A 359,287-nucleotide genomic window follows, 5' to 3' on the forward strand; every position below is an offset into this window, starting at 1 on the left:
GGATAACGATTGCTAAACCAGGAATTTTTAATTCCTCGAATTATGCAAGATTAATTAAAGATAAAATTAAACCAACATTTGAAGAACTAGAGATACCTTTAACGGTATCAACAACCAATTTAAATAGAGGTACAACTGAGTATTTTCATGAAGGTGAGTTATTAAAACCAGTTTTAGCTTCATGCGCATTACCAGGTTTATTCAATCCTGTGAAAATAAATGACATGCTTTATTCTGATGGAGGGATAATAGATAATTTTCCAACCAATCCATTCAAAGATTCCGAATACCCAATTGTAGGTAGCTATGTTGTATATCCTTCTGAAAAAACAAGTGAAGAATTAAATACAACTCTAAAAGTTTTAGCACACACATCTAAGCTTTTGATGTTGTCTTCAGAAGAACATAAGTTTTTTAAAACATATGCCACTATTTGTTTTCCTTTAGGTGAATTTAGTGGATTCAGTACTAAAGAAGTAGATGCTATTTATAAAACAGCCAAGGAGTATATAAATGGAAAACTAAAATAAAGATGTAAAAAACTCTTTATGAATTATAAAACTGTAAACTTTCTTTGATTAATTCATCAGAAGCTTTACTATTTATTTTAAAATCTTCATAATCATTTAGTAGTACAAAGTTAATTTCTCCTCCTATATTCTTTTTATCGTGTTTCATTAACTCAAGAATAGGCTGAAAATCTTCTTTTGATAACGCTACTTTACCATATATTTTAATAATAGCATTTTTTATTTCAGAGACTTTATCTTCAGAAAACCCTAAAACTTTTGATGATAAATAAGCCTCACAAACCATTCCAATAGCAATAGCTTCACCATGTGTTAAGGCTTCTTTTTTCGGGTTCTCTAAAAAATAAGACTCTATACCATGTCCAATAGTATGTCCCCAATTTAAAACCTTACGAACTCCTTGTTCTTTAGGATCTTCCAAAACAACTTCATTCTTAATTTCTATTGAGCGATGAATTAAATCAACAATATTTAGTTTGTCGTTATCTTTAATTTCATTGAACAAACGAATATCATGAGTCATTCCATACTTAATGATTTCTGCAGTACCAGAACGAATTTCTCTAGGAGTTACTGTATGCAAATATTCAGGGTCAATAATAATTAACTCAGGATTAGCAAATACACCAATTTGATTTTTTAACACACCTAAATCAACACCTGTTTTACCACCAACAGAAGCATCTACCATACTTAACAAAGTAGTAGGAATGTTTACAAAATCAATTCCACGCTTAAAAGTAGAAGCTACAAAACCACCTAAATCAGTAATAACACCGCCACCTAAAGTTATTAACAAGCTTTTTCTGTCAGCACCTAATTCAGTCATTACATTCCAAACGCCCATACAAGTTTCTATATTCTTATGAACCTCACCAGCATCAATTTGAATAACTTCAATCGGCTTATCTGTAGCAAATAATTGCATAAATCGAGGGTAACAACAATCTAAAGTGTTGTCATCCACTAAAATAAAAACTGAAGAATAATCTTTTTCAGAAACTAAAGAAGTTAATTCATTATAGCCTTTTTCTTCAAAATGAATAGGGTATGTTGCTGCGTTAATTGTGGTCATAATAACAAAAAAATATAAGGCGAAATTAAATAGAAAAAATTAAAATATATCAGTCTACTCAATTATATTTGTCTCTATAAATTAAGATATAATATTACCTCGATAATGAGACTTTTTGACAATACAGAAACTGCTTTTAAATTAAAATCTGACTCAGAGTTAGAACGCGCATATTTTTTGTTTAAAATGATTCAGAGCCAGCCAATGGTTAGAATAGGTACTGCGGTAACAAATTTTGCTTTAAAAGCACACTTACCAGTTGAGGGGTTAATCCGTTCAACAGTTTTCGATCATTTTTGTGGAGGAGTAAGTGAAGATGATTGCTTACCGAATATCGAAAAAATGTACGAACAAGGTAATGTACATAGTATTTTAGACTACTCAGTTGAAGGAAAAGAAGACGAAGCTCAGTTTGATGATGCTTTAAAAATGACTTTAAAAACGATTGATTTTGCTGAAGAAAAACAATCTATACCTTACGCAGTTTTTAAACCAACAGGTTTTGGGCGTTTCGCTTTATATCAAAAGTTAACTGAAGGAAAAGAATTAACTTCAGAGGAAAAAGTAGAGTGGGATAGAGTTGTAGAACGTTTTCATACTGTATGTAAAGCAGCAAAAGCTAAAGATGTTCCGTTATTGATAGATGCTGAAGAAAGTTGGATGCAAGATGCTGCTGATGATTTAATTGAAGAGTTAATGGAAATTTACAATAAAGAAAAGGCTATTGTTTTTAATACGCTACAAATGTATCGTCACGATCGTATGGAGTATTTACGAAACTTACACCAAAGAGCACATCAAAAAGGATATCATATTGGAATGAAAGTTGTTCGTGGAGCTTATATGGAAAAAGAGCGTGAAAGAGCCAAAGAAAAAGGTTATGAATCTCCTATTTGTGTAGATAAACAAGCAACTGATGACAATTATAACGAAGCAGTTCGTTATATGATGGATCACAAAAATATGGCAATTTTTGCTGGAACTCATAATGAAGATAGTTCATATTTATTGATGGACTTAGCAAAAGAACATAATATTGCGGCTAATGATAAACGTATGTGGTTTGGTCAATTATATGGAATGAGTGACCATATTAGTTTTAATTTAGCTAAAGAAGGATATAATGTGGCGAAGTATGTTCCTTTTGGGCCTGTTCGTGACGTTATGCCGTATTTAATACGTAGGGCAGAGGAAAATACTTCCGTAGCTGGACAAACTTCGAGAGAATTGAATTTACTTAAAACAGAAAAAGCACGTAGAAAGCTTTAATGAATACAGTTGATGAAATAAAAGTAGCTATCAATAAAAACAAAAAAAGATTAGCTAAAGAGCTCCAAGAAAGTAAGGAGCTTATCTTTCTTGTTAGAAAGTCACTAACAACTTCATTAACAGACGAAGAAAAGGCAAAAGTAAAAGAACAAACACTTGATATTTGCAAAGCAATTCCTGCATTTACAGTGTTTATGCTACCAGGAGGAGCATTACTTTTGCCTTTACTTATAAAATTAATTCCAGACATTCTACCAAGCGCTTTTAAGGCAGATGATGAAGAGTTGGAAGACCCTAAGTTAGAATAACTTCCCTATAAATTATGCTTTTTATCTAAGTAAGATAAAAAATAAAATCACTTAAAACTCTTTAAAAACAAGAGAAAAGCATATAAAAAGACGCTTTTATAAGGCTTTAAATGAAACATTACGAATTCATAAATAAAATTTCGTAATTCATAAACAATAAAACACTACTTTTGCAGCTTCAAAATAAGCACGAATGCAATCAATAAGAAACATTGCTATTATAGCACACGTTGACCACGGAAAGACAACCTTGGTAGACAAAATTATAGATCAAGCTAAAATTTTAGACGAACGTAAAGAGCGTACTGATTTATTATTAGATAACAACGACTTAGAGCGTGAACGCGGTATTACCATTTTATCTAAAAATGTATCAGTAAACTATAAAGGAGTTAAAATTAATGTAATTGATACTCCTGGTCACGCCGACTTTGGTGGAGAAGTAGAGCGTGTATTAAAAATGGCAGATGGAGTTTTATTATTGGTTGATGCTTTTGAAGGGCCAATGCCTCAAACACGTTTTGTATTAGGAAAAGCTATCGAATTAGGATTAACTCCTATAGTAGTAGTAAATAAAGTAGACAAAGAAAACTGTACACCAGATTTAGTACACGAAAAAGTATTTGATTTAATGTTTGCTTTAGAAGCAAATGAAGATCAATTAGACTTTACAACTATTTATGGTTCAGCTAAAAATGGTTGGATGAGTACAGATTGGCAAGATCCAAAGGAAGATATCATTGATTTATTAGATGCTGTTATCGAGACAATTCCTGAAGCACCTTATCGCGAAGGATCACCACAAATGCAAATTACATCATTAGATTATTCTTCATTTAAAGGAAGAATAGCTATTGGACGTGTATACCGTGGAGATTTAGAAAAAAATAAAGATTACATGCTTTGTAAAGCAGATGGAACTACTAAAAAAGTCCGCATTAAAGAATTACACGTTTTTGAAGGAATGGGTAAAGCTGAAGCAGATAAAGTTCGTAGTGGAGATATTTGTGCAGTAACAGGTTTAGATGATTTTGAAATTGGTGATACCATTGCAGATGTAGATAACCCAGAAGCATTACCAAGAATTGAAGTAGATCAACCTACTATGAGTATGTTATTTACTATTAACAACTCTCCATTCTTTGGTAAAGAAGGTAAGTTTGTAACTTCTCGTCACTTACGTGATCGCTTATTTAAGGAGATGGAGAAAAACTTAGCTTTACGTGTCGATGAAACTGATACAGAAGATAAATTCAACGTTTTTGGACGTGGTGTATTACACTTATCAGTATTAATTGAAACTATGCGTCGTGAAGGATATGAATTACAAGTAGGTCGTCCTCAAGTAATTTTAAAAGATATTGACGGAGTTAAGAGTGAACCATACGAAACATTATCAATTGATGTTCCAGAAGATGTTGCTTCTAAAGCGATTAACTTAGTTTCTTTACGTAAAGGAGACTTATTAGTAATGGAGCCAAAAGGTGATTTACAACACTTAGAGTTTACAATTCCATCAAGAGGATTAATTGGTTTACGTAATAAAATATTAACAGCAACAGCTGGTCAAGCAATTATAAATCACCGATTCAGCGAATACGGACCTTATAAAGGAGAATTTGCTGAAGAGTTAAAAGGTGCTATTGTTTCTTCTGAAACAGGAAAAGCAACCGCTTATGCAATTGACCGTTTACAAGATAGAGGACGTTTCTTTATTGATCCTAACCAAGAAATTTACAAAGGTCAGGTTGTTGGAGAAAACGCCAAAGCAGATGATATGGCAGTTAACTTAATCAAAGGGAAGAAGTTAACAAACGTACGTGCTTCTGGTTCTGATGATGGTGTTAAAATTGCTCCAAAAATTGATTTTTCTTTAGAAGAGTGTATGGAGTATATTAGACCAGATGAGTACTTAGAAGTTACTCCAGAGAGTTTACGTATGCGTAAAATTAATTTCGTAAAATAATACAACCTACTTTAGGTATAAACATAAAAACCACCTGTAATTCAGGTGGTTTTATTTTTTATTAAAAATAATTTGCATAATTCAATTTTTATTACAGATATTTGTAACAACAAAAACAAAGAAATGAATTTTATTCAATTACATCATCATCATTTTCATACTTGCACTCAAGCGAGCTGAAAATGTATTGAATAAAATCAAGATATATTTTAAACCCGTTTGAGTAAATCAAACGGGTTTTTTATTTCCAAGGCGCCAGGAAACAAGCTTCTCAAAACGATTTACTCAAACCTATTCAAAACCAGAAATGAGTAAATTAAAAATAGCCATACAAAAATCAGGAAGACTTAATCAAGACTCCCTACAAATTTTAAAAGATTGTGGAGTTTCTATTGATAACGGTAAAGATCAATTAAAAGCTTCAGCAAGTAACTTCTCATTAGAGATATTCTATTTAAGAAATGGAGATATTCCACAGTATTTAAAAGATGGAGTAGTTGACATAGCTATTATCGGAGAAAACTTGTTAATAGAAAAAGGAGAAGGAATTCAATTCATAGAAAAACTAGGTTTTTCAAAATGTAAAGTGTCCTTAGCAATTCCTAAAAATGAGGAATATACAGGAATGAGCTACTTTCAGAATAAAAAAATAGCAACTTCATATCCAAACACAGTTTTAAAATTTCTAGAAAAGAAGAACATAAAATCACAATTACATATCATTAACGGTTCTGTAGAAATAGCTCCAAATATAGGTTTAGCAGACGGAATATGTGATATTGTATCTAGTGGTTCAACTTTATTTAAAAACAACTTAAAAGAAGTAGAAGTTCTATTAAAATCGGAAGCTGTATTGGCAGTTTCACCTAAGATTCAAGAAAAACAACAAGCAATACTTAACAAATTACAATTTAGGCTTCAATCAGTATTAAAAGCAAGACAATCAAGATATGTGTTGCTAAATGCTCCGAATGAAAAACTAGACAAAATCATTGATATTTTACCAGGAATGCGCAGTCCAACAGTACTTCCTTTAGCAGAAGAAGGTTGGAGCTCTGTACATTCTGTATTAAATAAAAATCAGTTTTGGGAAATTATAGACGAGTTAAAAAACAATGGAGCAGAAGGAATTTTGGTGTGTCCAATAGAAAAAATGGTTGTTTAATCACAGGGAGATAGACAAGGGTTTAATTCCTCGCACTTTAAGAACTATAGTCGAGGTATGACAGTTAAAAACAATAAAAATAAACAGATGAAAATTATAAAAAATCCAATAGCACAAACTTGGAGTTCACTTTGCAAAAGGGCTACGATAAATGAAAACAGCTTGCAAGAAACTGTGAAAACCATACTTAATGATGTAAAACTAAATAAAGATAAAGCCTTAAAAAAGTATACTCAATTATTTGATGGAGTCTCTCTAAACTCTTTAAAAGTATCTGAAAAAGAGCTAGAAGAAGCAGAAAAACTAGTTTCAGACGAGTTAAAATCTGCTATACAATTAGCAAAATCTAATATTGAAAAATTTCACACTTCTCAAAAAGAAGAAACTAAAAAAGTAACAACAACAAAAGGAGTTACTTGTTGGAGGAAGAACGTTGCTATCGAAAAAGTAGGTTTATATATTCCAGGAGGGTCAGCCCCTTTATTTTCTTCAATTCTAATGTTGGGAGTTCCAGCAAAAATAGCAGGTTGTAAAGAAATAATATTATGCACACCAACGAATAAAGAAGGTAAAGTGAATGCAGCTATTTTATATACTGCATCTTTAGTAGGAGTAACTAAAATTTTTAAAGTAGGTGGTGCACAGGCAATTGGAGCCATGGCATACGGAACAGAAACAATTCCTCAAGTATATAAAATTTTAGGTCCTGGAAATCAATTTGTAACCAAAGCTAAAGAATTAGTACAGCAACAAGGTGTTGCAATCGATATGCCAGCGGGTCCTAGTGAAGTACTTGTAATTGCAGATGAAACTAGCAATCCGGTATTTGTAGCAGCTGATTTGTTGTCGCAAGCAGAACACGGAGCAGACAGTCAATCAGTATTGGTAACTACTAACGAAGAAGTTGCTAAAAATGTGGAAGTAGAGTTAAAGAAACAGTTAGAAGATTTACCTAGAAAAGAACTTGCAAAAAAAGCAATAGAAAATAGTTTTACAGTGGTTTTTAACTCTAAAGAAGAATGTATAAACTTTAGTAACGAATATGCTCCAGAACACTTAATTATAGCTTCAGAAAAAGCTTCTGAATATATTGATGGAATTATGAATGCAGGTTCAGTATTTTTAGGAAATTACAGTTGTGAAAGCGCTGGGGATTATGCTAGTGGAACCAATCACACATTGCCTACAAACGGTTATGCAAAAAACTATAGTGGTGTTTCGTTAGATAGTTTTGTAAAGAAAATAACCTTTCAAGAAGTAACTAAAGAAGGTATAGATAACCTAGGTGAAGCTATAGAATTGATGGCAGAAGCTGAAGGTTTACAAGCACATAAAAATGCCATTACTGTAAGATTACAAGAATTAAATAGTTAGGTGTCATTTCGAACGTATGTGAGAAATCTTAAACAAGTAAATAATGAAAAAACTAGACTTAAAAAATATAGTACGTCGAAACATTCAGCAATTAAAAGCCTATTCTTCTGCTAGAGATGAATTCAAAGGAGTTGCTGAAGTGTATTTAGACGCCAATGAGAATCCATTTGGTACCTTGAATCGCTACCCAGACCCACAACAAATAGCAATTAAAAAACGATTGTCTGAAATTAAAGGTGTAAATGAGAATCAAATCTTTATAGGAAATGGAAGTGATGAAGTAATTGATTTAGCATTTAGAATATTTTGTAATCCAGGGAAAGACAAAGCACTAACTTTTACACCCTCTTATGGAATGTATAATGTTTCCGCAGCCATTAATGATATTGAATTGATTGAATTAGCCCTAAATAAAGATTTTCAGATAAATACAGGTGTTTTAGAACGTTATTTAGAAGATGAAAATTTAAAATTAATATTCATTTGCTCACCAAATAACCCAACAGGAAATTGTTTTAAAAATGAAACAATTGAGTTTGTTCTTAGTAAATTCAAAGGAATTGTAATTATTGATGAAGCCTATATTGATTTTAGCACTAAAGAATCTTTTATAAATCAATTAAAAAACTATCCAAATCTAATTATTAGCCAAACCTTTAGTAAAGCATGGGGATTAGCAGGTGTTAGAGTTGGAGTAGCGTATGCTAATCAAGAAATTATTGATCTATACAACAAGGTAAAACCTCCTTATAATATTAGTGTTTTAAATCAAGAAGCTGTGCTTAATAAGCTAGATAATTTAGCTCAGTTTGAAATTGAAAAAAATATAATTCTTAATGAAAAGGAAAAATTAGAAAAGCAGCTAGGGGAAGTTGAACTGGTTAAAAAAGTATATCCTTCAGATGCTAATTTTATACTAATAGAGGTTACAAATTCGAATGAATTGTATACCAAATTAGTAGAGCAAAAAATTATAACGAGAAACAGGAATAGCTTGGTAAATAATTGCATACGAATTACAATAGGAAGTGAGAAAGAAAACAAAAAATTAATGACAGCATTAAAAGAATTAAATGTTACATCTGATAAAGTTGAAAATTCACTTTAAATTTTAAAAGGACGATGAAAAAAATATTATTTATAGATAGAGATGGTACCTTAATCAAAGAACCAGCAGATGAACAAACAGATTCATTTGAGAAATTACAATTCTATCCGAAAGTTTTTCAAGGATTGAGTAAAATAGCCAAAGAACTCGACTTTGAATTAGTGTTAGTCACGAACCAAGATGGATTAGGAACGGAAGCATATCCAGAAAACACGTTTTGGCCAGTACACAACTTTGTGATGAACACCTTAAAAGAAGAAGGTATTGAGTTCACAGAAGAAATTATTGATAGAACATTTGCTAAAGACAATCAACCTACAAGAAAACCAAATACTGGCTTATTAACAAAATACTTCTCTAAAGAGTATGATTTGAAAAATTCTTTTGTGATAGGTGATCGTTTAACCGATGTAGAACTCTCTAAAAACCTAGGAAGCAAAGCTATCTATATCAATGATGAAACGAATTTAGGAACTGATGAAATTACTGTAAAAAGAGAAGAATTAGACGGTTTTATAGCTTTAGAGAGTAACGATTGGAACACGATTTATGAATTTTTAAAGTTGGAAGAACGTTCTGCCTCTATTGAAAGAAACACCAATGAAACTCAAATAAAAGTAGAAGTAAATTTAGATGGAACAGGGAAAAGTATGATTGATACGGGTATTGCTTTTTTCGATCATATGTTAGATCAAATAGCGCGTCATGGTCAAATGGATCTGAATATACAAGTAAAAGGGGATTTAGAAGTAGATGAGCATCATACTATTGAAGATACAGCTATAGCATTAGGAGAAGTGTTTTATAAAGCACTTGGGAATAAACTAGGGATTGAACGTTATGGATTCTGTTTACCAATGGATGATTGCTTAGCTCAAGTAGCTATTGACTTTGGTGGAAGAAACTGGTTGGTTTGGGAAGCTGATTTTAAACGAGAAATGATAGGTAAAATGCCTACGGAAATGTTTTATCACTTCTTTAAGTCGTTTACAGATGGTGCTAAATGTAACTTAAATATCAAAGCAGAAGGTACTAACGAACATCACAAAATAGAAGCTATTTTCAAAGCTTTTGCAAAAGCGATAAAAGTAGCTGTAAAAAGAGATGTAGAGAAGATGATTTTACCATCAACAAAAGGAGTTCTGTAATCAATTACGAATTAAAAACTATGAATTACTCAATAGTACGAGAAAATAATTTGTAATTAAAAATTCATCATTCATAATTAAAATATGATAGCTATTATAAAATATAATGCAGGAAATATACGATCGGTACAAAATGCTCTAACTCGCTTGGGGTACGAAAGTATTATTACCGATAGTCCAGAAGAAATACAATTGGCAGATAAAGTAATATTTCCAGGGGTTGGAGAAGCTAGTTCAGCAATGCAATACTTAAAAGAAAGAAATCTTGATGAATTAATTGTTTCCCTAAAACAGCCTGTACTAGGAATTTGTCTGGGACTACAACTAATGTGTACATATTCAGAAGAAGGAGATACCAAATGTTTGGGCATTTTTGATGCGCGTACAAAACAGTTCCCACCAAAAGAAAAAGTACCACATATGGGGTGGAATAATTTTTCTGAATTAAAATCATCTAAACTGTTTACAAACATAGCTCTAGAAGATGATGTATACTACGTTCATGGGTATTATGCAGAAGTATCTAAAAATACACTGGCAACTTGCGATTATACTCTTCCTTTCAGTACTGTTATGAAGCAAGATAATTTTTATGCAATGCAATTTCATCCAGAAAAATCAGCAGATGTTGGAGAGCAATTATTGAATAATTTTTTAGAGTTATAAAAAGAGATTAAAAATGAGAATTATACCTGCAATAGATATTATAGAAGGAAAATGTGTCCGCTTAACTAAAGGCGATTATGACACAAAAAAAATATACAATGAAAATCCGTTAGAAGTAGCTAAAGAATTTGAGGCAAACGGAATAGAATATTTACATGTTGTTGATTTAGATGGCGCAAAATCTAACCGAATTATAAATCACAAAGTATTAGAACAAATAGCAACAAAAACCAATTTAAAAATTGATTTTGGAGGAGGTTTAAAGTCAGATGAAGATGCTCGAATCGCATTTGAAAGTGGCGCAAATCAAATAACAGGAGGAAGTATAGCGGTAAAGGATCCAGATGTTTTTATTGGGTGGTTGACTAAATATGGTATGGATAAAATAATCTTGGGAGCAGATTGTAAAGACAGAAAAATTGCGACCAATGGTTGGTTGCAAACCTCAGAAGTTGATGTTGTTGAATTTATAAGTGAATATCAAGAAATAGGTATTACAAATACTATTTGTACAGATGTAGCTAAAGATGGAATGTTACAAGGTGCTTCTTTAGATTTATATTTAGAAATTTTAAGTAAAACCTCAGTAAACTTAATAGCGAGTGGAGGAGTAGCCAATATCAATGATTTACATCGATTAAAAGAAATTGGTTGTGAAGGAGCCATTGTAGGTAAAGCTATTTATGAAGGAAACATAAGTTTAAAAGAATTACAAGAATTTATAAGCTAAGAGATGTTAAAGAAAAGAATTATCCCATGTTTGGATATAAAAAACGGACGAACTGTAAAGGGAGTTAATTTTATTGATATTAAGGATGCTGGAGATCCAGTAGAATTAGCAAAACAATATGTAAAACAAGGAGCAGATGAATTAGTATTTTTAGATATTACAGCTACTTTAGAGAATAGAAAAACCTTGGTTGAATTGGTAAAAACAATTGCGCAAGAAATTAATATTCCATTTACTGTTGGTGGAGGAATCAGCACTGTAGAAGATGCTATAGCCTTAATACAAGCCGGAGCAGATAAAGTAAGTATCAATTCTTCCGCAGTTAAAAATCCGCAATTAATTACTGATTTAAAAAATCGATTCGGAAGTCAGTTTGTTGTGGTTGCCATTGATACTAAAAATGTAAACGGAGAATGGAAAGTATTCACTAAAGGAGGCACTTTTGAAACCGAATTAGAGACTGTGAATTGGGCAAAAGAGGTAGAAAAATTAGGTGCTGGTGAAATATTATTAACTTCTATGAATAGTGATGGTACCAAAAACGGATTTGACATTGAAGTAACCAATGCAGTGAGTAAAACGGTAAATATTCCTGTAATAGCTTCAGGAGGAGCAGGAAAGGTAGAGCATTTTATAGAAGTTTTTACAAAAACAGAAGCCAGTGCAGGATTGGCTGCTAGTATCTTTCACTTTGGTGAAATACCGGTACCCGTACTAAAAAACGAATTAAAAAAACAAAACATAGCTATACGATGAATATAGATTTTTCAAAAGGAAATGGATTGGTTCCAGTAGTAATACAAAATAATACCACATTACAAGTACTAATGTTAGGATACATGAATGAAGAAGCCTTTACTAAAACGAAAAAAGAGGGAAAAGTTACTTTTTATAGCCGAAGTAAAAATAGACTTTGGACAAAAGGTGAGGAATCAGGAAACTTTTTATGGGTAAAAGATATTCAGGTAGATTGTGATAATGATACTTTGTTGATTAAAGCTACTCCTGAAGGACCTACTTGTCATAAAGGAACAACTTCTTGTTTTGGAGGAGAAACTTCTAAAGGTTTTATGTACTCGTTAGAAAGTATTATTTCTGATAGAATAGATAATAATGTAGAAACATCGTATACTAATAAACTTTATAAAAGAGGAATTAACAAAGTGGCTCAAAAAGTAGGAGAGGAGGCTGTAGAAGTAGTCATCGAGGCGAAAGACAACAATGATGAATTATTTAAAAACGAAGCCGCCGATTTGTTATATCACTATTTAATCTTACTAAAAGCTAAAGGTTTTACGATTACTGATATAGAAGGTGTTTTAAAAAGTAGAAATTAACAAGCTTAGTTAATTATGTTACAATCCAAATAGAAAGCTTTATAAAGCTTTCTATTTGGATTGTAATATTGTATATTGTTGATTATAGAGCTATAAACTCTTCCTATTTTTCCATTGAAATTTTTCTTTATGAGTATCATTCCATTTGGCTACTTTTAAAAGCATAGTATCGATTTTAGTTTTATCAAGCCATTTTCCATCAACGAAGACACCAGATATTGTACGTGTGTTATTAATATTTTCTAATGGGTTTTTATCTAGTAAAATTAAATCAGCAAACTTCCCTGTTTCAACAGTCCCTAATTTATTACCAATTTCTAACCATTCAGCAGGTAACCTAGTTGCAGAAGCTAAGGCTTCTTTAGTTGTTAATCCAGCTTCTACTAATAGTTCCAATTCATCATGAAGAGAAAATCCCCAAACAATTCCAGAAATACCAGCATCTGTTCCTGCGAGCATAGGCACACCTTCTTCTTTAAAAGCTTTTACAATCTGTGCATGAAAATCTTTTTGTTTATTGTAGAATTCAATTAATTTGGGAGAAGCTCCATAATAACGATTCGAGTTTAACCACTTACTTTTCATAAGAGGATGTACATACTTTAAACTTGGTAAGTTTTGAATACTTTCTAATGATTCAGCCTGTTTTGAAATCCAGTCCATGTTTAATAAGTTCGGAATTAACCAAGTATTATTATCTTTGGCTAAACGAGCAAATTCTTGCGCTTTTTCATAACTATAATCATTCGTCTGTTTCGATAATTCTTCGGCATGTGCTATGAGTCCGAAATGAGGTACAAATAAATCTTCAGCAGGTTTATCTTCAAAGGCTGTAGGAATGTGTCCAACAACTTTCATATTTTGTTTTTCAGCTTCATCAATAACAGCTTTAAAAGTTTCTTCGTTTAACCAGGTATAAACTTTTATAAACCTATAACCTAAACCTTTAGCATTTCTAACCGATTGTCTTCCTTCTATAGGAGTGGTAGCCTTTATTTCATTGCCTTTACCATCAATTACAGCAGCTATTGCCATACGAGGCCCAATAACACTTTTTTCCATTATTTTATCTCTTTGCGAAAAGTGTCCAAGCCTTCCACTTAACTCAAATACTGTAGTAACTCCATTAGCAACGTATGGAGTCATTAAGTTCTGTGTGTTAAAGTTTACTGTAGAACCTCTAGTTGCATATCCTTGAGAAAAACTACCATTGCTCAGCGTATGTACGTGCATATCAATTAGTCCAGGAATAAGCCATTTATCTTTTCCATCAATAATTGTTGCTTTAGAAGGGATAGAATCATTAATAGACTTTATTTTGTTATTGTGAATTACCACTAAAGCATTTTCAATGACGTTACTATTCTTCGTCATTGGTATTACATTGACGTTTTTTATAACATAAACATTACTTTCTTTTTCAGTTTTAGTTTTATTACTTTTTGTACAATTAAGTAGTAAAAAAGATATTGATAGGAGTAATAATAAATTACTAATTTTTAGATATTTCATACAGTTTAGTTTTCTTGAAGACGTTTTAGAATAAAAAATGTTACAAGAAACCAATATTTAAAAAAATGACTGAATTTTTAAATACTAAATTCAGCCATTGATTTACTTATATGTTTATTATGTTATTTTTTAATTCTGCAATTTTGTTTTTCATTTGCTCATTATAATTCCATTCATTGCTTTCATTGAGTAGAATTGCTTTTTTATAGTTTTTAATTGCCTTAAGACTATCATTTTTCATTTCATAAGCTTCAGCTAAACTCGCTTTTGATACCCACCAATTAGGATTAACTTCGGCGTTAAACTTAAATACATCAATAGCATTTTCAATGTTATTTTTACTATAAACATAAGAATTACCTATACTGTTAACATTCCATTTTAAGTTATCAAAGTCTGAATTTGGATTTTCTTCTTTTAACTTTTTGAATGATTGAATAGCTTCGTTAAGTTGATGACGAATAACAAAACTCATAACATCTTCCTCTTTTGTTAACTTTTTTACTTTAAGTTCAGGGATTGAAATTCTTGCTATATCATTAATAATAATATCATAAGCTGGTATTTTATAACCGTTAGACAATAAAATAATCGTTGTATTATTATCTGTGAATTTTCTAAATGCAGCTAAATTTCCACCCGAAAATCCATAAGAATTTAATCCGTTTACTTGAATGCTATTCCAACCATGTAAAAAATGGTCTTTTTGATTCGTAAAACTGAAAGGTTCCCACATTTCTGTTTTCATCTTATCACTTAACAAGATATCGTCGTCCAATTTCTTGTTCCATTCAATGAATTTTTTAAGAGTGATGTTTAGCCCGTTTCCTGAATGTCCTCTTACACCACTATTATTTGTGTCTTTTTCAAATTCTTTTGTCTTTTCATTATAAAAATATCTTGTAGCACGATTTGGAATATTTTCTAGCGAGTTAGAAGAAAATAAAACTCCATTTGTAGAATTATCAAACTGATTTTTAAGAATATAATCATCAAAAGACATTTTTGTAACTTTCTCTATAATTTGAGCGAGTAACCAATAGTTTGTTTGATTGTATTGAAACTGATTTCCAATAGCAAAATTCATTCTGCCATTAAATAGTTTTTTCATTAATTCCTCGTCAGTTAATGTACTTTTATATCTTATAATATCAGGTAAACCAGAAGAATGACTTAGTAAATTTTCAATTTTTATCTCTTGCCATTGTTGTGGTAAATCATTTATGTATTTTGAAATTTTATCTTCTAAACTTAGCTGTTTGTCTTGTATAAGCTGAAATATTCCTGTGGAAGTTATAAGCTTTGTCGCTGAAAAAACTCTGAATAATGTATTTTCATTAACCGGTTTGTTATTTTCTAAAGATGATTCGCCAAAATAATTTTTATAAACTATTTCATCATCTTTAATTACTGCTAAAGCTAATCCAGGAATATTATGTAGCTCCATAGCTTTTGTTAAATAAGAGTCAATTTCATTTTTAATGGTAGCAGTATTGTTTTCCTTCTTTTGGTTAGAGCAAGAAAAACTAAATAATAATAGTAAAAGGGAAGAAAGTGTGATTAATTTTTTCATAGTATTTCGTTATTTGTTTTAATAGAAACGATAACTTTTATTTAGCGTTGCAGTTTTAATGGAAATGATAGCACTTTTTATTTGTTACTAAACAAATTTGATTGTCTATTTTTGTAATATGAAAGAAGCCTTACATCAACTGTTTACTGAGTTTCAAAATAGCATACAAAAAAATAATTTTGTAAAATTAACTTTAAGTAAACCAATTCGTAAAAGTGATGAATTATCGAATGTATACGTTCGCCAGATAACGTTGAAAGGAGACGTTTGTTTTCAGTTTTTATATCGATATAAAACAAATGATCAAACAAAAAACTATTCGTTTGAAGAAAGTATTGAAGAACTAACTCATTTACTTTCAGAAAAGTTTAGAGCGGCGACATTATTTACATTAGAAAATGATTTGCTAGTCTTTATTTCTAAAAAGAAAAAAGTAAGTTATAAAACTACACAGCCTAGTTTTAAAAACAAGTTACCAGAAACTCATGATAAGCCCAAAGAAAAAAGAGCTGAAAACAGCGAATATTTATATCATTTGGGGGTAACGGATAAAGAAGGAAAAGTAATTCCTAAAATGGCAGATAAATACCGCCAAATTAATAAGTATTTAGAGATTATTGAAGCGCAAATACAATCAGTTAAATTACCTAAGCATATCAATATTGTAGATATGGGCTCAGGAAAAGGCTATTTAACTTTTGCATTGTACGATTACTTGGTCAATCAAAAAGGATATACTGCCAGTGTAACAGGTATTGAGTTACGCCAGAGTTTAGTTGATTATTGTAATGATATTGCCAAAAAGTGTGATTTTAAAGGATTACTTTTTGTAGCACAACCAATTCAGGAATACGATAACAATAAAATAGATATTTTAATCGCTTTACACGCATGTGATACGGCGACCGATGATGCTATTTACAAAGGTTTGGTTTCCAAAGCAGAATTGATTGTTTGTGCTCCGTGCTGTCATAAACAAATCCGTCAGCAAGTGAAAGGAAAAGAGCAGGAGAGCCCTTTATTAAAATATGGAATTTTTAAGGAACGTCAGTTTGAAATGATTACCGATACTATTCGTGCTTTAATTTTAGAGAAAAACAATTATACTACCAAGGTTTTTGAGTTTATAAGCAATGAGCACACGCGTAAAAATGTAATGCTAATTGGTGCTAAATCATCTAAAAAAGTAGATAAAAAACGTATTGAAGCTAAAATTTCAGATTTAAAAGAAGCTTATCAAATTGAGCAACACTATTTAGAAGGATTGCTATAATGTTTTTATAATGAGTACATCTGTTAGTAATGTATTTAAAAATCTTCAGCTAAAAAATGAAGAGTTAAAAGTAGTTGAGAGTATTTTTTCGGAGGTAACGTATAAAAAAGGCGATACCATATTACAAACGAATGAAAAAGTATACTACCAATATTATGTGATAAAAGGTTGTTTACGAACGTTTTTTATGGATGCTAAAGGAAAAGAGCATACGATACAATTTGCTATTAACGACTGGTGGATTAGTGATTATATAGGTTATTTTTCTGAATCAGAATCCGTACTTTCTATTGAGTGTATTACAGATGCTACTGTGTTAAAAGTAGCCAAGAGAGACTTGGATAATATCTATGAAAAAGTACCCAAAATAGAACATTTTTTTAGAAAAAAGTTAGAACGTTCAACGGTAAGATTTCAAAAAAGAATTTTAAATAATTTAGTGTTATCTGCAAAAGAAAGATATCATCTATTTTTACAAACGTACCCAAATATAGAGCAGCAAATTAAAAATTATCATTTAGCATCTTACCTAGGAATAACAACAGAAAGTTTAAGTAGAATACGAAAAGAAACTTTATAAAGGCCTTTATTACCATACATCAATTTTTTTTCAACTTTCATATACTAATTTTGAGGTAACTTAAAAAATATAAATAATATGAAAAAAGTAGTATTTGTACTTACTAGTCATGAAAAACTAGGAGATACAGGAGAAAAAACAGGATTTTGGATTGAAGAATTTGCAGCACCTTATTATTTATTAAAAGATAAAGGAGTAGAAGTAACTTTAGCATCTCCAAAAGGAGGACAACCGCCAATTGATCCAAAAAGTAACGAACCAGATTTTCAAACACCTGCTACACATCGTTTTAATAAAGATGAAGAACTTCAAGCTGTATTAGCAAACACAATGAAATTGAGTGAAGTTAAAGAAGGTGATTATGATGCAATTTTTTACCCTGGAGGACATGGACCTTTATGGGATTTAGCTGAAAATAAAGACTCTGTAGCTTTAATAGAAACTTTTTATACAAACAATAAACCAGTAGGAGCAGTTTGTCATGCACCTATTGTGTTAAAAGACGCTAAAGTAAATGGAGATCCTTTAGTTAAAGATAAAAAAGTAACTGGTTTTTCTAATACAGAAGAAGATGCAGTGCAATTAACTTCAATTGTACCGTTTTTAGTAGAAGATGAATTAAAAAATAATGGTGGTATTTATAGCAAAGCAGGAGACTGGCAAGAGTATGTGATTGAAGACGGAAACTTAATCACCGGACAAAATCCAGCATCATCAGAATTAGTTGCAGAAAAATTATTTGCAAAATTATAACTATTAAATAGTGAGTGTTTAAGAAAAAAATCGTTTGAAAATATTTTCAAACGATTTTTTCTTTTTCAAGAACAAGCAAAAAGGTTTTATCGTACTTTTAGCGCATTAGAATATAGATAAAATGAAAGAATCTAAACCGCTTGTTATAGCTGCTTTTATAGCTATTTATGTTATTTGGGGATCAACCTATTTGCTGAATAAAATTGTTGTTACTGAAGTTTCACCATTGTTATTAGCAGCTATTCGTTTTTCTATATCGGGAGCGCTAATCATGCTAATAGCTAAACTTTTAAAAAGAGAAATAAAAGTGACTAAAAAGCAACTTTTAAATTCTGCGATAGCTGGTTTTCTTTTTTTAGTGTATGGAAATGGGATGTTTGTGTGGGCATTAAAATTTGTAGATAGTGGTTTTGGTGCTTTATTAGCGGCAACACAACCATTATTTGTATTGTTACTCCTACGTTTAATTGATGGAAAGAAGATGCAAAGACAATCTATTATTGGAGTTGTTTTAGGAATTATAGGAATGTATTTGTTAGTAAGTCAAAATGAAATTACGACTTCAAAAGATATGCTAATAGGAATCTTTATGATTTTTTCATGCGTATTAAGTTGGAGTTACGGTAGTGTTTTTGTGGCAAAAGCTACGCTTCCTAAAAACTTCTTTGTAAGTACAGGTTATCAAATGCTATTTGCAGGATTTTTTCTTTTTATAGGTTCTTTTTTATTAAAAGAAACTTGGTCTTCTCCTTTAGATTGGTCTTTTAAAGCGCAAGGAGCTATGTTTTTGTTAATTGTCTTTGGAAGTATTGTTGCATTTACATCTTTTAATTATTTATTAAAAATTGTTCCAACGGAAAAAGTATCGACATCAGCGTATGTAAATCCAGTTGTAGCCTTATTCTTAGGGTGGTATTTTTTAGATGAAACCTTAACAACACAATCGGTAATAGCATCTATTGTATTATTATCAGGAGTTTATTTTATTACTTCAAGAAAACGAATATCAAAATTGAAAGTAACTTCGAAACCACAAAAAGTATAAGCAGTTTAACTTTATATTCTTAAAGAAAGAGTTGTTCTCTAATATTAAAAAATTAAAGTTTTTAGTGTGGACTTTGAAGTTGTACTTCTTTTATTAAAGCTGAAGTAACGTCATAAATAGGTTGTTGTGTCATTTTACTTTTTAACCAAGCATAGAAACTCATTACAAAAATATCTTCTTGTTTAGCTCCAACAAAAACAAATGAATTCTCTACTAAGTTGAAAAAATCAGAAGTAGTTACTATGTCTGGGTTTTTATAATACTGTTCAACTAATTTTAAAAATGTGATTACTCTTTCTTGATTAATCTCTAATAAAAATTGAATATGTTTTCGTTTAAAACTTAATAATCTAGATTCAAATAAATCTATATTTTGTAATTCTAAATGTAATAGAATTTCAATTAAATTCTTTTTTATAGTCCATTCAATTCCAGCTTTATCAATATACCATTGATCTGAATGATAAAACGTATTATATAATTGCAAAGCTTTCCTAAACTCATTACTCTGAAAATAAAATGTAATTAGGCTTAATTTTATTTCTAAAATAGTTTTTATATCAGAATGCTTTTTTTTCAAAACAGTTTCTAATAATTTAATAGCAATTTCTTGATTATTAGTGTAATTATAATTTAGAGCTAATAATAGGGTATAGTTCAAATAAAAACTATTAAAATACTTTTTTTTATTATGTAACATATAAGAGTGCATACTATTTAAATACTCTAATGATTCTTTGAATTTTTTATTTCTAAAAAGAGTATTAGCAATTAAATACAAAACCCTAATATGATAGAATACCTGTTTTTCTTTTCCTTTTTTTTCATTCAGTAGGCGATAAGTCTCGGTTAAAAAGATTTCCGTTTTTAAATAATCTTTATGTATAAAAGCTGAAATGTTAACGATGGAAATCAGTTGATAAAGAGATTTAAAAGATAAATCTTGTTGTACATTAATTTGATGTTCTTCAAAAAGTGTATTAATTAATGAATGAAAATCTAAGCTCTTTTTATGTGGACTTACTTTTAATGTGTTTCTAACTTTTGCGTATACAATATTTAATTCTTCTTCTAAAAAAAGGTTTCTTTGATTTTCTTTGAAGTATGTAATAGTTTCATTTAAGTTTATATTGGGATTGGTATGTGCATACTGAATTTTGGTATGATATATTTCATTTAAAATAGAAAATAGTTGATATTCCTTTGCAATTACTTCGGCTTTATCTAAAATTTTATAAGCTGCTTTGTTGTTTTTATGAAGTAAAAAATCTCTAGCAGCTAAAATATACTTTATCAAAAGCATGTCTACAGAGTTTTCTCCTTGGATTTTATTATTGGCTATAAAATCAATTAACGATTCATACAAACGTTGCTTGAGCGTATAAAAAGCTTCTTTTTTTTGAGTACCGTATAATTCTTCACAAATAAGTTTTGTAGAAGTTTCTCCTTTTTGAGCTATTTTAAACAATTGAATGTTTTTGGTATCTACTCTTTTGTTCCTCTTTTCTAAAAATAACATAAAACGTTGCTGTTCTTCTATAGAAAAAGAAGAGATTATACTATGAAGTTGATTCATTTAATCGTTATATATAATTGTATTTTCATTAGTAAATATAGCGATTATTAAGTTTAATTTGTGAATTATATCGTTAGGTTTTTATTAATAATGTTTTTATGAATCTTTCAAAATGAAGCATTTTTGAGCATAATTAAAAACTAAAAGTTATGAATAATCAATCAGAATGGTCGTTAGATCAAAACAAGAAAACAAAGAAAGAAAAAAAGAAAACATTAAAAGTATACAATCAAAAACCAACTTCAGCCTATATTGGTGCGTCATGGGTAGCATTACTAATAGGAATTTCTTCTTATTGTATTGGTTTATGGAACGTAGAGATGGAACTTAATGAAAAAGGTTATTATTTTACGGTTTTATTGTTCGCGTTATTCTCAGTAATATCTGTTCAAAAATCTGTTAGAGATAGGTTAGAAGGAATAAAAGTAACAGAGATTTACTATAGTATTAGCTGGTTTACAACCGTTGCTTCTATAGTTTTACTCGTAGTTGGACTATGGAATGCAAACTTATTATTAAGTGAAAAAGGATTTTATGCAATGTCTTTTTCTTTAAGTGTTTATGCAGCCATTTCTGTACAAAAAAACACTAGAGATTTAGAGTATATAAATAAAATAGAAGAAAAAGAAGGTAGTGAATAGTCTTAATTTATAATAAATAGAACGCTTAGAAAATCATTTCTAAGCGTTTTTTATTATTAAAAGTTATATTCCTTCACCTGATAAGTTAACTACTAATTCACCCGCTTCGTGCCTTATTATAATGATTCCTTTTCTAGTTCCCAATTGTGTAGGGGTAAAAACAATATTAAAGTAAGTAGCTGTTGTTATACTTGTACCTATTGATAGACTTTCAACCTGAAAATCTTCACGGTGTTGACCTTCAACCTTTATTCCAGTAACCTTTATATCCAAGTTACATTCATTTATTAGGTTAACTTCTATATACTTACTTGAATAAACTTCAGCTTCTAATTTGTAATAATCATCTTGAAAAGTTATATCAGTATTAATACAAGAAGGAGTGTCTTCTTCTACTTCAAAACAAGATGTGAATGTGATTAAAGTGAATAGAAGTAAAAAAGAGAGTTTGAAATATTTCATAGATTTTTTAGTGGGCAAATTTAATAAGTAATTTGAAATACACTAATTACCCCACCAAACCACAAAAAACTTAAAAAGTTCACCATTTGGTTTCTTTAGCCAACAAAGAGGAGCATTTTCTTCGTTTAAAAATTGATGAAGTTTATTTTGAAAAGCTTCATAAGTTAACCAGTTAATATTTGAATGTGGATTTACTAACCAATTATGTTTAGTTGGAATATAGAATTTACAATCGGAAAATTGTTGTAGCTCTTTCGGATAGATATAAAACCCATAAATACACTCATTATTTAGTTGTTTAAAGTTTTTTCCGAAATCCTTTAAAGGAACAAACAATTGTGCTTTAAAATATACTTGTTGTATTATTTTATCTACACTCAATTTTAATTCATCTAAATAAGTTTTAGTATGATTGGAGTAGAGTAGTGGTAATTGTTTTTCTTGAAGCTTTGTTAGCTTTTGAATAAGAGAATCCTTTCGATTTGGTCCAATCCAATGCTCAACTTCAGAATTACCAACAGAAGCATCATATAAGTAGAACTTATATATAATTTCTAAATGAATTGGTTTCTTATCCTTTAACAATAAACAATCTAATTCTCCTACAGTAATTTTTTCTTTTTGAATTTGAATGTTCTCAGCAAGGATTGATATAGAAGTATCTTGATTTAATTCAAATGAAACAAAGCGTTCAACCAACTTACCTAAACGTAGTTTTTGTGTGACTTCTTGATTAAACGAAGTTGTTCGAGTTATTGAAATATGAAATTGTTCTAAATTAAAAACACCTTTTCCATGCCATAGAAAAGGTGTTTTTAAAAATCCTTCGTATTGTAATTGTAAATCTTTTTGTTTTTGATACATAAAGAATTACTCTTTAATTCCTAACTTATCTAGTACCAATTGAGTAATGTCAAAACGCTCATCAATGTATCCAAACTCATTTCCTGTAGTCGTTAAAATTTGCGTATATCCGTTTGCTTTTGCTACTTCTGCAATTACTTCGCTCAACTTTTTATATAAAGGACGTAAGCTTTGCTCTTTTTGTATTTGCATCATTGCTGATCCATTTTGACGAAACTTACCCATTTCTTGTTCAAGCGTTCTTAGTTCTTGGAATCTTGTTTTCTTATCGTCTTCCGTCATAATTTTTTCTTCTGCTTTAAAAGAATCTACTTTTGCTTTATATTCTTTAGCTTTTATTTGAAAACTAGAATCTAGTTTTTTACCATAATTTTCTACTCGTTGTAAAACTCCTTTCATTTGTGGCATTTTACTAATAATTAATTCGCTGTTTACCGTTCCAACTTTAGTTTGAGCATTTGAAAATCCGATAAAAAATAAGGCTAGTATAAAAGTGATTTTTTGTTTCATGTATTTCTGTTTTTTGACAAATATAAAAAAGTGATTTTTTTAGTGTTCTTAAAAAGCGTTAAAGTTTATTTTCAATAGTTTTTATAATATTTTGAACATCTTTTTGAAAATCAAACCATAAAATGTTTGAATCTTTGCGAAACCATGTTCCTTGTCGTTTGGCAAACCTTCTTGAGTTCTTCTTAATTTCATCAATAGCAAATTCTTTAGTAAAGTTACCTTCAAAATATTCAAATAACTCTCTATATCCTACTGTTTGTAGTGCGTTTAGGTTTTTATGAGGATGTAGCTTTTTAGCTTCTTCTATCAAACCTTTTTCAATCATAATATCTACACGACGATTAATACGGTCGTACATAATTTCTCTATCGGCTGTCAATCCAATTTTTATAGATTGAAAATTACGAGGAGTTTTTGGTTTGTTTTTAAAAGAACTATATGTTTTTCCTGTTCCTATACAAATCTCTAAGGCACGGATTAATCGATGTGGGTTGTCAATAGCAATCGTATTGTAAGCTTCAATATCAAGTTCTTTTAATTTTTTTTGAAGATATTCTATTCCTTTATTCTCTAATTCGATAGTTAAATCTATTCTTATTTGTGGATCTACATCAGGAAAATAGTCTAATCCTTTTAAAACAGCATCTACATACAAACCACTTCCGCCTACCATAATTTGAATAGGTTTTTGGGAAAATAACTTATCTAACTTAGCTAAAGCATCTTTTTCAAACTGACCTACTGAATAATCTTCAAAAACACTTCTGTTTTGGATAAAATGATGTGGAGCAGCAGCTAATTCTTCAGGTTCAGGAACCGCTGTTCCTATGGTCATTTCCTTATAAAATTGACGAGAGTCACACGAAATAATATCACAATTAAAATGTTGAGCTAGTTTAATGCTTAGTGCTGTTTTACCAATAGCCGTAGCTCCAACAATTGTAATTAACGTGTTTTTTTGTAACATTTAGTTCAGTTTTGTTCCGCAATGATAACAAAATTCTGCATCATCTTTATGCCCATCATAAGAACAATTTGGGCAAGATTGTGTATTTAGATGCACCTTCTTTTTAGTCATTTCAGAACTTACTATCCCTGTAGGAATTGCAATAATAGCATAACCAATAATTACAGTAATACTCGCAATAAACTGTCCTAGAGCGGTTTGAGGAGCAATATCTCCATAACCAACAGTTGTAAGTGTTACTATTGACCAATAAATACTTCTAGGAATACTTGTAAAACCATTTTCTGCCCCTTCAATAAAATACATCACAGAACCTAAAATGATACAAATAATCAATACAAAATAAAGAAATACCCCAATCTTAGCTTTACTCGCGTTCAATGCTTTGATTAATTGATTTGATTCTCCAATGTATCTAGATACTTTTAAAATTCTAAAAACTCTTAATAGGCGTAATGCTCTCAAAGCTATTAAACTACTATGTGTCCCCACAAAAAAGAACGTTAGGTACATAGGAATGGTAGAAAGTAAATCTATAATACCATAAAAGCTAAAAATATATTTTGTTGGTTTTTTTATTGAAATAATTCGAAGAATATATTCAATTGAAAAAAAGAAAGTAATAATCCATTCAGAAATATATAAGAAATCATGATGCTTATTATCAAAGCTTTCTATACTTTCAAGCATTACTAGTATAATACTTGCTAAAATTGCAAATAATAAAACAATATCAAATAGTCTACCAGCAGGCGTGTCAGCTTCGTAGATTACTTCATGTAATTTATCTCTCCAATTAAGTGTTTTTTTATCCAAAAGATTAGTTTTTTTGAATGCTTTATAGCAATATTACAAATTATTTTCAACTTGTAATCGTACTATTTTAGACACTTTATTTTTTAGTAAATAATTTTTAATTATTGTTTTTGCTAGCTCCTTGTGTTCAATAGGAGTGAGCATTGATTTTAGAATAGACAACTGGTTTTCTTGAAATGCAAGATTGGTATATGTATATCCTACAACTTCGTTTTTTTCAATTAAAATTACAGCGTGTTCTTCTGGAGCTCTGCCTTTATCGATAATAAGCATATTATCGTGATTAAAGCTTTTATCTGTAATCTTTCTTTTTCGTATGATATTGTACTTAGGTCGTAGTTTTTCGAGCTCTAAATGGTATTTTAAACGCGTAAAAAGTATATTTCCTGTTTCTTCGTAAGAAACCCTAGCTACCCTTTTTATTACTTTTAAAGCTTTTCTAGTTTCTTTTAAAAAGAGTTTGTTGGTTTCTTGTTTTATGTTTTTACCTCTACCAACAAAAATGATAGTTCCTTCATGATTATGAACATAAAAAACACCTTCTTTTTCAGGTAAACTATCTAATATTCTTTGAATGCGAAACTTTTCGTGTCTATTATCAAAGTATTTTATAGATTGTTGAATAATATTCTTTTCAACATCTTTATCTATTAATAATTTGAATAATTGTACAGTGGCTAAAGCGTCACCTGTAGCTCTGTGACGATCTGACATAGGAATTCCTAAAAACTTACATAGTTTTCCAAGGCTATGTGATGGAGATTCAGGTATAAGTTTCTTACTTAAAGTAACTGTACAAAGTGTATTGCGTTTGTATTTATAACCTAACCTATCAAATTCAGTACGAAGAATGCGGTAATCAAAATTAGCATTGTGTGCTACAATGAAACAATCTTGGGTTATTTCAACAATTCTTTTCGCTACTTCATAAAACTTAGGTGCATTTCGTAGCATTTTATTATTAATTCCTGTAAGTTTTACAACAAACTCTTGAATATCTCTTTCTGGATTTACAAGGCTAATGAATTGATCTACAATTTGATGTCCGTCATATTTATAGATGGCAATTTCTGTAATTCCTTCTTCGTTGTATTTTCCTCCAGTAGTTTCAATGTCTAAAATAGCGTACAAATCTCTCCCTTTTTTAAGCTGATTTATGTAAATCTAAGCAATATAATTTCTAACTCCAAAAATAGAGCTTCCTATTCGTACCATAGTACTGCCATTTTGTATGGCTAACTCATAATCACCACTCATACCCATTGAAAGAATTGATAAATCGGGGTATTTTTCCTGATTTTTATTGAAGAAATTAGCTAATGATGAAAACTCCTCTTGTAATTGTTCTTGGTTGTCTGTAAAAGTGGCCATTCCCATTAAGCCTACTATTTTTACATTTTTTAACTCTTTGAATTCTTCTGAAGCTAAAATATCTTCAATATCAGTAAATGGTAGGCCAAATTTGGTGTCTTCTTTAGCAATTCGAGCTTGTAGTAAACAATTAATAACTCTATTATGTTTTTTGGCTTGCTTATCTATTTCTTTTAATGTTTTAAAGCTATCTACACCATGAATTAAATCAACAAAATGTGCCATATACTTAACCTTATTACGTTGTAAATGGCCAATCATGTGCCATTTTATGTCTTTAGGTAATTCATCGTATTTAGCTACCATTTCTTGTATTTTATTTTCACCAAAAATACGCTGACCAGCATCATAAGCTTCTTGTAAATCAGCAATAGGTTTGGTTTTAGAAACAGCAACTAACGTTACATTTTCTGGTAGTGTTGATTTTATTTTTTGAAGATTTTCTTTAATTCCTGTAATCATAATAGTTGTTTGTCAGGTCTTATAACCTAAAATTCGTAAATAGTTAAAGCACTTCTTAATTTTGGTTCTATATAGGTTGTTTTCGGTGGCATCATTAAACCAGCATCAACAATAGTTTTTAGTTCTTGAATGTTAGTGGGTAACATTCCAAAAGAAACTTTAAACTCACCACTATCTACTTTTGTTTTTAGCTCTAATCCGTCAGATTTATCTTGTGAGTATACAATTTTAGAAGCGTTTCTTATATCCTCAATTCCTAAAATAGGTTCTAATACAGTTGTGTATAAAATATAAGCATCTAATTCGCTTAAACAATCGGTAAAATTATAAGCTGATTTACGTAAATACAATGCATAAAACTCACCATTTAAGTACATACTAAAATGATGTTTTTCTTTAGGTCTATAAAGTTCTTGTCCACGGTTTTCAATTCTAAAATGGGTGTCAAGTTCCATTAAAAGTTCTTCAGGAGTTAATCCGTTTAAATCTCTTATAAATCTATTGAATTCATAAATTTTTACCTGACTTTCAGGTAATAGGTAGCTCATGAAAAAGTTATAGTCTTCTTTTCCTGTGTGCTTAGGATTGTTCTCAGCTAAATTTTGTGCTAATAAACACGAAGATGTTGAACGATGATGTCCATCTGCAATATATAAGGTGTTAACATCATTAAACGCTTTAGCTATTTCTTCAACATCTTTCTCATCACTTATCACCCATAAAAAATGTAAATCCTTATCAGATGTAGAAAACTCATACTCAGCTCTTTTTTTCTGATATTTTTTTACAATAGAATTAATTACAGTATTATCAGGATAGGTGAGTAGTACAGGTTCTGCATTAAAACCTGTATTTTTTAGATAGTTTTCAAACAGTAATTCACGTTCTTTTAAAGTGTCTTCATGCTTTTTAATAACTTCATTATGATAATCTTCAACTGAAGTTGCTGCGATTATTCCACAGAAATTATCATTTGGAGTTATTTTTTGATATACATAATATGCTGGGACTTCATCTTGCTTAAAGACTTCATTTTCTTTAAACTCTAAATAACGATTGTGTACCAATTTAAAGCGTTGCTCTCCTGTTACATCTTGTTTATGATATTTATAACCTGGGTTAATTACATGTAAAAAAGTGTATGGATTAAAATCGAGTTTCGCTCCAATTTCCGCAGGGGTATAAATTTCGTATGATTTAGAAGATACTAAAGCGACTTTGTCTCGAGTGGCTCTAACAGCTTTAAATGGTTTTACAATTGCCATAGATTATTCGCTTAGTAATTCGATGATTTTATTAGCAAGTTCAATTCCAGCTCTATCTTTTGCTTCAACAGTTGAAGCACCGATATGAGGTGTCATCGATATTTCAGGATTCATTAATAGTTGAATTTCTGGCCTCGGTTGACTTTCAAAAACGTCTAATCCTGCATATTTAACTTTTCCGCTTTCTATGGCTTTAACTAAATCAACTTCATTTAAAACACCTCCATGAGAAGTATTTATAATTCCTACACCGTCTTTCATTTTATTTAATAAAGATGTTTCGATAACATATCCTTCTTGTGCAGGAAGGTGTAAGGTTATAAAGTCTGACTTTGATAATAGGTTATCTATAGTTTCTGTTTCAATAAAGAAATCTACTGATTGACCATCGAAAAAAGGAATTGTGATAGTTGCATTATCTACTTCAGCATCACTAGCTATTACTTCCATACCCAAAGCTAATGCAGTTTTTGCAACTTCCTGTCCTATGGTATCAAACCCAATAATTCCTAATGTTTTACCTCTTAATTCAGTTCCTTGTGAGTATTGCTTTTTTAAAGCATTAAAACGCATGTCTCCTTCTAAAGGCATTTCACGGTTCGATTGATGTAAAAAACGAACCATTCCGAATAAATGCGCAAATACTAGTTCCGCAATTGAAGTAGCAGAAGCATCTTCGCTATTCACAACGTGAACTCCATTATCAATAGCATAATCAACATCAATATTATCCATTTCGGTTCCTAAACAAGCAATAAGTTTAATGCTTGGGCAAGCATCAATTAACTCTTGTCGTACTTGTGTAGTATTACCTACTGTAATAGCATCAATAGTATGGTCGTTTATATAGTTTTCTAATTGCTCTTGTGCAACTTTAGTGTTTATTACTTCAAAGCCTTTGTCTTCTAAAGCTTGTATTCCGCTAGCGGAAATTCCATCGGTCACTAATATCTTCATCGTTCTTTATATTAAAAATGCCATTATAAAAAATGACGTTGTATCTAACTTATTCTTTCTAATTCTTGCATTACATCTACTAAGGCCTGGACACTGTATAAAGGTAAGGCGTTGTACATGCTTGCACGGTAACCACCAACACTTCTATGACCACTTAATCCATTGATATTGGCTTCTTGCCACATTTTATCAAACTTAGCTTGTAAGTTTTTATCAGCTAAGGTAAAAGTAGCATTCATATGGCTTCGGTCTTCTACAGCAGCGATTCCTTTAAATAAAGGGTTTCTGTCTATTTCACTATATAACAGCGCTGATTTTTTCTCATTCACTTTTTCAATGAATTCGATACCTCCTAAATCTTTTAACCATTCCAAAGTTAACATGGAAGTATATACTGCAAAGACAGGAGGTGTATTAAACATACTTTCTTTATCAATAATTATTTGATAATTTAACATAGAAGGAATTTGACGTTCTACTTTTCCTAAAATGTCTTCTTTTATTACAACAAGTGTAGTACCAGCTGGTCCCATATTTTTTTGAGCCCCTGCATAAATCAAATCAAACTTTGAAAAATCCAATTCACGAGAAAAAATATCAGAACTCATATCACATATCATTGGAACAGAAGTCTCTGGAAAACTCTTCATTTGTGTTCCATAAATAGTGTTATTACTAGTACAGTGGAAATAATCTACATCAGTAGGAATTTCATATGCTTTAGGTATATAACTGAAGTTTTTATCTTTTGAAGAAGCTACTTCTACTAATTCGCCAAATAGTTTAGCTTCTTTAATTGCTTTGTCACTCCAAGTTCCTGTATTTAAGTAAGCTGCTTTCTTGTTTAATAGGTTATAAGCAACCATTAAAAATTGCATACTAGCTCCACCTTGTAAAAACAATGCTTTATAACCTTTATTTTCTAGTCCTAATAATTCTAATGCTAAATTTCTCGCTTTTTCAATTACATCAACAAAAGGTTGACTTCTGTGTGATATTTCGATTAAAGATAAATTGTCATTATTAAAATTAATAATAGCGTCAGATGCTTTTTTTAGCACTTCTTCAGGTAAAATACAAGGTCCTGCACTAAAGTTATGTTTTTTCATTTGTATTGTTGTGTTTTGCTACACAAAGGTGCAAATTTATATAGAGACTCTTTTAAATTTTAGCTAAAAATTCTAGTGTGTTTACACCATCGGCATAGTCCCATAACTTTGGATGTTGTGTTTGTCCAAACGCTATTTCATTTTCAATAAAATTATTGGCTACAATACACTGAATTTGATCTCTGTCTTCCCACAGTTTAATTTTTAAATCATCTGCATTTTCATAATACTCATAAAAAACAGAAGCAATAGGAGAGGCGTAGCTTTTATCTTCTTTAATCATTAAAAAACCATTCTCTAGAATGTCAAATTCACTCATTAAATACACTGCTTTGTTGTAATCATAATTATTAGCATATTTAGTATTATTAATGATTTCATGTTGTTGATACATTCCGTTGAAAAAAGCATCAAAATTATAATCTTTTGGGATGAATACTTTAGAAACTGAGCGACAACCTAATCCAAAGTAACGAAAAACATCTTCGCTTAAGTTTTGCAGTTGTTCTTCAGACTCGTTTCCTGTTAGAACAGCCACAGAGTTTCTATTTTTTCTTATGATACTAGGTTTATCTTTAAAATAATATTCAAAATAACGTGCTGTATTATTACTACCAGTGGCAATAACAGCATCAAATCCTGTTAGTTTTTCTTCAGTAAACGTAATTTTTCCTTTTAACTCAGGCTCAACATACTCTAAATACTTTGCCAAAAAAGGAAGTAAGTGCTTATCGTTAGAAGATTGTTTAACTAATACGGAGTGTCCTGAAATTAAAACTGATAAAAAATCATGAAAGCCAACTAAAGGAATATTTCCAGCCATAATAACAGCTACTAATTTAGTTTTATTTTTACCTAAACCTTCGTTAGCTACCCATTGAGTTAAATTATTAGAAGTGAGTGCTTTTGCCCAATTTTTAATAGAAAACAATAGGTTTTCTCTAGTAAACCATGTGTTATTTTCTCCTGCTATTTTTAGTTGATGCTTAAATCCATCAAAAAACAATTCGTTATGTTCTATACCTTCTTTTTTCTCTATTTTCTCTTGAGAAAACTGGCTTAAAAATTCTCCTAGTTTATGAAAAGCGTTAATTCTACTTTTTATACTATCCATTTATTTGGTTCTAAATTAAATTGGAACTATTTTTGCGAATGCAAAGTTACAAAACTGAAAGAGATTAATTATGGCAATTATAATAACTGATGAATGTATAAACTGTGGGGCTTGCGAACCTGAATGTCCAAATACAGCTATTTACGAAGGTGCAGATGACTGGAAGTACGCTGACGGAACTGATTTAACAGGAAATATAGTTTTACCAAACGGTAAATCTGCTAATGCGGATGAAGATCAAGAGCCAATTTCGGATGAAATTTATTACATCGTTGTAGATAAATGTACAGAATGTAAAGGTTTTCATGAAGAACCTCAGTGTGCTGCTGTTTGTCCTGTTGATTGTTGTGTTCCTGATGAAGATAATGTAGAAACAGAAGAAGAGTTATTAGCGAAACAACGTTTTATGCATAATGAATAATAAAGTCTTGGCTTTTAGAGTTAAGAAATAAAAAAATCTATTAAAGTTTAAATCCTAACCGAGTAAAGAAATAAGCGCCATCTGATCCCATTTGTACAGAATCAGCTAATCCTCCCTGATCAGTCCATCCATCAAATTGTGGAGTAGGATACACGTTAAAAATATTATTCCCTCCAATTGTAAGCGTAATTTTATCAGTGAAAGCATAACTTAAACTTAAATCGGTTGTTATAGCTGATTTATACATATCATTTCCTGCTTTATATAAATTAGTATCGCCAATACCATCCTCATCAGTATCAAAATTTAAAGCTTCACTTTCATTGGCAGGAGAGTACTGTACCCATTGAAAATCAAATAACTCAACATCACTGAATTTAGTTAGATTTAGAGATACATCAAACTTCTTATATCCATACCCTAGGTTTAAACCGAATTTGTGATCTGGAGCTGCTGCTTTTAAATAAGCTTCAGAAAAAGGACTAAAGAAAGTAAATTTGTTTAAGTTTCCATTCTTAATTTTTTCAATTTTAGTATCGTTAAAGTTTCCTACTAAACCTACATCAATTCTATGGTCTTCAAAAGATTTTTTATAGTTTAAAACAATATCTAATCCTTGTGTTTTTGTATCAACACCATTAGCAAAGAATTGTGCTGCATCAACCCCTAAGTTTAATCCTGATGCATCAAAGTTATCTGTTAAAATAATACGATCATCAACAGTTATAGAGTATGCATCAATGGTAGCGGTAAATCCACCTATTTTATAAGTAAATCCTAAACTAGCATTGAATGCTGTTTCTTCTTTTAACTGTTCTATTCCGAAAGCTCTAGTTACGGTGCTGTTATTAGCAGATAATAATGAAGGAAGTGATTCTCCATTAACAATATTGGTAAATTTTAAATTATAATATAATTGAGCTAAAGATGGTGCTCTAAAACCAGAAGAAATAGAACCTCTTAGAGTTAAATTATCACTTGCTTTAAATCTTGAAGCCAATTTAAAATTGAACGTACTACCAAAATCACTGTAATCTTCAAAACGAACAGCAGCTCCTACTAAGAATTTTTCTGTAAAGTTAAACTCAGAATCAAAATAGACACCTACATTACTTCTTGAACGGTCTACTTCATTATCTGGTCCATAGCCAGGGAAACCTTGAGATCCCCCAAGTAGTTCATCTCCATTGCTGTCAACAGCTACTGGTTGAACAGCAGGATTTGTCATTAATACTCCGTTATCATCATACAATCCATAAGAAGCTTCTTCTCCAGCAAAAATGATAAAGTTTTCTGTTCTATATTCTAAACCAAAAGCTAGGTTAACTCCACTCATTAAATCTTCTAAGTACTTACTAAAATCTAATCCAGTAGTATTTTGTGATAAACTATGTCCTCCTGCATTAAAATCGGTAGGTGAAGCATCTTTTAAAGAAGCGTTGTTTGAGTCTTTGATGAAATAATGGAATTTATTTTCTCCGTAAGTATTATTAAAATCAATTTCCCAACCATTTTCTAATTTATGTTTAATTCCTGCGGAAACTGAAATATCAGTAATGTTAGAAGTTATTCTTGGTGTAAAACCATTTGGATGTATACTAGGAACACTTCTATTGTCACCTTCATCAAAACTATCTCTAGAAAAAGCATAGGCGTCGGTATCTCTAAAGTTTCTGCCTCCAAAAGCATATACTTCAGTGTTGTCGTTTATAGGTAAACTTGCATTTACCATAAAGTTAAACCCATCAATAGCTGCACTACCATATCCTTTTCGCCAAGAAAATCCTGGTCTCAACGTTCGTTCTTTAGATAACAATTCAGTGGTGAAATTTACAAAACCTCCTTTATCATTCAGTTTTGCTCCGTAGTTTAAATCTAATTTAAAAGTTCCTCCATCAAAACTTTTGTCTTCTCCATCTAATCTATTTTTTCCTTCCACATTGTATAAAGTTTCTCCTGTAGCTTCTGCCCATCCATTTCCGATGGCTGTACTGTAGGCACCATAGCCAACACTCCCTGAAACACCATCGGTATTATCCTTTAAAACAATATTAATAACTCCTGCAATAGCATCAGAACCATATTGAGCTGAAGCTCCATCTCTTAAAACTTCAATTCTTTTGATAGCTGCAGAAGGAATAGCATTTAAATCAGTTCCTGAATTACCACGTCCTCGTGTTCCAAAAATGTTGACCAATGATGATTGATGACGTCTTTTTCCATTAATCAATACCAATGTTTGATCAGGTCCTAAACCTCTTAAAGAAGCAGGTACAATATGGTCGGCACCATCTGATCCTGATTGTTTTGTTGCGTTAAACGAAGGTGCTGCGTATTGAAGTATGTCATTTACTTCTACTTTACCATTTTTAGTAGCTAAATCCGCTACATCAATTATATCAACAGGTACAGGGGTATCTATAGCAGTTCTTTTAGGGTTTCTAGACCCTACAATAACAACTTCATCTAATTCTAAACCTTCTTTTAAAACTATATTAAAGCTAGTTTTTCCATTAATAGGAATTTCTTGTGTTTCAAAACCTGAAAAACTAATTATTAAAGTTCCATTAGCATTAGCGTTAAGAGAAAATTCACCATTAAAATCTGTAGAAGTACCATTAGAAGTTCCTTTTTCTAAAACATTAGCTCCAGGTAAAGGGTCGTTGTTTGTATCTTTTATTGTTCCTTTAATTAATGTTTGAGCACTTAACATATGAAGTCCCCAAAAAAACAGGTAAATAATAAGAAGGGTCTGTTTTTTCATTTAAATATATTTTTTAGTTAATTTCTTAAAAATAGTAAAAAATCAATCTAAATCTTAAAAAAATGTTAAAAACATAAAATTACTAACTAAAAACAAACTTAAATGAATCATAAATAAATAGAAAATTTAGAAAGCAAAGCACTATATTTGCACTCGCAAAATTTCAATAAAACAATAGAATGAAAGCTGGAATTGTAGGATTACCAAACGTAGGGAAATCAACCTTATTTAACTGTTTATCTAATGCAAAAGCGCAAAGTGCAAACTTTCCGTTTTGTACCATTGAGCCTAATTTAGGAGTAGTAAACGTGCCAGATACTCGTTTAGAAAAGCTAGAAGAACTAGTAAATCCTGAAAGAGTTTTACCTGCAACTGTAGAAATTGTAGATATTGCTGGTTTAGTAAAAGGAGCAAGTAAAGGAGAAGGTTTAGGTAACCAATTCTTAGCTAATATTCGCGAAACAGATGCTATTTTACATGTATTACGTTGTTTTGATAACGATAATATAGTACACGTTGATGGTTCTGTTGATCCTATAAGAGATAAGGAAACTATTGATATTGAACTTCAACTAAAAGATTTAGAAACTGTTCAAAAACGTTTAGAGCGTGTAAAAAGAACTGCTAAAACTGGTAATAAGGAGGCTCAAGTAGAGTTAGAAATCTTATTAAAGGTTGAAGCAACATTACTAGAAGGAAAATCTGTTCGTTCTATAGAGTTTACAGAAAAAGAAGAGGAATTTGTTAAGCCTTTACAGTTTATTACTGCAAAACCTGTTTTATATGTTTGTAATGTAGATGAAGGTTCAGCAGTTTCAGGAAATGCCTATGTTGATAAAGTAAAAGAAGCTGTAGCAGATGAAAATGCTGAAGTTATTGTATTAGCCGTAGGAACAGAAGCAGATATTACAGAATTAGATGATTATGAAGAGCGTCAAATGTTCTTAGCTGACATAGGATTAGAAGAAGCGGGTGTTTCTCGTTTAGTTCGTTCGGCTTATAAATTATTGAACTTACAAACTTATTTTACTGCAGGTGTAAAAGAAGTGAGAGCTTGGACAATTCCTGTAGGAGCAACTGCACCACAAGCAGCAGGAGTTATTCACACAGACTTTGAAAAAGGATTTATTCGTGCTGAAACAATTGGTTATGATGATTATGTAGCGTTTGGTAGTGAAGCTAAAGTAAAAGAAGCTGGTAAAATGAGAGTAGAAGGAAAAGAGTACATAGTTAAAGATGGTGATATCATGCATTTTAGATTTAACGTGTAACTTTTTTTAAAGAATAAAGCATAAACTCCACTAATTTTTAGTGGAGTTTTTTTGTACCTTAGAAGTTTAAAATCGCTTATAATGCAAATAGAAAAACAAACATTTCAGTTTTTAAAAGACTTAAAAGAAAATAATAATCGAGATTGGTTTACAGAGCATAAAAAAGACTTTACTGAAGCCCAAAATAATGCGAAAGCACTGTACAAGACTATTCAAGAAAACTTAAATAAGCATGATGAGATTGATAAGTTTAAGCTGTTTAGAATTTACAGGGATGTCCGTTTTTCAAAAGATAAAACACCTTATAAAACGCATTTTGGAGGCTCTTTTCACAGAAAAAAGCCTGAGCTAAGAGGTGGGTATTATTTACATATTTGCCCTGGAGACAGTTTTGTTGCTGGTGGATTCTGGGAACCAAACAAAGAGGATCTTTTACGTATTCGTAAAGAGTTTGAAGTAGATGCTTCTGAAATTAGAGAGATTTTAAAAGAAAAGAACTACATACAACATTTTGGAGGTAAACTAGAAGGAGATGAGCTTAAAACTGCTCCTAAAGGATTTGATAAACAGCATCCAGATATCGATTTGATTCGTAAAAAAGGTTATATAGCTATTCAGCGTTTTTCTGATAAAGAAGTGTTAGCACCAGACTTTTTAACAAAGGTAGATGATGCTTTTAAAGCTTTGCGTCCGTTTTTTAATTACATGAGTGATGTGTTAACCACAAACTTAAATGGAGAAAGTATTTTAGATTAATTAAGGTGTAATCTAACTTCTCTTTTCAAATAAGCATAGGTAAGTACAGTAGATAAAACATCAGCTATAGGAAAAGACATCCAAACACCATTTACACCATAAAATTTAGGAAGTATATACACTAAAGGAATTAAAAAGATTCCTTGTTTTAAGAGTGTTAACAATAGCGCAGGTAAAGCTTTGCCTGCCGCTTGAAAGTATGCAGATCCAATTAATTGAGTAGTAATTACAGGAGTTGCTAAAAAAGCTATAATTAATGCATTAGGAGTAAGGTTTAATAACTTTTCGTCTTCTGTAAAGATACCAACCAACTCATTAGGAAATAACATTATCATAATAAAAATTAAAACAGCAATACCAGTACCATAAAATATGGATGTTTTTATAGCTTCCTTAACTCTCTTTGTATTGTTAGCTCCATAATTGTATCCAGCAATAGGTAAAAAGCCTTGTGTTACTCCTAAAACAGGGAACAAAGCAAATAACATAACTCTATTAATAATACCATAGATTGCTATTGAAATTTCACCTCCGTACTTAAAAAGAGAATAATTTAAAATAATGGTCAAAATACTTATTGTTCCTTGTCTTACAACAGTTATTCCTCCTAAAGAAATAATCTCTTTTACAATAGAAAAATTCAATTTAAAATACTTTGGAATAATTTTTAATTCAGTTCTTTTTGAAATAAAAAACCATAAAATGAATAATCCACTTACTGCATATGAAATAGAAGTAGCTAAACCAGCTCCATACATTCCCAAGTTCATAAACTTAATGAAAATAACATCTAAAAAAATATTAGCTATTGCAGGAAATAGCATGGTAAGCATAGCATAATTAGGTTTCCCAACTGCTCTAACAACAGGATTACCCATCATAGCAAAAGCCAAAAACGGAACTCCCCAAACAATTACATTAAAATACTCAGTAGCGGGTGTTATAATGTCTCCATTGGCTCCAAAAAGCCTTAAAATAGGAGTGCTGAAAAACGTTCCTAACAATACAAATAAAATAGATAATGCAATAGTTAATGAAATTTGATTTCCAAAAACCTCAAATGCTTTATCATCTTTGTTAGCTCCCAATGCTCTAGAAATTATAGAGCTACCTCCAATTCCAACTCCCATACCTATTGATGATATTAAAAAAGCTATGGGTAATACTACGGTAATTGCTGCGATAGCGAGTACGCCAATCCATCTACCAACAAAAATGGTATCAACAATCATATTAATCGACATTACTAGAATTCCAATAGAAGCAGGGATAGCTTGTTTTAAAATAAGTTGACTGATACTTTTAGTACCTAAGTCGTTGGCGATTTTATTCATGTTGACTAAATTAGTGTGAATTATCCATCAAAAATAAAAACAGCGTTAGATTTAAGTAATAATTAACATCAATCCTGTAAGTTTGCTTTATGAATTTATTTGAACAAAAACATATCGTAACTCCAGAAGAGATAGATGAATATAACCATGTAAACAATGTAGTCTATGTACAATGGATGCAAAATATTTCTGATGCTCATTGGAAAGAACTTTCTAAAAATGTTAAAAACATCGACTATGTTTGGTTTGTTATTCGTCATGAAGTTGATTATAAAAATCAAGCCGTATTAGGGGACGAAGTTACGCTTAGAACATGGGTTGGTAAAACAGAAGGGATAAGATCTGTTCGTCATTTTGAAATGTACAGAGGTGAAACTTTATTAGTAAAATCTCAAACTACTTTTTGTTTGTTGGATGCTAATACCAAAAAACCTAAAAGAATAACGAAAGAAGTAACAAACTTATTGTTACCGTAAAAGAAACAATATCTTTGCACTTATAAATTTATAGAATGACAACATTTACCGCATTAGGAGTACGAAAAGAATATGTTAAGGGATTGAAAGAGTTAGGAATAACAACTCCTACTGAAGTACAAAAAGAAGCAATACCTTATTTACTTGAGAATAATTCAGATTTTATTGGGTTAGCACAAACTGGAACAGGTAAAACAGCTGCTTATGGTCTACCTATTTTGCATAAAATAGATGCTTCAAAAGACAATGTTCAAGCGTTAATTTTATCACCTACAAGAGAACTGGTACAACAGATAAAGAAACAACTATTTAAGTTTACAAAATATGTTGATAATAAAATTTTTGTAGAAGCTGTTTACGGTGGTGAAAAGATTGAACGTCAAATCAACAATTTAAAGAGAACCACACATATTATTGTGGCAACTCCAGGACGTTTGATTGATTTAATAGAAAGAGGTGATGTAGATTTAAAAAATATTAAAACCTTAGTACTTGATGAGGCAGATGAAATGCTTAGTATGGGGTTTAAATTAGAGTTAAATCGTATTTTAAAATACACTTCAGGTACTCGTAAAACATGGTTGTTTTCAGCAACAATGCCTGATGAAATACGAAGTATTATAAAAAAATACATGAATGCTTCAGCAAAACAAGTTGAAGTAAACAAAAATGTATTGGTGAATGCCAATATAACACATCAATTTGTAACAACTACCATTCCTGAAAAAACAGATGTTATTATTAAGTTTTTAGAAAAAAGACATACTGAAAGAGGTATAATTTTCTCAAGAACTAAAGCAGGTGCTCAAAAGCTAACAAAAGAATTAAAAGATGAAGGCTTTTCAGTAGAGGCTTTAGAAGGAGATATGCAGCAAAAAGAACGTGATAAGGTAATGCGTGCTTTTAAAAATGGAAATCTTCAAGTATTGGTGTCTACAGATGTTTCTGCAAGGGGAATAGATGTTCAAAACTTAGCTTTTGTTATCCATCATCAATTACCAGAACAACTAGAATACTACACACACCGAAGTGGTAGAACGGCAAGAGCGGGGAAAAGAGGAATTTCTTTAGCGTTGATTCTTCAAAATGAAAGAAGTCGTTTAGCAGAAGTAGAAAGAACATTACAAATACAATTTTCTGAAATATCAATATAAATGGATGTAATTTACGCCATAGACATTGCTGGAACTTTTGCTTTTGCTATTAGTGGTGCATTAGTTGCTATTAGAAAAAAGTTTGATGTTTTTGGAGTCATTATCATAGCTTTTGTTACTGCCGTAGGAGGCGGAATGACAAGAGATGTGCTTATTAACGCACATCCTATAAACTGGATTGGAGATATTAACTATATCTGGACAATATTAATAGCTGTTGCAGCAACTTTTTTATTTCGAAGTAAAATAGCACCGTTAAGAAGAACAATGTTTCTGTTCGATACTATTGGTATAAGTGTGTTTACGTTATTAGGTGTTCAAAAAGGGATAAATTTTAATCTACATCCGTTTGTAGCCTTAGTAATGGGGATGTCTTCTGCAGTAATGGGAGGTGTAATTAGGGATGTGCTAACAAATGAAATTCCGTTAATTTTTCATAGAGAAATATATGCATCAGCCTGTTTATCGGGAGGAATTGTATACCTACTTTTATATCCTTTAAACATGAATGAAGATGTACTGTTTGTTATTTCTGCAGGAATAATTATTCTTGTAAGAACAATTGCCGTACAGTATAAATTAGAGCTTCCTCGTATTAAAAAGGATGTTTTTGGTAAATAAAAGAATATGAAAAAAATAGTTTTTGAAAACTTAAAAGAACTTTCTAATATAGAAGGAAAACAATTACCAGTAGGAGAGTGGTATACCGTAACTCAACAAATGATTAATGATTTTGCGAATGCCACATTAGATAAACAGTGGATTCACATTGATGAAGAAAAAGCAGCTAAATATTCTCCAACAAAAACAACGATAGCACACGGATTTATGTCTGTTTCTATGTTATCGGAACTGATTTCTAAACAATTTGAAGTAAAAAGTGTAACTATGGGGTTAAACTACGGATTGAATAAAGTTCGTTTCCCAAACCCTGTACCTGTAAATAGTGAATTACGTTTAATTAGTGCTGTTAAACTAATAGAAGATTTTCAGAATGGTAAAAAGCTAACCTTTGATTGCACAATAGAAATAAAAGGCCAAGAAAAACCTGCTTGTGTTGCCGAATTTATTTTTGTTCTATTTGAATAAAAAAAATGCTGTCCTTTTCAAGACAGCATTTGAATTATATATTTTTAGGGTTACGATAACCAACCTTTGGCTATTGTTTTTTTAGAGTACATCAATAAAAATACACCTATAACAATTACCATTATAGGCATTATAACACTTCCTGGCCCATATACTTCAGCTGCTTTACTCATAAATAAGTTATACGACATTTGAACAATAATAGCTATTAATGAAATTAAAAACATAGGTCTTGCTAACTTTTTTCTCATTAGTAAAAAAGCACTACCTATTAATCCGCCAAAAACAGCAATAGCAAAAGCAGCAGTAACCCATGAAGGAATATTATCATATAAAGCTCTTTCTGCTTCAGGTAAAGCAGCTTTAACTTCATCTGTCATGTAAGCCATTCCTAAATATTGCATAACACCTAGTCCATTCCAAACTAAGGCTGCAACACCAATAATCCAAAAAAGTGTAGTGGGTTTGTTTGAATCTGTCATAAAAATAGTTTTTTAGTTAGTTACTGATAAATGTAGTTATAAATAACTCAAAATACAAAACTCACTGTAAATCAGTTAGTAGAGTAGTAGATAAGTGAAAATGGTGAATTTGTCTTCTTAAAATAATGTTAAAGACATATGGTAATTGTAACGACAATAGAAAATAATCGTCGTATAAGCATATAATTACTTAACAGTAATGTTTAGTGATTAGTTAGTTTTTAATAGTTGATTGAAAGGAAAGGCTCGAGATATTATCCCGAGCCTTTTTTAATATACTTTATTTTTAAAAAGATTATTTTCTTTCTAAAAGAGCCATGTAAAACCCATCGAAACCAGATTTATGCGACAATACCTTTTCGTCTTTTACAAATTTAAAATCTTTTCCTGCATCAGAAGCTAAAAAGAATTCAACTTGTTGTTGATTTTCAGATGGTAATACCGAACAAGTAGCATATACCATTTTTCCTCCTGGCTTTACCATTTTAGAGTATTGTTGTAATACTTCTTGCTGAGTACCACGAATTTTATCTAAAAACTCAGGTTGTAATTTCCATTTACTATCAGGATTTCTTCTAATAACTCCTAAACCAGAACATGGAGCATCAATTAATACTCTATCAGCTTTTCCTTGTAGCTTCTTAATAACTTTTGTAGAATCAATTACACGAGTATCAATATTATGAGCTCCGTTTCTACGAGCACGAACTTTTAGTTTTTTCAATTTACTTTCGTAAATATCCATTGCTATAATTTGTCCTTTGTTTTTCATTAACGAAGCTAAGTGTAACGTTTTACCACCAGCACCAGCACATGTATCTACCACTTTCATACCTGGTTCAACATCTAAATAAGCAGCTACTAATTGTGAAGATGCATCTTGAACTTCAAAAAAACCTTTTTTAAAGGCTTCTGTTTTAAAAACATTCGCTCTTTCTACTAATTTTAAAGCATCATCATATCCTTTGATAAACTCTGTATCAATTCCTTCAGAAGCTAATTGTTTTTGTAAATGAGCTTTAGTTGTATTTAAGGTGTTTGTACGTAAAATAACCTCTGCTTGTTTATTTAAAGCAGCTATTTCTTTAGTCCAAACTTCTTCTCCTAACTCTTGAACTCCAACTTCATCAATCCAATCAGGAATAGATTCTCTAAACTTTCTTATCTTTAATAACTCATCAAACTTACCTTTAATTCTTCTTGTAGGAGTAGGTTCTATCTGGTTCCAATCTGGTAATTGAATTCCTTTTAACACACACCAAACAGCAAATAATCGCCATAAATCAGGACGAGAATAAGGTGCTTTTACATTTGCTATTTCTGCATATAATCGTTTCCAACGAACCACATCATAAATAGTTTCAGCAACAAACTTTCTATCACGTGCTCCCCAACGTTTATCTCTCTTCAAAGCTTTTTCAACAGCTTTATCTGCATATACATCTTCATTAAAAATATCGCGTAAGCTATCAATAACCGCGAAAACTAAATTTCTATGTAATCTCATTTGATGAATTTAAGAGTGCAAAGATAGTTGATTTTAATGGCTTTTTGTATTTTCGTTCTTAATGAATTTAAATAACCCCGTAACATATATAAAAGGAATTAGTGTTGCTAGAGCAGAGTTGTTATTTACCGAGTTAGGTATTAAAACTTGTAACGATTTATTGCACCTTTTTCCGTTTAGATATATCGATAAAACACAGTTTTATACGATTAATCAGTTGCAACAAAACTCTGCTGAAGTACAAATAGTAGGTAAGATTACAGGCGTAAAAACCGTAAAACAAAAAAGAGGTAGTAGGTTAGTGGCTACTTTTTCTGACACTACAGGTACCATGGAATTGGTTTGGTTTAAAGGGGCTAAATGGATTAAAGATAGTTTAAAAGTAAATGTTCCATATGTTATTTATGGAAAATTAAATTGGTATAATGGTACTCCTAATATGCCACATCCAGAAATGGAAACAGTAAAAGAATACAAAAGCAAGCTACAAATGGCTATGCAACCAGTATATCCTTCTACTGAAAAACTAAGCACAAAAGGAATAAGTAACAAGGTCATGCGTACGATGATTCAAAACTTGTTTCAGCAAGCTTATAATGATATTGAAGAAACTTTTCCTGCTTATTTTATTGAAGAACATCAATTTTTAGGTAAAAAAGAATCACTTTTAAATATTCACTTTCCTAAGAATCAAGAACTACTAGCAAAGGCTCAATATCGATTAAAGTTTGAAGAGTTATTTTTTATTCAATTACAATTACTACAGAAAAAACTCATCCGAAAATCAAAACTAAAAGGATTCGTTTTTGAACAGGTAGGAGAGGAGTTTACCAATTTTTATAACAATCACTTACCCTTTGACTTAACAGGGGCTCAAAAACGAGTATTAAAAGAGATTCGTAAAGATGTTGGCTCTGGAGCACACATGAATCGATTATTGCAAGGGGATGTAGGTTCTGGGAAAACGATTGTAGCATTATTGACTATGTTGTTGGCCATTGATAATGGTTATCAAGCTACAATTATGGCTCCTACCGAAATTCTTGCAACACAGCATTATAATGGAATAATAGAATTATTAGAGAAAACCGATATTAAAGTTGAATTATTAACAGGGTCTACCAAAACAAAAAAGCGTAGAGAAATTCATGAAAGTTTAGAAGATGGTTCGCTACATATCCTGATAGGAACACATGCTATTTTAGAAGATAAAGTACAATTTAAAAACCTAGGTATTGCTATTATTGATGAGCAACATCGTTTTGGAGTTGCACAGAGAAGAAAGTTATGGGAAAAAAGTCCTTCTGATGGAAGGGCTATTCCTCCACATATTTTAGTTATGACTGCAACGCCTATACCAAGAACATTGGCAATGTCTGTTTATGGTGATTTAGATATTTCTGTAATTGATGAACTGCCTCCTGGGCGTAAAGAAATAAAAACTGTACATCGTTATGATAGTAATCGTTTAGGGGTTTTTAAGTTTTTGAAAGATGAAATAGCTAAAGGAAGACAAGCATATGTAGTATATCCATTAATTCAAGAGTCTGAAGCGATGGATTACAAAGATTTAATGGATGGTTATGAGAGTATTTCTCGTGAGTTTCCTTCTCCTGAATATCAAATAAGCATTGTTCATGGGCAAATGAAACCTGCTGATAAAGATTATGAAATGGAACGATTTGCCAAAGGAGATACTCAAATTATGGTAGCTACTACAGTTATTGAAGTGGGAGTAAATGTGCCTAATGCCTCTGTAATGGTTATAGAGAGTGCAGAGCGTTTTGGGTTAAGTCAATTACACCAATTACGAGGTAGAGTAGGACGTGGTGCAGAACAGAGTTATTGTATTTTATTATCGAGCTATAAGTTGTCTTCTGACGGAAAAACTCGTTTGCAAACGATGGTAGAAACTACAGATGGATTTAAAATTGCTGAAGTAGATTTAAAACTTCGTGGTCCTGGAAATATTATGGGAACACAACAAAGTGGTGTTTTAAACCTTAAAATAGCAGATGTTGTTAAAGATAGTCCAATATTACACGTAGCCCGTAAAGCTGCTATAAACTTACTTCAAGAAGATCCGAATTTATCAGAAACAAAAAATTCCAGCTTGCTGAAAGCTTATGAAAAGCTTAGAAAAACAAGTGGAATTTGGAGTAATATAAGTTAGAATTAAGTACTAGCTAGTAGTACTTAACTCTTCTTCTTCGTTGTCGCTTTTATTAAGCCTAAGTATTATATATCCTATTATTGCAGAAATAAGAGAACCTAAAAGCACACCAATTTTAGCGGATCCTAAGAATTCAGGGCTCTTAGCAAAAGCTAAACTAGCAATGAATATTGCCATAGTAAACCCGATTCCTGCTAAAAATGATACACCAACAATGTGCTGACCATTTATTTCTTTAGGAACTTCAATTATTTTAAGCTTTTTAACTGTGGTAATAACTGTGGTGATTCCAATACTATTCCCTAGAACTAAACATAAAGCTATGTGTATTATTAAGGAAGAGTCTAAATGCGCATTACTATCCATTATTAAAACCCCTGCATTAGCTAAAGCAAAAACAGGAATAATTGCATACGCTACTATATCGTGTAATTTATGTTCTAAAAGTTGAAGAGGAGATTGGTAATCTTCTATCCAGTGATCTAAGTTATCTATTTCATTAATTTGCTCTTTTGACAATATTGGTTTAGGTGAAACCTTCGCTTTTTTAATATTATCCATTATCTGAGACAAATTAGCTAAAAACTCAGGGGTATGTGCTTTTTGTCTAATCGGTACAGCAAAAGCCATTAATATACCTGCAACCGTTGGGTGTATTCCTGCTTTTAAAAATAAAACCCAAATAACTGCACCAAACATAAAAGTTACGTAGTGAGAATAAAAACCTTTATGAGCAATAAAATAAAGAAAAGCTAATAAACCTATAGCGATAGATATCAATGTAATATCTATACTAGTACTGTAAAATAAAGCGATTACTAAAACAGCCCCTATATCATCAACAATAGCAAAAGCAGTTAAAAATACTTTTAAACTTAGTGGTATTCTTTTACCTAAAGTATTTAAAACAGCTAAAGAAAAGGCAATATCTGTAGCCATTGGAACCCCCCAACCATGTGCTGTTTCCGGGTCTTCATTTAAAAGAATAAAAAACAAAACAGGAAATAACATTCCACCTACTGCTCCAAAAAGAGGAAACGCTAGCTTTTTAGTAGAGTTTAATTCACCTATTAAGAATTCTCTTTTAATTTCTAACCCAATTAAAAAGAAAAATACAGCCATTAACCCATCGTTAATCCAAAGTATTAAAGGTTTGTATAATTCAAGGTGTTCAGACTTAAAACCTATTTTATAGTCCCATAAAGCACTGTAACTGTCTCTAAAAGGAGAGTTTGCCCAAATGAGGGCCAATAAAGTAGCTCCTAATAATAAAACACCACTAGCACTTTCAGTTTTTAAAAATTTTTTAAATGGAGATGCTATACTCTTTTTATTCATGTTTGTATATAGATTGTAACTTGCTTTTTTAACTTGAAAAAAAGCAAGGATATTAATTTTTTTGTTTCAGAAAGCGAAGATAATTCATCAAACTTTAACGAAAAGTTAAATTTTTAAAACTTTTTAACACTTAAGAAGGAAAAACGATACGAAATACCCAAATTTATTTGAGTACTACTTAAATTTCCTCCTCTAGCTTTTACATAACCCGCTCCTAATCTTAAATTTAAGTTATTAGTAAGTTTTTGATTAACTCCAATACTAGGTTTAACAATTAATCCTTGCCCTGTACTAATACCACCACCACCAGCTGCACCTCCTAAAACTTGTGCAAAAAGAGAGGTTTTTCCGTTAAAGAATTCATTTGTTTGAACTCCTAAACCTACAATTCCTTCTGCATAAGCTCCTGCATTACCAAAGTTAGCAAAAGAAGTTTGACCTGCCGCATATAAATATTTATTTAAGAAAAAATTTAATTGCAGTGATATTTGATGCATATCTTGATCAAAATCACCATCTCTAGCAGCATCCAAGTATAAATCTTGTTTAATAACTGCGTCAAACCCTTTGAATTTTCCTTCTGAAAATTCTCTTTCATCTGGTAAAATACCATCTCTATCCATATAATACTTCAATCCTAGACCAAAAGTTGAAGACACAAAGTGAGAATCAGGACTCATTAAGTATCCTTTATTGATTGATGCATATACATTATCAAATAATTTTTGCTCTAAAGAGAGGTCTGGATAGATTAAAAAACCTCCTTTAGTATCTACTCCGCCACCGCCACCGGCACCTACTCCAAATTTAGCTAAAATATTTGTACGATTCTTATTCATTGACAAATGATAACCTCCACCAAGGAAAACATCCATATAACCTGCCTTAATTCCATGATAAGCACCATCTGCTTTAACGAAAAAGAAAAAATCATCTGTAAGATAAGAATTTAATTCAAAACCTGCTAAACGTATTGTGTTTCCTTTATAAGAACCTTTTGTTACTTTAGCATTGTTTAGATGAACTAATAATGAAATTCTATTACTTAAAGAGTTCCATGAAGTATTTTTTAAATCTTCCACAGAAAAAGTAGTTTCTCTATCTTTAAATCTAGCTGTTTCAAAAGATAGAGGGATTTGTACAGCTACATTGAATTGGCTACTGTTAATAGTTCCTCCATCAAAAAAGTCAACATAGCTATATCCTGCAGTTGCAGAAAAATGTTTAAAGTCGTACCCTAAGTTAAGATGGGGTAATATAAATGCACCACCACCATCAGGAGCAGAAGCACCACCGCCGCCACCAAAATGAAGTCCAGCATCAATAAAAAGTTTATCAGTTATTTTTTGTTGAATTCCTGCATTTACACCCAAAGTAAAAAAACCTCCTCTAATACCTCCTACAGCTCCATATAAACCTACTCCTGCATAACTCCAATCATTTAATTTTAGGTTATAGTGGAGCCCTGTGTAGTCCATATTTTGTTCTCCGTCAGGCATTTTAATCGATAGGAAATCAATTTGACCAAATCCAAACTGTGTTTTCTTTTCAGGTACAATACTTGTTTGTGCGTAAAAAAAATGAACACTCATTAGTAAACTTACTATGAGTGCTCTTTTAAAAATAATGTTAAGCATTAAATTTTATTTAATTATGTATTTTCTGGCGTTTTCCGTTTATATATGAGGCTACGAAAGCATCGTTAAATCCAATTTTAATTAATTCTTTTTGTAAACCTTTAGCTTCATCCAAAGTAGTATATAAACCTAAAGAGTATTTAAAGTAACCATCATTAGTAGTAACTGTTGATGGAATAACTTCTGAAGATAATAATGGATATTTGTTTTCTGAAAGTACTCCAATTTGTACTGAATAAATTGTTTGTCCATTTGTATTTTGCGCTACTTCATCAGCCAATGTTTCTGTATTAATATCAGAATTAGAATTAGATGAAATATCACTGTCAGATTCTTCAGCATTTCTAGCTGCTCTAGCTTGAGCTCTATTTATACTATCTAGTACTCTGTAAGCTTCTTTCTTTTTTACAGCTTCAATATCAATGTTATTGATAGCGCTACTACCTCCATTTGCATAAAAATAGTATGCAGCACCTAAAGCTAAACCTAATAGAAGTCCCAAGAAAATAGGCAGAGTTTTTGAGCTCTTTTTTAGTGCAGCTAATTCTTCTTGTGTGCTACTTAATTCGCTTTCTGCTTCTTCTCTTTTTAATTTAGCGTTGTCTAAGTCTTCGTGCATTAACTTAAACTTCTCTTCTTCTATAAAAGGCATAAGTATTTGGATTAATTAATAATTATTAAAAGTACTAAAGTACAAATCTTTTTTTATACGTGAGTTTTAAAGAATATAATTGGTTTTGTACTCGATTGTTTCTATAAATTATTTGGTGTGGAATATATAGTCATTTTACTATCTCTGCTAAAACCGATAAGGAAAATTCCAAATTCTTTAGCAAAGTCTACAGCTAAAGTAGAACATGCTGAAACTGCAATTATAATAGGGATTTTTGCTAAGAAAGCTTTAGAAACTATTTCGTAAGAAACTCTTCCGCTAACTAACATATAACAGGCTTCCTTTAGTTTGTTTTGATTGATTAAATCACCAACACATTTATCTACAGCATTGTGACGACCGATGTCTTCTTTAATAGTTAATAACTCTTCATTTTTATTAAAAATAGCACAAGCATGGCTACCTCCTGTAGTTTTAAATAAAAACTGTTTATTATTCATTTTCAATGAAATACGACTTACAACTTCTACTAACCCTTTAACACCTGTGTTGTTACCGTTTTTTAGAGCTTTACCATTAGTTTTTAAATCTTTTAGTTCTTTTTTTCCACAAATACCACATGAAGAAACTGATAAAAGAGTACGCTTATTTAAATAACCTTTTCCTAATTTTTTTTCAGGAACCTCTATGTTTAGAACTGTAGAAAAGTCTTTTTCTTGTTTAATTATATCTACTTTTACATCATCTTGTTTTTTGTAAATATCTTCAGCATATAATAGACCTCTCACTAACTCTTTATCATTACCAGGAGTTCTCATAACTACTGTATATGGTTCTTTGTTAATGTTTATTTGTAATGGAGCTTCTATAACAAGAGTGTCATCAAATTTCTCTAAAGAATCAGTAGAAAGTTTAATAGATTGGTAGCTTTGTGTCTGTTTCATGATAAAACAAATGTATATAAAAAAGAAAAGCCCTGATGTTAATCAAGGCTTTTAGTATGTTTTATTACCCCTAAACAATAAAACATACTTTTCGATAGGGGCTTCTATCAATTAGGTAAACGATAAATTATAAGTAATAGTATAAATATTAATCGGTTTTTGTGCAATCAATAACTATTAGTTCATTATTTATATTTGTAGTGAAAAAGAGGTAAGAATTTCCACCATCTTTTAACTTAGTTTCTTTTCTAATTTGAGCCACTGTTTTAGGAAAATTACGTGTTGTAATATTTGCTTTTGTCTCTGTTATCTCCTTTTTTATCTTTTTTTTGTTGTAGGTAAATACATTGTTGATTTCAAAAATTCTTCCAGGGAAATCTTTGACTAATTTTTCTGAAGTATATAGGTGAGAATGTTGGTGCAATTTATTTACTTTCTGTTGACTTGCTATTTGATTGAATCCACCAGACTTTAAAATAGCTGAGTTAGGTTCATAAAGATATTTAAGTGGTATCGAGTATTCAAATTTAAAATCATCTCCTAGTTTAAAGTCAAAGTACTGATTTTTGTTTTTCAGTATGTTAAGTGTTTTTATTTCAACTAATTCTTTATATTCTTTTTTTAACAGAAAGAGAAGCTCTTTTACCTCATTATTTACAGCTACAACATGAATTTCTTTTACAAATTTTAGTTCATTTATGGTTGATGAAATATCTAAAATGGGAGAATTCTTAACAAGAATTGTATCTGATATTTCAAATAGAAAATCTAAATTTTCGGGTACGTTTGGTAAACAATCGCTTAGTAAAAAAACTTTTCCTTTCGTATCATTTCTTCGAGAAGGGTCAATATAAATACAATCAAATTTTTCAGAAGCATTTTTTAAGTACTCTAATCCGTCTGTGGCAACAGTTCTAATATTTGAAACTTCTAATTGCTCATAATTGTATGAAACGATCTCTGAAAGCTCTTCATTTATCTCACAATGTACAACCTTTTTAAATCGTTTAGAAAAAGCATAACAGTCAACACCAAATCCTCCTGTTATATCAATTATTGAATCCCCATTAACTAATTTTGATTTGTATTCAGCTGTTATTTCAGAAGAAGTTTGTTCAATACTTAGTTTAGGTGGATAATAAATGTTTTTTGTTTGAAACCAGATAGGTAATTTCTTCTCTGATTTGTGTTTTGCTATAATTTGATTGGCTAATTCTTGTACAGAAACGTCTTTAAAGGGACTTCCTTTAAAAATAAATTGTTCGATATTGACTTTTAAGTTATCATTAATATAACTCTGAACCTCAGGATGTAAAATATTTTTATTCAAAAAAGAAGTGGTTTTAATTGAGCTTTTAACCGCAATAATACTAATAATTTAACAGTTATAAAGCCTTGTTAATCCTAGATTTTCACTACGTTTGTTTACTTATTATCAAATTAAAGTTAACAAATAATTTATTATGAAAAAAAGTATTTTAATGCTTGCTATGATTTTAGCAACAGCGAGCGCAAGTGCTCAATTTTATGTTTCTGCAGCAGGAGGTTATTCAATTTCTAGTGCAGGAGTACGTTTTGGAACTGAAACAACAGCTGCAGGCGTAGAAAACACCTACGGTAGTTATGGAGAAGGATTACATACTCAGTTAAGAGGAGGGTATTTTTTTAATGACACCTTTGGAGTTGAAGCTTCTTTTGGTTATTTACACGGAGCAGATCAAACTATAAACAAAGTTAATCTAGCAGGTCAACCTGAAATTGATATTTACTCAAGAGGTAGAGCTTACGGTGCATCTGCTTCTTTAATTTATAAGTTTACTAATAACATTTATGGTAGAGTAGGTTTTTTAACAAAAATAGGAGGTAGAACTGAAGCTATTGGAAAAATGCATGGAATTAAATTACCTGCAGGAACTTTACCAGGTGTGCCAGTAGAAACAACTTTAGATGTTGATTTTGTTCATGATTTTAAAGGACGTTTTCCTTTAGGTGCTATTGCAGCAATTGGTTATAAGCATGATTTATCTAAAAATGTAGCTATTTTTGGTGAATTTGAGTATATGGGGATTAGTGTTACTAGAGATACTTCTAAAATGTCTGAGTTTTCAGCTTCTATTAGAGAAAATGGAGCAACATTAAATATCGATCAGGTAAGAGGTATTTTAACAGCAGGAGGGAATTCTGCAGCTGCATTATTTCATGATAATATAGAGTATGTTGATGAGTTACCTTTAGGAAACACAGATACTTCTAAGCAGTTATCTCAAAAAGTACCATATTCTTCTTTCGGAATTAATTTTGGTATTACTTATACTTTCGGTAAATAATATTTTCGAGTTATATAAAAATTAAAAGAGCAGCAATTTTGCTGCTCTTTTTTATTGTTTATGTAAGAAGTGAAACTAATTGTAAGTTTTTACATTTCCCATATCTAATGTCCCGACTGACATTTCGTGCTTAGTTGGTAATACAGCTCCAGATTCTGTTGTAATCCAATCATTCCAAGTAGCTTCCATTCCGCCAGTAGGAATTATAGAAACCCACATTTTATAGCTAGTAGGTCTACCTTTTTCATCTAAAATCCACAAATAAGAATCTCCAGGGGTTGATCCTCCTGTAGTATAAGTAACTAATAAAGCTTCTTTACCTTCGTATTCTACAATTCTACGTTCAATACCGTTTTCAAAAACTTTATATGGGGCTACTAGCCAAAAGCTATCATTATTAAAATAGTCTATGGCTTTTTGAAGTATTTCTTTGTTTTCAACTTCTTTTCCATCAACTAAAACAATACTTTTTTCAGGGCTTTTTGTATATAAGGTTACTTTATTAGAGTCCCAAGATACTTCTACTATATTTTCTTGTTTATCCCACTTATAAAAATGCTTTCCTCTAAAGCTCCACTCTATAAAATGAGTGGTTTTATAAGCTTCATAATTTAACGCTTTAAGCATTTTTGTTGCTAAAGCGTCCGCTTTTGGTCCTTGTTGACCTCTAGGAAGACTCTCATTGTTTTTAAAATAAAAAACAGCTAATACAATAGCTCCAACAAGTAATAATCCTCCTAATATTTTAAATAACTTCTTCATTTTTATTCATTAATTGTTTTATTCCTTTAGCTAACTCATTTGCTGCTGAAGGGTAGTTTCTAAACCAAAGTTCTGGCTCTATTAGTTCTAGTTCTGCAATAGCTAATTTACCACTATTATCAGTAAAAACATCTACTCGTGCATAAATAGGGAGTTCTATGCAGGCTTTTACGGCGTTTTCAGCAAACAAAATTTCATCATCGGTAGGTGTGTAATTGTAAACAGAACCTCCAAAATCATCTTGCACCCTAAAATCACCTGATTTGGCTATTTTTAAAACAGCATGTGTAAACTTACCATTCATAATCATTAACGAAATTTCTCCTTTTTCAACTATGTTGTACTGAAAAGGTTGGATAATCATATCCTCTTTAGCAATTAATGAAGAAAAAATAGTTTCATATTCGTCTATGGTTTCAATATTGATTTTGTAAGTGTGTCTTGCAGCACCTGAAATACAGGGTTTTAAAACAAAATCTTTTAAATTATATTTTTCAGAAATATCATTTAATGTAAACTGAGTTCCTTTATCAATAAAATAGGATTCACAAATATGTATTCCGTTTTGTTGCAAATCTTGTAGGTAGTGTTTGTCTATATTCCAACGAATGATTTTTTCTGAATTTAACAATGTTGTTTGTTTACTTACAACATTTAACCATTTAGAAAATTCTGGAAATCGATCAAAGTAATCCCAAGTAGTTCTAAATAAAATATACTTTGTTGTAGACCAGTCAAAATCTGTATCATCCCAAGAAAGACGAGCTACTTTTAGCCCTTGATTTTCAAGAGCTAATTTTACATAGTTATCTTCATCTAATACGTTTTGAATATAGCGATCAAGCATTTTCGGCTTTATATACCTTTTATCGGTAAGGATAATAACATCGTATTTTTTCATATATGCAATGTAACGCTATTTTTAAAGTTATAAAATGCTTATTTATGCATGTTATAATACTCTATTACGTGATTTGGTATTTGTATATCTTCTTTTAAATTTTCATCAGAAATAGGAGGTAGGGCTACCTGCTTTAAAGGTATTAAACCTGCCCAAATCGGTGAATTATAATCTTCAGGTTCATCATTTACTCCAACATCTCTCACTTTTGCAGAAGCAGTTTCAATTGTCATTTCTACAACTAATGTTCTATCTAGTTCTTCAGGTTTCATAGGTCTAATTCCATTCCAACGCCCCTTCATCATATGTTCCATAAAACAGTATAAAGCGGCTTCTTTTTCTTTAGGTTTCTCTATTGTTTTTACTGAACCAAATAATGTAGCAGAACGGTAGTTTACTGAATGATGCAATCCTGAACGTGCTAATACTAATGCATCTAAATGCATTACTGTCATACTCATTTCTCCAGCTTCTAAAAGCGACAATAACATTCTGTTTGCCTGTGAACTATGTAGATAAATTTTATCTTCTTTTCTTCCGTAAGCCATAGGCAAAGAAATTGCTTTTCCTTCATATGTGTAACTTACAAAACCAATAAACCCTGCATCTAAAATAGTATTGATTTTTTCAATATCATAAACTGCTCTATTTTGACCTCTTTTTACTCTATTGATTTTTGATTTTTGATATTCTTTCATACGTTATCTGTTTTCGGGTAAAACATCTTTAAATTTCAAGCGTTTTTCTCTTGCTTTGTCTATATCCTTTGGACTATAAACTTTTTTCAAAGATGCTGGGTGTTTTTCAATAAACTTTTGAGGTCTAATTGGTCTGGGAACAAAATTCCCAGAGCATGTAGGGCATACATTTTCAAAAACGTCCAAAGCACATTCTTTACAATAAGTGCATTCAAAACTACATATCATAGCTTCAGTAGAAGTATTTGGTAAATCTTTACCACAGTGTTCACAATTAGGTCTAATCTCTAACATTTTTAAGTTGTTTTATTTAGATTTTTCTTGTTTAGTCTATAAATAACGTTCTTTAATAATATCCATATGCCAAACGCTATGACCTAATAGGATAAAAGCACAAGCTCTTGCTGAGGAAGGAGAGTTGTTTGCTACTCCAATGCTGCATAGGTTCTCGTTCGAAATACTGTTTAATAAGTTAATTGAATACAAGCGGGTTGTTTTAAATTCTTCCAATAAAGCTTCTATTGTTTTATCATTAGCACCTGAAGGTTTTATATAAATATCTTGGTCAAAGCCTTCAATAGGAGTTATGTCTTTTCTGGCAATTCGCAATACGCGGTACATAAATATGCGTTCAGTGTCAATTATGTGTTGTAACACTTCTTTTATACTCCATTTTCCTGGTTGATAACGGTATTCAAGTTTATCTTTAGAAATTGAAGAGAAAAATTTTATAACATTTTCTTTATCATCTTCAAACCCCTTCTTTAAGCTTGTATTGTCTGGTATTTTAGATAAGTATCCGGTGTAAAATTCATTAAATTCAGTTGGTTGAAGTTCTTGTTTTTTCATTATTTATATTATTTACTTTTCAAATGTAGTATATTTATGGTCTATTATTTTAATCCAGATTTTAAATAATTAGTAGTCCAGATGTTTCCTTATAAAACTTCGTTAAAGCTTAATAAAAGTCTTAAAGAGCCTTTGTACTTGCAATTAGCAAATCAATTTATTTTATTAATCCGAGAGGGAAAGCTACCACCAGGAACAAAGTTAGTAGGTTCAAGAACTTTGGCTGATTTATTACTAGTACACAGAAAAACGGTTGTTGCTTGTTATGAAGAATTATTATTACAAGGGTGGGTAGAAAGTGTTCCTAAAAAAGGAACTTTTGTGAATAAGAACTTACCTCTTGTTCAAAAAGTAACATTAGTAAATACTATTAAAACATCTAAAAGTAAAAGTGCAGGGTATGGTTTTTATGAAAATAATCATTTATTAGAAAAGAAAACGGAGAAAAAAGAAGGAGTTATCTATATAAATGATGGTACTTCAGACACAAGACTTACTCCAACAGAAGAAATTGCTAGAATTTACAGAAAAATAGCTTCTAAAAAGAGTATTTATACTTTTTTAGATTACAACTCAACACATGGGAATATAAAATTAAGAGAAGTGTTAGCTACGTACTTAAACAGTTCTCGAGGCTTAAAAGTAACTAAAGAGAATATTTTAATTACTCGTGGTAGTCAAATGGGAATGTGGTTGTCTACACAATTACTCTTAAAGGAAAATGATGTTATAATTGTTGGAGAAACTAATTATTCTTCAGCAGATATAACTTTTCAATATCAAAAGGCACAAATAAAAAGAGTTTCTGTAGATGAAAACGGTATTGTAGTTGATCAAATAGAGAAAATATGTAAAAAACAACCTATAAAGGCTGTTTATGTTACTTCTCATCATCATCACCCTACAACTGTTACTTTATCTGCTCAAAGGAGGATTCATTTATTAAATCTAGCTCAAAAACACAATTTTGCTATTATTGAAGATGACTATGATTATGATTTTAATTATAACCATGCTCCAATTTTACCATTGGCAAGTCATGACACATCTGGAAATGTTATTTACATAGGTTCTGTTTGTAAAACTGTAGCTCCAGTTTTTAGAATTGGATACTTAGTAGCATCTGAAGACTTTGTGAATGAAGCAGCTAAATTAAGAGGATATATAGATAGGCAAGGGGATGCTTTACTAGAGTTAACTTTTGCTGAGTTTATTAAGTCTGGGGATTTAGATAGGCACATACGTAAATTAATGAAGATATATTTACAACGTCGTGATTTATTCTGTAATTTATTGAAAAAAGAATTTGGAGATTATTTTCAATTTAAGGTTCCTAAAGGAGGAATGGCTATTTGGGTTCAATTAAATAAACAATATTCTTGGAATGAAGTAGCAAAAGAAGCAAGAAAACATCAACTTGAAATAGGAGAGTGGCAGCGATATGATTTAGCAAATAAAAAGCATAATTCAATACGAATTGGTTTTGCTAGTTATAGTAATGAGGAAATAAAAATGCTTTTTGAAAGGTTAAAAATGACATTTGAGGGTATAAAAAAAGTGCCTATTAAGCACTTTTAAAACATATCTTTTACTAAATCATTCATACTGTCGTATTCTTTAAATAAGAACCCGAAAAAATCTTTACTCTTCTTTTCTTCTGATTTCAACTCACCTTCAGAAAATCTATATTTACGAAACTCTTTTAGTGTTTGATTGAGGTGTTTTTTTAAAGGCTTATCTATAGATAAATGATTCGTGTTTTTCACAGTTATATTTTTTATAATGCGTTATTTAACTCTACTTTATACTTGTTTAATAAAGCTTTGGTTATACCTAAGTTAGCTTCTTTAGAATCTACAGCTAAGTAAACAAAATAAGTACCACTAGGAGCAATGTTAATAATGTGCACTTGGCTAGATAAAGTAATAGTTATATCTTGAATTTCTTCATTTAATGCTAACGCATCAATTGCTTTTAATTTAGCTTTTACTACTCCTAAATTGTAAGCAGAAGCTAAGTTAGGGTCAAAATCTGGGTTTACTGTAAAAGAATCGTAGGCCTCTCCAGAACCAACATCTGTTATTGATACAGCAATAAATCCAGGAACTTTACTTTTTAAGTTTTCGATAAAATCATTGATGATTTCTTTCATTGTAAAATGGTTGTTATATAATTAATAAAAAAAAGACTCTGTATTTATTGAAGGGTAACTTTTTTAAGGGTTAATTTAATCATAGCCGCTTTTGAAACGTCATCAGCCAACAAACAAACAATATGATTGTTATCAAATTTATTAATAACTACTACTCCTTCATTTGAGGTTAAAACTAACTGATCAAGGCTTTCAGATTCTAAAGCATCTTGAAAAAATTCATGAGTCATTGTAACAATGACGTTTGCCATTGCTGCAATGTTATTTTCTTTGGTGATATTATGAGAATCAATTACTTCTCCTTCGGAATTAAAAATAAGTCCTTTATCTGCTTCAGACTCTTCTATTAATGCTCGTAAGCTTACTTCCCCCATTAAGTTTAAAAACTTTAAATAATATTATTTTGTTTTCTTTGTTTTTTTCCTTCCTCTATATAAGACACTGTTTTTTAGAAAGGGTCACAAAAATACTACCTTATTTTTGTTTTTTTTTTTACAAGTGATGCTTTATGATTTTTTTAACAATTTTAGATGCGTAAAAAACAGCAAGTTAAAAAGTCAGAAGTTAAAAAATAAAGTTGTTTATTCCAGTGAAAATAGAAGATAGAAGTAGATAAAAAAGACTAGATATTAATCTAGTCTTTTTTTTGTTAATCATCTTGTGGTTTTTGTTTTTTGAATTTGACTAAATCGAGAACATTCTCAAATCTAGGTTCAAAAAAGAAATCATAAACAGCATTTTTTAAGTCATTAACATTGTTTATGTTAGAAGTTTCGTTATAATCGATAGCTGATTCATTTAGTAAAACTTTAGTTTTATATTCATTCTGAAAAAAACTTATATATTTTTGAAACTCACTATCGATACTCATTTTCTTGATATCAATAGCTTTATAAGACTTCATTTAATTCTGTTTTATATTTTTTTAGCATTGTTCTGGTGAGAGCTAAGTTAGCTCTATTAGAATCAACAGCTAGATAAATAAAGTACTCTCCGCTTGGGGATAAATCTACAACATGAATATGATTATCAAGTTTAAAATGAATGTCATTAATGTTTTCTTTTAGACCTAAGATGTCTATAGCTTTTCGCTTGGCATTTATAATTTCTACATTATAAGCACAAGCTAAAGCAGGATCAAAATTTGAGTCGGCAGAATCAGAAGCTAAAGATTCACCTGAAGCTATTTCAGCTACACTAATTGCAATATACCCAGGTATATTTTCTTTTACATTTTGAACTAAGTCGTTTAGGATTTTTTCCATAAATTCCGGGGGGTTTTTAGGTTAAGTAATAATTAAATGTTAATAGTATTAGTCTCTTTTTTAAACATTAAGTTTAAAAGACCGATGTTAGTGTTCTTGTCGGCTAAAAAGCAAAGTACGTACTCTTTATACTTAAAAAGCAGAAGTGCTTCTTTGTCAGATTTTAAAATCATTTCATTTAATTCTGTCTTAAAGAAAAGGTTAAAAAAACTACTGGACATATTAAAGATAACAGCATCGAATGCAGCAATTTTATCTTTTATTTCGACCAAGTCGTTATCGTGAGGGTAAAAGTCAATAATTTTACCTTCTTCGTCAATTAAATAAATTGCTCTTGTTTTAGTTTCTAATAGTAATTTTTGTAAATCCAATTTTAAATAACTTTTACAGCTAATATAAACTTTTTTATTATTGAAAAAAAACTTTGAATATTATTTTTATTAATAAAACGCAGGTTATTTGTTAAATAAATGAATTAATTTTTGTTTTATCGCTTATGTTTTAAGGATAATTAAATTAAAAACAGAAGTTTTCTAGTCTCAATTTAACTGAATATTTAGACATTATATTAGTTTTTTTGGATAAAAAAACAGGGTTTAAGTACAAAAAGATATTTCTTAACTTTTTAATAAAAAACAGTTAACCTAATAAGGTAATAACATCTTTTAAAGCATGATATTTATCATATTTTCAAAAAAAGAAGATTTCTATGTTTGTGTCAAGCTGTGTTAAGGTTAACCTGTAAAATTGCTGGATTACTTTTTCATAGTCATATAATTTTTTCTGATCCCCCGATCTGTATAGTATTAAAATTAAGGAAGAATAACGATTGATGCCTTACAAATACAAATCAAATTAAATATATGACAAACAACTTAGAGAGAAAGTGGGAGAACCACTCTAATGAAAATCAAAAAAGAAAACCAAAGTTAGTATCCCCAACCCCGGTAGATAGAGAAATAAATCTCGATGAAAACTCAGTTCTTCTTAGTATAACAGATACAAGAGGTGTTATAGAGTATTGTAACGAGGATTTTGTAGAGTCATCCGGTTATGAAGAATATGAATTAGTAGGATCTGGTCATAACATAGTTAGACATCCAGATATGCCCAGAGTAATTTTTAAGTTAATGTGGGAGCGTATTCAAAATAAAGAGAATATTATAGCTTTTGTTAAAAATATGGCTAAAACTGGTAGGTACTACTGGGTAATGACAGATTTTGTTGTTAAAGAAAATGACAAAGGTGAAGTTATAAATTATAAAGCTTTACGAAAACCAGCTCCTAAAAATGCTGTACAAGAAATTATACCCCTGTATAAAAGACTACGTGAAATAGAAGACTTAAATGGGATAGAAGCTTCGGAAAAGTTTTTAAAAGGCTTTTTAGATTCTAAAAATACTAATTACGACGTTTATATTGAAAAGTTAATAACAGATAATATTGGTGCTACAGTTCCTGGAACTGAAGAAGGAAAGAAAAAAGGTTCATTTTTTAAAAGGTTCTTTGGTATAGAATAACTAGAGGAAACAGAGGTTACAAAGAAGCTTTAATCATTCGATCGTTACCAAATAAATCTTTTCGAAGTTCAATCTGTGTAAATCCTTTGTTTTTTAACATTTCAACAGTTTCTAAACCAAGATACTGGTTAATCTCAAAAAAAAGTAGTCCGGTTTTAGTTAAGCTATTCTTAGCTAAATCGGCTATTTTTTTATAGAAAATTAATGGATTGTTATCTTCAACAAACAAAGCTAAATGTGGTTCGTTTTTTAATACGTTATTTTTTATTTCTACTTTTTCTAATTCACGTACATATGGTGGATTAGAAACAATAATATCAAACTCCCCACTTAATTCCTCAGTTTTTAAAATGTCTTGATGCATAAAAGATACTTCAACTTTATTTAAGACAGCATTTTGTTTGGCTGTTTTTAAAGCTTCTTCAGAAACATCAATAGTACTTACAGTTGTTTTAGGTAAATGCTTTTTCAAACTAATAGGAATACAGCCTGTTCCCGTTCCAATATCCAAAATAGATAAAGATTCTTGGTTTTTATCTACCTCATTAATAATCCACTCAACAAGCTCTTCTGTTTCAGGGCGTGGAATTAGCGTATTTTGATTTACTTTAAAAGGAAGTCCGTAAAACTCTGTTTTGGTCAATATATATTGGATAGGTTCTTCTTCTTTTAATCGAACTAGAGCTTCATCTAATAATATTCTCTTATCAGAAGAAATTTCAAAATCAGGTCGTAACGTGAGATCTATACGTTTGAGCTCTAAATACTCTTCAATTAAAAAAAAGAAAAAAGTATCAATTTCTGTTTGAGGATAAACGGATTTTAATTGCTCAGAAAAATACGATTTGTATTGTTTTAGTTGCATTATGTGATTTCCTATTTATGATATTTTTTACAAATCTTTTAACATCCATACATTACAAGAGTAATGTCCTGTGTTACCTAATGGCTCTTTTAAATCAATAAAACCATTTTTCCTATACAAGGTTGTAGCTGCTTTCATATATGGTAAGGTTTCTAAATAACACTGTTTAAAGCCTTGTTCTCTGGCTTTATTTAAACAAAAGTTTATTAATTTACTACCAATACCTTTTCCTCTGGCCGCAGGTAAAAAGTACATTTTTTGTAGCTCGCAAATATTTCCTTCAAAATTATCTAATTGAGCAAAACCAGCTCCTCCTACAACAACACCATTATGTTCTACAACAAAATATCCAGCCCTTTCTTTTTGGTAAGTTTCATACATTTCATCCGTTGCTTTATCTTCATAAGCAGTGCCTACTTTGGGAGCACCAAGTTCAATTAATACTTCACGAATTACCTTAGCCATTTCGGCATTATCTTGCGGTTTTATTTCTCTAATAATAAAATCAGATGGAGTCATAGGAATATAGTACTTTTGCAAGAGCAAAGTACCCAAAAAAACACGAGTTTTCATGAAGAAATTCATTTATTTTTTACCTTTTTTATTACTAATAATTAGTTGCTCGGTAAAACAAAAACCAATTTTTTTAAAAGTTGATGATATAAAACTTTTATCCGCTTCTACTGATACTATAAGAGTTGGTGCTAATGCTTATTTTGAAAACCCAAACGATATAGGTGGCAAAATAGCTACTGATGAAATAAAAGTATTAATTGATCAAGTAGAGGTAGCACAAGTTTCTTCTGAAGAATTTAAAGTTCCAGCTCGGAAAGAATTCTATATTCCGTTAAAGGTTGTAATTCCTTCAAAAAGAGTATTTGAAAATAATAAAAATGGGATTTTAGGAGGAATATTAAACTCGTTAATAAATCAGCGATTGAAAGTACATTTTAAAGGAGATTTAAAATATAAAGTTTTAGGATTTTCACATGTATATCCAATTGATAAAGTAGAAGATATTAAAATTAAATTTTAACGCTGTGAATCACGAAAAGTATATACAACGTTGTTTAGAGTTAGCAAAAAAAGGAATAGGTACTACAAGACCTAATCCCTCTGTTGGAGCAGTAATTGTGTGTAAAAATAAAATAATTGGTGAAGGCTTTACATCACCTTATGGTGGGCCACATGCAGAAGTTAATGCTATTAACTCGGTTCAGAACCAAGATTTATTAAAAGAAGCAACTATATATGTTACGTTAGAACCATGTTCGCACCATGGAAAAACCCCACCCTGTGCCGATTTAATTATTAATAAAGAAATACCTAACATAGTAATAGGTTGTGTAGATACTAATAGTTTAGTCGCAGGAAAAGGTATAGAAAGACTTAAAAAAGCTGGTAGAAATGTGACTGTTGGTGTTTGTAAAGAGGCTTGTAAAGAGCATCATAAGCGCTTTTTTACTGTTCAAAACAAAAAGAGATCCTATGTTATTTTAAAGTGGGCAGAGACTAAAGATGGTTTTATAGCTCCGTTAACAAAAGAAGAACAAAAACCTGTATGGATTTCTAATCAATACTCTCAACAATTAGTACATAAATGGAGAAGTGAAGAGCATGCTATTCTGGTAGGAACAAATACTGTAATTGCTGATAATCCGTCATTAACTGTTAGAAGTTGGTCTGGAAATAATCCGATAAGGATTGTTATTGATAAAACTTTAAGAATTTCTACAGAAGCAACTGTTTTTGATGGAAATATTAAAACGATAATTATTACAGAAAAAAAAGAAGATAAAAGAGAAAAGAGGAAAGAAAAACAAAATGTTATTTATGAAACTATCGATTTTTCTTCTCAAATAGCAAAACAAATCTGTGAGGTATTACATAAACATCAAATACAATCCGTAATTATTGAAGGTGGAGCACAAACACTACAAACATTTATTAATGAAAATTTGTGGGATGAAGCCAAGGTTTTTATCGGAGATATAAACATAAAAGAAGGAGTAAAGCGTCCTGTTTTTAATGCTAAACTTTCTTCCGAAGAAAAAATAGATAACGATATTTTAAGAATATATAGAAATGATTAAAAACATCATTTTTGATTTTGGTGATGTATTCATCAATTTAGACAAAGAAGCAACATATAAAGAACTTGCAAAATTAGGGGTTAGAGAAATTTCAGAAGATATGATGCAGCAATATTATCAATATGAAATGGGATTGATTTCTACTGATGAGTTTGTGTCATTTTTTCATGATAAATTTAATATTTCAAAAGAAGATTTGGTTCGTTCTTGGAACGCCATTTTATTAGATTTCCCTAAACATCGATTGAGTTTTTTAAAAGAATTAGCGGCTAGTAATCAGTACAGGTTGTTTTTACTGAGTAACACCAACGACTTACATATTTCTTGGATTCAAAATGATTGGGGAGAAGAGTTGTATAATGAGTTTAAAGATTGTTTTGAACAGTTTTATTTATCGCATGAAGTCAATTTTAGAAAACCAAATACAAACATTTTTGAGTTTGTACTTCAAGAAAACGGGTTACAAGCTTCTGAAACCTTTTTTATAGATGATACCAAAGAGAATACTGATACAGCAGAACAATTAGGTATTCAGATATGGAATAATTGTCCCAAAACAGAAGATGTAGTTGATTTACTAAAACGAAAAGAGTTTACAGTGTGATATACTTAATTTTTAGCATTCTTATTTCTAGTTTACTGTTTGTTATTTTTAAACTTTTTGATGTTTGTAAGGTAAACACATTACAAGCAATTGTTTTAAACTATGCTGTAGCGTTATCTTTTGGTTTTGTTCATACCGAGGTTTCTATACCTGTCTCTGAAATACCAGGTAAACCTTGGTTTTTAGGAGCTTTTATTTTAGGTTTTTTATTTATAGCTGTATTTAATGTAATGGGAGTTACTGCTCAAAAAAATGGGCTCTCAGTAGCTTCAGTAGCAGGAAAAATGTCAGTAGTAATCCCTGTAGTAATTGGAATTTTTTTATATAATGAGAGTATAGGTTTAGTTAAAGTTGTAGGAATAATTTTAGCATTAATAGCAGTATATTTATCTTCAGCAAAAAGCGACACTTCTCCTGTTCAGTTTAAGAACTTGTTGTTCCCACTATTACTTTTTTTAGGTTCTGGAAGTATTGATACATTATTAAAATATACGGAAACCACTTATGTTCCTAAAGAAGCCGTACCAATGTTTTTATCAACTATTTTTGGATGTGCATTACTTTTTGGATTTTTCTTTTTAATGGCTCAATTAATAAGTAAAAAAGGGAGTTTTGAATGGAAAACAGTACTTGGAGGTATCGTTTTAGGAATTCCAAATTATTATTCCATGGAATTTCTGTTAAAAGCACTACAAACAAAAGGACTTGAAAGCTCTACAGTTTTTACCATAAATAATGTATCTATAGTGATTTTAACCACGGTATTTGCTCTTACATTTTTTAAAGAAAAATTGGTCAAAAAGAATTGGATTGGTATTGGGCTTGCCATAATTAGTATTTTATTAGTAGTTTCGGCGTAATGAATGAAGAAATAAAAGACACTTACAAAACGATTACAAAGCCTTCTGAAGAAACCTTATTCAAAGACCGAAACAGTAAGTTTTTCGGGTATGCTTTTCCTGTTTTTTCTGAAGAGGATATTAAAGAACGATTAGAAGAACTTCGAAAACAACATCATACAGCGCGTCATCATTGTTATGCGTGGCAATTAGGAACTGAGAAAATTCGTTTTCGTGCCAATGATGATGGGGAACCCAGTAACTCAGCTGGTCAGCCAATTTACGGACAAATACAATCTTTTGATGTAACTAATATTTTAATTGTTTCTGTACGTTATTTTGGAGGCACTAAACTTGGAGTAGGAGGATTGATTAACGCCTATCGAACTTCCGCACAATTAGCTTTAGAAGCTTCTGAAATTGTTGAGAAAACCATAGATATTCATTATAAATTAAAGTTTGGATATGATATGATGAATAAAGTGCAACGTATTATTAAAGAACGAAACTTAGATATTATTAATCAAAAATTAGAATTAGACTGCGAATACACCATTTCTGTACGTAAAAAAGAAGCCGAAAGCGTTTTTGAAGTTTTTGATAATCTGTTTAAAGTAGAGATTAAGGAAATAGAATAATCATTTTTTTAGTAAAAAATATTTTACAGTTTGATTTTAAGTAAATTAAAATTACTTTTATCTCTGATTTAACTTAATTTAAAAAAATATGAAAATGAAAAACCTAACTTTCATTGTATGTCTATTTATTTCTTTTCAACTTTTTTCGCAAGCGCAAGCTGAAGTAACAAAAGAAAACATTTGTAGAGGTGCTGCTATTAGTGTAGTAGCGAATGTAAAACCTTTTATAGAAAATGGTTTTTCTAAATCAGAAATTTTGGAAATGGGCAAAGAACTCGTAAAAGAGGCAATTAAAGATGCTCCTGCTAAAGCATACGATTTATTAAAAGCTAAAAAATCAAAAAATGAAGTAATTGAGATACTTTACAACGATTTTATGAAATTGGACGAAAAAGTTGTGCTAAAGTTTTTATTAAAACCACAACCAGATGATGATTATTAAATTAATCTACTTAATCTAAGTAACTAACCTCCTAAAAACCAAAACATTTTAGGTTACTTCAAGAATTATTCGTAAATTTGCACGCCTTTTTACGAGTACAGATTTAAAAAGGGTAGAAAATAACATTTATTAAGTTTAATTTCTCTTGGCGTTAGTATCGTTAGAAATCTGGTTAACAAAAAGATACAAATATTTATTTCAGACATGTCTGAAGAAACAAAAAACACAGCAGAAGCTGTAAATCCAGCAGAATTTTTAGCAACCTTTAACTGGCATAAATACGAAGAAGGTATTGATGAAGTTGATGAGTCTAAATTAAAAGAATTTGAAAAAGCCTTAGAAGGTACTGTAGGGTTCGTAAACGAGCGCGATGTTATCGAAGGTGAAGTAGTACGTATTACTGATCGTGATGCTATTATCGACATTAACTCTAAGTCTGAAGGTGTAATTTCGTTAAACGAATTCCGTTACAACCCAAATTTAGCTGTTGGAGACAAAGTAGAAGTATTAGTTGACAAAAGAGAAGACTCTTCTGGTCAATTAGTATTATCTCACAAAAAAGCACGTGTAATCAAAGCTTGGGATCGTGTTAACAACGCACACGAAACTGGTGAAATCGTTAACGGTTTTGTTAAGTGTAGAACTCGTGGAGGTATGATCGTTGATGTATTTGGTATTGAAGCATTCTTACCAGGTTCACAAATTGATGTGAAGCCTATCCGTGATTACGATCAATATGTAGAAAAAACTATGGAATTCAAAGTTGTGAAAATCAACCACGAATTTAAAAACGTAGTAGTATCTCATAAAGCGTTAATTGAAGCTGATTTAGAAGATCAAAAACGTGAAATTATCGGTCAATTAGAAAAAGGACAAGTATTAGAAGGTGTTGTTAAAAACATTACTTCTTATGGTGTATTTGTTGACTTAGGAGGTGTTGACGGATTAATTCACATTACTGATTTATCTTGGTCTCGTATCAACCACCCGAACGAAGTTGTTGAATTAGATCAAAAATTAAACGTTGTAATCTTAGACTTTGATGATAACAAGTCAAGAATTCAATTAGGATTAAAACAATTATCTGCTCACCCATGGGAAGCTTTAAATGCTGATTTAAAAGTTGGTGATAAAGTAAAAGGTAAAGTAGTTGTTTTAGCTGATTATGGTGCATTTGTAGAGGTTGAAGAAGGAGTAGAAGGATTAATCCACGTATCTGAAATGTCATGGTCAACTCACTTACGTTCTGCACAAGATTTCGTAAAAGTTGGTGATGAAGTAGAAGCTCAAATCTTAACATTAGACCGCGAAGAGCGTAAAATGTCTTTAGGTATGAAGCAATTACACCCAGATCCATGGACAGATATCACTACTAAATACCCAGTAGGTTCTAAACACACTGGTACTGTACGTAACTACACTAACTTTGGTGTATTCGTAGAGTTAGAAGAAGGTATCGACGGATTAGTATATATCTCTGATTTATCTTGGACTAAGAAAATTAAACACCCATCAGATTTCGTAACTGTAGGTGATCAATTAGAAGTACAAGTATTAGAATTAGATGTAGAGAACCGTAAATTAAACTTAGGTCATAAGCAAACTCAAGATAACCCTTGGGATGCTCATGAAGCTACGTACAAAATCGGATCTATCCACGAAGGTACTATTAAAGAGAAAAATGATAAAGGTGCAACTGTAGTATTTGCTGATGGTGTTGAAGCTTTCGCTCCAACTCGTTTCTTAGAAAAAGAAGACGGAGGTAAATTAGCTAAAGGTGACGAAACTAAGTTCCAAGTAACTGAGTTTAGTAAAGAGTACCGTAGAATTGTTGTTTCTCACACTTCTATCTTTAGAGAAGAAGAACAAAAGAACATTAAAGCTGCTGCTGCTAAAGCTCAAGAAGTAGAAAAAACTACTTTAGGAGATATCGGTGGATTAGCTGAATTAAAGAAGAAAATGGAAGGAAAATAATCCTAACAACTTCTTAAAATTTATAAACCGTTAAGCTTTACAGCTTAACGGTTTTTTTAGTTCCTTGTGTAACAAATGTTACAGTTAAAGCTTACCCTTTTTTAAAGGATACTTTCTTAAATAGCTTTATATTTGCTCATCAATAAAAAAATGAATATGACACTTATTAAATCTATATCAGGTATAAGAGGTACTATAGGCGGAAATACAGGTGAAAATTTAACTCCAATTGACGCTGTAAAATTCGCAGCGGCTTACGGTACATTTATAAAAAACAAAAATTCAAAGAAAGAAAAGATAACAATTGTTGTAGGTAGAGATGCTCGTATTTCGGGTAAAATGATAAGTAACTTAGTAGCAAATACCCTTGTTGGTTTAGGAATTGATGTAATCGATTTAGGTTTATCAACTACACCAACTGTTGAAGTAGCTGTTCCATTAGAAAAAGCGGATGGAGGTATTATTTTAACAGCCTCTCATAATCCTAAGCAATGGAATGCACTTAAGCTTTTAAATGAAAAAGGAGAGTTTTTAAATGGTGAAGACGGAGCTGAAATTTTAAAGATTGCTGAAAATGATGCTACTATTGAGTTTGCTCAAGTTGACAATTTAGGCATATACAAGAAAAAGAAAGATTATATAAAGAAACATATTAAAGAAGTTTTAAAACTTCGTTTAGTAAATGTAGAAGCCATTAAAAAAGCTAACTTTAAAGTAGTAGTTGATGGTGTTAACTCTACAGGAGGAATTGCTATTCCTGCTTTACTAGAAGAGTTAGGTGTAAAATGTGTTGAATTATATTGTGAACCTAATGGACACTTCCCACACAACCCGGAACCTTTAAAAGAACACTTAACCGATATTTCTGAATTAGTAGTAAAAGAAAATGCGGATTTAGGTATCGTAGTTGATCCAGATGTAGATCGTTTAGCGCTAATATCTGAAGATGGTTCTATGTTTGGAGAAGAGTACACTTTAGTAGCTTGTGCAGATTATGTTTTAGGTCAATTAGGAGGTGGTAACACTGTTTCTAACCTATCATCTTCAAGAGCCTTACGTGATGTTACTGAAAAGCACGGAGGAACTTATACAGCAAGTGCAGTAGGAGAGGTGAACGTTGTTCAAATGATGAAAGATACCAACACGGTAATTGGAGGAGAAGGTAACGGAGGAATTATTTATCCAGAATCTCACTATGGACGTGATTCATTAGTAGGAGTTACTTTATTCTTATCACATTTAGCACATAAAAAAATGTCTTGTAAAGAATTAAGAGATTCATATCCTAGTTATTTTATGAGTAAAAATAAAATCCAGTTAACACCACAAATTGATGTTGACAAGATTTTAGAAACAATGGCTGACAAGTATAAAAATGAAGATGTAAATACAATTGATGGCGTAAAAATTGATTTTGCTGAAGAATGGATTCATTTACGTAAGTCTAATACTGAACCAATCATTAGAATCTACACAGAAAGCACAAGTCAAGAAAATGCAGATGCTTTGGCCAAAAGATTTATCACTGAAATACAACAAATAATACAATAGTTCTTTGAAATTAAAAATAGTAAGTTTATTAATGCTGATAGTTTCAGCATCAATAATAGCACAGGAGAAAAACGAAGAAATCGTTCAAAAGAAAAAAGTAACCAACAAAGGAAAATTCTTTGTTTATTGGGGATGGAACTGGGCTAGTTATTCTAATTCAGACATTCGTTTTAAAGGAGCAAATTATGATTTTACATTACAAAATGTAAAAGCTCAAGACCGACAAACAAAGTTTTCTTTTAATGACTACTTTAATCCAGGAAGAGTAACTATTCCACAAACAAATTATAGAATAGGATATTTCTTTAAAGAAAACTACACCGTTTCTATCGGGGTAGATCACATGAAATATGTAATGATAGCCGATCAAGATGTTAAAATTAACGGAAACATCAATATAGGAAATGCTAAATATGACGGAACATATAATAATGAAACAATCAATTTAGCTGCAGATTTTTTACGTTTTGAGCATACTGACGGTTTAAACTATGTAAATGTTGAAGTAAAACGTTTTGATGATGTGAGTCACTGGTTTGGTTTAAACTTAGAAAACTTACAAATCAATTTAACAGAAGGGGTAGGAATGGGAATTTTGTATCCAAGAACTAATACAACCTTATTAGGAATGGAACGTCATGACGATTTCCATTTATCAGGATATGGAGCTTCTGTTGCCGGAGGATTAAATATTACATTCTTAAAGCACTTTTTTGTACAAGCAGATTTAAAAGGAGGTTATATTTATATGCCAGATGTTAGAACAACTAAAAGTCCTGTAGATACAGCATCACAAAGTTTTTACTTTTTTGAAAATACCATTTTAATAGGAGGTAAATTTAGGCTTTAATAACAAAGTGTTATAAATACGTTAATATTATAACTATTTTAGGCTAACTAGTAGTATACTGCTAATTTTACGCAACATAACAAACAACTAGAGATTTCAATTATGGATTTAGAACAGTATTTTGATAAGTTTAGAAAAAATATTGTAGGTATAGATCAGACTTTTCAAACACCTTATGGTGAAAAGAAAATGATTTATACAGATTGGACTGCAAGTGGAAGGTTATATCGACCTATAGAAGAACAACTTTTAAATAAATTTGGACCATTCGTAGCCAATACTCATACAGAAACTTCAACTTCAGGGGCAGCTATGACTTTAGCGTATCATGAAGCACGAAATATTATTAAACGCCACGTAAATGCATCTTCTAATGATGTGTTAATTACGGAAGGATCTGGTATGACGGGAGTTGTTAATAAGTTTCAGCGTATTTTAGGATTAAAAATAAATGAAAACTTAAAAGAAAACACACAAGTTCCAGATGAAAAACGACCTATCGTTTTTGTAAGTCATATGGAGCATCACTCAAACCAAACTTCTTGGATTGAAACTATAGCAGATGTAGAGGTTGTTCCTTGTAATGAAGAAGGTCTAGTATGCTTAGATAAGTTTGAAGAAACCATAAAAAAATACTTAGATAGACCAATAAAAATAGCTTCAATAGTGGCAGGTTCTAATGTAACAGGTATAAAAACAGACTATCATAAAGTAGCTTCTTTAATTCATAGTTATGGTGGTTTATGTTTCGTTGACTTTGCTTGTTCAGCACCGTATGTTGATATTGATATGCACCCAGAAAATGAAGATGAGTATTTAGACGCAATTTTCTTTTCTCCACACAAATTTTTAGGAGGACCAGGAAGCTCTGGAGTCCTAATTTTTAATAAAAAACTTTACAAGAATATGGTTCCTGACAACCCAGGAGGAGGTACAGTTAGCTACACTAATCCTTGGGGACAACATGATTATTTTGATGATGTAGAAACGCGTGAAGATGGTGGTACTCCAGCTTTTTTACAAACAATTAAAATAGCTTTATGCATTCAGGTAAAAGACCAAATGGGAACAGATAAGATAAAGGAGCGTGAAGATGAAATCAACCCAGTTATCTTTAATTGTTTAGAAAACTTAGAAGGAGTTAAAATATTAGCCCCTGATCATAAAGATCGTTTGAGTATTTTTTCTTTTTATTTTGAAAAATATCACTTCAATTTAGTTGTAAAGTTATTAAATGACCGTTTTGGTATTCAAACAAGAGGAGGCTGTTCATGTGCAGGAACTTATGGTCATTTCCTATTAAATGTAGATCAAATAAGATCAAACGAAATTAAGGGACAAATATTAGAAGGCTGTAATACAGAAAAACCAGGTTGGGTACGATTATCAGTACACCCAACAATTACAAATGAAGAAGTACAGTTTATTTGTGAATCATTACAAGCATTAGCAGATAATATAGAAGAATGGTCAAAAGACTATGAATATGATACTGCTAAAAACGATTATGTACACAAAACTGTTGAACCTGTTGAAAAACAATTGGTAGCAGATTGGTTTTCGTTATAATATGATATGACACATTTAAATAGCTCTTTTTTAGAAGAAAATTATTCAAAAATTAAAGAAGACTCTATATCTGGAAGATGGATAACATTAACAGATATAGAGCCTTTATATTTAGGCTTACAAAACTCTAAAATTCAAACAAAAATTATAGGTGAATCAGAAGAAAGGAGAGCCATTTACCAGTTAAAGCTAGGAAAAGGTGAAAAAAGAATTCTTATTTGGAGTCAAATGCATGGAAATGAAAGTACAGGAACTAAAGCTGTATTTGATTTTTTAAAGTTTATTCAACATTTTTCTACCCACGAAATAACAAAATCTATTTTAGACAATTGTAGTATTACTATTGTTCCAATGTTAAATCCTGATGGAGCACAAGCCTATACACGTGTAAACGCTAAAAATGTAGACTTAAATAGAGATGCTGTAGAACTAGAAGCTAAAGAGAGTAAACTTTTACGTAGTATTTTAGAAGAAGTAAATCCTGAATTTTGTTTCAATCTTCATGATCAAAGGACCATTTTTGGTGTTGAAGGAACTAAAAATCCAGCAACAATTTCTTTTTTAGCACCTTCAGAAGAAGAAAAAAGAACAATTACAGAAGGAAGAAAAGAAACTATGAATGTAATTGTAGCCATGAATGAATTGTTACAAAAAATTATACCTAATCATGTTGGCCGTTATACAGATGAATTTTATCCAACCGCTACAGGAGATAATTTTCAAAAGTTAGGACACAATACAATATTAATTGAAGCTGGACACTTTCCGAATGATTACGACAGGGAAGAGGTTAGAAAATTCAATTTTTATGCGCTATTACAGGGAATATATCATATTTCGTTAGCAGAAAACTTCAAGGAATTTGAAAAATATTTAGCTATTCCTAACAATATCAAGAACTTCTACGATGTAATTTATCGATCAAAAAATAATGAAAAAGATGTTGCTTATCAGTATGTAGAAAGTATAGAAAATGATAAATTTGCACTCGTTTTAAAAAAGGAGAATGAAGGTAACTTATCTATGTATTCAGCTCATAAAGAATTCATAAAAAACAGTTAAAAATTCTACTTTCTTTAAATAAAACTTATTTTTTTTAGAAAAAAACTATATTTTAGCAATATTACTTGAAGAAAACAAAAAAATGAAGAAGTTCATACTAGATGAGATTGATCATCAAATTTTAGACATTTTAATTGAAAATGCTCGTACACCTTTTACAGACATTGCAAAGAAGTTATTGGTATCTGCCGGTACTATACATGTACGTGTAAAGAAAATGGAAGACGAAGGAATTATTCAAGGGTCTACTTTAACCTTGAATTATGAGAAAATGGGGTATTCTTTTATTGCTCACGTTGGAATTTTTTTAGAGAAAACATCTATGACACAACATGTGCTTGATAACCTACGTTTAATTCCAAACGTAACTGTTGCATATGTAACTGCAGGAAAATACAATATTTTCTGTAAAGTACGTGCTAAAAACACCAATGACGCAAAAGATATTATCTATAGAATAGATGATGTACATGGTGTAAACAGAACGGAAACAATGATTGCGCTTGAAGAAAGCATCAATGATAAAAAACGTTTAATGCACGCTATTTTTAAAGATATTTAAAAATTATTTTTATAAAAGTTAAAAGGGTAGCAAAATTTTGCTACCCTTTTTTAATTGCTCAACTAATAACTTTTTAAAATATTAGTTTTTTGTTAGTTTATTTTAAATTTTCAAATTCTTCCTTAGAAATCTCTCCCGAGTTAATTTTTCTTAACTCTTCCATTTTAGATAAGATAAAGTTATGTAATCCTTCATCAATATCGTCTGGTTTCTTTAAATCCTGACGTAAAGCACCTGGTAATACATAGTTATCATAGTAGTAAAAGAAATTATAATCAAAACTACTTACAGTTAAGTCATAATCTCCTAATAAGTACCCTAAACGGAAAGCTGAACGACGTTGAGCTGGAGTTCCATGGTGTCCAGGACTAGTTGTATTATAATCACCAATAGATGCAGCGAAGTTATACGCTGGAGCAGCTTGTGTCCAAGTAGCATTGTATCCATTAGGTTTTTTAATATAATAACCTGCAAAACCATCAGCCTCTAATTCAGTAGCTCTAGCAGTACTTTCACTTCTTGAAGGTAAGTTGTTTTGGTATTGTAATTGGTGTCCTATCTCATGAGCTTGAACCATAGCACAAGAAATTCTTCCTCCTTGACTTAAAGCCATGTTATAAAGCTCTTCACCATAAATAATATAACCACTACCGTAAGAAATAGCGTTTGCTGTTCCAGAACCTTTAGCAAAATATAAAGGAATGGTACTAATGCTAAATACATCAGCTATTTTAACATTTTGGTTATTTAAGAAATTTGTTTCAGATTGATTTACAATGGTTGAACCAATGTAAGCGTTTTGACCCCAGTTACCATCAATGTAACTACATACTTCATGAGAATGGGCGTCTAATAATTTAGCATTTTGATTATCAACAGGATTAATGTCGTTATCACTACAGCTTACCATTAATACGGCTGCTGTGGCTGCTAATATGAAGGGTTTTAAATTTTTCATTTTTCTTTGATTTATATCATCATAAAAAGTTAATTAATTAAACAATCAATAACCTAAGCGTTAAAATGATTGAAATATTGCTTTTTATTTAAAGAAAAATAAAATTCATGAAATCGTTAATGTCAATGTTGAAAAATAACTAACTGAAAGTGAGTAGAGTAGAATATAATCTCTTTTATAAAGTCCAATTAAATTTTTCAAAAACTATATGCCAATCCTTAGGACAGTCAGCTTTTATTAATAGCTTTTCATTTGAATAAGGATGAATAAACTCTAAAGAATAAGCATGCAAAAAAAGATTCTCACAATCAAAGTTGTCAATAAACATTGTATTATGATTTTTATCCCCATACTTAGGATCACCAATTAAAGGGTGACTAATTTTATTCATATGAATTCGTAACTGATGTAATCTTCCCGTTTTAGGTTGTAGTTTAACCAGACTATATCTAGAAGTATCATAAGGTTTAACAGGAATATCTACCGTTACAGTTTTTACAGTAAATAAATGAGTTTCTGCATCTTTATATACATTAGCATCTCTTCCTTTAACAGGAGAATCAATAACTTTAGTTTCAGGAGCATGACCTCTAACAACTCCATAATACGTTTTTTGTATTTCGTTTTTAGTAAACAGTTCTTGAAATTTGGCAACAAATCCAGTTTCCTTAGCGAGTAATATAATTCCAGATGTTTTTCTATCAAGTCTATGTATAGGATACATTTTTTGATTGAATTGCTGCTGAATCATTTGCAACAAAGAGTCTTCATCAGCAACATTTCTAGAATGATGTGCATGATGCACAACTACATTGTTAGGTTTTGAAACACACAATATATATTCATCTTCATAAATAACATCTAACTTCATTATACTACTCATTAACTGGTTTTAATTTGGTAAAATTTAAAAGGAGTAAAGATAATGCTCCACATATAAAAAATCCCATAAAAAGTGGGAGGGTAGTGGTTTCAACATACTTTCCTATAAATGTAGCAATTGGTACTGCCATAATAGTAGATACAAACCCATTAATTGCAGCTCCAATACCAGCAATATGCCCTACAGGCTGCATTGCCAACGCACGAAGATTCCCAAATAAAAATCCTATTGAGAAAAACTGTAAAGCAAAGAATACTAGTAGTATTACAATACTTGGGTTTTCTTTTTGATAAAATAACGTTATGTAAATAATAGGAACGATTGAAAAGATAATTAAAAAGAATGATACCAACTTATGCATTCCAAACCTCATAACGAATGAACCATTTAAAAAGGTAGCAAAACCAACAGAAATGGCTAAACCAGCAAAGATGTATGGAAACTCGTCTACTAATAAATATTGTTCTTGAAAAATTTGTTGTGAAGCACTTAAATACACCATAAATGATCCTGTAATAAAACCTGATATTAATGTAAAAATAACTGCCTGTTTGTATTTTATAAACTCTTTGGAACCATCTAAAAATAAGCGAAATGCAAATTTCATTCTGTTTTCTTCTTTTAGGGTTTCTGGTTGACGTTTCCACAACCAAAACATTACTACAACACCAAAAATTAACTGACTATAAAATATAGATTTCCACCCATAAGCATCTAACATTAATTTACCTATAGCTGGTGCTACAACTGGAACTAAAATGAAAATTACTACAATAAAAGACATGATTTTTGCCATGTAGTTTCCACTAAAACTATCACGAACCATTGCAATACTTATCGTTCTAGGGGCAGAAAGTCCAATTCCTTGTAAAATTCTTCCTAAAATCATCATTTCTATACTCGCAGCGCTAACACAAATAAAACTGGCAATAACAAAAAGTATAAAACCTCCATAAATAACAGGTTTTCTTCCTAAACTGTCTGAGATTGGACCAGAAATTAATTGACCAAAACCTAGACCTAAAAAAATCATAGTAATTAATAATTGACTATCGTGTGATCCTTGTTGAACACGAATACTAATACCAATTTGTTCTAAAGCTGGGAGTAATGCATCTATTGACAAAGCTACTAATGACATTAAGGAAGCCATTAAAGCTATGAATTCTAACTTTGATTGATTATTTTTTTGCATTAGGCAAAAATACTGCCTTTATTTTGTTTTGAAGTGGGGATAAAAGTTAAAAAAAAAGGCTGTTTTTTAACAGCCTCAAACAAACAATATCATAATTTTATAAGTCTAATAAAAAGACGCTGTCAAGAATAAAATTGGTAGTGAAACAAAAAAATTGTAAAAAGTGAAGGGGCCTTTTATTCTATAACAGCGTCGTATACTATATACATCTTACAGTCTATAAAACAGCTATAATTTAAATAACCCTACTTTTTTTGTTAAAAATTTTTAAATTTTTATTTTTTATAGCAAAAACGTTAATCTTTTCACTTTGTTTTTTTCCTTAATAGCGAGTTTTTTTCTTTAAACTTAAGGACTGTATTAGGAAAATCTCTAGAAAACTCATGAAGCACTAGCTTAGAAATATTTTTAAATCCTTTGTATATAACTTTACCATCTTTAAAAACATACATATCAAAAACAGGGTACTAGCCTAAATAATTTCATAAACAAGTAACAAATTGAATTATATTATTTTAAATATAGAATTCCAGTTCATAAACACTCTATTTAACATAATATTAATTATAGTACAAAAAATAAACGCTAATCAAATTACATGATGCGTTTAAAGTTCTTAGGTTTTATCAATGTTTCCCCTTCAAAAATCAATTATTTAAGGAGAACAATAATTTCAATGATCGTGTTAACAATGTTACAAACATAATGAAATTTATTTGTATTCTCAAAATCAGCGTAATATCGAATCTAAATTGCAAATGACTAACAATACATTTTACCGCAAAAATTTTAGTTTGGGTTTCCGCTGGAGCAACCTCCCAAAAAAATTTGTGAGGTAAAATATATTATTTAAAAAAGCAATAAAATTCAATACTACTACGTGCGGTTTTAAAAAAGAAAAAAAATTAAAAAAAAAGTTATTTCAGCAATTTTGAAAACATAAAAAAAGCGCCCAATTTGAGCGCTTAATTCTTTCTCATGAACAGCAATTAGCCCCCCAGCTTAATACTGAACAAAATAGTTAGTGGTTGATTATAACACAAAGATAATCAAAATATTACGTCAATAATAATATTTAAGAAAAAGAGCACCCAAATTTTGGATGCTCTCAGTTTTTAATGCACTGTAATTAGCCCCCCCGGCGATTACTGTACACGGGTTGTTGATTATTAACACAAAAATAAGAATATTATTTTACTGTTGAATCTCAACACCTCCCGAATTATTATAAATTGGTACCCATTCGTTTAATAACGTGAGCCTTAAACCCTCGAAATAATAATCTGAAAATGGAACTTCTAAACTATCAAACAAATAATTAAAAGTATTATCTACAGGAAAATGATTTATAGATTCTCCCTTTAACTTTATAATACATTCAACACTATCAGGAATATCCATTTGCCCCCTATAAGGCATCAATTTACCATACAAAAATTCATTTTCATTTAACAAATCTTTTACAAAATCATCAAAAGGAGTTTGTTGTTTTGGTATCAAAAAACATACAGGCTGTGCCATAAATTCCATACCATTAAGTAATATCTTTTCTTTCATTTTATAATCGTTTTTGTAGCTGTTCATAGGATTGACAGTCACCACTTAATAACGAGTTTCTATACTCTTTTAAGTGTTTACATTTGTTAATTTTCACTATCACGTAAACGGACACAGTAACTATTAAAACAAACATTACAAAGACTACCAATACCCATACGAACACACTAATTAACACTATTCTTTGTCTTTTAATTTGCGGTTTTTATACTTGTAAATCTCTGTCGCAAGCAACACACACGCATATATAATTACTGGTATTGGTGTATTTTCTACTATACTTAACGAAATACCGGAAACCCCATTAAATGCGTTTAAAGCTATCGTTTTCATTCTTTTTAATATATTTGAGGAGTTAATTTTTAAAATTTATTGTTATGTTAAGCCCAGGTATATTAATTTTATTAGTAATAGAAGTTCTTTTTATAGCTCTTTTAATTTACTACTCAATCAGAAAAGAAGAAATTGTAATAAAACCAAGAAATCCATTAATAATAATACTTCTTACATTAATACCTGTACTGATACTACTAACACTTAGTTAAAATTTGAACCCAGCAGGCTCAACAACAGACCTAACTAACAAATACAACTGTTTATCTTTTACAGGATCTATTTCAGACAACAGCCAAGAAACAAGACTAAGTTTTTCGTAAGTATCTAAATGCCTAAAAACACCTTGTGGTGGAGAGTTGTAGCCGTTGTAATCTCTCTGACCAAATTCTAGATATATCTTTTTAAAATCATTAGGAGTTATAGAAGAAAATATTTTATAAACTAAATCCTCATCAGTTCCATAAAAAGGTTCTCTACTATTAAAAGCAGATAATAATTGCATTGCATATTTACTTGCTTGACTAGCACTTATCCCTACAGAATAATCAGGAGTTACATTTCCTTTAAAATCATCATAAGGATTCTTCTCATCAAAAGCAGACCTAAAAATAGATAACATCTTAATTAAGTGACTAAAAAACACAATCAAGAGTAGCAATAAGCCCCCAATTAAGAGGGCATTATTTATTATAAATTTAGCTACTTGTTTCATTTCTTACGCTTTTTAATTGCTAACAATAAACCTGCGGCACTCATCACAAAGCCTAGAATAGTTAATATCGGTCTCAGGATTGTAGATGTAGAACTTCCTTTTTTTTTTAACTCTTGGTCTTCACTTCCCTCCCAATACGCATAACCTCCGTCAGACTTAGCGTCTCTTACATCAATATGGATAAATCCTTTTGATTCATAAACACCAAAACCATTAACACCAACAGCTCGTAAACGTTGGTATAGTTTATTCTTGGTTCTTAAAGCTTCTTGAACTAGTTCAACCAATCCACTACCACTTAAATCTAAAGCAGTTCCGTATGTATGTTCACTTTCTCCACCACGTTTTTTGCTTAGTTCATGGCGTACACTTCTGAATGAACTGTTTACTTTGATAGGCTTCCCTAGTGCATCCCTTAAGATTTGAGCAGCTTGTAAAACTCTACTATCTAAAGGAACATAAGCAAATAAATTTTGCTCGTCTGGCATAATAAAACTTGCCTTTCTTATCTCCCCTAGTTTAAAGTTTTCTGTCAGCAATTTATCGTCTGCAAAACCGTCTAAAGGTGGTTTTAAATGAATATAATGCTTTACTACATGTTTACCGTATTTTTCTCTATACGGACTAAAAAATTCTGACATAACTATTCAGGTTTTTGTTCAACATTAGGGGAGTTATCCTCCCCCATTATTTCCTTCCAATCGGCTCTAAAGGCTTTTAGATGCTTTATTGCACTTTTAAATAACAAAACATTTTTATACCCTTTTTCCGCATAGTCGATAGCTGTATCAACTTTCTTCCCTATGGTAAGCAACCCCTTACCTACTGAAAATATCTTTTTTAACATAGCTATTACTTTTTACTAAAGCGTTTACCTACATAACCACCATTTGGAGCATTTGGATTTAAAATCCAATTCCAATCTTCTATGTAAACCTTACTATTATTCAAGTTTATCATACCCTGAATACTTACAGAATCATGCATAGGAGCGTTTAAAACAACTCGTACGCTACACCACTCTTTGCCTGTCTTTGAAGTAGTTGGAGCAACTTCTTTTTGGTATTTGTCACGAAATACTTTAATATTCCACTTTACACCTTTTGAAACTTTCCAACCTGCCATAAACAAACCCTGTTTTGAGCCATAAGCAGTAACTACTCTTACACCACTTCTTTTCTTTTTTCCGTAAGAAGCTCCTTGACCTTGAAACATTTTCTTAGCCATCTCGTATTGCTCTTTTGTTAAAGGATATTTAGCCATTACTTATACTCTTTTTTAGGAATTAATACATAAGCCACAACAACGATAACAATAAGCCCCGAAGCATAGCCCCATACTGGAATACCATAGTATTCTTTTGTCATGAACTCCTTTGTTTTAGTCCATGCGTTATTCAACCAAGTTTTTGCTTTTTCCATGGTTATTTCTTCTTTTTTATGTTCTTAAATAAATACTCGCCTAACTTCCATAAACCAACTACAGCAACAGGAATAATCACATACAACCAATTAAATGAACCTTCGTTTTCCTTTGGTTTATCTTCAAAATAAGGGGAATCGGTTGGTATGTTTACATCAGTCGTTGGAACTCCTGTTCCTACGTCTGTTACTGGTTTTCCTGTTACGTCAACAGTTTGAACAGGCTCTTTTACTACTGGTTTATCTGTATAAACCATATAATTAACAACACCTTTGTAACCAAATACAAAACCTCTTGGGTCACGGTATTGTTCGCCATATAAAACACCACTCTTTGCAGTTAATTTATACTTTTTAGAAAGCTCTGCACGAATTGCATCTCTTAACTCAAATAAAAGTCTACCTACTAATGCATGACCGTTTATACTGTTTGAACTACTTAACCAGCTTGTATCAGCATAAGCTGTAGCAGCCATACTGATATACTTATCAACTTCATTCAAGTCGTTCAAACTTTTAACCAATTTTAAACGGCGGTCTACTTCTTGTTTTAAAAGGTCAAAATAACCGCGAAATCGTTGTTCTACGCTTGCCCAATCTTCGGGACCAATACCTAATAAATCCATTGCACCACTTACCAAACCTGAAGGGTTAATCATATTAACAGTATTATCTAATGTTTGATAAAATTTGTCTTCTGTAGTGGTTACAGTTTGGTATGATGTTGGACTTATACCCCCACCTTGGTAATCATAATGGGGGCTATTTAAAGTATAACTAATCATTACTTAACTTTTTTAAATGGAGTTTTTACTGAATAGTATTTGATATCAGAACGTGGGTCAGTGTTTTGTTCTAAATAAACAGACTGCATCCCTCTAACATCTAAAACAACTGCTTTTGCAGTACCAAAAATTGGTTTATCGTTTTCATCAAAACCAACAATATTAAATGTGTCTTTTTGGTCTATCAATAAAGTTTCTGAAGTACGTTTTTGCTTTTGCCCATTGATTCTAAAATCAATATCGGTTGGTAAATTGTCCTTGTCAAAAACTAAGAAATCAGTCTCAATTAAATTAATTTCTTTTTGCGTTTCAGTAGCTTTGAAAGTTTGCTCTTTCATGATGTAAGGGAAAGGACTAACGTTTTGACCTCCAAAACTATAAATTGAACTAGTTGAAGTCTTTTCTAAATTCGTAAGATAGTTGTTTACACTATCATTCTGATTTAGCATAATTTCCCCACCATAAGCCAAATCAATAGTAGCAGTATCAATTACTACATTTGTACCTGCATCACCATTTGGTACTGTTTTTAACTGAAACTGTTTAATAGCCTGCTTGTTTAAAAAAGATTGGATTTTGTTTTGACCCTCTAAAGTCAATAAAACGTTCATTGTATTAAACAAACGTTGGTCACTCCCTCCCTCTTGTCTGATTAGTTCGGTTTTCAACTTTGCATTAACAGAGACATTCTCTAAAACTAATAACTGTGGATCATCAGTTTTTAAAATCTCTAACGTTTTTTGCGTTGCACCGTCAATTACTGTTTTTCTCATTTGTACAAAAAATTAAGTTTATAATTAAATTCTGTACAAAAGTGTTTGGATATGAGTTTTTTAAGTGGAAACTATTTCTTTGTGATTTAGAAGTTTTAGCAGTTATGAAAAAACACCATTTTCATATCTAGGAAAATACATTGAAAGTTGTTTTTCAATAGTTGTTTTTTGGTTTTTGTCCTGTGAAGATATTACAACCTCTTTTTCTTCGGTTGTATATGTGTACTGTCTTGTTAATCGGTCGTACTCTTTTTGCATTATTGTACGAGGTTGTATATTACCATTTCTAAGCTGAAACCATTCTTTTATATCACGCCATAGATTACGTGTATGCTTGCTAATAACGTCAAAAGACCTACCTACCCAATGAGCGAAAAATTCATCACATACGACCTGCTTAAAGTCGTATTTATTTATTAGTTCTATTATTCTATAAAAGAACGTTTCACCCTCTGCATATCTAGGATAATCAAGTTTTTTAGTAGGGTTTGCACAACCCCAAATTTTACCTATTATGGCACGTTTTCCAAACTCTTTTTTAGTCATATACTTAACTATATACTTCGTAATGTTCTTAAGCCTACGCCCTTTTTTATCTTTCTTCAAGCTGTGAACATCAATAGTATTAGGGTTTCTATCTCCGTGCTTTTCTTGGTATTTATCAATATACCCAAGTTTATCAAGTTGTTTATTCCAGAGTTTTCTATGTACAGTCCAATCTATCCACCTATCAATTAACAAATGAAAGTGTATATTACCATTCTTTTGCGGTTCTGCCTTCCATACGTAATGCTTTACATTATACGTTTTTTGTAAGTTTTCAATATACCTAGTTTGTGCTTTTCTCAGTTCCTTATCTGAGTGAAACTGTTTTACTGGTAGTGTCAACGTTACAAAAGCTAAATATTGTTGTGTTTTATAATCCACCTTTTTATCTCTAGAAAACAAAACAGTAGACACCATGCATTCAATAGCTTTACGACACTTTTTTACTTGACTTTCTGAAAGTGTACCTAATTGCTTTATTTGCTTACCCTTTCTAAACATTATCATTTGATGTAATTGATGTTTAAATTCCAATTTAGCAACATTTTCAAAACTATCTAGCTCATTAATTCTTTTATATGATTCATAAAAAGAAGTATTATGATTTTGTTTTAACATGGAAGTATCTCCATTTCTAGAAAATGACAAGTAACTCACATCATAAAATTGTGTAAGTCCGTTATTTTTTACAATAAAGGTCGCAGGAGCGTTCATTTAAGAGGGGTTGGTAATATTAAAATTCTCAGCAACCGCGTGGGGTTGCTTCGAATTTTCGATTTTACCGTTATGTTTAGCCAAGCCAATAAGAAAAGCCGTTAAAACGGCTTTTTTAAGGCACGGTTTAACGGTTAGTTATTAAACAATTGTAATTGACTTGTTTTAGGCTCGAATAAGACAGTTTGTTGCTCTTTACCTTGCCATGGCTTTAATTGATTTCAAAAGCTTCTATAATCGCAGAAAATAAAGCGTTCACAGACTGTTTTCTTCACACTAACAAAATCAGGATGATGCTTTAACAATCCTTTTTCTAGTTCCTCTAAGGTTACACGAAGTTTAAAACCTTTTTCTTCCAGGACCTGATTTACTCTATCGGTAATAAATACACGCCTGTTTTCCCATGTTATTTTGTCTTTAGCAGGCATCTTTTACAAAATTTAAAGCTTCGCGTAATTTTCTTAATTCTTTTATCAGGGAAGGAAGTTCTCTATATTGAAAGAAAAAAAGACTATGGCGATGTTTAAAAAGGTAATTGATTAAAAATTCATATTCATTAATACTAACCTCTAATTGTTTTATAAAGTCATTCATAGCTTAAAATGTTAAATGGTGAGTGAAGTAATGAATGTCTATTGCTAATGCAATAACAAAACCTAGAAGTAAAAATGTGATTATATAAATCAAATCAATTATTGTAATCTTTAACAAAAAGATAAAAGAACCTATTAATAGAATCGGAGAATAAATGAGTGCATATATAAAACTAAAAAACAGCACTATAAAGTTTCTTAAATACTTCATAATACTGTTATAATTTATGCACTAATGTGCGTTTGTTAAAAGTTTGGACACGTCCGTCTGATGTTTCCGCTTCGCATACTTCATCATAAATACAAACTAAATTTAAAATCTCTGGGCGTGGTGCGCCATGTGAAGTTCTGGCTAACTTGTCGCCCTCTGTTAATCGGTGTACTGGTACTACGTCCGGTACTTGGTTTAAATATGACATAAAATAAAAATTTTACATCATTGAAAGTCTGTTTTCCTTTTTGTGAATTATAGTTAACGAACTTTCTTTATACACGGTTGACAAGTCGCCTTTTTTAAGCTTTGAAAGCTTTTCGTAAATAGTAGTTATCATTTGTAAATAACCATTTAAACGGCTTACTGTGTTGTAGTCTTTTAATTGTTTCATGCATTTACGTAATAATTTACAAGCATCCTGAGCAATATTTAAAAGAGAATAAACACTAATAAATTTTATACATGAATCGCCTTTACTTTGGTAACTATGAAAGAAATGCAATCTTTCTAAATAATCATCAATAACAGTACGTATTTTAATACAGTAATTATGAGGCATTTTAAAATATTACTCTAAATAAACACTATACAACTCTTTTTGTATTGTGTTTATTACCCGAATTGAATCGGTAACATAAGAGCTTAATTTTCTGACGTAATCCTCAGCTTTACGTTTAGATTTAAATTCTAAACGTTGTCCTATATCAAATAAAATATAATAAGGATAAGAAGCTTTAGGTTCATTTTCTTTCTTACAGACTGGTAACAATAACTTTTTCAATGACAATAAATTTAAGTTTTTAACTAATAATTTATTGATAGATGAAAGGGGCTAACAGCAATAAATATAAGAAATAAAGATTTCATGCAAATTGTAAACTTTTTGTCTCGAAATCTATACAAGTACTATAAAATAGACATGTTATATTTAACAGGCTATTAATTATAGTACACTTTTAATATTGGATTATCCAGTGGATGATTCAATATTAAAACAACATTTAGTTATAGGTTTAATATTAGTTGCTATGTAGCTATAATGTAGTATTATGTAAAATATCCCAGAAGCTGTATTTATTCTTTACGATATTCAGTACTTGGGTCATTAAAATTAGAAATACTCGATTCTCGTGGATTAGAAATTTTAGATTTATAAGGAAATCATTTGTAGCTATAATTTGCCATTATGTAAAATTGCCGCTACCAAACGCTTGATTGTTTTTATAAAATCAAATTGTTATCACAATTTATTTTACACACAATTATCCATCGCTTGCCAACGCCTAAATAAAAGCTTCACTTTTTACGCTGTTTTAAAATTCGCGTATTTGATAAAATGTACGTCAAAAAAATTTTACGCAATTCTCGTCAAGTTGCCACAAGAGTATAAAATTTCTCTGCGAGCAAATTTCTATACACTTGTTCTATGTAGAACTCCAATTAAAGTTTTCTTTTTGGTGTTTGCATTATCTTTTTGCCTTGATGCAAAAGAAACAAAAAATCAAGGCTGCATATAATTTTGGAAACAATTAACGGCTCGCTCCACTATATTTTAGGAAACATCTGGAACTATTAAAATTATGTAGAAATATTATGTAAAATAGAAATACTCAATAAACTATATAACTAAACCCCTAAAATATGGTCGTTATACTCACCTATTGTTTTAGCCAAAGTTTTATGAGGCCGTTCTGCCAACGCTTCATCTGGGTAAAAACGCAGGTCTATTTTACATAATATTAATAAACTAAACTTTTAGTTTATTAATCATATTATTTAAAGTGTACTTTTCCAACTCTTCAATGGATTTGCTCGATATTTTAATCTCCCAATTAGACAAACTGGGCATTAATGACACATTATTGTCAATAAATATGTTGTTATCGGCTTTTGATGAATCTTTTGAAGGAATTAAATAAACAACCTTCGGTTCTTTATTTATTATTAAAACTAAAGCAACAAACAAATTGTTTTTTAGTTCTCCTAACTCTTACTTTGATATTTTAATACTGCGATGCGTTGTATCTAAATCTATGGGTTGCAGGTATAATTGGTTATCTCCTATTAAAAAATCAACACCTTCCCTCCCATTTGACTTTAACTCTAAACCAAGACTATTTAGCTTGTATTTTATATAGTTTTGGATAATCATAGAGATTTAACTGACTTCTTGTTTTTCTTTAGCTAATCTTTCATCCTTCCAGCCACAAAGAGATAATTCTTCAATAAATGGACAACCTCCCATACAAACTGATTGCAATGAGCAAGAATTACAACCATTATTAATTATCCTATTTCTATATTTTTGAAAATATTCTCCATCTTGCCATATTTCTTTCATTGATTTATCTTTTAGACTATCAAACCAACCAGTGTTAGTCATAAATGAACAAGGAAACATTCTTAGGTTTTCATCCACAAAAGCAGAAAATCTACCCGCATCACAACCTTCATAAAATGCGGTGTTTGCATTCAGATATCTTGCTACTCCAGAAATACTACAACTATCAAAACCTATTTTAAGAGTATGCTCATTATTATCTACTAGTTTGAAAAATTTTTCAAGTTTATATTTATCTTTTAACAACAAATCATAGTTCGGCTTTCTACCTATTGGTTTATAGTTCAAAAAGATTATAGAGTTAATTCCTTTTAGTATATCTGGTGGGTTTTCCATCCATTCGATTGCTGTATCAATTGATAAAGCATCTATCACAAAATGAACATTAGCTTTTATACCGTACTTCAAAAGTTTTTCAATATTTTCTCTAAATTCTGAGTATGGCTCATAGGCGCTAATGGCAACAGAACCACATAAATTCTTTGTAGCTTCCAAAATTTCATCACTCAAACCTCTTCCATTCGTTGTATAACAAGGGACAATGCCATTATCTACAGTAGCTTGTAAAATTTCAATAAAATTTGGATGTTGATTTGGATTTCCACCGCCCAATGCAACTTGAAAAACATCCATTTCTTTAGCTTGCTCAATCAAAAAAACATAATCTTCCAACGGCATATGATTACCCAGTACAGTAGATTTTCTATAACAAAAAACACACCCCTTATCACACCAATTAGTTATGCTAATATCTAATAATTCAGGCCCTCTTTTTGACCATAATGGTTCTGGAAAACCTTTTTCTTCTGCTCTAACAAAATAACCAGTTTTTTTATTAAAAATGACTCTATAATTCTGCTCAGGATAATGCTTTATTACAATATCTTCTTTTTTCCTACCAACCATTTTCTTGTGCATCTATATAAATTTTTGGACTATCAATAATAAACTCATCAGTACAGAAAAAGCATTCTATTTCATTAGTATCACTACTTAATTGACCTATATAAACATCTTTTCCTTTTTCCTCTGCTTCTAATATTTTTGGCAATACTTCTTTTCCACTTTTCCATAACCTCTTTTCGACAAATTCTTCAAAATTATCATAACTCGCAGAATAATTTCTTTCATAATATTCCCTAGCAGGTTCCATATTATCTTGAAAAGCATTAAAGAGCATCTCATATACATCTAAAAATTCAGAATCATTATTAATTCCAACAGAATCTATAAAATCTTTTAAATTAAATTCTCCATCGGAAATAATTACAAATGAAGTAGATGAACTATTTGTTACAAAATCATATCTAATTTTCATAATATCAAGTTATTATTTTCATTATTCTATCTCTGATTTCTTCAGAATAGATAAAGCTACTTATACCATAATCTCCAGTAGAACCATCATCAGATCTAAAGATTTTTCTATGTTCTTTTTCGCTTTCAAATTTTATCATATCATCTATATCTTCTACACTTATATTCATTTTTCTAAATAGAAAATGCTCGAAACTTGGATATTCTTTTGAATAGTATAATTCGTACTCTTCCCTTAAATCAACTAATTCGGAATGAATACTATCATATATTCTTTCAAACATTTCTTTTGCATAACCTCTAGAAGCTCCAACTTCTTGTAAAAAAGTCTCTTTGGTTAAATTTCCATTTAAAACTAAAATGGATTTATAAAAATCATAACTGAATTGCATATTCCTGACAAAATTCTATTACTAATACTTTCAACTGACTATCCTCATTATCCATTATTTCTTTTAATTGATTATGAGCTTTATCGATATATTTATATGCATATCTTTCATATAAATATGAAAATCTATATGCTTGATTATGTGGTAATAAATAAATAAGTAAATTAAATAAATTATGATACTTTGAATCATTAATAAATTCAGTGTTATCGAAATTCTTATTTAATTTTTCTATTATCTTTTCTAAATCAATTTTTCTATAAAATCTACTATATGAGTTTCGAGATTTAAACTGAAATAAATTCAAAAACTTTTTATTAAACTCATCTTCTTCTAAATTTTTAATTAATTCAAAAAGAAATTGAATATTTAATTTGGGATAAATTTTTAAATCATAACGTTTAATAAGTCCATTTACGATTTGAAAGGAATATTCATCACTTTCTATAAAATACTTCCCAATACGTTCTATGTCACTATCCTTAATATCATCATCTTTAATATTAAAAATAGATTTTATAAAAATACCTTTAAACCATTCTTGGTTATATACTCTATTCTTTAGTTCTTCTGTATCTCCATTTCTAAGTGTATGAAATAAAAAAGTTCCACAACCTTCTAAAATTTGTGATTCTGAATTAATATTATTGGTGATGAAATTATCAAATTGTTCTGGAGATTTAGGGTATAATTCTTCAACTAAATAACTAGATATTAAATAATCCCTAAATTCATCAAATGTAAAGTTAACCACCTCTGAATAACCAAATATTCCAGATTCATCTGATTTTGGATCTCTTTTTATAAGGATATTTTCATCCAAAAATCTAACATATATAGCTCTATGTCTTTCATCTTCAATGATGTTGTCTAAAGGAACATTTGAATATTGATTATTTGACACCATATATTTAATAATATTCCTTATAAAGTTTCGAATATCAAAATCGCCTTGCACTTCAAACTCATCATTTTCGTTTAATTTTTTATTGATTTCTTCAGCTTTATTATTGTAGTAATTTTGGAACAGTTCAGATTTGAAAATATTCTTTACGATACCAATATCCTGCTCTTTATAAGTTTCACAGAAAATTCTAAATAATAAAAAGTTTGACATTAATTGATTGTAAACGTCTCCAGAAACTTCTTTGAAATTAATATTAAAGTGATGAAAATATGCGTAAAATAATTTTTCTTGTAATTCATCATCTCTTCTTAAGCTTAGATTACTAATTGAGGAAATTTCATTTTGAAATGAAGAGTTTTCAATATTTTTAAAATTATATTCAAAATAATCCTTTCTACAAGAGATAATAATTTTGATATAATCATAATCTTGCATATCAGATATAAAAGATTCAAGACTTTTACTAAAAACTTTTGTGTTGGAATTCTCATTAATGCCATCAATGATTATTGTTAGAGGTTTTTGCAGCTCATAGCACAAATCTCTAGTAGCATCTAAAAAGGTTTTAAAACTTAAGTTAAGTCTCTCAGGAAATATTTTACTTAATATGGATGCCCTTATATTATCTGGTAATATTTCGTTTCCAGTCAGAAAGATTGTCGGAATTTCATTTCCAAGTAAAAACCGATTTGCAAAGTCACATAAAAAGTTAGTTTTTCCTTGTCCTGCATTTTCTGTAATCAAACAAATTTTGGATTTAAAATAATAAATATCTTCTAATCGATGTGATATTTTGGACTCATAAGAATATCTATCAGTACTTGATATTTTTAAATCCTTAAGAGTGGTTAATTTTCGTTCTAAGTGAGAAGTCCAATTATTTAAATGTTGTATATACTCTTCTATGTTAATTTTAGAATCTAACTTATGTATCTCAATGTCAAAAACAGTATTTTGTTTTGTTAGTTTTTTATTTAACAACCTATAATCTGCTCTTTCTAGCGAGTCATATATTTTCTTACAGAAAAGAATTGGATGAGAAAAATATCGTAAATATTCTCTGTTTTTATGTGTTTCAATAAAAATATCAGGAATATATTTTCCAGAATTAATCTGTTTTGCTAGCTGTTTATCTACTTGGCTTTTTAAGGACTTTTTTAGATCATCACTCTTAATTTTTTTATCCTCTATTTCTTTAATTAATAATTTCAATTTTGGATTACCTCTTGAGTCTAATATTTTTATAGTACTAATTGTAATAAAAATTAACCCTACAATTATTAGTACCCACGATGGGATATCAAAATTTAAATATTCAGCAATAAAATTTAATACCTTACTCCAAAATTTACTTTCTACTGTCTTAGCATAAGATTCAATTGCTTTTACTAATGGCGAAATTGGCTTAACAATTTCTCCAAGAATAAACAAAATTAAAGGAACTGCGATTGTCCAATATGTTTTTTTAGGTCTAATCTTTATATATATGGAGACAATCCATTCGATAAAATTTTTTAGAGTTGTAATAATCTTTTTCAAGTTTTAAAATAGAATATTGTGCTACAATTATGTTTATAGCTTGATTAATATAATTAATAATGTTTAGGGAAAACGATTATTTGTACTCTACCAAATATACAGAATTTAACAATTAAATAATTATGGAAAACCACATAAAATATTAGTTTATAATCCATTCCATACACATTCCCACTTCGCTCCTATCGTCGCTTCGGGCAAAACGTATTCCATTACATTTTTTAAGAAACTTTTAGAAAGAAAAAAATCAAAGAAAAGTAGTAGTTTAAACTTCGCTTTTACCAAAGCAAAGTTACATAACGCAGAACATTATAGTACAAATATCAATGTTTGTTATTTATGTCTTGTACGCCATTTGTAAGCTATAATTCTATATTAAGTAAATATCCCAGAAGCTGTATTTATTCTTTACGATATTCAGTACTTGGGTCATTAAAATTAGAAATACTCGATTCTCGTGGATTAGAAATTTTAGATTTATAAGGAAATCATTTGTAGCTATAATTTGCCATTATGTAAAATTGCCGCTACCAAACGCTCGATTGTTTTATAAAATCAAATTGCTTATTGCAATTTATTTATAACACAATTATCCATCGCTTACCAACGCCAAAAAAAGCAAAAGCTTTTAGCTTCGTATTTGTAATTCGTCTGTAATTGAAATTCTCGTTGCAAAAAGTTTTCAGAAGCTTTTCGTTAGCATGATATTATGTAAAATAGAAATAAAAAAAGTAGAAAAGATAAAATAAACATGTCTCATTTATGTGACAATCTATACCTTTGTCTCATAATTGAGACATAATGAATGATACTAAAACTAAAATTATAACTGCTGCAATTAAAGCATTTAGTAAAGCCCCTAATGCTTCAATGGAAGAAATTGCTGAATCCATTAATTTAAGTAGAAGAACGCTACATAGATATTTTAGCGGAAAATCAGAACTTATTGAAGAAATAATTGATTACGCAAGTAGTTTTTGCCTACAAAAGACTAAGGAATCAATAGAATCGTCTACTGATCCAAAAACTCAACTTTATACAATGTTTTTAAATGATATTAAAAGTGGATATCAATTTCGTTTTTTATATAGCTACAGGGAAAACTATAAAGGAATGGAAAACGAGTCTTCTGATTTTAGAGAAATGATGCAGATTTTTAGAGACTTGTTAAAAAAGCTACAAACTAATGGTTTATTTAATTCACAACTTACAATGGATTGGATAGAGAGCCTTTATTTTTCTACAATTGATGCCGCTATAAATTTAATTCTTGAAGATGAGACAAGAACTCAAGAAATTGTAGAAATGGCTTGGGAGTCTTATTTCAATGCTATTATAAATCATTCTAAAAAATAAAAACACATTAAAAAAGCACAAAATATGAATTATGAAGTCATAATTATTGGTGGTGGTCCTGCAGGAATGAGCGCTGCTTTAGTTTTAGGAAGAAGTAGAATAAAAACACTAATTTTAAATACCGAAAGTCCTAGAAATAATATAACAACACATTCACACGGGTTTTTAACTCAAGATGGTAAGCATCCTTCTGAAATATTTAAGATTGCTAAGCATCAGTTAGAAAAATACACATCTGTAGATTACAAAAAGGAAAAAGCGATATCTGTAAAAGATGAAAACAATAATTTTTCGGTTGAAACAGAACACGATACATATTCAGCTAAAAGAGTTGTTATTGCAACAGGACATAAAGATAATATTGCTGAAATAGGTATTGAAGGTTTAACTGAAGTCTACGGAAAATCTGTTTACCCCTGCCCTTTTTGTGATGGTTTTGAAATGGCCAATAAAAAATTGGCTGTATTTGGAGATGTTCTAATGGCTCCTATGTTTTCAAAAACAATATCGCATTGGTCAAAAAATGTTATCGTTTTTACAAACGGTGAAAAAGTTGAGGACGAAGAGCTAGTATCTAACCTTACTAAAAAAGGAATACAGATAATTGATAAAAAAATTAAAAAACTGATTTCAACTGAAGGTCAGCTTACAGGTGTTCAACTTATTGATGAAACAATTATTGAAAGAGAAGGTGGTTTTTTACCTGACACAAAATCTACAGAAAGTACCGACTTTGCTAAAAAAATGAATATTCCTACAGAAAAAGGTTATTTTGGAATGGAGTTTTATAAAGTTGATGAGAATAAAGAAACAGAAATTAAAGGGTTTTATATTATTGGTGATGCCAGAACAGGTTGGAGCGGTGTTGCCTCTTCGGTTGCTGAAGGTAGTGAAGTAGCAGCTGCTATTACACACCAAATAATAGAAGAAAACTGGTAGTGATAATTAACTTATGAATTAAAAAAGGTCTGGTAAAACAGACCTTTTTTTAACGTTTAGGTTTTAAGTCTTCAATAACTTGTGCACTAACCCAAAATATGTCTACATTTTCGTAGTCTTTTGATCCCATATTTCTATTGAGAAAAAGAAATTTACCATCTGGTGTTACGCAAGCGAGAGCTTCCCAAGCGTTTGTATTAATTTTATCCCCCATATTAATAGGCTCACCCCATGAACCGTCTTGTTGTTTGAAGCATATATAAATATCAGAATCGCCATAGCCTCCTTCTCTTTTACTATCAAAAATAAGATACGATTCATCTGGTGCAATGAATGGGTGAAAACTTTTTCCGCTATTAATTTTACTGTTGAGTAGTTTTGGTTTTTCATACTTTCCATCCACGAATCGTGAATATCGAATATCTCCTGTAAAGTCTGATTTAAACTCATCAAAAAAATAAGTTCCTTTCGCAGAGGCAGTAAGACGCATAATTGGTAAGTCTTTAAAAGGATAATCAAGTTTTTTAACTTCTGACCATTCACCATTTTCAGTTCGTTCCTTATAACGTTTACTTAAATGCATAATTTTACCGTCGGGAGAAATAAAAGGTGTGCCAACCCTAGATGATATAACAGAATCTTTCCATTGGTTATTTTTATATTGAATCACAACAAATTCTTGCTCTTGGTCCTCCTCTCCTTCTCTAATAAAATAAAATTCTTTTAGGTCTGGTGTGAAGACTCCGCTAACTTCCCATCCGTCTGTAGTAACAATACCGGGAGCAAAAGGTCTAGGTGTTAAACCTGGTGGTCTTTGACCAAGATAGGTCCTTTCTATAGTAGGTAAATTACTATCTTTTGAAGTTTGCTTTTTTGTATTACAAGCATAAAAAAAGGGTATTAATACAAAGATTAGTATAAAGAAAGGTAATTTATTCATCATGTAACTTTTGATTATTGAAAAACGATAGTACATAAATACAGCTATTACCGTAACACATTGGTTAATATAATGTTAAAAACAAATATTTACTGAGTTGTTGCATACTAAGTAGATGAGTAAAGAATACTAATGTTACATATCTACACTTTCAATAAAGTTTGAACTTTAAAATAAAAGGTTTAATAAAAAAAGCGAGAACTTAATTATATAAGTTTTCGCTTTTAAAGTTTAAATCTAGTATAATTAGCCATATTACTACTTATTGGTAACAAATATTTCTCTCAACTGTTTAATTACGTTTCCGTTTCCAGTAACTGTAATTTCTCCAATTTTATCAGCTATTTTCTCCACATACTCCATTTCTTTTAATTTAAACAACATTTCGTTGTCTTCCATTAATTTAGCAGTATTTAATAAGCTTCTTGTAGATGCTGTTTCTTCTCTTCTGGTAATAATATTTGCTTGGGCTTTCTTTTGTGCTACCAATACCTGATTCATGATTTCTTTCATTTCTCCTGGTAAAATAACATCTCTAATTCCGCAACCTTGAATTACTACACCTAATTTTTCAGCATTCATTTTTGTTTCTTCAAAAACTGCTATAGAAACATCCTCTTTATTGGCTAATAATTCATCTAATGTGTAGTGTCCTACATATTTTCTCAGTGCCAATTGCATGTTTACATACAATTGTTTTTCATAATCTTTATTAGCTAATAATGCTTTTTCAATATCAGTTACTTTATATTGCGTGTAAAAATTAACTCTAACATTTGCTTTGTCTTTGGTTAATAATTCCTGACCTGCAATTTCTAATTGTAATTGTCTGGTATCTACTTTCGCTATTTTAATAGTTGTCTCATTTTTCCAAAACCTATACGTCCCTCCTACCAATGTTTTTTGATAGGTATCATTCACTAACAATACAGCTTTTTCGTAGGCAGCAACTTCAAAAGTTCTAACATATTTGCTCACTTCATAATTATTGAATAAAGATGTATCTACTCTTTCAATAATTTCAATCTTGCTTATATCTATTTTTTGAAAGGTTCTAGTAATAAATCCTTTCCAGAAAACGTGTCTTCCCGCATTTAAAACTCTTTGAAAGTTGTTGTTTTCGTACATAAAAACTAACTCGTTGTCTTGTACTTCAACAACTTCTAACATTTCTGCTAAAGTTGTGTCTTGTAACAATACTTCTAAAGCTACTGATGTATAAAAATCTTTTGTTAAATCATATACTGCTACTGTTTGATTAAATCCTAACCAATGTGTACCCGCTTTGATTACTTTTATGTAATCTCCTTTTTTAAATACTAATCCTACTTTTCCTTGATTAATTGTTATTCTTTTCATAATCTTTTTGTTTTTAATTATTTATACGTTGTTTTCTCACCATGGAGAAATTTGTTTGTTTTTGTAAAAAGTATTGAATGTTAATGCTTATAAGCCTACGGAAATAATAAGATTGTATAGCTTTTGTATTGTTGTTTACTACATGGGTTATACTAATTAATACTATAACTGACATACTAAAGTTCAATACACTGTTTATGTAATGGTTATTATTTCAAAGTACGTTTATAAGTGTTTATTTAAAAACTCATTAAACATTCAACACTTTTGGTTCATCAGTTTTACAAGGTGATGAGCTTCCTGATGACTTTTACTCAAGTCGAGAGGTCGGACTCGAACCGACATGCCGTTAGGCTTACCATAATTACTGGAACCGAAATCCAGTGCGTTTGACCACTCCGCCATATCCTTTCGGATAGTGGGATTCGAACCCACGAATTTTAAATATCTATTGTTCTACCTAGTTGAACTACATAACCTTTCAATTATGACGGGACTCGAACCCGCAACACATAGAGTGAGATTATTTTTTGGTGAATAATCAAAACCTTCAAGGCTAGTTGCATATACAGTTCTAATACATTTACTGTAAGAATGTATACAATGGTGCTATATAGAAACACGCAACAAGACTTGCTTGATATTTTTATTTATAATATGTAAATGAACTTTTATAGCCACTTCACTATACCCTTTGTTATAATGAGGTTTTCTTAGCATTTTACCTCTCTTCAAATATCTTTTTCATAATTACACTGCAAATATTACACAGTATTGCGCAATGTTTTTACGTACTAAAAATTATTCTTGCTTTTTCTTACTTTTTTTCTTCTTTTTCTTAGGAAGCTTATCCTTTACACGTTCTATATGTTCTCTTACAGTTCGCATATAGTCACTATTATACGTGTGCTTTTTAGCAAGGTTTAAAGTTTGTAATGATTTTTTATACGCTTCTTTCTGTTCATATAATTGGGCTTTTCCAATATATAAAATTGCTTTGTCGGAACCTTTTACGGTTAATGCAAAATCGATGAATCGTTCAGCTTCTTCATAGTCTTCATTCCATAATAACACATTGATATAATGCGGATATACGTTAAAAGCATACATGTTTTCTGCTAAAGCCTCTGTATAATACAGTTTTGCTTTTTCAAAATCACCTAAGTGTTCTGCGTAAATGCGTCCCATTAAGCACAACGCTACTACATTTTTTTCTTCATACGCCAAAGCATATGTTAATGCCTCCATTGTTTCTTCTAATTCATAAGGAAAAGCATCTAATGCTTTAAATATGTAATTATTTGCTAATGTTTTCATCTTAATATAATTGTTTACGCAAATCGCTTTTTAATTGATTACGTGTTGTTTTAAATCTTTTTTTGTTGTTTTTAACTTTAAAATCAGTTCCTACAAATACTTTTACTGGATTTCCTCTTTCTAAGTCTAAATGGTTTTCCCACTCTTGTTTTATGGTGTTTTGTAATTGATTTATATTATGATTTCCTATCAAGGTTTTTAAACGTTGTACAGCTATTTTTTTATTCTGATGCTGTGAACGACTTTCTGAAACCAATACTTGAATTCTTGTTGTGCTATGTTTTGCTCGTACAGCAGAACTTACTTTATTTACATGTTGTCCACCAGGTCCAGAACTTCTAATTGCCTGAAACTCGATGTCTTTTTCTTGTATGGTTAACTCATTATTATATTCCAATTCAAAACAACCAATAAACCAATTTTTACGTTTATGGTATTTTCTAAAGGTTGATTTTCCTATCCATTGAATAGTGCCCATCCAATCTTTTAAAAATAAAGACAGGTTATTTCCTTTTAATTGAACACTTACTGATTGTATGGTTCCATTCTCTATTCCATTTTCTTTATGAAGAATGTCATACATTATCTTATGTTCTACTACAGCTTTTATAAATGCTTTTAGCACTTTTGCTACTACCCAGCAGCATTCTGAAGGTCCACGACCCGCTGTAAATTGTATTATTTTTATGTCCATTTTAATTTTCTATTCATATCATTACGAGTAAAACGAAGTAATCTGTTAATCAATAGGCAGATTACTTCATTATTTCATTCTGTTTCCTTCATCGTAATGACAATTGTTGTTTTACTTATCCATTCGTACAATTTTCGGAGTAAAGGTTCCTAATACTTCAACTAATTCTTGCTGGTTTGCCATTACTTTTTTGATATTTTTATAGGCCATTGGAGCTTCATCTACTCCACCTCCAATGAGCGTAACTTCATTCATTTTTAACTGATGCTTAATATCACTTTTGGTAAATTTCTCTTTACACTTTCTTCTTGAATGTTTTCTTCCTGCTCCGTGTGATGCCGATTGTAAACTCTCTTGGTTTCCTAAACCTCTAACAATGTATCCTGGTGCAGTCATAGATCCCGGAATTATACCTAATGCTCCTTTATTAGCGGGTGTTGCTCCTTTTCTATGTACAATACGCTCAATTCCATTTACTTGTTCTTTCCACGCAAAATTGTGATGATTTTCAACCATAGTTAATGGTTTCACACCTAATAATTTTGCTATTCGTTGGTGAATATTATCATGGCATGCTTTTGCATAATCACCTGCTAAATTCATTGCTAACCAATATTCTTGTCCGTCGTGCGTATTTAAATCTAACCATGCTAAATGTTGTACGTTTTTAGGTAACGGACATTGTTTACTTGCTAAATAGGTATAGTGTTTTGCAATGTTTGCTCCCAATCCACGTGATCCACTATGCGTTAATAAGCCCACATATTCCCCTACAGGTACATTAAATTCATTGTCTTCATCTGTTATGGTTACCTCTCCGAACTCTACAAAGTGATTTCCACCTCCTGAGGTTCCTAATTGATTATATGCTTTTACTTTTAACCGTTTTAGTAAAGGAATATCTTGAAATTCACTACGTTCAAAAATTTCATGATCTTGCTTTTTATCATGTGTTTCATACATTCCAAACTTGGTATGCTCTTTCAATATATTTTCTAATTGATGTTGCTTACCTTTTAAATAAGAAGCTTTCATCGGAAAAATACTCAATGCCATTCTACAGCCAATATCTACTCCTACACCATACGGAATTACTGCATTTTCTGTAGCAAGCACTCCACCTATAGGTAATCCGTACCCTGAATGTGCATCTGGCATTAAAGCTCCTTGTACTGCTATAGGTAATTTTAAAGCATCGTATAACTGAAACTTAGCTTGTTCATCAATTTCATTTTCTCCATAAATTGAAAACGGAACTCTTGTATTTCTTAACTGATGCATTTTAATTTCAACAGGCTTGGTTAAACCTTCAGCAACTTTACCCCAAATAGCATTTCCTTGATATTTTTCTGGATAAAGCAGTACTTGTTTTGCTTCTTCTAAAATGCGTTCTTTCTTTTCTTTTTTTCTATATCGGTTAATTTGCCCTAAGGCAATATTTATACTATTGTTTTTTGGAAAGCCTAATTTGATTAGGTCTTTTCCTTTTAGTTTATTTCCCATGTTGAGACATTATAAGGTTGGGCACCAATTTTCTAATTAGTGCTTTGTATCAATATTTTTCTCTTTGCTTCGGAAATTGAAAACTATACGGAAATGTGTAGCATAAAAAAATCCGAAACGTTATTGAGGCTTCGGATTTTTCATCTATAAATTCTTGTTATCTCTATGTATGAAGAAAATCGCGAAGCATGTGTACAAAAGAACCTGGTTCTTTTACTGTACTTATGTTTAATTGATATTTGAACATGTTTACTTCGTTTTTAAAAATTATTATTTTGTTGTTTAGTATGTTTATACTTGAACTGCGCTCTGTATAAAAATTACTGGTGCAAAGATGTGAGCCTTTTTTGAATTACACAAGTTTAAAATGATTTTATTTTACTGAAAATCAAGTTCTTATACTGGTTTAGACATATAAGTGTCCTGTCCGAATTTCTTCAGATTAGTAATCTCTTGGTTGTAAGCTATGTAGCATTTTACATGTTGATTTCAAAGACTTGAAATTTTATATAAAAAAAGCGTCCAAATTATAAAATTTGGACGCTTTTAGTGATTTTATACTACAATAACCTTATTGATAACTCCATAAAAATCGCTTTTGAGCGTCCGATATGTGTATGAATTGCATTAGCATAGGTTAAAATTTCGTTTAATTAATTTATAAAATATGTGAGAACCTTCATTCTCTTTTTTTCTTTCTTAAAATGCCTATGGCATTGGTAATATCTCTACTACTATTCCATATACATTCTTAGTCCATCCGTTTATTCTTCCATGATTATTTCCTATTAGCAAACCTCTTTTATTGTTTTTTCCTTTTACAAGGTGCGTAAAACAGTTTCCACGAACTTTGCAATACACAATATCGCCAACCTTACAATCTTCCCAGTTTATTGGTTTTAGTTTTACAGGTTGTTTAGATTTTAAAATAGGCAACATAGAATTACCTGGCTCTTTTGAAATAATGGTTTCTCCATTATTTAATTTTTGAATTTTCCAATTCATTAGTATTATATTTTATAAATTATGTAAAACACTATTGCCTTACATATCTCATAAAATTTCTAAGCCATTTCAATGAACTGCTGCAAATATGATATTTTTAGTTGATTTTACCTATTAGATTGATTTTAAATTAATCTAATCATTTTTTTATAAAACTTATTTCTTAATTCTACTAATAACTTGTTTACTTCTCTTTTATCTGGCTTGTCAGGTAAATCTGAATTCTCATAAATAACTTCTAATTCTGACTTCATAAACTCTGCCTTTTCTACCAATTCGTCATACTCGAATTCTGCATTTTTTATGGATAGTAAATAATCTCGATCATTTCTTCTAACATTAATACTTCCTTTTTCTCCTATTTCTTTTACCATATGTAATAAGCGAAACGTATGCATTAGATTTTTTGCATCATAGTTTTTATTGTGAGATAGATTACCTTTATAACGTTCTTCATTTCTCTTGGACACCCAATCCCAATATTCTTTGTATTTTCTACAATACGATGAATATCCTTCTTTATTAAAATATAATAGTGCTATTGGTTGTTCTTCTTTCGGAATTGAACTCAAGCAAACTTCGTTAGCATTATGGTTAGTAATTCCCTTGTAATTTAATTTCTCATTGTAAAAAAGGTTGAAGCAATTCTTAATATTTGGAATTTTTGCTAATCCGCAATGATTCTTTTTAAAATTGAATTTTTCTAAAAAGATTTTAAGAGGTATAGATTCCTTTTCTTTCCGAACTAAACAAAAATCCTCAACACTTTTTCGTTCTTTTTCCATTGGGTTTACAATCTTTTTATTTAACCCCCTAGCCTTTTTAATCTGAGTGAAAGCATAATTAGCAAATGTATTCTTGCACAATTTTGATAGAAATAAATCTGACTTTATTTCGTCAAAAATTGGGTGCTTTTTTAGAATACAATGCTCTGGAATATCTAATAATTCTAGAATATTAGGGTTGTTTTTTAAACAAAGTTCTATAAATTTCCTTAACTCATAGTATACAATATCATTCGTCTCATTGTTTATTTGTCCAATATAATCTAATGAATAGAATTTTTCTTTAGGTAACACAAATACTCCTCTGATATCAGTATCTGAAGTTGCTGTGTTTAAACCATAAGCTCTACTTCCTCCAATACATTCAAATATGATATTATCTGATTTTTTTAATTCTTCTAGTGTCATTTTATTTTGAATTTAATAATGAGCTCATTTAGAGAATAAATTTTCTCGTTCTCTCTATCTTATTTTTACGAACCTTACTTCACAAAGTCACTTAAGCAAATACTTTACTTACAAGTTTTCCAGAAAGAATTTATTGAACTTTTGATGATTTGCTTTCTTATTAACTAATTTACTTCTCAATATGTTATTTTCCTCTATAATATTCTTTACTAGTAGAATTAACTGATTCGGAACTCTTTCTTCAAACTTCTCTACTCGTTCACTTTTTAACTGAATTAAATCATTAATCATTGTATGATATTTCATTTCAATTAACTCATATAAATCCTTAAAAAGTACTGGTGGAATTGTCCCTTTTTTTATAATCCAATTAGCACAAAATGCCGTACGAATTGTATAAAAGAAACTTTTCAAGGTCATTTTATCAGTAGCTAAAGCTTCTTCAAAACTTTTACTCATAGAATGATAGTGATGAAATCCTGCAATAGGGTTAAAATTATTTTTTGCTAACTTTTTTATTTCTTCTAGAAATACTGAATCAGCTTTGTATACTATTGGTGAAAATAACCACTCTGTTAATGAAGCATTTGATTTAGCTAACAAAAGGAGTGCTTTTTTAATATCCCACCCAGATCCGTCTAAATCGTCTTCAGTCATAAACTCAATAGAATTCCTTTGTTCCCACAAACTTAAATACCAATTCTTTTGGTGCTTATACACAAACCGAATATCATAATCTGAATCTGGAGAAGCAAATCCCCAAGCTCTACTTCCTGACTCTATCGCTACTAAGATCTCTATCTCCTTTTCGTGCTCTAATTCGATTAATTTGTCTAATATTTTTCTTCTCATTTTTTATAACTTATGTTTATATCTTTTAAAAATCACCATAAAATACTTGTAGGCAAGGTAGTTTTAATTCTTTTCTCCATAAATCAACCACCTGATTTCTATCATCTAAAACAAACTCAATAAAGTACTTATGCTCTATTTTTCTTTTAAATACCTCTTCTTTAATAATCGCATCTTTCCTATTGTCTCTTGATTTACGCATCCATAGTGCATCATAAACTATTTCGTGCTTTTTTAACCAAGACTCTGTTTCTGGTTGATATTTAGCTTCTCTACCTGATAAAAGAAGTATTTTATATCCTAATTGTTGGTAATTCTTTACTAAACTAACAATAGGTACATTAGGTAAATCTTGTTCACACCTACTTCCATCAAAAGGACTTCTGTTATTTATCAAAGATAAAGTTCCGTCTAAATCACAAATAATAGCTTTTGGTAAAGCTTCATCTTGATTTCTATATTCATTTTTTAGTTTTTTCATTTTTATGCGTTTTAAATATTTTTATGTTCATAGCAATTTTCCCACTTAAACGACCTCTTTTTCTTAATCACACTGCAAATATTTTACTGTATTGCGCAATCTTTTTGCGTACTAAAAAAGAATTTATCATTTTTACTAAAAAATTATAAAATGGCTTTTAATAAAAACGCCCTAATTCGATACAAAACAATTGATCAATGCCTTCGAAATACAATGCGTACTTGGACTTTGAATGATTTAATTGATGCTTGTTCTGATGCTTTGTACGAATACGAAGGAAAAGATATTTATGTAAGTAAGAGAACGGTTCAGTTAGATATTCAATTGATGCGTAGTGATAAATTAGGGTATAATGCTCCAATTGAAGTCTATCAACGTAAATATTACCGTTATGCTGAAGAAGGGTATTCTATTATGAATATTCCTGTGACTGAAAACGATGTGAAAGTGATGAATGATGCTATTCAAGTATTACGTCAGTTTAAAGACTTTTCTTTATTCAAAGAAATGGATGGAGTGCTACAACGTTTAGAAGATTCAGTATACTCTTCTCAAAAAAACAATAGGGCTATTATTCATTTAGATAAAAACGAACAGCTAAAAGGTTTGTCTTTTATAGATCCTTTATACAATGCTATACAGGAAAAAAAAGTATTAAAGATAAATTATCAGTCTTTTAAAGCAGAAAAAGCTAGTACAATAACCTTGCATCCACAATTATTAAAGGAGTTTAATAATAGGTGGTTTTTATTGGCACTTGTAAAAGGTAAAGAAACAACTTTAGCTTTAGATCGTATAAATTCTGTAGAGGAAGTTGAAAACACAACATATATAGATAAAGCTATTAATGGTGATGTTTATTATAAAGATGTTGTTGGTGTAACAGTTTCAAACACTAAACCACAACGTATTGCTTTTTGGGTAGATAAATCAAATACTCCTTATGTTATTACAAAACCTTTTCATAAATCTCAAAGGCTAATAAAATATACAGATGACGGGGCTATCTTTAATATTTTAGTAATTCCTAATTATGAATTGGAACGTTTAATTTTGGGTTTTGGTAATAGCATAGAAGTGTTAAAACCTGAAAAGCTTAGAAATAGAATGATTCAGAAACTTGAAGACTCTCTAAACAGATACACTATTAAAAAGTAGATGTAGTTTTTATTCTTTTTGCACAACAAAAAAGCGGACTATTAATCCGCTTATATTATTTAGTATTGTTAATTACCAGAAGGACAACCACCTGGTAAATGGCAACACCAATCGGTACTAGGGTCTGCACTGAATTCACATTCTGTAATTCCTCCACCTCCGTTAATAGCTTTTTGTTCTGTTTTGTTTAGGGAAGTACCTAAATTTGTAATCTTTTTTAACATCATATAAAGTTTTAAGTTCTTCAAATTTAAATAACTACAAATAATAAGAAGAGTTAAAAACCATAATAGAGTTATGGTAAAACCATAATTTTTTATTTATAGAGTTTATAATACTATTTAGTTAATACATTGATTTACAAAACATAAAAGCTATTATGTTTTTATTTACTCTTAAAAATTCGTAAATTTATGAGGATCATGTTATTGCACTTATTAAGTAAGTGTAACTTGAAATATCAAAAGTAATAACTCTACCCTCTTTGTTTTATTGACTTTTTCTTTAAGCATACCGTAACATTTATAATACTATAGCCATGAACAGATTTACAATCCTTTTCGGCATTTTAGGTATATTTCTACTTGCCGGAATTCGTATAATTTTTGAATATAAAAGAGCTATCAAATTTAGATTTGGTAAATACATTAAAACTTTAAATCCTGGTTTTAGATGGATTATTCCATTTATTGAAACCATTCAGATTGTTGATATTCGGGTGATTACTTTTAATATAGATTCTCAAGAAGTAATGACCGAGGATAATGTGCCTTGTAGTATTGATGGGGTTGTTTTCTTTAAAATTTATGACCCAGAGCGCGCTGTTTTAGAGGTAGAAGAATACAAGTTTGCCATTACACAATTGGCACAAGCAGCACTTAGGGATGTTTGCGGTAAGGTAGAATTAGACACCATACTTTCCAAACGAGAAGAAATGGGAAAAAATATTAAAGAGATTGTAGAGTTGGAAACTAAAGAATGGGGAATTGAAATAAATGATGTTAAAATAAAGGATATTCAATTACCTGAAAATATGCGTCGTATGATGGCAAATCAAGCTGAGGCTGAACGTTCTAGAAGAGCACGTATTATTCTTGCGTTGGCTGAAGAACAGGCTGCTTCTAAACTTTTAGAAGCTGGTAAACTTATAGATCAATCTCCTTCTGCTATTAAACTACGTTTATATCAAACACTATCAAATATAGCAGCGGAGAAAAACTCAACAATTTTATTCCCTTTTCCTGAGGAAGTATTACCAACTAAAAAAAAGAAGTCTAAATAGACTCAAAAGTTTGGTCTATCTAGACTTTATTCATTTATGTTACTTATTTATAGTTGTATCTAGAATAATTTCTTTGCTATTTACAGTTTCAAATAAATCGTGAATAAGGTATTGCAACGAACTAGGAGTTACTTCTTTTAAATAGTGTAATAAATCCTTTGTTGTAGCATATCTCTTCGTCGTTGTTTTTATTTTTCCGTTGTAGGTATTCCAATCTTCAATAAATCGTTGTAATGCCAAATTCACCTTATCCTCTCCTATTTTATCTTGTAATATATACATTGCCAAAGCACCTTTATTGTAATACACATAGTCTTGATTTCCTACCAATGCTAAAGAAGGTTCTGGCATTTTAGTTTTCTTTCGCTCTCTATTATAGGTTTCTTCTTGACATGCTAAAAACTGTGTTACTTTTTCCTTCGGATAATTGTTTTTTAACACCATTAAAGCTGCATATTGTGCTAAGGTTTCTAAAATCATATGTTTTCCTTGTACATTGGCTGCTTCTACTTGCATTCCCCACCATTGATGCGCTACTTCATGCGCTGTTACATAAAAAGCCATGTCTACATCTTTTTTGTCGTCAATATCCAACACAAAACCAATTGCTTCAGAAAACGGAATAGTACCTGGAAAAGATTGTGCAAATTCTGCATACCTAGGAAACTCCATAATACGTAATTGCTTATACTGATACGGACTGAAATGAGTACTAAAATAATCAAGCGACTTTTTCATAGAATGTATCATTCTATCTAGATTATAATCGTGTTTATTGTGATAGTAAATTTCCAAATCGACTGTTTTGTCTTTAGAAATCCACTTATCCTTTAAAGTAACATATCTTGCGGAAACAACGCTATAAAAATTAATCATTGGCTGGTTCATTTTATAATGAAAATAGTTACGTTTTCCTTCTTTCCATTGTTTAATTAAGTTCCCTGGAACCACCGCTGTTTGATCTGAAGCTGTACCTATAATCATTTCGAAATGTATTCCGTTAGAATCACTTCCTGAACGTGCATTTACAAGTTCATGTGTATCTTCCCTTCTAACCTTATTCAATCTTGGTTTTAGCTGAAATTTTGCTCGTTCGTCGGTATCTCGAAGTTCATACTTTCTATTGTAACCGATTGTGGGAAATTCCTCATTGTTAAAAAACGTTCCGTTGTTCACTATATGAGTTTTTATGTTTTCATCGGTAAATCCTTTTGGTTTATAGGTTTGTTTGAAACTCATCTGTATAGAATCGTTAGGTTGTAACTCTTTAGATAAGGTGTAAACGGTATATTCAAATGGATTGTACTGTGTCTTTTCTGTCGTAATTCCTTCAAAACCTAGAGAGTCTAGCTGTACATGAGATGCGATCAGTTTTTGAATATGAATTTCATTGATAGGTTTATCAAACGTATTTTTCAACATATAATAACCTTCAACTTCATAAGCTCTCCTATTAGGATATAGTTCTACTTTTAAATTTACTGATGTAATCTTTGGTTGTGGAAGGTATTCAAAAGGTTTTAACGTCTTTTCGTAGTTAACTCTAAAGGCTGTTTCTTCAGCATTTGTCCAATAATCATTAAGAATGTTTGTGTTGTAAAATATATAACTTCCTATACCTATAAAAAACATACTTGTAATCATTACGTATCGTATCAAAGGCTTGGTTATACGGATTTTTAAGGCTTTTACACGTTTTATAAGGGTCGTTCCCGAACCTCTTGTTATTAATAGTGAACTTATGAGTAATAGTAGGCTACCAAATAGAAACCAATATGTTTTAATCCATAAATAAGGTTGTAAAAAGTGTCCGTAACCATTCATTTCAGAATACGTTCCTAAAGTTTTTCCTCCAAACTTGTATAAGCTATGCTGAAATCCTACATGTTCTGAGGCAATATTTGCGATGAAGAACAGGAGTACTAAAAAGATACCCACAAACTTGTTATTACTAATTGCTTGGAAGAAAAAGGCTACAAAAGTGTACAGAATTAAAAAAGGTAATATTTCTACAAAGAATCCGAAAAAATATACATCAAGCTCAAATTGATAGTATCCGTTAGCTACCTGAAAGAGGATTCCTGTTGCAATCAAACTCAACATCAATACTATGTAAATAACAATAAGAGCAATAAACTTACTGGTTAAAGCAATTGTATCAGAAATAGAAGTAGCATCATATATCAAATTCAACTTCACAGCACGTTCTTTCCAAATAAGTTCCCCTGAATAAAATATGAGAATGATGATGAAAAAGTACATCGACATTTCTTGTAGTTCTTCTACTATAAAATAGGTTGCAGGGTAACTATCTACATCGTATACTGTTCCTAAATTCACAGAATTAATTAAAATGATAATGATTCCACAAATAGCAATTGCCCAAAATGATGTTTCTTTTAATAGTGATTTGACATAAAATTGAGAAAGCTTTAGCAATTGTATACACTGTGTTTTAAAATTATAGTTGATGTTTATTTTAGGAATATGATAAGTATTTTTAGGATGTTTTTTAGGCTTCTTTTGTGTTTTTACGCTTTTTTGCTTTGGCACTTTGGTTACTAAACTAAATGAAAATTTACGGTAACCAATTAGTAAAATACCTACACCTAATAAACTCCAAAATAACTTATTGTAAAACAGTACTCCGCTAAATGGTATATTAAATACACTACTTTCTACAGCTGATAAGTCCTTAGCTACCTGTGTTAATGTTGTTAATGAAAAAGGGTCTAAAATTGCTTGTAAAAACTCGTTTGTTACCGCTTTGGTTAGTAAAAAGACCACAAACAAAATAATACCTTGTGTGTAAACAACTAACAATTTTCTACTCAACATTCCTGATACAAAAAATAGGCAAGCTCCAAAGAACAGTATGGGTAAAACAATAATTGTAAACGATCGTATATAAGTAGCAGCGTTAAACGGCAGCATATCTTTATGCCAAGGCATATACTCACCCACCATCATACCGAATAGTATTCCGCTAAAGATGATTAACAATACAGTAAAAGAACCTACAAATCGTCCTAATAAATAATCGCGCTTTTTAATAGGATTTGTAAACAACAATGCTTCTATATTATACTGATAATCTCGAAGTATGGGAACTCCCATTATCATAGATGCCATAATCATAAAAATTCCCGTAATGGCTCCCATGGTTTTCGCTATAATTAATGGACTGTTTTTTTTCATCAACCCTATTTCTACTCCTTGAAAAATAAAATCGACACCTACGGTTGAAAACAAAAAGAGAAATACAAAAAACACATACGTTTCTGGACGTTTAGCTCTATATTTTAGTTCAAATTTGAATATTTCGTACCACATAGTTTTACCTGTATTAATAGTTATTAATTTGTGAGAAATACACATCTTCTAATCCGGCAGGTACAGAGGTAAACCCATTTTTAGGGTCAGATTCGCTCAAAATATTTATGATTGGTTTTCCTAGGAATAACTTTTCATGAATTATGTTATACGCTTGTTTATACTCCTCTAATTCTTGTTTTTGTATTGTTTTTTGGTATACTTTGCCTTCTAAGCTGTCTATTAGTTTTAAAGGACTCCCTTTTAATGCTACTTTCCCTTGATTAATAATGGCCATGTTGGTACACAATTCTTTAACATCCTCTACGATATGTGTTGATAAAATGACAATCGTGTTTTCACCAACTTCACTTAATAAGTTGTAAAATCTATTACGTTCGGCAGGATCTAATCCGGCAGTAGGCTCATCAACTATAAGTAATTTAGGGTTGTTCAATAATGCCTGAGCAATACCAAAACGTTGCTTCATTCCTCCTGAATATCCATCCAAATTTCGTTTTCTAGCTTCATACAAGTTTGTTTTGTGCAACAATGCTTTTACCAGTTCTACCCTATTATTTTTATTAGTAATACCTTTTAATACGGCTAAATGATTTAATAAGGCTTCAGCAGATACTTTTGGATATACTCCAAACTGCTGGGGTAAATAACCAAGTATTTTTCTCACGGCATTCTTGTCGTTCGCTACATTTAGATTGTCAAGCATTACAGAACCTTTATCGGCATCTTGTAAGGTGGCAATAGTTCGCATTAAAGTAGACTTTCCTGCTCCGTTAGGACCTAATAAACCAAACATCCCTTTAGGAATTTCTAACGACACATTTTGCAATGCCTTTACACCATTTGCATACGTTTTACTTAAGTTTTTAATGGTTAAACTGTTCATTTTATTGAGTATTTAATTGATATTGAACAAACCTACCCATACAGCTTAGACTATTAAAAGTTATGTGATGAACCTACGGTGTTGTGTGATACAAATAGTACCTTAAGACTATAAAAGTATTTTGTCACAGTCAACTACACGTTTATCACTACAGAAAAGATGTTTGTCAACTAATTTGTGAGGCGTATTTTATTTAACTAATATTGACTTATGAATTTTAAAATTATGGATAGAAAAAAGGCTATTTTTAAGCGTATTTATAGAATATCTCTTGTTTTAATAGGTATAATTATTGTCGTTTTTAATGATACTTTTGGAAAACTAGAAGGCTTTGTAGAATTTATAACACTCTATTTTTTAGTTTTATTATTTACTTTCTTTTATTGGTTGTTTAAACAAATAAAATCAATCATTCGGCTAAAAAACGAAAAAACAAAAACTGAGTTGATGCATCTAAAAAGTCAGGTTAATCCCCATTTCTTTTTTAATATGCTTAACAACCTTTATGGTTTGGTAGATAAAGATGCTAAAAAAGCGCAGGAACTTATCTTAAAACTTTCTGATATGATGCGTTATAGTGTTTATGATGGTGAAAAAGACACGGTTTTACTTTCTGAAGAAATAATATACTTACAAAATTATATAGAGCTTCATAAAATGCGCTATCACAAAACAATTGACATTCAATTCAATATTGATGTTGCAGATAATGATTATAAAGTGATGCCTTTGCTTTTTATTATTCTTTTAGAGAATGCTTTTAAGCATGGTGTAGAAAATTTAAGAAACAATGCGTATGTCCACTTAAATTTAACAGCTCACAGTAATGCTATACATTTTGAAATTGAGAATAATTTTGATGCTTCGGAAGAAAATCAAGATAAAGGTATCGGTTTACAAAACTTAAAAAGAAGATTAGAATTGGTGTATCCTAAAAACCATACACTTACTACTTCTAAAACTAACGATATTTATTCTGCCAAATTGAATATTAAAAACGTATGATTAAATACATAATTGTAGATGATGAGCATATTGCTCACGATATTATTAAGGGCTATTGCGATTTATTACCAACAATGGAACTTCAAAAGCATTGTTACGATGCAATTGAAGCTTTAGAATATTTAAATAAATACCAAGTAGATTTAATTTTCCTTGATTTAAACATGCCAAAACTAAAAGGATTTGAATTTTTAAAAACATTGGCTTCTCCTCCTAAAGTAATTGTTACTACTGCGTACAAAGAGTTTGCGCTTGAAGGTTATGAACTTAACATAGTTGATTACTTACTTAAGCCTTTTGGTTTTGAACGTTTTTTAAAAGCTGTAAACAAAGTTATTGGTACCCCACAAAAAACTCAAGTACAAAATATTCCAAAAAATAATACTGAAAATACCAACAGTATTTTTCTTCGTAGCAATAAAAAATACATTCAAGTTACACTTCATACGATTCAGTTTATAGAAGCTGCTGGAAATTATACGAAAGTAGTTACTACCAATGATACTGTTACGGTAAGAGAAAAAATATCTAATGTATTACTATTACTTCCAGAGAATGATTTTTTACAAGTGCATAAATCATTTGCAGTAACCAAAAGGTATATTAGTAGTATAGAAGGTAATAGAATTTTTATTGGAAATCATATTATTCCTATTGGAAAAATGTACAAAATGAATATCGATAAATTGTTGAGTTAAATAACTAAAAAATAAATCTTGTATGATTTTACACTTAATTATATATTTATGAAGCTATAATCATTTCTTCTTGCTGCCATTTATTTTGTATTTCTTTCTTTATTAACCAATCATGAATCTTCTTAACATAATCATAATCGTCTTCAGATATTTGATCACTTGAGACATGTGAAACTATATTACGAAGTTCATTTAATTTGACCCACCATTTAGTCTTTTCCTCTTTATTTAGTTTTTCTTCAGAAGGCATTGTATAATGAATTTCAAAAAACTTTACTCTTTTTTTATCCTCATTAACATATTGCCAATTTTGTTTTGCTATTTCTCTATAATGAATTAAGTTAAGATTATCCCATTCCTCTGTTTCTTCTTCTTTCTTCCTTGTTCGGTTTTTTTTTCGCATTCTATCTTCAGCATCATCTTGTATTTTTACAGGAACTCCTTTTTTCCAAGCCCATTCTTCTCCCCAATGATCATAAAGTTTAGATTTGAAGTCTGCTCTCATAAATTCTTCTAGGTCTTTAATCATTTCAAAGGTTTTTAAATTTAAAGCTCTCTCTTGATTTTTTATATAATCCTTTAGGCCCTCAGGTTCAAATTCTTGATAAACTTCACGTACACACACTTGAAATTTTCTCCAATACCTAACGGGTGCCGTTGAACCTTTCATATCTTTAAATTTATAGCGTGTTTCTTCATCCATTTCTCTTACAAAAACTATTAATGGATCAAGATATTTTTGTGTTTCTTTAAATAACTTCTGAGAAACATCTTTATTGGTATCTATAACCTTTACTTCTTCAAGATGATCAAGAATATCACTTAACAACATAATAATGGCATAAACTCCTTTATTTACAAATAAGAAACTTTCTTTCTTCTTCTTCCAATCATTACTCAAGTTTGTTGTTAAATATTCAAAACATAGTCTCAAATATTCATAAGAACTCTTAAAAGTATGTTCTAAATCTCCTTTATAAAACAAACCTAATTTTTCAATTTTATCTTTAGAAACCGTTCCATAAAAATTGCTTTTCATCAAGGCAGATGAAAGGTTTCCTGGTGTCAAAACTCGATTATCTTCTCCTAAGGAAATGTAGTCATAAAAGGGAGAATCTTTTTCTTCTCCCAAATAGATAGCTACCTTAGAACATAGGGCTTTTATCTGCTCTTTTAAATTTGTTGAAGTCCATAACAAATCAGCATTAAGTGTTTCTCTCAAAGTTTTCGGCACTGCTTTTTGATTTTCATTTATCTGCATAAATAAATCTACTTGTTCTTCCCTTTTTAAATTAACAAAAGCAACAACAGGAATTGAGTTTGTTTTACTATATTTTGTTCCTGCATAACCATATAATCTATGTTGGCCATCTATTATATAAGCTGACCTATATTTTTTAGGGAGATATAAAACACCTACTTTAGAAATTGCTGTTTGAACCTGTGTATTGGCAGGATCAAACCTTGGTCCATTTACTTTTACGTCTAAACTAATTATAATTGAATTTGGGAAAAAACCAGATTGTTCTGTAATAAATTCATTTATTTTTTTTAGTCTACTTTTTTTTATAATACGCTGGTAAGTTGGCATCATTTTTCTATTTGCTTTACTCCTATGTAAAACATACCCTATTTTTAATAACTTGTCTGGTTCAATAGAAAATGAATAATAAGTATGCTTGCCCATTTTACCCTTAATTGCAGGAATTTGATTATCTAAATCTGGAATTGTATTTCCAGCAAATAAATATCCTAAAAGTTGGTACCTCGCCGCTATACCAATTTGATTGAACATCTTTAAATAATATTCAATTGCTTCCTCATCTAAATGAACTCCTCCTAAATTTTTAAGTCTCTCTTCATCTCTCTCTCCTAAGGTCTTATTCTCTGTTGCTAATATAAACTTCACTTTTGGCTTAGAGTTTGGAAACATTTGCTTAATAGATGTTTCCAACCCCTCTTTGATATCTTTGTAAAACTCTAAATCTTTTTCAAAATCTCCTCTTCCATAGTCTATAGAAGGCTTGCATTCTACGTACAAAATAGATTCATTATCTTTAGCAAAAACATCTATTTGTTTTGTCAAGTTAAGGTCTTTTTTATCATAAGGAATAGTAAAATTCTCATCACGATTTAATTGACTAAAGCCAAGTTGTGCAAATACACTCCAAACCTTATCTCGAAATAAAACATCATAAGGCTTTGCCCCTTTCATTCTATAAAAATGTTTTAATTCCCTTTGAAGAACCCAACCTTTAGATAAATAATCATTATACAATTTTTCATCTTTGGGTATATCTTCTAAAATATAATCCCTTTTTTTTAGTTTGAGTATTTTTTGTAATTCATTATTTTCACTGACAAGACTCTCCAGTAAACTTTTTCTTGTTTCTTCATTCATATTTTATTGGGTGTTTGTGAACACAAATTCTTTATATCTACCTCTTTTAGCATTTATCCCTCCTATTAAACTAGCTCTAGATATTTTTTGTTTAAAATCTCCTTCCTTCGTAAAAATATCTTCTACAACATCATGAGCTGCATTTGTTAAAATATAGAATGCCCCTTTATTTTTAATCTCGTCAATATATTCTGAAAGTTCATATTGCTTCTGAATATCAAAAAGTTTTGCATTATATTTAATAAAACCATTATTATTATGTGTAACTGTATAGGGAGGATCAAGAAAAATCAAATCTTTTTCTTTAATATTGTCTATTGTGTCTGCAAAAGAACAACTCTTAATACTTGTATTTTCTAACAGTTTACCAACAAGTTTTAAGTTTTCAGGTTCACAAAATTCTTTTGTTCTATAACCATATGGTACATTATACTCTCCTTTCAGATTTACTCTAAAAATACCATTAAAAGAAGTTTGATTTAGATATATAAAATGGGCAGCTCTCTTGGCTGAAGAACGAAATTTTTTTTGTCTAACTAAATAATAATGTTCTTCAGTATTTTCAAATTTCAATAATTCTTCAATAACCTTGTCTACATTATTTTTTATTTCATTATATGTTTCAATAAGAATTGGATTAAGATCTGATAAATAGGAATAGTTCGGTTGTAAATGAAAAAATATTGACCCTCCTCCAAGAAAAGGCTCATGATAATCATTAAACCCATCTTTTGGTAGAAATTTAGCTAGGTGTTTTTTTAACCAACTCTTTCCTCCAGCCCATCTAAGAAATGGTTTACAAGCTATTTTATTCTTTTCTAAAAGTAATTTTTCATCCATATCACTTTCAAATATAATTAATTATCAGTAATTCTTTTTTATTACTCTCACATACTTACTATCTATTTTCGCAAGTTAGACTCTTACATGTAATTTATTTTACGCTAAACCGTAATTCAACTATTTTTAACAAAAAATTGGACTTATTAATTGTGCTTAACAAAATTTTAACGACTATAAAAATAGTTTTACTACTATAATTATAGTTATAGTTATGAAATAATACTATATTTGCTGCATGAATGAACTTACAAAAGCTGAAGAGCAAGTAATGCAATATGTATGGAAGTTAGATAAAGCTTTCTTAAAAGATATTGTAGAACAGTTTCCTGAACCAAAACCTGCATATACTACTATTTCAACTGTAGTACGTGTTTTGGTAAAAAAAGAATTTTTAAAGTTTGATACTTTCGGTAAAGTGCGACAATACTCACCTACTATTAGTAAAGAACAATATTTTAAAAAGCATTTTAAAAATGTAATTGGTAGTTTTTTTAGCGGCTCTAAAAGCAAATTTGCCATGTTTTTTACAGAAAATGAAGATTTCAACCTAAGCGAATTAGAAGAAATCAAAAACATGATAGAACATAAAATAGAAACCTTAAAAGAAAAAAATGACTAGTTTTTTAATTTATATCATCCAAAGCAGTCTGGTATTTTCTTGTTTATACTTACTTTATATCATTGTGAGTAGTCGAGTAACGTTTCATCAAATTAACCGATTTTTATTACTTTTAATACCAGTAGTGGCTTTATTAGCTCCCCTATCCTATCTGTTAACTTTGGAAACTTCATCAACCATCATTCAAATTCCACAATTCAACGAATTTGTTGCAAATAGTGAAACTGTATTAATAGATACTATAGAAGAAACGGGTACTCAAACCTATAATTTTATAACGATCGTTTTTAGTGTGTACTTATTGGGTAGCTTATTAATGTTTGCGCGTATGATTCATTCAATATGGTTACTCTTTCAATTGAAAAAACAATCGGAAGTTACTATCAGTAACGACCTACAATTCATACAGACCAATCACACAAGTACATTTTCATTTTTTAATTGGATATTTATTTCCAAACACATTCAACCTACAGAAAGTATAATAATAGCACATGAAAAAGCACATGTAAAGTTAAAACACTCTATAGATGTACTACTTACAGAAGTCTATATTGTCCTTTTTTGGTTCAACCCATTAGTATATATATATCGAAAATCGTTAAAATCGATACATGAATATCAAGCAGATAATTGGGTGCTGAATGGAAATATTAAAACATCCAATTACCTACAGGTTCTTTTACAAAATATTGAAAAAGAAACAGCACATGCTAATAACTTGTATAGTTATTTTAATCAACCAGTAATCAAAAAGCGAATAGATATGATCACAAAGAAGCCCACGGCTAAGGTGTACAAACTCACCTACTCAGTATTTATTATGAGTTCAATAAGTCTTTGTTTGGCATTTACCAAACCAAACACTGTTGAAAAGCTCTTACCTAATACTGTTCCTCAATTAACAAAGGAATTTGTCCTTGACCTTCCTACTCTTTTTCCTGTACAAGGAAAAAGTAAAAAAGACATCAGTAGTACATACGGAAAGCGAAGAAATCCGTTAAAAAAAGGTAAAAAAATGATGCACAAAGGTATTGATATCAAAGCTCCAATAGGAACACCCGTTATTGCTACTGCTGATGGTGTTATTGCCAAAGCCGCTGACCAAAATAAATGGGGTAACTTAGTTATAATTGAGCATAGCGATGGATACCAAACTTGGTACGCTCACTTACAAAAGTTTAATGTTACAAAAAACCAATCTGTTAAAAAAGGAGATGTAATTGGTTATGTTGGTAATACAGGTGCATCATTAGGAGCACACTTACATTATGAAGTACATTACAAAGAAACTCAAGTAAATCCTTTAAACTTCATTAAAAAATAATTAGCAGTATCTTTTTATTAAAACAAAAAGCAGTTCTCCCATAAAATTTGTGGGAGAATTTTGTTTAACAACATATTTAAAATAATGATTAAAAACATATTACAAACTAAGTTAGTACTTATACTCCTATCTGTTTTTCTCTATAACTCTTTATACGCACAATCTATCAGTTTTACATTTGATGATGGTACTTTAGGCGACAGACCTGGATATTCTTTTGAAAAATGGAATTCTATGTTACTAAAAAAATTAAAAAACAACAAGGTAAAAGCTACTTTGTTTGTAAAAGGAGAAGGTAAAAACAGTAAAAGAGGTAAACACTTATTAACATCTTGGAACAATGAAGGACATAGTATTGCTAATCATACTTATACACATCCTAATTACAATAGCTCTAAAGTAACTTTTAAGCAGTTTAAAAATGAATTGCTGAAAAACGATAGCCTTATTAAACAGTATTCTAATTATCAAAAATACTTTAGGTTTCCATACCTTAAAGAAGGAAACTCGAAAGAAAAAATTGAATCTTTTCGTAACTTTTTAAAAGAGCAAAACTATAAAAATGGATATGTAACTATTGATGCTTCTGATTGGTATATAGATAGTCGTTTGATTAAAAAACTACGTACGGATCCATCTTTTGACATCAATAAGTTTAGAAAATTTTACTTGGAACATATCTGGAATCGTGCTCAGTTTTATGAAAAAATCTCTTTTGAACTTACCGGGCGACATATTAAGCATAATGTATTACTGCACCATAACCTTGCTGCTGCATTATTTATAGATGATTTAATTCAATTATTTAAAGAAAAAGGTTGGACTATCGTTTCTACCAAAGAAGCTTATGCCGATCCTATCTACAATCAAACTCCTAACTATGCTGGCGAAAGTTTAATTTATGCTTTAGCTAAGGATTCTAAAAAATATGAGGCCATTTTACGCTACCCTGCCGAAGATAGTAGATATGAAAAAGAAAAAATGAATAAGTTAGGCTTGTAATAAAAAACTGCTTAAGGGGGTTCCTTAAGCAGTTTTAAATATTCTTTAAAAAGGATTAACAAATATAATCCATAGTTGTAGGTCGATAACAGCAAACCTTTACTCCATCTTGATAGATATAAGAACCATCTCCTCCACATTCTTTAGGGAAAGGAAAAGGTCCTCCTCCTTTAATATTTTTTAATGTTGTTTTTGTTAGTTCTTGAGATCCTTCTACGTTTAAAATCACTTTTTTCATTATAAAGTTTTTTGGGGGTTAAAATATTTATTTCACATCCCTAAATTAACTTTAAAAAAAATGTTCAACAGTTAAAAAACCATAATTTTAATACGGAAAAACCTTACTTTTAATTATCATCAACAAAAGCTTCTATCCTTCTTTCAGGAATTAATCAAAAAAGCAACTCTAAATCAAAGAGTTGCTTTTTAAAGTTATTATTAATCTTCTAAATATCCAAACTTTCCAGTATTGAAGTCTTGAAACGCTTCTATCAACTCCTGTTTAGTATTCATTACAAACGGACCATGTGCTGCAATAGGTTCGTTTAAAGGCTCTCCGCTTAATACTAAAATTACCGCATCTTCTAAGGCTTCTAAAGTAAATGTATCTCCATCATTTTTAAACAATGCAAAGTAATCTTCTAAAACATTATTTGATTCATTAACTTTAACACTACCTTCAACTGATAAAATAGCTGTAGTATATTTTTCTGGAAAGGTTAACTGTGTTTTTACTCCTTTCTTCAACTTTACATTAAACATATTAACGGGCGAAAATGTAGATGCAGGTCCTTTATTTCCTTTATATTCTCCTGCAATTACCTCTATTTCTCCTCCTCCATCTGCTAATGGTATTTTAGCCATTTCTGCATTAGCTATTGCTTGATATTTTGGCGGACTCATTTTATCCTTAGCTGGTAAATTTACCCATAACTGTACCATTTGAAATTCTCCTCCTGTTTTACTCCATTCGGTTTCATGAAACTCTTTATGCAAAACTCCTGAAGCTGCCGTCATCCACTGTACATCACCTTCACCAATAATTCCTCCACCTCCAGCACTATCTCCATGTTCAACACGCCCTTTATAAGCTATTGTTACAGTTTCAAAACCTCTATGTGGATGAACTCCTACGCCTTTTGGTTTATCTGTTGGAGGAAAATTATATTTAGAATTATAATCCAACATAATAAACGGATCCATTCGTTGCATTGTTGAAGTTCCTGGTATAAAATTATGAACTCTAAACCCATCTCCTACAAAGTGTGGAGTTCCTGGTTTTACTATTTTTTCTATACTTCTTGTTTTCATTTTAAATTCCTTTCTTTTAATTACTATAAACTACTGGCTAATTCAATATCAAATGAATTGTCTAAATAACTACGTTTTAATTGAGGTTTGTTTTTAGACCAATATCCATTCTTAACACTTTCAGAAAGTGTAGACTCATTGTTAAACTCAACTAAAATTGCATTTGGGAATAATACAGTAATAATCTTCTGTAATTTATTTTTATCTACTTCTTTTGTTTCTTTTGAAATAGCTAAAACGTTATATGCCTGTTGGTATAATTTCTCAATGGCTGTCTCGACATTAGGAACAGTTGAAACTTGCCAATTTAAAATTTTAGGCATTGATGTATTTTGACTTACAACTAATGTTTTTAAATGTCTCATAATAAATCCTTTTTTCACCAATTAAATGGGATTAATTATTCGATGATTAACATCGAAATGAATTAAGTTTATTTTATCTGAAAATATTTAGTGAGTTAACCTCTACTTTTTATTTCACTGTAAAATTACGGCAACAAAAAAAGGTATGCATTGACCTATGGTAAGAACGAATTACGATTATCTAACAACCGTTAATCAACAATTATAACTCGTACCTCAATTATTTGGTTTGAAGTTTTCCTCAGCTAGTGCTTTGCGAACGCGACTAAGGCTTTCTGGGGTAATTCCTAAGTAAGAAGCAATCATCCATTGAGGAACTCGTAACATAATATCTGGATACATGTTTACAAAATCTAAATAACGTCTTTTTGCCGAAGCTCCTAATAACTGACTAATACGTTTGTATAATTGACGTATATGTTTTTGCAACAAATGTTCATTCTTTCTTCTAAAATCAGTATTTATTTTTGACACTTTATTAATAAAGTCTTCGTCTAACATTATAACTAATGTATCTTCTACAGCGTCAATATAATATGTTGATGGTTGTTGAAAATAAACACTTCCTCTATCACTCACAATCCAATTTTCAGTAGCAAACTGTAAAATATTTTCTTTCCCTTCTTCATTTAAGGCATATAAACGTAACAAACCTTTTTCTACAAAAAAGAAATGAGAACACACATCTCCTTCTTTTAATAAAAAATCACTTTTAGAAACGTTTTTTAAAGAAATAAACGATTGTATTTGAAGGTAATCATCTTCTGATAATCCTCCTTTTTCAATAAGATACTTTTTAAAGTTAGGTAGCTCCATACATTATTGTAATGAGCTACTAAAAATACAGTATTATATACAATATTTTACTTTTCTTCTGAAGTTTTAAGTACCTTACCTCTATATCTAATTGAATTTTTCTGCGTACTATTTACATAAATGGTACTCGATAAACTAGGATATACTCTAACTATAACATTGTAGTTTTCAGTTGTTGTATTTTTATCTTTTATCTTAAAACTTATTTTGTAGCTATTCTCTTTATCCTCAGAAACAACTAAATCTTTAGGAACTCCTTCAAACTCAATTCCAATATCTGTACCTCCGTAAGAACCACCCGCTTGTCGCTCACCAAAATATGGTAAATAGGCTGCTACAGTATCTTTTTTCATTTTGAAAAAATTACTGTTCCCTACTAAATTAATATTTCCTGCGTTGCTTCCTATAGGTAACAGACCTGCATTAGCTATTTGTGCCATTGCATTTGTAACCATGGGTTCTGCCCATTCTGCTTCTATTTCAAAAGTTTTACTTTCTATAAGAGCATTTAAGTTATCTATTTCTGCCTGTGTTACGTTTTTTGATGAAGCACAACTAAACAGCACAAAAATCATACTAATAAAAAAAACAAACCTTTTCATATCTTACTGTTTTTAAACCTTCTACAAGGTACTTAAATATCGTAAAACTTTCAAGAAAATAAGATTATTTAACGTTTGTTTTACTCTTTATCAGGTACTGAAAACAACTCTGGTTTTGCTCCTTTTATATCTCTATAAAAATCATAAAAATGATTCATATCAGCGTTCATATCATCTGTTAAGTAATAAGGAGGTGCTATAATAATTTGCTTGTTCTCAAAATCGAAAGCAAACATTACCACAGGAATATTAGCACCTTTAGCAATATAATAAAATCCTGTTTTCCATGAGGTTACTTTAGCACGAGTTCCTTCAGGGGATAAAGCTAAACGGAATTCTTCATGCTGATTAAAAACAGCCACAATAGCATCAACTTTATTCGTGCTTTTACTTCTATCAACAGGAGCTCCCCCTAAAGCTCTAAAAATAAACCCAAAAGGAGGTTTGAATAATGATGCTTTACCTATAAAGTTGACTCTTACTCCAATAGTATTTCTTGCTAAAATAGCAATCGGAAAGTCTTTCCAGCTCGTGTGTGGGGCTCCAATAACAACATATTTTTTTAAGTCTCTTGGAAAATCTCCAACTACCTTCCAGCCTAAAACTTTGTGAAATATAAATTTAGATATCATTTACTAGGTATAAAGGTCAATGATACGGTTTTCCCTACAAAAATCAAATAATTTTAACCTATCTTGTCCTATATTTGTTCACTTAATAAACTTTTATTTATCCTAATGAATACCACTCTTTTACTTATTTTAATTGCTATTAGTACCTTACTAATTGGGTTTGTTATTGGAAACTTACTCTCTAAACTGAAGTTTAAACAACAAACTTCTGATTTAGAAAAAGAGATTGTAACCCTACAAAACCATCAAGCTAATTTTGAAATTCAGAAAAAAGAAAAGGAAGAGTCATTTTCTCAACAAAAGGAAGACTTTTTAAATAGATTAGATGAAAAAACTAAAGAAAATAGTGAATTACGTCGTGAAAAAGAGTTTACTGCTCTTGAATTAGCAAGAAAGAATGAAGAATTAAAAAACGTTCAGTTAAAACTTCAAGAAAATAAAGAAGAAGTAGAAAAACTACAAGATAAATTTACCAAAGAGTTTGAAAATTTAGCGAACAAAATTCTAGATGAGAAATCGAATAAGTTTACTGAGCAAAATAAGAAAAACATAAAGGATATTTTAAATCCGCTTCAAGAAAAAATTCAAACTTTTGAAAAGAAGGTTGAAGACACTCAAAAAGAAAGCATTTCAATGCATTCTGCTTTAAAGGAGCAATTATTAGGATTAAAAGAGTTAAATGCTCAAATGAGTAAGGAAACATTAAACCTAACCAAAGCTTTAAAAGGAGATAGTAAAACCCAAGGAAACTGGGGAGAATTAGTCTTAGAACGTGTCTTAGAGAAATCTGGTTTAGAAAAAGACAGAGAGTACTTTGTTCAACAATCTTTTACCAATGATGAAGGTAAACGTATCATGCCCGATGTTGTGATTCACTTACCTGACAACAAAAAAATGGTAGTCGATTCAAAAGTATCTTTAACTGCTTATGAACAATATGTAAATAGTGAAGACGATATTGTAAAAGAACGTTTTGCAAAAGAACATGTAAACTCATTAAAGCGACATGTTGAGCAGCTTTCAGAAAAGAAATATGAAGATATTTATAAAATAGAGTCTCCAGACTTCGTACTGCTTTTTGTACCAATTGAACCTGCCTTTGCTGTAGCTTTAAATGAAGACAATACCTTATATAATAAAGCTTTTGAAAGAAATATTGTTATTGTTACCCCTACTACTTTATTAGCTACGTTACGTACTATTGATACCATGTGGAATAACGAAAAGCAACAACGTAATGCTTTAGAAATTGCAAGACAAGCTGGTGCTTTGTATGATAAGTTTCATGGATTATTGACAGACTTAGTGAATATAGGTAAGAAAATAGATGGCACTAAAGCTGATTATGCTGCAGCTATGAATAAGCTAGTTGAAGGGCGTGGAAACTTAATTACCAGTGTAGAAAAACTGAAAAAAATGGGAGCCAAAGCTAAAAAGGCGCTTCCAGAAAAAATTCTCGAACGAGCTCAAGATAATGATGAATAAAAAAAGGTCGCTCTAAAACATTTTAGAGCGACCTTTTTTATTTATTTAAAGACATTCTCTTGTCTTTTACATAATAAACAAACGTCTATTATGCATTAAATCATATACCTTCTCTCCTACTGTCTCTAATACTTCTTCGTTATCTGCATTCATTAAAGCTTCATCGATTAAATCAACAATTACTTCCATATCTTCTTCTTTTAAACCACGTGTAGTAACTGCAGCAGTACCAACACGAATACCAGAAGTAACAAATGGTGATTCAGTATCAAAAGGAACCATATTTTTGTTTACCGTAATTTCTGCTTTTCCTAAAGCATCTTCAGCAGCTTTACCAGTAATGTTTTTGTTACGTAAATCAATTAACATACAATGGTTATCTGTACCTCCAGAGATTATTTCATATCCCTTAGTTACAAATGCTTTCGCCATTGCTTGTGCATTTTCTTTTACTTGAATTTGATACTCTAAGAACTCATCTGTTAACGCTTCTCCAAAAGCAACAGCTTTAGCTGCAATAACGTGCTCTAATGGTCCACCTTGATTTCCTGGGAAAACCGCAGAATTAATCAAAGTTGACATTTTCTTTAATTTTCCTGATTTTAACTTTAATCCGAATGGATTTTCAAAATCTTTTCCAATCATAATCATTCCACCACGAGGTCCGCGTAACGTTTTGTGAGTTGTTGTAGTAACAATATGACAGTGTGGTAATGGATCAGATAAAATTCCTTTTGCAATTAATCCTGCTGGATGAGAAATATCAGCCATTAAAATAGCACCAACACTATCTGCTATCTCTCTAAACTTCTTAAAGTCTATATCACGAGAATACGCCGAAGCACCTGCAATAATTAATTTAGGCTTATGTTCCTTAGCTTGTTGCTCTAGGTGATTATAATCTATATATCCAGTTTCTTTATCTACACCATAAAATACTGGATTGTATAATTTTCCTGAAAAGTTTACTGGCGAACCGTGTGTTAAGTGACCTCCATGAGATAAATCGAATCCTAAAATAGTGTCACCTGGTTGTAAACATGCTGCGAAAACAGCTGTATTTGCTTGACTTCCAGAGTGTGGTTGTACGTTTACATACTCAGCTCCAAATAATTCTTTAGCTCTATCAATCGCAATTTGCTCAACGATATCTACTACTTCACACCCTCCGTAATAACGTTTACCTGGGTATCCTTCAGCATATTTATTTGTTAAAACTGATCCTTGAGCTTCCATTACTTGGTCGCTTACAAAATTTTCAGAAGCAATCAACTCTAAACCGTTTAGTTGACGTTCTTTTTCTTCTTGAATTAAATCAAATATTTGATGATCTTTTTGCATGTTGTGTGTTGTTACATAAAGTAGCCAAAAGTACTAATTTTATTATTCAAATTATATGGTTTTTATAAGAAGTATCTACAAAAATACTTTCACATTTTTTTTACTCATCTTTTTGGGGTAAATTGAAAAAAATATGTAGGTTTGATGAAAATATAACAAAAACAATAAATGGAAATAACTGCTAATAACCCGAATAGAAAGTCTTGGTTAACTGTAGCTGAAAACTCAGATTTTCCTATTCAAAACATACCTTTTGGGGTTTTTCTTACAAAAGATGATATTATAACGATTGGTACAAGAATCGGTGATTATGCGATTGATTTAGGTGCCTTACATCAATTAGGATATTTTGATGGAATTCCGTTAACTGATGATATTTTCTTACAAGATACCTTAAACGATTTTATTGCTGATGGACGCAAAACTTGGCGTTTAGTTCGTAATAGAATCGCTGATATTTTTGATGTAAAAAATAGTAAGCTACGAGATAACGCTGAACACAAAGACAAGATAATCTTTAGAATGGATGAAGTTGAAATGCAACTTCCTGTTTCTGTAGGAGATTATACCGATTTTTATGCAAGTAAGGAACATGCTACCAATGTAGGAAGCTTATTTAGAGATCCTGAAAATGCTTTATTACCAAACTGGTTACAAATTCCTATTGGTTACCATGGAAGAAGTTCTTCAATTGTACCATCAGGAACTCCTATTCGTCGTCCTATAGGACAACAACGCCCTAGTGAGGGAGAAACTACACCTAACTTTGGACCTTCAAAATTATTAGATTTTGAATTAGAGATGGCGTTTATTACAACTGTAGCAAATGATTTAGGTGACAGAATTCCTATTGAAGAAGCAGAAGAATATATCTTTGGATTAGTATTATTTAATGACTGGTCTGCTCGTGATATTCAAGCTTGGGAATATGTTCCTTTAGGACCTTTCTTAGGAAAGAATTTTGCTTCAACAATTTCTCCTTGGATTGTTACTTTAGATGCTTTAGAGCCTTTTAGAGTAGATAACCCAGAGCAAGTTTATGAGCCTTTACCTTATTTAAAGAAAGAAGGAAAAGACAGTTACGATATTAATTTACAAATGGCTATTCAACCAGAAGGTAAAGAAGAAACTGTAGTTTGTAATTCTAACTTTAAGTATATGTACTGGACAATGGTACAACAATTGGCGCATCACACGGTAAACGGATGCCCTGTAAATGCAGGTGATATGATGGGAAGTGGTACTATTTCTGGACCAACTCAAGATAGCTTTGGATCTATGTTAGAATTGACTTGGAGAGGTCAAAACCCTATTAAAATGAACGATGGTAGCGAACGTAAATTTATCAATGATAACGATACAGTTATTATGCGCGGTTACTGTAAAAATGAAAAAATCCGTATTGGTTTTGGTGAATGTTCTGGTAAAGTTTTACCTGCTAAAGAATAGAACACATATAAAACCTTTATATTCTATTTAAAACCTCGCTAAAATTAGCGAGGTTTTTTAATATATATCATAAAAAGAAACCCCATACCAACTATGTATGAACAAGTATAAAAAATAACAGGAATGTTTGCTATATTGTTACTATAATACCATCCAGAAAAAAGAGCTCCTAAACCAATGCTTGCCTCTAAAGCAATATACATAGTAGCAATAGACTTTCCTTTAGTTGATGGTTTACTTAAATCAATGGTCCAAGCATTAACGGTAGGTGATAAAATTCCCATAGCCACTCCATATAATATTGCTGAAACTAATAATCCATTAATACTTTCAAATTTACCTAACAGAATTAAAGCTAATGTTAAAATTAGTAACCCTATAATGATTACAAATTTTCTCCCATAAACATCCGAAACTTTCCCTGCTATAATTCTTACTAAAACTGATGCTATAGTAAATGCTATAAAAAAAGTTCCTTTATTAATAATACCTAAATGGTCACTCCAATCAGGTATTAACGTAAGTATTACTCCAAACCCTAAATACGAAACAAAAGTAATCATGGCTGGTAGTAATGCCTCTTTCGCCAAAACATCAGATTTAGAAATTAAAAGTGTTTTTAGCATAAAAGCTTGCTTTGTTTGTAAGGTTTCTTGTACTTTAAAAACCAATACTATTGATAGTAATGCCATTATAGAAGAACTATAAAACAATACATTGTAATTTGTCAATAGCTTTACATAACTACCTAAAGCTGGTCCTAAAGCCAAACCTGTACTAAAGCATAAACCTTGAACTCCCATTGCCTCCCCTAACCTGTTAGAAGGAATAATATCAGAAACATAAGTAGCAATCGCTGTAGGACTAAAACCTGTAGAAAAGCCATGTAATAACCGTAAAAACAAGAATCCTGAAACACTAGTTAAAATTGGATAAAACATACCTGTTATTACACAAACCAAAGCTCCAATAATTAATACAGGTTTTCTTCCTATAGTATCAGTTAACTTACCACTAAAAGGTCTTGATAATCCAGCAGTTAAAGTAAACAATGCAATTATAAGTCCTTTATATTCAGCTCCTCCTAAGCCTGTTAAGTAGCTTGGTAGCTCTGGAATTAACATATTATAACTTGCAGAAAAAAATAAGGAGCTTAAACAAATTAATAAAAATTGAGTAGTATAAATACTTTGGTGAGTTGCTTGTAAAACTTTCATTCCTCCGATTTAAAACTTATTAAATATTGATTCTATTTCATTTTGAGAATAATCCCATATTGTTTCAGACCCTCTAGAGATACTCTTTGTTTTATCTATTACCTTTTCTTTAGGAACCATAAATTCTCTCCAAGTACCTCCTTTATTAGAAGTATTTTGTAAAATAGGCTCAAAACGATCCATCGCTTTTGCAAACTGTGCTTCGTTAGTAATCCCTTCTTCAAATTCCAACCATAGGTTTATAAGTTCCTGTGCTTGATTTTCAGGAAGTATACCAAAAATTCTTTTCGCTGCTTTTAATTCTTCTTTGGTGTTTTTATGTTCTTTTGAAGTATCAAAAATAAAAACATCTCCTGAGTCGATTTCAACTATATCATGAATCAACACCATTTTTAAAACTTTTAAAATGTCTATTTCTGTATTGCTGTGTTCTGCTAATACCAAAGTCATTATAGCCAAATGCCAACTATGTTCGGCATCATTTTCACACCTATCACTATCAAATAGCTTGGTTTTTCTTTGGATGTATTTTAACTTGTCTATTTCTTTGATAAACTGAATTTGCTGCAATAAACTATTCTTCATTAGTTACAATTCTATTTTATTATATAATTTTACCTTGCAAAGAACTTTAGAATAAGAATTTTAAAAAAGGACATTTGTCCCAACCCTGAAAATGATTAGAACTGATATTGATTTTTTAGAATACGTTGAAAAAATAAATGAAAGACATCCTGATTTTTTTCAAAAAGAAAAGCACCCTCCTAAAAGTATTATTTTACAACAAAACAAAAGATACCATCATTTATATGTTATCAAAAAAGGAATTACCAAATGTTACCTATCTGATGAAAATGGAAAAGATTTTATTCAAGAATTTTTAAGTGAAGGTATGGAGTTTGGAGAATTGGAAATTTTCTCTGGAAATTTAAGTTACTGTTCTATTGAAGCTATCGATTATGTGGAGGTATATAGAATATCTCATATACATTATACCACATTACTTGATAACGACCCTATTTTTAACAGACTCGTTATCAAATCTATGGCTAATAAAATTGGATTTAAAGCTCCAAGACATTCATTTCAGCAATCCTATTCTATCGAAGCTAATCTTATAAGGCTTAAAGAGTTGTGTCCAAACTTTGAAAATATATTCACTAAGAATGATATCTCCAATTATTTGGGGATAACTGTTCGAAGTCTTAATAGAGCTTTAAAAAATATATCTTAAGTTTTATTCTTCTTCTGGTGGTGGATGACCATGAATTTGCTCATACACTTCATCGAAATTACTACGTAAATAACTATTTAGTTTTTTACGATAGTCATCTTGCAACCAGTCAATAAAATTATGTGTACTTTTTGAAATACATTTAGAGTACCTAAAAATTCTATCATCAATATCCCCTCCTAACTTTTTAGCTAAGATTAACGCATCAAAAACATCTTCACTGTTTTCAACACACATTTTAGCATGGTGCTCTATTGATTTTTCTAATACTCTTTTTGAAGACTCTCCTCCTTGTATGGTATCTCTGTATACTTTTTTAACATCAAAGTATAAATCTTCAGAATTTGCAAACTCAGCTTTTACATCTGCAGGTAGCTCATATTTAAAGTCACTTTCTATTTCTTCATCAGATAATAAATTATCTAAATAGAAGTTTGGTGCTCTAAACATTTTTTGCCAATCTAAATCTGCTCCCCAAGGTCCAAAACGATGGAAGTTATTACCTAAGTCAATTACATTAAACTCAGATTTCCCTGGTAAAATACGAGAACCACGACCAATCATCTGGTAGTATAGTGTTAACGATTTTGTTGCTCTATTTAGAATAATTGACTGTACAGATGGTTCATCAAACCCCGTTGTTAAGATACTTACCGAAGTTATAATTGCATTAGGAGTTTTATGGAACCACTTTAAGATAAAGTCACGTTCTTTCTTAGTGTTCGTATTGTCTAAATGTGCAATTGGGTACCCTGCTCTTTTAAAAGTATCATATACATGTAATGATGTATTAATACCATTGTTAAAAATTAAGGTTTTAGTTCCTTTTGCTCGTTCTTCATAAGCTTGTAAGAGCTTAGAAAGCATATCAGTATTAGTATATAAATCTTCTGATGATTTTACGGTATAATCACCATTCGCTCCTACTTCTAATGAAGTTAATCCTACATTGTAAGAATAGATGTTAGCTTTTGCTAAATATTCATTTTGAATTAAAGATCCAATACTTTCTCCATCAATAAGTTCATCATAATTGTCCTTCATAGGAAGTTTAATATTTGAACTTAAAGGAGTTGCTGTTACACCTAGTATAAAAGATTTATCAAAAAACTTAAATAGTTTAGTAAATGAGTTATAATGGGCCTCATCAATAATTACTAAACCAACATCTGAAATATCTAACATATCGTCATTTAAACGATTGTTTAATGTCTCAACCATAGCCACAAAGCAATCAAACTCATCTTGGTCATCCAAACTTGCTTTACTGTCTATAATTTTATTTACAACACCAAACTCTTTAAGCATTTTTGCTGTTTGTTTACACAATTCTATTCGGTGCGTCATTATCAAAACTTTCTTTTGATAATGTTTTAAGTATTGACGTGTAATTTCAGAGAAAATAACTGTCTTTCCTCCTCCTGTAGGTAGTTGATAAAGTAAATGGTAATTTTCGGGGGCATTCTCAAAACTTTTGAAAATTTTGTGCAATGCTTCTTTTTGATAATCGTATAGATTTTTTCCTTTCTTTGGTTGTGAAGTTGCTGTTTCGTTACTCAAATCTCTATAATTTTGAAATATGCAAAAATACGAGGTATTTAAGGAAATCCCATTAAAAATGGCATCTTTTTTAAAAATTCTTCAAATTTATATGAGCAATATCATAATGAGAAGCATGTGAAATTACTTCTCCTTTTTTAACTACCAACAGTTGAGGAGATTGATGTAAAACTTGGAAAGTGTATCCTATTTCATTAGAAATATCTCTATAACTAAGTAAGTCAAGATAGTACACTTTAAAATCTTTTAACTCTTCATCAAAACTATTTACAAAACGTTTAATTACCATACTACTTATACCACATCTTGTTGAATGTTTAAAAATAGCTACGGGTTCATTTTTAGATAGTTCTTTTATCTCCTTTATTTGATCTAACGATGTTAAAGGAATCCAATTGATAAACGATTCTTCCTCATTTTTATTTCTGTTTTTTCTTCCTAAAATAGTACTTAATACTCCCATAAAATCCTTACTTTAATAACATAATTACTCTTAACTATTTATATACCAGTCAAAAAGTCATAAAAAACTTATTTTTAAAGACAAAATGTCTCTTTTTTACTAAAAAAATCAATTGGTACTGAATTTGACTTTTATAGAGAAAAAATAAAAACGATATGAATTTTAACAATTATACAATAAAATCACAAGAAACCATACAGCAAGCGCAACAATTAGCGCAAAGTTATGGTAACAACCTTATAGAAAATGAACACATTTTCAAAGCTTTATTTTTAGTCGATGAAAATGTACTTCCTTTCATTTTAAAGAAACTTAACATTAATGTTGATGTTATACAGCAGGTATTAGATAAACAATTAGAAAGTTTTTCTAAAGTTACTGGTGCCGATTTAATGCTTTCTCGTGAAGCTAATAAAACACTAAACGAAGCGGCTATCATCGCAAAAAAAATGAACGATGAGTACGTATCTATTGAACATTTAATCTTAGCTATTTTTAAATCTAAAAGTCAAATAGCACAAGTATTAAAAGACCAAGGTGTTACTGAAAAAAGTTTAAAAGCAGCTATTGAAGAGTTACGTAAAGGAAATCGCGTAACATCACAAAGTGCCGAAGAAACATACAACTCTTTAAACAAATATGCTAAAAACTTAAACCAGTTAGCACAAGACGGAAAATTAGACCCAGTAATTGGTCGTGATGAGGAGATTAGACGTTTATTACAAATTTTATCTCGTAGAACTAAAAATAACCCTATTCTAGTTGGTGAACCGGGTACAGGTAAAACAGCAATTGCTGAAGGTTTAGCACACCGAATTATTCGAGGTGATGTTCCTGAAAACTTAAAGGAAAAACAAATTTTCTCTTTAGATATGGGAGCTTTAATTGCTGGAGCTAAATATAAAGGAGAGTTTGAAGAACGCTTAAAGTCTGTAGTAAAAGAAGTTACAAAATCTGAAGGAGATATTGTATTGTTTATTGACGAAATTCACACCCTAGTTGGTGCTGGTGGTGGTCAAGGAGCAATGGATGCTGCTAATATTTTAAAACCAGCTTTAGCTCGTGGAGAGCTAAGAGCTATTGGAGCTACAACACTGGACGAATACCAAAAGTATTTTGAAAAAGATAAAGCCTTAGAGCGTCGTTTTCAAAAAGTAATGGTAGACGAACCAGATACAGAGAGTGCTATTTCTATTTTACGTGGTATTAAAGATAAATATGAAGCACACCACAAAGTTCGTATTAAAGATGATGCTATTATTGGTGCTGTAGAATTGTCTCAACGTTACATTACTAATCGTTTTTTACCAGATAAGGCGATTGATTTAATGGATGAAGCAGCTTCTAAATTACGTATGGAAATCAATTCGAAACCAGAAGAATTAGATGTACTAGATCGTAAAGTAATGCAATTAGAAATTGAAATTGAAGCGATTAAACGTGAAAATGATGAAACTAAATTAAAATCTTTAAATGCTGATTTAGCTAATTTAAAGGAAGAACGTAATGAAATTAATGCTAAGTGGCAATCAGAAAAAAGTGTTGTAGATTCCATTCAGAACTTAAAAACTGATATTGAAAACTATAAACTTGAAGCTGAAAAAGCTGAACGTAATGGTGATTATGGTAAAGTAGCTGAATTGCGTTATGGTAAGATTAAAGATGCTCAAGAAGAACTTGACAAAAAACAAGAAGTTTTAGCTAGTCAACAAGAAAACTCTTTAATTAAAGAAGAAGTTACTTATGATGATATTGCTGAAGTTGTAGCTAAATGGACTGGAGTTCCTGTTACTAAAATGTTACAGTCAGAACGTGAAAAGCTATTACAATTAGAAGATGAGTTACACAAACGTGTAGTTGGTCAAGAAGAAGCAATCGAAGCGGTTTCTGATGCTGTACGTCGTTCAAGATCAGGATTACAAAATCCTAACAAACCTATTGGTTCTTTCTTATTCCTAGGTACAACAGGAGTTGGTAAAACTGAGTTAGCAAAAGCACTTGCTGAATATTTATTTGATGATGAAAATGCTATGACTCGTATTGACATGAGTGAATACCAAGAACGTCATTCGGTAAGTAGATTAGTTGGAGCACCTCCTGGGTATGTTGGTTATGATGAAGGTGGGCAATTAACTGAAGCTGTTAGGAGAAAACCGTATTCGGTTGTATTGTTAGATGAGATTGAAAAAGCGCATCCTGATACTTTTAATATCTTACTACAAGTATTAGACGAAGGTAGATTAACTGATAATAAAGGGCGTGCTGCTGATTTTAAGAATACTATTATTATTATGACCTCTAATATGGGAAGCCATATTATTCAAGAGAAGTTTGATAATATGAAAGGAGACATTCATACAACTATGGACTTAGCAAAAACAGAAGTTTTAGGGTTATTAAAACAATCCGTAAGACCTGAATTTTTAAATAGGATTGATGATATTATTATGTTCACTCCTTTATCTGAAGATAACATTAAAGAAATTGTAAAATTACAATTGACTAGTGTTAAAAAGATGATTGCAAAACAAAACATAACTTTTGATGCTACTGATGAAGCTATTGCTTACTTAGCAATAAAAGGGTATCAACCCGAATTTGGTGCGCGTCCTGTAAAACGTGTAATTCAAAAAGAGGTTTTAAATCAATTATCTAAAGAAATATTATCAGGAAGAATAACTACAGATAGTATTATTTTACTAGATGCTTTTGATGATAAATTAGTCTTTAGAAATCAATCTGATTTAGTGGAGAATTAACCCTATGTAAACAACTATAAATCAATACATAAAGTGACATTTTTTTATTTAAAACAATGAAAAAATGTCACTTTTTTTAATTGGTATTTTTTTTGAGCTATAATTATTAAAATTAATGTTTAACTAAATAAATGTAAAGTTATGTTATTAAAGAGCACTGATTTTCCAGCATTACCAAATGTCTTTAATGATTTTTTTAGAGACTGGTCTACTTCAAATTTCTCGGACACAAACACTACATTACCAGCTGTAAACATTAAAGAAAATGAAAACGAGTTTACAGTTGATGTAGCTGCTCCTGGTATGAATAAGGAGGATTTTCAAGTAAACCTTGAAAATGATATTCTAACTATTTCATCAGAAAGAAAAGAGAATAAAGAAGATACGAACGACAACTATACACGAAAAGAATATAGCTATATGTCGTTTAGAAGAAGTTTTACACTACCTAAAGGTATTGTTGATAGTGAAAAGATTAAAGCTACCTATAAAAATGGCGAGCTAAAAATTAATATTCCAAAATTAGAAACCGCAAAACCTAAACCTGCAAAACTAATTACGGTTGAATAAATTAATTTTATAATATCTTTTTTAAATTAAAAAACCGAGTGTTCTTAAAAAGTCACTCGGTTTTCTATAGCTTTTCGTTACTAAAAAGTATCTACTTGTATATCTTCTAAAACGATTTCAGATAATTTTTTCAATTTACCTTCTTCGTATAATTTATCAATAGTGTAAAAATCAATATCTTTATCTAAAGGCTTGTAATTATTATAGTCTACAAAACGAATTCCTTTCACTATTTTTTCTTCTTTCACATCTCTAAAACGTACTCCTCCTCCATTTGTATGGTATTTGTACGCTAAATAATCCAATTGAAAGTTATCTTTAGCAAACCAATAGATAAATACATCATCAAAATCTTCTCCTCCACCCTCTTCTGTAAAAGTAACTCTAATTTTATGATATTGTTTTCCTTTAATAGTAACGTCTTCAAGTAGCTTTTTTTGAACAGATTTGTCATTTAATCCAATGGGTAAAACTGAAAAATAATGAACTGAATTTACGGAGTTACTATAACGATTTTCATCTTTTTTAGATAACTCTATTAAACTATCGCTCACAAATCGTTCAAAAGCATCATTTGACAATATATCCTTTATTGTTACGGAATCATTTTTTATAACTCTAACTAGTTTAAAAGTCCCTTTATCTCTAGTCGCTTCGTAGTGATTTTTTCTAAAATTAAAAGATATAGTAGCATTCTCTATTTCATTCAACTTAGAATGTTCTATTGACTTATCAATTATTTCTTGAGCAGTAAATTTTGGTTTACACGAAACCATTAATAATAGCAGAAAAATGTATAAATGTCGCATATAATTTTGTTTGTATTCATCGTTTATTAGCTAACAAATTTACACGTATTCATTAATTTTAATTGTTAAGTTTTACACAAAAAAATAGAGCTACAATTACGTAGCTCTAAAAAAGGGGATTATAATTTATTGATTAAAACCTCATACCTACACCAAAACCAATAAGTAAAGGATTAATATCTACTTCTGCTGGTACTGTTGCTATACCTGCATTAACAGAAACATCAGTACTTAATCCAATATACTTAGCATCTATGTTTAAAAACCAAGTATCATCTAAATCATAGTCAAAACCTAATTGTAGTGCATACCCAAAACCATTTTCATAATCTACATCTACTACTGCTCCTGGATCAGCATTATAAAAAATAGTATAATTAACACCAGCTCCCACATAAGGTTTAAAGTCACTTATATTAAAATGATATTGTAGTGTTAATGTTGGAGGTAATAACCATACATCTCCTAAATTAACGTTTCCTAAAGCTGTATTTACTGCTTTTACATCATGGTTTGCTGTACCTAAAATTAATTCAGCTGCAATATTTTCAGTAAAATAGTACGCAAAATCAAGTTCAGGGATAAAACTTTTACCTATTTCAACATCTCCTCCAATAGTACCAATTGTTGCTGATTCATTAGGTAAAACACTTACCCACCTAAAGCGCGCTTGCCATTTTTTAAAATCATTTGTCTTAGTAGTTTCCTGAGCATTTACATTACTAAAAAATAATGTTCCTAATACAATACTTAATATTATTTTTTTCATGATTATAAGTTTAAATTTTAAGCAAAATTACATTCCGCTCCTCCCATAAAACATGACTTAAATCATAGCTTAATAATTTTATTTAACAACTTAAAATTATAGTTATATTTGTGTTCTATTTTATGCAAAAAAAGATCAACATACAGAATAAAAAAGCTCGTTTCGAATACGAGATAATAGATAAATACACAGCAGGAATTCAACTTACTGGTACTGAAATTAAATCTATAAGACAAAGTAAGGCTAGAATTACTGAAAGTTTTTGTGAATTCAATGACAAAGGAGAGCTTTTTGTGGTAAACATGTATATTGAAGAATATGCTTTTGGAAACCATTATAACCACAAACCTAAAAGTGAGCGTCGTTTATTATTAAATAAACGTGAATTGAAAAAACTAGAAAAAGAAGTTGAAGCTAAAGGTAGTACAATTGTTCCATTACGCTTATTTATTAATGAGAATGGTTGGGCAAAACTAGATATTGCTCTTGCTAAAGGAAAGAAAACCCATGATAAAAGACAAAATATTAAAGATCGTGATAATAAACGTGATTTAGCCCGAATTAAAAAGGCTTATAATTAATGAATGATACTTTTTTAAATATTATAAAGTGGAAAAAAATTATATACTTTATTTTTATCCTATTCTTATTTAAGTTCTCATTTTTACACGGTTATGGCTTTAAAACGACTCTTTCTTTTCTTGATTTAGGGCTACTATCAATTTCCAGTGCTTTTTTATTAGCATCAGGCTACTTAACAAGTTTTTTCTTTAGAAATACGCAAAAAAAAACTAGACTCCCTTTACAAAGAGTAAAAAAACTATCTATTTACTTAATGTTAGTAGGTATTATAGTGGGGCTATATCTATCAATAAAAGTAAATAAAGCTTGGTACGGACTTATATTTATAGCTTGTCCTATTGTTGTATACCTATATTCTAAAAACAACACTCAAAAAACTTTTTTTAGTAACATTGTTACATCTTTTTTAAAACCTTTTGCACTACTTACTCTTTGGTGGTTTGATTTTCCTCTTAATTTATCGATAGAGCAATGGGAGTTATTTTACGATCTTCAACTAATAACTATTGGTTATGTAACCATTTCTTTTTTGAGTAATATTGTAGTTGAAATAATTATTGATATTATTAACGTAAATCAAGATAATTTAAATAAACAAAATACCCTTCCTGTTTTATTAGGACGAAAAAGGGCAAAAAATATTGCTTTAATGCTCTCTATAATAGGTTGCTTATTTGTATTTTCAATAGCAATTGCTTTTATTAAAAACAAGTTCATTTTCTCAACAATTATGTTACTAGGAACAATTCCTGAGTTATACTTTATTTACCGATTAATGCTAGCTTCTGAAGCTAAAGACTATAATGCTTTGCATAAAATTAGTTACATTAATTTCCTTTTAGCCCTCTTAAGTGTTCCTACCATAGGTTATTATATAAAATATGTTATCAACTAAACTATCAAAATACTCCATTATTCTTGCTTCAAATTCACCTAGAAGACAAGAATTAATAAAAAGTTTAGACATTCCTTTTTCTATTAAAACAAAGGAAGTGGAAGAAATCTACCCTAAAGAACTAAAACATTCGGAAATAACTGATTTTTTAGCTGATTTAAAAGCTACTCCCTTCAAAAAAGAGTTAAAAGAAAACGAGTTGTTAATAACGTCTGATACTATAGTATGGATAAACAAAAGAGCTTTAGGAAAACCTAAAAACTATAAAGAAGCATTTCAAATGCTTAAAGAGATATCTAATAACAAACATGAGGTTATTACTTCTATATGTATTACTAGTAAATCATTTCGAAAAACGGTGAATGATACTACCTTTGTTAATTTTAGGGAATTATCGGACGAAGAAATTGACTACTATATAAACACTTATAAACCTTTTGATAAAGCTGGAGCCTATGGTATACAAGAATGGATAGGTAAAATAGGAATTACTAAAATTGAAGGGAGTTATTTTAATGTCATGGGATTTCCTGTTCATAAACTTTACAAAGAATTATCAAAATTGTAGCTTTACATCTATATAAAAGATTATTTTTGACGCGTATTTACACAACACAAACTGATGAAAAAATATACTTATACTGAAAAAAAAGATACCCGTTCTGGGTTTGGTGATGGTTTAACTGAATTAGGACAAAAGAACCCTAATGTTGTAGCTTTATGTGCAGATTTAACTGGTTCATTAAAAATGAATGAATTTGCCAAAAACCACCCTGAGCGTTTTTATCAAGTAGGAATTGCTGAAGCAAACATGATAGGAATTGCTGCTGGATTAACAATTGGAGGGAAAATTCCTTTTACAGGTACATTTGCTAACTTTTCAACTGGTAGAGTTTATGACCAAATTCGTCAATCAGTTGCTTATTCTGATAAAAACGTAAAAATTTGTGCTTCTCACGCTGGCTTAACTTTAGGTGAAGACGGAGCAACACACCAAATTTTAGAAGATATTGGATTAATGAAAATGTTGCCAGGAATGACTGTAATAAATACTTGTGATTATAGTCAAACTAAAGCTGCAACTTTAGCAATTGCAGAACATGAAGGTCCTGTATATTTACGTTTTGGGCGTCCAAAAGTACCGGTATTTATGACCGAACAACCTTTTGAAATAGGAAAAGCTATTCAGCTTACCGAAGGTAACGATGTTACTATTGTTGCTACTGGTCATTTAGTTTGGGAAGCCTTACAAGCTGCTGAGCAATTAGACGCTAAAGGTATTTCTGCAGAAGTAATAAATATTCATACAATCAAGCCATTAGATGAAGAAGCTATTTTAAAATCTGTTGCTAAAACAGGATGTATAGTTACTGCTGAAGAACATAATAAATATGGAGGCTTAGGAGAAAGTGTTGCTCGCTGTTTAGCTACTAATGCACCTACTCCACAAGAATTTGTTGCTGTAAATGATAGTTTTGGAGAATCTGCTACTCCAGATCAATTAATGAAAAAATATGGTTTAAATGATGAAGCTATAGTAAAAGCAGTTGAAAAAGTTATTTCTAGAAAATAAGAATATAAGCACTCAAACAATAAATACATCACTTTTTAAGTTTAAAGTGATGTATTTTTTTATAAAAAAGTAAATATTTAACCCAATTTAACAGTGTAAATTAATAACAATGAAAAAAGCAATTTTTATCTTATGCCTTCTAATAGGAGGCTCTCAATTAGTGCAAAGCCAAATCCAAGGAGGTATAAAAGGTGGTATCAACTACAACTCTGATTCTTTTTCTGATGTAAAAGACGACGTCTTTAATGGAGCTAAAAGTAAAACAGGTTTTCATGCCGGTGGTTGGTTACGTATAAAATTACCTGCTACAGGTTTATATATTAGACCTGAATTGGTATATACGCAATTAAGCAACGAAGTTTCTTATGAGCCTTCTGGTTTTACTGCCAAAACTACCACCTATGAAATTCAAAAAATAGATATTCCTGTTTTATTAGGATTCAACTTTTTAAAGGTAGGACATGTTTTTGCTGGACCTTCTTTTCAGTATATTTTAGATTCTGATTTTAATATTGAAGATCTTAAACAAGTAGATTCTGATGGTTTTTCTGTTGGATTACAATTAGGTGCTGGTGTTGAGCTTGGTAAATTAGGATTAGATGTACGTTGGGAAAGAGCTTTATCAGATACTGAAGCTGAATTTGTAGACTCTAATGTTGGAAACGTAAATTTTGATACTCGTGTTAATCAAATTATTGTAGGTTTATCATATAGATTCTAAAAGCTCTTAAAGTTTTAAGAATAAAAAAACCGAAGTTTAAAACTTCGGTTTTTTTATTTATACTTTTTATACCTAAAAAATATCTCTATTTAAATAATCAGGAACATTAGGTTTATTTGGATCGCTAAAGTCGTTTGCTGGATTTCCATCTCCATTTTTATCCTCATCTTTTGATAAAACTCCATCACCATCATCATCGGTATCTAAATAATTTGGAACATTATCCTTATCAGTATCATCATTTCTAGGATTCCCATCACCATCTGGATCTTCGTTAATGGAAGCTACCCCATCTTGATCGTCATCAGTATCTGGAACCAAATCCCACAACTCGATATAAAACATCAATAAAGAATTTGGAGCTATAGTAGTTGTTCCTCTATTTGCATAAGCTAATCCAGAAGGTATAAACAAAATTCCTTTTCCTCCATTCTCATAATTAATAGGCCCATCATTTGTTACATTGTTTCCTCCTTTAAAGTGAACAAAACTATAAGTCCAACCTCTAATAACATTGTTTAAAGAAAACCATGCAGTGTTTTTATCAAAATCTGGACTTAAACTGTCTTTTCTAACGATTCGCTGCCCTCTATATTTAGCATAAACAGAGTCCATTACTGTTGGAAAACCTTTGTCCTCATCTGGAGTACCTACTCTATTTACATAATAATAAAGTTTATAATTAATATCATTTTCAGTTACTTCTTTAGTCACTAACTTATCATCATCAAATAATGATGTTTCATTATTGGTAATAGGTTTAACTGAATCTAAAACCTCATTATAATAGTTGTTCTTCAAAAATGCAACCAAAGAGTCATTATCAATTATAGCTTGTGCCTCATGGTCAAAATTATCAACGGGTGAGTTGCTATCACTTCCACAAGCATACAAAAGAGTACCTACAATGGCAGTACAAAGTAAATGTTTAAATTTTATCATTTAATTCAGAAATTTTAACGCGCAATTTACCATTTTTATACCTTTGTAAAAAACGAAACGATAAAAATTAACTTTTTATATGAGAATTGACAAATATTTGTGGTGCATTCGCTTATTTAAAACCCGTAGTATTGCCACAGATGCTTGTAAAAAAGGGCATATTAAAATAGAGGGTACTAACCTTAAACCTTCAAAAGAAATATTCGGTAATGAAGAAATTACCATCCGTAAAAATCAAATAAATTACAAAATAAAAGTTATAGACATCCCTCCCAACCGTGTTGGGGCTAAATTGGTTGATTTATACAGAAAAGATTTAACCCCAAAAGAAGAGTTTGAAAAAACTGAGTTGTTAAAATACTCAAAGGACTATTATCGTAAAAAAGGAACAGGACGTCCTACAAAAAAAGATCGCCGTGATATTGACGATTATTATGACGATTCTAATAAAAATGATGTTAATTTGTAATCCCAAATTAAGTTAAAATTAGCTAATAAAATGACTGAAGTAAACAATATCATCTTAAATAATACTCAGGTTGAACAAAAAATTCGTCGAATAGCCTTTCAAATCTATGAAAGTAATAGTAACGAAACAGAAATTATTATTGCTGGTATTGCTGATAATGGATATTTTTTAGCAGAAAAAATTTCAACTGTTTTAAGTCAAGTTTCTCCTATAAAAGTAACATTATGTAAAGTTTCTATTGATAAGAAAAAACCTATCAGTCCAATCACTACCTCTATTAGTAGTGAAGAGTACCAAAATAAAGCATTAGTTTTAGTTGATGATGTTTTAAACTCAGGAACCACTTTAATATACGGAGTTAAACATTTCTTAGAGGTTCCTTTAAAACGATTTAAAACTGCTGTGCTAGTAAACAGAAATCATAAAAAATACCCTGTTAAAGCAGACTTTAAAGGTATATCTTTATCAACCTCTATTAAGGAGCATGTAGTCGTTGAATTTAAGAGTAATGAAACATTTGCTTATTTAACTTAATATAGATTGTAAGTCCTCTATAGCTTCATCAACAGTTTTATTATCTACAGTTACTTTATAATTAGCTTGATTATAAAAATAACTTCGTTCAAATAGGTGTTTTGCAACGAATTCTGCTAACTCTTCTTTATTTAAGCGAGCAACTAGTGGACGTTTACTTTTTTCGTTTATCAATCTATCTACAATGGTATTTATGCTCGTTTTTAAATACACCGATTTCACATCGTTGAAACTTAATAACACATCCATATTTCCTGCATAACAAGGTGTACCTCCACCTAAAGACAGTATAAAGTTCCCTTCCTTTTCCAAAAGTTCTTTTAAATATATATGTTCTTGTTTTCTAAAGTAAATTTCTCCTTTCTGTTCAAAAATCTCAGAAACTGTTTTTCTTTCCTTTTTTTCTATGTATTCATCTAAATCTATAAATGAAATTTGCTTTTTTTCGGCTAAAATTCGTCCAATTGTCGATTTTCCGCTCGCCATATATCCTAATAATACAATTTTCATAAACTAGTAATTAAGCAGTTACAAATATGAGTAAAAAATATTACAAAAAAGCTTTTTTGATTTAAAGAACAGTTGTATATTTGCAACCGCTTTCACAAAGAAGCAATGACCGGGTAGCTCAGTTGGTAGAGCATCTCCCTTTTAAGGAGAGGGTCCTGGGTTCGAGCCCCAGCCCGGTCACAAAAAGTTAAGCATTTGCTTAACTTTTTTAGTTTATGCACGTATGGCGGAATTGGTAGACGCGCAGGCTTGAGGGGCTTGTTTCCAACGGAAGTGCAGGTTCGACTCCTGTTACGTGCACAAAAAAGCACAATACATTTCTTGTATTGTGCTTTTTTACTTCTGTAAAGTTCCAATAATATCAATTTTATATATAAATAAAACAAGGAGACTAAAAAGCCTCCTTGCATTAAATCATATACTTAATTATTTAGTTTATAATATATGTGTTATAATCCAAATAACAGGTATCTCCTTGAACTATAGTTCTTACGCCATTCCATGTTTGATTATGAAAACCATCTCCTACTGTATAATTATCTACATACGGATTGTGTCTTGTATAATCTTCCCATTTCTTTGAACTAAGGTTATACTCGTACTCATTATAAGCCTTTTCCCCATCTGTATAAACATAACATCCAGAATCGCACTCTCCTACTACAGAAACTATTCTAAAGCGTTCACCTGCTTTTGCCTTTACCATAAAGTCTATTACTTCTCCATCAGCTACACTTCTTTTTTTACCAAATTTATAATAGTCTAAACCTATATGATCTTCAATTCCGTACCCCCAGTAAATTTTCTCTCCTACTGAATGCCAAGATCCTAATTCTTGATTATATTTTTCTACATAAAATCTTCCAAAAAGCTCACCTCCACTAGTTCCATGATCGCTTCCATATAACGCCACATTTGTTGGGTCTACTCTTATCTTATCATAATACGCTAAATCACATTCTCTGATTATATACTCTAAATTTGAGCTTACTTTAAAAGGCTTATTATCGTATGTATAATTTACTTTATAAGAAATCGGGTATCCTGGATTATCAACTGACACCTCTGCTCCTTCTTTCAGAAAATCAACAACTCTATCTAAATTATTAGCCATAGCTGCTAAAGATGATGCTATTCCAGAAGTAGCATTTCCTCCTAATTGCTTTACTTTAACAGTAGACTCACTAAAAATAGATTTATATCTTGCTTTTAATTCTGCATTTGCTTCTGTTCCTACTGCTTTATAAGCAAAATTCAGTGCTGCTTCAACTTCTTTAGCGCTACTACTAGATTCGTAAATTAACGTATATAGTTTTCCATAAGTTACTGATTCTATGTATGAAGATGGGTTTTGTTGATCTTCACTTACCTCTAAATAATCAGTAACATAAGGTTTTAATCTATCTGGAGAAACATTATTATTCAACCATCCATTCTTTCCTATAATACCTTCTTTTGGAGACACTGAAGCTGTAAAAAAGCGTTGTTTCAAAGTAACTGCATACCTGGTTTTCTGGGTAGAGAAATCTAATCCAAAACTACCTGATACATTTACACTAGGCCCAGAATACCCTGCATTTAAAGATAATTGAAATTGCTTTTCATCATGAATTCTTTGAATACTAATATCAAAACTAGCAGGAAAGTTAGCTTCACTCTTATAATAAGCATTTAAAATAGAGTTTAAATTGTCTTGAACTTTTCCTGGTGTTGGTTCTTCAATTATTCTTGAAGTAGAAGCAGATGTTCCTGATAACACATTAACTCTTACCTCCAAAGGATTCCTATCTTCCCCAAAAATAGGTATAGAAACTGGAGCCCCTTCTTGTATAGATCTTGCAGCCACCAAATTACCAGGCCATAATAAAGAACTATTAGCATCCAGAATAAAAAAATCTGAATCTGTTTGAGTAAATGACACTTCTTTATCAACACAATTCTCTTCTACAGCTACTCCTTTAGCTTTAGAAGAAGTGTTGTCATACAGTTCATTAATTTTCAAATTATGAATACCATCGGGGGTATCGGACGTTATAAATTGAGCTATTTGCTCTTTACTAGAATTTATTTCAGAATTATGTAATAGATCGTCGTTTTGACATGAAATAATTGAAAAAAGGGTTAATCCAAATATTTTTAGATTTTTCATTTATTTATTTTTTAAATTTAACATTGTACTAATTAAGACCTCGAGGAGTAATTAAACAATCTCAAATATGTTTCCCCTACTTTTTTGTCTCTTTTTTTTTATTATACACATATATTTATGCTTTTATTTATTAATTATCATCAAAAAACACACATAACCAAACAATAATTAATTTCACAAATTATTAACTAGTACAAAGCCTATTATTCTTATTTTCGCCTTATGCAAAAACAATTATTATTTCTAGTAGCAATAGTATTTAGTATATCTATTCAAGCACAAAACAAACTAAAAGGGCAAATAATAGACTCTGAGTCTAAAAAACCTTTAAGTGCAGCTCATATCTTAAACCTTAACAGTGTTGTAGGTACTATAACAAATGAAAAAGGCCTTTTTGACCTTGTTGCACAAGCAAATGATACTGTATTGGTTTCTTATTTAGGGTACTCCTCAATAAAACTGAAGATTACAAATGATCTTTTAAAAGGTAATGAGGTTGTTATCTCTTTAGAAGAAAAACCAGAAGAAGTAAAGGAAGTTGTTATTAAATCTACTGAACTTATAGGAGTGCTAGAAGTAGATGTTAAACAAGTTCCAAAAGATCGCTTTACAAGAATACATATTAATGGACTACCTCAGACTTATGAAGTTGGAAGACCTCAAAAAATCTCCTCTCCTATAGCTAAACTATTAAATCCAGTCGATTTAGTATATAACCTATTTGGTAAAAAACCTAAACAGCTTAAAAAACTAAAAAAGCTTAAAAAAGAAGATGATTTACGAAAAATGCTAGCAGGTAAATTTGATCGTGAAGTTATGATGGAATACCTAGAAATGGATAGGGCTGAATTAAACAAACTATTGTCTGATTGTAACTACTCTGAATATTTTATAAAAAAAGCTAGTGATTTACAATTAATAGAAGCCGTCTTGAATTGTTACGAAAACTATAAAACAACAAAAAAAGGAAAAATAGAGAGAAATAGAATACCTGATAAAAATTGATTTTTATGTTAAAAAAGTAGGGTAACTCATATTTTATCTGTTATATTGTTTATAGATTAACAAATAATTACATTAAATAATGAAAAAAATTATATTACTATCTTTTGCTTTTACGCTTTTTTTAAATTGTAGTAAGGATGATAAAATAGCTGAACCTGCAGAAAATGTCACACTAAACAACAAAGTAAACAACTTTGTGTGGAAAGCAATGAATTCATGGTATAATTGGCAAGAAGAAGTTCCTAATTTAACAGATAGTAAAGATGATAACATTAATGATTATTACACCTACTTAAACTCTTATAGTACTCCTAGTTCTTTATTTGAAAGTCTAAAACACGCGGATGACGATTTTTCATGGTTTATAGAAGACTATGTTGCACAACAACAACAATTTCAGGGAACTTCAAAAACTTTTGGTTTTAGACCTAGCCTTGTAAAAGTTGGTACTACTGATTATGTTGTGATATATATAGAACATGTATCAAAAGGTTCTCCTGCAGATTTGGCAGGATTTAAAAGAGGAGATATAATCAACGCCATTAATGGGACTGTAATGACCGTTAGTAATTATAAAACTGTACTTAACGGATATTACCAAGAAACTTCTGAATTTTCTTTCACAGAAAAAGATGGTACAACCCTTAAAGAAAAGAAAACTATAACACAAGCTGTCGTATCTGATAACCCAGTACATTTGACTAAAGTTTTTGATAATATTAATGGTAAAAAGGTTGGTTACTTACTTTATAATGGTTTTAGGTCATCTTATAATGATGAATTAAATGCTGCTTTTGCTGAATTAAAGTCTGCAGGTATTCAAGAACTAGTACTGGATTTAAGAATTAATGGTGGAGGATCTGTGGAAACATCTGCTTATTTAGCTAGTATGATACATGAAGAAGCAGGCAAAGATAAATTTGCTGAATTAAAATTTAACAAGAAACACGCTCAATACAATGAGCCTTATTATTTTAATAACACTTTAAATGTTTATGGAACTGATGGAAAAAAGACTAGTGAAGAAGCTATAAATAGGTTATCAGGTATAAACAAACTATATGTTTTAACTTCTGGTAGTACTGCATCAGCAAGTGAAATGATTATAAATGGATTACGCCCTTTTATTGAAGTTAAGTTAATAGGAACTAAAACAGTAGGTAAAAATGAAGGGTCAATAACATTATATGACTCACCTACTAGTGATTATACTAATGTAAACGCAGCCAACTCAACTCATAAAATGGCTATGCAACCTATTGTTTTTCAGATATACAATAAACTAGGGCAAAATGATTATGGTGATGGATTTGAACCTAATATTTTAATTGAAGAATGGAAGTATTGGGATAATATCTTACCTTTTGGAGACGAAAATGAAATAGTCTTAAAAACAGCTTTAGATGATATAAGAGGGGTTTCTGCTAAATCATTGTATGAAGTAAAAAGTTTTGAACGTATTAAAACAAATATATCAACAAATAAGTTCGAACAAGAAATGTATGTTGATAGTCATTATTTTAACAAATAAAATAATATAAGAAAAAGCAGCAAAATTTTGCTGCTTTTTTTATGCTTCTATTTCATCCAAAAGAATTAAATTTACGCCTTTAAAACAACACACAAACACAACTATAACATAATGATTCATTTCTTTGGAAACGTAAACAGTAAAATATTTGCTGTTCAAACAACAGAAGAATTAACATCTGAAACAATTTCGAAGTTAACTTGGTTATTTGGCAACCAACCGAAAATAAACGCGGCGTCTCTCGACGCCTTTTTTGTTGGGCCTAGAGCAGCAATGATTACTCCATGGAGTACCAATGCTGTTGAAATAACACAGAACATGGGAATTACTGGAATTATCAGAATTGAAGAGTTTGAAGCAGTAACTGATGACTTTTCTGATTTTGACCCAATGATATCTCAAAAGTTTAGTGGATTAAACCAAGAAACTTTTACAATTGATATTCAACCTGAACCAATTTTAGATATTGATGATATCGCTGCTTATAATGAGCAAGAAGGTTTGGCTTTAAGTAATGAAGAAATTACTTATTTAGAAGAAGTTGCTACTAAAATTGGTAGAAAATTAACAGATTCTGAAGTATTTGGATTCTCTCAAGTAAACTCAGAACACTGTCGTCATAAAATTTTTAATGGAACTTTTGTTATTGATGGAGAAGAAATGCCTACTTCATTATTCAAATTAATTAAAGAAACATCAAAGCAAAATCCAAATGATATTGTTTCTGCATATAAAGACAATGTTGCTTTTGTAAAGGGACCAAAAGTGGAGCAATTTGCTCCGAAAAGTGCAGATAAACCTGATTTTTACGAAACAAAAGAGTTTGAATCAGTTATTTCATTAAAAGCTGAAACACACAACTTCCCTACTACTGTAGAACCTTTTAACGGTGCTGCAACAGGATCAGGAGGTGAAATCCGTGATAGATTAGCTGGTGGAAAAGGATCTTTACCATTAGCAGGTACTGCCGTTTATATGACTTCTTACTCTCGTTTAGAGGAGAATCGTCCTTGGGAAAAAGGAATGGATGAACGTAAATGGTTATATCAAACTCCAATGGATATCTTAATCAAAGCTTCTAATGGTGCTTCTGATTTTGGTAATAAATTTGGACAACCATTAATTTGTGGTTCAGTTTTAACCTTTGAACATGAAGAAGATGCTCGCAAACTTGGTTTCGACAAAGTAATTATGCAAGCGGGGGGTATTGGATATGGTAAAAAAGAACAAGCGTTAAAAGATACACCACAAGAAGGAGATAAAATTGTTATTCTTGGAGGTGAGAACTACCGTATTGGTATGGGAGGAGCTGCAGTTTCTTCTGCTGATACCGGAGAATTTTCTTCAGGAATTGAATTAAACGCTGTTCAACGTTCAAATCCAGAGATGCAAAAACGTGCTGCCAATGCTGTTCGTGGTATGGTAGAAAGTGATGAGAACTTTATTGTCTCTATTCACGATCATGGTGCTGGTGGACACTTAAACTGTTTATCTGAATTAGTGGAAAATACTGGTGGAAATATCGATTTAGATAAATTACCAGTGGGTGACCCTACCCTATCTGATAAAGAAATTATAGGGAATGAGTCGCAAGAGCGTATGGGATTGGTAATTGCTGAAAAGCATATTGACACCCTTAATAAAATAGCTGAACGTGAGCGTTCACCAATGTACACTGTTGGTGATGTTACTGGAGATCATCGTTTTACTTTTGAATCTAAAACCAATGGTAATAAGCCTATGGATTTAGCTTTAGAAGATATGTTTGGGAGCTCTCCAAAAACAATCATGACTGATAAAACAGTTGACAGAAACTACGCTGACCTAAATTATTCGAAAGAAAACTTTACCCAATATTTAGAGCAGGTACTACAATTAGAAGCCGTAGCTTGTAAAGATTGGTTAACCAATAAAGTTGACCGTTGTGTTGGAGGAAAAGTAGCTAAGCAACAATGTGTTGGTTCTTTACAAATTCCATTGAACAATGTAGGTGTGATGGCATTAGATTATAAAGGAAAAGAAGGTATTGCTACTACCATTGGGCACTCTCCTATTTCAGGGTTAATTGATCCTGAAGCAGGAAGTAAAAACTCAATCGCTGAAGCTTTAACCAATATTGTATGGGCTCCTTTAAAAGATGGTTTACAATCAGTTTCTTTATCTGCAAACTGGATGTGGCCTTGTAAAAATGAAGGTGAAGATGCTCGTTTATACAAAGCTGTAAAAGCTATTTCTGATTTTTCTATCGATTTAGGAATCAATGTTCCAACGGGAAAAGATTCTTTATCTATGAAACAGAAATATCCGAATGAAGAAGTAATTTCTCCAGGTACTGTAGTTATTTCAGCTGCTGCTAACTGTAATGATATTACCAAAGTAGTAGAACCTGTTTTACAACCTAACAAAGGAGAGATATACTACATCAATTTATCGCAAGATGATTTTAAATTAGGAGGTAGTTCGTTTGCACAAATAGTAAACAAAATAGGGAACTCCGCTCCTACTATTACTAATAATGAATTCTTTAAATCAGCATTTAATGTTTTACAGAATTTAATAAAAGAAGGAAAAATTGTCGCAGGTCACGATGTTGCATCTGGAGGATTAATTACTACTTTATTAGAACTGTGTTTTGCTGATGTAAATGTAGGTGCAAACTTAGATTTATCTGCTTTAAAGGAAACTGATAGTATTAAATTATTATTTGCTGAAAATTCAGGAATTGTTTTCCAAGCAGTTGATTCTTCTGTAGAACAAATTTTAGCTGATAATAATATTGAATTCTTTAAGATTGGTTCGGTAACAGAATCAGATCGATTAAATATTAAAAACGGAACTGATATTTTTGCTTTATCTGTTGCTGAGCTAAGAGATACATGGTATAAGACTTCTTATTTATTAGATCAAAAACAAACAGCTAATGGTTTAGCTAAAGATCGTTTTGATAATTATAAGAATCAACCATTACAATATACATTCCCAACTAATTTTACAGGAAAATTAGCTGATGCAGTTGGTACTGTAACAACTAGACCAAAAGCTGCAATTATTCGTGAAAAAGGTTCTAACTCAGAACGTGAAATGGCAAACGCTATGTATTTAGCTGGTTTTGATGTTAAGGATGTTCACATGACTGATTTAATTTCTGGTCGTGAAACTTTAGAAGATATTCAATTCATTGGAGCAGTTGGAGGTTTTTCTAATTCAGATGTTTTAGGATCTGCTAAAGGATGGGCTGGAGCATTCTTATATAATGAAAAAGCAAATACTGCTTTGAAAAATTTCTTTAAAAGAGAAGATACGCTTTCAGTAGGTATTTGTAACGGATGTCAGTTATTTATGGAGTTAGAATTAATTAATCCAGAACATAACGAACATGGTAAAATGCTTCATAATGAATCTAAGAAACACGAAAGTTCGTTTACATCTGTAAAAGTTCAAGAAAATAATTCAGTAATGTTATCTAGTTTAGCGGGAACTGAATTAGGGGTTTGGATTTCTCATGGAGAAGGAAAATTCAATTTACCAGAAACTGAAAACAATTATAATATTGTTGCGAAGTATGGTTATGAAGGATATCCTAATAATCCAAATGGATCAGATTATAACACAGCAATGATGTGCGACAAAACTGGTCGTCATTTAGTAACAATGCCACATATTGAACGTTCAACTTTCCAATGGAATTGGGCTTATTACCCACAAGACAGACAAGATGAAGTTTCTCCTTGGTTAGAAGCTTTTGTAAACGCAAGAAAATGGATAGAGAATAAAAAGTAAGTATAAATACTACTTTATCGTATAATATAAAGCACTCTGTAAACAGGGTGCTTTTTTTTTACAAAAGTGAACAAAAAATTCATTAATTTACATTTGTTAACAAGTTGTTTTTAATTACAATTGTAATAAACTTCTTGAATTATAACTATTACAACACTATTTTATACATATAGAAGTATAATTAGCTCTTTTTAATCATCAAGCTTATAAGCTAAGTAGTTTTAGAGTGATTATATAAGCTGAATGCGATTTTTACACTGATTTTAAAGGATTTAAATAAAAATATAAAAATAAGCCTATTATTTATAGGTATAAAGCGTTGTTATTTATTTTAAAAGCATAAAACAAGCTATTAATAAGCCCAAAAAGGTATTATAATGATTATTGTTAGGTTAATTTACATTATTAAACACCCTAAAAGCCTGTATTTTAACAATTACAATTGTAATTATGTAAACTCACCTACTGTATAATATTTATCTATACTTAAAACATAAATAACTGTATTTAAGTAAGTTACACGCTATCACCTAAAGTGTTTTATGGTGTTTATTTTGGTGGTATTGAAAAAAAATGAGTTTTTTCTTGTTTACAATTATAAAACATTATATATTTACAAACGTAAACAACCCCTAATGTTTACATAAGTAAACAAATGATAGAAAGACTAAAACTAATATTAGATTATTACAATTTATCGGCGTCAAGTTTTGCAGATAAAATTGATGTACCAAGGTCTAGCATTTCTCACCTATTATCAGGAAGAAATAAACCGAGTCTAGATTTTATTATAAAAGTTGAAACGGCTTTTGATGAAGTTGACCTTAATTGGTTAGTATATGGTAAAGGCTATTTTCCAAAAAATACAGAAAATCACAAAAAAGAGATAAAAATAGAGAAAAGTGAAGCTCCTTCTCTGTTTAATGAAAATCCTGTATTTGACCAAGAACCCGAAAAAAAATCAAATACGCAATTCTCAGAGAACCCTTCAAAACAAAAAGAATCTGCCGCTTTTAGAGAAATTAAAAATATTTTGGTTTTATATGACGATGGAACCTTTGAAGATTACAAAAAAAGATAATAGTATAAATGATTCCCTAACAATCCCCTAAGAATTTAATGTGCTATAAAATTCAAATAACCCCTCGGTATTTGTTTCCCCTTACAAACCGTTTGGATTTTATAAATCATTAATAACTAAACTCCCCTAAGACTTATTTCCCCTTTGAGTTGAGTTTAGAAATTTGTCCCCCAAGGCAAACCCCTCGTGCTTGCCCCCTTACAAGCAAACACAACCCCTTATAATAAAAAAAGCCTGTATTATAAAAATAATACAGGCTTTTTTGATTTTATTTTCTAAATAAATTCTATGTTAACATTCCTCCATCAACAGATAAGGTTTGTCCTGTAATGTAAGAACTCATATCTGATGCTAAGAAAACACAAGCATTAGCAATATCTTGTGGGGTGCCTCCTCTTTTTAAAGGAATTTCGTTTCTCCAACCTTCAACAACTTTTTCATCTAATTTTGCAGTCATCTCTGTTTCAATAAAACCTGGAGCAACAACATTACTACGAATATTACGAGAACCTAATTCTAAAGCTACTGATTTAGAGAATCCTAAAATTCCTGCTTTTGAAGCTGCATAATTTGCTTGACCAGCATTTCCTTTTAATCCAACAACAGAACTCATATTAATAATTGATCCTGCACGTTGCTTCATCATTGGACGAATTACTGCTTTTGTTAAATTGAAAACCGATTTTAAATTTACTTCAATTACTTTATCAAAATCATCTTCAGAAATACGCATTAACAAATTATCTTTTGTAATACCTGCATTGTTTACCAACACATCAATAGTTCCGAATTCCGCTAAAACATTTTTTGCTAACTCTTGAGCTGCATCAAACTCTGCTGCATTAGATTGATATCCTTTAGCGTTTACTCCTAATTCTTTCAATTCATTTTCTAAAGCAGTTGCTGCCTCAACAGAAGAGTTATACGTAAATGCAACATTACATCCTTGGTTTGCAAACTCTAATGCAATCCCTCTACCAATTCCTCTGGTAGCTCCTGTAATAATTGCTGTTTTATTTTCTAAAAGTTTCATTTATTAGTTGTTTTAATAGGTCAAATATAAAAATAAATTCCCGTTAAAAACGGGAATTTATTCTAATATGTATGTAGATGTTATGCTAAAACCTTAGCTACCATTTCTCCAATTTTAGCAGGAGATTCTACCACGTGTACTCCATTTTCTGCTAAAATCTTCATTTTTGCTTGTGCAGTATCGTCTGCTCCTCCTACAATAGCACCTGCATGCCCCATTGTTCTACCTGCTGGTGCAGTTTGCCCTGCGATAAAACCAACAACAGGCTTACGGTTACCATCAGCTTTAATCCAACGAGCAGCTTCAGCTTCTAAGTTACCTCCAATTTCACCAATCATTACGATTGCTTCAGTTTCGTCATCATTCATTAATAACTCAACAGCTTCTTTTGTAGTAGTTCCTATAATTGGATCTCCACCAATACCAATAGCTGTAGTAATTCCGTAACCTTGTTTTACAACTTGATCAGCAGCTTCATAAGTTAAAGTTCCCGATTTAGAAACAATACCTACTTTACCTTTCTTAAAGATAAACCCTGGCATAATTCCTACTTTTGCCTCTTCAGGAGTAATTACACCTGGACAGTTAGGACCCACTAAAGTACAATCTAACTGATCGATATATGCTTTTACTTTTACCATATCAGCAGTAGGAATTCCTTCAGTAATACAAATAATTACTTTAATTCCAGCTTCAGCAGCTTCCATAATAGCGTCAGCAGCAAATGCTGGTGGCACAAAAATAATTGAAGTATCAGCTCCTGCTTTTTGCACAGCTTCATCAACTGTATTAAAAACTGGTTTACCTAAATGCTCTTGACCTCCTTTACCTGGTGTAACACCTCCAACTACGTTTGTTCCGTAATCGATCATTTGACCAGCGTGGAAAGTACCTTCGCTTCCTGTAAAACCTTGAACTATAATTTTTGAATCTTTATTTACTAAAACACTCATTGGTTTGCTTTTTATTATTTTTTAAGACAGACAAAAATAACTTTTTAATTGTGTTTTCACAATTAATTTTAGGTTACTTTTTTTCTTTATTTGTTGCATTTTTTAAATAAATGACTTCCCTTAGTGTTTGACGGTACTCGCGCTGTGGAGTTCCATAATACACTCCTTTTTTGAGAGATTTCGACACCCCTGTTTGCGCCATCAAAACAGTTCCCTTTTCAATTGTCAACCCACTAATAATACCTACTTGTCCCCAAATTGTCACTTCATCTTCAATAACAGTACATCCAGCAATACCTGTTTGTGCAGCTATTAAACATTTTTTACCTATCACAGTATCATGTCCTATATGAACTTGATTATCAATTTTAGAACCTTCTCCTATTAATGTATCTCCAGTTACACCTCTATCAATAGTACATGAAGCTCCTAAATCTACATTATCTTCAAGTACTACTCTACCTCCAGATATTAATTTATCAAAGCCTTCAGGTCTATTTTTATAATAGAAAGCATCTGCTCCTAAAACGGTATTAGCGTGAATTGTTACATTATCTCCTATTATACAATTATTGTTAATTGACACATTTGCATGAATTAAACAATTTTTACCAATTCTTACATTCTCTCCAATGAAAACATTTGGCTGTATAACAGTTTCTTCACCTATAATTGCTGATTCAGCAATACTACTTTTTGAAGCTATAAAAGGGTTAAAGTGCTTGGTTATTTTATTAAAATCTCTAAAAGGATCATCAGAAATTAATAATGATTTTCCTTCAGGACAATCTACTTTTTTATTTATTAATATAGTAGTAGCTGCTGAGTTTAAAGCCTTATCATAGTATTTTGGATGATCTACAAAAACAATATCTCCCTTTTCTACCACGTGAATTTCATTAATTCCTGTTATAGGAAAACCACTTTCTCCTACAAATTCAATATTTAATAACCCTGCTATTTGTTCTAGGGTTTGAGGTTGTTTAAACTTCATCTTTAAAAAGAAATTCCCGCCAAAGCGGGAATATTAAATTTATTCTTTGATACGCTCTGTATATGCGCCTTTTTCAGTATCTATCTTTATTTTGTCTCCTTCGTTAATGAATAAAGGTACATTAATTCTTGCTCCAGTTTCAACAGTTGCTGGTTTTGTAGCATTTGTCGCCGTGTTCCCTTTTACACCTGGCTCAGTATGAGTAACTTCTAAAATAACATGTGAAGGCATTTCTACAGATAGTGGCATTCCGTCTTCTGTATTTATTAAAACAGTAACTACTTCTCCTTCTTTCATTAAATCTGGTGCATCTAATACTGATTTTTGAAGTGTAATTTGGTTATAATCTTCAGTATTCATAAAGTGGTATAAATCTCCTTCAGGATATAAGTACTGAAATTTATGTGTTTCTACACGAACGTCGTCAATTTTATGACCTGCAGAGAAAGTATTATCTATCACTTTTCCTGATGTAACACTTTTAAGTTTTGTACGGACGAAAGCTGGTCCTTTTCCTGGTTTTACATGTAAAAACTCAATGATTTTAAATATATCGTGATTATATTTTATACATAATCCTTTTTTAATATCTGATGTTGATGCCATTTATTTGATCTTTATTGTTGCTCTTATAAGTGCAATTTTACTAATTAATTTGCTTTAAAATATCCTTTCATGATTCCGCGATGCGAATCTTTTATAAACTGAATAATTTCATCTCTTTCTGAGGTTGCTTCCATTTCAGCTTCAATGATATCAATCGCTTGAGAATTATTATAATTCTTTTGAAATAAAATACGATAAACGTCTTGAATTTCTCTAATCTTTTCAGTTGTAAAACCTCTTCTTCTCAACCCTACAGAGTTAATTCCTACATATGATAAAGGCTCTCTTGCTGCTTTTACAAATGGAGGTACATCTTTTCGTACCAAAGATCCACCTGTTACAAAAGCATGATTTCCTACTGAAGCAAATTGATGTACTGCTACCATACCTGCAAGTACAACATTGTCCCCCACTGTTACGTGACCTGCTAAAGTTGAATTATTTGAAAAAATACAGTTATCTCCCACTCTACAATCGTGCGCAATATGACAATATGCCATGATTAAACAGTTGTCTCCAATAACTGTTTTCATTCTATCTGAAGTTCCTCTGTTAATGGTTACACACTCTCTTATAGTAACATTATCTCCTATTTCTACTGTCGTGTCCTCATCATTATATTTTAAATCTTGAGGAATTGCTGAAATAACAGCCCCTGGGAAAATTCGACAATTTTTACCGATGCGCGCACCTTCCATAATAGTTACATTAGAGCCTATCCAAGTTCCTGAACCTATCTCTACATTTGCATGAATAGTTGTAAAAGGTTCAATAACTACATTTCTAGCTATTTTTGCTTGAGGGTGTACGTACGCAAGTGGTTGATTCATATTATTTTACTTTTGAAATTTGCGCCATTAATTCAGCTTCACACACCAACTTTCCATTGGCGTAAGCATAGGCTTGCATATGGCAAATACCTCTACGAATTGGAGCTATTAATTCTGATTTAAAAATTAAAGTATCTCCTGGTAATACTTTTTGCTTAAACTTAACATTATCCATTTTCATGAAATATGTTAAGTAATTTTCAGGATCTGGAACTGTACTCAATACTAAAATACCACCACATTGTGCCATAGCCTCTACTTGAAGAACTCCAGGCATTACTGGTGCTCCAGGAAAATGCCCTACAAAGAAATCTTCATTCATAGTAACATTTTTCATTCCTACCACATGTTTATCAGACAGCTCAATAATTCTATCAATTAATAAAAACGGTGGTCTATGAGGTAAAATATCCATTATTTTATGGATATCCATTAATGGTGGTTGATTCAAATCATATGAAGGAACATTGTTTCTTTTTTCCTTTTTTATGATTTTAGCTAATTTCTTAGCAAAAGTGGTATTTACAGAATGTCCTGGTTTGTTTGCTATTACTTTACCTCTAATTCGAGTACCTGTTAAAGCTAAATCACCTATTACATCTAACAATTTATGACGCGCAGCCTCATTAGCCCAATGCAACGTTAAGTTATCTAATACTCCATTAGGTTTTACTGTAATATTATCTTTATTAAAAGCTTTTTTTAGCTTTTCCATTGTACTATCAGACAATTCTTTGTCTACATAAACAATAGCATTATTTAAATCTCCTCCTTTAATTAAGTCATTTTCTAACAACATTTCAATTTCATGTAAGAAACTAAATGTTCTTGCTGCTGAAATTTCTTCTTTAAAGTCTGAAATTGTATTTAATGTAGCATTTTGAGTTCCTAATATTTTAGTACCAAAATCTACCATAGTCGTTACTTGGTACTCATCTGCTGGCATTAATATAATTTCACTCCCTGTTACTTCATCTTTGTATGAAATTACTTCTTTTACTACATACTCTTCAATTTCAGCTTCTTGCTCTACTATTCCAGCTTTTTCTAAAGCTTCAATAAAAAACTTAGAAGATCCATCCATAATTGGAGGTTCAGAAGCATTAACTTCTATCAATAAGTTATCAATATCTAAACCAACTGCTGCTGCTAAAACATGTTCAGATGTTTGTATTTGAACTCCATTTTTTTCAAGGTTTGTACCTCTTTGTGTATTGGTTACATAATCAGCTTTTGCTTCTATTACCGGCTCCCCTTCTAAATCCACTCGCTTAAAAGCAAACCCATGATTTTCTGGTGCAGGTTTAAAAACCATTGTAACTTCATTACCAGTGTGTAATCCAACACCTGATAATGTAACTTCATTTTGTATTGTTTTTTGTTTCTTACTCATTTTTTACTTTTTGAGCATTCAACTCTTTTTCTATTTTATGTATTGTAGTTGCTAATTTTGGTAAGTTTTTAAAATGTACGTAAGACTTACTATAGTCTGAATATCCAAATGCTGGAGACCCTTGTACTACTTCTTCATCTTTTAAACTTTTTCCTATTCCTGATTGAGCTTGGATTTTTACATTGTTTCCAATGGTTATATGTCCAACTATACCTACTTGACCTCCAATCATACAGTTCTCTCCTATTTTGGTAGATCCTGCAATTCCTGTTTGAGAAGCTATAACGGTATTTTTACCAATTTCAACATTATGGGCTATTTGAATCTGGTTATCTAATTTTACTCCTTTACGAATTATAGTTGAGCCTAAAGTAGCTCTATCAATAGTTGAATTAGATCCGACATCAACATTATCTTCTATAATGACATTACCTATTTGCGGTATTGCCTTATACTCTCCATTTTCATCTGGTGCAAACCCAAAACCATCTGCCCCTATTACTGTTCCTGAGTGAATTTTACAATTCTTACCTATAACAGTTTCAGAATATATTTTTACCCCTGCATAAACAACTGTATTATCATCAATTGTCACATTGTCTCCTATGTATGAATTAGGGTAAATTTTAACATTATTTCCTAAAACTACATTTTCACCAATATAGGCATAAGCTCCGATATATTCATTGTCTCCAATAGTAGCTGAATTAGCAATAAAGTGAGGATTTTCCCTTCCTTGCTTATTATTCTTTACCTCATTATAAAACTCTAAAAGTTTTGAAAATGACTTATAAGCATCCTCAACCTTAATCAAAGTAGTTTCTATTTCCTTTTCAGGAACAAAACTCTTATTTACAATAGCTACTGATGCTTGAGTTGTATATATATATGAGTTATACTTTGGGTTTGATAAAAAGGTTAATGAACCTTCTTTGCCTTCTTCTATCTTAGAAAGTGTAGATACTTCAGCTTCTGGATTCCCTTCAATCTCTCCTTCTAAAATATCGGCTATTTGTTTTGCTGTAAATTTCATTATCTGCAAAAGTAATTATTTTTGTTCAAATACCTCTTGATTAGAATTTGTTTCTAAATATTCTCCTGCTTTATTTTCTTTGGATAACACAGATAATATTTTACAACAGGCTTTGTCAATGCTTTAAGGTTTAGCTGGTCAGAAGCTTTTGCTATGTCTTTAAGCTTACCTTTTTTTGTATAAATTTTAATTGGCTTTTTCGTATTATATGCTTGGTGCTTTATTTCATTTGAAAAAACAAAATACTCAAGTTCTTTTTCACTTAAATCTACAAGCTTTCTTAGTTTTTTACGCCTCTTTTCAATATACTCCTCAGTAAATGGTTTCTCCTGAATTTCAATCTTTAGCAAACTTCTATCAATAATTTTTGTTGCTAAAGTAGATAATATAAAATCTTCATGATTCTTCCATTCTTTTATTGCTGACAAAACATCATAATCGTCTAGTTCAGAAAATATTTCTAATGTTTTATTTGAAAAATTCTCTTTATTTATCGGATTATATAAAAAATACTTAAGAGCTCTGCTAGACGGAAGTTCCACTCCTTTTGTAGCTAGCTCCTTTGCTCTTTTTAATATACTAACCAGAAGGTTTTCTGCTACTAAGCCAGTTTTATGTAAATAAACTTGCCAATACATTAGGCGTCGAGCAATAACAAATTTCTCTACTGAATAAATTCCTTTTTGTTCAATAACTAATTCGTTATCCACTACATTCATCATTGCTATTAAACGATCTGATGAAATGTTTCCTTCCGCTACCCCAGTAAAAAAACTATCCCTTTTTAAATAATCTAATCGGTCAATATCTAATTGACTTGATATTAATTGGTATAAAAATTTACGTGGGTGTTTCCCTTCAAATACTTGAATAGCTAAACTTAACTTTCCTTCAAATTCATCATTCAAGGCTTTCATAAATTTTAATGAAATTTCTTCATGAGTAATTTCATTAACAATACTATGTTCTAATGCATGTGAATATGCTCCATGACCTATATCATGTAATAAAATAGCTATATATAAAGCATTTGCTTCTTCTTCTGAAATTTCAACATTTTTCATTCGTAACACATGCACAGCTTTTTGCATTAAATGCATACAGCCTATTGCGTGATGAAAACGTGTGTGGTTAGCTCCAGGATATACTAAATTTGATAATCCCATCTGTGTTACTCTACGTAACCTTTGAAAATAAGGATGTTCAATAATATCAAAAATTAGGGAATTTGGAATCGAGATAAATCCATAAATAGGATCGTTAATTATCTTTAATTTGTTGGTTTTTGATTTCTTCAAAATGTATAAATCCTTGAATTTTAAACAAAAAAATCATAATTTATCTACAAAACCAAATTAACCAGCGTTTAATTAACGTATTTTTAGCTTTTATAAACACAACAAAACTACTTTTAACCGTTATTTAGGTAGAAAACAAGTTGAAAATTATGATGAGAAACATACATATTCTTTGGGTAGATGACGAAATAGATTTATTGAAACCACATATATTATTTTTAGAAAAAAAAGATTATAAAGTTACAACCTGTACCAATGGTACTGATGCTATTGATTTGGTTAGTGAAAATAATTTTGATATTGTTTTTTTAGATGAAAACATGCCTGGTATTACAGGCTTGGAAACACTTTCTGATATTAAACAAAAAAACACAAACCTCCCTGTGGTTATGATTACCAAAAGTGAGGAAGAGTATCTTATGGAGGAAGCTATTGGGTCTAAGATTGCAGACTACTTAATTAAGCCAGTAAACCCTAATCAAATATTATTGAGTTTAAAAAAGAATTTAGACCACTCTCGTTTGATTTCTGAAAAAACTACATCAAGTTACCAACAAGAATTTAGGAAAATTTCTATGGATTTAGCTATGGTAAATTCTTATGAGGAATGGGCTGAACTATATAAAAAACTAGTTCATTGGGAACTTGAATTAGAAAATATTAATGACACTGGAATGTTAGAAATTTTAGAGTCTCAAAAATCCGAAGCCAACTCACAGTTTTTTAAGTTTATTAAAAAGAATTACCAAAACTGGTTAACTGGAGATGATAAACCTACATTTTCGCACACACTTTTTAAAGATTATATAGTGCCAAATTTATCAAAAAACCAAGGTGTTTTATGGGTAGTAATAGACAATCTCCGTTATGACCAATACAGGGTTTTAGAACCTTTTATCAATAATTATTTTAAAAAGGAAGAGGAATATTCGTACTACAGTATTTTACCTACAGCTACTCAATATGCTCGTAATGCTATATTTTCTGGACTAATGCCTTCTGAAATGGAAAAAAGACATCCAAATTATTGGAAAAACGATATTGATGAAGGAGGTAAAAACTTATTTGAAGCTGATTTTTTAGAAGAACAAATAAAGCGTTTGGGATTAAATATAACACACGAATATTACAAGATAGTTTCTTTAAAAAGTGGAAAAGATTTAGCTGACAATTATAACGGAACGCGACAAAATGACCTTACTGCTGTAGTATACAACTTTGTTGATATGCTTTCACATGCTAAGACTGAAATGGAAGTTATCAAGGAGCTGGCTGGTGACGATAAAGCCTATCGATCTTTAACTGTAAGCTGGTTTAAAAATTCCCCTCTATACGATATCATTCAAAAAGCACAAAAATTAGGGCAGAAATTAATCATTACTACTGATCATGGTACTATAAACTGTAAGCATCCTACCAAAGTAATTGGTGATAAAAACATTAGTTCGAACTTACGTTATAAAACTGGTAGAAGTTTAAGCTATGAAGATAAAGATGTATATGCAGTTAAAAATCCTAAAGATATTTTCTTGCCTTCTATAGCTATAAATAGCCCTTTTATTTTTACAAAAGAAGATTTATTTTTTGCTTACCCTAACAATTACAATCATTTTGTAAAGTATTATAAAAATACTTATCAACATGGAGGTATTTCACTGGAAGAAATGATTATTCCTTGTGCTGTTTATAATCCAAAATAGTAAAAAAGTAAATTTTATTAACAAACATTACTTCATTATTTTTGCTACTTATGGACAAAAATTATTCACTCGACGAGTTAACAGCTGTAGCTGAAGAAGTCATAGCTACTGCACAACATAAAATTCTGCTTTTTTATGGAGAAATGGGCGTTGGTAAAACAACTTTAATTAAAGAAATATGTAAAGTTTTGGGTGTGGAAGATATTGCCCACTCTCCTACTTTTTCACTAGTTAATGAGTATAAGACCTCTTCTAACGAAACAGTATATCATTTTGATTTTTACCGTATTGAAGATGAAGAAGAGGCCTATGATATGGGGATTGAAGATTATTTATATAGTAATAATTGGTGTTTAGTTGAGTGGCCTGAAAATGTTAAAAATTTACTACCTTTAGATACTGTTTCAATATCAATTAGTTTGCTAGAAAACGGGCAACGAAACATTCAATTAAAAACTAACTAAAATTTAGATGGGTTCTATTTCACCTTTTACCAAAGAGCAATTAATGCCGCAAACCGAAATGCTTGAAATTAAAAAGCGAAAGGGAGATTTATTTATAGGGTTACCAAAAGAAACTTATTTTGAAGAAAAACGAATTAGTTTGTCTCCTGATGCTGTTGCTGCATTAGTAGCACATGGACACAGGATTGTAATTGAAACTGGTGCTGGTGATGGAGCTAATTATAGTGATAAAGAATATTCTGATGCTGGAGCTAAGATATCGTACGATGTTAAAGAAGCTTTTGCTTGTAATATTGTATTAAAAGTAGAACCTCCATCTTTAGAAGAAATTCAGATGTTAAACCCACAAACGGTTTTAATTTCTGCTTTACAATTAAAAACACAAGACAAAAAATATTTTGAAGCACTTGCTAAAAAAAGAGTAACAGCAATTGCTTTTGATTATATTAAAGATGAACATGGTGTATTTCCTATAGTAAAATCATTAAGTGAAATTGCAGGTATTGCTTCTATGCACATTGCAGCAGAGCTTATGACAGCTTCTAATGGAGGAAATGGTTTACTACTAGGTAATATAGGAGGTGTTCCTCCTACTGATGTAGTAATTCTAGGAGCAGGAACTGTTGGTGAATTTGCTGCTAAAACAGCCATAGGTTTAGGAGCGCGAGTAAAAGTTTTTGACAACTCAATAACTAAGCTCCGTAACTTACAATCGTGTGTACAAGCACCAATTTATACTTCAACTATTCAACCTAAAACCCTACAAAAAGCTTTAATGCGATGCGATGTTGCTATTGGAGCTATTAGAGGAAAAGATCGCTCTCCCGTGGTTGTTACCGAAGAAATGATTGAACAAATGAAAGATGGAGCTGTTATTGTTGATGTAAGTATTGATAGAGGTGGCTGTTTTGAAACCTCTCAAGTTACTACACATAGTAAACCTACATTTTCTAACCATGGTGTGATTCATTATTGTGTTCCTAATATTCCTTCAAGGTATTCTAGAACTGCTTCTGTATCTATCAGTAATATATTTACACCTTATTTATTAGAAATTGCTGAAGAAGGAGGTTTTGAAAATGCTGCTCGTTTTGATAAAAGTTTACGTAATGGAATGTATTTTTATCATGGAATTTTAACCAATAAAACTGTAGCAGACTGGTTTGACCTTCCTTACAGAGATATTAATTTATTGATTTTATAGTTCTATTTTACTTACTTTTGCACTTCAATTTTTAAATTATGCAGTGGTTAAAACGTGTTGGTTATTATTTAATAGGAATTGCCCTAGGTAGTTTAGTTGTTCTTTTTATTTGGAAAGGTAAAGATGTTTCTTTTGACTATGGTATGGACGCTCGTACTTTAAAAACAATTAGAATAAAAAAGCGTTTGTTTTCTGATAATGCTCAGCAAATATTAGCAACTTCTAAAATTGATACCGCTACTATTTCTACTATTTTAAATCACGGAGATGTAGATTTTGGAAAAAGTAAGCCTCGTTTAAAGCCTTGTGCAGAGTACTTTATTACAGGTAAAGACAGTTTAAATCATATCGATTTATATGTTATACGTTGTGATTCAACTGCTACAATTGATAAAATTACTCTTAACTAACAGTTTTTATATTTATCGTACAAGCCTATTCCGTTTAATATCATTGGAATTATTTTTTTAAGTCTTTTTTCTTTCGTAGTCTCTCTCTTAGCCTCAGAAATATAATCGGTAAACTCCCTTTGTTTACTTAAAGTAAATTCACTGAAAGTTTCATTTAACCTGTCATTTTTATCCAGTTCTAACTGCAAGTTTTCAGAAATAACTAAAGGCTTGGTATTCTTTTTAGGCTTTAACTCTTTTCCTTCTTCTGAGTTTTTAATAGCCTCTAATACATATTGTTTTATCAATACTATATTAATCTCATCCAATTGATTAAATCTCCATTGACGCATTGCTTGTGTTTTCCCTTCTTGAGCATTTACCAATACTTCTTCTTTATCGGTTAAAAAGCTACCTTGAAAAAACCATAAGCCACAATAATTTTTAAAAGCAGATAAGCCTACAATGTTTTTCCCCTTATAAACATAAACAGGAGCTCCCCATTTAATAGTTTCTTCTACAGGAAGATCTAAAAAAACAGAACGCAAGAGATTTAACTCTTGCGCCCAATTACTTTTATCTTGTATATATTGTGTTACTTTAAGATTCATTATACTATTTGTTCTTCTAAAGACACCATCCAGTTTACACCAAACTTATCTCTTAACATCCCAAACTTTCCTCCCCAAAAGGCTTCTTCAAAAGGCATCATTACAAACGCTCCATCAGAAGATAGTCCATTAAAAATAGCAACAGCTTCATCTTCATCCTCAGTATTTATACTTACAGCAAAATTATTTCCTTTAGTAAATGCTTCATTTTCGTTTAAAAAATCAGATCCCATAATAGAAAAATCTCCCGCTTCAATAGTACAGTGCATGGTTAACTCCATTGCTTCTTCTGGAATTGTTTTACAAACCTCTTCAGGGGCGTCTTTAAACTGCATTAACATTGTCATCTCACCACCTAAAACATCTGCATAAAAAGTCATTGCTTCTTTACAGTTTCCATTAAAATGTAAATAAGTACTTGCTTGCATATCGTTTAGTTTTTTAGTTAGCTATTTCACTGGTAAATTTAATACGCATCAATCGCAATTCATCATCATCATAGTCTCCGTCAAACTCATCTAAAGCTTCTTGAATTTTATCAGTTTCAGCTTCCATAAAATAATCATGAATTTCTTCCTGCTGATCTTCATCAAGTAAGTCATCTACAGCATAATCGATATTTAACTTAGTTCCAGAAAATACAATAGCCTCCATTTCTTTTATCAACTCAGACATTTCTAAACCTTTAGATTTTGCAATATCCTCTAGAGGTAGTTTTCTATCTGTATTTTGAATGATATAAAGTTTTAATCCAGAATTTACTCCTGTACTCTTAACTATTAAATCATCAGGACGCATAATTTCATTGTCTTCCACATATTTTGAAATGAGTGCAACAAAATCTTTACCGTATTTTTTAGCTTTTCCCTCTCCAACACCATGAACTTTTGCTAATTCATCTAATGTTACAGGGTATTTTAATGCCATGTCATCTAAAGATGGATCTTGAAAAACAGCAAAAGGCGGAACTCCTAAACGTTTTCCCACAGTTTTCCTTAAATCTTTCAACATCGCTACCAACTTATCATCTACTCCTCCTACAGACTTTTCGTTAGTTATAATAGTACCATCATCCGCTGTTTTATAAACATGATTTTCTGTCATCATAAACGATGATGGATTTTTTATAAACTCTTTACCTTCTTTAGTTAGCTTTAAAACACCATACTGCTCTATTTCTTTTTTAATTAAATCCGCCACTAGTACTTGACGAATTAAAGCCATCCAGTAATGGTTGTCTTTTGCTTTACCAATACCGAAAAAAGGTTGAATATTTGTTTTGTGAGACTTTAATAATGCATTTTCTTTACCAATTATTGTATTTACAATTTCTTTTGGCTTATACATTTCGCTAGTATCTCTAATAACAGAAAGTAAGGTTACAACTTCATCTTTGGCTTCATGCTTTTTCTTAGGATTTCGCATATTGTCATCCATATCAGCACCTTCTCCATTTACTTCATCAAATTCTTCTCCAAAATAGTGAAGTAAGTATTTACGCCTGTTCATTGACGTTTCTGCATACCCAACAACTTCTTGTAAAAGAGCATGTCCTACTTCTTGTTCTGCTACAGGCTTGTTAGCCATGAACTTTTCAAGCTTTTCAATATCTTTATATGAGTAAAAAGTTAAACAATAACCTTCTCCTCCATCACGACCAGCTCTACCTGTTTCTTGGTAATAACTCTCTAAACTTTTAGGAATGTCATGGTGTATTACAAAACGAACATCAGGCTTGTCAATTCCCATACCAAAAGCAATTGTAGCTACTACAACATCACAATCTTCCATCAAAAACATATCTTGATGCTTAACACGTGTTTTCGCATCTAAACCTGCATGGTAAGGAACTGCATTTATTCCGTTTACTTGTAAAATTTGCGCTATTTCTTCTACTTTTTTACGACTCAAACAATATATAATCCCTGATTTACCTGGTCGTTGCTTTATAAAGCGAATAATATCTTTTTCTACCTCTTTAGTCTTTGGTCTAACTTCATAGAATAAATTTGCCCTATTAAAAGATGCTTTAAATACATTCGCATCCGTCATTCCAAGAGTTTTAAGAATATCCTCTTGTACTTTTTCTGTTGCAGTTGCAGTTAAACCAATAATTGGCACATTATCAATCTGCTTAATAATATTTCTTAGATTTCTGTATTCAGGTCTAAAATCGTGCCCCCATTCAGAAATACAGTGTGCTTCATCAATCGCTACAAATGATATTTTTTGCCTCCTAAGGAATTCAGCATATTCTTCTTTAATTAAAGATTCAGGAGCTACATACAATAACTTTGTAATTCCCGATTCAATATCTGATTTTACCTGGGCAATCTCCGATTTGTTTAACGAAGAATTTAATACATGGGCTATCCCATGATTTTCAGAAATTCCTCTAATGGCATCCACTTGGTTTTTCATTAAGGCAATTAGTGGTGACACCACAATTGCTGTACCTTCCTTCATCAAGGCCGGTAATTGATAACATAGCGATTTACCACCACCAGTCGGCATAATAACAAATGTGTTTTTATTTTCTAACACACTGTTAACTACATCTTCTTGTAGTCCTTTAAACTGGTTAAATCCGAAGATTTTTTTTAATGATCCATATAAATCCGTCTGCTCTTTATTCATCTTCTAATATCAAAAATTAAAAACGAGAACTAATTTACAAAAATTCCCAACAATACATAACGTAAACTTTCTTTTTATTAAAAAAGATTTTCTTCTCAAATATTCCTATTTTTACACTTTAAAAATATACTTAAAACTTTTTTAACTTGAAAGACGCAAACGCTATTCTCTCAACCGCAAAAGATACTATTCTTTTAGAAAGTAATGCTATTGCTAATTTAGCAAATTTATTAAATAGCTCGTTTACGGACGCTGTTAATTTTATATTTAATTCAAAAGGGCGTGTTATTGTAACTGGTATTGGAAAGAGTGCCAATATTGCTACTAAAATGGTAGCTACTTTTAACTCAACAGGTACACCTGCTGTTTTTATGCATGCTGCTGATGCTATACATGGTGATTTAGGTAATGTGCAGGATGATGATGTGGTGATTTGTATTTCTAAAAGTGGGAACACTCCTGAAATAAAAGTGTTGGTACCATTAATTAAAAACTATAACAATAAAATTATTGCTATAACAGGAAATCCTGATTCTTTCCTAGGAAAAAATGCCGACTTCCTTTTAAATTCTTTTGTAGATAAAGAGGCTTGTCCTAACAACTTAGCTCCTACAACAAGTACTACAGCTCAATTAGTTTTAGGGGACGCTTTAGCCGTTTGTTTATTAGAATTAAGAGGTTTTACCAGTAGTGATTTTGCAAAATATCACCCTGGAGGAGCTTTAGGAAAACGTCTGTATTTAAGAGTTTCTGATCTTATTAAAAATAATGAATTACCAAAAGTAAAAAGTACAGATAAAGTTACTCAAGTAATTGTTGAAATATCAGAAAAACGCTTAGGTGTAACTGCCGTTGTTGATAATGATAAAATTGCAGGAATTATTACCGATGGAGATATTCGTAGAATGCTAAGTAAAACGACAAAAATAGACGAGCTTACTGCTGCTGATATTATGAGTACTACCCCAAAGACAATAGACGTAGATGCTATGGCTGTTGAAGCTTTAGATACTTTAGAAAACAACAATATTACCCAAATTTTAGTTACTGATGCAGACAACAATTATGTAGGTGTGGTACACTTACATGATTTAATTAAAGAAGGAATATTTTAAGATGGCAGAAAAGGAAATGTCTTTTTTAGACCATCTTGAAGAACTAAGATGGCATTTAGTAAGGAGTTTTGCAGCTATTTTTGTAGTAGCAATCGTCATTTTTGCAAACATTAATTTTGTTTTTAATGAAATTCTTTTAGCTCATTTAAAGCCTGATTTTGCAACGTATCAATTCTTTTGTAAAGTATTTTCTTCTATTGGAATTGATAGTAGTTTTTGTACGATTAAATTTAAACAAACACTTCAAGCTTTAAATCCTACTCAACAATTGATGACAGGGATTTGGTCTTCTCTAATTTTAGGGTTTGTAGTTGCCTTTCCATACATTTTATGGGAGTTTTGGCGATTTATAGCTCCTGGGTTGCATGAAAGCGAAAAGAAAAAATCAAAAGGTTTTATTTTCACCTCTTCTTTTCTGTTCTTTCTAGGGATTTTATTTAGCTATTACGTTATTTTACCAATGTCTGTATACTTCTTTTACAACTTTGAAATATCAGACGCTATACAAAACAATTTTAAGTTAGAGGCTTACATTAGCCTTATTACAAATACATTATTGGGTGTTGCTATATTTTTTGAACTTCCTGTCGTTATTTTCTTCCTAACTAAAATAGGATTAATTACACCAGAGTTTTTACGAAAATATCGTAAACATGCATTAGTCGTGGTATTGGTATTATCTGCTATTATTACTCCACCAGATGTGGCTAGCCAAGTAATTGTATCAGTACCTATCATGATTTTATATGAAATGAGTATTTATGTATCAAAATTTGTCTTAAAACAACAACAAAAGAATGTCACAAAAAGTCCAAGAGTTTAACGACTATCGTGCTAAAATGAACGAAAAGATTTTAGCATCAGATAATAAAGTAATCAAACGTATTTTCAACTTAGATACCAATGCTTTTACCGAAGGGCATCTACCTGTTAAAACTAAAGAATTATTAGGTTTAGTAGCGTCTGCAGTATTACGTTGTGATGACTGTATTGCTTATCATTTAAAAACAGCCCACCAAAATGGTGTTACCAAAGAAGAAATGATGGAAACTATGAGTATTGCCACACTAGTTGGTGGAACTATTTTAATTCCTCATTTACGAAGAGCTGTAGAGTTTTGGGAAGCATTAGAAAACGAAGCTTAATTTATACATATATTGATTTAAGAAGTTTTTAAGAAACAGTTTTGTTACTTTTATACTTTAATCAATTCCATTTTCAACAATAATAAATGAAGTTAAGAGCAGACAACATACAAAAGATATACGGTAGCAGGAAAGTAGTAAAAGGAATTTCTTTAGAAGTTGAGCAAGGTGAAATTATTGGATTACTTGGTCCTAACGGAGCAGGTAAAACAACCTCTTTCTATATGATTGTAGGTATGATTAAACCTAACGATGGTCACATTTTTCTAGATAATGAAGAAATTACTACTGATGCAATGTATAAACGTTCTCAAAAAGGAATTGGTTACTTAGCACAAGAGGCTTCTGTTTTTAGAAAACTTTCTGTAGAAGATAATATTATGTCAGTTCTTGAATTTACTGATAGAACTAAAGCTGAAAGAAAACAACGCTTAGAAGAGTTAATAGATGAATTTAGTTTAGGACATGTACGTAAAAACCGCGGTGATTTATTATCGGGTGGTGAGCGTCGTAGAACAGAAATTGCACGTTGTTTAGCTTCTGATCCTAAATTTATTTTATTAGATGAACCTTTTGCTGGTGTCGATCCAATTGCTGTAGAAGATATTCAAGGAATTGTAGCACAATTGAAAAATAAAAATATTGGTATTTTAATTACCGATCATGATGTGCAGGCTACTCTTGCAATTACTGATAGAACTTACCTAATGTATAATGGAGGGATTTTAAAAGAAGGAACTCCCGAAGAACTTGCTGAAGACGAAACTGTTCGTAGAGTATATCTTGGAAAAGATTTTGAGCTTAAGAAGAAAAAATTCAATAATCAAGCTGTAACACAAAATCACTTCATAATTGAGAATGCAAAAGAAGAAGATCTTTTCTCCTCTTTTTCTAAAGTTTATCATAACCAAAACTTAAAAGATGGTTTTAAGCTGTATAGAAAAAAAGGGAATACTAATTCTTTTCTTGTTATACCTGCAGATAATATGAGTTTCATCGATTTCTGTAATTTATGCATTGATATAGAAGGTTTAAATGTAAAAGGGAATATCAAAGTGTCTGATCATAGCTATAAAAAAATAGCTAATTATAATGATTGGTGTAACTTTGAAATAGGTTCAGATAAAGTTACATTAACCAATAGAAATAACGAAAGCTGGGACATCTACAAAAAAGGAGATTTTATGAAAAATAAACTTATGGATAAGGTCTTTGCTGAAGATAAAATATCTTTAGAAAATTATCATTTCATAAGTAACATTTTTGAACCTCAAAAAAACACCTAAAAAATAACTTTCAAAATCAAAACAAAAAAACACGTTGATTCACTCACAACGTGTTTTTTTATTTTATTTAAGATGTAACTTACTCTATTTTGAAGAGAGCTTTTTATCTGAGTTATTTACAATAGACAATACTACATATGATAGTATAATCATTGGAATGGCAACAATTTTTAAAGTGATAATTAATATAATTGATAAAGCTAAAAACACATACTTAATCACATTATCTTTAAAATAAAAATTTTTAAATTTCAAAGAGAATAATGGTATCTCAGCATTCATTAAATACGTAAATAACACTGTAATCAGTATTAAAAAATATTGATTTTCAATAAAACTTATTAAAAACGATTCTTTATCAAACTGAGCTATTAATGGTAAAGAAATCACAAACAAACTCATAGCTGGTGTTGGTACTCCAATAAAACTATCTGATTGGCGCTCATCAATATTAAACTTCGCTAAACGGTATCCTGCTCCTAATGTTAGCAATAAGCCTAAATAAGGCAAATTACTTCCTGTTGCTCCATATTCATCAACTCCAAAGTATCCAACAGCATCTATATCTAAAGCATTTACCAACATTTGCATCATTACAATCCCTGGTACTACCCCGCTTGTTACCATATCAGCTAAACTATCTAACTGTTTACCTAATTCACCTTGTACCTTTAACATACGAGCTGCAAATCCATCAAAAAAATCAAAAAGTATCCCTAGCATTACCAAAATTGCCGTGGCAAAAAAATCTCCTTTAATTGCAAAAATGGTAGCAATAGTACCACATAACAAGTTTCCTAAGGTTAATAAATTTGGAATATATTTTTTGACGTTCATAGTATTCATAAATTTACAGCTAAAATAAGAAATCATTCAATGGCTTTTACATTTTAGCTATTTTTTGTCATCTTTGTGTAAAAAGCTATTACATAGTATTATGCCAATTATCTCAGATACATTCTCTCCTAGCCTCCCATTTAAAAGTGCTCATTTCAACACTGTTTATCGTCCGTTATTCATGAAAGACACCATTGAATATAAACGAAAAAGAATTACAACGTGGGATGCTGATTTTATTGATTTAGACTTTTCTTTCGTGGAATCTAACACTATTGTGTTGTTAATTCACGGATTAGAAGGTAGTTCTCAGTCAAATTATATGATTACAACATCTAACCATCTAAACAGTTTAGGTTTTGATACAGTCTGTATGAATTTAAGAGGTTGTAGCGGAGAAGATAATTTACTTTTAGAAACCTATCATAGCGGAAAAACAGACGATGTTAGTTTCATCATTAAATACTTAAAAAACCATTATGATTATGACAATATTATAATCACAGGGTTTAGTTTAGGTGGAAATCTAACTTTAAAATATTTAGGAGAATACAGTGATATTCCTTCAGAAGTTAAAGGAGGAATAGCTGTATCTGTTCCTGTTGACTTAACCTCTTCTCAAGCTGAACTAAATAAATTAAAAAACAAAATTTACCTAAATGAGTTTTTAAAAACTATGAAGTTGAAGCTCTTACAGAAAGCAAAAAAGTTTCCTGACTTCAAATTAAATAAAGAACTCTTATTTAAAGCTAGTAAATTTAGACATTTAGAAAAACAGTACACTGTACCTGTTTTTGGCTTTGAAAGTTCCGAGGATTATTGGCTAAAAGCAAGTGCTAAGCCTTTTATTCCAGAAATTAAGGTTCCAACATTACTTATTAATGCTTTAGATGATAGTTTTTTATCAAAAGAATGCTACCCTATAAAAGAAGCTAAGGAAATGAAAAACTTTTATCTCTCTACACCAAATTATGGCGGACATGTAGGTTTTATGTCTTCTTTTTCTAGCACAGAAAACAGATGGTTAGAACAACGTATTTCAAGATTTATAAATGAAACTCTTGGAATTGAATATTAAACAATAACCTTAAAAATACCTAGTTATATTAATCGGATTTATGATATTTGTAAAACACCGACATTAATTTTCTCTCATACTTATGATAATAAAAAAATATGCATTTCTTTTTCTTTGTTTATTATGTATTAATCAAGCTTTTTCTCAAAGAGTTAATACTTTAGGTTTATCAAAATTTTCTCAAATAAGTATCATTACTTCAGGACCTGGAAAAGCTTTATATGAGAAGTTTGGGCATACAGCTATTCGAGTAAAAGATCCCGTTTTACAACTAGATCTTCTTTACAATTATGGAATTTTTGATTTTGATGACCCTAACTTTTATGTAAACTTTACCAAAGGTTATATGAAATACAAGTTAGCTCGCTATCCTTTCCATTTATCTTTAAAGAGTGCTCAACAAGATAAACGTTGGGTGAAAGAACAAATTTTAAACTTAACGCAACAACAAAGAAATGATTTTTTTCAGTTTTTAGAAACAAATGTTCTCCCTGAAAATGCAAGTTATTTTTACGATCCTTTTTTCGATAACTGTGCTACCAGACCTCGTGATATAATTCAAAAGGTTACAGGAGATAACTTAGTTTTTAAGAATAATTTTGTTACGAAGGATTTATCGTTACGACAATTGATGAATAAAGAAATTAATCCAAACACTTGGGGTAGCTTAGGAATTAATATAGCTTTAGGAAGTAAGTTAGATAAAATAGCAGCTCCAAAAGAATACTTATACTTACCTGATTATGTTTTTGAAGCTTTAAGTGTATCAAAAATTGTTAAAGATGAAAAAGAAGAAAATTTAGTTAGGAAAACAAATGTTTTACTCGATTTTGAAGAGAAGGAATCCAAAAGTGATGTTATTAATCCCTTTTTAATAATTTTAGTATTTTCCTTATTTGGAATATTTATTACATATAAAGACTTTAAAAACTCTAAAAGAACCAAATGGTTTGACTTTATTCTGTTTTTTACAACTGGTGTTTTAGGTTTGCTAATTGTTTTTTTATGGTTCTTTACCAACCATTCAACTGCACCTAACAATTTTAACTTTTTATGGGCATTTGCACCTAACTTAGTTGTTGCTATCTTTTTATTGAAGGAAATTCCACCAAAATGGATATACGGTTATTGTATCGTTTTATTAATTTTTATACTAATTATTCCTTTTATATGGCTATTTAGTATTCAATTATACACGTATCCTATGATTCCTCTATTTTTGTTATTAGGAACTCGCTATTTCTTTTTACAAAAAGCTTTGAAGAGCTAGTTCATATCCTTGTAAACCAAAACCAAAAATAACTCCTTTCGCATTAGGAGCTATATAACTAGTATGGCGAAACTCTTCTCTAGCATGTATATTTGAAATATGCACTTCAACTACAGGGGTTTCTACACCTTTTACAGCATCACCAATACCTACAGATGTATGAGTATAGGCTGCTGCATTTAGAATGATACCATCATAATCAAAACCTACTTCATGTAATTTATCTATCAACTCCCCTTCTATATTCGATTGAAAATACTCTAAATTTACATTAGTGTAATTATTTTTTAATTTTTTAAAATAATCATCAAAAGAACTTGCTCCATAAATAGTTGGTTCACGCTTCCCTAATAAATTCAAATTAGGTCCATTAATTATAATTATTTTTTTCATTACTAATATTTTCTAAAGTAAAAATACTCTTTTTAACTTTTAAGCATAAAAAAAGGAAGCAAATTTGCTTCCTTTTTTTACTTATTATTGAGTTTCTTATTATAAAGAAAAAGAATAAGTTCCTCCAATCCCTACTGTAGAAGCTGTAGCACCATCAAGAGCAACACCTGTATAATCTACGTGTAAAGTAATTTTTTCACTTACTTGGTAACCTACTATTGGTCTATAGTAAAAACCACTATCAACTCCAGAAGGTCTAACACCAATTCCGTAACCTAAATCAGCACCAACAACAAACTTCTCAGCTACATTGTAACGACCAGCTACAGCTACAGGTAAGAAAGCTATATCAGCTCCTTCTCCTTGGAAGTGTACATACGATACAGATGGTCCTACTTTAAAACCTTCTGCTACATTAAATAAATAATTAGCTTCAATAGCTCCAGTTACATCAAAACCATCAGCATCACCTACTGGTAAACCAATAGTACCACCAACGTTTAATTGTCCTTCTTGTGCATTAACAGCTAAACCTAAAGCCATCATAGCAACTACTAAAAATTTTTTCATAATTTTTGTTTTATAAGTTTTATTTTGAGCCGGCAAAGATACACCTAAATAAAGTTTTAACAACTGATTTTTTCAATAAAAAAGATATAAAACACATTTAAAATCTTAAAACATTGATAATCAAACAAAAAAAAGGAAGCAAATTTGCTTCCTTTTTTGAAATTCTATGTATAAATAATAATTACCAAGCGTATCCTAAAGAAACATCTAACCTTGGTAAAAATCCATCAATACTAACAGTAGTTCCTCCTGTTGCAGAAGCAGAAACGTATTGTGCTCCAAAAATTAAATCTAAAGCAAAACCTGAATCTCCTACACCAAATACCCATTGGTATTCAACTAAAGCTCCACCAGAGAAAGTAGAAAAACCTATATCTTCTCCTGAATTATTTTCTGCTGAAGCAGAAGAATAATTTACAAAAGGCGCAGCATACCATCCTCTTGGAGCATCTTTATCAGAAGAAAAGTAAAATTTATATTTACCTTCAACTCCAATAGCACTTGTACTAATTTTTTCTGAACCAGAGGTAACATCAGCACCAGCATAAGATAATCCAATTTCAACAGCTCCTTTGTCAGAAACAGCTCTTTCATAAGATAATTCAGCTGTTTCAATAGCTAATCCAATAAGGTTAACCTTAATAACATTCTTCTGTGCGCTTGCTGTAACAGCAACCATAGCAACTACTAGTAATAATTTTTTCATAATTTTTAATCTTATTAATTATAATTTTGTGAGAAAATAGTTTTATTTTAATTTTTTAACTTTTTTTTATAACAAAAAAAACACATTTTATACTTAATGAACTGGGAACAAGCTATATCTGATTATACTAACTTTTTAAAAATTGAGAGAGGCCTTTCAAAAAACTCTATTGATAGTTACCGAAGAGATGTAAAAAAATTAGACTTATTTGTTAGTAATTTAGAACCTAACCTTTCTCCTATTCATATTACTCAAAAGACAATCCAACAATTTATTTATGAAACAAGTAAGAATATCAATGCTCGTAGTCAAGCCCGTTTAATTTCAGGATTACGTAGTTTTTTTGACTTTCTAATCTTTGAAGATTATCGAAAAGACAACCCTACAGATTTAATAGAGAGCCCAAACATTATAAAAAAATTACCAGACACTTTAGAAAAAGAAGATATTGACAAATTAATTGATGCCATTGATTTAAGTCACTCTCAAGGAGAACGTAACAAGACCATTATTGAAACCATTTATAGTTGTGGTCTTCGTGTAAGTGAATTGATTAACCTACAGCTTTCTGATTTATTTTTTGACGAAGGTTATATTCAAGTTCTTGGGAAAGGAAATAAATATCGTTTTGTTCCTATTCATATTACCACTATCCATAGGCTAAACTTCTATATTAATGAAATCAGGTCTCAAATTATTTCTAAAAAGGAAGATGAAGATATTGTTTTTTTAAACAGAAGAGGAAAGCGCTTAACCCGACAAATGATTTTTATCATTTTAAAAGAATTAGCTCAAAAAATCAATCTAAAAAAAAGTATTGGCCCGCATACCTTAAGACATTCTTTTGCTACACATTTACTAAAAAATGGAGCAGATTTACGTGTTATTCAACAGTTATTAGGACATGAAAGCATCACTACTACAGAGATTTACGTACACTTAGACAATAGCTACCTTAAAGAAGTTGTTGAATTACATCACCCTAGAAGTAATTTGAATTTAAGCGAGGAAGAATAAACGAAACTATCGGATACAAAAAAAGGCAAGCTACCTACATCACACCGCTACGACCTAATACCCTTGCTGCGTTCCCGCCCTGGGGGATTCAAAGGGAGCTGGTTGTGTAGGACTTGCCGAGGCAAATTTACAACCATTTTTTTATAAAAAACAACAAATTTTGCATAAAAAAACTGTAACGTTTCTAAGTTTTTGAATACTAATAGTTTGTTGTTTATATTTTTTTCTTTTGACAGGATAAAATAAACATAACATTAAAAAAGAATATATTTGTATCACTAACTAAATTCACACAATGGAAAATCAAGCAAAAAGTAAAAACATTATCTTAAACTACGGATTATATTTAGGAGGTGCTTCTATTTTAATAGCACTTATAAAATATGCATTAGGAATGCAATATAAACAAGAATTTATTTCAGGTATTGCAGGTTTTATAGCTCTTGTAGCTTTTATTATCCTTGGTATACGAAAATATAAATCTAATAATAATGAACTCATTTCATTTGGAAAAGCATTAAAAGTTGGATTAGGTATTACGTTAATAGCTACATTAATTATTATAGTTTATTATGCCATTTTTGCTTTTGTAATAGAACCTAACTTTATGGATAATACTATAGAGATGCAAAAAGTTGTTTGGGCAGACAGCTTTGGAATGACTCCAGAACAAATAGAAAAGAGTGAAAAACAATCAAGAAAATTCTTTTTCCTTTCTTTATTTGGTGGCGTATTTATAATGAATATGTTCTTGGGCGGAGTAACTTCTCTTATTGCTGGAGCTATTATGAAAAAAACAGAAGAAGACCAATATTAAAAATAGTTTAAAGAAGTTAAAGTTTTACATAAAAGTAATACTTCGTAACTTTACCTTTTTAAACATTGAACAAAATATATGGATATATCGGTAGTAATACCACTTCTTAACGAGGAGGAATCTTTACCAGAATTATACGATTGGATTGCAAAAGTTATGCAGTCCAATCAATTTTTATATGAGCTTATTTTTATTGACGATGGAAGTACTGATAATTCTTGGAGAATAATAGAAGAATTATCACAAAAACATCAAGAAGTAAAAGGTTTACGATTTCAAAGAAATTATGGTAAATCCCAAGCCTTAGATGCTGGATTTGCTTTAACTAAAGGGGATGTAGTTATTACGATGGATGCCGACTTACAAGATAGTCCTGATGAAATACCTGAACTATACCGCTTAATTACTGAAGAAAATTTCGATTTAATTTCTGGATGGAAAAAGAAACGATACGATAATGTCGTTACCAAAAATATTCCCTCAAAATTATTTAATTGGGCAGCTCGAAAAACTTCAGGATTAAAGTTACACGATTTTAATTGTGGATTAAAAGCTTATAAAAATGAAGTTGTCAAAGCAGTTAAAGTTAGTGGTGAAATGCACCGCTATATTCCTGTATTGGCAAAAAATGAAGGATTTAATCGCATTGATGAAAAGGTAGTACAACACCAAGCTCGTAAGTATGGAGTAACTAAGTTTGGAATGGATCGTTTTGTAAACGGTTTTTTAGACTTAATTACCATTTCATTTCTTTCAAAATTTGGAAAAAGACCAATGCACTTTTTTGGTCTATGGGGAACATTAATGTTTATCTTTGGTTTCTTCTCAGCATTCTTCATAGGAGCTATGAAAATATACCAACTTTCTACAGGAGTAAAAGCTATATTGGTTACCAGTAACCCATGGTTTTATATAGCCTTAACCTCAATGGTTTTGGGTACTTTACTTTTTTTGGCTGGTTTTCTAGGTGAGTTGATCATTAAAAGTAATCCACATCAAAAACATTATATAATCAAAGATAAATTGAACTTTTAAACCCGTATCTTTGTACGTTTTATAATTTGACACATGGAAGAGATTTTAAACAAGGCCAAACAATGGCTATCTGACACTTTTGATTCTGAAACACAGAAAGAAATTCAACAGTTAATTGATGTTAATGCTAGTGATTTACCCGATCGCTTTTATAAAAACTTAGAATTCGGAACAGGTGGAATGCGCGGAATAGTAGGTGCTGGTACCAACCGAATAAATAAATACACCTTAGGAAAAGCTACTCAAGGATTGAGTAATTACCTTAACAAAACATACCCAAAGAAAACAATAAAAGTAGCTATAGGTTATGATTGTCGTCATGACAGTGAATGGTTAGCTAAAGTAGTAGCAAACGTACTTTCAGCAAATAATATTCAGGTATTTTTATTTGAAGATATACGCCCTACTCCAGAATTATCTTTTGCGGTAAATTATTTAGGATGTGACGCAGGAATAGTATTAACAGCTTCTCACAATCCACCAGAATACAATGGATATAAAGTGTATTGGAATGATGGTGGTCAAATAGTTCCACCACATGATACAGAGATCATCAATGAAGTAAATTCTTTAGCCTTTTCAGAAATCAATTTCAACTCAAAAAAAGAATTAATTACTTCAATAGGAAGTGAAGTTGATGAAGCTTTTTGGAAAGCTTCTTTAGCAAATGGAACTTTTAATGTAACAGGTCGTAAAAACTTAAAGATTGTTTTTACTTCTTTACACGGAACCTCTATTAAATTAATTCCTGAAGTTTTAAAACGTGCAGGATACACCCAGGTCCACATTGTTGAAGAACAAGCAACTCCTGATGGTAGTTTCCCTACAGTTGATTCTCCTAACCCAGAAGAACCTGCTGCTCTTAAAATGGCAGTTGATTTAGCTAATAAAATTGATGCTGACATTGTATTAGGAACCGACCCAGATTCAGACAGAATTGGAATTGCTGTTCGTGATACTGAAGGAAATATGAAATTACTAAACGGAAATCAAACCATGAGTATGATGACCGATTTTTTAATCAATGATTGGAAAAAACAAGGTAAGTTAAACGGAAAACAATTTGTAGGTTCTACTATTGTTTCTACCTATTTAGTGAATGAAATTGCAGATTCATATGGAGTTGAAACCAAAGTTGGATTAACTGGTTTTAAATGGATTGCTAAAATGATTAAAGATCACCCTGAACTTAATTTTATAGGTGGTGGTGAAGAGAGTTTTGGTTATATGGTAGGCGATTTTGTGCGTGATAAAGATGCTGTTACCTCTGCCCTACTAGCCTGTGAAATCGCTTCTGATGCTAAGTCTAACAATAGTTCTTTCTATAAAGAATTATTAAACTTATATACACGTCATCATTTTTATAAAGAGCATTTAATTTCTTTAGTAAAAAAAGGAATGGATGGAGCGCAACAAATCAAACAAATGATGGTTGATTTACGTAATAATCCATTTACTGAAATAGATGAATCAAAAGTAGAATACCTGTACGATTATCAATCCTCTGTTAGAAAAAACCTAATTACTGGTGAAGAAACAGCAATTGACATTCCTAAATCTAATGTATTAATCTATCAAACCCAGGACGGAACTAAAATTGCTGCTCGCCCAAGTGGTACAGAACCTAAAATCAAATTTTACTTTAGTGTTAAAAGTAAACTAAGTGATATTTCAAATGCTAAGGAAGTAGAAAAAGAATTGAATAATAAAATTCAACGAATTATAAAAGAATTAAACCTATAATGGACTATTTTAAAAAGATTATTAAATATGCTATTCCATATAAAAAGTATGGATATTTAAATATATTATTTAATATCTTATATGCTCTTTTTTCAACTCTTTCTTTCTTGGTATTAATGCCTATGTTAGAGGTTATTTTTAAACCAAATACTATTAAAATAATTGAAAAACCAGTTTTTGAAAACATAACAAAAATAATTGACTATTTTAAGGCAAATGTTTCTTATTATGTGTATGAAATTGCTGGTGATGATAAATCAAAAACACTAATGGTTGTTGTAGGTTTAGTTATAACTACATTCTTTTTTAAGAATATTTTTAACTACTTAGCCATGTACTTCATTACTTTCTTAAGAAATGGTGTTTTAAAAGATATTCGAAACGATTTATACAGAAAGACTATAGAATTACCTATCTCCTATTTTTCTGAAAAAAGAAAAGGTGATACTATGGCTAGAATTGGAACTGATGTATTGGAAATTCAGCATTCATTTTTATCTATTTTAGAAATGTTAGTAAGAGAGCCTTTAACTATTATTTTCACGATCACCGCAATGATAGCTATTAGCTTTAAACTTACTCTTTTTGTTTTTGTTTTTATTCCTATTTCTGGCTATATAATTTCTTTAATTGGAAAAAGCTTAAAACGAAAGTCTGATAGTGTACAAAAAGAGCAGGGATATTTTTTATCACTTTTAGAAGAAACTTTAGGAGGACTAAAAGTAATTAAAGGCTTTACTGCAGAAAAAGAATTTCAACAAAAATTTGAAAAATCAACCAATCGTTTTTACCACTTTTCAAACACACTACTTAATAGAACAAATTTAGCTAGTCCAGCTAGTGAGTTTTTAGGAATTGGTGTTATCGCTGTATTGCTTTGGTATGGAGGTATATTAGTTTTAGAAGAAGGCACCTTACAAGGAGAAGATTTCATTGCTTATATGGGATTAGCTTATAATATTTTAACACCTGCCAAAGCTATTTCTAAAGCTAGTTACGGAGTTAAAAAAGGAAACGCTGCTGCTGAACGTATCTTAGAAGTTTTAGAAACTGAAAACCCTTTAAAAGATACGTCAAATGCTATTGATAAGAAGACTTTTGACTCAGAAATTTTAATAGAAAATATTTCTTTTAAATATGAAGACAACTACGTTCTAAAAGATTTTTCACTTACTATACCCAAAGGAAGAATGGTTGCTTTAGTTGGGCAATCTGGAAGTGGTAAATCCACTATAGCAAACTTATTAACGCGTTTTTATGACGTTAATAAAGGTGCTATCGAAATAGATGGTATAAATATTAGAAATATCAAAAAACATTCACTCAGACAATTAGAAGGTTTAGTTACACAAGATTCTATATTGTTCAATGATACAATAAAGAATAACATTACCTTGGGAATTGAAGGTAAAAGTGATGAAGAAATCATCGAAGCTGCAAAAATTGCCAACGCTCACGAATTTATAAAAGATTTGCCAAACGGTTATGACACCAATATTGGTGATAGCGGAAATAAGCTTTCAGGTGGTCAAAAACAACGTTTAAGCATTGCTCGTGCTGTTCTTAAGAACCCTCCAATCATGATTTTAGATGAAGCAACTTCAGCTTTAGATACGGAGTCTGAAAAATTAGTACAAGACGCTTTAGAAAAAATGATGCAAAACAGGACTTCTGTAGTCATTGCACATCGTTTATCTACCATTCAAAAAGCAGATTTGATTGTAGTTATGCAAAAAGGAAAAATTGTAGAGCAAGGAACTCATAATGAACTTATATCTAAGAGTGGAACTTATAAAAAACTTGTAGAAATGCAATCTTTAGGATAACAAACTAAAAAAGAGAAGCATACTGCTTCTCTTTTTTTTTAAAACTCTTTTATTATTTATTGGCTCACTTTTAAACCTAACTGAACTCCTTTTTCTAACATAAATTGATACGAAGCATCATGTTCATTGGGAATTTTACCATCTAAAATAGCTTCTTTTATAGCTTCTTTTATCTGACCAATTTCCCTACAAGGTTGTAAGTTAAAGGTTTTCATTATTTCTTCTCCTGTTATTGGTGGTTGGAAATTACGAACCCTATCGCGTTCTTCTACTTCTTTAATTTTTTGACGAACTATCTCAAAATTTTTATGATATCGCTTAAATTTCTTCGGGTTTTTAGTCGTGATGTCTGCTTCACATAAAGTCATCAATGATTCTACATCATCACCAGCATCAAAAATTAAACGACGCACTGCAGAATCCGTTACTTCACTTGCTAAAACAATCGGACGAGAGCTTAACATCACCATTTTCTGAACAAACTTCATCTTGTTATTCAATGGCATTTTTAAACGTTTGAATAGTTTATATACCATTTTTGATCCCACAAACTCATGTGAATGGAATGTCCAGCCTATTTTTTTGTGATAACGTTTTGTAGGAGCTTTACCTATATCATGTAACAACGCTGCCCAACGAAGCCAAACATCATCCGTATTTTGTGCAATATTATCAACTACTTCTAGTGTATGATAAAAATTATCTTTGTGTTTTTGTCCTTCTACTTCCTCTACTCCTTTTAAAGCGATTAATTCTGGTAAAATTCTTTCTAACAACCCTGTTTTTTCCAATAATAAAAAACCTATAGAAGGCACTGGAGATTCTAAAATTTTATTCAACTCAACTACAATACGCTCACGAGTAATAATATCTATTCTTGGAGCATTTTTTGTAATTGCGTTTAACGAATTTTCTTCAATAGTAAAATTCAATTGGGTAGCAAAACGAATAGCACGCATCATTCGTAGTGGATCGTCAGAATAAGTAATGTCTGGATTTAAAGGTGTTCTAATAATTTTTGCTTCCAAATCTCCTATACCACCAAAAGGGTCTAATAGTAATCCAAAATCTTCTTCATTTAAACTCAATGCTAATGCATTAATTGTAAAGTCTCTTCGGTTTTGGTCATCCTGTAAAGTACCTTCAGAAACTTTAGGATTTCTACTCTCTTCCGAATATGATTCTTTTCGGGCACCTACAAATTCAATTTCAACATCTTTAAAACGTAACATCGCTGTTCCGTAGGTTTTAAACACTTGAACTTTAGGTTTATTAGGTAGTAACTCAGCTACTTTTTGAGCTAATTCTATTCCGCTACCAACAGCTACAACGTCAATATCTTTGGCTGTTCCTCGTTTTAAAATAAAATCACGTACAAAACCACCAATTACGTAACTTTCTAGTTGTAACTCTTTAGCTGCTTTGGATATATATTGAAATATTTCTGCGGAAATTGCTTCCTTAAAATATTGTTTTTGCATACAATTATTCTCTAATCACTATAATAGCCTCACCTTCAATTTTTAAAATAGTTGAAGACTTTTCTGCTACTTTCTCTTGATGCAAATTTACCACATAATCTACACTCTTTAAAATTGCTTGGCTTATTTCTGAAAATGATTTAGGAGTTGGTTCTCCACTTACATTTGCTGAAGTAGAAACTATAGGCTTACCAAACTCTTTAATTAGCTGAATACAAAACTCATCCTGTGGAATTCGAATAGCAATCGTATTATCAGAAGCAATGGTATTCGGTGCTAACCCTTTCGGTTTATTGTAAATTATAGTAGTAGGCTTTACCGATGTCTTTAAAATTTCTAAAGCCTTTTCAGGTATATTTGCCACATGGTTTTGCAACATTTCAATAGAGTCAACCAAAATAATTAGACTCTTCGATTCTTCCCTATTTTTTAATTGGTAAATTTTTTTAACAGCGTCTTCATCAGTTGCATCACAACCTAGTCCCCAAACTGTATCTGTTGGGTATAAAATAGTTTTTCCTTCATTTAAAAAATTCAGTATACTAGCTATCATTACTTAATTAATTTAGCCTTTCTTAATGAGGATAGCATTATTCTTTTTAACATTTCTAATGTTTTTACAAAAGTCTTAATATAGTTAACGAATACCTTTAAAACAGTATCATCACTTTTTGCTTTTTTAGCATAATATCCTTTCATAAAATCTCTTATACCTAAAAATGTTATTTCTTTTGTTGGTATTTTATCCCTTACTATTTTAAAATAGGTTTTATGTAACGCTCTTGTATTTTGGTATAATGAAACTCCATCATTAACTTTTCTATATCTAAAAGTAGAATACGGTAAGTATTTGAATTTTAAGTTTTTTACAGCACACTGAATCCAAAAATCGTAATCTTCAAAAGTTTTTAAACTTTCATCATAACCTCCTACTTTTTCCCAAGCACTTTTCTTAAAGAATGAACACGCAGGAATATTACTTTCAAACCACAAAGCTATTTTATTAAACTCATGATTTTTTTGTACTTTATTAATATCTCCAAAGTATAAGAAATCTCCATATAAAACATCTATTTCATTGTTTTTTATAAGATACTCTATAAATATATTAAAATCTTTATGTAATACATCATCTGAATCTAAAGAAAATATATATTTTCCTTTAGCTAACTTAATACCTTCGTTTCTAGCAAAACCAGGACCTCCATTTCGTCTATTCTCTATCAAATATTTAGTGTCATTAATGCTAGATAAAAAACTTAAAGTATCCTTATTATCTGAACCATCATTAATAATTATAATTTCACTGGTAATAAATGAAGGTATAAACTTTAAACTCTCTAAACACTCTTTTAAAAACTCAACAGGTGTGTTATAAACGGGTATTATAATGGATAAAAACATGTTATTTAACTAAAAATGAAAGTTTTACTTTATTAAAATATTAATTAGATAAAAATTATTCTTATTTATTAAGAATTTTATTCTATTCTTAATCAATAAAGGTAATTTAATTGCTTTTCTCTTTAAACTATCTATTAAATACGAAAAACCTTTTTGTTTATTTCCCCAAGAATCTTCCCACCAGTGAATACAGATAGTTTCTGGTTTAACACATTCTTTAGTAAACTTTTCATTCCACGCAAAAGGAAAAAAATATTCTGTTGGAAGTAATAAAACATCTTTTAAATGCTGTTTTTTATACTCATTTAGTCCATAATTTAATAATACTTTAGATACAATTGGAGGCCCTCCCATTGCATTAAAATTCAAGCGTTGCTTTTCTTCTGTTGCTTTAATACAGTCTAAAATAAAACCATTTCCTTTTTCTCCTCCAATAACAGCAGAATTTAATGGATACTTTTCAGACTCTAATGTTCCTTGAAAACCAACAAAAGCTTTTTCATTTAATAAATGATCAAAAGTAGTGAGCATCTCAATATCTGTATCAACATAAATTCCTCCTTCTTTATATATAGAGTACAACCGAACATAATCAGTTATAAATGACCATTTTTTTTGTTTATAAAGTAATTTTAAAAAAGGTAATTTATCAAAAGGGGTATTGGTTTCATCCCACTTCTTTATAGTATAGTCAGGTAATTTTTCTTCCCAAGAAGCAATACATTTTTTTATTGTTTCATTATACTCACCTTTACCATACCAACAGAAATGTATAATTTTTGGAATCATTTAATAATTGTATTTTTGACCGAACAAATCTACAATAATATTTACACATGAATATAAGTGGCCTAGTAATTACTTTTAATGAAGAAGCTAACATTAAAGATTGTATTATTTCTTTAAATAGGGTATGCGATGAAGTGATTATAATTGATTCTTTTAGTTCTGACAAGACTGTTGAAATTGCAGAGTCTATGGGAGCTAAAGTTTATTTACAAAAGTTTTTAGGAGATGGACCCCAGAGAGTACATGGACTACAATTTTGTAAAAATGATTGGATTTTAAACTTAGATGCAGATGAACGTTTAGATGAAGATAGTTTTAAATTTATTAAGAGTGGAAAATATTTAAATGAACCTTATGACGCTTATAACTTTAGACGTAAAAACTTTTTAAAAGACCAGCCTATTAATTTTGCTGGGTGGTACCCTTCTTATACATGTAGGTTTTTTAACAAGCAAACCGCTAAACCTGCAACTACAAAAGTTCATCAAAGTATACAAGCCACCAATTTAAAAACAACCAAACTTCATTTATTACACTTTGGTTGGAAAGATTTTCATCAGATTATAGGAAAATACAACTTGTACACTACTTGGCAATCTGAAGAATATTTTGAACAAAACAAAAAAGTAAACTTCTTTACGCCCATAGGGCACGGATTATGGTCTTTCCTACGTTGTTATATTCTTAAAAAAGGTATTTTCCATGGATTAGACGGAATTACATTTTCTATGATGCAAGCCTTTTTCTCTTATATGAAATATGCAAAACTTAGAAAATTATATGAAAACAATAAAAAAGGGAAGATTTAAAATCTTCCCTTTTTTATACTATTTATGTTTTCTTAAACCGCCACATCATACTCTCTAAGAGCATCATTTAACGAAGTCTTTTTGTTTGTACTTTCTTTACGCTTACCTATAATTAAAGCACAAGGAACTTGATACTCCCCTGCTGCAAACTTCTTGGTATAACTTCCAGGAATTACTACCGAACGTGCAGGAACAACTCCTTTCATTTCAACTGGTTCATCACCTGTTACATCAATGATTTTAGTACTCATTGTTAATACTACATTTGCTCCTAAAACCGCTTCTTTCTCTACTCTCACTCCTTCAACAACAATACAACGAGAACCGATAAACGCTCCGTCTTCAATAATTACTGGTGCTGCTTGTAAAGGCTCTAAAACCCCTCCAATTCCTACTCCTCCAGATAAGTGTACGTTTTTACCAATTTGTGCACAAGAACCTACAGTTGCCCAAGTATCAACCATGGTTCCTTCATCAACATACGCTCCAATATTTACATAACTAGGCATTAAAATAGTTCCTGCTGAGATATAGGCTCCATGACGAGCTACAGCATTTGGTACTACACGAATTCCTTTCGCTTCGTAACCTCTTTTTAATGGAATTTTATCGTGATATTCAAAAATACCAGCCTCTAAAGTTTCCATTTTTTGAATAGGAAAATATAACACTACTGCCTTTTTTACCCATTCATTTACTTGCCATCCATTGTCTGTTGGTTCAGCAACACGTAAATCTCCAGCATCTAATAAATCTACTACTTTTCTAATAGCATTAATCGTAGTTTCTTCCTTTAATAAATCGCGGTTATCCCACGCTTTTTCTATAATTGATTGTAATTCTGTCATTTTTAATAATATTTTTCAGCAAAAATAAAGTTGCTTTCAACAATATACCGCGAAGATACATTTTTTAAACAGATATTTCTTCCTTGTTTAATTTAGCTACCTTTGCAAAAACTTATAGAATGGGCAGGATATTAGCCATAGATTTTGGAAAAAAAAGAACAGGAATTGCTGTAACCGATGAGCTTCAAATTATTGCTTCGGGTTTAACAACTGTAAACACCTCTGAACTTATCACATTTTTAAAAGAGTATACTCAAAAAGAAAATGTTGAACTTTTTTTAGTTGGAAAACCAAAGCAGATGGATAATTCTGATAGTGAAAGTGAAGTGCTCATAACTCCTTTTCTTCAAAAGCTTGAAAAAACTATTCCTTCTATCCCCATAAAACGTGTAGATGAGCGTTTTACCTCTAAAATGGCTTTTCAAACAATGATTGATAGCGGTTTGAAGAAAAAACAACGTCAAAACAAAGCTTTAGTAGACGAAATAAGTGCTACAATCATCTTACAGTCGTATTTATACAACAAATAATTTTCTACCAAAAGCATTCTTTGTATTTTTGCATTCCTTAAAATTAAAAAGTAAATGATTTTACCCATTGTAGCATACGGAGATCCCGTTTTACGTAAAGTAGGAAAAGAAATCGATAAAGACTATCCGCAGTTAGACAAATTAATTGCTGATATGAGAGAAACTATGTACAATGCTAACGGACTTGGTTTAGCGGCTCCTCAAATAGGAAAAGACATCCGTTTATTTGTTATTGATGCTTCTCCTTTTGCAGAAGATGACGATATAAGTGAAGAAGAAAAAGAAGTTTTCAAAAACTTTAATCGCGTATTTATCAATGCTAAAATTATTGAAGAAGAAGGTGACGAATGGGCTTTTAACGAAGGATGTTTAAGTATTCCAACCATTAACGAAGATGTTTTTCGTCAAGAAAAAGTTACTATTGAATACCAAGATGAAAATTTTGAAAAACACACAGAAACGTTAAGCGGATTACCTGCACGTGTTTTTCAACATGAATATGACCATATTGAAGGAATTTTGTTTACCGATAAACTTTCTTCTTTAAAAAAGAGATTAATTAAAAAGAAATTAGACAATATTTCTAAAGGGAAAGTAAACGCTGGATATCGCATGCGTTTTCCTAATGCTAAAAGATAATAGTTATACACTAAAAAAACATTAAGACATGGAATTTAACAAAATTATAGCTGTAACAGGTAAGCCAGGTTTGTATGAAATCTTATCACAAACTAAAACAGGAGTTATCGTAAAATCTATTGTTGACGGTAAACGTTTTCCTATTACTGCTACTCATAACGTAAGCTTATTAGAAAATATCGCTATTTACACGTACGAAGAAGAAGTGCCTTTAGCACAAGTACTTAAAAATATTGCTGATAAAGAAGATGGTAAAGAAGCTATTTCTCACAAAGAGAGCGCTAATAAATTAACTACTTATTTTGGAGAAGTATTACCTGGATTTGATGAAGAACGTGTGTACGCTTCAAACATTAAAAAAGTAATTCAGTGGTACAACATCTTAGCGAAAGCTGAATTTGACTTTAGCACGTTAGCAGAAGCTGAAGAAACAACTACAGAAGAAGCTTAAATCGTGAATACTCGTAAGCAACAGTTAGCCGCCTTTAATCGTTTGTTAGACATCATGGATGACCTTCGTGAGAAGTGTCCGTGGGATAAAAAACAAACCTTACAAAGTCTACGTCATTTAACTATTGAAGAAACCTACGAGTTAGCAGATGCTATTTTAGACAACGATTTACAAGAAATAAAAAAAGAATTAGGCGATGTGCTTTTGCACATCGTCTTTTATGCTAAAATAGGAAGCGAAAAACAAGCTTTCGATATTGCTGACGTAGCCAATGCGATCTCAGATAAACTCATCGATCGTCATCCACATATTTATGGCGATGTAGTTGTTGAAAACGAAGAAGACGTTAAGAAAAACTGGGAAAAGCTCAAGCTAAAAGAAGGGAATAAATCTGTTTTAGAAGGCGTTCCTAAAAGTTTACCTGCAGTGGTAAAAGCCAATCGTATTCAAGATAAAGTTGCAGGTGTTGGTTTTGATTGGGAAGAACCACATCAAGTGTGGGAAAAGGTTCAAGAAGAGCTTTCTGAGTTAAACGAAGAAATTAAAAGCAACAATCAGGAGAAAATAGAAAAAGAGTTTGGAGACGTTTTGTTCTCCATGATTAACTACGCTCGTTTTATTGGAGTAAACCCTGAAAATGCCTTAGAAAAAACCAATAAGAAATTCATCAACCGCTTTCAGTTTTTAGAAGAAGCTGCCAAAAAAGAAGGCAAGCAACTTTCTGATATGACCCTCGCTGAAATGGATGTGCATTGGGAAAATTCGAAAGAATTTTTCAAATAACTCAAATTGGGAGAATTCGAAAGAATTCTTCAAATAATCGACTACCGTCATTCCGACCGAATGAGAGGAATCTCACTCAATGAAGTTCCAAATACTCTTTAAAATTATAGACATTAAATTATAAGATTTAGCTACGCTGAACCTTACGGTTTCTCACACTCGCTATCGCTTGGTTCGAAATGACAACTCTCGAACGTCATTCCGAACGCGAAAGAGGAATCTCACCCAAGGAAGTTCCAAATACTCTTTAGAATTGCAAATACTCAACTATAAGATTTCTCAGTCGTATCCTCCTTCGAAATGACAACTTGCAACCGTCATTTCGACCAAAGGGAGAAATCTCGCTCAATGAATCTCCAAATAACCTTTAGAATTACAAATACTCAACTATAAGATTTCTCAGTCGTACCTTCTTCGAAATGACAATTTTTGTATTTTTACTCTATGGATATAATCATCATCACCGGAGGAAGTAAAGGAATCGGTAAAGCCTTAGCCGAAAAATACGTACAAGAAAACTACAGAGTGTACTCACTATCCAGAAGCATTGTAGATTTGGAAAATGTGGTACAGCTTTCTGTAGATTTATCTGATACCAAAGCCACACACAACACGTTTAAAATGTTATTAGATGAAATTCAGAAATTGGAGGTTTCATCGATTACCTTGGTCAATAATGCCGGAAGACTCGGTACCATAGCGAACTTAGAAAATATTCCTTCGGAAGATATTGCTCAAAGTATTCAACTCAACACCACCACTCCACTCATTTTATCCAGTTTGTTTATCAAAGCCACACAACCTTTAACCTGTAAAAAACAGATTATTAGTATTTCTTCTGGAGCAGCCGTAAAACCGTACGAAGGTTGGAGTATTTACTGTACGTCTAAAGCTGCGATTGATATGATGACCAAAACTATTGCTGCGGAACAAAACGAGCTTGAACATGGGGTGAAATGCAATGCGATTTACCCTGGTGTGGTTGATACCAATATGCAAACTGATATTAGAAGTACTGATGAAAAAGATTTTAAAAACGTACAACGCTTTATCGATTTAAAAGAAAACGACCAGTTGTACACTCCTGAGTACGTTGCAGAAACCATTTTTACCATAGACACCCAAAACAAACTACAAAATGGGGATATTGTGGATATTAGGAATTTTGATAATGATTAGTTTCAATACTTAATTGAATAAATATGAAAAAGAATTTATTTATACTTTTTAGCGCTATTTGTCTTTTTAGCTGTCAGAATTATGAAAGTAAAAAGCGCGTTGAAGAGAGGTTTCTTTACGTTTTTAATATTGACTCTTTAAAAACTAAAATGAAATATGAATTAACTATAAAAAATAATGACAGTTTAACAATATACAAATACAAAAATCTTATTGAGAGTGAAAAAAACATGGATTTTAAATTCATTCACAAGACTAACCAATTATTCTTTTCAGGAACTGAATTTAAATTAATTAAGAAAGGTTCTTTTTCAGATAAAAACCTATCAGAACTTAATTTTGATACCTACATTTTAACTGAACCTCTTGATGACGGGAATGGTCCTATATTTTTTAATCCCGAATATGGAGTTTTGAATTTAGAGAATGGCTGGGGTAGAAATTTTTTATATTTGAAAAAAGAGGAAGAGGCTCAATTTACCAAAACTATAATTACTACACTTAAAGAAAAAGTATTTTTCCATGAAACATATAATTAATATTGACTTGTAGATGGAACTTTCCAATAAACAATTAAAAAAGATCTTATTTATACTCGTTATTATTTTTCAAGTAATTCTATTTTCTACAATGGCTTATAATGAGGTATTTGTGAACACAAAAGAAAAAAGTTATGAGAAAATAAAAACAATACTAAAGGAACAAAGTTTTGCAGGAATTATAACAAAAAAGACTAGAGATAAAAACAATCATAACAATGCCTTAATAATTTTCGGCAATGGTAAAAAACTAGTCTTATTTGAACAAATTTACTCACAAATTAAAGAAAATGACTCTGTTATAAAAAAACAAAACGAATTACACATTGAAGTTTATAGAAAAGGAGTTCAAAAAATAATTGATTTAAATGAAATTTTAGATTACTATAAATAAAAACAACTTTACAATACAATATTAAATTAGATCAGATGAACCGGATAACAAAACAGGAATTCATAAGTGTTAAACAGACTTATCATAATATTCTTTTTGCATACTCTGATAATAAATATTTGTCTGAATATGGTTTGAATATTATTAAAGCTGCTTTAATTGACCAAAATCAAATATTTTTTAATAGAATTAAGTATTATATATTTCATTTTACCATAATAGAGTTATATAAATTATTTCACAACCCTGAAAAATATTCAATTCAAAAATACATCAATTATGAGCTTAAAAACAACCAGAACACTGATTTAGAAAATTTAAAAAAAAGGATTAATAAAAAATCAAATCAAAATATATTGAAAAGAATTAAAGCTGTTAGAATTAAATATTCTGCTCATTTAGACACTGATAGTTTTGAATTACAAGAAACTGAATTTCTGAGTTCTGAAATAATAGAATTATTAGACATTCTTAATGAGTTTATGAAAATTTTCACTCCTTTGATTGAAGAAAAAAAATATAAAAGCCCTATAAGTATAGATAAACTCGGATATAAATTACATGAAATTTATGAGAAGTCTATAACATGAAAATAAAAACCATAAACATTATATTTTTAACTACTCAAAACCATCTAATAAGCATCCACATCAATAATAAAGCGGATCGGTCTAAAATCTTTAACCGCTTCAAAGGTATTTTTAATTTTTTGTAATTGTTCTTTTGTCTTTCCTAAGGATTGTTTGGGTGGAATTTTAATCACCAAATTCTTAATATACTGGTTTCTAATACGAGAAACCGCAGGCGCTGTGGGTCCTAATACATTTTCATGAAATACATTTTGCAAAGCTTTTGCTAACCAATTGATACCGTTATCCACACGCGTGTAATCTTTGTGTTTTAAAGTTATTTTTATCAAACGATAATATGGCGGATAATGAAACTGCCAACGATCTTGCAACTGCTCTTTATACATTTCTGTATAATTATTGGTAGATACCTGCTGCAAAATCTGATGATACGGGTTGTAGGTTTGTATGGCTACATTCCCTTGTTTTTTAGTACGTCCTGCCCTACCCGATACTTGCACCATCAACTGAAAAGCTCGTTCATGTGCTCTAAAATCAGGGAAGTTGAGCATAGAATCCGCATTTAAGATTCCTACCAACGATACGTTTTCAAAATCCAATCCTTTAGATAGCATTTGCGTTCCTACCAAAATATCAATTTCTTGCGCTTCAAAAGCCCCAATAATCTTTTGATACCCATATTTACCACGCGTGGTATCCAAGTCCATTCGCCCAATGTTATGATTCGGAAATAGCTCTTTTAACTCGAGTTCTATTTGCTCCGTTCCAAAACCTTTGGTGTCTAAGGTAGCACTTCCACAAGCACCACAACTATTCGGCATTGCTCGTTGGTAATGACAATAATGACATTTTAACTCTTTACGGAATTTATGATAGGTTAAACTCACATCGCAATTCGGACATTGAGGAGAAACACCACAAGTAGTACACTCAACCACAGGCGAAAACCCACGTCGGTTTTGAAATAAAATAACCTGCTCTTTTTCGTCTAAAGCTTCCGTAATCATTTTTAATAAGCGATCCGAAAAATGACCATTCATTTCCTTTTTTCGATGCTTTTCTTTAATGTCTATCAGCTCAATTTTAGGCAACTGAATGTTTCCGAAACGACGCGTTAATTCTATAAATCCGTATTTGTTTTGCTCAGCATTAAAATAACTCTCTATTGATGGTGTTGCAGAACCTAACAATACTTTTGCTTGGTGTAAATGACCTAATACTACAGAAGCATCACGCGCATTGTAACGTGGTGACGGTTCAAATTGCTTGTAGGACGTTTCGTGCTCTTCATCCACTACAATCAACCCTAAGTTTGAAAACGGTAAAAACAACGAAGAACGCGCTCCTAAAATAACCTGTGCTTTCGGTTTATTTTCTAACACGTTATTCCATACCTCCACTCGTTCGTTCATCGAGTATTTAGAGTGAAATACTGAAATAAAGTTTCCAAAATAGTTTTGTAGACGGGTAATAATTTGGGTTGTTAAAGCGATTTCTGGTAATAAAAACAGTACTTGTTTTCCTTCAGCAATCACTTCTTTAATCAGTTTTACGTAAATTTCTGTTTTACCAGAACCTGTAACCCCGTGTAATAAACTTACTTGTTGTGTTTCAAAAGAAGTTTTTATTTGATTGAAAGCTTCCTGCTGAAATTCATTCAACTCTTTAATCTGATTTGTTTCTCCTTGGTAGTTAATTCGATCAGTTTGAATATGATAAAATTCAAAAATATCTTTCTCTACCAAGGCTTTTAAAACTGCGGAAGAAGCTCCCGACTGTTCTTCTAAATCTTTTGCTTTTATCGGTTTTTTAGCCGCTGCTAACTGAAAATACGTCAGTACAGCTTCTCGTTGCTTTTTAGCTCTTGAAAGTTCCTCCAAAAGTGTTTGTAAGCCTTCATTTGAGGCATATTTATTATGTAATCGAACATACTTAACCAGTTTAGGTTTGTAAGTTTCGTAAATTTCTTCTTTAATGTAAACCGCATTCTTCTCTATCAATCCATTAATAATGGGAAGTACGGTTTTCTTTCCTAAAATATCAGCAACTTGATGAATCGTTAACTGTGAATGATGTTGTAAGGCTTCAAAAATTAAAAACTCTTCATCAGTTAATATGGCTTCTTCATCAAAGTTTTCATTTTTATAGATGATGGTTTCACTTTCTAGCAAAAATGCGGATGGTAAGGCTGCTCTGTATACATCACCTAACGAACACATATAATAACTTGAAATCCACTGCCAATGTTTTAGTTGCTGTTCTGTTATAATAGGCGTATCATCTAAAATTTGATGAATGTCTTTGGCTTCATATAATTCGGGTGCATTTTGGTGAATGTTAAACACCAATGCAGTATAAATTTTACTTTTTCCGAAGGAAACCGCTACACGCATTCCTTTTTTTAAAAAAGATGCTTCTGCTTCGGTTACCGTATAGGTAAACGTTTTTTGCAACGGAATGGGTAATATGACGTCGATGAAATATGGCATTATTCTACTATTTCTAATGGAGCTGGCGGAGGGGGTGGTGGAAATTCTATTAAATCACCCTTCTTATCAAACAATCTGAAGTCTTTTTCCAATAATATTTGAAGAGGATATACTCTCTTTAAAGAATCAATATTTTGCTTTTGAAAACTATTAATAAAATTAAAATAAGATACTGACATAGTATCCAATGCTTTAGAAACTCTTTCTTTAGATTTTTTAGTTAAATCTCGATACCTAAGTAGTATTATACTTCTATCTGGACTATCACAATATCCATAATCTTTTCCCCAATTTAACAACTGTTTATTTAAATACTCTTCAAAATTTGTAACACTAAGAACTTTTTCATCTTCATGAAAAAAAAGTGTTTTTTCTTCTTTAAAGTTGCCTTCCAATATAATTGTATTTTTTTCTTTAGGACAAAAAGTTGGCAAATGACACTTTATAAAAAAATTAATATTTAAGGGTATGTCATTATTTTGTGTTCTTACATACTGTTTCTTGTGAGTAATCTCCTCATAATACTCGCATTTTTCTACATAGTTTTTGAAACTAATAATTGTATCTAAATCAAAAACAAAAGTTGAGTCTGTATTTTTCTGTGTAGGAAAAACATCTTTCATAGTTAAAGCTTGTTCCTTTACTGTTTTAGAACAAGAAATAATTAGCAAAAATAAAACAGGAAGTATGTAAAAAGTAGTTTTCTTCATCTAATATCAAAACTACACAAAAATGAGTACATTGTAAACACCAAAGCTTCTATATTTATGACTTCACTAGAATGGAAAAATAAGGGTGAATTTTACACCATTAATAATCAGCAAGTTTTCGTTATTGATGAAGGAAATGCTGATGAAACTCTTGTGATACTCCACGGATATCCTACTTCTTCTTTTGATTATTATAAAGCGCTTCCTTTTTTATCAAAAAAACACAGAGTGATTATTCACGACCATTTAGGGTTTGGTTTTTCTGATAAACCTTTAAACTATTCGTATTCTTTAATTGAGCAGACTGATACGGCCTTACTTTTATGGAAAAAACTAGGTTTACATGAGGTTACAATACTAGCGCATGATTACGGTACTAGTATTGCCACCGAAATTATTGTCAGAAATAATATGAATCTGCTTCCTTTTTCTATTAAAGAATTGATTTTGTGCAATGGTAGTATGCATATTGAATTAGCCAAACTACGAACTATTCAAAAGTTACTAAAGAATAAAATTACAGGAAAATGGGTTGCTAAATTGGCGAATCAAACTGTTTTTAATAGGAATATTCGCAAAATTTATGTTGATGCTTCTAAGGTTTCTCAGGAAGAGTTAAACGAAATGTGGTTTCAGTTAAATTATAATAATGGTCGGAATGTTATTCATTTATTGAGCAATTATATTAATGAGCGATACTTTTTTTGGCATCGTTGGATTGGTGGATTGACACAAACACAAATTCCTACAAAAATAGTTTGGGCTACCCACGACCCTATTGCTGTAAAAGCTATTGGAGAGCAATTACACAAAGAAATTCCTAATAATGAATTACGATGGCTTGAAAACACAGGGCACTTCCCTATGTTAGAGAATGCTAAAGAATGGAGTGGTTTGGTATTACGTTAACGTTTAATAACCTAACATTTGTAGGTACAGCTTTTCTACTTTAGCTCTTGCCCAAGGTGTTGTTCTTAAAAACTTTAAACTAGATTTATAGGTTGGGTTCTTTTTAAAAGCGTTTATATTCAATATATCTCCCATTTCTTCCCAACCATACTCTAAGTATAATTCTTCTAACATGGTGGCTAATTTTATTCCGTGAAGCGGATTATTTGGCTGTTCTTGACTCATGCTACAAAGGTAAATATTCTATTGTAGTAATTCGTCTAACAAAATTCTAATTTTATCACTATTCCAATCAGCTGCTCCTTTTTTGTCTACAACAATAGTTCCTTTTTTATCCATAATAAACGTCGCAGGAATTGAGTTGCTTACTAACTGTTCAGGTACTTTAGATAAAATATTATATGTTGGTAAATCGTAGCCTTTATCTTTATAAAAGGCTTCAATAGTCGTCCAATCTTCGTTACTTACAAATACAAACTCAACCTTATCTTTATAATCATTATATAGCTTTTGAATACTTGGCATTTCTGCTATACATGGCGGACACCAAGTTGCCCAAAAGTTTACAAAAACAACTTTATTCTTGGTGTTGTTAAAATCTATATTAGTAGTGTTTAACCCTTTTAAATTCCAGTCGTAATCGTTTAATACTTCTCTTTTATCTTCTGTAATAGTAGAAGGTGAAAATGAAACCAACCTAATAAAATATACTTTGGTTGGCGGATATAGTAATAAGCCTATAATAACGACAAATACAATGTTTGAGATTGTTTTTCTATTGAATTTCATTTAGTTTTTTTTAGGTTAAAGGTTGTTATCTGTCGTTATGAATATTATTGTATTACAAGTTGTGTATGTGTTTTCTTTATCAATCTAAATTAGGCAGTAAAAAATCGTTTAAAACGCTTTTTTTAGCCATCATTTTCTCAATATTTTCGACGGTTCTTGGTGCTTCTGCTGATAGGTTTACAGGTCCGTTTTTTGTGATTAAAATATCATCTTCAATTCTAACTGCAATTCCCCACCATTTCTTATCACAAGGGCTTCCTTCTGGAATATAAATGCCAGGTTCTACGGTAATAACCATATTTTCTTTAAAAGCACCATATGTTCCTGGATCATGAACATCTAAGCCTATGTGATGAGAAGTACCATGTGGAAAATAGCTATGTTTTGCTGAAGGAGAACTAATAATACCCAAAGCTGCTAATCCTTCATTAATAATCTGTTTTGTTGCTTCTCCTGGCTTCCAAAATTGATTTCCAGGTTTACATACCTTGATTCCTGCGTCTTGTGCTTTTAAAACTAATTCGTAAATAGCTTTTTGTTCTGGAGAAAACTTACCGTTTGCTGGTATTGTTCTGGTTACGTCTGCTGTATACCCTCTGTATTCAGCTCCTAAATCCATTAAAACTAGCTCATTTCCAAGTTTTGTTTTGTTATTTTCAATGTAATGTAAAACACACCCATTGTTTCCTGCACCAACTATAGATGGGTAACCTTCATACTCTGCTCCATATTTTTTATACACAAACTCATGAACTCCTTGAATTTCTGTTTCAGACATGTGTGGTTTCATAGCTTTCATTACTTCTACTTGTCCTATTGCCGAAATTCGTATAGCCTTAGTCAACAGTTTTAATTCTTCTGGTGTTTTTACTTCACGCATTTCAGCAAGCGCAGTAGATAAAAATTTAACATCTATATTAGACTCACTATTTTTTTGAAGTTTTATTTTTATTTTTTGTTTGAGTTCTCTTCTTAATCCATCATCTGTAGCACTTATATACTCTTTTATTATCGGGTCTTTTTTATACTCTGGATAATTCTCTAAGTTTTTAGATAGCTCTTTAGCCACTTCTTCTAACTTCGCATCAGGCACATTTGCTATAGCCTTATGAATATACTCTATATTGGGATCTTTAGTAATATTATTCTTATACCCAGACTGCTTTTTAAATGCTTTTACTAAATCGTAAATTTCTCCTTTATCTCTTTCTGAGTTTCTATAATCATCATTAAGTTTTAATATGCTTACTTTATCAAAACTTTTAAAATTAATTGCATCTGTAACAAATTCTTCTGATGTTTTTGCCATCGCAAACCCTAATTCTTTTTTTGCTCCTTCTACTCCTAAACGTTTTCCATTCCACATTTCAAATCGAGGGTCTTTTTTAGGTACATATAATATTTCATTATAACTATTCCCTTTAGCGTCTTTTTGATTTTCAGAAAATAGTACCAAAACCGCATTGGGTTCTCTAAACCCTGTTAAATAGTAAAAGTTAGGATCTTGATGAAATACATAATCTACATCATTCGCTCTGTTTCGAGTTGGGTTCGAAAAAACAACTGCTACGGCATTTTTAGGCATTTTTGATCGTAAAATTGCTCTTCGCTCTTTATGAAAATCAGCTGGTAAATAATCTGTTGGAACTTGTGCTGATACAACAACACATATATTTAGTAAGAAAAGAGTAAATAATAGTTTTTTTAGCATCGTGATAAAATTTGTTACTCTCAAATTTAGTATTCTATGATAGAATAAGGAAAATATTAACAAACATTTAGGTAATATACTCTTATAATATTACACAGATTCGCCTGTATTGTTTGCTAATTTTTCAATACTTTAGCATCACTTTTTTAAAACAAACAATACACAATAATGAAACCTACATAAATAAAATATACCCTATAATTGGTTGTTTTATTCATAAAAGGTTACATGCGTTAATAAAAACAATAAAAAACAAACACATGAAAAATACAGCTTTATCACATGTACATGAAGCTTTAGGAGCTAAAATGGTTCCTTTTGCAGGTTATAACATGCCTGTACAATACGAAGGAGTAACTGCTGAACACGAAACTGTTAGAAAAGGAGTTGGTGTTTTTGATGTAAGTCATATGGGAGAGTTCTTTTTAAAAGGAGAAAATGCATTGGCTTTAATTCAAAAAATATCTTCTAACGACGCTTCTAAATTAGTTCCTGGTAAAGCACAATATAGCTGTATGCCTAATGCTGATGGAGGAATTGTAGATGATTTAATTATTTACATGATTGCTGAAAATGAGTATATGTTAGTGGTAAATGCTTCTAATATTGAAAAAGATTGGAACTGGATTTCTCAACACAACGATTTAAAAGTTGAGATGGAAAACCGTTCTGAAGAATGGTCGTTATTAGCTATTCAAGGTCCAAAAGCTGCGGAAGCTATGCAATCGTTAACTTCAGTAGATTTATCTACTATTAAATTCTATACTTTTGAAATTACTGATTTTGCTGGAATTCCGAATGTAGTAGTTTCTGCTACTGGATATACTGGTTCTGGTGGATTTGAAGTATATGTAAAAAATGAAGATGTTGAGCAACTTTGGAATAAAGTTTTTGAAGCTGGTAAAGACTGGGGAATTAAGCCTATTGGTTTAGCTGCTCGTGATACCTTACGTTTAGAGATGGGATATTGTTTATATGGTAACGATATTGATGATACTACTTCTCCTTTAGAAGCTGGCTTAGGATGGATTACTAAGTTTACGAAAGACTTTGTAAATGCTGAGGCTTTAAAAGCTCAAAAAGAAGCGGGTGTTACTCGTAAATTGGTTGCTTTTGAGTTGACTGAGCGTGGTGTTCCTCGTCATGATTATGAAATTGTTGATGCTGATGGAAACAACATTGGTCGTGTTACTTCAGGAACGATGAGTCCATCATTAGGAAAAGGAATTGGATTAGGGTATGTTACTAAAGAAAACTCTAAAGTTGATAGTGATATTTTTATTCAAGTTCGTAAGAAACAAATTCCTGCTAAAGTAGTGAAGTTACCTTTTTATAAAGGTTAATAATATATCTAAAAAAAAAGCAGCTTTTTAAAAGCTGCTTTTTACCCCTTATTTAAATAATTTAATTTCTTCCCCAATAAATTAAATTAAGTGCTCTTCTTAGCTTGAGCACTCCAAATATCTACAACAAAAGAGCTTTTTCATCTTTAACTTCCTCGAATGACACCTTTTTGGATATGAGTGTGTTATATTATACCTTAAAAGTAAAAAGCAGCTCTTATAAGAACTGCTTTATAACTATTAATCAACTATTTATATGTTTTTAATCTTTCTTTTCATCATCTTTTGATGCTTTGTTCCAGATTTTAATTTCATCATCTATTGTAACACCTTCTAATACTTCAATGTTTACTCCGTCTGAAACTCCTAATTTTAACTCACGTTTCTCAAACTCGCCCTCTCCTTTTTTCACCTCTACATATGGTTCTTCTGTTTTCTTGTCAAAACGCAATAATGATTCTTTAATAGATAAAACACTGTCTTTTTTCTCTAAAACGATATCTGCATTGGCACTATAACCTGCCCTTACAAAATAGTTGTCATCAAGACTTACATCTGCTTTAATTTTAAATTGTACAGCTCCGTTTTCTTCTGTTCCTTTTGGCGCTATAAAGTTTAATATTGCAGGAAACTTTTTGTTTTCAATAGCCCCTAATGAAACTTCTATGTTTGATCCTTTTACTAATTTTCCTACTTCTGATTCATCAACTTGTCCTTCAAAAATCATTTTTTCCATATCAGCAATAGTAGCGATAGTTGTACCTTCATTAAAGTTATTTGATTGAATAACTTGGTATCCTTTTTTTACAGGAATTTCTACAACCATACCTGATGTTGTTGCTCTAATATTGGTATTTGCTCCAGCAGAACCTACGGATCCTTTTTTAATGATTTGATAATCATTTTGAGCATTTGTCAAATCGTTTTTTGCTTGATTGTATGATAATTGAGAGGCTTCAAACTCTTGACTAGAAATTACTCCTTTATCAAATAAACTTTTATTTCTATCGTATTGAGTTTTTGCATTGTTTAATTGAATTTGTACCGAGTTTATTCTTCCTCTAGCACTTTGCAACGATTGTTCATTTGGTACAACTCTTACTGTAGCTAATAAGTCTCCTGCTTTTACAATTGCTCCTTCTTCAACTACAATTTTGTCTATAATTCCTGCAATTTGAGGTTTTATTTCTACTTCTTCTAGAGGAACTACTTTCCCTGTAGCTACTGCCTTTTTTACAATTGTTGTTCTAAATGGTTTTTCTGTTTCATAGGTTACCACACTTTTTTGATTTTTCTTCCCTAACCAAATTAGGATGACTACAAATAATAGTGCTACTATTCCTAAGATAATTTTTGCTCTTTTGCTCATGATTAATTGATTATTTCTTTTTTTATTCTTCTCTTAATGCTTCGATTGGTTTTACTATTGTTGCCATATATGCTGGTATTAAACCTATTAAGGTTCCTAGAATTACTAGGATTGAAAAGGCCAACATTACTATGGGTATATTTACGGTTGGATTTACTAATGTTGGATCGTCTCCACTACCTACTAAACGGTCTAGTAGAAATAAAACAAATCCTCCAAAAATAATTCCTAACATTCCTGCCACTGTGGTTAAGAAAACAGACTCTAATACTATTTGTCTTCTAATACTTCTTGGTGTTGCTCCTAAAGCTCGTCTAATCCCGATTTCTTTAGTACGCTCTTTTACGGTAATTAATAAGATGTTACCAATAGCAAAAACTCCTGCTATTAAGGTTGCAATACCAACAAACCATGTTAAAAACTGCATTCCTGTTAAAAAGCCCATCAGCTTATCTATTTGGTCTCCTAAATTTACACTACCAAATGCTCTTTTATCTTCTGGATGTACCTTATGCAAGTTCTTTAAGGTTAAAAGAATGTCTTTTTCCATCTGTTTGATGTCCACTCCTTCATTTGCCGTAATCATCATCCAATCTACTTTATTTGAAGTGTTGTATACTTTTTGAAAAGTTGTAAACGGAATGTATGCAGTATCTCCATCAATATCTATGGTATTTGAAGGTTTATAAACCCCTATAACCTTATAGTTTACATTGCTAATTTTCACATACTGTCCAATTGGCATTTCTTTTTTATCAAACAGTTGTTTGTACATGTCTTCAGAAATAACACAAACTTTAGAATTGTTTTTTATGTCATTTTGATTGAGAAATCTTCCGTAGATTAAATCTTTCTTTTGTACACGATCTAAAACTGGATAATCTCCACTTATTTGAAAATCTCCTGATTTAAAATCTTTAACAACACTACCATTGGTTTGATTTCTTGGTGCTAATAACTTTATTTCTTTATTATATTCTTTTTGAAGTACCTCAATATCCTTGAATGTTAGGTCAAATCTTCTTCCCTTTTGAAATCCTTTAAAAGGCATATCTGTTCTTTGTGTCCATAAAAAAACACTATTGGTAGCAAAGTCTCCAAAAATTCTTTTAAAGTTGTTTTCCATACCACGAGCAGCTCCTAATAAAACTACTAATATGAAAATTCCCCATAGTACACCTACAATGGTAATACCTGTTCTTAATTTATTTTTACGAATACTTCCGTAAATCTCTTGCCAAGTGTCTGAATCAAATAAAAACTTCATAATTAGTCTGCTCTTAGTGCTACAATTGGTTTAATTTGTGCTGCCTTTTTTGCTGGTAAATACCCTGCAATTAACCCTGATAAGATTAAAATAATGGTAGCTCCTATTACAATTCCTGGACTTACACTTGGATCTTTTATAAAGTATTTTTCTAAACTATCTCCAATAGCACTTAAAATGTAAGTTCCTAAACTTAAACCTAAATATCCTGCTATTGTGGTAATTAAAATAGACTCTTGAATTACCATACCAATAATTGAAGATGGTTTTGCACCTAATGCTTTACGGATTCCGAATTCTTTAGTACGCTCTTTAATAACAAAAATCATAATGTTACTAATACCTATAATTCCTGCAATTAAAGTTCCTGAACCTACAAATATGACAATGAAATACAATGCAAACATAAATTGATTGATCCCTTTGTTTGCTTCCGCCATATTTCTTACAGATAAAGCACTTTGATCATCTGGGTGGATGTCTAATTTTTTACGTAAATCTCTTTCTAATCGATTACCAAATGTAATGGCCTGATCTAAATTTAACTTTGGATCGTACCCTATATTAATCTGACTGATGTAATCATTATTTCCATATAGTTTTTGCGCAGTTGTTACAGGCATATAAGTCAATCGTTCTTCATTATCTCCTCCTTTATCAGAAAATATTCCAACTACTTTATATGAAATTCCATCTACATTGACTCTTTTTCCTAAAGCTGGTCTTTCTCCAAATAAATCTTCCTTAACAAGTCTACCAATCACAATTACTTTAGATTTATTTTTTAAATCTAAATCGTTAATATACCTTCCTTCATCAATAATTGTTTTTTCTAAAAACTGATGATCTGGGTGAACTGCACGTAATTGATAATTATTTTGATTGTTCTTATAAGTAATGTTTACATTCTTGTATATTCTTGCCGTTAAATGTTGAATTTTGTTTTCATATTCGTCTTTAACGTAATCAAAGTCTTTATTTTTTAGCTGAATTCTTCTTCCTGTTTGTAATCCTTTATAAGGTTTTGATGTTTTCCACACTCTTACAAACATAGCATTGGTTGCATCATCTACAAAAGCAGATTTAAACTGATTTTGTAAACCTGATACAATTCCGAATAATAGCGTAAATAGTAAAATAGCGAAAGCAACGGTGAATCCTGATAAAACAGAACGCAGCTTATTTTTACCAATACTTTGAAATATTTCTCTCCAGCGATCTAAATCAAACATAATTAAATTGCTTTTGCTTTATTCGCTACTCCTGTTAGCTCATCACTTATGATAACTCCATCTTTTAAACGAACAACTCTATTAGTTTGAGCTGCTACTTCTTCTTCGTGTGTAATTACAAAAACAGTCATGCCCTCATCGTTGATTTCTTTTAGTAAATCCATTACCGAATCGGTTGTTGTAGAATCTAATGCCCCAGTAGGTTCATCTGCTAATACAACTTTTGGCTTAGTAGCTAAAGCTCTTGCAATTGCTACACGTTGCTTTTGACCTCCTGAAAGCTCATTTGGCAAGTGGTTAGCCCATTCTTTTAATCCTACTTTATCAAGATATTCTAAAGCTATTTCTAATCGCTCTTTTCTAGAAATTCCTTTATAATATAGTGGTAACGCTACATTTTCTAAGGCTGTTTTATAAGAAATTAAGTTAAATGATTGGAAAACGAATCCTAAAAACTTGTTACGTAATACAGCAGCTTTCTTTTCATTTAAATTTTCTATTAACTGTCCGTTTAAGTAATATTTTCCTTCATCATGTGTATCTAATAAACCTACAATATTTAATAAGGTAGATTTTCCAGACCCTGAAGATCCCATAATAGACACAAATTCCCCTTCTTTTATGTGTAAATCTAACCCTTTTAAAACATGAAGTGAGTCTTTTCCTATAGGGTAAGATTTGTGAAGATTTTCTATTCGAATCATAGTGTTAGTTAATTTTTAAATAAAAATAAATACTGATTTTTCTAATCTGCAGTAAATTATTGTTAAATCATTATTTACTTTCTTACAAGACGCTTAATTTTGATTAATGTTACAAGTTAACACTTAAATTTTTACAAAAAACTAAATATGAACAATTTACCTAGCAATAAAAAAGTGATTTTGTTTGATGGTGTGTGTAATTTTTGCAATAATAGTGTGCGAAAAGTTATAAAATATGACACTAAAAATATGTTTCTATTTGCTTCCCTTCAATCTGACATAGGAAAAGAAATCACACAATATCTGGGTATTGATACTTCTAAAGTTGATTCTATTATTTTATATGAACCTAATATTTCTTATGATATTAAATCTTCAGCCGCTTTAAAGATTATGAATGGTTTTGGTGGAGTTTGGAAGTTAACTCAAGTTTTTTGGATTCTACCTGAAGGACTTAGAAATATTGTATACGATTATATTGCTAAAAATCGTTATAAATGGTTTGGTAAAAAAGAAGCGTGCATGGTTCCTTCTAAAGAAATACAAGAAAAATTTTTATAAAAAAAAGCTCACCAAGTGGTGAGCTTATTCATAGCAATATTTCCCTGTTTATTGGGGGGACAACTTAATTAAAATAAATTTTTGAAGCTCCTAAGGCAACTTCTTTAGTATCTTTTTTAGTTTTTGCTGATAAATCGTAAATATCTAATTTACTATTACCCGAAAAGCTAGCATCTAATACAAAAACTTCGTTGTTTCTTACACCTAAACCATAAAGGTATCCTGCATCTGTAGTTAATAATTCAGATGTTGGTAAAGTAGTAGCATTTACATCCGTTTTATAAATGTTATTTCCTAAACTATAATAAATATTATTACCATCTAAAACCATTTGAGAAGGGTGCTCTCCTTCATTGAAAACTAACTCTGAGTCGACTTCATTACTAGCTGTATTTATAAAAGAAATAGCCGCAATAGTTTCATCTCCCGTCCAAGCGGCCTTACCTGCAGATAAAACTACTAACTTACCTGAACTATCTACATATAACTCATCTGGGTTATCTTTAACTGTTATTTCTTTCACTACTGACTTTGTAGCAATATCAATTACAACTACTTTATTATTTGTTCCGAATGCTCCTAAATGAGAAACATATAATTTTCCATTTTTAGCAATAATTCTTTCTGGTCCTAAAGCTACGTCTACTTTTCCTTCTACTTCTAAAGAGTTTAAGTCTACAATTGCAACAAAATCATCATTATCATTATCTGTAGCTCCCCAGTTAGTTACATAACCTTTATTTCCTACTACGGTCATATACCTTGGTTTTGATAAACCTGTTGTAATAACTCCTGCTTTATCAAAAGTATATCTATCTACTACTGTTACAGTGTTTTGGTTATCTGCAACGATATAAGCTCTATCATTATCAAATGCAATAGACTGAACATACTCTCCAAACTCAGCATTATTTACTTTTTTATAAATTGTATTTTCTACAATTGATAAATCATTAGATACAAAAGAAACAGATCCTGAAACAGCTGTAGTACCTTCTCCACTTATCAAAATTCCATTTTCATAATCTCCTTTAGGTAAACTTGAACTTGAATCATCGCTACATGATGTAAAAAGGATACCTCCTAAGAATAGTAATCCTAATAATTTAGTTATTTTCATTTGTTAAAATTTATAATTGATATTTATGTTAAAATTTCTTTGTGGCATTGGTCTCCTTGGCATAACCATATATTTTTCTCCTAATAGATTATTTATTTTGACTCCTAATAATAGCTCATTTTGTTTCTTCTGATATAATTTATATTCTGCTCCTACATTAACTATAAAAAAACTAGGAACAATAAAATCATCAGAATTGTCTTCTGTAGTATACACTTCTCCATTAAAAAGTGACTGAACGAAAAGATTGGCTTTTTTATAGTTTACCGATAAATTACTATTTAATAAATGTTTAGGTACAAAAGTTAAATACTTATCTGTCTCACTATCTTTGGCTAAAGCATAAGAATAATTAGAACTTGCATTAAATTTATATTCTCCTAAATCAATTTTATAACTTAAACTAGCCTCTATACCTTTATTCTGGGTTTCATTTAAATTGATGGGAACCCAAACACCAGGTCTGCTTGAATCACCAGAAGGTGTCCAGACTATCTTATCGTCTGTATTAATCAAATAAGCCCCTACATCAATGTTTAAACCTTTATTTGAGTATCCTAATCCTACCTCACCTTGAATAGATGTTTCTGGAATCAAATTTTCATTTCCTTGTCCTGGCCAAAACAAGTCATTATATGTTGGTACTCTATAATTTTTAGATCCGTTGACTCTTACATACCATTTTGAAATAGGAGTTGCTTTTATCCCTGCAGCATAAACAAACGGAACCTTATAATCTGAATTAAAATCCTTTCTTAACTTAACATTAAAGGAAACATTTTTATGTATCTCTTGTGTATAAACAAGGTACTGAGAAAATTGTTTTCTATTTTTCTCTTTAATTACATCTGTACTACCAAAAGCAGATTCATACTCTGAAAAAGACGAAATCTTTGCTTTAATTCTAGGAAGTTTATAATTCAGGTTGTAAGACGCTATAATTCTTCTAGATTTTCCATAATTAAAATTATCAGAAAACTTATTAGAAAAGTATTGATACTTCTGTGTTAAATATGCTAACTTGACTTCATGTCCTATCCTACCCTTTTCAACACCATACACCAATAAGTTTCTCTGGTTAGAGTCTATATATTTTTCTCTTGCAGATGTTGGATTAGGTAATGTTCCTGAGAAATGACGCTCACCAGAAAAGCTTGTACTATAAAACTTTAATTCAGATTGATTATTGAATTTATATCCAAAACCTAAATTAATTCCATAGTTTTCATAAGCTCCATTAGTATTCCTATACTCTGTATCAAACAATTTAAAATCATTTTCTGAAGAGTTTCTAGAAACTCCTACACCTATACTATACTTTGAATTGGAGATTTTTGACTTAAAAATTGAATTGAATGTATTATAACTTCCCCCTGTAATTACAAATTGATTTTTTACACCAAACCTTTCTGTATAATTTAAAACATCATTTAAATGCACCGTTCCTCCTATGGCTCCTGAACCGTATTCTATACTTCCTCCTCCTTTTCTTACATCAATCGCGTCATTTAGGCTTACTGTTAAAGAATTAAAGCCTGTTTGACCATTGTTTATAGAATTAATGTTTATTCCATTCCATACAACAGCTGTATTGGAAGCACTTGTGCCTCTAAAGCTTACAGAACTTGTTCCTCCTTTTCCGTACTCCTTTAAATAAATTGATGAATTATATCTTATTAAATCAGTAAAAGATTCAATGTTTCGAGTCAACACAGAATCTGAAAGACTAACCACATGTTGACCTATAGAGTTTTCTTTTAATTTTTTTGTAGCATTGATGATTACTTCATCCAATCGATAAGAAATTGTATCGTTTTGCCCTACCAGAACAACCACATAAAAAAAAGAAAAAAATGTAATTACTTTTTTAGCCATATACTACCAAACTTTTATCCCGAAAGTTTTAATTAAATTATAATAATTGGCAGGTCTCCTGGCTTGCGTCTTGTAACATACCTTCCCATTAAAAAACAGTGGTTTGAGTAATTGTTACAAGCTTAATAGCTTACAGTTGCGGGAACAGCTTCGGTTTTGCACCGAATTCCCTTTTAATTTTCTTTAATAGATGATTAAAGAAAAACCAAAAATCACGGCAAATGTATAGTATTCTTATAAATTAGCAACCATCAAATCATGATATTTTGCGAATTTTGTTTTTAAGTTCTCTGGTAGTGTATAATAATCTGGATGAATCATTTTTGCTAAACATTCCACTCCTTCTACTAAAGTACCCGCAGAAGATTGTGTAAACATCGCGAAGTCAGCAATGTATACTTGTTTGTTTTTTACAGCTCTCAAAGACTTCCATTCTTCTCTTTCTTCTAAAAACTTCATGTCTTCTAGTGTTCTATCGATTCCATATCCACAAGGAGCAATAATTAACACCTCCGGGTCATACTTTACAATTTTATCCCAAGAAATAACGATGCTATCTCCTGATGGATGCGACAATAAATCGATTCCACCAGCATATCCTATTTGATGAGGAATCCAGTGTCCGCAATTAAACAACGGATCAATCCACTCTAACAGCATTACACTTTTAGACTGTATTTTATGTTCACGTTGCACATCTACAATGTCATAAATACGTTTTTTTAATCCCTTCACATACGCCTCTCCTACTTCTTCCTGCTTCATAGCTTTTGCAATGGTTAATGCATTATCAAAAACGTCTTCTAAAGAGTTTGGTGTGATAGAAATTAATTCTGGAACTTTGGGTAGTTTATAAGCCGATTTTGCCACAGACTCCGTATCTATTTGACAAACATCACACACATCTTGTGTAAAAACAATATCGGGTGCTATACTTTCTAAAACAGGTTCATCTACATAATACAAGGTTTTTCCTTCTGCCTTTGTTTTTGAAAAAATGGCTGTTATTTCTTTACTCGTTAGCACTTTTCCTTCCAACTTATATCGAACAGCCACTTCTTTTTCTTTTAAAGCCACTTCAGGACACTCAAAAGTAATTCCGTTTAAATAATCTTGTAACCCCATATCATAAATCATTTGAGTTACTGCTGGCATAAAAGAAGATACTGTCATAATTCGTAGTTTTGGTTCAGCAAAAATAAACAGTTCTCTATTTTAATTTGTTTTTTATTAAAAATCTTTCCAATCTTTGTGTCAAAATAAAATGCGATTTCATGATATATTATATCTCAGGAGGTGAACGCTCAGGTAAAAGTAGCTATGCACAAAAACTAGCAGAATCTTTATCTGAAACCCCTATTTACCTAGCAACTTCTCGTATTTGGGATGAAGATTTTCAACAACGAGTTGACAGACATATTTCTGATAGAGATGAACGTTGGACCACTGTTGAAGAAGAAAAATGGTTAAGTAAAGTAATTTCTGAAAAACAAACTGTGGTTATCGATTGTGTTACACTATGGCTAACGAACTTCTTTGTAGACACAAAATATGATATTGAAAAAGCACTAGAAATCGCCCAAGAAGAAATAAACAAATTGGTTGAAATTGACGCCAATATTATCATCATTTCTAATGAAATTGGTATGGGGTTACATGCTAATTCTGAGTCTGGAAGAAAGTTTACACAACTACAAGGTTGGACGAATCAACACATAGCAAAATTGGCTGACAAAGCTACTTTTATGGTATCTGGACTTCCTTTAACTTTAAAATAACACATGACAACAACTATAACTCCTCTATCAAAAGAACTACAAAACGAACTTCAAGAAGAAATTAACTTTAAAACCAAACCTATTGGTGCTTTAGGCGGTTTAGAAAAAATTGCTTTACAAATTGGTTTAATTCAAAATACAACTACTCCTGTACTGTCAAAGCCTACTATTATGGTTTTTGCAGGAGATCATGGAATTGCGACCACAGGAAAAGTGAGTCCATATCCACAAAAGGTTACGCAACAAATGGTGTTTAACTTTTTGCAAGGAGGTGCTGCCATCAATGTTTTTTGTAAACAAAATAATATTCTTTTAAACATTGTAGATGCTGGTGTAAATACTGATTTTGAAGCACATCCTCAACTCACCGATGCTAAAGTAGCTAAAGGAACTCAAGATTATAGTACTACTAAAGCCATGACGCTAGAACACTGTCAAGAAGCTTTGGAAAAAGGGAGAAAATTGGTAAGAAAAGTATATAGTGAAGGTTCCAATATTATTGGTTTTGGCGAAATGGGAATTAGCAATACTTCATCTGGAGCTTTATTAATGAGTTATTTTACCAATACACCTGTTGAAAAATGTGTTGGTAGAGGTACTGGAGTTGATGATAAAGGACTACAAACAAAAATCAACACATTACGTGAGGTTTATAAGTTACATGCCGATTCTATTTCAACACCTATGGAAGCCCTAACTGCTTTTGGCGGATTTGAAATTGTAATGATGTGTGGTGCTATGTTAGAAGCCGCTTCTTTAAAAATGACCTTACTTATTGATGGTTTTATTGTTACTTCTGCCCTATTAGCAGCTCATGCAATGGATTCTAATATTCTAGACTATTGTATTTTCTGTCATAATTCAGGAGAACAAGGTCATCAAAAAATGTTAGAATTTTTAAATGCTGAACCTCTTTTAAATTTAGGCTTACGCTTAGGTGAAGGAACAGGTTGTGCGGTTGCATTTCCTATTATTCAATCGAGTGTAAACTTTTTAAACGAAATGGCGACTTTTAAAAGTGCCAATGTTAGCGAGGCCTAGTTATGATTAAAAGACAAATCCATTATTTTTTAACTGCTGTATTATTTTTCACACGAATTCCGTGTCCTAAATGGGTAAATCATTCTCCTGAAATACTCAATAAGAGCAGTCGTTATTTTTCTTTAGTAGGAATTGTAGTTGGAAGCATTGCAGCACTAGCCTACTTCGCTTCTTCTTATATTTTTCCTACGGATATTGCTATTGTAATCAGCATGATTAGTTCTATTTGGATTACAGGGGCTTTTCATGAAGATGGATTTGCCGATGTATGCGATGGTTTTGGTGGTGGATGGACCAAAGAAAAGATTTTAACCATCATGAAAGATTCCAGACTTGGAACTTTTGGAGTGAGTGGTTTGGTGTTCATTCTAGCTATAAAGTTTTTAACTCTATATCATTTACAAAACCTATCCGTTAATTTAATTCTAGTAATTATCTCAGGACATAGTATAAGCCGATTTATTGCAACTATATTGTTATATACACATGAATATGTAAGAGATATTGACAGCTCTAAAATAAAGCCAACAACCAAACAAATGAGTGGTAAATCGCTACTCATATCAGCTATTTTTGGAATAGTTCCCTTATTTTTCTTTCAAAAGCCAATGATATTTTTGGTGTTGCTCCCATTACTACTTATCTATTTGTATATGGGGCATTTCTTTAAAAAATGGATTGGAGGTCAAACAGGAGATTGTGCGGGTGCTTTGCAACAAGTAGCTGAAATTGTTTTTTATCTAAGTCTACTCGCTTTATGGAAGTTATTTTAGTACGACATACCACACCAGATATTGCCAAAGGAATATGCTATGGTCAAGCTGATATTGGGGTAACAACTACTTTTGAAGAAGAAGTGAGTACTATTCTAAAAAAAGTTCCTGTTAATAGCACTGAAGTAACATATTATAGTAGCCCTTTACTACGTTGTAAACTTTTAGCTGAAAAACTTTCATCTACAATAATTTTTGACGATCGACTGAAAGAACTTGATTTTGGTGATTGGGAGCTTCAAAAATGGAACGATATTGATAAAAAGGAACTCGATATTTGGATGAAAGACTTTGTAAAAACTCCTACTAAAAACGGAGAGTCCTATATCGATTTACACAATAGAACAACCGATTTTTTAACCGAATTAAAAGCCAAAAACCTCCAAAAAGTAGTGCTTGTTACCCATGCGGGTGTAATGAGAAGTCTTTGGGCGTATACAAACAATATTCCTTTGGAAAAATCATTTGAACTTAAACTAAACTACGGGGATACCCTTACTTTCCACTTATAAAAACTTATTACTATGAAACGTTATTTACTTATTTTTTCTTTATTATTCCTGTTTATACAGTGTAAGCAAGAAACTAAAAAAACTACTGAAAAGAAAACCTCACAAAGCACTGTAAAATATGCCAAAGGCTTTGATATCATTTCAGAAAACGGAGCAAAAAAATTAATCATAAAAAAAGCTTTTCAAAGCTCGCACGAATATTTTTCTTACACCCTTTCCAACAAAACCAACCTTTCTAAAAATGAAATTAAAGTTCCTGTAGAAAAAATGGTAATTACCAGTACTACGCATGTTCCGATGTTGGAACTTTTGAATGCTGAAAACACTATTGTTGGTTTTCCGCATACCAAATATGTTTCTTCAAAAAGAACAAGAAATAGAATTGACGAAGGTTTTATTGTTGAATTAGGCTTGGAACAAGACATGAATACTGAAAAGTTGATTGATATTGAGCCTGAATTAGTTGTTGGTTTTGCCCTACATCCAAATACGAAACTATACCAAAACATCAAAAAAACAGGGATTCCTGTAATTTTTAATGGAGATTGGCTAGAAGAAACTCCGTTAGGAAGAGCTGAATGGATTAAGTTTTTCGGGGCTTTATACGGAAAAGAGAAGGAAGCTGATAGCATTTTTACCAACATAGAAACAGAATACTTAAAAGCTAAAGAAATTGCTAAAAACAGCGCTAAACAGCCTTCTATTTTATCTGGAAGTATGTTTAAAGATGTTTGGAATATTCCTGCAGGTGAAAGCTTTATTGCTACATTTTATAACGACGCGAACTTAAACTACTTGTGGAAAGAAACCAAAGGAACGGGTAGCTTACCACTAAGTTTTGAAAGTGTATTGGAAAAAGGACAACATGCTGATTTTTGGTTTAACTGTGGCTTGTATGCTACCAAAGAACAGTTAACTACTGCAAATATTCATTACAAAGAATTTGATGCGTTTACCAATAATAAAATATTTTCTATCGGACATAACAAAGGAGAAACTGGTGGTTTAATTTACTTTGAACTCTCTCCTGTACGACCAGATTTGGTGTTAAAAGATTTAATAAAAATTACGCACCCTAATTTGTTGCCAGAATATGAATTAACTTTTTATAAAGAGGTGGAGTAAACTTAGATTGGTTCTTAACCTTTAAACTAGTAACTTAGCTATCAATAGATATAAGTGTTTATAATTAACTCATGTATCTAATCATGTTCGTATAATAAAAAGAATGAATTGATAGAAGAGTTGAAATATTGGTTTACTGAACATCCTATTCTACTAAGTATCTTTAAATACTTAGTATGGATTATATTGATTTTATCAATTATTGCGTGGGCAAGAAGGCTATTAAAAAAGCGACTACCAGACAATTCTCTAAGATATAAATCGCAAAAAGGAATTGAAATTATCGGTTACTTTTTCGCCATCCTAATTACTATTACATATTTCACGGGTAACATTAAAGATTTTGGTCTTGCCATTGGGCTCCTCACAGCCGGTATAACAATTACTTTACAGGAGCTATTTCTTAGCATTGCTGGTTCATTTTATATTTTCTTTGTACATGTATACAAACCTGGTGATAGAATTGAAATCAATGGAATTAAAGGCGATGTGATTGATATTGATAGTATTTACACAACAATGATGGAAATCGGTCAATGGGTTTCAAGTGATAACTACAGTGGTCGAATAGTCAAGCTAAGTAATGCTTTTGTATTTAAAGGCCCTGTTTATAATTACTCTCAAGATTTCCCCTTTGTGTGGGATGAATTCAATTTACCTATTCGTTACGGCTCTGATATTGAAATGGCAAAGAATATTATAATTTCTGTTGCTCAAGAATATCTATCGGAATATGTTAATGCTTCGATTTCAGATTGGAAAGATGTAGTTGACAAATACTATATAGAAGACGCACAAGTCAATCCAACTCTTGCTATTACTATGACAGACAATTGGATTCAATTTAACTTAAGATATATTGTTGATTATAAAAAAAGAAGACTTACTAAACATATTCTGAATGAAGAGATCGGAAAACGAATTCAGCAAACCAACGGTAAAGTTATTCTAGCTTCTGCAACATTTGAAATTGTCAAAATTCCTACGGTAAACTTGAAAGAAGAGAAAACTACACACAATAAACAATAAACTACTTTTAATACTATTTGTTCAAACCAGCTACAAGCCCTTACCTCACAATCGTTCTAAACGTTAAATTCACGCGTGGTCTGTGGACTTTTTTTGTAGGTGGTAACCGGTGAAGCCAATGAGTTTGGGTTTCATCTTTCATTACCAATAACGAACCATGTTCTAATACTTTATACACCGTTTCTTTGGTCTGTTTGTGTTTAAACCCAAAACGTCTTTCTGCTCCAAAACTTAACGAAGCAATTGCTCCGTTCTTTTTTAAATCTTTTTCACCATCACTATGCCACGCCATTCCTTCAGAACCATCGTGGTATAAATTCAATAAACAAGAATTATACGTTTCACCAGTTTCCTTTTCAACTAACTCTTTTAACGTTAACAATTCTTTCGTAAACGGTAAAGCTGTTTTGGTAATGTTCGAATACGAATATTCAAATGGTTGTTCTGCATACCAAGCTACTTTCCGTTTGGTTATCATGCGTTTTCCAAAAATAATAGCTTCATCATTGCGCCATTCAATAGAGTTTAACAAAACCTCGTAATAATGGTCTGCTTCCACTTTTGGTAAAACAATACCGTAGTAATTTACTGTTCCGTCTTTTGGAAGTAAGTTTTTAGGAACATCATCAAATTGTGAGAATAAATCCATCATTATAAAATTAAAAAACTCCTGTGGATTACAGGAGCTTTAGTACTTTAATTTCTAAACTTATTTCGTGTGATAATATGCTTGAGTTTTTGTTTTAAATCTGTACCAGTATCATACACCATTTGTTCATTTGAAGGAAATTCTACCGATGTTTCATCAAGTAATTCTATAAACGACTTATCCAACGCTCTCCTATCTCCATCATAATCAGCATAAATGTGTTCAAAAACAAACTCACTTTGTATAGGGAATCGTTGTAGTAACTGATTTGTTCTATTGTCAATATATTTTACAACTCCCGTAACTTTACTACTCTTAAATTGTGTAAACTGATAAAACGTACAACGTACTCTTTTAAACTTATCTACTTTTATTTTATTCCCTAAACTATCTTTTACATAGTTTCCGTTATTATCTCGTAAATACTTAAACCCATCTTTTATACGTCTTTCTTTAATAACTTCCTTTTCATGAACTTGTTCAGGAGAAATTATAATATCTCTAAAATCTAACTCTAAATCAAAGTCATATTGAATATTTCTATCCCTTTTAGCATGATACTGTGTCCATAAATCATTTAATCCGTAAGTATCAATCGCTAACAAATCTCTTTCTAATCTTCTAGGAATTATTTGATCTGTTCTATTTCTAACGGAAACATGTACATAATCAATTCCTTTAGCGTGTGCCTCTTCTATTAAGTTTCTTGTATCTCTATAATTAGGGCTAATTTTATCTAAGTGTCTTAACTCATCAAAAGCTCTTCTGTAGTTAATTTTATTTCGGTCTCCTTCATTTAACAGGGCTACACCATTTTCGTATAAATAACCAGCATAGTTTTCTTTTGCTGTAAGAATTCTGTCAGTATAATTAACAAGTTTAAATTTAGCATTTCTACCTGAAGATAAAATTCGTAATGGTAATAATGGCTTTATTCTTTCTTGTCTGTTTTTAAGACGTTGATATAAAGTATAGATTGTTTCAAAGTTTTCAGGATTTTGCTCTTTTTCTAAAAAAGAAATTCTATCTAAATCTCTATCCGTTGCTTTTCTAAAGGCTTCCTGAAGCATCAACACATGCGGCTGATTCTTTTCTTTGGCTTTGTTTTTGGCTAACTTTTCAATAGATAAAGAAATGGCCTTATCATAATTACCCGAATTAAGCGCTTTTTCAGTAGTTTTTACACTACTACAAGATGTTAATACTAGTACTGATAAAATAAGTAGTAAAGTAGTTTTTCTCATAAAGTTTAAGTTTCGCAAGAAAATTCAATTATTGTGCCAAAACTAAGTATTCTTTTTAACTTAAACTTTATGAAATCACACTATTTATTCAAGAAGTTTCGCCATCGCTATTTGAATAATTTTAAGATGCTTTTCTTTATTTGATGGCTTGTTAGTTTTTTGCATTTGTGCCATTTGACGTAACAAGTTTACTCCAACCTGATCAAAGTTATATTGTTTGTACTGAAGTCCTTTAGCTACAATATCGTCTGATAAATTTTGAATAGCCTCTGTATTATTACTTTTTCCAATTTTATCAAATGCTTTTTTATACAATGACTGTATTTTCTTGTTTGGACTTAAGAACATTCCAGACATTACATTACTTGCAATAAAACTTAGCTCTTCATCATCATTTTCTTCTAAGTATATACGAGTTAATGGTGTTGCTATAATTTTCTTTACTGCTAATGGTAAGGTCTTTGATTTTTGTATAGCCAGTTGCTTATCGATATAGTACATTCCTACTAACGACTTTCCTAATACTGAATACGATTTACTTTGTAAACCTTTTTCAAATACTGATTTTAATGCAGGATCTGTTAACTTTCCTAACGTTTCAATTGCAGCTGCTTGTACTAAGGTCTTTTTATCGTTCTGAGCTATTCTCATAATTTGATCAATCACATTCTTTTTTGAATACTTATTGATTAAATTAATATTCTCCAACGCTAAAATTCTGATTTTGTAAAAATCATTATCTAAAGCATCTGCAACTGCATTGAACGCTTTTTTATCATCTTGATGTTTTGCTACTTCTAACAAAGCTTCCCTCTTATGCACGTAGTTTTCAGCATATTTTAGTTGATGAATATAATCACTCAATACTTTATTCTCATTAATATCACACAACAACACTCCATCTGCATTTACTTGAATTAAATCTGGTTGTTTAGTAAAAGGAAAGGTAAATGAAGCATCTCTACCTTCTACAAACACAGTATGACGTGTACGCTTACTTCCTTCAAAAACATCAATAGCAAACGGAAATTTAAATTCTTTCATTTGAGATTGAATAATATTCACCGTTACTGTTTTTCTTAGTTCATTAAAATCATAAGAAATTGACAACTTCGGGTGTCCGTTATTAAAATACCACTGATTGAAAAACCAGTTTAAGTCTTTTCCACTTACTTTTTCAAATGCTAAACGTAATTGATGCGCTTCTCCTGTTCCGTATTTATTATCTGTTAAATAAGTGTTTAATCCTTCATAAAAAGCATCGTCACCTAAATAATTACGTAACATGTGTAAAATAGCCCCTCCTTTGTTATAGCTAACCGCATCAAACATATCTTCTTTATCATCATAATAAAAACGAACTAAATGTTTGTCAAAGTTTTGACCGTTTTTATAACCTTCAATATCTTCAAACAGATGCGCATCTGCCTCATCTTTTCCATATTTATGCTCTAACCATAAATACTCGCTGTAATTAGCAAAACTTTCATTTACGGTTAGGTTACTCCAACTTTCGGCTGTTACCAAATCTCCAAACCAATGATGAAAAGCTTCGTGTGCAATGGTATTTTCTTGTACATTTTCATCAATTAATTGCCCTGGTGTTTGGTAGGCTCTTTCCCCATGAATTACAGCCGTAGTATTCTCCATTGCTCCACTTACATAATCACGTCCTACAATTTGAGCATATTTATTCCACGGGTATTCTATTCCTGTAATCTTTGAAAAGAAAGCCAACATTTCTGGTGTATTACCAAAAATATCTTTTGCATAAGGAGCATATTCCTTCTCTACGTAATAATCTACAGGAATATCTTTGTAGGTATCTTTAATAACCTCATACTCTCCTACCCCCATAAAAAATAAATACGGAGCGTGTTTTTGAGTAAAGTTCCAATAATCGGTACGAGTTCCATTAGCATTGGTAGTTTGCTTCTCTAATTTTCCATTAGACAGTGTTACATACTTTTGTGGAACAGTTATATAAATTTCTTGTGATGTCTTCTGGTTTGGAGCATCAATCGTCGGAAACCAACAACTACTTGCTTCGGTTTCTCCTTGCGTCCAAATTTGGGTTGGCTTACTTTTATCAAATCCTGTTGGATTAATAAAGTACAATCCTTTTGCAGATGTAATAGCAGCGCTTCCTTTTTGTTTAACCTTTTCTGGTCGAGCTGTATACTTAATATATAGTGTAAACTCTTCGTTTCGCTTATATGTACGAGGTAAGTTAATAATTAACTCATAATCATCATAATTATACTCTAGTGGTTGATTATTCATCGTTACTTTATGAATAACCATTGCTTTAGCATCTAACGTTACCTTATCTGTTTCATAAAAATGTGGTGTTAAGGTTACCCACTCTTCTCCGTTCATTTCTTTTTCTTGAAAGTTAAAGTCTACTTTTAACTTCGTATGAACTAAATTATGAACTTTATCTCTTTCAGCTCTATAAACTTTATTTGATTGAGAAAATAGGGTTGCTGTAAAGAAAACAGCGATAAAAACAAGGAGTTTGTTAAATTTCATATGTTTTTGTTTAGAGTTCAAAAATATGAAATTCTATTGGGAGGCTTGTTAATGAGCCGTTAAAAAGAAAAAGCCACCAGATAATCTGATGGCTTCTTTACATTTTCAATACTAATTTTTATTCTGTTTCTTCTGATGAGCGGTGCTTTTCGTCAAAAATCATTTTAAATTGCTTTAAATCTAAATTTCCTGCATCCATCTTAGCTTTTTGCATCATTTGCATAATCTTTCCTACATTCATGTTTTCTCCTAGAACACGAGCAACTCCCACTCCCATTTCTTTACCATAACCAAAAGCTACGATTTCGTCAATAGCATCAGCATCTCCAGAATAGTAGATTGCTGCATTAGCTCCATCTTTTTTGAATTTCATTAATTCTTTATAGCTCGACTTTTTAAAGATAGACTTTAACTTCTCTTTTTCTGCCTCATAACTAGCTTCATCTAAATTCTTATAAGGAACTCCAGTTATGTTTATTTTTTTAATGCTATTGTACGCTTCTTTATCTTGTTCAGAAGCTTTATCCATGCTTAATTGTAATACACTTGCAGGAACATCAAAGGTTATAAAACCTTCTTTTTCTTGACTTTCTACCAAGTAACTTTGTAACGATTCTGTTTTACAAGAAACTGTTACAAACGCTACTAGTAACATTGAGTATATAAATAGTTTTTTCATTATTGTTAGTTTTTGATTAAAAGCAGCGTTAACGAATTAACGCTGCCTTATTTGTTTTTATTTGTTCTTCTTTCCGTCTTTAGAAAAAGTCTCTGCTAATTTTGACATTTTATTGATGTCGATATTACCAGTTAATGAAACTATTACAGATTCTGATGAACCTCCATTAGAGTTTTTGTCTTTTACAAACATTAATACTTCACTTACAAAGTCTTTGTTTTTAGTAGACTTTACATAGATTTTAACACGAGAATCTTTATCTTTTACACGCATTAACTCTATTAAATTACTCTTTTTAATGGCAGATTTTACCATGCTTTCCATTTGGGCAGATACTTTTGCACTTTCAGTTGAAAATACCTTTAATTCTTGTAAGTCTTGAATCATTTTAAAAACTTCCATCGCTTCATTGTCTTCTGATTCTACTTTGAATTTAGATAAAATCTCAAAAGCATCTTTATTTACTACCACAGATGATACCTCATCTAGGTCTTCTAATTTATCGAACATTGATTGTCCGAAACTAACATTAGCTATAAATACGAATGCGAATAATAATATTACTTTTTTCATGATTTTCTTGGTTTATAAGTACTTGGTTTTACTTTCTTAATTAATTTACTGTGTTTATTACTTTGTTTACTGTTTCTTCATAGGTTCCTAATTGTTCAATAGCATCATTTCCTTTTTTTAGGTTGTTTGAAACTGCAAATAATGCATCGTTTCCTTTGTTTAGATTGACCGAAACTAGTTGCAACGCTTCTTTAATTTGTGCAAACTGTTTACGCTGTTGATACTTTTTGTACTCTTCATTACCCATGAAAACACTAAATAGTAAGACTACTGACGCTGCTACTGATAACCATTTCCAGTTCTTCTTAGTTTTCTCAGGTTTTAACTGAATGGTTTTCGTAAAGGTTTCGTCTTTACTTTGTTTAAAATAGCCAAACATCATACTGTATTCTTGCAAATGCGGTGCCACGTTGTTTGAGGTAAAATACTCTTGTAACGTTTGCTCTTCTTGCAATGTTGTTTCTGCGTCTAGGTATTTATCTAATAACTTTTCTATGTTAGCTAACTCCATAGTTGTGTTGTTTTATTAATTCTTGTCTTATTGCTTTTCTAGCTCTTGATAATGCTACTCTTACAGCTGTCGGTTTCATATCGACCATTTTACATATTTCATCAAAATCATATTGTTCAATATCTCTTAATTGTATGATTATTTTTTGCTGCTCTGGTAACTTCTCTATAAGCTGATGTACTCGGTTTACACTGTCGTTATGTTCTACTCTCTTCTCTAAAGGAGTATCTTTCTCTTTATAATTACTATGAACCAATGTTAAATTACTTGCTTGTTTAGACTTTAATCTGTCATAACAGTAATTCTTCGTCATGGTCATTGCAAATGCCTCTACATTTTTATAATTAGAGAGCTTCTCTCTATTTCTCCACAATTTAAAGTACAACTCTTGTGTAGCGTCCTCAGCTTCTTCTGTAGAAACCAACAATCTTTTCGCTAAACGAAAGACTTTGTCTTTAAATGGTAATACAACTTTTAAAAAGTCCGATTGGTTCATGGTTTGGTTAATTAGTTCTGTAAGCCTATTAAAACGTTTGCGTCTTATTTAACAGGTTTACATATCTACGACGACGCAGTTTCAAGTTTGTTACATCAATAATAAAAAAAATAATATTATTCAGTAAATTGCGTTGTTGTTAGAACTAATATACTCTTATGAAATTACTTAAAGTATCCCTTATCGTCTTATTTTCAATAATACTTGTTTCATGTAGTGAAAAAGATGATGCACCAAAAAATATAGAAGTTCAAAATTTTGTTTGGAAAGGTTTAAACGCCTACTACTTATGGCAAGATTTAGTTCCTGATTTAGCAGATAGACGTTTTAGTAACGATAATGAATTGTATAGTTATTTATCGGGCTATGACGACCCCGCTAATTTATTTTACAATTTATTATACATGCCTAATGAATATCCTAAAGATCCTAATAGAACATATTCTTGGATTGTAGACGACTATATTGCTTTAGAAGAAGCTTTTGCTGGTACACGCTTAACAAGTGGTATGAAACTAGAAGGAGCTGACTATGCAAATGGTTCTGGAGCTTATTATATATATGTATATGATGTTGTAACTGGTTCTGATGCCGATGCACAAGGAGTTACTCGTGGTATGATTATTACCGAGATTAACGGAACAACTATAACCAGAGATAATGTAAATGATTTATTAGACAATGATACATTTACTATTCATTTAGCTGATTATAATGGCGGAAATCCAGTTAGTAACGGAACAACTATTACAGTTACGAAATCTCAAGTAACAGAAAATCCTGTAAAAGTTACTAATGTAATTACTAATGGTAGCCATACCATAGGGTATTTAATGTATAATCAATTCTCTAGAAATTTTGATGGAGAGTTAAATGCTGCCTTTGCTCAGTTTCAATCAGCTGGTCTTACCGACTTAATCATCGATTTACGTTATAACGGTGGTGGATCTGTACAAACTGCAACTTATTTAGGAAGTATGATTACAGGACAATTCCCTGGCGATTTGTTTGCTAAACAAGTATGGAACCATAAAGTGATGGAAGTAACAAATCCTGATTTATTGATTAATAACTTTACAGATCAAATTTTAAATAAAGACCAACAAGGAAATGTGGTGTTAGATGAAGCTATTAATAGCTTAAACCTAACCACTATATATTTTATAGTATCTGGTGATTCTGCCTCTGCTTCTGAACTGGTTATCAACTCGCTTAAACCTTATATTGATGTAAAGCTAGTAGGAACACAAACGTACGGAAAACATGTAGGTTCTATAACTTTATACGATTCTGATGATTATACCCGTAATGGTGACAACTTAAAGAGTCATACTTGGGCAATGCAACCTATTGTATTAGAAATTCAAAATGTTGATGGTGAAAACGCTCCTGAAGGATTTACACCTGAAGTTATTATAGACGAAGACCCGGGTAATTTAGGCGTTTTAGGAGATCCTAACGAGCCTTTATTACAAAGAACTATTCAATACATTACTACGGGTGCAAAAGGAGTACCTACCATGAAAAAAGGAGTTCAATTCTCTCCATCATGGAATTCAAACATGATGCGCCCTGATTATAACAATATGTATGTGGAGTTGAAATAGAGAACTAAACGATATAAAATAAAATCCAGCTGAGTAAGCTGGATTTTATTTATTACAACAAACTCATTTGTTGGTTATTCTCTTCATTAGGAATCTTTAAATTAATTCCTAATTCTTTATTCAACTTTTTTATAAAATAGGCTGCCAACAAAGGAGATTCTACCTCCAAATTTTGATGGATAAAAAAGTTAATATTCTGTAATCCTAAATCATTCCACTCCTTTAATCTCTCTACCCAATCATCCAAACGCGCATAATCAGACGGGTGATTTGCTCCAACATAACGAACAAAAGCTTCGTTGTTCGTTAAGCGCATATGCATCATATCTCTTCTACCTGCTGTATCAACTAATACATTGGCTATGTTATGTTCTTCAAACAACTGTGTAAACTCATCAAATACCGTTGTATCTTCAAACCAATCTGGGTGACGAACTTCAATAGCTAATGGTATACCTTTAGGCCAGCTCACTACAAAATTTTGTAATCTGTCAAAGTTTTTATTTCCAAAATTAGCGTGTAACTGTAAAAAGATAGTCCCTAACTTTTCTTGTAAATGCGAGGCATTATCTAAATAAACATTTACCGCATCTTGTACACCCTGTAAACGCTTCCAGTGGCTTATCTCCTGCCCTAGTTTAGGAAAGAATTTAAAGTTTTTAGGAGTTTTAGCTTTCCACTTTTCAAACTGTTCTGCAGGAAACTGTCGGTAAAAAGTAGCATTGAGCTCTATTGAGTTAAACTGCTTTGAATAATATTCCAATTCATCTTTAGTACCTCTTGGATAAAACCCTTTTAAATCAGCTTTATTCCATTTTGCACAACCCACATACACCTTAGGTGTACCACTTTTTTCAAAGGTGCTTAATAGCTCTATTGTTTTAGGGTGTGTTTCTGGTAATGTAAAATCTATTAACTCTGGGTGTTCTACTTTTCCAAACTTCATACTTCACTATTTTCAATTCCTTCCTCAATTTCCTGATTATCTACCATCTCTGGTCTAAACTCTGTCATTCTATCATCATTCAGCTTTTTCGCATATTTATGCCCCGATTTCCACCACTGCTTCATTTTTTCTTTATCAAAAACTAACGAATTAGTTGTTAATATTGTTGGTGTATAGTATAAATTCAGCTTTACATTATGTTGTTTGGCAGATAGCTTTCCAATAGTAATATTATGTCTCTCTACATTTTCCAACATAAAATCAAACGTATCCATCATTAATGAAAAAGGGTTTTTAGCAGGTAGTCGATTCATTTGTGTTACTTCTGTAGCTAAAATAATTGCATCAACCTCTGTAGCCCCTCTTGCTATAGCTTCACGAATAGGTATTAAACTTCCAAAACCACCATCAGCATACTGACAATGATCTTTTTCTAACAAACTCATAAAAGGCACGTAATTACACGACCCCCAAATCCAATCGCAAAAATCTTCATATTCACATTCTAAGATAGACTTGTACTCAATTTGATTAGCTGTTAAGTTAGATACCGTTACTACAACCTCTTTATTCAGCCTTCTAATTTCATCGTACATCTCTTTAGTAACACTCTTAGTTATAAGCTTTCGTAAGTTCTTACTCTCACCAAAAGTTTTACGACCATTTAAAAAGTTCCAAAAAGTATTTCTATGTCGTATAGAAACCACTTTTTCTCCATGTACCGATTTTATTTTAAAGGGACTGTTACTAAAAATAGCCTTTTGATCTACCGATGTATATACTTCTTTAAGTTCATCAACCATACCCAAAGCCAAATGAGAAACCATTAAACTACCTGTTGATGTTCCTAAAAGCATATCGTAATCTTTATTTTTATGATTCATTAGGTATTGTGCAACACCGCCTGCAAAGGCTCCTTTACTTCCCCCTCCTGAAATTACTAAGGCTTTTTTCATTGATTTAAGTTTGGTTTTCCTATTTTTAGTTCTGTAAAAATATCAAAAAAATAGAACCAACATATTTAAAGTAAACTTTCTCTACATGTTTAATGATTATTTTAAATTCCTTAGGTTCACTTTTCCAATTAAAACAACTAAAACAAACACATGAAACGATTAGCATTCCTTTTTTTACTCTCTTTTACAATACTATCTTGTAAACAAGAAAAGAAAGCTCCTAGAACCTTTGATACTATTAAAATTACCGAATTTAAACAAGACAGCACCAGTATTAGAGCCATACTAGCTATTAGTAATGATGAATTGATTTTTGCAGGCTCTAATGGAGATATTACAACAACAAAAGATGGTGGTAGAACATGGCAAACACAAACTTTAAAGTATAATGATACTATTATACCACACTTTAGAAGCATTGCCAAAAATGGTGAAAATATATTTGCCTTATCGGTAGCAAACCCAGCCTTATTATATAAAGGAAGTGAAAATAAGTATGAATTAGTATATACTGAAGAACACGAAAAGGTTTTTTACGACTGCATGAAGTTCTTTGCTGATGGAAAGCATGGTATTGCCGTTGGTGACCCTACAGAAGATTGTCCGTCTGTTATTCTTACCTCAGACGGAGGAAACACTTGGACAAAACTACCTTGCTCTCAACTACCTGCTTTTGAAGAAGGAGAAGCCTTCTTTGCTGCTAGTAATACCAATATTGCTATTGTAAACAATACTGTATGGATCGGTTCTGGAGGAGCCAAAGCACGTATTTTAAAATCTACTGACTTTGGAAACACTTGGGAGATTTTTGATACATCAATTGTACAGGGTGACGGACCACAAGGAATTTACTCTATTGATTTTTATGATGAAAACCATGGAATTGCTATTGGAGGAAACTATTCGAAGCCAGAAGACAATAACGCTAATAAAGCAATTACTACCGATGGTGGTAAAACATGGACCCTTGTGGCTAATAATATGAATCCTAATTACAAAAGCTGCGTACAGTACGTACCTAACACAAACGGAAAAGAAGTTTTTGCTGTTGGAAAAACTGGTGTTTCATTTTCTAACGATGGTGGACATACTTGGAAACAAATAAGTAAGGAAAGCTACTATGCTATTCAGTTTATTGATAGCAACACAGCTTGGTTATCTGGTCATGAAAAGATTGGAAAGCTAGTTCTTAACTAAACTATCTTAGGGCAAATAAACAAAGAACTATAAGAAAACCCATTTTAAGTCTATTAGGTAAGCCTTGGTGGATTAAATCCTTGGCTATCACCCTGTGATTAATTCTTAATGTTTTGTTAAAAGGAATTATTTTCCTTTTTAACTCTATATTTTTATAAGCTAATCAACTCAATTTTAAATGAAAAAAATACTATTCTTACTCTTATCCTTGTGTATTAGTACTTCTTTTGCACAAGAATACTTTCCTACCAATACAGGAGTAAAGTCATCCAAAAACAATGTGTACGCTTTTACCAATGCTACCATTTATGTTACTCCTACTCAAGTAGTAAAAAAAGGAACACTACTTATTAAAGACGGAAAAGTTGTTTCTGTAGGCAAATCGGTTAACATACCTAACGAAGCACAAGTAATTAACTTAGATGGGAAATCTATTTATCCTTCTTTTGTAGATGCTTATTCAACCTTTGGTATTGCAAAACCTAAACGTGAAAGTGGTCGTGGTAAAAGACCACAATACGATGCTGGTAGAAAAGGATATTACTGGAACGATCATATTCGTCCTGATGTAGACGCTTCTGCTGAGTTTAACTTTGATGCTAAAAAAGCTAAAGAATTATTGTCTTTAGGTTTTGGTGCTGTTAATACACATCTAGAAGATGGTATCATGCAAGGTAACGGAGTTTTAGTTGCGTTAAACCCTAATAGTTCTGATGCTTACAGAATATTAGACAAACAATCAGGAAACTACTTATCGTTTTCTAAAAGTGCTAAATCACGTCAAAGCTACCCTACTTCACGCATGGGAGCTATGGCACTATTACGTCAAACTTATTTAGATGCCGATTGGTATGCTAAAGGAAATACAAAAAATACCGATTTAGCTTTAGAAGCCTTAAATAATAAAAAAGAGTTACCACAAATATTTAATGCTGGTGGATACTTAGATAATATACGTGCCGACAAAGTTGGTGATGAGTTCGGAATTCAATATACCATTGTAGGTGGAGGAAATGAATATGAAAGAATCAATGATATTAAAGCAACCAATGCTACTTATATTCTTCCTATTAATTTTAGAAAGGCATACGATGTATCTAACCCTTTCTTAACAGATAAAATTGCGTTGAGTGATATGCGCTCTTGGAATCAAGAACCAGCAAATCCTTCAATTTTAGCAAAAAACAATGTTCCTTTTGCTTTAACTACCTATAAATTAAAGAAAGTAAAAGAGTTTAATAGCAATCTTCAAAAAGCTATTACTTACGGATTAGATAAAACTACTGCCTTAAAAGCGTTAACTACAGTACCTGCTCAAATTTTAAAAAATGACAAAGTTGGTAACTTAAAAGCAGGTAGCTATGCTAACTTTTTAATTACCTCTGGTGATATTTTTGATAAGCAAACTACTTTATATGAAAACTGGGTACAAGGTGATAAAAACACCATTAACTCAATGGATATTAAAGACATTACAGGTAAGTACACATTAACAGTTAACGGGAAATCGTACGATATGACGATTACTGGTAAAGGTGCTAAACAAACAGTTACTTTAAAAAGTGGTGAAACAAAAATAAATAGTAAATCTTCTTTTAGTAACGATTGGTTGCATATAACTTTTAAAGATGGTGACAACTATACTCGCTTAACAGCATTTGTAAAAAACAAACAACAAATTACAGGTACAGCTACCGACAATAACGGAAACGAAAGTTCTTGGAGTGCTACCTTTACAGGAAAAGCTGATGCTAAAAAGAAAGACAACAAGAAAAAAGACAATACTCCTGAAGTTGTTGCTGTTTCATATCCAAACATCGGATTAGGAAACTCTACAGTACCACAAAAGGAAACTATTTTAATTAAAAATGCTACGGTATGGACTTCAGAAAACAACGAAGTACTAAACAATACTGATGTATTAATTAAAGATGGTAAAATAGCCAAAATAGGCACCAACCTATCTTCAAGAGGTGCAAAAGTTATAGACGGAACTGGTAAGTATGTAACCGCAGGTATTATTGATGAACATTCACATATTGCTACTTCAGCAGTAAACGAATCAGGTCATAATTCAACGGCTGAGGTTACTATTGAAGACGTTATCAACCCTAACGATGTAAATATTTACAGAAACATTGCAGGTGGTGTTACTTCTATTCAAGTATTACATGGTTCTGCCAATCCAATCGGTGGACGTTCAGCAATTATCAAACTAAAATGGGGAGAAAATGCTGACGGAATGTTATACAACAATACTCCTAAGTTTATCAAATTTGCCTTAGGTGAAAACGTAAAACAATCTAACTGGGGAGATTTAAATACCATTCGTTTTCCTCAAACACGTATGGGAGTTGAACAAGTATATATTGACTACTTCCAGAGAGCAAAAGAATACGATGCTAAAAAGAAAAGCGGACAGCCATATCGTAAGGATATTGAGTTAGAAACCTTAGCAGAAATTATTAATAAAGAACGTTTTATTTCTTGTCACTCATACGTACAATCAGAAATTAATATGTTGATGAAGGTTGCAGAACAATTCAACTTTAACATTAATACGTTTACACACATTTTAGAAGGATACAAACTAGCCGATAAAATGAAAGAACACGGAGTTGGTGGTTCTACTTTTGCTGACTGGTGGGCTTATAAATACGAGGTTAACGACGCTATACCATACAACGCTGCTATTATGCACAACCAAGGTGTTACCGTTGCTATTAATTCTGATGATGCAGAAATGTCTCGTAGACTGAATCAAGAAGCTGCTAAATTAATTAAATACGGAGGTTTAAGCGAACAAGAAGCTTGGGCTACTGTAACTATCAATCCCGCAAAACTATTACACTTAAACGACCGTACAGGAAGTATTAAAGTAGGTAAAGATGCCGATGTAGTTGTATGGAGCGGAAATCCACTTTCAGTATATTCTAAAGCAGAAAAAACAATTATTGACGGAGCTGTTTATTTTGATATTGAAAAAGACTTAGAAAAGCGTAAAGCTATTAAAGCAGAGCGTGCTAAGTTAATTAACATGATGTTACAAGAGAAGATTAAAGGAGGTAAAACACAAGCTCCTAAAAAGAAAACTCAGAAATTATTTCACTGTGATACAGAATAATCCTCACAGAGAAATTTAGTAAGATTAACTACTGTTTGTTTTAACAAACTACAAGTACAAACTAATAGTAACAAAAATTTAAAACGTGAAAATTAAATATATATATAACATATTATGCTTCTTATTTATAGGAAACATAATGGCGCAACAAACACCAGCACCCAAGCAAACCGAAGCTTATAGTATTGAAGGTGCCACAGCACACTTAGGAAACGGAAAAGTGATTGAGAACTCTTTAATCATGTTTTCAAACGGTAAAATTAAGTTTGTAGGAAGTGCTAATATGAGAATTGCCCGTATGGGAACTGTTATTAATGCCAAAGGAAAACACGTATATCCAGGATTCATTGCAGCAAACACCTCTTTAGGTTTAGCTGAAATTGATGCTGTACGTGCAACGAGAGATTTTGATGAGGTAGGTTCTATGCTACCACACATTCGTAGTATTATTGCTTATAATGCAGAAAGTAAAGTGGTAGAAACCATGCGTCCTAACGGAGTATTAATGGCACAAATTACCCCACGTGGTGGAGTTATTTCTGGTACCTCTTCGGTAGTACAATTAGATGCTTGGAACTGGGAAGATGCTACTATTAAAACCGATGATGGTGTTCACATGAACTGGCCTCAAGTATTTTCGAGAGGTCGTTGGTGGATGGGTGAAGATCCAGGATTAAAGCCTAACAAAAACTATCAAAAAAGCATTGATAAGCTTAAAGAATTTTTCGCCAATGCAAAAAGCTACCTAGCAGGTAACAAAGCACCTAAAAATCTGCCGTACGAAGCTTTACAAGGAGTTTTAAACGGTACGCAAAGAATGTTTGTACACGTATCAGGAGAAAAAGGAATTACTGATGCTGTAAATATTTGTAAAGAATTAGGCGTTAAAAATATCGTGATTGTTCGCGGACAAGAGGCTGAAAAAGTTGCTGACTTATTAAAAGCAAACAATGTACCTGTTATTTTAGAACGTGCTCACCGTTTGCCTAATGGTGAAGATGCAGATTATGACAGACCTTTTAGAGCGGCTAAGATATTAACCGATGCTGGTATTTTAGTAGGTTTAGGTATGGAAGGAGATATGGAACGTATGAGTACACGTAATTTGCCTTTTTATGCAGGAACTTATGCTGCTTACGGATTAGGTAAAGAAAAAGCCTTACAATTAATTACCCAAAACAATGCTAAAATCTTAGACGTTGATGACAACGTAGGTACTTTAGAAGCTGGTAAAGACGCTACCCTATTTATTTCTGAAGGTGATGCCTTAGATATGCGTACCAATATTTTAAAAGATGCTTTTATTCAAGGTAGAAAAATCAGCCTAGAATCGCATCAAACAAAATTATGGAAGCGTTATGCTAATAAATATAAAAACCAATAAACACCATCCTTAACGAATGAGATAGCAAAATCTTATTATTAGAACTTAAAAACATCATTCCGTAAAAAGAATGATGTTTTTTTATACACGAATAGTAAACTACCTCGGAGCAAATTCTCAAGGCATTTATAGGAAAAAAGTTCTTGATTTTCGAGGCAAGCCTCGGGGATTAAACCCTTTGGCGGTGCCAATAGGTATGCGCTACTGTATGGTAACTTCATACACCACTGTATTATAACACCATACAGTAGTGTCGGGTGACTTCATACACTACTGTATGAAGCTTAATACAAACTAGTACACCCCATATTTTGGTTTTGTTTGAAGATTCAAACAGTAGTATCTGGTGTTAAACAACAATGGTGTTTGGTGTTGGGCAACAGTACTGTTGTTTACCTAACAACAGCTATAGCTAGTAATTATTCTTTTAGTAAGATAGTATTTTATTATAAAACAGAATAGTACTTTTGTATTTAGATATCATAGCAGATGAAACAGATTAGTAGTACACAAAACGCCTATATAAAAGAGCTTTTAAAGCTTCAAGAGAAATCTAGAGAACGTAAGAAGAAAGGATTGTTTTTAGTAGAAGGACAACGTGAAATTTCGTTAGTTGTTAAAGGAGATTATGAAATAGATACCCTGCTGTTTGTTGCTGATATGTTTACCGAAGAAAGTGTAAACAAAATTCTAAATAAGGCTGCTAACTGTATAGAAATAACAAAAGAGGTATACCAAAAGCTAGCCTATCGTGATACTACCGAAGGTATTATTGCTGTAGTGAAAGCTAAAAACTTCGATTTAGATGCTATTGAATTCAACACCACTAACCCACTCGTATTGGTTATGGAAGGTATTGAAAAACCAGGGAATATTGGTGCTATGCTACGTACCGCCGATGCTGCTAATGTGGATGCTGTTTTTATTGCCAACCCTAAAACGGATTTATTCAATCCTAATATCATACGTTCTAGTGTGGGTTGTGTATTTACCAATCAGATAGCTACAGGCACTTCTGAAGACATTATAGCGTACTTACAAGAGCACAACATTAATATTTACAGTGCTACCCTACAAAACTCAAACGAATACCATAAAAACGATTATACAAAGGCCACTGCTTTGGTAGTAGGTACCGAAGCTACAGGGTTAACGCAAGTTTGGCGAGACGAAGCTACTCAGAATATCAACATCCCAATGCAAGGAGAAATAGACTCTATGAATGTATCGGTTGCCGCAGCTATCTTAACTTTTGAAGCCAAACGACAACGTAATTTTATATAATAGGCTTTCTTATCAAAACTGAAATACATCATTTTAACCGTACATTTTTGTACGGTTTTTTATTTTGTTTTATATTGGCTAACACTAATAAAAAAAGAATAAAATTGCTGAAAGCTTCCGCTTACTCTGTCATAAAAGAAGTATAATGGTAGTTTTGTTCTATATACAAACTAGTTGTAACCAATTAAAATAAAGACATCATTACAATGATTATTATTTATAAAAATAGAGGAATTTTGATTCCACTTTTTTTAATCCTACCATTTGTCGGAACTACAATTCTAAGTGGAGTGTTAAAAAGGAATATTGGCGGAATATTTGCCTATGACTATGACTTCCAAATAGTGATGGGAATCGGACTTTTGATTTCAAGTTTATGGACTTATTTAAAAAGTGGAGATTATATAATGATTAATGGTATAAAAGAAAAAATTGAAATGAATAATCATTTCTTCTATATACCAATGAAAACTTGGAGTTATATAATGTTCGCAGGTGGAATTTTGGTGCTTGCTGGAGGATTATTAGAAACATTTTTAAATTAAAAATTAGTTACAACTCCGTATAAAAATAATTGCTTGTTCTCGTCTAATTCTGAAAATCCGAAAGGATTTTCAGTTTGGTCTGTACTTGCAAAGTTAAGTGCTAACCCGCGTAACTACTCATAGTCGAGACTGTTAGGCAACATTTAAAAAATCACTAATGAAAAGAATATTTATAGTCATAATATTATCAATTCCTGTTTTGACATTCGCACAAAATAAAGTGGAATTGAGAGATTTGACTTTTTTCACCCCAACCGAATTTGAATATTTCACTGAACAAGATAGAAAGCTTGATTATGAGAACTTTCACGAAGTAGGAAAAATATATACTGATTCAACTGATTTGGAGAAATTCCCTAAAATCCAATATCAGTATTATGAAATACCTGAATTTGGTCTTGAAAGTTCCAAAAAAGTTCTGACAAACCTAAATCAAGTAATGACAAAAGATATAAATGCCGACACGCTAATTATTAAAGAATCGGAGAACTACTCGTTAGCCAAATATTCGATAATGGGAAAATCATTATTTGAAATAAAGAGTTTGGGTAAAAAAGGTTGGATAAATATTCAATATTTCGATTTGCCAAATAATGATAGTAAAAGCTTTAAAACAGCAAAAGAAATTATTAGTTCAATTAAACATAAACAAAAATATGAATCGGAAAATGATAGCCATATGAAAGAGTCTGAAGAACTTTCAAAAAGAGCATTGATTTTTTTGTCAATTGGGCTATTATTATTTCTGACTCCTAAACTGATTAAAAAAATAAAAAACGTTGCCTAACAATGTATAACCGTAATTACGGCGGATTCATAACTTACTTATTGAGAGCTAAAAAACAAACTACTTTAAACCGTACATTTTTGTGCGGTTTTTTATTTTGTTTTATCTTGGCCAACGCTTAAAAAAGAGAATAAAAATTGCTATAGACTTCCTTTTTTTTTCCAAAACAAGTAAGCTTAGCAATAAATATAAAAGAACAGTAAAGGTACGCTTATACCTCCACTTTTGGCTGTATAACAAAGAACAGTAAAGGTACGCTTATACGTCCCTTTTGGCTGTATAACAATGTATTTTACATCTATATAAACAAGTTAGTAATAATTATAAAGTACGATTAAAAAATGAATATAGAGAAAACATACTATTTGAAAGAAGAAGGGAGATATGTATTTATAGTAATAAATATTATAATTTCGTCTACATTATTTTATTTTGGAATAGAAAATTTCAAAGAACACTTATTCTTCTCTTTAATTCTTTTCTATCTTTTTTATCGAGGAATTAGAAAATTACTGATTCTGATTATAAAGAATGTGCCAATTGTTGAACTTTATGATACTCATTTGAAGTTTGCGTTATATTCAGGTAAATATTCTAATGCTTACAGAAGTTTGTTTGGTAACCATAAATATGTTTTAATAGAGTATTCAGATATTAAAGCGATATACAAGAATAAAAAACTTTTTAATCCAAGTAACCCAAGAACTCAAGGTTTTATTTATTTGAAAGGCACAATTGAAAACAATGAATTAGAAATCCCTACTTTTATAAGAGCTATTGATGGAATTGAAATTATAAATCTTAAACAAAGATTAGATAAAAAAAATGTTGATGTTAAAGAAATGCTATAACTATTACTAACATTATATAAAAATAATAGCGGGTTAGTCGCTAAAACGAAAGTAAGCAAATATAAAAAAGGTCAGAGTTTAACAGAAAAGTTAGTGTATAAAACCCGCTACTATTCTTATACGAGGCCGTTATGTGCAAGCTGACCAAAACATAAAACTAAATAATGAGAAAAACTCTGACTTTACTGATTATAGTAATAACTCTTACAAACTGTATTAACAGACAAAACTTAAATCAAAACGTTATAACATTAGATATTACCAACTGGTGGAATGCATATGATAAAGTAACATCAACCCAAGATTCTACGCTTCAGTTTAAATACCTTGATAGTTTATATTTCCAGAAAGGGACTGTGGGATTGGATGGAATCCGACAAGCAAGGAATTATACACCAGAAGATTACATTAACGCCATAAATAACTATCCAAAATTTTGGTCTTCTATCAGAGAAAATACTCTAAAGGCAAATGAAATTAGCTCTGAATTGGAAGATGGAATCAAAAAATTCAAAACAATATATCCCGAATTAAAACCTGCTAAAATCTATTTCACAATAGGAGCCTTTCGTACAGGAGGAACAACCATAGACAGTTTGGTTTTAATTGGTTCTGAAATATCAATGGCAGACAGCAAGACAGTAACAAGTGAATTTCCCAAAAATTTATCTCACTTAAAATCACATTTTGCCACCAACCCAAACGAACACCTTGTGTTTTTAAATGTTCACGAATATGTTCATACTCAACAAAATCCAAGAGTTTTCAATATTCTTTCCTTAACGCTATATGAAGGCGTAGCAGAATTCGTTGCTTCTAAAGCACTTGGAGTAAAATCACCAAATCCTCAAATTGAATTTGGTAAGAAAAATACCGAAAGAATCAGAGAAGTATATGAAACCGAAATGTTTTATCCTAATAATCTATACAAGTGGTTAGATGGTAACGCACCAAATGAGTTTGGAATGAGAGATTTGGGATATTATGTTGGATATCAAATTTGTGAGAACTATTATAATCAGGCCGAAAATAAAACTGAAGCCATTAAAAAAATGATTGAATTAGATTATTCCAATGAAACTGAAATTGAAGATTTTATTAAAAATGCCAACTTTTTCTCTGCACCGCTAGAGGAACTTTATAAAACGTTTGAAAGAAATCGCCCAACTGTTATCTTAATCAAACAATTTGAAAATAATAGTCAAAATGTTAGTCCAAAAATCAAGGAAATAACAATAGAATTTTCGAAACCTTTAAACGGACAAAACACAGGAGTAGATTTTGGTGATCTAGGGCAAGATGCTTTTCCGAAAGGAACTCTTAACGGCAGACATTGGTCAGAAAATAATAAATCTTGGACAATTCCAGTAGAATTAGAACCTAACAAAGACTATCAGATATTAATCTCAAATAACTTTAGAACAGAAGATGATATTCCTTTGAAACCATACTTAATAGAATTTAAAACAGGAACTGAATAAAGCCAGCACATAACACGGTGTATAAGTAATAGCGGTTTAAGTGCTAAAATGAAAATATAAACCTAAAACAAAGGTCAGTATAAAACTGAAAAGTAAGTGAGTAGAAATCCGCTACTACTCATACACGACACCGTTGTAAATAATTTAAAACATAAGAAATGAAAAAAAGAATTTTAATGATTATTACTGTGAGTGTATTTTTTGTATCATTCGTAAATGCACAAAAAATTAAAATAAAAAAGAACACTGTCTATGTTGACGGAATAGAGTGCTTGAAAATCTCTGGAGATTCAAATAATGTAAGTTTCTCTGATATAAATGGAAATGAATTGTTTTTTTTAAAATTCATTCACAATAGTCGTTATACATCATTATATACTAAAGTAACCTTTTTTGAAGAGGATATGTCTTTTACTTCTTCGTCGTATATATTCACTAAAAAACTTTTAATCAAAAAATTAACTTCAGATGGAACTCTAAAAGATTGTAAACTGATTTCTGAAAAAGTAAAACGGTTTGTTCAAAAATATGATGAAAATGTTGAGATGAATTAGTAACTAAAGCTAACAATGGCTATAAGTAATTGCTTGTTCTCGCTTACGTCTGAAAATCCTCGCGGATTTTCAGCTTGGTGTGTACTTGCAAAGTTAAGTGCTAAACCACGCAACTACTCATAGCCGATCATCCGTTAGCTATAATGTCAACGAAACATCGCGAATGAAAAGAATTCTTACCATTGCAATAATAATTATGAACTTATTAAATCTGTTTGGGTGTAAAGCTCAAAACGAAAATGACCCTTATTGGGAATTTAATAAAACTGTGCATTTCCGACCTGAATTAAATAAAGCCGAATTCTTCAAATTAAGTGGGTTTGATTTTGGCTGGTTTGTACTTGAGCCAATATCAAAATTTGTAAAGGACAAAGAATACGAAATTGAACGTGGCAAATCTTTATCTTACGGACAGAAAGCACTTTATTATTGGTGGTATTTAGACGCTCAAGTTACAAATGGTGGATTTGTTCAATTCTACTACAATGGTTATGAACCTTATGTGCCTACAATAATAAAAGGATTAGAACATATTGGAGATACTGAAATGGCTAATCTGATCAAAAAAGCAGATAAAATTTATCAGAAGAATAAAAAGTTAATGGACAAAGCACAAGAAAGTGATTTGTTTGGAAGCGATCTCTATGATAGACTAGACAAAATGTCTTTACTTGATGACGACTACTATGAAATCAATGAAAAGACAATGTCCTTAATTGAAGCTTACATTCGTGAAAACCCTAACGAAATTTGTCTTGACGAAGATGGGGAAGAATTTGACATGAATTTTTCTGGTCTTTGCAAGACCTTCTATGATAACAAAACAATAAAGGAAGAGTTTCAGCTTCAAAAAGGTGTGATAAATGGAGAATTTAAATCCTTTTATGAGAACGGTAAACCAAAAGAAATAATTCAATTTTCTAACGGTCAAAAAACTGGTGAACTTAAAGAGTTTTATAAAAATGGACAGCTTAGAAAAGAAGTTACTCGTAACTCGACCAAAGGTTTAAAAGAGCTAAAACATTTCTTTGAAAATGGTCAGCAATCAAAATTGGAATATCGAGACGCAGACGATAACAAAAAAGGCGACTATAAAGAGTGGTATGAAAATGGACAATTAAAAGAACATTCAACAAATATTGGTGAAACCAAAAGGAATGGGTATAGAGTTGAATATTGGTCTAATGGAAATAAAAAAATAGAAGTTGATTTCAAAGAAGGAAAAACCTTTTGGAAAAATTATTGGAATGAAGATAGCAAACAAACCTTAATTGATGGAACTGGAATTTGTATTACCGAGTGGAGTTCTTTTAAAAGTGTTACAACTTATGAAACAGAGTACAAAAACTATCTAAAACATGGAAAATCAAGAACAATTCGAGAGGGTATTGTGAGTTTAGAACAAGAATTTCAGGAAGGTAAGGAAGATGGAATAACAAAAAGTTACTATAATAACGGTAGTCTAAAAGAAGAAACTTTGTATAAAATGGGAGAGGTAGTTTCAAAAAAAGAGTTTGCAATTTTTGAGAATCCAGTAGTTGTTACTTCAATTATATGTGAAATGGAGGATGAATGGTTAATTAATCGTGAGCTTGAGATTGCTGATTCTTATCCAGTCATACTTAATAAAGATGTTTTGGAAAAAGGCTTTAAAGCTGATATTTCTGTTTTTGATGGCTATCCACAAGACCACGAATTAAGCTATAGCTATTTTGTTGAGATAGATAAAGATGGAAAACCAATAAAACTAGACTTCTTAGTTGCTGATAATGGTTTCTTGACGACTGAAGTAGAATCAAGTATTAAGAAAATGAAATTCAAACCTGCTAAAAAAAATGGAGAAAACATTAATTCTTACTTGATTATTAAACATAAATTAAAACTTGGAGAATAACACTATAGCTAACACTAAATATAAGCAATAGCGGTTTCTGCGGGTATTTGAGCGGTTGTGGCTCTATTCAGCCCCGCCAAATCTACCGATTTGACTATTTAATTTTGTGTAGCTTTGGCTACTTTATAACTTGATACGAAACCGCATTAAAGTCCGCTACATGCTCATATTATTAACGTTGGCACCAATTAAAAAAAAGAAATGAATAAAATTTTAGCAATAGCAATCCTATTAATAACGACTCAAAATTTAATTGCTCAAACTGTGCTGGAACTGAACTCTGAAGGAGTTGAACTTGCGAAAAAAGGAAAAATAGATAAAGCATTTTCAATTTTTGAAAAGGCAATAAAACTTTATCCTGATTTGCCAGGACCATACTCGAATCGAGGAAACGTGTACCGAATGAGAAAACAATATGAATTAGCTATATCTGACTATTCTAAATCTTTAGAATTAAATCCTGACAATTTAAGCGTCCTTTATGCAAGAGCGAACACCTATATAGATAATGGAAATTTTGAAATGGCAATATCTGACTATTCGAAAATAATTGAAAAAAAGCCTTCTTTCTCTGATATTTACTTTGATAGAGCCTACGCAAATATAAGGTTAGAAAAGTATGAGAATGCGAAAACAGATTTAGAATCACAATTAGAAAGAACACCAAAAGATTTCAAATCATTAGCTAATCTGATAAACATAAAAAAGAAATTAGAATTGTTTGATGAAGCATTAGTGGATTATCAAAAAATAGTGACTGAATTTCCAAATCAGCCAAACCTTCATATTCTTTATAACAATTGGGCAAGTCTTTATAGAGAAATTGAGAAACCAAAAAAAGCATTATCAAAAATTAATAAAGCCTTGAAGTTGAAAAAGAACTATGATATTGGACTTTTCAATCGAGCAGGCATTTATTTGGAACTTGGCGAGGAAAAAGATGCTTGTAAAGATTTTAAGAAAGCGCTTAAGTTAGACCTTGAAAAAAATGAGCATTTTGAAGCCGATGAAGATTTTGATAAACTTAAAAAATTATGTGAATAAAAACTGGTGCCAACAATGGCTATAAGTAATTGCTTGTTCTCGCTTACGTCTGAAAATTCTCGCGTATTTTCAGTTTGGTGTGTACTTGCAAAGTTAAGTGCTAACCCATGTAACTACTCATAACCTAGACCGTTGTAGCACATTTAAGAAAACCCTATGGCAACATACCAATTTCTAACCTTTATACTTCCAAGAAAGTCAATTGAAAACAAATATGGCGAAATTCCAAAACAGCTTGAAGTTAAACACGTTGAATGGGAAAAGTATTGGAATATGGAACTGAATAAAGCACCAGAACCTGAATTTGAAGATGCGATTTCAACAAAATGGTGGAAAGGAATCCAGATTAACATTACGGAATTAAAAAATGAAATTGACAAAATTATTCCAAGAGCTACGTGGAATAATGAAAGTTGGAAAATTGAAAACGGAGAAGTTGACCACGATTTGAGTATTGACTATAATGAAAAAGAGAATTTTATAGAAGATTTTAGATTTCGGACTGATTTAAGAGATTCGAAACTGGATTTCTTAAATTCAATGTTGGAATTATGCAACCGAAATGATTGGATTTTAATGGATGAAAACGGAAATTTAAGCGAACCAAAAATTGAAAGTTTAGCTGAATTAATTAAAGAATCTCGAGCTCATATATTTATTACAAATCCAGAAGAATTTTATAACACTTTAAAATAAAAAACGTGCTACAACACCGTATAAAATTAATTGCTAGTGCAAACCAACTATAACAAAATAAATATGAATACAGTAATTGAAAAATATATAAACGGACTTAAAAAAGCATATTTAGAAAATAATGGACAGGAGGATTGGGAGCATTTTGAAAAAGTTATACACGGCGCTGAAAAAGTAAATATTGATAGGTTAAAACAAATTTATCCTGATATTCCAGATACTTTAATTAACTTACTTGAATACGTTGATGGAACATATTGGCGGAAATATGGAAACGAGGAAACCTCCTTTTTTATTTTAGGTTCTGATGTTAATGAATACCCCTATTACCTATTATCTTCTAAAGAAATAGTTGAAAATCAAAGTAAAGCAAAAGAATACTATTCAGATTATATTGAAAGAAAATACGAAGGAGTTGATATAGACGAAAAAATAACCAATAATTCGGAGGTTGTTAAGTGGCTTCACTTTTCTGATTGTATGAATAATGGCGGAACTTCTCAATTATTTATAGATTTCAGTCCTTCTGAAAAAGGAAAAAAAGGACAAATAGTAAGGTTTTTGCACGATCCAGATGAATTCAAAGTAATAGCCGATAGCTTTGACGAGTACTTAGAAAAATTAATAAATAATGACTATAACTTTATTAATGAAGATATAATGGAGTTTTAAATAACAAAACGCTAAATAAAAAATGACAAAACTTTTCCTTTCTTCATCGTTTGTAGATGTTTCTGAATTTTTGGAACCATTTCTTGGAGAAGAATTAAAAAATAAGAGAATAACATTTATTCCAACAGCAAGTGTTCCTGAAGAATATAAAGCCTATGTTACAAATGATAGAAAAGCATTTGAAAAACTCGGGATTATAATTGAGGAATTGGACATTTCCAATACTGGCACAAGTCAAATTGAACAAGTAATCAAAAAAAATGATTTCATCTATATTTCAGGAGGAAACACGTTTTATCTGCTTCAAGAATTAAAAACCTCTGGAGCTGACAAAATCATACTTAAAGAAATAAAAAAAGGAAAACCATACATTGGAGCTTCGGCTGGTTCTATTATTATGTCGAAAAACATAGAATATGTTGAGAAAATGGATGACAAAGTAAAAGCAAAAAATCTGGATGATTACAATGCTTTGAACGTTGTCTCATTTTACACATTGCCTCATCATACGAACGAACCTTTCAAAAAATCGGTCGAAGAAATCATGGTCGATTACAAAGACAAAATTGATTTAATTCCTATAAGTAACACTGAAGTAATTCAAGTCAATGGAGAGAATATAAAAATAATTGGTACAAAATAAGAGCTGTACACAACAAACAATGTATAACCAAAATTACGGCAAGTTCGTGACTTAACTATCAAAATTTAATGCTAGCTAGTGTAACTACTAGTCTATACAGACAGGCAAAAAATTCATAATTGAATAAATAAAACTTTAAATGTTTATAATTAATCTGACTTATAAAACAGAACTAAAAAAAATTGACCACTTTCTTAACGAGCATATTGAATTTCTAAATAAGCAATATGAATTAGGACATTTTATAGCTTCTGGACGAAAAATACCAAGAACGGGCGGAGTAATATTATCAAATGTCAAATCTAAATCTGAATTGGAGAAGATTATAGAAAAAGACCCTTTCAAGAAAAATGAATTAGCAGATTATGAACTGACTGAATTTGTACCGAGTAAAACTTGTGAAGAATTGAAATTCTTAATGGAAGAATAAAGTACGAACACACAATAAGTTTATTATATATAAAAATTACTATGAAATTAATTCTAAAAACTCTCAAATGGATAGGTACATTTTTAGTTGGAATTATACTACTCTTAATAGTATCAGGAGCATGTTACCGTTTGTTTAGTTCAAAACCTGTTCCTCCTGGAAAATTAGTTGATGTCAACGGAACAAAACTTCACATAAGAGCTGAAGGTAAAAAAAACGATTTACCAACTATTATTCTTGAAGCTGGCGCCAATAGTCATACAGATATGCTTCATTGGATTGCAGAAGGATTGAAGAAAAATATGAGAGTAATACGTTATGACAGAGAAGGAAAATGGTTTAGCGAATCAAGTAAGGATAGTATTACATCAGAATTCTATGCGCACCAATTACACGAATTACTTGAAAAAAGTGGAGAAAAACCTCCTTATATACTTATAGGTCATTCTATGGGTGGACCTTACAATCAAATATTTAGAGACCTATACCCAAATGAAGTAAAAGGAATGGTCTTCCTTGACTCTAGTCACCCTGAACAATGGGAACGACTAGCTCAAAAAGAACTGATTCCAAAAGAACAAATTAACTTCGTAAAAATTACTGCTGTTATTTCAGATATGGGAATAAGAGGGATCTATAATAAAATAACTAGCCCTAAAGCTAAAAATGATGGCTTACCTAAAGACAGTCATATCCGTAACCTCAATCTTGCTTCTTATTCAGGTAAGATTTATCACAGATATTTAAAAGAAAACCGCATCAATAAAGATATCCTTGAGCGAGCAGGTCAAGCAAAAAGTTTAGATTCATTACCTGTTTTAGTTTTTACCGCTACTGAACAGTATAGCGAACCTCAAAAAGAAAGATATAGAAAGAATGGTATTGATCCTGACAAACAAATTCAATTATGGTTAGATATACAAAAAGAACTGGCAGAACTATCTACTAACAGTAAACAATTTGTTATTGAAGCAAGTCATGGTACCATAATTACAAAAAAAGAGAATGCTGAGATAATTAATAAAGAAATACTATTAATGGTAGAAAAAATTGAAAAATAAAATCGTAAGTAAAATATTATATAGCCACATTACAATGGATTCAAAATTCACCTATCACAGCTCAAAAACACCATTTTAACCGTACATTTTTGTACGGTTTTTTATTTTGTTTTATCTTGGCTAGCGCTAATAAAAAAACAAAAATTGCTAAAAACTTCCGCTTATCATACCATAAAAGGAATATAACAGTAAATTTATTCTGTATATAAACTAGTGGTAGCAATACATTCTAAATTCAAGTAAGAAATAACCCACTTATGAAACATATCAGTCTCCTTTTACTATTTTTATGTATAACTTTAATTGGTTGTAATAAATTAGCTAAACATAAAAGCATCTCAGTTACTCAAACAAAAGTCGAATCAATAGATTCAATAAAAACAAAAGATGTAACATTTGAGAGTGAAGGGGTTACTTTGGCTGGTACAATTTACACCCCAAAAAAACCTCATGCTTCTGTTGTTATAGTACACGGTTCTGATAGTGTTCCGAGAATGACCAAATTCGCTGAATTATTAGCTAAAAATAACATTTTAGTATTTACTTACGATAAGCGTGGTGTTGGAGAATCAGGTGGAATTTATGCAGGGCCTGAAGTAGGCACGAACAATATTAGTACAGATAATCTTGATTTATTAGCAAAAGATGCAAGTGCAGCTGTAAATTTGATTCAACAAGAAAATAAAAGTCTGCCTATTGGTTTATTAGGTTTTAGCCAAGCAGGTTGGATAATTCCAATTGCTGCAAACAAAAATCCACTTGTAGAATTCATGGTATTGTTTAGTTGTCCTACTATTACAACTCTTGAACAGCTCAGGTTTCAATTTTATACTAATGGAAATTCTGACTTTTGGAAAAATCATACCGAAGAGGATGCCAAACAACACACTAAAAATGATCCTGACAGATACCAATTTAAAGCTACTGACCCTCTAGATGCATTGAGCAATCTTTCAATTTCTGGTCTTTGGCTTTTTGGTGAAAAAGATATTCAGATACCTGCAAAATTGTGCATAGAAAACCTTAATAACTTAAAATCTCAGAATAAACCTTTCGAACATGTTCTATTCCCTGCATTAGGTCATAACACTGGATATTCAGCCTCTAAAGAACCATTTAACATAGCAATGAAATGGATAAAAAGAGAAGCTATAAAATTGCGCTAATGACAATTTGAAGAACTAAATCAAAAAAACACTAATATACATACCTAAATGAAAGCTGTAATAAAAACTTTATTTATAATCTTAATTTCATTAACAGTTACAAGCTGTGACCATAAAAAAAATGATTCTTTTAAATCTAAAGAGGTTTATAAAACTAAAAACCTGATTATCAAGCAAATTTCTAAAAACTCATTTCAACATACCTCTTTTTTACAAACTGAAAGTTTCGGAAATGTTCCTTGTAACGGTTTAATTTTTAGCTATAAGAATGAAGTCATAATTTTTGATACCCCAACAGATAACTCTACCTCAGAAGAGTTAATAAAATGGGTAAATGAAACTCTTGACTCAAAAATTAACGCAATTATTCCAACTCATTTTCATGATGATTGTTTAGGTGGATTAAAGGCATTTCACCAACATCAAATTCCTTCTCATTCATATTATAAAACTATAGAGCTTGCTAAAGAAAATAATTCTGAAGTTCCACAAAACAGCTTTAAAGATTCTCTTATATTAAAAGTTGGTAATAAAGATATTATTGCAAAATATTTTGGAGAAGGACATACGAAAGATAACGTTGTTGGTTATTTCCCTTATGAAAATATTATGTTCGGAGGATGTTTAACAAAAACACTTAATGCCAGCAAAGGAAATTTAGCAGATGCCAATGTTTCAGAATGGTCTAATACTGTTGAAAAGATTAAACTAGAATACCCCAATATAAAAATTGTTGTTCCTGGACACGGAAAATATGGAGATATGAAGTTATTAGACTACACTATTAACTTATTCAAAACTGAATAAAAAAGGCATCAACTAATAATATTCTTTAACAAAACTCTAAAAGTTAAATAAAAAGATTATAGTTATTTAATGAACTTAATTACAAACCATCCTTATATATCAATAATCATAATTATACTTATTTTGAACTCTATAATTAAAAAAATTACACGAGCTAAACATTCCCCACTTGTAAAAGTATCCTTGTTTATCATGGCTATAATTAGCCAAGCCTGTAGTCCTTTTGCTGGCCCCGTTGATAAATCCATTTCAGATTCTTATTACTATTCAAAATCAAAAAGAAATATTTGTTATTCCCCTATGGGAAATTGGTTTGAACTGGGTAATACCAAAATAAATGCAGATGTTGAGAGTTTTAAAGTTTTAGGAAGAGATTTTGGGAAAGACAAAAATCATTTATTCTTTAAAACTCATATTATAGATAATGAAGTAGATACCGCTACTTTCTATGTTGATGATGACAATTACATCTGTTTTGATAAAGACAATGTATATAGAGCTTTAAATTATTTACCTCACGACTTTACTCAAACCAACCAAGAAAAAAAGCATTTATGGAAGGTTGCGAAAGCTAATCCGAAAACATTTCAAAAAATTGATAGCGACTGGTCTAAAGACGACAAACATTATTTTTATAATTACGTGCCTATTGATGTGGATTATAACTCTTTTACTATTTTAAATAAAAGCTTTGCTAAAGACAAAAACCAAGTATATTCTTTAAAAAACTATGAATTGCTAGCTTCTATAATAGATCCTACTACAACAAAAAAAATCAATAGTAGATATATTGCAGATAATAACAATATTTATGATTTTCAAGAATATATAAATGGTGAAAAGGTAGATTCTCTCACTTCTATACCTTACCAAAACATTGATAATTTAACCATATTAGAAGATAAGTTTCTACTATTTGACAATAAGGTAATGTATGATGGAATTATAATTGAAAAAGCTGATGCTTCGTCTTTTCAAATCATTCAATTTCCTTATTCTAGAGACAAAAATCATGTGTTTTATCACGAAAATATTATAGAAAAAGCTGATCCAAAGACCTTTAGTATTTTTGAAACGTCTTATTACTCAAAAGATAAAAATTATGTATTCGTTTATGGAAAACTATTAAAAGGTGCTGATGTAGCTACTTTTGGACCAGTAAATAAAAAACACTCATTATTATATAAAGATAAAAATCACACCTACAGAGGTGATGAAATTGTAAGAGATAACTAAAATTTAGCTTGTTATAAAATAGCTATACAACTCATAATCATTTTTTTTTGTATTTTCATTCCCAATAAAAAATTACAAAACCATGAAAAACTTATTTAACTCTACCCCCCTTACAGTTTTATCTTTTTTAATATTCTTTCTATCATTTTCAGCAACTGCACAAGATACTGCTGATACAGTTATTATGATGGATGGAAAAGAAAGAAAAGGAAAAGTAACAGCCATTAATGATAGTGAAATTACATTCATTTTTACCGGTGAAACCTTAGAATATAAAATCAAACGAGCTGAAGTCAATAAAATTATTTTTGCCAGCGGACGAACTCAATTAATTTCTGAAAAAGCAACAAAACAAAATACTCAAAGTACCTCAAACCTTGTTATTAGAAAAGGTAAAATGGCTGTACTTCCTTTTAAAGTTATAACTAATATGGCTTCAGTAGATAAAGAGGCCATTGGAAGACAAATTCAGACTGATTGTACTAATACCATAAAGAAGGAGTCACCTATGATTGAAGTTATAGACCCTAGAATTGTTAACGCTACTTTAGCTAAAAACAATATTTCTGTTAATCAGCTTGAAACAATGTTACCTAATGAGTTAGCTATTACACTTGGGGTTGAGCATGTAGTTTTTGGTTCTTATGATGTTGAAAACACAGGAACCAGAACCTCAGGATCTACGGTAACTACATACAAATCAAAAAAAGACAGAACTAAGAGAAAAGGAACAGCTATTAGCTCTGGTAGCTCATCTACTTCAGACACATATGACTCTAAGATTACAATGGATATATATAATGATAAAGGCTCTAATATTTACTCTGTTTCTCGTAAACCATTTATGGCTGGTTTAGATAAATACCATAGTACAATTAAGTATTTAATTAAAAGAGCTCCATTTGGTAGTAAGCATAAATAAAATAATAAGCTTTACATTAAAAGCCTCATAGGTTATACTTATACTATAAATAGCTTTTTTTATACAAAGTATCTAAAAAATAAGTAATTTTACTTGTATAAAAAGAGCTATAATGAAATACGGATATACTATACTTTATGTTAAAAACGTAAAAGAAACTATTGACTTTTACGAAAAAGCTTTCGGTTTTACTTCAAAATTTATCACACCTGAAAATGATTATGGAGAATTAATTTCTGGAGAAACAACCATTGCTTTTGCTTCCTATGAATTGGAAAAATCTAACTTTAAAGAAAAAACTGTAAAAGCAAATACATCTAATAAACCTTTTGGAATAGAAATGGCTTTTGTATCAGAAAATATAGAAGTCGATTTTAAAAAAGCCATTGACATGGGAGCTATTGAATTTGAACCACTCAAAGAAAAACCTTGGGGACAAAAGGTAGGTTATGTAAAAGACATTAATGGTTTCTTAATAGAAATTTGTAGCCCTATCAAAAATGAGTAATGTTTTTTAAAAAATTGTTATTGATTATTAAAGGACTACTTGTAGTTACTGCTCACCTTCTAACTATATCTTTTGTAGTTTTTTTATTTTATCTTGGCTACCATTGATTAAAAGAACAAAATCACAAAAAACTTCTACATAGATAATTAAAAATAATGAAAAAAATTACGCTAGTATTACTACTATTAACAATAACATTTTCTTGTAAAACAGAAAAAGCAACTGAAATAATTGTTATAGGAACTCTACATAAACCAGAACCTAATTTTAATTCAGAAACACTCTTTAAAATATTAGAAGACGTAAAGCCTGATTTTATATTGCAAGAATTAGATTCTTCATTTTTCACTTCTAATTTTAGACACAAAAATATTTCTAATAGTAATGAAGATATGGCATCTGAAAAATATGTTAATAAGTATCCTTCAACAAAATTAAGACCTTATGAGTTTGAAGGGCGAAATGAATATAGAATAAACATAGGCTCTCGTCCTACTGATGGCTTAACCACAAAGTTATTAGACAGTTTAAACAAGGCTAATTTATTGTCTCCTACAGAGTCTGTAATTCATAATAAATATAAAGCTCTTTTAGAGCCTTTAATAGTATTAGCTTCTAAATCACCTGAAAACTTTAACAATCCTACAACAGATAGTATTTGTGCCGAAAGACAATATTATCAATATAAAATGTTACCAAAAATAACCAGTGTAAGAGATGAATTTGCTACTCGTTTTCATACCAAACCAAATGGAGAAAAAATAAGTTACCGTGACGGATTTCAGTTGGCTTGTGATTTTTGGGATTTAAGAAATCAGACAATGGCTAAAAATATAATGCGAATTTCAGAACAAAACAAAGGAAAAAGAATTGTTGTACTATGTGGATTCATGCACAGATATTACCTTTTGAGTGAATTAAAAAACCTAACCAAAGGAAAAGATATTATCTTAAAAGAATTTTACGATTATTAAACATGATTTATTAGTAATTACCAATACTCATCTGCTTTTAAATCTACTGCTATAATTAAAAAAGATCAATCACAAATAGCTAAACATTACTTACCCCTGATATTCACTTGGATTTTTGCCCATGTATTTTTTAAACGTTTTATTAAAATGGCTAGAGTCTGTGAAACCTATTTTCTCTGCTATTTCCCCAATACTTAAACTACTTTGCTTTAACAAACTTTCTGCCATTTTTATTTTGGTTTCCATTATATAACGTTTTAACGATATACCAGTGTGTTTCTTTACAAAAACACCAACATAGTTTGGTGACAAATGAAAAGTTTCTGCAATAACATCAACCTTTATAAGCTCTTTATTTTGCACATTTTGTCGTATGTATGTCAATATTAAATTTACTTTATTCTTATCATAAACATGTCCGCTGTTTTTTAATGTAGACTTTAAGTTTCTCGACAATATAATTAACAAAGCTCCAAACAATTCAGACAATACATTACGACTATAGGTTAACGGACTATGCAATTCACTTTTTATTAAATGATAAAGCCTAAAAAGTTGCTCTTTATCTGTTTCGCAACTAATTACACTTTTAGCAACAATGTTCCGATGAAAAATTACTGCATCTAAATTCTTTCTCCAATAAGTACTTGTAGAAAATGTAGCCTTTTCTAAAAACATCTGTTCTGTAAATTTCACCACACCAAATTTTGTTGGCTCACCAATAATAAACTCATGTTCATCTTTTGGAGTTAAAAAAAACAAATCTCCTTCTTTATAATCAATAACACTTTCGTTTAAAACATGTTTTCCACTTCCTTTTAAAACAAAAGTTAACTCAAAAAAATGGTGCTTATGTCTTGGATAGCCCCACTCCTTCTCTGCTTCAAACTCAAATACATCTAAATTCTTAGTAATATAAAAACGTTGTGTCATTAAAATGCTTTTATACAAATATACAATGTATTTATACAACAATACAGCTTAAAACAGCTACTAATTTTGCAATCACAACAGTCAATTAAACAATATAAAATGAAAAATAATAGCATTATAGCATTGGCTATCATAGCGGTAAGTTTAACATTAAATGCTTGTAAAAAAGAGCAAAAGAATACAAGTAAAACAAGTTCTACTTCGACAAAAGCTGTAGCAAAAAAAAGCTATTGGCCTAACGGAGCTCAATTAGTCATTTCTTTTTCAATGCAGTTTGAAACAGGAGGACAACCTGAAGGAGCTGAAAGCCCTTTTTCAGGAAACCCATTACCTAAAGGAAATCCTGATTTGCCTGCTGAAAGCTGGTTTCGTTATGGAGCTAGAGAAGGAATGTGGCGAATGATGGATTTATGGGATAAACATGATATAAAAGTAACCTCTCATGTTGTAGGTGAAGCTGCAATAAAATATCCTGAAATCGCTAAGGCTATGGCCAACAAAGGACACGAAATAGCCGCTCACGGAATTGCTTGGGACGATCAATGGAATTTAAGTTACGAGGATGAACTTGCCTTTGTTAAAAAAGGAATTGACACAGTAGAAGCAATTACAGGAAAAAGAGGACGTGGGTACAATGCCAACTGGTTACGCCGAAGCCCCAACACTCTTAAAGTTTTACAGGAACTTGGCTTTTTATACCATATTGATGATGTAAGTCGTGATGAACCTTTCATTACTAAAGTAAGAGGTAAAAACTTTGTTGTAATGCCTTATACGCTGCGTAACAATGATATTGTAAATATTGCTGGTAAAAACTGGTCACCAGATCAATTCTTATTTCAACTTAAAACAGAATTCGATCAACTTTATAAAGAAGGTGCCTCTAAAAGGAGAATGATGAGTGTGAGTTTACACGATAGAATTGGAGGTACTCCAGCAGTAGTTAATGTTGTAAATCAATTTATTGAATATGCAAAACAACATGAAGGTGTAGTGTTTATGCGTAAAGATAACATTGCTAAAATGGTAATAAACGACCCTAATACACCAATTGATAACGCCGAATTAAAATTTAACAAATAAGAGTACTAACATGAAACATGCAATCTATTTATACCTTGTACTTAGTACACTAACAATTATTAATGCGCAAAACAAATTACCTTTTCAATTAGAAAAAAACTGGGAACTAGAAGGTTTAAAAAATCCTGAAAGTGTAGTTTTTGATAAAACAAACCAAGTATTATATGTATCTAATGTAAACGGCGCTCCTACTAATAAAGATGGTAATGGTTTTATATCTAAAATAAGTTTAGATGGAGAAATAATAGAACTAGAATGGCTTAAGGGATTAGATGCTCCTAAAGGACTTACTATTCACAAAGGAAAATTATACGTTACGGATATTAATACTATTGTTGAAGTTGATATAGCTAGTAAACAAGTCCAACGATTTATAGCCAAAGATGCTACCTTCCTCAATGATATTGTTGCTGATAAAAAAGGAAATATTTATGCTTCTAACACCTTTGGATTTAGTGCTATTTACAAACTCCCAATTAAAGGGGCTAGAAAAGTTGAGTTATGGTTAAAAGATGATAAATTAAACATGCCTAATGGCTTATCTCTATCAAAAAATAACTTAATAGCTGCTGGTTGGGGTATAGATTTAGATGCTAAAACATTTGCTACCAAAACACCAGGACATTTGGTTAAAATCAATTTAAAAACAAAAAAAATCAAACCCTTAAGTCAGCCTTTTGGAAACTTAGATGGACTCAGCGAAACTTTACATGGTTTTTTAATTACTGATTGGTTAACAGGAAGCCTATTCTACTTAAAAAAAGGAAATGATAAAGGGCTACTTGTAATAGACTTACCCCAGGGAAGTGCTGACACTTATTTTGATAAGACTACTAAAACGCTATACATTCCATTAATGTTGAGTCATAAATTATTGAAATATCACTTTAAAAAGTAACATTATGAACATAAAATTAATATTCTTAGGTAGTTTCTTAACTTTTTTCGGACAAATAGCTGCGCAAGAAAATACGATATCTCTAGGTAAAAAAGTAGAAAATATTCAAGTTATAAACTTTGAATCCATGCCACATGATACCATAAGCAAAGGAATTACGCGACAATGGCTTCATGGTGCCAAAGGGCAAATGGCCTATTTTCACTTGAAAAAAGGTGTACATATTCCAATGCACAAACACCCAAATGAACAAATTACCTATATCCTTAAAGGAAAAGTAAAAATTAACACTATTGATAAAGGAAAAAGAAAAACCTATATCATCTCTGCTGGTCAAGTAATTGTTTTTCCAGAAAATGTTTCTCACGAGTTTTTTGCACTGGAAAACACACTTGATTTAGATGTACATGTACCAGTAAGACAAGATTGGTTGACTAATGAGCTACCAGCATATTTAAAGAAAAGTAAATAAATGAAAGCCACACCTAAACAAACAGCGTATGCATTGCTACGTATTACCATGGGAATCATTTTTTTTGGACATGGATTAACAAGATTGCCAAAAATCCCTTCATTCCGTGATTGGATGGTAAGTCAATTTCAAGAAAGTATACTTCCAGACTTTCTTTTATACACATGGGGAAGCATATTACCTTTCATAGAATTTATCATAGGTACATTATTAATTATTGGCTTATTTACTTACAGAACAGCTATTGCTGGTGCTCTTGTTATTGCCATACTTATTCTTGGTTCTTGTTTAATAGAACATTGGGAATGGGCTGGTGCCCAAATGTTATATGCTTTATTTTATTTCTTTATTATAAGTCAAGTATCAGAGAATAAATGGTCTATTGACAACAAACTATCAACATTAAGAGAAAAACATCTGTAAATCATTAATATAAAATGAACTCAAAATATCAAACAGAAAGATTAATTATACGTCCAACAAATACTGAGGATGCTGACTTTATTTTCAACTTATTTAATACTCCTAAATGGATTGAGAATATTGGAAATAGGAATATAGCATCAACTCATCATGCAAAGCAATATATTGAAACAATTATGCTTGGGCAATTCAACCAACTAGGATACTCTAGTTACACTATAATTAAACAATCTGATAATGAAAAAATAGGAACTGTTGGACTTTATGATCGTGAAGGAGTTGATGGAATTGATTTTGGTTTTGCTTTTTTACCTCAATTCGAAGGTAAAGGATATGCTTTTGAAAGTGCTTCTAAAATAAAAGAAGTAGCTGTAAATAAGTTCAAAATTAAAAACCTAGTAGCTATTACACGCCCTAGTAATACTAGTTCACAAAAATTACTTAATAAATTAGGTTTCAGCTTCAAAAAAGACATCATTCTTCCTAAGCATGAGTTTAAAGAATGGTTATTATATGCTATAAACTAATACCCTCCTTATGAAAGTAGAAACAATAAACACAGCTGGCAATTGGTCTGTACATTGGACAGAATCCTTAAAAAAGGCCATTCAATTAGGAGCAAATAGTCATAAAATTGGACAACATTTATTATTAGAAAATAAACGTGTTAAAATATGGTATATTGAACTGGAACCTGGGCAAGCTCTTCCCTTTCATAAACACGACAAACCCTATTTTTATGTTTGTCATACAAAAGGTTGCTCTCGTTCTTATTTTTCTAATGGCTCTATAATTGAAACATATTATGAACCTAATGATATTAAGTATTTAAATAACTTAAACACTAAAAACTTCTTCATACATAACTTGGAAAATATTGGTACCACTACGCTACATTTCACAACCGTAGAGTTTACAGAGTAGCACAATATATTTTTACAAGTAAAACATGAATTTATACAAAAACATAACTTTCAAACCATAGTAAATTTGTACTATTAAATAATTAAAACTTTGTAAATCATGGCTTTAAAAAAATTATATCAACCCTATAACAAGAATGGCTTAACATTAAAAAACAGATTTTTAATGGCTCCCATGACACGTTCCAGAAGTTCACAGCCTGGTGATATTCCTAATAAATTAATGGCTGAATATTATGGACAAAGAACTTCAGCAGGAATAATTATATCTGAAGCTACTCAAGTTTCACTACAAGGAAAAGGCTACGCTAAAACACCTGGAATTTATACACAAGAACAAATTGAAGGTTGGAAATTAATTACGAATGAAGTACATAAAAAAGGAAGTAAAATATTTTTACAATTATGGCATGTTGGTCGCGTATCTAGCGCTAAAGTAAACGGATTACAACCTATTGCTCCTTCTAAAAAAGCTGCTAAAGAAACTAGCGTTTATATTTTTGACGGTGCTCCAAATGGTGATGCAACTTTTGTATCTGTAGAAGAGCCTAGAGCAATGACTAAAGCTGATATTAATCAAGTAATAGAAGAATTCAGGATAGGAGCAAAAAATGCAATTGAAGCAGGTTTTGATGGTGTTGAAATTCATGGAGCCAATGGGTACTTAATAGACCAGTTTTTAAGAAGTAACTCTAACCAACGAACAGACGAATATGGAGGATCTAAAGAAAATAGAGTTCGATTACTAACCGAAATCACTCAAGCAGTTGCTCAGGAAGTAGGTAATGAAAAAACCGGGGTTCGCCTCTCCCCTTTTATTAGTTTTAAAGACATGAATGATCCCGAAATATTAGACACTATAATGATTGCTACCCAAGAGCTTGAAAAAATCGGAGTTACTTACTTGCATATATGTGAAGCTGATTGGGATGACGCTCCAAAAATCCCTAATAGTTTTAGAGATAACCTTCGTAAAACATTTAGTAAAACTATTATTGCTACTGGTAACAAAACACCTGAGCAAGGAGAAGATTTATTAGAAAAAGGACTAGTTGATTTAATTGGTTTTGGACGCAATTTTTTAACGAACCCTGATTATCCGATAAGAGTAAAACTAAACGCTCCATTAAACAAAATTACTGATACACATACGTTATTTGGTGGTGGGGATGCTAGAGGGTATACAGATTATCCGTTTTTGAAACAGGTAAACGATTAAAAAAGCACAAATAACTTGAATAAAACACTCCTTTTTCTAATAATTCTGATTAATCAATCTTTAAAAATAAATAAGTACTTTAGTGGCTGTTACATTAACTAACAGTCACTAACTATGTCTAAAAAAATTGGATTAAAAGAAGCTATTTCAATAGGGATTGGTGGTATGGTAGGCGGTGGTATTTTTGCCGTTTTAGGTCTAGCTGTTTTACTTGCTAAAGGAGGAACTCCAATTGCTTTTTTACTTGCAGGAATACTAGCTTTATTAACCTCATATAGCTATGTAAATCTTTCAAAAAAATATCCAGATAGAGGTGGCACTGTAAAATTTATTAATCAAGGTTTTGGAAGAACCATTTTTAGCGGAGCTATTAACAATCTTTTATGGGTAAGCTATATTGTAATGCTTTCTTTATATGCTTCTGCTTTTGGCTCTTATGCTCCTAACCTATGGGAAATAACTCAAAACAAAACAATCAACTTTCATATATATGCTAGTGCTATTATTATTATAGCTACAGCAATTAACTACTACAGTATTGCTGTAGTGGGAAAAATTGAATCATACGCAGTAGTTATTAAACTTATAATTCTTATTGGTTTTATTGCCATCGGAGCTTATGGACTAATAGGAAATCCTAATATGGCTCAACTATCTATTAGTAACTGGGAAAACCCTATCAAATTATTTGCTGGTGGTATGGTTATTTTTGTTGCCTATGAAGGCTTTGAGTTAATAGCCAATGCTGCTCCCGATATTTTAAATCCTGAAAAAAACATATCAAAAGCTTATTACTACTCTGTAATATTTGTAATTGTGTTGTACATTATCATTGCTCTTGTTACTGTAGGTTCTCTCCCATTTAATCAAATTGCCAAAGCGCAAGATTATGTACTAGCAGAAGCCGCTAAACCAATGTTAGGACAAGTAGGATTTACTATCATAACCATAGCTGCATTAATTTCTACTTTCTCTGCCATTAATGCTTCATTATATGGAGGTAGTAAAGTTAACTATGAAATTGCTGAAGATGATGAATTACCACATCATTTTCTTGCCAAATTTTGGAATCAACCTATCGGATTACTAATTACCGCTATAGCAACTCTAGTATTAGTTAACACATTAAATTTAGAAAGTATATCTACTGCTGGTAGTGTTGGCTTCATCCTTATTTTCGGAATTGTAAATTACGTAGGTTTTAAACTTTCAAAAGAAACAGGTGCTAATAAAATAATTCCTTTATTAGGATGTTTTTTATGTGTAATTGCTCTAGTTATTCTAATCAAACAACAACTTCAATCGAATCTAATTGGAGTATTTGTATCTCTTGGAATTATTACCCTATGTTTTATTATTGAGTGGATTTATAAGAAAAATGAAACAAAGGCTATATAAAATGAATTCATTTTATATAGCCTTTTCCTTTGAATAAGTTTTTATTCTTCCAATTTAGAATGCTCAGAATACGTACGCCATTTCTCTAAACAAGCGGTAATATCTTCAGGTACTTCAGAATCAAACTTTAGAAATTCTCCAGTGGTTGGATGCGTAAAACCTAACGTTTTTGCATGTAAAGCTTGTCTTGGTAATATTTTAAAACAATTATCTACAAATTGTTTGTATTTAGTAAATGTAGTTCCCTTTAAAATTGCGTTACCTCCATAACGCTCATCGTTAAAAAGTGTGTGACCAATATGCTTAAAATGAGCTCTAATTTGATGCGTTCTACCCGTTTCTAACTTACATTGCACTAATGTTACATACGTAAGTCTTTCTAACACTTTATAATGAGTTACTGCATGCTTACCATGCTCTCCATCAGGGAAAACATCCATTTGTAAGCGATTTTTAAAGCTACGACCTATATTTCCTTCAATAGTTCCTTCACCCTCTTCTATATTCCCCCAAACTAAAGCGTAATATAAACGTTCTGTAGTACGATCAAAAAATTGCTTAGATAAATGAGCCATTGCATACTCAGTTTTTGCAACAACCAACAACCCACTAGTATCTTTATCAATTCGATGTACTAAACCAGGGCGCTCATTAGAATTCTTTGGTAAGTTTTCTATATGGTGAATCAGTCCATTTACTAACGTACCTGAATAATTTCCATGACCAGGATGTACTACCATACCTGCTGGCTTATTCACCACTATTACTTCATCATCCTCATACACTATATCAATAGGAATATCTTCTGCTACTAATAAGTTTTCGTGAGGTGGATATGTTAATACCACTCTAACAACATCCTTAGGTTTTACTTTGTAATTTGGTTTTACAGCAACATCATTTACTAAAACATTTCCTGCTTTAGCTGCTTGCTGTATTTTATTTCGAGTAGCATTTTCAATAAAATTCATTAAAAACTTATCTACTCGTAATGGTACTTGACCATCTGTTGCTACAAACCTATGATGTTCATATAAATCATCATTCTCTATCTCTGGAGTATTATCTTCCTGCATCAATCAGTTATAAAAATTAGTATCCATTACCATCACCTAAAATCAAGTCGATGGTTGTTTGTTTTGGTAACTTAGTTCCTGGCTCTATTTTTTGTCCGTTATGTTTTAATCCACGAACCACATCTTTTCCTATATCATGAACCCAAGTAACATTCGTTCCAACTTTAAACCCTATTGAGCGTAGATGTGTTGTTGCCTGACGTCTGGTACGCCCATTTAAATTAGGAACTTCTACATCTCTATATTTAGATGGATTTAATGTTAAATATATTTTACGCTTTTCTTTTACAAAATCACCTGCTTCCGGATCTTGTTCAATAATTGATTTTTTTGGATATTCAGGATTATAGCTTGCACTATCAATTACCACAAAATCTAAATTTAATTCACTTAGTTTTTGCTCAACATCAGCTAATGACATTTTATGCAAATCAGGCACTTGTATTTTTTGATTGTGGTTTGTTGTAACTCCTAACCACCATTGTAATACAAATACAAAAACTAGTATTGAAACAACTGCTATAATTATGTTTTTTAAAAAAGATTTACTTTTTATAAATTGAAATAAACCTCCAGTTTTTTCTGTAAAATTACTCATATCATTTTTTTGTAAGATCGCACAAATTTACAGTAAAAATATTACTATTTTAAATTCGACAAGTCTTAAACGAGTTTTTTTGGTAAGTTTGTATAATCCAATGATTGGATTTTAGACAAACAATGATAAAAACAGTAATTGAAATACATTTGAAGTGAAAAAAAACATCGCTATTATTATGGGAGGTTATTCCTCAGAAGTAGGAATTTCTCTAAAAAGTGGTAATGTAGTTTACAAACATATTGATAAAGAAAAGTATAACGCTTTTAAAGTTCATATTTTAGAAAATAAATGGGTATATGTTGATGATAATAATGTAGAATATCCAATAAATAGAGAAAATTTTTCAGTTGAAGTTAAAGAGCAAAAAATCACATTCGATTGTGTTTTTAATGCTATTCACGGTACACCGGGTGAAAACGGAATTATCTTAGCCTATTTTGATCTTATTGGCATAAAACACACCTCTGCCCCATTCTATCAAATGGCCTTAACCTTTAATAAACGTGATACCTTAAGCGTGGTAAAACAATATGGAATAGCAACTGCTATTTCTATATACCTAAACAAGGGGGATGAAATAGATTGTGATGCTTTCATACAAAAAGTGGGACTTCCTTGCTTTGTAAAACCAAATGGTGCGGGTTCTAGTTTTGGTATATCGAAAGTATATACTAAAGAAGAGTTAATTCCTGCTATAGAAAAAGCATATGAAGAAGATACTGAAATATTAATTGAAAGCTTTTTAGACGGAACTGAGGTTTCTGTTGGAGTAATTCAATATAAAGGAGTAACAAAAGTACTACCAATAACAGAAATTGTTTCAGAAAATGATTTTTTCGATTATAAAGCTAAATATGAAGGAGAGTCACAAGAAATTACTCCTGCACGTTTAACTGACTCTCAAAGAAAAAGAGTTAAAGAAGTAGCTAAGCGTGTATATGAAATTTTAAACATGCGTGGTTTTTCTCGTTCTGAATATATTTTGGTTAACGATGAGCCACATTTTATAGAAATGAATACTGTTCCTGGGTTAACTGAGGCAAGTATTTTACCACAGCAAGCCAATCATGCGGGTATTACTTTAACGGAATTATTCGGAAATGCTATTGAAATGGCTTTAAATGACAAAATATAATGAAAAGAGCAATTTTTCCTGGATCTTTTGATCCAATAACTTTAGGACACTTAGATATTATTGAACGTGGTGTTACCCTTTTTGATGAGTTAATCATCGCAATTGGTGTAAATGCAGATAAAAAATACATGTTTTCATTAGAAGAACGCCAACGTTTTATAGAAGAGACTTTTAAACACGAGCCAAAAATAAAAGTGCTTACCTATAGTGGGCTTACCGTGAACTTTTGTAAAGAGCAAGATGCTCAATTTATTTTAAGAGGTTTACGTAATCCTGCCGATTTTGAGTTTGAAAAAGCTATTGCACATACTAATAGAAAACTTTCTGAAATAGAGACTGTATTTTTACTAACCTCCTCGGGTAAAAGTTATATTTCTTCATCAATTGTAAGAGATGTAATCAGAAATAATGGTGACTATACAGGATTAGTACCTGACGCAGTTAGAATTTAAACTTTTAAATACGTTACTTTGAAAAAACTATTTGTACTACTACTAATAATTACTGTTGCTTGTAAATCAGAATCAACAAAAAAGAATAACGATTTCACTACACTGTTTGAAACATCTAACGGAACAGAAACTCCTAAGTATCAAGAAGTAATTTCTTTTTATGAACGTTTAGCTGAAATATACCCTGAAATTTCTTTGTTTGAAATAGGTACTACAGATATTGGAAAACCTTTACATTTAGTTGTTTTCAATGCCGATGGAAAAACCAATATTAAAGCACTCAAGAACTCTTCAAAAAATAGAGTTTTAATTAATAATGGTATTCACCCTGGAGAATCTGACGGAATTGATGCATCAATGTTACTATTAAGAAACATTGTTCAAAATGACTCTTTAAAAAGCAAATACAAAAATTCTTTGATTTGTATAATTCCTGTATATAATATTGGTGGTGCATTCAACAGAAACTCATACACAAGAGCCAATCAAAACGGACCAAAAGAATACGGTTTTAGAGGAAATGCTCGTAATTACGATTTGAATCGTGACTTTATTAAACAGGATACCAAAAACGCCGCTGCTTTTGCTGAGATTTTTCACACTGTAAATCCCGATGTTTTTATTGATAATCACGTAAGTAATGGCGCTGATTATCAGTATGCTATTACTCATTTATTCACTCAACATAATAAATTAGGAGGAAAACTTGGTGAGTTCATTGAAACAAAAATGCGTCCTCAAATAGAACAGTCTTTAACAAAAAAAGATATTATTATTACTCCTTATGTAAATGTTTGGGGAACAACTCCAGAAAGTGGTTGGTCACAGTTTTTCGATTCACCTAGGTATTCTACTGGTTACACTACCCTATTCAACACGTTAGGATTAATGGTTGAAACTCATATGTTAAAACCGTATAAAATTAGAGTAGAACAAACCTATGAGCTATTATTTTCTACTTTAGATTTTTCTAAAGAAAACAGCGCCAAAATAAAAAGTTTACGAAAAAAAGCTGTTGAAGAAGTTATTAATAAAAAAACGTATCCTATTTCTTTTAAAGTCGATAAAAATTCTCCTAATGCGTTACATTTTAAAGGTTATGAAGGTTCACTTATAGACAGCAAAGTAACTAATGGAAAGCGTTTGTTTTATGATAGAACAAAACCTTATAATAAAAAGGTGTCCTATTATAACAACTTTATTTCTACCAAAGAAATTACAATTCCAAAAGCATATATTTTACAAAAAGGTTGGCATAATGTTGTAGATCGATTACAAAATAATAAAATTGATTTTACTCGTTTTCAAAAAGATACCATATTAACTGTCGAAGTTCAACACATTAAAGAATTTGAAACTCGAAAAATGGCATACGAAGGTCATTATTTACATTATAATACTGAAGTTGAAAAAACAGGAAATCAACAAATTAAATTTTCTAAAGGAGATATTTATATTCCAACAAATCAACCAGGAATACGTTATATTTTAGAAACCTTAGAGGCAGAAGCTCCTGATTCTTTTTTTAACTGGAACTTCTTTGATACTATATTACAACAAAAAGAAGGATATTCTTCTTACGTTTTTGAAGATATTGCTGAAGACTTTTTAAACAATAACCCTATAATAAAACAAGAGTTTTTAGAGAAGTTAAAATCTGAGGAAGATTTTGCTAAAAATCCACAAGCACAGTTGTATTGGGTTTACAAAAAAACTCCACATTACGAAAAAGCACACAAAAAACTACCTATTTATAAGTTATATTAATAATTTTTTAACCTCTTAATTACATTTTCATACATTTGCTGTTGATTAAGAATTTAATCTAAATGAATAAAGAACCCTTAAAGTCTGTTTGTGAGCAGAATAATTTTAAAGAAATTTTTAATCAGCACTCACAAACATTAAGAAATTATATATATTATAAGTGCGGTGATACTCAGCAAGCTGAAGACATCGTACAGGAAGCGTATATAAAATTATGGAATAATTGCTCTAAAGTTTATTTTGAAAAAGCTAAATCTTACCTGTATACAGTAGCTAATAATCATTTTTTAAATGATGTAGCTCACAAAAAGGTTGTATTAGAGCATCAAAAACAAAGTGTTTCTTCTGGTAAGACTAATGAAACACCTCAATTTCTTTTAGAAGAAGAAGAATTTCATTCAAAATTAAAAAAAGCCATTGCCGACTTACCAGAAAAGCAAAGAGAAGTTTTTTTACTTAGTCGAATAGACAAAAAAAAGTATAGTGAAATTGCTGATATAGTTGGAGTTTCTGTGAAAGCAGTAGAAAAAAGAATGAGCAAAGCTCTGCTTACTTTAAAAGAGCAAATAGGTAAAGTGTAATAAAAAACAATATTTGTAGTAGGGTAATTAGTCTTTTACTTGTTTTTAATACAAATAGCACGAATAATAGGAAATGAAAATAAATTATAAAGATGAAACTTTTTTAGCGAGATGGATAGCCAATGAGCTATCGGCTGAAGAATTGAAAGAGTTTCAACAAACCGAAGTTTATCATCAATTTAAAGCTATTGATGATGCTTCACAATTATTAAAAGCTCCTTCCTATAATAAAGAAGATGCTTTTAATAAAATTCAAACAAACTTAGAGCCAACAAAAACTAACAAAAAAGTAGTAAAATTAATCCCTACTTGGATGTATGGTGCAGTTGCATCTATAGCTTTGTTAATTAGTTTTTTATACTTTAATAATAATACAACTGATTTTTCTACAGGTTATGGAGAACAACTAACAATTACTTTACCTGACAACTCTAAAGCACATTTATCACCTAAATCTGAAATAACATACAAAAAACAAAATTGGGAAGATAAAAGAGAGTTATCTTTAAAAGGAAAGGCTTATTTCGAAGTAGAAAAAGGAAAATCTTTTACTGTAAAATCTAATGAAGGTAATGTTACAGTGTTAGGAACTAAGTTTACTGTAAACACTTCAGAAAATTATTTTGAAGTTAAATGTTATGAAGGTAAAGTAAAAGTTACTTCAAAAAATAAAGAAGAAGTAATTTTAACTAAAGGAAAAGCCTTCAGAAACTATAGTAACTCTAGTGAAAAATGGGAGTTTGTAGATACTACTCCTTCTTGGGTAGAAGGCGAAAGTTCTTTTAACAACACTCCTTTACATCAAGTTATAAAAGCTTTAGAAAATCAATTTAAATTAAAATTTGACGCTTCAAGAATAGATACCTCTCAACGCTTTACAGGTACTTTTACACATGAAGATGTTAATATAGCATTGCAAACTGTTTTTGCTCCTATGAAAATTTCTTATAAATTAGCAGAAAATAGTTCAGTTATATTGACATATAGTAAATGAAGATAAAATTAAGTGTACTTTTTATATGCTTAGCGATGTCTATTTTTTCTCAAGAAAAGGTAGACATTTCTTTTATTGATACACCTTTGTTGGATGTATTAAAAGAAACTGAAACCAATTTTGGTGTAAAGTTTTCTTTTAATACAGAGATAATTCGTGGAAAAAACTTTTCTTTTAAAAAGAAAAAATGTGAGCTAGTATACCTTATAGGTGAAATTGAGCGTCAAACTCCTTTAATTTTTAACCAAATTAATGAGCGTTATTACTACATAACCAAAAACTCTAATTTTAAGCTTAACGAATACAACCTTTTAAAAGAAATTCTTGTAACAAACTATATTACCTCTGGTATTAATAAAAAGAAAAATGGAGCTATATCCATACTCCCTAAACAATTAGGTGTTTTACCTGGTTTAACAGAACCAGATGTATTAGAAAGTTTAAAAATTATCCCTGGTGTTCAAAGTCCAAACGAAACAGCAGCAGGTATTTATATAAGAGGCGGTACACCACACCAAAACTTAGTTTTGTGGGATGGTATAAAAATGTATTATTCTGGGCATTTCTTTGGAATGATCTCTGCTTTTAACCCTTATACTACCAAAGAAGTTACCTTATCTAAAAGTGGTACAGGAGCAAGATATGGAAATAGGGTTTCTGGTGTAATAGATATCAAAACAACAGAAAAAATACCAAATAAAATTACGGGAAATTTTGGTTTGAACATGACTCATGCTGATGCACTTATAACTATTCCGTTTTCAGAAAAAACAGCGCTTTCTTTTTCTGCTAGGAGATCTTTTTCTGATATTTTAAAAACATTCACTTTTGATAAATTATCTATGCGTGTTTTTCAAACATTTGATGATAATCAAGAGAATCAAATTCTAGATAAAAACATTAAGTTTGATAGAAATAATAAGTTTAAATTTTTAGACTACACTACAAAGTTTATATATAAACCTAATGAAGAGGAGTCTTTAAGCATAAGTTTCTTACATACAAAAAATCAAATGTTTAATGATTTTACTATTCCAATTTACCAAGACAAATACAATGATAAATTAGATATCGATAATACTGGTATAAGCGTTAATTGGAAGAAACAATCATCTGAAAAAAAGACTCATAGTATAAAAAGTTATTTTTCTAGTTTTCACTTAGATTATGTAGGTAATTACAACTATATAGATGATTATCTTATTTTATTATCTACCAAAAATAATTCCTTAACTGATTTTGGTATTTCATATAATATGAACTATTCTTTTAATGATAGAACTGATTTGTTTTGGGGTTATGACTTTACATCAACAAAAGCGGCTTATGAATTAAAATATTTAGCTGACGTAGAAGGTGAAAACCGATATTCATCAGAACAAAAAGATAAAGGAACAAACAACACTCATTCTATTTTTGCTGAGTATTTATATGATAACGATGATTGGAATCTAAACTCTGGAGTCAGATTTAATTATTTTTCTAAAATTGACAAACTTGTTTTAGAGCCTAGATTGTATTTTGAAAAAAAAATTGCTTCAAATTTAAGTGTTAAGGCTTCTTTTGAACAAAAGCATCAAACTTTAAGTCAAATTATAGAATTTCAAACCTCTAGCTTAGGATTCGATTTAGAGAACCAAATATGGGCTCAGGTTAATAACGATGATATTCCTCTTCAAAAAAGTTTACAGATTTCAACTGGGCTCCTTTTTAACAAAGACAATTGGAAAATAGATATAGAACCTTATTATAAAAAAGTTAGCGGTATGACATCGCAAACAAGTGGTTATAACGATCAAACTGATGACTTTTCTAATGGTAAAGGGAAAGTATATGGTATTGATTTACTAATTAATAAAAAATTTAATAATTACAGAACCTGGGTTAACTATTCATACACTAAAAATAGATTTAAGTTCCTAGACTTAGAGAATAAGTTTTTCCCAGCAAATCATGATATTACTAACTATTTTTCATGGTCTCATGCCTATAAATTAAATAATTACGAATTTTCTCTTGGATGGATCTACAGAACTGGTAATCCTTATACTGCTGTTAAAGAATTTTATACAGATGATGATGGTGCTCCTTATATTAACTTAGACTCAGATAACATTAATGCACTTAGACTTCCTAATTATAGTCGAATAGACGCCTCTATGACGTATTCATTTAATTTTTCTGAAAGATGGAAAGGTAAATTCGGCTTCTCTTTACTTAATATATTTAATAATAAAAATATTTTAAGTAGAACTTATAACGCTATTCCTATTAGAAACTCAGATAATGAAATTGAATACAAATTAAAAGAAGTAAACAAAATGTCTTTGGGTGTTACTCCTAATCTGGTTTTTAGAGTTCGTTTTTAACTAAAAAAGACTTTACAAAATGTAAAGCCTTTTTATGATTTAATAGTTTCTATATTGTTTTGTTTCTTCAAAAACGTGTTCTAGAATTTGTTTTTCTCTTTCATCAAATTCAATACCTCTTCTTTTCATTACCACATCTGCAACTTCAAAAACTTTATTTGTTTTGTATTCAGTAAACCCTGAAGCTCCTCCCCAACTAAATGAAGGAACAAAATTTCTTGGGAACCCACTTCCAAAAATGTTTGTAGAAACACCAACAACTGTTCCTGTATTAAACATCGTATTAATTCCGCATTTTGAATGATCTCCCATCATTAACCCACAAAACTGCAATCCTGTTTTAGCAAAACGCCCAGTTTCATAATTCCATAACTTAACTTCAGCATAGTTATTTTTAAGGTTAGAGTTATTACTATCAGCTCCTATATTACACCATTCACCTAACACAGAATTTCCTAAAAATCCGTCGTGCCCCTTATTTGAGTATCCAAATAAAACTGAATTATTTACCTCTCCCCCTACTTTACTATAAGGTCCTAAAGTCGTAGCTCCGTATATTTTTGCTCCTAATTTTAATACTGAATGTTCACACATTGCTAGTGCTCCTCTTACCACAACACCTTCCATGATTTCAGCATTTTCACCTATATAAATCGGTCCTGTAGAAGCATTTAACGTAGCAAAAGTTAGCTTTGCTCCTTTTTCAACAAATATGTCATTTCTATTAACACAATTAACAGTCTCAGGAATTGGTTGTGATTTTCTACCTTCGGTAATTAACTCAAAATCTGCACGAATAGCTTTATCATTTAATGAAAAAATATCCCAAGTATTTTTTACTTGAATAATATCATCTTCAAACTCAATTTGATCGTAAGAAGAAAAATCAACTTCATCTTGATTATCTGTTGTGTAAAAGGCAATTACATCTTCACCTTTAAAAATAGCTTGATTAGCTTGTAGGTTTTTAACCATTTCAACCAAAGGTTTTGTTGGTAAAAAAGAAGCATTTAACAATACATTTTTTTCCATTTCAACCATAGGGTATTTCTCTTCTAAATACTCTTCTGTTACAGTTGTAGTTGTTAAACCTAAGTATTTTTCCCACTTTTCTCTAATAGTCAAAATCCCTATTCTTATATCAGCTACAGGTCTTGTATATGTAAATGGTAGTAAGGCTGTGCGTACATCACCATCAAATAAAATATAATTCATATTCATCATTTTTTGAAGCAACACAAACTTACCACTTTCAATTCATTTTACAAGTCAAAATATAAACCTTACTTTTGTTATTATACATTCTTCAATATATTACTATGAAAAAAATTTTAGGATTAATTTTAATTGGTATTGCTCTTATAGCAGCCCTATACTATGCTTTTATTTATTTTGTTCCCTATAGTGAAGGTGTTCGCTCTGGTGAACTCATAAAAATTAGCTATAAAGGTGTAGTAGTAAAAACTTGGGAAGGTGAAATTAGCCAAGGTATTTCTGGAGCGCAAATTTTTGCTTTTTCAGTAGAAGACAATCAAAAAGAAGTTATTGAAAAACTTCAAGAATACCAAGGTCGCTATGTAAAAGTTACATACAAAGAGCGTTTTGGAACTTTCTTTTGGTTAGGTGACACAAAGTATTTTATAACTCATGTTGAAGAAGAACAATCTCCTCACTTTAGAGGAATAAGAAAAGATAATGAACAATAATATTTATAGAAATATAGAAGATACTCGCATTACTATTTCTGAGTTAATGCTTCCTTCCCACGCTAACTTTAGTGGTAAAATTCACGGAGGTTACATTTTAAAGTTAATGGATCAAATTGCTTTTGCATGTGCCTCTAAACATTCTGGAACTTATTGCGTAACAGCATCAGTAGATACTGTTAACTTTATAAATCCTATTGAAGTAGGTGAATTAGTTACTATGAAAGCCTCAATTAATTATGTCGGTAAAACTTCAATGGTAGTTGGTATACGAGTAGAGGCACAAAATATACAAACAGGAAACACTAAACACTGTAATTCTTCTTATTTTACCATGGTAGCAAAAAAAGATGATGGTGACAATGCCAAAGTTCCTGGAATTATTATTAATGATGATAATGAAATGCGTCGCTTCCTAGAGGCTATTCATAGAATTAAAATGAAAAAAAATAGACAAGAGAAGTTTGATAATGATAATTTTACTGCTCAAAACTACATTGAGGAGCTTAAAAATTACAATGTGAAGATTGAGTTATAACCATGCCAGAAATTATAGATTTAAGTCAAGATATTTTTGACGGAATGCCTGTTTATAAAAGTCTTCCACAAGTTAAAATGTCTGTGCACAAAACCCATGAAGAATGGGGCGGAATTAAAAACCCTACTACTAGAACTCCTGCTGTATATAAACTAGAAATGGGAGAACATACAGGAACTCATGTTGATGCTTTAAACCATATGGCTGCTAAACATGAAGGAAAATCTATAGATACTATGCCTCTTAATATGTTTTATACTGAAGGTATTTGTTTAGATTTTTCTCGTAAAAACTTACAGGAATTAATTACTTCTAAAGAAGTTAAAGAACAGTTAGAAAAAGAAAAACTCAGCATAAAAAAAGGTGATACTGTGCTTATTTGTACAAACCACTACGCTAAACATTTTAATACTGAAAACTGGGGAAAAGGTCCAGGTATTACTGCAGAATGTGCTACTTGGCTTGGAGAACAAAAAATTGCTGCTTTCGGTGTAGAAACTATGTCTCCTGGTGTTCCTAAAGTATCCAACAAAAAAGTACATCATATTTGTGGAGAAATGGGTTTTACTCATTATGAAAACATGATAAACCTTGATAAATTAATAGGCAGAGGCAGATTTCGATTTATAGCTTTACCTTTAAAAATTAGAGGAGGAACAGGATCACCAGTAAGAGCTGTTGCCATTTTTGAGTAAACAAATCTCATATCTTTTAATTTAACCTATGCTTATCTGTACAACTACATGATTGTATGGATAATACATTGTTGACTTACTCTATATAGTCATACTTCTACTCTTCTTTTCAAGGAAAAAATACATCTTCTCTACAATATATAACCTGTAGAAAAAGAGGGGAAACCCCTCCTTCAAAACTATCCTTTTACATTCTCTCAAAAAACAAGTCTCAAAGTAACTTTGTAAACTAATAATCAACTCATTAACCTAAAACTATTGTAATGAAAAAACTAACAATTGTAATAATCTGTTTACTTATGAGTAATTATTTGTTTTCACAACAAGTAAATATTAAGTACAACGTTGACAATCACACCTTATCTGGTAAATTAAACAGAGCCTCAATTTCTTCAGTTATAAAAGAGCTTTCTAAACAAAACTTTCTTTTATTTATAGTTGGAGACAATAAAAACTTTAGTGTCTCAGGTCAGTTAGCAAACACACCTGTAGATCGTGCACTTTCAGAAATCATTCCTTCTAACATCAAATACTTTTATAAGATAGACTCTAAAGAGGGAGAAAAAAATATGATTTCTAAAACTACTAACAATTTAGTAAGTCTAAAAACTCCAAAATTACTCTTACTAAAACAAACAAATGATAAAAACAAAAACATAGACAAAAACAAGCCAAAATTAGGAGTTAGTAGCAATTTACTTCAAGTAAAAAGAATTAACACTTTTAAGAACATAAAAAATGTTAAAGATCCTTTTAAACCTAAAAATGTAAGGTTTAGAGGTACTACTGCCATGGGTAAATCTGGAGGAATTAAACCTGCTTCTGCTAGGAGTATTAGAAAAATTGACAATTTATCTCCTGAACTAAGATTACAAAACAAAAAAAACAGGGTAAGTAAAAAACATTTAGTAGTAACCTATAAAATTACTAATAATGGAATTACTCCTGTCTCAAAAACCGAAGTAGAGGGTAGTTACTCTCTACCTACAGAAGAATCAGGTAATTGGGCTATTATTGGCTTAGACGGTGATAATACTGTACTTGCTGAAACCTTCGAAAATCCACTTAGCTACAGAACAATTTTTGATCCTAAAAAAAGTGATCATAAAGAGTTTACAGCAAAAGAAGCTTATGTTTCAGTTAAAATGCCCATTAAATACAAATCAAAAATAGCTTCAGAAAAATTAGACCTTAAGCTAGTTAAATTTAAAGATGTTTCTAAAGCTAAAAATGTTTTACAAAAAGTAAAAATGAAACAGTTAAGAAAAAGTGATTTAAACACCTCTTTTCAAATCTTAAGAACAGCTCCTAAAGCTGACTTTTCTAAACTAAAAAAAATTACTAACCAATAATCAGAAAAAATGAAAAACTTATATAAAACATTAATAATATTGATGTCCTTTCTAACAGTTACAGCTTATTCACAAACAAAAAGGACTTTACTTTATAACGGAAGTTCAGCTTCAAAATTTGATATTGTATTCATGGGAGATGGATTTACTTCATCTAACCAAACTGAATTTAATAATTTAGTTGCTGATTATTTTAAAGCAATGTTTACCCATGAAAATGGTAATTTAGACAATGTTTTATCTGAGCTACAAGATGCTTTTAACGTATACAGAGTAAACTTGAACTCAAGTCAATCAGGGGTAACTCAATATACATGTGATAATGACAATTGTAGCAATAATACAGCAAGTAGCAGAAACACAGCACTAAATTTTAAATATTCAGGGTGTTGGAATTGTTGTTGGATGTCAAAATCTAGTAATACTGACAATAAAATTAACAATGCATTAAGTTCTGTTGGATTATCTGGTGCTGATTTTGTAGTGGTTATCTTAAATGAGTCTGGTTTTGGTGGTTGCTCTTATGGTAAAGTTTTATCTATTACCAAATCTACTAGTAATAATGTACTATTACATGAATTAGGACACTCGGTTGGTAAATTAGCCGACGAATATTCTAGACCTGGTTGTTTTAGCGGCACAAATCCTTCAGCAGTTAACGTTGATAAAAACAACAATCCAAACAAGTGGAATAAGTTTGCTAGAAGTACTGTAACTACTGGATCTCCATCAGAATATAATGTAGATGGATTTGAAGGTGGGCGCTATAATACAACGTGTATTTACCGTCCTTCAACCAATAGTACAATGAGAGGAAATACGAACCTATTTAATCCACCAAGTTATAACGAATTCTGGAAAAGAAATAAATCAAAAAGTAATTACAATTTTAACAAACCAATAGTAGGTAATTTTCAAGGAAATAGCTATAACGATGTGGTACTTCACTATGGAAACTATATTGCAGCCTACCCTACCGAACACCCAAAAGGTTTTACAGGTAGTGGAGCAAACATAACGCGTCCCGCTAACTCTTATGTAACCACAAAAAGGGTTAAAGGTCCAGGTGGCACATGGTATGTATCTTCAAAAGACAAGTTTTATGTAGGAGATTTTACTGGTGATGGCTACGATGACTTACTTGTATTCTATCCTAATAATCAATATTCAAAATTAGGAATATTAAAATCAACTCCTGACGGATTTGAATGTATTAAAAAGATATATTATAACCTTCCTGGTTGGCAGATGCGTAACGGTGATCAGTTTTTTATTGCTGATTTTAACGGAGATGGAAAAGATGATTTTTACATTTTTAATGCTACTAACTGGAATCAAGGATATATGGGAATGTTCAGGTCAACTGGTAGTAACTTTTCTTATGTAAGAAGATACGACAAATATTTACCTGGTCATTACATGAGTTCCAATGATAAGTATTTTGTAGCTGATTATACGGGTGATAATAAAGAAGAATTGGTATTATTTAATACAAGTTCTAAAGTTACCAGAATGTTTAAATCTACAGGGAGTTCACTAACAAAAACCAAAGAATATTTTGCTAGTTTACCAGGCTGGACAAGTAAATCTGGTGATAAATATCATATTGCAGACATTAATGGAGATGGAAAAGATGACGTTTATATTTTTAATGGTACTAACTGGGGACCTGAATATCTATTATTGCTTAGATCTGACGGAAACGAATACAAATATATTAAAAGGTATAACGATGCTTTACCAGGTTGGAACATGAATAATCGTGATAAGTTTTATGTTGCTGATATTAATGGTGATGGAAAAGATGATTTATATGTATTCAATAATCAAGATTGGTCTACTCAATACTTAGGACGTGTAATCACCAATGGTAGTACAGTAAGTGTAAGCTATCAAAGCGATTGGATTGGTGGTTGGAACCTTGGTAGTGCAGATAAGTTAATTGTAGATGACCGTAAAACGGGAAGAGATAACTTATTTATACATAATACCAACTGGTTTGCTTACATGTGGCCTGGTTCTTCTAATATGTATATAAAAGGAATGTATAAAGATTATATACATGCGTTTAAGTATCATGATTATGGATGGTATTAATATAGTAACTTTATAAAAAAGAATAACACGGTTGTAATTAACTGTGTTATTCTTAATTTTAAGAAAACTCTAAAGTATTTATTATGAAACATTTTACTTTATTTCCTTTAATTTTTCTACTTCTTATTTTAAACTGCAAAAATTATACTTCTAAAAAAACTCAAAACAATTTAAACTCATCACAAAGTATTTCTAAAACACAAGATTATTATTTCACTGTTAATTTTGAATTTACAAAAGAGGATTACCAACTGATTTCGAAGTCTAAAAATGAAGGTAATTTGTTATTTGATGTTCAAACTCCTACCGATATGTTTTTAGTAGCGTATAAAAATGAAGAATTATTCTTTTACAGTGAATTAAATGATCCATTAACTATAAGACCCGTGGGAGAACGTGAAATAGAAAAAACTATAGAGAGTGGCTCAGAAAACATCAATTTACCCCAAAAATTTGCTCAAAAAAGCAATATCAAACAACTTGAAATCTATATTTATAAAGTAAATGGATATATAGAAGACTTTGATACCGAAGTTTATTCAAAAGAAAAAATCAAACAATTGGAAAAAGAGGAGCTTATTGAAAAAAGGTATACCATTGACACTAAGCAATTAGTTAACTTTTTAAACCAATAAAAAAATCCGAAGTTTAATAAACTTCGGATTTTATCTATTTTAATTCTAAAACGCTTTTACTTACTCAAGTACATTTTACGTCTTGCATACAAATCGTAAAAGGCATCGTCTCTTAAACTTTCAATAAATAAGATGCTTTCTCCAGTCGATTTCATTTCTGGTCCTAAGTTCTTATTTACATTCGGAAACTTATTAAAAGAGAATACAGGTTGCTTAATTGCAAAACCTTCTAACTGTGGATTGAAGTCAAAATCAGTCACTTTCTTCTCTCCTAACATCACCTTAGTAGCATAATTTACATAAGGTTCTTTATAAGCTTTTGCTATAAATGGAACCGTACGAGATGCACGTGGATTTGCTTCAATGATATATACTTTGTCATCTTTAATTGCAAACTGAATATTAATTAATCCAACCGTATCAAGTGCTAAAGCAATTGTTTTAGTATACTCTCTAATTTGTTCTAATACTAACTCTCCTAAGTTAAACGCTGGTAAGGTAGCATTTGAATCTCCTGAGTGAATTCCACAAGGCTCAATATGCTCCATAATTCCAATGATGTATACATTTTCACCATCACAAATTGCATCAGCTTCTGCTTCAATTGCTCCTTCTAAGTAGTGATCTAATAATAACTTGTTATTTGGAATCTTACGTAATAAGTCTACAACGTGCTCTAATAACTCTTCTTTATTAATCACAATTTTCATTCCCTGTCCTCCTAATACATATGATGGACGCACTAAAATTGGAAAATCTAATTCATCAGCTAAAGCTAAAGCTTCATCTGCATTTTCTGCTACTCCAAACTCAGGATAAGGAATATTGTTTTCTTTTAATAAGCTAGAGAAACTTCCACGATCTTCCGCTAAGTCTAACGCTTTATAACTAGTTCCTAAAATCGGAATTCCGTAACGCTCTAACTTTTCAGCTAATTTTAAAGCTGTTTGTCCTCCTAACTGAACTATAACTCCTTCTGGTTTCTCATGTTTAATGATATCGTAGATATGTTCCCAGAAAACTGGCTCAAAGTATAATTTATCTGCCGTATCAAAATCAGTAGAAACTGTTTCAGGGTTACAGTTAATCATAATAGTTTCATAACCACATTCTTTCGCTGCATATACACCGTGAACACAACAGTAATCAAACTCAATTCCTTGACCAATTCGGTTTGGTCCAGAACCTAATACAATTACTTTTTTCTTATCAGAAACTACACTTTCATTTGACACAGAAACTTCACCTTCAGCTGTTTCAATTTCACTTTCAAATGTTGAATAGTAGTAAGGTGTTTCTGCTTTAAACTCAGCAGCACAAGTATCTACTAACTTGTATACACGCTTTATTTTTAATTCTTCACGCTTTTTATACACTTCACTTTCTAAGCACCCTAACATGTGAGCGATTTGACGATCACCATATCCTTTTTGCTTAGCCTCTAATAATAGTTCTCTATCAAGAGTATCAATTGTATATGTAGAAATTTCTTTCTCTAACATATATAACTCTTCATATTGACGTAAATACCACATATCAATCTTAGTAATTGCGTGGATTTTACTCAACGGAATTCCCATTTGAATTGCATCATAAATAGCAAATACTCTATCCCAAGAAGCGTACTTTAATTTGTCTATAATCTGGTTATAGTCTTTATAACCTTTACCATCTGCTCCAATTCCGTTACGTTTAATTTCTAACGATTGTGTTGCTTTATGTAATGCTTCTTGGAACGAACGTCCAATTCCCATTACTTCTCCAACCGCTTTCATCTGTAAACCTAACGTTCTGTCAGAACCTTCAAACTTGTCAAAGTTCCAACGAGGTATTTTTACGATTACATAGTCTAATGTTGGCTCAAATAAAGCTGAAGTAGACTTAGTAATTTGGTTGTCTAATTCATCTAAAGTATAACCTGTTGCTAATTTCGCAGCAATCTTTGCAATTGGATACCCAGTTGCTTTTGATGCTAATGCTGATGAACGAGATACACGTGGGTTAATCTCAATCGCAATAATATCTTCTTTCTCGTCTGGTGAAACCGCAAACTGAACGTTACATCCTCCTGCAAACTCACCAATAGAACGCATCATTTTAATTGCCATGTCACGCATTTTTTGGAACGTTTTGTCCGATAATGTCATGGCTGGAGCTACTGTAATAGAATCTCCTGTATGGATTCCCATTGGATCCATATTCTCGATAGAACAGATAATTACAACGTTATCATTATCATCACGTAATAATTCTAACTCGTATTCTTTCCATCCCATCATTGCCTTATCAATCATTACCTCATGAATTGGGGAAATCTCTAATCCTCTTGATAATGATTCTTCAAACTCTTTTTCGTCATATACGATAGATGCTCCTGCTCCTCCTAAAGTAAATGAAGCTCTAATACATAATGGAAATCCGAATTCTTGTGCTATCTCTTTTCCTTTTAAGAATGATGTTGCAGTAGCTTGAGGTGCCATTGGCACGCCAATTTCTTCCATTAATAAACGAAACTTATCTCTATCTTCTGTAATATTAATAGCATCAATATCTACTCCTATAATTTCAACATCAAAGTCTTCCCAAATCCCTTTTTCGTCAGCTTCAATACAAAGGTTTAGTGCAGTTTGTCCTCCCATAGTAGGTAAAACAGCATCAATCTGTGGGTGTTCTTTTAAAATTTGAACAATAGACTTTGTATTAAGTGGCAACAAGTATACATGATCAGCCATCGAAGGGTCTGTCATAATTGTTGCAGGGTTTGAATTAATTAAGATGGTTTCAATTCCATCTTCTCTCAAAGATCTTAACGCTTGAGATCCTGAATAATCAAATTCACATGCTTGACCAATAACAATTGGCCCAGATCCAATAATTAAAATTGATTTAAGGTCTTGTCTTTTAGGCATTTTAGTTTGTGTTGTGTTGTGTTGTAAAAATAAAAATTGTTTGGTTATAAAAAAAGGCGATACTTAATAGTAACGCCTTTAAAATATTAACAATAGTTAATCATTATTTCTTTGGTCTAGATTCAGATGAAACAGACAATTTCTTTCTTCCTTTTGCTCTTCTTCTAGCTAATACTTTACGTCCATTAGCAGAAGCCATTCTTTCGCGGAAACCGTGTTTGTTTCTTCTTTTTCTCTTCGATGGTTGGTACGTTCTTTTACTCATTACAGTATATCTTAAATATCTTCTTTAAAAATGTTTTGCTTTTGTGAAATTCCGTCTGCTAAAAGCGTGGGCAAATATACAACAGTTTTTCAGTCTGACAAACCCTTATTTTATTTTTTTTAAAAAAAAAGTTTGTTTGGCAAACATACATAATTTTTCTGTACGTTTTTTCTCTTTTTTATTTGTTGTAATTGCCAGACTTCTTACTTTTGCGCAAACCTAACAGTACCATGAACAACACAAAATACGTTTTTGTAACCGGAGGCGTAACTTCATCACTAGGGAAGGGAATTATAGCCGCTTCTTTAGCCAAATTATTACAAGAAAGAGGATACTCAGTAACCATTCAAAAGTTAGATCCATATATTAATATAGATCCAGGAACATTAAACCCATATGAACATGGAGAATGTTATGTTACCGATGATGGTGCTGAAACCGACTTAGATTTAGGACACTACGAGCGTTATTTAAACATTCCTACTTCACAAGCTAACAATGTTACCACAGGAAGAATATATCAATCTGTAATAAACAAAGAGCGTAAAGGAGAGTTTTTAGGAAAAACCGTTCAAGTTATTCCTCATATTACTGATGAAATTAAAAACAGAATCCAAATTTTAGGTAATACAGGTGATTATGATATCGTAATTACTGAAATTGGAGGAACCGTTGGTGATATTGAATCGTTACCTTATATAGAAGCTGTTCGTCAATTACAGTGGGATTTAGGAGAAGATAACGCTATTGTTATCCATTTAACCCTAGTTCCTTACTTAGCAGCCGCAGGTGAATTAAAAACGAAGCCTACACAACACTCTGTAAAAACATTAATGCAAAGTGGTGTAAAACCTGACATTTTAGTATGTCGTTCAGAGCATGAAATCTCAGATGATATTAAACGTAAACTAGCCTTATTTTGTAATGTTAAGAAGCAAAATGTAATTCAATCATTAGATGCTGAGACTATTTACGATGTTCCTAACTTAATGTTTAAAGAGGGGTTAGATTATGTAGTTTTAGATAAGTTAAATTTATCTACACGTAAACAGCCTAACTTAAAAACATGGAATAAGTTCTTAGAACGTCATAAAAACCCAACTTCTTCTGTTGAAATTGGTTTAGTAGGAAAATATGTTGAGTTACACGACTCTTATAAGTCAATTACCGAAGCATTTATTCACGCAGGAGCTGCAGCTACCAATAAAACAAAAGTTAACGTTCGTTGGATTCACTCTGAAGAACTAACTCCTGAGAATGCTGCTAAACAGCTAGAAGGATTAAATGGTGTATTAGTTGCCCCTGGATTTGGTGATAGAGGTATTGAAGGAAAAATTGCAGCAGTACAATATGTACGTGAAAATAATATACCTTTCTTAGGTATTTGTTTAGGAATGCAAATGGCTGTTATCGAATTTGCAAGAAATGTGTTAGGACTTAAAGAAGCTAACTCTACTGAAATGAATCCTGAAGTAGCACATCCAGTGATTAACTTAATGGAAGAGCAAAAAAATGTTACTGACAAAGGAGGAACAATGCGTTTAGGTGCTTGGGACTGTCAATTAACACAAGATTCTAAAGTTTTTCAAGCATATAAAGAAGAATTAATAAGTGAGCGTCATCGTCATAGATACGAATACAATAACGATTATAAAGAGCAATTAGAAAATGCTGGTATGAAAACAGCAGGTGTTAACCCTAAAACAGGGTTAGTAGAAATTGTTGAAATCGATTCGCATCCTTGGTTTGTTGGAGTTCAATATCATCCAGAATACAAGAGTACCGTATTAAATCCACACCCTTTGTTTGTAAGCTTTATCAAAGCAGCTTTAAAACAATCAAAAAAATAAGTTAAAAATCCTGTAACTAAAATTACAGGATTTTTTTTGACATATAAAAATTGGAACACTGTTTGAACTACCATTACTAACAAAATTATTCACTGTAAAACCTCAAAAAAACTATAGGGTTTTACTACCTTTGTCCGGTTTTTCAGCTTTTAAGAAAAACTTTAAATGACAAGTTGACATTTTAACATATATCAATGGAACAAAAAAAATTTGATTTAAATTCCTTTATAGGAATGCTTTTATTAGGAGGAATTATGCTTTGGTGGATGAACACACAAAAGCCGGAAGAAACTCCTGAAGCTACTACCCAGACAGAGCAAACTACTGATGCTACAACAACCAACACTCAAAACAATTTAACTGATAATGTCATAGTAAACGACTCGTTACAACAAATTGCTTTACAAAATAAGTTTGGTGCTTTTGCATACGGAGCCTCTAAAAGCCAAGAAGGAAATACTACACTTGAAAATGATCTTGTAAAGTTCACTATCGACAATAAAGGTGGACAGATTATAGAAGCTTTAGTTAAAAACTATAAAACACACGATTCATTACCTCTTTATTTAGTAAAAGATAATAATGCTTCTTTTAACATTAACTTCGGAACTACTGATAACCGAATTTTAAATACTAAAGATTTATTATTTATTCCTACCCTTACAAAAAATGGAGACACTCAAGTACTTTCTATGAAGTTAAAGGTTTCTGAAGCTAAGTTTTTAGAGTATCGTTACGAAATGAAGGAAGGAGATTACCGAGTAGGTTTTGCTGTTCGTTCACAAGGATTAAACAATACTATTAATAGTTCTCAAGAAATTAATTTAGATTGGAGTTTAAAAGGTTTTAGACATGAAAAAAGTTTAAAAACTGAAAACATGTACTCTTATTATTATTACAAAGCCGATGATGAAGTAGAATACTTACAAATGAATGATGATGAAGTTGTTAGTGATATTGATTGGGTTGCATACAAACAACACTTCTTCTCTTCTATTTTAACATCTGATACACCATTTAGTAATGCTACTTTGAAATCTGTTGACTTTGCAGGTGAAGATAAAGATAGTGTATACACTAAAACCTACGGATTAAAAACCCCGTTAGCCTTAACAAATGGAGAGTTAAATTATAACATGCAATGGTTTTACGGACCAACTGATTATAATTTATTAAAGTCTTACAAAGGAACTAGTTTAGATGAAGTTGCTGATTTAGGTTGGGGAATTTTTGGTTTCTTAAACCGTACTATATTCTATCCGGTATTTAATATGTTAAAAGGATTTATTGGTAACTACGGATTAATCATCATTTTAATGACAATAGTAGTGCGTATAATCATGTCTCCAGTATTATACAAATCATACTTATCAAGTGCTAAAATGAAGGTGATTCGTCCAGAAATGGAAGAAATCAATAAAAAATACCCAGGAAAAGAAAACGCTATGAAGCGTCAACAAGAAATCATGGCGGTGCAGCGAAAAGCTGGAGTGAGTATGATGTCGGGTTGTATACCTGCATTAATGCAAATGCCTGTATTCTTTGCTTTATTCAAATTCTTCCCTACAAATATTGACTTCCGTCAAAAGAGTTTCTTATGGGCTAATGATTTATCATCTTATGATACTATTTTTAAATTACCATTTAAAATTCCTTTTTATGGTGACCATGTAAGTTTATTCCCAATTTTAGCTTCTGTAGCCATTTTCTTCTATATGAAAATGAACCAAAGCCAACAAGCTAACATGCAAGCTCCTACTCAAGAAGGAATGCCTGATATGAGTAAGATGATGAAGTGGATGATTTACTTCTCTCCTATTATGATGTTATTTTTCTTTAACAACTATGCTAGTGGATTAAGTTTATACTACTTTATCTCAAACTTACTAACTATCATAATTATGTTTGTTATCAAGAACTACGTTATTGATGAAGCTAAAATTCACGCTAAGATTGAAGAAAACAAAAAGAAGCCTGTTAAAAAGAGTAAATTCCGTGAGCGTTTAGATGCTGCCATGAAGCAAGCTCAAGAACAACAAGCTGCCCAACAACGTGCTAAGAAGAAATAATTTTCTATATATTTAAAAGAAAAGGATGCTAAAAAGCATCCTTTTTTTATTTAACATTCTTTTAACTAAACCCCATTAAACCTTTGGGGAAATTTGCGGTCAAACAAGCTTTATAAATCAATATAATGAAGAAAATTACACTACTTATTTTACTAATTAGTTTTACGGCTGTTGCACAGCGTGCTACAAAAGGTATAGCTTCTAAAGTTACCTTAACTGGTAAAGTATTAGAAACAAACTCTAAACAACCTCTAGAGTACGCGACTTTAGTACTAACAAACACTAATACAAAACAAATTATTGGAGGGGTTACTAATGCAAATGGAAGCTTCTCTATTGATGCTTCATCTGGCACATATGATATAAAGGTTGAATTTATAGGCTTTAAAACTAAAAGTTTAGGAAATCATATTTTAACTGAAAATAAGAGCTTAGGAACTATTTTACTTTCAGAAGATGCAGAAACATTGGAAGAAGTTGAAATTATTGCTGAAAAATCTACTGTTGAAATTCGTTTAGATAAAAAGATTTACAATGTTGGTAAAGATATGACAGTAAAAGGTGGTAATGCCTCTGATGTACTTGACAACGTTCCATCAGTAAATGTAGATGCTGAAGGTGCTGTAAGTTTACGAGGTAATGAAAACGTACGTATTCTAATTGATGGGAAACCTTCTGCTTTAGTAGGTTTAAGTGGTACAGATGCCTTACGTAACTTACCTGCTGATGCTATTGAAAAAGTTGAAGTTATTACTTCTCCTTCGGCTCGTTACGATGCTGAAGGTACAGCTGGTATTCTAAATATTATTCTTAGAAAAGGAAAAGTAAGAGGCTTTAATGGTTCTCTAAACTTTTCTGTAGGTAACCCTGATTTATACAGAGTAAGTAGTAATTTAAACTACCGTACAAAAAAGTTTAATATTTTTTCTAATCTTGGATATTCTTACAGAAAAGGACCAGGAAATGCTTTTAGTGATTTTACATATTTAACCGATGGTGTTATCGATAGTCTGAGTATTGAAAAAAGAGACTATAACCGAAAAAATAAAAGTTTTAATGGTTCTTTTGGTTTAGAATATTACTTAAACGATAAAAGTTCTCTTACTGGTACTGTTTTCTATAGAAACAATGACGGTAAAGATATTGCCACTAACAATACAAATGTTTTTTCTCCTGCTAATGATCCTATAAGAAGTTTAAAGAGAGTAGAAACTGAAACCGAAGACGATATTGACACTCAATATTCGTTAAACTATACGAATAATATTGATGACAAAGGTCAAAAGTTAATTATCGATTTACAGTATAGCGAAAACGAAGAAGATGAACTTGCTAATATTACTAACAACAACATTTTAGCTGAACAAAATAGTCAAGTTACTAAATCTAAAAACAGATTATTACAAATAGATTACGTACTTCCATTAGGAGAGAAAAGTCAATTAGAATTAGGTCATAAAGCTGATTTACAAGATTTAACATCTGATTTTAGAGTTCGTGATGAAAATGGACAACCTTTTGACTTTGACCCTTCTAATGCTATAGATTTTAAACAATATATCTACGCTTATTACGCTCAATATGGTAGTAAAATAGATAAATTCTCTTACTTGTTAGGTTTACGTGCAGAATATACTGATGTTGATTTAACAGTATTAAATACTGGTGAATTTTCTGATAAAAACTATACTGAATGGTTCCCTACCGTTAATTTAGGATATGAATTTAGTGAAACAGATAACTTAACTTTAGGGTATGCTCGTAGATTACGAAGACCACGTCACTGGTTTTTAAACCCATTCGAAACACGTAGTTCAGATACTTACGTATTTAAAGGAAATCCAGACTTAAACCCTACATATACAAGTTCTTTTGATCTAGGGTATACTACAAGAGTTAGTAAAGTAACCTTAAACTCTTCTTTGTACTATCAATTTTCAACTGATTTAATCAGACCTGTTTCTAGAATTGAAACAAGAGATAAAGGAAATGTTTTTGTACGTCAGTTCTTAAACCTAAATGATGAAGATCGTTACGGGTTTGAATTAACAACAAACTATAACCCAGCAAAATGGGCACGTTTATCAGCAACTTTTAACTATTTTAAGTTTAGAACAGATGCTTTCGATTACACTTATTCTTATACTAATCCTATCAATGGTGATCTAGTAACCGAAACTGAGTCTTTACCTGAAGTAAATAGTAGCAGTTGGTTTGCTCGTTTTAACTCTAAAATTACTTTACCTGCGAAAATAGATTGGCAAACACGTATTATGTATCGAGGACCACAAGATGATGCACAAGGTAGTAGAGAAGGTATTTTTGTTACCAACTTAGCATTCAGTAAAGATATATTCAAGGACAAGGCCTCATTAGTTTTAAACGTTAGTGACCTATTTAACGAACGTAAAAGAAAAAGCTACACGAATACAGCTAGAGTAATGTCTTATCAAGAATTTCAATGGAGAGAGCGTCAAATTACACTAAGCTTTACTTATAGATTTAATCAAAAGAAAAAACGTGAACGCTCAGGTCGTAATGGTGACTTTGATGGAGGCGGTGAAGGATTCTAATTCCTAAACATTATAAAACTTAATAAAAAAGAGAACTTTAAAGTTCTCTTTTTTTATTTACAGCAAGAATTAAATCAGGTTAAAGTGTGCTCAATATTAAAATAAGAACATAAAAAAAACCACGCCTATTAGCATGGTTTTTAGAATATATTGTAATAAAAAGCTTACTTACCTTCCTCAGCAGCTTTTTTAGCTTCTCTTTTTAACTTCATGTTTTCCCAGATAGTTCCACCAATCCAGTAAGGAACTACAAATGTTAATAAGAAAATTAACAGCCAAAATCCAGCTGTAAAAATAAACATGAATAATACCAATCCTGAGAATTCTGAAAAATCTAACATTTGTTTCTTATTAATAATTGTTATGCCACAAAATTATAACTATTTTTCTTTTCCTCCAATAAAATCTGATAAAAATCACTATTAAAAACTATTAGAATTTGTAATTTTGGACATCATTAATTTTAAGCATTTTAAATCATTCCAAATGACAAAATATAGAATTGAGAAAGATACAATGGGACAAGTAGAGGTTCCAGCTGATAAATATTGGGGAGCACAAACCGAGCGTTCTCGTAATAACTTTAAAATTGGTCCTGCTGCCTCTATGCCATTAGAAGTAGTATACGGATTTGCATACTTAAAAAAAGCAGCAGCTTACACTAATGCTGAGTTAGGTGTATTAGCTACTGAAAAGCGTGATTTAATCGCACAAGTATGTGATGAAATTTTAGCTGGAAAGCACGACGACCAATTCCCATTAGTAATCTGGCAAACAGGTTCTGGTACACAGTCGAACATGAATGTAAATGAAGTTATTGCTAACCGTGCACACGAAATTGCAGGAAATGTAATTGGTGAAGGTGAAAAAACTATTCAACCAAACGATGATGTAAACAAATCACAATCGTCTAACGATACCTTTCCTACAGGAATGCACATTGCAGCCTACAAAAAAATTGTAGAAGTAACTATTCCTGGTGTAGAGCAATTACGCGACACGTTACAAGCTAAATCAGAAGCTTTTAAAGATGTAGTTAAAATTGGACGTACACACTTAATGGACGCTACTCCCCTAACCTTAGGCCAAGAATTTTCTGGATATGTAGCACAATTGAACTTCGGATTAAATGCCTTAAAAAATTCATTAGCACACTTAGCTCAATTAGCTTTAGGAGGAACTGCTGTTGGAACAGGATTAAACACTCCAGCTGGTTACGATGTATTAGTTGCTAAGTATATCGCTGAGTTTACAGGATTACCATTTGTAACTGCTGAAAATAAATTTGAAGCCTTGGCTGCTCACGATGCGTTAGTAGAAACACACGGAGCCTTAAAGCAATTAGCAGTATCTTTAAATAAAATTGCCAACGATATTCGTTTAATGGCATCAGGACCACGTTCTGGAATTGGAGAACTTATCATTCCTGCAAATGAACCAGGATCTTCTATCATGCCAGGAAAAGTAAACCCTACACAAGCAGAGGCTATGACTATGGTATGTGCACAAGTAATGGGTAACGATGTTGCAGTAACTGTTGGTGGAACACAAGGACACTATGAGTTAAATGTGTTTAAACCTATGATGGCGGCTAACGTATTACAATCAGCTCAATTAATTGGAGATGCTTGTGTGTCATTCGATGTAAACTGCGCTGCTGGTATTGAACCAAACCAAACAAGAATTACTGAGTTATTAAACAACTCATTAATGTTAGTTACAGCATTAAATACCAAAATTGGATATTACAAAGCTGCTGAGATTGCAAACACTGCACATGCTAACGGAACTACTTTAAAAGAAGAAGCGGTACGTTTAGGATATGTAACTCCAGAGCAATATGACGAATGGGTTAAACCAGAAGACATGACAGGAAGTTTAAAATAATCACTTCTTGCATATAAACAAAAAACCACAACATTTAGTTGTGGTTTTTTGTTTAACGAACTTATAAAATAAATTATATCTCTTGATATGTATATGTTTTAGCTATTTCTTTTATTCTTTTAGGAGTAACAATTCCTTTTTGCACCTCATAATCTTCAGCTGTTTTTCTTGGTATACGAATAGCTCCGTTAGATAACTTTACAGTATATCCAAAATATTCGTTTATAAAATGTTCTTTATACGAACCTATTTTCTTATCAATTAAGCTAACCTGCTTAGTGATACCTATTACACCATTTTTATTTCTTTCTGTCTTAGTCATACTAATTTATTTAACTTTTAAGTAATTTCTCCTTTACAATTATTTTTATGCTTATAAACGCATAAATCACGATAATACACCAATTACGCTTATGCGTAGTGTACTCTTAGCTCAATCAAAAAAATAAAAGGAATATAGTAAGGATTACTTTTGCTTTTTCAAAGTTTGAAGGTACGGATAACTAATAGCTCTACAAAAAAATATCCTTATTATATAAAAAATATTTCTATCCTTCATCGCTGTATTAAGCTATCAACTACTAATTGTTTCTAATAATAGTGAATCTTTATGAGGATCCTCTCAAATCAAAATACCAACAATTAATACCCAAAAACTAAACGCTTAAGAATTTCTTAAAACCAACTCTAACTTATATTCCTTATTTTTAAAGGTATATAATGTCAAACTTAAACTAACCAAAAAAATGACAAACCCCTCACAAGACAAATCTTCATTATGCTGGAACTGCGATGGAGACATTACCCAAGTTACACAACGTTTAAAAGAAATGTTTGTAGAAATGGGTCAAAAAACCCGCATTGAAAACGGGCAACAACCTGCCGAGAGAGCTGTATTTAGAAAACAACACGGTATCGCCTACGGTCGTTTTGTAGTAAACAAAGACATCGAAGAAAAATTCAAAATCGGAATTTTTGCAGGTGACGCTTACGAATGTGCTGTTCGTTTTTCAAGTGATACGGGACCAACTTCTCCCGATTTACACTCTACTTTAGGTGTAGGTTTAAAACTCTTCGGTGTAGATGGACCTAAACTATTAGGAGATGGTACCAATGCTGATTTTATCTTTCAAAACATCGACCGTTTTTTTGCACGAGACGCACAACAAATGTGTAGTTTTACCACTGCTGGTGTTATTGATCGTGATTACGATTCGTACATAGCCAAGCATCCTGAATTAGCCAGTATTTTAAAAGCAATGACCAAAGAAGAAGCTAGTGTACTAAGCGCTAGTTACTGGGCGATTCTTCCCTTTAAATTAGGCGATTCTCAAATTGTAAAATATCGTTTGATTCCTGAAGACACCTATAAAGGAACTCCTTTTAATGATAACAATTACTTAGGTATCGACTTACAACAGCGTTTGTTAACCAAAGAAGCAACCTTCCGTTTCGAAATACAATTGCGTACCAACGATGCTACCATGCCGTTAGATGACGCACAAGTAGTATGGAGTACAGAAGAGAGTCCGTATATATGTATTGCTAAATTGCATTTACCTCAACAAGATGTGGCTAGTATTGGGCAAGCAGAGTTTGGAAGCAACTTAGCCTTTAATATTTGGAGAACCTTACCTCAACACGAACCATTAGGATCTATTGCACAAGCAAGAAAAGTAGTATATGCTGCAAGTGCCGAAGCACGTCATCAAGCAAACGGGCAACAATTACAAGAACCCAAAGAAATCAATCCACAGTTTGAAGGTAACACCGATGAAAATAGTGACTGTATTGTAAAAGCAAGTATCTACCCTCCTATTGGTGTGATGCGTGTAGGAAACAGTGAAAACGAATACTTTATCGGTCCGTTAGTTGACAATCCTGAACCTCAAACCGACCCTTATGCATATAGAGATAAAACAGGTGCCTTAAAAAGACAAGCAGCACAGTTTAGAATTTACGGATTCAATGCTGCAGGAAAAGCAGTAAAAGAATTAACTGCTGAAAATGCCAAAATAACCTGGCATAGCCATTTAGCCAATCAAAAATCATCTTGGTATCAGTTTAACATTGCCTTAGATATTCCTGAAGCGGCCGATATGCCACCTTCTATGTTACGTAATATTGATGTAAAAGACCGTAACTCATTATTAATTGACGGTGGAGCAAAGTCTATTACTGGAACCAATGTTACCGAAGGTCCTTTCTTTGAAGGTGAATTTCTTTCTAAAAAAGTGTACTTAGGTGAAATGCGTACCGATGAAAAAGGACGTTTAGTGATGTTAGGTGGACACGGAAAATCGGAAAACATCAACGGTGATATCGCTATTACTTTTGCAAATAACGAAGGATGGCACGATGATATTTCAGATGGTCCTGTTACTGCGGAAGTTGAATATGAAGGTGTAAAATTAAAAGTAGACCCTGCGTGGGTTATTTGTGCTCCACCAGATTATGCACCGATGCAAAAATCGGTACGTACTATGTGGGATTTAATGCGTGATGTAGCTGTAAAATCTAAAATGTTAGTACGTCCTACTAGACCATCGTTTACCAAAGATATTTTACCAATCTTCCAACGTATGACTGACTTACAATGGGTAAATGCAGGTTTTGCAGGTGCTTTTGGTTTTGGAGGTCAGTTTGATTATACTACAAACGAATGGATAAAGCGATTAGGAAATCCGTCGCCTGCCTATATGGAAATGCGAAGAACCATTTCTAACAACTTCCGTCGTTTTGATGTGTCTGGAGCAGAAGCACCTCAACTATGGCCTTGGTTGTATGGTGATGCAATTAGTATTCCTTCCACAGGATCTGTACGTCAACATGCTACGTTATCTGATTTACAATTAGAATTTTTAGACCAATGGGTTGAAGGTGATTTTGATGCCGATTATGTTGATATGACCGGATGCCCACACACACCTAAACCACCAACAATAGATGAACTTCCTGTTGCTGAACAGCCTGATATGTTAACCAAAGCTGCTATGGAATTCTGTTTAGCTGATGCTTTTCATCCTGGTTGTGAAATGACATGGCCTATGCGTTCTTCAGGAATGTACATGGCTCCATTTAGAATTAAACATGCACCTAAAACACCGCCTGTTAATACTACATATTATGGCCCGATGATGAATAACGATATATTACCATTAGCGAAAGGTCCTATTTTAGGCGGACAAGTAGCTGGGGGAATTACGCGTTGGATGGCAATACCTTGGCAAACTGATACGGCAAGTTGTAGAGATGGATACACTAGTGAGTATGATCCGTATTTACCAACGTTTTGGCCTGCGAGAGTGCCGAATAACATCTTAAACGAAAAGCGTTATAAAGAAACGATGGATACTAATTTATCAGAAGAAACCCGTATTCAAGCCTTTAATTTCCGTTCCGATTGGTTAGACAACCTTCCTTTAGATGGTGAAGCACCAACGTATACGAATCAAATTAATAGTATGATTAAGTATTTTGATAAGTTAGCGGTGGTTCAAAAGCGTCCGGGAGTTCAGCATGACCCAAATTTCCCTGAAGAAATGCAAGTGGGTATTACTCCTACTCCAGAACAAGAAGCTGCATTATTAAAAGCTACGATACAAGATTTACAAGGTGTTTTAACAGCTAAACGTACATTAAAGAAAGGAGTTCAAAATACAATAGATACAGCTGTAGAAAAACTATCACACGATAATTTATTAAACGAGCAATTTGTATTGGAAGATGCTCAGCGTAGTTTATTAAGCTTAACGGAAGATGAACTAGAAAAAGACTTTAAAGCAACACCAAATGTTATTAAAACCATACATTTAATTGCTTCTAAGTTACATCACATGAAACAGTCCGATTCACATCAAGAAGCAGCTCCTAAAAGAGTGGAAGTTGGTATACCTGAGAAGATGACACGTTTTTCAAGATATATTCCTAAATAATATACGAATTGAAAGAATATAATAGTACTACTGACATACTAATTATAGGTGGTGGCATTGCAGGTTGCATTGCCGCCATTTCTTTAGTTAATCATTATAATGTTACCATAGTAGATAAACAGCTTGAACCTGTTGATAGAATTGGAGAATCGCTAGCACCTGCTGCACAACGGATTTTAAAAGAGTTAAATCTATTAGAAAACGAATCGGATGTTATAAAACAAACCATATTCCGAAATAATCTAGGAATGCAATCTTATTGGGGAAGTAATCAACTTCAAATTGTAGATCATTTAAGAAACCCCGATGGGTTCTCTAGAAGTTTAGATCGAAAAGAGTTTGAAATTTATTTAAGAAAGGTTGCTATTGAAAGAGGTGTTGACTGTGTTTGGGGAACACGTCTTTCTAATACTTCTTACGAAGATAACTACTGGAAAATAATAACAAAGTCTGATGATTTAAAAAACAGAACTACACATACCATTCATGCTAAGTTTGTAATTGATGCTACTGGTAGGCAATCTCATTTCACAAAGAGCTTAGATATTAAACGTACACACTATGATAAGCTTATATCTTGTTGGATGAGCTTACCTAATACTCAAGAAAATACCATGAGTACCATTGTTGCTGATGAATTAGGTTGGTGGTATAGTGCTATAGTTCCTAACAACAAAAGAGTAATCGCTTTCCAAACAGATGCTGATTTAGTAGATAGAAATACCTTTAAACATCTTGATACCTTTTTAACGTTTACCAAACAACATAAACTTATTACTCCTTTAGTTGAAGGTAACGAAGCAGACATTAACTTCCATGGTACGGTAAGTGCCAATTCTACTCGTTTAGAACAGGTAGCTGGTAAACAATGGATAGCTTTGGGTGATGCTGCTATGAGTTTTGATCCACTTTCCTCACAAGGAATGTTTAACGCCATGGCAAATGCAATGCAACTACAAAAATTACTTATAAATATTGACTTTATTAAGGATTTACATCCTGATAAGATGGAACAATTCAATATATTATATAGTCAACAAATACAACAGGTTTGGAATCATTACCTTAAGCATAAAAACTTCTTTTATAGTACTGAAACTAGATGGAAAGAAGCTCCTTTTTGGAAAAGGCGTAGTATTAGCTGATAATTTCCTAGCTTTTAGAACCAAGAAAAAAGACCGTTTTGCTGTTAGAGCAAAGATTTAGCTGTTTGTTTTTAGCTCCGCTACACCTTTTGGTTTTCAATCGTTACCTTCTTCAGAGTGACTATGATTTCAGATAAAACATGCCAACAACTAGTAAAAATAAAACCTCCCCAGTAACTAAAAAATAGACTGGAGAGGCTTTTTTGTAAAGTCAATCTTAAAAACTTTACTTTAAACTGTTCTTCATAAAGTCTTCTACTTCTTGTTTCGCTTTAAGAGCTTCTACTTCATTAAATGTTTTTCCTTCTCCTCTTAATAAATAAGCATTAAAAACGTGACTTATATACAATGGTGATTTCTTATTTGTTGAAAAATTTACAGCATTATGGCAACTAAAGCAATTTGCTAAATTTTCAGCATCAATGTCTTTTAAACTACTTTTAAAAGTTTGTGTATACGTTTCCATGGTAACATTAGCACAGTTTACTGATCCTCTTGCTACCGAAGTACTATCAGGTGTTGCGTTTCCAATATCCCCTCCTAAACTATTTATTTTAGCTGTTTGCTGTTCAGGAGTCATTCCATCAGTATCAATCCAAAGAGAACCATTATAAAAGTAATTTTTCCATACATCGGTTAAGTTTTCTTTTACACAAAGATTAAGATTCTCTATGTTGTTAAAGTTTACAGGTTCTGATTGGCTTGTGTTCATAAAGTTTCCTACACTATCTCTTGGAACACCATACTTAAATAAATCGTACGCTTTATATGGTAGCTTAGCACTACCACTACTCCATACAATACCGTCAATTCCCGTAGTAGTTCCTTCAGCAAATAATAATTTATTGGTAGATGAAGATGCATTATTATCTTTCCAATTATAGTTTGGTGCTAAATCGTCATGTTCAAAAGTAGCCCAAATAAATTCTGGGTGATTCTCTACAATACCTACAACGTGCATTCCTAATAAAGCTACCTCAGTATTAGTATATGTTTCTCCATCTCTACTTAAGGCTGCTACTGTTGTATAATAGTTACCTATCTCTTCTTCAGCAATAGCAGTTACTGGTGTCCATGATACTTTTAACTCTAAAGAGCCCACCGGAAAAGATGCTTGATTATCTCCACTTAAAGTTCCGCTAACTATAGAATCTCTATACTTTCTTGATGCTTCTCTCATTGTAGGACTTATATGAATTGAGTAAAATACTGTTTCTGAAACCCCTTCTTCGTTATAAGCAGGGTTTGTTTTTAAAGTTCCACCCGATCCTGCTTGAGCAGTATCTACTAAAACCAAAGCAGCTCCTTCTTTTTGTTTTACATCTTGCATATGAGCTGTAACTTGGTGCATTTTCTTTGGGTTTAAAAACAACGGTAACGTTTCTCCTACGTATAAAGGAACTTCCTTTCCCTCCTGCTTTACTGCTAGTTTTTCTATTTGATATTCTGGTTTAGTTAGCCATAAAAACTTTTGCCAAGACCATTGATGAAAAATTGCATTGGTTGTGCTCGATACATCAAACGGACTTCCTTTTCCTTCTGAAGGGGCTGGGGTTTGTGTGTGAGGGAACCAATCACTTTCACATAAACTTTGGGTTGCTGTTTTATTGTAAGCTACTTCTTCTACTGGCTCTACAGCATCGTTTTCTTTTTTCTTCTTTTTACAAGAATTAAAAAATACAACACCCATTACAAGCATTGCATTTAAAATAAGTTTGGTTGTTAATTTCATGATTGATTAGTTTTTGATAATAGTTACAAATTAGCGAATATTTTAGTAGCTTATTAAAAAAGATGGCATAAACTCTTAAATTATAGTTATAAAAAGCTGTTTTTTGATGCCAAGTGTATATACCCTTTATGCCCTTACTTTAAAAAGTGTTTTATTTCGTAAATTGAATCAAAGAAAAGGCTTAGTTTTGTAACCCTTTTTTTTATTAAAAACTAAACAATGAATACACACGAAGAATATATGAGTGAAGCTGTAAAAGCAGCTTTAAAAGGAATGCAAAATAACGAAGGAGGTCCTTTTGGTTGTATTGTAGTAAAAGATGGAGAAGTTATTGGGCGTGGTAACAACAAAGTTACCTCTACTAACGACCCTACAGCTCACGCAGAAGTAACTGCCATTCGTGATGCTTGTAAAAATATAGGTTCTTTTCAGTTAGATGGTTGTATTGTATATACTTCTTGCGAACCTTGCCCTATGTGTTTAGGAGCTATTTACTGGGCGCGTCCTGATAAAGTTTTTTACGGTAGTAACCAACAAGATGCTGCTAACATTGGTTTTGATGATGAATTTATTTATAAAGAAATTCCGTTACCGTACGAAAAGAGAAGTATTCCGTTTGAGCAAATAGGACGTGATATTGCCTTAGAGCCTTTCCAGAAATGGTCTGAGAAAGAAGATAAAATTGAGTATTAGAGTAAATAACCTCGAGATATTATACCCTTTAGCGATGCCAATAAAGTTCCCTTTGTATTTTTTACAAAGGGTTTCTTTTTTATTACACTTAAGAATCTAATACTTTTTTAGCCTCTTCATATTCTTCTTTGGTGATTTCACCTTTTGCAAAACGTCTTTTAAGTATTTCTAATGGAGATTCTTTTTTTGTTACTTGGAATAAAGAACTGTAAAACAAGAAAAAGAATACTCCTATTACTATCCAAACAATCCACCATACAAAGTGCATTCCCCAAAAATGTCCGTCGTGATAATGCATAACTATTTAGTTTTTATATTAAAACAACACTAAGTTACGGAATTATACATCTGAATACCAACTAAATACTGTTTCAAATATAAGTTTTGCAACATGTCTTTTTCTTTTCAGTCTTTAATGTAAAATTAAAAAGATTTATATGAAACTACTTACACTATTATTATCGTTATGTATTTGTTCAACATCCTATAGTCAAAGAACAAAAGACTTAAAGACTTTTAAACACCATTCTATAGTAACAAATAAAGACACCATTAACTATCATACATACGCTAAAAAAGATATTGAATCTACAAATGTTCTTCTCTTATATATTCAAGGATCAAAAGCAATGTCACTATATCAAACAATGAAAGAAAATGGAAAAACGTATGTTGGAACAACATTGCCTCTTGATTTTAACCTTTTGCCTGATAATTATTTATTTGTCGTAATATCTAAAAAGGGTTTTCCTTTCTTAACAAAAATGGATGAGGAGTTTCCTGTTCCTAAATCATATTATGAAAACCAAACATTAGCGTATCGAACTCACCAAGCTAACCTAGTAATTAACAGTATAACTAAAAAGTATCCAAATAAATTCAAAAAAGTTATTGCTCTCGGACACTCTGAAGGGAGCGATGTTGTTGCTAAATTAGGAACTGTAAATAATAGTATAACTCATTTTGGGTATTTGTCTGGTGGAGGAAACACTCAGTTTATTGACTTTATTACATTTACTAGAAAGAAATTAGCTAAAGGCTTAATTAGTGAAAAAGAAGCACAAAGAGAGATTAGTTCAATATTAGAAGATTTTAAAAAAATAATGGCAAACCCTAATGCTACCGATAAATATTGGGCTGGTAAAAACAATAGTTATAAAAGATGGAGTTCTTTTTCTGAGCCACCAATTAACAATTTATTAAAAATTTCAAAGCCTCTATTTGTAGCTATTGGAACAAAAGATCAGGCTGTAGCTCCTGAGTCCGCTTACCTAATTCCAATAGAGTTTATTAGGAAACAGAAAAACAATTTAACATTCAAGGCTTATTCAGGTTTAGACCATGGTTTTGGAAAAGAACTAGAGAATGGAAAATATGAAAAGTATTGGAACGTTGTTTTTAAAGATTTTTTGAACTGGGTAAATCAATAATAAAAGAATATAAAACAGCTTTAAAACCTAGTATATTTTATTTTAACCTATACTAACAAAGAGCTTATAAAAAGCTTACCTTTTGTGGGTGATAAGTTTTCAGCTTTCGGGTTAAGAATAATAGCTTATCCAAAATAAAAAAAGAATAATATACTAGCAACAGCTTAAATGAAAAATCCACTAATTACATCAATTTCAAAATATATTAAGTTAACTTCTGAGGAAGAAAATATAATTAAAAGTTTTTGGACTGAAAAAACTCTTAAAAAAGGAGAATCTCTTTTAAGAAATGGTGATGTGTGTAGAACAGATAATTTTGTAATTAATGGAACTCTTAAAGCCTTTTATATAAATTCTGAAACTGGTGCTGAAGAAGTTTTATATTTTGCCATAGAAAATTGGTGGGCTACAGATATTGATAGCTTTCAAAAGCAACAACCTTCTATTTATAATATTCAAGCAATAGAAGAAACTGAATTGTTACAGATACGCTATGACTCTTTTCAAGAAATGCTAAAACAAATACCTAAGCTGGAGCGTTTTTTTAGAATTATACTCGAAAACTATCTTGGTAGCTTGCAAAGAAGAATTATTTATAACAATGTGTATGATGCAGAACAACGGTATCTTGATTTTATAAAGGACTACCCAAAAATATCAGGTAAAGTTCCTCAATACCTAATAGCCTCATACTTGGGGGTAACTGCTGAGTTTTTAAGCAGAATTCGTAAAAAACACAAGTCATCTTAAACTAGGTCAATTTTTTTCATTTCTTCTACAACGACCTTTGCCATATCATGTAAACTATATTAAGATATGAACAAGGTACTTATCATCAATGCAAGTGTAAGAAACGAAAAATCGCATAGTAGGCAATTAACCCAACTCTTTGTAAAGAATTGGCAACAAAAGCACCCTAACGATACATTTTCATACCGAGAGGTTGGGTTAAAAGAAATACCTCCCATCAATGAAAAATGGATTGCTAGTGCCTTTATTAAGCCTGAAGACAGAACAGCTGAAAATCAATTAGGAGTTAACTTGAGCAATAAGCTAATTAAAGAGTTTAAAGAACACAATGTGTATGTTCTTGGAACACCTATGTACAATTGGTCTATACCAAGCGGATTAAAAGCTTACATAGATCAGCTTATGAGAATTAATGAAACATGGAAATTCCGCTCAGGTACACCCGATGGTGATTATGTTGGCTTACTGAAAAACAAAAAAATGTTTATTCTATCTAGCCGAGGAGATACTGGTTACGGTGAAAATGAAAAAAACGAGCACATGAACTTCCAAACTACTTATTTAAAGTTTGTTTTTGGAATTATGGGAATTAAAGATGTTTCTATAATTTCTTTAGATAATGAGGAGTTTGGAGGGGTTATTTTTGAAAACTCTAAAAAGAAGATATATCAAGAAATTGGGGAAATTTAAAATACATCCTCTACAAACGAACGCTGTTAATACTTGTGTTAACAGCGTTTTTTAATGTCTTCTTTACATAACACAGCACCTAACAAACATTTTTCTACACACGCACCTATTCTTTATCTTTTTTATTGTTTGGTGTTACTCCCCTTAGGCAGTGAATGACACTCCCCTTAGGCAAGGAGTGTCGTCCCGATTAGGCTTCGTGCGTTGACCCAACAAAAAGTTACACTTTTTTATCTTCCTTTTTTTATATTTGGCAGAGTGAAATTGCTATGCCCTCTAATTATTCTACTATTTAAGGCTGTAATATGGTTTTACACTGTATATAAATAAGTTAACATATATTAAAAAAATGAAAACACAATTTAACATCATTTGTTTTTTATTCATTTCGTCCTGCATTTTTGGACAAAGAAATTAAAACCATTGGACAGAAAAATATGGAATTACAAATGAGTAAATATAAAGCGAACAGTCAACCTCTTTTTATTTTACTTGATTTAGACGGTAATGAAATTTCGAGAATTGGATATACACGAGATATAAATGAATTCAGTAATTTCGTAAAACAAACCGAGGAATAACGTGTGGTAACAATGGCTATAATTAGTACGGACTTTGATGCTAAACCCAAAGTGGAGTGTTTTTTAACCAAGTCCGCCAAATCTTTTGATTTGGCTTTAGAACAAAAAAGATAAAATAAAATAAAAAGTTTTGGCTAAGTGCTTAATCGGAAATTCAGTAATTTTAATTCCCGTACTAACCATAGCCGAGACGTTGCCACCAATTTTGACCTAATTCGAGAACCAAATCTAAATACATGAATTTTGATAATCAAATAATCTTTTTCTTTAGTGCTTTGGGAGCTTTTAATGGCTTTTTACTTTCGTTATATTTTGCCTTGATTGCAAAAAAGAGAAAGTTTTCAAATTACTTTTTGGCTTTGTTGCTTTTAATGCTAAGTATCCGAATTATTAAATCAGTTTTTTTCTATTTTAATCCAGACTTATCAAACATTTTTATTCAAATAGGACTTTCTGCCTGTATTTTAATTGGACCATTCTTATTTCTATATTTAAAAACTCATTCTTACAAGAATAAAGTAAATTGGAAAATACATATCATATCTTTTTTGATTGGAATATCAATCCTAGGATTTTTTTACCCTTATACAGAACATCGAACCATTTGGAGTAAATGGATTGTTAAAGGTATTTACATTCAATGGCTTATCTATATTTTACTTTCTTTTAAATTTATTAAACCTATTAATGAAAAAATCAAAACTAAAGAACGATTAAAAAACATTGACATTTGGCTGTTGAGCATCTATTTTGGTATTGCTTTTATTTGGTTAGCTTACAGCATTGGAGCCTATATGTCTTATATCGTAGGAGCATTATCATTTTCATTTGTACTTTATCTAATTGTTTTGTTAATCATTTTCAAAAACAATAAAGCTACTACATTTTTTGAAGAAAAGGAAAAATATCAAAACAAGGAAATTGAGGAAGGAATATTGGAAAATGTAAAAAACGGATTGCTAAAAGTTGTAGATAATGAACTATTTCTTGACCCAAACATTACGCTTCAGAAAATCGCAAAAGAATTGGGTGTGCCAAAACATACTTTGTCGCAATACTTGAATGAAGAACAAGGAAAATCTTTTTCAACTTTTATAAACAAATTAAGGGTAGAAAAAGCCAAAGAGTTTTTGCAAACAAAAACAAACTTCACAATTGAAAGCATTGGCTACGAAAGCGGCTTCAACTCAAAATCAACCTTCTTTACAGCTTTTAAAAAATTTACTGGACAAACCCCTTCCGAATACAAAAAAAGCATCGGTTTCAGTTCGGATTTATAAATCCGGACTACTGTTTTATCATTTCATATTCACTTCAGGAATTGGTTTTGCATATTTGCTTCAAATATCAAAAAAATGCAAAAACTTATATCACGATTTTTAATAGTTTTCCTATTGGTAAGCTGTTCTAAAAAAGAAATCAAAGAGAAGATTTTAATCGTAACCTCAAATCAACACACCTATGGAAATACCAAAATCAACGCTTCCAACCATTTTGCCGAAATTGTTCTAGCCTATGATGAATTTATTAATGCTGGATATGATGTCGATTTTGTAAGCCCAAAAGGCGGTAAAATTTGGGTTGGCTATATAGATAATACTAATGCAACTCAAAAAAGATACTTAGATGATGAAGCGTTTATGAGTCGCTTAACAACTACAATGTCGCCAAATGAGGTAAACACATCAGAATACATCGCTGTATATTACGGAGGTGGTGGTGCGGCCATGTTTGGTGTACCAGAAAATAAAGGAATTCAAGATATTTCTATGGCAGTTTATGAAGAAAACAATGGTGTCATTTCTGCTATTTGCCACGGAAGTGCCAGCTTAGCCTATTTAAAGACCAAAGATGGAAAGTACCTCGTTGAAGGGAAAAAAGTAAACGGCTTTCCAGATGCCTTTGAACTTATGGATGCGGAATACTATGCCACATTTCCATTTTCAATACAGCAAAAATTAATAGCTAATGGAGGGCAGTTTGAATATTCTAAAGAAGGTTGGGATGATTTCTCAATTGCGGATGGTCGTTTAATTACAGGACAAGACCCAACGGCAGCTAGAAGCGTTGCAAGAAAGGTAATTGCAGTAATTAAACAATTATAATATATTCAAAACACCTTAAGATTCACATCATAAATAATTATTAAAACACTAATCAAAAATGAAAAAATTAATTAAAGGGTTATTACCTACCCTAGTTTTGACACTACTTACTACTTACTCTTACTCACAAAAAACAGACTTTTCAGACCGTCAAGCTATTATTGAAACAATAGAGAATTTTTTTATTGGCGATCACACCGCAAGTATTGAGCATAAAAAGCTTTCTATGCACAAAAAAGGTGCTTACAGGTACATAAAAAGTGACGGAACTTATGATGAGTTTATTTTTGATCTAAATTCAGCTGAAGCAGACACTAGATATAAAGAGGAAATATTGAGTATTGAAATATATGGAAGGCTTGCATTGGTTAGAGCACGATTAGCAACAAATAACGGTAAAGCCCATTACAAGTTGTTTACACTACATCAGGCTGATGGGAAATGGAAAATAACAACAATTACATGGGGTTCTGAAATTAAGCTGTAAGCCCTTTTTAGCAACAATTTTTAAAAGCCAAACAAAAGCTAAACAATATGAAAACAAAAAAATATCTAATGCTCACAATTGCATTTTTAGCAGTGCAAATAACTAATGCACAAACTGATTTAGAGTTAATTACTACAACATTAAACGATTATATAGAAGGCACAGCAAATGGTAAACCCGATAAATTAAAAAAGGCTTTTCATCCAGATTTTAATTTATACACAATAACAAGTGATAGTTTGTGGATTCGGTCAGGTAGAGAGTACATTTCTAATGTAAAAAAAGGCGAAAAAAATAATCGCATAGGACGAATCATATCTATAGACTATGAAAAAGATACAGCCATTGCCAAGGCTGAAATAATCATTCCAAATTGGCGAATTTTTACTGACTATTTTCTTTTACTTAAATATGAAGGAGCTTGGAAAATTGTACATAAAAGTTACACTTGGAAAGAATATCCGAAAAGTGAAAATTAATTTTAAAAAAATGAAAACTCTTAGGCTATTAAATAAAAAGTTACCAAAAATTCTATTATGCCTTTTATTGGAATATACTGCACAAGTTGTGGTAACTTAACAACAAAAAAGGCAACCAAGACTAACAATCCAATAAACCAAATAATAGAAAAAAATGCGAACTCATTAATCTCTGAACCATTAATAAATGCTATCTCTATTGGTGTTTACAAAGATGGAAAAACTTATACAGGTCATTTTGGAGAATTAGATAAAGGGAAAGGAAATAAACCTACGAACGAAACAATTTATGAAATTGCGTCTGTTAGTAAATCCTTTACAGGAACATTAGTCGCTCAAGCAGTTCTGGATAAAAAGTTGAATCTAGAAGATGATATAAGGATGTATTTGAGTGGCAATTATTCTAATTTAGAATACCAAAATAATCCGATAAGAATAAGACACTTAATAACGCATACTGCAGGATTACCTAGATTTTTACCTCCTAGAGTTAATTCTCTGTTTGATAATATTGATGAAAACTTACCATTTCGAATTTATGATATCAATAAGGATTATGACAAAACTCAATTCCTAACTGATTTACAGTCTATCTCTATTAATACCTTACCTGGGACTACATATGAATACTCAAATGCTGACACAGAGCTAATGGCTTATATTTTGGAAAATATTTATCAATCAACTTTTGACCAACTATTACAGAAATACATTTGTAAAAAAACAGAAATGAAGAATACAAAAGTTCATTTATCAAAAGAAGAGTTAAGTAGATTGGCTAATGGATATGGAGCGATAGGTAACAATGTTCCCCATTTTTCAAATACATTATGGGGAGCAGGAGGAGGAATGAAATCGACTACTTCTGACTTGATAAACTATATGAAATTCCAGCTCGATATCAATAATCAACCGGCACAAGAATCACATAAATTGCTTTATTCTAACAATGATATCCAAACGGGTTATTTATGGCCGATTGAAAATAATCCTGAAGACGGTGTTTTTTATACTATTCACGGCGGAGCATTTGGAACACAAAATTTCTTAACGATTATTCCAAAACATAAATTGGGAATCTCGATAATTACAAACCAAAGCGGACCTGAAACACATAGGCAATTACTAAATACATTGAATAATTTACTATCTGAATTAAGAGAAAAATAACTAGTGGCGACACCGTATATAAAAACGTGGAGTAATATTTAAACTCACTCAAACATATATGAAATAAAGTATCAAAAAAAGGGATAAAATGAGAATAACAAACTCATTACTAATCGCATTCTTCTCTTTAAGTTTATTAAGTTGTAATTCAAAGAAACAATTAGAAAACAAATGGGATAAGCTTACTAATGCCAATAGTGAACAAGTTGAAATTAAAAGAATAGAACAACTGAGTGATTTTATTTCAGAAATAGATAGTCATTTTAAAATGAATGGAATTACTCAAAGTAAAGACACTTTAAACCTATTAACACAAAGGAAGGATTCTGTAAAAATAGACCATGTAAATCTTATAATTTACTGGAAAGAAAACAGTTTTCATGCAAAAAACTGGAAGCCTATAAATCAAAACAATATTTACTTGTTTTTTAGAGAGTAAACTGTATTAATAAAGGTTATGTGCCACTTTAATGACACATAGCCTATGTTATTATAAAAGTATCTTATATACTCTTTTCTATTATACTAAAACTTAAAGAGAAAGTGTCTTTTCGTTTAATTTCTGAGCTACAAAAGGCTTAGCAAAAACAGCATTTAAACTAGCAATAATTTCTGTATGACTACCATTAGCTAACGGAACGCTTACAGTAGCACCTTTAAATGCTACTAAACTTTGTCCTGCCTCAGCAGACTGTTTAAAAGGTGTTTGCATCGCTGAACCATTCATAGTTCCGAAAGGACCATAAGAAGCTCCACTTTTACCTGTTAAAGTTATTTGTAATACACATCTCCAACCATACCACACACCTGTATAACCAGAAACAGCTACGATTGGATCGTTTAACGGAATATCTATCGTTTTAGCTACTCCACTATTTCCTCCATGCTGTAGCAAAGTAAACACACCTTTATTATTACCTTGAGTACCCGTATTATAAGGTCCAGTTCCTGTATTTACCGTTTGGATAGCATCAAGTACATCACCCGAACGAATCGTCATTTGAGTAATGTTTGGATTCCCAGCCGCTCCAACTATCTGGGTATCATCAAAGGTATTACTTGGTAATGGATTTGCTAACTGATTAAGAATCATAAATTGGGCTTGCTCAAACTGGAAGTTTCCTGAGTTAAAACGCCACATAAAAATATCTTGATAATCATAAGTAGCACCTTTATTAGTAAATCCTTCAGAAACTCTATTCCAAACTTGTTGAGCACTAGAGTTTGGTGCTGCATTCCCTGGTTCAAATTGCGCTCCATAACCAATTTTCTTTGGTGATATCCCTGCATTTATAAAGCTAGATAACGGTGTACCATCATAAAACTGTGGTGATACAAAATCAAATGCGTTATTTACAGTTGGATAATCAATCGAGTTTGTTGGCCATGCAGGAGTGAACGACAAGTAATATTTTACTGGCTGCTTATCAAACACAGAGCGAATCGTAGAAAACAAGATTTTAAATTGAGATTGAGTCATACGTGTAGACACATTACCTTCCCAGTCAATGTCTAATCCATTCATTCCATTCTCTTTTAAATAAGCTACCAGATTATTAGCAAAATTAGTTGCTTCTTCTTGTTCGTTTCCACCAGGAGAAAAAATAGACGCCAGTGTGTTATCTCCCGAATAAACCATCGTTGCTAAAAACTTAATATTCGGATTCACTTGGCGAGCATCTCTTAATACATAGTTTAAATAATCTTGATTCGTAAGCCCACCCGGGTGTGATGAGTCTCCCATTTTAATGGTTGAACCTTTGGTGGCTGGAACTACCTCAAAAAAGGCTATTCCAAGTGATGTTACACTATTGTATACTTTGTGTTTAATAAGCGATTGAAAACAACTATCAGGACTTTTGTAGTTTGTCTTTGGTGGTTCATCTTCATTTAAAAAGATCCAAGCATTAATACCGTAGGGGAATTGAGAATTTTTCATAATATATTGTATTTAATGTTTACTAAGTTATTTTCGACAGCAGATTAAAAACCTAATCAAATACATTATATATCTAACAAACCTTTAGGTTTTACCTGAGTACGAATGCAGCTTTTTAAAGTCCCCTACTGCACTTATTGTTTTTATTTCATATCATTTGCTATTATAAAGTTGAGAAATTAATAAGTATGTTTTAAAAAAAAGGTAGTAAACGACTGATAATCAATCACGAATACATGTTTTATATGTATAAAAGAAAAAACAAATAACTAACTGATGTACAATACCTTTAAAAGAATACGGCATACTATGCTAACAAACATTTTTCTACACACGCACCTATTTTTATCTTTTTTCTTGTTTGAAGTTACTCTCCATAGATATAAGATGTTGTACCTATAAAAGTTGTATTCTTTCTTGTGTTTATTTTTTTATATTTGGGAGAGTGAAATTGCTATGGTTTCCTTTTTTAATTTCCCTTACTAGGAACACAGCAATAAATAAAAGAACAATAAAGGTACTCTTATACTTTACTTTTTGGTTGTATAACGACGTATTTTACACATATATAAACAAGTTGTGCAACATATAAACAGACCTGATAATTAATGACAAACCGAACTTTAACTACGCTGATTTTAAGAATAGCTGGAATTTATTTATTCACTAAAATTTTTGACCATTTTGGAACTTATTTCATTTCGGTTTATGGAACAGCGACAATGGCTCGATTTGATGAATTATTAAGTGAACCAATTGACAAATTCTATTTCACAGGAACATTTTTGACAATTGCCAATATTGTTGCTTCATTATTCCTTTTCATAAAAGCGGACTGGATTTCCAAAAAACTTGTAAAAACGGAAAGTGAAATCAAAACCGAACTGAATCCAAAATCACTGACAAAAGTGATTTTATTGACAGTCGGAGTTATTTGGTTAGCGAAAATGATTTACCTATTACCTGACTTAATTGAATATTCCACAAAATTAATTTCGAGACTAAATGGTAACGAGGAAATTGAATTGCCTGATTTTGCCTTAGCCAACTACATTATAAAAGCAGTTTTGACGCTTATAATAATATTCCAAATTGAAAAAATATCGAATTGGATAATAAAGAAAATATAAAAATACGTTGCACAACAAGGTGTATAATTAATTGCGGCTGAATTTCCTCGTTGGAAATTCAATCTTATTAATTATCTTTCCGCTACAACGGAAAATGACTTGCATCCTTTTCCCACAAAAAATCATACACAAATACGTTGTATGTAATTTAACCAAAACAATCTACTAAGTTGAAAATACGACATTTACTACCTCTATTTGTAATCTTTAGTTCTTGTAAAGATGATGTTTATAATGAAAAATACAGGAATGAAAACTATGTATTCTACCAAGAAGATGACAAAGCTGGCAAATGGAAAAAAATAAATCCTAAATTAGAAATAAAACTTCCGAAATCTCATTCAACTTATTTTTTCCCTAATGGAAATAGATATGCCGAATTAGAAGTTTTGGATAGTTTTCCAAACAGGATAATAAAATACTTTAACAAACAAGACGAGCTTATAAGAACTGTTACATACAAATCTGATTCAATGGTAAATAAAGTCTTTGAAAATGGATATTATAAAGGTTATCATTCAAATCTTGGCTTATTACAATCAGAAGGTTTGATTGAAAATCATTTGTATCAAGGTAAATGGAAATTCTATCATAAGGATGGAAAAACTATTAAACAGATTGTTGAATATGTTAACGATACCTTGCATGGCATGAGAGAAGATTATTGGGAAAATGGAAACCTAAAAAGTACCGTCAATATTATCAAAGGAAAACATAACGGGGAATCACTGCATTACTACGAAAGCGGAAATCTGAAAGAAAGAAACAATCAGAAAAATGGAGTTTTTTATGGTTCAATGATAAAATACTATAAAAATAAAAATGTAGAATCTGAAAGAAAATATTGGAATGATAAGCTAATTGACAGTTGTAAAACATACTATGAAAATGGTCAGTTGAGACTACTACAGTTTTTTGATTTAGATACTATATCAATGAAAAAAAGCGGAATGCAAATTAATTACTATCCAAATGGAAAAATAGAAGCTGAACTAGTTTATGAAGAAAACATTGCTAATATAAAACGTTATTATGAAAGTGGAGAATTAGAAGAAATCTCGACTAAAAAAAACAACCAACATCATGGTCAAGTGACTGTTTATTATAAAAATGGAAATAAAAAAATTGAAGGAATAGCAAAAAACGGTTACTACGATGGAAAATTCAAGTTCTTTAATAAATCAGGCGAATTGGAAAAAACTGTGAATTATAATTTAGGTGAAGCTTTAGACTCTATAATGTATTAAAAACTACACACAACAAGGTGTATAGTTAATTGTGGCTGAATATCCTCGGCAGAAATTCAATCTTATCAATTATCTTTCCGCTACAACGGAAAATGACTTGCATCCTTTTCCCACAAAAAATCATACACAAAACCGTTACCACACATTTGAGAAATGACAACATTTTTAGTTTTAATGGCAAATGGATTCGACTACGTCCCAATCCTCAGTAATTGTAAACTTATATCACTAAACTAAAAATTAACATATATAAACCCGTAACTTACGGTCATACTAGAACATTCTAACAATTTAGAAAAATGAGAACTGAAAACATGCTTTTGATTTTAGGATTGATATTTTCAATCTTTTTAGTTACATTCCGAATTGAAAACGGGTTTGAATTTCTAAATGTTGAATTAAAATTTTCTATAATTGATATCGCGCTGAATACGTCAATGGAAACCTATCTTAACTCGGCAATTCTCGGATATTTATGTTATCTAATTTTCAGTTTTATTGTATGGAATAAGACAAATAAAAGCGGAAAGACATTGCTTATAGTTTACTCAATTTTAACTTTAATCGGAATTGGAATTGAGCTTAACCTTTTTTACGAGGGTTTTAACGGTATTTATAGCGGAAAGCATTTCCGAATTGGAATCCCTTTAGCTATAATTGGTTTCTATATTGTAAACCGAATGAATAAAACTAAATTGAATAAAAAAGCAGTTCAACAACGCGTATAATTAATTGCTTGATATAAATCTACTAAGATATTTTTTTTTTTAAACTCCTCTCCTCATCCACTTTTACTAAATTAGTTGCTCAAATACATAACTAAACACACTCTAAACTATTGGTGTTATTTAACTTTTGCTAGAATTAAACTTTAACAATGGAAACATTTATTTCATACCTAAAAAACATATCTCCACTTAAGGAAGAAAGTTCTTTAGATTTCCTCTCGAAATGCAAAACCTTTAGTTTTTCAAAAGGACACTATTTAGTTAAAGCTGGTCAAACTTCTCAATACCTCTACTTTGTAAAGTCAGGAATTGGAAAGGTTTTTTATCTTAAAGAGGATAAAGAACTCATTGATTGGATTAGTGATGAAGGTAATTTGTTGACATCAGTTACAAGTTTTCTTACACATCAGCCTAGTAAACATTTTGTCCAGCTCATGGAAGATTCTGAATTAGTTGGAATTTCGTATTCTGATTTAGAAAAATTATTTGCAAAGTATCATGACATGGAAAGACTTGGAAGGCAGTTATCTATTATGGCATTAGTTCAACTTCAAGAGCGCATAAATTCAATGCAATTCGAAAGTGCTAAAGAGAGGTACGATAATTTCTTGATACGTTTTCCGAATTGCATAAATAGAATTTCTTTAGGAGATTTAGCTTCCTATCTAGGTATGACTCAAGTTACTTTAAGTAGAGTAAGAGCTTTAAAGTAATTTTTTAACATCGGTAAAAAGAATTGAGATTTAATCCCCTCAACTTTGTGTAAAATTTAAAACAACAAATTATGCAAAGAAGAGAACTTATTAAATCAACAGGAAGTATAACTTTACTAAGTAGGATGCCTATTAGTCATTTTGCTCAAACTGATAAAAAGCTTCAATCAAAAATTAACAATACAGCTTTAACTGAAAAAATCAGCAATTTAGTAACACAAACCACCACTGTAAAGTGTAATGGTAAAGAAATTAAAGTTCATGCCATACAAACTGGTATGGTAGCTGTAAAAAGAGCTCACAGAACAAATCCAACTGCCCATTTTTTAACACCTATCAAAATCTCATTGGATAAACATTTTACAGAGTTTATGCCTATTTGGGCATGGGTAATTGAACATCCTGAAGGAAATATTGTAATTGATACTGGTGAAAATGCAAACATTATGCATCCTGATTATTTTAAGCCAGCAGGAAAAATAGTTGCTAAGTACAGTAAAAATAATTTCAAATTTAATGTTTCAAAAGAAAATGAAATTGGGGTTCAACTTCAAAAGCTAGGTATATCAAATGACAGTATAAAAAGTGTTGTATTGACCCATTTACATATTGACCATACCGACGGTATAAAAGATTTTAAAAATGTAGAAATGATTATAAACGAAGATGAATACAAAAACCCTTATGGTCATTTTCCTGAACTTATTCCTGATTGGTTTAAACCCAAAACAGTCAAATACAAAAAAGATTTTATTGAAACCTTTAATGAAGCCTATCCTTTAACAAAATCTGAAGATCTGCTACTAATACCTACCAATGGTCATACTAAAAACCATGCTTCTGTTCTATTTAAAACAGACGAATGTGATATTTTATTTGCAGGAGATGTTTGTTACAATCAAGAACAACTTATAACAAATGATTTGCCTGGAATTAATGTGAATTATAAAGAAACAAAGAACACTTATGAGAAAATAAAGACTTATGCAAAGAATAATAAATTAGTCTTTTTACCTTCCCATGACATTAATTCTGGAGTAAGGTTAATTAATAAAACTACGTTATCTCAAAAACGCCATTAACACTCCAACTACTCCTAAAAATAAACATAGTGGAGAAAAATACTTGGTATCATTTATTGCGAATTCAGTTGCTTTAACTTTCTTAAAAAAGCCTACATATTTAAAATCACCTATAGCTCTGATTATAAAAATACTGGCTACAACATAAAGCCCATAGTTTTGTAGCCATGTAGGCATTGAAGGTAACGTAAATAGTTGTGTTTTTTCTGCATACACAACCGCAAAAGCACCTACTACTATAGCTACTACAAAAGTTAGTGCTTTAGGTGGATTCATCGCTTTTTCATTTGCTGTTTTAGTAGGTATTACAGCATCTACCCATAAAGTTCCACCAAAAGCCCAATAAACGTGAATTAACGAAATAGAAAAGAGTATTAAAACACAAATCACTCCTAAAAAATGTATCATAAATTGTAGTTTTTACCGTAAGTTTGTCTAACAAATTTAAGCATTCAACATGACAACTTTATTCATAAACATCAAAGAATTAATCCAAATTAGAGAAACAAGCACTAAAAAAGTATCAGGAGCTTCGATGAACATTTTACCTACAATTAAAAATGCTTTTTTATTGGTTGAAAACGGTATTATTACTGACTATGGAAGCATGAAAAAAGTCCCTACTTCTGCTGATAAAACTGTGGATTGTACTGGTAAAATGATGTTGCCTACTTGGTGTGATTCGCATACGCATATTGTATATGCAGGCAATCGTGAGCAAGAGTTTGTAGATAGAATTAACGGATTGAGTTATGAAGAAATTGCCAATCGTGGTGGTGGTATCGTAAACTCTGCAAAGAAGTTACAAGAAACGTCAGAAGAAGAGCTATACCAACAATCTGCAAAACGATTAGAAGAAGTTATTGCATTAGGTACTGGAGCAGTTGAAATAAAATCAGGATATGGTTTAACCGTAGACGCTGAATTAAAAATGTTGCGCGTTATTAAAAAGCTACGCGAGAATTATAACATTCCTGTAAAAGCTACCTTTTTAGGAGCACATGCCTTTCCTACTGAATATAAAAACAATAAAGAAGGATACATCAATTTAATTATTGATGAAATGCTACCTAAAGTTGCCGAAGAAAACCTTGCTGATTTTGTAGATGCTTTCTGTGAAACAGGATATTTCTCGGTAGAAGATACCGACAGAATTTTAACCGCTGCTCAACAATACGGATTAACACCAAAAGTACATGTAAATCAGTTTACAACTATTGGTGGAGTTCAAGTAAGTATAAAACACAATGCCTTATCTGTAGACCATTTAGAAGTTATGAATACAGAAGATATTGAAGCATTGAAAGGAACGCAAACCATGCCTGTTGCCTTACCATCTTGCTCGTATTTTTTAAGTATTCCGTACACACCTGCACGTGATATTATGAATGCTGGGTTGCCTTTAGCCTTAGCTACCGATTACAATCCAGGGTCTACTCCATCAGGAAACATGAACTTTGTAGTAGCAACGGCTTGTATTAAAATGAAAATGACACCAGAAGAGGCTATTAATGCAGCAACAATTAACGGAGCGTATGCAATGAATTTATCTGATGAGGTTGGAAGTATTACTAAAGGAAAAAAAGCGAATTTAATCCTTACTAAAGAAATTCCTTCGTATGGATTTTTACCGTATTCCTTTGGAAGTAATTTAATAGATTCAGTATTTATTAACGGAAAAGAGGTTTAATATGCTAACAATATTCAACGAAAAAGACATACAAGAGTTTGTAACCCCACGTGAAGGTGAAATAAAATTAGGTGAGTGCGTTGCAGTTATCAACTCTAAAAAAGAGCTACAAGAGGAACTTAACAACTCAACTGCTTCTTTTGTTATTTTAGGAGTTCCCGAAGATATTGGGGTTCGTATGAATGGTGGAAATGGTGGTGCACATACTGCTTTTGTTCCTGCTTTAAAAGCATTTTTAAATACACAGCAGAATCAGTTTATTGACGGAAATAACATCCTAGTTTTAGGATATTTAGATTGTTTAGACGATGTATATAGCTTTAACGTTAACGACAGAGAGAAAGGTGATTTATTAGTAAAAGCAATTGATAAAGAACTTTCTAACCTTATCAAAGTCATTGTTAAAAGTGGTAAAACACCAATTATTATTGGTGGAGGTCATAACAACGCTTACGGAAACATTAAAGGGCTTTCTGAAGGAAAGGAACAACCTGTAAATGTGATTAATTTAGATGCGCATACCGATTTACGTCGTTTGGAGGAACGTCATAGTGGTAACGGATTCTCGTATGCGTTGCAAGAAGGTTTTATTAAGAATTACTTTATGTTTGGATTGCATGAAAACTACACGCCTCAGTATGTTTTTGAAATGATTCATGATAGTTTAAACTTAGAGTACAACACCTTTGAAGAGTTAGAAGTATATCAGTCTACTTCTTTTGATGGTGAGTTACAACGCGCTGAAAGTTTTATAGAAAATACTCCTTTCGGAATTGAAATCGATTTGGATTGTGTGCAACACTTTCCTAGTAGTGCCATGACACCTAGCGGATTTACACCACAGCAAGCACGTAGATTCACACATTATTTTGGAAAGCTACAAAATGCTTCTTATTTACACATTTGTGAAGGTGCTCCAGCAGTTGTTAAAGATGACATTGCTAACGGACAAGTAGGAAAATATATCAGCTATTTAATTTCTGATTTTATTAAGGCTAAGAGCAATTAATAATTACTTATAAGAAGATAAGTACGTCATTGCTAACAGAGTGAAGCAATCTGTAAGTCGACAAACCGATTACTTCTTGTCATTTCGAACCAAGTGAAACGAAGTGTGAGAAATCTTAAGCAAATGAGTAACTCACTTTAATGAGATTTCTCCTTCAGTTCGAAATGACAATTCTTTAAATACTAGTTATTCTATCCATAAGTTTCCTTCTGAATACGTTTTAGCTTTACCGCTAATTATGACCCTATCCTTTTTATTTTGGCACTTTAATACTCCTACTCTTTCAGAAACTTGTTTTGCATCAAGATTATCTTTATTCAATCGAGAACTCCAAAATGGCACCAATGAACAATGAGAAGAACCAGTAACAGGATCTTCTAAAATAGAGGATTGTGGTGTAAAATATCTTGATACAAAATCGGATTTATCTCCTACAGCTGTAACTACTACCCCTCCTGGATCTAAATTTATTTGATCAAAGGTCTGTCTATCTACTTTTATATTTTTTATTTCCTCTTCAGAATCATATACTAATACATAATCTCTAGATTTTAAAACCTCTTTAGGTGCTATGTTTAAAGACTTCTGAATAATTTCAGGTAACTCAGAAGCAACAGGCATTCGAGAGGGTAAATCCATAGAATAGAAATCTTTTTCAATCGTAATAGTTAAATCACCACTCAGTGTTTCGAACACTACTTCGTTATGAGGATAGTTTAAAATTGAGTGTAAACAATGAGCTGTAGCAAGTGTTGCATGCCCGCATAAATCCATTTCAATTTCTGGAGTAAACCATCTTAAATGTATTTTCTCTCCTTTATCAACAAAAAATGCTGTTTCTGCCACAGCGTTTTCTTTTGCTATTTTTAAAAGAACTTCATCTGGTAACCAATTTTGTAATGGAACAACACAAGCAGGATTCCCTCCAAAAACTTTATCTGTAAAAGCGTCTATTTGATATAATGGTAATTTCATCTTTTTCATTATTTAACACGTAAATATATTACTTTCAATTTTGTCACATAAAAGGCATAACCATATCATAATATTCTTACTCTATTGAATGAGATTCTTCTCTACCGTTTGGTATAACAAAAAGTCATTACGAGGAGGATACAACGAAGTAATCTGTTTGTCGACTTACAGATTGCTTCACTCTGTTCGCAATGACGGTTAGTGATCAACTTCCTCAAAGAATTAAACCTTTGGCTATCGCCCTGCGATTAAAAAACTGCCTCTGCAATTTGTTGAATATTGGTTGATCTTCCCATTGAGTAATAATGCAAAATAGGCACTCCTTTTTGTTGTAACTCCTTACTTTGAGCAATACACCACTCCACTCCTACTTGTCGTACCTCAGCGTTACTCTTACAATTCACAACCTCTTTTACCAACGCATCAGGTAAATCTACCTTAAAACGGTGTGGAATTAAATTCAACTGTTTTTTGGTTGAAATAGGTTTTAAACCTGGAATAATTGGAACTGTTATACCTTCCTCTCTACATTTTTCTACAAACTCAAAATACTTTTGATTATCGAAAAACATTTGTGTTACCACATAGTTTGCTCCATTTTTTATCTTCTTTTTTAAAAAGTGAATATCAGAATCTAAACTTGGTGCTTCCATGTGCTTTTCAGGATATCCTGCTACACCAATACAAAAATCAGTTTTTGATGAGTTTTGCAAATCATCATCCAAATACCTTCCTTTATTTAAGTTTTCTATTTGTGTAACTAACTCACTTGCATACGCATGTCCATCATTTTCTGGTTTAAAATAAGTTTCGCTTTTTACTGCATCACCACGCAATGCAACTACATTATCTATTCCTAAAAAATCGAGGTCTATTAAAAAGTTTTCAGTGTCTTCTTTTGTAAACCCTCCACATAAAATATGTGGAATAGCATCTACTTGGTATTTATTTTGAATAGCCGCACAAATACCAACAGTACCTGGGCGTTTTTTTACAACCTGTTTTTTTAAGAGTCCGTCTCCTAACTCTTTATACACGTATTCTTCACGATGATAGGTTACGTCTATAAAAGGAGGATTAAACTCCATTAACGGATCAATATTTTTGAATATTGATTCTATTGTATCTCCCTTTAACGGTGGAAGTATTTCAAACGAAAACAATGATGTTCCGTTAGCTTTTTCTAAATGTTCTATTACCTTCATAAGTGTATCTTATAAAGGCGTATTTAACTATACTAATGAAGCTGCAATTAATGATATTGCTGCCATTACCAGTAACTGTATTGCAAATCGAATTTCTAAATTATACTTTTTCATTTGTCTAATTTTATTGATTTTTTATACGGCAATATTACTACTGTTTTCTAGCTTTTAGTTTACCTAACTTAAAACTTATTGTTAATTAAATACGCTCTTTTGTTTGTTTATTTTTAAATTATTCTTAATTATCTGATATGTTTGGGTGTAACCATTTTCTGGCTTTTTCTAAGGAAATGTTTTTCCGTTCTGCAAAATCTCTTACTTGGTCGTCTGTTATTTTACCTAACCCAAAATATTTAGCTTCTTCATTGGCAAAATAATATCCTGAAACGGCTGCTGCTGGCCACATGGCTAAACTTTCTGTTAAGCTAACCCCTATATTTTCTTCAACTTGTAAAAGTTCCCAAATTGTTTCTTTTTCTAAATGATCTGGACATGCAGGATATCCAGGAGCAGGACGAATTCCTTTATAATCTTCTTTTATTAATTCATCATTCGTTAGATTTTCTTCAGAAGCATAACCCCAGTGTTTTGTTCTTACTCTGTGGTGCAAGTATTCAGCAAAAGCTTCAGCAAAACGATCGGCAATAGCTTGTGCCATAATTGCATTGTAATCGTCGTGATTTTCTTTGTATTGTAGCGCTAATTCATCAGCACCAAAAATGGCTGTACAGAAAGCCCCTATATAATCCGATCTATCTGTTTCTTTAGGTGCAATAAAATCAGCCAAGGCAAAACTTGGTTTACCTTCACGCTTTTTTAATTGCTGACGTAAGGTTCTAAATATAGCAACTTCTTTTCCTTTCTTTTGAACTGAAATATCATCGTCGTTAATAGAATTCGCTTCAAACAAACCAAAAATAGCTTTGGGCTTTAATGCTTGTTTCTCTATAATTTGTTGCAACATCTTTTGAGCATCTGCAAACAAATTGGTTGCCTCTACCCCTACTACTTCATCTTCTAAAATATCAGGAAACTTTCCGTGTAAATCCCACGAACGGAAAAACGGACTCCAATCAAAATACGGTATCAAATCTTTTAAACTTACTTGTTCTAGCTTTTGTATTCCTAGTTCTCTAGGTTTGGTAATATTGGTCGTACCCCAATCTATTTTAAATTTTCGCTCTCTTGCCTCTTCAATAGATATGTAGTGCTTTTGTTTTCCTCGTTTTAAGAACTTATCACGAAATTCTTCGTAATCTTTTTTCAACTTAGCCACATATTCATTGGAGGTTTCTTGGTTTAATAAATCTCCTACAACGGTTACAGCTCTTGAAGCATCGTTTACATGTACTACTGCATTTTTATACTGTGTGTCTATTTTTACAGCAGTATGTGCTTTTGAGGTTGTTGCTCCACCAATCAATAATGGAATCTCTAAATTTTGACGTTCCATTTCTTTGGCCAAGTACACCATTTCATCCAGCGAAGGAGTTATCAACCCGCTTAAACCAATAGCATCTACCTTCTCTTTTTTAGCAGTTTCTATAATTTTTTCTGGTGGAACCATCACACCTAAATCTACAATTTCATAGTTGTTACAACCTAACACTACAGATACGATATTTTTACCAATATCATGTACATCTCCTTTTACCGTTGCCATTAATATTTTTCCAATGGCTTTCTGTTCTTCGCTTTTTTCAGCTTCAATAAACGGATTTAAATACGCTACTGCTTTCTTCATTACTCGGGCAGATTTTACTACTTGTGGTAAAAACATTTTCCCTGCTCCAAACAAGTCTCCTACTACATTCATCCCCGTCATTAAGTGCCCTTCAATTACGTGTAGTGGTTTTGCTACACTTAAGCGTGCTTCTTCTGCATCTTCTTCAATAAAAGCATCTATTCCTTTTACTAAAGAGTGTGTTATACGGTCTTGCAACGGTAAACTTCTCCATTCTAAAACCTGCTCACTGCTTTCTTTTTTAGTTCCTTTTACAGTTTCCGCAAACTCTAATAAGCGTTCAGTAGCATCGTCTCTTCTATCTAAAACAACATCTTCAATATGTTCTAATAAATCCTTCGGAATATCATCGTAGACTTCTAACATTGTCGGATTCACAATTCCCATGTTCATACCTGCTTTAATAGCATAGTATAGAAATACCGAATGCATAGCTTCACGTACCACATTATTTCCTCTGAAAGAAAACGATACGTTACTTACTCCACCGCTTACACTTACATGTGGTAAGTTTTCACGTACCCATCGGGTAGCCTCAATAAAATCCAACGCATTTTTTCGGTGCTCTTCCATACCTGTAGCTACAGGAAAAATATTTAAATCGAAAATGATATCTTCTGGCGGAAAACCGACAATGTCGGTTAATATGTTGTACGAACGCTCTGCAATTTCAATTCTTCTTTCGTAGGTATCGGCTTGTCCTACTTCATCAAAAGCCATGATAATTACTGCGGCTCCATATCGTTTAATCTGCGTAGCTTCCCAAATAAACTTTTCTTCTCCTTCTTTTAAAGAAATGGAATTTACAACCGATTTACCTTGTACTACCTGTAATCCAGCTTCTATTATTTCCCATTTTGAACTATCAATCATAATAGGAACTCTGGCAATATCAGGTTCTGATGCTATTAAGTTTAAGAAACGTACCATCGCTTCTTTCCCTTCTATTAAACCATCATCCATATTAATATCGATGATTTGCGCTCCTCCATCTACTTGATGACGTGCAATCGCTAAGGCTTCATCAAACTTTTCTTCTTTAATTAATCGAAGAAATTTACGCGATCCTGCTACGTTTGTACGCTCACCTACATTGATAAAATTACTTTCGGGTGTAATAATTAACGGTTCTAAACCAGATAACTTCATATATCGTCTTTCCTCACTCATCTACTAACTATTTTGTACTGCTGCAACAAATTCAGCTTTTCGTGGTTTATACTTCGCGGCTATTGCTGCAATCGCTGAAATATGTTTAGGCGTGGTACCACAGCACCCTCCTATAATGTTTATTAAATTTTTCTTTAAGTATTCTTCTATTTGCTCCGCTGTTTCTTCTGGAGTTTCGTCATATTCTCCAAAGGCATTGGGTAATCCTGCATTTGGATGAGCAGAAATAGCAAAGTCCGTTTTAGAGGCTATCGCCTCTAAGTGAGGCTGTAATAAATTGGCTCCTAAAGCGCAATTAAACCCTACAGATAGTAGCGGAATATGAGAAATAGAAATTAGAAAAGCCTCAGCTGTTTGTCCTGATAATGTTCTTCCTGAAGCATCAGTAATCGTACCAGAAACCATGATAGGAATTTCTATGTTTCGTTCAGCTTTTACCTCTTCAATAGCAAATAAAGCGGCTTTAGCATTTAAGGTATCAAACACAGTTTCTACTAACAAAATATCTGAACCGCCATCAATTAAAGCTTCTACTTGTTGTTTATAAGCAGTGCGTAACTCGTCGAAAGTTACCGCTCTGTACCCTGGGTCGTTTACATCTGGAGACATGCTTGCCGTACGGTTGGTAGGCCCTATAGAGCCTGCTACAAATCGAGGTTTGTGTGGTTCTTTGGCAGTGAACTCTTCAGCTACTTCTTTGGCTATTTTGGCAGATTCATAATTTAACTCATATACCAAATCTTCCATTTGGTAATCTGCCATGGCAATAGTAGTTCCTGAAAAAGTGTTGGTTTCTACAATGTCTGCTCCTGCAGCAAAGTATTTTCTATGAACTTCTTTTACTGCTTCTGGTTGTGTGATGGACAACAAATCGTTGTTTCCTTGTAACGGTGTTGGGTAATCTTTAAAACGTTCTCCACGAAAATCTTCTTCAGTAAATTTATATTCCTGAAGCATGGTTCCCATAGCGCCATCGAGCACGAGAATTCGTTTTTGTATTTCTTGATAAATGTTTGACATTCCTGATATTTAGTGTAGTGTTATCAGGAAAAGAGGAAGTAAAATTCTTTTCGTTATCTCTCTGCCGAAGCAGTAGAATGTAGCACCTTCTTTGTTTGCACAAAGGGTTGCTAAGGTTTCAAAGGGTCTATTCCCTCCACCTTTCTTGATAACATCAATACGTTAATGAACGGGGCAAAGTTATAGTATTATTTTTTATTTACCCAATTTTTATTTTAGAATTAAATTGATAAGAGAAAAAGAACATTTGGTTGTTTGAACAAAAACCGCTTGATTTATTGTTTTCAAGATAATTCAACGTGTCCATTAACAACCTTATAACTTTCTGTTATTCAAAAGTAAACATTTTAGAAAAAATTACTCAATTGTTATTTGTTTTACTTTTCTAAAGCATTTTTTGCTAACTTTAAGCTAAATTGAAAAATAAATACCAATAGTGTGTAATAAGTATGAGGAAAACACTTATTCAAAATGTTTTTTTACTCGCTTACGACTAACTTCTCTACAGAAAATAATTGTTAGCAAGTCGCATAACTATCTATACACTAGTCTTTGTACTTTATATAAAAAACATAGCTCTTACCATATTGATAATGAAATTTGAACAAAAATTATTTCTCTCCTTAATATTTTCCTTAACACTCTATTCTTGTACAAACAAAAAGGAGTCAACAATGCCTGAAACTAAAAATATTACTGAAAGTGTTTACGCAACAGGTTTTATAAAAGCTAAAAACCAATACGAGGTTTTTGGCCAAACAACTGGTGTTATAGAAAAAATATTTGTGCAGGAAGGTGCTCATGTAAAAAAAGGAGCTCCTCTTTTTCAAATAGATAATAAGAATTTGAAAATCGCAACCGAAAATGCTAAACTAGTATCCTTTGCTGCCGATTATACGAGGAATAAAGACAAATTGCTTGATGCAGAAAAAACTATTGATCTCGCAAAGAAAAATCTCACTTATGATTCATTGCAGTTTCGAAGACAAAAAAATCTTTGGAGTAAGAATATAGGAAGTAAGTTGCAGTACGAACAAAAAGAGTTAAACTATCAAAGGTCTAAAGCAGAATATATAAAAGCAAGAACTAATTATAACGACCTCAAACGTCAATTAAAATTAGCTTCTGGTCAAAGCAAAAATAATTTAGAAATTGCTCAATTGAAGGAAGACGATTTTGTAGTGAAAAGTGAGATAAATGGTTTAGTTTATCAAATTAACAAAGAAGAAGGAGAAATAAATAGTGGTGAAAAACCTGTTGCAATTATTGGTACTGAAGATTTTATTATAGAATTAAGTATTGACGAGAAAGACATTGTTAAGATAAAAAAAGGACAACAAGTTATTATACGAATGGACAGTTATAAATCACAAGTTTTTGAAGCTAAAGTTATTTCTATTGAACCTATGATGAATATTAGAACACGTTCATTTCAAGCTGAAGCTATTTTCACCAATAAGCCTACTAAACTTTTCCCTAACCTCTCTTTAGAAGCAAACATCATTATCCAAACAAAACAAAATGCTTTAACAATACCAAGAAAGTATATAATAAATGATACTTATGTTATGTTAGAGGGCGGACAGCTTCAAAAAGTAGAAACTGGTTTAATGGATTATGAGTTAGTTGAAATTATCAGTGGAATAGATAAATCTACAAAGATTCAATTACCATAATGAAATATAAATACCTTATAGAAATTGCAGGTGCACTTATGCTTGCTCGTTGGAAACAAACCCTTGTTGCAGCTATTGGCGTTACTTTTAGTATTGCTCTTTTTGTAGCGCTCTTAGGTTTTATGGAGGGACTTAACAATTTATTAGATGGAATAGTTTTAAATCGTACACCACACATTCGTTTGTATAATGATATCAAGCCTTCTCTACAACAACCCATAGATTTAAGTGAAAAATATAAAAATTATCACAATTATATTAGCTCAATAAAACCAGCGAATACTCGTATAGAAATATATAATGCTCAACAAATTATAAATAAACTTAAAAAGGATGATCGTGTCGAAGGTGTTGCTGCAAAAATAACAACACAAGTCTTTTACAATTTCGGAAACATTGACCTTAATGGAATTATCAATGGTATAGAAGTTAATCAGGAGTCAGCACTTTTTGCATTTAGTGATTATGTAATGGAAGGGAATTACCAAGATCTCGAGAAAGTTCCCAATAGCATAATTCTTGGATATAGCGCAGCGGAAATTATCAATGCAAAAATAGGAGACCTTATAACGGTTACTTCAACTGAAGGAGAACAGTTTTATTTAAAAGTAGTCGGTTTTTTTCAGTCAGGCTTGGTTGAAATTGATAAAGTACAAAGCTTTACCAGCTTACAAACAACAAGAAAACTGCTCGGTGTAAACAGCAATTACATCAGTGATATTCAAATAAAACTCAAGAACCTAAACGAGGCTCCTGCTTTGGCTAATGAGTATGAAACATTTTTTAATGTAAATGCAGAAGACATTCAAACAGCCAATGCTCAATTTGAAACAGGTAGTAGCGTACGTTCAATTATTTCATATGCTGTTGGTATTACATTATTGATTGTTTCAGGGTTTGGAATCTATAACATCCTTAATATGTTAATTTATGAAAAAATGGATACCATTGCCATTCTTAAAGCTACGGGGTTTGCAGGTAGCGATGTAAAGAATATATTTATTACTATCTCCTTAAGCATAGGCATTGCTGGAGCTTTAGGAGGGCTATCATTTGGTTTTCTTTTATCCTTGGGCATCGATTCAATTCCTTTCAATACCCCTTCATTACCCAAAGTAAATACCTACCCTATTGATTATGGAATACAGTACTATACTATAGCAGTAGTATTTGCAATGGCAACAACTTTCTTGGCGGGCTGGATGCCTGCTAAAAAGGCTAGTAAAGTAGACCCAGTAATTATTATAAGAGGAAAATAAATGGAAAAGAATATAGTACTAGAAGCACATTCCATCTTTAAATCATTCTATAACCCAGTTAGAGTTGATATTTTAAAAGATGTATCTTTTAGCTTAAATCGTGGTGAGTTTACTTCTATTGTTGGTAGGTCAGGTAGCGGAAAATCCACATTACTCTATATTCTATCTACCATGGATACAGACTTTACAGGTGAGCTCATAGTTGATGGTTCATCTGTACATACTAAAACGGAAAAAGAACTAGCTGCTATACGAAATGAAAAAATTGGTTTTGTATTTCAATTTCATTATTTACTAAACGAGTTTAGTGCTTTAAAGAATGTAATGCTTCCTGGGTTCAAATTAAATAAAGTGAGCCAAGAAGAATTAGAACACAACGCTTATGCTTTTTTAAAAGATTTGGGTATTGAAAAGTTAGCAAACACAATGGCTTATAAATTATCTGGGGGTGAAAAACAACGAGTTGCTATTGCTCGTGCTATGATAAATGATCCTCTTATTATTATGTGTGATGAACCTACAGGGAATTTAGACAGTAAAAATGCAGACATTGTTTTTAATATATTTAAAGAACTGACACAGACCTATAACAAAACACTCTTAATGGTGACGCATGATTTAGATTTTGCTGAAAAAACAGATCGTATTATTGAATTGGATGATGGAAAAATTGTTAGGATATAAATTATTAAACTATGATAAAATAGTAGTCTTTAAAATGGAATAATTTCTATAACAGTTTCCTATTATCCAAACCTTTGACACCCTATTATAACCATACTTCTTTGTACGATTTTTTATTTTGTCATATATTAGATGCTTGAAACGAAAAGAATAAAATTGCTAAAAACTTCTGCTTATTTTACTAAAAAAGAAGTATAATACTAAGTTTATTCTGTATATAAACTATTTGTAGCACATTTGAGAAAAACAATGAAATATATAATAATTCTATTCTTTTTTACAATTTCGTTTAGTTCATTTTCCCAAAAATGGGAGTTGAATAATGTTGATAAAACCAAAGAATACGGATTTCAATACACTTTTTCACTTCAAAACGAAGATGACAATAACGAGTTTAAAATTTCAGAAAAAAAGAACTCAAAAAGAACTGAATTAATCGGTCAGGTTTTTGACAAACTTAATAATCCTATATCAGGAATTTCTATAAAAATCATTTCTAAAACCAAAACTTTAAGTAAAGAAATACAAGCAGACTTTGACGGAAAATTTAAAATGGGATTACCAACTGGAGAATATCAGATTGAAATAAATTACGTTGGATTTGACCAATTTAAAACTAATTTTAGAATTGAAAAAAAAATTACAACTGAATTTAAAATTAACCTTGGATTAGGACAGGAATTATGTACTTATCAAATTGACTCAAAAATTGAATTAACTGAAAATAAAGTTTCAGAAATTATAGAATGTGTTAATAAAAAAAGAAAATCAAAGAATTTCAGCACAACCGAATGTTCTGAAAAAAATAAATATAGAGTCACAATACAAATATAAAAACGTGCTACAACATCGCGTATAATTAATGGCTAGTTCAAACTTACTTACGAAAATCCTCACGGATTTTCTATTCGATTTGTATTTGCTAAATTAGGTGCTTAAGACGCGCAACAAACCATATACAAACACGTTAGACAACATTTAAAAAATCTAGATGAAAAAAACAAAAGAAGAAAATAACAGAAGAGACTTTCTCAAAAAATGTGGATTATCAACAGCCTCTCTCTTTCTTCCTGTAGCTGGAATAAACGCAATGCCTTTATTAGGGTTGCAAAACGAAGTATCGAACAACTCTAAAATACCTGTCAATTTTATTTATGACGGACTTGCATTCTCACCTCAAGAATATTTAGAAAAATTAAACGAAATAGATAAAAAGAAACCAATTCAACCAGATTTTTATGGAGATGGTGGAGCAACAAAATTAATTGAAGAGAAGTTTGCAAAAATAACTGGTAAAGAAAAAGCCATTTATCTTCCTACTGGCACAATGGCCAATCAATTGGCAATTAAATTGCTTAATGAAAACAATACTAAAGTTATAGTACCTGAAAACTCACATATTTTCAGAGATGAAGCCGATGCAGCCCAAAGCGTTCATAGTAAAAGACTGATTCCAGTTGGAACAGGAAAGTCTTATTTTGATATAACTGATTTAAAAAATACAATAGACTATACAAATAATAATGAAGTTTTTAAGAGTGGTCTAGGAACAATAGTGATTGAAAACCCTGTTAGACGTGCTGATGGAACCTACGTACCAATAGATGTGATAAAGAATGTATCAAAGTATTGTAAAGAAAATAATTACAAAATGCATTTAGACGGTGCACGAATTCATATAGCATCTGCTTTCAACAATCTCTCTCTTTCTGAATATGCTTCATATTTTGATACGGTTTATATTTCTCTATATAAATATTTAAATGCGGCTGGTGGGGCAATGCTTTGTGGGGATGCAAAAATCATTGAACAAATACCACATCAAATAAAAATACTAGGAGGAACTGTATTTCAAAATTGGACCAATGCATCAATGGCGTTGCATTATTTAGAGGGAATTAATGAGCGATGGGATGAAGTTGTTATGAAATCTAAAAAAATGATTACTGCGTTGAATAAGTTGAATGGCATTAGTATAACTAGTTTAAAAAACGGTACTAATATTTTTGATTTAACATTAAGTGATGAAATAAGCTTAAAAAAACTTGCCTTATTTCTATACAATGAGCATAATATTTGGTTAGGTAGAGCCAATGACAAAGGAATTGTAAAATTGACTGTGAATGAAAGTATATTAACCAGAGATTATAACGATATCCTTAATGCATGGAAGAAAGGAATTGAACAAGCAAGGAATTAAAAACGTTGCCTAACAATGTAAAAAATAATAGTGGTTTAGCCGCTAGAATGAAATTAATTAAATATAAAAAAGGTCTGTGTTTAATTGAAAAGTAAGTGTGTGTAAACCAATCAACAAACCATATACAAACACGCTAAAATAAAAAACCACACCTATGAAAAAGTACCATATAGCAGAAATCAATGTAGCTCGAATGAAAGGAGTAAATATTGAAGATCCTATCATGAAAGAGTTTGTAGATAATTTAGACCGAGTAAACAATTTGGCTGAAAACAGTGAGGGTTTTGTTTGGAGACTAAAGGACGAGAATAATGATGCTACAAGTTTCAATCCTTATGATGACGAACAGGTAATTATTAATGTTTCTGTTTGGGAGTCTATTGAGACTTTAGGTGATTTTGTGTACAAGACTTTTCATACAGATTTCTTGAAAAGAAGAAAAGAATGGTTTCATTCCTACGGAAAGGTGTACACCGCTATGTGGTGGGTACCAGAAGGTGAATATCCTACTATACAAGAAGCTGTTGATAAATTAGATTATCTACAAAAAAACGGTGCTTCAGAAATAGCTTTTGATTTCAGAAATAAAATTCCAATGCCAAAAGAGTAACTAAAAACTTAATTCTTAGCGAAACTAGCTAATGATTATACTTCTACATTTTTGTTTGTTTCTATTTTTATTTCTTTAACTACTTTCTAAAAGAAGGAAAAATATTTCTGTAAATAAATCCCAAGTGATTATACTTATAATAAACAGGTTAATATAATTTGAAACCCTGTTTATTTTAACTATATTAAGTACTTAAAAATCAACAAGATGAAAACAAACAAACTAAACCTGTTAACCCTTATCCTAGCTTTTTTAGCTATCGGATTAAATGCTCAAAGCAATGGTGTTTCAAACACTGAAACTTCTATTGCTACAACTGTTAATAATGAGAGTTTGAAATGGCTTCCTGCTCCTGATTTCTTTCCTAATTGTTCTTTTACAATACTTCATGGCGATATATCTAAACCTAATTTAGATTTTTTCTTTAGAATAGAACCTAATACAGAAGTTATAAGTCACACACATAAATCACCTGAACGAATGATTTTAATTTCAGGAGACTTAGAAGTACAATACCAAGGTGAGAAAGCTACCGTATTAAAAGCGGGTTCATATGCTTATGGTCCTGCAAAAAAACCGCACAGGGCTAAATGCTTAAATAATGGTCCCTGTGTTTTATTTATCGCAATGGTTGACCCTTTTGATGCAGTTCCTATCATAGAAAAAAAATAGTTTATTCCGTTAAAAGGATACTTCCAGTAACCTATACAAAAAGCAACAAACAATGTTTGTTGCTTTTTGTATATAAGTCCTTCTAATTATGTAAGATAAAAAAGTCCTTTCTTTTATAATTATTAGTTAGAAGCGTGTTATTTTTTACTTTTTTTACATGCGTTTATTAGTGGTTGGACTAAGATCATGTACGACGTCACCACTACGAACAGAAGATATGCTATTCCAATTAAGGTATATAGAGTTCTCATGTAATCATTTTTAGTAACTTACATTAAAGTTACTAAATATTTAAGAAATCTTAAAACAACAACTAAAAGCATTCTTCTTCTTTAAACTTTTAAAAGATATTTTTTATAACTTTGACCTTTAATACAATTTTATGTCTATTACATCTGTATCGTATTCGGATATTGTAAAATAGATAGTCAATTTTCTTAAGGCTATCACCACTTTATACTTCAGATAACCATCTGAAGCATTCCTATTTATTAACATTTTACATATAAACACATTAATTGTGAACGCTTATGTGTTTAAACTCATTTAGTTTATGAATAACGTAAGTGTTTGCTATATTTTAAAATACTTAAAATATGAAACTAGAAGATTTCGGATATAACGATAATATAGAAAAACTAAAGATAGAACATAACTTACAAGACTTTGAAATTGGAAGAATTATTTCTGAGCATAAAGAACGGTATGTTGTTAAAACAGAAAAAGGAGAATTTGATGCTGAAATTACAGGAAACTTAAGATATACTGCAAATACTCGTGAAGATTTTCCTGCTGTGGGAGATTGGGTTGCACTAGTAATATATGATTCGTATAGCTCTATAATTCATAAGATACTCCCTCGAAATTCAATTATTTCAAGAAAAGCAGTTGGTCATTTTGGCGACATACAAATAATTGCTACAAATATTGATTACGCCTTTATTATGCAGGCAGTTGATAGAGATTTTAGCATCAATAGAATTGAAAGATATCTCACTATTTGTAATACATCAAACATTCAACCTATTATTATTCTTACTAAAATTGATTTAATAAACGAAACATCGCTAAAAGAATTAATGGTTTCCTTAAAAAAAAGAATTAATAATGTACCCGTATTTGCAATTAGCAATATCTCTAAACAAGGTTATAAAAAACTAAAAGAGATTATAGTAAAAGGTAAAACATATTGTCTTTTAGGTTCCTCTGGAGTTGGTAAATCAACACTAGTAAATACATTTGCTAACAAAGAGTTAATGGTTACTAAAAATGTTAGTAGTTTTTCTAAGAAAGGACAACATACAACCACACATCGCGAACTCATAATTCTTGATAATGGCGGTATTTTAATTGACAACCCAGGAATGAGAGAGGTTGGAATAACAGATACTTCAAATGGTTTAGAAAAAACGTTCGAAATAATTTTTGAATATTCTAAACATTGTAAGTTTAAAAACTGTACACATACTATAGAAATTGGATGTGCTGTTACTAAAGCTGTTGAAATTGGAGAAATAGATGAATTTTCTTATAAAAACTATTTAAAGATGGAAAAAGAAAAAGAACATTTTGAAGCTACTGCTGCTGAAAAACGTAAAAAGGATAAAGATTTTGGAAAAATGGTAAAACATTTTAAAAAAATTAAAAAATCTAGTAAATACTAAGCACAGTAACACATATAACTAACAGCGGTTTGAACTCAAATTCAAGCCGCTGTTTTATGTAGTATAAGCCTTATAATTAAAAAATAGCTAAACTAATAGTTATTTACTCACACGTTGATTTTTGCCTTTTTAATAGAAAATTGTTTGTTTACATTCAAAACCAGCTTTATTCCTTCTTAGGGAAAGCTCAGCGTGACGCGCTGATAGTTCCGTTGTGTTGAGGAAAGCTCAGCGAAGTTCGCTGACGGTTCCGTTGCGTTGAGGAAAGACCAGCGAGGCTCGCTGATGGTTTCGTTGCGTTGAGGAAAGACCAGCGAAGCTCGCTGATGGTTTCGTTTCGTTGAGGAAAGTTCAGCGAAGCTCGCTGATGGTTTCGTTGCTTTGAGGAAAGACCAGCGAAGCTCGCTGACGGTTTCGTTGCGTTGAGGAAAGCTCAGCGAAGCTCGCTGATGGTTTCGTTGCGTTGAGGAAAGCTCAGCGAAGCTCGCTGACGGTTTCGTTTACTTGGATTTTCTATCCAAACTCCTTTGAGAAAGAAAAAATGTAAAAAATTGCTGAATCAACATATGTAAAGGCATTGTAACTACTCCCCTTTTAATTTTGCTATTTTCTTAAACAATAATAGTATGACTTTAATAGACAACCTTGAGTGGCGATACGCTACTAAAAAATTTGATGCTTCTAAAAAAGTTTCAGCACAACACATAGAACTTTTAAAAAGAGCTATTCAATTAGCTCCTTCTTCTTATGGTCTTCAACTATATACCGTTTTGATTATAGAAGACAGTATAATAAAAGAACAATTAAAAACTGTTTCTTACGGACAAAGCCAAATTACTGATGCTTCTCATTTATTTGTGTTTTGTAATTATACAAAGGTTACCAATGACCATATAGATGCTTATTTCTCTTTAAAATCTGAAATAGAACAGGTAGACATTTCAAACTTTAAAGGATATGCAGATTTTATTAAATCTGACGTTATGAGCAGAACTTTAGTTGAAAAAAACAAATGGACTTCTAACCAAGTTTACATTGCTTTGGGGAATTTGCTAAACGCTTGTTCTGAACTTAAAATAGATGCTTGTCCTATGGAGGGTTTTGATGCCGAAGCTTATAACAAAATATTAGACTTAAATAAGTTAGGGTTAAATGCTGCTGTAATTGCTCCTGTTGGTTATCGCTCTGAAGAAGATAGCTCTCAACACACATATAAAGTGAGAAAACCTATAGAGAATCTTTTTATAGAGTATAAGTAATTACCATACATGAAATATCATAGTATAACCGTACATTTTTTGTACGGTTTTTTTTATTTTCTTTTATATTCGCCGACACTTAAAAAAAATAAAATGAGAATATTATTTATTATACTATTAATAACTATCCTTTCAAATTTGTCATATGGACAGAGTAAAAAAGACATTATTATTGGCAAAAGATTTGCAATCAAATCTGAAATACTTAATTCAAATAGAGAAATATCAATATATCTCCCTAATTCATATAACAACAATGATTATGTAAACTATCCTGTGCTTTACCTCCTTGACGGCAGGAAATTTTTTCACCCTTTCACCGGAGCTGTTGCCCAAATGAGTAGCGATGCTAGCCCACAAATTCCTGAAATGATAGTAGTGGGTATTACTAGTCAAGATAGATTAAAAGATTCATCTCCTACAAGGTCCATGATAGGCTACTCCGGAAAAGAAGAAAAAGGACTAGAAATAAGTGGTGGTGCCAACGATTTTATAAAATTTATCGAGAAAGAGCTTATTCCTTATATTGATAATAACTACAGAACAAATAATTATCGAATTTTTTCGGGATATTCATTTACTGGGTTACCTATACTGCACGCTTTATTTACTAAACCCGAATTATTTAATTCATATTTGGTAATTGATTTTAGCGCTTGGTGGGATAATGAAGTTACCCTTAAGAACCTTGAGAAATTCTTCAAAGAATATAATGGAACCTATAAAGATGTATATATAGCTACCGTAGATAGAGTAGAGAACACTGTTTACCCTGAAAAGGCTAATCTGACTTGGAGATTTATTCAAAAATTCGAGCAATTACATCCTTATAACATAGGTCTAGGATATAAAAAATATGGCTATAAAGAAGAAAACCACCATACTATGCCTTTGGTTTCATTTATGGATGGTATGAAATACTTGTTTAGAGGGTATATGATTAACTATGATGAAATGTATACCAACCCTACATTGATTAAAAAAAGGTTTGACAAATTATCAGATAGACTTGGGTATAAAGTTTTCTTAAGAGAAGAATTAGCCAATTACTTTGGCTATCAATTTTTATACACAATCAAGGATTTAGACAAAGCTTTTTTCTATTTCAAATATAACACAGAAAATTATCCCTCATCAAGTAATACTTGGGATAGCTTTGCGGAGTTTTACATGTTAAAAGGAGATAAAAAGAAAGCTATTGAATATTATGAAAAAGCATTAGAGTTGAATACAAAAAACACTGACATAAAAAAACGATTGGAAGAACTTAAAAATTAAATACGTGTGCTAACAGCTTATATAACTTATGGATAGCCTTTTCATAGAGTATATAGGTAATTACTACATTTGAACTCAATAGTATAACCGTACATTTTTTGTACGGTTTTTTATTTTGTTTTATATTGGCTAGCGCTTACTAAAAAAAGAATAAAATTGCTATCATTTCCTTTTTCTTATTTTCCTAAACAAGGAATATAGCAACAGAATAAAAAACAATAAAAATGCTCTTATACCTCCTTTTTTGGTTGTATAACGACGTATTTTATGTATATATAAACAAGTTGTGTGTAATTAAAAATTTATATGGAGAATTTTGAAATAAAATCTAATTTATTGAGAGAAAAATGGGATTCAATAAATACTGTATACTATTCTTTAAAAGAAGAATTGTCAAAAAATAAATCAGGTATTGAATTTGATCAACTCTATGACTTTCTCTTAGAAGAATGGAGGAACATTTATCCTAGTTTTGTTCTTCACCCTATTAAAGAAAAAATTTTAAATCTTTTTTTTCAAGCTCAAACTACTGATTTTAAATTAAAAACACCTACCAGAGATAAAACTAAAGTTTACTCTGTACACTATTACTTACTACAATACTTTTCTATTGGAATTATACCTCATCATGACTATGAAAGTTTTCCTGATATTCGATTAAAAAGTTCTGAATCTGGAGATCCTAATTTAATTCTATACGAAATATTTGAAGAAATTTGTTCTGAATTAGGTTTAGACTCTATAACTGAAGATGATTTGTTTTATGATAGTTCAGAGTTTTATCAAATAGAGGTTGAGTTATTAAGTGATTTCTTATCTAAATGTTGGAATGAAACTAAATCTAAAACAAAATTAAATGTAAAAGGTATACTTTTCGAGTCTACTGGAGCTGACACTGATTACAATTTAGATAAAAATAAAAAGATTGAATAATAAAAACTGCACACAACACCACCTAAACTACATTAAAACGCAGCTTAGCCAAACCGTTACCCAACATTTGACACCAATTGAACTCTAGAACAAAATATATACTTCTAATTTTAGCTTTTATAGCTTGTCTGTTGACTATTTACAACCATAACAATGAACTGACAGAAACAAGCTTTAATTCTATTGAATTAAAGTATGCTAAACGGTTTTTCGGAATTGGAATTTTATGCATTGTATTATATTTTTTCAATAAAAATTGGCGGAATTTAATATCCAAAGTTATGATTGGAGCATTTGGAATAAGTTTGTTACTCAACTTGTACATAGTTCCTAGAGTTTATAGAACTGTTCAACTTAACAAAGTATATTTTGAGCACTCTGAATTAGAGACTTGTGAAGAAATGGAAAAACGATTTTCGACTGACTTAAAAAATGGAGAAATCGTTTATTTTCAGTTTGGAATCGGTTACGATATTGAATTAGCAAAAACTCTTAAGGAAAAGTATAAAATTCAATCTATCGGAATGGGTTGTACAATTCAGTCCGAATATGAATGTTATAATAAATTGGTTAATGAATACCTTAAAGAAAAACATAACGTAGGAATAATTGACTATTAAAAATAAAAAACGATTTGCCAACAATGTATAACCGCAATTACAGCGGATTCGACTAAGTCGAGTCTACTCGGAATTGCTAACGTCTGTGCCAAACCGAAAATTAACGCATATTAATCCGTAACTGACTGTTATACGAGACCGTTATAGTCAATTTGAAAACCAACTAAAAAAGAAGCTTAATGGGAATATTTGACTTTTTAAAACCAAAAAAGATAGAAAAACAGATAGATATAAATACTTATCTATTACATGAGTTAAAAAAAAGCATTGAAGAAAAAGGAAATTCAGTAGAGTTTTCAACTCAATATGCTGCTATAATAGTTAATTCGGAGATTGAAATAGCAACAGCAATTATGCCTGGAGATTTTCATCCTTCTTTGTTACCTTTATTAGTAATAACTATTAACAAAGAGTATTTTCCTAATGGAATTGAATCTAGTATAGTAGGGTTAGGAAATACTGCTGAGCAAAAAGTTAAATCTGCTATAGAAAATTATTTATCAAACATATTTCTTCCTATTATAGATAGCTTTACAGATAGTCATTTAGAAGAATTTGATTTCAAATCAAACTCGGCAGGTAGAGAAATACTTTGGCATCCAAAAATGAGCGAAAATTCATTTCAAGGAAAATGGATTGAAACTGACACTGAAATAAATTTATATTCAATTGTAGAAAGTCAATTGAAAAACAAGCTTTCTGACAAAAAATTAAACTGGTTGAAACTCTATATTTCTCGTCAACCAGATGGAACAATTTCTGGTGAATGCTTGTTAAATAATGAAGTTTGGGAGGAAGGATATTTTCTTTTAGAAAATTACGCAAAAACCTGGAAAGATAAAGGTGAATTTTTAGGGCACAAACAGTTTATCATGTTTAGAAGATGTGATGCTTTTGATTAAAAAATAGCCACAACAAAACACACCTATAATACTATCTATAAACCTCTTAACACCAAACATTACTCTTATTAGCACTGTTCACAAAGATATGGAAAAGTGTAATGCTAATGAATTATGTTTCATTCTGGAAAAAGAGAATAGTTTCTAAAAAACGTAACAATTTAATACTGGATGAGAAAAAGTAAAATTATTAGTTTCAAAAAGTACACCTTCTTCTCTGTAGGAGTGATATTAATATTTATTTCTTGGTTTTCTTTTTTTGCTATGATTTTGCAAACTAAAATGTATTTAAAAAATTGGTATATTGTTTCTTTCTGTTTTATACTTTTTTTGAGTTTTTCTGCTATGTTATCTCACCATAATCTTTATTATCTTATTATAACCCCAAAAGAAATTATTATTAAAAATTTATGTTTTTTCTGGATTCAAAAGACATATCAAATAGATGATATTAAATCTGTTTCTAGAATTCTAAAAAGAACAGCTGAAGGAGGCTGGTATGGTATAGTAATTAATTCAAAAAGTAACCTTAAGGATCATACTTATTATATGGATTCAATAAAACCTAATTTCTGGGAAAAAATAGAAATGGAATTGAATAAAGTAGGTATTAAATTTAAAATTCGAAATTAATAAAGTTTATAACTCAGCGTATATAATAGAATAAAGAGCCAATTACTAATATAAAACTAAATTAACGCTAACTAGTTTTTAATAGATAATTGTTTATTTAAATAAATATTCCCGCCTAAGCGGGAATTCTTGTATTATTAAGTAAGTAAAGACAATCTATTAAAACAAATCAGAAGATAAATAACGATCACCTCTATCACAAATAATAGCAACAATAACTCCTTTGTCAATCGTTTTGGCTATTTCTAGGGCTGCATGTACCGCACCTCCACTACTCATTCCTGCAAAAACACCTTCTTCTTGTGCTAGCTTTCTGGTCATGTTTTTTGCATCGTTTTCATCTAGCTCTACCACTTGATCCACCTTACTTTTGTTAAAGAATTTTGGTTGGTATTCTGGCGACCACTTACGAATTCCAGGTATTCTAGCTCCATCTTTAGGTTGTGCCCCTACAATTTGTACCTCAGGGTTTTGTTCTTTTAAATAGGTAGAAACTCCCATAATGGTTCCTGTAGTTCCCATCGCCGATACAAAATGGGTTACTTCTCCTTCTGTATCGTTCCAAATTTCAGGACCTGTGGTTTTATAGTGTGCTTTCCAGTTATCAGTATTTTCAAACTGGTTCAGCATAAAATAGCCTTTTTTATAGCGTAGTTCTAAGGCTACATCTCTAGAACCTTCAATACCTTTTTCTGCATCCGTTAAAATAACCTCAGCTCCGTAAGCACGCATAGTTTTAACACGCTCTTCGGTAGAATTTTCTGGCATTACCAATACCATATTTACTCCTAAAACTTTTGCCATGAGTGCTAACGCAATTCCTGTGTTTCCACTAGTTGCTTCTACTAAATAATCTCCTTGACGAATATTCTTCCTTTTAATAGCTTCAGCAATCATATTAAACGCTGCCCTATCTTTTACACTTCCGCCAGGGTTATTTCCTTCTAGTTTTAATAATAGCTTTACGCCTTCTTTTTGAAGAATGTTTGAAACTTCTATTAATGGCGTATTCCCTATACTATCTATAATTGTTTTAGTTTTCATGGTTAATTTTGTACCTACATCATTTAACATAGGATTTTCTAGTGGTTATTTTATTTTCTGACTCATAGGTTACAATAGATCCTTCGGGTACAGAGGTGGTTACACAAACATTTGCACCTATTACGCTATCTCTTCCTATTACTACATCACCTCCTAAGATAGTTGCGTTGGCATAAATGGTTACATTATTTTCAATCGTTGGATGCCTTTTTGTGGAAGCTAATTCTTTTTTAACTTGAATTCCTCCTAAGGTAACTCCTTGGTATATTTTTACGTTTTCTTTAATAATGGTGGTTTCTCCAATAACAATTCCTGTTGCATGATCTATAAAAAACGAATCGCCAATTGTTGCTCCTGGATGGATGTCTGTTCCTGTTAATCCATGCGCATACTCACTCATCATTCTTGGTAAAATTGGAATTTCCATTTTATACAATTCATGACTCAATCGATACACAGCTATCGCATGAAAACCCGGATAGGCTAAATACACTTCTCCTAAGCTTTTACAGGCAGGATCAGTTTTTTCAAATGCCTTGGCATCTAAATCTAACTTTTCTCGTATTCCACAAAATGTTTGTTGGTATATAACCCATGCTTCTGAAGCATTTTTAATAGCCAAGCCATTTAAAATTTTTATAAACTTCTCTTTTAAATGGTTTGCTTTTTCTTGACATACATCATTAAACAATGCGTAAAATAATTGTTTTGTAAAGTTTTCTACATCATCTTTTAATGATAAATCGTATTGTTTGAATTGCATTTACTAATTTTTTACAAAAATAACTAACTTTCAGGAGCTAGCTCAACTTCAAGTCCTTCTAATTCGGGAGTCATTTGAATCTGGCATCCTAATCGGCTATTTTCTTCTACATGAAATGCTTCTGCTAGCATCGCGTCTTCATCATCGTTCATTTCTGGTAATTCATGATTCGATTTTACATAACATTGACAAGAGGCACACATGGCCATTCCTCCACAGATTCCAATAGTTCCTTCAGGAGCTAATTCGTATGATCGAACTACTTCCATTAAGTTCATTGCCATATCTGTCGGAGCAACTACCTCATGCATTACACCTTCACGGTCTATTATTTTTATATTGATGTCTTGATTATCCATTTGTAACAATTTCTTAAAGGAATCAGTAGTTAGGTGGCTATTTTAGTTTTGTTGGTGAAGGAGTTTTTACTTAAAACTTGTAATTACAACAAACTTATCCGCTCAGTTCCTAACTACTTTCATCCTAATCCCCAATTATTGAATTGCTTTTACTACCGCTTTTGGTGCTTCTTTTCTTGTTCCGTCGAAACCGTCTACACCGCCAACAGTGGTATACTTCATCACATATTTTTTATCTGGATGGATACGTTGGTAAGCACTTTGACACATTAGTGTTGCTTCATGGAATCCACACAAAATCAATTTTAGTTTCCCTGGATAAGTATTTACATCTCCAATGGCATAGATACCTTCTACATTCGTTTGGTAATCTAAAGCATTGTTTACTTTAATAGCGTTCTTCTCAATTTCTAATCCCCAGTTGGCAATAGGACCTAACTTTGGCGCTAATCCAAATAATGGAATAAAATGATCAGTATCTATCATGTAAGGTTCTTTCCCATTTTCTTCTACTACAACGCCTGTTACATGATTTTCTCCTAATACTGCTTTTACCTCAGCAGGTGTAATTAAGTTTATCTTTCCTAAATTCTTTAACTCTTGAACTTTTTCTACAGAGTCTAACGCTCCTCTAAATTCATTTCTTCGGTGAATTAAGGTTACCGATTTTGCTACATCTGTTAAGAAAATAGACCAATCTAAAGCAGAATCTCCTCCTCCAGCAATTACCACATCTTTATCGCGATACAGTTCTGGTTCTTTAATCATATACTCAACTCCTTTGTCTTCAAAATCAGCAATATTTGGAATCGGTGGTTTACGAGGTTCAAAACTTCCCAATCCACCTGCTATAGCTACCACAGGTGCTTGGTGTTTGGTTCCTTTATTGGTGGTTACGATAAACGTTCCGTCGTCTTGCTTTTCGATGGTATCAGCACGTTCTCCTAGAGTGAATCCAGGTTCAAACTGCTTGATTTGCTCCATCAAATTCTTTGTTAAATCTCCTGCTAAAATTTCTGGATATGCTGGAATATCGTAAATAGGTTTCTTTGGATAAATTTCTGAACATTGCCCTCCTGGTTGTGGTAAGGCATCAATTAAATGACAACGTAATTTTAACAATCCTGCTTCAAAAACGGTGAATAGCCCTGTAGGACCTGCTCCAATAATTAATATATCTGTTTGTATCATTTCTACTCTATTTCACTAAACTCTCTGTCAGTTTATTTAATGTTTCTACTTTATGTTCAAAGTTTCCTTTGATGGTTTTTCTATAACTATTTAGGTTTTGTACTAATTGATTGATGTCTTCTGGAATTACTTCTTCAAAAAACTGACGCAATCTTTTAGCAGTTGTTGGCGACTTTCCATTGGTTGAAATAGCTACTTTTACGTTCCCTTTGGTTACAATTCCGCCCATATAAAAATCACAATACGGTGGATTGTCTGCCACATTCACCAAGATATTCTGACTTCTACAGTCTTTATATACTTGTATGTTTACCTCTGGAACATCGGTAGTCGCAATTACCAAATGTTTTCCTTGTAAATAGGTATCATTATAACTATCTGTTATTCTAGTAACTTTACCTTTTTGAGCCATGGCAATGGTTTCTTCTCTAAAAAAAGGAGCTACCATAGTTACCTTAGCGTCTGGACTCGATTTTAATAAAAATCGTAGCTTTTCTTCAGCAACAAAACCTCCTCCAACTATAAGTACTTCCAAGCTTGCTGTTTTTAAAAAGATAGGATATAGATTATTTCTTTCTTCCATTATACTACTTCTTTTAAAACTGCTTCTTGTTGTACTTGTAGTAATTGTTGTCTGTGATTTACTACGTCTCCTAACACAATAATAGCTGGATTACTCAAGTTATTTTTAACTACCACCTCTTCGATGGTATCTACGGTACCGATTCCTATTTTTTCTTCAGGAGTAGTTCCATTTTGAATAATAGCAACAGGTAATTCATTCTTTCCTTCTTGCTTAAAAAGCTGAATGATTTCAGAAAGCTTGCCCATTCCCATTAAAATAACAACCGTTGCGCTCGATTTTGCAGCCAAGGCAACATCATTAGATAATTGATGCTGTTTGGTAGTTCCTGTAATTACCCAAAAACTTTCTGAACTTCCTCTTTTTGTTAAAGGAATGTTCTGATACGCTGGCACTGCTAAGGATGATGAAATTCCTGGAACTACAGCTACTTCTAATCCGTGTTTGGCTGCATATTCCATTTCTTCTGCTCCTCTACCAAATATGAAAGGGTCACCTCCTTTTAAACGTACCACATGTCCGTGTGAAAATCCTCTTGCGACAATTAACTCATTGATTTGTTCTTGTTGATAACGGTAACATCCTCTTCGTTTTCCTACAAAAATTAATTCTGCTTTCGGATTTACATATCCTAACAGTTCGTTGTTTACCAACGCATCATATAACACCACATCAGCTTGCTCTAATGCTTTGATGGCTTTTAAGGTGATTAAATCAATATCTCCTGGTCCTGCTCCTACTACGGTTAATTTCGGTTGATTTTTCATTGGACTCTCCTTTTTTAACTTTCTACGGCTACTTTTCGGTAGGCATCAATTGTTTTGTAAAATGATGATGCCTCTTCTAAATACTTTTTTGCAAAAGCTTCCGTAGGTTCATTTTTATTGATTTGATAAATCAATTCTGCAAATGAACTTGATAATTCTATTTTATTTGTTGCTACAAACAGTTCATCAAAATTGGTAATGATTCCTGCTTGTGTATTCGTTTTTGCTCCTTCTGCTGTTAACAAGGCTTTGGCAGTGTTAACCATAGCTGCATAAGCGTGGTAAATACTATCTGACCATTGTTGACTGTTTAATGCATGTGTTGCATTTTCTAACTTTTCTTCACTTTCAAAAAGTAAAGTTGCTACTAAGTCGATTACCACTCCAGCACATTCACCTACTCCTATCGCTTTTACATAATTTTTATCGTGTCCCCAATCAATAAAATCGTCTTCTGTTAAATTGGTGGTGTCTGATAATTCTTTTAATAGCTCATAGAAATATGTTTTTCCTTGTCTATCGTAATAGTTTAAGAAATCTTCATCTGCTTGTTTATGGCTTTCGAAGTCGTTTAATAAGATTCGTAAAGATTCTGGTCCTCTTTTACTTGGTATTTTAATCAACTTATCTGCAAAACGTCCATTTCCTTGTCCTAAAACTCCTCCTCCAACTAATACTTGTAAGGCTGGTGCTAACAACTTTCCTACTTTTATAGACATTCCTTGAAAACCAATATGAGCCATATTGTGTTGCCCACAAGCATTCATACATCCACTAATTTTGATGGTAATGTCTTTGTTATTCACATACTGCGGGTATTCTGCTTTTAACACACGCTCTAACTCCGCTGCAATTCCTGTACTGCTAGCAATACCTAAATTACACGTATCGGTTCCCGGACATGCAGTAATATCATTCAAACTGTTATATCCTGCATCTGCAAAACCTAATTTTTGTAGTTCTGTATAGAAAAATGGTAAAACCTCTTCTCTTACGTGACGAATCAAAATATTTTGACGTAGCGTAAAGCGTAACTCATTTGCTCCATACTTCTTTATTAAATCAGCTAACAACCGTGCTTTATCGGTATAAAAATCTCCTAAATGTACTTTAATACCTATCGCATACAATCCCTCTTGTTTTTGCTTAAAAATATTGGTTGATTTCCAGTTTTGATACGCTTCTTCATCCTCTATAACTACAGATGGGACTTCGCTCGTTTCAAAAACAGGGTCTTGCTCAAAATCGGTAGTATTAATTGGATACGTTTTATACGCCAATGCTGCTCTTTCTGTTGCTACTAATTCTAAAAAGGCTTCTACTCCTAAATCTTTTACCAAGAATTTTAAACGAGCTTTGGCTCTTTTAGCACGCTCTCCATAACGATCGAACACACGTAAAACACCTTCGATAGTTGGTATCAATAAGTCTGCTTCTAAAAATTCATAAATTACATCTGCATGACGTGGTTGTGAACCTAATCCTCCTGCTAATAATACCTTGAATCCTTTTACTTCTTTACCTTCTACTATTTTCGTTTTAGCAATAAATCCTAAATCATGAATAAAACTCAATGCGGTATCTTCTTCTGTTGCAGAAAAAGACATTTTGAACTTCCTTCCCATTTCTTGACAGATTGGATTACGCAAGAAAAATTGGAAAGTAGCATGTGCGTATGGTGTTACATCAAATGGTTCTTTCGGATCGATTCCCGCAGTTTCTGAAGCCGTAACATTTCGTACAGCATTACCACAAGCTTCACGCAACGTAATATCGTCTTTCTCTAACTGTGCCCATAACTCAGGTGTTCTGTCCAAACTTACATGATGAATTTGAATATCTTGACGTGTGGTAATATGTAAACGTCCTCTTGAATATTCATCAGAAACATCTGCAATTCTGTGTAATTGTTCACTTGTAACTTTACCATACGGTAACTTAATACGAATCATTTGCACTCCAAATTGGCGTTGACCGTAAATTCCTCTGGCTAAACGTAAGCTTCTAAAACGCTCTTCATCTATTTTTCCTTCGTTAAACAAACGTATTTTACGCTCTAACTCTAGGATATCTTTTTCTACTAAAGGGTTTTCTATTTCTGATCTAAAACTTTGCATCTGTTTTACTCGTTGTTTGCTTATAAAAGCGTTGATATTAGTTATGTAAAAACTCTTGTTTTGCTAACAATTGTTCTTCGGTTTCTACGTGTGCATCATCTGGCACACAACAATCTACCGGACATACTGCTGCACATTGCGGTTCTTCATGGAATCCTTTACACTCAGTACATTTATCGGGTACTATAAAGTAGTATTCGTCTGATACTGGTTCATTATCCTCGTCTGCATTTACCGAAGTTCCATCCAATAAGGTTACATTTCCTTGTAGTGAGGTTCCTTCGTTATACTTCCAGTCACTTGCTCCTTCATAAATGGCTGTATTTGGGCATTCAGGTTCGCAAGCTCCACAGTTAATGCACTCATCTGTAATGATTATTGCCATAACTTTTATTATTTACTTGATAAAACCAACTCCTGATGTAGTATTGGTTTTTGGATTGATGATTATAAACGTTCCGTTTGCTTTGTTTTCCTCATATGAGTCAACAAACAATGGCTTGCTAACTTTTAAACTCACCTCTCCTATTTCGTTTAGTGATAATTGAGATGGAGTTTCTTCTTTTCCAGAAAAATCGGTACGAATTAAAGATGTTAATTCTGTTATTTTTGCTTGTACATCGTTTACTCCATGTTTGATGTAATATTTCTGAGAAGCTTGTAATGGTGCTTTATCCATCCAACAAATGGTAGCTTCTAACTGTTTTACCACAGAAGGTTCTTCTCCTGTTTTCACCAACATATCTCCTCTACTTACATTTACATCGTCTTCTAAAGTGATGTTTACAGAACTCCCTCTTTTTGCTCTTGCATATTCTTTATCAAAAAACTGAATACTTTTTATGGTAGATTTTGTTGCTGATGGTAATACCGTTACGCTATCTCCTACCACTAAATCGCCTCCATACAGTTTTCCTGCATATCCTCTAAAATCGTGATATTCGTCTGTTTTTGGACGAATAACTGTTTGTACTGGAAAACGTGCTTTTGATGCTTCTTGTGTATCTTCAGCCCCCAAGTTTTCAAGGTGATTCAATAAAGTTTCTCCTTTATACCAAGGGGTGTTTTCTGAAGACTTCACAACATTATCTCCTTTCAAAGCTGAAAGAGGTATGAATGTGATGTTTTGATTTTGATAATCGCTCTTCTTCGCTAAATATTCTATCTCACCTTTAATCTGATTGAATTTTTCTTCTGAAAAGTCAACCAAATCCATTTTATTTACTGCTACTATTACATCTTTTACTCTCAATAAATTATTGATAAAAAAATGACGATAGGTTTGCTCTACTACTCCGTTTCTTGCATCTACTAAAATGATAGAAGCTTGAGAGTTTGAAGCTCCTGTAACCATATTCCTAGTGTACTCTATATGACCTGGAGTATCAGCTATAATAAAACTGGTTTTTGGTGTTGAAAAATATATGTGAGCTACATCAATAGTAATTCCTTGTTCGCGTTCTGCTACCAACCCATCTGTAGCTAAAGAAAAGTCTAAGTAATCAAACCCGCGTTGCTTACTTTTTTCTTCTATTGCTTCTAATTTATCTTGGGTTAATGATTTTGTATCGTATAAAATTCGCCCTATTAGTGTACTCTTTCCGTCATCTACACTTCCTGCTGTTGCTATTTTTACTACGTTCATGTTGTTTTAGTATTGAGTGGTTAGTATTGAGTTTTGAGTATTTTTTCTCATTACTCTATACTAAATACTAGGTTTTCTTTTAAAAATATCCTTGTTGTTTACGTTTCTCCATCGCTGCTTCAGATCGTTTATCATCAATCCTTGCTCCTCTTTCTGAAATGGTTGATTCTCTAATTTCATCTACTACAGTATCTATATCTATTGCTTCTGATAAAACTGCTGCCGTACAACTCATATCTCCTACGGTTCTAAATCGCACCATACGCTCTCGTACTTCTTCTTCATCTTCTCTATATACTACTTCATCATTGGCAGACCAAATGAGTCCATCTCTAATAAAAGTGGCTCTTTTATGCGCAAAATAAATAGATGGAATTTCAATTTGTTCTTGTTGTATATATGACCATACATCTAACTCTGTCCAGTTAGAGATTGGGAAAACACGTACATTCTGACCTAAATCAATTCTTCCATTTAGCATATCGAACAATTCTGGACGTTGATTTTTTTCATCCCATTGCCCAAAGTCGTCTCGTACTGAAAAAATACGTTCTTTAGCTCTTGCCTTCTCTTCATCTCTACGCGCACCACCGATACATGCGTCGAAACCGAATTCTTCTATGGCATCTAATAACGTTTCGGTTTGTAACATGTTTCGGCTTGCGTATTTTCCTGTTTCTTCTTTTACTTTACCAGCATCAATATTGTCTTGTACTTGACGTACTATTAACTCAACTCCTAATTCTTTTACCAAACGGTCTCTAAATTCAATCGTTTCAGGAAAATTATGCCCTGTATCAATATGTAATAAAGGGAATGGAATCTTTGCTGGATAAAATGCTTTTTGAGCAAGTCGCACCAGTGTTATGCTATCTTTGCCCCCCGAAAACAATAACACCGGTTTTTCAAATTGCGCGACTACTTCTCTTAATATGTATATGGCTTCGCTTTCTAAAGCTCCTACTTGTATAGTTTCTGTATTCATAATCATGTTCTTTAAATATGTAAACCACATTCTCTGTTACTTTCTACTTTTGTGGGATCGAAGTACTTAAACTCGTTTGGTAATTGATGCTCATCTAAATAAGTATCTAACTCCTCATCTGACCAATGGTAAAATGGACTTACTTTTAATACTCCGTCTTTACTTCTTGAAACAATGTCAATACTATCTCTAAAAGCAGTTTGTCCTTTTCTCAAATTCGTAAACCAAACATCTGGTTTGTGCTCATTCATTGCTCTTTTAAAAGGTTCTAATTTTACTTGTTCTGTAAAAACAGCATGTTTTGGATCATCTATTGTTGGTAAACCTAAAGTGATGTTTCTGTGTGCTACTGTTTGTTTAGGTACATACAACTGAATGTTTAACTGTAGTTTTTCAATTAACTCTTCGGCATGTTTATAGGTTTGTGGAGTATTATATCCTGTATCACACCAAATAACATCTATACTGTTTTTTACTGATGCTACCGCGTATAAAATAGCTCCTTCATAGGGACGAAAGTTTGTAGTTACTACGGCTTTATTTGCTTGTAGTAATGCCCAAACAATAATCTCTTTTGGAGATTTGTTTTTTAACTCTGCGTTTACTGCTTCTAAATTCATTGTTTCTATACTCATTTTTTGCCCCATTTAATACTGTTCCAAACTCTTTCGTGAAAAAAATACAATAACATTTTTGTTACTAATTCTACAGCTCCAATTGAAAAAGCTGTCTTTACTTGTCCTGTAATTACCCATGATATTAATATTGTATCTATGGTACCGACAACTCTCCAACTTATTGATTTTATAATGCTTCTTATTGGCTTTTCAGAAAGCTTATCTTCTTTATAATTTGCTTTATTTTCTACTACTTGTTCTACAATCATTTTTAAAATACCATTACCCTATCGGAATACTAGGTTTTAAGTCGACAAATATACATATGCTTTTTAATTCTCCAAGGAGAAATCAAAAAAATATTTGAATTTTACAATTTGTTAATACTACACTAAATCTGCAAGTGTGTTATTACGAAGTACTTGTAGCGTATTATCTCTTACTTGAATCATTAGTTTGTGTACTGAGCAAGCTTCTTCATCTGGACAGTCATCACATTTTTCATAATAATTCAAACTAACACATGGTACCATAGCAATAGGTCCTTCAAGTGTTCTTATAACATCAGTCATTTTAATTTCGTTAGCTGGCTTTAGCAAATAATAGCCTCCACCTTTTCCTTTTTTAGCTCCTAAAATTCCTGATTTTCGTAAGGTAAGTAATATGCTTTCTAAAAACTTGTGCGAAATATTTTCCTTTTCTGAAATGGTAGCTATTTGTACCATAGTGCCTTTTTCTTGCCTAGCAATAAAAGTAAGCGCTTTAATTCCGTATTTTGTTTTCTTAGAAAGCATATTACAAATATATGCTTTACTTCTTAATTATTTAATGCTTGATTTAAATCATAAATTACATCCTCTACGTTTTCTAATCCCACCGAACATCGTACTAAACCATCAGTAATTCCTACCTCTAATCGATCTTCTTCACTTAACTTACTATGTGTTGTAGATGCTGGATGCGTTACAATAGTTCTTGTGTCTCCTAAATTTGCTGATAATGAGCATAGTTGAATACTATTCAAAAATTTACGGCCTGCTTCTATACCTCCTTGGATTTCAAAAGCAACAATATTTCCTCCTAGTCGCATTTGTTTTTTAGCTATTTCATACTGCGGATGTGATTTTAAAAATGGATACTTCACCAAGTTCACCTTTGGATGTTCTTCTAAAAACTGTGCTACTTTCAAGGCGTTTTCACAATGTTTTTCTACTCTAATCGACAACGTTTCTAAACTCTTAGACAACACCCAAGCATTGAATGGTGACATTGCTGGACCTGTATTTCTTGAAAATAAATAGATTTCTCTAACTAAGTCCTCTTTTCCTACGGTTACTCCTCCTAAAACGCGACCTTGACCGTCTATTAGCTTTGTAGCTGAGTGAATCACCAAATCGGCACCGAATTTAATTGGATTTTGTAAATAAGGTGTTGCGAAGCAATTGTCTATCACTAATAATAAATTGTGCTTCTTTGCTATACTTCCTAACAGCTCCAAATCTAAAATATCTACTGCCGGATTGGTAGGTGTCTCAGCATATAATATTTTGGTATTTGGTTGAATTAAGCTCTCGATTTTGTCAGCTTCGGTTATTTTAAAATAACTTGTTTCAATATTCCACTTAGGTAAATATTTGGTAAACAAACTATGTGTTGAACCAAAAACAGAGCGACACGATACAATATGATCTCCTGCATTTAACAAAGCTCCAAAAGTTGAAAACACGGCTGCCATACCTGTTGCAAACGCATATCCTGCTTCGGCACCTTCCATGGCCACTACTTTATCGACGAATTCTGTGGTATTCGGATTTGAAAATCGACTATATAGGTTTCGTTGCTTTTCTTCAGCAAATGATGCTCTCATATCCTCAGCATCGTCAAACACAAAACTTGATGTTAAGTATAAGGGGGTAGAATGCTCTGAAAATTGTGAACGTTCAGTTTGCGTTCGTATGGCATGTGTTTCAAAATTTTTGCTCATGTTATTTTTTTAGATGTTTGACCGCTTCGTTGTAAGGTAAAAGAATCAAGATTTTTGGGTCTTAATTCTTGTATCTATTTTCTTTCTTCTCTTTTCTAGTTATTATTCTTTGCTAATCGTAAGATGTCTCCAAATACGCCTCTTGCAGTAACTTTTGATCCTGCTCCTGCTCCTTGAATTACGATAGGTTGTTCTCCGTAAGATTCTGTATAAATTTCAAAAATGGCATCGGAACCTTTTAAACTTCCTAAAGGAGAACTCTCTGGTACAGAGACTAGCTTTACATCCAACTCTCCTTTTATTTGTTGTAAATCTCCATGTAAATCTCCAATATATCGAAGCACATGTTTCTCTTCTTGAGCTTCTTTCTGCTGTTGAAACGTTGGATTTAATTCTTCTAAGTTTTCTAAAAACTCTTCTGAAGATACTTCTCTAAACGCTTCTGGTATTAAGTTCTCTATCTGAATATCTTCAAATTCATTTTCTAAATCTAACTCACGAGCTAAAATCAATAGTTTTCTCGCTACATCATTTCCGCACAAATCCTCACGAGGGTCTGGTTCTGTAAATCCGCTGTCAATTGCTTCTTGTAATACGGTTGAAAACGGCACTTCTTCCGCAGAAAATTTATTGAACAAGTAACTTAACGAACCTGAAAATACACCTCTAATTCTCGTGATATTTTCTCCTGAATCGTGTAACAGTTTAATCGTATCAATCAACGGTAATCCTGCACCTACATTAGTTTCATACAGGTAACTCTTCTTATTTTTTTCTAACGTTTCTCGTAGCTCTTTATAAAAATTATACGAAACCGTATTGGCTATTTTGTTAGATGAAACCAAATCGAACCCTGCATTGACTAACGGAATGTAATTTTCTATAAAGTCTACGCTTGCTGTATTGTCTACCGCAATTAGGTTTTCTAAATGATGTTCTTTAGCGTAATCGATTACTGTATCAACTATATGCTGGTTTTCTGCTGCACTCTCAAGCTCATTCGACCAATTAGTTGCTACTCCATTTTTGGTTAACAAAACTTTTTTAGAATTGGCTATCGCAAAAATGTTCAGATGGATTTTACGTCTTTCTAAGATTGATTTCGAACTTTCTAATATCTGTTCTATCAATGTTCCTCCTACTAAACCTTTACCAAAAACAGCAATGTTTATCTTTTTAGCAACTCCAAATACTTGACCATGAATTACATTCAACGCCTTATGTAATTGTTCCTTTTTCACCACCAAACTCACATTTTTACCTGTAATTGTATTGTTGAATAATAAAGGAACTATTTGATTCTTAATTAAAGCATTGTATGGATGGTGGAATTCACTTAAATCTTGTCCTATGATTGAGATTACCGCTACTTCTTCTTGAATGGAAATTTGATTGACATCTTTTGTTTGTAAATCATTTTCAAACTCTTGTTCCAAAGCTTTTACCGCTGCTACTGCATTACTTTTATCTACCACTAAACCAATCCCTCGTTCTGAAGATCCTTGCGAAATAATGCTCACGCTAATTCCGTGATTACTCAGAGCTTTAAAAATACGTGCATCCACTCCTACTTTTCCCAACAAGCCTCTTCCTTCGAAGTTTATTAAAGCAACCTTGTCTAATACTGATAAGGATTTGATTCCTTTGGAAGTTGATTTTGCCGTAATCAACGTTCCTTTATCGTTTGGGTTAAACGTATTTAATATTCGAAGGTTAATATTCTTCTCCAATAAAGGAATGATGGTTTTTGCATGCAAAATAGTAGCTCCGAAATTGGCTAACTCATTCGCTTCAGAGAAAGATAACTCTTCTATCTTTTTAGCATCAGCTACCAAATCAGGATTTGCGGTAAAAATACCATCTACATGTGTGTAGTTTTGTAACTCTTCCGCATCTAAATAATTGGCTAATAATGAAGCAGTGTAATTACTTCCGTTTCTTCCTAAAGTCGTCGTTTCATTCTTTAAATTCGATGCTATAAACCCGGTAACAATGTTTACTGTTGTTCCGTTATGTTGTTTGAAATGATTTTTTACATTTTCTTTCGAAATTTCAATTATTGATTGTCCATTTCCTAAGCTTTCATCTGTTTTTAACAAGTTTCTAGCATCGGTAGCATTGGCATTGATACCTTTTTGCTGTAACAAATCGGTTACCGTTTTTATAGACAACAACTCGCCTTGAGCTAGCACTTCGTCTTTTATTTTTTGACTATAGTCTCCTAACAAACTAACCCCTTCAAATAGTTTTTCTAACCTATTGAATTCAGTAGAAAAATCTACTAAAGGCGTTAATTTTGTTTGTTCGTATTTAAAAGCTTCTAGTTTCTCTTTAAAAGCTTCATTTTTAGCTGCTCTTTCTAATAATTCTTCTAACTCATCTGTAGCATTTCCTCTTGCTGAGACTACTACAGCTATATTTTCTCCTTCATTTATTTTTTGTTCTATGATTGCTACTACATTTGGTATGCCTTCATTCGACAATGATTTTCCGCCAAACTTTAAAATTTTCATTCTTTTATTGGTTGATTTTTGATTGAATATTGGTTCAATAATTTTTTCTAATTGTTTGTATTCTATTAAGAAAGCATCATGCCCATGATCTGAATTAATTTCATTGTAGGTTACATTTGCATGAGCCGATGCTAACTGTTTGTGTGTTTCTCTATTTTCTTCGGCAGTAAAAAACAAGTCAGAATCTACGCCAACGATATGGATGTCTGCTTCAATGGTTTCTAACACATCTAATCCCTCTCTTCCTTTCGTTACATCGATGGTTTTTAATAACTGATTCATCAATTTATACGACGCTAACTGATAGCGCTCTTGTAATTTTTTTCCGTGATGTAACAACCAGCTTTCTACATTAAAAATCTGTAATTCTTCATTTTTTGAGCGTTGAAAACGTTTTTTAAACGATTCGGGTGTTCTATAACACAACATAGCATGCATACGCGCATCGTGTACCGGATTACTAGAATTGGTTAAAAACTGTTCTTGTATTTGACAGTTGGCTATTAACCAATCGGTCGATTTCCAGTCGGTTGCTATTGGGATTAAATGTTTTGTTATTTTTGGATTCAACACTGCCATTTCCCAAGCGATTCCACCTCCTAACGATCCTCCTATCAACGCAAATAATTGTGTTATTTTGAGTTGTTCTAGCCCTTGTATAAAAATGTTTGCAATATCACGTGCTACGAAACTTTTGTAATCATCTATTAAGAAATTATCATAGCCATTTCCTGGAATGTTAAAGCATAAAATGGTATATTCCTTTGTATCAATAACCTTGTTTTCTCCTACTAAATCTTGCCACCAGCCATCATTTCCTGAAACATTACTGTTTCCTGTTAATGCATGATTAATTAGCACCACAGGAGCGGTACCCAATGCTTTTCCGAAGGTTTCATAACTTAATGGAATAGTATCGAATTGGGTACCGCTTATTGTGGTATAACTAAGAATATTAATATGCTGCAAATCACTTTTCATTACCGACTTATTTTTAAGGTATTTTCTAAATGTTATTGGTTTATGCCAATACTTCTTTAGATATTTTGGCAAATGCTTCTTTTAAATCGGTTTTTAAATCTTCGATATTTTCCAAACCAACCGACAAACGAATTAAGTCTTTCGTTACTCCTGTACTTTCTTGTGCTTCATCACTCAATTGTTGGTGTGTGGTACTTGCTGGATGTATGATTAAAGATTTGGTATCTCCAATATTTGCTAGTAATGAAAAGAGTTTGGTATTGTCTGCAATGGTTTTAGCGGCTTCATAACCTCCTTTTACACCAAAAGTTACCAATCCGCTTTGCCCTTTTGGTAAGTATTTATCGGCTAAAGTTTTGTATTTGTTACCTTCTAATCCTGGATAGTTTACCCAAGCAACTTCTTCTTGTTCTTGCAACCATTTAGCAATAGACAAGGCATTTTCACTGTGTTTTTGAATTCTTACTTCTAAGGTTTCTAATCCTTGAATGATATTAAAAGCATTGGTAGGACTCAAGGCACCTCCAAAGTCTCGTAAGCCCTCTAAAATTAACTTAAATGTGTATGATGCAGCTCCTAAGGCTTCGTGATATACTAATCCGTGATATCCTGCTGAAGGTTCTGTAAACTCTGGGAACTTACCATTTGCCCAGTTAAAAGTTCCAGCATCAATAATAGCTCCTCCTAACGAGTTTCCTTGTCCTCCAATATATTTTGTTAACGAGTGAATTACAATATTTGCTCCGTGTTCTATTGGGTTTAATAAAGCTGGCGTAGCTACTGTATTATCCACAATAAAAGGAACTTCAGCCTTTTTTGCATGTGCTGATATCGCTTGTAAGTCTAAAACATCTAACTTCGGATTCCCTAAAGACTCTACAAAGAAAGCTCTTGTATTTTCTTGTACAGCTTCTGCAAAACTATCTGGGTTTGATGCATCAACAAACGTAGTTGTAATGCCTAATCTCGGTAAGGTAACATTCAGCAAATTGTAAGTTCCTCCATACAAACTACTCGAAGCTACAATATGATCTCCTGCTTTTAGCAAGGTTAACAATCCTGTTGAAATAGCTGCCGTACCTGAAGCAAAAACTACAGCCCCAATACCGCCTTCTAAAGCAGCTAAACGATCTTGTAAAATTTGATTGGTTGGATTGTTTAATCGGGTGTAAATAAATCCTAATTCTTTTAACGAAAACAAATTTGCTGCATGCTCTGAATCGTTAAAAACATACGATGTTGTTTGATAAATAGGAACAGCTCTTGTTCCTCCATTTTGTGTTACATCGTGACCTGCGTGCAACGCATTTGTTGCGAATTTTTGTGTACTCATTTTTCTTGTTTTTTGAGTTAATAAAAAATTAAACCAAAAGCCAAAACACATCTTTGTTAGATGTTGCTTACTAGAAAAATGTTATTAAGAAATTTTAAGAAGATTCTTGTAGAAATAAAGAAACTTCTTTGGGTTATCTATCCACAAGCTTTTATGCTCTGGTAGAATTTAGCACCTTCTTTGTTTGCACAAAGGGTTGCTAAGGTTTCATAGGGTCTAATCCCTCCACCTTTCTTGATAACATCGTCAATAAGTGTTTGAACTTTTACGAGCACAAATATTCAATTATAAAAATGGATTTTCCAAATTTATTTTGATTTTTATTTAAAAAAGTGTTTTGAACTATTTTTAAAACAACTTAACAATCAATTAATAATCAGTATTTTAAAATACTTTACTTAAACTAAAATATAATATTTGTTTTTATCTTAAGAACTACAAGATAACATAGAACATCCTACTTTATTTCGAGCCCATTCAGGCCGTTTTGCAAACCATTTTTCATATTTTGGTTGCTCATCGTAAGGATTTTTGAGCAGTAAATATAACTCGTTTAACAATACAAAATCATTTTTATTTGCATCATCAATGGCTAATTGCGCCATATAATTTCTGAGTACATATTTAGGATTTACAGCATTCATTTTCGCTTTTCTTTCTTCATCTGAAACAGTTTCATTTTGTAATCTATCTATATAATTTTGAAACCAGTTTTCCCAAGTTTTTTTTATTTCGTCTACAACTTCTGAAGGCCTATAAAATGCTTTTTCTATTTTTTTGATTGCCTTCTCTATGGTATCATTTTTTGAAATGCTTGACAACAATCGAAAAAAAATAGTCATGTCTGTTTCTGTTTTTTGAAGTACTTCTTCAAGATTTGAAACTAATGTTCCATCTGATTCTTTTGGCGAAAACAGCCCTAATTTTTCTCGCATCATATGCATGTACTTTTCAGGAAATTTTTCTTGGTAATTTTCTAAAACAGCTTCTAAAGGTTCAACTTCATCAATTAAAGGATATAGAGCATTTGCCAACTGATATAAATTCCATAAAACTACCTCTGGTTGCGAACCATATCGGTAACGCTTGTGAGTATTATCTGTTGTATTTGGCGTCCATCCGTGGTCATAACCTTCTAACCATCCGTAAGGTCCATAATCAATTGTTAAACCTAAAATCGACATATTATCGGTATTCATTACTCCATGTACAAAACCAACACGTTGCCAATGAATTACCATTTCTAAACTACGCTCTGCCACCTCTTTAAAAAAGGAAACATACGTTTCTTTTGAAGCTTCACCTAAATGAGGATAATGATATTTAATAGTATAATCAACTAGTGTTTTTAATGTTTTTACATCTCCTCTGGCAGGAAATATTTGATAACTACCAAAACGTAAAAAAGACTCGGCTGTTCTACATACGATTGCTCCTTTTTCATACTCAGCGTTTCCGTCATACATTACATCTCTTAGAACTTGATCTCCTGATAGTGCCAAAGATAGTGCTCTTGTTGTAGGTACTCCTAAATGATACATAGCTTCGCTACACAAATACTCACGAATAGAGGAACGTAACACTGCTAATCCGTCTGCATTTCTCGAATATGGGGTTTCTCCTGCTCCTTTTAACTGCAATGCCCATTTTTTGTTATCATGAACTGCTTCAAACAAGTTAATCGCTCTACCGTCTCCTAATTGCCCTGCCCAATGTCCAAATTGATGTCCGCCGTAGCACATCGCATACGGTTGCGTATTTTTATATACATCATTCCCTGTAAAAATGTTCTTGAATTCCTCTGAAGCTATTGCTGTTTCTGAAAGCCCCAACGTTTGTACCATTTCATCTGAAACATGAATTATTTTTGGATTGGACGTTTTTTTAGGTGTTACATACGAAAAGCAAGCTTCTGTAACCTGCCTTCGAGTATTTTCTTGAATTGTGTCAGCAGGTAATTCTTGAGTAAAGGTATTTTGTATATTGAATTTCAACACGTTCTATTGTTCTTTTAGTTTGCTTGCGTACAGTTTTTTTAATTTTGCCAATTTAGGCGAAATCACAACTACACAATACATTTGATCCTTATTTTTTTCATAAAAATCTTGATGACTCTCATCTGCTTTATGAAATGTGGATGCTTGGCTTATTTCTGTTACAATTTCATCTTCATAATAGGGAGCCAGCTTTTTAACTACTTTTTCAGCAATTTGTTGTTGTTCTTGAGTATGATAAAAAATTACAGAACGGTATTGGGTTCCTACATCTGCTCCTTGCCTGTTTAACGTTGTTGGGTCGTGACTTGTCATAAACATTACCAATAACTCTTCATAGCTTATAATTTGAGGATTAAACATTGCTTGTACTACTTCTGCATGTCCTGTTAAACCTGAACAAATTTCTCTATAGGTTGGTGTTCCTGGTACAGTACCGCCCATGTAACCAGATACTACTTCTTCTACTCCTTTTATTTGATTTAAAACAGCTTCTACACACCAAAAGCAACCGCCACCAACAGTTATCACTTCTAATTTATTATTTGTCATTTCTCTCCTTTCTTTATTCTGTATCTAAAATCATTGAAGCCGAGTTAATGCAATAACGTAGTCCACTAGGTTTTGGTCCGTCAGGAAAAACATGTCCTAAATGAGCATCACAAGTATTGCATAGTACTTCCACGCGTACCATACCAAAAGTAGTATCTTTTTCATATTGAATAGCGTTTTCTTTTATAGGTTGCGTAAAACTAGGCCAACCAGTACCTGAACTAAATTTAATCGTTGAATCGAACAAAGGTGTACCACAACATACACATTTATATTTTCCAGCATCATAAACACTACATAATGCTCCTGAATTTGGTCTTTCTGTTCCTTTTTGTCTGGTAACTCTAAACTGTTCTGGGGTTAAAAGTTCTTGCCATTCTACTGCTGTTTTTTCCACTCTTTTATCAGGTGTTGGATTACCATTAATTGCAAAATTAATTACGTCTTTCCAAGTTAAAATTTTGTCGTTCATTCTGCTCTTTCGTTTTATTTAACTTATTAGTAGTTTCTTTTCTTTGTTACTTACAAAGCTACGATTCATTATTAACTATACTCATTTTAATTTTTATTATCTATAAAAGATATTTTCATCTTTTTTTAGTTCTACCTGATTTTTATCATGTTTTATCCTAGCATTTATCTAGAAATTTGGGCTAATGTTAATTAAAAAATTATGAAAGCGTCAAAAATTATAATAGCATTGCTCTTTTTTGCTACCATTACAACTTTTGCTCAATTAACAATTGATGCAGAACTGCGTCCACGTGCTGAATATAGGCATGGATTTAAAACCTTATTTCCTGATAATGCTAATCCTGCTCTTTTTGTTTCTCAAAGAACTCGATTGAACACAACCTATAAAACTGAAAAATTAAATTTTTATGTTAGTTTTCAAGATGTAAGAGTTTGGGGAGATGTTCCGCAATTAAATACTGCTGATAATAGTGGTTTGAGTGTACACCAAGCTTGGGCGGAAATATTATTAGATCCTAATTTTTCTGTAAAACTAGGGAGACAAGAGGTTATTTATGACGATAGTAGAATTTTTGGTAATGTTGGTTGGGCACAACAAGCTCGTAGCCATGATATGGCAATGCTGAAGTATAAAAAAGATAGTTTTAAGTTTGATATTGGTTTGGCTTTTAATCAATCAAAAGAAAACCTAACAGGAACAAATTTGACTACACCAAATACGTATAAAGCAATGCAATATGCCTGGTTACATAAAGATTGGAGTAACTTTTCTGGTAGTTTTTTGTTTTTAAACAATGGTATGCAATCTCCTAACGGACTTAAGTATAGTCAAACTATAGGAACACATTTAACTGCAAAGAAAGATAAATTTACTATTGCTGCTAACTTATATTATCAATTTGGTAATGATGTTTTAGATAGAGATTTAAACGCTTATTTACTTGGTTTAGAAGCTATGTTTAAAGCTTCAGAAAAAGCAAAAATTGGTTTAGGAGTTGAATTACAAAGTGGTAATGATTACAATACTCCTGCTAATGAAAACAATGCTTTTACTCCTTTTTATGGAACCAATCATAAGTTTAATGGTTTTATGGATTATTTCTACGTAGGAAATCATATAAACAGTGTTGGTTTGCTAGACCTCTATGCAAAAGCTAATTTTAAATTAAACTCAAAATCTGGTTTAACAGCTTTTGTTCATAATTTTTCTGCTGCTGCAGATATTAATAACTCCGTTTCTAATCAACTTGGCACTGAAGTAGATATTGTATACGGATATAAGTTTACGAAAGATATTGGTTTTAAAGCTGGATATTCTCACTTATTTCCTTCTGAAGGAATGGAGGTTTTAAAAGGAAATTCAGATGGTAACACAAATAATTGGGCTTGGGTTATGGTAACTATTAAACCAACTTTATTCACATCTAAAAACTAGAAATTATGGTAGTATCAAGTAACAAAACAGTAGCTGATTATGTGACTGAAAATATAAAAACAGCACATATTTTTAAGAAATACGGAATTGATTTTTGCTGTGGTGGAGGTATATCTGTTGAAAAAGCTTGCGCAAAAAACAATGTAGATCTAGCAATTCTTGAAAAAGAACTAGCAGAGGTTGATGTAATAAAAGATGTTATTGAAGACTATGATAAATGGGAGTTAGATTTTTTAATGATTTATATTGAAAATATACATCATACCTACGTAAGAGAGAGTCTACCTATCATTTCTCAATATGCTAACAAGGTAGCTAAGGTTCACGGACATCATTATATTGAAGTAGTTGAAATAAATCAGTTATTTCATGAGGTTGCTAATGAGTTACTATCACACATGCAAAAAGAAGAACAGGTATTATTTCCTTTTATAAAACAATTAGTACAGGCTGAAAAAGAAGGAAGAAAAAACACAACACCTCCTTTTGGAACTGTAAACAATCCAATACAAATGATGGAACATGAACATGAAAGTGCTGGAAATATTTTTAAAGAAATATCTAGACTGTCTAATAATTATTCTCCTCCAGAAGGAGCCTGTAATACTTTTAGAGCTTTATATGCTAAGCTAGGAGAGTTTGAACAAGATTTACATAAACATATACATCTCGAAAATAATATTTTGCATCCAAAGGCTATTCTTTTAGAAAAGAAAATATCTTAATAAAAAAGGAGCAGTTTATTTACTGCTCCTTTTTTATTTATAACTTGGTAAATCTATTAAAAGCTTCTCTTTCTAATTCTTCTCTAAAATTAGGGTGAGCTATAGAAATTAATGCTTTTGCTCGTTCTTTTAAACTCTTTCCAAACAAATTAACTACTCCATATTCTGTTGCTACATAATGTACATGGGCTCTTGTAGTTGTAACCCCTGCTCCTTCTTTTAAAAATGGTGTAATTTTAGAAACTCCTTTTGCTGTTATTGAAGGCATTGCTATAATTGCTTTTCCTCCTTTTGATAAGGATGCTCCTCTAATAAAATCCATTTGTCCTCCTACTCCTGAATATTGATATTTTCCAATTGTATCTGCACAAACTTGTCCTGTTAAGTCTATTTCAATAGCGCTATTAATTGCGGTAACTTTTGGATTTAATTTTATAATAGAGGTATCGTTTGTATAACCCGCCTCTTTAAAATGTACTGACGGATTATCATCTATAAAATCATATAGTTTTTGAGAGCCTACAGCAAAACAAGTAACAATTTTTCCTGTTTTTACTTCTTTTTCTTCCCCAGTTATTACTCCTTTCTCTATTAATGGTAATACACCGTCAGAAAACATCTCTGTATGAATACCTAAACGTTGATGGTTTGTTAAATTATGTAATACAGCATTAGGAATATTCCCTATTCCCATTTGTAGTGTTGCTCCATCTTCAATTAATCCTGCTACATTTTTTCCTATTTTAGTTTCTATTTCTGAAGGTGTTCCTGTTATTGAGGTATGAATTGGCGAGTCAACTTTTACTGCATAATCAATATTACTTATGTGAATAATACCATCTCCATGTGTTCTGGGAACATTTGGATTTACCTGAGCTATAACCGTTTTAGCTGTTTGTATAGCTGGCAATGTAATATCTACTGAAGTTCCTAAAGAACAATACCCATGTTTATCAGGTGGAGAAACTTGGATAAATGCTACATCTAATGGATAAATATTGCGACGGAATAACCAATGTATTTCACTTAAAAAAATAGGAATATAATCTCCATTATTCATATTTACTCCTTTTCTTACGTTATCACCTACAAAGCAACTTATCAATTTAAATGATTTACTATAAGGTTCTTCTAAATACTTAGCTTTACCATGAGTATGAATTTGGATTATTTCTACATTGGTTACCTCTTGATAACGTTCACACAAAGTATCTATTAATAAATTAGGAGTCATTGCTGCTCCTTGGAAAAATATTTTATTATTTGATTTTACAATAGCTACTGCTTCTTCAGCTGTAACAATCTTTAAATTATCTGACATTTTATTCATTTTTTATAGCTACAAATGTCACAAGAAAGTACTGTTTAATTAATGATAAAAGTCATGGGATTAGACTAATTTACGAACCTCTTTGATGGTATTGTCAATGTTAAAAAAGCCTCCTTTGTTTTCTTTTCTTTCTATAGATTGATTAATAATTAAATGCGCTACATTAATCATATTTCTTAACTCACACAAAGCAATCGTTACTTTAGATTCTTTATATAACTTCTCTACTTTATTATAAAGTATTTCAAGTTTGTTTTTTGCTATGATTAACCGTGAATTACTTCTAACAATTCCTGCGTAATCTCGCATTAAAGCTTGTAACTCTTTTAAGCTGTTATCAATTACTTCAGTCTCTTTATTTATCAGCACTCCCTCATCATTCCATTCTGGTATCTCAACAGGTAAGTAAGGTGAATTATTCTCTGATAAAAATTTAAAAATATTATGAGCATACACCAATGCTTCTAACAAAGAATTAGAAGCTAATCTATTAGCTCCATGTAATCCTGTTCTTGAGGTTTCTCCACAACAAAATAAATTTTGAACGGTTGTTTTTCCATATTTATCAACCACAATACCTCCACATAAATAATGTGAAGCAGGTACTACCGGTATCCAATCTTTTGCGACATCAATACTTAAACTCTTACATTTTTCATAAATAGTTGGAAAATGTTTTTGAAAAGCTATCATACCTAGATGCGTACAATCTAAAAACACACAAGGATCTCCTGATTCCTTTAGTTCTTTGTCTATAGATTGGGAAACGATATCTCGCGATGCTAATTCTCCTCTAGCGTCATAATTTAGCATAAAACGATTTCCTTTTTTATCTCTTAAATAAGCTCCAAACCCTCTTACTGCCTCTGAAATTAAAAAAGAAGAACCTCCTTCTTTGTTATACAATACAGTTGGATGAAATTGAACAAACTCCATATCTTTTATAACCGCTTTTGCTCTGTATGCCATTGCTACACCATCTCCAGTAGCAATTATAGGATTTGTAGTATGTCCGTAAACGTTGCCAATTCCTCCAGAAGCTAGTATTGTATTATTCGCTTTTATTGTAAAAACTTTCTCTGTTTTTTCATTTAGCACATAGGCACCATAACACCTTGTTTGCTTTCTTTCTTTTGACTTTAACTGATGCTCTGTAATTAAATCGATAGAAAAGTGATGTGATAAAAGTTTAGTGTTTTTTAACTGGTGAATACGTTGTAACAAAGCTCTTTCAATCTCATATCCTGTTATATCTTTATGGTGTACCACCCGATACTCTGAATGCCCTCCCTCTTTACCTAAATCAAAACTACCTTCTGTGTTTATATCAAAATTAGCTCCCCAAGTAATGAGTTCTTTAAACCGTTTTGGTCCTTCATTGACTACCATTTCAACAATGGTTCTATCACACAAACCATCACCCGCTATTAATGTATCTTGAATATGTTTTTGAAATGAATCTTTCTCCTTATCCAAAACAACTGCTACTCCTCCTTGAGCGTACTTAGTATTAGACTCATCTTTGCTTCCTTTAGTTATTATGGTTACTGTTTTATTAGGAAACTTTTCTGCTATCTTAACCGCAAAAGTAAGTCCTGCAACTCCTGATCCTATTACTAAATAATCGGTTATTATCATCTATTTTGAAAGTTCTAGCATACGTTGAATTGGTACCAATGCCTTTTCTCTAATATTTTTCGACACCTCAATTTTGGGGCTTTCATGCAATAAGCAATCATATAACTTTTGCATAGTATTTACTTTCATATAAGCACATTCACTACATGCACATGTATTATCTTCTTTAGCTGGGGCAGGAATTAATTCTGTATTTGGAACTTCTTGTTGCATTTTATGTAAAATTCCAGCCTCTGTTGCCACAATAAACTTTTGATTAGAGTACTCTTTAACATAATTAATCATTCCTGCTGTTGAACCAACATACGTAGCTGTTTTTAAAATATGCTCTTCAGATTCAGGATGTGCAATTATTTTATAATCAGGATATTTTTTATGTAACTCTATCAGTTTATCTATAGAAAAAGCTTCGTGAACTACACAACTACCATCCCATAGGAGCATATCTCTACCAGTTTGTTTTATAATATATTTTCCTAAATTTCTATCAGGAGCAAAAATAATTGGAGTGTTTTTAGGTATAGATTCGACTATTTTGAGTGCATTAGAAGAAGTACAAACAATATCAGTTAACGCTTTAACTTCTGCACTACAATTTACATAAGTCACTACCTTATGATCTGGGTGTTCTTTTATAAATTTTTCAAATTCTTTAGATGGGCATGATTCTGCTAAAGAACAGCCTGCTTCTAAATCAGGTAAAACAACTGTTTTTGTAGGGTTTAAAATCTTAGCTGTTTCAGCCATAAAATGTACTCCTGCAAATACAATTAAATCTGCATCTGTTTCTGCTGCTTTTTGTGACAAACCTAAACTATCACCTACGTAGTCAGCCACATCTTGTATTTCAGTATCTTGGTAATAGTGAGCTAATATAACCGCATTTTTTTCTGACTTTAAACACGTAATTTTATCTTTTAATGTCATATATTTATAAATAATTCTAGATGCGAAAGTAGTTGGACAGCTAAATTTAAAATATGATATTAGTCATGCTTTCTACTTCTTATTTTCTGCTATTTAAATTAGTCTAATGAGTATTTTTTTAGCTGTTTATCTAAGTACTTCCAACAGTTGGTATTAATATTCTCATACATTTCTATAAGTTTAAAACCATGCTCTGTTAATGTAGTTCCACCACCTCCAGAACCTCCTGATATTTTTACGACAACTGGTTTCATTGATTTTTTATTTACTGAATCAATTAAGTTCCATGCTTTTTTATAGGACATTCCCAATTCTCTTGCTGATTTTGATAATGATTTAGTTTCTTTAATGGACTTCAATAGCCTAATTCTTCCTTCTCCTAAAAAAGTAGTATCACCTACTTCTATCCATATTCTACTTTTAATTTTATACGTCATAAACTTTACTTCAACTAGATCACAAAATTAAAGGCAAACTCATTTTTAGATTATGAGGCTAATCATAAACAGTAAATTATTTAAAATAATTATAAATTATATTTTTGTTTTATTTAAAAAAAGACAAAAAAGTCTTTAATCACTTCACTTCCAAGCCTATTCGTTGTTTCCACAAAAACATAACGTACTGAATAACTACACATTATGATAAATATCATTTTTTCCATATTCATATATTTATTAATTTGTTAAGGAAATTAACAACTATTCTATGCCTATAAAAAGTTATTTAGCCCATCCTCATGATGGTAAAAAAAATGAGCTTATTCAAGTGCTTTCCTCTATAAAAGAATGTGATGTTCTTCCTGCAGAAAACAAAGATGTTTTGGTTTTAGTAACGGAAACAGAAACTAAAGCAGAAGAAGATATTTTAAAACAAAAATTAGAAGCTATTAGTAGTTTAAAATTACTTGCAATGGTTTCTGGATTCAATACACCTAAAAACAATTAACCCTATGTATACTTCAACAACAAATAGAAGAAGTTTTATAAAAAAGATGGCGGTATTATCTGCAATGACAGCTGCTGCCACCATGTTTCCAGGAATTATGTTTGCTGGAGAACAAGAAAAGCAATTACCAAAAGGAGGAAATTTAAATTGGAAAAAGGCTCCTTGCCGATTTTGTGGTGTTGGATGTGGGGTAATGGTTGGTGTTGAAAACGGAAAAGCAGTCGCAGTAAAAGGAGACCCAAAATCACCTGTAAATAAAGGTTTATGTTGTGTTAAAGGATATCACTCTGTAATGGCTATGTACGGTAAAGACCGCTTAACAAAGCCTTTAGTTAAGAAAAATGGAAGGTATGTAGAAACTTCAATGAAAGAAGCTTTAGATTTAATTGCTTCTAAAATGAAGGAAACCATTAAAGATTATGGTAAAGATGCTGTTTCTATTTATGGTTCAGGGCAATGGACTATTCCTGATGGATATGTAGCCTCTAAACTCTTTAAAGGGTGCATCGGTACTAATAATGTTGAAGCCAATGCCCGTTTATGTATGGCTAGTGCTGTAACTGGTTTCTTAACTTCTTTTGGAATTGACGAACCTATGGGCTGTTACGAAGATATTGACCATGCTGATGTGTTTATTCTTTGGGGAAATAATATGGCAGAAATGCACCCTGTATTATTTTCTAGATTGTTAGATCAACGCTTAAAAAGAGGTGTGAAAATTATCGATTTTGCTACGCGTACCACTCGTACAAGTATGGCGGCTGATAAATCTATTCTGTTTTTACCTCAAACCGATTTAGCAGTTGCCAATGCAATATGTTATGAAATAATAAAAAATGGTTGGGTTAATAAATCTTTTGTTGAAAAACATTGTAACTTCAGTAAAGGATTAACCAATATGGGGTACGGTTTAGAAGACAACTATAAGTTTAAAGACAAACCAGAAAAAATCAGTTTCAAAGATTATAAAAAGTTTTTAGAAGACTACACACCTGAAAAAGTAGAAAAAATATCAGGAGTGTCTGCTAAAGACATTAAATATATGGCTGCATATTATGGTGATCCTAATAAAAAAGTGATGTCACTTTGGTGTATGGGACCAAACCAACACAGTAGAGGTACTTGGATGAATAACTTGATTTATAACATCCATTTATTAACAGGAAAAATATCTACTCCTGGTAATAGCCCTTTCTCATTAACAGGACAACCATCAGCTTGTGGTACTGTAAGAGAAGTAGGAACTTTAACACATAAACTTCCTCATGGAGTGGTAATGAATAAAAAACATCGTGAATTTGCGGCTAAAATATGGGATGTTCCTGTCGAAAATATCGATCCAAAACCAACCTATCACACCGTTGAAATGTTTAGAGCATTAGATAGAGGTGATATTCGTTTTATGTGGATTCAGGTAACAAACCCTATGGTAACCATGCCTAAATTAAAGCGTTATAGAGATGGTACCAAAAAAGAAGGGCGTTTTATTGTTGTATCTGACATCTACCCTACACCAACTACTGATATTGCCGATGTAATTTTACCTTCTGCTATGTGGGTTGAACGTGAAGGTATGTACGGAAACTCTGAACGTAGAACTCAATATTTTGAGCAAATGGTACAGCCACCAGGTGAAGCAATGAGTGATACTTGGCAATTAATAGAAGTTGCAAAACGATTAGGGTACGAAAAGCAGTTTTACTACGATGAAGAAACCCATATTGAAGAAATTTATGCCGAATATCGTAAACATCACGATAATAAAAAACATAATATGGCTCCATTAGAAGTGCTTAAAGAAAACCCTGGAATGCAATGGCCTTATGTTGATGGAAAGTCTACTCAATGGCGTTTTAATTCTAAATACGATCCAGCCTGTAGTAATGGAGAAGATTTTCATTTCTATGGAAAACCAGACGGAAAAGCAGTTATTTGGCAACGTCCTTATGAACCAGCTGCCGAAGAACCAGATGCAGAATACCCATTCTGGCTAAACACAGGTCGTGTTGTCGAGCACTGGCACACAGGCTCCATGACCAGACGTATTCCTGTATTACACAAAGCAATGCCTCATTCGTATGTAGAGTTAAACCCAGGTGACGCTAAACGAATGCAAATAAAAAATGGCGATAACGTAAAATTAACAACACGTAGAGGTGAAATAGTTTTACCAGTATCTGTAAATCAAAGAGGGGTACCTGCACCAATGCAAGTATTTGTTCCATTCTTTGATGAAAACATGTTAATTAACGAAATAACACTAGATTCTTTCTGTCCTATTTCTAAAGAGCCAGATTATAAAAAGTGTGCCGTTAAAGTAGAAAAAGCTTAAAATTATGAGAAAACGTTTAGGAATCATATCTCTTTTTATCATTCTATTTATAGCTTTCATTACTATATGGAATTATAGCTACTATCAAGGTCAAGAAGAAGCCTATATACCAATAGAAAACGACAGGCCTATACCTATTATTCCGTCAGAAACTGGTGTTTTTCAACGTTCAGAATATGCATTAGATTATACTAACATGCCCGTAGACGAAAATCATCAAAGAAGTATGAAAACGTATTACGATAATAGAGCTTTTCATGGTGCACCACCTAGCATTCCTCATGAAGTTACTAGTGAACGTAGTATGGGAGAAAACACTTGCTTAAAGTGCCATGAAAATGGTGGTTATGTAGATAAGTTTGAAGCATTTGCTCCAGTAACACCACATCCCGAAATGGTAAACTGCCGCCAATGTCATGTCCCTCAAAAAACCCAAACATTATTTAAAGGAACTAATTTTAAAAGAGGTACTATTCCAACAGTAGGAACTAACAATGCTTTGGCAGGAAGCCCTCCTGTAATTCCACATCAATTACAATTACGAGAGAATTGTTTAGCATGTCATGCAGGGCCAAGTGCTCCAAAAGAAATTAGAGTTACACATCCAGAGCGAGTAAACTGTCGTCAGTGCCATGTTCCTAATAATAAAGTAACTGAAGATATTGGAACTTTTATCAGAAAATTTGAAAACTAATGAACTACAATCAGCATATAAAACTAATAAGTTACTTCTTTTTTATCTCTCTTTTAATTGTTTCTTGTAAACATAAAGAAGATGAATATCATAGTATAACAGATAAAATAGAAGCAGAAAGTAAAAACTACCATGGTATTTCAATTTCTTCAGAAAAATATCTTGAAGGCTTAAAAACTATTGAAGTTACCGAAAATGGTCAAACTTTTTTAATTCCTGAAAGAAAAGGAGAAATAAAATCCTATGCCTGTACCGAATGTCATAACAAACCACTGCATCAAATGCAAAGTGATGACAAAAAAAAGGCACATTGGAATATCAAAATAAATCATGCTGATGAGAATACTATGAATTGTACAACCTGTCACGATGGTGAAAATCCTGATAATTTAAGAAGCTTAACTAATAATTCTATAGACTTTAACATGAGCTATAAATTATGCAGTCAATGCCACCAAAAACAGTATAAAGATTGGACAGGAGGTGCACATGGTAAACGTATTAAAAGTTGGGCTTCACCAAGAGCATCAATGACATGTGTTAATTGTCACAACCCACATTCTCCTAGTTTTCATACTAAGTGGCCAGCACGATTTAATACCCAAAAAGTTAAAGAACGAAAATAATCAGGCATGAATAACAACAATAAAAAGTGGTTTACACTCAATTTAAACAGTAAGCATAAACAAACATCCAGTTCTTGTGGATGTGGCAAAACTTCTGGTGGGTGTGACTCTCATAAACCTAAGAATGAATTATCCGAAAATGAGTTTTTTGAAGCTGCTGTAGATGCATCAATTGGCGAAGAAAAATATAAAGACGGATTCGATCAGGTATTCGATGTAAAAATGGATCGTAGGTCTGCCTTTAAAAAACTAACAGCAAGCTTACTTATTGGAGCTGGAGCAATGTCTGCTTGTACAAGCGTTACTTCTAGTGACGAATCTAAAGAAAAAGCACAGATTGATTGGGAAGAGCAGTTTAAAGGTAACTATAAACTCATGACCGATGAAGAAAAAGAAGCAACCGTAAATCGCTTAGTCCGTTCGTATCAATTACGTACTGGAAAAACTATAAACATGTCTTCTAAAAATGCTGAAGAAGATGTGCTATTTGGTTATGCTTTTAACATCTCTAAATGTCAAGGGTATATGGACTGTGTGAGTGCTTGTGTAAAAGAAAATAATCAAGATCGTAATTCGCAAATGCAATACATCAGAATTCATGAAATGAAAGACGGTAAAGGTTTTAACTTTAATGAAGCTGATGATAATTATTACCATGAAGTTCCTGCTGAAGGTCACTTTTATATGGGAACTCAATGTTTTCACTGTGATAACCCACCGTGTGTAGAAGTATGTCCTGTACAGGCTACTTGGAGAGAAAAAGACGGATTAGTAGTTGTTGATTACGATTGGTGTGTCGGTTGTCGCTATTGTATGGCTGCATGTCCATACGATGGTCGTAGATTCAACTGGAGCAAACCAGAAGTTCCAGAAGAAGAGATAAACCATAACCAACATTACTTAGGAAACCGAATGCGTAAAAAAGGAGTAATGGAAAAATGTACTTTCTGTGTACAACGCTCCAGAGCAGGTAAAAATCCAGCTTGTGTAGAGGCTTGCCCTACAGGTGCACGTATTTTTGGAAACCTATTAGATCCTAATAGCACCATTCGTTGGGTATTAGAAAATAAAAAAGTATTCAGATTAAAAGAAGATTTAGGTACCGAACCAAAGTTTTGGTATTTCATGGACTAAAATAAAAACAATGAAACAACTTAAAGTTTTTGGGAGCTTAGTTAAAGACAGTTTAGATATCATCACTAAAGGCTCTAAAAAATACCACCTATGGATGGCTTTCTTAACCTTAGTTATATTAATAGGTATGTATTGTTATTCAATTCAATTAGAACATGGATTAAGTGTTACTGGTATGACAGATAGAGTCAGCTGGGGATTATATATATCTAACTTCACGTTTTTAGTAGGAGTTGCAGCAGCTGCCGTTATGTTAGTAATGCCTACTTATGTATTAAAAGATATTGACTTTAAACAAGCCGTTTTAATTGGTGAAGGTTTAGCCGTTGCTGCACTAATTATGTGTTTAGCCTTTGTTGTTGCCGATATGGGAGGACCTTCTGTTTTATGGCATATGATTCCTGGTTTTGGTGTTTTTAATTTTCCTAATTCTATGCTTACCTGGGATGTAATTGTATTAAACGGATACTTGTTTCTAAACATCACCATTCCGTTTTATATCTTATTCAGACATTATCAAGGTAAAGAAGCAAAAACAAGTGTGTATGTACCAGGAGCTGTATTATCTGTGTTTTGGGCTGTAGGTATTCACTTAGTTACAGCATTTCTTTATCAAGGTTTACAAGCACGTCCTTTTTGGAATAATGCTTTATTAGGACCTCGATTTTTAGCATCTGCATTTGCTGCTGGTCCAGCTTTAATTATTTTAGTATTAGCTATTATTAGAACCTTTACAGCTTTTAAAATTGAAGATAAGACTATCAAGAAAATAGCAATGGTTGTTACTGTTGCCGCTCAAATAAATATTATCATGTTGATATCTGAGCTATTTAAAGAATTCTACGCTCCTACACACCACAGTGAAAGCGCTTATTACCTGTTTTTTGGTTTAGATGGAAAAACAGCTTTATTACCATGGATATGGACAGCTATTTCTTTAAACCTATTAGCTACAATTATCTTAAGTTTTCATGAGCTTCGCAACAACTTAAAAGTTTTATATTTTGCTTGTTTTATACTATTTATAGCAATATGGATTGAAAAAGGATTCGGTTTAATTGTTCCTGGATTTATACCTGGACCATATGGAAAAATAGCTGAATACACACCCACTGGAATAGAAATTGGAGTTACCCTAGGTATTTGGGCTTTAGGAGCGCTGATATTTACTGTTTTGGCTAAAACGGCTATTGGAATAGAAACTGGTAAACTGCGTTACAAAAAATAGAAGAACAAAATATTTCATAACAAACTTAAATCCCTATAACCTTTAAAGATTATAGGGATTTTTATTCTCAAGTGGAACTATTTCTAGACCCAATTAAAAAATACTCCAACTTCTCATCTATAAAGACTCGCTGTAATATATCCGCTATCAAATAATCCTCATTATTACTCTCTGGTAAATATTCAGTCTTTAAAGATAACTTGAACATATAACTACCTTTGTTTGATTATTTGTTATACTTAATAAAGTATAAAAAGTTTATTGTTCTGTATAATTGAGGGTAATTAATATAGGATAGGAGTTTATTTTATATACACTATATAGATTCAAGTGGTTGTTGCCCATCAGTAAAAAGAAGTTTGATTAAAATAAGATCAAAAAAAAACCTCAATCTAATAAAAGATTGAGGTTTAAAAGAAAGGCAACGACCTACTCTCCCACCAGTGGCAGTACCATCGGCGCTAATGGGCTTAACTTCTCTG

At 31.4% G+C, this 359,287-nt stretch carries 353 protein-coding genes, 3 tRNA genes, 1 other RNA gene, 1 pseudogene and 3 riboswitches (1 of these 361 cut by a window edge); of the genes and pseudogenes, 189 read left to right on the forward strand and 169 right to left on the reverse strand.

Annotation, left to right across the window (positions count from 1 at the left end):
• Nucleotides 1-530, forward strand: partial view of a patatin-like phospholipase family protein gene (locus VBY68_RS02605; protein WP_099214463.1) — the 3' portion only. The gene continues 265 nt to the left of window position 1, outside the view; only the last 530 of its 795 coding nucleotides appear in the window; its start codon lies off the left edge, out of view; it ends in the stop codon at nt 528-530.
• A gap of 16 nt (nt 531-546) precedes the next feature.
• Here the strand turns inward: VBY68_RS02605 and aroB are convergent, their stop codons facing one another.
• The gene (gene aroB, locus VBY68_RS02610) at nt 547-1,605 is read right to left on the reverse strand and encodes a 3-dehydroquinate synthase (protein ID WP_415268785.1); all 1,059 of its coding nucleotides are present in this window, start codon (nt 1,603-1,605) and stop codon (nt 547-549) included.
• 105 nt (nt 1,606-1,710) lie between these two features.
• Here aroB and VBY68_RS02615 point away from each other — a divergent pair, with 105 nt between their 5' ends.
• From VBY68_RS02615 to hisIE, 11 genes are all read left to right on the forward strand, one after another.
• Entirely contained in the window at nt 1,711-2,874 is a 1,164-nt protein-coding gene (locus VBY68_RS02615; protein WP_099214461.1) for a proline dehydrogenase family protein, read from the forward strand.
• A complete protein-coding gene (locus VBY68_RS02620; RefSeq protein WP_099214460.1) occupies nt 2,874-3,182 on the forward strand; it encodes an LETM1 domain-containing protein in 309 nt (102 codons plus the stop codon). Before VBY68_RS02615 ends, VBY68_RS02620 begins: the two co-directional genes overlap by 1 nt.
• 193 nt (nt 3,183-3,375) lie before the next feature.
• Nucleotides 3,376-5,148 carry a translational GTPase TypA gene (gene typA / locus VBY68_RS02625; protein ID WP_415268786.1) on the forward strand — a complete coding sequence of 591 codons (1,773 nt, stop codon included), beginning with the start codon at nt 3,376-3,378 and terminating at the stop codon, nt 5,146-5,148.
• 307 nt (nt 5,149-5,455) lie between these two features.
• Nucleotides 5,456-6,313: an ATP phosphoribosyltransferase gene (gene hisG / locus VBY68_RS02630; RefSeq protein WP_415268787.1), complete on the forward strand. Its 858-nt coding sequence runs from the start codon at nt 5,456-5,458 to the stop codon at nt 6,311-6,313.
• Nucleotides 6,314-6,400: 87 nt separating this feature from the next.
• On the forward strand, nt 6,401-7,687 hold the full coding sequence (hisD, locus tag VBY68_RS02635; RefSeq protein ID WP_415268788.1) for a histidinol dehydrogenase: 1,287 nt from the start codon (nt 6,401-6,403) through the stop codon (nt 7,685-7,687).
• A 43-nt stretch (nt 7,688-7,730) separates the two neighbouring features.
• Nucleotides 7,731-8,795, forward strand: a complete 1,065-nt coding sequence (gene hisC / locus VBY68_RS02640) for a histidinol-phosphate transaminase (RefSeq protein ID WP_415268789.1) — start codon at nt 7,731-7,733, stop codon at nt 8,793-8,795.
• A gap of 14 nt (nt 8,796-8,809) precedes the next feature.
• Nucleotides 8,810-9,943, forward strand: a complete 1,134-nt coding sequence (hisB, locus tag VBY68_RS02645) for a bifunctional histidinol-phosphatase/imidazoleglycerol-phosphate dehydratase HisB (RefSeq protein ID WP_415268790.1) — start codon at nt 8,810-8,812, stop codon at nt 9,941-9,943.
• Nucleotides 9,944-10,027: 84 nt separating this feature from the next.
• Nucleotides 10,028-10,609: an imidazole glycerol phosphate synthase subunit HisH gene (gene hisH, locus VBY68_RS02650; RefSeq protein WP_415268791.1), complete on the forward strand. Its 582-nt coding sequence runs from the start codon at nt 10,028-10,030 to the stop codon at nt 10,607-10,609.
• Between the two features lie 13 nt (nt 10,610-10,622).
• Nucleotides 10,623-11,339, forward strand: a complete 717-nt coding sequence (gene hisA, locus VBY68_RS02655) for a 1-(5-phosphoribosyl)-5-[(5-phosphoribosylamino)methylideneamino]imidazole-4-carboxamide isomerase (RefSeq protein WP_415268792.1) — start codon at nt 10,623-10,625, stop codon at nt 11,337-11,339.
• Between the two features lie 3 nt (nt 11,340-11,342).
• On the forward strand, nt 11,343-12,095 hold the full coding sequence (gene hisF, locus VBY68_RS02660; protein WP_415268793.1) for an imidazole glycerol phosphate synthase subunit HisF: 753 nt from the start codon (nt 11,343-11,345) through the stop codon (nt 12,093-12,095).
• Entirely contained in the window at nt 12,092-12,676 is a 585-nt protein-coding gene (gene hisIE / locus VBY68_RS02665; protein WP_415268794.1) for a bifunctional phosphoribosyl-AMP cyclohydrolase/phosphoribosyl-ATP diphosphatase HisIE, read from the forward strand. The genes hisF and hisIE overlap by 4 nt, the downstream gene beginning before the upstream one ends.
• Before the next feature lie 90 nt (nt 12,677-12,766).
• Here the strand turns inward: hisIE and VBY68_RS02670 are convergent, their stop codons facing one another.
• Together VBY68_RS02670 and VBY68_RS02675 are read right to left on the reverse strand one after the other, a co-directional pair.
• Nucleotides 12,767-14,188, reverse strand: coding sequence for an amidohydrolase family protein (locus VBY68_RS02670; protein WP_415268795.1), 1,422 nt, complete (start codon nt 14,186-14,188; stop codon nt 12,767-12,769).
• A 106-nt stretch (nt 14,189-14,294) separates the two neighbouring features.
• The gene (locus VBY68_RS02675; RefSeq protein ID WP_415268796.1) at nt 14,295-15,761 is read right to left on the reverse strand and encodes a serine hydrolase; all 1,467 of its coding nucleotides are present in this window, start codon (nt 15,759-15,761) and stop codon (nt 14,295-14,297) included.
• 118 nt (nt 15,762-15,879) lie between these two features.
• On the opposite strand from VBY68_RS02675, the gene VBY68_RS02680 reads away from it, so the two are divergent.
• The 4 genes from VBY68_RS02680 to VBY68_RS02695 all read left to right on the forward strand — a co-directional run bounded on the left by VBY68_RS02680 (nt 15,880) and on the right by VBY68_RS02695 (nt 19,412).
• Nucleotides 15,880-17,034 carry a class I SAM-dependent methyltransferase gene (locus VBY68_RS02680; protein WP_415268797.1) on the forward strand — a complete coding sequence of 385 codons (1,155 nt, stop codon included), beginning with the start codon at nt 15,880-15,882 and terminating at the stop codon, nt 17,032-17,034.
• A 10-nt stretch (nt 17,035-17,044) separates the two neighbouring features.
• A complete protein-coding gene (locus VBY68_RS02685; protein WP_415268798.1) occupies nt 17,045-17,614 on the forward strand; it encodes a Crp/Fnr family transcriptional regulator in 570 nt (189 codons plus the stop codon).
• A gap of 78 nt (nt 17,615-17,692) precedes the next feature.
• Nucleotides 17,693-18,367, forward strand: a complete 675-nt coding sequence (locus tag VBY68_RS02690) for a type 1 glutamine amidotransferase domain-containing protein (protein WP_415268799.1) — start codon at nt 17,693-17,695, stop codon at nt 18,365-18,367.
• Nucleotides 18,368-18,488: 121 nt separating this feature from the next.
• On the forward strand, nt 18,489-19,412 hold the full coding sequence (locus VBY68_RS02695; RefSeq protein ID WP_099214446.1) for an EamA family transporter: 924 nt from the start codon (nt 18,489-18,491) through the stop codon (nt 19,410-19,412).
• 61 nt (nt 19,413-19,473) lie between these two features.
• Here VBY68_RS02695 and VBY68_RS02700 read toward each other — a convergent pair whose 3' ends face one another.
• On the reverse strand, nt 19,474-20,988 hold the full coding sequence (locus VBY68_RS02700; protein WP_415268800.1) for a hypothetical protein: 1,515 nt from the start codon (nt 20,986-20,988) through the stop codon (nt 19,474-19,476).
• A 149-nt stretch (nt 20,989-21,137) separates the two neighbouring features.
• Here VBY68_RS02700 and yiaA point away from each other — a divergent pair, with 149 nt between their 5' ends.
• Nucleotides 21,138-21,629, forward strand: coding sequence for an inner membrane protein YiaA (gene yiaA, locus VBY68_RS02705; protein WP_124588610.1), 492 nt, complete (start codon nt 21,138-21,140; stop codon nt 21,627-21,629).
• 63 nt (nt 21,630-21,692) lie between these two features.
• On the opposite strand, the gene VBY68_RS02710 is transcribed toward yiaA, so the two are convergent.
• Genes VBY68_RS02710 through VBY68_RS02760 form a run of 11 tightly spaced genes read right to left on the reverse strand, consistent with a single transcriptional unit; the run spans nt 21,693 to nt 31,526 of the window.
• Nucleotides 21,693-22,091, reverse strand: coding sequence for a hypothetical protein (locus tag VBY68_RS02710; protein WP_124588612.1), 399 nt, complete (start codon nt 22,089-22,091; stop codon nt 21,693-21,695).
• Between the two features lie 42 nt (nt 22,092-22,133).
• Nucleotides 22,134-22,955 carry a DUF1853 family protein gene (locus VBY68_RS02715; protein WP_415268801.1) on the reverse strand — a complete coding sequence of 274 codons (822 nt, stop codon included), beginning with the start codon at nt 22,953-22,955 and terminating at the stop codon, nt 22,134-22,136.
• A gap of 6 nt (nt 22,956-22,961) precedes the next feature.
• Nucleotides 22,962-23,465: an OmpH/Skp family outer membrane protein gene (locus VBY68_RS02720; protein WP_273694340.1), complete on the reverse strand. Its 504-nt coding sequence runs from the start codon at nt 23,463-23,465 to the stop codon at nt 22,962-22,964.
• A gap of 58 nt (nt 23,466-23,523) precedes the next feature.
• Nucleotides 23,524-24,432 (reverse strand): tRNA (adenosine(37)-N6)-dimethylallyltransferase MiaA, encoded by a 909-nt coding sequence (miaA, locus tag VBY68_RS02725; RefSeq protein WP_273694339.1) that lies wholly within the window; start codon nt 24,430-24,432, stop codon nt 23,524-23,526.
• Nucleotides 24,433-25,248, reverse strand: coding sequence for an ion transporter (locus VBY68_RS02730; RefSeq protein ID WP_273694338.1), 816 nt, complete (start codon nt 25,246-25,248; stop codon nt 24,433-24,435).
• A gap of 33 nt (nt 25,249-25,281) precedes the next feature.
• Nucleotides 25,282-26,379 (reverse strand): exonuclease domain-containing protein, encoded by a 1,098-nt coding sequence (locus tag VBY68_RS02735; protein ID WP_273694337.1) that lies wholly within the window; start codon nt 26,377-26,379, stop codon nt 25,282-25,284.
• A gap of 33 nt (nt 26,380-26,412) precedes the next feature.
• A complete protein-coding gene (locus tag VBY68_RS02740) occupies nt 26,413-27,081 on the reverse strand; it encodes a YggS family pyridoxal phosphate-dependent enzyme (RefSeq protein WP_099214440.1) in 669 nt (222 codons plus the stop codon).
• 26 nt (nt 27,082-27,107) lie between these two features.
• The gene (locus tag VBY68_RS02745) at nt 27,108-28,346 is read right to left on the reverse strand and encodes a DUF1015 domain-containing protein (protein ID WP_415268802.1); all 1,239 of its coding nucleotides are present in this window, start codon (nt 28,344-28,346) and stop codon (nt 27,108-27,110) included.
• A gap of 3 nt (nt 28,347-28,349) precedes the next feature.
• Nucleotides 28,350-29,303, reverse strand: a complete 954-nt coding sequence (locus tag VBY68_RS02750; RefSeq protein ID WP_099214438.1) for a D-2-hydroxyacid dehydrogenase — start codon at nt 29,301-29,303, stop codon at nt 28,350-28,352.
• 44 nt (nt 29,304-29,347) lie between these two features.
• The gene (serC, locus tag VBY68_RS02755; RefSeq protein ID WP_415268803.1) at nt 29,348-30,412 is read right to left on the reverse strand and encodes a 3-phosphoserine/phosphohydroxythreonine transaminase; all 1,065 of its coding nucleotides are present in this window, start codon (nt 30,410-30,412) and stop codon (nt 29,348-29,350) included.
• 52 nt (nt 30,413-30,464) lie between these two features.
• Entirely contained in the window at nt 30,465-31,526 is a 1,062-nt protein-coding gene (locus VBY68_RS02760; protein WP_415268804.1) for an acyl-CoA reductase, read from the reverse strand.
• A 70-nt stretch (nt 31,527-31,596) separates the two neighbouring features.
• Here VBY68_RS02760 and VBY68_RS02765 point away from each other — a divergent pair, with 70 nt between their 5' ends.
• Nucleotides 31,597-31,947 (forward strand): 4Fe-4S dicluster domain-containing protein, encoded by a 351-nt coding sequence (locus tag VBY68_RS02765; RefSeq protein ID WP_099214435.1) that lies wholly within the window; start codon nt 31,597-31,599, stop codon nt 31,945-31,947.
• Between the two features lie 40 nt (nt 31,948-31,987).
• Here the strand turns inward: VBY68_RS02765 and VBY68_RS02770 are convergent, their stop codons facing one another.
• A complete protein-coding gene (locus tag VBY68_RS02770; protein ID WP_415268805.1) occupies nt 31,988-34,711 on the reverse strand; it encodes a TonB-dependent receptor in 2,724 nt (907 codons plus the stop codon).
• A 179-nt stretch (nt 34,712-34,890) separates the two neighbouring features.
• Here VBY68_RS02770 and ychF point away from each other — a divergent pair, with 179 nt between their 5' ends.
• Together ychF and VBY68_RS02780 are read left to right on the forward strand one after the other, a co-directional pair.
• On the forward strand, nt 34,891-35,982 hold the full coding sequence (ychF, locus tag VBY68_RS02775; protein WP_415268806.1) for a redox-regulated ATPase YchF: 1,092 nt from the start codon (nt 34,891-34,893) through the stop codon (nt 35,980-35,982).
• An 81-nt stretch (nt 35,983-36,063) separates the two neighbouring features.
• Nucleotides 36,064-36,738 (forward strand): DUF2461 domain-containing protein, encoded by a 675-nt coding sequence (locus tag VBY68_RS02780; protein ID WP_415268807.1) that lies wholly within the window; start codon nt 36,064-36,066, stop codon nt 36,736-36,738.
• On the opposite strand, the gene VBY68_RS02785 is transcribed toward VBY68_RS02780, so the two are convergent.
• Nucleotides 36,735-38,072, reverse strand: a complete 1,338-nt coding sequence (locus VBY68_RS02785; protein WP_415268808.1) for an MATE family efflux transporter — start codon at nt 38,070-38,072, stop codon at nt 36,735-36,737. The genes VBY68_RS02780 and VBY68_RS02785 overlap by 4 nt on opposite strands.
• Before the next feature lie 89 nt (nt 38,073-38,161).
• Here VBY68_RS02785 and VBY68_RS02790 point away from each other — a divergent pair, with 89 nt between their 5' ends.
• Genes VBY68_RS02790 through VBY68_RS02805 form a run of 4 tightly spaced genes read left to right on the forward strand, consistent with a single transcriptional unit; the run spans nt 38,162 to nt 40,791 of the window.
• The gene (locus VBY68_RS02790; protein WP_121146808.1) at nt 38,162-38,548 is read left to right on the forward strand and encodes an acyl-CoA thioesterase; all 387 of its coding nucleotides are present in this window, start codon (nt 38,162-38,164) and stop codon (nt 38,546-38,548) included.
• 35 nt (nt 38,549-38,583) lie between these two features.
• On the forward strand, nt 38,584-39,702 hold the full coding sequence (locus VBY68_RS02795) for a DEAD/DEAH box helicase (RefSeq protein ID WP_415268809.1): 1,119 nt from the start codon (nt 38,584-38,586) through the stop codon (nt 39,700-39,702).
• The gene (locus VBY68_RS02800; RefSeq protein ID WP_121146810.1) at nt 39,703-40,323 is read left to right on the forward strand and encodes a trimeric intracellular cation channel family protein; all 621 of its coding nucleotides are present in this window, start codon (nt 39,703-39,705) and stop codon (nt 40,321-40,323) included.
• A 6-nt stretch (nt 40,324-40,329) separates the two neighbouring features.
• Nucleotides 40,330-40,791 (forward strand): MaoC family dehydratase, encoded by a 462-nt coding sequence (locus VBY68_RS02805; RefSeq protein ID WP_415268810.1) that lies wholly within the window; start codon nt 40,330-40,332, stop codon nt 40,789-40,791.
• 50 nt (nt 40,792-40,841) lie between these two features.
• On the opposite strand, the gene VBY68_RS02810 is transcribed toward VBY68_RS02805, so the two are convergent.
• Nucleotides 40,842-41,273 carry a hypothetical protein gene (locus VBY68_RS02810; protein WP_415268811.1) on the reverse strand — a complete coding sequence of 144 codons (432 nt, stop codon included), beginning with the start codon at nt 41,271-41,273 and terminating at the stop codon, nt 40,842-40,844.
• A 295-nt stretch (nt 41,274-41,568) separates the two neighbouring features.
• Nucleotides 41,569-42,780, reverse strand: coding sequence for an RsmB/NOP family class I SAM-dependent RNA methyltransferase (locus tag VBY68_RS02815; RefSeq protein ID WP_121146813.1), 1,212 nt, complete (start codon nt 42,778-42,780; stop codon nt 41,569-41,571).
• Nucleotides 42,781-42,841: 61 nt separating this feature from the next.
• Between VBY68_RS02815 and recG the strand changes: the two genes are divergently transcribed.
• Nucleotides 42,842-44,953 (forward strand): ATP-dependent DNA helicase RecG, encoded by a 2,112-nt coding sequence (gene recG, locus VBY68_RS02820; protein WP_415268812.1) that lies wholly within the window; start codon nt 42,842-42,844, stop codon nt 44,951-44,953.
• A gap of 9 nt (nt 44,954-44,962) precedes the next feature.
• On the opposite strand, the gene nhaA is transcribed toward recG, so the two are convergent.
• The 5 genes from nhaA to VBY68_RS02845 form a co-directional block, all read right to left on the reverse strand.
• A complete protein-coding gene (gene nhaA / locus VBY68_RS02825) occupies nt 44,963-46,291 on the reverse strand; it encodes a Na+/H+ antiporter NhaA (RefSeq protein ID WP_121146815.1) in 1,329 nt (442 codons plus the stop codon).
• Nucleotides 46,292-46,404: 113 nt separating this feature from the next.
• Nucleotides 46,405-47,928, reverse strand: a complete 1,524-nt coding sequence (locus VBY68_RS02830; RefSeq protein WP_415268813.1) for a hypothetical protein — start codon at nt 47,926-47,928, stop codon at nt 46,405-46,407.
• 10 nt (nt 47,929-47,938) lie between these two features.
• Nucleotides 47,939-48,580: a hypothetical protein gene (locus VBY68_RS02835; protein ID WP_415268814.1), complete on the reverse strand. Its 642-nt coding sequence runs from the start codon at nt 48,578-48,580 to the stop codon at nt 47,939-47,941.
• A gap of 101 nt (nt 48,581-48,681) precedes the next feature.
• Nucleotides 48,682-49,485 carry a formate dehydrogenase accessory sulfurtransferase FdhD gene (gene fdhD, locus VBY68_RS02840; protein WP_415268815.1) on the reverse strand — a complete coding sequence of 268 codons (804 nt, stop codon included), beginning with the start codon at nt 49,483-49,485 and terminating at the stop codon, nt 48,682-48,684.
• Between the two features lie 148 nt (nt 49,486-49,633).
• On the reverse strand, nt 49,634-50,815 hold the full coding sequence (locus VBY68_RS02845; protein WP_415268816.1) for a class I SAM-dependent methyltransferase: 1,182 nt from the start codon (nt 50,813-50,815) through the stop codon (nt 49,634-49,636).
• Between the two features lie 133 nt (nt 50,816-50,948).
• Here VBY68_RS02845 and VBY68_RS02850 point away from each other — a divergent pair, with 133 nt between their 5' ends.
• Entirely contained in the window at nt 50,949-51,812 is an 864-nt protein-coding gene (locus tag VBY68_RS02850) for an outer membrane beta-barrel protein (protein WP_121146819.1), read from the forward strand.
• Between the two features lie 75 nt (nt 51,813-51,887).
• Here the strand turns inward: VBY68_RS02850 and VBY68_RS02855 are convergent, their stop codons facing one another.
• From VBY68_RS02855 to VBY68_RS02875, 5 genes are read right to left on the reverse strand one after another with little or no spacing between them, the layout of a single operon-like run.
• Nucleotides 51,888-52,574, reverse strand: a complete 687-nt coding sequence (locus VBY68_RS02855) for a hypothetical protein (protein ID WP_415268817.1) — start codon at nt 52,572-52,574, stop codon at nt 51,888-51,890.
• Nucleotides 52,558-53,475 (reverse strand): ATP-grasp domain-containing protein, encoded by a 918-nt coding sequence (locus VBY68_RS02860; protein WP_415268818.1) that lies wholly within the window; start codon nt 53,473-53,475, stop codon nt 52,558-52,560. Before VBY68_RS02860 ends, VBY68_RS02855 begins: the two co-directional genes overlap by 17 nt.
• 38 nt (nt 53,476-53,513) lie before the next feature.
• A complete protein-coding gene (locus VBY68_RS02865) occupies nt 53,514-54,173 on the reverse strand; it encodes a pyridoxamine 5'-phosphate oxidase family protein (RefSeq protein WP_415268819.1) in 660 nt (219 codons plus the stop codon).
• Between the two features lie 3 nt (nt 54,174-54,176).
• On the reverse strand, nt 54,177-54,467 hold the full coding sequence (locus tag VBY68_RS02870) for a DUF1272 domain-containing protein (RefSeq protein WP_099214414.1): 291 nt from the start codon (nt 54,465-54,467) through the stop codon (nt 54,177-54,179).
• A gap of 36 nt (nt 54,468-54,503) precedes the next feature.
• Complete coding sequence (locus VBY68_RS02875; protein ID WP_415268820.1) at nt 54,504-55,022, reverse strand: DinB family protein; 519 nt, start codon at nt 55,020-55,022, stop codon at nt 54,504-54,506.
• An 81-nt stretch (nt 55,023-55,103) separates the two neighbouring features.
• Here VBY68_RS02875 and pdxR point away from each other — a divergent pair, with 81 nt between their 5' ends.
• Entirely contained in the window at nt 55,104-56,600 is a 1,497-nt protein-coding gene (gene pdxR / locus VBY68_RS02880) for a MocR-like pyridoxine biosynthesis transcription factor PdxR (RefSeq protein ID WP_415268821.1), read from the forward strand.
• Here pdxR and VBY68_RS02885 read toward each other — a convergent pair.
• From VBY68_RS02885 to VBY68_RS02910, 6 genes are all read right to left on the reverse strand, one after another.
• Nucleotides 56,597-56,788 (reverse strand): hypothetical protein, encoded by a 192-nt coding sequence (locus VBY68_RS02885; RefSeq protein WP_099214411.1) that lies wholly within the window; start codon nt 56,786-56,788, stop codon nt 56,597-56,599. The two genes, pdxR and VBY68_RS02885, sit on opposite strands and share 4 nt — an antisense overlap.
• An 11-nt stretch (nt 56,789-56,799) precedes the next feature.
• Nucleotides 56,800-57,174: a hypothetical protein gene (locus VBY68_RS02890; protein ID WP_099214410.1), complete on the reverse strand. Its 375-nt coding sequence runs from the start codon at nt 57,172-57,174 to the stop codon at nt 56,800-56,802.
• 44 nt (nt 57,175-57,218) lie between these two features.
• Nucleotides 57,219-57,548 carry a hypothetical protein gene (locus tag VBY68_RS02895; protein WP_415268822.1) on the reverse strand — a complete coding sequence of 110 codons (330 nt, stop codon included), beginning with the start codon at nt 57,546-57,548 and terminating at the stop codon, nt 57,219-57,221.
• Between the two features lie 275 nt (nt 57,549-57,823).
• Nucleotides 57,824-58,078, reverse strand: a complete 255-nt coding sequence (locus VBY68_RS02900) for a hypothetical protein (RefSeq protein WP_099214408.1) — start codon at nt 58,076-58,078, stop codon at nt 57,824-57,826.
• Entirely contained in the window at nt 58,065-58,439 is a 375-nt protein-coding gene (locus VBY68_RS02905; protein ID WP_099214407.1) for a hypothetical protein, read from the reverse strand. The genes VBY68_RS02900 and VBY68_RS02905 overlap by 14 nt, the downstream gene beginning before the upstream one ends.
• Nucleotides 58,440-58,471: 32 nt before the next feature.
• Nucleotides 58,472-58,810, reverse strand: coding sequence for a roadblock/LC7 domain-containing protein (locus VBY68_RS02910; RefSeq protein ID WP_099214406.1), 339 nt, complete (start codon nt 58,808-58,810; stop codon nt 58,472-58,474).
• A gap of 492 nt (nt 58,811-59,302) precedes the next feature.
• Here VBY68_RS02910 and VBY68_RS02915 point away from each other — a divergent pair, with 492 nt between their 5' ends.
• Complete coding sequence (locus VBY68_RS02915) at nt 59,303-59,959, forward strand: PAS domain-containing protein (RefSeq protein ID WP_415268823.1); 657 nt, start codon at nt 59,303-59,305, stop codon at nt 59,957-59,959.
• A 16-nt stretch (nt 59,960-59,975) separates the two neighbouring features.
• Here VBY68_RS02915 and prmC read toward each other — a convergent pair whose 3' ends face one another.
• Both prmC and VBY68_RS02925 read right to left on the reverse strand, forming a co-directional pair.
• Complete coding sequence (gene prmC / locus VBY68_RS02920; protein ID WP_415268824.1) at nt 59,976-60,824, reverse strand: peptide chain release factor N(5)-glutamine methyltransferase; 849 nt, start codon at nt 60,822-60,824, stop codon at nt 59,976-59,978.
• 27 nt (nt 60,825-60,851) lie between these two features.
• The gene (locus tag VBY68_RS02925) at nt 60,852-61,343 is read right to left on the reverse strand and encodes a GNAT family N-acetyltransferase (RefSeq protein WP_415269008.1); all 492 of its coding nucleotides are present in this window, start codon (nt 61,341-61,343) and stop codon (nt 60,852-60,854) included.
• Nucleotides 61,344-61,395: 52 nt separating this feature from the next.
• Between VBY68_RS02925 and VBY68_RS02930 the strand changes: the two genes are divergently transcribed.
• The 12 genes from VBY68_RS02930 to VBY68_RS02985 all read left to right on the forward strand — a co-directional run bounded on the left by VBY68_RS02930 (nt 61,396) and on the right by VBY68_RS02985 (nt 73,008).
• Nucleotides 61,396-61,860 carry an LEA type 2 family protein gene (locus VBY68_RS02930; protein WP_099214404.1) on the forward strand — a complete coding sequence of 155 codons (465 nt, stop codon included), beginning with the start codon at nt 61,396-61,398 and terminating at the stop codon, nt 61,858-61,860.
• Nucleotides 61,861-61,864: 4 nt separating this feature from the next.
• Complete coding sequence (gene ribD / locus VBY68_RS02935; RefSeq protein WP_415268825.1) at nt 61,865-62,917, forward strand: bifunctional diaminohydroxyphosphoribosylaminopyrimidine deaminase/5-amino-6-(5-phosphoribosylamino)uracil reductase RibD; 1,053 nt, start codon at nt 61,865-61,867, stop codon at nt 62,915-62,917.
• On the forward strand, nt 62,910-63,521 hold the full coding sequence (locus tag VBY68_RS02940) for an HAD-IA family hydrolase (protein ID WP_099214402.1): 612 nt from the start codon (nt 62,910-62,912) through the stop codon (nt 63,519-63,521). Before ribD ends, VBY68_RS02940 begins: the two co-directional genes overlap by 8 nt.
• Nucleotides 63,518-64,381 carry an EamA family transporter gene (locus VBY68_RS02945; protein ID WP_121146829.1) on the forward strand — a complete coding sequence of 288 codons (864 nt, stop codon included), beginning with the start codon at nt 63,518-63,520 and terminating at the stop codon, nt 64,379-64,381. Before VBY68_RS02940 ends, VBY68_RS02945 begins: the two co-directional genes overlap by 4 nt.
• Nucleotides 64,381-64,998, forward strand: a complete 618-nt coding sequence (locus VBY68_RS02950) for an IMPACT family protein (protein WP_415268826.1) — start codon at nt 64,381-64,383, stop codon at nt 64,996-64,998. The genes VBY68_RS02945 and VBY68_RS02950 overlap by 1 nt, the downstream gene beginning before the upstream one ends.
• A gap of 94 nt (nt 64,999-65,092) precedes the next feature.
• Nucleotides 65,093-65,440 carry a hypothetical protein gene (locus VBY68_RS02955; RefSeq protein WP_124588686.1) on the forward strand — a complete coding sequence of 116 codons (348 nt, stop codon included), beginning with the start codon at nt 65,093-65,095 and terminating at the stop codon, nt 65,438-65,440.
• Nucleotides 65,441-65,644: 204 nt separating this feature from the next.
• Nucleotides 65,645-67,414 (forward strand): 30S ribosomal protein S1, encoded by a 1,770-nt coding sequence (gene rpsA / locus VBY68_RS02960; RefSeq protein WP_099214398.1) that lies wholly within the window; start codon nt 65,645-65,647, stop codon nt 67,412-67,414.
• 156 nt (nt 67,415-67,570) lie between these two features.
• A complete protein-coding gene (gene glmM / locus VBY68_RS02965; RefSeq protein ID WP_415268827.1) occupies nt 67,571-68,965 on the forward strand; it encodes a phosphoglucosamine mutase in 1,395 nt (464 codons plus the stop codon).
• Between the two features lie 31 nt (nt 68,966-68,996).
• The gene (locus tag VBY68_RS02970; RefSeq protein WP_274639881.1) at nt 68,997-69,815 is read left to right on the forward strand and encodes a hypothetical protein; all 819 of its coding nucleotides are present in this window, start codon (nt 68,997-68,999) and stop codon (nt 69,813-69,815) included.
• Nucleotides 69,816-69,917: 102 nt separating this feature from the next.
• Nucleotides 69,918-71,384, forward strand: a complete 1,467-nt coding sequence (locus VBY68_RS02975; protein ID WP_415268828.1) for an aminotransferase class V-fold PLP-dependent enzyme — start codon at nt 69,918-69,920, stop codon at nt 71,382-71,384.
• Nucleotides 71,385-71,390: 6 nt separating this feature from the next.
• Complete coding sequence (locus VBY68_RS02980) at nt 71,391-72,446, forward strand: M14 family zinc carboxypeptidase (RefSeq protein ID WP_415268829.1); 1,056 nt, start codon at nt 71,391-71,393, stop codon at nt 72,444-72,446.
• 82 nt (nt 72,447-72,528) lie between these two features.
• A complete protein-coding gene (locus VBY68_RS02985; RefSeq protein WP_099214393.1) occupies nt 72,529-73,008 on the forward strand; it encodes an Lrp/AsnC family transcriptional regulator in 480 nt (159 codons plus the stop codon).
• Nucleotides 73,009-73,105: 97 nt separating this feature from the next.
• Here VBY68_RS02985 and VBY68_RS02990 read toward each other — a convergent pair whose 3' ends face one another.
• The 20 genes from VBY68_RS02990 to VBY68_RS03085 form a co-directional block, all read right to left on the reverse strand.
• Complete coding sequence (locus VBY68_RS02990; RefSeq protein ID WP_415268830.1) at nt 73,106-73,966, reverse strand: neutral zinc metallopeptidase; 861 nt, start codon at nt 73,964-73,966, stop codon at nt 73,106-73,108.
• A 175-nt stretch (nt 73,967-74,141) separates the two neighbouring features.
• Nucleotides 74,142-74,849, reverse strand: coding sequence for a pseudouridine synthase (locus tag VBY68_RS02995; protein ID WP_415268831.1), 708 nt, complete (start codon nt 74,847-74,849; stop codon nt 74,142-74,144).
• The gene (locus tag VBY68_RS03000) at nt 74,842-76,044 is read right to left on the reverse strand and encodes a multidrug effflux MFS transporter (protein WP_415268832.1); all 1,203 of its coding nucleotides are present in this window, start codon (nt 76,042-76,044) and stop codon (nt 74,842-74,844) included. Before VBY68_RS03000 ends, VBY68_RS02995 begins: the two co-directional genes overlap by 8 nt.
• A gap of 1,194 nt (nt 76,045-77,238) precedes the next feature.
• A complete protein-coding gene (locus VBY68_RS03005) occupies nt 77,239-77,601 on the reverse strand; it encodes a hypothetical protein (protein WP_415268833.1) in 363 nt (120 codons plus the stop codon).
• Between the two features lie 177 nt (nt 77,602-77,778).
• Nucleotides 77,779-77,934: a hypothetical protein gene (locus VBY68_RS03010; protein WP_167444733.1), complete on the reverse strand. Its 156-nt coding sequence runs from the start codon at nt 77,932-77,934 to the stop codon at nt 77,779-77,781.
• Between the two features lie 208 nt (nt 77,935-78,142).
• Nucleotides 78,143-78,649 (reverse strand): hypothetical protein, encoded by a 507-nt coding sequence (locus tag VBY68_RS03015; RefSeq protein ID WP_415268834.1) that lies wholly within the window; start codon nt 78,647-78,649, stop codon nt 78,143-78,145.
• Entirely contained in the window at nt 78,646-79,290 is a 645-nt protein-coding gene (locus tag VBY68_RS03020; RefSeq protein WP_415268835.1) for a D-Ala-D-Ala carboxypeptidase family metallohydrolase, read from the reverse strand. The genes VBY68_RS03015 and VBY68_RS03020 overlap by 4 nt, the downstream gene beginning before the upstream one ends.
• 2 nt (nt 79,291-79,292) lie before the next feature.
• On the reverse strand, nt 79,293-79,496 hold the full coding sequence (locus VBY68_RS03025) for an Ntn hydrolase family protein (RefSeq protein ID WP_121146842.1): 204 nt from the start codon (nt 79,494-79,496) through the stop codon (nt 79,293-79,295).
• Between the two features lie 5 nt (nt 79,497-79,501).
• The gene (locus VBY68_RS03030; RefSeq protein ID WP_415268836.1) at nt 79,502-79,912 is read right to left on the reverse strand and encodes a hypothetical protein; all 411 of its coding nucleotides are present in this window, start codon (nt 79,910-79,912) and stop codon (nt 79,502-79,504) included.
• A complete protein-coding gene (locus tag VBY68_RS03035; RefSeq protein WP_415268837.1) occupies nt 79,912-80,070 on the reverse strand; it encodes a hypothetical protein in 159 nt (52 codons plus the stop codon). The genes VBY68_RS03030 and VBY68_RS03035 overlap by 1 nt, the downstream gene beginning before the upstream one ends.
• Before the next feature lie 2 nt (nt 80,071-80,072).
• The gene (locus VBY68_RS03040) at nt 80,073-80,855 is read right to left on the reverse strand and encodes a hypothetical protein (protein WP_415268838.1); all 783 of its coding nucleotides are present in this window, start codon (nt 80,853-80,855) and stop codon (nt 80,073-80,075) included.
• The gene (locus VBY68_RS03045; RefSeq protein WP_415268839.1) at nt 80,855-81,628 is read right to left on the reverse strand and encodes a hypothetical protein; all 774 of its coding nucleotides are present in this window, start codon (nt 81,626-81,628) and stop codon (nt 80,855-80,857) included. Before VBY68_RS03045 ends, VBY68_RS03040 begins: the two co-directional genes overlap by 1 nt.
• Nucleotides 81,629-81,730: 102 nt before the next feature.
• Nucleotides 81,731-82,888 carry a rolling circle replication-associated protein gene (locus VBY68_RS03050; RefSeq protein WP_415268840.1) on the reverse strand — a complete coding sequence of 386 codons (1,158 nt, stop codon included), beginning with the start codon at nt 82,886-82,888 and terminating at the stop codon, nt 81,731-81,733.
• 221 nt (nt 82,889-83,109) lie between these two features.
• On the reverse strand, nt 83,110-83,316 hold the full coding sequence (locus VBY68_RS03055) for a hypothetical protein (protein ID WP_415268841.1): 207 nt from the start codon (nt 83,314-83,316) through the stop codon (nt 83,110-83,112).
• Nucleotides 83,317-83,912: 596 nt separating this feature from the next.
• Entirely contained in the window at nt 83,913-84,254 is a 342-nt protein-coding gene (locus tag VBY68_RS03060; protein ID WP_415268842.1) for a hypothetical protein, read from the reverse strand.
• A 9-nt stretch (nt 84,255-84,263) separates the two neighbouring features.
• Entirely contained in the window at nt 84,264-84,476 is a 213-nt protein-coding gene (locus VBY68_RS03065) for a hypothetical protein (RefSeq protein ID WP_415268843.1), read from the reverse strand.
• A 1,377-nt stretch (nt 84,477-85,853) separates the two neighbouring features.
• Entirely contained in the window at nt 85,854-86,954 is a 1,101-nt protein-coding gene (locus tag VBY68_RS03070; protein ID WP_415268844.1) for a radical SAM protein, read from the reverse strand.
• A complete protein-coding gene (locus tag VBY68_RS03075) occupies nt 86,932-87,354 on the reverse strand; it encodes a hypothetical protein (protein ID WP_415268845.1) in 423 nt (140 codons plus the stop codon). Before VBY68_RS03075 ends, VBY68_RS03070 begins: the two co-directional genes overlap by 23 nt.
• Before the next feature lie 4 nt (nt 87,355-87,358).
• Nucleotides 87,359-87,745: a hypothetical protein gene (locus VBY68_RS03080; RefSeq protein WP_415268846.1), complete on the reverse strand. Its 387-nt coding sequence runs from the start codon at nt 87,743-87,745 to the stop codon at nt 87,359-87,361.
• Nucleotides 87,729-90,191, reverse strand: coding sequence for an NACHT domain-containing protein (locus tag VBY68_RS03085; RefSeq protein WP_415268847.1), 2,463 nt, complete (start codon nt 90,189-90,191; stop codon nt 87,729-87,731). Before VBY68_RS03085 ends, VBY68_RS03080 begins: the two co-directional genes overlap by 17 nt.
• An 801-nt stretch (nt 90,192-90,992) precedes the next feature.
• On the opposite strand from VBY68_RS03085, the gene VBY68_RS03090 reads away from it, so the two are divergent.
• Entirely contained in the window at nt 90,993-91,547 is a 555-nt protein-coding gene (locus tag VBY68_RS03090; RefSeq protein ID WP_415268848.1) for a TetR/AcrR family transcriptional regulator, read from the forward strand.
• 24 nt (nt 91,548-91,571) lie between these two features.
• Nucleotides 91,572-92,486 carry an NAD(P)/FAD-dependent oxidoreductase gene (locus VBY68_RS03095; RefSeq protein ID WP_415268849.1) on the forward strand — a complete coding sequence of 305 codons (915 nt, stop codon included), beginning with the start codon at nt 91,572-91,574 and terminating at the stop codon, nt 92,484-92,486.
• Nucleotides 92,487-92,535: 49 nt separating this feature from the next.
• Here the strand turns inward: VBY68_RS03095 and VBY68_RS03100 are convergent, their stop codons facing one another.
• The 10 genes from VBY68_RS03100 to VBY68_RS03145 all read right to left on the reverse strand — a co-directional run bounded on the left by VBY68_RS03100 (nt 92,536) and on the right by VBY68_RS03145 (nt 101,830).
• Complete coding sequence (locus tag VBY68_RS03100; RefSeq protein ID WP_415268850.1) at nt 92,536-93,429, reverse strand: TolB-like translocation protein; 894 nt, start codon at nt 93,427-93,429, stop codon at nt 92,536-92,538.
• Nucleotides 93,430-93,684: 255 nt separating this feature from the next.
• Nucleotides 93,685-94,785 carry a slipin family protein gene (locus VBY68_RS03105; RefSeq protein ID WP_124588708.1) on the reverse strand — a complete coding sequence of 367 codons (1,101 nt, stop codon included), beginning with the start codon at nt 94,783-94,785 and terminating at the stop codon, nt 93,685-93,687.
• 318 nt (nt 94,786-95,103) lie between these two features.
• Nucleotides 95,104-95,200, reverse strand: a tRNA-Arg gene (locus tag VBY68_RS03110).
• A gap of 386 nt (nt 95,201-95,586) precedes the next feature.
• Nucleotides 95,587-96,102, reverse strand: a complete 516-nt coding sequence (locus VBY68_RS03115; protein ID WP_099214386.1) for a tetratricopeptide repeat protein — start codon at nt 96,100-96,102, stop codon at nt 95,587-95,589.
• A gap of 1 nt (nt 96,103) precedes the next feature.
• The gene (prfH, locus tag VBY68_RS03120; RefSeq protein ID WP_415268851.1) at nt 96,104-96,796 is read right to left on the reverse strand and encodes a peptide chain release factor H; all 693 of its coding nucleotides are present in this window, start codon (nt 96,794-96,796) and stop codon (nt 96,104-96,106) included.
• 111 nt (nt 96,797-96,907) lie between these two features.
• Nucleotides 96,908-98,299 (reverse strand): RtcB family protein, encoded by a 1,392-nt coding sequence (locus VBY68_RS03125; RefSeq protein ID WP_415268852.1) that lies wholly within the window; start codon nt 98,297-98,299, stop codon nt 96,908-96,910.
• A 708-nt stretch (nt 98,300-99,007) separates the two neighbouring features.
• Nucleotides 99,008-99,304, reverse strand: coding sequence for a phage repressor protein (locus tag VBY68_RS03130; protein ID WP_099214383.1), 297 nt, complete (start codon nt 99,302-99,304; stop codon nt 99,008-99,010).
• 125 nt (nt 99,305-99,429) lie between these two features.
• Complete coding sequence (locus VBY68_RS03135) at nt 99,430-100,497, reverse strand: nucleotidyltransferase domain-containing protein (protein ID WP_415268853.1); 1,068 nt, start codon at nt 100,495-100,497, stop codon at nt 99,430-99,432.
• Nucleotides 100,498-100,605: 108 nt separating this feature from the next.
• Nucleotides 100,606-101,349, reverse strand: coding sequence for a nucleotidyltransferase domain-containing protein (locus VBY68_RS03140; protein WP_124588717.1), 744 nt, complete (start codon nt 101,347-101,349; stop codon nt 100,606-100,608).
• A 25-nt stretch (nt 101,350-101,374) separates the two neighbouring features.
• Nucleotides 101,375-101,830: a phosphatase domain-containing protein gene (locus tag VBY68_RS03145; RefSeq protein WP_415268854.1), complete on the reverse strand. Its 456-nt coding sequence runs from the start codon at nt 101,828-101,830 to the stop codon at nt 101,375-101,377.
• 150 nt (nt 101,831-101,980) lie between these two features.
• On the opposite strand from VBY68_RS03145, the gene VBY68_RS03150 reads away from it, so the two are divergent.
• Nucleotides 101,981-102,988 carry a helix-turn-helix transcriptional regulator gene (locus VBY68_RS03150; RefSeq protein WP_415268855.1) on the forward strand — a complete coding sequence of 336 codons (1,008 nt, stop codon included), beginning with the start codon at nt 101,981-101,983 and terminating at the stop codon, nt 102,986-102,988.
• Nucleotides 102,989-103,056: 68 nt separating this feature from the next.
• On the opposite strand, the gene VBY68_RS03155 is transcribed toward VBY68_RS03150, so the two are convergent.
• Complete coding sequence (locus VBY68_RS03155) at nt 103,057-103,212, reverse strand: hypothetical protein (RefSeq protein ID WP_415268856.1); 156 nt, start codon at nt 103,210-103,212, stop codon at nt 103,057-103,059.
• A gap of 314 nt (nt 103,213-103,526) precedes the next feature.
• Here VBY68_RS03155 and VBY68_RS03160 point away from each other — a divergent pair, with 314 nt between their 5' ends.
• The gene (locus tag VBY68_RS03160; protein WP_415268857.1) at nt 103,527-104,270 is read left to right on the forward strand and encodes a slipin family protein; all 744 of its coding nucleotides are present in this window, start codon (nt 103,527-103,529) and stop codon (nt 104,268-104,270) included.
• Between the two features lie 39 nt (nt 104,271-104,309).
• Here VBY68_RS03160 and VBY68_RS03165 read toward each other — a convergent pair whose 3' ends face one another.
• Entirely contained in the window at nt 104,310-107,603 is a 3,294-nt protein-coding gene (locus tag VBY68_RS03165) for a M1 family aminopeptidase (protein ID WP_415268858.1), read from the reverse strand.
• A gap of 13 nt (nt 107,604-107,616) precedes the next feature.
• Nucleotides 107,617-108,489, reverse strand: a complete 873-nt coding sequence (locus VBY68_RS03170) for an ABC transporter ATP-binding protein (protein WP_273694467.1) — start codon at nt 108,487-108,489, stop codon at nt 107,617-107,619.
• A 210-nt stretch (nt 108,490-108,699) separates the two neighbouring features.
• Between VBY68_RS03170 and VBY68_RS03175 the strand changes: the two genes are divergently transcribed.
• Entirely contained in the window at nt 108,700-109,494 is a 795-nt protein-coding gene (locus VBY68_RS03175; protein WP_415268859.1) for a sensor histidine kinase, read from the forward strand.
• Nucleotides 109,491-110,192, forward strand: coding sequence for a LytR/AlgR family response regulator transcription factor (locus VBY68_RS03180; RefSeq protein ID WP_415268860.1), 702 nt, complete (start codon nt 109,491-109,493; stop codon nt 110,190-110,192). The genes VBY68_RS03175 and VBY68_RS03180 overlap by 4 nt, the downstream gene beginning before the upstream one ends.
• A gap of 46 nt (nt 110,193-110,238) precedes the next feature.
• On the opposite strand, the gene VBY68_RS03185 is transcribed toward VBY68_RS03180, so the two are convergent.
• Nucleotides 110,239-112,593 carry a DGQHR domain-containing protein gene (locus VBY68_RS03185; RefSeq protein ID WP_415268861.1) on the reverse strand — a complete coding sequence of 785 codons (2,355 nt, stop codon included), beginning with the start codon at nt 112,591-112,593 and terminating at the stop codon, nt 110,239-110,241.
• A gap of 3 nt (nt 112,594-112,596) precedes the next feature.
• On the reverse strand, nt 112,597-113,433 hold the full coding sequence (locus tag VBY68_RS03190) for a DNA adenine methylase (protein ID WP_415268862.1): 837 nt from the start codon (nt 113,431-113,433) through the stop codon (nt 112,597-112,599).
• Nucleotides 113,434-113,671: 238 nt separating this feature from the next.
• Here VBY68_RS03190 and VBY68_RS03195 point away from each other — a divergent pair, with 238 nt between their 5' ends.
• From VBY68_RS03195 to VBY68_RS03205, 3 genes are all read left to right on the forward strand, one after another.
• A complete protein-coding gene (locus tag VBY68_RS03195; RefSeq protein WP_121146862.1) occupies nt 113,672-114,055 on the forward strand; it encodes a BlaI/MecI/CopY family transcriptional regulator in 384 nt (127 codons plus the stop codon).
• Complete coding sequence (locus tag VBY68_RS03200; protein WP_415268863.1) at nt 114,048-115,382, forward strand: peptidoglycan DD-metalloendopeptidase family protein; 1,335 nt, start codon at nt 114,048-114,050, stop codon at nt 115,380-115,382. Before VBY68_RS03195 ends, VBY68_RS03200 begins: the two co-directional genes overlap by 8 nt.
• 84 nt (nt 115,383-115,466) lie before the next feature.
• Nucleotides 115,467-116,384 carry a polysaccharide deacetylase family protein gene (locus VBY68_RS03205; protein WP_415268864.1) on the forward strand — a complete coding sequence of 306 codons (918 nt, stop codon included), beginning with the start codon at nt 115,467-115,469 and terminating at the stop codon, nt 116,382-116,384.
• A gap of 55 nt (nt 116,385-116,439) precedes the next feature.
• Here VBY68_RS03205 and VBY68_RS03210 read toward each other — a convergent pair whose 3' ends face one another.
• The 6 genes from VBY68_RS03210 to VBY68_RS03235 all read right to left on the reverse strand — a co-directional run bounded on the left by VBY68_RS03210 (nt 116,440) and on the right by VBY68_RS03235 (nt 120,110).
• The gene (locus VBY68_RS03210) at nt 116,440-116,622 is read right to left on the reverse strand and encodes a hypothetical protein (RefSeq protein WP_099214373.1); all 183 of its coding nucleotides are present in this window, start codon (nt 116,620-116,622) and stop codon (nt 116,440-116,442) included.
• Between the two features lie 200 nt (nt 116,623-116,822).
• Nucleotides 116,823-117,695, reverse strand: coding sequence for a pirin family protein (locus tag VBY68_RS03215; protein ID WP_415268865.1), 873 nt, complete (start codon nt 117,693-117,695; stop codon nt 116,823-116,825).
• A gap of 23 nt (nt 117,696-117,718) precedes the next feature.
• Nucleotides 117,719-118,060, reverse strand: coding sequence for a hypothetical protein (locus VBY68_RS03220; RefSeq protein WP_099214371.1), 342 nt, complete (start codon nt 118,058-118,060; stop codon nt 117,719-117,721).
• 216 nt (nt 118,061-118,276) lie between these two features.
• Entirely contained in the window at nt 118,277-118,876 is a 600-nt protein-coding gene (locus VBY68_RS03225) for a Crp/Fnr family transcriptional regulator (protein WP_415268866.1), read from the reverse strand.
• 47 nt (nt 118,877-118,923) lie between these two features.
• Nucleotides 118,924-119,478, reverse strand: coding sequence for a DUF4251 domain-containing protein (locus VBY68_RS03230; protein WP_099214369.1), 555 nt, complete (start codon nt 119,476-119,478; stop codon nt 118,924-118,926).
• 80 nt (nt 119,479-119,558) lie between these two features.
• Nucleotides 119,559-120,110 (reverse strand): 1-acyl-sn-glycerol-3-phosphate acyltransferase, encoded by a 552-nt coding sequence (locus VBY68_RS03235; protein WP_124588739.1) that lies wholly within the window; start codon nt 120,108-120,110, stop codon nt 119,559-119,561.
• Between the two features lie 105 nt (nt 120,111-120,215).
• Between VBY68_RS03235 and VBY68_RS03240 the strand changes: the two genes are divergently transcribed.
• Nucleotides 120,216-121,595 (forward strand): DNA recombination protein RmuC, encoded by a 1,380-nt coding sequence (locus tag VBY68_RS03240; RefSeq protein ID WP_121146869.1) that lies wholly within the window; start codon nt 120,216-120,218, stop codon nt 121,593-121,595.
• Nucleotides 121,596-121,661: 66 nt separating this feature from the next.
• Here the strand turns inward: VBY68_RS03240 and glyA are convergent, their stop codons facing one another.
• Nucleotides 121,662-122,936: a serine hydroxymethyltransferase gene (glyA, locus tag VBY68_RS03245; RefSeq protein WP_415268867.1), complete on the reverse strand. Its 1,275-nt coding sequence runs from the start codon at nt 122,934-122,936 to the stop codon at nt 121,662-121,664.
• 168 nt (nt 122,937-123,104) lie between these two features.
• Between glyA and fahA the strand changes: the two genes are divergently transcribed.
• Entirely contained in the window at nt 123,105-124,385 is a 1,281-nt protein-coding gene (gene fahA, locus VBY68_RS03250; protein WP_121146870.1) for a fumarylacetoacetase, read from the forward strand.
• Between the two features lie 44 nt (nt 124,386-124,429).
• Here fahA and VBY68_RS03255 read toward each other — a convergent pair whose 3' ends face one another.
• Both VBY68_RS03255 and VBY68_RS03260 read right to left on the reverse strand, forming a co-directional pair.
• Entirely contained in the window at nt 124,430-125,602 is a 1,173-nt protein-coding gene (locus VBY68_RS03255) for an MFS transporter (RefSeq protein WP_415268868.1), read from the reverse strand.
• 9 nt (nt 125,603-125,611) lie between these two features.
• Nucleotides 125,612-126,187 (reverse strand): HD domain-containing protein, encoded by a 576-nt coding sequence (locus tag VBY68_RS03260; RefSeq protein ID WP_415268869.1) that lies wholly within the window; start codon nt 126,185-126,187, stop codon nt 125,612-125,614.
• A gap of 91 nt (nt 126,188-126,278) precedes the next feature.
• Here VBY68_RS03260 and VBY68_RS03265 point away from each other — a divergent pair, with 91 nt between their 5' ends.
• Complete coding sequence (locus VBY68_RS03265) at nt 126,279-126,836, forward strand: Crp/Fnr family transcriptional regulator (RefSeq protein WP_099214362.1); 558 nt, start codon at nt 126,279-126,281, stop codon at nt 126,834-126,836.
• A gap of 3 nt (nt 126,837-126,839) precedes the next feature.
• Here VBY68_RS03265 and VBY68_RS03270 read toward each other — a convergent pair whose 3' ends face one another.
• Nucleotides 126,840-128,396, reverse strand: a complete 1,557-nt coding sequence (locus VBY68_RS03270; RefSeq protein ID WP_099214361.1) for a DEAD/DEAH box helicase — start codon at nt 128,394-128,396, stop codon at nt 126,840-126,842.
• 70 nt (nt 128,397-128,466) lie between these two features.
• On the reverse strand, nt 128,467-128,859 hold the full coding sequence (gene ytxJ, locus VBY68_RS03275) for a bacillithiol system redox-active protein YtxJ (protein ID WP_415268870.1): 393 nt from the start codon (nt 128,857-128,859) through the stop codon (nt 128,467-128,469).
• Nucleotides 128,860-129,014: 155 nt separating this feature from the next.
• Between ytxJ and clpB the strand changes: the two genes are divergently transcribed.
• On the forward strand, nt 129,015-131,618 hold the full coding sequence (gene clpB, locus VBY68_RS03280) for an ATP-dependent chaperone ClpB (protein WP_121146874.1): 2,604 nt from the start codon (nt 129,015-129,017) through the stop codon (nt 131,616-131,618).
• Between the two features lie 141 nt (nt 131,619-131,759).
• Complete coding sequence (locus VBY68_RS03285) at nt 131,760-132,188, forward strand: Hsp20/alpha crystallin family protein (RefSeq protein WP_099214358.1); 429 nt, start codon at nt 131,760-131,762, stop codon at nt 132,186-132,188.
• An 80-nt stretch (nt 132,189-132,268) separates the two neighbouring features.
• On the opposite strand, the gene VBY68_RS03290 is transcribed toward VBY68_RS03285, so the two are convergent.
• Nucleotides 132,269-132,997, reverse strand: coding sequence for a DUF6503 family protein (locus VBY68_RS03290; protein ID WP_415268871.1), 729 nt, complete (start codon nt 132,995-132,997; stop codon nt 132,269-132,271).
• 133 nt (nt 132,998-133,130) lie between these two features.
• On the reverse strand, nt 133,131-133,766 hold the full coding sequence (locus tag VBY68_RS03295) for an OmpW/AlkL family protein (protein WP_415268872.1): 636 nt from the start codon (nt 133,764-133,766) through the stop codon (nt 133,131-133,133).
• Between the two features lie 122 nt (nt 133,767-133,888).
• Between VBY68_RS03295 and smpB the strand changes: the two genes are divergently transcribed.
• The 5 genes from smpB (at nt 133,889) to VBY68_RS03320 (ending at nt 137,537) form a co-directional block, all read left to right on the forward strand.
• The gene (gene smpB, locus VBY68_RS03300) at nt 133,889-134,347 is read left to right on the forward strand and encodes an SsrA-binding protein SmpB (protein WP_415268873.1); all 459 of its coding nucleotides are present in this window, start codon (nt 133,889-133,891) and stop codon (nt 134,345-134,347) included.
• A gap of 254 nt (nt 134,348-134,601) precedes the next feature.
• Entirely contained in the window at nt 134,602-135,243 is a 642-nt protein-coding gene (locus tag VBY68_RS03305) for a UbiA prenyltransferase family protein (protein ID WP_415268874.1), read from the forward strand.
• On the forward strand, nt 135,230-135,811 hold the full coding sequence (locus VBY68_RS03310; protein WP_415268875.1) for a Maf-like protein: 582 nt from the start codon (nt 135,230-135,232) through the stop codon (nt 135,809-135,811). Before VBY68_RS03305 ends, VBY68_RS03310 begins: the two co-directional genes overlap by 14 nt.
• A 54-nt stretch (nt 135,812-135,865) precedes the next feature.
• Nucleotides 135,866-136,816, forward strand: coding sequence for a transketolase family protein (locus VBY68_RS03315; protein ID WP_415268876.1), 951 nt, complete (start codon nt 135,866-135,868; stop codon nt 136,814-136,816).
• A gap of 109 nt (nt 136,817-136,925) precedes the next feature.
• Nucleotides 136,926-137,537, forward strand: a complete 612-nt coding sequence (locus VBY68_RS03320; protein WP_099214351.1) for a porin family protein — start codon at nt 136,926-136,928, stop codon at nt 137,535-137,537.
• A gap of 72 nt (nt 137,538-137,609) precedes the next feature.
• Here the strand turns inward: VBY68_RS03320 and VBY68_RS03325 are convergent, their stop codons facing one another.
• Nucleotides 137,610-138,479, reverse strand: coding sequence for an FKBP-type peptidyl-prolyl cis-trans isomerase (locus VBY68_RS03325; protein ID WP_415268877.1), 870 nt, complete (start codon nt 138,477-138,479; stop codon nt 137,610-137,612).
• 79 nt (nt 138,480-138,558) lie between these two features.
• Here VBY68_RS03325 and VBY68_RS03330 point away from each other — a divergent pair, with 79 nt between their 5' ends.
• Nucleotides 138,559-138,948 (forward strand): RNA-binding S4 domain-containing protein, encoded by a 390-nt coding sequence (locus VBY68_RS03330; RefSeq protein ID WP_099214349.1) that lies wholly within the window; start codon nt 138,559-138,561, stop codon nt 138,946-138,948.
• Nucleotides 138,949-138,978: 30 nt separating this feature from the next.
• On the forward strand, nt 138,979-139,482 hold the full coding sequence (locus VBY68_RS03335) for a phosphoribosyltransferase family protein (protein WP_099214348.1): 504 nt from the start codon (nt 138,979-138,981) through the stop codon (nt 139,480-139,482).
• Here VBY68_RS03335 and VBY68_RS03340 read toward each other — a convergent pair.
• A complete protein-coding gene (locus VBY68_RS03340; RefSeq protein ID WP_273694483.1) occupies nt 139,474-139,992 on the reverse strand; it encodes a shikimate kinase in 519 nt (172 codons plus the stop codon). The two genes, VBY68_RS03335 and VBY68_RS03340, sit on opposite strands and share 9 nt — an antisense overlap.
• Nucleotides 139,993-140,099: 107 nt before the next feature.
• On the opposite strand from VBY68_RS03340, the gene VBY68_RS03345 reads away from it, so the two are divergent.
• Both VBY68_RS03345 and VBY68_RS03350 read left to right on the forward strand, forming a co-directional pair.
• A tRNA-Lys gene (locus VBY68_RS03345) sits at nt 140,100-140,172 on the forward strand.
• Nucleotides 140,173-140,209: 37 nt separating this feature from the next.
• Nucleotides 140,210-140,292: transfer RNA gene (locus tag VBY68_RS03350), tRNA-Leu, on the forward strand.
• Between the two features lie 130 nt (nt 140,293-140,422).
• On the opposite strand, the gene VBY68_RS03355 is transcribed toward VBY68_RS03350, so the two are convergent.
• Complete coding sequence (locus tag VBY68_RS03355; protein WP_415268878.1) at nt 140,423-142,141, reverse strand: thiol-activated cytolysin family protein; 1,719 nt, start codon at nt 142,139-142,141, stop codon at nt 140,423-140,425.
• Nucleotides 142,142-142,363: 222 nt separating this feature from the next.
• Between VBY68_RS03355 and VBY68_RS03360 the strand changes: the two genes are divergently transcribed.
• The 4 genes from VBY68_RS03360 (at nt 142,364) to VBY68_RS03375 (ending at nt 149,538) form a co-directional block, all read left to right on the forward strand.
• Entirely contained in the window at nt 142,364-143,146 is a 783-nt protein-coding gene (locus VBY68_RS03360) for a carboxypeptidase-like regulatory domain-containing protein (protein ID WP_099214345.1), read from the forward strand.
• Nucleotides 143,147-143,225: 79 nt separating this feature from the next.
• A complete protein-coding gene (locus VBY68_RS03365) occupies nt 143,226-144,677 on the forward strand; it encodes a S41 family peptidase (RefSeq protein WP_415268879.1) in 1,452 nt (483 codons plus the stop codon).
• Nucleotides 144,678-144,788: 111 nt separating this feature from the next.
• Nucleotides 144,789-148,457 (forward strand): phosphoribosylformylglycinamidine synthase, encoded by a 3,669-nt coding sequence (gene purL / locus VBY68_RS03370; RefSeq protein WP_415268880.1) that lies wholly within the window; start codon nt 144,789-144,791, stop codon nt 148,455-148,457.
• 655 nt (nt 148,458-149,112) lie between these two features.
• A complete protein-coding gene (locus VBY68_RS03375) occupies nt 149,113-149,538 on the forward strand; it encodes a helix-turn-helix domain-containing protein (protein WP_099214342.1) in 426 nt (141 codons plus the stop codon).
• Nucleotides 149,539-149,824: 286 nt separating this feature from the next.
• Here the strand turns inward: VBY68_RS03375 and fabG are convergent, their stop codons facing one another.
• The 8 genes from fabG to VBY68_RS03415 all read right to left on the reverse strand — a co-directional run bounded on the left by fabG (nt 149,825) and on the right by VBY68_RS03415 (nt 157,678).
• Nucleotides 149,825-150,571: a 3-oxoacyl-[acyl-carrier-protein] reductase gene (gene fabG / locus VBY68_RS03380; protein WP_121146887.1), complete on the reverse strand. Its 747-nt coding sequence runs from the start codon at nt 150,569-150,571 to the stop codon at nt 149,825-149,827.
• Nucleotides 150,572-150,651: 80 nt separating this feature from the next.
• A complete protein-coding gene (sucD, locus tag VBY68_RS03385; protein WP_099214339.1) occupies nt 150,652-151,524 on the reverse strand; it encodes a succinate--CoA ligase subunit alpha in 873 nt (290 codons plus the stop codon).
• Between the two features lie 73 nt (nt 151,525-151,597).
• Nucleotides 151,598-152,518: a UDP-3-O-(3-hydroxymyristoyl)glucosamine N-acyltransferase gene (locus VBY68_RS03390; protein WP_099214338.1), complete on the reverse strand. Its 921-nt coding sequence runs from the start codon at nt 152,516-152,518 to the stop codon at nt 151,598-151,600.
• A 39-nt stretch (nt 152,519-152,557) separates the two neighbouring features.
• Nucleotides 152,558-153,124 carry an elongation factor P gene (efp, locus tag VBY68_RS03395; protein WP_047788759.1) on the reverse strand — a complete coding sequence of 189 codons (567 nt, stop codon included), beginning with the start codon at nt 153,122-153,124 and terminating at the stop codon, nt 152,558-152,560.
• Nucleotides 153,125-153,168: 44 nt separating this feature from the next.
• On the reverse strand, nt 153,169-153,954 hold the full coding sequence (lpxA, locus tag VBY68_RS03400; RefSeq protein WP_099214337.1) for an acyl-ACP--UDP-N-acetylglucosamine O-acyltransferase: 786 nt from the start codon (nt 153,952-153,954) through the stop codon (nt 153,169-153,171).
• 1 nt (nt 153,955) lies between these two features.
• Nucleotides 153,956-155,347 carry a bifunctional UDP-3-O-[3-hydroxymyristoyl] N-acetylglucosamine deacetylase/3-hydroxyacyl-ACP dehydratase gene (locus VBY68_RS03405; protein WP_124588785.1) on the reverse strand — a complete coding sequence of 464 codons (1,392 nt, stop codon included), beginning with the start codon at nt 155,345-155,347 and terminating at the stop codon, nt 153,956-153,958.
• A complete protein-coding gene (gene lpxD / locus VBY68_RS03410) occupies nt 155,340-156,380 on the reverse strand; it encodes a UDP-3-O-(3-hydroxymyristoyl)glucosamine N-acyltransferase (protein ID WP_273695070.1) in 1,041 nt (346 codons plus the stop codon). Before lpxD ends, VBY68_RS03405 begins: the two co-directional genes overlap by 8 nt.
• Nucleotides 156,381-156,433: 53 nt before the next feature.
• Nucleotides 156,434-157,678: an HD domain-containing protein gene (locus VBY68_RS03415; RefSeq protein WP_121146892.1), complete on the reverse strand. Its 1,245-nt coding sequence runs from the start codon at nt 157,676-157,678 to the stop codon at nt 156,434-156,436.
• Nucleotides 157,679-157,830: 152 nt separating this feature from the next.
• Here VBY68_RS03415 and porX point away from each other — a divergent pair, with 152 nt between their 5' ends.
• Genes porX through VBY68_RS03435 form a run of 4 tightly spaced genes read left to right on the forward strand, consistent with a single transcriptional unit; the run spans nt 157,831 to nt 161,456 of the window.
• Nucleotides 157,831-159,378, forward strand: a complete 1,548-nt coding sequence (porX, locus tag VBY68_RS03420) for a T9SS response regulator signal transducer PorX (protein ID WP_415269009.1) — start codon at nt 157,831-157,833, stop codon at nt 159,376-159,378.
• Between the two features lie 50 nt (nt 159,379-159,428).
• Nucleotides 159,429-159,842, forward strand: a complete 414-nt coding sequence (gene tsaE, locus VBY68_RS03425) for a tRNA (adenosine(37)-N6)-threonylcarbamoyltransferase complex ATPase subunit type 1 TsaE (protein WP_121146893.1) — start codon at nt 159,429-159,431, stop codon at nt 159,840-159,842.
• Between the two features lie 7 nt (nt 159,843-159,849).
• Nucleotides 159,850-161,046 (forward strand): alanine dehydrogenase, encoded by a 1,197-nt coding sequence (locus VBY68_RS03430; RefSeq protein ID WP_415268881.1) that lies wholly within the window; start codon nt 159,850-159,852, stop codon nt 161,044-161,046.
• Between the two features lie 38 nt (nt 161,047-161,084).
• Nucleotides 161,085-161,456, forward strand: coding sequence for a DUF4258 domain-containing protein (locus tag VBY68_RS03435; protein WP_415268882.1), 372 nt, complete (start codon nt 161,085-161,087; stop codon nt 161,454-161,456).
• Here VBY68_RS03435 and VBY68_RS03440 read toward each other — a convergent pair.
• Genes VBY68_RS03440 through VBY68_RS03450 form a run of 3 tightly spaced genes read right to left on the reverse strand, consistent with a single transcriptional unit; the run spans nt 161,453 to nt 164,683 of the window.
• Nucleotides 161,453-162,046 carry a YdeI/OmpD-associated family protein gene (locus tag VBY68_RS03440; protein ID WP_415268883.1) on the reverse strand — a complete coding sequence of 198 codons (594 nt, stop codon included), beginning with the start codon at nt 162,044-162,046 and terminating at the stop codon, nt 161,453-161,455. The genes VBY68_RS03435 and VBY68_RS03440 overlap by 4 nt on opposite strands.
• Nucleotides 162,046-162,474, reverse strand: coding sequence for a VOC family protein (locus tag VBY68_RS03445; protein WP_099214328.1), 429 nt, complete (start codon nt 162,472-162,474; stop codon nt 162,046-162,048). The genes VBY68_RS03440 and VBY68_RS03445 overlap by 1 nt, the downstream gene beginning before the upstream one ends.
• Nucleotides 162,475-162,487: 13 nt before the next feature.
• Nucleotides 162,488-164,683, reverse strand: coding sequence for a RecQ family ATP-dependent DNA helicase (locus VBY68_RS03450; RefSeq protein WP_124588797.1), 2,196 nt, complete (start codon nt 164,681-164,683; stop codon nt 162,488-162,490).
• Nucleotides 164,684-164,829: 146 nt separating this feature from the next.
• Here VBY68_RS03450 and VBY68_RS03455 point away from each other — a divergent pair, with 146 nt between their 5' ends.
• The 4 genes and pseudogenes from VBY68_RS03455 to lptB all read left to right on the forward strand — a co-directional run.
• Entirely contained in the window at nt 164,830-165,798 is a 969-nt protein-coding gene (locus tag VBY68_RS03455) for a KpsF/GutQ family sugar-phosphate isomerase (protein WP_099214326.1), read from the forward strand.
• Nucleotide 165,799: 1 nt separating this feature from the next.
• Entirely contained in the window at nt 165,800-166,621 is an 822-nt protein-coding gene (tatC, locus tag VBY68_RS03460; protein WP_099214325.1) for a twin-arginine translocase subunit TatC, read from the forward strand.
• Nucleotides 166,596-166,943 carry a carboxymuconolactone decarboxylase family protein gene (locus tag VBY68_RS03465; RefSeq protein ID WP_099214324.1) on the forward strand — a complete coding sequence of 116 codons (348 nt, stop codon included), beginning with the start codon at nt 166,596-166,598 and terminating at the stop codon, nt 166,941-166,943. The genes tatC and VBY68_RS03465 overlap by 26 nt, the downstream gene beginning before the upstream one ends.
• An 86-nt stretch (nt 166,944-167,029) precedes the next feature.
• Nucleotides 167,030-167,758: pseudogene (gene lptB, locus VBY68_RS03470) on the forward strand (LPS export ABC transporter ATP-binding protein); the annotation flags it as partial.
• A gap of 555 nt (nt 167,759-168,313) precedes the next feature.
• Here the strand turns inward: lptB and VBY68_RS03475 are convergent.
• A complete protein-coding gene (locus VBY68_RS03475) occupies nt 168,314-169,066 on the reverse strand; it encodes a CDP-alcohol phosphatidyltransferase family protein (protein WP_099214323.1) in 753 nt (250 codons plus the stop codon).
• 100 nt (nt 169,067-169,166) lie between these two features.
• Between VBY68_RS03475 and VBY68_RS03480 the strand changes: the two genes are divergently transcribed.
• Together VBY68_RS03480 and VBY68_RS03485 are read left to right on the forward strand one after the other, a co-directional pair.
• Entirely contained in the window at nt 169,167-170,144 is a 978-nt protein-coding gene (locus tag VBY68_RS03480; protein WP_099214322.1) for a YheT family hydrolase, read from the forward strand.
• Between the two features lie 82 nt (nt 170,145-170,226).
• Nucleotides 170,227-171,414, forward strand: coding sequence for a lipoprotein N-acyltransferase Lnb domain-containing protein (locus VBY68_RS03485; RefSeq protein WP_121146900.1), 1,188 nt, complete (start codon nt 170,227-170,229; stop codon nt 171,412-171,414).
• Here VBY68_RS03485 and aroQ read toward each other — a convergent pair.
• The 3 genes from aroQ to VBY68_RS03500 all read right to left on the reverse strand — a co-directional run bounded on the left by aroQ (nt 171,391) and on the right by VBY68_RS03500 (nt 173,083).
• Entirely contained in the window at nt 171,391-171,807 is a 417-nt protein-coding gene (gene aroQ / locus VBY68_RS03490; RefSeq protein ID WP_121146901.1) for a type II 3-dehydroquinate dehydratase, read from the reverse strand. The genes VBY68_RS03485 and aroQ overlap by 24 nt on opposite strands.
• A gap of 99 nt (nt 171,808-171,906) precedes the next feature.
• A complete protein-coding gene (locus VBY68_RS03495) occupies nt 171,907-172,377 on the reverse strand; it encodes an outer membrane beta-barrel protein (RefSeq protein WP_147431708.1) in 471 nt (156 codons plus the stop codon).
• A gap of 181 nt (nt 172,378-172,558) precedes the next feature.
• Nucleotides 172,559-173,083: a DUF3575 domain-containing protein gene (locus VBY68_RS03500; RefSeq protein WP_121146903.1), complete on the reverse strand. Its 525-nt coding sequence runs from the start codon at nt 173,081-173,083 to the stop codon at nt 172,559-172,561.
• Between the two features lie 96 nt (nt 173,084-173,179).
• Between VBY68_RS03500 and xerD the strand changes: the two genes are divergently transcribed.
• The gene (xerD, locus tag VBY68_RS03505; RefSeq protein WP_121146904.1) at nt 173,180-174,100 is read left to right on the forward strand and encodes a site-specific tyrosine recombinase XerD; all 921 of its coding nucleotides are present in this window, start codon (nt 173,180-173,182) and stop codon (nt 174,098-174,100) included.
• Between the two features lie 20 nt (nt 174,101-174,120).
• Here the strand turns inward: xerD and ffs are convergent.
• Nucleotides 174,121-174,219: signal recognition particle sRNA small type (gene ffs, locus VBY68_RS03510), an RNA gene on the reverse strand.
• Between the two features lie 176 nt (nt 174,220-174,395).
• Here ffs and VBY68_RS03515 point away from each other — a divergent pair.
• The 4 genes from VBY68_RS03515 (at nt 174,396) to VBY68_RS03530 (ending at nt 179,521) form a co-directional block, all read left to right on the forward strand.
• The gene (locus VBY68_RS03515; protein WP_415268884.1) at nt 174,396-174,917 is read left to right on the forward strand and encodes a DUF4199 domain-containing protein; all 522 of its coding nucleotides are present in this window, start codon (nt 174,396-174,398) and stop codon (nt 174,915-174,917) included.
• A gap of 78 nt (nt 174,918-174,995) precedes the next feature.
• Nucleotides 174,996-175,952 (forward strand): glycosyltransferase family 2 protein, encoded by a 957-nt coding sequence (locus VBY68_RS03520; protein WP_415268885.1) that lies wholly within the window; start codon nt 174,996-174,998, stop codon nt 175,950-175,952.
• A 33-nt stretch (nt 175,953-175,985) separates the two neighbouring features.
• On the forward strand, nt 175,986-177,695 hold the full coding sequence (locus VBY68_RS03525; RefSeq protein ID WP_415268886.1) for a phospho-sugar mutase: 1,710 nt from the start codon (nt 175,986-175,988) through the stop codon (nt 177,693-177,695).
• Nucleotides 177,695-179,521 (forward strand): ABC transporter ATP-binding protein, encoded by a 1,827-nt coding sequence (locus tag VBY68_RS03530; RefSeq protein WP_415268887.1) that lies wholly within the window; start codon nt 177,695-177,697, stop codon nt 179,519-179,521. Before VBY68_RS03525 ends, VBY68_RS03530 begins: the two co-directional genes overlap by 1 nt.
• A 56-nt stretch (nt 179,522-179,577) precedes the next feature.
• Here VBY68_RS03530 and VBY68_RS03535 read toward each other — a convergent pair whose 3' ends face one another.
• Genes VBY68_RS03535 through VBY68_RS03550 form a run of 4 tightly spaced genes read right to left on the reverse strand, consistent with a single transcriptional unit; the run spans nt 179,578 to nt 183,195 of the window.
• Entirely contained in the window at nt 179,578-181,002 is a 1,425-nt protein-coding gene (locus VBY68_RS03535) for a CCA tRNA nucleotidyltransferase (RefSeq protein ID WP_273695111.1), read from the reverse strand.
• A 4-nt stretch (nt 181,003-181,006) separates the two neighbouring features.
• Nucleotides 181,007-181,555 (reverse strand): L-threonylcarbamoyladenylate synthase, encoded by a 549-nt coding sequence (locus VBY68_RS03540; RefSeq protein ID WP_415268888.1) that lies wholly within the window; start codon nt 181,553-181,555, stop codon nt 181,007-181,009.
• Nucleotides 181,555-182,406, reverse strand: coding sequence for a glycosyltransferase (locus VBY68_RS03545; RefSeq protein WP_415268889.1), 852 nt, complete (start codon nt 182,404-182,406; stop codon nt 181,555-181,557). Before VBY68_RS03545 ends, VBY68_RS03540 begins: the two co-directional genes overlap by 1 nt.
• A gap of 24 nt (nt 182,407-182,430) precedes the next feature.
• Complete coding sequence (locus tag VBY68_RS03550) at nt 182,431-183,195, reverse strand: glycosyltransferase family 32 protein (RefSeq protein WP_415268890.1); 765 nt, start codon at nt 183,193-183,195, stop codon at nt 182,431-182,433.
• A gap of 47 nt (nt 183,196-183,242) precedes the next feature.
• On the opposite strand from VBY68_RS03550, the gene VBY68_RS03555 reads away from it, so the two are divergent.
• Nucleotides 183,243-184,004, forward strand: coding sequence for a glycosyltransferase family 2 protein (locus VBY68_RS03555; protein ID WP_415268891.1), 762 nt, complete (start codon nt 183,243-183,245; stop codon nt 184,002-184,004).
• A gap of 32 nt (nt 184,005-184,036) precedes the next feature.
• Here VBY68_RS03555 and VBY68_RS03560 read toward each other — a convergent pair whose 3' ends face one another.
• Nucleotides 184,037-184,852, reverse strand: a complete 816-nt coding sequence (locus VBY68_RS03560; protein ID WP_028891899.1) for a 2,3,4,5-tetrahydropyridine-2,6-dicarboxylate N-succinyltransferase — start codon at nt 184,850-184,852, stop codon at nt 184,037-184,039.
• A gap of 119 nt (nt 184,853-184,971) precedes the next feature.
• Here VBY68_RS03560 and ruvX point away from each other — a divergent pair, with 119 nt between their 5' ends.
• From ruvX to VBY68_RS03600, 8 genes are all read left to right on the forward strand, one after another.
• The gene (ruvX, locus tag VBY68_RS03565; RefSeq protein WP_028891898.1) at nt 184,972-185,382 is read left to right on the forward strand and encodes a Holliday junction resolvase RuvX; all 411 of its coding nucleotides are present in this window, start codon (nt 184,972-184,974) and stop codon (nt 185,380-185,382) included.
• A gap of 54 nt (nt 185,383-185,436) precedes the next feature.
• Nucleotides 185,437-186,021, forward strand: a complete 585-nt coding sequence (gene def, locus VBY68_RS03570; RefSeq protein WP_099214309.1) for a peptide deformylase — start codon at nt 185,437-185,439, stop codon at nt 186,019-186,021.
• A gap of 28 nt (nt 186,022-186,049) precedes the next feature.
• Nucleotides 186,050-186,472: a DUF5606 family protein gene (locus tag VBY68_RS03575; protein WP_273695109.1), complete on the forward strand. Its 423-nt coding sequence runs from the start codon at nt 186,050-186,052 to the stop codon at nt 186,470-186,472.
• Nucleotides 186,473-186,475: 3 nt separating this feature from the next.
• Complete coding sequence (gene mazG / locus VBY68_RS03580; protein ID WP_415268892.1) at nt 186,476-187,255, forward strand: nucleoside triphosphate pyrophosphohydrolase; 780 nt, start codon at nt 186,476-186,478, stop codon at nt 187,253-187,255.
• A 444-nt stretch (nt 187,256-187,699) separates the two neighbouring features.
• Nucleotides 187,700-188,434 (forward strand): (S)-benzoin forming benzil reductase, encoded by a 735-nt coding sequence (locus tag VBY68_RS03585; RefSeq protein WP_415268893.1) that lies wholly within the window; start codon nt 187,700-187,702, stop codon nt 188,432-188,434.
• Between the two features lie 149 nt (nt 188,435-188,583).
• Nucleotides 188,584-188,973: a hypothetical protein gene (locus tag VBY68_RS03590; RefSeq protein ID WP_415268894.1), complete on the forward strand. Its 390-nt coding sequence runs from the start codon at nt 188,584-188,586 to the stop codon at nt 188,971-188,973.
• A 112-nt stretch (nt 188,974-189,085) separates the two neighbouring features.
• On the forward strand, nt 189,086-189,367 hold the full coding sequence (locus tag VBY68_RS03595; protein WP_415268895.1) for a hypothetical protein: 282 nt from the start codon (nt 189,086-189,088) through the stop codon (nt 189,365-189,367).
• A 35-nt stretch (nt 189,368-189,402) separates the two neighbouring features.
• Nucleotides 189,403-189,957 (forward strand): hypothetical protein, encoded by a 555-nt coding sequence (locus VBY68_RS03600; protein WP_415268896.1) that lies wholly within the window; start codon nt 189,403-189,405, stop codon nt 189,955-189,957.
• Nucleotides 189,958-190,001: 44 nt separating this feature from the next.
• On the opposite strand, the gene priA is transcribed toward VBY68_RS03600, so the two are convergent.
• Both priA and VBY68_RS03610 read right to left on the reverse strand, forming a co-directional pair.
• Nucleotides 190,002-192,446 carry a replication restart helicase PriA gene (priA, locus tag VBY68_RS03605; RefSeq protein WP_415268897.1) on the reverse strand — a complete coding sequence of 815 codons (2,445 nt, stop codon included), beginning with the start codon at nt 192,444-192,446 and terminating at the stop codon, nt 190,002-190,004.
• Nucleotides 192,446-193,069: a hypothetical protein gene (locus VBY68_RS03610; RefSeq protein WP_415268898.1), complete on the reverse strand. Its 624-nt coding sequence runs from the start codon at nt 193,067-193,069 to the stop codon at nt 192,446-192,448. The genes priA and VBY68_RS03610 overlap by 1 nt, the downstream gene beginning before the upstream one ends.
• Before the next feature lie 144 nt (nt 193,070-193,213).
• Here VBY68_RS03610 and VBY68_RS03615 point away from each other — a divergent pair, with 144 nt between their 5' ends.
• Nucleotides 193,214-194,065: an alpha/beta fold hydrolase gene (locus VBY68_RS03615; RefSeq protein ID WP_415268899.1), complete on the forward strand. Its 852-nt coding sequence runs from the start codon at nt 193,214-193,216 to the stop codon at nt 194,063-194,065.
• Between the two features lie 3 nt (nt 194,066-194,068).
• Here the strand turns inward: VBY68_RS03615 and VBY68_RS03620 are convergent, their stop codons facing one another.
• The 3 genes from VBY68_RS03620 to VBY68_RS03630 all read right to left on the reverse strand — a co-directional run bounded on the left by VBY68_RS03620 (nt 194,069) and on the right by VBY68_RS03630 (nt 196,565).
• Complete coding sequence (locus VBY68_RS03620) at nt 194,069-194,290, reverse strand: VF530 family protein (RefSeq protein WP_415268900.1); 222 nt, start codon at nt 194,288-194,290, stop codon at nt 194,069-194,071.
• An 18-nt stretch (nt 194,291-194,308) separates the two neighbouring features.
• Nucleotides 194,309-194,854, reverse strand: a complete 546-nt coding sequence (locus tag VBY68_RS03625; protein ID WP_415268901.1) for a TlpA family protein disulfide reductase — start codon at nt 194,852-194,854, stop codon at nt 194,309-194,311.
• Nucleotides 194,855-194,933: 79 nt separating this feature from the next.
• Nucleotides 194,934-196,565, reverse strand: a complete 1,632-nt coding sequence (locus tag VBY68_RS03630) for an aminopeptidase P family protein (RefSeq protein WP_415268902.1) — start codon at nt 196,563-196,565, stop codon at nt 194,934-194,936.
• 260 nt (nt 196,566-196,825) lie between these two features.
• Between VBY68_RS03630 and gcvT the strand changes: the two genes are divergently transcribed.
• On the forward strand, nt 196,826-197,908 hold the full coding sequence (gcvT, locus tag VBY68_RS03635; RefSeq protein ID WP_099214597.1) for a glycine cleavage system aminomethyltransferase GcvT: 1,083 nt from the start codon (nt 196,826-196,828) through the stop codon (nt 197,906-197,908).
• A 262-nt stretch (nt 197,909-198,170) separates the two neighbouring features.
• On the opposite strand, the gene VBY68_RS03640 is transcribed toward gcvT, so the two are convergent.
• From VBY68_RS03640 to VBY68_RS03655, 4 genes are read right to left on the reverse strand one after another with little or no spacing between them, the layout of a single operon-like run.
• On the reverse strand, nt 198,171-199,277 hold the full coding sequence (locus VBY68_RS03640; protein WP_099214298.1) for an efflux RND transporter periplasmic adaptor subunit: 1,107 nt from the start codon (nt 199,275-199,277) through the stop codon (nt 198,171-198,173).
• A 22-nt stretch (nt 199,278-199,299) separates the two neighbouring features.
• On the reverse strand, nt 199,300-200,544 hold the full coding sequence (locus VBY68_RS03645) for an ABC transporter permease (protein WP_273695101.1): 1,245 nt from the start codon (nt 200,542-200,544) through the stop codon (nt 199,300-199,302).
• Nucleotides 200,545-200,546: 2 nt separating this feature from the next.
• Complete coding sequence (locus VBY68_RS03650) at nt 200,547-201,776, reverse strand: ABC transporter permease (protein WP_099214296.1); 1,230 nt, start codon at nt 201,774-201,776, stop codon at nt 200,547-200,549.
• A 2-nt stretch (nt 201,777-201,778) separates the two neighbouring features.
• Nucleotides 201,779-202,480: an ABC transporter ATP-binding protein gene (locus tag VBY68_RS03655; RefSeq protein ID WP_099214295.1), complete on the reverse strand. Its 702-nt coding sequence runs from the start codon at nt 202,478-202,480 to the stop codon at nt 201,779-201,781.
• Nucleotides 202,481-202,627: 147 nt separating this feature from the next.
• Between VBY68_RS03655 and VBY68_RS03660 the strand changes: the two genes are divergently transcribed.
• On the forward strand, nt 202,628-203,041 hold the full coding sequence (locus tag VBY68_RS03660; RefSeq protein WP_273695100.1) for a thiol-disulfide oxidoreductase DCC family protein: 414 nt from the start codon (nt 202,628-202,630) through the stop codon (nt 203,039-203,041).
• A gap of 64 nt (nt 203,042-203,105) precedes the next feature.
• Here VBY68_RS03660 and VBY68_RS03665 read toward each other — a convergent pair whose 3' ends face one another.
• The 3 genes from VBY68_RS03665 to VBY68_RS03675 all read right to left on the reverse strand — a co-directional run bounded on the left by VBY68_RS03665 (nt 203,106) and on the right by VBY68_RS03675 (nt 207,209).
• Nucleotides 203,106-204,161, reverse strand: coding sequence for a YncE family protein (locus tag VBY68_RS03665; RefSeq protein ID WP_415268903.1), 1,056 nt, complete (start codon nt 204,159-204,161; stop codon nt 203,106-203,108).
• 3 nt (nt 204,162-204,164) lie between these two features.
• A complete protein-coding gene (locus tag VBY68_RS03670) occupies nt 204,165-206,036 on the reverse strand; it encodes a TonB-dependent receptor domain-containing protein (RefSeq protein ID WP_415268904.1) in 1,872 nt (623 codons plus the stop codon).
• 31 nt (nt 206,037-206,067) lie between these two features.
• Nucleotides 206,068-206,261: riboswitch (cobalamin riboswitch) on the reverse strand.
• Between the two features lie 9 nt (nt 206,262-206,270).
• Nucleotides 206,271-207,209 carry an ABC transporter substrate-binding protein gene (locus tag VBY68_RS03675; protein WP_415268905.1) on the reverse strand — a complete coding sequence of 313 codons (939 nt, stop codon included), beginning with the start codon at nt 207,207-207,209 and terminating at the stop codon, nt 206,271-206,273.
• Between the two features lie 101 nt (nt 207,210-207,310).
• Here VBY68_RS03675 and VBY68_RS03680 point away from each other — a divergent pair, with 101 nt between their 5' ends.
• The 6 genes from VBY68_RS03680 to VBY68_RS03705 all read left to right on the forward strand — a co-directional run bounded on the left by VBY68_RS03680 (nt 207,311) and on the right by VBY68_RS03705 (nt 212,294).
• A complete protein-coding gene (locus VBY68_RS03680) occupies nt 207,311-207,814 on the forward strand; it encodes a bifunctional adenosylcobinamide kinase/adenosylcobinamide-phosphate guanylyltransferase (RefSeq protein ID WP_415268906.1) in 504 nt (167 codons plus the stop codon).
• Nucleotides 207,815-207,817: 3 nt separating this feature from the next.
• Nucleotides 207,818-208,855: a nicotinate-nucleotide--dimethylbenzimidazole phosphoribosyltransferase gene (cobT, locus tag VBY68_RS03685; RefSeq protein ID WP_415268907.1), complete on the forward strand. Its 1,038-nt coding sequence runs from the start codon at nt 207,818-207,820 to the stop codon at nt 208,853-208,855.
• 2 nt (nt 208,856-208,857) lie between these two features.
• Nucleotides 208,858-209,628, forward strand: coding sequence for an adenosylcobinamide-GDP ribazoletransferase (locus VBY68_RS03690; protein ID WP_415268908.1), 771 nt, complete (start codon nt 208,858-208,860; stop codon nt 209,626-209,628).
• Complete coding sequence (cobC, locus tag VBY68_RS03695; protein ID WP_415268909.1) at nt 209,613-210,140, forward strand: alpha-ribazole phosphatase; 528 nt, start codon at nt 209,613-209,615, stop codon at nt 210,138-210,140. The genes VBY68_RS03690 and cobC overlap by 16 nt, the downstream gene beginning before the upstream one ends.
• 12 nt (nt 210,141-210,152) lie before the next feature.
• Complete coding sequence (locus tag VBY68_RS03700) at nt 210,153-211,265, forward strand: ABC transporter substrate-binding protein (RefSeq protein WP_415268910.1); 1,113 nt, start codon at nt 210,153-210,155, stop codon at nt 211,263-211,265.
• A gap of 111 nt (nt 211,266-211,376) precedes the next feature.
• On the forward strand, nt 211,377-212,294 hold the full coding sequence (locus VBY68_RS03705; RefSeq protein WP_415269010.1) for a mechanosensitive ion channel family protein: 918 nt from the start codon (nt 211,377-211,379) through the stop codon (nt 212,292-212,294).
• Between the two features lie 40 nt (nt 212,295-212,334).
• On the opposite strand, the gene VBY68_RS03710 is transcribed toward VBY68_RS03705, so the two are convergent.
• From VBY68_RS03710 to VBY68_RS03740, 7 genes are all read right to left on the reverse strand, one after another.
• On the reverse strand, nt 212,335-212,943 hold the full coding sequence (locus VBY68_RS03710) for an alpha-ketoglutarate-dependent dioxygenase AlkB family protein (protein ID WP_415268911.1): 609 nt from the start codon (nt 212,941-212,943) through the stop codon (nt 212,335-212,337).
• A 47-nt stretch (nt 212,944-212,990) separates the two neighbouring features.
• Nucleotides 212,991-214,187, reverse strand: a complete 1,197-nt coding sequence (locus VBY68_RS03715) for a hypothetical protein (RefSeq protein WP_415268912.1) — start codon at nt 214,185-214,187, stop codon at nt 212,991-212,993.
• 84 nt (nt 214,188-214,271) lie between these two features.
• Nucleotides 214,272-216,719 (reverse strand): M1 family aminopeptidase, encoded by a 2,448-nt coding sequence (locus VBY68_RS03720; RefSeq protein ID WP_415268913.1) that lies wholly within the window; start codon nt 216,717-216,719, stop codon nt 214,272-214,274.
• Nucleotides 216,720-216,837: 118 nt separating this feature from the next.
• On the reverse strand, nt 216,838-217,398 hold the full coding sequence (locus tag VBY68_RS03725; protein WP_099214279.1) for a DUF4252 domain-containing protein: 561 nt from the start codon (nt 217,396-217,398) through the stop codon (nt 216,838-216,840).
• 57 nt (nt 217,399-217,455) lie between these two features.
• Complete coding sequence (locus VBY68_RS03730; RefSeq protein ID WP_099214278.1) at nt 217,456-217,971, reverse strand: DUF4252 domain-containing protein; 516 nt, start codon at nt 217,969-217,971, stop codon at nt 217,456-217,458.
• Nucleotides 217,972-218,011: 40 nt separating this feature from the next.
• Nucleotides 218,012-218,482 carry a hypothetical protein gene (locus VBY68_RS03735; RefSeq protein WP_099214277.1) on the reverse strand — a complete coding sequence of 157 codons (471 nt, stop codon included), beginning with the start codon at nt 218,480-218,482 and terminating at the stop codon, nt 218,012-218,014.
• Complete coding sequence (locus tag VBY68_RS03740) at nt 218,469-218,978, reverse strand: RNA polymerase sigma factor (RefSeq protein ID WP_099214276.1); 510 nt, start codon at nt 218,976-218,978, stop codon at nt 218,469-218,471. Before VBY68_RS03740 ends, VBY68_RS03735 begins: the two co-directional genes overlap by 14 nt.
• Before the next feature lie 158 nt (nt 218,979-219,136).
• Between VBY68_RS03740 and VBY68_RS03745 the strand changes: the two genes are divergently transcribed.
• Nucleotides 219,137-220,585, forward strand: coding sequence for a S41 family peptidase (locus tag VBY68_RS03745; RefSeq protein WP_415268914.1), 1,449 nt, complete (start codon nt 219,137-219,139; stop codon nt 220,583-220,585).
• 52 nt (nt 220,586-220,637) lie between these two features.
• Here the strand turns inward: VBY68_RS03745 and VBY68_RS03750 are convergent, their stop codons facing one another.
• The gene (locus VBY68_RS03750; protein ID WP_415268915.1) at nt 220,638-221,531 is read right to left on the reverse strand and encodes a DUF72 domain-containing protein; all 894 of its coding nucleotides are present in this window, start codon (nt 221,529-221,531) and stop codon (nt 220,638-220,640) included.
• A complete protein-coding gene (locus VBY68_RS03755) occupies nt 221,528-222,487 on the reverse strand; it encodes a patatin-like phospholipase family protein (protein WP_099214273.1) in 960 nt (319 codons plus the stop codon). The genes VBY68_RS03750 and VBY68_RS03755 overlap by 4 nt, the downstream gene beginning before the upstream one ends.
• 150 nt (nt 222,488-222,637) lie before the next feature.
• On the opposite strand from VBY68_RS03755, the gene VBY68_RS03760 reads away from it, so the two are divergent.
• The 22 genes from VBY68_RS03760 (at nt 222,638) to VBY68_RS03865 (ending at nt 245,747) form a co-directional block, all read left to right on the forward strand.
• Nucleotides 222,638-223,684, forward strand: coding sequence for a WD40/YVTN/BNR-like repeat-containing protein (locus tag VBY68_RS03760; RefSeq protein WP_415268916.1), 1,047 nt, complete (start codon nt 222,638-222,640; stop codon nt 223,682-223,684).
• Nucleotides 223,685-223,862: 178 nt separating this feature from the next.
• A complete protein-coding gene (locus VBY68_RS03765) occupies nt 223,863-226,808 on the forward strand; it encodes an amidohydrolase family protein (protein ID WP_415268917.1) in 2,946 nt (981 codons plus the stop codon).
• 139 nt (nt 226,809-226,947) lie between these two features.
• The gene (locus VBY68_RS03770; protein WP_415268918.1) at nt 226,948-228,192 is read left to right on the forward strand and encodes an amidohydrolase family protein; all 1,245 of its coding nucleotides are present in this window, start codon (nt 226,948-226,950) and stop codon (nt 228,190-228,192) included.
• A 489-nt stretch (nt 228,193-228,681) separates the two neighbouring features.
• Nucleotides 228,682-229,476 carry a TrmH family RNA methyltransferase gene (locus VBY68_RS03775; protein ID WP_415268919.1) on the forward strand — a complete coding sequence of 265 codons (795 nt, stop codon included), beginning with the start codon at nt 228,682-228,684 and terminating at the stop codon, nt 229,474-229,476.
• 206 nt (nt 229,477-229,682) lie between these two features.
• Nucleotides 229,683-230,021 (forward strand): hypothetical protein, encoded by a 339-nt coding sequence (locus VBY68_RS03780; RefSeq protein ID WP_415268920.1) that lies wholly within the window; start codon nt 229,683-229,685, stop codon nt 230,019-230,021.
• Between the two features lie 157 nt (nt 230,022-230,178).
• Nucleotides 230,179-230,808 carry a hypothetical protein gene (locus VBY68_RS03785; RefSeq protein WP_415268921.1) on the forward strand — a complete coding sequence of 210 codons (630 nt, stop codon included), beginning with the start codon at nt 230,179-230,181 and terminating at the stop codon, nt 230,806-230,808.
• 341 nt (nt 230,809-231,149) lie between these two features.
• Nucleotides 231,150-231,659: a hypothetical protein gene (locus VBY68_RS03790; RefSeq protein WP_415268922.1), complete on the forward strand. Its 510-nt coding sequence runs from the start codon at nt 231,150-231,152 to the stop codon at nt 231,657-231,659.
• Nucleotides 231,660-231,823: 164 nt separating this feature from the next.
• A complete protein-coding gene (locus VBY68_RS03795) occupies nt 231,824-233,140 on the forward strand; it encodes a gliding motility protein GldB-related protein (RefSeq protein WP_415268923.1) in 1,317 nt (438 codons plus the stop codon).
• Between the two features lie 158 nt (nt 233,141-233,298).
• A complete protein-coding gene (locus tag VBY68_RS03800; protein ID WP_415268924.1) occupies nt 233,299-233,694 on the forward strand; it encodes a hypothetical protein in 396 nt (131 codons plus the stop codon).
• Nucleotides 233,695-233,857: 163 nt separating this feature from the next.
• Nucleotides 233,858-235,588, forward strand: a complete 1,731-nt coding sequence (locus VBY68_RS03805; RefSeq protein ID WP_415268925.1) for a DMP19 family protein — start codon at nt 233,858-233,860, stop codon at nt 235,586-235,588.
• A gap of 201 nt (nt 235,589-235,789) precedes the next feature.
• A complete protein-coding gene (locus VBY68_RS03810; protein ID WP_415268926.1) occupies nt 235,790-236,632 on the forward strand; it encodes a tetratricopeptide repeat protein in 843 nt (280 codons plus the stop codon).
• Nucleotides 236,633-236,788: 156 nt separating this feature from the next.
• On the forward strand, nt 236,789-237,328 hold the full coding sequence (locus VBY68_RS03815) for a hypothetical protein (RefSeq protein WP_415268927.1): 540 nt from the start codon (nt 236,789-236,791) through the stop codon (nt 237,326-237,328).
• A gap of 63 nt (nt 237,329-237,391) precedes the next feature.
• Nucleotides 237,392-238,000, forward strand: a complete 609-nt coding sequence (locus VBY68_RS03820) for an SMI1/KNR4 family protein (protein ID WP_415268928.1) — start codon at nt 237,392-237,394, stop codon at nt 237,998-238,000.
• A 22-nt stretch (nt 238,001-238,022) separates the two neighbouring features.
• Nucleotides 238,023-238,643 (forward strand): Type 1 glutamine amidotransferase-like domain-containing protein, encoded by a 621-nt coding sequence (locus VBY68_RS03825; RefSeq protein WP_415268929.1) that lies wholly within the window; start codon nt 238,023-238,025, stop codon nt 238,641-238,643.
• 139 nt (nt 238,644-238,782) lie between these two features.
• Entirely contained in the window at nt 238,783-239,073 is a 291-nt protein-coding gene (locus VBY68_RS03830) for a YciI family protein (protein WP_415268930.1), read from the forward strand.
• Between the two features lie 41 nt (nt 239,074-239,114).
• Complete coding sequence (locus tag VBY68_RS03835; protein WP_415268931.1) at nt 239,115-240,134, forward strand: alpha/beta fold hydrolase; 1,020 nt, start codon at nt 239,115-239,117, stop codon at nt 240,132-240,134.
• A gap of 257 nt (nt 240,135-240,391) precedes the next feature.
• Nucleotides 240,392-241,300 carry an alpha/beta hydrolase family protein gene (locus VBY68_RS03840; RefSeq protein ID WP_415268932.1) on the forward strand — a complete coding sequence of 303 codons (909 nt, stop codon included), beginning with the start codon at nt 240,392-240,394 and terminating at the stop codon, nt 241,298-241,300.
• A gap of 48 nt (nt 241,301-241,348) precedes the next feature.
• Nucleotides 241,349-242,107, forward strand: a complete 759-nt coding sequence (gene bla / locus VBY68_RS03845; RefSeq protein ID WP_415268933.1) for a subclass B1 metallo-beta-lactamase — start codon at nt 241,349-241,351, stop codon at nt 242,105-242,107.
• Nucleotides 242,108-242,299: 192 nt separating this feature from the next.
• Nucleotides 242,300-243,343 (forward strand): DKNYY domain-containing protein, encoded by a 1,044-nt coding sequence (locus VBY68_RS03850; protein WP_415268934.1) that lies wholly within the window; start codon nt 242,300-242,302, stop codon nt 243,341-243,343.
• A gap of 82 nt (nt 243,344-243,425) precedes the next feature.
• Nucleotides 243,426-244,265, forward strand: coding sequence for a hypothetical protein (locus tag VBY68_RS03855; protein WP_415268935.1), 840 nt, complete (start codon nt 243,426-243,428; stop codon nt 244,263-244,265).
• Nucleotides 244,266-244,377: 112 nt separating this feature from the next.
• Nucleotides 244,378-244,773 carry a VOC family protein gene (locus VBY68_RS03860; protein WP_415268936.1) on the forward strand — a complete coding sequence of 132 codons (396 nt, stop codon included), beginning with the start codon at nt 244,378-244,380 and terminating at the stop codon, nt 244,771-244,773.
• Nucleotides 244,774-244,928: 155 nt separating this feature from the next.
• Nucleotides 244,929-245,747 (forward strand): hypothetical protein, encoded by an 819-nt coding sequence (locus VBY68_RS03865; protein WP_415268937.1) that lies wholly within the window; start codon nt 244,929-244,931, stop codon nt 245,745-245,747.
• Nucleotides 245,748-245,837: 90 nt separating this feature from the next.
• Here the strand turns inward: VBY68_RS03865 and VBY68_RS03870 are convergent, their stop codons facing one another.
• Nucleotides 245,838-246,680 carry an AraC family transcriptional regulator gene (locus VBY68_RS03870; protein WP_099214249.1) on the reverse strand — a complete coding sequence of 281 codons (843 nt, stop codon included), beginning with the start codon at nt 246,678-246,680 and terminating at the stop codon, nt 245,838-245,840.
• 99 nt (nt 246,681-246,779) lie between these two features.
• Here VBY68_RS03870 and VBY68_RS03875 point away from each other — a divergent pair, with 99 nt between their 5' ends.
• The 8 genes from VBY68_RS03875 (at nt 246,780) to VBY68_RS03910 (ending at nt 253,096) form a co-directional block, all read left to right on the forward strand.
• Complete coding sequence (locus VBY68_RS03875) at nt 246,780-247,763, forward strand: polysaccharide deacetylase family protein (RefSeq protein ID WP_415268938.1); 984 nt, start codon at nt 246,780-246,782, stop codon at nt 247,761-247,763.
• A gap of 10 nt (nt 247,764-247,773) precedes the next feature.
• A complete protein-coding gene (locus VBY68_RS03880) occupies nt 247,774-248,661 on the forward strand; it encodes an SMP-30/gluconolactonase/LRE family protein (RefSeq protein WP_415268939.1) in 888 nt (295 codons plus the stop codon).
• A gap of 4 nt (nt 248,662-248,665) precedes the next feature.
• Nucleotides 248,666-249,133: a cupin domain-containing protein gene (locus VBY68_RS03885; protein ID WP_415268940.1), complete on the forward strand. Its 468-nt coding sequence runs from the start codon at nt 248,666-248,668 to the stop codon at nt 249,131-249,133.
• Nucleotides 249,134-249,556 (forward strand): DoxX family protein, encoded by a 423-nt coding sequence (locus tag VBY68_RS03890; RefSeq protein ID WP_415268941.1) that lies wholly within the window; start codon nt 249,134-249,136, stop codon nt 249,554-249,556. It begins immediately after the preceding gene.
• 14 nt (nt 249,557-249,570) lie between these two features.
• Nucleotides 249,571-250,083 (forward strand): GNAT family N-acetyltransferase, encoded by a 513-nt coding sequence (locus VBY68_RS03895; RefSeq protein WP_415268942.1) that lies wholly within the window; start codon nt 249,571-249,573, stop codon nt 250,081-250,083.
• Nucleotides 250,084-250,093: 10 nt separating this feature from the next.
• Nucleotides 250,094-250,480 carry a cupin domain-containing protein gene (locus tag VBY68_RS03900; RefSeq protein ID WP_124588919.1) on the forward strand — a complete coding sequence of 129 codons (387 nt, stop codon included), beginning with the start codon at nt 250,094-250,096 and terminating at the stop codon, nt 250,478-250,480.
• 99 nt (nt 250,481-250,579) lie between these two features.
• Nucleotides 250,580-251,698 carry an alkene reductase gene (locus VBY68_RS03905; protein ID WP_415268943.1) on the forward strand — a complete coding sequence of 373 codons (1,119 nt, stop codon included), beginning with the start codon at nt 250,580-250,582 and terminating at the stop codon, nt 251,696-251,698.
• 114 nt (nt 251,699-251,812) lie between these two features.
• A complete protein-coding gene (locus VBY68_RS03910; protein ID WP_099214242.1) occupies nt 251,813-253,096 on the forward strand; it encodes an APC family permease in 1,284 nt (427 codons plus the stop codon).
• 41 nt (nt 253,097-253,137) lie between these two features.
• Here VBY68_RS03910 and VBY68_RS03915 read toward each other — a convergent pair whose 3' ends face one another.
• Entirely contained in the window at nt 253,138-254,172 is a 1,035-nt protein-coding gene (locus tag VBY68_RS03915; protein ID WP_415268944.1) for an RluA family pseudouridine synthase, read from the reverse strand.
• 16 nt (nt 254,173-254,188) lie between these two features.
• On the reverse strand, nt 254,189-254,770 hold the full coding sequence (locus tag VBY68_RS03920) for a PASTA domain-containing protein (RefSeq protein ID WP_099214240.1): 582 nt from the start codon (nt 254,768-254,770) through the stop codon (nt 254,189-254,191).
• A gap of 154 nt (nt 254,771-254,924) precedes the next feature.
• On the opposite strand from VBY68_RS03920, the gene VBY68_RS03925 reads away from it, so the two are divergent.
• From VBY68_RS03925 to VBY68_RS03950, 6 genes are all read left to right on the forward strand, one after another.
• On the forward strand, nt 254,925-255,908 hold the full coding sequence (locus tag VBY68_RS03925) for a D-alanine--D-alanine ligase (RefSeq protein WP_415268945.1): 984 nt from the start codon (nt 254,925-254,927) through the stop codon (nt 255,906-255,908).
• Nucleotides 255,908-256,360 (forward strand): pantetheine-phosphate adenylyltransferase, encoded by a 453-nt coding sequence (coaD, locus tag VBY68_RS03930; RefSeq protein WP_099214238.1) that lies wholly within the window; start codon nt 255,908-255,910, stop codon nt 256,358-256,360. Before VBY68_RS03925 ends, coaD begins: the two co-directional genes overlap by 1 nt.
• Nucleotides 256,361-256,378: 18 nt before the next feature.
• Nucleotides 256,379-258,127: a M14 family metallopeptidase gene (locus VBY68_RS03935; protein WP_415268946.1), complete on the forward strand. Its 1,749-nt coding sequence runs from the start codon at nt 256,379-256,381 to the stop codon at nt 258,125-258,127.
• 62 nt (nt 258,128-258,189) lie between these two features.
• Nucleotides 258,190-258,708 carry an RNA polymerase sigma factor gene (locus VBY68_RS03940; protein ID WP_099214236.1) on the forward strand — a complete coding sequence of 173 codons (519 nt, stop codon included), beginning with the start codon at nt 258,190-258,192 and terminating at the stop codon, nt 258,706-258,708.
• Between the two features lie 73 nt (nt 258,709-258,781).
• Complete coding sequence (locus VBY68_RS03945) at nt 258,782-259,702, forward strand: FecR family protein (RefSeq protein ID WP_415268947.1); 921 nt, start codon at nt 258,782-258,784, stop codon at nt 259,700-259,702.
• A complete protein-coding gene (locus VBY68_RS03950) occupies nt 259,699-262,071 on the forward strand; it encodes a TonB-dependent receptor plug domain-containing protein (RefSeq protein WP_273694528.1) in 2,373 nt (790 codons plus the stop codon). The genes VBY68_RS03945 and VBY68_RS03950 overlap by 4 nt, the downstream gene beginning before the upstream one ends.
• Before the next feature lie 39 nt (nt 262,072-262,110).
• On the opposite strand, the gene VBY68_RS03955 is transcribed toward VBY68_RS03950, so the two are convergent.
• On the reverse strand, nt 262,111-263,286 hold the full coding sequence (locus VBY68_RS03955; RefSeq protein ID WP_415268948.1) for a GlmU family protein: 1,176 nt from the start codon (nt 263,284-263,286) through the stop codon (nt 262,111-262,113).
• A 104-nt stretch (nt 263,287-263,390) separates the two neighbouring features.
• Between VBY68_RS03955 and VBY68_RS03960 the strand changes: the two genes are divergently transcribed.
• The 6 genes from VBY68_RS03960 to VBY68_RS03985 all read left to right on the forward strand — a co-directional run bounded on the left by VBY68_RS03960 (nt 263,391) and on the right by VBY68_RS03985 (nt 269,094).
• Nucleotides 263,391-263,777, forward strand: coding sequence for a 6-phosphogluconate dehydrogenase (locus tag VBY68_RS03960; protein WP_099214232.1), 387 nt, complete (start codon nt 263,391-263,393; stop codon nt 263,775-263,777).
• Nucleotides 263,767-264,315 (forward strand): acyl-CoA thioesterase, encoded by a 549-nt coding sequence (locus tag VBY68_RS03965; RefSeq protein ID WP_415268949.1) that lies wholly within the window; start codon nt 263,767-263,769, stop codon nt 264,313-264,315. The genes VBY68_RS03960 and VBY68_RS03965 overlap by 11 nt, the downstream gene beginning before the upstream one ends.
• 2 nt (nt 264,316-264,317) lie before the next feature.
• Complete coding sequence (locus tag VBY68_RS03970) at nt 264,318-265,010, forward strand: cyclase family protein (protein ID WP_415268950.1); 693 nt, start codon at nt 264,318-264,320, stop codon at nt 265,008-265,010.
• Between the two features lie 263 nt (nt 265,011-265,273).
• Nucleotides 265,274-266,362, forward strand: a complete 1,089-nt coding sequence (locus VBY68_RS03975; RefSeq protein ID WP_124588945.1) for a hypothetical protein — start codon at nt 265,274-265,276, stop codon at nt 266,360-266,362.
• Nucleotides 266,363-266,371: 9 nt separating this feature from the next.
• Nucleotides 266,372-268,459, forward strand: coding sequence for a M64 family metallopeptidase (locus VBY68_RS03980; protein ID WP_415268951.1), 2,088 nt, complete (start codon nt 266,372-266,374; stop codon nt 268,457-268,459).
• Between the two features lie 83 nt (nt 268,460-268,542).
• On the forward strand, nt 268,543-269,094 hold the full coding sequence (locus VBY68_RS03985) for a hypothetical protein (RefSeq protein WP_415268952.1): 552 nt from the start codon (nt 268,543-268,545) through the stop codon (nt 269,092-269,094).
• 56 nt (nt 269,095-269,150) lie between these two features.
• Here the strand turns inward: VBY68_RS03985 and carB are convergent, their stop codons facing one another.
• Nucleotides 269,151-272,003 carry a carbamoyl-phosphate synthase large subunit gene (gene carB / locus VBY68_RS03990; protein WP_124588952.1) on the reverse strand — a complete coding sequence of 951 codons (2,853 nt, stop codon included), beginning with the start codon at nt 272,001-272,003 and terminating at the stop codon, nt 269,151-269,153.
• A 103-nt stretch (nt 272,004-272,106) separates the two neighbouring features.
• Entirely contained in the window at nt 272,107-272,268 is a 162-nt protein-coding gene (rpmH, locus tag VBY68_RS03995; RefSeq protein ID WP_028891113.1) for a 50S ribosomal protein L34, read from the reverse strand.
• Nucleotides 272,269-272,498: 230 nt separating this feature from the next.
• Between rpmH and VBY68_RS04000 the strand changes: the two genes are divergently transcribed.
• The 3 genes from VBY68_RS04000 to VBY68_RS04010 all read left to right on the forward strand — a co-directional run bounded on the left by VBY68_RS04000 (nt 272,499) and on the right by VBY68_RS04010 (nt 278,760).
• Nucleotides 272,499-274,118: a CTP synthase gene (locus tag VBY68_RS04000; protein WP_415268953.1), complete on the forward strand. Its 1,620-nt coding sequence runs from the start codon at nt 272,499-272,501 to the stop codon at nt 274,116-274,118.
• A gap of 194 nt (nt 274,119-274,312) precedes the next feature.
• On the forward strand, nt 274,313-276,187 hold the full coding sequence (gene yidC / locus VBY68_RS04005) for a membrane protein insertase YidC (RefSeq protein WP_415268954.1): 1,875 nt from the start codon (nt 274,313-274,315) through the stop codon (nt 276,185-276,187).
• Nucleotides 276,188-276,312: 125 nt separating this feature from the next.
• Entirely contained in the window at nt 276,313-278,760 is a 2,448-nt protein-coding gene (locus VBY68_RS04010; RefSeq protein ID WP_415268955.1) for a TonB-dependent receptor, read from the forward strand.
• 164 nt (nt 278,761-278,924) lie between these two features.
• Here VBY68_RS04010 and VBY68_RS04015 read toward each other — a convergent pair whose 3' ends face one another.
• A complete protein-coding gene (locus VBY68_RS04015) occupies nt 278,925-279,101 on the reverse strand; it encodes a hypothetical protein (protein WP_164505156.1) in 177 nt (58 codons plus the stop codon).
• Nucleotides 279,102-279,246: 145 nt separating this feature from the next.
• On the opposite strand from VBY68_RS04015, the gene fumC reads away from it, so the two are divergent.
• On the forward strand, nt 279,247-280,647 hold the full coding sequence (gene fumC / locus VBY68_RS04020) for a class II fumarate hydratase (protein WP_124588959.1): 1,401 nt from the start codon (nt 279,247-279,249) through the stop codon (nt 280,645-280,647).
• 73 nt (nt 280,648-280,720) lie between these two features.
• Here the strand turns inward: fumC and VBY68_RS04025 are convergent, their stop codons facing one another.
• Complete coding sequence (locus tag VBY68_RS04025) at nt 280,721-280,969, reverse strand: hypothetical protein (protein ID WP_121146999.1); 249 nt, start codon at nt 280,967-280,969, stop codon at nt 280,721-280,723.
• Nucleotides 280,970-281,393: 424 nt separating this feature from the next.
• Between VBY68_RS04025 and VBY68_RS04030 the strand changes: the two genes are divergently transcribed.
• Both VBY68_RS04030 and VBY68_RS04035 read left to right on the forward strand, forming a co-directional pair.
• Nucleotides 281,394-284,582, forward strand: a complete 3,189-nt coding sequence (locus VBY68_RS04030; RefSeq protein WP_415268956.1) for a LodA/GoxA family CTQ-dependent oxidase — start codon at nt 281,394-281,396, stop codon at nt 284,580-284,582.
• Between the two features lie 8 nt (nt 284,583-284,590).
• Nucleotides 284,591-285,727, forward strand: coding sequence for an NAD(P)/FAD-dependent oxidoreductase (locus VBY68_RS04035; protein ID WP_415268957.1), 1,137 nt, complete (start codon nt 284,591-284,593; stop codon nt 285,725-285,727).
• 226 nt (nt 285,728-285,953) lie between these two features.
• On the opposite strand, the gene VBY68_RS04040 is transcribed toward VBY68_RS04035, so the two are convergent.
• Nucleotides 285,954-287,459 carry a hypothetical protein gene (locus tag VBY68_RS04040; RefSeq protein WP_415268958.1) on the reverse strand — a complete coding sequence of 502 codons (1,506 nt, stop codon included), beginning with the start codon at nt 287,457-287,459 and terminating at the stop codon, nt 285,954-285,956.
• A gap of 219 nt (nt 287,460-287,678) precedes the next feature.
• Between VBY68_RS04040 and VBY68_RS04045 the strand changes: the two genes are divergently transcribed.
• Nucleotides 287,679-288,152, forward strand: a complete 474-nt coding sequence (locus VBY68_RS04045; RefSeq protein ID WP_099214218.1) for a nucleoside deaminase — start codon at nt 287,679-287,681, stop codon at nt 288,150-288,152.
• A gap of 88 nt (nt 288,153-288,240) precedes the next feature.
• Here VBY68_RS04045 and VBY68_RS04050 read toward each other — a convergent pair whose 3' ends face one another.
• The gene (locus tag VBY68_RS04050; RefSeq protein WP_099214217.1) at nt 288,241-288,450 is read right to left on the reverse strand and encodes an SHOCT domain-containing protein; all 210 of its coding nucleotides are present in this window, start codon (nt 288,448-288,450) and stop codon (nt 288,241-288,243) included.
• 139 nt (nt 288,451-288,589) lie between these two features.
• Here VBY68_RS04050 and VBY68_RS04055 point away from each other — a divergent pair, with 139 nt between their 5' ends.
• From VBY68_RS04055 to VBY68_RS04100, 10 genes are all read left to right on the forward strand, one after another.
• Entirely contained in the window at nt 288,590-289,582 is a 993-nt protein-coding gene (locus VBY68_RS04055; RefSeq protein WP_415268959.1) for a dienelactone hydrolase family protein, read from the forward strand.
• Between the two features lie 168 nt (nt 289,583-289,750).
• Nucleotides 289,751-290,332 (forward strand): Crp/Fnr family transcriptional regulator, encoded by a 582-nt coding sequence (locus tag VBY68_RS04060; RefSeq protein ID WP_099214215.1) that lies wholly within the window; start codon nt 289,751-289,753, stop codon nt 290,330-290,332.
• Nucleotides 290,333-290,398: 66 nt separating this feature from the next.
• Nucleotides 290,399-291,022, forward strand: coding sequence for an FMN-dependent NADH-azoreductase (locus VBY68_RS04065; RefSeq protein ID WP_415268960.1), 624 nt, complete (start codon nt 290,399-290,401; stop codon nt 291,020-291,022).
• A 449-nt stretch (nt 291,023-291,471) separates the two neighbouring features.
• Nucleotides 291,472-291,603: a hypothetical protein gene (locus VBY68_RS04070; RefSeq protein ID WP_415268961.1), complete on the forward strand. Its 132-nt coding sequence runs from the start codon at nt 291,472-291,474 to the stop codon at nt 291,601-291,603.
• A 236-nt stretch (nt 291,604-291,839) separates the two neighbouring features.
• The gene (locus tag VBY68_RS04075) at nt 291,840-292,883 is read left to right on the forward strand and encodes a helix-turn-helix domain-containing protein (protein ID WP_415268962.1); all 1,044 of its coding nucleotides are present in this window, start codon (nt 291,840-291,842) and stop codon (nt 292,881-292,883) included.
• A gap of 75 nt (nt 292,884-292,958) precedes the next feature.
• Nucleotides 292,959-293,708, forward strand: coding sequence for a type 1 glutamine amidotransferase domain-containing protein (locus tag VBY68_RS04080; RefSeq protein ID WP_415268963.1), 750 nt, complete (start codon nt 292,959-292,961; stop codon nt 293,706-293,708).
• A 58-nt stretch (nt 293,709-293,766) separates the two neighbouring features.
• Complete coding sequence (locus VBY68_RS04085) at nt 293,767-294,195, forward strand: nuclear transport factor 2 family protein (RefSeq protein ID WP_415268964.1); 429 nt, start codon at nt 293,767-293,769, stop codon at nt 294,193-294,195.
• Between the two features lie 68 nt (nt 294,196-294,263).
• A complete protein-coding gene (locus VBY68_RS04090; protein ID WP_415268965.1) occupies nt 294,264-294,674 on the forward strand; it encodes a nuclear transport factor 2 family protein in 411 nt (136 codons plus the stop codon).
• A 57-nt stretch (nt 294,675-294,731) separates the two neighbouring features.
• On the forward strand, nt 294,732-295,844 hold the full coding sequence (locus VBY68_RS04095; RefSeq protein WP_415268966.1) for a serine hydrolase domain-containing protein: 1,113 nt from the start codon (nt 294,732-294,734) through the stop codon (nt 295,842-295,844).
• A gap of 88 nt (nt 295,845-295,932) precedes the next feature.
• Nucleotides 295,933-296,283, forward strand: coding sequence for a hypothetical protein (locus VBY68_RS04100; protein WP_415268967.1), 351 nt, complete (start codon nt 295,933-295,935; stop codon nt 296,281-296,283).
• A gap of 93 nt (nt 296,284-296,376) precedes the next feature.
• Here the strand turns inward: VBY68_RS04100 and VBY68_RS04105 are convergent, their stop codons facing one another.
• On the reverse strand, nt 296,377-297,783 hold the full coding sequence (locus VBY68_RS04105) for a glycosyl hydrolase family 18 protein (protein ID WP_415268968.1): 1,407 nt from the start codon (nt 297,781-297,783) through the stop codon (nt 296,377-296,379).
• 608 nt (nt 297,784-298,391) lie between these two features.
• On the opposite strand from VBY68_RS04105, the gene VBY68_RS04110 reads away from it, so the two are divergent.
• The 5 genes from VBY68_RS04110 to VBY68_RS04130 all read left to right on the forward strand — a co-directional run bounded on the left by VBY68_RS04110 (nt 298,392) and on the right by VBY68_RS04130 (nt 302,683).
• The gene (locus VBY68_RS04110; protein WP_415268969.1) at nt 298,392-298,913 is read left to right on the forward strand and encodes a hypothetical protein; all 522 of its coding nucleotides are present in this window, start codon (nt 298,392-298,394) and stop codon (nt 298,911-298,913) included.
• A gap of 170 nt (nt 298,914-299,083) precedes the next feature.
• Entirely contained in the window at nt 299,084-300,160 is a 1,077-nt protein-coding gene (locus VBY68_RS04115) for a toxin-antitoxin system YwqK family antitoxin (RefSeq protein ID WP_415268970.1), read from the forward strand.
• Nucleotides 300,161-300,459: 299 nt separating this feature from the next.
• Entirely contained in the window at nt 300,460-300,888 is a 429-nt protein-coding gene (locus VBY68_RS04120) for a hypothetical protein (protein ID WP_415268971.1), read from the forward strand.
• 149 nt (nt 300,889-301,037) lie between these two features.
• Nucleotides 301,038-301,601, forward strand: coding sequence for a Crp/Fnr family transcriptional regulator (locus VBY68_RS04125; protein WP_099214206.1), 564 nt, complete (start codon nt 301,038-301,040; stop codon nt 301,599-301,601).
• Between the two features lie 71 nt (nt 301,602-301,672).
• Nucleotides 301,673-302,683, forward strand: coding sequence for an N-acyl homoserine lactonase family protein (locus VBY68_RS04130; RefSeq protein ID WP_415268972.1), 1,011 nt, complete (start codon nt 301,673-301,675; stop codon nt 302,681-302,683).
• Here VBY68_RS04130 and VBY68_RS04135 read toward each other — a convergent pair.
• A complete protein-coding gene (locus VBY68_RS04135; RefSeq protein WP_415268973.1) occupies nt 302,663-303,091 on the reverse strand; it encodes a DUF3995 domain-containing protein in 429 nt (142 codons plus the stop codon). The two genes, VBY68_RS04130 and VBY68_RS04135, sit on opposite strands and share 21 nt — an antisense overlap.
• Before the next feature lie 49 nt (nt 303,092-303,140).
• Between VBY68_RS04135 and hutI the strand changes: the two genes are divergently transcribed.
• Together hutI and VBY68_RS04145 are read left to right on the forward strand one after the other, a co-directional pair.
• Nucleotides 303,141-304,373, forward strand: coding sequence for an imidazolonepropionase (gene hutI / locus VBY68_RS04140; protein WP_415268974.1), 1,233 nt, complete (start codon nt 303,141-303,143; stop codon nt 304,371-304,373).
• A gap of 1 nt (nt 304,374) precedes the next feature.
• Complete coding sequence (locus tag VBY68_RS04145; RefSeq protein WP_415268975.1) at nt 304,375-305,382, forward strand: formimidoylglutamase; 1,008 nt, start codon at nt 304,375-304,377, stop codon at nt 305,380-305,382.
• Between the two features lie 186 nt (nt 305,383-305,568).
• Here the strand turns inward: VBY68_RS04145 and VBY68_RS04150 are convergent, their stop codons facing one another.
• The 4 genes from VBY68_RS04150 to VBY68_RS04165 all read right to left on the reverse strand — a co-directional run bounded on the left by VBY68_RS04150 (nt 305,569) and on the right by VBY68_RS04165 (nt 311,496).
• On the reverse strand, nt 305,569-306,357 hold the full coding sequence (locus VBY68_RS04150; RefSeq protein WP_415268976.1) for a PhzF family phenazine biosynthesis protein: 789 nt from the start codon (nt 306,355-306,357) through the stop codon (nt 305,569-305,571).
• Between the two features lie 248 nt (nt 306,358-306,605).
• Nucleotides 306,606-307,562: a methylenetetrahydrofolate reductase [NAD(P)H] gene (metF, locus tag VBY68_RS04155; protein WP_028891826.1), complete on the reverse strand. Its 957-nt coding sequence runs from the start codon at nt 307,560-307,562 to the stop codon at nt 306,606-306,608.
• Nucleotides 307,563-307,800: 238 nt separating this feature from the next.
• The gene (gene metH, locus VBY68_RS04160) at nt 307,801-310,476 is read right to left on the reverse strand and encodes a methionine synthase (protein WP_415268977.1); all 2,676 of its coding nucleotides are present in this window, start codon (nt 310,474-310,476) and stop codon (nt 307,801-307,803) included.
• Nucleotides 310,477-310,479: 3 nt separating this feature from the next.
• A complete protein-coding gene (locus tag VBY68_RS04165) occupies nt 310,480-311,496 on the reverse strand; it encodes a homocysteine S-methyltransferase family protein (RefSeq protein ID WP_415268978.1) in 1,017 nt (338 codons plus the stop codon).
• A gap of 50 nt (nt 311,497-311,546) precedes the next feature.
• Nucleotides 311,547-311,651, reverse strand: a riboswitch (SAM riboswitch).
• Nucleotides 311,652-312,170: 519 nt separating this feature from the next.
• Here VBY68_RS04165 and VBY68_RS04170 point away from each other — a divergent pair.
• The 14 genes from VBY68_RS04170 (at nt 312,171) to VBY68_RS04235 (ending at nt 325,886) form a co-directional block, all read left to right on the forward strand.
• Complete coding sequence (locus VBY68_RS04170; RefSeq protein ID WP_415268979.1) at nt 312,171-313,172, forward strand: efflux RND transporter periplasmic adaptor subunit; 1,002 nt, start codon at nt 312,171-312,173, stop codon at nt 313,170-313,172.
• Nucleotides 313,172-314,431, forward strand: a complete 1,260-nt coding sequence (locus tag VBY68_RS04175) for an ABC transporter permease (RefSeq protein WP_415268980.1) — start codon at nt 313,172-313,174, stop codon at nt 314,429-314,431. Before VBY68_RS04170 ends, VBY68_RS04175 begins: the two co-directional genes overlap by 1 nt.
• Nucleotides 314,432-315,115: an ABC transporter ATP-binding protein gene (locus tag VBY68_RS04180; RefSeq protein WP_099214192.1), complete on the forward strand. Its 684-nt coding sequence runs from the start codon at nt 314,432-314,434 to the stop codon at nt 315,113-315,115. It abuts the gene before it with no gap.
• A gap of 249 nt (nt 315,116-315,364) precedes the next feature.
• Entirely contained in the window at nt 315,365-315,949 is a 585-nt protein-coding gene (locus tag VBY68_RS04185) for a carboxypeptidase regulatory-like domain-containing protein (RefSeq protein WP_415268981.1), read from the forward strand.
• A 157-nt stretch (nt 315,950-316,106) separates the two neighbouring features.
• Nucleotides 316,107-317,315, forward strand: a complete 1,209-nt coding sequence (locus VBY68_RS04190; RefSeq protein WP_415268982.1) for a threonine aldolase family protein — start codon at nt 316,107-316,109, stop codon at nt 317,313-317,315.
• Between the two features lie 154 nt (nt 317,316-317,469).
• The gene (locus VBY68_RS04195; protein ID WP_415268983.1) at nt 317,470-317,925 is read left to right on the forward strand and encodes a DUF3291 domain-containing protein; all 456 of its coding nucleotides are present in this window, start codon (nt 317,470-317,472) and stop codon (nt 317,923-317,925) included.
• A gap of 207 nt (nt 317,926-318,132) precedes the next feature.
• Complete coding sequence (locus VBY68_RS04200; protein ID WP_099214186.1) at nt 318,133-318,597, forward strand: cupin domain-containing protein; 465 nt, start codon at nt 318,133-318,135, stop codon at nt 318,595-318,597.
• Nucleotides 318,598-319,193: 596 nt separating this feature from the next.
• On the forward strand, nt 319,194-320,261 hold the full coding sequence (gene rsgA, locus VBY68_RS04205) for a ribosome small subunit-dependent GTPase A (protein WP_415268984.1): 1,068 nt from the start codon (nt 319,194-319,196) through the stop codon (nt 320,259-320,261).
• 626 nt (nt 320,262-320,887) lie between these two features.
• Nucleotides 320,888-321,520: an NAD(P)H-dependent oxidoreductase gene (locus tag VBY68_RS04210; RefSeq protein ID WP_415268985.1), complete on the forward strand. Its 633-nt coding sequence runs from the start codon at nt 320,888-320,890 to the stop codon at nt 321,518-321,520.
• 93 nt (nt 321,521-321,613) lie between these two features.
• On the forward strand, nt 321,614-322,798 hold the full coding sequence (locus VBY68_RS04215; protein WP_415268986.1) for an alpha/beta hydrolase-fold protein: 1,185 nt from the start codon (nt 321,614-321,616) through the stop codon (nt 322,796-322,798).
• Between the two features lie 306 nt (nt 322,799-323,104).
• Complete coding sequence (locus VBY68_RS04220; RefSeq protein WP_124589026.1) at nt 323,105-323,731, forward strand: hypothetical protein; 627 nt, start codon at nt 323,105-323,107, stop codon at nt 323,729-323,731.
• Nucleotides 323,732-324,012: 281 nt separating this feature from the next.
• Complete coding sequence (locus tag VBY68_RS04225; RefSeq protein WP_124589028.1) at nt 324,013-324,351, forward strand: FEKKY domain-containing protein; 339 nt, start codon at nt 324,013-324,015, stop codon at nt 324,349-324,351.
• A gap of 179 nt (nt 324,352-324,530) precedes the next feature.
• A complete protein-coding gene (locus VBY68_RS04230) occupies nt 324,531-325,253 on the forward strand; it encodes a DUF6348 family protein (RefSeq protein ID WP_274641312.1) in 723 nt (240 codons plus the stop codon).
• Nucleotides 325,254-325,424: 171 nt separating this feature from the next.
• Nucleotides 325,425-325,886, forward strand: coding sequence for a hypothetical protein (locus VBY68_RS04235; protein ID WP_124589034.1), 462 nt, complete (start codon nt 325,425-325,427; stop codon nt 325,884-325,886).
• A gap of 159 nt (nt 325,887-326,045) precedes the next feature.
• On the opposite strand, the gene cysM is transcribed toward VBY68_RS04235, so the two are convergent.
• The 19 genes from cysM to msrB form a co-directional block, all read right to left on the reverse strand.
• Nucleotides 326,046-326,930: a cysteine synthase CysM gene (gene cysM, locus VBY68_RS04240; protein WP_415268987.1), complete on the reverse strand. Its 885-nt coding sequence runs from the start codon at nt 326,928-326,930 to the stop codon at nt 326,046-326,048.
• A gap of 19 nt (nt 326,931-326,949) precedes the next feature.
• Nucleotides 326,950-327,693, reverse strand: coding sequence for a serine O-acetyltransferase EpsC (gene epsC / locus VBY68_RS04245; RefSeq protein ID WP_415268988.1), 744 nt, complete (start codon nt 327,691-327,693; stop codon nt 326,950-326,952).
• 23 nt (nt 327,694-327,716) lie between these two features.
• Nucleotides 327,717-328,052 carry a 2Fe-2S iron-sulfur cluster-binding family protein gene (locus tag VBY68_RS04250; protein ID WP_099214178.1) on the reverse strand — a complete coding sequence of 112 codons (336 nt, stop codon included), beginning with the start codon at nt 328,050-328,052 and terminating at the stop codon, nt 327,717-327,719.
• 135 nt (nt 328,053-328,187) lie between these two features.
• Nucleotides 328,188-329,243, reverse strand: coding sequence for an NAD(P)/FAD-dependent oxidoreductase (locus VBY68_RS04255; protein ID WP_415268989.1), 1,056 nt, complete (start codon nt 329,241-329,243; stop codon nt 328,188-328,190).
• Nucleotides 329,244-329,250: 7 nt separating this feature from the next.
• A complete protein-coding gene (locus VBY68_RS04260; RefSeq protein WP_415268990.1) occupies nt 329,251-329,826 on the reverse strand; it encodes a precorrin-2 dehydrogenase/sirohydrochlorin ferrochelatase family protein in 576 nt (191 codons plus the stop codon).
• On the reverse strand, nt 329,826-330,593 hold the full coding sequence (gene cobA / locus VBY68_RS04265; protein ID WP_415268991.1) for a uroporphyrinogen-III C-methyltransferase: 768 nt from the start codon (nt 330,591-330,593) through the stop codon (nt 329,826-329,828). Before cobA ends, VBY68_RS04260 begins: the two co-directional genes overlap by 1 nt.
• 14 nt (nt 330,594-330,607) lie before the next feature.
• A complete protein-coding gene (locus tag VBY68_RS04270; RefSeq protein ID WP_415268992.1) occupies nt 330,608-332,710 on the reverse strand; it encodes a HEPN domain-containing protein in 2,103 nt (700 codons plus the stop codon).
• A 37-nt stretch (nt 332,711-332,747) separates the two neighbouring features.
• The gene (locus VBY68_RS04275) at nt 332,748-333,095 is read right to left on the reverse strand and encodes a 4Fe-4S dicluster domain-containing protein (protein ID WP_099214174.1); all 348 of its coding nucleotides are present in this window, start codon (nt 333,093-333,095) and stop codon (nt 332,748-332,750) included.
• Between the two features lie 12 nt (nt 333,096-333,107).
• Entirely contained in the window at nt 333,108-334,355 is a 1,248-nt protein-coding gene (locus VBY68_RS04280) for a sulfate adenylyltransferase subunit 1 (protein ID WP_415268993.1), read from the reverse strand.
• 79 nt (nt 334,356-334,434) lie between these two features.
• Nucleotides 334,435-335,340, reverse strand: a complete 906-nt coding sequence (cysD, locus tag VBY68_RS04285) for a sulfate adenylyltransferase subunit CysD (protein ID WP_273694166.1) — start codon at nt 335,338-335,340, stop codon at nt 334,435-334,437.
• 11 nt (nt 335,341-335,351) lie between these two features.
• Nucleotides 335,352-335,960, reverse strand: coding sequence for a phosphoadenosine phosphosulfate reductase domain-containing protein (locus VBY68_RS04290; protein ID WP_415269011.1), 609 nt, complete (start codon nt 335,958-335,960; stop codon nt 335,352-335,354).
• An 11-nt stretch (nt 335,961-335,971) separates the two neighbouring features.
• Nucleotides 335,972-336,226 (reverse strand): DUF2061 domain-containing protein, encoded by a 255-nt coding sequence (locus VBY68_RS04295; RefSeq protein ID WP_028891803.1) that lies wholly within the window; start codon nt 336,224-336,226, stop codon nt 335,972-335,974.
• Nucleotides 336,227-336,343: 117 nt separating this feature from the next.
• Complete coding sequence (locus VBY68_RS04300) at nt 336,344-336,751, reverse strand: RrF2 family transcriptional regulator (protein ID WP_099214172.1); 408 nt, start codon at nt 336,749-336,751, stop codon at nt 336,344-336,346.
• A gap of 23 nt (nt 336,752-336,774) precedes the next feature.
• A complete protein-coding gene (locus tag VBY68_RS04305; RefSeq protein WP_415268994.1) occupies nt 336,775-337,941 on the reverse strand; it encodes an O-succinylhomoserine sulfhydrylase in 1,167 nt (388 codons plus the stop codon).
• A gap of 95 nt (nt 337,942-338,036) precedes the next feature.
• Nucleotides 338,037-341,435, reverse strand: coding sequence for a bifunctional aspartate kinase/homoserine dehydrogenase I (gene thrA / locus VBY68_RS04310; protein ID WP_415268995.1), 3,399 nt, complete (start codon nt 341,433-341,435; stop codon nt 338,037-338,039).
• A gap of 40 nt (nt 341,436-341,475) precedes the next feature.
• Nucleotides 341,476-342,768: an O-acetylhomoserine aminocarboxypropyltransferase/cysteine synthase family protein gene (locus VBY68_RS04315; protein WP_415268996.1), complete on the reverse strand. Its 1,293-nt coding sequence runs from the start codon at nt 342,766-342,768 to the stop codon at nt 341,476-341,478.
• A gap of 130 nt (nt 342,769-342,898) precedes the next feature.
• A riboswitch (SAM riboswitch) is annotated at nt 342,899-343,012 on the reverse strand.
• Between the two features lie 184 nt (nt 343,013-343,196).
• Nucleotides 343,197-344,762 carry a protein adenylyltransferase SelO gene (locus tag VBY68_RS04320; RefSeq protein WP_415269012.1) on the reverse strand — a complete coding sequence of 522 codons (1,566 nt, stop codon included), beginning with the start codon at nt 344,760-344,762 and terminating at the stop codon, nt 343,197-343,199.
• Between the two features lie 6 nt (nt 344,763-344,768).
• On the reverse strand, nt 344,769-345,314 hold the full coding sequence (gene msrA, locus VBY68_RS04325) for a peptide-methionine (S)-S-oxide reductase MsrA (protein ID WP_415268997.1): 546 nt from the start codon (nt 345,312-345,314) through the stop codon (nt 344,769-344,771).
• Nucleotides 345,315-345,327: 13 nt separating this feature from the next.
• Nucleotides 345,328-345,774, reverse strand: coding sequence for a peptide-methionine (R)-S-oxide reductase MsrB (gene msrB, locus VBY68_RS04330; protein WP_415269013.1), 447 nt, complete (start codon nt 345,772-345,774; stop codon nt 345,328-345,330).
• Between the two features lie 213 nt (nt 345,775-345,987).
• Here msrB and VBY68_RS04335 point away from each other — a divergent pair, with 213 nt between their 5' ends.
• A complete protein-coding gene (locus VBY68_RS04335; protein WP_415268998.1) occupies nt 345,988-347,223 on the forward strand; it encodes an alginate export family protein in 1,236 nt (411 codons plus the stop codon).
• Nucleotides 347,224-347,228: 5 nt separating this feature from the next.
• On the forward strand, nt 347,229-347,948 hold the full coding sequence (gene ric, locus VBY68_RS04340; protein ID WP_415268999.1) for an iron-sulfur cluster repair di-iron protein: 720 nt from the start codon (nt 347,229-347,231) through the stop codon (nt 347,946-347,948).
• Between the two features lie 37 nt (nt 347,949-347,985).
• Here ric and VBY68_RS04345 read toward each other — a convergent pair whose 3' ends face one another.
• From VBY68_RS04345 to VBY68_RS04360, 4 genes are all read right to left on the reverse strand, one after another.
• Nucleotides 347,986-349,269, reverse strand: coding sequence for an acetyl-CoA hydrolase/transferase family protein (locus VBY68_RS04345; RefSeq protein ID WP_415269000.1), 1,284 nt, complete (start codon nt 349,267-349,269; stop codon nt 347,986-347,988).
• A 69-nt stretch (nt 349,270-349,338) separates the two neighbouring features.
• The gene (gene nadB, locus VBY68_RS04350; protein ID WP_415269001.1) at nt 349,339-350,916 is read right to left on the reverse strand and encodes an L-aspartate oxidase; all 1,578 of its coding nucleotides are present in this window, start codon (nt 350,914-350,916) and stop codon (nt 349,339-349,341) included.
• Entirely contained in the window at nt 350,917-351,843 is a 927-nt protein-coding gene (nadA, locus tag VBY68_RS04355) for a quinolinate synthase NadA (protein ID WP_415269002.1), read from the reverse strand.
• 98 nt (nt 351,844-351,941) lie between these two features.
• On the reverse strand, nt 351,942-352,280 hold the full coding sequence (locus tag VBY68_RS04360; RefSeq protein ID WP_415269003.1) for a winged helix-turn-helix domain-containing protein: 339 nt from the start codon (nt 352,278-352,280) through the stop codon (nt 351,942-351,944).
• Between the two features lie 271 nt (nt 352,281-352,551).
• Between VBY68_RS04360 and VBY68_RS04365 the strand changes: the two genes are divergently transcribed.
• Genes VBY68_RS04365 through dsrP form a run of 6 tightly spaced genes read left to right on the forward strand, consistent with a single transcriptional unit; the run spans nt 352,552 to nt 358,805 of the window.
• Nucleotides 352,552-352,791: a hypothetical protein gene (locus VBY68_RS04365; RefSeq protein ID WP_273694153.1), complete on the forward strand. Its 240-nt coding sequence runs from the start codon at nt 352,552-352,554 to the stop codon at nt 352,789-352,791.
• A gap of 4 nt (nt 352,792-352,795) precedes the next feature.
• Nucleotides 352,796-355,123 (forward strand): molybdopterin-dependent oxidoreductase, encoded by a 2,328-nt coding sequence (locus VBY68_RS04370; protein ID WP_415269004.1) that lies wholly within the window; start codon nt 352,796-352,798, stop codon nt 355,121-355,123.
• Between the two features lie 4 nt (nt 355,124-355,127).
• Nucleotides 355,128-355,817, forward strand: a complete 690-nt coding sequence (locus VBY68_RS04375) for a nitrate reductase cytochrome c-type subunit (RefSeq protein WP_415269005.1) — start codon at nt 355,128-355,130, stop codon at nt 355,815-355,817.
• Complete coding sequence (locus VBY68_RS04380; RefSeq protein WP_273694150.1) at nt 355,817-356,443, forward strand: cytochrome c3 family protein; 627 nt, start codon at nt 355,817-355,819, stop codon at nt 356,441-356,443. Before VBY68_RS04375 ends, VBY68_RS04380 begins: the two co-directional genes overlap by 1 nt.
• A 6-nt stretch (nt 356,444-356,449) precedes the next feature.
• A complete protein-coding gene (locus VBY68_RS04385; RefSeq protein ID WP_415269006.1) occupies nt 356,450-357,577 on the forward strand; it encodes a 4Fe-4S dicluster domain-containing protein in 1,128 nt (375 codons plus the stop codon).
• A gap of 10 nt (nt 357,578-357,587) precedes the next feature.
• The gene (gene dsrP / locus VBY68_RS04390; RefSeq protein ID WP_415269007.1) at nt 357,588-358,805 is read left to right on the forward strand and encodes a sulfate reduction electron transfer complex DsrMKJOP subunit DsrP; all 1,218 of its coding nucleotides are present in this window, start codon (nt 357,588-357,590) and stop codon (nt 358,803-358,805) included.
• Nucleotides 358,806-359,287 lie beyond the last annotated feature (482 nt).

It is taken from the genome of Tenacibaculum ascidiaceicola (genome assembly GCF_047470925.1).
GTDB lineage: Bacteria > Bacteroidota > Bacteroidia > Flavobacteriales > Flavobacteriaceae > Polaribacter > Polaribacter discolor.

Coding starts and splice junctions, on each gene's coding strand:
- VBY68_RS03800 (WP_415268924.1), top strand. CDS start 233,299: ATGAAAAAAAGAATTTTAATGATTATTACTGTGAGTGTATTTTTTGTA.
- VBY68_RS03375 (WP_099214342.1), top strand. CDS start 149,113: ATGATAGAAAGACTAAAACTAATATTAGATTATTACAATTTATCGGCG.
- VBY68_RS04360 (WP_415269003.1), bottom strand. CDS start 352,280: ATGACGTATAAAATTAAAAGTAGAATATGGATAGAAGTAGGTGATACT.
- VBY68_RS04185 (WP_415268981.1), top strand. CDS start 315,365: ATGAAATATATAATAATTCTATTCTTTTTTACAATTTCGTTTAGTTCA.
- VBY68_RS04135 (WP_415268973.1), bottom strand. CDS start 303,091: ATGATACATTTTTTAGGAGTGATTTGTGTTTTAATACTCTTTTCTATT.
- VBY68_RS03130 (WP_099214383.1), bottom strand. CDS start 99,304: ATGAATTGGAAAATTCAAAAATTAAATAATGGAGAAACCATTATTTCA.
- VBY68_RS03485 (WP_121146900.1), top strand. CDS start 170,227: ATGATAATAAAAAAATATGCATTTCTTTTTCTTTGTTTATTATGTATT.
- porX (WP_415269009.1), top strand. CDS start 157,831: ATGAGAAACATACATATTCTTTGGGTAGATGACGAAATAGATTTATTG.
- def (WP_099214309.1), top strand. CDS start 185,437: ATGATTTTACCCATTGTAGCATACGGAGATCCCGTTTTACGTAAAGTA.
- VBY68_RS02790 (WP_121146808.1), top strand. CDS start 38,162: ATGAATTTATTTGAACAAAAACATATCGTAACTCCAGAAGAGATAGAT.
- VBY68_RS02995 (WP_415268831.1), bottom strand. CDS start 74,849: ATGAGTAGTATAATGAAGTTAGATGTTATTTATGAAGATGAATATATA.
- VBY68_RS04040 (WP_415268958.1), bottom strand. CDS start 287,459: ATGAAATTAACAACCAAACTTATTTTAAATGCAATGCTTGTAATGGGT.
- recG (WP_415268812.1), top strand. CDS start 42,842: ATGAATTTAAATAACCCCGTAACATATATAAAAGGAATTAGTGTTGCT.
- VBY68_RS04050 (WP_099214217.1), bottom strand. CDS start 288,450: ATGCATTATCACGACGGACATTTTTGGGGAATGCACTTTGTATGGTGG.
- VBY68_RS04295 (WP_028891803.1), bottom strand. CDS start 336,226: ATGATTGTAGAACAAGTAGTAGAAAATAAAGCAAATTATAAAGAAGAT.
- VBY68_RS03060 (WP_415268842.1), bottom strand. CDS start 84,254: ATGCCTCATAATTACTGTATTAAAATACGTACTGTTATTGATGATTAT.
- VBY68_RS03875 (WP_415268938.1), top strand. CDS start 246,780: ATGAAAAATAATAGCATTATAGCATTGGCTATCATAGCGGTAAGTTTA.
- pdxR (WP_415268821.1), top strand. CDS start 55,104: ATGTTTCCTTATAAAACTTCGTTAAAGCTTAATAAAAGTCTTAAAGAG.
- VBY68_RS03495 (WP_147431708.1), bottom strand. CDS start 172,377: ATGAAAAAATTTTTAGTAGTTGCTATGATGGCTTTAGGTTTAGCTGTT.
- VBY68_RS04025 (WP_121146999.1), bottom strand. CDS start 280,969: ATGACTAAGACAGAAAGAAATAAAAATGGTGTAATAGGTATCACTAAG.
- cysM (WP_415268987.1), bottom strand. CDS start 326,930: ATGAAAACTAAAACAATTATAGATAGTATAGGGAATACGCCATTAATA.
- VBY68_RS03215 (WP_415268865.1), bottom strand. CDS start 117,695: ATGAAAACAAGAAGTATAGAAAAAATAGTAAAACCAGGAACTCCACAC.
- VBY68_RS03545 (WP_415268889.1), bottom strand. CDS start 182,406: ATGTTTTTATCCATTATAATACCCGTTTATAACACACCTGTTGAGTTT.
- VBY68_RS02955 (WP_124588686.1), top strand. CDS start 65,093: ATGAAAAACCTAACTTTCATTGTATGTCTATTTATTTCTTTTCAACTT.
- fdhD (WP_415268815.1), bottom strand. CDS start 49,485: ATGAAACAGACACAAAGCTACCAATCTATTAAACTTTCTACTGATTCT.
- hisF (WP_415268793.1), top strand. CDS start 11,343: ATGTTAAAGAAAAGAATTATCCCATGTTTGGATATAAAAAACGGACGA.
- aroB (WP_415268785.1), bottom strand. CDS start 1,605: ATGACCACAATTAACGCAGCAACATACCCTATTCATTTTGAAGAAAAA.
- hisD (WP_415268788.1), top strand. CDS start 6,401: ATGAAAATTATAAAAAATCCAATAGCACAAACTTGGAGTTCACTTTGC.
- VBY68_RS02850 (WP_121146819.1), top strand. CDS start 50,949: ATGAAAAAAAGTATTTTAATGCTTGCTATGATTTTAGCAACAGCGAGC.
- VBY68_RS02680 (WP_415268797.1), top strand. CDS start 15,880: ATGAAAGAAGCCTTACATCAACTGTTTACTGAGTTTCAAAATAGCATA.
- VBY68_RS04200 (WP_099214186.1), top strand. CDS start 318,133: ATGAAAACAAACAAACTAAACCTGTTAACCCTTATCCTAGCTTTTTTA.
- VBY68_RS02800 (WP_121146810.1), top strand. CDS start 39,703: ATGGATGTAATTTACGCCATAGACATTGCTGGAACTTTTGCTTTTGCT.
- VBY68_RS03980 (WP_415268951.1), top strand. CDS start 266,372: ATGAAAAACTTATATAAAACATTAATAATATTGATGTCCTTTCTAACA.
- VBY68_RS03575 (WP_273695109.1), top strand. CDS start 186,050: ATGGAATTTAACAAAATTATAGCTGTAACAGGTAAGCCAGGTTTGTAT.
- VBY68_RS02985 (WP_099214393.1), top strand. CDS start 72,529: ATGAAGAAGTTCATACTAGATGAGATTGATCATCAAATTTTAGACATT.
- VBY68_RS03125 (WP_415268852.1), bottom strand. CDS start 98,299: ATGGGAAATAAACTAAAAGGAAAAGACCTAATCAAATTAGGCTTTCCA.
- VBY68_RS03665 (WP_415268903.1), bottom strand. CDS start 204,161: ATGAAAATAACTAAATTATTAGGATTACTATTCTTAGGAGGTATCCTT.
- VBY68_RS03880 (WP_415268939.1), top strand. CDS start 247,774: ATGAAACATGCAATCTATTTATACCTTGTACTTAGTACACTAACAATT.
- VBY68_RS02805 (WP_415268810.1), top strand. CDS start 40,330: ATGAAAAAAATAGTTTTTGAAAACTTAAAAGAACTTTCTAATATAGAA.
- VBY68_RS04120 (WP_415268971.1), top strand. CDS start 300,460: ATGAGAACTGAAAACATGCTTTTGATTTTAGGATTGATATTTTCAATC.
- VBY68_RS02740 (WP_099214440.1), bottom strand. CDS start 27,081: ATGATTACAGGAATTAAAGAAAATCTTCAAAAAATAAAATCAACACTA.
- VBY68_RS03615 (WP_415268899.1), top strand. CDS start 193,214: ATGACTTCACTAGAATGGAAAAATAAGGGTGAATTTTACACCATTAAT.
- VBY68_RS04165 (WP_415268978.1), bottom strand. CDS start 311,496: ATGTCAAACATTTATCAAGAAATACAAAAACGAATTCTCGTGCTCGAT.
- VBY68_RS04225 (WP_124589028.1), top strand. CDS start 324,013: ATGATTGGAGCATTTGGAATAAGTTTGTTACTCAACTTGTACATAGTT.
- VBY68_RS04000 (WP_415268953.1), top strand. CDS start 272,499: ATGAACAACACAAAATACGTTTTTGTAACCGGAGGCGTAACTTCATCA.
- VBY68_RS03520 (WP_415268885.1), top strand. CDS start 174,996: ATGGATATATCGGTAGTAATACCACTTCTTAACGAGGAGGAATCTTTA.
- glmM (WP_415268827.1), top strand. CDS start 67,571: ATGACACTTATTAAATCTATATCAGGTATAAGAGGTACTATAGGCGGA.
- VBY68_RS03180 (WP_415268860.1), top strand. CDS start 109,491: ATGATTAAATACATAATTGTAGATGATGAGCATATTGCTCACGATATT.
- prfH (WP_415268851.1), bottom strand. CDS start 96,796: ATGGACATAAAAATAATACAATTTACAGCGGGTCGTGGACCTTCAGAA.
- carB (WP_124588952.1), bottom strand. CDS start 272,003: ATGCCTAAAAGACAAGACCTTAAATCAATTTTAATTATTGGATCTGGG.
- ychF (WP_415268806.1), top strand. CDS start 34,891: ATGAAAGCTGGAATTGTAGGATTACCAAACGTAGGGAAATCAACCTTA.
- VBY68_RS03185 (WP_415268861.1), bottom strand. CDS start 112,593: ATGAATGAAGAAACAAGAAAAAGTTTACTGGAGAGTCTTGTCAGTGAA.
- VBY68_RS02670 (WP_415268795.1), bottom strand. CDS start 14,188: ATGAAATATCTAAAAATTAGTAATTTATTATTACTCCTATCAATATCT.
- VBY68_RS03750 (WP_415268915.1), bottom strand. CDS start 221,531: ATGAAGTTTGGAAAAGTAGAACACCCAGAGTTAATAGATTTTACATTA.
- hutI (WP_415268974.1), top strand. CDS start 303,141: ATGACAACTTTATTCATAAACATCAAAGAATTAATCCAAATTAGAGAA.
- VBY68_RS04235 (WP_124589034.1), top strand. CDS start 325,425: ATGAGAAAAAGTAAAATTATTAGTTTCAAAAAGTACACCTTCTTCTCT.
- VBY68_RS02710 (WP_124588612.1), bottom strand. CDS start 22,091: ATGAAATATTTCAAACTCTCTTTTTTACTTCTATTCACTTTAATCACA.
- VBY68_RS03320 (WP_099214351.1), top strand. CDS start 136,926: ATGAAAAAAGCAATTTTTATCTTATGCCTTCTAATAGGAGGCTCTCAA.
- serC (WP_415268803.1), bottom strand. CDS start 30,412: ATGAAAAAACATAACTTTAGTGCAGGACCTTGTATTTTACCTGAAGAA.
- VBY68_RS03445 (WP_099214328.1), bottom strand. CDS start 162,474: ATGCAAGCAAGTACTTATTTACATTTTAATGGAAACTGTAAAGAAGCA.
- VBY68_RS03650 (WP_099214296.1), bottom strand. CDS start 201,776: ATGTTTGATTTAGATCGCTGGAGAGAAATATTTCAAAGTATTGGTAAA.
- msrA (WP_415268997.1), bottom strand. CDS start 345,314: ATGACAAATAATAAATTAGAAGTGATAACTGTTGGTGGCGGTTGCTTT.
- VBY68_RS03465 (WP_099214324.1), top strand. CDS start 166,596: ATGTCACAAAAAGTCCAAGAGTTTAACGACTATCGTGCTAAAATGAAC.
- VBY68_RS03135 (WP_415268853.1), bottom strand. CDS start 100,497: ATGACACTAGAAGAATTAAAAAAATCAGATAATATCATATTTGAATGT.
- VBY68_RS03075 (WP_415268845.1), bottom strand. CDS start 87,354: ATGAAAATTAGATATGATTTTGTAACAAATAGTTCATCTACTTCATTT.
- VBY68_RS03450 (WP_124588797.1), bottom strand. CDS start 164,683: ATGAATAAAGAGCAGACGGATTTATATGGATCATTAAAAAAAATCTTC.
- VBY68_RS04255 (WP_415268989.1), bottom strand. CDS start 329,243: ATGATACAAACAGATATATTAATTATTGGAGCAGGTCCTACAGGGCTA.
- VBY68_RS03555 (WP_415268891.1), top strand. CDS start 183,243: ATGAATATAAGTGGCCTAGTAATTACTTTTAATGAAGAAGCTAACATT.
- VBY68_RS03860 (WP_415268936.1), top strand. CDS start 244,378: ATGAAATACGGATATACTATACTTTATGTTAAAAACGTAAAAGAAACT.
- VBY68_RS03430 (WP_415268881.1), top strand. CDS start 159,850: ATGGGTTCTATTTCACCTTTTACCAAAGAGCAATTAATGCCGCAAACC.
- VBY68_RS04250 (WP_099214178.1), bottom strand. CDS start 328,052: ATGGATAATCAAGACATCAATATAAAAATAATAGACCGTGAAGGTGTA.
- VBY68_RS02865 (WP_415268819.1), bottom strand. CDS start 54,173: ATGAAAGAATATCAAAAATCAAAAATCAATAGAGTAAAAAGAGGTCAA.
- VBY68_RS04345 (WP_415269000.1), bottom strand. CDS start 349,269: ATGTCAGATAATTTAAAGATTGTTACAGCTGAAGAAGCAGTAGCTATT.
- prmC (WP_415268824.1), bottom strand. CDS start 60,824: ATGCAACTAAAACAATACAAATCGTATTTTTCTGAGCAATTAAAATCC.
- VBY68_RS03205 (WP_415268864.1), top strand. CDS start 115,467: ATGATTAAAAACATATTACAAACTAAGTTAGTACTTATACTCCTATCT.
- VBY68_RS04030 (WP_415268956.1), top strand. CDS start 281,394: ATGACAAACCCCTCACAAGACAAATCTTCATTATGCTGGAACTGCGAT.
- VBY68_RS03870 (WP_099214249.1), bottom strand. CDS start 246,680: ATGACACAACGTTTTTATATTACTAAGAATTTAGATGTATTTGAGTTT.
- VBY68_RS04170 (WP_415268979.1), top strand. CDS start 312,171: ATGCCTGAAACTAAAAATATTACTGAAAGTGTTTACGCAACAGGTTTT.
- VBY68_RS03740 (WP_099214276.1), bottom strand. CDS start 218,978: ATGAACCAATCGGACTTTTTAAAAGTTGTATTACCATTTAAAGACAAA.
- VBY68_RS03550 (WP_415268890.1), bottom strand. CDS start 183,195: ATGATTCCAAAAATTATACATTTCTGTTGGTATGGTAAAGGTGAGTAT.
- VBY68_RS03840 (WP_415268932.1), top strand. CDS start 240,392: ATGAAACATATCAGTCTCCTTTTACTATTTTTATGTATAACTTTAATT.
- VBY68_RS03940 (WP_099214236.1), top strand. CDS start 258,190: ATGAATAAAGAACCCTTAAAGTCTGTTTGTGAGCAGAATAATTTTAAA.
- VBY68_RS02700 (WP_415268800.1), bottom strand. CDS start 20,988: ATGAATCAACTTCATAGTATAATCTCTTCTTTTTCTATAGAAGAACAG.
- VBY68_RS04335 (WP_415268998.1), top strand. CDS start 345,988: ATGAAAGCGTCAAAAATTATAATAGCATTGCTCTTTTTTGCTACCATT.
- VBY68_RS04230 (WP_274641312.1), top strand. CDS start 324,531: ATGGGAATATTTGACTTTTTAAAACCAAAAAAGATAGAAAAACAGATA.
- yiaA (WP_124588610.1), top strand. CDS start 21,138: ATGAATAATCAATCAGAATGGTCGTTAGATCAAAACAAGAAAACAAAG.
- glyA (WP_415268867.1), bottom strand. CDS start 122,936: ATGCAAAAAGATCATCAAATATTTGATTTAATTCAAGAAGAAAAAGAA.
- VBY68_RS04380 (WP_273694150.1), top strand. CDS start 355,817: ATGAACTACAATCAGCATATAAAACTAATAAGTTACTTCTTTTTTATC.
- VBY68_RS03905 (WP_415268943.1), top strand. CDS start 250,580: ATGGCTTTAAAAAAATTATATCAACCCTATAACAAGAATGGCTTAACA.
- VBY68_RS03945 (WP_415268947.1), top strand. CDS start 258,782: ATGAAAATAAATTATAAAGATGAAACTTTTTTAGCGAGATGGATAGCC.
- VBY68_RS03865 (WP_415268937.1), top strand. CDS start 244,929: ATGAAAAAAATTACGCTAGTATTACTACTATTAACAATAACATTTTCT.
- VBY68_RS03040 (WP_415268838.1), bottom strand. CDS start 80,855: ATGATTAGTTATACTTTAAATAGCCCCCATTATGATTACCAAGGTGGG.
- VBY68_RS03630 (WP_415268902.1), bottom strand. CDS start 196,565: ATGCTAAAAAAACTATTATTTACTCTTTTCTTACTAAATATATGTGTT.
- sucD (WP_099214339.1), bottom strand. CDS start 151,524: ATGAGTGTTTTAGTAAATAAAGATTCAAAAATTATAGTTCAAGGTTTT.
- VBY68_RS04150 (WP_415268976.1), bottom strand. CDS start 306,357: ATGAAATTACCATTATATCAAATAGACGCTTTTACAGATAAAGTTTTT.
- VBY68_RS03190 (WP_415268862.1), bottom strand. CDS start 113,433: ATGGATGAAAAATTACTTTTAGAAAAGAATAAAATAGCTTGTAAACCA.
- VBY68_RS03830 (WP_415268930.1), top strand. CDS start 238,783: ATGTTTATAATTAATCTGACTTATAAAACAGAACTAAAAAAAATTGAC.
- VBY68_RS04180 (WP_099214192.1), top strand. CDS start 314,432: ATGGAAAAGAATATAGTACTAGAAGCACATTCCATCTTTAAATCATTC.
- VBY68_RS03885 (WP_415268940.1), top strand. CDS start 248,666: ATGAACATAAAATTAATATTCTTAGGTAGTTTCTTAACTTTTTTCGGA.
- rsgA (WP_415268984.1), top strand. CDS start 319,194: ATGAAACTAGAAGATTTCGGATATAACGATAATATAGAAAAACTAAAG.
- ytxJ (WP_415268870.1), bottom strand. CDS start 128,859: ATGGGAGTATTAAGTACTATTTTAGGAAGAAAAAACAGAAATAAAAAT.
- VBY68_RS03710 (WP_415268911.1), bottom strand. CDS start 212,943: ATGGATTTATTCTCACAATTTGATGATGTTCCTAAAAACTTACTTCCA.
- VBY68_RS03155 (WP_415268856.1), bottom strand. CDS start 103,212: ATGTTAAAAAAGATTACAAATTTAGGTACTTCCCTAAACAAAACAGAA.
- hisH (WP_415268791.1), top strand. CDS start 10,028: ATGATAGCTATTATAAAATATAATGCAGGAAATATACGATCGGTACAA.
- bla (WP_415268933.1), top strand. CDS start 241,349: ATGAAAGCTGTAATAAAAACTTTATTTATAATCTTAATTTCATTAACA.
- VBY68_RS02895 (WP_415268822.1), bottom strand. CDS start 57,548: ATGGGGGAAGTAAGCTTACGAGCATTAATAGAAGAGTCTGAAGCAGAT.
- VBY68_RS02930 (WP_099214404.1), top strand. CDS start 61,396: ATGAAGAAATTCATTTATTTTTTACCTTTTTTATTACTAATAATTAGT.
- VBY68_RS03290 (WP_415268871.1), bottom strand. CDS start 132,997: ATGCGACATTTATACATTTTTCTGCTATTATTAATGGTTTCGTGTAAA.
- VBY68_RS04105 (WP_415268968.1), bottom strand. CDS start 297,783: ATGAAAAATTCTCAATTCCCCTACGGTATTAATGCTTGGATCTTTTTA.
- VBY68_RS03055 (WP_415268841.1), bottom strand. CDS start 83,316: ATGCCTGCTAAAGACAAAATAACATGGGAAAACAGGCGTGTATTTATT.
- VBY68_RS04090 (WP_415268965.1), top strand. CDS start 294,264: ATGCTCACAATTGCATTTTTAGCAGTGCAAATAACTAATGCACAAACT.
- VBY68_RS03240 (WP_121146869.1), top strand. CDS start 120,216: ATGAATACCACTCTTTTACTTATTTTAATTGCTATTAGTACCTTACTA.
- VBY68_RS03625 (WP_415268901.1), bottom strand. CDS start 194,854: ATGAAATTCAATAGAAAAACAATCTCAAACATTGTATTTGTCGTTATT.
- VBY68_RS03540 (WP_415268888.1), bottom strand. CDS start 181,555: ATGATAGCTAGTATACTGAATTTTTTAAATGAAGGAAAAACTATTTTA.
- metH (WP_415268977.1), bottom strand. CDS start 310,476: ATGAGTGAGGAAAGACGATATATGAAGTTATCTGGTTTAGAACCGTTA.
- VBY68_RS03115 (WP_099214386.1), bottom strand. CDS start 96,102: ATGAAAACATTAGCAAATAATTACATATTTAAAGCATTAGATGCTTTT.
- VBY68_RS03175 (WP_415268859.1), top strand. CDS start 108,700: ATGAATTTTAAAATTATGGATAGAAAAAAGGCTATTTTTAAGCGTATT.
- VBY68_RS03235 (WP_124588739.1), bottom strand. CDS start 120,110: ATGATATCTAAATTTATATTTCACAAAGTTTTAGGCTGGAAGGTAGTT.
- VBY68_RS03295 (WP_415268872.1), bottom strand. CDS start 133,766: ATGAAAAAAATAATATTAAGTATTGTATTAGGAACATTATTTTTTAGT.
- VBY68_RS04275 (WP_099214174.1), bottom strand. CDS start 333,095: ATGGCAATAATCATTACAGATGAGTGCATTAACTGTGGAGCTTGCGAA.
- VBY68_RS03365 (WP_415268879.1), top strand. CDS start 143,226: ATGAAAAAAATTATATTACTATCTTTTGCTTTTACGCTTTTTTTAAAT.
- efp (WP_047788759.1), bottom strand. CDS start 153,124: ATGGCATCAACATCAGATATTAAAAAAGGATTATGTATAAAATATAAT.
- VBY68_RS02695 (WP_099214446.1), top strand. CDS start 18,489: ATGAAAGAATCTAAACCGCTTGTTATAGCTGCTTTTATAGCTATTTAT.
- dsrP (WP_415269007.1), top strand. CDS start 357,588: ATGAAACAACTTAAAGTTTTTGGGAGCTTAGTTAAAGACAGTTTAGAT.
- VBY68_RS03585 (WP_415268893.1), top strand. CDS start 187,700: ATGGATATAATCATCATCACCGGAGGAAGTAAAGGAATCGGTAAAGCC.
- VBY68_RS02990 (WP_415268830.1), bottom strand. CDS start 73,966: ATGAAAAATTTAAAACCCTTCATATTAGCAGCCACAGCAGCCGTATTA.
- lpxA (WP_099214337.1), bottom strand. CDS start 153,954: ATGAATCAACCACTTGCGTACGTACACCCTCAAGCAAAAATAGCTAGA.
- VBY68_RS03755 (WP_099214273.1), bottom strand. CDS start 222,487: ATGAAAAAAGCCTTAGTAATTTCAGGAGGGGGAAGTAAAGGAGCCTTT.
- VBY68_RS03955 (WP_415268948.1), bottom strand. CDS start 263,286: ATGAATTATATTTTATTTGATGGTGATGTACGCACAGCCTTACTACCA.
- tsaE (WP_121146893.1), top strand. CDS start 159,429: ATGGACAAAAATTATTCACTCGACGAGTTAACAGCTGTAGCTGAAGAA.
- VBY68_RS02685 (WP_415268798.1), top strand. CDS start 17,045: ATGAGTACATCTGTTAGTAATGTATTTAAAAATCTTCAGCTAAAAAAT.
- VBY68_RS03220 (WP_099214371.1), bottom strand. CDS start 118,060: ATGAGACATTTAAAAACATTAGTTGTAAGTCAAAATACATCAATGCCT.
- VBY68_RS03730 (WP_099214278.1), bottom strand. CDS start 217,971: ATGAAAAAAGTAATATTATTATTCGCATTCGTATTTATAGCTAATGTT.
- VBY68_RS02715 (WP_415268801.1), bottom strand. CDS start 22,955: ATGTATCAAAAACAAAAAGATTTACAATTACAATACGAAGGATTTTTA.
- nhaA (WP_121146815.1), bottom strand. CDS start 46,291: ATGAATAAAAAGAGTATAGCATCTCCATTTAAAAAATTTTTAAAAACT.
- VBY68_RS02860 (WP_415268818.1), bottom strand. CDS start 53,475: ATGAAAAAATACGATGTTATTATCCTTACCGATAAAAGGTATATAAAG.
- VBY68_RS04075 (WP_415268962.1), top strand. CDS start 291,840: ATGAATTTTGATAATCAAATAATCTTTTTCTTTAGTGCTTTGGGAGCT.
- VBY68_RS03530 (WP_415268887.1), top strand. CDS start 177,695: ATGGACTATTTTAAAAAGATTATTAAATATGCTATTCCATATAAAAAG.
- VBY68_RS03030 (WP_415268836.1), bottom strand. CDS start 79,912: ATGGCTAAATATCCTTTAACAAAAGAGCAATACGAGATGGCTAAGAAA.
- VBY68_RS04315 (WP_415268996.1), bottom strand. CDS start 342,768: ATGAGTACACAAAAATTCGCAACAAATGCGTTGCACGCAGGTCACGAT.
- VBY68_RS03780 (WP_415268920.1), top strand. CDS start 229,683: ATGATTATTATTTATAAAAATAGAGGAATTTTGATTCCACTTTTTTTA.
- VBY68_RS03900 (WP_124588919.1), top strand. CDS start 250,094: ATGAAAGTAGAAACAATAAACACAGCTGGCAATTGGTCTGTACATTGG.
- VBY68_RS02940 (WP_099214402.1), top strand. CDS start 62,910: ATGATTAAAAACATCATTTTTGATTTTGGTGATGTATTCATCAATTTA.
- nadB (WP_415269001.1), bottom strand. CDS start 350,916: ATGATAATAACCGATTATTTAGTAATAGGATCAGGAGTTGCAGGACTT.
- VBY68_RS04085 (WP_415268964.1), top strand. CDS start 293,767: ATGAAAAAATTAATTAAAGGGTTATTACCTACCCTAGTTTTGACACTA.
- VBY68_RS03680 (WP_415268906.1), top strand. CDS start 207,311: ATGATATATTATATCTCAGGAGGTGAACGCTCAGGTAAAAGTAGCTAT.
- VBY68_RS02780 (WP_415268807.1), top strand. CDS start 36,064: ATGCAAATAGAAAAACAAACATTTCAGTTTTTAAAAGACTTAAAAGAA.
- VBY68_RS03670 (WP_415268904.1), bottom strand. CDS start 206,036: ATGGCTAAAAAAGTAATTACATTTTTTTCTTTTTTTTATGTGGTTGTT.
- VBY68_RS03260 (WP_415268869.1), bottom strand. CDS start 126,187: ATGAAGAATAGTTTATTGCAGCAAATTCAGTTTATCAAAGAAATAGAC.
- VBY68_RS03715 (WP_415268912.1), bottom strand. CDS start 214,187: ATGAGAAAAACTACTTTACTACTTATTTTATCAGTACTAGTATTAACA.
- VBY68_RS03285 (WP_099214358.1), top strand. CDS start 131,760: ATGTTATTAAAGAGCACTGATTTTCCAGCATTACCAAATGTCTTTAAT.
- VBY68_RS03610 (WP_415268898.1), bottom strand. CDS start 193,069: ATGAAAGATGTTTTTCCTACACAGAAAAATACAGACTCAACTTTTGTT.
- VBY68_RS03560 (WP_028891899.1), bottom strand. CDS start 184,852: ATGACAGAATTACAATCAATTATAGAAAAAGCGTGGGATAACCGCGAT.
- VBY68_RS02835 (WP_415268814.1), bottom strand. CDS start 48,580: ATGCCTTTTATAGAAGAAGAGAAGTTTAAGTTAATGCACGAAGACTTA.
- VBY68_RS02620 (WP_099214460.1), top strand. CDS start 2,874: ATGAATACAGTTGATGAAATAAAAGTAGCTATCAATAAAAACAAAAAA.
- VBY68_RS03355 (WP_415268878.1), bottom strand. CDS start 142,141: ATGAAAAATCTAAAAATATTTGGATTAACCCTTTTTTCAATTATTTCA.
- VBY68_RS04260 (WP_415268990.1), bottom strand. CDS start 329,826: ATGGAAGAAAGAAATAATCTATATCCTATCTTTTTAAAAACAGCAAGC.
- VBY68_RS03590 (WP_415268894.1), top strand. CDS start 188,584: ATGAAATATGAATTAACTATAAAAAATAATGACAGTTTAACAATATAC.
- VBY68_RS03480 (WP_099214322.1), top strand. CDS start 169,167: ATGCCAATTATCTCAGATACATTCTCTCCTAGCCTCCCATTTAAAAGT.
- VBY68_RS03165 (WP_415268858.1), bottom strand. CDS start 107,603: ATGTGGTACGAAATATTCAAATTTGAACTAAAATATAGAGCTAAACGT.
- VBY68_RS02750 (WP_099214438.1), bottom strand. CDS start 29,303: ATGAAGATATTAGTGACCGATGGAATTTCCGCTAGCGGAATACAAGCT.
- VBY68_RS03785 (WP_415268921.1), top strand. CDS start 230,179: ATGAAAAGAATATTTATAGTCATAATATTATCAATTCCTGTTTTGACA.
- VBY68_RS04110 (WP_415268969.1), top strand. CDS start 298,392: ATGACAAACCGAACTTTAACTACGCTGATTTTAAGAATAGCTGGAATT.
- VBY68_RS03655 (WP_099214295.1), bottom strand. CDS start 202,480: ATGATTCGAATAGAAAATCTTCACAAATCTTACCCTATAGGAAAAGAC.
- VBY68_RS03360 (WP_099214345.1), top strand. CDS start 142,364: ATGCAAAAACAATTATTATTTCTAGTAGCAATAGTATTTAGTATATCT.
- VBY68_RS03160 (WP_415268857.1), top strand. CDS start 103,527: ATGAACAGATTTACAATCCTTTTCGGCATTTTAGGTATATTTCTACTT.
- VBY68_RS02900 (WP_099214408.1), bottom strand. CDS start 58,078: ATGAAGTCTTATAAAGCTATTGATATCAAGAAAATGAGTATCGATAGT.
- miaA (WP_273694339.1), bottom strand. CDS start 24,432: ATGTTACAAAAAAACACGTTAATTACAATTGTTGGAGCTACGGCTATT.
- VBY68_RS03230 (WP_099214369.1), bottom strand. CDS start 119,478: ATGAAAAGGTTTGTTTTTTTTATTAGTATGATTTTTGTGCTGTTTAGT.
- VBY68_RS03145 (WP_415268854.1), bottom strand. CDS start 101,830: ATGAAAAAACTAAAAAATGAATATAGAAATCAAGATGAAGCTTTACCA.
- VBY68_RS04290 (WP_415269011.1), bottom strand. CDS start 335,960: ATGAATTTAGAAGCAGTAAACGCAGAGTTAAAAAACAAATCTCCAAAA.
- VBY68_RS02690 (WP_415268799.1), top strand. CDS start 17,693: ATGAAAAAAGTAGTATTTGTACTTACTAGTCATGAAAAACTAGGAGAT.
- VBY68_RS03390 (WP_099214338.1), bottom strand. CDS start 152,518: ATGAAGTTTAAACAACCTCAAACCCTAGAACAAATAGCAGGGTTATTA.
- tatC (WP_099214325.1), top strand. CDS start 165,800: ATGGCAGAAAAGGAAATGTCTTTTTTAGACCATCTTGAAGAACTAAGA.
- VBY68_RS03775 (WP_415268919.1), top strand. CDS start 228,682: ATGAAACAGATTAGTAGTACACAAAACGCCTATATAAAAGAGCTTTTA.
- VBY68_RS03720 (WP_415268913.1), bottom strand. CDS start 216,719: ATGAAATTTAACAAACTCCTTGTTTTTATCGCTGTTTTCTTTACAGCA.
- VBY68_RS03050 (WP_415268840.1), bottom strand. CDS start 82,888: ATGAACGCTCCTGCGACCTTTATTGTAAAAAATAACGGACTTACACAA.
- VBY68_RS03535 (WP_273695111.1), bottom strand. CDS start 181,002: ATGCAAAAACAATATTTTAAGGAAGCAATTTCCGCAGAAATATTTCAA.
- VBY68_RS04300 (WP_099214172.1), bottom strand. CDS start 336,751: ATGCTTTCTAAGAAAACAAAATACGGAATTAAAGCGCTTACTTTTATT.
- VBY68_RS04070 (WP_415268961.1), top strand. CDS start 291,472: ATGAGTAAATATAAAGCGAACAGTCAACCTCTTTTTATTTTACTTGAT.
- VBY68_RS03080 (WP_415268846.1), bottom strand. CDS start 87,745: ATGCAATTCAGTTATGATTTTTATAAATCCATTTTAGTTTTAAATGGA.
- VBY68_RS04220 (WP_124589026.1), top strand. CDS start 323,105: ATGGAGAATTTTGAAATAAAATCTAATTTATTGAGAGAAAAATGGGAT.
- VBY68_RS03950 (WP_273694528.1), top strand. CDS start 259,699: ATGAAGATAAAATTAAGTGTACTTTTTATATGCTTAGCGATGTCTATT.
- VBY68_RS04190 (WP_415268982.1), top strand. CDS start 316,107: ATGAAAAAAACAAAAGAAGAAAATAACAGAAGAGACTTTCTCAAAAAA.
- VBY68_RS03340 (WP_273694483.1), bottom strand. CDS start 139,992: ATGAAAATTGTATTATTAGGATATATGGCGAGCGGAAAATCGACAATT.
- typA (WP_415268786.1), top strand. CDS start 3,376: ATGCAATCAATAAGAAACATTGCTATTATAGCACACGTTGACCACGGA.
- clpB (WP_121146874.1), top strand. CDS start 129,015: ATGAATTTTAACAATTATACAATAAAATCACAAGAAACCATACAGCAA.
- cobC (WP_415268909.1), top strand. CDS start 209,613: ATGGAAGTTATTTTAGTACGACATACCACACCAGATATTGCCAAAGGA.
- purL (WP_415268880.1), top strand. CDS start 144,789: ATGATTCATTTCTTTGGAAACGTAAACAGTAAAATATTTGCTGTTCAA.
- VBY68_RS03105 (WP_124588708.1), bottom strand. CDS start 94,785: ATGAAAAGAATAACAATTAATCAAGGAAAAGTAGGATTAGTATTTAAA.
- ric (WP_415268999.1), top strand. CDS start 347,229: ATGGTAGTATCAAGTAACAAAACAGTAGCTGATTATGTGACTGAAAAT.
- VBY68_RS03210 (WP_099214373.1), bottom strand. CDS start 116,622: ATGAAAAAAGTGATTTTAAACGTAGAAGGATCTCAAGAACTAACAAAA.
- VBY68_RS02870 (WP_099214414.1), bottom strand. CDS start 54,467: ATGTTAGAGATTAGACCTAATTGTGAACACTGTGGTAAAGATTTACCA.
- VBY68_RS03640 (WP_099214298.1), bottom strand. CDS start 199,277: ATGAGCAAAAGAGCAAAAATTATCTTAGGAATAGTAGCACTATTATTT.
- VBY68_RS03170 (WP_273694467.1), bottom strand. CDS start 108,489: ATGAACAGTTTAACCATTAAAAACTTAAGTAAAACGTATGCAAATGGT.
- VBY68_RS03335 (WP_099214348.1), top strand. CDS start 138,979: ATGACTGAAGTAAACAATATCATCTTAAATAATACTCAGGTTGAACAA.
- VBY68_RS03100 (WP_415268850.1), bottom strand. CDS start 93,429: ATGATGAATAAATTACCTTTCTTTATACTAATCTTTGTATTAATACCC.
- hisC (WP_415268789.1), top strand. CDS start 7,731: ATGAAAAAACTAGACTTAAAAAATATAGTACGTCGAAACATTCAGCAA.
- VBY68_RS03970 (WP_415268950.1), top strand. CDS start 264,318: ATGCCAGAAATTATAGATTTAAGTCAAGATATTTTTGACGGAATGCCT.
- VBY68_RS02615 (WP_099214461.1), top strand. CDS start 1,711: ATGAGACTTTTTGACAATACAGAAACTGCTTTTAAATTAAAATCTGAC.
- VBY68_RS03765 (WP_415268917.1), top strand. CDS start 223,863: ATGAAAAAAATACTATTCTTACTCTTATCCTTGTGTATTAGTACTTCT.
- rpmH (WP_028891113.1), bottom strand. CDS start 272,268: ATGAGTAAAAGAACGTACCAACCATCGAAGAGAAAAAGAAGAAACAAA.
- VBY68_RS03090 (WP_415268848.1), top strand. CDS start 90,993: ATGAATGATACTAAAACTAAAATTATAACTGCTGCAATTAAAGCATTT.
- VBY68_RS04130 (WP_415268972.1), top strand. CDS start 301,673: ATGCAAAGAAGAGAACTTATTAAATCAACAGGAAGTATAACTTTACTA.
- VBY68_RS04305 (WP_415268994.1), bottom strand. CDS start 337,941: ATGAGCAAAAATTTTGAAACACATGCCATACGAACGCAAACTGAACGT.
- VBY68_RS04210 (WP_415268985.1), top strand. CDS start 320,888: ATGACTTTAATAGACAACCTTGAGTGGCGATACGCTACTAAAAAATTT.
- VBY68_RS02925 (WP_415269008.1), bottom strand. CDS start 61,343: ATGACTCCATCTGATTTTATTATTAGAGAAATAAAACCGCAAGATAAT.
- epsC (WP_415268988.1), bottom strand. CDS start 327,693: ATGCAATTCAAACAATACGATTTATCATTAAAAGATGATGTAGAAAAC.
- VBY68_RS02975 (WP_415268828.1), top strand. CDS start 69,918: ATGGATTTAGAACAGTATTTTGATAAGTTTAGAAAAAATATTGTAGGT.
- VBY68_RS03405 (WP_124588785.1), bottom strand. CDS start 155,347: ATGAGTAAGAAACAAAAAACAATACAAAATGAAGTTACATTATCAGGT.
- VBY68_RS03675 (WP_415268905.1), bottom strand. CDS start 207,209: ATGACAGTATCTTCTTTTATGCCAGCAGTAACTCAAATGATTTATGAT.
- priA (WP_415268897.1), bottom strand. CDS start 192,446: ATGCCATATTTCATCGACGTCATATTACCCATTCCGTTGCAAAAAACG.
- thrA (WP_415268995.1), bottom strand. CDS start 341,435: ATGAAAAGTGATTTGCAGCATATTAATATTCTTAGTTATACCACAATA.
- VBY68_RS02855 (WP_415268817.1), bottom strand. CDS start 52,574: ATGAAGAAGTTATTTAAAATATTAGGAGGATTATTACTTGTTGGAGCT.
- VBY68_RS03200 (WP_415268863.1), top strand. CDS start 114,048: ATGACTAGTTTTTTAATTTATATCATCCAAAGCAGTCTGGTATTTTCT.
- VBY68_RS04095 (WP_415268966.1), top strand. CDS start 294,732: ATGCCTTTTATTGGAATATACTGCACAAGTTGTGGTAACTTAACAACA.
- VBY68_RS04015 (WP_164505156.1), bottom strand. CDS start 279,101: ATGTTAGATTTTTCAGAATTCTCAGGATTGGTATTATTCATGTTTATT.
- VBY68_RS03305 (WP_415268874.1), top strand. CDS start 134,602: ATGTTAGTAGGTATTATAGTGGGGCTATATCTATCAATAAAAGTAAAT.
- cobA (WP_415268991.1), bottom strand. CDS start 330,593: ATGAAAAATCAACCGAAATTAACCGTAGTAGGAGCAGGACCAGGAGAT.
- VBY68_RS02830 (WP_415268813.1), bottom strand. CDS start 47,928: ATGCTTAACATTATTTTTAAAAGAGCACTCATAGTAAGTTTACTAATG.
- VBY68_RS02950 (WP_415268826.1), top strand. CDS start 64,381: ATGAATGAAGAAATAAAAGACACTTACAAAACGATTACAAAGCCTTCT.
- VBY68_RS03760 (WP_415268916.1), top strand. CDS start 222,638: ATGAAACGATTAGCATTCCTTTTTTTACTCTCTTTTACAATACTATCT.
- VBY68_RS03500 (WP_121146903.1), bottom strand. CDS start 173,083: ATGAAAAAATTATTACTAGTAGTTGCTATGGTTGCTGTTACAGCAAGC.
- VBY68_RS03810 (WP_415268926.1), top strand. CDS start 235,790: ATGAATAAAATTTTAGCAATAGCAATCCTATTAATAACGACTCAAAAT.
- cobT (WP_415268907.1), top strand. CDS start 207,818: ATGACAACAACTATAACTCCTCTATCAAAAGAACTACAAAACGAACTT.
- VBY68_RS03620 (WP_415268900.1), bottom strand. CDS start 194,290: ATGAGTCAAGAACAGCCAAATAATCCGCTTCACGGAATAAAATTAGCC.
- VBY68_RS03095 (WP_415268849.1), top strand. CDS start 91,572: ATGAATTATGAAGTCATAATTATTGGTGGTGGTCCTGCAGGAATGAGC.
- VBY68_RS03690 (WP_415268908.1), top strand. CDS start 208,858: ATGATTAAAAGACAAATCCATTATTTTTTAACTGCTGTATTATTTTTC.
- VBY68_RS02745 (WP_415268802.1), bottom strand. CDS start 28,346: ATGGCAATTGTAAAACCATTTAAAGCTGTTAGAGCCACTCGAGACAAA.
- VBY68_RS03855 (WP_415268935.1), top strand. CDS start 243,426: ATGAAAAACTTATTTAACTCTACCCCCCTTACAGTTTTATCTTTTTTA.
- VBY68_RS03140 (WP_124588717.1), bottom strand. CDS start 101,349: ATGAGAAGAAAAATATTAGACAAATTAATCGAATTAGAGCACGAAAAG.
- VBY68_RS03745 (WP_415268914.1), top strand. CDS start 219,137: ATGAAATTACTTAAAGTATCCCTTATCGTCTTATTTTCAATAATACTT.
- VBY68_RS04055 (WP_415268959.1), top strand. CDS start 288,590: ATGAAACTACTTACACTATTATTATCGTTATGTATTTGTTCAACATCC.
- VBY68_RS03475 (WP_099214323.1), bottom strand. CDS start 169,066: ATGAACGTCAAAAAATATATTCCAAATTTATTAACCTTAGGAAACTTG.
- VBY68_RS03020 (WP_415268835.1), bottom strand. CDS start 79,290: ATGTCAGAATTTTTTAGTCCGTATAGAGAAAAATACGGTAAACATGTA.
- VBY68_RS02915 (WP_415268823.1), top strand. CDS start 59,303: ATGACAAACAACTTAGAGAGAAAGTGGGAGAACCACTCTAATGAAAAT.
- VBY68_RS02795 (WP_415268809.1), top strand. CDS start 38,584: ATGACAACATTTACCGCATTAGGAGTACGAAAAGAATATGTTAAGGGA.
- VBY68_RS03525 (WP_415268886.1), top strand. CDS start 175,986: ATGGAAGAGATTTTAAACAAGGCCAAACAATGGCTATCTGACACTTTT.
- VBY68_RS03440 (WP_415268883.1), bottom strand. CDS start 162,046: ATGAATCTTAAAGTAACACAATATATACAAGATAAAAGTAATTGGGCG.
- VBY68_RS02770 (WP_415268805.1), bottom strand. CDS start 34,711: ATGAAAAAACAGACCCTTCTTATTATTTACCTGTTTTTTTGGGGACTT.
- VBY68_RS03325 (WP_415268877.1), bottom strand. CDS start 138,479: ATGATAAAATTTAAACATTTACTTTGTACTGCCATTGTAGGTACTCTT.
- VBY68_RS03195 (WP_121146862.1), top strand. CDS start 113,672: ATGAATGAACTTACAAAAGCTGAAGAGCAAGTAATGCAATATGTATGG.
- aroQ (WP_121146901.1), bottom strand. CDS start 171,807: ATGAAAAAAATAATTATAATTAATGGACCTAATTTGAATTTATTAGGG.
- VBY68_RS03005 (WP_415268833.1), bottom strand. CDS start 77,601: ATGAAAGAAAAGATATTACTTAATGGTATGGAATTTATGGCACAGCCT.
- VBY68_RS03890 (WP_415268941.1), top strand. CDS start 249,134: ATGAAAGCCACACCTAAACAAACAGCGTATGCATTGCTACGTATTACC.
- hisB (WP_415268790.1), top strand. CDS start 8,810: ATGAAAAAAATATTATTTATAGATAGAGATGGTACCTTAATCAAAGAA.
- fahA (WP_121146870.1), top strand. CDS start 123,105: ATGGAAATAACTGCTAATAACCCGAATAGAAAGTCTTGGTTAACTGTA.
- fabG (WP_121146887.1), bottom strand. CDS start 150,571: ATGAAACTTTTAGAAAATAAAACAGCAATTATTACAGGAGCTACCAGA.
- VBY68_RS04125 (WP_099214206.1), top strand. CDS start 301,038: ATGGAAACATTTATTTCATACCTAAAAAACATATCTCCACTTAAGGAA.
- nadA (WP_415269002.1), bottom strand. CDS start 351,843: ATGACATTAAAAGATAAAATTACGTGTTTAAAGTCAGAAAAAAATGCG.
- VBY68_RS03820 (WP_415268928.1), top strand. CDS start 237,392: ATGAATACAGTAATTGAAAAATATATAAACGGACTTAAAAAAGCATAT.
- VBY68_RS03700 (WP_415268910.1), top strand. CDS start 210,153: ATGAAACGTTATTTACTTATTTTTTCTTTATTATTCCTGTTTATACAG.
- VBY68_RS03015 (WP_415268834.1), bottom strand. CDS start 78,649: ATGAAACAAGTAGCTAAATTTATAATAAATAATGCCCTCTTAATTGGG.
- VBY68_RS04365 (WP_273694153.1), top strand. CDS start 352,552: ATGCCTATAAAAAGTTATTTAGCCCATCCTCATGATGGTAAAAAAAAT.
- cysD (WP_273694166.1), bottom strand. CDS start 335,340: ATGAATACAGAAACTATACAAGTAGGAGCTTTAGAAAGCGAAGCCATA.
- VBY68_RS03025 (WP_121146842.1), bottom strand. CDS start 79,496: ATGTTAAAAAAGATATTTTCAGTAGGTAAGGGGTTGCTTACCATAGGG.
- VBY68_RS04375 (WP_415269005.1), top strand. CDS start 355,128: ATGAGAAAACGTTTAGGAATCATATCTCTTTTTATCATTCTATTTATA.
- VBY68_RS02765 (WP_099214435.1), top strand. CDS start 31,597: ATGGCAATTATAATAACTGATGAATGTATAAACTGTGGGGCTTGCGAA.
- VBY68_RS03770 (WP_415268918.1), top strand. CDS start 226,948: ATGGCGCAACAAACACCAGCACCCAAGCAAACCGAAGCTTATAGTATT.
- VBY68_RS04100 (WP_415268967.1), top strand. CDS start 295,933: ATGAGAATAACAAACTCATTACTAATCGCATTCTTCTCTTTAAGTTTA.
- coaD (WP_099214238.1), top strand. CDS start 255,908: ATGAAAAGAGCAATTTTTCCTGGATCTTTTGATCCAATAACTTTAGGA.
- hisA (WP_415268792.1), top strand. CDS start 10,623: ATGAGAATTATACCTGCAATAGATATTATAGAAGGAAAATGTGTCCGC.
- VBY68_RS02720 (WP_273694340.1), bottom strand. CDS start 23,465: ATGAAACAAAAAATCACTTTTATACTAGCCTTATTTTTTATCGGATTT.
- VBY68_RS03660 (WP_273695100.1), top strand. CDS start 202,628: ATGAACAATTTACCTAGCAATAAAAAAGTGATTTTGTTTGATGGTGTG.
- VBY68_RS02785 (WP_415268808.1), bottom strand. CDS start 38,072: ATGAATAAAATCGCCAACGACTTAGGTACTAAAAGTATCAGTCAACTT.
- VBY68_RS03010 (WP_167444733.1), bottom strand. CDS start 77,934: ATGAAAACGATAGCTTTAAACGCATTTAATGGGGTTTCCGGTATTTCG.
- rpsA (WP_099214398.1), top strand. CDS start 65,645: ATGTCTGAAGAAACAAAAAACACAGCAGAAGCTGTAAATCCAGCAGAA.
- VBY68_RS03985 (WP_415268952.1), top strand. CDS start 268,543: ATGAAACATTTTACTTTATTTCCTTTAATTTTTCTACTTCTTATTTTA.
- VBY68_RS02980 (WP_415268829.1), top strand. CDS start 71,391: ATGACACATTTAAATAGCTCTTTTTTAGAAGAAAATTATTCAAAAATT.
- VBY68_RS03815 (WP_415268927.1), top strand. CDS start 236,789: ATGGCAACATACCAATTTCTAACCTTTATACTTCCAAGAAAGTCAATT.
- VBY68_RS03725 (WP_099214279.1), bottom strand. CDS start 217,398: ATGAAAAAACTATTTATATACTCAATGTTACTAGTAGCGTTTGTAACA.
- VBY68_RS03000 (WP_415268832.1), bottom strand. CDS start 76,044: ATGCAAAAAAATAATCAATCAAAGTTAGAATTCATAGCTTTAATGGCT.
- VBY68_RS04195 (WP_415268983.1), top strand. CDS start 317,470: ATGAAAAAGTACCATATAGCAGAAATCAATGTAGCTCGAATGAAAGGA.
- xerD (WP_121146904.1), top strand. CDS start 173,180: ATGAACTGGGAACAAGCTATATCTGATTATACTAACTTTTTAAAAATT.
- hisIE (WP_415268794.1), top strand. CDS start 12,092: ATGAATATAGATTTTTCAAAAGGAAATGGATTGGTTCCAGTAGTAATA.
- VBY68_RS03315 (WP_415268876.1), top strand. CDS start 135,866: ATGAAAAAATATACTTATACTGAAAAAAAAGATACCCGTTCTGGGTTT.
- VBY68_RS02970 (WP_274639881.1), top strand. CDS start 68,997: ATGCTGATAGTTTCAGCATCAATAATAGCACAGGAGAAAAACGAAGAA.
- VBY68_RS03920 (WP_099214240.1), bottom strand. CDS start 254,770: ATGAGTAATTTTACAGAAAAAACTGGAGGTTTATTTCAATTTATAAAA.
- VBY68_RS04060 (WP_099214215.1), top strand. CDS start 289,751: ATGAAAAATCCACTAATTACATCAATTTCAAAATATATTAAGTTAACT.
- VBY68_RS03255 (WP_415268868.1), bottom strand. CDS start 125,602: ATGAAAGTTTTACAAGCAACTCACCAAAGTATTTATACTACTCAATTT.
- VBY68_RS03225 (WP_415268866.1), bottom strand. CDS start 118,876: ATGGAGCTACCTAACTTTAAAAAGTATCTTATTGAAAAAGGAGGATTA.
- VBY68_RS03915 (WP_415268944.1), bottom strand. CDS start 254,172: ATGCAGGAAGATAATACTCCAGAGATAGAGAATGATGATTTATATGAA.
- VBY68_RS03330 (WP_099214349.1), top strand. CDS start 138,559: ATGAGAATTGACAAATATTTGTGGTGCATTCGCTTATTTAAAACCCGT.
- VBY68_RS03070 (WP_415268844.1), bottom strand. CDS start 86,954: ATGCACAAGAAAATGGTTGGTAGGAAAAAAGAAGATATTGTAATAAAG.
- VBY68_RS03910 (WP_099214242.1), top strand. CDS start 251,813: ATGTCTAAAAAAATTGGATTAAAAGAAGCTATTTCAATAGGGATTGGT.
- VBY68_RS04215 (WP_415268986.1), top strand. CDS start 321,614: ATGAGAATATTATTTATTATACTATTAATAACTATCCTTTCAAATTTG.
- gcvT (WP_099214597.1), top strand. CDS start 196,826: ATGAAAAATACAGCTTTATCACATGTACATGAAGCTTTAGGAGCTAAA.
- VBY68_RS02905 (WP_099214407.1), bottom strand. CDS start 58,439: ATGGAAAAAATCCTAAACGACTTAGTTCAAAATGTAAAAGAAAATATA.
- VBY68_RS02815 (WP_121146813.1), bottom strand. CDS start 42,780: ATGAGATTACATAGAAATTTAGTTTTCGCGGTTATTGATAGCTTACGC.
- VBY68_RS04045 (WP_099214218.1), top strand. CDS start 287,679: ATGAATACACACGAAGAATATATGAGTGAAGCTGTAAAAGCAGCTTTA.
- VBY68_RS02675 (WP_415268796.1), bottom strand. CDS start 15,761: ATGAAAAAATTAATCACACTTTCTTCCCTTTTACTATTATTATTTAGT.
- VBY68_RS03790 (WP_415268922.1), top strand. CDS start 231,150: ATGAATATAGAGAAAACATACTATTTGAAAGAAGAAGGGAGATATGTA.
- VBY68_RS02890 (WP_099214410.1), bottom strand. CDS start 57,174: ATGAAAGAAATCATCAATGATTTTATCGAAAACTTAAAAAGTAAAGTT.
- VBY68_RS04145 (WP_415268975.1), top strand. CDS start 304,375: ATGCTAACAATATTCAACGAAAAAGACATACAAGAGTTTGTAACCCCA.
- VBY68_RS03045 (WP_415268839.1), bottom strand. CDS start 81,628: ATGAGAAAAACAGTAATTGACGGTGCAACGCAAAAAACGTTAGAGATT.
- VBY68_RS03645 (WP_273695101.1), bottom strand. CDS start 200,544: ATGAAGTTTTTATTTGATTCAGACACTTGGCAAGAGATTTACGGAAGT.
- VBY68_RS03975 (WP_124588945.1), top strand. CDS start 265,274: ATGAAAAAACTAACAATTGTAATAATCTGTTTACTTATGAGTAATTAT.
- VBY68_RS04385 (WP_415269006.1), top strand. CDS start 356,450: ATGAATAACAACAATAAAAAGTGGTTTACACTCAATTTAAACAGTAAG.
- VBY68_RS02810 (WP_415268811.1), bottom strand. CDS start 41,273: ATGACAGATTCAAACAAACCCACTACACTTTTTTGGATTATTGGTGTT.
- VBY68_RS04270 (WP_415268992.1), bottom strand. CDS start 332,710: ATGCAAAGTTTTAGATCAGAAATAGAAAACCCTTTAGTAGAAAAAGAT.
- VBY68_RS04175 (WP_415268980.1), top strand. CDS start 313,172: ATGAAATATAAATACCTTATAGAAATTGCAGGTGCACTTATGCTTGCT.
- VBY68_RS03515 (WP_415268884.1), top strand. CDS start 174,396: ATGGAAAATCAAGCAAAAAGTAAAAACATTATCTTAAACTACGGATTA.
- VBY68_RS03795 (WP_415268923.1), top strand. CDS start 231,824: ATGAGAAAAACTCTGACTTTACTGATTATAGTAATAACTCTTACAAAC.
- metF (WP_028891826.1), bottom strand. CDS start 307,562: ATGAAGGTAATAGAACATTTAGAAAAAGCTAACGGAACATCATTGTTT.
- VBY68_RS03850 (WP_415268934.1), top strand. CDS start 242,300: ATGGCTATAATTAGCCAAGCCTGTAGTCCTTTTGCTGGCCCCGTTGAT.
- VBY68_RS02875 (WP_415268820.1), bottom strand. CDS start 55,022: ATGAAAAAACAAGAACTTCAACCAACTGAATTTAATGAATTTTACACC.
- VBY68_RS03035 (WP_415268837.1), bottom strand. CDS start 80,070: ATGGAAAAAGCAAAAACTTGGTTGAATAACGCATGGACTAAAACAAAG.
- VBY68_RS03805 (WP_415268925.1), top strand. CDS start 233,858: ATGAAAAGAATTCTTACCATTGCAATAATAATTATGAACTTATTAAAT.
- VBY68_RS03600 (WP_415268896.1), top strand. CDS start 189,403: ATGAACCGGATAACAAAACAGGAATTCATAAGTGTTAAACAGACTTAT.
- lpxD (WP_273695070.1), bottom strand. CDS start 156,380: ATGAAATTTACAGCAAAACAAATAGCCGATATTTTAGAAGGAGAGATT.
- VBY68_RS04370 (WP_415269004.1), top strand. CDS start 352,796: ATGTATACTTCAACAACAAATAGAAGAAGTTTTATAAAAAAGATGGCG.
- VBY68_RS03435 (WP_415268882.1), top strand. CDS start 161,085: ATGCAGTGGTTAAAACGTGTTGGTTATTATTTAATAGGAATTGCCCTA.
- yidC (WP_415268954.1), top strand. CDS start 274,313: ATGGAACAAAAAAAATTTGATTTAAATTCCTTTATAGGAATGCTTTTA.
- VBY68_RS03150 (WP_415268855.1), top strand. CDS start 101,981: ATGGCTTTTAATAAAAACGCCCTAATTCGATACAAAACAATTGATCAA.
- VBY68_RS03310 (WP_415268875.1), top strand. CDS start 135,230: ATGTTATCAACTAAACTATCAAAATACTCCATTATTCTTGCTTCAAAT.
- VBY68_RS03735 (WP_099214277.1), bottom strand. CDS start 218,482: ATGGAGTTAGCTAACATAGAAAAGTTATTAGATAAATACCTAGACGCA.
- VBY68_RS03965 (WP_415268949.1), top strand. CDS start 263,767: ATGAACAATAATATTTATAGAAATATAGAAGATACTCGCATTACTATT.
- VBY68_RS04280 (WP_415268993.1), bottom strand. CDS start 334,355: ATGAACGTAGTAAAAATAGCAACAGCAGGAAGTGTAGATGACGGAAAG.
- VBY68_RS04080 (WP_415268963.1), top strand. CDS start 292,959: ATGCAAAAACTTATATCACGATTTTTAATAGTTTTCCTATTGGTAAGC.
- VBY68_RS04065 (WP_415268960.1), top strand. CDS start 290,399: ATGAACAAGGTACTTATCATCAATGCAAGTGTAAGAAACGAAAAATCG.
- VBY68_RS03265 (WP_099214362.1), top strand. CDS start 126,279: ATGATTAGAACTGATATTGATTTTTTAGAATACGTTGAAAAAATAAAT.
- fumC (WP_124588959.1), top strand. CDS start 279,247: ATGACAAAATATAGAATTGAGAAAGATACAATGGGACAAGTAGAGGTT.
- VBY68_RS02760 (WP_415268804.1), bottom strand. CDS start 31,526: ATGGATAGTATAAAAAGTAGAATTAACGCTTTTCATAAACTAGGAGAA.
- VBY68_RS04010 (WP_415268955.1), top strand. CDS start 276,313: ATGAAGAAAATTACACTACTTATTTTACTAATTAGTTTTACGGCTGTT.
- VBY68_RS03960 (WP_099214232.1), top strand. CDS start 263,391: ATGAAAAAAATTTTAGGATTAATTTTAATTGGTATTGCTCTTATAGCA.
- smpB (WP_415268873.1), top strand. CDS start 133,889: ATGCAAAAAAAGATCAACATACAGAATAAAAAAGCTCGTTTCGAATAC.
- VBY68_RS03825 (WP_415268929.1), top strand. CDS start 238,023: ATGACAAAACTTTTCCTTTCTTCATCGTTTGTAGATGTTTCTGAATTT.
- hisG (WP_415268787.1), top strand. CDS start 5,456: ATGAGTAAATTAAAAATAGCCATACAAAAATCAGGAAGACTTAATCAA.
- ruvX (WP_028891898.1), top strand. CDS start 184,972: ATGGGCAGGATATTAGCCATAGATTTTGGAAAAAAAAGAACAGGAATT.
- VBY68_RS03895 (WP_415268942.1), top strand. CDS start 249,571: ATGAACTCAAAATATCAAACAGAAAGATTAATTATACGTCCAACAAAT.
- VBY68_RS03835 (WP_415268931.1), top strand. CDS start 239,115: ATGAAATTAATTCTAAAAACTCTCAAATGGATAGGTACATTTTTAGTT.